We start from the raw sequence: 461,373 nt of genomic DNA on the forward strand, positions 1-461,373 counted from the left end.
ATGTCTAAAGAAGAAATTTGGGACAAAGTTCTTGAATTGGCAAAGAACGAATTAACCCCTATTAGCTATAGCACTTGGTTTGAACCGCCAAAAACGGAATTAATCGATATCCAAGAAAATACAGCTATTATTTTGGTTGAATCAAATTTTGTTCAAGATTTTTTAAAAAAGCAATATACCGATATCATTGCTGATTTAATTGAAAAAGCAATCGGGACAAAACTGATGCCTAACTTTGTAATTCAAGAAGATTTAACTGAAGACAAGCAAGTGAAAGATTCTGCAAAAGCAAAATCTGAAGCTAAACCCGATGTTCAAGCGCCTCAAAACAGCAGCGAAGATCAATTTAATGTACATAATACATTTGAAACTTTTGTCATCGGTCCCGGCAACCGCTTCCCGCACGCTGCAAGTCTTGCAGTAGCTGAAGCGCCGGCTAAAGCCTATAATCCGCTCTTCATTTATGGAGGCGTTGGTTTAGGAAAAACGCATTTGATGCATGCGATCGGACATTACGTTTTAGAAAATAATCGCGATGCGAAAGTGATTTATACATCAAGTGAAAAATTCACGAATGAATTCATTAAATCTATTCGCGATAATGAAACCGAGCAATTCCGTGAAAAATATCGTAATATCGATGTACTTTTGATTGATGATATTCAATTCATCCAAAACAAAGAACAAACACAAGAAGAGTTTTTCCATACTTTCAATGATTTGCATCAAACTGGAAAACAAATTGTCATTTCAAGTGATCGACCACCAAAAGAAATTGCAAAATTAGAAGATCGCTTGCGTTCACGTTTTGAATGGGGACTCATCGTAGACATCACGCCGCCTGATTATGAAACAAGAATGGCAATTTTACAGAAAAAGTTAGAGGAAGAAGATGTGGATATCCCACTTGAATCACTCACTTATATTGCGAATCAAATTCAATCCAATATTCGTGAGTTAGAAGGCGCGCTTACGCGAGTTATCGCCTATTCAAGATTACAAAACGAAGCAATCACAACTGAACTGACTGCTGAAGCATTGAAAGATATTATTCAAACTCCAAAATCCAAAAAAATAACAATTCAAGACATTCAAAAAGTGGTAGGTCAATACTATAACGTACGTCTTGAAGACTTTGCTGCTAAGAAAAGAACTAAATCCATTGCTTATCCTAGACAGATAGCAATGTATCTTTCTCGAGAACTTACTGATTTTTCACTTCCGAAAATCGGAGAAGAATTTGGAGGTCGTGATCACACAACCGTGATTCATGCACATATGAAAATTCAAACAGATATGTCAGAAGATCCTATTTTCAAACAAGAAGTAGAGAATTTAGAAAAAGAAATTCGAAATCAGTAAACAAAATAAATGTTTTACTAAAAAACGGGGTAAAATTGAATGGAAATCAGAAACTGTTATATGACAGTCAATAAAAATCAATTGGGGATAATGTTAAAAAGTTATACACACCATGCACAGTTTATCCACATGTGAATAACTTCGTATCTCAAGGTTTTTCTGAGTTATCCACTAATCCACAGCCCCTACTACTATTACTACGGTTTTAAAACCTATATAATTAATTTATAAACGACTGGAAGGAGTTTAATAAAATGATGGAATTCACGATTCGAAGAGATTATTTCATAAACCAATTAAACGACACATTAAAAGCAATTTCACCAAGAACAACATTACCTATTTTGACAGGTATTAAAATCGACGCTAAAGAAGATGAAGTGATTCTTACAGGATCAGACTCAGAAATCTCAATTGAAATTTCAATACCAAAACAAGTTGATGGCGAAGACATTGTCACTATTTCAGAGACAGGTTCAGTAGTACTTCCTGGTCGTTTCTTTGTAGATATTATTAAAAAATTACCAGGAAAAGATGTTAAACTTTCAACAAATGCACAATTCCAAACTTTAATCACATCAGGTCATTCTGAATTTAACTTAAGCGGATTAGATCCAGATCAATATCCATTATTGCCGCAGGTTTCACAAGATGACGCTATCCAATTACCGATTAAAGTCTTGAAAAACGTGATTGCGCAAACAAACTTCGCTGTGTCCACCTCAGAAACACGGCCAGTTTTAACTGGTGTGAACTGGTTGATTCAAGATAATGAATTAATATGCACTGCTACAGATTCACACCGCTTGGCTGTAAGAAAATTAAAATTAGAAGACGAAGATATCGATAACAAAAATGTCATCATTCCAGGTAAAGCATTAGCTGAGTTGAACAAAATCGTTTCTGACTCAGAAGATGACATCAATATTTTCTTTGCTTCTAACCAAGTATTATTCAAAGTCGGACACATTAATTTCATTTCACGTCTGCTTGAAGGACATTATCCAGATACATCTCGTTTGTTCCCTGAAAACTATGAAACAAAAATTGAGATGAGCAACAGTGATTTCTATCACGCTATTGATCGTGCATCACTACTTGCACGTGAAGGCGGCAATAACGTTATTAAATTAAGTACTGGTAATGAAGAAGTTGAACTTTCTTCTACTTCACCAGAAATCGGTACTGTAAAAGAAGATGTTAATGCTAATGATGTTGAAGGCAGCAACTTAAAAATTTCATTCAACTCTAAATACATGATGGATGCCTTAAAAGCAATCGACAGTGACGAAGTTGAAGTTGAATTCTTCGGTACGATGAAACCATTTACGTTAAAACCGAAAGAGGACGATTCAGTTGTTCAATTAATTCTTCCAATCAGAACATATTAATTTACCAAAATAAAAGGTGACACCATTTAAAAATAAGCAGAAATCCAAGTCGGGTTTCTGCTTATTTTATTTTTATAGCTGATTCATTTTGAAATTAAAGATAAAAATCAATTTTAAAGTATCTCAGAGAACGCTGAACGCGTTTAAATTATTTGTTGGATAAAAATATCGTCTTTAAATCAAAAATCAATGACACCTTTTAAAATGCAAAATTCTGCTATGGACTCTGTGAAATCTACACTTTCTGCAAAAAGTTGAAAATTATATGCAAAACTACCTAGAAACTAGCCTCTAATACATGAAATTTATGACAAAAAAAGGTATAATATATTAATGACCTTATAAAGAAATGGAGTGAGTAAATTGGTTGAAAAAATCATAGTTGAAGGTGAAATTACTTTAGGACAATTTTTGAAAACTGAAGGAATTATTGAATCTGGCGGACAAGCAAAATGGTTTTTAAAAGAATTTGATGTTTATTTGAATGGCGAACGTGAAACACGTCGCGGCAAAAAACTAGAAGATGGTGATCAAATCGACATTCCTGAAGTTGGTTCATTTGTAATTGCTCAACAAGGTGACCAATGAAATTAAACGCACTCCAGCTTGAAAATTATAGAAATTACGAAGAAGTTGTATTGGATTGCCATCCTGACGTCAATATTTTGATTGGAGAAAACGCACAAGGCAAAACCAACTTGCTCGAATCAATTTACACACTTGCACTGGCTAAAAGTCATCGTACTTCAAATGACAAAGAGCTCATACGTTTTAACGCTGAGTATGCTAAAATAGAAGGTGAGCTGAGTTATAGACACGGCAAGATGCCATTAACGATGTTTATAACTAAAAAAGGCAAGAAGGTTAAAGTAAATCACTTGGAACAACATCGTCTGACTCAATATGTCGGGCACTTGAATGTTGTTCTTTTTGCCCCAGAAGACTTAAATATCGTAAAAGGGTCGCCTCAAGTGCGACGTCGATTTATCGATATGGAACTGGGGCAGATTTCTGCAGTGTATCTGAACGACTTGTCTCAATATCAGCGCATTTTAAAACAAAAGAATAATTACTTGAAACAATTGCAAATGAAACAAAAGACCGATCGTACGATGTTAGAAGTCTTAAATCAGCAATTTGCAGAGTATGCGCTGAAAATCACGTTGAAGCGCGTGCATTTCATCAATGAGTTGGAAACACTAGCAAAACCGATTCATTCAAGTATCACTGATGAACGTGAAACTTTGGATCTTGAATACAGACCAAGTTTAAAACTTTCAGAAGAAACGGATGAAGCAAAACTTTACGAAGAAGTGCAAAAGCTTTTACAAGACAATATGGAACGCGAAATAGAACGCGGTGTGGCACTTTATGGACCTCACCGTGATGATTTGGGTTTTAAGGTTAATGAAATGGATGCGCAAACGTATGGATCTCAAGGTCAGCAGCGTACAACAGCGTTATCTATCAAGTTGGCTGAAATCGAATTAATCAATATCGAAGTAGGCGAATACCCAATCTTATTGCTGGATGATGTATTAAGTGAATTAGATGACTCCCGTCAGACTCACCTATTAAGTACTATTCAAGATAAGGTGCAGACATTTGTTACTACAACATCTGTCGAAGGTATCGACCACGAAATTATGAAACATGCAAAACTTTACCGAATAAATCAAGGTGAAATTATCAAGTGATAGAAAGTGAAGGTGGAAGCATTGTCAGATGTGAACAACACGGAAAATTATGGTGCTGGACAAATTCAAGTTTTAGAAGGACTTGAAGCGGTTCGTAAGCGACCAGGTATGTATATTGGTTCAACTTCAGAAAGAGGTCTGCACCATTTAGTTTGGGAAATTGTGGACAATAGTATTGACGAAGCATTAGCTGGCTATGCTGATAAAATCGAAGTCATTATCGAAAAAGATAATTGGATTCGAGTAACAGATAACGGACGTGGTATTCCTGTTGATATTCAAGAAAAAATGGGACGTCCTGCAGTTGAAGTTATCTTAACTGTTTTACATGCCGGAGGTAAATTCGGCGGCGGCGGATACAAAGTTTCAGGTGGATTGCATGGTGTAGGTTCATCTGTTGTAAACGCACTATCAGAAGACTTAGAAGTCTATGTTCACCGAAATAATAAAATTTATAATCAAGCTTATAAACGCGGTATTCCGCAATATGATTTGAAAGTCATCGGCGAAACAGAACATAACGGTACAGAAATCCGTTTCAAAGCCGATCCTGAAATTTTTACAGAAACAACGACTTACCAATACGAAGTATTACAAAAACGTATTAGAGAATTGGCTTTCTTGAATAAAGGCATTCAAATCTCTTTACGTGATGAACGTGATGAAGATAATATTCGCGAAGATTCATACCACTATGAAGGCGGTATTAAGTCTTACGTAGAATTATTGAATGAAAATAAAGAACCTTTATTTGATGAACCTGTATATGTTCATGATCGTAAAGATGATGTAGAAGTTGAAATCGCAATTCAATATAATAGCGGCTTCACAACAAACTTATTATCTTATGCGAATAACATTCACACTTACGAAGGCGGAACGCATGAAGATGGCTTCAAACGCGCCTTAACACGTGTGTTAAACAGCTATGGTACAAAATCAGGTTTAATCAAAGAGGATAAAGAACGTTTGTCTGGTGAAGATACACGTGAAGGTATGACAGCAATTGTCTCAATCAAACACGAAGATCCTCAGTTCGAAGGACAAACAAAAACAAAACTCGGCAACTCTGAAGTACGTCAGATTGTAGACAGACTTTCCGCTGAAGATATGGAACGTTTCTTGTATGAACATCCGCAAGTTGCACGTATTATTATCGAAAAAGGTCTGATGGCTTCTCGTGCACGTATTGCAGCTAAAAAAGCACGTGAAGTAACACGTAGAAAATCTGCTTTAGAAGTTTCCAGCTTACCTGGTAAATTAGCAGACTGCTCAAGTAAAAACCCTGAAGAAAGTGAAATCTTCTTAGTCGAAGGTGACTCTGCCGGAGGGTCTACAAAACTTGGACGTGACTCTAGAACACAAGCGATTTTACCATTGCGCGGTAAGATCTTGAACGTTGAAAAATCACGCTTAGACAGAATTTTAAATAATAATGAAATCCGCTCAATGATTACTGCATTCGGTACAGGAATCGGCGGAGAATTTGATATTTCTAAAGCACGTTATCATAAAATCGTTATTATGACAGATGCCGATGTCGACGGTGCCCATATCAGAACACTCTTGTTAACATTCTTCTACCGCTTTATGCGCCCGTTGATTGAAGCAGGATATGTTTATATTGCACAGCCGCCATTGTTCAAATTGACACAAGGCAAACAAAAATATTATGTCTTCAACGAAAGAGAATTGGAAAAATTAAAATCAGAATTGAAACCAACACCAAAATGGTCAATCTCTCGTTATAAAGGTTTAGGAGAAATGGATGCTGACCAATTATGGGAAACAACAATGAACCCAGAACACCGTTCAATGCTTCAAGTTACATTAGAAGATGCGATTGAAGCGGATACGACATTTGAAATGTTGATGGGCGATGTGGTTGAAAATCGTAGACAATTCATCGAAGACAACGCTGTATATGCGAACTTGGATTTCTAATTTTGAAATACAGCAACGGAATTAATAACTTAAGGAGGAATTCTTGATGGCTGAATATCCTGAATCAAGAATAATTGAACGAAACATCAGTAACGAGATGCGTGAATCGTTTTTAGATTATGCGATGAGTGTAATCGTATCTCGTGCTTTGCCAGACGTCAGAGATGGTTTGAAACCAGTACATCGTCGTATTTTGTATGGTTTGAACGAACAAGGAATGACGCCTGATAAACCGTATAAAAAATCTGCACGTATTGTTGGGGATGTAATGGGTAAATATCACCCTCACGGTGACTCTTCTATTTACGAAGCTATGGTACGTATGGCACAGGATTTCAGCTATCGTTACCCTCTTGTTGATGGACAAGGGAACTTCGGTTCAATGGATGGTGATGGTGCAGCCGCAATGCGTTATACAGAAGCACGTATGACAAAACTTGCGACAGAATTACTAAGAGATATCAATAAAGATACAATTGATTTTATTGATAACTACGATGGTACTGAAAGAGAGCCGGCAGTCTTACCTGCTCGTTTCCCTAACTTGCTTGTTAACGGTGCTTCAGGTATCGCAGTAGGTATGGCAACGAACATTCCGCCTCACAACATGACAGAAGTAATTAACGGGGTATTAAGTTTAAGTCATAATCCAGATATCACAATCAGTGAATTGATGGAAGACATCCAAGGTCCTGACTTCCCAACAGCAGGATTGATTTTAGGAAAAAGCGGTATTCGTCGTGCTTATGAAACAGGACGCGGTTCGATTCAAATGCGTGCTCGTGCTGAAATCGAAGAACGTGGCGGCGGTCGCCAACGTATCGTTGTTTCTGAAATCCCATTCCAAGTTAATAAAGCACGTATGATTGAAAAAATTGCAGAATTAGCGCGTGAGAAAAAAGTAGACGGCATTACAGATTTACGTGATGAAACAAGTTTACGTACAGGCGTACGTGTTGTGATTGATATCCGTAAAGATGCAAATGCGAGCGTTATTCTTAATAATTTATACAAATTGACACCACTACAAACATCATTTGGTGTGAATATGATTGCTTTAATCAATGGCAGACCAAAATTAATCAATTTGAAAGAAGCTTTAGTTGAGTATTTAGAACATCAAAAAGTCGTAGTTCGCAGACGTACTGAATACAACTTGAAAAAAGCTGAAGATCGTGCGCATATCTTAGAAGGTTTAAGAATTGCGTTAGACCATATCGATGAGATTATTTCAACAATCCGTGAATCTGAAACAGATAAAGAAGCAATGGAACGCTTGCAAGGCCGTTTCAAATTATCTGAACGCCAAGCGCAAGCTATCTTAGATATGCGTTTAAGACGTTTAACAGGTTTAGAACGCGATAAGATTGAATCTGAATATAACGAGTTAATCGCTTATATCGAAGAGTTGAGAGCTATTTTGGCTGATGAAGAAAAATTACTAGAACTTGTTCGAGAAGAATTAACTGAAGTCAGAGAACGCTTCGGAGACGAACGCCGTTCTGAAATCCAACTTGGCGGTTTAGACCAAATTGAAGATGAAGACTTAATTCCAGAAGAACAAATTGTTATTACATTAAGTCACAATAACTATATTAAACGTCTTCCGGTTTCAACTTATCGTGCACAAAACAGAGGCGGTCGCGGTGTTCAAGGTATGAATACTTTAGAAGAAGATTTCGTGAGCCAAATCGTTACAATGAGTACTCACGATAATGTCTTATTCTTTACGAATAAAGGCCGTGTTTATAAATTGAAAGGTTATGAAGTGCCGGAACTCTCACGTCAGTCTAAAGGTATTCCGGTTATTAACGCAATCGAATTAGAAAATGATGAATCAATCAGTACGATGATTGCGGTAAATGACCTTGAAAAAGAAGATGCTTACTTAGTATTTGCGACTAAGAATGGTATCGTAAAACGTTCATCACTCAGCAACTTCTCACACATTAATCGTAATGGTAAAATTGCAATCAACTTCAGAGATGAAGATGAGTTAGTAGCAGTTCGTCTTACTGACGGTACTAAAGACGTCTTACTTGGAACATCACACGCTTCATTGATTCGCTTTAAAGAATCTAAATTACGTCCATTAGGCCGTACAGCAGCTGGTGTGAAAGGTATTACATTACGTGAAGGCGATGAACTTGTCGGCTTAGCAGTAGCAACTGAAGACAGTGAAGATGAAGTCTTAGTTGTAACTGAAAATGGTTACGGAAAACGTACACCGCTTAATGAATACCGTATTTCAAACCGAGGCGGTAAAGGTATTAAAACTGCGACAATCACTGAGAAAAATGGTGATATCGTCTGCATCACAACTGTGACTGGCGAAGAAGATATTATGATTGTAACGAACCAAGGTGTAATCATCCGAATTGATGTAGACGACATTTCTCAAAATGGACGTGCTGCACAAGGTGTTCGTCTTATCCGTTTAGGTGAAGAACAATTTGTTTCTACTGTCGCAAAAGTACAAGAAGATCTTGAAGATGAGCTAGAAGGAACATCGGATAGCGAAACTCCTGGTGAAGGTGAAGCAACAGTTTCAGTTGAAGAACATGTTGTTGAAACTGATGATGAGGGACAAACAATCCATACTGAAGTCGATGAAACAGTTGATGAAGATGGAGAAAAAGAAGAATTAAGACAAGACTTTATGGACCGCGTCAATGAAGATATCGAAAGTGCGGATCATGAAGATGATGAAAACGATGAAGAATAATAGATAAATGAAAAGAAGCTTTCTGCAGTGCTGGTTATCATCAGCAAGCAGAAAGCTTCTTTTTTTATGCGTCTTCGCCGTCTTTTTCTTCTAAACGTTTCATCGCATAAGGAATTTCTTTAATTAAATTGGATGGCGGTACAACATACATATCTTTAGATAAGCATTCGCCAATATAACTGTGTACATAAGTACCTGTTGTAACAGCATAGTCAAAATCATCAAATTGGCCGACAAAACTTGTGATAATACCAGCAAGTGTGTCACCCATACCACCTGTTGCCATTGCAGGTGTACCGATATCTAATTTATAAGTTTGATCTTTTAAATAGATTTCAGTGCCGTGTTTTTTCAAAACAACAACACCGCCCATTTCATTAACCGCTTCACGGTTACGTTCTTCTGTTTGTTCATCAATAGGAATACCGCTCAAGCGTTCCCATTCCATTTGATGCGGTGTGTAAACGATACGGTGGCATTTCGGAATATCTAATTTCAATTTACTGATGATTGAAATCGCATCTCCATCAATAATCAAGTTTTGGTGCGGCTGAATATTTTGAAGTAAAATTGTCATCGCATTATTACCTTTGAAGTCTTTGCCTAATCCAGGACCAATCAAGATACTGTCCGTCATTTCAACCATTTTTGTTAATTGTTTCGTATCGTTAATGTCTATCACCATTGCCTCAGGGCAACGTGAATGGATAGCAGCATGGTTAGTTGGGTGTGTCGCAACGGTAATCAAACCGCTTCCGCTGTAAACACAAGCACGTGCAGCCATGATAATTGCGCCACCCAAATTCGCATTTCCTCCAATTAAAAGAATCTTACCATAATCACCTTTATGCGTATCATCTTTTCTTTTTGGAATAGATACGTTATTTAGTATTTCCACTACAATCCCTCCATCTTTCTTAAAAATCATTTAATAAGCAATAGACACCTTGTTATAGTTCTCGCTGAATCATTTGTCTTTATTCTGCTTTAATTGATAACCCTAAAATTTAAGCACATCTACGAATGGCAGATGAGCTTTTTAAATCGTCGTTAATGTACTTTTTCTTAATGCAATAACTCATATTATACCTGTCCCTTGAGTAAGTCAACACTAAAACTTAAAGTAAATATTAATACTTTATTAACGATGAAAGAATGTGTGAAAAACGTGATAACGAGTAGTGTGAAATACATTTGAACATAAAAAAGCCGAAGTCTGGATAAAGACTTCAGCGCAATAAACAAATTAAATTATTTAAAATGTTTTCTGAATGTGATGATTGTACCGAATGCAATGAATAAACCTGCTACGATTGTCATAACAGTTGTATCTGCACTATCTTGTCCAGTATCAGGAAGCGGTTCAATGTTTTGTCTCGGTTGTGCTTTAGATTCTACAGGTATGCCATGCGTATTTAAGTAGTCTTTTCCCTCTCTCGGAATAATAACTTCGCCATAAGCAGGCTGATCTTTAGCTGCTTCAATTGTACTTTCAACATAGTCGCGATATGAAGTTTGATAGCTGTTGATAGAACCGATGCCGCCGCCTTCTCCTAAATTAGAACCGTTTAGTCTGGCTTGCAGCAAATTGTCGTGCTGTGTTTGCCATTCTGAAGGTGTAGCGAGTTGAATGTCTGTTTTTTCGTTATCTTCTGCTGCATCTGCTTGATTGAACAATGAAGTCGAACTGCCCATGAATAATGAAGTTGCAATGATAGATGAAACAATCAACTTAGAATTCCTCAATGGATGACACTCCTCTACTTTTTTTGTCACTTGGAGTGTATCATCAAAAGATATATTATTTGCGTCATTTACAGAATCCATACCATATCATGAAGGAGGATTCATAAACTTAAATACTACTTAAGATAGAAAAGGTTTTAGCTTGTTAAATTAGTGACGTATTACCATGCTACGGCTTTGCTGAAATCTATTGTCCCTCTCTGAATGTAAGCGTATACTTGTGATAATTGTAAGTTCTTATTTTACTAAGGGGGTAATTCAATTGACATTAGAATTAAACGGAGCGTCGCTCTCAATTGAAGACATAAAAGATTTTTTACATCAGCAAGATCAAGTTGCAATCTCATCTGATGCACTGGAGCGTGTTAAGAAGAGTCGTGCAATTGTAGAAGATATTATTAAAAATAAAGAAACAATCTATGGTATTACTACAGGATTTGGTTTATTCAGTGATGTCTTGATTGATCCAGGCCAATATAATCAGCTGCAAGTGAATTTAATTCGTTCACATGCTTGTGGGACAGGTGACCCATTCTCGCATGACGTTGCACTTGTGATGATGATATTACGTTTAAATACAATGTTAAAAGGCCATTCAGGTGTAACTACTGATTTGGTAGATCAATTGATTTATTTCATTAATCATCGCATTATCCCAATTATTCCACAGCAAGGTTCATTAGGTGCATCAGGTGATTTAGCACCGCTTTCTCATCTTGCGTTAGCATTAATTGGAGAAGGTAAAGTATATTATCAACAAGAAGAACGTGAAAGCAGCGAGGTACTTGAAGAATTAGGTCGTAAGCCGTTACAGTTATCTGCTAAAGAAGGATTAGCATTAATCAACGGTACACAAGCCATGACAGCACAAGGTGTTATTAATTGGATTGAAGCGGAATCATTAGCTTATCAATCTGAGTGGATTGCTTCATTGACGCATCAAGCATTAAACGGTATTACAGATGCTTATCGTCCTGAAGTGCATGATGTGCGTAACTTCCCAGAACAAAGCGCAGTGGCTGATCGTATGTTGTACTGGTTGGAAGATTCTAATTTAACGACACATCAAGGAGAAATCCGTGTTCAAGATGCTTATACATTACGTTGTATTCCTCAAGTACATGGTGCAAGCTTTGAAACTTTAAACTTTGTAAAAAAACAATTAGAACGTGAAATGAATGCAGCGAATGATAATCCGCTTATTTTCCATGAAGATGATGAAACACTTGTGATTTCAGGCGGAAACTTCCATGGTCAACCAGTGGCTTATGCATTAGATTTCTTAAAAGTAGCAGTCAGCGAATTAGGCAACATTGCAGAACGTCGTTTGGAACGTTTAGTCAATCCGCAACTTAATGGAGACTTACCTGCATTCTTAAGTCCAGAACCTGGTCTGCAAAGTGGTGCAATGATTATGCAATATGCAGCAGCAAGTCTTGTATCTGAGAATAAGACGTTAGCACATCCGGCGAGTGTAGATTCTATTCCATCATCAGCAAACCAAGAAGATCATGTGTCGATGGGAACGATTGCTTCTCGTCATGGTTATCAAATTGCGGATAATACAAGACGTGTATTAGCGATTGAATTAATTATTGCGTTGCAAGCTGTAGAGCTAAAAGGTATTGATAAATTATCGCCGCGTTCTCGCGAAAAATATGAGACGTTACGCAATATCACGCCTTCTATTACAGAAGATCGTCAGTTCCATAAAGACATTACAAAAGTAGCGCGATACTTGCAGCAAACGGCTTATACTGAAGTTGATTGTAAATAACATGAATTTTTATTGAATTCTGAAAAAGTTGAAAATACGTATTGCAAATTATAAAAACCTTTGCTATAGTGAACTTAAGTTAATAAGACATTGTTCGCAGGACAAGTAATCCTGGTAATTGATTTCAGAGAGCTTATGGTGAGTGTGAATAAGCAATCAATATCTGTGACGAATCTACCTGCTTATTGAAGGAACAACCGGTAATAACCGTTATTTTAGCGAGAGTGCAGTACTTATTTTATATTTGTACTGTTAAATAGGGTGGCAACACGTAGTACCACGTCCCTTGTAGGGGCGTGGTATTTTTTTATGTTTTTTGCCTCCTTATAGATTCAAATCAATTCACTTATTAGGTATATATTGGAAAGGATGACCGTATTATGTTAGATATCAAATTATTCAGAAACGAACCGGACTACTTAAAAGGAAAAGTTAAATTACGTGGTATGGATCCAAAAGTAGTAGACGAAGTTTTAGAACTAGACGGCAAACGTCGTGAGTTAATCGGTAAAGCAGAAGAAATGAAAGCGGAAAGAAACAGAGTCAGCAATGAAATTGCTGAGAAGAAACGCAACAAAGAAGATGCAGATGATGTAATTGCTGAAATGAGAAAATTAGGCGATGACATTAAAGAAGTGGATACTGAATTAAACGAAGTAGATGAAAAATTACAGTATAGATTATCTACAATCCCTAACGTTATGCATGATGATGTGCCTGAAGGTGACTCTGATGAAGAGAATATTGAAGTTAAAAAATGGGGTACACCTCGCCAATTCGATTTCGAAGCAAAAGCGCATTGGGATTTAATTGAAGAATTAGGAATGGCGAACTTTGACCGTGCTGCACGCGTTTCAGGTGCACGTTTCGTATTCTTAACTAATGAAGGTGCACAATTAGAACGTGCATTAATGAACTACATGCTTACTAAACATACAACACAACATGGTTATACAGAAATGATGGTACCTCAATTAGTAAATGCTAATTCTATGTATGGTACTGGTCAATTACCTAAGTTTGAAGAAGACTTGTTCAAAGTGGAAAAAGAAGGTTTATACATGATTCCTACAGCAGAGGTTCCACTTACTAACTACTACCGCGAAGAAGTTTTGTCTGCAGATCAATTGCCAGGCAAGTTCACTGCACAGTCAGCTTGCTTCAGAAGTGAAGCGGGTTCTGCCGGACGTGATACACGTGGTTTAATCCGTTTACACCAATTCGATAAAGTTGAGTTGGTACGTTTTGAAAAACCTGAAGATTCTTGGGATGCGTTAGAACAATTAACAAGCAACGCAGAAGCAATCTTAGAAGAACTTGAATTACCATATCGTCGTGTCATTCTTTGTACTGGCGACCTTGGATTCAGTTCAAGTAAAACTTATGACTTAGAAGTTTGGCTTCCAAGTTATGATGAATACAAAGAAATCAGCTCATGTTCTAACATGACAGATTTCCAAGCACGCCGTGCAAATATCCGATTCAAACGTGATAAAGATGCTAAACCAGAATTAGTTCATACATTGAACGGAAGCGGCTTAGCAGTCGGACGTACATTCGCGGCGATTGTTGAGAACTACCAAAATGCTGATGGTTCTATTACAATTCCTGAAGCATTAGTACCTTTCATGGGCGGAAAAACTAAAATCGGCCCAGCAACAAAATAAATGGGATCATCGAGTAGTTGGAAAACGAATTAAGATGATCCAACCTCGTTCCAATATATATTTACCTACCACTTTGAGTGCTGTACTTACCAATACAGCACTCATCTTTTTTATTTCCCAAAATATTATTTCCCGAGAATGCACAAAAAACCGATTACCTTATCCAGATAATCGGTATATCAGTATATGCTTAAAATAGCATGAAATCAACGTTCTTTAGTGTTCTGGAAGTCTAAGTTCAGACAAACGGAAGTCTGACCTTCTGTTATGTATACTCAACGCAATGTCGTTGAATCAAACGCATTCGAGAATAAGAATGCAACAAAACTAATTACGCTTAGAGTGAAGAAACCATAACCTAAAGGGATAAGGAAATCTCCAGCATTAAAGAAAATGAGTCCTGTAATTGTCATTCTAATTAATGCGTGTAAAACAAAACATAAAACACTGGCAAAAAATAATGCTAAACTACTTCCACCAAAAAGGACTTTCTGCATTTCGACTGGTGCTCCTTTTTAAATTTAAAACTTTTCTTAATTTTTAACATCTCAATTATAACGTGGTTTCTAACAGATTACGATAGATGTTTTAGGATTTTAACAAATAATTAATAAAACATAATTATTTAATAAAGTGTTGTATTAAGCTGCCGATTAATAAAATAATCATAGCGACAAGCACCATAATATTAGCGACAAGTGTCTGATATTGATTACGTAAATGTTTAGGTTTAGTAAGTTCTTTTAACAATATAGCCCATGCGATGAATAACAATAAAAATACAATCACGTATAAAATAATAGGTCCGATTGACATATGAAATCCCCCCTCACCTTTACATATTTCGAATAGCTTCTTTAATAAAATTGTACCTCAATTATTCTTCTGAAAACATGGGTAGAAGAATTATGCTTGATGATGTTAGTTGTAGGGTATCAATAGGTTAATCAACACTTGCAGCTACTTGTTTCTCTTAAGGTAAATCAAGTAGGTGATTCTTGCCAACTATGTTAAAATAATTCTTATAGTTACTAAAGTATAGGAGTGGCGAATTTGTTTGCAAAAATAGACTTCAAGGCGACGTTTCTAGCAACATTAACACTCATTGTTGTTGCTGCAGTCACCTATTTCCTGCCGCTTGCTGGACTGTTACTGTTCTTTGTTGCGACAGTACCTGGAATTATTCTTTGGCATAAGTCCCGCATGTCATTCGGCATAGGCGCGCTCATTACAGTTGTTTTAGTAGTATTTTTTGGAAGTGAGGGGCTTCTGAGCTACATCATTTTTGTCTTATTATTAAGTTTAATTGTAGGTCAGTTATTAAAAGAACGTACTTCTAAAGAACGCATACTTTATATTGCAACTACATATATGAGTATTTTAACGTTAGGCGCGTTTATGATGCTGCAAGTATTCAAGCGTATTCCGAATACCCAAGTACTCGTTAAACCGTCTAAAGAACAATTGTACGATATGATGGCAATGAGCGGATTGGATTCAGCTTCACGCGGTGTTTTAGAAGAGGGCTTCCGCCAAATGGCTGTTCAATTACCAAGTTATATCATCATCGTAATTTTCTTCTTGATTTTGATTAATTTGATTGTAACATTTCCGATTTTATGTAAATTCAAGATAGCAACACCTGTGTTCAGACCATTGTTTGTATGGCAATTCAATCGTGTATTAGCATATATTTACTTTGTCGTTCTATTATGTGTGATGTTCGCATCACAACCTGGAACTTTCCAAAGTATTGTATTGAATATGCAAGTGATTCTCTCATTTGTAATGTTTATTCAAGGTTTAAGCGTGATTGCGTTCTTTGCGAAAGTAAAACGTCTGCCGTCAGGTATTGGTATTTTATTAATGGTATTAGGCTTATTATTGACACCTGTTTTACCTGTAGTAGGACTGTTAGGTGTCGTTGATTTATGTTTCAACTTAAAACGATTTATCAAAAAATGATTTGAGGTGACAGAATGAATCGTCAATCCACTAAGAAAGCACTGATGATTCCCTTTTTATTAATGGTGTTAACTGCGATTGCAATTGTTGTAGTATGGTTTGTTTTTAACCAGCTTATTGCAGGTATCGCATCAGCAGTTTTACTCGTAATGATTTTTATCAGTGCATTTGCACTGCGCAATGGATTCTTACGTTTGGATAATTATGTAGATGATTTAAGCGGACAGATATCAGCAGGCAACAGCATCGCGATTAAAAGCTTGCCGATCGGTGTTATTATCCTAGATGAAAATGAGGATGTAGAATGGATGAACCATTTCATGTCTGATCGATTAGACCGTAATGTTATCTCAGATCCGATAAATGAAGTGTATCCCAACATTCTGAAACAATTAGAAAAAACACAAGAAATTGAAATTACAGATGGCAGTTATCATTATCGCGTACGTTATTCAGAAGAAGAACGTGTACTTTATTTCTTCGATATTACTGAAGAAGTGCACACGACTGAATTATATGAGGATTCTAAACCGATAATTGCGACACTGTTCTTAGATAACTACGATGAAATTACACAAAACATGAATGATACACAACGTTCTGAAATCAACTCTATGGTAACGCGTGTAATTAGCCGCTGGGCCTCTGAGTATGATATCTTCTTTAAACGTTATAGTTCAGATCAATTCGTAGCTTACTTGAATCAACGTATTTTATCTCAACTAGAAGATTCAAATTTTGATATCTTAAAACATTTACGTGAAAAAAGTGTTGGGTATCGTGCTCAATTAACACTGAGTATCGGTGTAGGTGAAGGATCAGAAAACTTGATTGATTTAGGTGAATTATCACAATCTGGTCTTGATCTTGCGTTAGGACGCGGAGGCGACCAAGTTGCAATCAAGCATATCAATGGTAACGTTCGCTTCTATGGCGGTAAGACTGACCCGATGGAAAAAAGAACGCGTGTACGTGCCCGTGTTATCTCTCACGCTTTAAAAGATATCTTGATGGAAGGCGACAAAGTAATCATCATGGGTCACAAACGTCCTGACTTGGATGCAATCGGTGCAGCAATCGGGGTTTCACGTTTTGCGATGATGAATAACTTAGATGCTTATATTGTCTTAAATGATGAAGATATCGATCCGACATTACGTCGTGTAATGGATGAAATCGATAAGAAACCTGAATTGAAAGATCGTTTCTTAACATCGGATGAAGCATGGGATATGATGACATCCAAAACAACATTAGTGATTGTAGATACACATAAACCAGAGATGGTATTAGATGAAAATATATTAAATAAAGCTAACCGCAAAGTGGTAATTGACCACCATCGTCGTGGTGAAAGCTTTATCTCTCACCCGCTCTTGGTATACATGGAACCTTATGCCAGCTCAACAGCAGAATTGGTAACAGAGTTGCTTGAATATCAACCGACAGAGCAACGTTTAACAAGACTTGAATCAACAATTATGTATGCGGGTATTATTGTAGATACAAGAAACTTTACATTACGTACTGGTTCAAGAACATTCGATGCGGCAAGTTACTTGCGTGCACACGGTGCAGATACGATTCTGACACAACATTTCTTGAAGGATGATATCGATACGTATATCAATCGTTCAGAATTAATCCGTACAGTGAAATTACAAGATCATGGGATTGCCATTGCACATGGTTCAAATGATAAAATCTACCATCCTGTAACAGTTGCACAAGCGGCAGATGAATTGTTAAGTTTAGATGGTGTAGAAGCTTCTTATGTTGTAGCACGAAGAGAAGATGACTTAGTTGGTATTTCAGCCCGCTCACTCGGTTCCATTAACGTTCAATTGACAATGGAAGCACTAGGCGGCGGCGGTCATTTAACAAATGCTGCAACTCAAATTAAAGGTGTATCAGTAGAAGAAGCAGTTAAACAATTACAACAAGCGATAGATGAACAAATGAGTAGGAGTGAAGAAGCATGAAAGTAATTTTTACACAAGATGTTAAAGGTAAAGGCAAAAAAGGCGAAGTTAAAGACGTACCAGTAGGTTATGCAAATAACTTCTTATTCAAGAAAAATGTTGCAGTTGAAGCAACACCAGGTAATTTAAAACAATTACAACAACAAAACAAACATGCTGAACAAGAAAGAGAACAAGAAATTGAAGACGCAAAAGCATTGAAGAAAAAATTAGAAGATATCGAAGTTGAAGTAACAGCTAAATCAGGCGAAGGCGGCAAACTTTTCGGTTCTGTCAGCACTAAACAAATCGCACAAGCATTACAAAAACAACACGATATCAAAATTGATAAACGCAAAATGGACTTGCCGAACGGTATTCATGCGTTAGGTTATACAAATGTACCGGTTAAATTAGATAAAGAAGTTGATGGTACAATTCGTGTCCATACTGTAGAACAATAAGTTTGAAATGGAATAAATCAGAGGTGTAATCATAATGGATGGAATGTACGAACAAAATCAAATGCCGCATAACAATGAGGCTGAACAATCTGTCTTAGGTGCCATTATTATTGATCCGCAGCTCATCGGGGAAACTCAGGGAGTCTTACTTCCTGAGTCCTTTTATAGAGGCGCACACCAACACATTTTCCGTGCGATGATGCACCTCTCTGAGGAAAATAGTGATATTGATGTCGTTACCTTGATGGATCAGCTGACATCAGAAGGAACATTAAGTGAAGCGGGCGGACCGCAGTACTTGGCTGAATTAGCCAACAAAGTACCGACGACCCGCAATATTGAATATTATCGAGAAATCGTCTTTAAGCTTGCGGCAAAACGTAATTTGATTCGTGTTGCTGATCAAATCGCAAAAGACGGTTATGATACAGAGCTTGAATTAGATGATATTTTAAGTGATGCAGAAAGAAAAATTTTAGAGTTATCTTCCCAAAGAGAATCTGAAGGATTCAAAGATATCAGAGATGTCTTAGGCCAGGTTTATGAGAATGCTGAAGAACTTGATCAAAATAGTGGTCAAACACCGGGTATTCCAACTGGATATCGAGATTTAGACCAAATGACAGCGGGTTTCAACCGAAATGATTTAATCATTTTAGCAGCCCGTCCGTCAGTAGGTAAGACTGCCTTCGCTTTAAATATCGCACAAAAAGTTGCGACTAACGAAGGCAACTATACTGTTGGTATCTTCTCTTTAGAGATGGGTGCTGACCAACTTGCCACACGTATGATTTGTAGTTCAGGCAACGTAGACTCTAACCGTTTACGTACAGGTACAATGACTGAAGAAGACTGGAATCGTTTTACGGTTGCTGTCGGTAAGTTATCAAGAACAAAAATCTTTATTGATGATACACCAGGTATCCGTATTACAGATTTACGTTCGAAATGCCGTCGTTTAAAACAAGAACACGGTTTAGATATGATTGTAATCGACTACTTGCAGTTGATTATGGGAAGCGGTTCTCGTATGTCAGACAACCGTCAACAAGAAGTATCTGAGATATCTAGAACACTCAAAGCCATCGCACGTGAACTAGAATGTCCTGTTATCGCATTAAGTCAGTTATCTCGTGGCGTTGAACAAAGACAAGATAAACGTCCGATGATGAGTGATATCCGTGAATCTGGATCAATTGAGCAAGATGCTGATATTGTAGCTTTCTTATATCGTGATGACTATTATAATCGTGAAGGTGACGAAGATGATGATGACGCCGGTATGGAACCTGTCACAAATGACGATAATGGTGAAATCGAAGTCATTATAGCTAAGCAGCGTAACGGCCCGACAGGAACTGTGAAACTGCACTTCATGAAACAATATAATAAATTTACAGATATCGATTATGCACATGCAGATATGATGTAGAGATGAAAATATCTACTCAAAGTGCCAATAATTAATTGAGGTTGAAATTAAAGTTTCAGCCTCTTTTTTATATTTAAAGAGAAATTTTCAAGACAATAAAAAAATATTTTTACGTACAATTATGGTAGTTAAGTGTTTATTGTACGGTTTTTAGTCTATTTATAAGATGAAAATTGTCAATAAGTATGTGTGGTATTTTTTGGGGGAATAGATTTGAAACACCAATGATAAAAGGATTATAGGCTTTTGGAAGTATTTTCGTGATATCAAAATTTGTCTTAAAACTGTAAAAAATAATGTTCGCTTTCTATTTGCATTACACGCTTACAATTGATAGAATACTTAATGGTTAATTGAGAATAACTTGGAGGTGCTCTTATGTCATCAATCGTAGTTGTTGGGACACAATGGGGAGACGAAGGTAAAGGTAAAATTACAGACTTTTTAGCAGAACAAGCAGACGTGATTACACGTTTTTCAGGCGGTAATAACGCTGGCCATACTATCAAATTCGGCGGCGAAACTTACAAATTGCACTTAGTACCATCAGGCATTTTTTATCAAGATAAACTTTCAGTGATTGGTAACGGTGTAGTTGTAGATCCTGTTGCTTTATTGAAAGAGTTGGATGCTTTAAATGAACGCGGTATTCCAACAAATAATTTGCGCATTTCAAACCGTGCTCAAGTTATTTTGCCTTACCACTTATTACAAGATGAGTATGAAGAACGTCTTCGCGGCGACAACAAAATCGGTACAACTAAGAAAGGTATCGGCCCAGCATACGTTGATAAAGCACAAAGAATCGGAATCCGTATGGCGGATTTATTAGACAAAGAAACTTTTGAAAAATTATTAAAATCAAACCTTGAATATAAATCAGCATACTTTAAAGGTATGTTTAATGAAGAAGCACCTGCTTTTGAAGATATTTTTGAAGAATATTACGCAGCAGGTCAACGTTTGAAAGACTATGTGACAGACACACCTAAAATTTTAGATGATGCTTTAGCAGCTGACGAACGTGTACTATTTGAAGGTGCACAAGGTGTAATGCTTGATATCGACCACGGTACATATCCATTCGTAACATCAAGCAACCCGATTGCTGGTAATGTAACTGTCGGCGGCGGTGTAGGTCCGACTGCAGTTTCTAAAGTTATCGGTGTATGTAAAGCATATACTTCACGTGTAGGTGACGGTCCATTCCCTACTGAATTATTTGATGAAGATGGCCATCATATCCGTGAAGTTGGTCGTGAATATGGTACAACTACTGGACGTCCACGTCGTGTCGGCTGGTTCGACTCAGTTGTATTACGTCATGCACGTCGTGTGAGCGGTATTACAGATTTATCAATCAACTCTATCGATGTTTTAACTGGTTTAGATACAGTAAAAATCTGTGTCGCTTATGAGTTGGATGGAGAAGAAATCACTGAATATCCAGCGAACTTAAACGACTTGAAACGTTGCAAACCAATTTATGAAGAATTACCTGGATGGACTGAAGATATTACAAGTGTTCAATCTTTAGAAGCACTGCCAGAAAATGCACGCCATTACTTAGAACGTATTTCTGAGCTTTCTGGTGTAGGTATTTCAATCTTCTCAGTAGGTCCAGACCGTACACAAACAAATATGTTAAAACCTTTATGGTCTTAATCTCAGATACATTAAATAGAGGTGCTTATCGCTGTGATAAGCACCTCTATTGTTATATATAAGTATTATTGTATTGAAAGAAGTCATTTTAGAATAAATGGTTTTAGTGAATATCTTTCTTACGATGATGACCGCCGCGTACTTCAGATACGTTACCAAAGGATAAGAAGGCATTCGGATCAATCTTCATTACTACCTCTTTTAATTTGGCTTCTTCGACACGTGTAATGACACAGAACACGACTTTACGCGGTTCACCTGTATAAGCGCCTTCAGCATTTAAATACGTCACACCACGCCCTAAACGGTCGTTGATAGCTTCTCCGATTTCTTTATAATCATCACTGATAATCCAAACCGCTTTCGACTCATCGAGACCTACGAGTATCAAATCAATCATCTTGAAGGCGATAAAATAAGCTACAAAACTATACATCGCACTTTCCCATGTGAAGATAAAGCCTGCAACCGCAAAGATGAAGAAGTTGAAGATCATCACAATTTCACCTACGGAAAAAGGAACTTTATTGTTCAAGAGGATAGACATGATTTCAGTACCATCCATCGTGCCTCCTGCACGTATTACGAGACCTACACCGATACCGACAATCGCACCGCCGAAGATAGTAATGAGAAGCGGTTCCTTAACAACTGCAGGAACAGGATGCAAAAGAGTTGTACCGACTGATAAAACTGTAATGGCATATAAAGTAGAAATCGCGAATGTTTTACCTATTTGTTTATATCCTAAAAAGAAGAACGGTAAATTAAGTAAGAAAATAAATACGCCGAGAGACCATCCCGTTAAGTGGGATAAAATAATCGAGACACCGACAATACCGCCATCAAGCAATTTATTCGGTACTAAAAAGAGTTCTAGACCCGCTGCAGTAAGCATTGCGCCTATTGTTAAAAATAAAATACGTATAACAATTTGTGTGAGTGATAATTTTTTCTCTTTCTTGTTATGACCCCCAGAAATAGTAGTATGTGCCATGAAATTCCTCCTAAATTGGGTTATTTAAAAATTATACAAAAAATTTTTAAAAATAGCTTGTGTTTTTTTAAACAGGTTGATATAATCAATCTTGTGCTTAAGAAATGGCTCCTTGGTCAAGCGGTTAAGACACCGCCCTTTCACGGCGGTAACACGGGTTCGAGTCCCGTAGGAGTCACCATTTCAGGTCTCGTAGTGTAGCGGTTAACACGCCTGCCTGTCACGCAGGAGATCGCGGGTTCGATTCCCGTCGAGACCGTATAATGCTCATCCAATAGGGTGGGCATTTTTTATTTGTCCTTTTTTAAATACTTAATATAAGTATAACAAACTTACATTTAAATAAATGCTTGAAAAGACCTTATAAACAACTTGCAATGAGAAATAGCGATGAAATGCTATAATAGACCCGTATGCATGAGTCTTACTTTAAAGCAATGACATAATCCATTTGTAAGTTACAACCACGTTTTAACCCTTCGATTTCACTACATCCTCTATAGAATTCTTGTTCAGTTGTCAACAATCCATTTAAATTTGTTCGGAAAATAGAATTGGTACGTTAAAAATGGTAAATTATAGAGTAGATACTTATGTCAAAATTATAATAGATTCATGTACGATTATTTAAGATTAGAAATGAGGTTTAGGATTATGGCGAGAAAAGTAGTTGTAGTAGACGATGAAAAACCTATTGCTGATATTCTAGAATTTAATTTGAAAAAAGAAGGTTACGAGGTCTTTTGTGCTTACGATGGTAATGATGCAATCGACTTAATTTACGAAGAAGAACCAGATATCGTACTTTTAGATATTATGCTTCCAGGACGTGACGGCATGGAAGTTTGTCGTGAAGTCCGTAAGAAATATGAAATGCCAATCATTATGTTAACAGCAAAAGACTCTGAAATTGATAAAGTCTTAGGACTTGAATTAGGTGCAGATGACTATGTCACAAAACCATTCAGTACACGTGAATTGATTGCACGTGTAAAAGCTAACTTGCGTCGTCGTTACACACAACCGGCACAAGAAGCAGATAATGCACCGAATGAAATTACAATTAAAGATATCGTAATTTACCCAGACGCTTATTCTATTAAGAAACGCGGTAAAGATATCGAACTAACACACCGTGAATTTGAATTATTCCATTATTTAGCAAATCATATGGGACAAGTAATGACACGTGAACACTTATTACAAACTGTTTGGGGTTATGATTACTTCGGCGACGTACGTACAGTCGATGTAACAATCAGACGTTTAAGAGAGAAAATTGAAGATGATCCGTCACACCCAGAATACATTGTGACGCGTCGCGGCGTTGGATACTTCCTTCAACAGCACGACTGAGGCCATGATTTATGAAATGGCTCAGACAATTTCAATCCCTTCATACTAAGCTCGTAATTGTTTATGTCTTGTTGATTATTATCGGTATGCAGATTATCGGTTTATATTTTACCAATAACTTAGAACGAGAATTGACACAGACATTTAAAAATAATATTTCGCAATATGCGAAACAAATCGAGATTAATATCGAGAAGGTAAAAGAAGAAGATAATTCAGACAATGGACAAAAAGAGATACAAAATTTATTAAACGAGTATGCCAACCGTCAAGAGATAGAACAAATTAACTATATCGATCGCAATCAAATTATCATTGCGACTTCCAAACAGTCCAGTCAAAGTATTGTAAACCAAAAAGCGAATGACACTTCTGTACAAAAAGCATTATCACTCGGTCAGCCTAATGACCATACAATGCTGAAAGACTACGGAAAAGGTAAACAGCGTGTTTGGGTATACAATCTGCCTGTAAAATCATCTAAAGGCGTTATTGGCGACATTTATATCGAATCAGATATTGATAATGTCTATGACCAATTAAACAACTTTAACCAAATCTTTATCGTCGGCACAGCAATTTCTTTATTTATCACAGGATTATTAGGTTTCTTCATTGCCCGTACCATTACCAAACCGATTACAGACATGAGAAACCAAACTGTGGAAATGTCTAAAGGGAATTATACGCAGCGCGTGAAGATTTATGGTAACGATGAAATTGGCGAACTGGCTTTAGCGTTTAATAACTTATCTAAGCGTGTACAAGAAGCACAAGCCAATACAGAGAGTGAGAAGCGACGACTTGATTCCGTTATCACCCACATGAGCGATGGTGTCATAGCGACCGATCGCCGCGGCCGTATCCGTATCGTGAATGATATGGCACTGAAAATGCTGGGTATGGCTAAAGAAGATGTCATGGGCTACAACATGCTTAGTGTTTTAGATCTTGAAGATGAGTTTGCTTTAGATGAAATGCAAGAAAACAATAATAGTTTCTTACTCGATATTAATGAAGAAGAAGGTATTATTGCGCGTGTCAGCTTCAGTACGATTGTACAAGATACTGGCTTTGTGACAGGTTACATTGCAGTGCTGCATGATGTAACGGAACAACAACAAAACGAACGCGATCGTCGTGAATTCGTAGCAAACGTATCACACGAATTACGTACACCATTAACATCGATGAACAGTTATCTTGAAGCGTTAGAAGAAGGTGCTTGGAAAGATGAAGAAATCGCACCGCAATTCTTATCTGTTACAAGAGAAGAAACGGTTCGTATGATTCGTCTTGTTAACGACTTGCTGCAATTATCTAAAATGGATAATGCAAATGAAGAAAATGCTTCAAATCAAGTTACAAAAGAAATCGTGGACTTCAATATGTTCATCAATAAAATTATCAACCGTCATGAAATGGCAGCGAAAGATGTTACATTCGTCCGTGACATTCCAGAAGAAACCATCTTTACAGAAATTGATCCAGATAAGATGACACAAGTATTCGATAACGTTATTACCAATGCAACGAAATATTCACGCGGCGATAAACGCGTAGAGTTTCATGTGAAACCTAATCCGTTATATAACCGCATGACGATTCGTATTAAAGATAACGGTATCGGTATTCCGATTACTAAAGTCGATAAGATATTTGATCGTTTCTTCCGTGTAGATAAAGCACGTGCACGTAAGATGGGCGGAACAGGCCTTGGTTTGGCGATTTCAAAAGAAATTGTCGAAGCACATAATGGCCGTATTTGGGCAAATAGTGTCGAAGGCCAAGGTACTTCAATCTTCATCACTTTACCGTGTGAAGTCATAGAAGATGGTGATTGGGATGAGGCATAAGGAAGCAGCAAAGTCCGTTATCTTGACACTATTGGTTTTAATGAGTATTGTCTTAACCTATTTAATGTGGAACTTTTCACCAGATTTATCGAATATAGAAAGCCAAGACAATAAAAAAGCAAATGATAAAACCATCGGCAAGCCGAATTCGGAAAAAATGGATAATGCCATTTCTCCGTATCAGATTGTTTATAATCATGGCGATAAAACAGATGGTGCATTAGAAACACGTAAATTGAATCATGATGTTGCGAAAGTTTTGAAGAACCAAAGAGTAACAGATTCATCTGAAATTTATCATGACCACAATTTATTTATTCCTGAACTCAGTGATAACTTTGTCGCATTGGATTTTACGTATGACATGCCACTGACAACCTATTTAGGACAAGTCATGAACATGGATGCTAAGATTCCGAGTAAATTTAAATTCAGCCGACTCGTAATTGATGCAGATCAAGAAAAGACAGCTGTAATATATGCTATCGGTAATGATCGTCATCATGTGATGCGTTTGAATACGTCTATTCCAAGCAGCAAAGTGAAAAAAACTGTGAAATCGATTCAACCAGAGCTCACACCATTCTCTGAAATTATTACAGGTAAAGATACCATAGATTCGGCATCTCATATTTTTGCGCCAGAGAAACCGAAACATTTGAAAACATATCGTACGATTTTTAATCATATCAGTGTAGAAACAATGAATTCGATTCTGTTTAATGATTCGGTTGTTGTGCGCAGTTCTAAGAGCGGTAATACGACGTACAATAACAATACAGGTGTCGCAACGTATAATACAAAACGCGAGTTTTATCGCTATACGAACTTATCTGAAGATGAATCTAAATCGAGAGATATGATTGAAACGATTCCAAGTACATTTGACTTTATTAATAGTCATGGCGGTTTTACAGATGATTTCCGACTGTTCGAAACAGACCCGAAATCTGGAGAGCTGACTTATCAAATGTTCTTGAATGGTATGCCGGTCTTTAATAAAGATGAACTGAGTACGATTCAAGTGGCTTGGGGCGAAAAAGGTATTTTCAGTTACGCACGTTCTTTATTGAAAACGAATATTACGATTGATAGCGGTGAAGAGAAGAAAAACTTGCCGGGTGCTGAAGCGATACGTTCTGAATTAGCTAACAATCCTAATCTGGACTTTAAAAAAGTAACGAACATGACAGTTGGTTATAAAATGCAGGAAAAAGATGATGACGACATCGAAGTACAGCGTACAAGTGAATATGTTCCTGAATGGTACATCCAATATAACGGCAAATGGTATGTCTACGAGAATGGAGGCTTGCAAGAATGAACTGGAAATATGCTAAGACACTCTTTATCTTCGTTTTCATTATCATTAATATAAGCTTAGCCATTATGTATGTGAATAAGATCAATAAATCGCATATTAATGACGTAGAAGATACCAATGAAGTCGATTTTAAACAAGAAGAAATTACGATTCCTAAAGAATTGCCGGATGTACGCGGGATTAAAACACAATTGATTACAGGACGTTCTAAGGACTTCAAAGATTATGCAAAATCGAAATCAGACGTTAAATCAGAAGATGATGGTAATCTTGCTGTAGGTACCATTAATCCGCCAATCAGTGCGTCTTCAGATCAAGTGACATCGCTAAAAGGCTATATGAAAAATAACGTCTATAAAGGTGAATATTATCAACTCTATAACACGAGTGATCATGAAGCGGTATTCGAACAGACTTATCATGGTTTGCCTATCATGAATAATGAAAAAGCGAGATTAAAGTTTAAGATTAATAATAACGAAGAGACTAGTAGTTATCGCCAAAGAGCGATTGCAGAAATCGGTCCTTCTAAGGGTGAAAATAACCAAGAGAAACAAGTAGTGAGTGCACGTAAAGCAATAGAAGCTTTATATTACAACCGTTATTTGAAACGTAATGATGCAGTTACAAGTGTACGCTTAGGTTATTATTCAGTCGTCAAAGAAACCAATGTACAAGTTTTCCAAGCTAACTGGGAAATTAAGGTTAATCATGCAGATCAAAAAGGTGATAAAACCTATTATGTAGAAGCAACTTCAAAAAATCCTAAAATTATTGTGAGATAACAGGAGTTGATTCTATTTCTAAGCGCATCCTTTCAAGGGTGCGCTTTTTGTGTAGCTTGATTTAAAGATTTTCTTTAACTACAAGGTGGGAAGTAAGGACGAAAAGGTGTATAATTGTAGGGTGAAATTTCGTATTTAAGTCATACGGCAGTGTACGGTCACTCAAGCGGCAATATGACCGATAGATAAGTTGATAGAATAAGCCGTATTTTTAACAAAATGCTGTATCTTTGCGATAATAGTACTAATGACCTCATTTATTAATGAACGATATATAAAATCGAAATATAGAAATGCTAATTTGAAAACTAGAAAGGGTGAATCGCTTGATACGTATGAGCGTACTTGCGAGTGGCAGTACAGGCAATGCCACTTATGTTGAAAGTGATAAAGGAAGCCTGCTCGTTGATGTCGGTTTAACTGGCAAGAAGATGGAAGAGCTCTTTGGCAAGATTGATAGAAATATTGAAGATTTAAATGGTATTCTTGTGACGCATGAACATGTGGATCACATTAAAGGACTTGGCGTATTAGCCCGTAAATATAAGTTGCCTATTTATGCGAATGAAAAGACATGGAAAGCGATTGAAAAGAAAGATAGTAAGATTCCGATGGATCAAAAGTTTATCTTTAATCCTTATGAAACACATTCACTTGGTGGATTTGATATTGAATCGTTTAATGTCTCACATGATGCGATTGATCCGCAATTCTATATCTTCCATAATGATTATAAGAAATTTACGATGATTACAGATACAGGTTATGTATCAGATCGTATGAAAGGTATGATTCGCGGCAGTGATGCATTTATGTTCGAAAGTAATCATGATGTGGATATGTTGCGTATGTGCCGTTATCCATGGAAAACAAAACAACGTATCTTAGGCGATATGGGACATGTGTCAAATGAAGATGCGGCGATGGCGATGTGTGATGTCATTACGGGCAGTACGAAACGTATTTATCTTTCTCACTTGTCTCGTGACAACAATATGAAAGACTTGGCACGTATGAGTGTGGGACAGGTCTTGAATCAACATGATATTGATACGGATAAAGAAGTGTTGTTGTGTGATACGGATAAGGCTGAACCAACACCGATTTATACGATTTAGATGATATAAGTTTATGAAGTGACTTCTGGATATGACATCCGGGAGTCTTTTTTTGTGGGAAAATTGAGGGAGTGGGTGAAAGATGAGCGATGGGACGTGTTATAATTTGGGGGAGCGGGGAAGCGGATAAGGAGGGGAGTTATGCACAATTTTGTGTAAAGAAAGCGCCTAACTGTGAATAACTATGTAAGACTCACCTTAAAGTTATGCACAAAAAGAGGATAAGTTACTCACATTTGTGCACAATCCACAAAGAAATACCCACATTATCAACAGAGTTATCCACATATCTACAGGTTAATCACACAATTGAGGATAAAATTCAGGAAAAGTACACTGAATTTATATACATAACTGATTTATTAAGACAGAAGTGTGTGAATAAGTGAATAACTTGTGGATAACTAGAATAACTTCTGAATATTTGGAGGATTCAAATGAAAATTACAATTTTAGCTGTTGGTAAGTTAAAAGAAAAATACTGGAAACAAGCGATAGCAGAATATCAAAAACGTTTAGGTGCATATACTAAGATTGAAATTATTGAGGTACCTGATGAAAAAGCACCAGAAAATATGAGTGATAAAGAAGTAGAGCAAGTTAAAGAAAAAGAAGGACAACGCCTGTTAGCAAAAATTAAACCTCAATCCACAGTTATTACATTAGAGATACAAGGCAATATGTTAACTTCTGAAGGATTGGCAAAAAACTTGCAGCAACGTATGGTGCAGGGACAAAGTGATTTTACTTTCGTTATTGGAGGATCAAATGGCTTACATCAAGATGTCTTAGACAGAAGCAACTATGCTCTCTCATTCAGCAAGATGACTTTTCCACATCAAATGATGCGTGTGATATTGCTGGAACAGGTATATAGAGCATTTAAGATAATGCGTGGAGAAGCATATCACAAATGACGACACTATTTTATAATAATCAGCCATTAAGAGAAATTAATTGTTCTTATTGATTGATTAGTTATTAATATTAAAACTTTTTAAGTCTCTTACTAATGCAATTTCACTGAGTTGTTTAGTTGTTCCACAGTTATTCATTGTATAGAGACTAGAATTATGATTTTAATATTTATATCGTCAATTGTATCTTCAAATATAAATTTCGCTGTTCTTCTTTAATGTTTCTCCATTTAGATTTAATGAAAATTTGAATGAAATAATCCACAATTTATAAATATAAAATGAAATTTGGCTAGAAAGTTGCTGAATTTACTTCTTCATAGAAAATGATAGATCGATGTAGTTTCAGGTTATTATTTTTGACAGATTTACGATGCATATTTTCATCCATGCGAAATAAATATCATTATACATTTCTTTTAATTCATTTAATCGCTCTGCAACGCGATTAATCTGTCGTTTTTCTGTATTAATGATAATTGTAAAATCATATCTGTAAATATGAATAAATTAAGTAATATAATAATTCTATAATTCAGATAAAATTAAAGGAAGTTTATGAGGTGAATGTAAATGACTAAATATTGGTTAATTTCTGCAAATCATAATAAATATAATCATGAAGCAGCATTTCAAAAATGGGGATTTATTGATTGGAAGCAAGGTAACTATTCATATAAAGTGAATGATATCGTTTATATATATGCTACTTCTCCTTTTCAAAATATTAGATATAAGACGCAAGTTGTAGAAGTGGATAAAACATTGAATAATATAGTAGATGACTCTCAATTTTGGAAAGATAGAGATAAATATGAAGAATCATTAGAAGGACGATTTATTAGATTAAAATTATTAGAAAAATTTGAAACTGAAAAAATGCATTTGAAAAATTTACTGAAAAATGGTTTAAATGGTGCTCCTCAAGGTCCGCAACGGTTATCAGAAAAACTTAAATCTTATCTTCTAGAATCAGAAATCCATTATGTACTTTATCCGGAAATTATAAAAGATGAAGAATTGTATGAAGGAATAAAAAAACAAGTAATTGTAAACAAATATGAAAGAAACCCTAAAGCACGTCAAATCTGCGTGAATTATTATGGATATAATTGTAAGGTATGTGATTTGAATTTTGAAAAAGAGTATGGCGAAATTGGAAAGAATTTCATTCATGTACACCATATTGTTCCTCTATCAAAAATAGACGAACAATATAAAATAGATCCAATTAAAGATTTAAGACCAGTTTGTCCAAATTGTCATGCGATGATACACAGAGGATTAGAAGTGGATTTTTAAAGTAAGCATTTTTAATTAAGCATATTTCAATTTCATAAACGTTAATACACTGGTCAAGACAATTAATCGTTTCTCTGATATTATCGTGTGTTGTTAATGTCTTCATCGTACATAAACGGATAACAAGTTAATTATTTAATACTGTTGTATATGTAATCGCGTAATCAAAATCTGTAATTTTTTGAACAATCTCCATACTACTGAACTACTGAGATGATTAAGTGTAAAAATTTCGATAAATTTAAAAGTACTCATTTAAGAGAGAGTACTGAGTTAGAAAGATTCACCTTTTTTAGAAAAATAATTGATAGAGATAAACTTATAATAAGTGATACGCTATTTCGCTTTAACTATCTCAAAAGAGTAAGATTCCATTTTTATTATTTACCAATGCCAAAAATAGGAGTAGAATATTTAAGTTATACAATTTATTTGAGTATTTAAAATTAGTGGGGAGTCTTTATTATGGATTTTTGGTTAACAAAAAAAGGGCGTGTACTAGAAATTATGGTACTTGCCTTCATTACTGTGTTTGGCATTGGTTCCCAATATTTTTCAAATTTAGCATATAGTTTAAATCAAGGTATACTTCAAACTTCATTTGGTATCGGCTCTCAATATCTTATTATTCCATCAGTTATAGGCAATTTTGCATTTGCTCTCGGTGTTCCTCTTGGCCATACACTTACTCACAAATTCGGCTTTAAACGTAATTATTTATTTTTCGTTTTTTTATTTTTGATTGGATCTATTATAGGTTTGTTTTCTTTCGATTTAGTTGTTTTATCCATCGCTAAAGCTATACAAGGTTTTAGTACTGGAGTGTTATTCTTTACACTATTACCTAAATTATTCATCAATTTTCCAAGAAGATATCGCAATGTTTTCTTGTTTATGGTCATTGTCGGTTTATTTGGGGCTAACGCTTTAGGTGGTTTATCCGGCAGCTTGTCACTAGAATTAGATAAATGGCAATGGGTGTTTATTATTAACATTATTTCAGCAGTGTTATGTTTAATCATCGGTTATTTTTTATTAACAAAAGAAGAACACCACCAAACTTCTGACATTCATATTAGTAAAATAATGATTACGACACTTATCTTAGGTACCTTAGTATTACTTCTTCCTATGTCAGTCTTAACACAAAAAGGTTGGAGTTCACTATGGGTGTGGCCGTTATTGCTTTTATCATTACTATTGATTGTCAACTTTGTTCTTTCTAATAAAGCAGCTGAACATCCAGTAGTACACTTTAAATCATTATTGACCAAGAAACCCCTTGTCGGTGCAGTAATGGCAATTTCTTCGCACCTCACTTTATTAGCAGGAATTGCTGGTATTAATGTTTATATTTTACGTATTTTGAAACTACCTTTTTCAATCTCACTAAGATTTTATAGCTGTTTTTTCATTGGAGTTATTATTACAGGACTTTTGAAAATGTTCTTCTATAGCGCAGTTGGTGCTGGATTCTTAGGTGTTCTAGGATCAACAGCATTGTTATATGTGAGTGTGCATTGGATTATCTTAGAAAATACAGTCAATATTCCGCTTCTTTATTTCCAAGGTTTCTTGTTAGGTTTTGGCGCAAGTATGACTTTAGTAAGCGGAGCTATGGCAACGCTATTAGATGGTGATTTATTAAAAGCCTCTCAGCGCTCGCAAACAATGCATACATTGCGTAATTATAGTGCAGCTATGTTAGTTCCTATCATTGCATATATGATGAAAAATAATATCCAAAAAGGAACGCAATCCTTGTATGGTGATGAGATTACTAATCCTTTAATCTATATGAAGAAAATGCAAGATATAGCCATCAATGCGGATCATAAAGTATTTTTCTTAATGATTATTTTTAATATTACGATGCTCGTTTCTTCTATTATCCAAATGATTTTAGGAAAAGGCAGACGAATTACGCCAGCAAAATCTCCTAAGGATGTTAAGTTGCACTTAGGAAATCAATCAGCACAGCAGTAATGATATTTTATTTATAATTTCAAACTTACTGTATTTCTTATAAGTGAAAAAATAAAAATATAGTGAACCCCCAAAAAGCCCATCTTTTTTGGAATTCACTATACTATGAAACAATTAATAACTATTGAAACTCATCAATTTATTAAAGTTAATAAGTTGATGAGTTTTTTATTTACGAAGCCTTCATCTTATCTAGCTTCTAACTTATTACGACTCATAAAAGTTAAAATTAAAACAATTATTGCAATCACCATTGATGTAAAACCTAAATGATGGATAGCAATCGTTAAATTATCTCCTTTGAATAAAGTACCAATGAGTGTAGAAGATACAATTGCACCGATATAACCAGCAGTACGTTGCAAACCTGCTGAAGTACCAATAATAGATTTTGGCGCTTGATAATATAAAGCGTTTTGATTGGCTAAATTCAAGAGTCCTTGCGGAAGGCCGAATATAGCTGATAAACAAATTAAAACACTTATCGGTGTAGAGCTTGAAAGTAATTGAAAGCCTATCATGGTTACCAAAGCACCAAAGGTACCTATATATAATTTAAGTTTGATGGATAACCGTGTTCCTGTAATTTCTGAGACGACAATCCCGACTAGGAATTGCGGCAGCATCAATAATCCTGCATGAGATGGAGAAAGTCCTTTCACTTCCTCTAACCATTGCACATATCCATAAAGTACACCATAAGATATAAGCATTGAGAGAAATGTTCGAATGTAAGTGTTGTTAAGTGCAGTATTATGCATCAATACTCTTAAATCTATAAATGGTTTTGTGGATTTAAATTCAAAGATGATGAAAGAGATTAGAGCTATGAATCCAATGATTAATAAATAAGAAATACTAGCATGAGGTTCCATGAAAAAGATCATGAAAGAGGATAAAATCAATGTAAATAATAGAATACCTATAAAATCGACTTGAGCTTTCACTGCTTGTAATTTATTTTCATTTTCTATTTTTGGAAAATATAAATAGCCAAAGACAAAGGCCAATATGGATAATGGGAAGTTAACAATGAAAATGGCTTTCCAATCTCCCACACCAATAAGTAACCCACCTAGAGTAGGTCCTACTACTGATATCGTCTGGTTACTTATAGCTAACAAAGTTAAGATAGCACTTGGATTTTCTTTACCTGTTCGTTTACCTTCATAACTGATTAAGTACATCGCAGAAGGATAACCTGCACAAGTTCCAATTCCGATTAAAAAGCGTGCTAATACTAAACCATAAAAAGAAGGCGTGAAAATAGCAAGTAAGCTAGCGAGTCCAACTAAACTTGTAGCAAATAAAAACAAGCTTCGAGGACCAAAAATATCAACGAGCTTTCCAACTACAGGCTGTCCTACACTAGTTGCAAGATACAAAGAAGAAACAAGCCATGCAGTTTGATAAAAAGGTACTCCAAAAGCATGTGCAATCGGGACTAAAGCAACTGCAAGCATCGATGAATTAATAGGATTCAAGATAGAACCTAAAATCATGGGTGTATAAAGTTTTTTATTAAATCCATCACTGCTTGAAACATTAGTCATAATTATTCTCCTAGTTATTTATTTTTTCAGTCCATGCTTTGGTAGTTAAAACATCCCCATATTTTGGGAAAATATTATTTATTAAAAAGTCATGTACTTTTATATCTCTATCAGCTGAAGCATCTTCTAAAAATGTTAATTTAAAATCTTTGTCAAAAGCCTCTACAGCTGTTGATAATACAACACCACTTGTTGCGACTCCGGATAATATTAAGTGATCTACTTCTAGACCACTGAGCAAGACATCTAAGTTGCTTCCAGTAAATGCGCTGAATCTTTGTTTAGTGATAATAAGATCATCCGGTTTAATATTTAATGTGCTAATAATTTGAGTAGAATCGTCTTCTGTTGTCATCGTTTGACCACTATTTTTGATTTTAGTAAACACTTTATTATTTGGAGAAACTTCACTGAAGTTTTTAGAAAAAGCAACCCTTACAAAAATAACGGGGATACCTGCTTTTCTAGCAGTCTCAATTGCTTCATTTGAAGAAGCTACGATTTCATCTAAACCAGGGAATGTTTTCGCTATCCCATTTTGCATATCCATTATTAATAATGCTGAATTTTGCTTCATATTAGTACCTTCTTCCAATTGATTTGTTTGATTTATAAAAATAAGTAAATTAGAGAGTGTGAGAAATATATTAATCATAATAGACTTGTTTTATAACTTTATCAAAGATTCAATTTGATAGTGATGAGGATATAAATAAACACTCCCTTATAGCATTCATTTCGAATATCTATTATAAGGGAGTGCGATTTAGTTAAGCATCTTTCATTTCATAACCATTAATATACTGATAAAGTCGATTAATTGTCTCTCTGATATCATCATGTGTAGTTAATGGGTTCGTCGTACATAAACGAATGACACGTTGATTATTTAATACTGTCGTATAGGCAATCGCATAGCCGGAATCAGCAATTTTTTGAGCAGCCATACTATTAAGGTGATTGTTTTGTGCTTCAGTTAAATCGCTATTATCATATCTGAAGTTAACGATTGAAAGATTCGAATGGGAAATGATACGCCAGTTATCAAGACTTTTTACATATTCTTCGGCATATTCAGCTAAGCGTTCCCCATACTTAATACGTTCGATAATTTCATCTTCACCAATCACTTGAAGTGTAATCCATAATTTTAATGCACGTGCTGGACGAGTGAGTTCAATACCTAACATTTCAGGATCAATTACATCATCATCAGAGGAGATGTCATCTAAGTATTCAGCATCTTCCCCGAAACTTTGAAGTAGATGATTTTTTTCTTTTACGATTACCATCGCGCAACTATAAGTTTGGAAAAGTAATTTATGAGCATCCCAACTTGCGCTATCTGAACGATTAATGTCTTTGAATAAGTGTTGCGCATCATCTGATAAGATATGTGAAAGTCCATAAGCACCATCTACATGCAACCAGAGATTGTATGCATCACAAATATCTCCAATTGCTGTAAAGTCATCTACTGAACCTGTATTTGTAGTACCTGCAGTCGCAATAACAATAGCAGGTTTATAACCTTCTTCAATATCCTTTTCAATTGCTGTTTTTAAACTGTCTGTATTCATTGTGAAATCGTCATTATAATCTATTCTGCGGATATTCTTTTTAAGAAAGCCTGCAACATGTAATGCTTTTCCAACAGAATGATGGGTTTGAGAAGTTAAATATACTGTTGCTTTCTTAATATCTTCCATTTCTACTTGCGAATCTCTAGCTGCTACAACCGCAGTTAAATTTGCCATAGAACCGCCAGATACAAATACACCGCCAGCAGGTTTAATTTTATATCCGATTTTGCCTGCTAGATAATTAATTAAATTACGTTCTATATTGATAGGTAAAGTAGCATTGGCAAAATTTGAGGCATGGATATTATTAGCAGTAGTTAAAATATCACCTAGCCATGATAAACGGGATGCAGGTCCTGGTATAAATGAGAATGAACGAGGATGATTCGGACGGTATAAATAATTCAATACTTCATTATTTAAATCTTTAAGCACCTCATAGATGTCTCGACCTTTATTTGGGACTTCCATTTTTTCATATTTCTCTCTTAATTCGAGAGGTGCCTGTTGTGTTGCAGGTAAGTCACCAACATCTCTAGTCAAATATTTATTGACTTCATCTTTGATAATCGTTTCTAAGTCGATATTGTTTTCGTTAAATTCCATTTCAATACCCTCTCCTTCAATCATAAATATTAATAAAAGACAGACGTATTAATTACGACGTTTTACTACAATATAAATGATAGCAGAGACTAACAAAACACCGCCAATCATTGTGGCGGCACCTACTAATAATTTCCCCCAATGCGCAACATGTTCAACTTTAACACTTGGCGCATGAGAGCCTTTTAAGAATTGACGTGGATAATCAATTTGCAGTTTATCATTTTTAATTTTTAATTTGTATTTATTTTTATCCTTTGGAACAACATCATATAAATCTTGTTTTACGTCATACGTTTTTCCATCTAATTCATGTTCACCTTTGCTGATAACTTTACGGTATTCATAATGTTTGTATGCATCTTCAGTTAAAGCATTTGCTATCTTTTGACGTGCATGTTTTGATGTTTCACTTGGATAAGGTTGTACGTTCATTACAGTTGTATCGATGCGCAAATTATTACGCTTTGTTGTTAGAACTAAGTTATAACCATTGTCGCTAGTACCAGTTTTTAAACCTTGAGCACCATTTAACGCATCTTGTGAACCTGGAAGAGATAAGTTAGTGTTCGTTAATTTCTTTCCATATTGTTGATCAGTTTTCAAACTAGAATATTGAAGTACTTTTGGATAATTCTTGATGATGGCTTTTGAAAGTATTGTCATATCCTGTGCAGTGCTGTGAGAAAATGTTTCGCTTTTATAAGCTTTAGGTGCAAATTGTTGAATTAAAAGGTTATTAGCACCGCTCGGATTTGTAAAATGAGAATGTTTCATACCTAATTCTTTCGCTTTTGCATTCATATTATCCGTAAATTTAGAGGTATCACCTGATAATTTATCAGCCAAGACGAGTGTCGCAGCGTTACTCGATTCCAGCATTGCTTGTTTAAGAAGTTGGTCAATTGTATATGTTTGTTTATTTTTTAATGGAAATGTAGTGAGATTGGGTAATTGAGCTAGTTTTTCATAGCTTGGCGTAATTTTAACGCTGTCAGAAGGTTTAATTTTACCTTGTTCAATTGCTTCAAGTACTAAGTAAACCGTCATTAACTTTGTTGTAGAGGCAGGATCAATACTTTGATTCCCATGATAATCATAAAGTATCTGACCTTGTTGTGTAATCACATAGGCACTTTTAGGATTGTATTGAGTATTTAAGGGTTGATGATGTTGTTTTGCAATTTCTGTAGGGGTCTGTTGTGCATATGTATTTGGCGTGATAAATAGTGTCCATAATAATAAAAAAGAAAAAACAATGCTTAGAACTTTGTTCAATGTAGACAATCTCCTCTTTGTGCAATTATATAACGTAATATTACAATAATAGAAAAATGTATTCAAGTTTAATTTTAGAAATATAAATTATTAAGATAAGAAATAAAAGTTCTCTTATATGTAGACTTATTAGACAAAAATTAGGTTTTAAAGGTAGAAAGTAAACTAAAAATCCAAGTCATCAACTAAATTAAAAATATTTAGTTGATAATACAAAAATGTATTGCTATATATAGTTTGGCAGTTTATGATATTAAAGAAGAAATCGATTGTGTATTTTCACACGGTAATTAGGGGGAGGGGGTGGATATTATGGCTGAAAAATCAAAGTTAGAAAAACTTCTTTATAGCAGTGTTTTTGCATTAATGATTGTAGGGGTATTATTAATTTTTCAAAATGTACAAGCACATGCTGCAGAAGTGGCTCCAAAGGTTAACCCAGTATCCAATCAAAAAGTAAATCAGGGACAAGCAAGTACCATCAAACCAACAAGTCAGACAAATACAGTAAACAAAGCAAATGAAACTAAAGCAAATTACAATAATGCGCCGACAACACAATCTAATCAAGTAAAGATTAATCATAATAATCAAGCGGCCGCACAGAATAAACAAAATTCAGTGCCAGTCAGCAAAGTGGAAAAAACGAATGCAGCTCCCACTAAAAACACTGTTGTTCCAAGTAATAAAGTACAAGCAAAGCCTCAAATTAAAGCTAATCAAAATATCCAAACTGCTCCAAAAGTAATTCAAAACAAGCAACCTCAAAAAACAATTAAGGCTGTAAATAACAAAACTAAATCAGTTTCACAACCGATTAAAAAGAAAAATACTGCTGCAGCAACAAAACCAAATAATACAAGTAAAGTTGTCACTCAGAAAACAAGTCTTAAAAAGCCGAATACGTCAGTTAAATCAACAAAAGCTAATACGAAAAAGGTTCAACCAACTAAGAAAGTAACAGTAAATAAAAAGCAACCAGCACCAGTTAATAAGAAAAAAGTAAAACAGACAGCTAAACCAAAACAAAGTAAGGTTATTAAAGCAACACCAAAAGCTGTAAAAAATAAGAAAACAAAATCTGCATCAACTAAGAAAGTTCAATTTTTAGCAGCAACTACAAAAAGTCAACCTGTCAAAAAAACAACCGTTACAGTAACGAGCAAAACTAAAGCTACACCTAAACCAACTCCAAAAGTTGCGCCGAAACCAACAACGAGCAATTATTATAATCAAGCACCGAAACGATGGCCTTCTAATATTCCTGGAAGTGAAAATGTCCGTGATTTCGGTCAAACTACTTATGCTTCTGGTATTAATGATGCCTTAAAAATTATGAAGGCTTCTGGTAATAAAGGTGTGACGATTGGACATACAACAGCTAAAGAAGCTAATATTGCGACGGTATTTAATTGGAACCCGACTACTAAAAAGCTTACTTATGGTACAGGTACAGCAATCGGCAAACATACAATATTAACAGCGAATCATGTGGTCAATGATCAGCAAGCTCATAAACCGATGTCTCCTTCGAAGACTCAAAACTTAAAAATCGACTTATTACGAGAAGGTTCAAAAGTTGCACGTATTGTGGATGTTACTGGAGTTAAAATGATGCAATATGGCGATGTGGCATTGTTATATACAAATGAAGATCTTTCAAAATATATGACGATACGTAAAATCGCACCTGAAAGTGCTATTACAAATATCAAAGCCAATACACCGATTCGCTTGTATCATTATGGTTTGCCTTCAGGCAACTTTAAAAATGATCCGATGGGAACAATGTATCACTCTAAAGGTAAGTATTCAATGATGGCACGTAATGTGAATCCTATTGGTTATTATCAAATGATGGCGGAACCTGGTTCTTCAGGTGGCGCAATTTTAAATAGTAAAAATGAAGTTTTAGGCGTACATGCTTTTAGAATTGCTTCAGGAGATTATCAAAAATACAATCTCAATACAATGGCAGAACTAAGAGGCAAACTACGTAAAGAAGTAATTCAAAATATAAAATAAAGTACACAATAACGATGTTTGACTGTACGCTGATTGAAACAATAATTATCGAAGTTGTTTCAATCAGCAGTATAGTCTTTTTTTAATTTTTAATCATAGATAATCAAAAAATGGGTAATATTGAATGTGTCATAAGAGATATGTGAGTTCATGAACAAGTGCATTGACAAACGGATAACAGTCCGTTTGATATAGGATTGTTCAAAAAAGTTTATGAGGAGATGTTGTTGTGGCACAGTTAGAAAAACGTGATAAGACATTGCTCATCGCCATTTTAATGGTAGGTTCTTTTGTTGCAATTTTGAACCAAACATTGATGACAACTGCATTGCCTAGTATCATGAAACAAATGCATTTAACGAGTAGCACAGTACAATGGTTAACTTCTATATTTATGTTAGTAAATGGGATTATGATTCCAATCACTGCTTATTTAACACAACGTTTTACAACAAGAACGCTTTATTTTTCAGCGTTAACTTTCTTTATTATAGGTTCTATTATTTGTGTAGCTACCGATCAATTTAACGTCATTTTGTTTGGACGTGCAGTCCAAGCAATGGGCGCTGGTATTTTAATGCCTTTAATGCAAACGGTATTGTTCTTAGTGTATCCAGCAGACAAACGTGGTCAGGCTATGGGAATGTTTGGCTTAGTTGTTGGTTTTGCCCCTGCAATTGGACCGACACTTTCAGGTTGGGTTGTTTCTCAATATAGTTGGAAAGTGATTTTCTATATTTTATTAGTTGTAACTATCATTGACTTGTTATTCGCATTGAAATATGTGAAAAACGTGACAGATGTTACTAAACCAAAATTGAATGTAATGTCTGTAACACTATCTTCACTAGGATTTGCGGCATTATTATTTGGCTTTAGTGAAGCCGGAAATTTAGGATGGACCAATCCACTTGTTTATTCAATGATAATTGCGGGTGTGATAATTTTGACTTTCTTCATATTGAAACAATTAAGAATGAAAGAGCCATTCCTCAATGTTCGTGTCTTTAGTTATAAGTCATTTACAATGAATATGATTCTTGTATGTATTGTCTTTATTTCATTTATCGGCAGTCAAACGGTATTATCGTTCTATATGCAAGATTTACATCATTTTTCACCCTTGAAATCTGGTTTAGCATTGATGCCAGGCGGAATTATTACAGGTATCTTATCACCGATTACTGGGCGAATATTTGATAAATACGGTGGTAAGTTCTTATCTATTGCTGGTTTAGCAATTGTTGTTATGACATCATTCGCATTTACGCAAATAGATGCCCATACATCATTTACTTATATCACAATATTCTTTGCGATATCATTAGCTGCAAACGCGATGGTATTCAACCCATTAACAACTGCTGCATTAAATAACTTGCCGCGTAAATTAGTGCCACATGGTACATCAATGAATAATACAATGCGTCAAGTTGGTGCTGCAATGGGATCAGCAATGTTAGTTACTGTTATGAATACAGCGATATTAAATCCGCATCAATATGGTATTGATGGTTTAGTTCATGGTGTCCGTGTTGCGTACATTGTGATTTGTGTGATTGCTGTAGTTGGTTTGCTATTAGCTATCTTCAATCCAACATCTAAAAAGGGTTATACAGAAAAAAGTTAAAGTATACAAGCAAGAATTAAAAGAGCTATAATATCTCAAAAAAGTAAGGTTTTCAAAGTAAAAAGTGAAAACCTTACTTTTTATTTGTGGGAAAAATAGGTAACTATACTTCTTGTTTGATTATTGTGTAATAAAAATAAGGAGCGATTTGTAAAAACGTTAAAAAGTTGGTTTTCAGTTAAATAATAGAAAAACATAGAATTGAGCTCGTTTCTATGGTTGGTAATATAGTAATATATTGACTATATAAGTGAAAATACAAAAAAAGAAATAATCAATTCTAAACAACATAAGAGTCTCACTTATAATTTGGTGAGTAAAATTTTTATTATTTACGAGGGGGAGGAATTAGCAGTGGAAAATGAAAAAAGACAGTGGCAAAGCAAATCGCAAGCAATGCCTAGAATACCTAGGACTAAAGGTGAAAGAGGATATTTAACTTCACTTATAAAGTTGTTAAATGAAGTAGAGAAGCAAACTGATGTAAACAATTATATTAGTTTTTCTGGAAGCAAATCGAAACAGAAATTAGAAAGTTACTATATAAGGTTAAGACCTATGAAATTTTTATATCAAAAGACTGTTAACGGAAATTGGGAAATAAATGAAAAGATTAATTACAATGCCAATGATGATAATTATAATAAAAAAGTAGCAACACTATTAAATGATAATATAAAATATATATCCGAAATGCTCAACTTTATACAAGAACCAAAAAATATTAATGAAATATTGGATAATGCTAATAATGAGTATTTTCTAACGTGGAAAGAAAATAGCCAAATATATGATAGATTACATTGGTTTATGGACTTGGGTATGGTCGATCATATTAAATATGAGAAGAAATATGTGGTTAATCGACTTGGATTAGAGTTTTTGAAAAAAAATCCACCAGTGAAAAAAGAAGAAATAAATAAATATAAATACGACGTTACTGATGAAGAAGTAAGTATAATTGTTCCAGAATGGATTTTAGATTTCGATAATTATGATATTGAATTTGACAATATAGGTTATATTCCTGGAGGTATTAAAAATGCTACACAAACAATAGTAGATGTTCTTGAAATATCAAGAAATTATACTACATATAGCAATATAAAGGAATATCTTAAAGAAAATTTTGATATTGCATCAAGTTCAATAAATGGTTTTATTACGATGTTGACAAAATATGACTTATTGATAAGAAAAAATGATATAACATATAAAACTTCATTATTAGGAGAACAATTGATAGATTCAGACGATAAAAATTTACTGTTAAGTTTTATTTTCGGTCTAAAAACAAAATTTTTCTTTGAGATGCTTATTGAATTAATGAAGAAGAGTATGACAATGAAAGAACTTGCCTCCTTAGGTGTTACTAAATATAAAGTTTCAACTGATAATGCAGAGCTTTATAGAAAAAGAATTAGTATTTTAAAAAATGCTAAGTTAATAATTGAAGATGTTAAAAAGACATATACTTTGACCAAAAGAGGAAGATTATTTGCTGAAAAAATAATAAAGTTATTTGAAGTAGAAGATAATATTGAAGAAAGTGATAAGCATGATTTAAGTGAGCAACATAACGTATATAATTTATTACAAGATTTGCGACTTGCTTCGGTAGATTCTTCAAATTACAAAAATTTTGAAACTTTACTGAATGAATTTTTTAAAAAATTAGGATTTGATACGCAATTATTAGCTAAACCAGGTACTACGGATATAATATTGACTGCTAAAACTGTTCCTAATTATGTATATTCAGTAAATGTAGACGCAAAGACGAATAGAGATGGAATTATTACAAATAATTTAATAGATTTTGAAACATTAAAAGAGCATAAAAATAAACATAATGTAGACTACGTTGTAGTAATTGGCAAAGAATTTGAAAAAGGTAGATTAGTTGATAGAGCTAAAAATAATAAAGTGACATTATTTGAACTGGATTTTTTGGAAGAATTAATGTCTAATCATCAAAAATATCCATTGCAATCTATAGAATACCTTCCTCTATTCAAACAATTTGGTATAGCTTCTATTGATGTACTAAAGGATTATTACGAAATTATGAAACGTAGAAAAGAACTTTTCAAATCAATTATTAAAACTTTAATTAATAATTCAGATGATGAATATTCTAAGGGGATTCTTTCTATGGATAATATCTATTTTTCGATAAAAGATAATGAAATATTTAAAGATAAAGTTTTAGAGAAGAAAGAGTTGGAAAGTATGCTGGCCCTATTATCTAATCCGTTAATAGATTGTGTAGGTAGTATAAATAATGGAAAATATTATGCAAAAGGTTCTTTAGAAGATGCAATTTTGAAGTTTGGCTTTTATTACAATACAGATTTATAATACTTAAAATGGGAAGGTGCAACTTATGATTGAAAGACAGATAAAATTAATACAACTCTTTTTGAACAACGAATATCAATTTTTGACGTCTGATGAGGTTGCATCTTTCTTGGATGTCTCGAATAGAACGATAAGAAATGATATTAAATATATAAATTCATCATTTTTAAAGGATGTAATTAAAAGTATAAAATCACGAGGATATCATTTAGATACAGATAGATATAGTGTCGAATATATTGAATCAAGCTTAAAAGATTACACAGATAAAGATAATAAAATTTTGTTGACCTTAGCCTACCAATTATTGATGCATGAGGAACAATTAACTTTAATTAAATTAGAAAAAGAATACCATCTTACTAAAAATGAAATGTTAGACTATTTGAATCGTATAAAGGCTTGGTGTGAAAAATTTGATGTGATTATTAACATGAAGCAACGTAAAGGGCTCGAAGTAATCGGAAGTGAAACGGATATTAACAATGCAATTTTGCATTTAAACCAATTATCATCACACGAAAACTCAGTAGAAACATTAATTTTAAATGAACTTCCAAAAGCACATGTTCAAATAATTAAAGAGATTATCAAAAGAACTTTAGGAGAATTCGGTGTAAAGACTTCAGATATTCAAATTGAACAACTTATCATACACCTCATTTTAATTATGAAACGCCGACAAAGCCAAAATGAATTAATTAGTGAGGAAGTTAATGATGAAGCTTTTAATATTTCAAAAAGAATTGTAGACGAAATTAATGGAAAGCTAGGATATGATATAAATACTGAAACTATTCAATTATTCTCATTTTTTATTGGCTATCATTTTGATAAATTTGATTTAGGGGTTCAACAACTTTTTATTGAAAGTTATATTAATCTGTTGATTGAAAAAATGGAAAATAGAATCAGTGTGCAATTTACCAAAGATAAAACACTTAAAGAAAACTTATATTCACACTTTAGTCGAACATATTTAAGAATAATGAAAGATGTATATCTAAATAATCCATTAACAAAAGAGATTAAGACACTATATCCATTTGTTTTCAACGTACTTTATGAAATTGTGCAGAGAATGTCAGACGATTCTGGTGTTGAATTGACTGAAGATGAAATCGCATTTTTAACCATCCATTTTCAATCATCTATAGATAGAAATGAACAAGATGTTATTAAAGTTGTTATTGCGTGCTTTTACGGTATCGGTATTTCTCAATTATTAGCTACAAAAATTTCGAAATTCAGCAATCGTATTGAAGTGATAGATACACTTAAATTAGAAGAGATTGAACAGTATGATTTTAGTCATATTGATTTATTAATGACTACACATCAGCCTGAAAATAACAAAATACCGAATCATTTAGAATTGTTGCAAGTGACTCCTTTGTTTAATGATAATGATCAACATCAGTTACAACAGTTTATGAATAGAAAATTAAAACCAACAATGCATATTGACGAAATGGCGGAAGTTAATTTTATAGTTGGAAGTACTGAAGACCAAGAGATAACAATGCCTTTAATTTTTCAAAAAGCAGATGAAATTTTGAATCATAACCATGCGTTGATTGATGGATACATTGAAACTGCACTAGAGCGGGAAAAAATGTCTTCTACGTATATTGGTAAAGAAATTGCTATTCCACATGGGGACCCAGAAAAGGTTTCAAAATCACATGTTATTATCTTTAGAAGTAATAAAGGTTTTTACTGGAAAGAGAATAAAGTTAAGCTTGTATTCTTTTTAGCAATCGCGCAAAGAGATATTGAACTTACGAAACGTATTATCCAAACGATAGCACATATAGATGAAAAGAAAATCAATGAACTTATATATTTGGATGATACGAAATTTAAAGCTGAATTATTAAACTTGATTAAGGGATAATTGCCACTAGTAACGGCAATTATCTTTTTTTATGCCTTAATGTTAGCGCTTACAATAAAAATAAGGAGTGTGATTAAGATGAAAATTTTAGCGATTACATCTTGTCCGAATGGTATCGCTCACACATATATGGCTCAAGAAAAATTAGAACAAGCAGCTAAAGAAATGGGTGTAGATATTAAAGTTGAGACACAAGGTGGCGTTGGAGCAGAAAATGTATTAACAGCAAAAGAAATCAGAGAAGCTGATGGAATTATTATAGCGGCAGATAGACAAGTAGATCTATCACGCTTTAATGGAAAACGTCTAATTAACGAAAATGTTAGGGAAGGTATTCATCATCCTAAAGAATTGATTCAACGTATCATTGACCAAAATGCGCCTATTCATCACGAAAAAGGTGCTTCTGATAATGATTCATATGAAGAAGAAGAAAAGAAAAGCGGCGTTCAAATGGTATATCAACATTTGATGAACGGTGTATCATTTATGGTTCCATTTATCGTAGTTGGTGGGCTATTAATTGCAATCGCTTTAACACTAGGCGGTGAGCCTTCAGCAAAAGGTTTAGTCATTCCTGATGATTCATTCTGGAAATCTATTGAGAAAATTGGAGCATTGTCTTTTAGCTTTATGGTTCCTATTTTAGCGGGATATATCGCTTATAGTATAGCTGATAAACCAGGTCTAGTACCCGGTATGATTGGTGGAGCAATTGCAGCAGACGGTAGCTTTTATGGAAGTGAAGCAGGCGCAGGATTCTTAGGCGGTATCGTGGCAGGTTTCCTTGCAGGTTATATTGCTAAATGGATTAAAAATGTTAAAGTTCCAAAAGCAATGGCACCAATTATGCCAATCATTATCATACCAATAATTTCTTCAGTTATTGTTGGTCTTATATTTATTTTCTTAATAGGTGCACCAATTTCAGGCATATTCACTGCTTTAACAGGTTGGTTAAAAGGTATGCAAGGTGCTAATATCGTTGTCCTAGCACTAATTATAGGTGCAATGATTGCCTTTGATATGGGTGGACCAGTTAACAAAGTAGCCTTTTTATTTGGTTCAGCTTTAATTGCTGAAGGTAACTATGCAGTTATGGGTATGGTTGCTGTTGCGGTATGTACACCTCCAATCGGTTTAGGTTTAGCAACATTTTTACAAAAAGGTAAATTCAATAATTCAGAACAAGAAATGGGTAAAGCTTCATTCACAATGGGGTTATTTGGTATTACTGAAGGTGCAATTCCATTTGCTGCACAAGACCCGCTTCGTATCATCCCAGCCAATATGATCGGAGCAATGGTAGCAGCAGTTATCGCTGCATTAGGCGGCGTAGGAGACAGAGTAGCACACGGTGGACCTATCGTAGCAGTACTTGGCGGTATCCAACATGTTTTATGGTTCTTTGTTGCAGTTATCATAGGTAGTTTAATTACAATGTTTACTGTTTTGCTATTTAAAAAGAATACACCTGTAGCTGTATTGGAAGGTGAAGGTGTTGTAGAAGATGGAATAGGTGATGGGCAGTCTCACTCAAATAATCAGGTTGCAGAATCACGCACTGAAAATAATGAACAAAAAGATGATGATTCAGTTTTCCACAAAGATTTAATTGAATTAAGACAAGAATCAATGCAAAGAGATAACGCTATTGATCAGTTATTAGAGAAGCTAAAAGATGCTGGATATATTGAAAGTTTGGATAAAGTAAAAGAAGCTGTATTACAACGAGAAGCAGAATCTACAACAGCTATAGGAATGAATGTTGCAATTCCACATGCAAAATCAGATGCTGTAAAGCAGCCTGCTGTAGCTGTTTTACAAGATAAACAAGGAATTGAATGGGAAAGTTTAGATGGAACTTCACCAAAAATCGTATTCTTGATTGTAGTGCCTAATAACAGTAACGACACACATCTGAAACTACTGCAAAGATTATCTAGAGCATTGATGGATGATGAAACAAGAGAAAATCTTATTAATGCAACAACGAAAGATGAAATTTATAACATTTTAAAAATGATATAAAAGGATGGTTAAAAATGGCTTTATTTTTAAAACCCGTATTTCAAGAAAGAATTTGGGGCGGTACGGCATTAAATCAGTTTAATTATGATATACCGAATGATTTAACAGGGGAATGCTGGGCAATTTCAGCACTTCCAAATGGATCAAATATTATAGAGAATGGGAAATATAAAGGGAAAACTTTAGAGCAAGTTTGGAATGAAGATAAAAGCCTATTTGGTAATGATACCCATGAGGATTTTCCTTTACTAACTAAAATTCTAGATGCAAATGATAAATTATCAGTTCAAGTTCATCCAGACGATGTGTATGCTGAAGAACATGGTCTTGGGTATGGTAAAACAGAATGTTGGTACATTTTAGATGCAAAAGATGATGCTGAAATTATATATGGTGTGAATGTTGATAATAAAGAAGAATTGGAAAAATTAATTGATGAACAACGATTTGAAGAGTTATTTCATACAGTTAAAGTAAAACCAGGAGATTTCTTCTATGTTCCTGCAGGTACTGTGCATGCCATAGGATCAGGAATATTGATATTAGAAACACAACAATCTTCAGATACAACTTATCGTATTTATGACTACGATAGAAAAGATAAAAATGGAAAAACACGTGATTTACATTTAGAACAAAGCAAAGAAGTTATTGATGTAAATATACAAAATCCTAACACTAAACCTATTCATGAAATACGAGAAGGACAATCTTTTACACAATTTGTATCTAATGAATTTTTTACAGTGGAAAAATGGGATATTAATGGTGAATTATCTTTTGAAAAACCATCTGAATATTACTTAGTTTCAGTAATTGAAGGTGCAGGTAGTGTTAATATTGATGGAGAAAAAACTGTTGTTGAAAAAGGTAGACATTTTGTCATAACAGCAGATGATCAACATATTAAATTTCAGGGTAATATGAGTATTATAGTGAGCTATGTTTAAGTAAATATAAGTAAAAAATAGAGACGGAAAATTCGATTTTTCCGTCTCTATTTCTGTTTTATTTAATATCTTTCATTCCGTCTTTCCATGAAGGATAAATCAATGTGCCGCCTTGCGCTTTGAATTTTTTGTTGCTTACACCACGCTCAAATGGCTCTGCAGGTGCAATGTTAATTTCGGGGGAAACATTTAATTGATTAGCATACCAATCAGCCCATGCATCACCTCTGACTGGGTCGTCATCTGCAACATTGTAAGTACCTGTTTCAAAGTTTAATGCTTGGATTGCTGTTTCAACAGCATCATCAATATGGATAAATGAGAGAACGCCATCTGTCATATCCACTTTGCCATTTTTAAATTGACTATAAATCATACCATCTTCGCCATACCAAGTACCTGGACCATATAACCAGCCATAACGTAAGATAACGTGATTTTTAATACGTGCTGTTTCTTTTTCTAAACCTTCAACACCATCTACAGTGACTTTACGATCACCTGTCGCATTGTAATCTAAAGGTGTTTCTTCAGTTGCTAAACCTTTTCCGCCTTCATAAACAAAAGCGATACTTTGAGATTGCATATTTTCTACGTCATGCTTAATTGCCGCATCAACTAAATTTTTTGTACCTTCAATTCTAACTTTCGTATTAGCTGCCATATCAACATTTTTTAAGTCAGTAATTTCATTCATAATGACATCTGGCTTGAAATCTCCGATAGCCTCATCTATTGTGTCGTAATCGAAAATGTCACCAACATATGGTGTTACGCCTGCATTCTGTAACTTTTCTTTACCATTTTGAGAAGTAGTAAGGCCAGCGACTTCATAGCCTTCTTCTAATAATCGTTTCGTCAATTTTGTACCGATTAATCCTGTAGCACCTGTTACAAATATTTTAGTCATTATTCTTCACCTTTTATTCTTGTATTTTGAAAAAATTTTTCATGTGCTTGTTTGACTCATTATAGAGAAAAGACAATTGAACAACAAATAATACAAATTGAAAAAATACCTTCTATTATTCTTATTATCCTATAGATGTGAAGATAAATTATTATTAAAATCTCAAGTTCATTTGCTTGTATAATTTTCTTTGCTGTGTAATTATCTATATATCAGTAGGACACAATGATTCTATGAAAATTAAATAATGGAGTTTGAATTATGGGAGAAGAGACTTTAGAAATATTTAAAAGAGGAACACGTATTTTAAATATTCTTCAAGACGAAAAAAGACAACAAATTCTTGTGTTATTGTGCAAGGAGAAGCAACTGACAGTGAATGAAATCACATCGTTATTACCCATTTCACGGCCCGCTGTCTCCCATCACTTAAAATTAATGTTGGATGCAGGTCTTTTATCAGTAACTCAAGCAGGGCTTGAACGTTATTACAGCTCTGATTTGGATGACACTTTAGAATGGTTGAAAGAACTGACAAATTCGCTTGAAGCAAATTTAAATAATTAAAAAGCCTTTTATTTTTAATCATTATGTTTATATGTTTAAACCTATGGATAAGGTAGTAGTAATAAATCAAAATAGTTTGGAGTGCTAAATAATGCAAACAGTTTTAGGAAGTAATGGATAAATCGGTCAAGAAATCGCGAAAGAACTTTACAAAAACTACACTAAAGATATTCGATTGGTAAGTAGAAAACCTGGAAAAATTCATGATACAGATGAAGTTGTCCCAGCTGATTTAATGAAATACGAAGATACTTTAAACGCTATTGACGGCAGTGACGTCGTTTATTTTGCTGTCGGCTTACCAGCTGATACAGAAATGTGGGAAGATCGTTTCCCAGTTATTATGGAAAATGTCATTAAAGCTTGTGAAGAAACACATAGTAAACTTGCATTTTTCGATAATACTTATATGTATGAAAAAAATGCAAATGTACAAACAGAAACAAGTCCTTTCCGACCAGTAGGCCGTAAATCTAAAGTTCGTGCGAAAATGGCAGAAATGTTATTGTCAGCAATGAAAGATGGAAAAATTGAAGCACTTATCGGACGTGCTCCAGAATTCTACGGTCCTGACTTAACACAAAGTATTACCAACTCTTTAATATTCAATCGTGTTAAAGATGATAAAAAAGCCATTGTTCCTGTTAGCGCTTCTGTTTTACGTACTCTAATTTGGACACCAGATGCAAGCCGTGCGCTAGCTTTACTTGGTAATACCCCTGACGCTTTTGGACAAACATGGCACTTGCCGACAGATAAAAGTATCACTTACAAAAAATTGATTGAAATCACAGAAGAAGTAACTGGCAAAAATATTAAATATACAGTAGTTCCAATGTGGGTATTTAAAATAGGCAGTCTTTTCAACAAACAAGTTAAAGAATTGATGGAATTGTTACCAAGATATAAATATGACAACATTTTCAATTCAAATAAATTCAAACAAAGATTCCCAGACTTTAAAATCACAACTTACAAAGAAGGAATTCAACAAGTCTTTAAAAAGTAAAATCAACATCGGAGGATGAATGTAATGAAAAAAATAATGATTGTTAATACAAGCAGCGACCACTTTGGAGATAACGAAAAACCAACAGGATTATGGTTAGGAGAACTTGTACATTTCTACGACTATTTCAATAATAATAATTACCAAATTGATTTATTCAATATAGAAGGTGGTAATACACCAATTGATCCAGTCAGTTTGAAACCTTACACTTTGGACAAAGTGACTAAAAAATATTATGAAGATGAACAATTTATGGATTTGCTGAAAAATTCACCTGCAGTGAGTGATGCGAATCCAAGTGAATATGACGTGATTTACTTTACAGGCGGCCATGGTGTGATGTTTGATTTCCCTGACAATCAAGACATACAACATGCAATTAAAGAGATATACAGCAATGGCGGAATTGTTTCTGCTGTATGCCATGGCTTAGCTGCTTTATTGAACGTCAAAGATGATAATGGCAGATTCCTTATCGATCATAAATCAATCACAGGTTTTTCTAATGTGGAAGAAGTATTAGCTAATCGTAAAAAATTAGTTCCATTCATGTTAGAAGATGAGTTGAAAAAACGCGGTGCAAACTACAGCAAAGCTAAACTACCGTTAAGACCATATGTTGAGGTAGACGGTCGATTAGTAACAGGTCAAAATCCAGAATCACCAAAACAAGTTGCAGAAGCTGTTTCTAAAATATTATAAATTAAAGCGTGTACGGAATTATCATCAGATATTCCGCACACGCTTTTTTGTTTTTTACTCAAGTTATGCTTCGTTCTTTAACGCTTCGATGACTTTAACCATGTCTTCATGAATCACTAAATCTGCATCATGGTCATAAGGTGTTGAATCTAAATTAATAATCACTAGATTTTTGCCTTCAAAGTTTGAAATTAATCCGGCTGCAGGTTGTACTACAAGAGATGAACCTAAGACAACAAGAGTATCCGCTTCTCTAATCTTATTCAACGCACTGAAAATCGTACTTTGATTCAACATTTCTCCATACAGCACAATGTCAGGTCTGATGGGACCGCCGCAATTTTCACAATGACGCAGATTTTTTTCAATGACTTCACTTTTAGAATAGTCTTGGTCGCATTCAATACAGTAAAAACGATTTAATGTACCGTGGAGTTCATCCACTTCTTCACTCCCAGCATCTGTATGCAAACCATCAATATTTTGAGTGATGACACCCAAAGATTTACCTTCATTTTCTAATTCAGCAATCCAATCATGTACAATATTCGGTTTTTTATCAGCGAATAATAAATATTCATGACAGAAATTGATAAAGCCATCAGGGTCATTTTGAAAATACTCTGTACTTAATAAGTACTCAGGAGATAATCCTTTTTTTGAGATTTCATCATATAAACCTCCGATAGAACGAAAATCAGGAATACCGCTCGCGACAGAAATACCAGCACCTGTAAAAAAGGTAATCTTATTAGATTCATTTATTATTTCTTTTAACTGTTCAATTTTATTTTCCATGCTTATCACTCCATACCATTTAAAAGCATAACCAAAAGTTGATTTGTTATTTTTGTTCAACTTAAGTTTAAGATTTAATGTTTACTTTCGCAAATGACTTCAGTTATGGCATGAGTATCAAACATAGTGTATTAATCAGTTAGATTAAAAAAGAAGCATCAGCAAAAGGTTGTATTTGCTGTGCTTCTATTAAAATTAAATATCTATTATTGTTTAACCTTCTACTAATTGAGAAGTATCCACAGTAAGACGATCGCGCAGTGCATATACAATAAGCATAGAAGCAATCGCACAGATAGTTTCAGCGATTAAGAGTGACCAAATAACACCTGTTAAACCGAATAAACCATTCATAATAAATAACACAGGTATAATTACGACACCTTGAAGTATGGCCATAATTGTTGCACCTCTGCCTTGTCCAGTAGCTTGCAGCATACCAGTAAATAAGAAGCCGATACCATTTAATAATAGCGAAGTCATTGTTACTTTTAAGATGAATGTAGCCATTTCAATAATAGCGTGGTCTGTTGAAAAGAGACCAATGAGGTGATGGCCGACTGTAAATACTGCTACCATACAAATTACGAATATAACACCAATGGATGCAATTACCATTTTAATGACGTCTTTCATACGTGTTTTATTTGCCATAAAGTTATAGGCGATTAAAGGGACAACGCCTTCACATAGTCCCATAATAATGAGTTCTGGTACTTGAACGAGTCTGAAAGAAATACCATAACTTGCGATTGCGAAGTTTCCGTAATGAGATAAGAATAAATTCAAAACTAAACCAGTGAAGCCCATAAGTATGCTCATTAAAAATGCAGGAATACCGATTTTAAAAGTTTCTGTTAAAATTTGTTTGGTTGGTTTAGCAAACTTAATATTTAATGAAACCACATCATTATTTCTCATGAAGTAAATGATGAAGAATAATGCAGCTGCTACATTAGAAATAGCTGTACCAAGTGCTGCACCGACAACATCTAAATGGAAACCGAAAATCAAGATAGGATCTAAAATGATATTTAATCCAACACTAATCAACATACCGACCATTGAGATAATAGGGGCACCGACTGCTCGAGCAAATTGTTCTAAGATAAAGAATAAGATGACAAAAGGTGCACTTAAAAACATGACTTTCAGATAGTTGCTTGTAAAAGCTAATGTTTCTCCTCTAGCACCTAAAATAGCTGCTATCTGATCGCTAAAAGGTAAAGTTAATAGAATGACGATAAGTCCGAGGACAATTCCTCCGTAAACTGAGAAACTGCTGACAAACTTGCTTTTGCTATAATCCTTCGCGCCAAGTAATCGAGAAATATAGGTTCCGCCGCCTACACCAAATAAATTACCAAGTCCCATCAATATTGCAAAAATCGGCAATGTAAGTGAAATAGCAGAAATCATATGGCTGTCTCCTAGGAAACCGATAAAATAGATATTTAAAATGCCATAAATAACACTGAGTAATGTACCAATCATCATAGTTAATGAAAAGTGCATCATGGCTTTGAATATAGGTGATTTTTCAAAATAATATAATTGTTCGTCTTTCATTTTTTGTCTCTCCTTTATGAATTAAAAATGTAGTTAGAGTTCTAATAGTTAGAGTTCTAACTATTAGGTTAAAGATTAAGTAGCTGATATTCTGACCAGCTACTTTATTTGCTTATTGCTGTAAACTAGATAGCATTTTTACTAAGTTTTCTTTCATTGCTTTATTTTCTTCTGCAGTGAATTGCGCTTCCATCGTTTTTTCCATCTCATCAAAAATAGAGGTGAAAGCTTCTACTAATTTGATTCCTGATGTTGTTAAACCAATGTTCTTGCTGCGAGAATCTTTAGCGTCTATATAGCGGTAAATCAGCTTTTTACGTTCTAGATTTTTCAGCAAACTGCTGACAGTTGGACGTGTGCGCTGTAGTGCATGCGCAATATCATTTTGTGTCAGGCCGTCTTGTTGATGTGCATATAGGTAGCCAAGTGCATGGCCTTGTTCGTTTGTAATATCATATTGTTCTAATTTTTGATCGGCTTTTTGCTTCATTTCATGACTTAACATTCTAAATAGATAGGAATAAGTAAATTCCATTATCAACACACCACTTTCGTTAGAAGTCTAACTAAATATACAGCGTATAAAAGTAAATGTCAATTATTTTTTGGGAAAAATGTAGAAAGTTAAAATTAAGAGGGTTAACAAACTTGCAAACTGACTGTTATTTTAATTGTAGATTTAAGTAGATTAACTAAAAGCAGCTTATTTTTATACTAGGAAACAAGTGGTATAACAGATATAATAGTGATAATCGTCTAGTAGGAAAGGTGAATGGAATGAATAAAGAGAGAAATTACGATTTGAATTATAAGAATAAATTAAGTCGCCAATTCAAAATTTCAAGTGCAATACTTGTTATAACTTCAAGCTTAATAGGTTCAAATATAGTATTGTCTCCTTCATTAGATGCAGAGGAAACGCCAAATCTAAATAAAGAACAAAGTTCAGAGAAAACGCATCAACTTCAAGAATATATTCAAAAAAGCCGAGAGCAGCTCAATCGTATTCAAGGACTTGAAACGAATCAAAAAGAAAAGATAAATGAGCAAATCGGTAAAGCTCAAAATTTTAAAGAAATTGATAACTTGTTGAAAGAAGCAAAAAATGATACCTTGAAAAGTAATGTTGACAAAGCAAAAATTAAGGATGAATTAGAACAACAAGAACCCGATAAACTTAAAACAAAAGAAAGTGCTGAAAATCTTTCTGAAAAAAGCGAGGCATTACCAACCAAGCCTAACGCTCCGGAAAAGCCTATCAAACAAAGTTTAGAAAATGAGCAATCTAATCAAGAAGTAGAGGAATTTGTTAAGAAAATAGAAAATATTTCAAAAGAAGTTGATGAGAGTCAACTAAAAGAAAAAGAAACTCTAACAAATGAAGAAAGTTCAAATAATAAAGTAACAGAACAAGCTAATCAAACTAAGTCACAAATTAAAGATTTAAAAGATGAAGTAGATAACTTGGCAAAGCAATCTGAAAACCTTAATTCTGATTTGAATCAATATGTACAAGACAAAGAAAAGAACTTAGATTTGTTAGCATCTAAAGTTTCAGAACGAGATACAATTTCAAAAGAAAATAAAGCACGTATAGAGAAAAAAATTGAAGAAAGTAAACGTGATTTAAAACAAAGAAATGATATAGTATTCAATCGTTTAGAATCAACAGCTGACAAGAAACAAGCTGTCAAAGATATTATTGGTGATAATTTAAACGATAAAGAAACACAGAATATTTTAAAGCACATTGATACCAAAGGAAAAACAGATCAACAAATCACGAGTCAGGTTGTTGGTGAACTAGATAAATTGTCATCTTTTTCAAGTGATGGTTTATTAGAATCAATGTTTGCTAAAGCAGATAACCGAAAAGAATTAATTGAAGTTTTATTATCAACTAAATTTGATGAGCAAGAAGCAAAAGCAATTGCTAAAAAAATAATGCAAAACAATCCAGATAATGCTCGTATCGTTGAATTATTGAAGCAACATTATGGTGAAAACATCTCTGGGGACGATATTTTAGAAAATGTGTTAGATAGAGCTGATAATAAACAAAAAGCAATAGAAACGATTCTAGCTTCAAAATTGAGCGACAATAAAGCACGTTTACTTGCTAATAAAATTGCTGACAAAGGAAATAGTAAAGTAGAACTGTTGAAACTCATGAAGTCAGATGCAGATAGCCGTATTAATCAATTACTGAAAACTGACAATGAAGTTGAACAAATGAAATCGAAATTACATGGAATATTCAATCCATTAAATAGTACATTTGGTTTACTTGATCAATTAAGCAATAAACAATCTAAACCGGATTTATTAAGTGGTCATTCTAATTTATTCGGTTCTTCAAGTTTGTTAGATAAATTATTAAATGGCAAAAACTTATTAGATGGTATTCCAGATATACCTAATCCTTCACAAGGACGTGCCTTATCATTAGGAGATTCATCTGATGACTTTTTAAGCGGCTTATTCGATTATGAAGGTAACTTTGATTTACCTAAAGCCGGAGAAGCTGCCAAGAAAGTTGCTTTACCATTTGGAGCATCTATGATTATAATGGGCGGCGGTATCGTATGGTATGTAAAACATCGTAAAAGAAAAACAAAAAGCCAGATTTAAAGTATAAATAAAAGCTTCATTCAAGAAACTCAAAAATAATTGAGTCATTGAATGAAGCTTTTTCATTAATATTATTATTTACCTTTAATATAGCTTAATTGAGCAGCATCGTCGGCATCAATTGTTCTATAAGAAATGACTCCGAGGCCTTCCACATTAGATTCTGAAATCACTATCGAACCATCGCTGTTAACTTTTTCTACAAAAGCGACATGACCATAGATAGGGTCAGCATTTTGTTGGCCTGCTTCAAACACAACTGCATTATATTTTTCTGGTGTTGAAGTAACGGTATAACCTTTGTTTTCTGCCCGATTATTCCAATTGCGTGCATCTCCCAAAGTACCACTGATTTGTTTATCGAATTGCGCCATTCGATTATAAACATACCAAGTACATTGACCATGAGGATAAGGTGAATCACTCGTTGATTCGGCAAATGGTTTGAAATCTGAAGCATTTTCTTTGCTGCTTGGTTGGTAATTATTTAAATCTGGCATTTGTTTCTTATCAAATTGCGTTAAATCATAGTGTTTGATAATACTGTTAAGCTTATCAGCATATTGTGTATCAGTCGCATAGGTCTTTGCGAGATGTGCAGTAGCATCACGATAAGATGAAGCTTCACTTTTCCAGGTAGGACGGTAAATGTCAGAATTACCATCAATTCCATTTTTGATTAACTCAGCATAATCTTCGAGAGATTCTTTTTCGCTTGGATAACTGCGAAATTGTGCTGAAATCTGATACATACTATTTCCGCTATCTTCAAGTGTATTGAAATCTGCAGATTTACCTTGATAACTTCCTTTGATTCCGAATAAGTTATAATGCGGTGACTGTGCAAGTGCACTATTGCCTGAATCAGACTCTAAAATTGCTTGTGCAATCATTACAGAAGCATAAATATCTCTGTTTTGACCGATATCATGAGAATCTTCAGCAATTTTTTTGATGAATTGTCGTGTATCGCTGTTTTCTGCAACATTAAAATCACTGTTATTTTCATCATTGTTTGATAAATCAGGTAAAAGTTGGAACATCGCTGTCGATCTATTATTAGATTGTTTTAAACCATCTTCAAATGATTGTTTTGGATCTGTCTTATCTTCAAGTTGTGATTGAGTCGGCAATTGAGGATTAGCTGTAGATGTATTTGAATGTTGGTTTTCTACTTTTTTGTTTTCTTCTTGTGTATCATTTGCTTCGTTTTGGTTATCGTATTTATCTTTTTGTTTTTTAGCATCTTCACTATATTCATCTAAAATAGCGTTTATTACAGAATCATCATGCTCATTTTCTTGTTGTGAGGTATCAGTCGCTTTTTTATTTTGCGTCTCGGAATCAGCTTCATTATCAGATGGTGTGTTATCTTGTTCAGTTTTACTTTGCTCCGACTTGTCTTGTTCAGGTATATCTTGCTGAGATAGACTATCTTCTTCTTGATTTTCGTTTTCTTGAACGGATTCAGAATGACTCTCTTTAATTGAAGAATTTGCCTCATCTAACTTTCTTAACACTTCATTGTCATCTTGTGATAGCTTGTTATTTTCATGAGTATTTGAGAGTTCATCCTCTTGATTATTTGTTATATCAGTATGTGATTCATTTTGGGAAGTTGACGTTTTTTCTTCGTCAGAATCAGTGATTATAGAATGATCAGATTTATTCTCTGTTTTATTTTCATTATTTTGTCCTTGTTCTGTTTTGTTAACGTCTAAATATGATGAGCCAGAATTAGAAAATATTTGTTCCCACAAACTCGGTGTACTATTTTTCTGTTCTTTAAATGGTGCTGGCTTAAAAAAATCCAAGCTATTTTTATAATAATCAGCATAAGTTTGTTTACGTATATCCTGATGAGGATTTAATTTTTGATTATCTAATGTTTCTTCATCTTGTTTATTGTATGTGCTTTCTTTTTTATCTAAAGTGTTTTTATTGCGTGTTTTGGTTGAAGAAGATGGTTGATTTATCTCGTCATCATCATTTTTAGTAGTTTCTTTATTAGTGTTATTTGTATCTTTTGTAGACTCATTATTTTCATCAGAAGACGACTGCTTTTTATTATCATCTATATCTTTTTCTTTTAATTGTGTCGGTGATTCTTCTGAGACTTCGGCATCAACAGTGTTGAAAGGGAGTGTTGAAATCAATAAAGAAGATGAAAAAATATAGGCTAATAACTTTTGATTCCTCATGATAATACCTCTCTTTTAAATAAATTGATTTGCTATATACAAAATACTGCGTGTCTTGTTAAACTATTGATAGTTGTTATTAACGTTGATAGGCGTCAACTTTTTAGGACATACCTTTAGCAATGAAGTCATTATATCAATTTATATGAAATAAACAAATAGCTATTTGAAATTAATGTATAGAAATATAGAAAGGTTTCTAGAGGTGTATAAAGTGAAAAATGCAATAAAGCTCTTTCTGATGGATTTAAAGAAGATTATTAAAGCACCTGCTGTTTTAGTCATTTTAGGAGGCGTAATGATACTCCCTTCTTTTTATGCATGGTTCAATTTAGATGCGACATGGGATCCATATGGAAACACTAAAAATATAAAAATTGCAGTCGTCAATGAAGATAAAGGCGATAAAGTCAGAGGCAAGAGGATAAATGTAGGAGATGAAGTTTCTAAGCAATTAAAAAAGGATAATCATTTTGATTGGGAATTTGTCAGCCGTAAAAGAGCAGACCATGATTTGAAGATGGGCAAGTATTATGCGGCTATGTACATACCAGAGAAGTTCACACATCAAATAACAGGGACGCTTCGTAAAGACCCTCAGCGTGCTGATATAGAATATAAAGTGAATCAGAAATTGAATGCAATTGCACCTAAAATGACGGATGCCGGAACCAGTGCGATTGTACAGAAAGCTAATGATAAATTTAATGAAACAGTGACAAAAGCGCTTCTTAAGGAAGCGAATAGACTAGGAGTTAAACTTGAAAATGAAATACCGACTATAAATAAAATTCAAAAAGCAGTTTCTACAGCCAATAATTCTGTACCTGAAATTAATAAATTTGCTAAAAAAATATTGTATTTAGACGAAAATCAAGATCAAATAGATAATTATGCAGATGAATTCAGATCATTAAATAACTACAAAGGTGACGTTTTAAATGGCGTAGATAAACTGAATCAAGTTAATTCGGCTATTCCAGCATTAAACGAAAAAGCTAAATTGATATTAACGTTGAATGAATATATGCCGAATATCAGAAATGCGCTTAATGTTGCTTCTAATGATGTACCACAGGCATTTCCGAGAATTAATAGAGGCGTTGAGATTGCGAGTAATGGTGTTGATAAAGGCTTGCAAGGTATGAATGATGCTCGAGGTTATTTAAGTGCAATTAATCAACGTGTAGATACGTATCAAGGTATCGTTAATGATGCGCAAAATCGCAATCAAGAAGTGAATAATCGTTTGCAAGATAATTTACAAACTTCACCTCAAAGTACTTCAAAAACAAGTGAGAATAACATTAAATTTTCACTAATGAGTACGGACGGTAATTCAAATAAGACTTCTTTTGACAGCGAAGATGCAAATGCTATGGACTCTTCTTTATCCAAAGCATTATTATCGTTAACACAGTATACAGACCAACAAACGGAAAGTACACAAGAAGGTATAGGAACACTAGAAGATATTGCTTATGGCATCTTATCTTCTGATAAACCTGAAGAATTTGAACCTGTATTAGATAATATGAATTCTAGACTTGAAGCAACCAGCAAATCTAATCAGCAATTTATTGATATCTTATCTGAAATTGAAGATAGAGAAGATGTAGACCTTTCAACTGAAATCAATAAGTTAGAAGAAGCGAATAATAGTGTAAATAACTTAATCAGAAAACAAAATCTGCTTAGCGATGCATTGTCAAAAGGCAGTACTGGTAAAGCAGAAGCAGTAGATTTATTGAAAACATTGCCTCAAGTTGATCGTGACTTGAAAGGGTTAAGAAATTATATTCAAACAGAACTGAACCAAAGTTTATTGAACGTATCCAATCAAGTGACTTCAGTATTAAATAATGGCGATACAAAACTTTCAACAGTTCAATCCAAGTTGAATACTATTTCTCAAGTGATTGATGAAGGAGAAGCGATTTTAAAAGATGGTCAAAATCGAATTGAAACGATTCAAAATGCTTTACCACTTGTTGAACAAAGATATATGGATGCAATGGCTGTCGCACAACGTTATTACCCAGAATTTGAACAAGAAGTGAATAATGCGGCTTCATTTGTTAGAAATGATTTGCCTGATATAGAGCAACGCCTAGCTGATACAACTGCAACGGTAAACGAAAATATTCCGACAATATTCAACCGTTATGACCGTTTAGTAGGACTTTTAGATGAAAATCAACCAGAAGCAAAACAGAAGCTGCATGATTTAGCAGAATTTATACGCAATGATTTGCCGGGTGTCGAAAAAGATTTAGCAAAAGCAGACAAACTCTTTGATGAAATAGAAGATGACGATGCGGTTGATAAAATGGTTGATTTATTGAAAAATGATTTGAAAAAACAAGCAGATGTGGTGGCTAATCCAATTAAAATCAATCAAGAAGATATTTTTCCTGTTAAAGATTATGGGTCTGCAAGTACACCATTCTATACAGCACTAGCATGCTGGGTCGGCGCTTTGTTAATGGTAAGTTTATTAACAACAGATAATAAACATAAAGAGTTAGCATCTTATTTAACTAAAAGAGAAGAATATCTAGGGAAAAGTGGCTTATTCTATCTCATAGGTATTGTTCAAGCATTGATAGTGTCTATCGGAGATATTGTAATATTGCATGCACAAGTAGAGCATGTGGGTTGGTTCATAGGTCTAACTGTCTTAATTTCGATTGTGTTCGTAACGATTGTGTATACCTTAGTTTCATTATTAGGTAACCCAGGAAAAGCGCTTGCTATTATTTTATTAGTGTTGCAGATAGCTGGCGGAGGAGGAACGTTCCCTATAGAAGTCACACCTGAGTTCTTCCAGATTATACATCCATTCATACCGTTTTCTTATGCAGTAGATGCGTTGAGAGAAGCGGTTGGCGGGTATGTTCCGGAAATATTAACGCGGAAAGTAATTACGCTTTCATTATTTGGAATTATATTCTTACTAATTGGAATTATATTTAAACCAATTACAGATCCGATTATGAGAAAAGTAGCAGAAAGAGCAGAGAAAAGTGATGTTATGGAATAAAGAATTAAAGAGTGCTTAATTTTTGAATAAGGATGAAGAGCATGGAGCAGATTAATCAGGATTTAAAATCGGCGATTCGCAATTTTTATATCGCAATTCCTCAAATAAATAAGGAAATCACTAATATTTTACGACAAATCGAATTGAAATCTGGACAAGTTTTATCTTTTGAGCAAATAACGGCTTTGAGTATTATTCATTCTAATGAGAGTATCACAATTAACGAATTGGCTGAAGAACAAAAGATTTTCAAAACAGCTGCATCAAAACGTATTAAAAAATTAGAAGAATGTGGTTATGTACAAATTTTCCCTACCGATGATAAACGCTTGAAAGCAGTTTGTTTAACGCTTGAGGAAGAATTATTGCTAGAAGAGGCCACCGTAGCATTAACACATTCAATTAAACAATGTTTGGATTGCTGTAAAACTGAGCAAGAGTTCGAAGAATTTGTAGAACAACTTATATATTTCAAAAAGCTATTCATTTAAAATGTTTGTTTGAAGAATATATTTACACGCATTCATTAAATGAGTTTATAGAACTAATTTTTAGAGCTGGAACATCAATTGTTTCCGGCTCTTTTTGTATTATCACACCAACATTATCTTTCTATTTTTTATTTTGTAAAGTATATAAATATTTTAAGATTTTATTGCAATGTGCAACTTTATGTTTGTGTACTATTACTAACAAATTTTAAGTAGGAACTCCATGGAGCAATCACAAAATAAAGCTTTTAAAAGAATAAAAGAAAAAATATAAAAATAATCCATTCAATTCATTAAACTGGAATTACGACGAGAAAGATGACAAATAGATATTCCTTAACAACAAACTTCTATTCTTCCCTGGGTACAGATACAGTACCGATAAATATGGTTATCACAGATAATTCAAAGAATATAAATGTTATGACTGCATAGATTGTCCGGTCAGCAATCAACACTATCTTAGACGGACTTGATAATATCGTATTAATTATTGTGTTAGCTTCTTCAGCGTTATCATTCGTTGTATTATTTACACTGACAAATATCAACGTTTCAGAACGTACACGCGAATTAGCAACGTTAAGAGTCTTAGGATTCTATAAACGCGAAACAGTGATGTATATCTATCGTGAAACAATTATTCTTACAATCATAGGTATACTCGTAGGATTTATTGGTGGTTATTACTTACATCAATTTATCATGAGTACACTACCGCCGAATAATGCGATGGCAGATATGACGCTATACTGGACAAACTTCGCTATATCAACTGGTTTAACGCTATTATTCTCATTCATTGTAATGTTGATTATGGCACGCAAGATAAGCAAAATAGATATGCTGGGTGCATTGAACTCAGTAGACTAAACCTTAAATCCGATGGGAATCGAAAGATGATTTCTGTCGGATTTTTTCTATATATATACAAAAAAGCACAATATAAACATACTAAATAGTTATTGTAATTTTTCATTTTCATCAATAATTTGCATGGATAAATATATTGAATTTTCTGAAATATAATTGTAATGATTGTTATTTTGTTGTAATATAACACTAAGCACTAAAAATAATAGGAGTTGAAGAGCCATGAAAAAAGTAATTGCAGCAACCGGCGTAACCTTAACTTTGGCACTTAGCGCAAGCGTCCTTCCGGCAAACAACGATGCAGGCAATGAAGCACATGCAGCAACGCAACCTTATTATAATTACACAGGCTATACAGCGAATGATTCAAGTTTCTTTGTAGATCCGAATTTCGTGAGAGCAGTCAAATATCATAACGTCACATTTAATGGCTATAAAATACAAGGACAACATCAAGCAGTGCCGAACTCTACTAAGAATATACAAGTATATGATCAACTAATAGCGATTAATAAAGAAACGAATAACGCCGTTTCTGCTTCGTTCCCAATCAATCAAGGTCAAATCAGTAGAGAAGCAATTGAGAATGCATACGGTACAGACTATGAGTTCGCTAGCGAGAAAAATTCAAAAGACACGGGGATGATGACTTATGAGTTTGATGGCAGTACAGTGAATATCGAAATCTATCATAATATGGCAGATTCTGCTACGATTACTTGATTGTTATAAAAATTTGGTCTCGCAAATAAAATGGTAATATAGGCTGAGGAACAAGGAAGGAGCACTATCCTTCCTTGTTTTTCTATTTTTAAAAAAAAGACAAGACTATCCCTCTCTATATGTAGAGAAGTACAATCTTGTCAAAATAGCATGTATAAATAAAATTATCTTTGTTCTTCATTGATAACATCAATTAAAGTTTTTGGTTTTCTGCCGATTAATTCTTCTAATATATTATCAATTGTTGTAAATTCATCTTCACGGCTTGCGATAAATATACCAAGCAAGAACTTAGCGATATGCTCTGGAACATGATTTTTCGTTAAGATATCTACGAAGTCTTGATCTGAAATTTCTTGATAAGTTAAATCTTCAGCCTTATAATTTTTAGCTGCTTCTTCAAATGATACTAACTGCTGAGCAGTCAAGTTAGGGTATTTCTCAGTAAAGTTATCAGCAATAAGAATTTGTACCATACCTTCAGCTAAATCTTCATGTGTTGTCCAGTTAACGGGTCCATTAGCTGGAACATATAACGTACCATCATGGATACCATCAAAGAAAAATTCTGCACCTGATTCAGCGTAGAATCCGTTACGGATAGAAGTGAACGGAATACCGCTGTCTTCAAGTAATTTTTCAGTGGCATGATGTACTTCCATCGCGCTGAATTGAGATTTAGCCTTGCTGCCTGTGTGACTTGTATAATAAATATGCTTGATACCTGCATTTTTAGCTGCTTCAATAGCGTTTTGATGATGTTCTACTTCATGACCTACTGCATTACTTGAGATTAATAATAACTCAGTTGAATCTTTGAACCCTTTTGCGATACTTTCTTTATCTTCAAAATCAAACTCACGGACGTCAATACCCTGGTCAATATAGTCTTGTGCTTTCTCTTTAGAACGTGTCAAAGCGATGATTTCACTTGGTTTACGATATTTCACTAAATCTTTAATAACATCGCGGCCTAATTGACCTGTTGAACCTGTAATTACTAACATATACATACCTCCAAATTTTTTGGAAAAGAAAGTTTTGAAGAGTTGCTTCTACTTTGAGATTCCATTTGAGCTGTTGTTCTATTTTCCTTTTTTAAGTTAAAACATGCAATAAATACAACTTAATATTTCCATTAAATATCAAATAGTAAATGCAAAGTGCATGCAGAGAGTGAGAATAAGCATCATGATGAACTTTCCATTCGATTATATGTTCCAAAAGGGAAGACTGACTTCCTTCTAGTCTTAACGTTTTCTCGGTATAAAGACTTCTGCTTCACTGTCTTCAGGATAATAATAACCATTCGGCACTGTCTGTAATTCAATCAGACTGCCCCATGGTGCTTTAATATAAACTGTTTGGTTTCCTGATGTATCTTCATATCTTGTATTAAAATGAGGTTCTGAAATAGGTTCGCCTCCTGCTTCAATAACCTGTTCTAATGCACTTTCGAAATTATCTACATAAAAAGCGATATGTGTAAATCCGATATCTTGGAGTGATTCCGCAGAACGTTGCTGTGCATTTGCAAACTCAAACATTTCAATATTCGGTCCATTACCAAACACCAGCATACGTTTTTTAATGATTTTAGCGCCATCTTCCAACCCTAAATAACGTTCTACATCTTCACCGCCGCGGGGTGACTCCATCTCTGTCTGGCTGTCATAGGCAATTTTGCCGTTTAAGCCTTTTTTAAAGAATTCTGTCGCTGCTTCTATATCCGGAACAGTTAATCCAATATGATTGATACCTCTTGTTATGTCCATAGCACTTTCACTTCTTTCTTTAAATAGAACTTATATTCATTATATTAACCGCAACAACTGGATTTTATGCTTATTTAAAATTTAACAAGATAATCTGCTACAAATTATTTTGTTGCATGATATGATGTGAGTAAATCAATTCATATTTAAAGATGAAAAAGGCTGTAAGGGGATAGAGCAATGAAAAAAGTATCAATTAAAGATGTGGCGCGTGAAGCCGGCGTATCAGTCACAACAGTATCCCATATTTTAAATCATAATGAGAAACGCTTCTCTAAAGAAACCATTCATAAAGTAATGGATGCTAAAGAAAAGCTAGGTTATTTTCCGAATAAGAATGCACAACAACTAAGAGGCAGCAAAATTAAATTAATCGGTGTCTTACTTCCGAGTTTAACAAATCCATTTTTCTCAACAATTATGCAAAGTATGGATCAAAATAAACCAGAAGATGTTGATTTATTCTTTTTAACAACGACAGGAAAAGAATTGGAAAGTAATATCAAACATTTAGTGGAACGTGGCATGGACGGTTTAGTGATTGGCCGCTTAATCGAAAATCCAGAAGCGCTTGATACATATTTGAAGAAAAGAAATGTACCTTACGTTGTGTTAGATCAAAGTGAAGATCATGGTTTTACAGATATGATTCGAACAGATGAAAATGCAGGCGGGCAACTTGCGGCTGAACATTTGGCTGAATTAGGACACAGAAACATGGCAATTGTCCAACCTCATAAGATGATGGCTAATATGAAAGATAGAGTACGTGGCTTCATGACATATTGTTAAAAGCACGGTATTGCTAAGCCTGCTATATATGAAACAACCTTGTCTAAAGCAGGAGGGGCATCTATTGTGCCTTCGATTATAGAAAGCAAAGCGACAGCGGTTTTTGCGATTAATGATGAAATGGCTATCGGTATTATGAGAAGTATGGCTGACAGAGGAATGTCAGTACCGAATGATTTATCATTGGTAGGATATGATGATATTGATTTCGCAAGATATATGATTCCTTCACTTACTACAGTGGCACAACCAATGGAAGATATAGGAGCACTCGCATTGACGCTGATTATGAAAAAAATTCAAAATCAAGGTTCAGATACTGAAAAAATTGAATTGCCGAACAAGTTAGTAGTAAGAGAAACGACACGGCGTATAAACTGAATGTCTAATTTTAAAAGGTCTTAGAAGTGGAATAAACGCCATTTCTGGGACCTTTCGTTTTTTCATATCAAAATTTGAATATGGCAAAATTTTTACATCAATATGAAAGCGTATACATATTTAAAAGGAAGTGTTATAGTTTAGTAAAACGTTTTACTAAAGTGCTATTTACGAAATAAATATAAAAAATAGAGGTGTAAATTATGAATATGGTCGCATTATTGATCGGCTTAGGTCCATTGCTTGGGTGGGGGTTATTTCCAACTATTGCATCAAAATTCGGTGGTAAACCTGTTAACCAAATTATCGGGACTACAGTAGGAACATTAATTTTTGCAGGTGTCTTTTATGCATTTACAGCAAGAGAATTTCCAACAGGTATGAATCTATTCTTTGCGATTCTTTCAGGAGCAGGTTGGAGTTTTGGTCAAATTTTAACATTCAAAGCATTTGAATATATCGGTTCATCACGTGCGATGCCTGTAACAACAGCATTCCAATTATTAGGGGCATCACTTTGGGGTGTATTCGCACTCGGCAACTGGCCTGGTATAACAAATAAAATTATCGGCTTCATTGCTTTAGTTGTTATTTTAATCGGTGCACGTATGACAGTATGGAGTGAAAAATCTGAAGCAACAGACAGCGGCAATTTAAGAAAAGCAGTCATCATTTTGTTGATTGGTGAAATCGGTTATTGGTTATATTCAGCAGCACCGCAAGCAACAGATATTGGTGGCAAAAATGCATTCTTGCCTCAAGCTATCGGTATGTTGATTGTTGCTGTGATTTACGGTTTGATGAATATGAAAAAAGGCAATCCGTTTACTAATAAGATTACATGGTTGCAGATTATTTCAGGGTTCTTCTTTGCATTTGCAGCATTAACTTATTTGATTTCTGCACAGCCTGATATGAATGGTTTGGCAACTGGATTTATTCTTTCACAAACATCAGTAGTGCTCGCAACTTTAACAGGTATCTACTTCTTAAATCAGCGTAAAACTTCTAAAGAAATGGTCATTACTGTGATTGGTTTGGTGCTTATTTTAGCAGCCGCAACAGTAACAGTCTTTATTAAATAAGGAATAATTAAGGGAGAGAAAGAGAATGAAAAAAACACCTTTACTTAATAGTCAGGTTTCTCAAGCAGTAGCGACAATCGGACATTTTGATTTATTAACTATCAATGATGCGGGCATGCCGATTCCAAATGATGAACGTCGAATTGATTTAGCAGTGACTAAGGCATTACCGCGTTTTATTGATGTTTTAGAAACAGTGGTGACAGAAATGGAAATTCAAAAGATATATCTAGCAGAGGAAATTAAAATGCATAATCCAGACCAATTAAAAGCAATTAAAGGTTTGATTGCTGAAGATGTTGAAATTGAATTTATTCCACATTCACAAATGAAGGAATATTTGAGTCATCCTTTAAATAAAGGTAATGTACGTACAGGAGAGATTACACCATTTTCAAATATTATACTTGAGTCTAATGTGACATTTTAAAGGGAGGAGAGAGGCTTTATGACAAACAAAGTTGTAATTTTGGGGTCAACGAATGTTGATCAATTCTTAACAGTTGAACGTTATGCAAAACCTGGGGAAACGCTGCATGTTGAAAAAGGACAAAAATCATATGGCGGCGGTAAAGGTGCCAATCAAGCGATTGCGACAGCACGCATGGGTGCAGAAACAACGTTTATTTCTAAAGTCGGTAAAGATGGTTTAGCAGATTTTATGTTCGATGATTTTAAAGAAGCGGGCATGAATATTGATTATATTTTAGAATCTGAAACAGAAGATACAGGCCAAGCATTTATTACAGTTGATGCAGAAGGCAGTAATACGATTTATGTATATGGCGGTGCTAATATGGCGATTACGCCTGAAGATGTTGATAAAGCTGCTTCAAAAATTAAAGAGGCAGATTATATAGCAGCACAATTAGAAGTACCAGTACCTGCGATTATTCAAGCCTTTAAAATTGCGAGAGAAGCGGGTGTGACAACTGTTTTAAATCCTGCACCTGCTGAAAAGTTGCCTGAAGAATTGTTAAGTTTAATAGACGTCATTGTGCCGAATGAATTTGAAGCTGAAATATTATCTGGTATTCCAGTTACAGATGAAAAGTCTATGGCACAAAATGCGGATTATTTCTTAGATTTAGGAATTAAAGTCGTCGTGATTACCTTAGGAGAACAAGGCACGTACTATGCAGTAGAAGGTGATTCTGGTTTAGTTAAAGCTTATACGGTTCAAACTGTTGACACGACAGCTGCGGGTGATACTTTTATTGGTGCATTTGTCAGTGGTTTTGGCGTAAGTAAAATGAATTTAGTTGAAGCAATTGATTATGCGAATAAAGCAGCTTCATTAACTGTACAAAAGCCAGGTGCGCAAGCTTCTATTCCTTTAGCAAGTGAAGTAGATAACATATAAAAAGTTTTATTGTTGAAGCTGAGAGCTAATAGCAATTCTATGTTGTTGCTATTTGATACAAAAGCACATCCAGTGAATTTATTAATCAAACTCACTGGATGTGCTTTTATTTATATCTTTCTATTTAACTATCGTTACTTTTGTCGGGATTTGTTTGGATAACTCAGGTGTTATATTTTCATCAGTTATAATTTCGTCAATTTCGAATAAATTAGCAAATGATAATGACGATGATATATTAAATTTACTTTTATCGATTAAAGCAATGACTTCAGTGCTTTGCTTAATCATTTCTTTCTTCAACTCTACTTCGGTTAATGAAAAATCAGTCAGCCCATTTTGAAGTGTCACTCCGTTAGCAGAAACAAAAAAGTAATCAATATGATAAAGATTTAGTATTTGAGAATCCAACCGCCCTGTTAAAGCGTTCGAACCTTTTTGTGCGAAACCCCCGATAATTAACACAGTAAGATTTGTGTTTTCCTTTAACAAAATTGCATTCTCTAGCCCGTTTGTAATAATAGTCAAATTCATGTCAGTTTTAGCTAATAATTTTGCTAATTCATAAGTTGTAGAGCTTGCATCCATTAATATACATTGATGGTTGCTTATTTTTGCTAATGCTTTCATTCCAATTCGTTGCTTTGCAGTTTGATGTTTATTTAAACGATCCGAAAAGCTGTTGTCAGTATTAAGTGAATCGGCTCTTGGAAGTCTGACACCTCCATGTGTACGTTCTACTTTGTTTAAAGCTTGTAGTGCAGTTAAGTCTGAACGAATAGTTGCAGGAGTAACATTTGCATGTTCAGATAATTGATTTACCGTTGCTCGTTTATGTTTTGATAGGTAAGTCATTATAAGATCTCTACGTTCATCAGCGAAAATTTTCATCATTTCACATCCTCAAAAGTATTTTAGCCTATATTTCTATAACGAACAATCAAACAAAAAGATATGAACTAAAACGAAAGAAAAAGAAAATATATTTGCATAAAACGAAAACATGCTTTAATATAATGATAACAAATGAAAACGTTTTCGTCATAAAACTTTAGGAGTGATTAAAATGAGTAATAAAAATTATCCAGAAAAAATGAATGCAATTGTAGCATATGCACCAAAGGATTATAGATATGAAGAAGTAGACACACCGAAAATAGAAAACCCTGAAGAAATCATTGTGAAAGTGGAGGCTTGCGGTATTTGTGCGGGTGATATTAAAGCTTATGGTGGAGCTCCAAGTTTCTGGGGAGATGAGACTCAACCCGCTTATATCAAAGCACCTATGATTCCTGGACATGAGTTTATCGGTCGTGTGGTTGAAGTTGGAGACGAAGTTGAAGATTTTGAAGTCGGAGACCGTGTGATTTCTGAACAAATTGTACCGTGTTGGTATTGCCGCTTTTGTAACCGTGGACAATATTGGATGTGTGAAAAGCATGATTTATATGGATTCCAAAACAATGTAAACGGCGGTATGGCTGAATATATGAAATTTACAAAAGAAGCTATTAACTATAAAGTTCCAGAAAATTTACCGATTGAAGAAGCAATTCTTATTGAACCTTATGCTTGTAGTTTACATGCTGTACAACGTGCGAATATTCAATTAGGAGATTTTGTAGTTCTTTCAGGTGCTGGAACTTTGGGCTTAGGAATGGTTGGTGCGGCTAAAAAATCAGGTGCTGGTACACTTGTAGTACTTGATATGAAGGACGATCGACTTGAATTAGCAAAAGAATTCGGTGCTGATATTGTTTTAAATCCAAGTAAAGTAGACGTTGAAAAAGAAATAAAAGGCATGACAGAAGGTTACGGTTGTGACGTATATATCGAAGCAACTGGACACCCTAAATCAGTTGAACAAGGTTTAGCTATGATTCGTAAATTAGGTACATTTGTTGAATTTTCGGTTTTCGGTGATCCTGTTTCAGTAGACTGGAGTATTATTTCTGACCGTAAAGAATTAGATTTGCTTGGAAGTCACTTAGGACCATATTGTTATCCATTAGTAATAGATGGTATCCAAAATGGAGATTTTCCTACAAGAGGTGTTGTAACTCATAAATTATCTCTAAAAGACTTTAAAGAAGGTTTCGATCTTATGAAAAAAGGCGATAAATCATTAAAAATTATTTTGGAACCGTAATCGTATAGAGATGAACTAATCAAATTAAGTGATGGAAATCTATGTCAGATAGAAGTCACTAGTGAGAAGGTGTAAAAATGAATAATAGTCTACAGAGATTTGGTTTACCACCTTCTTTATTATGAGGATACTTAGGCGTATTAATCTTCATGATGGGGGACGGGTTAGAATTAGCTTGGATCAGTCCATACCTTGTTGAACAAGGTATGACTGTCAAACAGACGGCCATATTGACAACTTCATATGGTGTTACTATCGCTATTGGATCATGGCTTTCAGGAGTCTTAGTTGAAATATTTGGCCCTAGAAAAGTAATGTTGCTCGGCACTACAGTATATATTATTGGCCAACTTATTTTTGTAGGAGTTGCAATTCCGACATTTAATTACGAAATCATGATTCCTTCTTATGCAATCAGAGGATTCGGTTATCCATTATTTGCTTATTCGTTTCTAGTATGGGTTGCATATCGTTCGCCAAAGGAAAGACTAGGTGCTGCAGTAGGTTGGTTCTGGTTTGTATTTACTGGTGGATTGAGTGTGTTTGGTGCTTTTTATTCTGCATTTATGATAAAACTAATCGGTCATATTCCTACTTTATGGACTTCAATCTTTTGGGTATTGCTTGGAACATTTTTAGCAATTGTAGTTAATAAAGATGAATTTATTATTGAAAATAAAAAAGATAGTTTTAAAGAAAATTTGAAAGATATTAGTGATGGTATCACTATTTTAGGAAGAGAGCCTCGTGTAGCTGTTGCATGTATTGTGCGTATTATTAATCAATTAGCACAATATGCATTCCCGTTATTTTTGCCAATATATTTATCTTCAAAAGGAATTGCGACAACAACATGGTTGAACATCTGGGGAACTATTTTTATCGCTAATATTATATTCAATCTTATCTTTGGGGCGTTGAGCGATAAAATTGGTTGGAAAAATACGATTTCTTATATTGGAGGAATAGGTTGTGCAGTATTTACACTGGGACTTTATTTTGTACCAGAGTGGTTTACTGGCAATGTGTTTATTATTGGATTAGTAGGATTCTTATGGGGAATGTGTCTTGCTGGTTTTGTACCAATATCAGCTTTAGTACCTTCTCTTGTACCCGATGGAGAAAAGGGTCCTGCAATGGCTATCTTAAATTTAGGAGCTGGTTTATGCGTATTCGCAGGTCCTGGGTTAGTAGCATTATTTTATGATTCTGTAGGTGTGAAAGGAATGATTTATATTCTATTCGGATTGTATGTAGCTAGCGCAATCATGACTCGTTTCTTAAAAACACCTGAAGAACGTGCACAAAAAAAGTTGTTAAGTACTGAAAGATAAAGGAGTGCAATTGGAATGAAGAAGATGATTAATGATCCATATGCTGTTGTTGAAGAACTAATGGATGGCTATCTCAAAGCTTACCCGAAATACATTAGACAATCAGAAAAACACAGAAGAGCCTTGATAGGTAAAAAAAGACACCCCAATCGAAAAGTCAGTATTCTCATTGGTGGAGGCTCTGGACATGAGCCAGGATTTCTTGGATATGTTGGTAAAGGGATGGCTGATGGTGTAGCAGTTGGTAATATTTTTGCATCTCCTTCACCTATTCCAATTCAAGCAGTAACACAAGAAATTGACCGTGGCGAAGGTGTGCTTTACATTTACGGTAACTATGCTGGAGATTTAATGAATTTTGAAATGGCAGCAGAAATGACTGAAATTGAAGATGAGATTCCTACAAGAGCAGTAATTGGAAATGATGATTTAGCTTCTTCGAAAGATATTTCTGATCGCAGAGGTATTGCTGGAGAATTGTTAGTATATAAGGTTGCAGGTGCAGCAGCAGATTTTGGATATGATTTGGACAAAGTAACTGAGATTGCACAAAAAGCAAATGATCAAACCCGTTCAATGGGAATCGGTTTGAAACCATGTTACTTACCACAAACAGGAAAGCCAAGCTTTGATATTGAAGATAACGAAATGGAAATCGGTTTAGGACATCATGGTGAACCTGGAATTGAAAAAACAACAATTAGAAGTTCTGAAGAAACTGTAGATGTACTAATGAAAAATATTTTGAATGAAGGTTTATATGATGAAAATGATGAAGTAGTAGTGTTGATAAATGGGTTAGGAGCGACTTCACAAATGGAGCTTTATATCATCAATAATGATGTTCAAAACTTTTTAGAAAAACGTAACATCAAAACATATCGTAGTTATGTTGGTAACTTTATCACATCAATGGAAATGGCTGGATTTTCAATTACACTCATGAAATTAGATGAAGAATTGAAAAAATGCATTGACCATGAAGTAGATTGTCCTAATTTTGCACAAGTAGGTGAAGAAAATGCTAACGCATGAAGATTTTAAAAATTATATATTAGCTTTAGTCGAAATTTATGATGAACAAAAAGATGAGTTATCAGAATTAGATAGAAAACTTGGTGATGGTGATCATGGTGTAACAATGAATATCGGTTATCAAGCAGTAAAGCATACGATTCAAGACGAGCTTGAAACACAAGATGACATTGCCAAAATCAGCGTGGCAGTAGGTAAATCATTCTTAGATGCTGTAGGGTCTTCCGTTGGTCCATTATATGCTTCAGGATACTTAAAAGGCGCTTTGGTTACCAAAGGGTTAACGGAATTGTCTGATGATAACTTATATGATTACTGGATTAGTTTTAGTAGAGGTATTAAGAGCAGAGGTAAAGCTGAAATCGGCGATAAAACGATGATTGATACCTTAGAACCGTTTTTTATTAAATTAGAAGAAGAACGTGAATTAGGCACACCATTTAAAGATGGATATATTTTAGCTTTGAACGAAGCACGTAATGGCATGGAAAGTACAGAAGATATTATTTCTAATAAAGGACGTTCCAAACGGTTAGGACATCGTTCAAAAGGATTTAAAGATCCAGGAGCGGTATCTTCTTATCTTATGTTAGAAAAATTTCAAGAATTTATATAGGAGGTCATAGTTATGGAAATCGCAATTGGTGCAGATCACAATGGTTATGAATTAAAAGAAGAAATTAAATCGTATGTAGAAGAATTAGGACACACTGTGACAGATTATGGTTGTCATCAATGTGCTGAAACAGATTATCCTGATGTTGCGCAAGAAGTCGGTAAAAATATTCAAAAAGGCGAGCACGATCGTGGTATTTTAATTTGTGGAACAGGTATCGGAGTTGCTATCACAGCATGTAAATTAAAAGGAATCAGAGCTGCATTAGCACATGATGTTTATTCAGCTGAGCGTGCTCAACTTAGTAATAATGCACAAATTATGACAATGGGTGCTCAAATTATAGGAGTTGAAGCGGCTAAGAAAAATGTTAAAGCTTATTTAGACGCAGAATGGCAAGGAGGATCTCAACGTAAAGTAGACAAGATAGATCAAGTTGAAAAAGACGAGGAGTGATTAAATGAGTCATTCGATGTTAGATATAGTAGATATTACTGAAAAAGCAGCACTTGCTTCTTATTCACATGTTGGCATGATGGATAAAGAACTTATCGATGCGGCAGCTACTAATGTGATGAGAGAAGAATTGAATAAGTTGAATCATGGTTATCGTGTAGCCATTGGAGAAGGAGAGATGGATGAAGCGCCGATGTTGTATATTGGTGAGAAATTAGGTCAATCTTCAATTATTGAGTTTGATATTGCTGTTGATCCCATAGATGGTACGACTCCTGCCTCTAAAGGTCAAGACAATGCACTGTCTGTGATTGCTGTGACAGAAAAAGATGGGTTTTTGCATGCTCCGGATATGTATATGAAGAAAAGTGTGGTTTCTCCTAAATTCAGTGGTTTATTTAGCTTGAATGATGATTTTGATTCAATTTTAAGTAAGATAAGTGAAAGAAAAATAAAATTGAATGATACATCACCTTTGACTGTCGTTATCCAAGATAGGAAGCGTCATGAAGAATACATTGAAAATATTCAAAGAAGAGGTGGGAAAGTCATATTATTTAATGACGGTGACATATTAAATGGCTTAAAACCTTTGATTGAATCAGATGAAGTAGATTTATTCTTTAATATTGGCGGAGCACCGGAAGGGGTAGTTTTAGGTGCAGCTGTTAAATGTTTAGGTGGGGAGATGCAGGCTCAACTTTACCCTCAAAATGAAAGAGAAAGAAAAAGATGTTTGAATATGGGGATAGCTGATCTTAAAAAAATTTACTTTACAGAAGATCTTGTGAAATCTGAAAAAATAATTTTTGTAGGTACAGCAGTAACTAAAACGGAAATAATACAACAAATTAAAAAAGTAAGAAATAGATATGTGACACATTCAATCATTGTAGATAGTCAAAATAAGTCTTTTCGTTTGATTGAGAATTATCACGCTATAATATAACAATCATTAAAAAACTTCGCTGTTGTTTAGCGAAGTTTTTTAATGTGAATTGTTTAATCAAATTGAACCATTGAACACCACCATGTTCTGATGTAGAAATACCATCATTTGTATAACCGTGTTTTTCATAAAATGGAATGAAAGAAGCTTTGCATGTTAATGTAATGCCTTCACGTTGGTTATCTTTTGCTTTATTTTCAAGCTGTTGCAGTAATTTACCGGCAAGTCCTTGATTGCGATAATCTTTTGCGACTACTAGTCCTAATATTGCGATATAACCGCCTGCTGCTGGGTTAGGTTCAATCGTTTCAAATAAATCATCTGTAATATACATACTTTCAATAACAGGACCATTCACATATCCTGCAATTTCTCCGTTCGATTCTGCGATAATGAAGGTATCTTTAATATTTTGTATTCTGTCGATAAGTGCTTTTTCAGTTGCTGCTTCTTCCGGTGTAAATCCTTCACTCTCAATTTTTAGTATCTCTGGTAAATCCCTTTCGTTTACAGTTCTGAATTGGTACATTTGTAATCCTCTTTTCCACTTTCAAGTTTAAAATAGTGTAGACCCTAATTTTTGATTGGTCAATGATTTCTATATTAAGAAACGACTAAAAAAGCAGACCACATGAAGTGATCTGCATTCAAATCAATCTATCTCACATATTCAAAAATTCCTGCTGCACCCATACCAGCTCCGATACACATAGATACCATACCGTATTTTGTATCAGGGCGTTTCTTCATTTCAGATAATAAACGAGCAGTCAGTATTGCGCCTGTGGCACCTAATGGATGTCCTAAAGAAATTGCGCCGCCATTCACATTTGTAATATCTGTATTGAGTTTGACTTCTCTGATAGAAGCAACGGTTTGTGAGGCGAAGGCTTCATTCAATTCAATCAAATCCATATCATCAATAGATAAATTTGTGAGTGATAATACTTCTGGAATCGCATAAGCTGGTCCGATTCCCATCACTTTAGGATCAACACCGACAGCTTTATAACCTACAAAGCGTGCAATTGGTGTGACACCTAATTCTTTCACTTTTTCACCAGACATAAGTACCACAAAGCCTGTACCATCTGATAGTGGTGCAGATGTCCCAGCTGTGACAGTTCCATCTGCTTTAAATACAGTCGGCAGTGTTGCGAGTACTTCTTCATTTGTTTCTGGACGAATAAACTCATCTTTATCGAAAGTCTCATGACCGACTTGAGGACCTTTTGCAGTATAAGTGATTGTATTAACTTCAATCGGAATAATTTCATCATCAAATTTACCTTCTGATTGTGCTTTGGCAGCACGTTGGTGACTTTGTACAGCATATTGATCTTGGTCTTGTCGTGTAACTTTATATTGATCAGCGACATTTTCTGCTGTAAGTCCCATAGGGTAGGACACCCCGGCGTCTTCTTCTTGTAATGTCGGGTTATTGGTAGGTTCATTACCGCCCATCGGGACAGCGCCCATAAATTCAATACCGCCAGCGACTAAAACATCACCTTGTCCTGCCATAATTTCATTAGCAGCAGTCGCAATGGTTTGTAATCCTGAAGAACAGTAACGATTGACGGTTTGACCAGGTACAGTGTCAGGCAAGCCTGTACGTAATGCAATGGTACGTGCCGTGTTCATCCCTTGCAGTCCTTCTGGGAAAGCTGTGCCGACAATGACATCTTCAACCATTTCAGGCTTGAAATTGCCATCTACACGTTCTAATACACCTTTTAATACTTTTGCAGCAACATCATCAGGTCTTTCATGTAGAAATGCTCCATTTTTGGCTTTGGCTACTGCTGAACGTCCATAAGCTACAATATATACTTCTCGCATACTCATCATCCTCTCTTCATCTTTTCGCATTTAATTGCGTAACGGTTTGCCAGTTTCAAGCATGTGGCTGATACGTTCATACGTTTTTTTCGTTTTCAGCAATTCTATAAAGTTTTCTTTTTCTAAAGTCTGAATATAGCGCTGGTTGACGAAGGTATTGCGCGGTAGGTCTCCGCCTGCTAGGACTGTTGCGATACGCAATGCGATATTGTAATCATGTTCACTGATAAAGTGTCCTTTTACCTGTGCATCTAATTGACCTTCAGCATTCGCTCTGAAGTCTTCGCCTAATGCAATATATTGTTGTTTAGTTGCTGGAATGTAGTTAGTATCTGCTTCGAATTGTGCACGTTTCAGTGCGACCTCCACGCGTTTTTCTTTATTGAAAATAATTGTGTCAGTATCGCGTAAGTAGCCGTAACGCTGTGCTTCATAAGCATTTGTAGATACTTTCGCGAAACCGATATTCATTAATACTTTAGACATACTCGCTTGTTTATCATCTGCTTTGTGAGAAGTGCTTAGGATACGGTTTGCCATTTCAGCTAATCCGCCTCCGCTCGGCAATAATCCTACACCTGCTTCGACAAGTCCGATATATGTTTCGCTTGCTGCAACTACGAATGGAGAATAAAGTACTAGTTCGCACCCTCCGCCGAGTGCACGACCCTGCACAGCTGTAACGACAGGTTTTAAGCTGTATTTCAAACGGTTGAAACTATAATGCAATTTCTCAATAGCATTTCCAATTGCATCATCGACAACATTATCTTCATGTGCTTTTTTCATCTGGTACAAGTTGGCACCGACACTGAAGTTATTACCATCAGCATAAATGACCATGCTTGAGAAATCTTGATTTTCCAACATATCAATGGCTTCTACTAAGTCATCATTGAATTCATCTGTAATTACATTATTTTTACTTTGTAATTTCAGTAATAATTGATCGCCGTTTGCGATAGATAATTTAGAGTCTCGATTATCCCAAATTTCTTCATCGACAAAGTCAGAAACTGGTGTTACATTTTCAATACTTTCTCCAGCTTCATAGAAACTGCCGTCGATATCTTCTAACCATTCAGGTAAGTCTCCGAGTTCGTCTTCGATACGTGATTTGACGCGGTCAAAGCCCATTAAGTCCCAAAGTTGGAAAGGACCAAGTTTCCAGTTGAAGCCCCATACCATAGCGCGATCGATATCTCTGAAATCATCGGATGCTTTCGGTACATTTTTAGCTGAATAGTAGAAGTTGTTACGTAATGTTTCCCATAAGAACTTGCCAGCTTCATCATCTGCTTCAAAAATCACGTCTAAATTATGTTTTAAATCTTTATTGAATTTAGCCAGAATCGGCAATTTAGGTTGTTCAACTGGAAGATAATCTCCTGTTTCAGGGTCAAATACTAAACGTTGTTTCTTTTCTTTATCTTTTTTATAGAAACCTTGTTTTGTTTTACGACCTAATGCACCAGCTTCATATAATTTATTTGGTAATTCAGCATCTTTGAAGTAAGGCGCTTCATCTGGATCTTGTTGTAAACCTTTGATAACAGAAACAGCAATATCTAAACCAACTAAATCTGTTAATGCATAAGTTCCTGTTTTAGGACGTCCAATTGCTTTGCCTGTCAGTGCATCGACTTCAGGAATTGAAAAACCGTCTTGTTCAGCGCGATGCATGACATCATTCATGGAATGTGTACCAATACGGTTTGCTACGAAACCTTGTACATCATGAGCAATCACGACACCTTTACCTAATACATTTGTTGCGAAATCGCTGATTTCTTCGATAACACTTGGATCTGTCTCCTCTGTTGGTATGACTTCAACTAATTTCATGATACGTGGCGGATTAAAGAAATGAAGTCCGAAGAATCGTGATTTATCTGCTGAATCAAATGACTTTGCGATGGCATTGATAGGAATACCTGAAGTATTTGTCGCGAAAAGTGCATTTGATTTGGCATGTTTTGTAACTGCTTGCCATACTTGGTGTTTAATATCTAAGTCTTCTTTGACTGCTTCAATATATAAATCAGCATCATCATTTTCTAAATCCTCGTTGAAGTTACCATATGTTAAGTGATCCGCTAAACTTAAATCAAAGAGTAGGGGACGTTTCTTATCAGTAATTGTTTCATAAGCTTTTTTAGAAATTTTATTAGGGTCATTTTCATCTATCACAATATCTAATAGTTTAACTTTTAAGCCTGCATTGACTAACATTGCCGCCAATTGAGCGCCCATTGTTCCGGCACCTAAGACGGTTACTTTTCTGATTGTCATAATCATTCCTCCTGTTTCATGAGTATACTTTTGTGTTCAGAGAGTTAAACAAAAGCTGAATCTCCAGTAAGGGCACGTCCGATAACGAGTGCATTGATTTCGTGTGTTCCTTCATACGTATAAACAGCTTCTGCATCTGAGAAGAAACGTGCAATATCGTATTCACCAGCTAAGATACCGTTACCGCCAGTAATACCGCGGCCCATGGCAGCTGATTCTCGGAATCTCAATGCATTCATCATTTTAGCCGCAGATGTTGCGACTTCATCATATTCACCGTGTTCTTGCATACGTGCTAATGCTGCACATGTTGACATTGCTTGTGCTAAGTTGCCTTGAATCATTGCTAATTTTTCTTGTACTAATTGATAATTACTGAGTGGTTTGCCGAATTGTTTACGTTGTTTCACATAGTCTAATGTGGCACGTAATGTTCCAGCCATACCGCCTGTTGCCATATAGGCTACGCCAGCACGTGTTGAGTATAGAATTTTCGCAATGTCTTTAAAGCTATTGATGTTTTGTAGACGGTCTTCTTCGCTGACCTCTACATCTTTTAAAGTGATGAGGGCGTTCGGCACGATACGTAAAGCAATTTTATCTTGTAGTACGTCAATGTCTACGCCATCTTGTTCAGGTCTGACCACGAAGCAGACAGGTTTGCCAGTTTCTTTATTTACCGCGAATACAGGAATGACATCAGCCACATTTGCACCGCCGATCCATTTCTTAGATCCGTTGATTACCCATTTATCGCCTTTCTTTTCTGCGATAGTTTCTAAACCGCCGGCTACATCTGAACCATGATCTGGTTCTGTCAGTGCGAAGCATGTGCGTAATTCATGTGATTGCAGTTTTGGAACATATTTCGCAACTTGTTCTTTGCTTCCTCCGAATAAAAAGGTATTATGACCTAAGCCTTGATGGACACCTAATAAAGTAATCAGTGACACATCAAAACGTCCGATTGTATATGACATAAAGAATTGGAAAAGTTGACTTGGTGTTTTAGCACCTTCACGACCTTCATAAAGCAGCGGGTTAGTGAAGTATTGTAATTTACCCATTTCTTCAAAGAAACCTTCAGGGATAGTAGCATCTGCCCAATGTCTGTTGATATCTTTGCGGAATTTACTTTCTAAAACATCATCCAATTGCTTAAGCAACTTCACTTCGCCATCTGTTAACCCTTTTGAAATATTCATAATATCTTCTGGGTAGAGTTCTTTTAACACTTCTTCTTTATTGCTCATAGTAAAATCCCCCTTGTTTGAAGGTAAGTAAGCGATACAGATTTTAATTGTAAACGCTTACATAACCCTTTAAAAATTTTTACTGATTTGCTTCCAAGTGATTTTTAGCTTGTTCGTTCATAATTTCAGTGATTCTTAATTTATCCGGTTTTTGAGTTGTATTTAAAGGCATTGTTTCAACTGCTTTATACATCTTCGGCACTTTATAACCTGCTACATATTCGCGCATGTGTGCATCTAATTTTTCTTCGAAGTCTGGATCATCTTCTCGCAAGATAACTGCAGCTCCGATAGATTCTCCAAATTTCGGGTCATTGTACCCGACGACAACACAGCGGTCAACGAGCGGATGTTTGGCTAAAGCTGTTTCAACTTCGGAAGGGATAACATTTTCTCCGCCTGTAATAATCATTTCTTTTTTGCGGTCGATGATATAAAGGTCGCCATCTTCATCTTTTTTAGCTAAATCGCCAGTTAACAGATAGCCATCTTGTAAAATTTCAGCTGTTTCATCTGAGCGATTCCAATAACCTGGTGTAACATTACGCGCTTTTATCGATAATTCACCGATTTCGCCTGTTTCCACTTCATTGTGATCATCGTCTAATATAAGAGCATCAACAAACATGACCGCTTTTCCGATACTCATTGGTTTAGCTTGTGCGTTATCTGGTGTGTTAACGACAACCATAGGCGCTTCTGTTAAACCGTAACCGTTGATAATATTAATGCCGTATTTTTTAAAGGCTTCTTGAATACTTGGTAGTGGGTGAGAACCGCCTTGAATGACAAATTTGATATCCCTGAAATCTTGAGGATTAAAGTTATCTTGGCGAATCGTGCTGTAATACATAGTAGGTATCATGATGAGGAAGTCTGGTTTGTATTTGGCAATCAATTGGTTCATTGCTTCACCTTCGAAGTAACGTTGTAAAATCAATGTCGCACCTGCCATCATAGATGGTAGGACAGTGTCATTTAAGCCAAGTACGTGAAACATCGGAGTGCCTATAATGGTAGTGAAATCTGAGTTGAGTCGATATGTGAGTTGGATGTTAGCACCATTATTCATAAAGGACTCATATGAGAACATGACACCTTTTGGAGTACCTGTTGTACCGCTTGTATAAATCAATGCGGCAATATCAGTAGGCTCAACCGATAATGATTTAAATGGACGGTGTTGTTTCGGATTTGTAATTTCATCATATTCTTTCGAATCGATATCCATATGCAATAATTCTTGGTCCACAATTGCGAGTGAACTTAAATGTTTCTCTGCATAGAAAAGAAGTTTTAATCCTGAATCTTCTACGATGCCTGCGATTTCTTTCGGATTGAGTCGCCAGTTTATTGGCAAGAATATAATACCTGTTTTAAATGCAGCTGCCATTAAATCAATAACGGCTACATCGTTTGGTGCAAAAATACCAACTACATCTCCACGTTTGAGACCTTGCTCTGTAAGATGGTTAGCTAAATTTTCAGCACGAACATTCAAGTCTTGATATGTCCATTCTGTTTTTTTAAACGGGTCAATCACTGCGGGTTTCTTTTCGTCAAAATCTGATCTTGTTTTAATCCAATCGAAATTCATAAGTATACCCCCTTATCTTTTTACATACTTCAATGAATTGATTGTGCTAATAATCCCCATTGTTCTTGATAAATCGTGTGGTCAATTGTTTTCAAATCCTTTGCGATTAAAGGTTTGAACCCCATTTGTTGAATAACATCTTTTTCTAAATTAAGACCTGGTGCTATTTCAATCAAAGTAAGCCCCTCATTTCGCAATTCGAAAACAGCACGGTCAGTTACAATGTAGACTTCTTGATTCAAAGTCTTAGCATACGAAGCATTGAAATCGATATTGCTGACTTCAGGTATGAATTTTTGAGTTGTGCCTTCTTCAATGACTTCTAATTGCTCATCTTTGATTGTTAGTTGACTTCTAGCAACTAAACTTCCAGAAAAAATAATACGCTGAACAGATTGACTGATGTCTATAAATCCTCCGCAACCATTCATTCGATTGCCGAAATAAGAAACATTCACATTACCATACTGGTCAATTTCCGCAAAACTGAGATAAGCGACTGAAATACCACCGTTGTAAATAAAATCCCAAGTTTGATCATGTCGTAAACGAAAGTCAAAGTTGGCATTCATTCCGAAATGTTTGCCGCTGCCGATAAATCCACCAAAAATTCCTATATCTTGAACAGGCTGTACTTGATGTTCAACGTTTTCTTCATACAACAAATTAGATAATTCATTATTGATACCAAAACCAATACTAATTGTGTCTCCTTCATTTAAAAATTGTGCTGCCCGGCGCAAGATAGTTTTACGTGTGTTAAATGGGAGAGGTGGGTCGATACGTTCGTTTGTTGTTGCTTCTCCCGAAAATACAGGGTCATAGTGAGTTTGAATGAGTTGTCTATGATGTTTAGAATCACCAGCAACATATATATAATCAACAAGTGATCCAGGTATAAAGACATCATCAGGGTTTAAGTCGGGTGTATCGATAATTTCTTTAACCTGTACAACAACAGTACCATGGGTGGACTTTGCGTTAAGCGCAATGCTGTAGCCCTCCGATAAATAAGCCTCTTGAGATACATAAATATTACCTTGTGCATCTGCATAAGTACCTCTTAATAAAGCAACATCGACAGGTGGCAACTGATAGTGCAAGTAGTCTTCACTTTCAATATTTAAAAATGTGACAAGTTGCTCAGTCGTCTTGTCATTTGTGCGTCCACCTTTATAACGTGGATCAATCGTGGTGTTTAATCCAATCTTGGTAATAACCCCAGGTAAGATTGAATTCGTTTGTCGATAGTGTGTCGCGATAACTCCCTGTGGTAAAAAGTATGCTTCTATCTCATTGTTTTTGATAGCATCTGCAGTTTTTGGAGAAGCCGTCATAATACTCATGATAATCCGTGAAATCATTCCCCGTTCCACAAAATCATCAAGTTCTGGCTCTATTCCCATGCTGCTGATATCATTGGCATTAATAAAAGTCAGTCCTTTAGGAGAACCGGTTTTATCATATGCCTCTAATACATTTCTTAGTAGTTCAGCTGGCAAATTAGAGACTGTTAAAGCAGCAACCCCAATAACATCGCCATCTTTCACAATGTGCTGTAAATCTTGCCGTTCTATTTGTTCCATAAAAAGACCCCTTTGCTTTTTATTTTAGAACCCCCTTTATTGAATATGTAAACCCTTACAAAAAATATAACATATGAACAAAAAATGTAAAAATAAAAAGACATTCAATTCAGAAAATTGTTTTAATTTGTAGATGAAAACCTTGATAATATAATCATTTAGAAAAATGTAAGCAATCAAACTAATAAATGATTTTATGCACGATAGACTAACAGTTACCAATTAATTGTATATCAGAAATGATAATATACATTATTAATGCTTTTTTACTATTTTCTTTTTTTACAAACTTTACAATAAATTTAAATAGCGTTAAATTTTGTAAGTCCTTATGTTATACTTTGGGCAAAATGGGTGAGGTGTTGAACGTGAGAAAGGCGATTATGGCGCTTTTACCGCTATTTATTTTATATAAAATCAGAGGTTATTTTTTGAAGCAAGAAAATCGTAAGTTTGATGAAATTGATATCGAATCAGATGAAGATAGATACCAAGATGAAGAAGAACAAGCAAATTCTGTCATTTAGTTGAAGGGAGTCATCTATGATTTTAGAAGAAATTAAAAACAAACTAACAAGAAAATTTGAAGTAGATCATATCTATGTGGGCGAAGAATCAATTATTTTAACTTGTCGCTTAGAAAACTTTATTAACTTTAATACAAAAAAATTCGAAGTTTCTGTGAATGGTAAAAAAGTTCCATTTAAAATTACTTCTCAACATCAACACGAATTGGTAGTGATGTTGAAAACTGATGAAGTCATCAACCAAAGAGATACTCAAAATATTGCTTTTTCGTTAAATGGAAAACAATTATGGCTTACTGCTGCTAAAAAATTGAAACACATTTATCAAGTTGAAAATGCTCTGTATCAAGTTAATATAGCCAAAGCAATTTCAATCAAACCCTATAATACAGGGCATACTGTCATCAATGAGCCAGTAAAACTATCATTAACGCCGAAAAAAGATGAGAAATTAGCGGTAAAAAGTGATAAAACGATTGAGGGACTATTACTGATTAACCAAAATCGTATGAAAACATTAGATATTCGTAATGGGGAACTTGATTATGCCTATATCCAAGACAAGATTAAAAAAGAATCTTTCTTAATTTATGCGGTAGAAGACACGAACATCTATCCCGTGCAGATTAATGAAGCTGTAGATGTTCCTTATTACTTTATGGCATATAGTTGGTGGGGCAATATATTAAATATCACAAGAGACTATTATAAGGTTGGAAAAATTGATATTAGCCAATTAATCGATGACGATGTGATTAACCTTTCATTTCAATCTTTTGATGCTACAGGAAAAGACGATCAAATCGAAGTAGGTGTCGTCAATTTTGACTATACAGATGTCATTCCATTACCGACATTTACTTCTTTACGCAAGGTTTCAGTTAAGATTCCTATTTCATTATTAACTACTCCTAAACGTAAGAAACTATTTATACGTATAGATGGTGAAACATATTTACTAAGAGGTAATATGAAGCCTTATTCAGGTTATCGACAAATTGATTCAGAGTTGTATAAATTAACAGTTTCAGAACATTATGGTATAACAATTGCGCACAAAAAACCGAAAATTAAAGCCGGCGTTAATACTATAGAGGAAGATGCATTGAACATTTATTTCCAACCTCATGAAGTTTATCGCCATTGCGATTATTATGTAACATTTGAAGAAAGAGAATCGACAAATCAATATCAGATTCCGATTCGCAAAGGCGAACAGGATATTCCTATTGATTATGCAGCGTTAAATCAATTACTCACTAAAAAGAAATCAATTATTGATGTGTTTATAACAATTTATGATGGCGACGAGTTAGTGAGAAAAGACAAAATTAAATTCAAAGAAGGTATTTATAAAAAAGACAGCGTGTATACGTTGAAAAAACATAAAGAAGGGGCGAATACTACATTCTTTATGTTGACGTTGACACCATTTAAAAACATTAAATTTGAGACGTTTGCATTAAGTGATACACAAATCAAGATATTGAATGAAAACAATGTTAAAAATGATAATATTTGGATGATCGGTGAACGTACGGATACCGCACAAGAAAGCGGCATTCAATTCTTTGAATGGCTGCAGCAACATACTAATGCAGATGTTTATTATGTAATAGATGGTGATTCTGAAGATTATCAAGATATCAAACATATGAAAAATATATTGAGATTCGGTTCAGATGAGCACTTGAAAATCGCAGCACAAGCGAAAGTGGTTATGAGTACGCATGATATTGAAAACATTATGCCTTATAAAGCAGCACCTGAATTCTGGGGTTATGAAGATACAATCAAAATTTTCTTGCAACATGGTGTGTTAGGAAGAAAAAATGTTGAATATCATAAGAAATATTATGATGATCCATTTGATTTATTTAACGTTTCAAGTAAATATGAAAAATACGATATTGTTGTTGATGAAATGGGTTATAAACCTGAAGAAATCGCTGTAACAGGGTTGGCTAGATTTGACCGCTTACCGCTTAAGCCAAAAAAACAATTGAAAAAAGTTTTAATTATGCCGACATGGCGTGATTGGTTGAATAGCAATGAAGCATTTGAAAAGAGTGAATATTTATCACGCTATCTCAGCTTGGTTAATAGTGAAAAATTAAAAGCACTAAGTGAAAAGTATGATTTAGAAATCAACTTCTATCCGCACTATCGAGCTCAGCAGTTCTTCCAAGAGTACTTGGCAGATGCTGAATTATCACATGTAAACTTTATTGAACTTGGCAAAAAATCTGTACAAGATTTATTAATTGAACATGACTTATTAATTACAGACTACAGTACTGTAAGTACAGACTTCAATTATATGGATAAACCAGTTATCTTCTATCATTTTGATGTCGATCAGTTTTTCCGAAAAGGTATTTTAAGACCGATAGACGAAACATTTATTGGTGACATTGTGTATTCTGAAAATGAACTGGTTTCTAAAATCTCAGATAAAATTAACAGTCGAAAACCTGCACATTACGATAGAAGTTTGATATTTGATCATATTGATCATCAAAACAGTCAACGCATTTATGATGAAATATGCGCTAAGTTAGAAAAAGAATAAAAGTAAATCGTGAAAACAAATAAAAAAGCAGTAGTTTATAAGCTATATGGGAGCGAAAATTTGGAAGCTATAACCAATTCTTTATCGCTCCCGCTTTAAATCTTGAGCCAAAGAAAGATGGAGTGGAGTAAGTATGTTGAAATTAAATCAAATGAACGTGAACTTCGGTTCAATTCAAACGAATTTACCTGCTCAAATTCGTTTGAAAATCAGAAATGAGCAGATTATCAATATTGAAGCAGCACAGTTAAAAAAAGAAGATGTTTATCTAGGAAAAACTAAAGCCGAAGATGGATTGGTCGCTATTATTGAAAACGATGATTTCCCATATTATGTGCATATTAAAAAGAATAAGATTTACTGTACACCTTATTTAAATGATAAGACAGAAGGGAGTCTTAATATACAAATAAAGGTTTATCATAATCGCTTCAAAGTAGAGCCGACACAGTACAGCTATCAGGTGATAGATACTTATAGTGGTGAAACGATTGAACTTGATCAATCTTTATTCAAAAAAGGGAGAAAACCTTTTATTGAAGATGAAGCCAACCGTGTTGGCGATCCTGCTATTTTCATTAAGTTTAAATATACTGATTTTACAACATTTTTAGAGTATACAAATTCTAAAAAAGACTTCGCATTTAAGACAAATATTCTAGAAGTCCTTACTAATGAACAACTAAGATTTGATTTTAAGAGTGCGAATGAATTAGTTGTTTCTAAAGGAAAGCATAGACAAATCATTAGACTTAATGATTTGAAAAAGATGAAAGATATTAAATTAAACAATTATTTCTTGAAGTATGCTCAGAAGCCTATTTACCTGAAATTAAATAATAAGTTCTATATTATTAGCTATCACAACCAAAAACTCAGCATTAAAACTGATAAAGAAAAAGACCTGCTTTATAAGCACAGTAATGTAGAATTTAAAAAATCTGGACGTCATATCATCCTTTCAGGTCAAATTGATTATAATGCACCCGTCCAACCTGATTATTTAATGACAAAAACGGGTGAAGTTTTAGCAAAAATGAAATGGAGTCATCAAAATCATTTTACTGCTAAAGTAAAAATTAAAGATTTACGTCAATTAAAAGAAATCCATAATACAATCTTTACTGCGATTAATGGTAAAAGATTCCACCCGTTATATCAAAGTGAGAAAGCCAATGATCAACGTAAAGTATTGCTAACATTCAATACTAAAGGACATGCGATTGTGTTAAGACGTAATGCAGCAAACAATTTAACCTTTGGTAATTTACCGAAACTTAAAATCTATAATCCATGGCATAAATTCAAAATAGAACTAGCTTATAAAATAGCATCTATTTATAAAATGATGAGTCGTGGACGTAATGTAAATGTATATTTTGAAAAAGAAGCTTCTAAAGCAGTAGAATCAGGCAAATGTGTCTTTGAAGCTGCTGCGGGCAATAAAAAGTTCAAATCTAAAAATGTATTTATCTTAGATAAATCTTCTCCTCAATATAAAGATATGAAGAAAAAATGGGGAGAAAAGGTGGTAGAACGTTTCAGTTTCCGTAACTACTTATATGTTTTTGTTTCAAATTATTTTGTTGCGAGTGAATTAAGTAACCATATCATCAATACAAGATTATTTAATGATAAATTGAACAAGAAAATTAAAGCAACACCGCTTTACTTCTTGCAACACGGCATTGTGTTTTTAAAACCTAGAGATAATTCGAATAATGTTGGATTTCATAAACAGAATATGACGAATAATATTGTGAAGTCCGTAGTAAGCTCTGAACTTGAAGCGAGATTGTTCAATGAAATGGACTATAATGATTTCGAATTGATGATTACTGGTTTGCCGAAATTTGATAATGAACACTTAATTGAAGGTGCAGATAAAATTACTTACATGCCGACATGGCGACCTTGGGAAGAAGCGGAAGTATTCAATGGTCATATAGAAGAGACTACTTATTATCAATCTATTATGGAAGTAATTGAAGCATTTGAAAAAGCAGGCTTATTAAGCCGTTTACAAATAGCAGCTCATAATAAATTCTCTCAATATGCTAAAAATCACTTTAATAAATATAATGATATTTTCGTAGAAGATCCTACAGATACTTTGAAAAACTCTGTTATCTATATCACAGATATTTCTTCCATTATCTTTGATGCGATTAATCACGGTGCTTTCCCGATTTTTTATTGGAAAGAATTTGAAGATATTATTGCTAAACATGGAGGTACAACACCAGCAAACCGTGAAAACATACCAGGTGTTGTCGCAGATGATGAAAATGAATTAGTAGAAGCAGTAAAATCAGCAATCAACAATGACTTTAAACTGCCGCCGAAAGTATTAGAAAATTATCGTCGAATTAATGAATTCCATGATAACCAAAACACACAACGTGTGATTGATGAATTGGTAAATGACGGTGTACTCCAAAGAAAATAGAAACAAAAAAATGACTGGAATGCTTTAATAATAAGGCATCCAGTCATTTTATTTGTTGAACAGGGTAAATAAATTTAACATTAAATTAAATAGAGACTAATGGAGGAGAAACGATGAACTACATTAATATAAAAGACGCTTCGCAGAATAACTTAAAGCACATTGATATAGACATACCTAAACATTTGATTACAGTGTTTACAGGACGTTCTGGTTCAGGTAAATCTTCTTTAGTGTTTAATACCGTTGCGGCTGAATCCGAACGTCTTTTAAATGAAAGCTATTCTAGCTATATTCAGTTTCATTTAAATCAGCAACCTAAACCTAAGGTAGGAGAGATTAAAAATTTACCGGTTGCTATGACAATCAGTCAAAAGCGATTTAACGGGAATTCTCGTTCTACAGTAGGGACAGCTTCTGATATCTATGCTGCTGTCAGATTACTATGGTCAAGAATCGGTGAGCCTTTTGTCGGCTATTCGGATGTCTTTTCATTTAACAGTCCGAATGGGATGTGTGAGACATGTGAAGGACTAGGCTATATTGAAGATATCAATTTAGACGAACTGCTGGATTGGGACAAATCATTAAACGAAGGCGCAATAGATTTCCCTTCATTTGGGCCTGATAAAGAGCGCGGTAAAGCATATAGAGATAGCGGCTTGTTCGATAATGATAAAAAATTAAAAGATTATTCCAAAGAGGAACTAGATTTATTCTTATATCAAGAGCCGATGAAGTTGAAAAATCCTCCGGAAGAATGGCGTAAATCAGCAAAATATGTAGGATTAATACCAAGATTCAGCAGAATATTCTTAGGGGATAAAGAATTCAACAAAAAACGTTATGCTAAACACCTTAAACACGTGGTGACTAATAAGGTTTGTCCGACTTGTCATGGCCAACGGTTAAGTCAAAAAGTATTGAGTTGTAAAATCAATGGCAAGAATATCTCTGATTTTACGCAAATGACAATTAAAGAAAATTTGGAATTTCTAGATCAATTAGAGAATCCGACTGCTCAATATATTATTGGACCACTACGTGAACAGTTAGAAGCATTGGATTATATTGGTTTAAGCTATTTGACGTTGAATCGTGTCACAACAACACTTTCAGGCGGGGAAGCACAACGTCTTAAATTGATACGTCATTTGAACAGCCCATTATCTGATTTGGTTTATATTATTGATGAGCCGAGTGTCGGTCTGCATCCTGAAGATATTTCGAAAATAGATGAAATCCTTCAGTCTTTAAAAGAAAAAGGGAATACGGTATTGATTGTAGAACATGACCCAGATGTGATTAAAGATGGAGACCACATTATCGACATGGGTCCAGGTTCGGGTAAAGATGGCGGCAAAATTACTTTTCAAGGCACATATCAAGAATTACTAGAATCTGATACTTCTACTGGTAAAGCGCTGCGCCAAAAACATCATTTGAAAGACAAAGTGCGCCAACCTGATGGTTTTTATCATATTGGACCGGTTACACAGAATAATTTAGAAGAAGTTTCGGCAGATATCCCTAAAGAAGTCTTAACTGTCATCACAGGTGTTGCAGGTTCCGGTAAAAGTACATTAATCAAAGCAGGTTTTGAAGATGAAGATAATGTGATTATTATGGACCAAAAAGCAATACAAGGTTCAAGTCGTTCTAACTTGTTAACTTATTTAGATGTATTTGATAGTGTGAGAAACTTTTTCCATAAACAGACTGGATTAAGCAAAGCCATGTTTAGTTACAATTCAAAAGGGGCTTGTCCGAATTGCGGAGGTAAAGGTTATATCAAGACAGAGCTTGCCTTTATGGGAGACTTTTCTCAAACATGCGAAGTTTGTCATGGTAAACGTTATAGACCTGAAGTATTAGAAGCGACTGTTGACGGTTATTCAATCGCGGATGTGCTTGATTTAACGGTTGATGAAGGTATTGAATTCTTTGATGAGCAAAGTGATGTTAAGTCTAAATTGGAAGCATTAAGTAAAACTGGATTAACGTATATGACGCTTGGACAACCATTATCTACATTATCCGGCGGAGAGATGCAGCGTGTGAAATTAGCACAGCATTTAGATGAACAAGTGCAAGATAGTGTGTTTATCTTTGATGAACCTACAACAGGTTTGCATGAAGCGGATATTCCGGTATTGATGAAGTGTTTTGATGATTTGATGAGTCGCAATAATACGGTCATCTTAATTGAACACAATTTATCTATTATGTGTGAAGCGGATTGGATTATAGATGTAGGTCCAGGTCCTGGACTAGATGGCGGGAAAGTCTTGTTTAGCGGAACTCCTAAAGACTTCATTAAGGAAGAAGATACATTGACTTCAAAACATTTGAAAAGATATATACAATAAAGCGAAACGCTGAATGGATGAATTTCCCATTCAGCGTTTTTGTTTTACTGTTTGAAGTTTAAAATACTAACTGCTAAACCGATAAGGATTACACCTACAATGTAATCGAAGACAGTTCTGAAAACAGGTTGATTAAATAATTTTTTAATGTGAGTAAACATAAAACTGCACAATGCAAACCATAAGAAAACAATACATATAAATAAAGAAGATAAAGCAATGATCTTAAGTGATCCTTCGTCTCTGCTTACAAATTGAGGAAGAATAGAAATATAAAAAAGGATTGCTTTAGGGTTAAGTATAGTGCTCATAAACCCTTGTCTGTAAGACTTGAATAAACTGATGTTTCTAATTTGGTAATCTTCAGCAGCAATCGGAGCAGGTTTGCGCGCATTCAAAATAGTTTTTAAGCCTAAATAAGCAATGTACAAAGCACCTAAAAATTTAATAGCGGTAAATACGTAATAGGAACTTGTTAAAATGAAAATCAAACCTAGTGCCGCAATCGAAGAATAAACCACATGACCACTGGATATTCCAAGTGCAGCCATGACACCATTCTTAGTACTTCCTTTCATTGTATTGTTTGCGACAATGAAAAAGTCAGGACCAGGAATAATAATAATTAATAAAGAGACGAGTAAATAACTGATGATATTATCCAAAACCTGACACTCCTTTGCTCAATTGAAATACTAAATAATTTTAAAGTTATTATTTGTGAGTAGATAATTAATTTAGTTTAGCACTTTTGATATTTTCTGTATATAGGTATAAGGTTTATAAAGATAAATGAGGATTATATGGAAAATAGGGTATGATAAAGCGAGGCAATATTATTCAATAATTAGTAAATATAGATAACAGCTGATAGTGAAAATTCAAGGAATTAAGGGAGCTAACATCATGACAAAAACTTTGTATTTAATCCGACATGGCCAGACACTATTCAACCAAAAGAAACAAATACAAGGAGCATCAGATTCACCTTTAACAGAATTAGGAAAATCACAAGCAGAAAAAACAAAACGTTATTTGGATCACTTGAAATTGAGTAATTATGAATTATTTTCTTCAACACAAGAACGTGCTTCAGATACATTAGAAATTCTATTTCCAAATGAAGCATATACGAGAGTAAAAGGCATTAAAGAATGGCATTTTGGCATGTTTGAAGGAGAATCAGAACTGCTTAACCCACCTCGTGAAAAGGGTGTGGCTTTATTTGGAAAGTTTTTTGCGGATTATGGTGGCGAAACGGCAGAAGAAGTTCAAGCTAGATCAACAGACGCTTTGACTAATATGCTGAAGCATTCAGATAATCAAAACGTTATTGCTGTTAGTCATGGCGGTATTCTATTTATGTTTGCATTGAAATGGTTGCCGATTGAAGAGGTTAAAAAAATTAATTTTGGCAATTGCTGTATCTTAAAGTTTGAATATGAAGCTGACGAGTTTAGGTTTATAGAAAGTATCAATCCTATAGTAAATTAAACAAAAATAAGGCTAGGTAACTCCTCATTGGAATTACCTAGCCTTTTACAATATGGTTTTGCTATTCATCTATATTTTTAGTTATTATTCAGGTTTTAAATCTAAAGTACCCATTTCTTCGCGTAGGTTGTAAATTTTATCTGGTGTTACGTCTTCACCAAGTGGGTCTACAACTTTCAATGTTGAGAATGTGCTTACAACTTGTCCGCGAATCATTTTAAGGTATTCTTGTCTCAATTCATGTTGTTCTTGTTTTTCAGATGTGCTAAGTACCATTTCTTTTTCTTTATTTGCAAGTTCATTAATTCTATCTAATAATTTCATAATCAATTTGTTCCTCCTTAGTTATGTTTGGTGGGAAATGTGGAATCACATAATCACCCAATTCTTTCATTAAATCTTGGTACGTTCTTTCGTGCGTTAATAAGTGCAACATAATATGGTTTGTACCAATTCGTTCATAAGACTTTAATACATTAATCAATGTATTTCTGCCTAATCTATAGCCGCCCTTAACGGGTTTGATTTTTTCATTCGGATCTTTTGATAAGTCAATAACAAGCGGATGCATAAAAGGTTTGAATTCATCGTTGTCGTGCCACTCTTGTAACAGTGCTTTTTGTTGTTGGAAACCTTGTGGATAAAACATCCAGCCATCCATATTCTCTTTAATCCATTTCATGTCTTGTTTAGCATATCCTGTCGCAAAAAGCGGGATATGGTTGTTTTTTGGTAATATCTGCAGACCAGAATCCTCGTATAACTCAAAGATAGAGTTAGAAATTTGAGGTGAGTGGTCTTGCCATAGTGCTTTCAATGAATCAACGGTTTCTCTGAATCGTAAAGATAACGTCTCAGGTTCGACTTTGAATGCTGGAAACTCAAATTTACGGTCTCCAGTCGCAAGCCCCATTAATAATCGCTCTCCCGATATCAAGTCTAGAGTCGCAGCTGCTTTAGCTGTATGAATTGGATGACGTAATGTCGCAACAATACTAGATGTTCCGAGAGCAATTTTACTAGTTTGAGCACTGAGGTAAGTTAAAAATACAAACGGATCGTAGTTTGTCGTTACATTACCTAAATGAGGACTATAAAGCGGGTTGTCCCGTACAAATAGGCTCGTAAATCCAAGTTCTTCAGCATACTGCGCCAATTGTGCTTGTTGTTCAAACGACAATGCGATATTTTCAGAGTTGTCAAAAGGAATGGTTAAACCTAAAGTTAAATGATCCTTTTGAAAAGTCCGTTTGAAACCATTGTGTTGATTGATTGTTGTCACGTCTATCCCTCCTAACTTGAATGATTAGACAATTTTTGATTGCATTAATCAAGTTGTCTACAAGTATTCTATAGCGTTTATGTAACTAACGCAAACCTTGTGCTCACGCGGTTTATCGTTTTAGTCAAAAAAGGTCAAAAACGTTGATATGACGCGGTTTTAAATAAAAAAACAAATATAAATGAAGCGATTTTTTCACACCTCACTATAAAAAAATAAGTATTATACCTCGATTGTTCACTGAAATAATTTTAGAAAAAATAATAAGTCTTAAGCAGATGATTTTCCTTCAACTATGGTTTAAGTGTTAGAGTTACGTGTATAAATAACTGGAGAGGTGAAGCTGAAATGAAAAAAATTCTAGTAGCAGTCACAAATGTATCGAAATATCCAGATTTAGAACGTCCAACAGGTGCATGGTTAGGAGAAGTCGTACACTTTGCAGATGAATTCTATAAAGCAGGTTATGAAATCGATTATGTAAGTCCAGAAGGTGGATTTGTACCTATTGATCCTGCAAGCTTGCAAGAAGACTTTATGACTGATGTAGATTGGAAATATTATACAGATCATAAATTCATGACAAAATTGAATCAATCATATAAACCTGAAGAATTGAACGCTGACGATTATGAAGTGATTTATTATGCAGGTGGCCACGGTGTAATGTGGGACTTTGCGAAAGATAAAGGTTTAATAGACTTAGCAGAAAAAATCTATTCTGATAATGGTTATGTGACAGGTGTATGCCACGGGCCAGCAGGTTTATTGAATATTAAAAACGAAGGACAGAACTTAATTAAAGGTAAAAAAGTTGCTGGTTTTTCTAACAGTGAAGAATCACAAATGGGTGTTGGAGACAACTTGCCATATCTTTTAGAGGATGCTTTAAAAGATAAAGGCGGAGAATATGAAAAAGGTGACGACTGGACATCATTCGTAGTCGCAGATGGTCGCTTGATTACAGGACAAAATCCGCAATCAGCACAACAAGTTGCTTTAGATACACTGAAAGCACTTGGTCATAAATAAATTGTGTTAAGTCAAAGGTTGAAACTAATCTCAATATGAGATTTGGTTTCAACCTTTTTTAATATTTAACGTACTTTTAATTCGATTTTATAACGATACATATAAAGAGCTTGAAATTGATGAGAGCCATCAGTATTGATTCATTTTAGATTGGACAAATTCAGAGAATATTATACATCTTATCTTTATATGCAAATTCGATATTATTAACAAATAACTTAAACACATTTAATTTAGTATTAATACACGTTAATTAGAATAAGAATATCTTATGTTAAATGAGGTATAACTTAAGAAATCATAAAATGAGGTGTATTAATTTGGAGAAGAGAGAAAACAAATACAGCATTCGTAAGTTTGCAATTGGAACGTCATCTATTTTAGTAGCTTCTTTATTTTTTATCGGAAGCGGAGGTGCAGATGCAGCTGAAGCATCACCTGAAAAACAATCAGATGCTGCACAAGTTCAAGAGTCTGTAGACACAACGCAATTACCTGATAAACAGTCTGAAAGTCAGCAGCAAGCAACTCAAAATCAAACAGAAACACTTCTATCTTCAGAATCTGTTGAACAACCAGAACAACCAGAAATTGAGCGGCCTTCTGAACAACCAAATTTACATAAGGACACAGTAAATCCGGATAAATCATCTGAAGAAGCAAATACTAATCAACCAGCACCATCCGCGCAACCTCAACCAGTATCCTCACAAAAAGAACAATCGGAAAGTACAAATAAAAATGAAGTATCACAAACTGACCAGCATCAAACACAAACAGATATTCAAAATGATATTAACAATCAAACAAGCAGCACATCAGATAACACAAGTGAGCAGCCAAAAGAAACAAGCGAAACAGAGAAAACGCCTGCTGCGTTGAAACAAACACCAGAGAAAGAAGATGCGAAAGCACAAAGCAATGCAGCTACAGAACAAGCATCTCAGACAACTTCAAACAAAGATTCTCAATATCCTATTGAAAAAATAACAGAAGATACATTAAAGCATGTTCAAAATGAAAATAAAGCCAACAAGACTAATGATGTTTCTAAGCAAGCATTTCCTAATAAGAAAACTGAACCGCCAGTAAGTAAAAATGAAACAGCGCATAATCCTAAAAAAGTAGGAACAGATGCCCAAACTGATTTAAGTGGTGTTGTTCATAATGTAAAACAAAATGTAGAACAAGTATTTCCTAAAAATGAAAACCATTCAAATGAACAAAGCGAACAACCAGATTACAACACAGAAACTGCTATAAAACAGCCGACACAATCAATTACAGAACAAGCACAACCGCCTGAACCCCAATCAGCACCAAAATCAACATCTTCAAATCAAGATAATAATTTTGTTTTGAAGCAAACATCTAATCAAAACGAACCTAATACAAAACAACCTGAAGACAATAAGAAAAACGACAATCAAAAAGGTATTGAAGTATTGAAAAGCAATGCTGCAGCAACAACGAATAATAAGAATACTGTAGCAAACGCTAAACCTGTTACTGATCAAACGAACAAACAAGCTGCTCAAAAGCAGTATAAAAATCAAGACCCCATTATTCTAGTTCATGGTTTTAATGGTTTAGTAGGCGAAACAGCTGGACCTACAAGCGGCAATTATTGGGGCGGAGACCGTACAGATTTGCAGAAGGATTTAGAAAATAATGGCTATAACGTTTATGAAGCTAGTATCGGAGCTTATGGCAGCAACTATGATCGTGCTGTTGAACTTTATTATTATATTAAAGGCGGTACGGTTGATTATGGTGCAGCTCATGCTGAAAAGTATGGTCATGAGCGTTACGGCAAGACATACGAAGGTGTATATCCTGAATGGCAGCCAGGTCAAAAAGTACATTTAGTCGGGCATAGTATGGGCGGACAAACAATTCGTCAATTAGAGGAATTTCTACGTAACGGTAATCAAGAAGAAATCGATTATCAAAAAGCACATGGCGGTACAATTTCACCATTATTCCAAGGCAATCATGATAATATGATTTCTTCAATTACGACAGTTGCATCTCCGCATAATGGCACACATGCAGCTGATGTCGGTAATGAAGCTTTTATACGCCAAGTACTGTACGACAACATGAAATTACAAGGTAATAAATATTCACAAGTAGACTACGGGCTGGCTCAATGGGGCTTCAAACAAGGTAAAAATGAATCGTATCCAGATTATGTTGAACGTATAAAGAAACAAAGTAAACTTTGGACAACTACGGATAACGCAATATATGATTTATCGCGAAAAGGTGCAAATGAACTGAATGAACGCACATCATTAAATCCGAATATCGTATACAAATCTTATACAGGGGAATCTACACGACCAGGACTGAATGGCAGACAGCGCTCAGATATTCATATGGCTGCTTCTAAACGTCTAACTGGTAATGTTATTGGTAAAGCTGATGAGAAAGAATGGCGCGAAAATGATGGCTTGGTTTCTACAATTTCAGCACAACACCCATTCGGACAAAACGCTACACCTGCAACAGATGAAGTACAAAAAGGTGTATGGCAAGTTTCCCCAATCCAACATGATTGGGATCATGGAGATTTCGTTGGCACTGATGCGACAGAAGCGCAAATTAAAACAGAAGATTTAAGACAATTTTGGTTAGGCATCGCAGAAGATGCAGTAAAAAGCGAAGCAGTAACAGATTAAACTTTTAAAAATTGATGGGAGGAAGAAATATGACTGGTACACCGCAAGAATTATGGGACTCATTTTGGAGAGTCGTCAAAGTTTTATTTTCATAATGAAAATGTGGAAATTTAATAGTTTAATGGTTTTGCAAAAGACGAAGTCTCGAATTGCTTGAGGCTTCTCTTTTTAATTTTCATGAGTTTTTAGATAGGGATAGAGTGGTAATTAATATGTAAAAGCAACACATGAAAAGGCGTGAATATAATGACTTTAACTTGTATGTATCAAGATAAGAACCAAAATATTGTCACCACCAGTCACCTTGATGATGTACCGAAAGATAGCAACTTTATATGGTATGACTGTATTAAACCTACAAAAGAAGAACGTGATTATCTTCAAAATGATTTGAATTTAAATCAAGATGAAGTTGCTTCATCCATTTATACATTAGGTCATCCTGATATCTATCACAATAGAGAAGAAGATATTAAGCATATTGTGGTGCACACGTTAGATACAAAAGACTTCTCAGCACGCCCTTTAAATATTACGATAACGGAAAATAGTTTAGTGACGATTCACGAATCTAAGATTTCTATCGTGGATTACTTACAAGAGCACGTCAAAAAGGGCGATGTTAAACCTGATGCAGAGATTATTACCTTAAAATTATTGCATGAAATCATTAAGTCTTATTTCACGTATGTTGATGAGATTGAAGAAGAAGTGTTCAACTTAGAATATCAAAATGTCGACTCTGATCGAAATAAGAAAATGATGCGGGAAGTCTATAACATACGTGCAGAAATTATTAAATTGAAACGTGTGATTCTTCCGATGGAACAACTGGCAGAAACCATCCAGACTTCAAGTCATTTTGTGGGAGATCAGCAGAAGAAGCGGATGATACACCGTATATTGAATCAATTGAAACATCAAACTGCTACATTGAAAGCATGTGAAGAATTGACCGATGAGATTAAAGATAATAATCAATCTTATCATTCAGGCCGAATTAATAGTGTGATTAATGTTTTAACAATACTTTCATCTATATTTTTCCCGTTAACACTACTTACAGGCTGGTTTGGTATGAACTTTACTAATATGCCGGAATTACATTGGAAATATAGTTATTTCGTCTTTATTGGTGTAATGGCATTATTATCTATTGCTTTAATCGTTTTATTCAAAAAGAAAAGATGGTTCTGACAGCAAAAAAGCGCATCCGCATGGGTGCGCTTTTGTTATATTATTGCTGTACAGATGGATCTGAATTTGCTTCAGTTCCAGGTGCGTTTATTTCTTGTTGTGCAGCATATCCAGAGTTATCTTCAGTATTGCTTTCAACCGAAGCATCTAGTGTATTTGCATTACTTTCAGTACCTTGAGCATCATAAGTATTTCCATCAGGTAATATTGTTTGATTGTTGTAGTCAGTACCATAGTTTTGATTAGTAGGTATGCTTGCTTCTGTTTCAGCATTTTGATTATTTTCATTAGTATCTTTATGACTTTTATCTTTTTTGGACTCTTTTTTAGAGTCTTTCTTTTCTGATACGTCTTTTTGGTCTTTTTGATGTGTATCGGCTGTAAATGCTAGATATCCTGTAAAACACATGCCTATGAGTAAGAAAAGAAAAATAAAGATGCTTAAAATCTTTTTCAATTTGATATCCCCCGTTTTTTATCTATAGGTTAATTTTAAATGATTTTAGGCATCTTTACTATAATAATTTTAATAGTTGCTAACAATAAAAAATAAAGTGTAAAAACTGTGTGTTAGCCTAGTTTTTAAAGCGCTTTGTAAATTGTTTCATCTACAATGATTTCGACATTCGGGTGATTATGCAAGATAGAAGCGGGAAGATCTTCAGAAACATTTCCAGCTGCTAGGCGCTGAATCGCATCAATCTTTTTCTCTCCGAAAGCAAGTAAAATAATGCGTTTCGCGCGCATAATAGAAGATAGTCCCATTGAAATAGCTTGTTTTGGTACTTCATCTTCAGTTTCAAAGTGAACACTGTTGGCATGCAATGTAGAAGGCGTTAAATCCACAATACGTGTAACACTATCGAAAGGAGTGCCAGGTTCATTGAAACCAATGTGTCCATTTTCGCCGATACCGAGAATTTGAATATCAGGTTTGCCGATATCTTGCAGTAATTTTTCGTAGTGTTCACCTTCATGCTCCATGTCATCTGCTATACCATTAGGAATATGAATGTTATTTTGATTCCAGCCTTCATATTGTTGGAACAAACGTTCATGCATATAAGTATGATAACTTTGTGTATGCTCTGCATTAAGCCCCACATATTCATCTAAATTAAATGTACGTACCTGGCTAACATCTACTTTGTTAACGTTTAATAGGTTAGACAGTTGAGGATAAAGATCGACCATTGTAGAACCTGTCGCTAAACCGAAAATCGCATCGGGTTTTGTCTTTATTGTTTTTAGCATTTCTATTGCTGTATAAATACTTGCTGTGCTTTTGTCCTTTAAATTATAAATTTCCATGTTTCTCATTCTCCCAACTTGCTTATGACTGATCTTTTGCTGCTTGAACAAAGCGTTCTGTGATTTGTTTTGGACGTGTGATTGCGCCTCCTACTACTGTGCAATATACACCGAGATTACTGACAGTTTGATACATCTCAGGTGTAATGACATTCCCTTCAGCAATAACTTTAGCATTTACTTTGTCTAATACTTCTTTTAAAAACGCAAAATCATCTTCAAAAAGAATATGTCCTTTAGTATAAGAGGTATAACCGCGAAGTGTTGTGCCGACATAATCAAAACCTAGTTTATCTGCATTGACTGCTTCTTCGACTGTAGAAATATCTGCCATAATCTCTACATTAGGTGCATGTTTACGAATGTAAGTTACTAATTCTTCCAGTGTCTCTTTCGGACGTTTTTGTTTCGTAGCGTCTAATGCGATGACTTCACAACCACTTTCAATTAATTCATCGACTTCTTTAGAAGTAGCAGTAATGAATACATCCGAACCTTCGTAATCTCGTTTGACGATACCGATGACAGGTAAAGGGACTTCTGTTTTGATTGCTTCGATATCTTCTTTTGTATTAGCACGAATACCAACTGCTCCACCCTCATAAGCAGCAAGTGCTAATTTCGACATTATAAATGATGAATGCAATGGTTCATCAGGCAATGCTTGGCATGAAACTATCAATCCTTGTGGTAACATAACAACACGCTCCATCTCTCTAATGTTTTTGTAAATTAAGTAGGCTAGTTTCCTTTATCATCCTTATCATAGCACCAAGAAAATTTTAATCAATTATAAATAACGAATTGAAAAAAATTTTCATATATATTAAAGTTAACCTAAGGAAATAAGGGGGATAAAACTGTGAAATTTGAAAACCGTGTTCAGCAAAATCGGCATTTACTGACTAAAATGGATAAGAAAATCGTAGAATTTGTGCAGACGCATGAATTAGATGACAGTTTTTCTACTATCAATTCACTCGCACATGCGATAGGTACTTCACCAGCTACGATTACACGTTTCAGCAATAAGTTGGGCTATGCGAATTTCCAAGATATGAAATTCAATCTGCAACATGAAAAATCAGAAAAAGTTGTAGAAAACGCACCACTTGTCCAGCAAATCCATCGCTATCATCAAAGTATTATTCAACAGACTGGAGAGTTTATTTCAGAAGAAAAGATTAAGCGTTTTGCGCACTATTTGAAAACAAGCCGCCAAGTGAGTTATGCAGGGTTAGGAAGTTCAGGATTAACAGCGAGTGAATTTTACCACCGGACATTACGTATGGGTGTTAAAGGGATGGTTTCTACAGATGCACACCAAATGAAAATATCAGCATCATTGCTTTCTTCTAAAGATATGTTTGTCGCAATCTCTAATAGCGGGGAAACCACTGAACTAGCTGAAGCTGCACAAATCGCCCACAATCAAGGCGCTTATGTCGCAGTCATTACCAACTATGAAGGAAGTACGATTACAAAACATGCTGATCTTGTTTTGATTACCAGTGATCAATCCCGCATCCATGATACACGTTTTATTAATACTCAAATTGCGACTACGTTTTTAATGGATATTGTGTGTTACTTGCTGTTAAATAATGACTATATGCATAAGAGTTATCAACATACGCGTCAAACAATTTTAGGGAAGAAAGATTCTTTAGGGTAGTCTGACGTTTGTCTGCAGTAAGACTGAAGGGTATGTTAAAAACCGCCCCACATCAATGTTTTAATGTAATTCGACATTGAGTGGAACGGTTTTTTTATTTTACTGAAACTGCACCAAAAAGTGCGGCATTGTTTTCAGTTTGAGTAGTTTGCAGACGTGCGACGCCATAATCAGGAGGTAAGAAATCATGGATTTTAGGCTCAATATATTTTAATAATATTTCACCTTGTGCAGAAATTCCGCCCCCGATTAAAATGAGTCCAGGATCATACATAATTTGAATTTGAGCAATCCCCTCAGCAACATAAGCAGCCCACTGATTTAAAATTGCTTTTGCTTGTGTATGGCCTTCTTCTGCTAATTCAAATAGTTTAGGAACTTCTGTTTCAAATTCAAAACCATGCTTCAGCATTAAACTTTTCAAGGCAGAAGTAGAAGCACGTTTTTCAAATGTCTTATCATCTTCAGCACGATAGAGCAGGTAGCCAATTTCATTTGCACGATGGCGTTCCCCTGGATATAAACCAATATCACGATTATAAAATGCACCACCGATACCAGTACCGAGTGTTAAACAGAAGATATTTTCCTCGTCATAATGATGGAAAGCAAGTTCACCTAATAGGGCTGCATCCACATCATTATACATTTTGATATGGTTTGATAAATCGCTTAAAGCACGATAAAAATTGGTGCCATCAAAGTTTTGGATTGTTGGACCAGTATAAACAATTTCTCCATGTTTTGAATCAACTACACCTGCACTGGAAATACCAATAAATGGTGATGTCAGCTCATGTTGCTGTATATAATTAGCAATTAAGCGGTGCACTTCATCTACAATAAGTACTTCTATATTGTCAGGTGTCGGTATTTTCACATATTCTATGATATTTAAATCATCATCTAATACGGCAGCTTTAATATTCGTACCGCCGATGTCTACTGCAATGCTATACATACTGCATTCCTCCTATATTTATAACCATTATATTCATAACGATAGATTTCAGAAAGGTTATAACTCTTTTTGAAAATTATTTTCATTAAATTCGAACAATTGTGTTAAAAGTTTTCAATTTCAGTTGTTCAGCAAAATGATAGCGTTTACAATTAAGTTTGTAAATACGAAATAAAAGTAGAACAAGTGAAATTTATCTTTTAGGACAGACAATCATAGATAACTTATTTTTGGAGGAATGCAAAATGGAAGAAAATTTGAAAGGATTATATGCTGCGTTACTTGTACCATTTGATGAAAACGGACAGGTGAAAGAAGAGGGGTTAAAAGCAATTGCTAAAAATGCCATCGAAAATGAAGAATTAGATGGTTTATATGTTAACGGTAGTTCTGGAGAGAACTTTTTAATTAATACAGAACAGAAAAAACAAATTTTTAAAATTGCTAAAGAAGCAGTCGGAGACGATGTGAAAATGATTGCTCAAATCGGTTCGCTCGATTTAAATGAGGCGATTGAGTTAGGCAAATATGCAACTGAATTAGGCTATGATGCACTTTCAGCTGTGACACCATTTTATTATCCATTGTCATTCGAAGAAATTAAACAATATTATTTCGATTTGATTGAAGCAACACAAAACAAAATGATTATTTATTCAATTCCTGATTTGACAGGTGTAAATATCGATGTTGATCAATTCGGAGAACTCTTCAATCATGAAAAGATTATCGGTGTGAAATATACTGCACCTAATTTCTTCTTATTAGAACGTCTGCGCAAAGCGTATCCAGATAAGCTGATTTTCTCAGGTTTTGATGAAATGTTAATTCAAGCAGTGATTTCAGGTGTAGACGGAGCTATTGGTTCTACTTATAACGTCAATGGTAAACGTTCACGCCAAATTTTTGAACTCGCACAACAAGGCAAAGTAGATGAAGCCTACCAAGTTCAACATGAAACAAATGATATTATCGCTAAAATTTTAGAATTAGGACTTTATCCGACATTAAAAGAAATCTTGAAATATCGTGGCATCGATAGTGGATTACCGAAACGTCCATTCGCGCCATTCAACGAAGAGAACAGAGCAGCTTTAGATGAGTTAGTAAATAAATACAATTTGTAAAATAGAATATTGTTTAAGGGGTGTTGTTTATGCAACAGGTTGGTTTTGGCGCATGGAACTGGGTAGCGGTTATTTTGTATCTTGTAGTGATGCTGATAGTCGGTGCTTATTTTACCAAACGTGCGAGTCAAAGCACAGATAGTTTCTTCACAGCAAGCGGACGCCTTCCTTCATGGGCAATTGGTTTCTCAATTTATGCTACGACATTAAGTGCGATTACATTTATGTCGACGCCAGAGAAAGCATTTTTGACAGATTGGTCTTATATTGCCGGAAACATCGCAATTGTGGCGATTATTCCATTACTTATCGCATTTTACGTGCCATTCTTTAAAAAATTAAAGGTGACATCAGCATATGAATACTTAGAAGCACGTTTTGGACCAAGTGTACGTGTAATCGGATCATTATTATTTGTTATTTTCCACTTAGGTCGTATTGCCATTGTTATCTATTTGCCGACATTAGCGATTACAGCGGTGTCTGATATCAATCCATATTTAGTAGCGAGTTTAGTGGGTATCTTATGTATCCTTTATACTTTCTTAGGTGGATTTGAAGGCGTAGTATGGAGTGACTTTATACAGGGTGTTATTTTATTAGGAGGCGCTTTGATGATTATTATCATCGGTGCTATGGAAATCAAAGGTGGTTTTGGGACAATCACTCATGATGCAATTGCGAATAAAAAATTATTAAGTGCAGATAACTGGAAGTTGAATTCTGCAGCAGCGGCACTTCCAATTATTTTCCTGGGAAATATTTTTAATAACTTACATCAATATACAGCCAGTCAAGATGTAGTTCAACGTTACCAAGCTTCAGATTCTATTGATGAAACAAAGAAATCACTATGGATTAATGGTTTGTTAGCTTTAATCTCAGCACCAATTTTCTATGGTATGGGTACAATGATGTATTCATTCTACAAACATTCAGAATCACTTCCTGAAGGATTTAACACATCTTCAGTTGTACCTTATTTCATTTTGACAGAAATGCCTCCTTTTGTAGGCGGTTTGTTAATCGCAGCAATCTTTGCGGCGGCACAATCTACAATTTCTTCAAGTCTGAACTCGATTTCAGCTTGTATATCTGAAGATATTAAAGATCGTTTCTTCGGAAAAGGAAAAGATGCGAAGAGCGAAGTGCGCTTTGCGAGAATCACGATTGTTATTGCAGGTTTATTAAGTTATTGTATCGCAATTTACTTAATTGCTGCTGATTCTAACAACTTATGGGATTTATTCTTACTTGTAACTGGATTATTCGGTGTACCTTTAGCAGGTATCTTTGCAGTTGGTATCTTTACGAAACGCGCTAACACATTCGGTGTTATCGTCGGTTTACTTACTGGTGTAGTTGTTGCATATCTAATGAAAGGTGTAGGCGGCGCAAACTCACCATTCTATGTATCAATTATTTCATTCTTTATTGCCTTTATCTTCGGTTATATTGTCAGCTTATTTGTACCTTCAAAAAATGCCAAAGATATTACAGGTCTTACAATTTATGATAAAGATAAACCGTCATCGTATGTTTCTAAAGTAGCAACAAGAAAATAATTAATTTGAAAACCCGCATTTATGTTAATGATGCATAAATGCGGGTCTTTTTGTATATGAATAAGCCTTACATTTACAATTTTAGGGTAATTAACACACAATGGAATATCTTTTTTGTTAAATTGGGGGAAAAAGGCGGTGATAAGGTGAACAAACTTGGATTTTGGTCAATCGTATTATTGACGATTAACTTGATTGTAGGGTCTGGTATTTTCTTATCGCCTGGTACGGTTGTAGGCATGGCAGGTAAATATACGCCGCTTGTTTATTTAATTGCTGCTTCATTTGCAGGCGTACTTGCAATCTCTTTTGCAGCTGCAGCTAAATATGTGAATAAAGGTGGCGCAGCATATGCATATTCTACTGCTGCTTTCGGAGAAAACATTGGTTTTTATGTGGGTATTGCTCAATTTATTGCAGGCAGTATTGCTTGGGGCGTTATGGCGACTGCAGTCGTGAAAACCATTCTAGTGATTTCTGGTGGACCTAGTAATAATCCTGTATGGGTTACTGCCGGCATTTTGATTTTAATGATAATTGTATTTTGTATTAACATCTTCGGTACAAAATTATTTGAAATCGTGAATAACCTTTCAACAGCAGGGAAGTTGATTTCATTAGGAACAGTGATTATAGCTGGTTTAATTACGATTATCTCAACAGGAAAATCACATTATTATGAAATAGATCATCTTGTTAATACATCACATTTAGATTCTTCAGGTTTTGTGATGGCGATTATTGCAGCGTTTTATGCCTTTACTGGTTTTGAGAACGTGGCGAATGGTTCACAAGATATGCAATCACCTGAAAAGAATTTGCCTAAAGCAATTCCGTTAGCAATTTTAATCATCGGTACTGCGTTCATAGGTTTGATTACGATTATTATGATGATCAACCCTGAAGCGTTATTAAGAACGAAGCAAGTGGTTTCGCTTGTTGCGATATTTAAATCACCGATTCTCTATAACATCATTTTATATGGTGCATTAATTTCAATGTTCGGTATCAATATTGCGACATCATTCTCGATTCCGCGTATGTTGGAATCTGTAGCTGAAAAAGGGCAGCTGCCGGTATGGTTTAAATATCGTAATAAGTATGGCTTTCCATTGAATGCATTTTTAGCTACTGCGGTGGTTGCAGTGCTATTACCTATGTCATTTCGTTTTGATATGGATAGCATCATTGTACTCAGTGCGATTTCTAGATTTGTTCAGTTTCTTGTAGTCCCTGCAGCATTAATTACGTTTTATATGGGCAGAGCGCATGATGATGTATTGGATTCAGCGAAAAAGAATATCTTTACAGACATGTTTATGCCAAGCTTCGCATTATTCTTAACAGTCTTTATGCTTTTCAGATTTGATTGGAAAAGTGAGTTTTCCGTGAAACATCATGGAGATCTGGTCTTGAATTATTCAGCAATCATTGCGATGGTGATTGGTTATATCGTACTGCCTGCAGTGTTGTTTTGGATAAATCATCGTAGGAATGAAAAAAGAAAAATGGTCAATGAGGAATAGATTCAACGATTAATTAAAAAGAAAGGGTGATACCTAGATTTAATTATCTAAAAATTTAGAAAATTATGTTGACTTCCTTTTGAAGAAGATTATAATGGATTTTATTCTAAAACACAGGAGGATATATCATGTCAGCCATCATTGGAATATCAACAAGTATCTTAAAAGATCAAGACGGCATGTTTCCTGGATATCAACGTTGTTATGTCAATAAGGATTATATTAATGCAGTTATTAAACAAGGGGACACCCCCTTGGTCATTCCAATGAATAACGATAAGTCTATCATCAAACAGCAAGTTAAGAAATTAGATGGATTAATATTGAGCGGAGGACATGATGTAAGTCCGGCACTTTACCACGAAGATCCATTAGAAAAATTGAGTGAGACATTAATTGAAAGAGACAAATTTGATTTTGCGCTCATCGAAGAAGCAACTAAGAAAAACATACCTATTTTAGGCATTTGCAGAGGGGCTCAAATTCTAAATGTTTATTTTGGGGGAACCTTATATCAAGATACATCATATAGAGAAAGAAGTACGATTAGACATTGGCAATCTTTTAACCCAACTGAAAAAACACACCAAATAACAATAAAGCCTAAAACACGTATGGCTCAAATTTTTAAAACATCTTCATTTTATGTGAATTCTTTTCACCATCAGTTGATTCATGAACTCGCAAGTAATTTCATTGCGGCGGCACATTCTAATGATCAATCTATTGAAGCCTTTGAATCAAAAGATGACAGTTTTATTTTAGGTATTCAATGGCATCCTGAAATGTTATGGAAAGAGTCGAGTATGGATGAGTTGTTTTTAGATTTTATAAAACAAGCTGAAAGAATGTGATGTTATGAAAAAGTTAGGGTTTTGGTCCATAGTATTATTTGCGATTAATTCAATCATTGGTTCTGGGATATTTTTATCTCCTGCTGCAGTAATTAAAATAGCGGGGAAGTATACACCGATTGTCTATGTATCAGCAGCGTTATTAGCGGCAGTGTTAGCGATAACTTTTGCAGCGGCTGCTAAATATGTAAGTAAAAGTGGTGCAGCATATGCATACGCTACAGCAGCCTTTGGAAAAAATATCGGTTTTTATGTGGGTATTACGAGATTTGTAGCGGCAAGTATTGCTTGGGGCGTTATGGCTACAGCAGTCGTGAAAACAGTGATTACTATTTTTGGTGGAGATAACACAGAATTCTGGATGATTACATTAGGTTTACTGTTGCTAATGGCTGTATTACTTATCATTAATATGGCTGGTAACAAGATTTTTACGATTATCAATAACCTTTCTACAATCGGGAAGTTGTTGGCATTAGTGACTACGATTGTAGCTGGTGCTGTTATCGTGATAATGACAGGAAAAAACCATTTTAATGAAATTAATAGTATTGTAGATACTTCAAAGATTAATGGTTCTACTCTAGTCATGGCAGTAATTGCTGCTTTCTATGCTTTTACTGGTTTTGAAAGTGTTGCGAATGCTTCAGAAGATATGAAAAAACCTGAGAGAAACTTACCAAGAGCAATTCCATTAGCTATTTTAGTCATCGGTATTGTGTATATAGGGATTATAATAGTAACGATGATGGTGAATCCAGGAGCGCTTATTAAAACAAAAGAAGTCGTGTCTTTAGTAGCGGTGTTTGATTCACCGGTTATTTATAACATCATTTTATATGGTGCTTTGGTTTCAATGTTCGGTATAAATGTGGCGGCTTCATTCGGTACGCCAAGGATTTTAGAGGCAATCGCGAATGAAAATCAGGTGCCCCATTGGTTTAAACAGCGTACGAAACAAGGATTCCCGTTTATTGCCTTTTTGACTACTTGTATTGTAGCTGCAGTGTTACCGATGGCATTCCAATATGATATGACAAGTATCATTATTTTAAGTTCAATTTCTAGATTTATTCAATTTTTAGTTGTACCGGTTGGTGTATTGATGTTTTATTTCGGAAAAGAAAGAGGCCATGTATTAGACAATGTGCATAAAAACATTGTAACGGACGTTATTTTGCCAGCAGTATCATTACTATTAACGATATTATTATTGGTGATGTTCGATTGGAAAGGCCAGTTCTCCATTAAAACAGATCATGGCACTATGTTGAATTATTATGCGATTACGGCTATGGTAATTGGGTACGCTATATTACCGGCTGTGTTATTCTGGGTAAATAAGAAGAGAAAGACAGAAATAAAATAAATCCTATGACTTGATATACAGGGATAAAATGTTATTTTATGAAAAAGTCGCAATGTAAAGGGAGTTTATTATGACGAATAACCGTAATGATTTCACACTAAGATTATTAGAGGATGCGAATATTCATCCAGGCATGCGAGTACTAGATGTAGGTTGCGGTCCAGGCGAAGTTACTGGATTACTAGCCGCACTTGTTGGTGATTCTGGGAAAGTTATCGGTATTGATACAAATACGCAATTGTTGAATCTCGCAAAACAAAATCATAGTGGAGAGAATATTGAATATAGAGAAGCGGATATTTATGACTTACCTCAAGATTTAGGAACATTTGATGCTATAGTAGGACGTCGAGTACTTATGTATTTGCCAGAACCAATGCAAGCTTTGGAGAATCTGAAGCCGTTTCTTAAGACGGACGGTATGCTTATTTTTCAAGAAAGTGATGCAATCAATGGCGGTACTGGCGGAGATAACTTGCCTAGACATCAACAAGCAATCCAATGGGTATGGCAGACAGTTGGATTAGAAGGCGGAGACATTCATATTGGTGAAAAACTCTATGATATGTATGTGCAGCTCGGTATTGAAAATCCTAATATTATGGCTGAAGTAGTAATGCAGACGTCTAAAGACAATGATCTCGCTTGGCTTATAGAAATGATGCTGCCGAGAATGCAATCGCATCAAGTATTAAGCGAAGACTTCTCGATAGACACATTTAAAAAAGAATTAAAAGCAGAAGCAGATGCTACAAATACAGCATTTATTCGTGATACTGCTTTTGGTGTTTGGGGAAAATTTAATTAACAAGGAACGCTATGAGAGTGATGATGACTTTCATAGCGTTTTTTTGACTTTGAATGCTGTATTAATCGTTTTCCAATCTTTGGATTATATTTTGAGAGAAAAATACAGGTTGGCTCATTTTTTGTTTACTTACAGGAAAATATAGGCAAACATTCATAATAATCAACTAGGTTATTTGATAGATATAATAAAATATTAAGTAATGGACATTAATTGTCCACTTTTACCTGTATATTTAACTGTAGGAGATGGTGAACATGGATAAATCAACAAGAGTTTTGAATATCTTCACACGTTTGCTGAATGGGGAAACTGTTAGAAAATCAGATCTTTCTGAGTTTGGAAATGTGAGTACGAAGTCTATTCAAAGAGATGTTAGAACGATAAATGATTTTTTTTATGAAAGTGAATATTGGAATAATAGAAATACTGAAATCGTGTATAAAAAGAATGGCTATGAATTAATCACAAACTTTAATAGTTTAAATGGGTTAGCTTTGCTAGGGCTTATGGTTAAAATTAAAAGTTTAACGCCTATTTTGCATGTAGATGTATATAACTTATTCAGAAGAGAAATACAGAATTTGCGTATTGAAGATAGAAAAATTTTAAGTGAGATGTTAAAACACTTTAAAAAGCGTGATGAAACGTTTCCGGGTGAAATATTAATGTTAATAGAACAAGCAATTAGTCAAAAAAGCTTGGTTTGGATGAAATTCAAAGGACGTAATATTGAAGTAAAGCCGTTATCGACGATGTATATGCATTACGATTATTGGTTTACATATGAATATGAAAAAACGGTTTATACGGAGCGAGTAAGACATATTGAAAATTTTAAAGTTTCAAACCATACCTTTGACGAAGTTAAAAGTAAAGAACTTGTTACAGTTGAAATTGATAAGTCGAAATGGGAATTATTTCGCCAGCAATATGCAATAGTAGAAATATTAGAAAATACAAATGATGGAAAAATCATAGTCAAAGTTGCTTGTACGGAATTAGATGCTTACTACATCGCATATCAGATGGCGCCATTAGCTCGTATCTTAGAACCTCAAAAGTATATAGATAGTTTTATTGAACGTATTAATCAAATCAAAAGTTGCTATGAGTAAATTAAAAAATAGATGAGTAAACTGTAAGCAAGAATAATCATTATAAATACAATAAAAAACATGAGTTGTAGGCCAATATCAAGTCCCCTTACTAATGATGTAATGAGGGGACTTGTGTTTTATGTGGGTAAATTTAGAAGATGTTTTCAATCTCAAAAAATTAAGATGTTTTACTAGTTTGAGATAGTTTTTCTTCAATTGCAGATATACGTAAATCAACAATCTCTCTTTCAGCTTTCAAGACTTTAAGATGGGCTTCTAATATGTCTGAAATCTGCGTTTCATCTTCAGAAAGCTTATCGACATTTTGTTTGATTTGTTTCAAAGGCATATTCAATAAACTAAAACATTGAATCAAGCTGATCATTTCTATATCTTTATGAGAATAGACACGTTGGTTATGTGTATTGCGTTCAATATTCATAAGTAAGCCGTGTTTTTCATAATAACGCAGTTTACTCTTTGAAATGTCTTTCATATCAGACACTTCTTGAATTGTATATTTTTCCAAACAAATCACTTCCCTTAAACCATGGTTTAACCTATATTCTATTATATAGAAAATGCTTATGAGGTGAAAGAATGGAAAACTTTACTGATATTTTGAACAGTAGAAAATCTGTAAAAGGGTTTGATCCTGATTACAAAATTCCAAAAGAAGAAATGGATGAAATCTTAGCAAAAGCTGCTCAAGCACCTTCTTCAGTGAATATGCAGCCGTGGAGAATTGCGGTAGTTGAAAGTGATGAAGCTAAAGATACGTTAAGACCATTAATCCAATTTAATACAAACCAAAATGATACATCTTCAGCGATGCTTGTTATTTTCGGTGATTTACAATGTTATGAAAATGCAGACTTCATTTATGAAAGTGCTGTAGAACAAGGTATGATGCCTGAAGAAGTTAAAAATCAAATCTTACCATTAGCAAAAGATGGATATAAAAGTTTGTCACGTGAGCAAATGAGTGACATTGTGAAAATTGACAGCAGTTTGATGGCAATGCAGTTGATGTTAGTAGCAAAACAATATGGTTATGATACGAATCCGATTGGTGGATTTGAAGCAGATAAAATTGGTGAAGCATTAGGTTATCCATTAGACCGTTATGTTCCTGTTATGATTGTGGCTATCGGTAAAAAAGCGAAAGAACCACGTGAATCATTCAGAATGCCAACTGAAAAATTTGTAGAGTATCAATAATGTGAAATACTCATTTAAATAGAAAAGAAGTTGTCAGTATAGATACTGGCAGCTTTTTTTATAGGTGCCTATAAAAAGAAGCGGATCAACCTTTGGTCGATCCTTTGCTTCTTATCATGCTATGTTTGTAAGACATGATGAACAGTTGCAACGAAGACGTCTTTTGAATAAAAATGACGTTTATTGCCTCTGGGAGAGAAGGGTTGGATAACGCCATCCTTTATCCACTTTTCAAGTAGATCTTGAGGATAGCCAGCCTCCACCAATTCGTCTTCGTCAGTAATAAGTTGATCCCAAGCAAAATCAATATCCTTAAGATCTACTGCACTATCAGAAGTTTCAAATTGTTCCACTATATCACCCTTTCTTTGCAGCTGTAAGTATAGGTAATAGGGCTTAGCGGAAGAGGCCTGTTTGCACAATCTCTCCAATTTATCGATACCCGTTTTTATTATATTTAATTTAGGAATTACTTTTTGTTTAAAATTTCTTAAATGATTTAAGTTGTGGCAGTGGATTGTAATTGTATTATAAGCCATAAAGCTATTGGGTTCATAAAATGATTTTGAAAGATAATATTAATTCACATCAATGAGCAGTTTGTGCTTGTTCTCCTTTTCCATTAAGCTAAAATATGACTTAAAGAAGAAATAGCTGAGGAGGGACAAGGTGTGAGAATAGGAACAATTTCAGACTTGCATATTGATCGACCATCTGATTATACAGAAACTGAATATGCTGAAACATTAGCATCATTAGCTGAAGACCAACATCTCGATGTCCTTTTGATAGCTGGAGATATTTCAAATGATTACCGTAAATCCTATCAGTTTGTACAAGAAATGAAGAGAAGGATAAATAAAGAAGTGCTTTTTATACCTGGTAACCACGATTATTGGAATGTAGATGAAAAGACAACACATGAAATTCATGAATTTTTCATGCAACAACCAGAGTGCTTAATGGGACATCCTTATATTATTAATGATGAGTGGGCAATCGTTGGGAATAGTGGCTGGTATGATTATACATTCGCAAGTTCAGAGTATACAACTGAACGTTTAGAACGAAGACGTTTCAAAGGGGCAACTTGGCAAGATAAAGTCCATGTTGACTGGGGAATGAGTGATATTGAGGTCTCCCATAAAGCAGCTTTGATGGCAGAAAATGATCTTCAAAAAGTAGAAGATAAAAAAATTATTCTCGTCACACATGTTGTGACGGACCCTAGTTTCAGAGTGCCAATGCCACATCGCATCTTTAACTATTTTAATGCTTTTATTGGCACATCAGACTTTCAACCATTATTCCAAAAATATAATATTCGTTATAGTTTAATGGGGCATGTACATTTCAGAGGTGAAACTGAGAAAGATGGTATAGAATTTGCATGTGTATCTTTAGGTTATTTCAGAGAATGGCGTACTAAAAATATATATCGCGAAATGTCGCATGCGTTAAATGTGATTGAAATCAGTTAACTCTAAAATGTTTTTATAATTCAACATGGAGTGGTAGTCATTTTATAAACAAACTAAATTGTTTGTAATATAACTTGAAATAATCCGTCTTTTGTTTACACATATTTTATATTCTACACGTTGCGTACACAGGCTTTTAGTTGTTTTCAAAGGCGCGTAATTATATTACATGCAAAATACATTTTCTTACAAAACGATTGTGCATCTTTCTTTTAATATCTGTTCGTGATAGTTTGTATCTTGTAAATAAAATTTGGTTATACGAAAGGGACGGTATTTAAATTATATGAATAAGTTATTGACAGCGACAATCGTAGGTTTGGGAGTATCATCAGTCGGGTTTATCAGTCACAGTGCAGATGCAGCGGAAAATACACAAGGCACACCACAGGTTGAACAGCAACAACAGCAAACACAAGAAGCGAAAGGTTATTCTTACGGTTCTTATTTCACAAAGGATGCACAAGGTAATTACCACCACACTTTAGATGGTAATTGGAATCAATCAATGTTTGATAATCACGAATATCAATTTACATTAACTGATTCAGAAGGTGCGACACATTATTTCTACTTCCCACAAAGTGCATTAATCCAAAACTACCAACAAGATGACAATAACTACTCTCCAAGTGCTTCTAGTGAAGAAGTACAAAAAGAAGGTTATGACGTAAATGCTACACCTTCAGCAGAAGATAAAGCAAAAAATCCTAATGCTGCAAAAGCAGAAGATAATAACAATACTCAAAACGCTCAAAATAACAACCAAAATACACAAGCACAAGATACAACTTCAGCAGATGAAGTATCAAGTGCACAAGGAAATGAAACAAGTAATACTGTAGCTTCTGAAGACAACACAACAAACAATACATCAGCAAGCCTGCAAAATAATCAAAATACACAATCAGCTTCAACATATAATCAGTCAAGTGGTGAAGAATCAAATGTTCAATCACAAAATGCTACTTCAAACACACAACAACCACAAACTGCACAAGCTCCAGAAGTAAATAACACACAAGATAATGCAGGCGGTTCAAGTGAAGGTAATACAACAGAAGCACCTGATACGAGTGATAATGGTGACGGTGCCCATGCACAAGACGCAAGATGGTTAACTAAACACCCTAAATTACAAGAGTATGGACAATATCATGGCGGGGGCGCACATTATGGCGTTGACTATGGTATGCCAGAAAATACACCTGTTTATTCATTAACAGACGGTACAGTGACACAAGCAGGTTGGAGTAACTATGGCGGTGGTAACCAAGTTACAATCCAAGAGAAAAATAGTGATAATTACCAATGGTATATGCATATGAATAAATTGAACGTGCAACAAGGACAAAGTGTTAATGCAGGTGACCAAATCGGTCAATCAGGAAGCACTGGTAATTCAACTGCACCGCACTTGCACTTCCAACGCATGCAAGGTGGCGTAGGTAATGAATATAGTGTGAATCCAGACAGTTACATTAACAGCAAACAATAATATAGAGAATCAAAATAAAAGGATATTATTCAACACTCTTTGTACTGCACCCCTAAAGTTGAACTCGAAAAATTCAAGTTTAGGGGTGTTTATTTATGCGTAAAAAAACATAATTTAGAATTCAAGCTTCAATTGATAAAAGAGTATAAAGCAGATCCTCTAGGCTATAAAGCATTATCAAAAAAATATAATATTCATAATTCTTATATCACATAAAGAGACTGCTAAAAAATTTGATACCGTTATTTGTAGACGAATGTCGGTATAGCGTGAGCTATTAAGCCGACCATTCGACAAGTTTTGGGATTGTTAAGGGTTCCGAGGCTCAACGTCAATAAAGGAATTGGAATAAAGAAAAAACATGTTATATTATATATCGGGATTTTTATTAAGTAATTGTTTAAATTCTGCATAAGGAGTTTTTACAATGTATAAAAACATAAGAAAAATTGCTACTGCTACTATTGTGACTTCTCTTCTAATGGGACCAGTATATTTTACGATAGAATCAGGTAAAGCTAATGCTGAAACTGTTAAAGCAGTTGATGAAGAAATGAAACAAAGAAAAGAAATCGGAAATGTTTTGATTGAAAGTATTGAAGAGAATAAAAGTTCTTTTAAAGACCCTAAAGAAGCTGAGATTTTAAAAACTAAGGCTGAGCAATATAGAGATGGAGTTGCAGAAAGAGGGAGAGCAACGATAGCTGCTAAAGCTGGGGCTAAATCTATTAAAGCTGTAGTTAATAAAGTCGGACAAAAAGCTTGGGATAACATAATTAAGCAAGTAGAAAAGAGAACAGGTACTCAATTAGTTGTCCTTCATTATCAATCTATAAATAAATTATGTGATTATTTGACTGGATTTGAAGGGGAATTATCCAATGATATAACTAAATACTTAGTACAAAATGGATTTAATCGTCAAATAGCAGGTGTTATAGCAAGAGTATTTATTGGTGTGGTTCTGTAATTATGAATAAGAAAAGAAAGATATATTTATTTTTACTTATAGTTACAGCTCTTGCCTTTTTTATTTTGCCTCAAATAACAGGTAACTATGATATCAGAACTAGATCATTTGGTATTATTCCTTTTGTTTTCTTTGTTTTATTTATATTTAGTTCTGATAAGAAATCTGATAGAAGAAAGCATTAAGGATTTAATGAGGAAAGGGGCTAGGACATAATTCCAGTCTCAAATAAAAGCCGTTGAAAACTTTGTACTGCACCCCAAAAGTTCAACTTTTGGGGTGCAGTACATTTAATGTTGAAACAATGTCCTTTTAATTTTCTGTTTTTTCTATATGACCTTGAATGACACTACCTAATCCATTGTGTTTATTACCTTCATGTCGTTCGATTTCAATTTTTTCTAAACGATGAATCTTTACTGGCAAGTGAGATAAATATGTTTTGATTTCATCTACATCATATAGCATGTTTACATCTTTAGGACCGCCTGTACCAAAATCGACTTGATCTTTAGAGTAGAATTCAAAATAGCTGTGACCATGATTAACTAAAGGCTGAATTAGATTATTAAACATGCCGGGTTTATCTTCAGTGAGGACATGGCCAAATACGTTTATAGTATAATCAAACTGATTATCAGGCACTAAACCTTGCTTTGTGACATCACCATATCGTGCATCAATTGTTACACCCATTTCGTTTGCGAGTTTTAATTGTTTTTCGATACCTACTTTTGATAAATCATAAGTCATAACATCGTAACCAAGATTGGCTAAATATGATGCATTACGTCCTTCGCCTTCCGCTAAAATCAGAACTTTTTCGTTGTCGTTTGCCTCTTGATTAAATACTTCTTTGATATAGGCATTTGGTGCTTTGCCATAAAGATAATCAGTTGAATCAAATTTTTTATCCCAAATATACATATCATTCACTCCTTAAAAACACTGGAGTAGAGTACACCAGTACGATTACTCTGCTCAATACTATATTAAGCATAGCAATCATAGTTTATAAAACAAATCAAAAAAGCACAAAACCTGAAGTCTAGGTTTTGTGCGTAATATGTGAATTACATATTTCCGATAGATAAATATTTTGTTTCTAAATAAGGTTGAATACCTTCAATGCCGCCTTCTCGACCATAACCGCTTTCTTTCATACCGCCGAATGGAGCATGTGCAGCAGATGGTCCGCCGTCATTCCAACCAATAACACCATAATCTAAGTTATCATACAGATAGAATCCAGTTGCATAATCTTTAGTAAAGAAGTAAGCAGCTAAACCGAATTCAGTATCATTAGCATATTGAATTGCATCATCTAATTTTGAATAACTCATAACTGGCGCAACAGGACCGAATGTTTCTTCATGCATAATAATCATATCTTGATTTACATTTGAAATAACGACGGGTTTTAAGAAGTTGCCACCTAGTGATTCAATATCTTCTAGTGAGCGAGAAAGTTTACCGCCTTTAGAGACCGCATCTTTAATTTGATCAATAACTTTATCTACGCCTTTTTGATTGATTAAAGGTCCGATATCAACACCTTTATCTAAACCATTTCCAACCTTCAATGCATTTACTTTTTGACTCAATTTTTCGACGTAAGTTGAAGCAATAGCTTCATGTACATAAATACGGTTGGCACAAATACAAGTTTGTCCTGCATTTCTGAATTTTGTAGCGATTGTTTGATCTACAGCAAAATCAATATCTGCATCTTTGTGTACAATTAACGGAGCAAGACCGCCAAGTTCCATTGTGACATTTTTAACTGAACTTGAAGCGCCTTCGATTAATTTTTTACCGACTGGTGTAGATCCTGTAAATGTGATTTTTTGAATGATGGAACTTTCAGTGAAAATACGTCCTGCATCTTTACCGGAAGCAATCACATATTGAATTGCATCTTCAGGAATACCTGCTTCATGTGCTAACTCAACTAAACGTATTGTTGTTAAAGGTGTTTGTACTGCAGGTTTGCAAACAATCGTGCAACCTGCAGCTAAGGCAGGAGCCATTTTACGTGTAATCATTGCAGCTGGGAAGTTCCAAGGTGTAATTGCTCCTACAACTCCTACTGGGAATGATTGAACGATAATTTTTTTAGAAGTTGTATTAGCTGGAATCGTGCGTCCGTAAATCCGTTTTGCTTCTTCTGCATACCAATCAACATAAGAACGCGCATAATCCACTTCGCCTAATGCTTCTTTTAGAGGTTTGCCGCCTTCTTTGGTAATCAATTCTGCTAATTCTTCTTTATGTTCATCAATTAATTTAGACCAAGCCCATAATTTTTGCGAACGTGTATGTGCATCTACTTCTCGCCAAGATTCGAATGCTTTTTGTGCGTTTTCGATTTGCTTATTGATTGTAGCTTCATCTGTGTATTCTAAAGTTTCAATGACATCATTCGTTGCCGGGTTCAAAACTTCTAATTTTGCCATTCTTTACCACCTCATTTAATGTTATGAATAAAATTATTGTTTTATCTACATATCGTTATTTTCATTATACCCTCAGTTGTAATAAGCCAATACCTGTTAATAAAAATAAGAAGTACAAAGTAATTTAAATTAATTGTTAAAACTAATAATTTGTAAGCGTTTACATTTATAGAGTAAAATGAAATTATAATCATTAAGGGAGTGGTTGAGATGTCAAATGTAAAGAAAGACAGAATGAAAATTTATGTTTTGGACAATGGCACGATGAAGATGGACAAGAATTTAATGATTGCAAATTCAAATCAAGCCACTAGTGATAACCCTAACCAACCGAATGAAATGCATGAGTTCCCGATTTATACTGTTTTTATTGATCATCCTGATGCAAAGATATTATTTGATACTGCTTGTAATCCTAATTCTATGGGAGAAGAGGGACGATGGATTACAGCAACACAAAAAGCATTTCCATATTTTGCAGATGAATCATGTCATTTGCCGAACCGTTTAGAGCAGCTTGGGATAGACCCGAAAGATGTAGATATAGTAGTTGCTTCACATCTACATTTAGATCATGCAGGATGTTTAGAATATTTTACAAATGCGACAATTATTGTACATGATGATGAATTAAGCGGAGCTATGAAAGGTTATGCATGTAATCAACAAGCAGGTGCATATATATGGAGCGATATCGATGCTTGGATTAAAAATGATTTAAGCTGGAAAACGATTAAACGTGATCAAGATCACTTGAATTTAGTAGATGGAGTTAAAGTTTTGAATTTCGGAAGCGGCCATGCTTGGGGGATGATAGGGCTGGAAATCGAAACGGAAGAATTAGGAACTGTAATTTTAGCTTCAGATGCTATTTATACTAAAGAAAGTATGGAGCCTACTTTAAAGCCACCAGGAATTATTTATGATTCTATTGGATGGTCTGATTCAGTAGAAAAAATTAAACAGCTTGCAGATGAAAAGGATGCACAAATTTGGTTTGGTCATGATGGTGACCAATTTGCTACATTCAGAAAATCAACAGATGGTTATTATGAATAAGGAGGAATGTGATATGGAAACTAAAGCCGCTGTATTATATGAAATGGGATTAGAAGTACCTTATAAAGATTCAAAACCGCTTAAAGTTGAAACATTGCAATTAGAGTCTCCAAAAAATCATGAAGTCCTTATTAAAGTTCATGCAGCAGGATTATGTCATTCTGACTTATCTGTGATTAACGGAAGCAGACCAAGACCTATGCCTATGGCGTTAGGGCATGAAGCCGCTGGAGAAATTATTGAAGTAGGAAAAGAGGTCACACAATTTGAAGTGGGTGACCATGTTGTATGCACATTCATCCCGAGTTGTGGTCATTGCATACCATGTAGAGAAGGAAGGCCGGCTTTGTGTGAAAATGGCGCAGAATCCAATGAAAAAGGAGAAATGCTCGAAGGAGGACGTCGTTTATCTAAAGACGGTAAACCTATTAACCACCACTTAGGCGTTTCAGGTTTTTCTGATTATGCTGTCGTATCGGAGAATTCAATTGTGAAGATAGATTCATCTATTCCTTTCGAACGAGCAGCTGTTTTCGGATGCGCGGTCATTACTGGTATAGGAGCTGTAATAAATACGGCTCAAATCAGACCTGGAAGTAACGTAGCTATTGTTGGTCTAGGAGGAATTGGTTTAAACGCAATCTTAGGTGCGAAGCTAGCAGGTGCAAATGAAATTATTGCCTTAGATATTAATGAAAATAAATTCAATCTAGCTAAAACATTAGGGGCAACTGTTGTTTTTAATTCAGGAGATGAAGATATAGTTGAAAAGATTAAAGATTATGTATCTGGTGGTGTTGAATATGCATTTGAAACAGCAGGAGTAGTGCCGGCAATGCAAACTGCATATGCTATTACTAAGCGAGGCGGTACTACTGTAACAACTGGACTACCCGATCCTAAAGCACAATTTTCTTTCCCACAAGTAACTTTAGCGGCAGAAGAGCGTACAATAAAAGGATCTTATGTTGGAAGTTGTGTTCCTGATAGAGATATACCAAGATTTGTAAGCTTATATCAGCAAGAAAGACTTAATATCGATCCGCTTATCAGTAAAACGATATCGCTAGATGAAATAAATGAAGGTTTTGATCAATTAGCAAGCGGAGACGTAGGGCGTTTAATTATAAAAATGCAATAATGAAACAGACAGCGTTAAAGCGCTGTCTGTCTTTTCATTATACAGTATAATATGCTTGGTGTTCTTTATAGTAACCTTCTATAAATTGATAAAGGTTTAAGTCAGCTTCATTTAGCGGTGTATCTTTCAATGTAGAAAGATAGATATTGCTTGAAATGATTAAATTTTTATCCTGCATATAGGGTAATTCTAATTCTTTACACATAGAAGCTGGCAAGAAACAGAAGTTTGTACGTTCTCTTAATAAAGTACGTAGAAAATAATCATCTACATAGTTGGAATTATTTATTTTGATATTTTTAGTTTCTAAGAAAGCTTTTAACATTTCGTTATATTCTTTATTATGTGATGAAAATAAGAATGATTTATAAATGGAATTGTTATATAGATCATCAGATGTCAACAATCCATCGAATTTATGAGGATAAGTTAATACAATATCTTCATCAATTATTTTTTTACATTCGATTTTAGGATGTGTTAATTCTATTGAATTCAAAGCAAAGCTTATATGATGAGAGAGTAATTTTTGTATAATCTCTCTATTTACAGTGATTTCCATATTATATTTATTTTCAGGATAATTTTTCGCGTATTCAGGGAAGATACCTGACATTAAACGTGTGTGTGAAGAAGCAAAATGAACAGTTTTTTCTCTGATTGCTGTATTGTTTTGTATTATCTCACTTACACGATCTATTTCATTAAATATTCTATTAACTGACTTAAGCAGTAATTTTCCATTTTCAGTAAGTACTATATTTCTGCCTTTTTTAATAAACAATTCCGTGTTAAGTTCTTTTTCTAATTTCTTAATCGTCATACTAAGTGCTGGTTGGCTGATATATAAATTCTCTGCAGCTTGGGTGTAGTTTAAGGTTTCTGCAACATGTTTAAAATACTTTAAATATAATAGTTCCATATCAATTCTCCTATAAGTTGTAGTTTATAGTTCTATCAATTTTATATATTATTATATATAAGTTAGGGGCGTTATAATAGCATTAAGAGGTGAAGGAAAATGAATATAGCAATTTATGGGGCAGGTTCATTAGGAACAATTATGGGAGCATTCCTTTCTGAATCTGATGCTAATGTAGATTTAATAGATGTAAACCAAGCACATGTGGATAAATTAAATGAAGAAGGCGCTCATGTTGTAGGGGCAACAGATTATCGTCACGCGGTACATGCTATTACACCTGATGAAGTCAATAAGCGATACGATATAATCTTGCTTTTAACAAAACAAGTGTTTAATCAACAAGTCATTCCGAAAGTCAGAGATATTTTGAAATTTAATGGTACAGTTGTATCATTACAAAATGGTATTCCTGAAGAGTTGATTCAAGAAGTATTGCCACCAGCTAATATTGTAGCGGGATCTGTAGAGTTCGGAGCAACTTTCGAAGGTCCTGGTATTTCACGTTTAACAACTGAATTCGATACATTTAAAAACAACGCAATTCAAATCGGGGAATTAGATGGAGCAGTTACAGAACGCACAAAAGCAATCCAAAAAGCATTAGAACCTATCGGCGGTATTTCTGTATCAGATAATTTACCTGGTACAAAATGGGCTAAATTAATTATTAATAGCGCATTAAGCGGTATGTCTGCTGCAACAAACAGCACATATGGAGACGTTATGGATGATCCGATTGGTGCTAAAGCTGCAGTATATGCAATGAATGAAGTAGTAAAAGTAGGTAAAAGTAATGGCATAGAATTTGAAAAACTAAGTGTATTAAATCCAGAAGCATTTGCAGAAATTACAGACGAAAAAGCGCAAATTGAAATCATGAAAGAATCATTAAAAGCTTCAAGATCAATCGAAGCAAGTATGCTGCAAGATTTAAGAAAAGGAAGAGCCACAGAAATTAATTACATTAATGGAGCTGTCACTAAAATAGGTAAAGCAAATGGTATTTTAACTCCGGTAAATGATTTAATTGTAGACATTGTATCTAAAGCTCAAGATAACAAAAAAGTACCTGACTTTGATGAAAGTATGGGACAATTTAAAAAGTTATTTGATACAAACAAATAGTTAAGGAGTGAAGCATGATGGATAAAGAACAAGTTAAAAATATATCAGCAACACCGATTAACGCACCTGTCTTTCCGATGACAGAAATTAAGTTCAGAAATAGAGAATATCTCAATATTATTTATGAAACAGATAAAGCTGCTTTAGAAGAAATAGTACCTGAACCATTAAAAGTTACAAGCAACCGTATTAAATTTGAAGTTATCAATATGCCGGATAGTACTGGATTAGGGAGCTATAAAGAAGCAGGACATGTAATACCTGTTGAATATAACGGTGAAAAAGGTGAATTTTATCTGTCTATGTATGTTAGTAATCAAGCAGCAATTGCAAGCGGCAGAGAGATTGCAGCTTTTCCTAAAAAAGCTGGAAATCCTGATTTATTTGTAGACAATGATACACTTGTTGGAACACTTGATTATAACTCTTTACGTGTTGCGCAAGCCACAATGGCTTATAAATATTATAAAATGACAGATGAAGAAGCCCTAGCAGATGTTACTGCCCCTCAATTCATGTTAAAGTCTGTCAGAGACTATGATGGCAGTTTATTACGCTGTGAATTAACAAGAAGCCAAATTACGGATATAAAATTGAAAGAAGCTTATAGAGGACTAGCACGTTTGCAATTATTTGAACATGTAATGGCACCGCTAGCAGATTTCCCTGTAAGAAAAATTGTAGATGCACATCATATTATTGCTGATTTAACATTAGGACAACCAAGCCCCGTTTACGATTACTTGAAATAAAATATAAAGCAGTTTAAACAGAGAACCTGTACTAAAAAGTATAGGTTCTTTTTTTACAGTAAAAACAGAAGTAAATTCATTTATATATCTGCACACAAATGCATTTCTTCACAAATTTGACAATCGCTAAAGTGAAATAGATAATAGTATATAATTATGAATAATCATAATATTCTAATCTTTGCACTTTTGGGAATGATGCGATATAGAAAATGTTCGAGAAATATGTAAACAACACACAAATTTAACAGAAGATGAAATTAAAGAAATTGAAGAATTATCGAAACACTTACCGACTATGGCAAATCTTAATGAAGCCAGTGTTTTTATTGATTGTCCTACTGAAAATAACGATCATATCATTGTAGTAGCAGAAGCCATGCCAGATCAAAATGACGTTTTATATCATAATTCAGTCATTAAACAGAATGCTTATGAAAGATTTGAACCAGCTGTGTTCGAAGTTTTTAAAACTAAGAAAAGTGTATATCATCATAGAGGAATGTCACAAGAGGGTAAAGTGATTGAACAAAATGTCACTCCTATTATTCATAATAATCGAGTGATTGCTGCATTGATTATGGAAAAAGATATCAGCAACCAATTGCTTGAGGAAAATAAAATGAAAGCATTGACTGAAGCAACCTATACGTTGAGTCAAATCGTATCACATCCGAGTGAGAAACAGCTATTTTTCTCAGATATGATTGATGAAAGTTTGTTTGATATCGATCAAGACTTGATTATCCGTTATTTTAATCTAACAGCAGAAAAACTAGTAAAAGATATTGTTGGTATTGATTGCAAAATGGGACTTTCTTTCGTCGAGTTGTTTCCTAACATAGAAGAAATGTTAACAGATGGGCAAGTGATTACAATTAAAGAACGAAAGCTGCAAGGTCATTACTTTCAAGTAAAGTGTATTCGATTATTTGATGATTTAGGGAATGTATCAGGACACATCATCATGTTACATGACATTACTGACTTAAAGGAAAAGGAGAAAGAACTTGTTTCTAAATCTGTTGCACTTCGTGAAGTACATCACCGTGTGAAAAACAATCTACAAACAGTTGCGAGCTTATTAAGGTTACAAATGCGTCGTGGCATACCTGATGAAAGCAAGCATTATTTTGAAGAGAGTTTAAATAGAATCCTTAGTATTGCCTCTGTATATGAAGTGATATTAGATGGGGCGTATGCTGATCAAGTTGATATTGGCAAATTGATTGTTAAAATCGGGAATATGCTTGTAAGTACAGGGAACGCGCAACATTTACATATTCATTATGACATCCAAGAAACATTTTATCTGTCATCTAATATTGCAGTCTCAGTCGCTTTGATTGCTAATGAATTGATTACAAATTGTGTCACTCATGCTTTTAATGAACAAGAAGAAGGTCATATTGATGTTGTTTTTGAAAAAAATAACAAAACTGGGAAAATACTATTAATGGTGCAAGATGATGGGAAGGAAGAACAAGGAGATTATAAGCAATCGTTTGGACTAAATATCATAAATACAATTACTGAGAATGATTTAGAAGGAAAATTTACAATTGGTCGCAATCATCTCGGCACTTTGGGAAAGGTGGTATTTGATGAGTGGGGGAGTCACTAAATTTAAGAAAATTATTGTTGCTGAAGATGATTCAATTGTCCGTTTAGATATCGTTGAAATGTTGAAAGATGCAGGTTATGATGTTGCCTCTGCTGTGGGAAATGGAGAAAAAGCAATTGAATTGAATGAAACAGAAAAACCAGATTTAATTATTATGGATATTAAGATGCCAAAACTAAATGGTTTAAAGGCAAGTAAGATTATCAGTCAGCGTCATAATGTACCTATCTTAATCGTATCAGCATTCAACCAAAGCGAATATATTGAACAAGCTAAAGATGCTAATATTGTAGGATATATCATCAAACCGATTTCAGAATCTCAGTTATTGACTGCAGTTGAAATTGCTCTAGCACAATCTGTGAAGATGTCAGCACTTAGACAAGAGTCGAATGCGGCAAAAGAGGAAGTTGAAAATCGTAAACTCATAGAAAAAGCAAAAGGATTGTTGATGACTAAAATGGAATTAGATGAAGAAGCGGCTTATCAGAAGTTACGCAAATTGAGTATGAACCATCATATTTCAATGGAGAAAGTAGCCGCAAAAGTCATTAAGCAGTTGACTAAATGACATAAATTATAAAAGTGAATAGCATATAAAGCAAAGATGCTTACATTGACCGAGAGGTCTGTAGGCATCTTTTTGCATTTTAGGAGGTGGTTTAAAAACAGTATATCCAAGAATTGAAACAATGTTATTGCTAATAAACTCAACGATTTAATGGGGGAATGCTTTATGGAACATATTGGTACAGTAATCATATATATCATCATGATTTGTGCAGTATTGGGCGCTTTTGGAGCAATCAGGAATCCTGAAGTTGGAATCGGTAAAGAATTTATGGAAGGGATATTTACAATTGGTCCTATCTTTGCCAATTCAGCAGGAATTATGGCATCTATTCCGTTTATTTCACGTTTTATTGAGCAAGTATTCGGGCCGTTATTTCATAAAATAGGCGCTGACCCAGCCATTGCTGCAACTTCAATATTAGCCACAGATATGGGTGGATACCAATTAGCAAATGTCTTAAAAGAAAGTTATGAAGGATGGATTATGGCAATGATTGTAGGATTTATGGCAGGCGCTACAATTGTATTCTCTATTCCTTTAGGGTTGCCGATGTTAGAAAAAAGGGATCATAAATATATGGCATTAGGGATATTGTCTGGATTATTAGCAATTCCTTTTGGTGTATTTATTTCTACATTTATTATGATTATGAGTCATGTAAAAATAAGAACAACTATAGAAACAGTGGGCGCAGCCACACATGTATTTTCAATTAGTTTTTCTACAGTGTTATTGAATTTATTGCCTTTACTCATTTTTGTTGTCGTCACAGCAGCAGGTTTATATTTCTTCTCAGATATTATGATTAAAGGATTTATCATTTTCGGTAAAATTTTAGATGTTTGTATCAAACTCGTCTTTGTATTCTCAGTAGTACAGATTTTCACTGGATTTTTCACAAATGTATTTGGTGTATGGGGATTTGATCCCATCATGGCAGATGATAAAGACAAATTCAGAGCTTTGGAAAATGCTGGGAATATCGCAATTATGCTTTCCGGAGCATTTCCGATGGTTTACTTAATTAGAAAATACTTTTCAAATGCTTTAACACGATTTGGACAAAAAGTAGGACTGAGTGAAGTGGGAAGTGCAGGGATTATTGCTACAATGGCTAATATTTTAGCAATGTTTAAATTGGTTAAAGATATGCCGCCTAAAGATAAAGTTATAAATATTTCATTTGGTGTATGTTCAGCTTTCTTGCTTGGAGACCATCTCTCTTACACCGCTAATTTCCAACCCAATTTAATCCCGGCAGTCATGATTGGTAAATTCAGTGCTGGACTCATTGCTATTGGGTTTGCTTATCTCTTATGTTTGCCTAAAGCAAGAAAATTGGAAGAAATTGATCGACGTGCAGGTATTATTAAACCCGATGAATATTTAGAAGAAGAAGCAATTGAACGCGGTGAAGCAGTTCCAGAAACAAAATCTAAAATATAAATCCAATCTATCAAAACTGCCTAAGCATCATTTACTTAATTTTGTTTAGGCAGTTTTAATAGAGATAACAGGACTATAAAACAAATTAAAACAGAGCTGAAGGGAGTTGATCAGCTCTGTTTTAATTTAGGTTTGCTTATTTTATTTAGGAAGGTTTTAGGAGTAATTTCAGGTTATTCTTAGAAATAATTAGCAGTTATACCGCCATCTACATTAATATTTGCACCATTTGTCCAATTTGATTCATCTGAAGCAAGATAGATGGCACAATTGACAATATCTTCAGGTTTGCCGAAACGTCCTGCAGGTTGGCGGCCTAGACGGACTGCTTTGGCTTCTTCATCAGATACAAGCCATTCCATTAATAAAGGTGTTTCTATAGGACCTGGGCTGATAGCATTGGTTCTGATACCTTTAGGTCGGAATTGAATAGCTAATGATTTTGTTAATGCGACTACTGCCCCTTTAGATGCAGTATAGGCATCCTGAGGAACCGAACAACCCATTTGAGCTACAAAAGAAGCAATATTAATAATAGATCCGGATTCTTGTTTTTCCATAACTGGAATAACATATTTTGTCATCAAGAAAATACCTTTAACATTGATATTCATCACTAAGTCCCAAACTGCTTGATCAGTATTGATAACAGAGTTGTCAGCTTCTGGCATCACACCTGCATTATTGTATAACACATCAATACGACCATATTCTTCAACAACCTTGTCTACTGCGTTTTTTACAGCATCTTCATCAATAATATCGACTTCATAGAAAGAGGCTTCACCGCCATCTTGCTTGATTTGATCCACAACTTGTTTTCCTGCTTTTTGATCTCTTTCAAATACAGCAACTTTCGCACCTTCTTTAGAAAACATCTCTGCTGCGACTTTACCCATGCCGCCGCCAGCACCTGTTATAATGCATACTTTATCTTTTAATCTCATATGAATAGCCTCCTTAATAATCAATGTTGAAATTTATATAGCAATAAGATTAACCTTGTTCAAAGTAACGCGCACGTTCCCAAGTTGTTACAAATGAATCGTATTCATCTTGTTCTGTTTGCGCTGCATGTAAATAGTGTTTTGCTACTTCTTCGCCAAGAACTTCTTTTACAACGTCACTGTTTTTCCATTCTAAAATAGCTTGGTGAAGAGAAGATGGAATACGATCCACTTCGTTTTGTTCATACGCATTTCCTTTTAACTCATCAGTTAAAGTTTCTTTATGTTCAATACCATATAAACCAGCACCGATTAAAGCGGCATAAGCAAGATATGGATTCATGTCTGCCCCGCAAATACGAGATTCAAAACGTAAAGCATTGCCATCACCTACAACACGATAACCAGCAGAACGGTTATCTTTACTCCATGCTATACTCACTGGTGCCCAACTATTAGGAGCAAATCGTTTATAAGAATTGATATTCGGAGCAAACATCAATGCAAAATCTTTTGTATATTTGATAACACCCGCTAAGAAATGCTGCATTGTTTCTGACATTGGATTTGATGCATCATCGCCTGCATAAAAAGCATTTTTGCCAGTTTTTGTATCCATCATACTTAGATGAATATGACCGCTTGAACCTGTCCATTCTTCAAAAGGTTTAGCCATAAAAGTGACAGATTTATCATTTTGAATACAGATTTCTTTCATCCCATGTTTGAACATCAAATGTTGATCTGCTGCATTGATTGCATCTGAATATTTTAAGTTGATTTCGTGTTGTCCTTTGTAAGCTTCGCCTTTAGAAGATTCAACGATAATGTCCATAAGGCTCATCTGGCGACGAATTTCTTGATAAAGCGGTTCGTTTTTTGAACCTTGCAATAAATTGTAGTCTTCGTTTAAATGACCTGCTGGTTCTAATTCATCATAGCCTTGTGTATTAATATCTTTGAAAGAATCATTAAATAAATAAAATTCTAATTCACTGGCCATATGAGGAGATAGACCATAAGCTTCAGCTTTTTTGATTTGGTGTTGTAAGATGTTGCGTGGTGCAACGCTAATCGGTTCACTGCCGTCTACAGTGTATACATCTGCGAAAACCATAGCTGTACGTGACATCCAAGGAATTACTTTTAAGGTGTTCCAATCTGGTAGTGCTAAATAATCACCATATCCTTTGTCCCAATTCATGAAGTCATAGCCATCATCCGTATCCATTTCGAAGTTTGTACCTAAGAGATAGTTACAAAAATGTGTGCCCTCTGAAATGTCATTTTCTAAAATGAAATCGCCTGTGATACGTTTCCCCATCAAGCGTCCTTGCATATCGCAAAAACCAAGTACTAAAGTATCAATTTCGCCTTTATCAATCATTTCCATCATTTCATCTTTTGTGATGTTTCCAGTTTTCTTTTTGTTACGACGATGTTTGTTAAAATCATTAATTTCTCTAAACATTTGAAACGCCCCCTTAATATTTATGCATCTAATGAAAGTGAAATATATTTCAATTCTAAGAAACCATCTAATCCATAATGTCCGCCTTCACGTCCCATCCCGCTTTCTTTGATACCGCCGAATGGTGCTTGTGGGACACTTAATTGAGTACCATTTACACCAATCATTCCGAAATCTAATTGTTCACTGACTTGATAGACAGTATTTACATTGTTTGAGAAGAAGTAAGCTGCTAAACCATACGGAGAAGCATTAGCAATTTTAATAGCTTCAGCAATTGTATCGAAAGAAATAATGGGTGCTACGGGTCCGAATATTTCTTCTTTAGCAATAGACATCTCTGGTTTAACATTTGTGACGACTGTAGGTTGATAAAACAAGTCAGAAGGTGAATTCTCAACTTTTTTACCGCCAGTAGCAATATTTGCACCCGCTTTTTCAGCTTCACTTACGAGTTTTTCAACTTTTTCGATAGCTCCTGAATTAATTAATGGACCGACTTGAACATCCTTTTGATTACCAGGACCAACTCTTAACTGTGTCACACGCTCAATAACCTTAGTTATAAGTTCATCTTTAACTTCGCTTTGCGCAAGCACTGTATTAATGCCATTGCACATCTGCCCTGTATTTTCGAATTTATTTTCTACAATTGCATCTGCTGCTTTATCTAAGTCTGCATCATTTAACACGATAACTGGTGCATTTCCGCCAAGTTCTAAAGAGATACGTTTCACTTGATCAGCAGCTTTTTTCATCAATAACTTTCCAATGTCTGTAGAGCCGGTGAAAGAAATTTTGCTGACACGACGGTCATTTAAAAGTGTCTCAGAAATAAGTGATGACTTGCCTGTTATCAAATTTGCTGCACCATTATCGATGCCAGTTGCCATTAATTCATCCAAAATAGCAATCGCTATACGCGGTGTTTCACTAGACGGTTTAACGATAACTGTACATCCTGCTGCAAGTGCGGGTGATACTTTTCTAGCTACCATAGCACCTGGGAAATTCCATGGTGTGATAAGTGCGCAAACCCCTACAGGTTGTTTAATGACTGAAATTCGTTGGTTAGGTGAAGAGGGTGGAATAATCTCACCGTATATCCGTTTTCCTTCTTCAGCATTCCATTTAATGAATTGAGCACACCCTTCAATCTCTCCTAAAGATTCGCCATAAGGCTTACCTTGTTCTTCAGTCATGATAGAAGCGAGTTTTTCTTTTTTTTGAAGTAAGTTATCAGCCCATGCATGTAAATATTCAGCACGTTCAGCAGCTGTTAATTTTGACCAAGAAGAGAACGCTTGATATGAAGCATCAATTGCATCATTGATTAAACCTTCAGTTACGCTAGGCACTTCTCCGATCACTTCGTTTGTTGCTGGGTTAGTGACTTTCAAGGTGTTGTCAGTTTGAACTTTCTTGCCATTAATCCAATTATGATTCAAATTATCTACCATATAAATCTCCTCCTTAACACAAAAAGAGGCCTACACAGATATCCTTTAAGGATACTGTATAAGCCTCTTTGCTCAATTAAATTCACTTGTATATTTCAGAAAGTCTAGCGACTTAAAAACAATGTTACTAAATATTCAGAACCTTGTCAATATTCAATCTCTAGATTATACTGTGACCTAACTTAAAAGAGAGAAGGGATTTCTATGACAAAGACATTAGACTTATTGAAATCGTTAATTGAATTTGACAGTTCAACCAAAGATGAAGCGAATAAAACACTCCAATTTTGTAAAAATTGGTTGGAGCAAGAAGGACTAGAACCCGTACGATTATCCAACGAAGGATTTGATTCTCTTATTTGTAATGTTGGAGCAGGAGAAAAAAGATTAATTTTGAATGGTCATTTAGATGTAGTGAGTGGTAATCCTAATCAATTTGAACCTAAGGTTGAAGGGAATAAGATTTATGGTCGCGGATCAGCAGACATGAAAGCAGGTGTAAGTGCCATGATGAGTGCTCTGAGCGAGTTGCAACATAAAGATTTAGGTAATACATCTGTTCAGTTGCAGCTTGTAACGGATGAAGAAATCGGCGGAAAACATGGTGCTAATTTCTTAACAGATCAAGGTTATTTAGGGGATTTTGTCATTTGTGGAGAACCGACTCAATTAGGAATCGGTTACCAAGCTAAGGGAATATTGCAAGTGGATATTCATTTGAAGGGAAAATCTGCACATGGCAGCCGACCTTGGGAAGGGGATAATGCAATTGAAAAGGCATTGGAAACATATCAAAAAATATTGAATTTGCCTTTTGCTAAAGAATCTACAGAATTGTTTGAAGGTCCATCTATTAATCTAGCCAAAATAAGAGGGGGATCTGTTTATAACAAAGTGCCGGATGAAGCGGTTATTTCGTATGATATAAGATTTTTGCCAGGTCAAAGCGAAAAAGAAATTTTAAAGCAAATTGAAAATGAAATTGATGGTGAAATTTCAATTCATTTGTCTGGTGCTTCAGTAATGAATGAAACAGATAATCCGTTCATACAAAAATTGGTTACAGAAATTTCGCAAGAAACGCATCAATCACCTGAATCAGTGAAGTTATTCGGACAACACGGATTTGCAGATACAAGATATTTCGCTAGATTTGGAACGCCAGCCGTTGAATTTGGTCCGTCAGGTGCAGCTTGGCATGGAGATGGTGAGTATGCAGAGATTGATTCTATAAAAATCTATAAAGATATCTTAGTGAGATTTGCAGAATCTTTTTCAAATTAATTATGTAAAAAAGTGTGAATGCTTAGGAAAAATGACATTCATACTTTTAATTTTTAAATTTTTAAAGTAATTGAAAATAAAATACATTTCAAATCTGAATATTCACAATATTAAAACGTTATGGTATTCTATATCTATTCGAAAGGGCTTACAAAAGAATATAAACAAGGGGCGATTTTATGAATTTAGCGATTTTAGGATTCATCATGATTATCGTGTTTATGGTTTTAATCATGAGCAGAAAAATGTCAGCATTAGTGGCATTAATTGTAGTACCAGTAGTTTTTGGCTTAATCGGGGGATTTTATTCAAGCTTAGGAAAAGACATTTTAGAGGGCTTAACAACTGTAGCTCCAACTGGAATTATGTTGATATTTGCAATTTTGTATTTTGGAGTCATGATTGATGCAGGGTTATTCAACCCCATCATCCGTATCATTATGAAAGGAGTTAAAGGAGACCCAGTTAAAATTACAATTGGAACAGTAGCTTTGGCTTCCATCGTTGCATTAGATGGGGATGGCACGACAACATTTATTATCACAGTCACAGCAATGATGCCGCTTTATAAGAAAATGGGGATGAACCTATACATATTATCTACATTAGCTTTATTATCAATTGGTGTAATGAATATGACACCTTGGGGAGGACCGACAGCACGTGCAATTTCTTCCTTACAGCTTACCACTGAAGAAGTCTTTACCCCTATTATTCCAGTGATGGTTGCAGGTATTTTATTTGCTTTCTTTGCCGCATATGTTTTAGGTACACGTGAAAGAAAAAGAATTGGTATTCAAAATAATTTATCTCTTACATTAGACGAAATGAATAATGCTAATGGTACAGACGAAGACGATAAAGAACTTTTAAGACCGAAATTGACAATTATTAATGCTGTATTAACAATTGCGTTGTTGGTCGCATTGATTACTAGCTTTTTGCCAATTCCTGTTCTCTTTATGCTTGGCTTTGCAGTGGCGCTTATTATTAATTACCCACATTTGAATATACAATCTGAAATTATCAAACGCCATGCAGGAAATGTTTTAGCTGTTGTAAGTTTAGTTTTTGCATCAGGAGTTTTCACTGGTGTAATGAGTGGGACAAAAATGGTGGATGCAATGGCTGGCTCTTTAGTAAATATTGTGCCAGATGCAATGGGAAATCATTTTGCTTTAATTACCGCAGTTTTGAGTATGCCTTTTACTTACTTCATGGCTAATGATCCATTTTATTATGGTATCCTTCCGATACTGGCGGAATCTGCACATCAATTTGGAATCTCTAAAGCCATGATGGCAAGAGCATCTATTTTAGGACAACCTTTACACGTGCTAAGCCCGTTATATGCAGCAGGTTATTTATTGGTTGGTATGCTTGGTATCGATTATGGTACTAACCAAAAAATTGTCATGAAGTGGGCAATAGGGTCATCATTATTTATGATTTTAGTGGCCGGTTTGATAGGGATTATTGCATTTTAAATTAAAAAGAAGACAAAAGATGGTAACAACATTTAAAAGGTTACCATCTTTTTATTTGTCAAATAAATCTGAAAAATGGTAACGTACTTTTAATTATAAAAAATAAGGGAGGTTATGGAATGCAACAACTATTAAAATGGAGACCTTATATTTTAACAATAATAGGTGCAGCCTGTTGGGGAATAATTGGATTGTTTATTCAACCATTGTACAACAGAGGGTTTACAGCTTGGGATGTGGTTACTATTCGAGGTGTATTGACGTTTATTTTTTTAATTGTATTTATGCTAGTGTCAAATCCCAAATCATTAAAATCAAGATGGCAAGATCACTTTTATTTTGCAGGTGCAGGAATTTTAAGTATGGTATTCTTCAATTATTTATATTTTGAAATATTTTCACAATCTTCTTTATCACTTGCGGTAACTTTGCTTTATACAGGCCCTATTTTTGTAACCATACTTAGTCGAATTTTCTTCAAAGAATCCTTGAATTCTAATAAAATTATTGCGCTGATTTTATCTATAACAGGGTGTGGTTTCGTTGTTGGATTATTGCCTTCATTCAAAGTTGAAGTAAGCATTAAGATAATTGTGACAGGTATTCTTTCAGGGGTATGTTATTCACTTTATACAATTTTAACAAAGCCTGTGACAAAGCGTTATTCTGCTTTAACGATTACGACTTATAACTTTCTATATACTAGCCTCTTCATGATAATTTTCAGTAAAACACCTTCTAAAATTCAAAAATTTGCACATCCAGACGTTATTGGTGCTTCTATCGGTCTGGCATTTATTTCAACAGTAATGGCTTATATTCTTTATACAGCAGGCCTTAAACATCTAGAAGCCAGTAAAGCTTCAATTCTGGCAACACTAGAACCAATTGTAGCGATTTTATGCGGAGTTATTTTTTTAGGAGATATATTAAATACGTGGCAAATTTTGGGGATTATCACTGTAATGTGTGCAACTATTATTGTAGGTAAAAATCCTCGTGTAAAAGGGCAAGAAGCTTTAAGTAGATATTAATCATTAATGTCCGAAAAAATGTTTCGCGTGAAACTTCTTCTTTCAATCTATACTATATAATTAACTGTACAATGTAGATTAAAAGTGTTTTAATATCATTATAATTTGATTTTATTATATAGGAAACGTCTGTCATAGAAGAGACACAGTAGAAAGAGTGGGTTAAGATGAATAAATTAGATTTACGTGTCGTGCGTACAAGAAAATTATTATTAGGCGGTTTATATGAATTGCTGGAAGAAAAAGAGTTTTCTAAACTTACTATCGACCAAATTTGCGATCGTTCTATGGTTCACAGAACAACCTTTTATAAGCATTTTCACGATAAATACGAATTGCTCGAAGTGCTGTTGAATAACTTGAGCGAAGAGTACTTTTCATATGATTTCAAGGAGCGAATCAATCACCCATTTAGAGTGAAAGAGAATGCTTTTGAAGGTTCAAAGGAATTTCATCGTATACTGATTAAGCAAAAAAATGACAAAGAATTTAACGATTTAATATTTTCACATTTCATTAAACTCATACAGCAAGACGTGAAAGATAATATGGAACTTATAGAAAAAGATCCATCTGTGCCAGATGATTTAGTTTTCTATTTGTATGGTGGTGCTATTAAAGGATTTTCAAAATGGATTGAAAATAGCAGCGCAAAAATCACGGCAGAAGAAGCAGATGATGTTTTTCATAAGATGGTAAATATAAAAGCAAAAGAATAATGGTTAATATAAATGTGCAGCTCTATAAACACTGGAGTTGTGCATTTTTTAATTAGGGGGGGTAAGTGTGAGGTTTGTCTGAAGTAAGACTGAAGGAGGCTTAAAAACTCGTTTTTCTAAAAGAATGACATAATAAAAGATACTAGATAAATTATTAAATTAAATTCAAAGAAATATAGCGGACATAAACTAATTTAACTATAATAAAGATAATACATCATTGGAGGAAAACAGCTTATGAAAAATTATAAAAGTACGGAAGATTCTAAAACGCATTCTCATTCTGAAACTTCAAATCATAAACCGTCAGATTCGACAAAGAAAATGATATTTTGGATTATTATAGGAATAATAGGTGCAGCATTGATTATAGGAATTGTGTATATTGCCTTTATGATTTTCAGTCAAGAAAATCATAGTGAACACAAAAGTAATAATCAGACTAAAAATAAAACTGAAAAACAACTGCCGAAAACACATAAAGTTAATATCAATGTAAAGTCTCAAGAATTTAATCAGAACTTTATGCAATCACCTAACCCAGAAGGATATAAAGGTTTTAAAATCGGTACTTCTAAATCAAAGATTGAAAAGAAATTTGGTAAATCTGAAGGAGTTAGAGAAGTAAATGGCAACGATGCTCAACAATATGGTGATATTGCTATAAGTTATAATTTAGAAGATAAGGTAGACCATGTATATGTAGCACCACGTCAAATGACTAAAAAAGAATTCACAAAACTTTATGATGAACCAGATGAAATTAAAGGGGATATTTGGTACTATAACGCAAATTATTATAATGGTTTCACCATTAAAGTTTTTACAAGTCAACAATATATCAAAGCTATAGAGAATGTACCGCAAATATAATAATTAAAAGCAACCTGTAAAAGGAGAACTTAAAGAAAGAATAGTTATCCATTTATAGGTTGTATTTTGTTTAGAACAATAAATGTGAATATAAATATAAAGAAAACGTAAAGGATAGATTAACAATTTATGTAGATTTTAAATTTTCGTTGAAATCGCATTATTATTGGAATAACGTTGTTAAATAATTAGAAATTGAAGTCATTTTAAATTTTTTTGGAAAAATTTGAAATTTACATACAAAAGAGTGACACAATACTATATAATTATATTGATAATACATATATTGCGGAGGGAAATTATGGAAAAAACGATTGACTTAAGTAAGTTGATTAAAATTCTTAAGAAAAATTTGAAATGGTTGATTATTTTACCTTTGGTTTTTCTTGTAGTAGGTATGATTCTGACATTTTTTGTTATCAAACCAGAATATGAAGCATCAACACAAGTTCTAGTGAATCAAAAAGAAAAGAATAGTGACATGATGGCTCAACAAGTACAATCCAATATTCAATTAGTTAAAACATACTCTGAGATTATTAAAAGTCCAAGAATACTGGATAAAGTTTCAAAAAAATTAAATGGAAAATATTCAAGTAAAGAAATATCTGGAATGTTAACAGTTAATAACCAAGCAGAATCTCAAATAATGAATATCACAGTAAAAAGTAAAAACAAAAAAGATGCGAAAAACATTGCTAATACAATTGCCAAAGTATTCAGTAAAGACGCTGACCAAATAATGAGTATTGATAACGTTTCAATTCTTTCTAAAGCCGATTCTGCTACAAAAGTAAGCCCTAAACCTGCTATAAATGCAATTATTAGTTTATTTTTGGGAATCATAGTAGCCCTTGTTTTGATTTCATTTAAAGAAATATTAGATAGAAGAATTAAAACAGAAGAAGAGGCAGAAGAATTATTAGATTTACCAGTATTAGGATCTATTCCAGAATTTATGAAAAACAAATAGAGGAGTTTGTATGAAATTATGAGTAAAAAAAATAAAACTACAGTGACAACGAACCCTTTGATAACATCTCATCAACCGAGAGCTGTAACGAGTGAAAAATTCAGAGGTATTCGTACTAATATTACATTTTCCACTGCTGATAAAGATGTTAAGGGAATTGTATTTACTTCTGAAAAGCCTTCAGCAGGTAAACCCACTATCTCAGCAAATGTAGCAATTACATTTGCACAAGCGGGCCACAAAACATTGCTATTAGATGGTGATATGAGAAAACCAACACAACATTATCTCTTTAATGTTCCTAATATTTTAGGATTATCAAACTTGATTACTCAAAATGAAAGTTTGGAAAATGTAATTAATCGTACAGATATTGAAAACTTAGATATTTTGACTTCTGGACCTATACCACCGAATCCATCTGAATTAATAGGTTCTGTACAATTTCAGAAAATTTATGAAGAATTAAATAAGGTGTATGACCATATCATAATTGATACCCCTCCTATCAACACAGTAACAGATGCTCAATTATATGCTGAGACAAGTGGACATGTTGTTTATGTACTTGATGCTAAGAGTAACGATAGAAACTCTGTGAAAAAAGGGAAAGAATTGATTGAAAAAACAGGAGCTAAAATTCTAGGAGTAGTATTAAATAGAGCCTCATCTGATAAATCTTCAAGCTACTATTCATATTATGGAGAAGAAGAATAATGATAGATATTCACAATCATATTATTTCAGGCATAGATGATGGACCTAAAAATGAAGAGAGTATGTTAGATCTAATCAAGCAAGCAGCTAACCAAGGAATTAAAGGGATAGTTGCAACCCCTCACCATTTGCATACAAAATATTCAAATGATTTTACGAACGTTGAAAAAAGAGTTGATAAGCTAAATGATTCTTTAGAAATAAAAGAATTGGGGATTACAATCTATACTGGGCAAGAAATCAGAGTATCAGATCAAATCTTAAGTGATATTGATGATGGCAAAATTCAAGGGGTTAATTACTCTAAGTATTTATTAATAGAGTTGCCATCTCATAAAGTTCCACATTTTACTCAACGATTAATTTACGAAATTCAGACTCGTGGATATATACCAGTAATTGTTCATCCAGAACGTAATAAAGCCATTGCTCAAGACGTTAATTTGTTGTTTGAGTTAATTAATATTGGCGCGCTAAGTCAATTGACTGCATCTTCACTTACTGGTAAATCAGGGAAAAACATTCAAAAGTTATCTTTCCAAATGATAGAACATAACCTAGTGCATTTTGTTGCTTCAGATGCACATAGTACAGAACAAAGACCATTTGATTTCGGTGATTTATTTAAAACACCACGATTAGACAATTATCAAACTGTAATTCAAACATTCCTCAAAAACAATGAAGCGATGGTATTAGATGAAAATATTGTTGCATCACGACCGATTGAATACCGTAAGAAAAAGTTTTTGGGGTTATTTTAAACAAAGAAATAGAGGAATGAAAATTGGAAAAAGTTTCAGTTAAACAACGGCGCATTCTTTTATGGATAATAGATTCCATTATTGTGACGTTTTCGGTATTTATTGGATATTTTATATTAGAACCTTACTTTGAAAGTTACTCTCCAAGAATATTAATTCTAACATCAATTGTATTATTAATATCTCATCATATTTTTGCTCAGATTTTCGATTTATATCACAGAGCTTGGGAATACGCGAGTGTTAGCGAATTAATGTTGATTGTAAAAGCAGTGACTGCATCAATTTTAGCTACAATGATAATAGTATGTTTAATCACATTAAAAGGCCCTTTTTTACGATTATATTTTATTACTTGGATGATGCACTTACTATTAATAGGTGGTTCTAGATTATCGTAGAGAATATTTAGAAAACAATTCATCAAGAAAAGTGGCAAAAAGAAACCTACTTTGGTAGTAGGTGCAGGTCGTGGTGGTTACTTTTTAATTCGTCAAATGTTAACTACATCAAATATGGGATTAGAACCAGTTTTAGCGGTTGATGATGATCCGAATAAACAGAATATCTCGATAACTATGGGGGTCAAAGTTCAAGGTTATATTAATGATATTCCAGAACTTGTTAATAAGTTCAAAATTAAAAAAATTATTATTGCTATTCCAACGTTATCGCAAAAAAGATTAAGAGAAATTACTGAATTATGTAAGAATTTAAATGTTGAAGTTCTAATTATGCCTGATATTGAAAGCGTAATGACAGGTGAATTAGAAGTTAATCAACTCAAGAAAGTAGACGTTGAAGATTTGCTTGGACGTGATCCTGTTGAACTCGATATGAAAATGATATCTGAAGAATTGACGAACAAAACAATCTTAGTAACGGGAGCAGGTGGCTCTATAGGATCGGAGATTTGTCGTCAAGTATGTAAGTTCGCACCTAAAAAGATAGTACTTTTAGGACATGGTGAGAACAGTATCTATTTAATTCACCGAGAATTATTGAAACAGTACAGAGATGAAATTGAAATTGTTCCTGTCATCGCAGATGTTCAAGATAGAGAAAGAATAATGAATGTGATGAAAACACACAAACCATATTTTGTATATCACGCTGCGGCTCACAAGCATGTACCAATGATGGAATATAATCCAGAAGAAGCAGTTAAGAATAATGTAATAGGAACTAAAAATGCTGCTGAGTCAGCTCAACTTGCTGAGGTAAGCAAATTTGTCATGATATCAACTGATAAAGCAGTCAATCCACCTAACGTCATGGGAGCATCAAAAAGAATTGCTGAAATGATAATCCAAAACTTAAATACAAGACCTGGAAATACAGATTTTGTGGCGGTTCGTTTTGGTAACGTTTTAGGATCAAGAGGCTCAGTTATTCCTTTATTTAAAGAGCAAATTGCAGCTGGTGGTCCCGTTACAGTTACCCACCCAGAAATGACTCGTTACTTTATGACAATACCTGAAGCAGCTAGACTTGTATTACAAGCAGGTGCTTTGGCAACAGGTGGAGAAATATTTGTATTAGATATGGGTGAACCAGTAAAAATTGTTGATTTAGCCAAAAATTTAATTAGGCTAAGTGGGTTTAAAGAAGAGGACATAGATATCGAATTCAGTGGTGTCAGACCAGGTGAAAAATTATATGAAGAATTATTAAATGAAAAAGAAATTCATCCTGAACAAGTCTACGAAAAAATTTATCGAGGAAAAGTGACAAGTGTAGATACGGAAAGTTTGAACAGAATTCTAGATATCTTATTAAACCATTTTACAAAACAACAAATTATAAATATAGCTAATGGAAAGTATTGAAATTAGAAAAGGTTAAGGTATTTTATGAAAAAGCTATTATTTTATTTAAATGTGCTTCTTATATTTTTATTACAATTTATAAGTGAAGTTGTGACTCCGATTCCTTCAGCATTATTTGCTTTATTATGTGTCACTGCTTTTTTGTTAGTAAGACCAAGTCATATTATGGGATTATATTTATATTTAATACTTCTATCAAGTGGGGGAGTATTGTACTTAGTTAATGTGATGTTTTTTATTATGGTAATTATTTATTTCTATAATGAAATGACAATGGACAATTCTATTGTATTCATATTAGGCATTATCATTATAGAGAGCGTACATGTATTAATAAATAATTCCTTTGGATTGGATGAAAGTATAATTAAGTTGTTCGGTTTCTCAATATGTTTACTGTTATTTGGTTTCGTAAGATCTTTAGGTAAAGTTATTGATATCAAAGCAACTCTCAACTTTTTAATATTTGGCTTATTAGGTTTCACGATGATAACTACGGGAATTTATTTGTTTAAATATAGTATTAGTAATTATTTTACTGAAATAAAAAGATTTGGTTTTGTTCCCTATAAAACCGAAGACGGAATAGGTGGATTAATAATAAATCCTAACACGTTAGGAAAATATTGTGCGTTTGTTATTGCATCGATTCTTGCTTTAAGCTCTTTTAGAAAAATCAAACTTAATATTTGGTATATATTTGCACTTGGAGTAGCAGCGGTGGTCGGTTTATTAACTTTATCGAGAACATTTTTATTAGTAATGGCATTGGTAATGTTAATTTATTTATTCACAAGTGTAGGAGCTAGGAACATATTTTCCATCTTTACTTTTATTGCTGTTATTTTAATATTTATCATAATATTATATAGCAATGAAGGTTTATATGATTCTCTTTATAATAGAATATTCGAAACTGATGATATATCGGGATCAAGATTTTTAATATATAGTCAATATACTGCTATTTTATTCAGTCATTTTTCAATATTGCTTTTTGGCGTAGGAATGCAAAATTACATGGAAAAATTTTCTGAATTAGATAATTTAATTAATCAATCTACTCACAATGTTTTATTAGAAGTGTTGTCATCATGGGGAGTAATAGGTTTATTAATAGTCATTATATTATTTAGTTTGATTATCATGCAATCTAAAGTGAAAAAATTGAAAAACAGTAAAAGAATTATAATACTTTTACCTTTTTTAGTAGTAGTTTTATCTGCATTTTTTGGACAATTTTTCATTTCATATTATCATACTTTTAGTATTACGATTTTTAGTTTAGTTATTTTATATAGTGATGGAGTAATCAATCATGATTAAAGATAGTTTTTATTATTTTATTTCCAAAATATTACCGGCCGTATTGAGCTTTGGAATTTTGTTTATCTATTTAGCTAATATGAATTCGAAGGATTATGGTGTTTTTAGTATAGTAATTCTAACAGTTGGTTTAATAAATATTGTTTCATCTCAATGGATACGTTCTGGTATGCTCAGATATTATAATGTTGATGCTAAAGTGATTAATACTTCTATTGCTGCACAAATAATATTAGTAGTGATCATTGCCATTATTGCATCCATAGTATTAATTATTATAAAGATTGATATACTTTCCACTATATTAATTGTGGTTATTCTCATCAACTTTATATTTAATGAGTTTTTGAATAATTACTTTAGAATGATAATACAGCCGAAAAAAGTATTGATGGGTAATATAATCAAAAACATTCTATACATTTTACCCTTGCTTATATATCTTTTTATTTATAGTGGAATCAATTTAAAAATGGCGTTACTTAGTTTTTTAATAGGATTATTATCTTCAAACGTATATTACTTAATTTATTGGAAAGATCAAGTTAATTTTTCTATTGATAAAGTAGTATTAAAGAAATTTTTATTTTATGGCGTACCGTTAACAGTTTCTTTTGCTTTAGGAGTACTTCTGCAAAATATTGATAAGTATATGATAACGTATCAACTAGGCGCAGCACGCAATGGTAACTATTCATTAGTATATGATTTTGTACATAATTCTTTGTATATGGTAATGGGTGCCCTTGGAATGGCATCTTTGCCTAGAATATTAAAATTTCCTGCACTTCAACAACAAATTAAAGAATTTGATAAATATGTATTGATTTTGTATGTAATATCTTATCCTATGTTAGGTTGTTTTATAGTTGTATCACCAGAATTAGCACAAATTTTTAATAGCTTTGGATATAAAACAAGTACATTAATAGTTTTGATTATTATTTTATTAACTTTTGTACATGGAATTAATTCATATTTATACGGCCAGGCAATTCAAATAATGGAAAAAACAAAAATTATTTTTATACCATCTGCAGTTGCAGTATTATTGGATATCGTTTTAAATTTAATTTTGCTTTCAAAAATAGGTTTAGTTAGTGCGGCAATATCAGGTTTGGTTTCTTTCTTAGTTTCAAATGGTTTGCTGTATATTTTAATAGTGAAAAAATTCCCAATCAATTTTTTCCCCAGAAAAATCTGGTATCTATTTATTATAATGACGATTACAATTTTATTAACAATGAAAATAAATTTAGGTAATGATTACTTAACTCTTTTAATTAAAGGAACTTTAGCTCTGTTTTTTCAAATAATACCAATTGTCTTATTGATTAAGAAAAGGATCATTAACTTTTAAAATGAGGTGTGTAACGTGAAAGTTTTACATATTATTACAAGCTTAGAAAGTGGCGGAGCTGAAAGAATGTTATCAAATATTGTTAATTATGATACTAATAATGAACACATTATAATAACCTTATTAAAAGCCGAACCACATTATGAATTAGCAGATCACGTGACATTGTATAGTTTAGAATTAGATAACAATAAATTTAATAAATTGAAAATACCAATATTATTAAATCGTTTTATTAAAAAGATTAAACCAGATATTGTACAAACTTGGATGAAATCAAATTATTATGCCCCGTTACTTAAGATATTTAATAAAAACGTATATTTTCTATTAAATATTAGACATGGGGTAAAAAATAAAATAAAAAAGATTAAAGCAAAATTAATTCGATTTTATTTAAAAAATTCAGATGGTGTAATATTTGTTTCTAATTCTGCTATTCAAGAATTTGGAAGAGTAGGCATTTCGTTTGAAAATAGCTTAGTAATAACAAATGGGTTTAACAAAAGAGATTTTGAATATATTAGACCGAAAAATGACAAAAAAATAAGATATGGTTATGTTGGAAGATTTCATGAAATCAAGAATCAATCACTACTAATTGATTCTTTTAATGACTTTGCAAAAGATAAAGATGTTACTTTGGAAATAGCCGGAAAAGGAATGGAATATAATAAATTTAAGCATTTAATAGATAGTAGCAACAAGGATAAATTTATATGGAGAGGTGAAGTTATAAACTCGTTTGATATTTATAATAATATTGACGTTTTGTTATTAACTTCTAGAAGTGAAGGGTTTCCAAATGTTATTGGAGAAGCAATGTCAGTTGGTGTGCCTGTAATATCAACAGATGCGGGAGAAAGCTATAACATAATAGGTGACTCAGGTTACAAAGTTGGTTCAAATAAACATTCAGTATTAGAAGCTTTGAATAACACTTACAGTAATACAGAAGAATTAACCCATAAATCAAAACTTGCATATCAAAGGATTAGGGAAAATTATTCTATGTCAGTAATTGTAGATAATTATTTAAACTATTATAAAAAAGTTTTGGAGGAATAGAAATGAGAATTTTAATAACAGGTGCAGCAGGTTTTATCGGTTCACATTTAGCTAAGAAATTAATTAGTCAAGGTTATGAAGTTATCGGCGTAGATAACATTAATGATTATTATGATCCCCAATTAAAAGAGGATCGATTAGCATCAATAGGAAAAGACAACTTCAAGTTTTATAAAACAGACCTAGAAAATTTTGGAGAATTAAATGCAATTTTCATTAAAAATAAGCCTGAGGTAGTGGTGAATTTAGCTGCGCAAGCAGGTGTAAGATACAGTCTTGAAAATCCTATGGCATATATTGATTCAAATATCGTCGGTTTTGTAAATATTTTAGAGTGTTGTCGTCACCATGAAGTGAAACATCTTATTTATGCTTCTTCAAGTTCAGTCTATGGAGCTAATACCTCTAAACCATTTGCTACAACAGATAATATTGATCATCCATTAAGTTTATATGCTGCGACTAAAAAATCAAATGAATTAATGGCTCACACATACAGTCACTTGTACAATTTACCAACAACTGGATTAAGATTTTTCACAGTTTATGGACCTTGGGGCAGACCAGATATGGCTTTATTTAAATTTACTAAGGCAATAGTAAATGATGAAGAAATTGACGTGTATAATCATGGCAATATGATGAGAGATTTTACTTATGTGGACGATATTGTTGAAGCGATTAGTCGACTTCTAAAAAGACCAGCACAACCAAATCCAGAATGGAGTGGAGATAACCCAGATCCAAGTTCATCTTATGCGCCTTACAAAATTTATAATATTGGAAATAACAGTCCTGTGAGATTGATGGAATTTGTTGAAGCTATTGAAAATAAGCTGGACAAAACAGCCAAAAAGAACTATATGGATTTACAACCAGGCGATGTTCCGGAAACTTATGCTAATGTCGATGATTTATATAATAATATTGATTTCAAACCAGAAACAACAATTCAAGATGGTGTGAATAAATTTATAGATTGGTACTTAAATTATTATTCGATTAACAAAAAATAGTATCTAAACGGTTTAAAAAAACTTAGAAAAAAGAGAGAGGTATTGTTATGGATAGAAAAATTGCTGTTGTGGGATTAGGGTATGTAGGATTACCTGTTGCTGTAGCTTTTGGAAAACAGCAACCTGTAATAGGATTTGATATTAACGAAAAAAGAATTGAAGAATTAAAGAGTAATTATGATAGAACAAATGAAGTAACAACAGAAGATTTAAAAGAAACAAAAATAACATTTACAAATAACATTGATGAGTTAAGTAAAGCAGACTTTATTATTGTTGCAGTACCAACTCCGATTAATAAACATAATCAACCAGATTTAACGCCGTTACTTAAAGCGAGTGAAACAGTTGGTAAAGCATTAAAAGAAGGAACTATCGTTGTGTATGAATCAACTGTATATCCTGGTGCGACTGAAGAAGATTGTGTTCCTATTCTAGAGAGATTTTCTGGATTGCAAAGTGGTAAAGACTTTTTTGTTGGTTATTCACCAGAACGTATTAATCCAGGAGATAAAGTACATACATTTGAAACAATTACAAAAGTGGTATCTGGTCAAACGCCTGAAGTTTTAGATATTGTAGCAGAGGTATATAGTTCAGTTGTGAACGCTGGAGTTCATAAAGCATCATCTATTAAAGTAGCTGAAGCTGCTAAAGTTATTGAAAATACACAACGCGATGTGAATATCGCGTTAATGAATGAATTTGCTGTGATTTTCGATAAAGTCGGTATTGATACTAATGAAGTTTTAGAAGCATCTGGAACAAAATGGAATTTCTTAAATTTCAAACCTGGTCTAGTTGGTGGTCATTGTATCGGTGTGGATCCTTATTATCTTACTCATAAAGCCCAAGAATTAGGACACCATCCAGAAATTATTTTAGCGGGTAGAAGAATTAACGATAATATGGCTGAACACGTTGCAACTAATGTGGTAAAAGAATTACTTAAAAAAGGTTTAGAAGTGAATGGAATGACAATCAATTTACTTGGCCTAACATTCAAAGAGAACTGTCCTGACTTAAGAAATACTAAAGTCATTGATATTATCAGAGAGTTAGAAGAATATGGAATTAATGTAATTGTAAATGATGTAGAAGCGGATAAAGAAACTGCTAAACAACTGTATAATATCGATTTAAAAGACGTAGAAGATATGGAAGTCTCAGACGCTTTAATCTTTGCAGTGCCGCATAAAACTTATATCGAAGACAAAGATAAATATTTAAGATTATTATCAGATAATGGTGTCATCTTTGATATTAAAGGTTTGATTAATAAAAATAACCTTAATGAAAATCAAAGTATTTGGAGTCTTTAAAATGTTTTTTAAAGTAAAGAAGAAATTAAGAAAATTATTTTATAAAGGGCCAACGAAATCGCTATATTCTTTAGCTAGTAAAATTAAAATAAAATATTATAGTAGATTGTCAGATGAAGATTTTTTAGCAAAAAATTTAAAACAAAATACTGGTTTGGATGTGAACTTTAAAAATCCGGAATTGTTATATGAGAAAGTATTATGGATTAAAAGTAATTACAGAAATCCATTAATGACAGAGTGTACTGATAAATATGAGGTTAGAAAATATATTCAAGATAAAGGTTATGATTATATCTTAACGGATATTATCGGAGTTTATGAAGACTTTGATGATATTAACTTTCATGATTTACCAGACAAAGTATTTCTAAAAAGCACACATGCTTCTGGAATAAATCAAATTGTTGAAAAAAATCGCACCGATTTAAAAATGGTAAGAAAAATTTTTAAAGATGCTAAGAAAATAAACTATTTTTATAAATCAAGAGAATGGAATTATAAAAATGTTAAACCGAGAATTTTAGTGGAACCATTTTTAGATATGACACAATTTAACGATTATAAATTTTTTGTTATTAATGGGAAAGTAGAATATTTTGCTGTGGTCAAAGATATCAATGATGATAAAGGAAACCAAAATTTAAAATCAAAATTTAATTTGTATAATCTCGATTTTGAAAAAATGCAAACGTATATTAAAAGAGAGAGATTTGATGATTCTAATTTTATTTTTAGTAAAAGATTAAAAGAAATAATGAAAATTGCTGAAGATTTAGCTGAACCATTTCCTTTTTGCAGAGTTGATTTTTTAGTCTCAGAAAATGATGTGAAGTTTGGAGAAATTACTTTCTTTCCTAACGGGGGAAATATGGTTTTGTCAAAACATGAAGAAGAAATTTATTATGGGAAAAAATTAGATTTATCACAAATTAGTGAGAAATATATTAGGAAGTGATTAATTGAAAATTGTTCAAGTAACAGCAATAGATATGACGATGAATAACTTTCTCACACCGTTAAATAAAGGAACAAAAGAAGCAGGTCATGAAGTCCATTGTGTATGTTCCAAAGGCCCTTATGAAAATGAAATAAAAGAAAATGGATTTTATTTTTATGATATCAAAATAGATAGAAAGATAGATTTTAAAAGTAATTTAAAATCTATCTTGATGATGAAGAAAGCTTTTGAAATTATTAAGCCGGATATTGTTCACGTGCATACACCAGTTGCTGCTGTATTAGGTCGCATCGCTGCAAAATTGGCTAAAGTACCGACAATAATTTATTCAGCACACGGATTTTATTTTCATGAAGGAATGTCTAAGAAAAAATACAATGTTTTCTTCAATATCGAAAAATATATTGGGAGATACTTCACAGATTATATCTTTACTCAAAGTGAAGAGGATTTCTTGACTGCTAAAAACAATAAGTTTCTTAAAAATCCGTCTAATTACGTGCACATCAGCAATGGAATCGATTTAGATGAAAAATTTAATGTTGAAATTTTTAATGAAGAAAACAATAAGGCACTACGCAGTAAATATGGTATTGATGAAAATGATATAGTTGTTTCATTTATTGGAAGATTAGTTAAAGAAAAAGGGATTATTGATCTCTTGGAAGCTTATAATCTTTTAAAATCAAAAAATGTTAAATTTCTTATTATGGGAGGAGTCCCACAAGGTGAACGTGATACGGAAACACAAGCGTTGCTAGAAAAATATAAAAACAATGACAATATTATTTTCACGGGTCATATTGAGAATATTAACGAACATCTTTACATGAGTGACATATTCTGTTTACCTTCGTATAGAGAAGGTATGCCTAGATCTATTATAGAAGCAATGGCTATGAAAAATGCAATTTTAGCGACTGATATAAGAGGATCAAGAGAAGAAGTTGTTCATGAAGAAACAGGATATTTATTCCCAATCAATGATAGCTTTAAGATTGCTGAGTACATTGACTTATTGGCAAAAGATAAAAGTTTGTTGAACGAATTAAAAGAAAAAGGTTTAGAGAGAGCTAAAAAATTATATGATGAAAATGACGTGGTTAAAAAGCAATTAAATATATTTGAGAAGTGTGAAAACGAAAAGAGGGTTCAATCATGAAATTACTCGTCACAGGGGCAAACGGACATTCTGGCAGGTTGTTTTTACAAAAATTGAATAATGAAAATCCAAATAAATTTTCTGAGGTTCACGTAGTAGTAAGAAATAATTTTCCAGATGAAACTATAAGATTAAATAATTTAAATATTATTGTGCATAAAGGTGATTTAACAGATACAGCCTTTTTACAAGAAGTAACTAGAGATATAGATACGATTTTGCATATTGCTGGGATTCAAATGAGTAAAGAATTATTTAAGGCTGCGCTTGAAAATAAAGTAGATTGGATAATTGCTGTACATACAACAGGAAGATATTCAAAATTTAAGATGGCTTCTGCGGAATATATAGAGATAGAAGATGAATTATTGAAACTTCGAGATAAAATAAATATTACTATATTAAGACCTACAATGATTTATGGTTCTTCTAGAGATAGAAATATGTATAGATTAATTAAATTTATCGATAAAAGCCCAATTTTTCCTTTGTTTGGAAATGGTAATAATTTGATGCAACCTGTTACTGCATATGATTTAGCGAATGCATATTACCAAGTATTAAATCACAAGCAAATAACGGTCAATCAAAATTACAATCTTTCAGGAAAATATCCTATTAAATATAAAAATTTGATTCAAACAGTTGCTGAGAAATTGAATAAAAATATCACATTAATAAAGATACCAATTAAGCTTTCATATTATAGTGCACTACTTGCAAATAAAGTACTTCCGAAGTTTCCTATCAATGAAGAACAAGTATTAAGAATGCAAGAAAACAAAGATTTTACTTACTTAAAGGCACAAAAAGACTTTGGATATAATCCGCTAAGCTTTGAAGAGGGAATCACTAGAGAAGTTAAGGAATATAAGGGAGATAGATAAGTGAAACGTATTTTCGATTTTTTAAGTTCTTTATTCGTCATTATTATAGCTGCTCCAGTATTTGTTATTACTGCATTAGCTATTAAAGCAGAGTCAAAGGGACCAATTATTTTTAAGCAAAAAAGACCAGGCATCAATAATACCATATTTAATATCTATAAATTCAGATCTATGAAAATAGATACACCTAATGTAGCAACTGATTTGATTGATCCATCAACATATATAACAAAGTCTGGTAAATTTATCAGACGTACTTCAATAGATGAGCTGCCTCAACTTTTTAATATTTTAAAAGGTGACATGTCAGTTGTTGGTCCTAGACCAGCATTATATAATCAATATGAGTTGATTGAAAAGCGTACTAAAAAAGATGTCCACCTTGTAAGACCTGGTTTGACAGGGTTAGCACAGGTAATGGGAAGAGACAATATTAGTGATGACCAAAAGGTTCAATACGATAAGTATTATGTCGACAACCAAACATTCTTATTAGATATGTTTATCATATATAAGACAATTAAAAACACTATTACTTCCGAAGGAGTAAGCCATTAATATTAACCACCCTGAACTTTAGATCATTACCTATTGTTCAGGATGTTTTTCTTCAGCTAGCAGATGTAGTACCTTCAGAATATCTTCTTTATTAATATGTCCAACTTGTTTTTTTTAATACTTCAATAAACTGTTCTGCTGGAATATGATTTTCAGGATGTAACCAGTTTAGAAACATATTGATGATACCAGCTAAATGATAAGTAGTAATTAATCTATCTTTTGGGCTGTTAATATAAATGCCGTCCATGTTGAGTATACGAAATTGAACCCGTGTAAGATATTTCAACACTACATTATAGAGACCCAGTTCCATCACTTCTAATACATACGTACAATTTGTAAATACATAATGATAAACCTCATTTTCACTACTGCCATTTTCAATCATTTGAGTAATACACCCTAAATCTGTTTCTAATTGTTTGATGACAATATCCTCTTTGTTTTCATAATTGCGGTAAAAAGTAGAACGGTTGATGCCGGCTTTGTCACAGATCTTTGTAATAGTAATTTTGTCGAAGTTTTCTTTTTCTAGTAAGAGCATTAAGGATTGGAAAACCCATTCTTGTGTACCGCTCTTTTCTAATTTCACTCTTTTATTGTGCAACAAATCACCCCATTTTGTTGACTTCGGTCGAGTACCGCCGTCTTTAAATTGAATTTCTATTTTATTCCTCATATACTTCGAAGTGTAAAGAGAAATAGTGCCTTATGACTTAATTATAAACAAGGTGGAGATGACAATGAAACAAGAAGCAGATTACAGAGCACAATTGGAACAATTATCGCTCGAAGATAAAGCCACATTATTAACAGGTGCGAACTTTTGGAATACAGCGAGAGTTCCAGGTGTAAATGAGATATTACTGTCAGACGGCCCGTCAGGTATTCGTAAACAAACAGAAGGCGGCGATGCACTGGGTTTAACAGGCAGTGTTGAGACAATCGCATTCCCATGTTTAGCTTTGATAGCGAGTACTTTTGATAAAGATTTATTACGTAAATACGGAGAGTATTTAGGGCAAATCGCAAAAGCAGAAAAAGTAAATGTATTGTTAGGACCGGGTATGAACATTAAACGCAGTCCATTGGCAGGTCGTAATTTTGAATATTTTTCAGAAGATCCGTTCTTAACAGCCGAACTTGCTATTCAATATATCAAAGGGGTTGAATCACAAGGTATCGGTACAAGTCCAAAACACTTCGCAGCAAATAATAGAGAGAATGAACGTTTTACATCATCTTCGAATATCCAACCGCGTTCATTACATGAAATCTATCTCAGTGCTTTCAAACGTGTTGTAGAAGAAGCACAACCTGCTACGATTATGAATTCGTATAACAAGGTGAATCATGTTTTAGTAGCTGAAAATAACTATCTCTTAACTGATTTATTGAGAAACCAATGGAATTTTGATGGTGTAGTTGTATCAGATTGGGGCGCAGTAAAAGATCGTGTTGCTTCTGTTCGTGCAGGTCTTGATTTAGAAATGCCTGGACAACCTGACTATTCTATTCCGCAAGTAGTTGAAGCAGTGAGAAGTGGTAAATTGGATGAGGCATTAGTGGATCGTTCAGTATTACGATTATTGAAATTAATAGATCGATATACGTTAGAAGGTGAAATGCCTAATTATAATAAAGATAATTATCATGAATTTGCGCGTTCTATTGCTGCACAAAGCATAGTGTTATTGCAGAATGAAGATAAGATTTTGCCGCTGAAAGACAACAGCAGTAAAGCAGTTATCGGGGCATTTGCGAAACATCCTAGATATCAAGCAGGTGGTTCAAGTAAAGTAAATGCTTATAAAGTTGTGACGCCGTTTGATGCTTTGGAAGCGGTGTATGGTGATTTTGCTTATGCAGACGGTTATGAATTTGAAAACCTTGATGCCAATCAGAAATTGATAGATGAAGCGGTGGAAGCAGCAAAAGGTAAAGATGAAGTCATCTTATTTGCAGGATTTCCAGAAAATATAGAGTCGGAAGGATTTGATAAAACTTCAATCGATTTGCCTGATAACCAAATTACTTTAATCCAAGCTGTAGCGGAAGTGAATCCGAATGTAGTTGTAGTACTGTAAAATGGTAGCGCAGTAGCAACGCCCTGGAGAAATAAGGTGAAAGGTCTAGTTGAGACTTATTTAGCAGGTGAAGCAGTGGGAGAGGCTACAGTAGATGTACTTTCAGGCAAAGTGAATCCTTCAGGTAAACTTGCAGAAACTTTCCCGGAACGTATTCAAGATACGCCTTCTTATCTGACATTCAATCGCAGTACTGAAGAAGAAAATTATATGGAAGGTATCTTTGTGGGTTACCGCTATTATGCAACGAAAGATATGTCGGTTGCTTTCCCATTCGGTCATGGTTTGAGTTATACAGATTTTGAATATACAGACAGCAATGTAAAAGTTGATAATGACAAAGATCAAATTCAAATCGATGTGACTGTAAAAAATATAGGGGAAGTACAAGGTGCTGAAGTAGTTCAAATCTATTTACAAAATCGTGCGAGCAACATTGAGATGGCAGCGAAAGAATTGAAGTCATTTGAAAGAGTGGAATTAGAAGCAGGTGAAAGCAAAACAGTTAAACTTGTGATTCCATTCGAACGCTTGAAGTGGTTTAATCCTCAAACGAGCTTGTGGCAAATTGATAATGGTGATTATACTGTGCATGTTGGCAGCTCAGTTAATGATATCCATTCACAGCATGATTTTGAAATTACAAGTATTGATGAACCGCCAATCCAATTATCATTAGATTCATCATTGAAAGATATCATCGATCTTCAAGATACATTATCTCATGAAATTGATGAATTCGGTTTTGACCAAATGATTTATAAGATGACGAGTGAACCTAACTTACGTGTACTTGCGGAACCAGCTCCTATACGTATGCTCGTGATGTTCGGCTTGAAATTGAGTGATTTAGTGAAATTTGTAGAGAAATGTAATGTGAGATTGAAAACGGGAGAATGAACAATAGTTACATTTAGATGATTTAAATAATGAATTGAATTAACTAGTAGACAGAACATTTGAAAGGTGAATGTTCTGTCTTTTTGTTCAGCTGATTTTTAAAAAGGAAATGTATTTTGAAGAAGACAACAATTAGGCAGAGAGACTAAACAAGTAAGAAAAATGAATTATTTCTTCGTCGATATTTGTTTGCTTTTATCTAACTAATTATAGTATGACGATGATACTATTTATTAATGTTTTAATGATAATTAGTTATTTTTTGTATATTGTACGGTTTCTCCAGTATACAAAAAGCAACAAGGAGTAAAGTAAGAAATTTTTGACGTAAATATAAAGTGAAGTTTCTGATGGTAAAAGATACCCTTGTTATTTCCCGAGAAATAATCGGTATTTATTCAACTAAAAAAAGCCGATACCTAGGAGTATCAGCTTAGCGAAAAGTTATATTCAATTATCCATTTCAATGTGGATACGTTCACCTATAAGTTCAATGCTGGCTTCTGCATTCAGTAACGGTAAAATACGTTTGTTCAATTCTGATTTTACATCACTGGCTTTTGGATAATCAGATGGGAAATAGCAACTTAGTACAGCCATATCTTTATCGATTAACAGATGGACTTTATAATCTAATTTTCCGTCGAATAATGAGATTTTTGCTTTGATACGTTGCAATTGTTCTTCAGAATAATGGGATAGGAAATCTTCCATATAGTCATCTAATGCTTTTTCACAAATTGAAACGGCTGTTTGCCAATCACTGTCGATTGCTAGATTGTAATCGACTTCATACCAGTTGATATGAGAAGCGGCACTGTAATTGGTAATGGGCTCTTCTAATAATACATGATTAGGGATAGTAATGATTTTACCCGTTGCACCTTCGGTTGAAAGATAATTCCCACGTTCTGCAATTTTAAAATGCAAAGGTGAAATTTTGATAACATCACCAAGGTGACCGCTGATTTCAATACGGTCGTACATTTTAAAGAGGCGACGATTCATTAATAAGAAATAACCGACAATCTCCATTGCTAGGTTTTTCAATGAGAAAGCCACCAAACCGACGATTAACAAAGCGACTACAATAACTGAATTAGCTGCATTAATCCAAATGCCCAGAATACATACAATGGCAATAAACCAAATAAACTGGCGGATACTTTTCAATACGAGGGTAAAGCGCTTGGCATTTGTAGCGCGTTGCACTAAATATTTTGTAACGATGTAATGCAGCCAAAAGGTTACAAGTAAAATAACAATCGTAAAGATAATTTTATGTGATAAATTTTGGCCGTCAAATGCACCTTTAAACAGGTTTTCGATATAGGATGTAATTTGTTCAATCAATAATATAGACCTCATTTCTTCAATCCATTTACACAACTTAATTTTACCAAAATAAATGACCAAGCACCTGTAAAAGATGGCTTGATCATTAAAAAATTAATTCTGTTATCGCAATTACAATTAGAATACTGATGATTGCTTTTTGAACAATATTAGGTAAAAGACGTCCGACTTTTAAACCAATCGGCGCAAATATCACACTGCCGACGATTAAAAATATCGCATTGCCGAGCGGCACATAACCTTGCATTAATTTAATCGCAAATGATCCGATGGCAGATACGCAAGCAATGACGATACTATTTGTTACGACTGTATTCATTGGCAGTTTAAAAATAGCAAGCAGGACTGGGATAATAATAAAAGCGCCACCAGCACCGATGATACCTGCAACTAAACCAATCACAGCACCCACTGCGATTAATAGCCAGTGATTGTATGAATGACCAGCATCAGCGTGGGGTTTTACTTTAATAAACATCAAAATTAAAGCCAGAATTGCTACACCGATATAAACAGCGTTAATAACTGGTGTAGTCAGCAGATTGGCAACCATGGCACCTGCTACACTGCCACCCAGCATACCACCACCCATATATAAAACCAGTGGCGCATTGAAATCAGGTTCTTTAATAGCTTTGATTGAACCGCTTAATGTACTGAAGAATACTTGGCTGGATGTTAATCCAGATGCAATATAAGCACTATATTCAGGTGTTCCGAATAAAGGCGGTAATAATAATATCGCTGGATAGATGATGATAGAACCTCCGATACCGACTAATCCCGCAATAAATCCGCCGCCTACACCGATTGAAAGCATTAATAATATATGTATTATTGTCATTTTTCGCACACAACCGTTGAAAAGAATAACAATTTATCGTTAAAAATCATAACTGAATCCTCCAGTATTTCTGCCCTATAAATTTATAGTAAAGGAGGGGAATAACTACCGTCAAATGTTGCATATCGCCTATAAATCCTATCATTTTAATCATATTAAGGAGGTTTAGATTATATATTGTTTGGCTGAACAATAATAGAAACGTAACAGTTAAAGATTAGTATTTTGAAACTTCATTATATTTTAATACAGTTTTTACAAAACGGTATTACATAGTACTACAACTATGATAATATCATGTTAAATAAATTTATTATATAAATAGAATGAGTGAAACATGAAATAAGAAAGGAGAATAATCTTGAACTATGAACTGAATGAAAGTATGAAACAAACGCAGAAAGAGTCATATCGTAAAAAACCTTCCTTATGGGGCGCGACGTTTATTTGTATTGGATTATTTATAGGAGGTCCTATTGTTTTGGGGCTCTTAGTAGCAGTTTTTGTAGTGCCGTTTATTATTTTTACACATAAATCTTTTAGTGAGTTATTCTTTTCAAATACTATGATGTTTGTTGCTTCTATGCTCGTATTTCCGATATTATTGTTCTTTATTTTATTGATAAATAAAAAACATTACCATAAAACATACGAGTCGCTCGGGTTTTATAAAACAGAATGGAAGAAAAAATATGTAATTGGTGCAGGGTTAGGCATTGCTGCAATTGTCATTGTTTATTTATGTAATCTTATTTTTCAAGCTGTATCCATTAATATTAATCACGGCTTTAATTTTGGGATATTGATAGCAGTGTTAATTGGTTATATGATTCAAGGCATGACAGAAGAAGTCTTATTCCGCGGTTTTATTATGAATATCTTCAGCAGCCAAAAAGGCGTAGTATTCGGTATTATCATGAGTTCTATTTTCTTTGCGATAATGCACATAGGCAATCCAGGATCACAATTTCTTGCTATCATCAATACCTTTATTTTCGGTCTCGTATTCGGACTGCTTTTCTATTGGAGCAATAATATTTGGCTGACAGGTGCAGCACATAGTTTTTGGAACTTTACAATGGGCTCTGTCTTGGACATTCCGGTGAGTGGTCAAAGAGATGTCACTTCCATTTTCAAAACGAATGTCTTTAATAGTAAGTCATTCATCAATGGTGGTACTTTTGGTCTTGAAGGCGGTATTATCGTCACAATTTTTGGGATTATCTTATGCATTGTACTTTGGAAATTATGTCAGAAAAAAGGGCTTATTACTAAAAATTAAAATAAGCTAAAAGAAGCTGGGCACTCCGTAAAAGAAGTACCCAGCTTTTCTAATTATTTGTTTTGAATATAATCCACGAATTGTTCAGCCTCTTCATAATTAAAATCTTTCAGAGTAAACGTTCCAATTTCGAAAGTAATATCTAAAGCTTCTTCAGTTAATTTCACATTTTGAATTTCATTATAACCGATATTACGATAATAAAATTCGCCTGCCATATCAACGTTTAAAATTAATCGTTCATTTGTGGCAACGTATGCGGCTTCAAATATTTTGATCTCACCGTTCATCGGATATGCCATCTTTCCGAGTACTGAACTTTCTATTTGTTCTGTCGGGAATAAGTCATTTGGATTAATTTTATCTAAAATCATCAGCGACCACACCTTGTTCAATTTATTCTTTATCGAAAAAGAAAGGTATGCGGGAAAGCATGCAGAAATTAATCTGCTGCTTCTAAGTCCACATCATTAATATCAATGCCTAAAGCTTTTGCTACACCTTTACCATAGTCTGGATCAGCTTTATAGCAATGACGGATATGACGATATTTCACTTCGTCTGTTGTACCTTCCATTTCATTTGCAGTGTTTGTGAACATACGCTCTTGTTGTTCTGGTGATTGTAAACGGAATAATTTTCCGGGTTGTTCGAAGTAGTTATCATCGTCTTCGCGGAAGTTATATTCATAAGCTTGACCATCAACAACATCCATTGGCGCACGTTTATATTCAGGTTGGCTTTCCATAGCACCAGTACTATTAGGATAATAGTGTGTTTTACCGCCTTGGTTGCCATCTAAGAAACGACCTTGACCATCACGGCTGAATGGGCAAATGTTTTCAACACCTACACCTTGAGGTTGGTTGACTGGAATTTGCCAGTGGTTCACACCTAAACGATAACGTTGTGCATCGCCATAAGAGAATAAACGACCTTGCAGCATTTTATCAGGTGAGAAATCAATACCTGGTACAATGTTTGTCGGTGCGAATGCAGCTTGTTCAACATCCATAAAGTAGTTATCAGGGTTACGATTCAATTCAAATTCTCCGACTTCAATAAGTGGATATTCATCTTTGAACCATACTTTAGTTAAATCGAATGGATTGTCTTTGTGATTGCGTGCTTGTTCTTCTGTCATAACTTGAATGTACATTTTCCATTTCGGGAAATTGCCTTCTTCAATCGCATTAAATAAATCACGTTGAGATGATTCGCGGTCTTTTGCGATTACTTGTTCAGCTTCTTCAGCACTATAATTTTCAATACCTTGTTGTGTACGGAAATGGAATTTTACCCAAACACGTTCGTTTTGATCATTTACTAAAGAATAAGTATGGGAACCGAATCCATGCATATGTCTGAAACCTCTAGGAATACCACGGTCTGTCATTAAAATTGTAACTTGATGCAATGCTTCAGGTAATGAAGTCCAGAAGTCCCAGTTATTTTGTGCACTACGCATGTTTGTACGTGGATCACGTTTAACGGCATGGTTTAAACTCGCGAACAATTTAGGATCACGGAAGAAGAAGACAGGCGTATTATTGCCGACTAAGTCCCAGTTACCTTGGTCTGTATAGAACTTTAATGCGAATCCGCGGATATCACGTTCAGCATCTGCGGCACCTCGTTCACCTGCAACTGTAGAGAAACGTGCAAACATTGGTGTTTGTTTACCGACTTCAGAGAAAATACTTGCGACAGAGTATTCTGTGATATCGTTTGTTACTGTGAATGTACCGAATGCACCTGAACCTTTCGCATGCATACGACGTTCTGGAATTACTTCGCGATCAAAATGTGCTAATTGTTCCAACAAATATACATCTTGCATTAAGACAGGCCCACGAGGTCCTGCAGTCATTGAATTCTCACGATCACCGACTGGACGACCGAATAAACCTGTTAACTTCGATTCATCTTTTTTACTCATATCGAACACTTCCCTTATTTAGAATAATTATAATTAAATACTACCATATCTATTTAACGGAACATAATTAAATGTACTTAATATTTCGGAAATTATTAATTGCTGATTTGTAAAGCGTCTTTTAAATAACTAAACAAATTATTTCAAAAATGACTTCATGAAAAAAGACGGAAAGCATTTGCTTTCCGTCTTCATTCAATCATCTCACTTAATATGAGTTTAATTAGACTTGATCACCGTTTAATTCAACTAAGATTTTCGCTTGAGATTTATCGCTAACTAATTTTTCGAATCCAGCTTCAACGATATCTTCTAATACGATTTCATCTGTTATTACAGGTTTAACATTTAAGTTGCCTTCGCTGATTAAATCAATTGTTTGTTGGAATGTTGTTGGTGTATATGCAATTGTAGAAGTCAGTTTCACACCTGTATTTGTCAATTGCATAGGATCAAACTGAATAGGGTGACTGAAAATAGAAACAATTACTACAGTACCGCGAGGACGCGTAATATCAATAGATTGTGCTAAAGTCGCAGCCACACCTGCAACTTCAAATGTCACATCTACACCATTTTCAGTGTGCTCATTAATGAAGTCAACAGGGTCTACCTCACCTGAGTTCACTACATACGTAGCTCCTACTTCTTTTGCTTTTTCTAAACGTTCATCTGATAAATCAAATGCAAAGATTTTACTTGCCCCTGCTGCTTTTGCGGCAATAATATTTAACAATCCGATTGGACCAGCACCGATTACAGCAACTGTATCTCCAAACAGTACTTCGCCTTCTTTGATCGCTTGAACTGCTACTGCAGTCGGTTCAACTAATGCGCCTTCTTTTGCGGATACGTTATCGGGTAAATGGTATACATTTCCTTCTGGTGCATTTGCATAGTGCGCAAAGCCGCCATCTGCACCTAATCCGATAAATGAATATCCATCATAAAGGTCAATGTTTTCTTCTTTTTCTTGTTTAGAAACTGTAGGGTTCACTACTACACGGTCACCTTTTTTATAAGCTGTTACAGCACTTCCTACTTCGTCTACTACACCTGAGAATTCATGACCTAGTGTAACTGGAGCTTTTTGGCCTAGAAGTGGATCGGGTTCATCTGTCGCAATAAAAACAGGCCCTTCTAAATATTCATGTAAATCTGTTCCGCAAATTCCTGTCCAAGAGACTTTCACACGGACTTCATTATCTTTTAACGGCTTACTTTCACGTTCCTCAACACGTACATCCTTTTGACCATACCAAACTGCTGCTTTCATAAAATAATCGCTCCTTCTTTGATCGTACCAACCGGAAACATTCGGTTAGAACTGTTGTTTTAAATCTTAATGCTTGGTAACACACACTTGCAATTTGTAACACTTAATAATATTTGGATGAAATGTCTTTCTTCTCTTTTATTATACCTTTTATTTATGTAATGAACAATGTTTTATATATTTAATAATAAAATAAGAGTTTTTGTAGATGGGTGTAAACTAAAATTGTTGTGAAGTATAAAAAATTTAATTGAGGGGATAAATAGTGACACTCTAATCTGCTTTAATTAAGGTTATTGAAAAAGTTGTATAAAATTTAAAAAAAGATAAGAATTTATTCTTAATAAAAAAACGACAAAGGAAAGTTTGAAAAATATAACAGTGCATTACAAAATTGATTGAAGACAATCTCACAGACAAGATATTAAGTGGTGAACTCGAAGAAGGCGGCACAATTTTTATTGATGTGGATAATGAAAATGAGATAACTATCACAGTATCTGACCAAAATGATAAATAAATATATATGATATGACTGACAACTCGGAAGTTGTCAGTTTTTTTAATTCTTATTTACATTTTCTCTATATAAAAAGGTAATATAACTATATATAGATTAGAGAGACAGTGGTGATGATAGATAATTTAGGAGGGGAAAATATGGGACAAACATTAGAGCTACTTGAAACATTGATACAATTCGAAGGTTCGAACTTAGGAAACGCAAACGACACGATTGATTTTTGTAAAGAATGGTTGGAAAGTAATGGTTTGCATCCAGAAATAATTACAAACCAAGGGTACAAAATGTTGGTGTGTACAGTCGGCAATGGCAAGAACAGACTTATTTTTAACGGACATGTTGATGTGGTTAGCGGTCAGCCAGAACAATTCGAACCCAAAATTAAAGGTGACAAAATTTATGGACGCGGGTCAGTAGATATGAAAGCAGGCGTCAGTGCGATGATGAATGCTGTTTCAGAATTGCAGAACAAGGATTTAGGTGAGACCTCAGTACAGCTTCAACTTGTAACAGATGAAGAAATCGGAGGTATCTATTGTTCATCTTACCTTACAGATCATGGTTATCTTGGTGATTTTGTTATCTGTGGTGAACCTACGCAACTCGGTATTGGATATAAAGCAAAAGGTATTTTACAAGCAGATCTTCATTTCACAGGAAAAGCTGCACATGGCAGTCGTCCATGGGAAGGTGAAAATGCGATTGTGAAAGCATATAAAGCATACGAAGCTATCTTAGACTTGCCATTTGCTAAAGAGTCAGATGATCTTTACGATGGTCCTTCTATTAACCTGGCACAAATTAAAGGTGGCGAAGCTTATAATGTTGTTCCGGATGCATGTGAAATGTCTATTGATATTCGCTACCTCCCTAAACAGTCTAAAGAATCAATTTTAAAAGAAATTCAAAGTGTGACTGATGCAGATATAGAAATACACCACGCTTCAATTCCAGTAGATAATGATATCAATGACCCTCATATCCAATTATTGTTAAGCAGTATTGAACAAACAACAGGCGAACCGCCCCCTAAAGTATTTGGTCAACATGGATATGCTGATACAGGTTATTTCATGAAGCATGGTGTACCTGCAATAGAATTTGGTCCATCAGGTGCGAATTGGCACGGTGATGATGAATATGCTGATATTCAATCAGTAGATACGTATAAAGATATACTAGTTGATTTCGCACAAAGATTCTCTGATGGTGATACGACTTTTGCTAGAGAAATGGAGTAGGGGAGAAGCCCATAAGTAAAGATAATATAAAAAGCATGCGTATCCTTCAACGTAGGAAACGCATGCTTTTTAACACGTCTGTCACTCTAACTTCAGACAAACTTCAGTCTTACCTCTATTTATACTTTTTAACAAACTGATTAATCGCTTCAACCAATTGATCAAGTGCCGGTTGTTCTACAGGATAGTGACCGCCATTTGTTAAATCTACAATTTCATGGTCCGCTTTCTTCAAACCTGAAAGTACAGGGATGCTTAAAAATTTAGGAGTCCAACGATCTAAACTTGGTTGTGTCAGCAATAAAGGGCAAGTATCGAATTCTTCCGGTTCCATAGCTGGTTGATAATTGCCATATGAATCTAAGAAAGTCATTGTAGCTAAATTACCAGCTGACGTTTTATCATGCAGCATGACTTGTAAAACATCATCATTGTTTACTAGAGTATACATCTTAGAGGCTACTTTCATCGGAATTTTAATACCGCCTAATCCGATTTTACGCATTACCCCAGCAGCCGGAATGCCGACACGGCTCATAAAGATGTCATGGGCTGTTTCATCTCGTACCATTTGTTTTCTTTGATCTAAGAATGTCATGCCAATAATGCCTTTTACTTTTTTGTTTTTAGCAGCAACATGATACGTTTCCATACCACCTGCACTTAGTCCGTATAAGAAAATAGGGCGATTATCTTTTTGGCTTTCTTCATCAATGTAGTCTGATGCTAGATTCACCCAGTCATCGTACGTAACTACTGTCCCTTTTTTAACTTGGGTCATACCATAAGTCGGCATATCAATTGCGATCGTTTCATAACCTAATTTAGATAAAGGACCACCGGCGATTAAAGAGAGTTGTCGTCCGTTTGTACCAACACCATGTAATAAAATGATTTTAGCATCCGCATTTTTATTACGGAACGTATCTAAATGTGCACGGTGTCCTTTCCAATTCCACCATTCTTCTTCAGGTTTGTAGTTTTCGTTAAAGTGAAATTTTTCAGGTAAATGTGCTTCGATTGCTTTCCATGCTTTTTGATTTGTATAAGCCATCATTAACTCCTCGCTTTTTGATGTGGTTTTGTCTTGGTGTCTTTGTTATCCTCTTCTTTGCGTGAAAGCAGTTGTGCCATTTTTCTTAATACTATTCCATAAACCTTTCCATACGCTCAAATGCATATCAGGTTGTTTGCCATGTGCCATTAAATCAAATTGTTTTTCATACCAGCTTAGTTCAAGTACAGAAGACAATTTTTTATCTAGTGCTTTTATTCCAGTAGTAATCTTAGGTAATTCAATCGTTTCATAAGTACCATTTAATATTTGGTTTGGCAGGTCAGGATCTACTGCGAAGGGTTTTGCAATGCCGACCATATCAATAGAACCGCCTTCAAGAGCATCTTCCATACCTTCAGCAGAGCGGAAACCACCAGTAACGACAATAGGTGCTTTGACTAATTTACGTGCTTTATCAGCATAATCTAAGAAATAAGCTTCACGTTTTTTAGAACTTTCGCGTACGTTGCTACCTTCAAACATGACAGGATTTTCATAGTTGCCGCCTGAAATTTCTATCAAATCAATACCTGCTTTATCGATAGCTTCTAACACTTGCATTGATTCTTCTTCAGTAAATCCGCCGCGTTGGAAGTCTGCAGAATTTAATTTAATCGCAATAGGGAAATTTTCTCCAACTTGGCGACGCATTTCACGATACACTTCCATCAAGAAGCGCATACGATTTTCTGCATTGCCTCCCCATTGATCATTACGTTGGTTATGATGCGGAGATAAAAATTGATTGATTAAATAACCGTGTGCTGCGTGAATTTGTACGCCTGTGAATCCTGCTTTTTTCGCAATACGAGCAGTATTGCCAAACCGTTTAATTAAATCTAAAATTTCTTCTTCTGTTAACGCACGTGGTGGGTTGAATGCCCCTTCAATTCCACCTGATAATGGGATAGCACTTGGTGCTACCGGTTGTTTGGATAGACTTTTTGGAGATTGTTTGCCTGGATGATTAATCTGCATCCATAGTTCTGTATTTACTTGTGTTCCAGCTTGTGCCCACCGTTTCAACATTGGTAAATCACGCTCATCTTCAATAACGATGTTGCCAGGTTCGCCTAATGCATTACGGTCAATCATGACATTCCCTGTCATCAATAAGCCAGCACCGCCTCGAGACCAGCGACGATATAAATTTACAATACTCACTGTAGGACTGTTATGACTATCTCCTAATGTTTCGCTCATAGATGCTTTGTAAAAACGATTTTTAGTTGTGAAATTCGGTTGTTCTAATTTTGTACCTAATAAATTTGTCATATTAAAACGCTCCTTCTTCACGTGGTTCATAATATTCTTCAATATAATCATTCATGTGATTAATTAGTTTTTGTAAAGATTTGATACTCGTATTTTCAGGGTTAATGGAATAAAAATTCATTGTGCCGACTTTTTCTACTGTTACAACATTAGCTTCTTTTAATACGCGTAAGTGATAAGAAACAGCTGGGCGAGATAAATGTGTCTTCTCTGTAATTTCACCAACACGCATTCCTTCATTGCAGCCGATTTCTATTAGTGCCATCATAATTGCTTGGCGTGTTGCATCACCAATCGCAATTAATACATCCTGACATTCTTGAAACTCATTTGTTAGTTTTTGTAATCCTTCAGGATTTTTCATTAAAACTCCTCCGTTCGTTCAAAGAATTAAACCATTGAACAATTGAACTATAACACGATTACATCCTTTATACACATTGAGAAAGCAAACGTAGACGTTTAAATTTTGAATAAGATAATAAGATGAGTAGTTCGATTTAGGAAAAATGAAATGATTATATAGAAAATAAGTGGTAGTGACACAAAGAAATATTAATTTTAACTACTACCATAATTTGATTTAGCATCCAAATGTGAATTAAATAGTTTAAAGTTACTAATAGAGATTTTTATCTTAAATAACTATATAGCCTTATCATTATTTTCAACCAATAATTTTATATTATGATACAAAAAGTAGGAGTTGAATAAATGAAAAGAATCTGGATGTTGAGCGTGTTTTTAGTTGCTTTATTAGTTGGATGTGGGAAGAATGAAGAATATAAATTTTTAGAAGGGTCATGGAAGAACACATCGTTGAAAACAGGAGAAAATAACTATCTAGTTTTTAAAAGTAATAGAGTTATGAAAAGATTCTCAGATAAAAACTTTAGTTATAAATACCAAAATGAATATAAGTATACTGTTGAAAACACTAATGAAAATGATAAATTTATAGTTAAAGAAGAATCACCAAATATGGTAATGGAATCAACATTTAAAAAGATAGATAAAAATATAATTAAAAGAGAATACGTGAGAATTTCTAGTGGTGAATTAAGCCATGAAGGACCTGATGACGAAATGTTTTATAGATTGAAAAAGTAACATTAGAACTTTTTGATTAATACATAGTAGATTTAAAAATTAAAACTGCCCAGACCTTAAAGTCTGAGCAGTTTCTATTAATCTCCGTAACCAGAATCGATTTCATCGCCATGTTCGTCGTATTTTCTGACATATCCATCGCTATCGATTTTATAAGATCCGGCTAAATCGCCGTCTTTGTCAGTGTATGAGAAGCCCCATCCACCGCCTGTTTTTTCTGGTTCTTTGAAAGTATATTCATCTGTATCTAAAAGGTGACCTTCGAATGATTCAACTTTGTCGATAACATTGTCGCGAGTTACTTCGTCATGACTTGAACTACTGTCATCGTCGTCATCTTTGCTGCTTTCTTTGTCTTTAGCTTCGATATGTTTTGAAATAGCATTATCATCGAATGATAAGTCTACATTTTCTGTAGAATCGCCATCTCCAGAGATTTTGACAATTTCTTTATCAGAAGTAAAGTTTTTACCTTCTACATCAGCCACCGCATATACTTCAACTTTTTCATCTGGAGGATAAGGTCCATATTCCTCACTTGAATCCATTTCATGTTTTTCATTATTAATGTATAGCGTTGTATCTGATTCATTTATATCTGAGTTGTCGATGTTCACGTAGAATTTAATTTGTTTAAAGTTTGGATTAGCTTGTTTCGTGTGTTGAGAAGAGAAGACTTGGAGTTGTCCTTTATAATCTTTTCCATTCTCAGTTTTAGTTGCTTTCAGTTCATAATAACCAAGCGGGAAATCTCCAACTTTACCATTATCCCCGACAGTATGAGTTTTACCATCACGTGTAAATTTCAGTTCGTCGATATCAGACATGCTGTCCACATAAATATTGTATCTTGGAATATCAAATTTATAATCCTTAAAGAAAAGCCATTTGCGGCCTTCTTGTTTAATATCCATGACTTTCTCGCCGTTATATTCAACTAAGCCGCTGTCATGATGGTTGTCTTGCATGCTTTTAGCTTTGTCTTTCACTTGGTTTGCCATTTTGTTGTTTAATTCAGATTCATTCATTAAATTTAAAAAGGCTTTGGCTTCTTCTTTAGTTAAAGGTTTGCCGTCAGAAGTAACATTATTTTTCAGTTGGTCAGCATTCTCATTTTTAATCGCAGAAGCGACTGAATCTGCTTTTTTAGTCACACTCATTTGTGTTTTGCCGACAAAGAATATAATAACCGCAATGATTGCGATAGCGATCAGCAATGCGATAATGACCCAAGCTAAAGGTGACATCGGTTTACGCGGTGAATGGTTGTTGTGTTGTGATGCACGACTAGGGTGCTGATGTTGATCGACTGGCGTTCCGCATTGCGTACAGACCTTTTGACCATCTTTAATTTCGTGTCCGCAATTTTTACAGTAACGCATTAATAACCACCGCCAAACGGTGATAAGTCATCCATAATGTTTTTAAAGCTTTCCATTAAGGAATTACGTGCCATTTCACCATAAATCATTAAAACAATCAGCTGTAATGCTATGTAAAGCAAGATACCGAAAAATACTGGAATACGAATAGCGTGGAAGCTTGAGTATTTTGTAATGATATAAATTGCTGCTGAATAGAAGCTGATAATACCTAATAATGTTAGGAATGAACCGATTGAGATAATTTCCATTCTCAAAAGTAAAATACCTAGAATAAACAATATGAATGAGAATGTATTAACAAAGACGAAATCAGATAATAATTTTACAAAGCTGATTGAATCTTTAATTGTTAAGCGTGCAGTGAGTGCCAAAATACCATAGCCAAGTACGATAAAGAGTACAAGACTGAAGAAGAAATTAGAAACGACATCGCCTTTAGAGACACCGAGGTAAGATACTTCTTTAGGTACTAAAATCATAATTACTAGTAATGTAATGATTAAGAAAACGGCTGATAATATGCCGATAAATTTAAGACTGAATGGTTTATCTTCAGCTACGACACTGTCGTGCGTTTTAAAGAGTTTGCTGAAGAAAGTAGAGCCTTCGTGTTTGATGTCATTTGCGTGCTGGTTGAATTTTTCTGAGTTGAATGTAGGTTGTTGGTTTGAAGTTGCGGGTTGTCCTGTGTGGTTGTAATTTGTATGTTGTTCTTGTTGTGTATGGTTGGTGTGTGTTTCAATGTTGGGATGTTTAAGTGATTGGCTGTGATGTTGTGTTTCAGATTGCGTTTCAGCGTGTGATGTTGATGTGGCGTTTGTGCGGGAAGGGTCAGGTTGGTCTTGTTTTTTAGCAGCAGCTACTGGTTTTGACTTTGTCAGGTCAGTTCCACATTCGCCGCAGAAGCGGTCGTCCGGACCTACAGGCGCACCGCAATTAGGACAATGCATAGTTAGTTCCCCCTTGTTTACTTTTAAATTTTTATTTGTTTCGCACACAATATTGTATTACGATTAATTTCATAGTAGCATACTCATATATAGATATCTATATCACAATAAAATTAATTATTTAAATTTTAGAAATGTCTTTTTTGATTGTAAATTTTTGTTTAAATCGATGTAAAACTCATGTTTTAATTTAATCTTAAAGATATGATTAAAAGAATTTTTTAATCTAGTATCTTGTTAGTGTTTTTCTTATAATTATTGTAATACAACCATTTTGAAAGGGGATTTAAATGTGAAGTTCTGTACGCACTGTGGAAAGCCTTTGGAGCCGGATGAGAAGTTTTGTTCCAAATGCGGGACAAAAGTACCAGAGAGTCAAAGAGAGAGACCGTCACGTTCAGATATGAACAGAGGAGGTGCGGTTCCACAACAAAGACCATCTTCTAATCATAAGAAGCCTGCGTGGTTGTTTGTTGTGATTGGACTGGTGATTGCTTTATTGATTTCTGGAATAGGTTATGCCGCTTATAATGCTTACAATAATAAAAATGCTGATAAAGGTCATAATCACCATTCAACAACATCTGACCAAAAACAAAGTACTACGAATAAAGAAGATGAATTGCCAGAAACAAAACCTGTCACTATTAACGTCAATACTGATAGTTTTAGTGAAAATTATATGAATGCAGATAATAGCAGTGGCTATGATGGTTTTTATATTGGTGATACGAAAGACAGTATTGAACATAGTTATGGTAAACCAGAAGGTACCATGGATATTAATGGGAATGAAGCACATCAATACGGCAATATTGCGGTAAGTTATGATAATAATAACCAAGTCGATCATGTTTTTGTGACACCGCATGATATGAGTACAAGTGAGTTTACAGACTTCCATAATACACCTAACGAAAAACGCGGAGATACTTGGTACTATGATAAAAATAAAGATAATGGTTATACGATTAAAGTCTATACAGATGGCAGTGAAGTAAAAGCGATAGAGAATATAGACCAGATATAAAGATAGATTAGTGAAATTAATATAATAATATAATTTTTAGGAGACTTATAATGTATATTTCAAATATGAAATTAACTAATTTTCGTAGCTTCAACGGAAATAACGAATTACAATTTAATGATGGATTAAACTTTTTTGTTGGAAATAATAACTGTGGAAAAACTACAGTTTTTAAAGCTGTAGAATTTATACAGAATGGGAAAGATAAGTCGGAATTTATTACTATTGGAAAAGAAAACGAAGAGATAGCTGTAGAAATCACATTAAGCGGTGATGATATAGAAGGCATTGTAAATAATAATGAATTGAAAAAATATAAAAATTATATATATGAAAAAAACGAAACTCTCAATATTACAATTAAGAGAAGTTCGAAAAATGATTCAATAGTCCAAAACGGTAGAAAAAAGGATTTAGATATTAAAAATATTCGGACTTGGAATAATGAAGAAAATCAATTTGAGAATCCCACTGGTATCGACAAAACGATAAATGCCCTGTTTGATGCTCAGTTTGTGTACTCGGATATAAAAAATGAAGAGTACCGAGATTTTGGAAAAACAAAAGTAATGGGAAAATTAATTAATAGTATAACTAAAGATTTTCAGCATTCGAAAGTTTATAAAGATTTAATTAAAGCTCATGAAAAAGCCTTTGGCGATGAAGGTTTGAAAAGCTCGCTACATGATACAGAAAAAGAGTTGCAAAAAATACTTGGTGAGCAATATGGTGAAGCAGAAGTTGAATTTAAATTCGAATTACCAGATATGAATAATTTTTTAAAACATGGCACAATAAATTTAACTGAAAATAACATCACTACAGAAGTTAGTGAAAAAGGAACAGGAATGCAAAGAGCTTTAGCTATGAGCTTAATACAAGTATATTCTAATATAGTAAACAAAGAGAATGCTAAGCAACTTTTATTTTTTATAGACGAACCCGAAACTTTTTTGCACCCGAAAGCACAAGCTAAAATAATCAATGCTTTTAGAAAAATTTCTCGTGAAACACAGGTGTTTATAACTACTCATTCTCCCTATTTATTGAAACAGTTTGATAATGATATAGACGATATTAAAATATTCAAAAGTGAAAGCGATAGAAAAGTAATTTGTAGTCAAAATATTAATTCGTTTCCATTTAGTCCTACATGGGGAGAAATAAATTACTTAGCTTTTGATATAGTGAATGTCGAATTTTTTAATGAATTATATGGTTATCTGTAACATATATCTGGAGAAGACAGAATTACGAGCTTCGATTATTATTTGAAAAGATAAAACACATCTTTTAAAATTATATTGCAATTTAGAATATAAAACTTTTTCACGTGAAGAAGTTGAAAAAAGATTGAATAGAGTTAAAGCTGATACTAAAAAAGAATACTCACTTTATTTATCTAAAAATGAATATTTATTATATAAGCATGATGCAGATTTAGAATTTGAAGCTGATAATGTTTTGAGAAAAGATAGGAAAGCAAACAATGTGGAGAATGAAGTTAAAGCGGAATTAAAAACAAAGGGAATTAATCGTATTTATTTTGGTGCTCCAGGTACTGGGAAATCTTTTAATTTGAAAACATTTATTCAAAATAATGGAATAGAGAATTATTCTGATGAAATAAATCATCCTAATGTTTACCGAACAACCTTGCATCCAGAGTTCAGCTATTCGGATTTCATAGGACAAGTAATGCCTTCTGTTAAAAATAGCGGTAAAGATACTTCTGAAATAACTTATGATTTCGTACCAAATATATTTACAGAAGCATTAAAATCGGCAATTCAAAAACCCGAAGAGCCTGTTTTCTTAATTTTAGAAGAAATGAGCAGGGCTAATGTAGCTGCAGTTTTTGGAGATTTATTCCAATTATTGGATCGAGATAATTTAGGGAAAAGCGAGTACCAAATTAATAACGCATTGATAGCTGAATATATTTATAAGGATAAAAATAAGAAAATTTTTATTCCGAGTAATTTATTTTTGTTAGGTACAGTCAATACAAGCGATCAAAATGTTTTTGTTATGGATACAGCCTTTAAAAGAAGATTTGAACACGTATATGTTTCAACAAAAATAAAAGAAGAAGACGAGAATTTGAATGATTTCAACTTTTCATTATTTCAAAATAATGGCGAGAAAATTTCAATGAGATGGGTTGATTTAATTAGAACTTTGAATCATTTTATAGTTGCTCCTATGGAAAAAAATGGTTTGGAATTATCGGAAGATAAACAATTAGGCCAATTTTTTATAAAATTTAATAATAAATATGAGAATTCTGAAGAAGCTCTTCTAAAAAATTATGAGCAAATAACAGGGAAGTTAATACATTATTTATGGACAGATGTCAATAAAGCATCATTTTCAGAAGTCAGCTTGTTTAACTCAGAAATTGATAGTTTTAGTACGTTATATGAGTGGGCAATAAACAAAAGAAATTTCTTTTCTACAACTTTCATGTCCTTATACAATAGCTTTATTAATAACGAGGTATAGATTATGCAAGAAAAAATAAATTTTATTCAGGAAGGTAGAGAAATACCGACAGAAGTTTTTTCTGAGTTTGAGAATGCTTTTGAAAATGAAGATTATTATTTTTCAAAAGGAACAATTAAGTCTAATTTCACTGGTATTATAATTGAAAATGGGAAAGTTTTAGCTTGCTTTCCCAAACATTTTTTTGGAAAAGAAGAATTGAATAGAGAATATATAGAAAAAATCAAAGGAAAATATTATATTAGACTGCTGTTAAAAGTTATAATAAAGTCTGCCACCAAAAAATCTGAAAGAAGTTTAGGTATTGCAAAAGATGTATTTTCGTCTTTTCCATTTAAATCTTTTTATAGAATATACGAATACTATAAAAAATTCGGGCTTTTTTCAGAAACAATCGATAATTTTAAATATGGTTATAGCGGCAAAATTAATTGGAAGAAAACAATTGAAAATTCTCCTCTAATAGTTAATGAAAAAAGTGTAATGTATCTTCCTATGGTTATTCAAAAAAAAGAAAATAAAGATGTATTTATAACAAAATGTATGGCTTTTGCTATAGACTCAACTATAGATTTGATGAAATATATAATTAAATTTGATAAGACTGGAATTGATTATTCAAATATTGATTTTTCAAAAAAAGATATAATTTTGAAAAAGCTTCATAAATATTCTAGAGAAGTATTCAAAGATAAAGATAAGATGTTAATTAAGAACTTAATAATTTTTTTTAAAAATATTGATGGTGGAAGTCAAAATCTATATATTAAGGCAAATACATTTAGTTTGATTTGGGAAGAAATGGTAGAAAATTATTTGAACAATTATTTTATAGGTATGGACTCAAAAGGACAATATTTGAAGTTTTCTGATACTCGTTTGACACCTAAATTGAATTTTGAAAACAGGTTATTTATACCTGATGCAAGTTCAGAGAATATTTATTCATTAGAACTTGACCATTATTTAAATGAAGATGAAAATGTATATATATTCGATTCTAAATATTATAATGAAATTAGCAAATTAGATTATAAGCAAGTTTCTTATTACTATTTGACTAGAGGATTTGATTCTCATTTAGGAAAAAATATTTATAATGCATTAATAACTCCTCAAAGTGTAAATGGTAGAGGAAGTTTTAAAATTCATTTTAGATTGAAAAATGAGTTTAATAACGAAAATAGAGACTTTGTAATAACAGAGCAATATTTAAATATGAAAAAAGTAATGAAAGAATATATTTCTAGTTAAAAAGGTCATTGAAATGTAGTATCAGGGCAAAAAACTCATCTCGAAATTTTCGACTTTTTTAAGCTTTTATATTAAATAGAAATGAAATATTACTATTTAATATGTACTATAAATGTCAAAAGACAACTCATCTTTCAAGATGAGTTGTCTTTTGTATGCTACTTTATTGTTATCTTACTTCCAACATCTATGTTAGGAACCTCTGTATCTTCTAAATATAATGTCCCTGATTGTTCCGCTTCCGTACTACCATCAAATTTCAATGTAATATGACCCAAGTTATTTAAATTTTTATTCACTGCATTACCAACTTTAGTAATCTCAAAAGTTTGATCATCAATAATTAATTTATTTGTTTCTGTAATATCTTCTTCAACAGGATTTACATTGATAATATAGCAATAATCTTCTAACTCTGCCGGCGCATTACTGCCGAATAGAATCACCATTTTTTCTTCAGCAAATGCATTTGCGTCCTGTCCTAAATTAATAACTTCAGTTTGGTACATAAATATGACTCCTTTATATCTTTTTATTTATTTTGAGCAAATAGTTATTTATATAATCCGAAACTTGCTAACCAAGCAACGAATACCCTAGGCACACCATTTAAAAATCTTGAATAGAGAACGGAAGGTACACCCACTTCAATTGTTTTTGTTTCTGCTTCTGCCAGCCCTAAACCAACAGGAATGAAGTCAGCAGCGTTTTGTGTATTGATTGCGAATAAAGCAGGTAATGCCAAATTAGGAGGGATATTTCCTTTTCCAATTTCAACGCCAATTAGTGTTCCTAGTACTTGTCCGATTACACCGCCAGGTCCTAATAATGGACTTAAGAAAGGTAAGGAACAAATGAAACCGATTGCCATTAATCCCCAAATATTTCCTGCTAATGGAGACATAATTTTAGCGAACAAATCTCCTATACCAGATCCTTGAATAATCCCGATTAATAATGCTACAAACCCCATGAATGGTATAACAGTAAAGAGCATAGTTTCTACTGCATCTCTAGCGGCTTGGTAGAACGTATTAATAACCTTACCTGCAGCTAAACCGATTTTTGTTAATAAACTTTTATTTTCTTGTTCGGCACGTGTTTCCATGATTTTTTTATCTTTAGAATATTTAGGCGTGCTTTCACTTTCTTTTTCACCTTGCTCTTTAGTAGCAGCAATTGTATTATTGTTCTCTGTAGATTCTTCAGAAAACGGAGAAACTTGTTCAACTCCTACGTTAGAAACATAAATGTTTTCAGTAATATATTGTCTTAAAGGACCACTTTTTCCTGTTGCCATAATATTGATTGTTGGAATTCCTTTTTTTGGATAAATACCACATCTTAAAGTACCGCCACAATCAATAATTACTGCCATAATTTCTTCTTCAGGAACAGAAGTTTCGAACCCATTGACTGGTTCAGCTCCTGTAATATCAGCAATTTTATCTACAATTTCAGGGCGATGGCCCCCTGTGATATAAACAAGCTTATTTTTTTCGCCTGTTACACCAATAATTAATGGACCTCCAAAACCACCAGAACCTTTTACAATTTTAGCCTTTTCATTCATAGCAGCTCACCTTATCCTTCCATTTTAACTTCAGTACTTAATTTAACGTTTTGTTGTTTTTCTACATAACTTGTTGTAAAGTCTGTAATCCAACCGCCAATGAAGTTCATAACTAAACCAACAAGGAGGTATCGTACAGCTAAATCTGCTGTTGGTAATCCTAGCTTTTCAATACCATGAGCGATTCCTAAGAAAATAAACAATTCAGCCGGGTTAATATGTGGAAAAATACCATTACTTGTATGTGCGAATTGCGCAGCGGAAGCAAAATAACTTGGTTTGTACTTTTCAGGCATAAATCTTCCTAATGAGTGAACCATTGGATTAGCTAACATAAATGAACCTAAAAATGGTAAAACTAAATATCTCATTAGTGGGTTCTTAGATGACTTTGTGGCAATAGTATTAATACGATCTTCACCAATTAATTGGATTAACGTATTCATAGCAATTAATAACATTAACACTAAAGGTACAATAGAACCCATCCAGTCAATAAACGTATCTGCTCCTGTTTGGAATAATTTGATAAAACCTTCAGCGAATTTAACGATGTAATCCATTTTTTAATCCCCTTTCGTTTTTAAATATACGATTTACTTTGTTTACTACCTTCATAATAGGAGAAGGTATTTTTTCGATTGTGCCACCGTTTTGAATAACATTAAATGTGTGTTGAGCATCTAATATAGCTTTAATCAGTAATTTATTGTATTTAGTTAAATCTGTATCTTTGAGCTTTTTGATTTTTTTACCTTCTAACCCTTTGAGCTTTTTAATTTTGGAAAATACAGTAACACCTTGCATATATCGTGCATCTTCTATTTCATTTTTATTATTGAGTTGAAGTAAAACAAGCGTTCCTGCTTTAAAGATTGAAGGCCGTCTTCCGATAGCTACTCTGCCTTTAGAACGTAATTCAGTATAATGCTTGGTAAAATGTTTGATCTGTAAGAATCCTAAACCGTATTGAATTACAAAACCCACAGCAGCTAAAATAATTAACATAATAATAAACACGATTAATCCCTCATCTCTTCGTTTAATAAATATACAAAATCCTCAAAATCAGTCTGATTTGTAATTTTCTTTGTTAAATACATGTTCTTAGTGATACTTAATACTTCTTCATAAATTCTGATTAATAAAGCTTCATTATTTATAGTTTTTGGCGTAGCAATTAATATAACCATTTTCAAGTCGGGGTAACTTTTGATTGTATTATCTAACAAGGCTACTTTGATTTGGATACCTTCCATTGAATGAGTAGCGTGAGGAAAACCCACAGCTTTATTTATTGTGGATTTTAATATTTCGCGCTCTATAATCGTTTGATCAAACTTACTATCTACGCGTTGCTCATCAATCATTTCTGAAGCTAAAAACTGAATAACTGAATAATAGTCATCGGCATCTGATAAATGATAAAAATCTCGTTCATTAATAAAATCTAATATTACGCTTCTATTAAAGACTTCTTTATTGCTAATATCTTTATAAATCAAAAATTGTTCAATGCGAAGCTTGAAGTGTTTTTCATTAAAGACATTTTCAATATATATAATTTTATTGAACAAACGATTTAGCGGTTGAGTAGAAATAATGAAATCATATTCAGATTCCACGATACTCAAATCAGCTTTTTCAATAGCTTCAATGGAAATATCTTTTCCAAATATTTTATAAAGATAACTAGAAAGCAATTTGATAGTACTTAGGCCGCCATCTGTATAAATACCTATATTTTTCATATCTGAAAATCTTTGCTCTAATTGTTCCAAATATACACTGAAATATATTGTTAAAAACCCTAATTCAGGTTTTGAAATAGATAATCCTGTATATTTAGTAATACTATCACCTAAGATTTTTGAAAGTTCAAAGGCAAATGGAAATTGAATATCCATTTCAGCAGAAACATTATTTTCTAACTTAATATTAAAAATCAATCTATTGATAAGATGCTTGATGTGAAGTTTAATATCTTTGTTGAATAGATTTTCATCTATTTGGATATCGAAATATCTTTTTACATCTCTAATGGTATTGTTAATTATTTTCATAATGAGTTTTTCATCTGATTCATTAATTATTTCTTCCATTAGTGAAGCTCTTCTGCCTAAAAGTTGTATAGCAATAAGAAGAAGTTCGTAATTTGAAGTACTACTTGTATAAGTTTGAGATATATACTCATTTAGAAAATTCAAGGTATTAAATTCATTGGATTTAAAAATGGCTGTATCTGTATTTTTAAAGCTATCTTTTTCAATGAATTTGTGTTTGCTTAGTCTAAGCAATGTAATTTTGATTGAATTTTGAAGGTTGAAAAAGGTTTGAGTATCCAGATTCATAGTGTTTTTAAGATTATCTAATTTTTCGTTTAAAGGTTGAGGTAATTCTTCCTCATTGAGAATTTTCGGCAACTTTTCTATTGCAAATTTTCTAATATAAATTTCTTTGCCTTTTAAAGAAATCCCAACATTAGGCTTTCCTATGATTTGTAAATTGTATTCTTTTATTTTTTCTTTAAGTTCTGTTACTAACGTGTTAAGTGCAGTTCTGCTTAAATATAGTTTCTCGCTCAAGTCATCAATAAGAGATATGTCATTTGTAATCAATTCATAGAATAATTTTCCTAAGCGATTTGTTAAAATGCTTTCAGAATCATTATTTAAAAAGCTATCTTTATTCAATTCATCCCAAAATTTTTGATCATCCATAATAGTTAAAACTAAAAGAGAATCTCTTTTTCTGATAGAAAAGATGTTTTCGAATTCTCGATTGATTTGTTTGATATAATTTGTAATTGTTTTTTCTGAAATATCTAATTCAACAGCTGCTTTATCTATTGGTAAATTTGACTTTAATAAAATTTGGACCAACTTAAAGTGTTTTTGATTTAGCGGCATATTATACCCCCTCTATTTATTGGGGATTAACCTCTTGATTTACCGCCTGAAATGTTAATAGTTGTTCCAGTGATATAACTAGATTTGTTTGAACTTAAGTAGCAAACTAAATCAGCTATGTCGGTTAATTTTCCTACTCTTCTTAAAGGAATAGACTTAGAATAATCCCCATTTAATTTTTCTACTGTGGTATTTCTGCAATAAGCTAAAGCATTTTCATATTCAGAAGTTCTTAAACCTGTTTCTTCAATTATTCCAGGGGCAATTGCGACAACATTTATATTGAACTTCCCTAATTCTTTTGCCCAGCTTCTTGTTAATCCAATAAGTGCTGCTTTTGTTCCTGAATATAGACTTTGTCCTTCTGACCCTTCTTGTCCAGCCTCACTTGAAACATTGATAATAGTACCGGAGTTATTTTCGATAAAATGTTCAGCAACTGATTGACTAAACCAAATCGGCCCTTTCAAGTTCACTGCAAACATTAAATCTAAATCTTTTTCATTTATTTCATACTCGGGTTTTTCTTTTTTAGAATCAGTTAGTAGACGAGGTAAGTTGATACCTGCATTATTTACTAGAACATCGATTTTTTTCTCATTTTGAATAACATCTTTAACAGTTTCTGAAACATTTTCTTTGTTAGTTACATCTGTTTGGATAAAATGATAATTTTTATGAGATAAGTCGTTACCTTTAATATCTGCGTTATAAACTACGGCTCCATTATCTAATAACTCTTTTACAATCACGTTTCCGATTCCTGAACTTCCCCCGGTTACAATAATCACTTTGTTTTCAATTTCTAGCCAATTTGACATATGACTGACCTCCAATTAAATTCTTTAATTTCATCTTAAATTAAAGCGCTTTCACAATTAATACACCATTATGTGGAATTTTTGGAAAATGATTGTATTAATTAATGGAGAATAGAGTGAAACTTTTTTATGTCAGCAAATTATATTTTACCATGCGTATTGCAAGTTAATATTAGTAAGTTTTCGAAGTAGAAAAAATAATATTTCCAAATATGTATAATTATAGGAGGAGACTAAATATTTTCTTTTAAAGGGTTAATTTTATATAAAACTAATATTTTATATAAAAGTTCAGTATAATCAAATTATAAAATTTAAAACCGAATAATAAGAGGAAGGTGCAACATGAAAGAACAAGCAAGTTTTGCTCATAAATAAACACCCCTAAATTTGAATTTTGGGGTTCAATTTTAGAGGGTCACTTCAGTACACAAATTGAGATGGTTCTTTTGCTTTTATAAAATAGTCATTTCTCTTTCGGCCATTCCACAATATCCAAACGTAGTTTTTCTCCGATGAGTTCAATATTATTATCTCTTGTGAGATACGGTAATATTTTCTCATTCAGATCAGATTTAACAGTACTCCCATCTGTATAGTAAGCAGGGAAATAGCAACTGATTACTATCATATTATCCTCTACAAGAAGCTTTGTCTTAGCTTCCAGTGAACCGTCGAAAAGAGAAATTTCAGCTTTGATTTCACTCAATTCCTTAGGAGAGTAACCTCCTTTAAATTCTTCAACATAATCTGCTAACACTTTATCACATATACGTTTAGCTGTTTGCCAATCGCTATCGACAGTTAAATGATAATCTACTTCATGCCAATTAATTTGAGTTAAATTAGCGTAATTAGTAAGTGTTTTTTCTAGTAAAATGTGATTTGGAATATTAATCACTTTACCAGTTGGTGATTCAGTTGATAAACCAGCTGCACGTTCTGCAAGTTTAAAGTGTAAAGGAGATATTTTTATAACATCCCCGATATGACCATCAATTTCTACACGATCATATAAACGAAATAGGCGCTTATTTAATAAGAGAACCCATGCGACCAGTTCTACAGCCAATTTTTTGACTGAAAAAATCACAAGTGCTGCAAATAATAAGACGATAACCATCAACGAGTTCATCGCATTAATCCAAGTTGCTGAAAGCAAAATAATAGCGCCAACGATAATAATATTTTTGATAGATCTGCGTAAGAAACGATAAATCTTAAGATCAGAAGCATATGTCTTTAAAAAACGTTGAATAATGAGATGAAGCCAAATTGAAACTACAATAATAAGTACTGTAAATATTATCTTATGAGAAAGGTTTGAAGGGTCGTTTACACTACTCTCAATGTTTTTGAATAGTGTCTTGATAAAATGTTTAATTTGTTCGTCCATACTGATGCTCCTTTCTGATGCTGTTATTGTAGAAACATGCAATATGCAATTAAACGCAGTATATCAGACAGTGAAATATTATACAAAATGGTCCCCTTATTGAATCATTCGGTTAATCTCTACCTCTTTGCATAATTTAATAATCGGTTTTCTTTTGATTCGTGCATAATAAAAGTGTTTAGCAATCTTCTGGGCCAAGAAGTTATCATATTTCTTTTCTTTGTAAATAAGCTCATAGCGTTCGAATTTAATCATAGAAAACACCTACATATTTTTACGTTAAGTGTAAATAACAAGGTAGTCATTTTTTTGACTAGGTAGGATGATAAATTGAGATTATCACTTTGCAATTTTTAAATGGAGGGGAAATGTTTGGAAGAATATAAAGAAAAATATATTGAAAATAAAAATGAAATTACGAGTGCGATTGAGGTTATATTAGAGTATATTAAACAAAGTAAATCAGATTTGAAATTGGGAGAAAACATCTCGGAAATTGAAAAAATTAAAGAAGCTTTTTCAATGAAAGACTTCAAAATCGTAGTTACAGGGAATAATGGTGTTGGGAAATCTACATTTATTAATACGTTAGTAAATCAAAACATACTGCCGATAAAGCCTACGAAAGTATTAACATATATCAAACATTCAGATCTGATACATGGGTTTGAGGTAACGAAACTTTATTTGAAGAACAAAGAAATCATTACAATTGATAACGATAAATTAAATAGATTGAGTGAAAATGATTTAAGTGAAGTTGAATACTTGGAAATTTTTCTGGACTCAAATTTTTTGAAAGAAGATGTTGTTATTGTAGATACACCTAGTATTATGACACTCAGTAAAGTACAAGAAGAAAATATTGATACTCAAATTAAAGAAGCTGCTGCTCATATTTTTTTATGTAGTGCAGACCATGCTGGATGTACAGCAGAAGTAGATTTTATTCAAGATAAAGAACAATATTTAAACAAAACATTATTTGTAGTAAATAAAATGGATCTTATCCATCCAGAAGAAGAGGAAGAAATTATTGATGCTATGATAATGAATTTTGACCTTAAAACTACTGAACACCTATTTTTAATGAGCATACACAATGATGACAATCCTATGATAGCAATTAAACAACAGTTGGAACAGGTGATATTCGAGGACGACAAATTACAAAAAGAAATTGCTGAAGCATATAAGACAATAAATCGTCATTATGCTTTGCTAATGAAAGAAAATTTATTGAAAACGAATGAAGAACTAGAAAATGATGCATTCTTTAAGAAGATAGATGATGATATGAATGCTCTATTTAAAAAAATGAGAAATAATTTGAAGTAAATAGAATATACACCAAACAAAGCAAGCCATCCCAAGGCTTGCTTTGTTTAGGTTCTACTATTTAATGATTGGAAGTGAGAATGGTACTACATAATCTTCGCCTTTGTTAACGGCAATAATAGCCATGATTGTATAAACAATACTTGCAATCGAGATAGCAATTAATGGAATGATACCTATAATAATAAGAGTTAAAATGTACGAAACTACTCCGTAAATTGCATAACTAATAGCATAATTTAAATAGTTTTTACCTTGTTGGTTGATAAAAGGAGATTCATCTTTTTTCATTAACCAAATAATTAAAGGACCTATAAAACTTGTGAATAAACTTAAAATCCACATTACCATTGCCATTGTGCGATCATCTTTTGGTACTTCTTGAAATCTTTGAGGATTTTCAGAACCGTTTTGAAAATTCATTTCCCTTATCCCTTCTTTATTGTATTTTTTGCTTTTAGCAAAAGTAAGTATAAGTACACTACAAAATACTTAATGCAATACTCTCATACATTTATTGTATATGTATAGATAGTCAATTTTTGTCTATATTGTGTAGTTTATTTGTATTTACAAAAACTTAAAAATAAAATCATTAAATTTAATGATATAATTTGTTGAAATAGAGGGAATGGTGGTTTCAAAATGGCGAAATCTATACAATTACTTGAATTATATTTACGTTTTTTAGACGGCGAAAAACTTACAAAATCTACAATAAGTCAATATTTTGATAATAAGTTAGATAGAACAATCCAAAGGTATATTTCTGAGCTCAATAAATTTATTAGTAGCTACGAGGCAACTGAACATTTATATATCAAATATGATTATAAAATTAATGCCTTTAAGATGTTTAATAACGGCAATCAAAACATTGATCAAAAACAAGTACTGGCCATTATCAAAATGCTGATGGCAGCAAGAGGGCTTACTAAAGAAGAAATAGATAAAACAGTTGCACATTTAACAGAACGTCTAAAACCAGAGGACCGTATTATTATTGAGCAAGCAATCCTTTCTGAAATGACGCACTATCACCCCATGATTCATGAGGAACCGCTATTAGACAAAATATGGGATATCAATCTCATTATTCAAAACGGTCAATCACTATCATTTGAATATTCGAATGCTATGAATATGGTTAAGCATCATGTAATCAAGCCAATGTATATTACGTTTTCAGAACTTTATTTTTACGTTGTAGGTGTGAATGAGAAAGAACAAGTTATTATTTATCGTTTAGATCGGATTCTCGAATATGAAGGTATTAAAAAAAGAATTGCCACTCCAGATTCACCTTATTTTAAAGAAGGAGAACTGAAACAACGTATTTACTTTATGTATGGAGGAAAATGGCAGCGCGTAAGATTTGAATTCAATAATGGAATTATAGAATCAGTCATGGATCGCTTTCCAACTGCAAAATTACTTAAAAAAGATTATGAAAATAATCACTTTGAAGTTGAAATTGAAGTTATAGGTAACGGCATTATAATGTGGCTGCTTTCTCAAGGAAGTAAAGTGAAAGTATTATCTCCACAATCAGTAAAAGAATTATATTTAGAAGAGTTAAAAAAGATGATAGATCAATATTGAGGTAGACAAAATTTGTCTGGGGGCATGTGTATGATACAAGTAATCCAAGATGAGAGGATGATATGCATGTTCAAGTTAACCGACGAACAAAAGAGAAAACTAATCGACATGATATTTGTAATAGAATATGACGAAAATCAAGATGAAGAAGAGTTCTATCGTGAATTAGAAAATGAACTACGTGAAATTTTCGAAAAAATAAAGCGATTTTTTTGGGTTTAAAATGTAGTCATATTAGCTTCTGTATCTTGGAAGTTAATATATTTATATCTTCATTAAGGCGTGACAACGCTAAAAAAATAACTTTTAAAATTACTAAGTTAGACAAATAATGACTATCTTAAATTTAGTAAGATATATAGTAAAATAACATTTAAAAGTAAGCGCTTTATTTAAAAGGAGTATCTCTAAAGATAGAAAGTGGGAGTAAGAAATGGATTATATTAAAAAAATTAAAGAAGAATTATATGACATAAAAAGCCAAGCGAAAAAAGCAGATATTACAAAACTTCATATTGCCCCTAATATAGCAGAAAAAGTGTTGGGAAATGCAGAAAAAGTTACGAAAAAGTCTATATCAAAAGAATATCTATTAGGTATAATTGATACTTCTCTTACTGGAAGAGGTAAAGAAGGAATCTATTTTAGTGGAGAAAAAATAGTAATAAAAGAAATGCTAACAGAACCGGTTACTATCTATTTTTCAGAAATTGAAGAAGTTATTATAGAAAATAGAATAAAAAAAGATAAAAAACTACCTTATAATATTATCAAATTTAAAAACGGTGATAAATATGAAATTTCAGATATTTCAAGTGATTATATAGATGCACATTTGTTTGCCAAATTAGTAAATGAAATTATAGTCGAAAATGCTGGAAATGATTTTTCGGAAAAAAATCAAATAACTCCACTTGAAGATTTGGGTGACAAGGAAAAATTTGCTTATATTAAAATACTTTGTAATTATGCGTTTTTTGATGATGATATTATTGATTCTAAAGAATATGAAGAAATAATCAACTTTGTTGTAAGAGTTAAACTTGATAAAAGTTTTAGAATTCCATTAAGAATGTATATGATGAATGAGGAAAAAATGCAAAGTACGGATGAATTAATAAGTTATCTTGAGGAATCTTGTTATGAAGAAGAATTCGAATTGATCATAAAATCATTAGTTAAAGATATAATTTCAATATTTATGTTAAAGGAAAATAAATATTGGAAAGAAGATAAATTTTTAACAAAAATAATTAACGAATATAATGTGACAGATGGACAAGTAGAATTCTTTATTATGTCTTACAAACAAACTCAAGATATTTTAACTAATAAGCTAGATGATAAAGAGATAGCAAAAAAATATAAAGATTTAAATGCAAATGCAAAATTAGTAGGTATGCCCCTTGCTGCTTTGTTTCTTACAGGAACAGGTGGCGTCAGTGCAATAGGAATAACTTCGGGTTTTTCATTGCTTGGTATGGGGAGTCTAATAGGTATTTCTTCTCTTTTCACTGGTATTGGACCTATAGCAGTTGCTGGAATAGCCTCATATAAGGGTTTTCAAAATATTATAGGCACTAAAAATCAACAAAAAAACAATAAACATAGGGAACTAATGCTAAAAGAAATTGTAAAAAACAAGCAATTACAATTACAGTATCTAATAGAAGATAATAATAGTTTAATTGAACAATTAGCTAATTCCATTTTGCAAAATAAAATAAACGACGCAAAAGTTAAAAAGTTAGCTAGAATAGCAAAAAAAGTAGGTAGAAGCCAAAAAAATGTTGCAAATGATGTAGTGAACTTAGGAGAAGAAAGTACATTAATAAATGTCCCTCAAAATAGTGAAATAGTAATAAATTAATTAATTGCCAAGTAATAGAATGACTGATTTGTTGATGTGTAAAGTAAAATTTTAGAAAGAAGAAAATCTTATGATTAAAAAAAATAGAGTTGATGATGAAGAACTTGAACTTTTAGCACATTTGAATAATATTCAAGCTGACCAACAAGACAAACTTAGTTTGAGAATGAAAGAATTAGAGATAGAATTTGATAATTTAAATGAAGATGCACTTAATACTTCAGAAGAATTAGATGAATTAATTGAAATATTCGAGGATATGGAAAAAAACCTAGATGATTATGAAATTAATTTTGCTGAGGAAGACATAGAGGAAGCAATGACTTTAAACTCAGATGAACTGGAAGAGATAAATGCGAGCATAACCCAATATGAACAACTAGATTATGTTGAATTTAATGATGATTGGGATGAATTTTTATTAAATAATAAGAATTATGCTAATGATTATTGGATAGACTTGCATGCAGACCCTTTTAAAGAATTATTAACGGAAGAAGAATTAAAAGAAATAGAAGATATTATTGATAATCAATACGGCTTGAAAGATTTGAAATTAGATAAGTATGATTATATGTATGCTTCTCTTTCTGGAATTTTATGTGGGTTAATCGATGTATTCATTATAGGAGAACCTTTAAAAGCGAAAAAAAGAAGATTCCGTGAAATAAAGGGTAAAAATATAAATAATCTTCAAGACTCTACTTTAAATCAAAAAGTTCAACAAGGGTTTGACAGCATAGTAAAAAAGTTTGCTGATTTTATATATGAATATGATAAAAAACATGGCAATTTGGTAAAGAATAAAACTAAAAAATTTGATTCTGTAAGTGGTGCCATAGGTTATTTAGAAGAGAGATTTAGTGTGAATTATGATGCGAGATATGCTAAAGACCTGGGGTTATCTAGTGATGATATAAAATTAAACCCTCTAAATCACCATCTTAAATCATTAGCTCATCAGCCCGATATAATAGGTTTATTTTTCTCTTTATTAGACCAATTCATGGATACTACCACTGTAATAGATAACGGTAAAATAAAAATTATTAAAAATCCAAATGGAAAATTTGAACTAAAAGGTAAAGATTTTAAATCTAAAATTGTTTGTGGCTTTCTAAATTGGTTGGGACATTTATTTTCTGACGTAGCAGGTTCTAGCGGTACTAGGGGGCATGCGAATAAAATCGGAGCAGGTGTACCGGCACCTTTTTACGCTTTAACTCAACTTATGACAGCTAATGTGAAAGATAAAAATGGAGTTCCAGTAACCTTTGCAAAAATAGCCGAAACAGTATTTAAAGATGGGTACGATTTAAGATTTGCGACTACTTTAGCAATACCCGTCGCTCTAAACGAAATATTTATTAGAATATTTTGGTCTATCAAAGAAATTTTCTATCACAAAAGATCAGTCAAAGATATTTTGAAAATTAATAGAAGTAGAGAAATTGACAGATTACTACTCGTTGGTCATGGTTCCCTATGTATGGTTGATGGCATAGATGCTTTTGCCCGTTCAGGTGGAGGCCAAAATTTGGTTGTGATGTTCTCTAGAATGAATATAGTTGGATGGGCTAGATTTGGTTTGGCTGCTTTTAAAGAAACACTTAACGTTTATCAGTATCATTCTAATTTAAGAAAGTTAGACAATGATTTAGAAAAAGAGTGGAATGAATTACTAAACAATAGTAGAAGAATTATGTAATTATATATTAAATCAAAACATCGACTCCCCCGCGGACTCGATGTTTTTTCTTTTTCCACTTCTCCACCTCAAATTGCACCATTTCCCTATCTATGTTTAAATTAAGAAAACGCTTCCAATATATATCAATGATAACCAACCTTTCTTAATCATATCTGATTTACATCTAGATAACTTAACCTAACGCACCTAGATCTTTTTACATCTAAGACATATGCATAAAAACACTAAACTATAGATAGGATGATGTTTTACAGTTATGAAGAGTAAAAGGAAAAAGCATAGAAATATTGTTTATTATACATCCGTCGCAATTATTTTAATTGTGACATTAATCGCAGGTATCTTTCCAAAACTATTCGGAAAATATGCGCAAAGTACATATGATATGATTGCAGGTTCATTCGGTTGGTTATTCTTAGTGATTATCTTTGTATTGGATGTGTTCTTAATCGCCTTAGCAATCTCACGTTATGGCCGCTTCAAACTCGGTGCTGATAATGAAGAACCAGAGTTCTCATTCATTTCTTGGATCGGCATGTTATTCTCTGCAGGACTAGGAGTCGGAATCGTCTTCTGGGGTGTCGCAGAGCCGCTCACACATTATCTGCATTCTCCATTCCCAGGAAAAGTACCTGATCATTCAGCTGAATCTGCACGTGTCGCTATGGGATATACTTTCTTCCATTGGGGTATTTCACAATGGTCTATCTTTGCGATTTCTGGACTGACAGTAGCCTACTTCCAATTCCGTAAACAACGTAACGGATTAATTTCAACAGCCATGGAACCTGTCTTCGGAGAGGCGTATAATCGACCACTTCGCAACCTCATCGACATCTTAGCCATCATTGCCACGGTCATGGGTATCGCAACATCTATCGGTCTCGGTATCATGCAAATAGGCGGCGGTCTCCATCATGTATTCAATCTGCCGAATACCAATGTGACTAAAGTAGCCATCACCGTAATCATGGTCTGTATCTTCCTCGGTTCAGCACTCACAGGATTGAACCGCGGCGTGAAATGGCTAAGCAACATCAACGTCGGTCTTGGAGCCGTCTTACTTATCTTTATACTGATATTTGGCGACTTAAAATTCGTCTTAGAATCCTATACGCTTGCAATCGGTGATTATCTACGTAATTTCATCGAATACAGTCTGCGTGTGAATCCATATACCGGAGATAATAGTTGGATTCAAAAATGGACTGTTTTCTACTGGGCTTGGGTAATAGCATGGTCACCATTCATCGGTGGTTTTGTGGCACGAGTTTCACGTGGTCGTACTATCCGTGAATTCGTGATAGGTGTCTTAATCATCCCGCCGCTCATTTCATTTACATGGATAGCAGGCTTCGGAGGTACAGCATTGAAAGTTGCATTAACACAAAATACAGGTATCGAAAAAATAGTCGATAAAGATTACTCCGTAGCACTCTTTGAGTTACTGCAGCAATTCCCGATTTCTGATATCACAAGCGTCTTAGCTATCGCATTGATCTTTATATTTATTGTGACAAGTGCGGACTCTACAACACATATCGTAGCAAGTATGGCTACAGGCGGTGTGGATAATCCGAAAGTGCAACATAAAGTAATTTGGGGATTATTGATTGGTGCGATTTCTGTAACTATGACCATTGCGGGAGGTCTAACCAGTCTGCAAACAGCTTCTCTTGTTACAGGTCTGCCATTCTCTATTATTCTGGTACTCATGATTTTTTCTATTATGCGTGCACTGCATCGAGAACCCACTGAACATTTCCAAATGACTTATATTGAAGATGATACTGATTATTCAATACCTTTAGAAAAAAGAGAACAAGAGAATAATGAAAACTAAAAAATTAAGTCTAGATGTGAAAAACGTCTAGGCTTTTTAAAAATGATTTAAAAATACTGTGGCATAGTAAATGGGAGGTAGAAATTGAAAAGTCAGCTGTTACCGTAAATTGTATGCAAACAACAAGTATAAATTAAAAATATAGTCGCCATTTGCATGTAAAGAGTCGACTATACGAAAATGAAAATATTTATTTTATTATGTCATGATGAAAAATCACTGAGAAAATAATATAATATTTCTAAGAGAAAGTTGAATAGATGGTGGCAAATCTATTTTGAAGGAGGTGGTGCCTATGGCGTCACTGAATTTAGAAAGGATAGGCTAAATGACAACATTTGAAGTAATTATAGTCATGATAGCGTTTGGTGAATTTACACTGAGCCTAATCACTATAATTATTGAAATTGTTAAAAAAAGATAAAAAATAAACCATCTCACAACTTTGACGTAGTTGAGATGGTTTAAATCATCAAAATCATGTCACCGTCTTTTAAACGGTCTCTGAAAGCGTCGTGTTGGAGCACGGCGCTTTCTTTACGCCTTTATTATCGCATAAGAGAAAGTAAAAGTACACACAAATACATAAAGAGAAGCCTTTTAGAAGAAAATTGACGCTGAGTTCAGAAAACAAAAAATAAACCATCTCACAACTTTGATGTGACTGAGATGGCTTATTTAAACAATCTTAGTATGTCGCCGTCTTTTAAACGGTCTCTGAAAGCGTCGTGTTGGAGCACGGCGCTTTTCTTTACGCTTTTATTATCGCACAAGATAAATTGAAAATACATAGAGAAAATTCTATTTTAAAGGACAGACTTATAGCGTTATTGAGTTCATTATGAGAAAAGAAATTATGTATCTATTAGGACTATAATATAGTTGCTTTTCATTAGAAAGAGTTTGACCAGTTATTATTTTCACAATCTTGTGACAATTAAAAGTTTATGATTAAATTAAGTAAGCGTTTACATTTATCAACTTAGAGTTCTTCATATAAAAATAAATAAAGGGGGAGTAAAATGATTACATTTATAGTTTCTATCATTTTGCTGATTGTAGGTTACTTTACATATGGGAGGTATATCGACAAGATGTTCGGTCCAAAACAAACACGACCAACACCTGCTTATAACCAACGCGATAATGTTGATTACCTGCCGATGAAAACATCATCAAATTCATTAATTCAGCTTTTGAATATCGCAGGAGTTGGACCTATCTTCGGACCGATTATGGGAGCTTTATATGGTCCAGTTGCTTTTATTTGGATAGTAGTTGGATGTATTTTTGCCGGAGCTGTCCATGATTATCTTACAGGGATGATTTCTATACGAAATAAAGGGGCTCATTTACCTGAACTTGCAAGTAAGTTTTTAGGCAAGGTGATGAAGCATTTCGTTAATATCTTCTCAATTCTCTTATTACTTTTAACTGGCACTGTATTTGTAACAAGTCCAGCGCTACTATTACATAATTTAATGGATGGGCGCGTAGCATTAGGAATAATTATTTTTGCGATTTTTGTGTATTATATTTTATTTACTATTTTGCCGATCGATAAAATCATTGGTCGCATTTACCCGATTTTTGGTGCACTTTTAGTTGTGAGTGCAGTAGGTATGGGATTCCGTCTTATTCAAACAGGTGCACACATACCAGAAATCAGTTTACAAAATATGCATCCCGATGGCGCACCGATTTTCCCTTTACTTTTATTCACTATCACATGCGGAGCATTATCAGGGTTTCATGCGACACAAACACCAATCATTTCTAGAACAACAAATAATGAAAAAAATGGTCGGTTTATTTTTTATGGAATGATGATTGCTGAAGGAATTATCGCTATGATTTGGGCAGCAGCTGGAATGAGTTTGTTCCATGGATACGAAGGCTTAAAAGGTGTGTTGGCTGAAGGAGAGGCTGCTTTAGTAGTGAGCAAAGCAGCGCACTTACTGCTTGGTTCTGTTTTAGGAACAATTGCTGTACTCGGTGTGATTGTTTTACCGATTACTAGCGGAGATACTTCGTTTAGAAGTGCACGTATGATTATTGCAGATTACCTGCACATCGATCAACGTAAGTTAGCAAAGCGTATTTTTGTAGCAGCACCACTCTTTATCATTAGCTTTGCATTAACTCAAATTGATTTTACAGTCTTGTGGCGCTATTTCTCGTGGGCCAATCAAACCACTGCAGTAGTAGCCCTATGGGTTGGAACTATGTATCTTCTATTGGCTAAGAAGAATTATTGGGTGGCAGCTGTACCTGCAACTTTTATGACGTGGAATATCTTTGTTTATATTTTGAGTCAGAAAATTGGTTTTGGTATAAATCTTACAGTCAGCTATTATTTAGCTTTCGGATTAACGCTATTATGGATCGGTTATTTTGTATATCAATATAGAAAAATGACTGCTAAAACAGAATTTGAATTAGATTATCAAATATCTGGGCAAGAACCGGCAGTTTAAAATTTTGACAAGTCAAGCACTAGTTGCTTGGCTTTCCTTATTTTTATATGCAAATGACAAGTATAAATTAAAAATGAAGAAGTAAAAGTATATAAAAATAACCGAAAATGAAATCATTACCATGTATGATTGCTAATTAATATTAATAATACTTGCATCATTGTTAGCAAACTTATTCAACGCATCACAATAAGTCATGATAGTAGTAGCGTCCATACAAGTACGCGTCTTATTTTGAGTGATTTTATGATATAAAGTCTGCTTGAATTCTGATTTAGAAGAAGGTGTAGCAATATATTTATTTGGATTACCTACGTAAAGGTTGCCATCGCCTTTATGGTTGAAGTAAATAACCATTTCGATGAACCTTGCATCAAATATTTGATTTGCAAATTCGCGTGTCTTTTGAATTTGAGCGAAAGGGTGTCCATATTTTTTAAAAGCAAATTGTTTATTTTCATTGCTGAGAATAAAGGTGATGTAATCATCGCTATGTTCTGGGAATAAATACTTTTTTAAACCATCTAAATTAAATTTTTCCAAGTTATCTTTACTAAAATTGAAATAAATATCACCTTTCCAGTGTTTTGTTTCAATGATAAAGAGCCCGTTTGTACAGATTACAAAATGATCAATTTGTCTGATTTGATTTTCATCTTCAATTAGCACGTTGTTATAAATCGCATAGTGATCGACAATGTTGCTTTTTTTAAACTCTAAAAAGATTTCTTGCAAATGATTGCTTGTGATTTGTTCTCCTACATTTAAAGAAGACTGTACTAAATCTTGTAAATACTTAATTTTATTGTTCAACTTTTCAGCATTAAAATTTTCCATGAAATTCTCCTTATTAAGTTTAATAATTATTTATGAATATATATGTAAAAATAAAGTCTGAATTTAATGTTATACTAGGTGTTGCATACAATTATTTTCAAAATTATAAATAGTCAATATTTATTATGAAGGGGTGAAATATGATATGTCAATACCAACTCTTGTGGGTCATCAAACTGAGATTTTATATGTAGCTGATAATCAAAATATGGTTATCACTGGGAGTGCAGGATGTGGAAAATCATTATTAGCTATTTACAGAATATATTGGCTCTCTAAGGTGTACCCTAATGATAGAATTGTTTTGCTTACATTTAATAAAGCGGTAAATCAAGATATGATTTCCAAAATAGAGCTTATTGCTGCACAGCGAAATGAAGCAGTACCTAATAATTTGATTGTTAATACATATAATTTATTCATGAAAGAAATTTTAAATAAAATCTGCGATAGTTTTCAGGAAGAAGAGTTATTATTAAATAAATATAAAGAAGGAAAAGGAGTAAAAAATTATAATCATTATAAAAAGAAAGCTAGACAGGTTGAACAAGCTGTTGATGAGATAAGTAAAAAGTATCCAGATGAATCTTCGTTTAAAAGACCTTATCAAACATTTTCTGACGAAATATCGTGGCTGCAACAAATGGCAGTTAGTACTCTAGAAGATTATGAAAAGATAGAGAGAATAGGAAGAAGAAGCACTAGAATAGATAGAAGTAAAAGAAAATATTTTTATGAAGTTTATGAAAAATATTTAGAAAATAGAGAAGAAGACGATAGATATTATGACTTTGAGGATATCGGGAGTTTAATACGAAATTTATTAGAAAAAATTGAAGATCAAGATAAAAGAGAAAAGTTGCTGTCTTTTAAATATATTCTTATCGATGAATTTCAAGATTTCACATCAGATATGTTAATGACTGTAAATGCTTTAAGTGATAAAAACGGCGCATTAGTGTTGTTAGGAGATATTAATCAAGGTGTATTCGGAAAGCGTATTTCTTTCAAATCGCTAGGTATTAATATGAATAGTTATAAGAAGTATAAATTGATTCAAAATTATAGAAATAGCCGTCCAATCAGTGAGTTAGCTGAAGAAATATCTAATTCACCATATTTTGACAAGAGTAATGAATTTTATGCAGAAGCTGAATTAGGAATCAGAAAAGGACAAGACCCAAAAATTATCCAATACAAAAATGAAGAAGAAGAAATGTCCAAAGTTTATCAATATATTAATGCTGTGGAGACAAACTATAAAGGCGAAAGTATATGTGTCATACTTCCAACACACAAGTTTAAAGATTTTAAAAGCTTTATTGAAAAACATGGGAATAATTTTAAGAAATATAGTTTAACTAATCGTGAAAGCAACATTATCATTGGAACTTATAGACAAATTAAAGGGTTAGAATTTGATACGGTTATTATGCCTTTTTTAAGTAAAAAAACTTTTTTAGAAAGTTTAACGATAGATAATAATGAGCTTGATATGGATAAAGAAGAGTTTGATCTTACTAATATAGGCACAGAAATACTAGAGAAATACGTTGCACAGTATTATGTTGGTGTTACAAGAGCAAGAAATAAACTTATTATTTTATACTCGGGTCAAATAACACCATTATTAGACAACTCATCTTTTGAGAAATATAAAAAAGGGAGTGAAAATTAATGGTTCAAGCAGTCGTAAAAAACCATCATATTACTAGATTGTGCCATTTTACTAAATCCAAAAATCTTCCTTTTATTTTAGGTGAAGGGGTAGATAGTGATAATGGTATCTTAGCGAATAATTTTATTTCTGATACTTCATTTTTGAATAAAACTGATGAGAATAGATTTGATAATCACGAGGATTTTATTTGTACATCGATCCAATATCCTAATTGCTATTATTTTTCTACTGTAGTAAAAAAGAATCAAACTGAAATATTTAATGAATGGACGATACTTGGAATCAGTCCTGAAATTATTGATGATTCTACAAAATTTTGTCCTGTAAATGCAGCTACTAAGGGTGGAAGAATGATTGGAAATGGTGCTGAAGCTTTTGAAGAAGTTTTTAGTGAAAGAGTAGAAGGAAAAAGAATTTTTGTTAGGAATCAGAACTACCCAGACAATGTACCTACTAACGTGCAAGCGGAGGTATTGATTTATAACAAAATACCTAAAGAAAATATTACAAGTCTTATTTTTCCCACAGAAGCAATTGCGGAAAAAGAATGTTTAAGATTGGAACTTTGTGGAGTTAATGTTTCACAATATGACATAATAGTATCAAGTGACTTGTTTGAAAAGAAAGAAATAGTGCGGTTATTACAATCAGGAAAAATACCTGAAGAAAAGGTGTTGAAATATAAACAATATGGCTAATCGATTCGTTTATTATGTTGATCCAACAGACCATTTTAATTTTAAAAAAGCAGATGTTTCTTTTAAGTGGTTTCCTGGCTTTTCAAAAGAACAAAAACAGAAAAGTATAAAAGAATTACATCAGCAATTTTTAAATCTAAATATTACAGATAAACTACTTGAAGTATCAAGTAAATCAGAAAAAAGTATAGGAGTTAAAGCGAGTGCTTTTAATCTAAAAATAAGTACAGTGAAAGGTCATCACCTTAGTGTTGAACAAATATTCCAATCTAGTAAAGTGTATAAAAAAGCGGGTAATCAAAATTATCTTTTGGAAGAAGGATATAATTCTAAAGAAATGAAGCAGAAGTTAAGAGAAATTGATAAAGATGATTATATGATTAAATACAGTAGTTTTCATCAGGATTTCCCGTTAGAACCTAAAACGCTCTTTTATAATTGGATATATATCAATGCTTTAAATCAAAATGAAGAAGTAGCAAAAGAAATTTTAAAATATGAGGCGTTTACAGATATAGAATTCAATCCGAAACGCTCTTTTAATTGTCAAGCTGAGGCATGTGCCATTTATGTTTCTTTAGTAAAACAAAAGAATTTAGATGAAGCTTTGAAGAACATTCAAACCTTTGAAAGCATTGTATATTAAAAGGAAAAGTGCTGTTGATTTCACTAATATATTAAGATGATATAAAAATTGTAAAAAACATACTCCTTTAACACATTTTATGTAATAATAAAAAAATAAGATAACAAAGGGGTTATGTTGTATGAGTGAAATTATTGCTTCAATATTGGGAGTCATTACTGGTTTGATTGGATCGCTTATCGGTATGAAAATCCAATATAACAAGAACAAATCAGAAAAACAAAATGATTATCGTGATGATATTATTAGTATGATTGATATTGTTGTTTTTAAAATATCTAAAATTAGAAATAATGAATTAAGTTTTGATAATGCGATTATAAATAAAGATGTTACTACTGAGATATATCAAGAAATAGTGTCTGACTTTAATTCGTTTGATCGACAATTACAGGAATTAATAGTTATGATGAGTCATCATGCTTCTCAGCCAAATAAAAATATTCAAGAACTTTTAGAATATTATCAGCCAGTAGAAAATCAATTTAATAACTTTAAAACATCATATAGAATATATAACCAGAAGTATGACAAAATTGAGTATGAAGAAAGAAGTAGAATAGCTTATTCAAAATTAAAATTTGAGAGAAGAGTTGGGGAATTTGTAGAAAATATGCGAGATTTTTCTATAAAGTTCTATAAACATAATATGTATGATCCTAAATTAAAAAGGGTACCTACAAAAGAAGAGGCAAGAGAAATAGTAGATAGTTATCAGAGCAAATCATATAAAAACAAATACTCCTCAAAAGAATAAGTTAGTTACTAATTGAATATTAAATGTATAATTCTAAGTCTAGATGTGATTAATGTCTAGACTTTTTAAAATACGACACAAATCAGAAATAAATTAAATAATTTTAAACTAATATCAAGAAAAGTGTAATATTAATTTAAAAATGACAAAAAGCGGACACATCTCATAGATGCATCCGCTTCTCCTCTTACTGTTGAACTGTCTCTTTAAAGTTTTCTAAACATTTTTCTTTTTCCTCATCGCTGATATTGTGTTTGGCAACATAACGGTTGCGTTCATGTTCTGCACATTCTTTACAGCAAGCGCCTAAATAACGGTGTTCATTTTCTTCAGAAACTAAGATTTGTTTATTGCATTCTGGGTTGCTGCAATTGATATAACGTTCGCAAGGTGTACCATCGAACCATTCTTTACCGATAACCGTTTTTTCAACTTGGTTCACATCTACACTGATACGTTCATCAAAGACATACATTTTACCGTCCCAAAGTTCACCTTTTGTCTCAGGATCTTTACCATAAGTCGCGATACCGCCTTCAAGTTGAGCCACATCTTCAAAGCCTTCTTTTAAAAGGAAGCCTGAGAATTTTTCACAACGGATACCGCCAGTACAATAAGTGACGATTTTTTTATCCATAAACACTTCTTTGTTTTCTTTAATCCAATCAGGCAAATCTCTGAAACGTGTAATGTTCGGGCGTACAGCACCACGGAAATGACCTAAATCAAATTCATAGTCGTTACGTGCATCAATGACGATAGTATCATCATCTTCTAAAGCTTCACGGAATTCAGAAGGTGATAAATATTTACCAGTTGTTTCACGAGGATCAATATCGTTTTCTAAATCAAGCGCAACGATTTCGTGTCGTGGTCGTACATGCATTTTTTTGAAAGCATGACCTTCTGCTTCATCAATTTTAAATGTGATATCTTTAAAGCGTTCATCAGCACGCATATGTGCAATATATTGGTCTGTATCTTCTTTTGTACCAGATAAAGTACCGTTGATACCTTCAGTTGATACTAAAATACGGCCTTTTAAGTTATTCTCTTTACAAAATTCTAAATGCTCTGCAGCAAAAGTTTCAGGGTCATCGATTGTGACATATTTATAATATAACAATACTCTATAATCCATAATTAATACTCCTCATATTCTCTATCTTTATTTATTATAAAGGAAAAAGGGCAGACGTTAATGATGCAGAAGACTGATTTTAAGCCTAAGTACATCTGTTTAATTCGTTATTCAAGCAATTTTCCATGTAATTCGCAAATTTTTCTCCTATCATATCTTAACAAAAAACACAAAAGATGCAATGCGGAGTGCTCAGATTTATATCTTAATTAAACTTGCGAATATCTAATAAATACCAGGCATAGCGGAGGGTTACGAGTGCAACGACAATGACAGCAAAAATAATTTCAACCACAGCCAAACCCCAAACTATTTCCGAGGAAATAAAAGGTAAAGATACGTTTTGAGCTACAGTGTAAGTAGCAGATGCTGTTGTCACCCAAGGGAATGTTAATGCTGCATATGCTGGTGTGAATTTGTTGTTTAAAATCTTAGGAAGAAAGAACAGTGAGAATATGAATAACAGTTGAGACAAGATAAAGAATAAATCGATATAAAGATATGAATAATCCGTTTCATTCAGTAAATAGCCATTCAAGCATAAAGCAGCTGGTGCACTGATTATCGCAACCATCGGCAACTGTAAACGTCCATAATATTTCCATGATTGTTCAAGCAATATAATCGTAATGAGTGTTAAAAATGACATGGATCCCGTCACAATAGCGATGTCACCCATTACCTTATAAAAGCTAGGTGCCGTTTCTGCAATCACACCCACACCTACAAACATGACAAACCAACTTGTATTAGGCGGTGTAAAGCGATCATGCGGAATATGATAAAAGCAAAAGATTACCATCATAGTGACGTGCATCGCAATAGCACAAAACCATAAAAATGTTAAAACTGGAGATGTGATAGCAAAAGACTGATTTATAATCGCCAGCATTGTTATTAACATCATCGGCAGTGCAGGAAAAATCGCGAAGATGTTAATGTTCTTTAATTCATTCATAATATCTTTGGGATAAATACAGCTTTTTAATATAAATAACCCGACGCATAAACAACTGATGATAAAACAACATAGTCCAGCATTAGACATATTCAAATGATAAAATAACGTGCTTAATGTCATGATGCCGAGTGCTAAGCCGTTTATGGCTACAGGTACTTTGCGTAATATATGTAATAGCATACTTTCATAACCTCTTTAAATTTCTCTCTCTAGTGTAAGTTTAAATCAATAACGCCATATATAGAAGACTTGAGCAAAATAAAAAGAATCACCTTGTTATTCAAAGTGATTCCTATAGTATGTTTAATGCCCATTAGATTGATTAGGTTCAGCTTGTTTTTGTGGTGCAGGCTGTGTTTTTTGTACGGGTGTATTGTTTTGATTTTGCGTTTGGTTTTGTTGTGGTTGAACAGGCTGTTGAGGCTGTTTAGGTTGTGTTTGAGCTGGTGCAGGTTGCTTTGTATCTGTTTTTGTTTTTTCAGTTTCTTTAGCCGTTTCATGTGTCGCTTGTGTATGTTGATTCGATTCTTGTTTAGGTGCAACATAATAAGAACGTTGATGTGTTTGTTGGCTTTGACTAGTATCTTGCTGATATTGTGTCGTGTCTTCTTGTATTGGTGCGTCAACTCGTTTTGCTTCAACTTTTTTCTTTTTATCTGATTTATCTTTGTCGGTTTTGTTTTCCTTAGCATCTTTCTTTTCATAAAATTTCAGAGCACTCGCTTGATCACTCTTCATATATTTTTGATACGCAATCACACCGCTTACTGCGATACCTGTAATTAATAAGGCTGTAACAATAACCGCTGCTATTCTTTTAAATGCTTGTCCCATGCATAGCGTCTCCTTATATCATGTTTAATCTTGGTGCTATTTTTAATATACATAATCATTTTATAGAATTGAGATAAACATTTCCACTGGTTTAAAGCACTTTTTTGAAAAGATTATTGAAACGTACAAGTGTTATGAAATAGCAGCGCTATTTTAAGCGGAAATATTGTATGATAAAAGAAAAAATGAGGTACATCTATGATTAAACTTACAGATTTTATAACAACTCCTAATATAATGCGTACTAAAATTAAATTTAATATGAATGCTAGCGATATCACTAAACGTGCTTGGGATTTTCTGTTAGAAGATCATGCGGGCTGGGTGGAGCTTAATGCTTGGAAAACTAAACAGCCGAATAACAATCTTAATCATGCAGATTATTTAATTGCCTTGGCACAATATTATCCATATGGCCCTGAATATTTCGTATTCGGCGGTTTATATAAAGTAGAAAAGATAATGCCAGAAGTTTTTGATGCACCTGGTTATAAGTTGACTTTGATGGATGAATATCAAGAATATATTAAGCGATTAATTATTAAGTTAGACCGTCCTATAGGAAGGGATGTTTATAATCGTTTGTATAGTAATGTTCAAGTACAGTTGAATCCTGAAGTGTATGAAATTGTGCCTAATGTGAAATTGGGACATTTTCCTGGTTATCAAAATATTTGTATGACACATAAAGAATTGAAACAGATTGTGGAACGTAATGAACCGAGTTGGCAAGAGGCGCTTAGTTATGTAAAAGGGGTATATGTGATTACAGATATGCATAATGGACAACTCTATATTGGATCAGCTTCAGGCAATACTGACGGGATTTGGCAGAGATGGTCAGGGTATGCACAACCAAACAATTTAACTGGAGGAAATAAAGCATTTTTAAAGGTATTAAAAGAAAAAGGGCCTAAGTATATTACTGATAATTTTCAGTATTCCATTATTGAAATTTTTGATACTAAAACAAAAATAGAAACGATATTAGAACGTGAAAATTATTGGAAGAATGTATTTAAAACTAAAAAATTTGGGATGAATCATAATTAAAGTGTAAATGTTTATCTCTGATTTAAAGTGGTATAAAATTTATAGCCAACAAATCTAAAAGCGAGGTTGATAAATATGGCAGAAATTAAACAAGGTGACAATAAGTTTTACATTGGAGATTCTGAAGAGCAACCGGAAGCAGAGATTACGTTTGTACCAGCAGGTGAAGATAAAATTGATGTAAACCATACTGGTGTCAGTGGAAGTTTAGAAGGACAAGGTATCGGTACACAATTAGTTAAAAGAGTTGTAGAATACGCGAAAGAAAATAATTTAAAAATCATTCCTTCTTGTCCATTTGCGAAAAAAGTAATTGAAGAAACGCCTGAATTTCAAAGCGTTTTAGCATAAAGGAAGTCTAGAGGGAGTCTAAAGACAGAAGGCTGTCCCGGTACATTTATTGGTGCTGGGACAGCCTTTTTATATTTTATATCTCTTCTAAATTATTTTCGATTTCTGCACGACGGTCTTCAAGGAAATCTGGTAAAGTAAGTGTTTCACCTAAATTTTCAATTGGTGTATCTATTATGAAACCAGGTGCTTCAGTCGCAAATTCGTACATAATTTTATTGTGACGATAATAAAGTGATTTGAAGAAGTAACGATCAATAATGCCTGAATTGCTGCCTGAAAGTTGGTCGATTTTTTGACGTATAGCTTCCAAATCTTCATCAGTAGGAACACTGACTGCTATGTGATGGACATATCCTCTGCCAGGTTTTACACGTTCTCCATTATCTTCAACTAAAACAAAGTCAGAATAAAGCCCTTTTGAATCGAGCGAATAGACATCTGCAGATAATGGTTGATAGCCTAGTATATCAACTAGGAAGTCTGCGGTAGGTCTTATATCTCGTAAGCGCAATTCTACTGGACCCATGCCCAAGATTTGTAAGTTCTCAGGTATGTCTGAATAAGGATTGTGCTGCCAAACTTCAGGAATTTTACGATCATGATTATCTATTAAAATAAGTTCTAAACCATCTGGGTCTTGAAAAGCTAGTGCTTGTTGTCCTAAATACGTTGAAGTAGTAGTCTGTATTTCATAGCGATTTAAGCGCGCTTCAAAGAAATCTAAAGCTTGTTTATCAGGTACTAGCAAAGCAAGACGTGCAATGCTGTTTGTGCCTGGATGATGTTTTCCTAAATTAGGCATTTCAAAAAATGTTAATAAAGTTCCAGGTGTTCCTGTTTGATCTCCATAAAATAAATGATACATCGTAGGATTATCTTGGTTCACGGTTTTTTCGACTAAACGAAGTCCTAAAATTTCAGTATAAAAATATTTATTTTGGCGTGCATCTTTTGTGTACATAGAAATATGATGATGTCCTGTGATTGGCATATAATCCCTCTTTTCCAGCCTATATTAAGTATAAAAAGTATACTTAAATGATATAACTATTTAAGAAGAAGGTAAAGCTATAAGCTTATCTTTAAATCTGTTTCTTTAAGAAATGTTGGAATCTATGATATAACGAGTACAAGGAGAGAAATATACATGAAAAGATTACCAATAATAATCCTCAAATTTATGTTCTATTTTGATATCATGTTCCTCTTTGAATACGCTGTATTTGATAAGGTGGATTACCTTTATTGTTTAGGTTTAGCACTAGCACTTGTAATCTTTACAGAAATCGGTAATCCAAAGAACAAGAAGAAGAAAAAACATGATGATGATAATAAATGACGGGTATAATCAACTAAAAGATAAACAGACGATTGGATGATAACAAAATGAATGTACCAAGAATGTTAATGTATGTCGCACTTATGTGCTTTATAGTCATTGTAGAAATGATATTAGTTGCGACAGTAGGATTACCGAAATATGTAGTTATTGTAATTAGCGTTATTCTTTTGATTTTGGTGGTACTTATCGTAATGGAAGTAGTTAAGAAGAAAAAGAAATAGGTAGCACTCTGTCATGAGCAAATAATATTATAAGGTGGTTAACCCTGAATGGATTCGATGAAAATCACAGTGTTGTCTGTAATTGTGTTTTTACTTATCGCGTTAGAGGTAGTAATGAATAGTTATGCTAGTCCTCATTTATTCTTGATCACAGTATTAAGTATATTTACTGTAGTTGCCGCTGGAGTATTAGTATCTGAAGTTATAAAAGGCTATAAACAAAGCTATAAAGAATGAACTTTCAAGCTTGTACGTCGTCAAAGGATGTACAAGCTTATTTTTATGGCTATTTTAGGAAAAAGCAATTTAAAATAGTATATGTAACAATGCTATGTTACACTGTTAATAGGAGGTATCATCCCATGTCAGAACAACTTATTAGTAAGAAAGAACTTTTATTAAAATGTGACATTACTTATGGTCAACTTTATCGTTGGAAACGTAAAAATTTAATCCCTGATGAATGGTTTATTCGCAAATCTACTTTTACAGGTCAAGAATCTTTCCTACCAAAAGATAAAGTACTGAAGCGTATTAAAGATATACAAAAATACAAAAATGAATATTCATTAGATGAATTAGCTAAGATGTTTGCTGAAGAAGGAGAGGCAGCAGAGGATAATATAATCAGTGATGAAACATTGATGAATCAATGGTCACGCTATTTTATGAGTGAAGTAGGAGAAGCATTACTGAATGAGTATCCAAAAGAGGTAGCTGTTTATGTCGGAACAATCCTAAATGATGTATTAACAAAAAGTATTATATCGATGGATGAATTGCAGGATTTAAAAGACTTTTTACTTCAAAACAGTGAGAATAATAAACATGCGGTATTGTACATTTGTCGTAAGCTGGGCATCACTTTTTATTTACTTGTTGAACAAAAAGCGAATATCAGCTTAGATAAAAGTGTTAAAGTGCTTGATACGATTCAAGTGGAGAAACTATTTATGGAAGAATAGTGGAAATATGAGACAGTCGAAATTAATAGTACAGCAAAATTAATGCCCCGAACAGACAGACTGTTTGGGGCTTGATAATTACTTGTTTTTAGTTGCTCTAATAAATAATCCTAGTAACGTGAACGTTGTTACTGCAAATACGATATTCATGATTGAAAGAATCTCTATGATGACAACGTCTTTACCTAAACGTTCAAATGCATTCTGCTGCATCTCTTGATCAGTGTTAAAGTTACCTTCTTCTACACGTGAAGGTTTTTCTTCTAAATCTTTCATCATTCTGTCTTCTACAAAAGGCATAATGGATTCCTCCTTTGTTGCTAAATCCATTCCCTCTTATCATAAAAACAAACTTTAAACCGTTTTTTTTTCTTTCTGCAATGCACGATAACTAATCCAACTGCTGACTAAACCAATGATTAAAATGACAGTCGCAAATAGTAATGCAGAGTTATAATTACCGGATTCTCCAATGAGGTAACCTGAAACAAATGGCGCAATCATTTGTCCGATGCTGTAAATCACGGTTAAAGTTGCAATGAAGTTAGACTTACTGCCTGTCTGAAACATTAACATTTGTCCTTTGGACATAAAGAGTGTCGTAAGTCCTAAGAAAGTACTGCCGAATAAAAGTGAACTAATAATCAAACTGACAATATCATGAGAAATCACAGGCAAGCAGACACTGATAATCTGTAATCCGAATGCCATGTAAGTTGCTTTGCTATAATCTAACTTTTCCGCAATCATCGACCACACAACAGTAGAGGGAATTGCACCTAGACCTACAAACATCCAACTTAAAGCTGCATATTCTGAGAATGCAGGAATAGATTTGATAATCGCAACTAAGAAAGTTCCTGTAATGATATAACCTGCACCTTCGCAAAAGTAAGCGATAGAGAACCAGCGCATAAACGTAGGGTTTAGACGGTGGGAAGTCTTGCTTTCGGTGTTGTTATTACTATGTGACTCTACAGGAGGGTTTTCTTTCATAAAGAAGATGACCAGCAACCCAAGTATTAAAGAGAACGCCCCTAAAATAATCCAAGTCATCTGCCATGTAGATTCATCCGTAAAAAAGAATACATAGATACTGCTTGAGAATAATCCCAGACCTACCGCACTATATAATAACCCGGAAATACCTTCTTTGTGTGCTTGGCGCAATGCTTCTAAAACTACATTTGAAGCAAGTACGAAGACAGTCCCACTTGTGATACCGGCAATAAGACGCAGTACTGACCAAAGTATGAAATTTGTTGTGAAACCCATCAAGATAATGGAAAGGATGTTAAGTATAAGATAAATTTTGACATCTACAACTTTACTTTTGAAAATGAAAAACATAGGAATAATCGCACCAATTAAATAACCAAGATAATTAATGGTCGCAAGTAATCCTGCGGCTTGATCACTCATATGCTCTGCATGCTGCATGAATGGTAAAATCGGCGTATAAGCAAAGCGTCCGATTGCCATAACAATAAATAAAGAAGCCATCCCTAATAAAAGCTGTCTATGAGCATGATGGTTCATAGTGTCGCCCCCTTTTGTGATATGGCCTCTATTATACGCTTATTGATTCATTAATAATAATGAAGTTTTATGAATATTGAAATAAGTTAAACTTATCGTTAGGAAATTGAAGATAAAAAATGAGACTAGATACATGAAGTACCTAATCTCACTTTAAATAATATTTTTATCATATTTTAACGAATATGTTTATTTGTCGTCTTTTTTATCTTTTTTGTCGTCGCCAAATTTATCTTTAGCGATTTCTTTACCTTTATCAATGTACTCATCTTTGTGTTCGCTTAAATGTTCTTCGCCTTTTTTCTTAATATCGTCAAAGTTCATAATTTATTCCTCCTTCAAATTTAAGTACAGTTATGGGTTACCCCGTGATGAGGTAGTGAAACACGATAATTTCAATAAATTTTGAAGTGAAATCAAAAATGGCTCAACCACTAGGTTTACGGAGCTAAATTTATTTTCAAAAAAATATAGTTGATACACTACAATTAAGTTGTTATTCGGAAAAAATGGGTGTTTTATCCGAATCTTACTTTTATTTTTAGTTCTTTTTATTCAAATGAAGCAAATCAAGTTGAACTAATAATGGATCATGATCACTTGCCCGGCCAGACATATCTGTGAAGTCTGAGTTGACATGTACCATATCTAATTTAGAATGCGGTGCAAGGTTATTAGATACAACAACATGATCTAAAGATTGTGAGTTGCCTTGATAAACGTATGAATAACGCTCGTTTTGAGGCACGCTGTTCACTAAATCTGTCATTTGATTACCTTCTAATGTTTTAAGGGGTTGTGACCATTGGAAATCATTAAAATCACCTAATGCTACAATGTTGGCTTTTGGATTATCTTGTTTAACTTGTGTCACAAAACGAGAGACAGCTTTCGCAATTTCAACGCGTTGTTTCTCACTGCCTAAATTGACAGGTTGGTTTTTACCGAATAAGGCATCGTCACCATTTTTAGAATTCCAATGATTTGCAATCGCAATGACTTGTTTGCCTCGGAATTTAAACTGAGCTGCCAAAGGTTTGCGGGAATCTATAAATGCTGGATTATTCGGGTCGATTCTTCCAGGGTTACGTGTTAAGTTGCCTTTTTGATAAGAAACAGCAGTATTAGCATCACCTGGTTTAATCTTACTATCAAATTGAACACGGTTAGGGTTATATAAGAAACCGACACGGATATTAGCACCAGGTTGACCGCCGTCTTTATTCATTTCAGGGTCAATATTAATATATTTATATTCTGGACCCCCGCGGCAGTCTTAATGGCTCTAATAAGACGTTCGTATGATTGGTCTCCTTGAGGACCTCCATTGCCTGGTCCATCGTTATCTTGAACTTCTGTCACTCCGATAATGTCAGGTTGTTTCATATTTTTAACAATACCATTAGCAAGCTTCTGTGCTTTATCATCACTTGATGATTTTACATCATTTGAGAAGTTCTCTAAATTGTAAGAAGCCATCGTTAATTTTTGCTTTTCAGGAGTGATAGAAGTAGGTTGAGGCTGTGTTTGTCCTTTTTGATAAGTTTTTTTCATGTCCTCTAAATCTACGTTGATTTTGTAATTTTGGAAACCGTAATTTACATAACCGATAATCGGTCCTTTAAAATGATCGCCAGTTACCACATTAAAATCACGCGCTTTATTATTGTCGTACATTTTAAAAGGAATACGTTCTCCATTGGTATCATTTTGTTTTAATAGTAATCCGCCATTTTTCGTTTCAGCAGGAATGTCTTCAGGCACTGTAAATAAGTCACCGTGTTCTTGCGGTCCTACACTGCGAACATTACCAGTTTGCACACGCATGCCTTCTAATGATTCCCAATAGTCTATTGCGTATCGATTGCGATTAAAAGTTTTGAAGTTATCATTAGACGAAATAGCTTCAGGTACATGTTTGATGACATAAGGTTTTGGCAGTGGTTGATTGCTGGATTCTATTGAAATTTTACCGCCTTGGTCATCGCGGGCATTGATTTCTGTAACAGGCAAATCGGTTTTAGCTTTATCGTCATAGCCGTCAATCGCATATTCATTAACAGTACCTGTGACTTTGATAGCATCACCGACTTTAACATCTGCCTTTTTATTGCCTGTATAAACAATGATACCTTCAGAAGTGTTAGGGTTATTATCCGTTTTTTTGTCAGGTGTCTGCATATGGAAGTAATGCTGACCGCGAATGTCATATTGGTATGTAACGATTCCTTCAACATCTTGCACTTTTTTATTATTGAGTGGTGAATAGTGACCTGTACCTTGAATATCATGGATGCTTACAGTTTTTGTACTAGGTGCTGAGGTTGTTTCTGCATGTACTGATTGAGGGATAAGTATTACTGTTGCAGTTGCGACTGCTGAAAAAATAGGGGTTAGAAATTTACTTTTCATTAATGTTCCTCCGAATATGTATGAATTTTAATTTAATTATAACAATAAAGTAATTAACTATTTGTTAACTTTTCGTAAATATAGACTTTGAAAAGAATGCTATTTTTGTGCATAGGATTTTTTAAATTTGTTTTAGGTTGAATGTAAATAAATGATTGTACAAGAAGCGAAAAGGGAATTTTAAATTATATAGAATTATTGAGGGGGCGTTAAGTGTGGATTATACAAGATTAGGTAATTCCGGTTTGAACGTTTCAAGATATGCATTAGGTACTATTCCTTTTGCAGGCAGCAATGGTTTTGAAAATGCAGGTGGCATGACTGAGAAGGAAGTTGAGTATTTTATTGATTATGCTTTGGAACAAGGGATTAATCAATTTGATACAGCCAATTTATATTCTAAAGGTGATTCGGAAATTGCTTTAGGTAAGGGTATTCGTAATCATCGAGATGAAATGGTTATCAGTACGAAAACGGGTTTTCCATATAACGATAATCCTAATAATGTTGGAGCATCTAGACTCAATATTGAAAGATCGATTGATCATTCTTTAAAACGTTTAGGTACAGATTATGTGGATTTATACTATGTGCATACATGGGACGGACAAGTTCCAATAGAAGAAACAATTCAAACGATGAATGATTTGATTCAAAAAGGTAAGATTCGCTATTGGGGAGTTTCTAATTATAGCGGATGGAACTTAGCTCAAACACATACGTATGCAGCACAAAATAATATGGCTCCGCCTATTGCACAACAAATATACTATACACCAGAATCACGAGAGGCAGAATATGAGTTATTGCCTGCAGGTACTGAATTGGGTGTCGGGAACAGTATTTGGTCACCACTAGGAGAAGGTTTACTTACAGGCAAAATCACTCGAGATAAAAAAGGCGAACCTCGTACACGACAAGGAGATGGATGGCCTGAACCTTACATTAAAAATCATGAGCTGTTTTATAAACTGATAGATTTAGTAACAGAAATTGCGCATAAACATAATGCTACGATACCGCAAGTTGTATTAGCATGGCTTCGCGACAGACCTAATGTGGATTCTATTGTCATCGCAGCACGAAACAAAGAACAGTTGAAAGAAAATATCGCCTCATATAATTTACAGTTAACAGCTGATGAGATAAATGCGATTAATGAATTAACGGTTCCAGAACCTATTTATCCATTATGGCACCGTGCTATGAATTCTTCAGCAAGAGCTTCTGATGCAGAACAAGAGTATATGAGAGATTATCAAGAATTGATGGATCGAAAAGACAATTTAATTCAATAACAAGATAAACGTCCCATTCGTAAGAAAGTGACGAATGGGACATATTTATATCTTATAATTTACACAGTGCTTTATATATTTAAAATTTAAATAAACCGAAAAATTATATTTTAAGTATGGACTTTCAAGTAGTAGGTTAGATATACTAGTGTTGATAATTGTATTATTCTAAATTATTTGTTCAATTAAAGGGAGGAGGAATTAAAATGATTAAAAGAACAGCAGAACATGTCTTAACTTGGATTGGCGTAGGTCTTTCAGTACTTGGGTTGTTAGTGCTTGGCTTAATATTACCATTTATAAGCGGAGATGACTTTATTCAAGGTATTCAAGAAGGTGACGGAAGTCTTACGTACGAAGATGCTGCAGCTTCAGCTTCGTTTTTCCATGCATTTGCTACAATTGGTTTGGTATTAGGAATCATAACATTGATACTAGCAATTATTGGTGGTGTGTTTATCAATAAAAAAGCGAAAACAGCAGGTATTTTGCTACTAATCGCTGGGATTATTACATTGCTAGGAAACTGGATTGTTGCTATTTTATGGATTATTGCTGGCATTATGCTTTTAGTGAAAAAACCTAAAAGAGACACCTTAACAGAAGATGGTTATTATAATTACGATAAGGCCAATGAGGTTGCGAAAGAACGCACAGAAGAGGATCCTTATAAATATTAAAAGTATAAAGAAATCGCCTAACAATAAATCAGGCGATTTTTTTATGCTTTGATTTTTTTTATATCATTTCACTGCCGCCGCTGACAGGCATATAACTTCCTGTAATATAGTCGCTGTCGTCACTTGCATAAAATGCCACAGCTCTCGCCACATCCTCAGGTTGTGCAATACGTTTCATAGGGACAAAAGAGGCTTGTTTCTCTTTGTATTGTTGAGGCATACCAGAAGTTGCATTTGTTTCAACCATACCCGGTGCCACTGTATTTGCAGTAATACCTTGATCAGCAAATTCGTCAGCAACATATTTTACGAATGCATTGAGACTGCTTTTAGACACCCCGTGGGCTAAGAAATTCGGGGCTGCACGCTTGCTTAAACCACTGGAAATATAGACAAGTTTACCGTATTGTTGTTCTTTCATGTAGGGGATAACTGCTTTTGTTCCAAAGAAAGCAGCTTGTAATTCATCATCTGTTTTGTGAATGAATTCATTCCACTCCATATCTTCAAATGATTTCATTGGAAATTTCATGCCGGCGTTATGCACAAATACATCAATGCTGCCGAAAGTCTCTTTTGCTTTTTGCACAAGTTGCGCTATATCTTCTTTATCGCGTGCATCTGCTTTAATGGCAATAGCACGACCTCCGTTATTTTCAATATATTCAACTACCTTTTCAGCTGCATCAGGACTTGAGTAGTAATTAACGACAACATTTGCACCGCGTTCACCTAATAGTTTTGCTGTTGCAGCACCGATTCCATGACTTGATCCTGTAACAATTGCTGTTTTATCGTTCATTAATATCTCTCCTTTATATGAAATTCACTTTCATTTTATGCTTTTAAAACTATGTCCTCAAATTCTAAGTTTAATAAATTAAAATAAGTTATTTTGAAACAATCTGTATTGTAATTTGCATAATAGGTGTTGTTTTTTAGCAGTATCCAGAACTTGAATCAAAACCGTAACATAGCGCAATTGAGTAGCAGAAAATATAGTAAAGAAGTATATTAACAGATAGAAGCGTAAGTATTGAGAAAATAAGGTATAGAAAATACATAATGTATTAGAATAGTATTAAGAGTTGGATAAGTATGAAAGGAGTATTATGATATGAATGAAGTGATTTACTTAGCAGGCGGATGTTTGTGGGGCGTACAAGCTTTTGTTAAGACATTGCCTGGCGTGGTGGAAACTGAAGCGGGGCGCGCTAATGGTTCAACTCATGATTTAGATGGACAATATGATGGATATGTAGAGTGTGTAAAAACTATATTTGATTCAAATAAAGTAAGTGCCAAAGATTTAATAGGCCATCTTTTTGAAATCATTGATCCTTATAGTAGAAATCAGCAAGGCGAAGATATTGGTCCTAAATATCGAACGGGTATATATAGTGAACAAGCAAGTCATTTAGAAGAAGCGAAAGAATATATTCAAGACCGTTCAGATAGAATAAGAGTGGTTGTAGAAGTACTGCCATTAACGAATTTTGTTCCAAGTGCTGAAGAACATCAAGACAGGCTGGATAAATATCCTGATGATTATTGTCATATTCCTAAAAAACTATTACAAAAATATAATGCATAAAAAATAAGTCCAGATGAAATTTCTGGACTTATTTTTTGTTGGAAAATCAAAAAAATAAATTATTGTGTTAAACTGACAATGATTATTTTAAAATTATTAGAAAAAGAAGTGAAGAATTCTATAAAGTCCTAAACATAAGACAATGATTATAACTAATAAACGAGGTTTTGTGAAAATGATACTTTGTTTTTTTTCTTCATCTTCTTTAGGATTATAATTTCTTAATTCTTCTTCAATTTCTTGATTAATTTCTTCTAGACTTTTTTCATGATTATCATTAGACATATTAATCAACCTCCGATTCAATTGAATTTTATAATTTAAAAATACTTGGGAGTGAACAAAATTATGTACACATTAAAGTCAATATCTGAAATATTGGATGCGGATTTATTAGACGCGGATAATAAAGAAAATAATATTATCAATGATTTTGAATATCAAATGTTACACGTCAAGTCCACACAAACAGCATTTATTTCTATCAGTAAAACATCATGGCAGAATTATTTGAATAAATCAAAAGTAATGAACGACGGTAATAGTCAAATTCCAAAAGATGTTAAAGAAATAGGATTGATTATTACAGAATCATACGTAGAAGGCTTAGCTAAAAAAATCCCCCAAATTGTAGTGAAAAATTCTATTAAAGCAATGAAAATATTAGCGCTTTATATACGTAAAAACTATCGTAACCCGATTGTATGTATAACGGGCTCTATGGGAAAAAGTTCTACAAGATTAATGCTGACTGCTGCATTAGCTCCGTTGAAGGTACAAGAAAATAGAGGCAACAGCAATACTCGAAGTGCAATTTATTTACATATGTGCAAATTGGCTGCCAATCCGGATATAGCTATTTTTGAAACGTCACTTAATGCATTGAACAACCGAGGAAACATGGCGTCAGTTTTGAAACCGGATATAGCAATTGTTACAGGCATTGGATCGGCACATTTATCAACAATAGGTTCTACTGAAGAAATAGCAGAGTACAAGTCACGGATATTTGCAGGTTTAAACGAAAAAGGAATTGCCATATATAACGCAGATACATTACACAATGCTTTTTTAAAAGATGTTGCGTTAAAACATACTTCAAAAGTTTACGGATATAGTACTGAAAATTCGAAAGCTGATTTATATACTGAGGAAATTACTCCAATCAGAAAAGCGGTAAAAGTAAAAACAAACGATGGCACCCATTTTACAGTACCTTCAGTAAGTAACGGTATGGTAGAAAACGCATTAGCAGTTTTATTGACGTTAAAACATTTGGATATAAATGTTGATGAAAAACTTGATAACTTAAGTAATACACAACTCTTTAAGAAAGTGCTAGAATTTAAAAATATTCATTCTGCAACTGAAAATGCTACTTTGTTAGATGACACACATAATGCATCATTACCGGCTATGATCAATGCAATACAAGCTTTTGATTCTCAAAGTAAATTTTTTGAAGGTCATAAAATTATTGCGTTAGGTCAAATTAGTGATTTGGGTGAACAAACAGATAATGTTCATGCAAAATTAGTTCCGATATTAGAGCAATCCAAAGCAGATTATATTTTGTGTATGGATGAACCGTTGCGTAAAGTAGTTAATAAAGTGAAAGGCAAACATATTACCTGGTATCGCAATGCACAATTATTACTACAAGATTTACGGCTTTTAATAAATCAAGATGCGCTTGTTTTGATGAAGTCTTCAGTAACAAAAACTGATTTTCCGAAGATAACCCGACAACTTTCTCCGTCTTTAGTAAATTATAGAAGAAGTGGAGCTGAAACTGAATTGTACGAAGAAATCATGCGCAATGGAGAAGCTTACTTGATATATAATCTTGACACCGAAGAAATTGAAGAAGAAAAGAATAGAGACGGTTCTGCAACATTAGAAGGTCTTTCTCCATTGTTATATTATATTGATGCACAATCTAAAGAAAAAGAGAATTACGAAGTTTTTATGAATAAGTGGCCAACAAATAACAAAGAATTTTTTGAAGGCAGAAAAATCTCTTGGGAGGAACTGGTAGATTCTATGAAAGATTCACCACACCCGTCATTAGTATATCAACTTGCTCATGAATTATACCGGAATAATCGTGAGCGGAAACTATTTGTTGAAAAAATAATAAATAATTTAAGGTTATCTGATTCAAGTGCAATTAATTTAACGGGTAGATATCGTAGGAAAGAACGTCAAACATTCAATGTAAATGATTTGTTAAGTTTGTTAAAAGAATATAAAGTTACATTGTTGAAAAATGACAGCTTTGTGATAGGAGATTATGGTCATCACGGTTTCGTTAAAAAAGAAGATAAAGTAGTTTTATTTACTGGGTTAACGGATATAGAACAATTGAATAATTAAACGTAATCAAATAAAACTCGGAATTATTTCCGAGTTTTTATTTAATTAAATAAAATGTGGCGAATTATCGACAAATCATTAGTAGTTGGAAGTTATAATATAAAAATAAATATGCGTTGAACCATTGAAACAATCACAATTTAATAGGGTGTCGAATAATATCTGGCCTATTAAACTAAATTATTTACAAATATTCACTTTTAAATAATTGTAAAAAATAAAGAAAACTCTTTTGATTAGTTGAGCACTTGTGTTAATCTACAAACGTAAGTTTATATCTTAGGAGGGATTTTTTGGAAAATAATGACTTTTTCAAAAGCAGAAAGAATCGTTATTCGATTCGTAAGATGACAGCAGGAGCCGCGTCTATCATCGTGGGGATTACATTATTTGGGAACGCACATGCTGCTCAAGCTGCAGAGCAAACAGACAACGGGGACACTAAAGCACAAACGAGTACACAAACAACGGCTGATTCTACTAAACAGACAGTAGGTAATAATTCATCGGCAACTTCTGAAAACACTAATCTAGTAGAACAAAACACTAACGTAACTTCACAAAACTCATCCAATGACACAACTGCACAAAGCCAACTTGATAATACTAAAACACAAACACAACAAGCTCAATCACCTAATGAACAATCTAGTCAACCCAATCCTGAAGATTCTGTAGGAGAAAAATCACAACCGGTAACACAAAATGCGCCTACTACATCAGAACAAAAAACAGAAAATACAGCTAATGAAAATTCTTCAGTTCAAGAAACTAACAACCAAACGAAAGAACAAAAAACAGATCAAACTGATCAATCACAATTAGTGAAAGAAAACCAAACAAATTCTGAGACTATCAACCAGACGAAAGAACAAGTCCAACCATCGGAACAAAAAACTGATAGTACTGAAGCAACAAAAAATCAAAGATCTGACCAAACAACTTCATTAGCAACACCGAAAGATGAAGTAGAATCAAATCCAGAAAATAATGCAGAGGCGACAAAACCTGTAACATCAGTAGATAAAAATACTAATGATAATCCAATAGTATCTAAAAACCAAGATTCAACAGCATCTCGAGTAGAAGCACCACAAACAGACAGTTCTAATCCGGTTGAAACAACTGTACCAGAACCATTCAGTGCACCTGTTGGAGAAACAACAAAATCTCTAGAAGAACAAAATCCAGTGAACCAATCAGAAGGTCAAAAAGCCTTGTCTACATCACAACAACCGGTAGATAACGGGGCAGAAACAGATGTACCAAATGAAAATCCTTCATTTGATCCTAATAGTTCTGCAGTTACAGATGCTAACAACCCTTCATTAGGTAATGTAGAAACTAATGCAGATAGTTTAAAAGCTGCTTCAGACGCAGTCAAAAATTATTCAAATCAAAAAGATAGTACTGAAGTTCAAGCGACACCACCAAGAACATTTGCAAGATTCAGTTCATTGAGTCAACCGGCTTCTACTTCTAGCAATGCTAGTGCTCAAACTTTTTCAGCACAAGCAGCACCAGTTGATGCTACAGCACAAGCCGCTCCAGCTGGAACTAACGTAAATGATCAAGTAACTGCTTCTAATTACAAACTATCGACAAAAACAGTTGATGCAAATGATAGTGGTAGCACAGACATGAGTGTTGATTTAAGCGTAGCTGATTCTGTAAAATCAGGTGATTATTTTACAGTTCAATTCCCGAAATACTTAAACTATTTTGGAAACAGTACGCCACAAAGTACTAAAATTCCAGATTTAATGAACGGGGATCAAGTAGTTGCTTCAGGTGCCTTCAATCCTGATGACAATTCTTTAACTTATACATTTACAGATTATGTTGATACTCACGATAACGTGACAGGCAGTTTCAACTTGCCATTATGGGCAGATAGAAATAATGCTAAAGATTCTGGAAATTATCCTGTAACTACAACTGTTGCTGGTGAAGCGTTTAATGATAATGTTCAAATTAATTACAGAACTAATGATTCACAACTATCATCAAATATTGACTCATTTATCACACATACTGACCAAGCAACTGGTGATTATCAACAAGTTATATATGTAAATCCACAAGGCAAAGAAGCTTATAATACTAAAGTGAATTTATATAATTATTGGCCAAACCAAAACACACCGGGTGATAGTTCGGCTCAATTGAATCCTGACGTTACAAGCTACAAAATTTATGAAGTTCGAAATGGACAAGAAATGTACCCAAGTTATTATCTTGATGAAAATAACCCAAATTTAGTTGACGTAACTGATTGGAATAATCAAGATTATAACTTTAATCCGACATATTCAACAGATGCAAATGGCGGAGAAGTTTTAACATTAGATTTCCAAAATTTAACTTCCAATGGTAGTCAATATATTATTGTTTTAGATAGCAAATCAGAAAATGGTAATCGTGAATCGATTAAAACTAGAGTTGAAATGTCTTCTGATGTAACACCTGACGGACAAGGACATAATTATTATACGTGGGATAATGAAAATATATACTTACAAGGATCTGGTGAAGCAATAGGTGATGACACTGATGCCGACGCTGATGCGGATGCCGATGCGGACGCCGACGCCGATGCTGATGCTGACTCAGATGCGGATGCTGACTCAGATGCTGATGCTGATGCTGACTCAGATGCTGATGCTGACTCAGATGCTGATGCTGATGCTGACTCAGATGCGGATGCTGATGCTGACTCAGATGCTGACGCAGACTCAGATGCAGATGCCGACGCTGACGCTGATGGTGATCATCCAGGTGAGCCGCATCATGATACAGATGGAGATAATGGCCATCATGGTTCAGGTGATAAAGAATTACCAGATACGGGTAATGATAATAAACAAGCTGGATTATTCGGTGGCTTGTTTGCAGCACTAGGTTCTGCATTATTATTCGGACGCCGTAAGAAAGATAAAAAGGAATAAAATCATTTAAATAGAGGGCTGGACTTTGTTCCGGCCCTTTTTATACATATAGAAGAAGGGGATTGAACTCATGAATATAACCAACGAAGTTGAACATATTTTACAAAAAGCAGAGAAGGATTTATTAGGTAGAGATTATATTTTGTCAGTTTAGGAAATCCGAATATGAAGGCAACAATAAAGCTTTTGAAACACCCCTCGAATATTAAAAGAGATATCATCAAACAATATGAACAATTTAAGAAGAAAGCAGGGAAATTTCCTGAATGGATTAAAATAGACTTTGTTTATTATCTTGAAGAAGCATCTTTTGATGATGTTAGAAAAGAACTGGAAGACACTAGACGTAATTATGTGGATTTCGGAATCGCATTAGATAGTAATTGGAATCATGCTTTTATGGCTGAAGAGATAAACATTAATGCATTTGTACGTCCAACTAAAGATAAAAAATCTTTTTTCTTATCTGAAGATAATATCAATAACTACTTGAAAAAGTATACAAAACAAATGAACGCATTTAGACATAAAGATTATGAAGGGAAAAATATTACAAAGTTTTATACTAAAGGTTATTTTATCGAAGGAAATGAAGTGTTTGAGTTAGGAGCAGAAGGTCGAGAAAAAGGTCTGAGAAAAGTAACAAATCTTTCTAAAGAAATTGATAAAATGATTGAAACGTCGACGAAGCACTTACAAAATGAACTGGAGCCAAATGGCAAATTTAATTACGGTTACTTCCCGCACTTTGATAAAAAAATCAGCTTTTATAATAACTTGAGACATTCATCATCTACTTATGCCATGATTGAAGGGCTTAACTATTTAGGAGAAGGTGTGACAGTTGCGGAGAAAGCTATTGATTACATCATCAACAATTATCTTTTTGAACAAAGTGGGTAGGTCATATATTTGATGATACTAAGAATATCAACGAAATTAAGTTGGGACAAAACGCAGCATTTATCTTTGCGGTTTGTGAATATCTGCAAATTAAACCTGATCATCCTGAATATTTAGCAGCTGCACAAAAAGTAGCAGAGGGTATCTTAACGATGATTGATTCAGAAACTGCTCAAACTGTTCATGTGTTGAATTATCCGACACTAGAAGTTAAAGAAAAATTCCGTGTGATTTACTACGATGGAGAAGCTGCTTTGGCATTGTTGCGTTTGTACCAAATTGATAAAAATCCTAGATGGCTTGAAACAGTCAAAGCGATGTTTGAACGATTTATTCACTTGAAATATTGGCAATATCATGATCATTGGCTTGGATACTGTACGAATGAACTAATTCAAATTGCTCCTGAACAAAAATACATTGAATTCGGTATTCGAAACGTTTCGAGTTATCTTGATTATATTAAAAATAGAATTACAACATTTCCTACTTTCATGGAAATGTTAATGGCAACCTATCATATTATCGCAAAAGCGCGTGAAAAAGGATTTGGAAAAGTAGTCGATAAATTGATTAATGTTGATGAACTTATTGATACTATCCACACCCGTGCAAATTACCAACGTACAGGTTATTTCTATCCAGAACTCGCAATGTATTTTAAAAATCCTGAAAGAATCTTAGGTTCATTCTTTATTAAACACCATGGTTATCGTGTAAGGATTGATGATATTGAACACTATGTATCAGGTTATGTTCAATATCAACAAGTTTTTAAAGAAGAAAATAATTCATGAAAATAATTCATCTACTGATACTTTGAATTGTTTTGCTATTCGAAAAGCCAAACTTAACTCAAAATCGTATTTATTTTTTCAATTGCATTAATGGTATGTATCAAGACACTAACACTTTTGCTAAGTAAGTCTTGAGACATACCATTTTGTTTTGCAAAGAAATTAATCCTTAACTGTGTATTTGCGTTTAATAAGAAAATAATTAGTAACTAAAAATAATAGTGCAACTACTATTATAGAGGCTTCAGGAAATTTAAGTAATAAATTTCTGGAATCATCTGTTACTCCCACTATTCTAAGCAATAAAGCAAAGAGCACAAAATAAAAGATTCCTACAAAACTTTTCGCCAATACTTCAGCAAACATTATTTTTTCACGTTCATCTTATCGTTTTGATTTCCGACCATTGATATTAGAGATGTTACTAGGTAATAGATTGTGTGTTAACCAAGTCCATAAAACACTAAATAAAAAAATAATAATTATAGATGTGACTTTCATCTTAGAAACTCCTTATACTCCTAAATGCTGTCTGAACGTTGAACCTTCATATTCCTTACGATACAGTCCGCGTTTCTGCATTTCTGGTACAATTAAATCAACAAAATCTTCAAGGCTGCCAGGTAATGTGGGTGGCATTAAATTAAAACCATCTGCTACACCTTCATTGAACCAATGCTCCATTTCATCCACAATTTCTTCTGGTGTACCAATCAATGTTAAATGACCGCCACCCGCATTCAAGTAACCTAATAATTCACGTACTGTGGGATTCGTATCATTAATAATTTCTAATACTGTTTCATAGCGTCCTACAGGTCCGGTGAAATCTTCAACTGGTGGTAAGTCTGGTACTTTTTTATCTAGTTCCCACTCAGTGCAGTCTTGTTGAACGAAAAAACTTAATTGTTTTAATGCTGTTTCAATCGGTAACTTATCATCTAAAGCTGCTTTCTTTTCTAAAGCTTCTTCATGAGTTTTACCAACATAAGTGACTAAACCTGGAAAGATTTTAAGACTCCGGTCAGTGTCGTCTTGTTTAGCAATTTCAGCATCCATGCGCTTTCTGAAATTTCTCGCTTGTTTAATATTCCATGAAACAGAATAAACTGCATCTGCATATTTAACTGCTAGAGCTACACCTTGTTTTGAAGCGCCAGCTTGCATTGAGACAGGTTTGCCTTGTGGACTGCTTGGCGTGGAAAGAGGGCCTTTTACTGCGAAATTAACTCCTTTATGATTAAAAGGCTGAATCTTTTCAGAATCGACCAACTTATTTGCTTCACGATTATGTTTAAAATCTTTTGGATGCCATGATTCAAAAGCAGCATTCATTACATCTGCAAATTCATCTGCAATAGCGTATCTTTCATCATGATTCGGCAACTCTGTCATTCCGTGATTTTTGGCTTCAAGATCTGTCATTGAAGTGACTAAATTCCATCCAACACGTCCACCAGAAATATGGTCGAGACTTAATAATTGTCTTGCAGCTGTATAAGGATTAGAAAATGTACTTGAAATTGTTGAAACCAAGCCGACATGGTTTGTTACTTGTGAAATAGCTGTCAAATTGACAATTGGATCAAACCAAAATGCGGGCATTGTTGTATCATCTTTAGCAGGAAAAGACTGATTATCAGCAAAAAAGACGGCATCAAATAAACCGCGTTCTGCAGTTTGTGCTAACTCTTGATAGTAAGCAATATCTCCAATACGTTCTATACTTGAATCAGGCATGAGCCATGCTGCTTGGTGATGACCAGAACCAAAAATAAGAATACCGATATGCAGTTGTTTATCTTTCTGCTCGGACATTACTTTTCACCTCGGATTAATTATTTTAAAAGAATAATAAAGAGGGAGAATAAGCTCTCCCTAATAAATTTGGTCTATAGAAAAATGTGATTTCGAAAGCACATTCTTAATTCATCGTTAAACCACCATCTACTGTGATGTTTTGTCCAGTAATACCTTTAGCTTATTCTGATACAAGATAAGCTACCGTATTGGCAACATCTTTAGGTGTTGTCACTTTTTTCAAAGGTGTAGATTGTGCAATTAAATCAAAAACTTCTGGTGTAGTTACAGCACTTGCATCTGTTGTTTTCAAAAGTCCTCCTGAAACAACATTTGCTGTAATACCATATTGTCCTAATTCAGCTGCGATATTGCGTGTGAAGCCGATTAAAGCAGCTTTTGCAGTAGTGTACTCATGGTATGGAACAACAGGATTTTGATAAAGGTTAGTTCCAATGCTTACAATGCTTCCGCTTTGATGTTCAATAAATTGAGGAACGACGCTTTGAACAACATTGAAAGCTGCTTTTAATGTGCCGTCAATTTGTTGTTGGTAGTCTTCCCAACTCATATCAGGGAAAGCTTTTTGTGCTGTTGGATCAAATTTAAATCCAACAAGTGCATTATTGACGACCGCATCAATTTGACCAAACTTCTCAGTTCCTTCTTTTACTAATTGGTCTACTTCTTTGCGATTAGTTACATCTGCTTGCAATGCAATAGCTTTTTCATTTCCAATTTCTTGCGCGAGTTGTTCAGCAGCTTCTTTACTTTGGTTATAATCGATGATGATGTTGAAACCTTGTTCAGCAAGCGTTTTGCTGATTACTTGACCTAGCCCGCGTGCACCGCCTGTTACGAGTACTGTTCTTGCCATATTCATCCGCTCCCTTTTTCTATAAATGAACATAAAAAATACGCATGATTACTAAAATCAGCGTAGGCAGAGAGCAGTCTGCACTCTGTATAAAAACAAATCAGAACATACTGCGGTTATCTCACACTTTCCTACGCTAGTTTCAGCTAGATCAGGTTCAAAGGGTCTGAGGAAATCCTCATCTCAGTTTAAAAAACACCCCTAGTGCGTATTGTTTTGTTACTTTCAATGTAGCTTGATTTTGTAAGCGTGTCAAGAAAGGCTATAACTAACATTTGAAGCGTGAAAACAAGATAGTGAAAGTGTTATGATAGAAAAGAATTCTAGCAGATAATTTTAGATGAATGGAGGGATTTGAATGTTCTGGTTAGGAATGTCATTCCCAATCTTGGCAGTAGGTTTCATTGTGATGGCTGTGCGTGAAGAAAAGAAACGTAAAGCAAAACAAAAAGAAAAACAAGCAAAATGGGAAGCAGAAAAAGCTCATGAAAACGGTGAGCCGTCAGATGAATCTGCAAATCATCATTCGAATGCCGAGAAAGAAGTTAAACATTAATTGGATATATAAGAGAAAGGCTAGCTGTACGGCTAGCCTTTTTGTTTGTGATTGAAGTTGTAAAGTTTGATTTCGGTAAGTGCAATAATCGAACCAACGCCTATTAAGTATATTAAAATTTGTAACCAAAATGAGATGAGCATAGGCGAAATCATCAAATCAAATAAAAACCAAATAAAACCTATTATTAAAAGTGTAAGATGGATTCGATTGAAAATTTGTTGAAAAGATTTTTGAGCAAAAGTCCATGCTTCTGATGACTTCAAAGATGATGGTGTACGATACCCGATTAGCATATTGCGTTGATTTACAATATCTTTGTCGATGAAACGAAAAATTAAGCACTTGATGGCTAGGACTAGTAACGTGATGCCGAATAATAACATGATGAAATCCTCTTTCTTATATTTATTCTAAATATAAAGTAAAAAGAAAAATAATACAATATGTATCGTATTTTTTGGTTAGTGCTTAAAATATACATTTAACTATTAATATCAGTTTTCTTAATAGAAATAGAGAAATAAATCAATGTCATTAATATAAGAAGTGCGATTGCAATGTAAATACTAGCTTGTGCATAGTTAAGTAGTAATCCGAATATTAAAAAAGACAATGGCATAAGTGATTGTACTATCGATTGGTTTAGAGAAAGGATACGTCCTTTAAACTCTTCTTTTATAAAGTTTTGCATATAAATAGAATAAGGAATATTCACTAATGGCAACGATAAACCAATGATAAGGTAGACACTAAATAAAGTGATAAAACCGATAGTTGCAGTAACATTAAATAATAATGCAATGCCTAAAATTAATACTGCAATAAACTGCATTAAGACAGCAGCTTGAGTCGGTCCTTTTAATTTATTTTTAATTGGAAAAACAGAAAACAGTAATGAAATTACAAACATCCCTACAGTCAGTGCAGACTCAATAATACCGAATTGTTGAGAAGATAACGCCATGGTTTGTACGGAAATGACTGGCACACCGACAATAATTGAGTTCACTAAGAAGTTTAGGATTAAAGCAATACTCATGAATTTTAATAACACTTTATCGTTAAGTAAATAAGTGAATCCTTCTTTGAAATTTTCTAAGAGCTTTGTTTCTTCAACAATAATTACGCGATCCATTTTTAAATAGAAAATAAAAATGACAGAAACAGTTTCAGTTAAAATATTGAGTATAGCAAGGCTTTCGATACTCATAAATGCAATTAAAATACCACCAATAATAGGGGCGAGAAAACTAATACCTGAATTGTATGTTTGCCTTAAAGACACAAAGCGTTCCATATCTTCTTGGGAAATGTGTTTGATATTTGCATTTATAATTAAACTGATAGCACCATCTGTTAAATTGAGAATAACACCTAAAATAACGATATAAAGAAAAAATGTATGGAACAAAGGGATGAATAGAATTAACGCAACAATATTAATAATTTGAGAAATAACGACGATTTTTTTGTTGTTATATTTATCGGTCCAAATGCCAAATAAAGGTTGGCTCACTATTGAAGAAATTCTAAATAAATAGAGTAAATGGAAGTAGTTTGAGTGTTTTGCAATATATAGAAAGCACATGCAAAACTGAATATTTTAGAACCGATTGATGAAATAACTTCAAAAAGTAATAAATTAATCGATCTTATATTCATGGTGGAAAACTCCTTTGCTGAAGGTTATTAAAACTAAGAATAACATAGTTGAGTTAAATTATGTTAATTTTCAGAAAAATACGCCGTTGTTAATTTGAATTAACTAAAAAACGCAAATAATATTATTTTAAACAAGCTATAAATGTTGAAATGGTCCAGACATTTTAAATATAAAGAAAAAAGAAAAATAATGTGATTATATATATAGGCCTTTAAATAGATCTTCAATATGATACGCTAAACATGTGAGATGAGCAATTAAAGGAGGTTAAGTGGCTAAATCAAAATTGGATCATGATAATGAAATGAATCAGTCTGTTTTTTGGAAAAAGGGATTTATACCAGTTTATTTTATTGGAGCTTTACTTTTGTTTTTGCTGTTCCATTTTTATATTGGTAACGATAATCCTTCAATTTACTTGATCATATTCTTTTCAATTGGGTTAGGCATGGCTTCGATTATGCATAATAACAAGAAGAAAAATGCAAATATTAAAGATGATATAGATAAAGACAAGCTGTGAATCAACGGCTTGTTTTTTGTTATGAAGGTGCAAAATTGTTTCTCTAACATTTCCCGACTAAACCCTTTAGATTAGGTTATAAATATAAAAATAAGAAAATTCAGACATATAAAACAAAAGGGGTAATGTCTATGGGAGAAACTACAGATTCAAAGGGGAAGTCGCAATCATCAAAACAAAAGAAATTTCAGTTTAAAACACCACATACCTATGCCTTACTAATGATGATTATTGCTGTCGCATGTGTTTTAACATATATCATTCCAGCTGGTGAATATAAGCGTGAAGAAAAAGGGGGACAAACGCTTGTAGTACCGGGCTCTTATCATGAAATTACACAACATGGTGTATCTTTCTTGGATTTATTTCGTGCAGTACCAGAAGGGTTATTAACAGGTGGAGAAATTGTCTTTTATATCTTTTTAGTCGGAGGCGCTTTTGGCATTGTACATAGAACGGGCGCTTTTGAAAATGGCATCAATCAAGCGATCAAATCATTAGGGTCATCTAAAATTCTAATGATTCCGCTCACAATGACAGTTTTTTCGATATTAGGTTTTTCTATTGGATTAGCAGAAGAAACTATTATTTTTGTACCAATCGGCGTTATTATTGCACGCACACTCGGATATGATGCAATGACTGGCGCAGCTATGGTTATACTCGGTGCAGCCAGTGGATTTATTGGCGGAATGCTTAATCCATTTACTGTTGGAGTTGCACAAACCGTTGCCGAATTACCGATGTTTTCAGGTTGGGGACTGAGAACTATTATTTATCTGTTTATTTTAGCGGCGGCGATTAGTACAGTTTTAATCTATGCACGAAAAGTGAAACGAAATCCGAAGAAAAGTATTGTCTATCAGCTTGAGAAAGAAGAAGGAAATAGCCACAAAGAAATAAAGTATGAAAGATTTACCAAGCGACAAGCATTAGCGCTCGGAATGATTGTCTTAGCTATTATTTTTAATGTTTATGGCATCTTCCGCTATGAATGGACATTCAATCAAATGAGTGCGAACTTTGTGCTGGCTGGTTTGTTGGCTGGATTAATTAGTGGACTTGGTTTAAACGGAACCTTTGATGCATTTATTGATGGTATGAAAGATATACTTTTTGGCGCAATGATTGTGGGGTTCGCTAAAGGTATTGTGGTTATTTTAGAAAAAGGGAAAATCATCGATAGTATTATTCATGGTATGACTACATTACTAAATGATGTACCTTCATCTATTGTGATTATCGTCATGTTTGTTTTCCAATTTTTCTTGAACTTCTTTATACCATCCGGATCAGGCCAAGCATTAACTACGATGCCATTGATGGTACCTATTTCAGACTTACTGCATATCAATCGACAATTAACAGTACTTGCTTTCCAATATGGGGATTCTATCAGTAATGTGCTTTTTCCGACATCTGCCATTTTAATGGGAGCACTTGCTGTCGCTAAAATTTCCTATGTACAATGGTTGAAATTTGCTTGGAAGCTCATTGCCTTATGGGCAATCATTTGTGCAATAGCCATGTCTATTGCTTTACTTGCTGGTTATTAAGATAAGTATATTATTTCAAAGAGAAAATTTTAAGAGATGAATTAAGTGTTCAAATCAGAGATGGGAAAAGCACTACACATCAAAAATAGTGTAGCTTATACTTATATTTTGAAGAAAATATTAAAATAAATATTTATTGAAAATACCAATTTTGTATAAAGAATGACAGAATGTAAATTCTATTTTAAGTTTTTGAAAAAGGGACATGTTATCAAATGACATTTGTCTCTTTTTCGCTTAATATGTAACACAAGTTTCTTTTAAGTAGAATAATGACAACAAGGTGTGATTTTTGTGGAACAGACAGTGAATGAGGATTATGAGTATTGCAAACATATTATGGAAGAGTATTCTAAAACTTTCTTCTATGCTTTCAATAACCTTCCAGAAAACGAACGTAAAGCTGTATGGGCGATTTATGCAGTTTGCCGCATGATAGATGATAGTATTGATGAATACGAAAATCCTGAACGTTTAAAAGCCATACGTGACGATTTAGATGCTATTTATTCAAAGCAGTCTGAAATGAGACAATTTAATAGTGATGCGCATGTAATGCGAGCTTTCCGTGATACATTACAATTCTATCCTGTTCCGCAACATGCATTTGTAACCTTAATGGATTATGTAGAACAGGATTTAACGATGACAACACTACCGACAGATCAAGCGCTCTATGCATACTGTTACGGTGTAGCAGGAACAATTGGAGAGCTTTTAACACCTGTTTTAGCTGAACCGCAATATAGGGAAACTGCAGATGCAGTCGGTATTGAACTAGGTAAAGCATTACAGATTACCAATATATTAAGAGACGTTGGTGAGGATTATGAAAATGACCGTGTGTATTTAAGTGCTGAACGTCTTGAAAAATATCATGTGGATTTAGAAGAAGTTTTTCATAAAGGTGTCACTCAAAATTATATAGATTTATGGGAAAGTTATGCACGAGATGCTGATGATATGTATGAACATGCACTGAATAACTTGCATTACTTTTATCCTAAAGCACGTCCAATCATTGAATTGGCCGCTGTAGCATATCGTGAGATTTTGCCTGTGGTACGTAAACAAAAGTATTCATTGCATAAACGTGCTTATGTAAATAGATTGAAAAAAGGGCGTATTTATCGACGTGTCATGAAAAATTATAAATAATAATTAGACTTCTGTTCAAAAATGAGCAGAAGTCTTTTGCATTAAAAAAGGCCATTTCCCAAGAAATGACCTTATAAATATTAATCGAATTCTACTAATTGCGGTCCGTCTTCAGAATCACTGTTCATTAATTTAATTGAAGTTGGAATAGCTCTGATAACGCATAATTTAGGGTCTGATTTTGATTGGAAAAATGATTTGTCCTGTTCTTCCCAAATCCAATCAATCACATCAGGGTCTTCAGTCACCTCTAGATTTGCGTAAATTTCTAAGAAACTATGATTTTTTGTATCATCATAGCCGAGTAGAATATGCGCGATTGGGTTCTTTTCAATTTCTTCTATCTTTAGAGAATCTCTGCTTGTTTTAGTATAAAGGTCAAATTCTTGGTCGTAGAAAATCATATAACGACTATCAGGAACATTGTCTTGTGAAGTGGATAATACACCGATACGTGATTCTTTCATAATTTCTTTGATTTTTTTCAATACAACTTCTCTATCCATTTAACCTCACCTCTCTCTTTAGATATTTACCCGTTTCCATTCTTATTAAAGAGAATTATGCAGAATCAGTATTTTGTTTTGATGTAAAATGTAAAACAAATATAATGGAATTAAGAAAATGTAAATGAGGGGTGAGTGCATGAAAGTTAAAAAAATAGTAATTGCTCCAGATTCATTTAAGGAAAGTTTGTCAGCAGCAGAGGCAGGACGTGCATTACGGATGGGATTAAGTGCAGCGCTTCCTGAAACAGTTGAATATGACATTGTACCGATGGCTGATGGTGGTGAAGGTACAATGCAATCACTACATTCAGCACTTGGTGGTGATTATCAAAAAATTAAAGTAGTCAATGCGCTTGGCGAAGAGGTAGATGCTCAATATTCTTACGTGTTCGATCAAAATACAGCGATTATTGAATTAGCCGAAGCATCTGGATTAGAAAGAATTCTTGAAAAAGATAGAAATCCTTTATTAACCTCTACATTCGGAACAGGACAAATAATTCAAGATGCATTAGATAAAGGTGCTAAGAAAATTATCCTTGGTATTGGCGGCAGTGCAACGAATGATGGCGGTACTGGTATGCTGCGTGTACTAGGTGTGAGATTTTTCGATGAAAATGAAGAAGCATTACCTGAAGGCGGTGCGTCTTTAAAACGTTTAAATCGAATTGATACTACTAAAATGGACCCACGTATTAAAGATGTTGAATTTGAAATTGTTTGTGATGTAGATAATCCATTGCTAGGAGAACGCGGTGCTACTAAAACATATGGTGCGCAAAAAGGCGCTTCTGAAACAGATTTGGAAACACTAGAAGCAGCGCTTACGCAATACCGTGATGTATTAGAGCAAACCTTTGAACATGATTATTCTGAAGTGCCTGGTGCAGGTGCAGCAGGCGGTACAGGAATAGCGTTACTTGCTTTTTTCTCGGCAGCACTCACACGTGGTATTGACGTAGTGCTTAAAGAAACAGAATTAGAAGAAAGATTAAAAAATGCGGATTTATGTATTACTGGAGAAGGAAAAATAGATGCGCAGACCATTTACGGTAAAACGCCGATTGGTGTAGCGGAAGCTGCTAAACGTCATGATGTACCAGTAATAGCAGTCTGCGGTGTAGTAGGCGAGGATTATGAGGTTGTGCATGATCATGGAATTTCCTATGTATTTTCACTTGTAGGTAGAGACGATGATAATAAGCATGCGGACAATCCATCAAAAGAAGAAACTTCAGAAGCAATAGAAAATGGGTTTAGTTGTATGGTGGAAAAAGGCAGAGAAATTGGTGAGTGGCTTCAAGATAAAAAAGATAAATCATTATAAATTGTAATGAGATTCGATAGATAAATAATTTTCAGAAGTAAAAGGCAGATTTTCTTTATGATAAATGAAAATCTGTCTTTTTATTTCATAAAGTAGATTTCAATAAACTAAGAGAAATAATTTTTGAAACAGAACTCATTTGTATAAGCATCCTCAACAACTTTACAGAAGAAATTGATAACAAGAAATACATTTACTAGAAAGTCATCTTTACAAAAAAAATAATCTTTTAAAAGACTATAAATGTAACCGTTTCACTCCTTGTTGTATAAGTGTTTTATCATTTTAACGTTACTTCCTTCATCAAAAAACTTCTAAAAAAATGAAATTTTTCTGTTGACGAATGCTTTTTAACGGTTTATTATTATAAATCGTACACAGGGTGTACTATTAAAAAAAACGACTTTAATAAAGCATCACACGACGTATAAAGAAGTTACGATTACACGCAAACGCGTATCATAATGTCCGATTGTACAAGGGGTGTACTTTTAGGAAAGTAAGGAGAGAGTAGAAAATGTTTAATGAGTTTAAATTAATGAAAAACAATAAAATGCTGATTGTGGCATTAATTGCAATCGGATTATTGCCGCTTATTTATGTAGCGTTATTTGTCGGATCAATTTGGGATCCATATGATAAAACGGATAATTTGAAAATCTCGATTGTAAACCAAGATAAATCAGCAACGTTCCAAGACAAAAAATTAACAATCGGAGATGACTTGGTTGATAAATTAAAAGATAATAAAAAATTCACATTCCAAGAAGTCTCTAAAGAAACAGCAAGAAAACAATTGAAAAATGGTAAATCATTAGGAACTATCATTATTCCTGAGAATACGTCAAAAAATGCAACTACATTATTAGATGAACACCCTAAAAAAATTCATTTAGAAACACAAGTCAACCCTGGTTCTAGTTTTACAGGAAGCCAAGCAGCACAAAAAGCAATTGATACTGTAACAAAAACAATGCAAAACAATGTGCGTGAAGAATATTTAGGTGAATTATTCAAAGCAAATAAACAATCTAAACAAGGTTATACTGATACTTCAAATGCATTAGGACAAATGTCTGATGCAGAAGGACAATTAATTGATGGTAATAACCAAGTAACTGATGGATTGAAACAAATGGCACCGATGGCTGGCGCACAAGGCCAACAGTTACTGCAAGGTAATGAAAAAGTAACAAGTGGCTTACAAGAATTACAGCAAAATAATAATCAATTGAAATCAAAAATTGATGATGCAGTTCAAAAACAAACAGATGTACATTTTGAAAAAGCAAATAAAAAAGCATTGAATGATATTGAAGATGTTGATCAAAATAACATTACAAAAGTAGATCATTATGGTGAAACTGTATTGCCTTACATGGCTTCTGTAGGTTTATTCGTAGGTGCGGTATCATTCGCAGCAATTTATCCACTTACAAAAACAATGAATCCTGAAACAAGACCTTGGAGACAAATACTTGGTAAAGTATTTCTTTATGTAATACAAGGTACTTTTGCAGCAATCTTAATGAGTTTATGGGTTATCTTCGGACTTGGCTTAGATATTGAAAATATGGGTCACTTCTTATTAGTGGGTATTTTCTGGAGTATTGCAGCATTGTCTCTTACTTCACTCTTAGTGTTGTTCTTAGACCGTGTAGGACTCTTCTTAGCAATGCTTGTTCTTGTATTGCAATTGAGTTCAAGTGAAGGTATGTTCCCGATTGAGATGTCAGCTGCATTCTTCCGCTTTATCCATCCATTCTTACCAATGTCATATGCCATTCAAGGTTTCCGTGAAGCAATTTTCACAAATGCAGGACACTTCAGTTTCGGATTCGTATTGATTGCACTTGGCAGTATTGCAGTCGTTTCAATGTTATTGCAATATTTAACATTGATTTGGTTCAACAAACGCGGCAAACCGCTAATCCAAATGAGTTTCAATTAAAAGCAAGCAATATTTCTGAAAGTAACTAAAGCATGACACGATAAACTGTTATACTAGGCTTAGTGATAAATTGAATGGAGGCATAGTCATGACATATGATATGCAAGAAGCGCTGACGCGCTTCGACCTCATTTTGATGAGTATAAATAAGACGATTTCAGAATTGCTGCAAGAAACGGGTTTGGAATACACAATTTCGCGCGAACAAATGGAAGCGCTCATTATTATACGTACTTGCCATCAAGTTACAGTAAATGAATTAGCTGAGAAGCAAGGCATTTTTAAGACTGCTGCTTCTAAGCGTATTAATAAATTGGAAAAATTAGGATTGGTAAGACGTGTAGAGAGTGAAAATAAACGTATTAAATTGATGCATTTAACAGAGGAAGGCACGAGATTTTTGGAAGAAGTGAAGCGAAAACTATCGAGTGTTGTTGAAGAAAGTTTAAATGGTTTATTTTCAATAGAAGAAATAAATGACTTCGTCAACAAATTAGAGGATATCGAAAAGGCTTTGAAAAATAGAAAAAGATATATACACGACTATATACACGACTGATTTATGATAATTATTAAAAATAAAGCAGCTGAAGTGCTTATGGGAGAGAGCGTTTCAGCTGCTTTTTGCTTAACTGTTTATTTCTGTCCTAAGTCTTCGTAATGGCGTAACTATGTGAAGTGAAAATACAATCCATAAGAAGCATGTAAGATTATCTGTAACAAGTTTATTTTGATTTGAAATTAAATGATAGCAGAGATCTAGGCAGTCATCATAGCAATCAAAATAATTATAAAATGGTACTCGCGGGTAATTACTACTATCACGTACCTCTCTCGAAGTCATGTTTTTAAGGGATTCAGTTTGAAGCAAAGCATGAGTGGTATTCGAAAAATTATACAATGTTTTTTAGACATGACGTGTATAGCATTTATCTGAATGATTATTAAGTAATACATTTATCTATATATTCCTTTAAGCGTGAATAGTTGTAAGTTTTAATGAGGAACTAAGAAGAAAAACTAGGGAAGCGGAGTGAGGAAAATGACAGAAATGATGAAAGCAATGGCTGTTGATAAATATGGTAATAATCCGGTTCATATGGAAGATATCCCAGTTCCAGAAATCGGACCTGAAGATGTATTAGTGCGTGTGAAAGCTGCTAGTGTGAATCCAATTGATTTCAAAACGCGAAATGGAGATATGAAAGTATTAGTTAAACATAAATTCCCGCTTGTTTTAGGCAGTGACTTTGCTGGTGTTATTGAAAAAGTCGGTAAAGACGTCACTGACTATAAGGAAGGCGATAAAGTATACGGCCGTCCGTCTAAAGGGAAAATGGGGACGTTCGCACAATATTTTGCGATTGATCAGCATGAAATTGCACCTATGCCTACCAATTTGAACTTTGTGGAAGCAGCCAGTATTCCTTTAGTAGGATTGACGGCTTATCAAGCATTGCATGAAGTAATGGATTTAAAAAAAGGTGACAAATTATTAGTACAAGCTGGATCAGGCGGTGTTGGTACGTTTGCAATTCAACTTGCCAAAGTGATGGAGTTGTACGTGGCAACGACAGTAAGTGATAAAGGTGAAGCACTTGTTAAAGAATTAGGTGCAGATGAAATTATTAATTATAAAAAACAAAACTTCTGGAATGTTTTATCTGGCTATGACGGTGTGTTTAATCTGATTCCAGGTAAAGATTTAGATGAAGCCTTTACGATTTTAAAACGTGGAGGTACTATTGCTTCATTAGTAGGTCCACCGACAAATCAATTTGCAGATGAAGTGCATTTAAATCCAATTAAACGTTTAGGCGTTTGGTACATGTCTCGCAATGTACGTAAGTTAATGAAAAAATACGATGTATATTATGAATTTTTCTTAATGCATCCAAGCGAAGAACAATTACGTGTGATTGGGAACTTGATAGAAGAACATAAGATCAAACCAGTAATTGATAAAGTATTTCCATTCCACGAAACACAACAAGCTTTAGAGTACTCAGAAAAAGGGCATGTGAAAGGTAAAGTTGTAGTAAAAGTTGAAGATTAAGACTGCGAGCAGTCTAATGTCTTTTTAAAGAAAGTAGGTAAAAATAATGAATGAAGTTGTTTTAATAACAGGTGCATCATCAGGTATGGGCCAAGCAACAGCGGAACGATTGAATAAACATGGTTATAAAGTATACGCTGCAGCACGTCGCACAGATCGTATGGCTGATATGCAGGCGCAAGGAATTCAAACAAGATATGTAGACTTAACAAAAGATGAATCTATGGTGAAATTAGTAGAAGATGTCATTGCAGAAGAAGGGCATATTGATGTACTCATTAATAATGCAGGCTATGGCTCATTCGGTGCCGTTGAAGACGTACCGCTTGCTGATGCAAAACGTCAATTTGAAGTAAACTTATTTGGTATGGGACGTATGACACAATTGGTCTTGCCATATATGCGTGCGCAACATTCCGGTAAAATTGTTAATGTTTCATCTATGGGCGGTAAAATCAATGAACCGCTTGGCTCTTGGTACCATTCAGCTAAATTTGCAGTAGAAGGCTTAAGTGACAGCATGAGATTAGAATTAAAGCCCTTTGGTATTGATGTGATTATTATTGAACCTGGTTTGATTCAAACTGAGTGGGAAGGTATTAGCGCAAAAAGTTTGCTTAAAACTTCAGGGGATACAGCTTACAGCAAAATGGCACATCAAATGGCAAACATATTAAATGGCGGTGCACCTGCATCTAAGCCGGAAGTGATTGCTAAGCTGACTGAACGTGCTATCGAAGCCAAACATCCTAAAACACGTTATGCTGGCGGTATGGGAGCTAAACCGCTTATTTTCTTAAAATGGGCACTTCCTGATAAAGCATTTGATGCATTATGGATGGGTGTATTGAAATTACAAGGTAACAGCAACCAAGATATTGCTGAGAAGAAAGCACAAAAAGAAATATAAATGAATAAAATAAATGGTAGAGTGAAGTGCAGCAGAAATCTAAAAAATTAAGAGTTCTGTACTTCAACTCTACCATTTTCTTTTACATAAAAATCAACAAGAACATAATCGCAATACTTGCTGAAGCATTGTTCAGCATATGCACGATATAGCTATCCCAGATATTGCGTCTGCGGTTGTAAGCTAAATAAAAGCCGGCTCCCATGCCTCCATATAAGAAAAAGACAATAATATTATTAGGCATATGGTTAAGCGAGAAGATAGCTGAAGAAATCAGCATTGGCCACCAGAAAGATAACTTTTTGAAAATCGTTTCTTTGAAGATACCTCGGAAGGTTAATTCTTCAAAATAAGGTGCAACAAACGTGATATGTATCAAGAAGATTGCAAGAGCAATAACAATCATCGGATTACTGAAATCCGTCAACTTGTCAATTTGTCTCATAAGCGCTTGATCGTTTGCTGTGGAATCTTCTTTGAAGATACCAGTTGCCGCAACCATACATAATGTTGTCCATACGCGTATGCCGATAAAGAAAAGTACATCGATTCCGATGTCTTTAAAATGAGGTGCTTTCATCCGTTCATAGCCTCGTTTACGATAATACCAAGTAATTAACCAAGCCATAAGACCTGAAACAACGATGTAAAGAAATATAAGAATAGTAAAAACAATTGGACTGTCACCGTTGAAAAAAGATACATAACCAGCAATGCCTCCTGCAATAGCAGTAGGGATTTGCGTGGCTATCATGAAGCCGAGAAATATCAATATATTAACAGCGATATTTCCTTTAGGTGACAAATTTCGGCTAGCGCCTGGTCGAGCTTGACGTGGTCGTCGAACAAGCCTGTAACGACTTCTTGTTGGATGAGATGGATATTCTGGATTTCTGGAGTTTGTGTCATGATGTCTACGATTCGCGGGATTGATATGTTCTGACATAAAAAGCGCCTCCTTACGATAATTGTATTACATATATATTAACATAAGAATATTAATTTTATTTGAAATGCTTATTTTTAAACATCTGATGACTAAGTGATTGACAGTGTGATTATTTAAGTTTTATTATAGTACATGTACAAAGTTGCGCTCTTATTTTTTGAATGTCGCATTCAGATAAACGCTTTATTTTTAAAGGAGTTGGATATGCTCTACAATGGGGTTGAAAAGAAATGTGGAGTTGTTTTCAACAAGTTCAATTATAATTTAAGGAAGGTGATTTTAAAGTGAGTCAGTCAGAATCAAAAGACGTCATTTTAATAGGTGCTGGGGTTTTAAGCACAACATTCGGTTCATTTTTAAAAGAAATTCAACCAAACTGGAATATTAAACTTTTTGAACGCTTAGATGGACCAGCGTTAGAAAGTTCATATGATACAAGTAATGCAGGTACTGGGCACGCCGCATTATGTGAATTGAACTATACAGTAGAACAACCAGATGGTTCTATTGATGTAGAAAAAGCCAAAGAAATTAATGAAGAATTTGAAATCTCAAAACAATTTTGGGCACATTTAGTAAAAACTAATGCGATTTCAAACCCGCGTGAGTTCATTACGCCACTTCCACATATTAGTTTCGTGCAAGGTATCCGCAATGTTCAATTCTTGCAAAAACGTTATGATGCATTAAAAGATTTACCGATGTTTCAAGGTATTGAATTCACACAAGATCGTGAAAAATTAGCGGAATGGATGCCGTTAATGATGAAAGATCGTAAAGAAAACATTGCGATTGCAGCAAGTAAAATCGATGAAGGTACAGATGTTAACTTTGGTGAGTTAACTCGTAAACTTGCGAAAAACTTGGAATCACATGATAATGCTGAGTTAAATTACAATCATGAAGTTATTGGTTTCCAACAACTTGGAGACAAAAAATGGGAAGTTGAAGTACGCAACTTAGATGATAATACAATTTCTACACATGTTGCAGATTACATTTTCATCGGTGCTGGCGGTGCAGCAATTCCGTTACTTCAAAAAACAAAAATTGAAGAAAGCAAAAACTTGGGCGGTTTCCCAATCAGCGGTGCTTTCTTAGTATGTAAAAACCCAGAAGTAGTAAAAGAACATGATGCGAAAGCATATGGTAAAGAACCACCAGGCACACCGCCAATGACAGTACCTCACTTAGACCGTCGTTATGTTCGTGGCGAAGAAAGCTTGTTATTCGGACCATTTGCAGCAATCGGTCCTAAGTTCTTGAAACACGGTTCTAACTTAGACTTGTTCCGTTCATTAAATAAAGACAACATTTTAACAATGACGTCAGCAGGTATGAAAAACTTATCATTAGTGAAATATTCAATCCAACAATTAATGATGAAAAAAGAAGACCGTATGAAAGAATTACGTCGCTTTGTTCCTAGTGCTAAAGATGAAGATTGGGAATTACACATTGCTGGTAAACGTGTTCAAGTTATTAAAGATACTCCTGAATTTGGTAAAGGATTTATCCAATTCGGTACAGAAGTTGTTCATTCTAAAGACCATACAGTTGTAGCAATGCTAGGTGAATCACCAGGAGCATCAACATCTGTATCAGTTGCGCTTGATATTATCGAACAAAACTTCCCAGATTATGTTGAAGCTTGGACTCCGAAAATTCAAGAAATGATTCCATCATATGGTCAATCATTAATTGAAGATACAACTTTATTAAATAAAGTTCGTGAAGATTCAGCGAAAGCATTAGACTTAAATGAAAAATAAATAGAAGTTGTAAAGGCAGAAATCTAATTTGAGGTTTCTGCCTTTTTTCTGTCTTTTTTAGTGCTGGAAATGAATTTATGAAAACTGAGAAAGTGATTAAATCGGACTCCATCCGTGTTCGAGTTTTTTAATCTTTTTAAATTAAAAATCCTGAGTGATTTAATAGGTCAACTTTGTAGACTTACCTTTTCTTATTCCTTGTGAATGCTACTTCAATCAATATAATCACAATTTTCAGAATTATTTGCACATTACAATGGATTATCGATATACTGGTTTCAACTCACATCTTTTATTTTAGGGGGGATGCGTATGTCTGAATCAAAGAAGAAAAAGGGGTTTGTTGACAGGTCGCTTGATATTATTGAAAAGTCTGGTAATAAATTGCCAGATCCAGTCGTTATTTTTATTTCGCTCTGTGTCATTATTTTAATTGCATCATGTATCACGGGTTCGTTAGGTATAAAGGCTAAGAATCCGGCAGATGGAAAAATTGTTGAAGCAGTTAACTTATTGACACCTAGTGGAATTGCGAAGATGATTTCTGAAGCGGTTAATAACTTTGCGGAATTTCCGCCATTAGGTCTCGTGCTTGTTGTTATGCTTGGGGTAGGTATTGCTGAAAAGACAGGTTATTTTGAGACGGTTATGAAATACACTATTGAAAAAGCACCTAAGAAAATTATTGTACCTGTTATTATTTTAGTCGGTATTTTAGGTAATGCAGCTGGGGACGCTGCGCCGATTGTCTTACCGCCGATTGCTGCAATGATTTTTATTAAATTAGGATACCACCCGATTGCAGGTCTTGTAATGGCTTATGCTTCTGCACTTGGTGGATTTTCAGCCAGTCTAGTAATTGGGATGACGGATGCGCTCGTAGTTTCATTTACAGAACCAGCCACAAAACTTGTGAGTGACTCTGTCCATGTTAATGCTGCGATGAACTACTATTTCTTATGTGCATCTACACTGCTTTTACTGATTGTTGCTTGGTTTGTAACTGTCAAAATAGTTATTCCACGTTTTGGACATTATGAAAATGCAGTTGAAGAAGAGGAAGATGGTATTACAAAGCAAGAGCGTCGAGCTATGCTTTTTGCAAATATCGGTTTGTTAGTTGTTTTAATTGTGATTGCAGCTTTAGCTATACCAGAAAATGGAATCTTGCGAAATGCGAAAACAGGCAGTTTAATTGATGATTCACCACTCATGAACGGTATAGTACCTATCATTACAATATTGTTCTTGGTACCCGGGTTGATTTATGGTTTCGTGGCTAAAACAATGCGTACTACGCGCCAATTTGCCAAAATGCTGGGAGATGCTATGAGTACGATGGGACCATTTATTGTTATCGTGTTCTTTGCAGCTCAGATGCTTGCTTACTTCACTTGGAGTAACCTTGGTACTATTATGGCTATCAAAGGTGCAGAAGCGCTTAAAGGAGCAAATGGGGTTGTGTTAATACTTGGTGTGCTTATTCTTTCTGCAGGTATTAATATGCTGATGGGTAGTGCTTCAGCTAAATGGGCAATACTTGCTCCGATACTTGTACCAATGCTTATGTTGCTAGGATATCATCCAGCGTTTACGCAGGTTATTTATCGTGTGGGGGATTCTATCACAAACCCTATCACGCCTATGATGCCTTATCTTCCTTTACTTTTATCGTTTGCACAACGTTATCAGAAGGATATCGGTCTTGGAACACTTATTGCTGCGCTTATGCCGTACTCTGTTGCGTTCGGAATCTTTTGGACATTACTTCTGATTGTATGGTATTTGCTTGGTATTCCAGTTGGTCCAGGAGGACCGATTCATTTACCTTAGAATTTTAATGAGTAAATTATGACAACGAGAACATTTCACATGTCAACAAGATTGAAATTTCATCATAAGGGGGACGACACTATGAATTATGAACAGTATAAAGATACTATCATCGCTTATCGCAGACATTTGCACGAACATCCTGAAGTATCATTCAAAGAATATGAAACAGCAGAATTTATTCGCTCAAAATTAAGAGAAATGGAAAATTGTAATGTAGTTGAGTTAACAGAAACGAGCACGGTTGCTGTATTCAATGAAGGGCAAGGCAAAAAATCGGTTTGCGGGCAGATATAGATGCTTTACCAGTAACAGAGCAACGAGATGAGTTTGAATTTATTTCACAAAATGAAGGTGTCATGCATGCGTGTGGGCACGATGGTCATACAGCAGTATTATTAGGCGCTGCGCATTATTTTAATGATCATATAGATACAATTCCTGATGAAGTGCATTGTATTTTCCAACATGCTGAAGAATTAATCCCAGGCGGTGCACGAGAAATGGTGGCCACTGGTTATTTTGATGATTTTGATTTCATCTATGGCCATCATTTATGGACGCAATTAGAACTAGGATTAATTGATATCAAAGAAGGACCAGCTAGTGCTAACTCTGACATATATCACATCACGATAAACGGTAGAGGCGGACATTCTAGTATGCCTGAAAAAGCAATTGACTCTCTTGTTTTAGGTGCACAATTTGTGAATGCATTACAAACAATTGTATCTCGTCAAGTATACCCATTTGATCCTGTTGTTGTTTCGAATACAATTTTTCAAGCAGGAACATTTGGAGCAGAAAATGTAATTGCAGATAAAGTAGAGCTTGGCGGTTCGGTTCGGACTACAACTGAAGAAAATAGAAAGTTAGTTATGGACCAAATGGAGCGTTTGTTGAAAACGACATGTGAGAGTGCAGGTGCTGACTATGAGTTGGATTACCTTGATGGTTATGACAGTGTATACAACGACCCAGAACAAACACGTTGGGTAAAACAATTGGCTGAAACCTATTTCCCAGGAAAAGTAGTCACAAGAGATCCAATGATGGGTGGAGAAGATTTCAGCGATTTTTCAAACATTGTACCAAGTACATATGCTTTTATCGGTGCTGGCCAAGCTGAAGGAGAATACGACAGACCACATCATCATCCGAGATTTGCCTTGAATGAAGAGGCGTTTGAAATGGCTTTCGATATGTTTACGGAAGTGGCGAAGCATTATAAATAAGTATCCAATAAATAAAAGAGGGTGAGCTCAGTAATAAGTTCACTCTCGTTTGGTGTGTTTCTTAAAAGCTGCTATTTATATTGACAATCAGTATTGTGACAGTATTAATCAAACCAATAATAAAACAAGGCAATATTTTAACAAGGCAATATTTTAACAAGGCAATATTTTAACAAGTTACATATAAATTGTTAGAATATTGTGTTAATGTAGAGTTATAACTTTAATGATTATCTAATAAAGAAAATGGTCCTCAATAAACAATTGTTGAGGATTTTATATTATCTTTTCGTTAAATCTAATGACTTTGCTTACAATGGTTATATTTTACCGTTGAAAAATAAAATATTTGGGGGAAACAGCTATGAAAGTAACAAAACTATTAATGTTTGTAAGCATAATTGCCGTTTTACTTTTAGCGGGATGTCAAAGCCAAGAGGATAAGGAAAAAGAGTTTAGAAAGCAGACAAACATTTATCTCGAAAAATTAACAAAAGAGATAGATAAAACAGATAATACCAGTGAGGAAGAATTGTCGGATTATAAAAAGACGGTTGCTAAGACAGATAAAGCAAATAAGAAAATCAAAAAAGATTTTAAGGATTATAAAGATTCCTTTGATAAAGATGCTTTAGATAATAAGAAGAATAAGAAAATTTATACAGGGGTTAGTAATATCACAGAACTGTATATAAACTTATACGATAATTTAAATAAAATTTCTAAAGCTAAAGATGTAGATACAATAAAATTTTCAAAGCATGCTTTGAATGACTTCTATATCACTTATTTTGCTCAAGCTAACCAAATTGATAATTTACAAGATGCAAAAGCAGAAAAATCTTTAAACAAAGATGTATATAGTCATTTTGAAGATACAGTGTTAAAAGGATATCAAGACTTACCGCAAGTTATTGGTTCATATATTATGGTGCAAGGTCATGGACAAGATCTTGATAAGAAGGATGTACCAAAATATGACATGACTAAGTATGCAAAGTATAAAAATAATGATGATACAAAAACAGTTTCAGCTAAAAAGTATAATGATTTAGCTGATAAAGTGAATAAGGAATTAGATGACGATTCACAAGTACCTCACATTCATAAAAGCGTGAATGAGTTTGTCTATAAAATTTTACAAGGTAAGTACGATGTATTGAAAGAAAAAGAAAGACAAGGTTATTAAAATATTTAAGAAGGTTACTGAAGAAGATTGGATTGTTATCCAGTCTTCTTTTTAAGCTTTTTTAGACGATGATCCTCGATAGGTAATCAATAGTAAATAATTTGAGAATAGCGGTTGAATGTATGTCATTGGTATCGTATAAATAGGGAAAGTAAGTTATCAACGCATAAGCAAAGAGGCGAGTCACACTGAAGTTTGTCTGAAGGTAGACACTCGGGTGTCTAAAATACTGATATGATAGACTTAGAATAAGCTATAAATAGAGAGGAGAGTCTATATATGAACATTGTATTTGATGTGGATGGAACGATTTGTTTTAACGGCCAATACATAGAAGACGAGTTATCTAATCAAATAACAGCATTACAACAGAAACATAATATTATTTTTGCTTCTGCCAGACCTATTCGAGATTTGATTCCTGTTGTTAAAAATTTTAACAGTCGGCTGCTTATTGGGGGTAATGGTTCTATTGTGCAAAACGACGATGGAATTGAAGTTGTTCAATCAATTGATGCAGCAAGTTTTGTAACTATAAAAAATTTGATTCATCGATATCATTTAAAGTATATCGTTGATGATGATTTTAATTATGCTTCTAATTTGTCAAGTGATTATAAAATATATAAGCAATTGGATCCAGATCACCTTGCAAAAAATATTGAATTAGAAGAGATTAGTACGCCGATTAAAATAATATTGATAGACATACCTTCAAATAATTATCCATTGTTGAAAAAACATATTGAAAAGCTGTCTGATCAACTCTCTATAAACTTTCATGATAATGATCGGAACATAGATATTACAGCTGAAAATATAAATAAATATACAACTTTGATTAAATATCTTCGAAATGAAGACTATATCGCATTTGGTAACGATGTAAATGATATTCAATTATTGAATCATGCAGTAAAAGCATATTTTGTAGGTACTAAAGATAATCAAATTGCCTTAAATTTACAACATTTAAACCTGATAGAAGCCGATACACAATTGATTACACAAAATATCGGTAAATCATTATTAAATTGACCATCTATGGAGTGATGGTCTTTATTATTGGAGTTCAAAATTGACTGCTTGTTATTGAAATTCACCCTCTGAAAACGGTATCAAATGAAATTTTTTTAGAAAAAATTTAAAAATCGCTGTAACCACTGATGCTTTAGTCACGAACACGCTTAAATTTTTCAGAAAAATGGGGCAAATAGGTATCATTTCATCATGTGCAATTTGATAAAAAAATTGGTTATGTTAAGCTAAGTAATGTCTTTGCTAAAAAGTTAATAATTATTTGTTGCAGGAAATGAAGGATTTCGAAATAATATTTTGATTAATCACAAAATTCTGAATCGTAATTAATGATTACTAACAATCATTAATTGAATATGTATCATCACAGCAAAAGATAGAACTGAATGTTACATAAACAAAGGGTTTAAATTTTTCACATGAAATGCTGTCTTACATAATTTATATCGATTCAAACATTCAACTAGGGGTAGAAAGATTTTGCAATATTAGCGTTGAATGCATAAGTGAAAAAACAAAATATCATAGCGTAGAATTTTTATGAATCGTGGGGACAGTTTATATCATTCATGCCATCACATTTGTGATGATGAAAGTATGCTTAATGTTTTTCTCAAAGTGATTATCATCTTTCAGTACGCACCTTCAGCTCCTTGCAATGCCTAAGAACGATCCGTACATTTTATAACAATAATTTGAGAGGATGTTATTTTAGACATGTTTACTTTAGGAGCAACATTATCCCAGCAGGTGAATCCTGACTGGAGAACTTACATTATGATCGGCGCTTATTTCTTGATTTTGCTTGTTATCGGCTGGTACGGCTATAAAAAAGCAACAGGCAATGTCAGCGAATATATGCTAGGCGGTCGTAGTATTGGACCGTACGTTACCGCACTATCAGCTGGTGCATCTGACATGAGTGGTTGGATGATTATGGGATTACCAGGGGAAGTTTATACAACTGGACTTTCAGCTGCTTGGCTCGCAATTGGTTTAACGCTCGGTGCATATATCAACTATATCGTTGTCGCACCAAGATTACGTGTGTACACAGAACAAGCTGGAGATGCTATTACGCTGCCAGACTTTTTCAGAAACCGTTTAGCAGATCATTCAAATTTGATTAAGATTATTTCTGGGGGAATAATCGTAGTATTCTTTACACTTTATACACATGCCGGTATGGTATCTGGTGGTAAACTTTTCAAAAGTGCATTTGGATTAGATTATCATTGGGGGCTGATTTTGATTTCAGTTATCGTGATTGCATATACATTCTTCGGGGGTTATCTTGCAGTATCACTTACTGACTTTTTCCAAGGTGTAATTATGTTAATCGCCATGGTCATGGTACCTATTGTGGCACTTTTGAAATTGAATGGTTTAGATACATTTGATCAAGTGACAGACTTGAAACCAACAAACCTTGATTTGTTTAAAGGTACTACATTTATCGGTATTATTTCGTTCTTCGCATGGGGACTTGGTTATTTTGGCCAGCCGCATATTATCGTTCGTTTTATGAGTATTAAATCTGTGAAGCAATTAAGAACTGCAAGACGTTTTGGTATCGGTTGGATGGCAATCAGTTTAATCGGAGCAGTTTTTGTGGGATTAATCGGTATTGCATTCGTACAAGATAAAGGCGTAGAACTGAAAGACCCAGAGACACTATTTATTTTAATGGGTCAAATCCTATTCCACCCGCTTGTTGGCGGATTCTTGCTTGCAGCTATTTTAGCCGCAATTATGAGTACGATTTCTTCTCAGTTGCTAGTTACATCTAGTTCTTTAACAGAAGACTTTTATAAATTGATTCGTGGTGAAGATGCTGCGAAGAAACGTGAAAAAGAGTTCTTACTTGTAGGACGTTTATCAGTATTAGTTGTTGCTTGTATTTCAATCGCAATTGCATGGTCACCAAATGATACAATCTTAAACTTAGTAGGTAATGCATGGGCAGGCTTCGGTGCGGCATTCGGTCCACTTGTTGTGATGTCACTTTACTGGAAAGGTTTAAGCCGTACAGGTGCTATCAGCGGTATGCTTTCTGGTGCAGTAGTTGTAATCTTGTGGATTGTATTTGTGAAACCATTAGGTGAAGTCAATGATTTCTTCAACCTATATGAAATTATTCCAGGTATCATCGCAAGTGTACTTGTAACAATCATTGTTAGTAAAATGACTAAAAAACCAGATATTGATGTCCATAAAGATATGGAAAAAGTAAAAGAAACAATCAATACAGAAATGCATTCATAATTAATAACCCAGTTCATGATATCGATAGATTCGATATTCGTGAACTGGGTATTTTTGTATATATTATTAAAATCACTTGGATCATAACTTTATAGGAAAAATGAATCAGATAAAAAAGGGAAGCCTTAGCATAATTTGCCAGGGCTTCCTTTATACAATCTATAAATTGCTTAGTTGTTATTCATGTTCATGATTATATTTTTCAATCTCTGCTTCACGCAATTCTACGCGACGGATTTTACCAGAGTTTGTCTTAGGCAATTCTTCAACAAATTCAATGGCACGTGGATATTTATAAGGTGCTACATCGTATTTTACAAAGTTTTGAAGTTCACGTACCAATTCATCGCTTTCTTCATAACTGTCTTGCAAGATAACAAATGCTTTAACAATATTACCGCGCAGCTCGTGCGGACTAGCGACAACTGCTGTTTCTTTAACTGCAGGATGTTTTGTTAACGAGTCTTCGACTTCAAATGGTCCAATTGTGTAACCAGAGCTGATAATAATATCGTCTGCACGACCTTCAAACCAGAAATAGCCGTCTTCATCAACTTTTGCACGGTCGCCTGTTAAGAAATAATCGCCTGCGACACGCTCTTGTGTACGTTCTGGATCTTTGAAATAGCCTTTGAACAAGGCAGGTAAATCTACAGGCACTGCAATATTACCTACAATACCAGGTTCTACCGGCTGTCCCTCATCGTCAACGATTAAGACATCGCTGCCAGGAATAGCTTTTCCCATTGAACCAGGACGTCCAGGCACATCTTTCAGCAAACCGATAAGCAATGTACTTTCAGTTTGACCATAACCGTCACGTACTGTGATATTAAATGTATTTTGGAATTTTTCTACCACTTCTTGGTTAAGCGGTTCACCTGCAGATACAGCATCATGCAAATGAGATAAATCAAAATGATCTAAATTCTGCAATTTAGCCATAATACGGTATTCAGTCGGTGTACAGCATAAAACATTGATTTGATAGTCTTGAAGTAGTTCAAGGTATTTTGTGCCATCAAAACGGCCGTTATAGACGAACGCAGTGGCTCCAGAAGTCATTGTAGATAAGAAAGGACTCCAAACCCATTTTTGCCAACCAGGGGCAGCTGTAGCCCATACAATGTCATCTTCATGGATGTTCAACCAATGTTTCGGTGCCATTTGCATATGGGCGTAACCCCAACCATGCGTATGTACTACTGCTTTCGGGTTGCCTGTTGTTCCAGATGTATAAGGCAAGAACGCCACATCATCACGATCAGTGTCTACAATTTCAAGTTCATCGCTTTGATTTTGTACATCTTTATCGACATCTACCCAGCCATCTTTTTGACCGCCGATAATAAATTTTGTTAAATCATCATATTCATTTACACCTTCGAATTCATCTGCACCAGATGCGATAGATAATACTGCATCTACTTCACCATGTGTAATTCGATATTGTAAATCTTTCGTACGCAGCATTTCAGAAGCAGGGATCAGCGATACACCTAACTTCAATGCGGCAATATAAACTTCATATGTTTCGATACTGCGTTCCATTTTGATAAGCAGTGTGTCCCCTTTTTTCAAACCGTGTTGTTTAAACAAATTCCCCATACGGTTTGATTTGCGGATTAAGTCTGCATACGTTACTTTTGTTTCCTCACCCGCATCATCTTCAAAAATTATCGCAACCTTTGATTCATCTTTCGCATATTTTTCAATTTCAGATACAATATTGAAATTGCGAGGTTCGACTAAATCTGGTTTGTTCATCTTACAAATCCTCCTATCTTAAACGCAAATTTCTTTTTAACAGAAAAGTATACTTCTTCATTTTATCAGTGTTAAAACGAGATTATAAGCAAAGACCCTCTATACATCTAGAGAAACCGCTTTCTTATACATTTTTATATTAAATAGTAGGAAAATACAGTTAACTTCAAAATATTAAATGGTAAATAAGGCACTACTTTTTAATATTAAGATAATGAAAGTGGGGAGCGATTTTTATAAAAAAAAGAATACTTTAAATAAAGAAGAGCCTTCACACTGTAAATCAGTGCAAGGCTCTATAAAGTTGGAAAAGCAGAGTGTACTTTATAATGTCATTGATGCATATGAAATAAGTTAGCTATCAAATTGATTAAGCTAAGTCTGCATCATTAGGTAACGGCGCCTTTTTTCTAACATCAGCACCTTCATTGTCTTCTTTCGGCAATTTAACAATTTTGAAGCCTGTGTATGCAAAGATGATTGAAATGATTGGTACTAAGAAGTTCAATATCGCAAACGGCGCATACTCAAAGACAGTCACTCCTAATGTTGATGCGATAAATACACCACAAGTATTCCATGGAACGAAGACAGAAGTTAGTGTACCGCCGTCTTCTAATGCACGAGATAAGTTTTTCGCATGTAAACCTTTATCTTTGAAAGCTTGTGCATACATACGACCTGGCACGATGATAGAAATATATTGTTCTGAACATGTGAAGTTTGTACCGATACAAGATACGATAACAGAAGCAATCAATGAACCTGTATTTTTAGCGAATTTCAAGATGACATTGATTAATGCTGATAACATACCTGAGTATTCAAGTACGCCTCCAAATGTCATTGCCACGAGTGTTAAAGATATCGTATAGAACATAGATTCCAAACCGCCGCGGTTAAATAGTTCATCTACCATTTTATTGCCAGATTCCATTGTATAACCAGTTTGTAATGCAGTAAGTGCGTCAGTTAATGAACCGCCTTGCACAAAGATTTGCGCAAAGAAACCTAAAACGATACCTACACAAATTGCTGGAATAGCTGGTACTTTAAATACAACAAGTACAATAACTGCAAGAGGGATTAAAAGTAACCAAGGCGAGATAACAAAGTTATCTTGCATAGTAGTCAAAATTTTCTCAATATTCTTAGCGTCAAAATATTTATTACCGAAGCGTTGACCTAAGAAGAAGAAAGTAATTAATGTAATAACTAAAGCTGGAATTGTAGTGTACATCATATGTTTAATGTGATCGAATAAATCTACATCAGTTAAACCAGAAGCTAAGTTTGTTGTATCAGATAACGGACTCATTTTATCACCGAAGTAAGATCCGCAGATAACTGCACCTGCAACCATACCAGGAGAGATACCCATACTGATACCAACACCCATAGAAGCAACCCCCACAGTTGCCATTGTGGACCAAGAACTACCGATTGCTAACGCAACGATACTACATAATAAGACGACCACAGCTAAGAAATAGGCTGGATCAATTAATTGAAGTCCATAATAAATCATTGTCGCAACGACACCGCTGCCAATCCAAGAACCGATAATCAGACCGACTAAGATGATAATGACAATCGCTGGTAAAGCATGTCTAATCCCTTTATACATCATCTCTTCGACTTCATCGAACTTGTAACCATGCAACATCGTAACACCGATTGCTACAGCTGTCCCAATCATCAACGGAATGTGCGGTTCCTTTTTCAATACCGCTACCGTAAATAACATTGCTGCAATCATAATACCCAGTGTGAATATCGATGCGCCTACCCCTAATGGTTTTCGTTTCTTTTCAACAGTTTCCTCATTTTCTACATTTGCATTCTTCTCTTCCTTACTTTGCATAACATAAACCACACCCCTTATGTTTGTTTAGTGCAATCATACATAAATAAGAAACCGCTTTCAACACTTTATATGCTGAATTTTTCACACAATACCACTTAATTTTGTATTTTCTGAAAGAACAATGTCATTATTTTTATAATTCAAAAGTTTTGAGAATGATATTTTACACTATATTTGTGAATTAACTTTTTAGATAATTTATTGTTCTAAATTCACAGAATTGTAATATTTAAATAATAAATTGTATAAAATTATATTGACTTAATTTAAGGAAGCGCTTACACTGTATGTGACATCAATCACAAGGAGTGTAGAAAATGCAAAATTTAAGAAATCGTAATTTTTTAACTTTATTAGACTTTTCACAGAAAGAGATGGAATTCTTATTAAATCTTTCCGAAGATTTAAAAAGAGCAAAATATGCCGGTATTGAAAAGCAAACATTAAAAGGTAAAAATATTGCGCTGATCTTCGAAAAAGACTCAACTCGTACACGTTGTGCTTTTGAAGTAGCTGCATATGATCAAGGTGCTCATGTTACTTACCTTGGACCAACAGGAAGCCAAATGGGTAAAAAAGAAACTGCAGCTGATACAGCTCGCGTTTTAGGCGGAATGTACGATGGTATCGAATACCGCGGGTTCTCACAACGTACTGTAGAGATTTTAGCAAAAGAAGCAGGCGTACCAGTATGGAACGGTTTAACTGATGAAGATCATCCAACTCAAGTATTAGCTGACTTCTTAACAGCTAAAGAAGTATTGAAAAAACCATACCATGAAATCAACTTCACATATGTTGGTGATGGACGCAACAACGTGGCAAACGCATTAATGGCAGGTGCTGCAATTATGGGCATGCGCTTCAACTTAGTTTGTCCGAAAGAATTAAATCCAACTGATGAATTATTGGCTCGTTGTAAAGAATTAGCAGCTGAAAATGGCGGTGAAATCTTTATTACAGATAACATCGATGAAGGTGTTAAAGGTTCTGACGTACTTTATACTGACGTTTGGGTATCAATGGGTGAACCTGATGAAGTGTGGAAAGAACGTATTGCGTTATTAGAACCATATCGTGTTGACCAAGCAATGATTGAAAAAACTGAAAATCCTCATGTCATCTTTGAACACTGCTTACCATCATTCCATAATACTGATACAACAATCGGTAAAGAAATCTTTGAAAAATATGGTTTGAAAGAAATGGAAGTTTCTGATGAAGTCTTTGAAGGCAAACATTCAGTCGTATTCCAAGAAGCTGAAAACCGTATGCACACTATCAAAGCAGTTATGGTTGCGACTTTAGGCAACTTATAATCATAGACCATACACATCAAGGGAGGACATCAAGAAATGGCAAAAATCGTAGTAGCTTTAGGTGGTAACGCGCTAGGTAAATCTCCTGAAGAACAATTAGAGTTAGTTAAAAGCACATCAAAATCACTTGTTGCGTTGATTCAAAAAGGACATGAAGTCGTTATCAGTCATGGTAACGGACCACAAGTCGGCAGTATCAACTTAGGTTTGAACTTCGCAGCAGATCATGAACAAGGGCCATCATTCCCATTTGCTGAATGCGGTGCGATGAGCCAAGCTTACATCGGCTATCATTTGCAACAAAGTTTGCAGAATGAATTGCACGATTTAGGTATCGACAAACCTGTAGTAACGCTTGTTACACAAACACTTGTTGATAAAGAGGATGAAGCTTTTGCTAATCCGACAAAACCAATTGGTCTATTTTACGATAAAGAAACTGCGGATAAAGTCTCTGAAGAAAAGAACTATACATTTGTTGAAGATTCAGGACGTGGTTATCGTCGTGTTGTACCATCTCCGCAACCGATTGAAATTATTGAACAAACAAGTATTGAAACTTTAATTAATGCAGGCAACCTTGTCATTTCTGGCGGCGGTGGAGGTATCCCAGTCTACAAAGACAACAACGGAGATCTTCATGGTGTAGATGCCGTAATTGATAAAGACAAATCAAGTGCATTGCTTGCAGCTAACCTTAAATCAGAACAATTAATTATCTTAACTGCAGTAGATTATATCTACATCAACTTCGGTAAAGACAACCAAGAAGTTTTAACAGAAGTGGCAGTTGATGAGATGAAAAAATATATTGATGAAGATCAGTTTGCTAAAGGCAGCATGTTGCCTAAAGTTGAAGCTTCATTACAATTTATTGAGAATAATCCTGAAGGTAAAGTTATTATTACTTCTTTAGAAAAACTAGATGATGCCTTAGAAGGAAAAGTTGGTACGGTAATTAAAAAATAATAAATTTTAAGACAGAGATCTGAAAAAAACCTTCTACTAAACACAGGATTTTCAGGTCTCTTTTTATGAAAAAAGTGGATTTTGGTGTTTGAGGAGATGAAGAAATGAGCGAAGATATGAGTTTGAAAAATAAAAAAGCTGCTAAAAAGAAGAAAAAGTTTGAAATGCCTGGTGCATTTGCGATTTTATTTATCATCACAGTAGTAGCAGTAATCGCAACGTGGATCATTCCGGCAGGTGCATATTCAAAATTATCATATGAACCAGCCAAGCAGGAATTAAAAATTGTTGATCCGCATAATAAAGTGAAAATGGTTCCAGGTACGCAAGAACAACTCGATAAAATCGGAGTAAAAATTGATATTGAACAATTTAAATCTGGAGCAATCAATAAACCAATATCTATTCCTGATACGTACGAAAGATTGGATCAAAATCCAGCAGGATTAGATCAAATTACTACTAGTATGGTGCATGGAACGATTGAATCGGTAGATATTATGGTGTTTATTTTAGTGCTAGGTGGATTAATTGGTGTTGTACAAGCGAGTGGTTCTTTTGAATCAGGTTTGCTTGCTTTGACAAAGAAAACTAAAGGACATGAGTTTATGCTCATCTTCATGGTGGCTGTCTTAATGGTATTAGGAGGAACGCTGTGCGGTATTGAAGAAGAAGCCGTTGCTTTCTATCCTGTATTAGTGCCTATCTTTATTGCTTTAGGGTATGATTCCATTGTCTGTGTAGGTGCCATTTTCTTAGCAAGTTCCATTGGTACGACATTTGCGACAATCAACCCATTCTCAGTGGTAATTGCCTCTAACGCAGCAGGTATTACATTTACTGAAGGTTTATATTGGCGTATTGCCGGCTGTATAATAGGTACTATTTTTGTAGTAGGTTATCTATATTGGTACAGCCAAAAAATCAAGAAAGACCCGAAAGCTTCTTATTCATATGAAGATAAAGCATCATTTGAAAAAATGTGGTCAGTATCTAATAATAACAGCTCTGACATATTTACAGTACGTAAAAAAATCATTTTAGTTCTATTCGTTATCCCATTCCCAATCATGGTATGGGGTGTAATGTCTCAAGGCTGGTGGTTCCCAGTTATGGCTGCGATGTTCTTATCATTTACAATTGCGATTATGTTCCTTGCAGCAACAGGTGAAAATGGTTTAGGTGAAAAAGGTGTCGTGGATCAATTTGTAAATGGTGCATCAAGCTTAGTGGGTGTATCACTTATTATCGGTTTAGCTCGTGGTATCAACTTGGTTATGAATGAAGGTTTGATTTCAGATACGATTTTAAATTTCTCTTCTTCACTTGTTGAACATGTAAGTGGTCCGATATTCATTATTATTTTATTGATTATCTTCTTCTTCTTAGGATTTATCGTGCCATCGTCTTCAGGTTTGGCAGTATTATCTATGCCGATCTTTGCACCGCTTGCGGATACAGTAGGTATTCCGAGATTTGTCATTGTTACAGCATACCAATTTGGTCAATATGCAATGTTGTTCTTAGCACCGACAGGTTTGGTTATGGCAACATTACAAATGCTGAATATGAAATATTCTCATTGGTTGCGTTTCGTATGGCCAGTTGTAGTATTTGTAATGGTCTTTGGTGGTGCAATGTTAGTAGCACAAGTATTAATTTATTCATAAAATTTATGTATAGAATAAAATTTGTTAGTATGACAGATTTTATTAATCGTTTTAATAAAATAGAGAAAGCCGCTTCTCAATTTCGAAGTGGCTTTCCTCTTTTTCAATTTAAAGATTATAGATTTCTTCCATCAGCTGTGCTTCGCTTAATAATTCATCTGCATCATCTTCTTTGCTTTCAACGATACAATGAGTGTACTTTTTACCATCATCTAACTCAATTAATCGAGCGCCTGGCGCAAGGTTAGTATACAAACTGAATCCACTTGTACGTCCACTGTTTAAATCAATACCTTGATAATTGCCGCTAAAATCATTGTCATATACATTACCATAAAAAGCACCGTCAAAATTACCTAATTCTTTAATTAAAGACAGTAGTTGTTCTGAATTAGAAACATCATTATTATGAGCTGTCATGTTACGCATAACATTCTCGATTTCAATAATAGGTTTATGTGAGAATATGAAATTATATTGCGGTACATAACCATATTGATCTAAAGTTGCTTTATGAACGTCCTTCAACCAAGATATATGAGCTTGATCGATTACTCCGTCTATCCCATTATCAATCATATAGTGTTGATGTAACAGTGTATCTTGTTCTTTGATTTCAATCACATAAGCCTCTTTGTGATTGACTACTTTACTGTAATGTTTTTCTATATAGTTCTTTGAAATTTTCGTTTCCATTTTTCGTAATTCAGATTTCATGTCGTGACTGACTGCATCACGGTTACCGAAAGTTGTCGCAATTTTAATATCAAATCGATTCATAAACTCTAAGAATGATTGATAAAGTGCTAAACTTTTTTCATTGTCCTCTGCGTAAATTTGATTTCCAGTAAATATACATAGATTCGGTTGGTATTCGTTGATAAAATCTTCAATCATATTTAAGGTTTCTTTGTCTTCTTTTTCTGTGGCCTCCGTAAACGCTAAGTAAAGATTTGTAAATTGTAAAACTCTTTTTTTCTGTTTCATTTTGTATTTCTCCTTTGATGTCTATTTCTAAATGAAAAATCATACTTTATATTTGCCGATTAAAGCGTTGAGCAAATAAGTATTTAAATTATATAATGCCATTTTGAAATAGTACATAACTTAAAAAGTAAAAATCGTGTCGCTTTATAGCCTGAAAATCCCAATTTACCGTTGGGCAAATTTTTCGCAAAGAAACACATTGCTTTTTAGTTGAATCTTTATATATTTAATGGACAAAATAGGTAATCTTTTGTATACCCGATAAATCGTTAGCTATCACATTATAAAATGTATTTTTGGTATTTATAGACAAAAAACTACTCCAAAGTTGGAGTAGTCCATGAATTTTCATGTATTTTATTTTCGATAAAATAAAGTCTTCTCAAGAAAAGGTCAACAACGAACAGCTTATTTCTGAATTACATCTTGCTGTAAGATGAGAGTGCGTATTCTCCTCTAAGAGTGTTCAAAACGATTGAGCATAACAAGAAGTTTCTTTTTAAAAAGGATACATATTTATGTAGACACTGATTAAAAATATGCGAAAGGGAGCTACAGAAATGGCCGCTTCTGGATTCAGCTTATAATTTCGCATTCTTGTTGTCTTGTACGTTGAATCGAAGCAAAGGCTATAGAGACAGATAAGATTATAGTTGCTAACCTTTCTTGATAAGATAAATATATTATATAGTTCTGTTTGTTCATTGTAAATATATTTTTAGAAAAAAATATTACTAAATATTGTAGCAGTGTATTTTCGGAGAGTTTGACGAATGAAAACAAGCATTAGATTATCTTTGCAAATACAAATACAATCGAATAGCACAAATAAAACTAACACATCTCTACTTTTTAAAAATTACTATCCATTCTCCATAGAGTTAAAAATTATCAATTAAAGTATAAAAATTTTAAATAATTTTGTTGACGTTTTAAAATTGGAATGGTAATATTTTACTACATACAAACGTGAAGTGTATTGTCAGTCACCTAGAATTTGAGCGAACATCAAAATGAAATAGTTCAGGCCTGAATTAAAAATTTTGTATTTTATCTTAAGGCTTTACGTTTGTGTGAGAAAAGTTTAGATGGCAATGATTACCTAGCTGCTGATCAAGGTAATAATAGCTGTCAGAACCAATCGGCATGTGCAGTATATTTGAGAGACATGAAAGCTTTAAAAATCTAAAAGGAAAGAATAGAAATGTGTTATCTGTAATGATTATTTCTGGTTATTAATTATTACTGAACTCAAAATGTACGTTGTTTTTTTGATACTTAGAGATTTTAAGCGCTGAAAATATTTAAGTATGCATTAAACACACATGTTAAGGAAAGTTAAGCTGGTATTACATTGTTGTCTTGGTAAAACACAATGTAAGCAAAAGAATTAATGCACAAAAACGATTTGAATGGTTGATTTAAAGATTTCTCACTTTTTATTAGAGAGAAAAAAGCATTACAATTTAAATGAATGTGTGTGATGGCACATTTATCATTTCTGAAAAAGAGATAAAGTAAAAGACAGAATAAGAGGGCGGAGGCCCTCTTATTTAATGTGAAACAATTCAACATAAAAACACTTATAATAAAGAAAAACCGATAATCACAGCTCACCACAACTGTTGATAATCGGTTTGTTTTTTATTGAATTATGAGTAAACGAGTACTTGTGTAATCAGCATTGCGCCACCGAATACAAGTACGAAGACGACAACCGGCCATACGAATCGGAACCAGTGAGAGTACTTCATGTCGAGCATTTGCAGTGTTGCCATTACCAGTCCAGTTGGTGCTAAGAACAACATTGCGTATTGTCCGAATTGGTAAGCTGTAACCATAACGAATCTTGGAATACCTACTGTATCCGCAAGCGGTGCGAAAATCGGCATTGCAAGTACAGCCAAACCAGATGATGATGGTACGATAAATCCTAAGAAGAAGAAGATAAATAGGATGATAATGATAAATATCGGACCACTTACGTGTTGTACTAATGTAGATGAGAAGTGCAAGATGGTATCTGAAATCAAGCCTTCATTCATGACCAAGTTGATACCACGGGCTAAACCGATGATAAGTGATACACCTACTAAGCTTGATGCACCATTTACAAAGGCATCTACAGTTCCTTTTTCACCTAAACCGTTTTTACCTGTTCCTGCAATAAACATGATGATAATTGTTACTGCTAAGAACATTGAAGCCATGACTGGGAACCACCAGCCTTGTGTCATTACGCCCCATACCATTAATGGGAATGGGATAACGAATAAAATCAAGATAATTTTCTTACGCCAAGAGAAGTTATCAGCATGTGCGTCTTTACCCATAACAGACCATTGCTTTTCAAATGACTTGCGATCTTCGTAAGAATAAGATAATTTCGGGTTCTTTTTGATTCTTTGAGAGTACCAGTATAAGTAACCGATAACAAAGATTGCACCGACGATACAACCTGCTACACGCCAGTATAAACCTTCAGTAAATGTAATACCTGCTGCGTTAGAGGCAATTACTACTGAGAACGGGTTGATAGTAGAGAAGGTTGTCCCTACAGAGCTGGCTAAGAATATGGCACCCACACAGACAATGGAGTCATAGCCCATGGCAATGAATATCGGCACCAGTATCGGATAGAATGCTACGGCTTCCTCTTCGATACCACACAAGGTACCACCTAATACCATTAAGACAGCAACCATGAAGATGAGCATGAACTCATGTCCTTTAGTTTTCTTAGTCAAAGCAAGTAATCCTGATTCGAAGGAACCGCTGGCACTTACAACACCGATTAATCCTCCGAGTACAAAGATGAAGACCATAATGTCTACTGCTTCAATTGTCCCTTCTACCATAGCATTGGTAATTTCTCCAGGTCCTGCTGGATTTTGATCTAATCGTTCATACGTATCTGGAATTGAAACCGGCTTGTTGATGGCACCGGATTTGAATTGTTCGATTTGTATTTTAACGCCCATCTTATCAAGTTCTTTTTGAGTAGCGGGCACTTTCTTGATTTCTTTATGAGGGTTCTCAATTTTCAGTTCTTGAGCACCTGGTTCATACGATAGTTTTGAGTAGGCACCTGCTGGAATCACCCATGTTGCTATAACTGCGACTACAGTTAAAATAAAGAGGATTGCGAAGGCACCAGGCATTCTAAACTTAAATTTTTTCTTTTTCTTAGGCCGTTCTGTGCTGTCATGTCCGTTTGCTGCTTGTTTGCTTTGATCAGTGTTATCCATAATGGTCATCTCCTTTTTGGCAGAGCGCAATCATTGCCGATATGTAATTTGTATTTCGGAAATAGCGCTGCAGTTAACTTGAATTCAAATGCTATCAAATACAGGGAATTTGTGTGTCTCGACAAGACTATGAGATGACAAGATGTAAAGTTACTCTCGCGTTTCACGCAAAATTTTTTTCAGAATATAGTGCGTTGTAATTACAGCTAAATTCTGTTCACCAGATTTGTTATAGAGCTTGAATGCAAATTATTAAAAATGAAGACCATGCAGTACTTAAGAACAATCAACGTGCAGCTCTTGCGGTAAAGCACTACGTTTCATACCATAACCTAAGCACTAGAGCACGGCCTTATTTATAAAAAGGCCCGAACAGGATGTAACAAGGATGTATTTGTTCAATCATGTTCAGGCACTTGTTAATTAAAATGAAGTTGTAATATGCGGATTCTAAGATGAGGCAGGTTCAAGACATTTCTGATGTTTAAAGTGTTCTCAATCATCTGATTTCAGGCATTATGCGTGATAATGTTTTAACGAGCCGCACTTTTAAGCTTTTCATGTCAATTCCCTATGTTTTATTTTTTAATCACAGTACCTACTTTTCCTTCTAACGCGTCATCTAACTTATCTAATGAAGTGATGATCACTTCGCCTTTAGGATTGTTTTCGATGAATTGGATTGAAGCTTCTACTTTAGGTAACATGCTGCCTTTAGCAAATTGACCTTCATCAATGTATTTCTTCATTTCATCGACTGTGACATCTTTTAATTGTTCTTGGTTATCTTTGCCGAAGTTGATATAGATATAATCTACTGCAGTTAAGATAATCAATTGATCGGATTTCAATTCTGCACCAAGTAATGCACTTGATTTGTCTTTATCGATAACAGCATCTACACCATGTAAGTCTCCGTTGTCATCTTTAACGACTGGGATACCGCCACCACCAGCAGAAATAACTAAGTTGCCGGCATTGATTAAAGTCTCGATACTTGGTAATTCAACGATTTCAATTGGTTGTGGAGAAGGTACTACACGACGATAGCCGCGTCCTGAATCTTCTACGAAAGTATAATGACGTTCTTTAGCAATTGTATCTGCTAGTTCTTTGTCATAGAACATACCAATTGGTTTTGTTGGATTAGAAAATGCTTCGTCATCTCTATCTACAACTGTTTGTGTAACTAATGTTACTACTGGTTTTTCAATACCTAGGTTATGCAATTCATTTTGCAAACTTTGTTGTAGTTGATAACCGATATAAGCTTGGCTCATTGCACCACATTCTGGGAATGGGAATGGCGGGCCTTGTTCGTGTTCAGCAGCGTAGTTCAATCCTAAGTTGATACTGCCGACTTGTGGACCGTTACCGTGGCTGATGACTACTTCGTTTCCTTTTTGAACTAATGCGATTAATGATTTTGCTGTATTTTCAACAAGTTTCAATTGTTCTTCTGGGGAATTGCCTAATGCGTTACCGCCTAATGCTACTACGATTTTAGCCATTCTATTTGTCCTCCCTTATCCAATATCGCCTAAAGTAGCGACCATTACTGCTTTGATAGTGTGCATACGGTTTTCAGCTTCTTGGAATACGACAGAGTGTTTGCCTTCGAAGACTTCGTCTGTAACTTCCATTTCTTTCAAGCCGTATTTGTCATAAATTTCTTTACCGATTTTAGTATCAGTGTTGTGGAATGATGGCAAGCAGTGTTCGAAGATGACACGTGGGTTGCCTGTTTTTTCGATCATTTCTTGGTTAACTTGGTAAGGTTTCAATAATTCGATACGTTCTTTCCAAACATCGTCAGGTTCGCCCATAGATACCCAAACGTCTGTGTAAAGTACGTCTGAACCTTTCACACCTTTATCGATATCATCTGTCACTAAGATTTCGCCGCCGTTTTCTTCAGCCAATTCTCTGCAACGGCTCAATAATTCATCTGTCGGATTCAATTCTTTCGGACATACAAGGTGGAAACGCATACCCATAATTGCAGCACCTGCCATTAATGCGTTCGCAACGTTGTTGCGTCCGTCTCCAACATATGTGAAGTTGATTTCGTGATAAGGTTTTTTCAATGTTTCTTTAGCAGTCAAAAAGTCAGCCAATACTTGCGTAGGGTGATCTTCATCTGTTAAACCGTTCCATACTGGAACGCCTGATTCTTTCGCCAATGTTTCAACAGTACGTTGAGAGAATCCGCGGTATTCGATACCGTCATACATGCCGCCTAAAACGCGTGCTGTATCTGCTGCTGTTTCTTTTTTGCCCATTTGGCTGCCTGTAGGTCCAAGATAAGTTACGTGAGCACCTTGGTCATAAGCGGCAACTTCAAATGCGCAACGAGTACGAGTTGAGTCTTTTTCAAAAATTAATGCAATGTTTTTTCCTTTCATCGTCGGCTGCTCAATACCTGCGTATTTCGCTCTTTTCAAGTCTTCTGAAAGGTTGAGTAAAAATTCAACTTCTTTCTGTGAAAAATCTAATAATGTTAGGAAATTTCTGTTTCTTAAGTTTTGCATTATACATACAACTCCTCTTTGTGATTGATTTCACATTTATTGTAAACGCTTTCTATTGGTTTCGTCAATAGCATTTATAATTATTTATTTGCTTTTTTCAATAAAATTGACAATATAGTTACAGAGTTTATTTAGTTGTTTACAAATGTAAATATTTGGTTTAAGGGAAAATTTATATTTTTTAATGTGCACCGTTATAATTATTTCCTCTTTAAAAAAGAATAATCGTGAAAATTATGAAAACTTTGTGAGGACTGAGATAATGTTAAAAATATGAATCTTTGCACATTGAATTATAATTCATCAGATCAGTATTTAGTGTTGTTTAACAATATCTTCACGAAAAGTTGAAAAAGTCTTGATTTCCGTTAAAAATATTATAAGATAAGCATATATAAATAATTTGGTGGCACAAGCCATAATTTATTTGTTAGTTTTGCAAATAAAAATAGGGTGGAGAAAAACAAGTGAAGAGATTATTATTTTTAATGGTAAGTGTTTTATTTTTATTATCTGCTTGTAGCAGCAACAAATCTGAAGAAAAGGCAGAAGCTGATGAAGAAAGAGGCGAAGCAACGGACAAAATGAAATTGTTCCGTGTAGGCCAAACAGTAACTGCTGACGGCGTAGATATTAAAGTCATGAAAGCAGAATATGTGAATGATTACGATGAATACAGTGCGCCAGAAAACGGTAAAGTATTAAAAGTCTATTTAAAATTCAAAAACAACAACAAAGATCAAGTATTAGTTGATAGCAGTGCATTTTCTATGAAAGTACGTGGAGAGAATTATCCTGAATGGTATGGCGGAGACGGCACGGATGGTATGTTCTCTCATCAATTAAATCAAGGCAATACAGCCACTGGGACATTGATTTATGACGTACCGGAGTCTAATTTTTACACTTTAGAAATGGATACTAATTTCAACTTGAAGAATGTGAAGGCTAAATGGAATATCTCTAAAGCCATGATTAAAGAAGGTAATGGGGGTAGTGATGAAACTGAGGTAACTAAGACGAGCAGTTCTAAAGATGATGATAGTGACAGTGACAGCAAAGATTATCCATATACAGCTGATGAATATAATGCGTTAGTAGATGAATACAATGCATTGACTGATGGAGAAAAGATGAACCATGTTACACGTGGTGTCACGAACAAAGAATATAATGACTTAGCTGCACGTGTTGAAAAGTTATATGAAGAACTCGGAGCAGAGTATGAAAAAGAGTATCAAAAACAATTAGATCAAGAAGAAGCTGAGTGGCAAAAAGAACAAGACCGTTTGGATAAAGAGTTTGATGCTGAAATGAAACGTCAAGATGAAGCTTATGCTCGTGAAGAAGCACAGCGTCAAAAACAAGAAGCCGCTGATCAGAAAGCTTACGAAGCAGAACAGAAACGTATAGAAGAACAAGAAGCGCGTGAAGCAGCTGCGGCAGAAAAACAAGAACAAGAATTGGCTCGACAAGAAGCTGAACAACAAAAACAGTTAGATAAAGAAGCATCAATGACTGAAGAATAATGGGTTAATCTGTTTGTGTTCAGGGTATCTGAATAGAAATTTTAAGCAACTTGCCTAAAGTTAAAATTAAAATGAAAGCAGGGGTACTATGGACGAACAGCGAAATAACAGAAACCAAGATAAGCGAAATGATGATTATGACAATGGAACAATTGATGACAGGCAAATACCAAAAAATGAAAATCATGAAGAAACTGAACACGATGCCAAACAAGAATCTGACTATAGAAATGTTGAAGATGGCAGTTCTGTAGATCGACGTGAACCAAGGTATAACAATCATGATGAAAGAAATAATGAAAGCTATGATTCAAGGGATAACCGTCAAGAACACACAAGACACGATGACCGACGAGAGTCTAGAAATGGAAATTATCAAGATGACAGATATACAGACAGACGTGAACCGAGATACGAAAATCACGAAGATAGACGTTATCATGATAATCGACAACCGAGATATGATTATCGAGACGATGCAAGACCAACAAACAGAGTTGCTGAGATGGTACTTGGCATTATGGGTAGTGTATTCGGTATTATCGCCGGCATTTTTGGTTTGTTGCTTGGCGGTATTAGTTCTAGTCTCGGTGAAGCAGATGGCGGGTCGATATTTGGTCAAGCAATCGGAGTTATTTTTGTTTGTATTGTAACGATAGTGATTAGTTGTATCATTAATAAAAATCGTATTGCGATGGGCGTTATCTTAATCATCGGCGGTTTGTTGAATTTTATTTTAATGGGCGGATTCGGTATTTTATCCGGTATTTTAATTTTAGTCGCAGGTGTTATTGCTTTGATTAGAAAATAATATAAGAACAGCCTAGCAACGTTAAACGCGCTGCTAGGCTGTTTTTTACTGAATTATTTTTTCTTTTTCTTTTTAGAAACAACTTGTGTATTCTTAGGCTTTTTATCTTCGCCTGAATCTTTGTTCATTTTTGCTTTCAATCTTGCTACTTCTTGATCAGCGTATTTTGCGTAGTATCTGTTAGCCACAAATGTTTGAACAATCATGAAGATAGCTGATACTGACCAATAAAGACCAAGTGCTGAAGCAGAAGTGTAAGAGATATAGATAATGAAAATAGGAGAAATAATCATCATCATATAACCCATTTGTCTTTGTTCTTTAGGCATATTTTCTAAACTTACAAGAGATTGTAAGAAGTAAAGTACACCGGCAATTATTGTAATTAAAATATCAGGTTTTGTTAAATCGAACCATAAGAAATTAGGATGTGCTGTAATACCGCCATGTGAAGGCCATTTAAGAGAAACATATAAACCGAATAAGATAGGCATTTGAATTAAAATAGGCAAGCAACCTAACATGCTCTTCATCGGATTTAATTCATATTTCTTATAAACTTCCATCATTTCTTGGTTAGCGGCCATTTTTTCTTCTTGTGTACGTGCACGTTTAACTTTTTCTTGAACCGCATTCATTTCAGGTTTCGCAAAATCCATTACTTTACGCATCATTTGGCCGTTTTTAGTTTGGCTCAACATAAATGGCAACATGACTAAACGGATAGCCAATACAATAATGATAATTGCAAGACCATAATCGTGGCCTAAGTTATTTCCTAGCCAATGTAATAGGTGATCCATCGGTTTAGCGAATGTGTTATAGAAGAAACCCGTTCTATTTTCAGGTTTTGAGTAATTACAACCCGCTAAAAGTACTGTAGTCATAACAAGCAACAGTATGTATTTAATTTTCATGGTTAACTCTGCCTTTCTTTATTTATATGAATAATTATTTATATCATCAGTGGGAACTTAAAAAAGCAACCACGAAATGGTTGCTATGTGAATAATACAACAGTGTGGAAAAATTACTTCCGCCTTTAGATACTATCATAAATTGTTGACATGTCAAATTAGTTGATATATCAAAAGTTTATTTATAATGAATTATTTAATAGTACAAAAAATAAGCGCTGATTTGAAATAGATCAGCACTCATTCATGGCATATTGTCCTACTAACAAGGATATCTCAGGTATTTGAATTTTAACGTTCGCGCCGAGTCGACAAACGATGGACAGACCTGTGTTGGTTAGTTCAGTGCCGATCTTCCGCAAACACTGCAACGTTGTCCACTAATTATATTTACCGACCGCCTCGAACAACTGAGGCTGTCAACAGCAATATGCCAATACGATAGATTAACACACTTATTGATTTATTCAAAGTTAAAGGGATAAAAAATAAGCACTGACCTGAAATAGATCAGCACTTACTAATGACATATTGTCCTACTAACAGGATTAACTGAGCATTTGATTTTTACGTTTGCGCCCAGACGCCAAACGACAGACAGGTCTATGCCAGTTAGTACAAGTGTCGACCTTCCGTAGACACTATAGCGTTGTTTACTAATTAATTTTTTTAACTGCCACAAACAACTATGGCCGTTTCTCCAATATGCCATTACGATAGAATAGCATAGACTTAATCTTGATGGTAGTAAAAAGGGGTGAATTCTTCTTTTATTAAGTTAACTGTTCTTCTTTTTTTCCTACATAGAGTTCGCTCTTCATGTTGAAACTGAAGAATGATGCAATCCAAGTACAGATGATTAGAGCTGTAACGGTGGGTGCGTTATTGAATGGGTTTGTAATACTGAAAGCTGATATAAGTGGAATAAACAAAGCATAGGCTATTCCGAATTGAACTAATGCAATTATATATAGTTTCATACTTGATCCGGTAATTGCGACGATCAGTCCGGGAATTAAAATAATTTCTATCACTATTAAAAGTACAAGCAACGTCATACCCAGGGTGATAACGTTATGTGTATGTAACGAGAAGAAAGAAAAATTTTCAATGACTCTGAATGATGCGAAAGTTATGCATAAAAAGACAAATACAAAAATAAATTCTTCGCCTAAAGTAGTGAAAAAAGAATTGATAAAAGAAGGTGATGACTTCTTATAAGCAGTCAGTATATAAGCTTCTAATTATATAAGCTTCTAATATAGTATATAACAACATCATCAATAATGTTAATGCCAATAAAGTCATAGAGACATGTCCAGTGAATATTTTTTAGATAAAAGTAAGACCGCTATGCCAGATATTCATAATTGGTATCTATCCTTCCTATCATTTACTCATTCTCAGTTTTCTTTTTGCTTTTTTCCATTTCATCAATTAATACAAAGCCTGTGTAACTGGCAAATCCAGTAATAAAAATCAAGACAAGTATTAACAAAGGCATATTTAATACATTCTTAAATGATGCAAGCGTAATCAGTACATAAAAAATCAGTGAAGCCAATATGAAATTTATAATACTGATGGATATGGTTTTAAAGACCGAATCAGCAATTGCAAGACTAGACTAGGTATAATCAGTATTTCCAAAGTAATTACAAAAATCATAGCTTCTTGTCCTAAAATAAGTGGATTTGTAGAATGTAAATTTAAAAATGGGATTTTAGCAATAAAAGTAATAAGTGCTGTAAAGAAGTAAATGAAAATAATTGCACCTATCAATTCCCCGCCTAATGACTTAAAAAAGAAAGCAACTAGGCTTTCATCTGAATTTCCTGCACTTTTAACCGCAACACTGGTAAGTGAAGCTAAAAGTATAGTAATCACAATTACAGTTATTAATAAATAAGAAACGTTGCCCTGAATCAATTGCTTAAAGAAATCGACGGCGTTTTGAAAGTTTTGCATTCAGAATGTACCTCTCTTTATTTTTCTTGAATTAAGTATAGTCAAATAATTACGGAAAAATCAAATTGGTATTAAATATAAAACGATTGAATGTTTATATTGAAAAAGTATTATTTATTTAAAATGGGTTTCATAGAAGTTGACATAGAAATTCATAATTTTTCTTTACTCTATGAAGTGGAGGTGAAGGAAGAGTGAAAAATATAATGATTAAAGGGAGTATCGCAATAGGTACGTTATTATTGTTGATGCCTCATGCACAAAGTGAAGCAGCAGCCGATAAGTATGAAGTTAAAGTTTATGCAGATGCAGACAAGATTGTTAAGGATAACCGACATATTGATCATGGGATATTAGACCAACTGGGTTCTGAAGACAAAGATGAGGATTTTAATGTGCAGTACATAGACGATAGTAATCGTACAAATTATAAAAATAAAGAAACATTTCGCGTGCGCAAATCAGAAGATGAAGATTCAACTGAATTGCAATATAAAAAGCGTTATCCTATTACAAATGGAGATGCAGATACAGCTATAGCACAAGCTAAGAAAGACGGATTTAATACAGATGAATATGAAGTTGAATATGGAGAGAATGGACAAACATTAAGTGCTTCAAATGAAAGTGAAACAAACAGCGGTTCTTCTTTACCGAATGCTGCACAAAGTTTAGACGCTTTAAAAGGGAGTGCCAAAGCACCATTTGATGCATCTTTAAATAAAATAAGCAGTCCACAAAAGATTGGTCCGGTTCATTTCGAGCGTCATAAAGGTAATATTGATGGAAATAAAGTGAAGATTGAAAACTGGGATATCGGTAATCAGAATATAGTCGAAGTTTCTGCAAAAGTTTCAAGTGAAGCTGAAGCAAAAACAGTACAGCAAGCAATTATTAAAAAGTTAGACGCAATGGGTATTCATGAAACTATAGACCAGCTAAAAACAGATATGATTTTTAACAATTATTAATAAGTAAAAACAAGGCATGGACAGAAATGATATTGAATTAAAATGCTTTCTGTCCATGCCTTGTTTAATTTTATTTTCAGAAATAATAGGTGATTGTTAATGCTCTTAGGTATGTACAATTGTTGGTAGGTTAGCCTTCCGTTTGTCTGATGTTAGACTGTCGGGTGGGTTGAAAAAGCTTTGCTAACGCAGTTGATAAAGGGTTGAGATAAAGTTCTGCATAATGGGATTAATCTCTCGATCAGATTTATAAACGATTGAAATATGTCTTTCAGCAGGTGAATGCGGAATAGGTTTTGCGATAATATCCGGGTGATTGACTGCACTTGAACTGAGTAAACTGATGAAGTGAGAATTGCGAATTGTTTCTATTAAACTGCTCATACTATTGGATTGCATGACTGGATTAATTTGTATTAGATTTGTATGCTGCCATTCATCAATACTGTCCTTTGTTGACCCACTGCTGTGAATGATAAGCGGATAACTCTGTATATCTTTAATTGAAATATGTTCAGAAAGTGCAAGTGGATGTGATTTATCCATTGCTAACATAAGCGGATCATCAAACAGTCGCTTGACTTCAACCTCGCTTTCTCGAATTCCGTTCTCAGAAATAACTCCAATTTCTACTTCTCGATTTTTCACCTTTTCTACAGTTTGCGGTGCTGTATCTACTTCTAATGAAATATCAATGTCTGGATATTCGGTCATAAAAGTTTTTAAAGCTTCTGGCAACATACCATAAATAGGTGCGTGACTTGATCCGATTCTTAAACCGCCTCTTTTAGAGGTTTTATAACCTCCTAATATACTTTCAGTTTCTTCGATTAGAGTAAGGATTTTAGAACTGTTCTGATATAAAATCTGTCCTGCTTTAGTTAAAGTAATTAATTTCCCTTTTTTATGATATAGCGGAACTTGATGTGTTTCGCTTAAATTCTTCAAATGAAAAGTAACGGTCGGCTGTGTGATATTAAGTTTTTCAGCGACCACATTTACATTTTGATCTTCAACGAATTGTTTGAATATCATCAGTTGTTTAATATTCATGCCAATAAAACTCCTTTATGTAAAAATCAGAATTGCTAAATAGAGAAAATCTATATCGATATACATAATACATTGAAAATATTGATGGCTTGTTAACGCTGTATTTAATATGCATTAATATCCGTTGTTTATAGTTGAGGATGAAATGAGGTGAAGGAAGTGGCGCTTGAAATACGCAATTTAAAAAAGTCATTCGGAAATCAAAGCGTGATAAAAGATGTGAATTTGGAAGTGGGTACTGGAGAGTTTATTTCATTGCTCGGTGCATCTGGCAGCGGTAAAACCACATTGCTGCGTTTGATTGCCGGATTAGAACAACCGGATAGCGGAACGATTGAAAACGATGAGCAGATGTTTTATTCAAATGAAGATACAACACAGATGATGGCACCATCGAAGCGTAATATAGGTATGGTATTCCAAGACTTTGCTTTATGGCCGCATATGTCAGTATTTGAAAATGTAGCTTATCCGCTTCGCGTAAAAAAGGATACTAAACAGTTAAAACAACGTGTACGTGAAGTACTGCAAGAAGTACGGTTAGAAGGATATGAAAAACGCAAGATACATGAACTCTCCGGCGGACAGCAACAACGTGTCTCACTTGCTCGTGCAATTATTTCACGTTGTGACCTTGTTTTAATGGATGAACCGTTGTCAGCACTAGATGCGGGATTGCGCGAAGATATGCGCTTATTGATTCAACGACTTGTTAAGCAATATGGCATGACAGCTATTTTTGTTACACATGACCAATATGAAGCTATGACGATGTCAGACCGAATCGCAGTAATGCAAGAAGGGCGTATCGAACAATGCGACACACCAGAAAATCTATATGCTAAACCGCAAAGTGAAGCAGTCGCAAGGTTTATCGGCAAAGGGACGTTTATAAAAGGGACATTAAAAGAAAATAGATTTATCATCCAAGAAGAAAATACACTAGATGATGCAGATGAAGGAACACTAGAACGCACATCAGCTGTATCAGCAGTCAATCTAGCAGAGAAGACTGAGAAAGATAAACATTCAAAAGATAATCAGGCAGATCCGAAAACTACTTCAGATACAATATTAAAAGAAAAAGTGAACGATAAAGAAGATGCAAATACAATTTCTATAGATGTAGAAGGAAATATTCATGATGGATATTACGGCTTGTTATTACGCCCGGAGAATGTTTGCACAAGCCATAAGGGACAGCATGCAGTTGTGTCGACAGTAAGTTTTACAGGTGAACGTTATGAATACACAGCATACATAAACGATATGACCATCATGTTTTATGATAGAAGATTTTATGCTGAAGGTGACCAAGTTAATTTGGAATTTGAAGTGAAGCAAGAATATTTAATTAAAATGGAGGATATTTAAATGAAGCGATTATTACAGTTCGGTGTAATCTTAATGGCATTAGTAATGGTTTTGGCGGGTTGTCAAAATAAACCAGAAGGAGATGACAAGAAGTCTTCTTCTGATAGCGGTTCATCTAGCAGTAAAGATAAATTAGTGTTATATACAGCAGGTCCAGATGATCTGGTTAAAGATATGGTAAAAGAATACGAAAAAGACTCTGGTAAAAAAGTAGAAGTTTTCCAAGGGGCAACGGGAGAGATTTTAGGACGTTTAGAAGCTGAGAAAGATAACCCGAAAGCCGATGTCGTGCAATTAGCTTCTTTACCTGCAGCATTAGACTATAAGAAAAAAGGCTTGATTGAACCTTATAAAGTTAAAAACGCAGATAAATTGTATAAAGATTGGCAAGATAAAGATGGTTATTGGTACGGCTTCAGCGGCAGTGCGTTAGGGATTTCTTATAATACAGACAAAATCAAAAAGGCACCGACTGATGTAAAAGACTTATTGAAAAAAGATTATAAAGATGCACTCGCCATTCCAAATCCTTCTGAATCAGGTACAGCATTAGACTTATTATCTATTAAGGTACATAACCAAGGTCAAGCAACTTGGGATGAATATAAAGCATTAAAAAATAACGGTATGAAGTTAGCAGGGGCGAATAAACCGGCATTAGAAACTGTAATTAAAGGTGAAAATAAAGCAGTTTATGGCGGTGTGGATTATATGGTTTATAAAGCTAAGAAAAAAGGAGAACCTGTTGATATTTCTTATCCGAAATCAGGTACATCAATATCTCTGAGACCTGCTTTCATTTTAAAATCTGCAAAACATAAAGACGCTGCAAAAGATTATATGAACTATGTGACAAGTGATAAAGGTCAAAAACAAGTCGACGCACATTATTTAATCCCCGCTAATAAAGATGAACATAAAAATAAAATGACGAAAGCACGTGAAGACATTAAAGAGTTGAAATATGATTGGCCGTCATTATCAAGTGAAAGCGAAAAAGTATTGAAGAAATTCATGGATATGATGAAGTCATAAAAAAAGAAAAATGTATATAGGTAAAGATTTGTTTTTTGAACATCTGTAAAAACAATTCTCTATAAGTACCTAAATAAAAATACATGATAAATGAAATAAAAACATAGTATCTGAGGTGGCGGTGACTCATTTTAAATGAAGCGTCGCCATCTCATTTATTTTTAGATTGGAGTTGAAAGTGGTGAAAGATCTGCAGAGTGTGCCAACTTCAGCAGGAAACCTGAATAAAGTAAATCACACATTAATGTGGCAGCGTATCAACCGCATTTTAGCACTTGTAGTTCTAATGTTTCTGATTGTAATACCTTTATGTTTAATATTATGGAAAGGTTTTGCACCTACAACAGATTCAGGGGTATTAAACAATATCGGACAATTAGTGCAAGCAGACAATATTAAAATATTGTGGAATTCGATACTGCTCGGAATTGCAGTTGTTGTGATTTCGACATTGATTGCGTTGCCTTTGAGTTATATTATGGTTAAAACTGCATTAGGCAGACATCAATGGCTCGATATTTTAATTATGATTCCATTTATGACACCGCCTTATATCGGTGCAATGGGGTGGATGTTAACGATGCAGCATAATGGTTTACTAGAACAGTTGATTCCAGGTGCTGCTAAAGTGACACCTTTATTTTTCTCATTTTTTGGTATGGCATTGATTATGAGTTGCCATTTGGCACCGTTTTTATATGTTGTATTGAAAAAAGTATTATTGAATGTACAGCAATCTCAAGAAGAAGCAGCATTAGTATATGGAGGTTCGTTTATGTATCGCTTTCGTCGTGTGATATTGCCGATGTTTGTTTCAGGATACAGTATGGGTGCACTGCTTGTGTTTGTGAAAACAATTGGTGAATTTGGTACGCCTATTACAATGGGGAATCGTATTGGTTTTCGTGTGCTGACATCTGAAATTCATCATAGTGCATCTATTTGGCCGATTGATTTTCAGCATGCTGCCTTGTTTTCAACCTTACTACTTGGTATCAGTATGGGTGTTTGGGCATTTCAGACATGGTTTCAAACACGTACAGCGGTTGCTGGAGATAGTGGTAAAGGGCGAAAAACAATGCAGAAAGCCCGCAACAAATGGGATGTTTTGCTTTATATCATTGTTGCGATTGCCTTATTGCTCATGATTGTGATGCCTTATGCAAGTATTATTGTTAATGCGTTTGTAAAGCAGCTCTCACAAGGTTTGAAATTACAAAACATCACTTTAGATAATTTTATTCAAGTATTGTCAGGTAATGGCGGAATTGCTTTAGCTAATAGTTTGATGTTGGCATTAGCTGCAGCAACCATAGCAAGTGTGCTTGGTTTGTGGTTTGTGCTTGCTTCAGAATCGAGAGGGAAACGTCGAAATGGTTGGACGGGACGTTTGATTGATTTCTTCAGCTTATTACCTAATACAGTTCCTGGCATTATTGTGGTTATCGGTTTGATTCTATTTTGGAATAATAAAGTAAATCCGATCCCTGCATACAATACGATAGGTATTTTAGTTATCACTTATACAGTATTGTATATTCCTTATGCGGTACAAAATATCAAAAATGTAAATCAGACAATCAGCAAGAATTTAATGGAAGCTGCTGAAATGAGCGGAAGTACAGGTTGGACGCGATTCCGTACGATTAAATTATCGTTGCTTACTCCAGGTATTATTTCGGGATGGATTCTTATCTTTTGTATTTCGATGCGTGAACTTGTCGGATCATTGATGTTGCGACCGCCGAATACAGATACTTCTGCAACCTATATTTATCGTCAATTTGAACAAGGAGAATCTGCACAAGGTATGGCAATGGCCCTTTTATCAGTGGGTATTACTTCTTTGATTTTGATTGTGATGCAGGTGTGGCAGAACAGAAAGGGGCATTAGAAAGATGGAAGGAAGATTATTTGTAGCCTCAGATATACATGGACATGGCGAAACGTTGCGACAATTATTAGAAACTGCTGAGTATTCCCCGGGAAATGATCAATTGGTACTTTGCGGTGATTATGTGAACAACGGACCGGATTCTGAAGGGACTTTAGAACTGATTCAAAAGCTGCAGAAAGATGGTGCTGTTGTCTTGTTTGGTAATCATGAATTACGTTGGTTAGAAGAGATTGCTGAAACAGAATTTATTATGCACCATAAAATGAAAGTGACGTATCAACGTATCCAAAAGGATTGGGGAAAATTAAAGTGGCGTTCATTGTTAGAGTCGTTTGATAAATATTATATGACGGATGACTTTTTGTTTATTCATGCTGGATTCATAGCGGATGTTCCTTTAGAAAAACAAACGGCAGCAGAGGTTACAGGGTATGATAAAACGAAAGACTTGCAGCATAACTATCCTGGAAAATATATGGTACATGGACATGTGCCGACATTTAGAGAAGGATGCAGTTTAGGTGAGATAAAAGTTACGGATCAATCAGTCAATATTGACACAGGTGCTGGTCATGGTGATTATTTAACGTTGCTTGATTTAACGAATTCAAAACAATATTGTCAGAGGGTTGTGATGAAGGAGAGGTAGGTACGAGAAGGTATCTGCTTCTTTTTTATGTCTAATTCGCAGTTAAATACTATGTTATAATTAATTGTGTTTGATACTGCATTAAATTATTTTTTAAAATAAAAATAATTCAGGAGGAAATGATGAATAGAATTAGAAATATAGTTATTATTATCCTGTTAAGTACAGTTGTATTATCCGGCTGTGATTTGCCTGGTCTTGGTGGCGGGCCGAGTAAAAATGTGAAAATAACAGCATTAGCTACGAGTGAATCTCAAATTATGGCGCATATGATTCGTTTGCAAATTGAGCATGATACACATGGTAAAGTAAAACCGTCTATTATTAACAATTTGGGTTCAGCTACAATTGAACATAATACTTTGAAACGCGGAGATGCTCAAATTTCGGCAACACGTTATACAGGAACGGATTTGGTTGGTGCGTTGAATCATGATCCGATTACTGATACGCATAAGGCTATGGATGTGGTGCAGAAAGGTTTCAAGAATAAATTTGATCAAACTTTCTTTAATACATACGGTTTTGAAAATACTTTTGCATTCATGGTCACACAAGATGTAGCACGAAAGTATCATTTAGAAAAAGTGTCGGATTTAGAGAAGCATAAAGATGATTTGCGTTTAGGTACCGATTCTACTTGGGTTAAACGTGCGGGTGATGGTTACCCTGCTTTTACTAAAGCATATGGTTTTAAATTTAAAACAGTGCGTCCAATGCAGATTGGATTGGTTTATGATGCGTTGAAAAATAAAAAGTTAGATGTGGCGTTAGGATATAGGATATACGACTGATGGGCGTATAGCTGCTTATAAGCTGAAAGTACTGAAAGATGATAGACACTTTTTCCCTCCGTATGATGCAAGTCCGCTTGCGAAGAATGATTTTTTAAGAAAAAATCCTGAGATTAAGAAGTCGCTTGAAAGATTACAAGGCAAAGTTTCTACTAAACAAATGCAAGAGTTGAATTATCAAGCCGATGGTAAACAGAAAGAACCTGCTGTGGTTGCTGAGAAATTTTTGAAAAAACATCATTATTTTGAAAAGAAATAGTTTTTTAAATACCCGCTAAATTATTCGAAACACTTTTGAGTGAATGTATAGCGGGTATTTATATGTTAATTGGAGGGATGACTATGGCACAAATGAATTCAAGACAAGCGAATAGAATTGCACGTTTAGTCATTAAACTAGTGAGAAAAATTGTGAATAGCCAAAATAAAAAGTAATGACTAGAGGTGGCAATGTTGTGGCAGTTATATGCTAAAAATGTTGTTCGATTTTCACAAATAATAATAAGAGTGATGAAAAAGTTATTTGGCAAAACTCGTAGATAATATTATATAAAAATCCTCCCGAACTGTAGTGGAATAATGTTCTGGAGGATTTACTTATGTGTAAATCCAAGATTGGGAAAACAATCTGACTTAATTCTGTCTTGAATGATTAATATGTAAGTTTTTCTATTTAGTAATTGAGTATGAGTTATAAAAAGTAAAGAAGTGCTATTTCATCGCAAAGAATGACGATTAAACTTCAAAAATCACCATTATTCAAAAATACAACCAGTTTTTAGGATTATAAATATAAAATAATGACGTTTTTTCTATTTATAATGTATGATTATCTGTATAAAAATGAAGAATATAAAATCGGGAGTGTAACATGGAGTACAAAGAACTGAAGAAAATTTTTTATGCTTTTGGAGATAGCAACTTAGAAAATTAATATTAAACATGACTCGAGTCATTTACAACTCTCTTAACTGATATTTATATCAGTACTGATCTAAGATAAAATTTTTGGTAGTACTTTATCTAGAATTAGTTTACCTAACTTAACGGAAGTGCTTGAACTTTCTCGTCATAAAGTTAACAAAATGGTAGGAAAACACACTGACAAATTAAATCTACTCAAACAAAGACCTGCAGTTTATGAATTGAAGAATTGTCTAGATTACGTTGAAATTCCTTGTCCGCACCACAAAGGAAGGGCTAGAACATATCAGTGTTCTAGCCCTTGTCTAATCGCTATCTGAATAGAAATGCACTTAGTCCAAACATTGGCTGCGGCCAGAAAATGACCGAAAACCTCCTCCATTTCCACATTCGCAAATCACGCTAGGAAAGCGAATATATAAATGGATAGATCATAAATAACATGTGCGACATAAGTTACTAATAAATTTTTCGTTTTTATGTAAGCTAATGAGTCAATAATTCGGCCTAATCCGATGACAAAGATACATTGTGTAAAGTCCCATTGATACGTTGGCAAATGCAATAGACCGAAAATAAGTGATGAACAAATTAACGCGAGCCATACTGCGCGTTTACGTTTGTGTGGATTTCGATGATAAAAGAATGTCAGACATGCTAGTAATGGAACAAGCGCCATAAATTCTTCACCGAATAATTGAATGATTGTTAAGAAACGTGACCATAAAAATTCTGGTAAAGCGTCGGTACCACTATGAACTGCTGCTGCCGGGTTTGCTTTAATGCCTCCTGATAATGCTCCGACGATTGCAGATAAAGCAGAGCTTACAATCAAGGATAGTATGGCGAACACGATGATGGTTAAGATGTCCTTTTTATGTAAAGGTCGGAAGAGTTTCTTCGTATAACCGCCAATCGTTAAATACAGCCCTAATACAGCGAATAGGGGTAAACTGATAGTTTGTAAAAATTCATTCACTTTAAATGGAATGAACGGTAGATGCATTTTAGTTAATAGAATGAAACCGAAAATTAAAAAGGCTATGATAATTGCCCATTTGCCAGTACTGATTTTGATAGGTTTACCGTTATAAAACGGAAAGTCTTTATTCGGTTCTTCAATCCACAATCTGTCAGGTTGTCGTGTCTTACTCACTTTATTTGCTCCTTTGATAAATTTTCAAGTGTTGCGCTTAATATTACAATTCAACAATTGTAAAAAGTTACTTATCGAGTATACCCGAAAGATAGATTTTTAAGGGATATCTTACAAAAATGTTATAGAGAAATTTTTTGGGCTTTTTACTTTTCAAAGCTTTCTTTTTAATTGACAAACGGATAGTTATCCGTTTATGATTGGAAAGTAATTTAAAAGGGAACTTTGAATTTGAGGAGGTCAGGAAATGAGTAAATCAATTTTAGTGATTGGCGCAACTGGCAAACAAGGACTGGCAGTAGTTAAACAACTCTTAGAAGACGGATGGAACGTACGTGCATTTACGAGAGATAAAGATAATGAGAAATTGACAAGCATTGATAATGATAAATTAGAAATATTTGAAGGTAATTTAGGCGACCCTGAATCTATTGCACGAGCAATGGAAAATCAATACGGTGTATACAGTGTACAGCCGATTATTCGAGACAATGTGGAAGAAGAATTGCATCAAGGAAAAATGATTATTGAAGAAGCTGAAGATGCTGGTATTCATTTTGTGGTCTATAGTACAGCAGGCGGTGTTAATCGTGATCGAACTGGACCTCATTTTGAAGCACTAGCAAAAATAGAAGATACATTGAAAGCATCACGTTTAAACTATGCAATTATTAAACCATCATTCTTTATGGATAACTTTTTACGTATTGTGAAAGAACAAGGCGGAAGATTAGTTATTCCAGAATTTATTAATCCAACAATTAAATTTGCGATGATTTCATCGATTGATATTGCGCGTATTGCAGCAGAAATCTTTGCTCATCCTAAAAAACATAATCATGAAGAAATTGAGATTGCTTCTGATGAATTAATGTTGAATGAAGTAGTGGCTGAATTTGTTGAAGCGACAGGCAAACCTGCAACAATAGAAGGCGACTTTGTGAGCGGAACAGCAGAACGTTCATGGTTAGAAGACTATGGTTATGTCGTTGATTTCGATCAAATGGATGACATCAATCCACAACGTCTTAAATTGAGAGATTGGATTCGTCTGCAAAATTTTTAACATCTGAGAGGTGCATAAATAATGCGGAGAGATGCATTGGAAAACAGAAAACGGATTGAAGATTGTGCACGTCAGCTTTTTGCAGAAGAGGGCGTAGAAAATGTCAGTATGAACCAAATATCTAAAACACTCGGAATCGGAATGGCCACACTTTATCGTAATTTTGAAGATAAACAGGCATTGTGCTATCAACTCATTCAAAATGATTTTTCCGAGCTGTTCAAAGATATGCATACTATTTTAGAAGATAATAAACGAAATAAAGAAGAAAAGTTAGAAGTACTTTTAGTGCGATTCTTAAATTTCAAAAATACGCATAAAGATTTATTACGTTGTGTCGAGGGTAATAAAAAACGCGTATCGTTTAAACAACAACCTGCTTATAAAGAACTGTTCAATATTTTTTATGAAGTATTGAAAAATGATGAAGATTTAACATGGAATACTTTTAAAACAGATATGTTCTTAAATAGTTTAACTACAAATATGTATCAATTTCAGTTAGAAGAACGCGGATTAACCGACGTACAACTGAAACAATACCTATTACGTATGTTTAAATAGGAGGAATAAGAAATGAGAGTAGTATTAATCACAGGCGGAAATAAAGGATTAGGCTATGAAACAGCTAAAGAATTGAAAAACAAAGGATACAAAGTTTATATTGGCTCACGAAGTGAAGATCGCGGTAAGAAAGCAGCGAATGAATTAGGCGTAAATTGCGTTCAAATTGATGTAACCGATGTTGAAACATTGCGCAATGCCGCACATGAAATTCGTGAAGCAGAAGGCCGTTTAGATATTTTGATTAACAACGCTGGTATTTCGGGAGATGTGAAAAAGGTTGATGAAGTAACTGGCGCAGATGTAGAACGTGTATATGATACAAACGTTTTCGGTATAGTGCGTACAATTCATATGTTTGTACCTCTTTTAGAACAATCTGAACAACCAGTCATTGTAAATGTCAGCAGCGGTTTAGGTTCATTTGGAATGGTGACAGACCCTGATACATTAGAATCTAAAGTGAACTCTTTAGCATATTGCTCTTCTAAATCAGCAGTGACAATGTTGACGGTTCAATATGCGAAAGGTTTACCGAATATGCAAGTGAATGCTGCAGATCCTGGTCCGACTAATACAGATTTAGTAGGTGACTTCAGTAATAACTCTAAACCAGCATCACAAGGTGTTGTACCAATTGTGAAATTAGCGACAATTGATAAAAATGGCCCAACAGGCAAATTTATCGGTGTAGATGGCGAAATGCCTTGGTAAGTAAATGAAATGTTGAAATAATCAGTTGTGCACCGGCACAGCTGATTATTTTTTAGACAACAATAACTGTAATTATTTTTCTAAATAACTTGCTGGACCTTCTGTAATAATCAATAAAAAGTGGTGAATAAGTGCATCTTCTGAGATGCGATCATCATCTAATATCCAATGACGAATTAGTGAGATACCTGCACCTGCCACATAACTCATGAAATAAGAGAAAGGAAAATCACCAATTGTACCATCACGGTCAGTGTAATTAGATAAATGATTGTACAGCAGTTGATATAACTTCTCTTGCAGCATGGAAGCACTGCCTATTTGGAACATCGTATGATAAAAAGACATATTGTCGCCGACATGGTGGACTAGATAAGACATCAGTGTATGAATCATATCTGCTGGTTTTCTATCTTCCGTTTGATACTGTTGTGATATAAAATCTTGGATTTGATTGATAGAATCATTTTCCATTTGGTCTAATAAATCTAGTTTATCAACATAATAGGCATAAAAAGTCATACGACTTATATCAGCAGTATCTACTATTTTTTGGACAGTCAGTGTTTCAAAAGTTTCTTCGCCTAAGAGATTTAAAAAAGCATTTTGGATGGCGGCTTGTGATTTACGTCTACGTCGATCTGTGCGCATGATTTCCTCCTGTAAACTTCAGTTATTGAACAAGTATAAACGATTTGTTGAGTTCCTTACACTCTTACACCTTTTGGAAATGGTCAATCAGCACTTTAAGATTTAAGATGAAGTTGTTGAAAGATAAAGAGAACAAAAAAAGAGAGAAAACAGAAGGAGTAGATTAATATGTATAAACAAATGTTAGGAAATCCAAAACTAAATGTAACTCCGATTGAAGATATTAAAGTAGGTAAAAACAATATTGTGGTAGATAGCATTCAATATGGTAACCAAGAAATGATTATGGAAAAAGACGTACCCGTTAAAATGAAAGACGGTGCTGAATTATACGTTAATATTTTCCGCCCTAATAAAGAAGGTCAATTTCCTGTAGTAATGTCTGCAGATACTTATGGTAAAGACAATAAACCTAAAATCACAAATATGGGTGCCATGTGGCCGACTCTTGGAGCTATTCCAACTTCAAGCTTCACTCCAGAAGAATCTCCAGATCCAGGATTTTGGGTACCGAATGATTATGTCGTTGTAAAAGTTGCTTTACGAGGCAGTGCAAAATCTAAAGGACAATTATTACCTTGGGGTGAATCTGAAGCACGTGATTATGCTGAAGTGATTGAATGGGCAGGCGAACAACCATGGAGTAATGGTAATGTCGGTACGAATGGTGTTTCTTATTTAGCTGTTACGCAATGGTGGGTTGCTTCATTGAATCCAAGTCACTTGAAAGCAATGATTCCTTGGGAAGGATTAAATGATATGTATCGTGAAGCAGCATTCCATGGTGGTATTCCTGATACTGGCTTCTTCCGCTTCTGGTACCAAGGTATCGTTGCTAGATGGCCAGAAACTGAAATTGAAGATTTAGAAAAAATGCAAAAAGAGCATCCGCTTTTCGATGATTACTGGAAAGGCAAACAAGCGAATTTGAAAAACATCACTGTACCAATGTTTGTATGTGCCAGCTGGTCAACACAAGGTCTGCATAATAGAGGAACATTCGAAGGTTTCAAACAAGCAAGCTCACAAGATAAATGGCTTAAAATTCATGGACGCAAAGAATGGGAAACTTATTATGCACGTGAATCACTTGAAATGCAAAAAGACTTCTTCGATTATTTCTTAAAAGGAGAAGAAAATGATTGGCGTGATAATCCGCGTGTAAGCTATGAAGTGCGTGAATCATTCTTTAAAGGTTATACAAAAACAGCAAGTGACTGGCCAATTCCAGGCACAGACTATACTAAATTATATTTAGATGCTGAAGATGCACAACTGAAAGAAAAACCAGCAGAGCATGAAGGCGCTGCAGTTTATGACAGTGAAGATGAAAATGCAGATGCGAGATTTTCAATCGAATTTGATAAAGACACTGAAATTACAGGCAACATGAAATTGAAATTTGATCGACGCGGCAACGAAGTTTACTTCCCAGACTTCAACCATATTGAAAATGGTCAAGTAGCAACTGGTTGGTTGCGTGTCTCTCATCGTGAATTAGACCAAGCGAAGTCTACTGCTGCACAACCTTGGTTGAAACATGAGAAAGAAATGAAATTAGAAGCAGGTGAAGTGGTACCTGTTGAAATTGAAATCTTACCATCAGGTACACTATTTAAAAAAGGTGAAACTTTAACAGTTGTAGTAAAAGGCAGTGAAGTTGTTAAAGGCAGCAGTACACCTGGATTAGATACACGTTATGCACATAGAGAATTAGTCAATAAAGGCAACCATGTTATTCATACTGGTGGTCAATATGATTCACACTTATTAGTACCCATCATTAAATAAGAAGTGAATGAACATTTGTATTAAATAAAAAATATGATTTCCAATTAAAATACCGATCCCTTAACACAGAGTAGTCGTTAAGGGGTCGGTATTATTATTTCTCTTTTTTCATCTGCTTCTTATTGTGCTCAATCGCTTCTAAAACTTGATTGACACAACCATCCATATCTTTGAAAACTTCATGTTTTTCCCAGAAACGAATGACAGTATAACCCATGTCTTTAAGCTTTTGGTTCACTTCCTGATCACGTTCCATATTCCGTTCTAGTTTTGGAATCCAATAGTCTCGATTTGTATGGATACGTTGCTTTTTGACGTTTTCCCAATCGTATCCATGCCAAAATTCACCATCGACAAATACGAGCACTTTATATTTAGTAATTGCAATATCAGGAGAACCAGGAAGTTTTTTATAATTTTTGAAATATCGTACACCTTCATGCCATAAAGCTTTCGCAAGCTAGGTTTCTGCTTTTCCGCCAGTAGCGCGTATTTTTGACATCATTTTAGAACGATAAGCTTTAGATTCAGCCACATCAATTCACCTCTGCTTCGTATTGCTGTTTCAATAAGTATTCCCGAGAACCTGCAGCACTATGCAGCTGAAAGCTATTAGAACCGATGAAAAATCAACATTAAACTGACGAATAAGATGATGGTAATAATACTAGCAGAAATTACTCGGACCACTATGTTAGTTGGCGTCGTTTTGGTGGATCTATCGACAATAAAGCTGCTAATAATCACTCCAATCAGTACAGATAACCCTGAGAGTAAACCATCAAAATTCATTCTTTAACCTCTCTTATACTATAAAGTAATATATAATTTCGGCTTATCATAAACGTTCAACATTTAAGAATGCCGAACCGTTTTGAAAGTGTTTTTAAATATAATAGTTTGCACGTTAATAAACGAGTTAGGCATCCTTTCCCTTTAAGACAAAAGATTATTTTAAAATAAAATCACAAGATACTGGAGGTAAAAACATGCTTGATCAAATCATTGCATTAATCAAACAACTTTTAGCAAACTTCGTATCTGGCGGTAAACAAGACATTAAATAATCAATAATTAAGATTGGCAGTCTGCAATTGCAGGCTGTCTTTTTTAATTCCGCATAGAACACGGATAAGACGATTAAGGTTTGAGGTCGCTTTAAGAAAGCCGAGATAGGGGTATAATTGAAATAATGAATAGATATGGGAGGTTGATTATTGTGAATAAGCCGTTAAGAATCTTTAGAAATATCGTGCACTTCACTACGCCAATAGTAGGTGGTACGTTGATTGGTCGCTATGCGACACGAAATGCACGTCAAGATTATCAAAAAGAACAAAATCCTCCATTCTCGCCACCAGGTCTTACTTTTCCGATTGTATGGTCAGGTTTATATGTTGCGATGGGTATTGCCTATACAGTCGCTCGAGATGCGGGTCAAAATAAATCAATTCCGATTTCGCATTATACACAATTGGGATTGAATTTTTTGTGGTCTATTTTGTATTTCAGATACAAATTAAGAGGAGCAGCATTGATTGAAAGTTATACACTTTTTGCAGCTGTTATCGTCACAACTGTTCAATTTTATAAAGCAGATAAATTAAGCGGGTTATTGATGGTTTCTTATGCATCATGGTGTGTTTTTGCGAGTTATCTTACGACAGGTAGTTGGCTTTTAAATAAAGACGAATAATAATGATAACTAATAATTAATGGGAGTGAATTTGATGACAACAAAATCAGTAGTTTTAGGTGCAGGCGGTCAATTTGGTATGGCTTGGGAAATTGGTTATTTAAGAGGACTTGCTGATAAAGGTGTAAGTTTAAGAGATGCTAATGAATTTGTAGGTACATCAGCAGGCGCACAAGTTGGAACAGTCATTTCATCTGATGCAGATTGGGATACGATTTGGGAAGAACAATTGAATTATGAACGAGAAGAAGCCAATCCGTTAACGGATGATGATTTAGCAGATTTATTCCAAAAGTTCGATACGATTGCGCGTGAATCACGTACGATTGAAGAATGGATTAATAGTGAAAGTGAACTTGCAATGCACCCTAAAGTAGACCTTCCTGAGACGGAACGCTTGAATATGATTCGAAATAGTTTGGGCAATGCTGTTTCTGGTTGGACAAAGGGTTTGAAAATTGTAGTTACAGAAGTGGAAACAAACCAAAGACGTGTATTTGATAAAGATACAGATGTACCGCTTGTAAAAGCAATTGCTGCGAGCAGTGCTTTCCAAGGTGCTTATCCGACGATACAAATTGATGGCAATCATTATTATGACGGCGGTTCATATTCCATGGAAAACCCTGATGTCAGTGAGGCTGATAAAGTAGTGGTGCTGGCTGCTGATTTACCGGTATTAACACCGTTTTCACTATCTGAACTGATTGAGAAAATGGAAGAACGTGATCAGGTTGTTCATTTAGCGAAGCCTAATGAAGAGGTTATGCAAATTCTTGCAAAGTATGATAATAATACAATGAACGGTGCAATGCGTAAAGAAGTTGCAGAAGCAGCAAGAAAGCAAGGGCAACAAGATGTAGATGCAATTTATGCATTCTGGCACTAATTTTCAAACATCATAAGGAGGAGAAGGATTTGGCAAAATTTACAGATCGATTGTATGAACGTGTAGAACCTATTTGGGCATCTTATATGGAACATCCATTCATCAAGGGGTTAGAAGATGGCAGTTTGGATGAAGAAAAATTCAAACATTGGTTGAAGCAGGACTATATTTATTTAATAGAGTATGCACGTCTTTTTGCAATTGGCGCAGCAAAAGCAACGGATTTGAATATGATGTCGACATACGCTTCTTTAATGGATGGAACGTTGAATACTGAAATGAACTTGCATCGTGATTATGCACAAAAGTTCGGAATCAGCGAAGCAGAACTCGAACAAACAGAACCTGCTGAAGTGACGACTGCTTACACAAGTTATATGTTGAATATGGCGCAAATCGGCGGTGTTGAAAATGTGATTGCAGCGATTTTAACATGTACTTGGAGTTATAATTATATCGGCTTGAAACTTGCAGAAAAAGAAGGCGCTAAAAATCATGCGGGTTATAGAGAATGGGTGGATATGTACTCTTCAGATGAATTTACGCAGTTCAAAGAAGACTGCGTTGATTTAATGAATGAAGTGACAGAAGGACGTTCTGAAAAAGATTTACAATGTTTAGAAGATATTGTTGTGAAAACCAGCTATTATGAATATAAATTCTGGGACATGGCTGAAAATCTTGAAACATGGGATGTGCCGGCGAAGTAAAAAATTTGCTCTATTAACAGTTTGGTTAGTAGAGTTTTTTAGACTAGTTTAATATAAGTTACCAATATTATTTAAACGACGTGTTAATAATGATATAAAAAAGACGCCATAACCATTTCAAACCGTTATGGCGTCTTTTTAAATGCTGAAATTAAGAATAATAATTATCTATTGTGTTTATTCAATAACTCAACTGCATTGGTACTGAAGATTTTTTGTTTTTATTTGTCTGTGAAGTAGTTTGTTTCTTTAATGTTTTTCTCCATTTCAGCAATCCATCTATCAGGTGCAAAGTGCGCATCTGAACCAAAATGGAAGTTGGAAATGTCTGTAACTTCTTTAATACTCGCAAATGTTGAATCGCCAGTTGAAAGGGCCGTATCGTAATGGAACTTTCTAATATAATATGCGGCTGGTTGTGATAACGATGACCAGCGTCTAACGATGTGCGCATAGTTTTTGAACATTTTAGTATAACGAATAGGATGTTTTAAGAACTCTTTTACAAAGCCGCCTTTACCTTTTCTCATAATCATATCCACACGATTTAAAGGATCTTTAAGAATATATTGTTCTGTTTTCAATGTTTCATCGATACGCCATTCTAAGTACGGTAAAACACCGCCAGCATGGGGCAAAATAAAATCAATATTCGGATAGCGTTCTAGAGTACCGCTTAATATTAAGTTGTTGGCAGCACGTGTAGTATTGAATGTAAATTCTTCGATAAAATCGGTCGGAATATATTCTGGTGGTACAAATTCTTTTTCACTCGCACTAGGGTGTATAAAAACGACCGCATCTTTTTCATGTAATAATTTCATGACTGTTTCAAATTTATCATTTCCTAAAAATTCTTCGCCATAGTTGGAATAAAGACCAATGCCATCTAATTTTAAGACATCTAACGCATATTCAATTTCTTTTAAACTCTCTTTGACATGCGGCATAGGCAGTAATGCGAAACTTTTGAAACGGCCTGGATAATCTTTCTTAAGTTGGGCTTGATATTCATTTACTTTACGCGCCACTTTTGCGGCATGTCTTTTCTTTAAAGGCATTGTGCCTGGTTCTGAAATAGATGTTACACCTACATCAATATTTAATTCATCCATCATTTTTAGACTGTCTTCTGGTACCCAGTCTTTTATAGGAAATCCGCTAGCTGTAGAAACGCCGGCTTTTTTAAGTTCATCTTTATAAAGTTTTGGAATAATATGATGATGTACATCAACGATTTGTCCTGCCATAATCTTAACTTCCTTTCGTAAAAAATTGATTGATATTATCAACTAATTATATATGTATCTATTCACGTAATTGGAAAAGATGAAACACAAAAAAGTTTGGAAGGTTTTAGTTAAAGAGAAGATCCTTCTGAATCGGTCTTCTTTAGTAAAAATTTAAATAACTGGAATGTTTTCATCACCTCCTAAATGTAAACTTATAAAAATTAAAAGTTTACATTTAGGGATTGAAGTAATAATATAAGTTTGGGGGTGAACATCATGAAAACACGAGAACTTGTTCTCATTAGTTTATTTACAGCATTAACCATTATTTCAAGCATGTTGCACTTTACATTGGGGCCGATTCCTTTCTCTCTGCAGATTGTAATTGTATTTATCGTTGCTCATTTATTCAGCGTCAAAGTTGCATTTTGGAGTCAGGCACTTTATGTCATTATGGGACTGATTGGCTTGCCTGTCTTTGCGAGCGGAGGTGGTTTGTTTTATGTAATCAAGCCTACATTTGGTTTCTTAATCGGCTTTGTTGTTGCGGCGCTTGTGATGTCTTTATTGAAGCAGCGTTTAACAACCAATAATTTTATCAATACGTTTGCTATCAATATGGTCGGTACAGTCATTATTTACATATTCGGATGTGTTTATTTTTATTTCATTATGAACTTTGTGGCAAACACACCGATTACAGTTAGTCAGACATTCACTAGTATTGTTTTATTAAGTGCACCCGGAGATATTATCTTAGGCGGTGTAACGACCATATTGATTTTACGCTTAGAAAAAATTATGAAAGGAAGCGGGATGTATGAAGGTCTTCGTCACTAGTACTGGAACAGATGTTGGAAAAACATATGTCACTTTATTAATTTATCAAGCTTTGAGTGAAGCAGGATATAACGTTGGCATTTATAAACCATTTCAAACAGAAGAACAAGAGCCAGGGATATATCCAGACTTAGAGGAATATAAAAAAGCGAGCGGCCTCACTTATGATGAAACATCTTTATATACATTTCATGAGCCTGTGTCTCCTCATTTAGGATTCAAACTTGAACCTGAACAACAACTGGATAAAGAAAGTGTAATTGAAAAAGCTGAAACACTGAATCAAAAATACGACATTCTTTTAATTGAAGGTGCCGGTGGATTAGGGGTTCCGATCTATGAGGATGATAATGGTTTTTATATGACTGAGGATTTAATTAAAGATACAGCGGACAAGGTTTTAAGTGTGGTACCTTCAAAACGTGGAGCTATCAGCGATATTATTATGCATCAGTACTATCTAACAAAGCATTATTTACCAGGAAATATTTTGGTTATGAATCGGTTTGATGATTCTATGATTGCACAAGATAATCATGAAACGTTAGAACGGTATTTAAACCGCACAATTTATACTTTGATTGAAGGAGCAAATGTCTCCAAAGTACCAGATGAATTACTACATAGTTTAACAAGAGGTGGCATAAATGAATAAAACAGAATTGATTCAAGATGATCATGATTACGTATGGCATCCGTTTACACAAATGGGTGTTTATTCAGAAACAGATCCAATAATTATTGAACGCGGAGAAGGCAGTTATCTCTACGATGTAAACGGCAAAGCCTATCTCGATGGTTATGCTTCTTTATGGGTGAACGTACACGGTCATAATAATGCTCGATTGAATAATGCGATTAACGAGCAACTTGGTAAAATAGCACATTCTACTTTACTCGGGTCTTCAAATGTACCATCAATTGAACTCGCAAAACGTCTAGTAGAAATTACACCAGGCAATTTACGTAAAGTATTTTACTCAGATACAGGAAGTGCTTCTGTAGAAATTGCGATTAAGATGGCTTATCAATATTGGAAGAATAAAAACCCGGAAAAGTATGCTGCGAAAAAGAAATTTCTCACGCTTAAAAACGGATATCATGGAGACACTATAGGAGCAGTGAGTGTCGGTGGCATTGATGCATTTCATGCGATTTTTAAAGATTTGATTTTTGAAAATATCCAAGTCGGCTGTCCTTCTTTATTTAAGTCAGATTATGAAACAGAAGCAGAATTAATTGAAAGTATCACAGCTGAAATACGAGAAATATTAGAAAAGCAAAGTGAAGAAATTTGCGGATTTGTCATTGAACCTTTAATACAAGGGGCAACCGGTTTATATGCGCAGCCTGTTCGATTTTTAAAAGAAGTTGAAAAGTTATGCCGAGAATTCGGTGTTTTATTAATTGTAGATGAAGTAGCAACAGGATTCGGCCGCACAGGTACTATGTTTGCATGTGAACGTGCAGATGTAAATCCAGACATTATGTGTTTGGCTAAAGGAATTACAGGAGGATATCTACCGCTTGCGGCTACATTAACTTCTCAAGAAGTATATGATGCTTTCTTAAGCGGCAGTCATGCAGAAAAGACTTTCTTCCATGGACATACGTATACTGGCAACCAAGTAACATGTTCGGCTGCTATTGAAAACTTGAATTTATTCGAGGAGACAAACTTGATTGCACATATTGAGAAAACATCAGCACTATTGAAAAGTGAATTAGAAGCATTAAACAATTTAGATTATGTAGGCAACATTCGAGGTTACGGATTGATGTATGGAGTAGAACTCGTTGAACCGAAAGAGACAGAAAGTCCATTATCAATAGCGACAGTTGAAAAGATTATTCAAACTTGTAAAGAAAACGGATTGATGATTCGTAATTTAGAAAATGTCATCACATTTGTGCCTGTATTAAATATGAGTGAATCAGAAATTAAAAAAATGACAGACATTTTTAAAAATGCTTTGAACCATGTAATGCACGAAACAATAGCTTGATGCAGAGACCTCTTATAATCTTGGAATAAGGTTATGAGAGGATTTCTTTTTAAATATGCTCAAAGCTTTTCAAGTTTTCTTGTTGAAAACATATAAATGATATAAAAGTTGTGTGCTATTGTGTATACTACAGATAAAGTGTAACAACCTACAAATAGATAACGGAGGTTATGGAATGAAATTAAGATATCTGACTGCTGGTTTACTGGCATCAACTTTGTTATTGACGGCGTGTGGACAAGGGGAAAAGAACGAAGATACAAAGTCAGAAAGCAAGTCTGATTCAGGAAACAAAAATGACGGTTCAGGGTTCAGCAATTCTAAAAAGAAAGATGATAATAATTCAAGCTCTGAACATTCGACGTCACATTCAGATTCAAAAGACAATTCTAACTCAAGTCATGAAAGCTCTAATAGTGACAATTCTAAAAACGAAGATACCAACAGTACTCAATATTTAGCAAAAGTTTGGGCAGCCGCATTACCTGCATATCGTTCTTCAGGTAAAAGTCAATTTGATGATATGACAATAACTCACTATGATGTTTCTGGAAATGTGCTCAATCCGTACAATGCAAATAACTCAGTTAAATTCCCAGAAGGTACACAAACACTTTCAGGATCGCCGACAGCAGCAGGTAGTGTAACTTATAGCAATAATGGTGATGGTACGATAAATGTATATAGTGTACCCACACATTTCCATGACCATGAATGGTTAGAAGATCCAGAGTTCAGTAAAAGTGAATCAAAACGTATTATGGATAATCCGAAAGTAGTTAAGTTGTATGATGGTAATCAATCTGCTTTAGATGAGATAGCTTCTAAAATAGAAGAGGGCGGACACCTTAAAGAAGATATTGTAAATTACAATGGAAGCGATAGTTTAAGCAGTTCAAAAGACTCTGACAGTTCTAGTGAGGATGATTCATCTTCAGATGACAGCAGTTCTTCTGAAGAAGTTACTCGTGATAATGTGATTGATAAAGTAGAAGAATATGAAGGCCATAAATTAGATACGGATACTTACACATATAAAGAACCTGAGCAAAAAAGCGATGGTAGCTGGGGCTTCTCTTTTGATGATAAAGACGGCAACTTAGCAGGTTCTTATGTTGTAGATCCTGATGGTCATGTCACTGAATATGATGCAGATGGAAATGAAGTTTAATATTAAATTAATAAAGTAACATAAATGCCTTTGCGGTCGCACTCAAGCGTGTTTTATTGCTGTATTTAGGGAACTTTTTCAAAATATTTTGTTATTTTACACATACTTTTTAACTGAGCGTGTATAGTATTAATAAGCAACATGTTTTCGAAACTTTTTCCAAAACGAGATAAAACAGGAGGTCAGTATGATGTTCAAATATGTAGCGGCTGGGGTATTAGCCTCAACATTAGTTGTAACAGCATCCGGACAAGATGAAAAAGGCGCGAAGACGAGTGAGAACGGAAATCTATTGCAAGCAGTAACGCAAGGAAATGTAGCAGAAGCTGGTGCAGTAACTACTACTGCTTACCAAAAAGAAATAGCCAAAGTTTGGTTAGCGGGATTACCGGATTATCAAAATAAAAACGTACCAAATGGTTTTGAAATTAATGTAAGAGATGTATCTGGACAGGCAGTTAATCCAAACATGCCAGCTGAATCTGCAAAATATCCGCAAGGCACAAAAGAATTATACGGTAGTGCAAATGCTCAAGGACATGTCGTTTATAAAGAAAATGGCGACGGTACAGTAAGCATTTATGATGTACCTATGCATTTCACTGGTCATGATTGGAACAGTGCAGGTTTCAACAAATCAGAAACACAAAGAATTATCGATAATCCAAAAGTAGCTACACCTTATAACGGTGATGAAGCAACTATTTCTGCATATGCTTCTACTGTAAAATAATAGTCAGACATAAAGAAGCACCTATCCTTCAAGTGGTGAGAAGGATGGGTGCTTTTGTTATTTTCGATATTGATTGAAATCAATAATGTTACTATTGTTGTTAGATTGCGGAGGTTCAGTATTATTTGATTCATCATCTTCTGTCTCTATTTGTTCAAACAACTTTGCTAAATCTTCCTCAGTTTTGATTTTGCCATCCATTATTTGTGTGATGACTTGAGCGACTTCGTCTTCATCATCTTCTTTAAGTCCGATTAATTCAGCAATCATATCACGCATACCTTCATCTTGACCAGCTTCAGCGAATGCTGCAATTGCATCTTCCACATTTTCAGGCGCTTTGTCTGTCATGGCTTGCAGCTTTTTCATTTGCGCTAATTCTTCATACATTTCTCTTTCTTCAGGTGAAACTAAATCTAACGGGTCGATACCTTTAAAGGCAAAGTATTCTTGCAAGAATTCAAATACATCTACAGGCATATATAAAATATGTGATAATTCATCTTTACCGATAATAAAGACTTCTAAATCTAACTCTCCCATTTCGTCATAAGGAATGGTGTTGCGATTTTCAATCATAAAGTAAGCAATCAGTCCAAGAGCATCAGGACTTAAGCGTTCAAATAATTCAAATGGATCTTCCATCAATTTATCTTCGATTAAGTTGATAATGTAATCTTCATTACCTTTAGAGAAACCTTTAATTTTGAAAATACGACAGATTTCTTTTAAATCTTTGACATAGAAATTAGATAAATAGTCTCGTAAATATAAATGTTCATATTCTTCACGTGCTTCTTCAGTGAAATGCATGTCTATCAACATTTCCATTTCTTCGTCATCTAATGGTGTTAATGGACGATACTTGCCGCCTAAGACGTATTGGTTATATTTATTTAAGAAGTTTACATCAATATAATAACTATCTTTTTCAAGAGACATCAGGTAGTTTGTTGTCATTAAATATTCCATTTCATATGCTTGATTACTTGGTAAAGCAGGTGTATCAGTTTCTGACATGATTAAACTTTCAATCAACTGCTTTTCTGTGTTGGAGATATATTTAGCAAATTCACGGTAAATTTGTTCTTCTGGTACATTTCCAGAATGACTTTTAGTAAAGTCTTTATTGAAAGCTTCAATCGCAGCAAGCAGTTGAAGTTTATTTCCTTTAATGCTGAAAGGGAATTGTTCCAAAATAGGTCACCTCATGAATAGTAGATTTACTTTACTCTACATTTTAACGTAATGTAGATGAATGACCTAATAATTACACTATTTAAGTTGGAAATATGGTAAATTGATAGATAGAAATCCTGCAAACAAGGAGAACAGACTATGGATATGACAACTATCGTTTTTGCATTAATTATATTAGTAAGCTTTATATTAACTAATATGATTTCCAATCGATTTATTAAATATAAAGACAGTACAGGTTTATTCCTGCTTACTCGTGTCGGTATTTTTATAGGTATTTATCTCGTTTTATTTGGTGTATATTATTTAATATTCTTAACTTAAAAGTGCGATAAGTCTTTTGGAAAAGAAAGCCGGAAGTACAAACGGAGCTGAGTTATTTATTCCTCAGAACCTGAAGTACTTCCGGCTTTTTGTGGCTATATGTTGAAATAAATTTTATTTTTAAAGCTTATACAGGTCGAACTGTAATTTCATTTACATTCACATAGTCTGGTTGAGATAAAGCATACACGACAGCGTTTGCGATATCTTTAGGTTCTAGCTTTTTACGATCTTCTGGTTGATAATGTCTCGTTATTTCTGTATCAACCAAACCAGGTGAGATGCTTGTTGCACGAATACCTGTTTTAGCAAGTTCTTTTTCTAAACCTTGTGTAATCGCATGAACAGCTGTTTTAGTCGCACTGTAAATAGCACTGCTTTTTGTTACTTCAAACCCTGAAATAGAAGCAATATTAAAGATATGACCGCTAGATTGTTGTTGGAAATGCGGCATTACAGCATTAATAGCATATAATAAGCCTTTCACATTTACATCAATCATGTCATCCCAAGCTTCAACTTGGCCCTCTGTAATTTTTGAAGATTTCATTTGGCCAGCACTGTTAACTAAAATATCAACTTGACCGAACTGTTCAATTGTTTGTTTTACAACATTATCTACTTCATCACGGTTGGTAACATCTGCAGTCATAATATCAAAATGTTTAGCGCCTGCTTTACGCAATTCTGCAGAAACTGCTTCAAGTTTATCTTCACTGCGTGCAACTAATACTACTGTGGCACCTTCATTTGCGAGTTTCAATGCAATGGCTTTACCGATACCGCTGCTCGCACCAGTAATGATGGCTACTTTCTTATTAATTTCAGTCATTCATTCTCCGCCTTTCATTTTAATAAATTAGCTCTACATTATCATAATACCTTTTCTGGTATAGGGTTAAGCAAGAAATAAGATTGGTTCATTTATGATATATGTCAAAGTGATGAAGTGTGTTGCGTTAATAATAAATTAGACAGAGCTATCAATCGAATTACAGCATTATTAATAATAGTAGAAACAATCTCGATTGATAGATATGTTGTTGTTCAATCTTTGCAAAAAGCAGTATTCCCCATTCTGCCGGTAGTTTAATATGATGTTGAGGGCGTGAAATCGACATTCAAGGATGAAACGCTTTCATTTTTATCGTACAATTGGGATACAATTAGATTGTGGGCGCGTGAAGCGGTGAGGGCCGCTGAAAATTACGGGCAATATATAGAGAGAAAGGGGAGTCTAATATGATTGTGCTTACAGTGCTTCAATTTATTATCAATACGATTTTAGTAGGTGCACTTTTAGCTATTATTATCACAGCGTTAGTTTTATTGTTTAAAGACAAAAGACAGAAACAACATAGTGTATTAAGAAATTATCCAGTGTTAGCTCGGGTTCGTTACTTTTTTGAAAAAATAGGACCGGAATTGCGTCAATATTTGTATTCTGATGATACGAAAGGTAAACCATTTTCACGTAGTCAGTATACAAGTATTGTGAAAGCAGGAAAGTATAAATCACGTATGGCAAGTTTCGGGACTGAGTATGATTATGAAGATGGATTTTATATCCAAAATACAATGTTTCCAAAACAAGCTTCAGAATTACGTATTGATCAAACAGGAATGATTTCAACGTTTATTTATAAAATAGATAATGAACGGTTGTTTGACCGTGATGAACATCGCGTAGAAGATAAGGTGGATCCATTTTACTTATCTGACGAAGATGCTGTAGTGCTTGGAGAAAATTTGGAACATCCTTACAAAGTGAAACGTCTTGTCGGCCAATCCGGAATGAGTTATGGTGCATTAGGTGAAAATGCGATTACTGCATTGTCAATCGGGTTAGGACGTGCAGGTACTTGGATGAATACCGGTGAGGGCGGTTTATCCAATCATCATTTAAAAGGCGGCGGCGACATCATTTTCCAAATTGGGTCTGGATTATTTGGTGTACGTACAGCTGATGCAAAATTTGACCCTAAAGCATTCAAAACTTTAGCCAAAAGAGACCAGATAAAAGCGTTTGAGATTAAATTGGCACAAGGCGCAAAAACACGCGGCGGTCACATGGAAGGTGAAAAGGTTACAGAAGAAATTGCAAATATCCGTCATGTAGAACCGGGTAAAACCATTAATTCACCGAACCGTTTTGATTTCATTCATAGTAATGACGACTTAATCGATTTTGTGACAGAGCTTCAAGAAATGGGTCAAAAACCAGTAGGCTTCAAAATCGTTGTCAGCAAAGTAGCAGAAATCGAAGAGCTTGTTAAAACGATGGCAAAACGCAAAGAGTATCCGAACTTTATCACAGTAGATAGCGGTGAAGGCGGTACGGGTGCGACATTCCAAGAATTGCAAGATGGTGTCGGTTTACCTTTATTTACTGCGTTGCCGATTGTGTCTGGAATGCTAGAAAAATACGGCATACGTGACCACGTTAAGATTTTTGCATCCGGCAAGTTAGTTACACCAGATAAAGTTGCGATTGCGCTTGGATTAGGTGCAGATTTAGTCAATGTAGCACGCGGTATGATGATCAGTGTTGGTTGTATTATGAGTCAACAATGTCATATGAACACATGCCCAGTAGGCGTAGCTACAACAAATCCTAAATTAGAAAAAGGCTTGATAGTCAGCGAGAAAAACTATCGTGTTACGAATTATATTACGAGCATGCACGAAGGGTTATTTAATTTAGCTGCAGCGGTCGGTGTTGAAAGTCCGACTGAAATTACACAAGATCATGTCATTATTAAAGAAGGCGGCGGTTTGCGAACAATCGGTGATTATAAATTAAAACTGATTGAAACAGGACGAGAAGCAGAACGCCAAAGAGAAACAGCTTCATAAAAATATGATTAAGACAGACGTGAGGGCGTCTGTCTTTTTTATGTAAAGCAACCATATTATGTATGTTACTTAATATAATTAACAAACAAACTTAAAGACGGCTTAAATTCTATTATGGTATGATAAGGAGCATGCCAAAAAAGTGAAATGAAAGAAAAGTAATAATTAAAAGGAGATGAAATATGTCTTTAAAATCAAAATTAATCATGATTGTAACCATGCTTTTAGGCGGATTCTTCGGTTTATTGAATGAAACTTTATTAGCAACTGCTTTACCAAGTATTATGAAAGATTTCAATATCGAATATACTCAAGTACAATGGCTGACAACGGCCTTCTTACTTACAAATGGTGTTGTAATCCCATTATCTGCTATGATTATTCAACGTTATAGCACGCGTCAGGTCTTTTTAACTGCAATTCTTATATTCTTAATCGGTACAGTTGTTGCAGGTTTCAGCCCGAACTTCACAGTTTTATTAGTTGCACGTATTGTGCAAGCGTTAGGTTCAGGTATTATGATGCCTTTAATGATGACAACCATTCTTGATATCTTCGAACCACATGAACGTGGTAAATACATGGGGATATTTGGTTTAGTTATCGGATTAGCTCCGGCAATCGGACCAACTTTATCAGGTTATCTTGTAGAATATTATGATTGGCGTTCTTTATTCCATGTTGTGACACCTATCGCAGCACTGACGTTCTTACTGAGTTTGAAATTTATCAAAAATGTGGGAACGACACGAAAAGTACCTATTGACTTGATTTCTATCGTACTTTCAGTACTTGGATTCGGAGGACTTTTATATGGTACAAGTTCGATTTCTAGAGATGGTTGGGATGATCCGATTGTCCTTACAACTATTCTAGGCGGTCTCGTACTGGTTGTACTCTTTATCTTCCGTCAAACACGCCTTGAAACACCATTGCTTGATTTCCGTGTGTTTAAAGAAGGTCAGTTCGCAGTGGGTATTTTAATTATGGCATTGACAATGATTGCTATGATCGGTTCTGAAACAGTTTTACCAATTTTTGTACAGAATATTATGGGCAAACCTGCTTTAGAATCTGGATTAACCCTTTTACCAGGTGCTATTGTGATGGGTTTTATGTCTGTCTTTTCCGGGTTGCTATTTGAAAAATTCGGTGCAAAAATTTTAGCATTTATCGGCATGGGCATTGTGGTAATTACGACATCTTATTTTGTCTTCATGGATGAACACACTTCAACAGTAATGTTATCGACAGTTTATGCTATTCGTATGATTGGTATTGCACTAGGATTGATGCCATTGATGACACATACAATGAATCAGTTGTCTCATCAAATGAACGCGCATGGTTCTTCAATGACGAATACCGTTCAGCAAATTTCTGCTTCAATCGGTACAGCGATTCTGTTTACAATAATGAGTCATTATGCAAAAGCATTTAAACCAGATATGGCAGATTATAAAGGCATGGCACCTAAAGAAATCAAAGCAACTATTGCCAAAGATGCAATGTTGAATGGTTATCATGCTGCTTTCTGGTTCACTGTTATTATCGCGATTATCGCATTCTTCAGTGTCTTCTTGCTGAAAAATAAAAAGAAAGCAAAACAATCCGCTTCTATTGAACATAACGCTTAGCTTATAGAAAAAGAAGAGTTGGATTATAAAGCGGAATCTCTAATCACACATTAATATGAACATATAAAAAGGAAGGTAACTTCTGAAATGATATAGCACCCAAAAAGTTGGAACTAACGGTTCAGCTTTTGGGTGCTTATTTATATTCCATTATTTTTTAATATCAACATTTTAATTAACTTCTAATATCTTAATTTTATGGTAATCCAGCCACGCAACTCCCAGTTTTCAAAGAGTTTATTTGCGATAGAACTTAAAAAATGAATAGATTGAATATGTTTTTAAATTATATTGACACCCTCTAAAGCACAATTTATAATTACATTGATAACGATTATCAATTTCATTTGCAAAGATTAAATTGGGAAGTTGAAAAAATAAGAGGTGACGATATGAAAAAGGTAACATCAGTTTTATTAGCAACATCGATTTTATTAGCAGGATGCGGAAATGGTAACAGTGATTCTAACGAGAAAAAGGCAGATTCTAAATCATCTTCTAAAAATAAAAAAGAACTCAAACATGCGACAGCAGAATATAAAAAGTACACAGATAAACAATTGGATGAATTCTTAAAAGGGACAGAAGCATTCACAAAAGCTGTGAAAGATAAAGATACAGAAAAGGCAAAAGAACTTTATCCGAAAGTACGTATGTATTACGAACGTTCTGAACCAGTTGCAGAATCTTTCGGAGACTTAGACCCTAAAATTGATGCACGTCTTGCTGATATGAAAGAAGACAACAAAGAAAACGAATGGACAGGCTATCATAAAATTGAAAAAGCATTATATCAAGATAATCAATTGAACGCACAAACTGATAAAGATGCAGATCAATTATTAAAAGATGCGAAAGAGTTAGATGCAAAAGCGGATACTTTAGAGATTACGCCTAAACTGATGTTACAAGGTTCTGTCGATTTACTAAATGAAGTTTCAACTTCGAAAATTACTGGAGAAGAAGAAATCTATTCTCATACTGACTTATATGACTTCAAAGCGAATATTGAAGGGGCACAAAAAATCTATGAACTCTTCAAACCGATTTTGAACAAAAAAGATAAAAAATTAAGCGAAACGATTCAAACTGATTTTGATAAAGTTAACCAATTGCTTGATAAATATAAAGAAGGCGACGGTTATGCTTCATATGAAAAAGTAACAAAAGCAGACCGCAAAGCTTTATCAGATACTGTAAATGCTTTAGGTGAACCGTTAAGTAAGATGGCTGTGGTTACAGAATGACACAAGACAAGCATGAAGGTAATGAAGTTTCACGTCGTTTTTTTCTGAAAATGTTAGGTATCGGCGGTGCAGGCGCAGTCATCGGTGCTAGTGGAGTCGGCGGCATTTTTTCTTTCAAGTCGATGTTTGATACACCTGAAGATAAAGACAACGATGCTTATGAATTTTATGGGAAAGTGCAACCGGGTATTACAACACCTTCACAGAAAAATATTAATTTTGCAGTGATTGATTTAAAAAGCAAAGATAAAGCGGCTATTCAAGAAATGTTTAAAGAGTGGACAAAAATGAGCGTTAAAATGATGGATGGTACGTTAATTGGAAAATCTACCAAAAATAGTTTGCTTCCGCCTGAAGATACAGGTGAAGCAGTTGGGCTGAGTGCGAGCAAGCTGACATTGACTTTTGGTATCAGCAAGTCATTTATGAAAAAGCTCGGGTTATCTAGTAAGATACCGTCTGATTTCAAAGACTTGCCTCATTTTCCCAATGATCAACTAGATAAAGATTTAACAGGCGGAGATATTATGATTCAAGCTTGTGCTAATGACCAGCAAGTTGCTTTCCATGCTATACACAACTTGATTCGTCCATTTCGGGATTTAATCCAAGTGAAATGGTCTCAAACTGGTTTTGTTTCAGGTAAACCGAAAGAAACGCCTAGGAATCTAATGGCTTTCAAAGATGGGACTGTCAATCCGCGCAGCAATGATGAATTTAAAGATTATGTCTTTAAAAATGAAGGCTGGGCTAAAAATGCGACCTATTGTATTGCACGTAAAATCCAAATTCATATTGAAACATGGGATCGTACCTCATTAGATGAACAAGAAGCAACGTTTGGACGTTATCGTCATAGCGGTGCACCGCTTGGTAAAAAGAAAGAATTTGATGAGATGGATTTAAAAGCTAAAGACAGTGCAGGACAACCGGTTATTCCGGCTGATGCGCATGCGCGTTTAGCTAAAGAAGCAAAGACATCTATTTTACGACGTGCCTACAATTATATGGATGGTACGAATGAAGATACAGGAGCACTTAATACTGGATTGCTCTTTTTATGTTTCCAAAAATCACCTCAGCAATTTATAGACATCCAGAATCATTTAGGACATAAAGACAAGTTGAATGAATATATCACCCATCGTGGTTCAGGACTTTTCCTTATTCTCCCCGGGGTGAAAAAGGGAGGATATCTGGGTGAGACATTATTTAGTTAAAATAGCATTATGTATCGCTTTGCTGAGCCTTTTGTTTCCGCTGAAAGGATTATCAGTAAGTGAAGCGGAAGAAACAAGTATGAGTGATGCTTATATTGCGATTTCTGATGCGAAAGAGACGTTGAATGATAAAGATAAATCAGAAGCAGATAAAAAAGCAGCCGTCGATAAAGTGAAGGCTGAAATCGATAAATTAAAAATTGATAACAGTAAATCAGGTAAAAAAGTTAAAGATGAAGTGAAAGCATTAGATCAAACACCTTCTGATAAGAAAAAAGCAGCTGATATGTCAGATTTGACTAAAGCCCTGATTGCTTATGAAAATGCACAAGCCAGCAGTAATTCTGGTGCGGAAATTAAAAAATTGCAAGATGCGATTGATGGTAAAGGTAAAGCGATGAAAGATGCCATCAAAGCAAAAGACCAGACACAATTGAAAGCTTTGAATGCACAATTGAATCAAATTTGGACAAGTAATGAAACAGTTATCAGAAATTATGATGCAGATAAATATGGCCAAATTGAAGTTGCATTAATGCAGTTGCGTGTGGCTGTAGAAAAAGAACCTTTAAAAACGCAGAAAGTTGAAACAGCTTGGCAGACTTTTAAATCGGGGATTGATAATGTAAATAAGAAACAATCTTCAGATGAAAAAGGACAATATAAAGCAACGCAATTGAATGATGAACTGGATACAGCGATTCAAGCAATTGAGGATAATGATTTAGACAAAGCTGATGCAGCGTTAGGCAAATTTATTCAGATTTGGCCTTATGTTGAAGGTAAGATTCAAACTAAAAATTCAAGTTTATATACAACGATTGAAGATAAAATTCCTTATTATCAAAGTATTTTAGATAACTCGAACAAAGAACGTGTGAAAGATGGTTTGTCAGATATCAATTCAGATATTAAAGATACTATCGGAAAATCAGGTTACAACGCAATTGATGTAATGGTGATTTTCTTACGTGAAGGCTTGGAGGTCTTGTTAATTGTGATGGCATTGGTCGCAATGACACGCCAATCTAAAGATAAGAAAGGTACAACTAGCGTTATCGGCGGTGCTTTGCTTGGTTTGGTTTTGAGTTTGGCATTAGCGTTTGTATTCATCCAAACACTTGGAAATAGCGGGATTTTAAGAGAAGGGATGGAAGCGGTATTAGGTATCGTTGCTGTTATTTTGATGATTGCGGTAGGTATTTGGATGCATAATAAATCAAATGCACAACGTTGGAATCAAATGATGCAGTCCATGTACGATAAAGCAACCAATAACCGAAGCTTAGTTTTATTGGGATTAATTGGATTAATCTCAGTCATGCGTGAAGGTGTAGAAGTAATTCTTTTCTATATGGGTATGATTGGAGAAGTTTCAGCTAAGGACTTCATTTTAGGTATTGGAATTGCTTTAGTGATTCTCGCAATATTTGCAGTGTTGTTCCGCTTTATTGTCCACCTTATTCCTATCCGTTATATTTTCCGTGTGCTGTCTATCTTAATCTTTGTAATGGCCTTTAAAATGCTTGGTGTCAGTATTCAAAAAATGCAATTGCTTGATACTGTGTCACGTCATGGTATTGAACACTTGCCGACATTGAGTTGGATCGGATTCTATCCGACATGGGAAACAATAGTACCACAACTTATTTTTGTAATACTTATCGCAGTCTATACGTATTATTCAAATAAAAGAAAACAATTATAAACAGCAAACACCCGTTTTACACGATTTAGATGTGTAAGACGGGTGTTTGTTTTAATGTTCAGGAAATGTCTCAGAATTACGTAACTGTGTTATTTTTACAATAATCATACTGACTTCGAATAATAAAATCAGAGGTATAGTAAGTAAGATGTTCAGCATGAGATCTGGTGGCGCAACGATGCTGGCACCGACAAAACATGCGAAGTAAACATATTTACGCGATTTGGATAACTGATGCGTAACGATTAAACCGAATTTGGCTAATCCAAATAAAAGAACTGGCAGCTGGAATAATAATCCGAAGATAAGCAGCCAACGTAATAGTTCTGACAAATATTCCTTAAAACCGATAACAGGAGCAATATCCATAATACCTGATAAATTAAGCGAGAAATGTATAATCAACGGAAAGCCTATAAAATAAGCAAAAGCGATTCCTAAAAAGAAAAAGAAAGCACAAAATACGCTATAACGTCTGATAAATCCTTTTTCGTTTTCATGTAAACCAGGTGCTATAAATGCCCATAATTGATAGAAAATAATGGGTGATACTAATAGTAATGCCACAAAGAAAATAATCATAACATAGATTTGAATCATTTCAGTAAAAGAAAATGCATGTAATGTCATGTTGCCACGTTTAATCTCTTGAATAAACGGGTGTATCCACCAATGAGATGAAATATATATTATTAAAACTGCAATAATAAATGCAATTCCTGCTTTGAGTAAGCGACTGCGTAATTCACCAAAATGATCGAGCAAACTTGAAGTATAACTGTTTGTATTTGTTTGATAGGACTCTGATATGGTATCTGTATATCTATTATTTAGTTGATTCTTTTCGCTGAGATTCTGAGGGTTTACTGGGTGTCTCATGAGAATCTTCGTCAATATGTTCAGCTGCAGATTTGAATTCTTTTAAAGTTGATCCAATAGCTCTTCCGAACTGAGGAAGTTTTGTAGGTCCAAAAATAATTAATGCAATAATCGCAATTACAACTAAACTCGTGGGGCCTGTGATGCCAAGAACAAACATATTTGTAAACATAGGATGTACCTCTCTTAATTATTAATTATCTTTACTTTATACTTAATGATAAAGATTATCAATATCAATTGGGGAAATAATTTTAATAGAAGGTAAAATAATGGCAACTAAGAAGGATAGTTTGAATTGGAAGTAGCTGATTAGCGTTAAGTAAAGAAAAAGAAAACCCACCAAGTACTAAAGAACTTGATGAGTTTTCCCGAATTGTATGATCAACTATCACAACATATAAAGTGCGTAAAAGTTACAAATTAGCCTAACAACAATTTGGCTATTTGTTGTCGGCGGTGGTAAAATATTTGCATGAGTAAAGAACCTTGCACTTTTTTGTGAGCACCTCTCTGGGCCTTAAATTGGACAGCAGAGAGGGGTGATAGCGATGCATACATTGATAGAAATAAATATCAATGCAGATACATTACTAACCGTTGTGTTAGCGATTATACTGATAATGTCCGCTATAAGCCGCATGACAAAAAAATAAGCTGATTAAGTTTCCTAGAACTTAATCAGCCAACCAAAAGGTTCGTTTGGTATTCACAAGCACGAGTTGTGAGCCTTTACTCAGAGGATACTAGTTACAGCTAGTATCCTCTTTTTATTACAAGTAAATCATAGCATGAAAACACCATCACCGCAACAAACAAAGTGTAAAAAGGTTACAAAATAGCCTAACAACAATTTGGCTATTTGTTGTCGGCGGTGGTAAAATATTTGCATGAGTAAAGAACCTTGCACTTTTTTGTGAGCACCTCTCTGGGCCTTAAATTGGACATCAGAGAGGGGTGATAGCGATGCATACATTGATAGAAATGAATATCAATGCAGATACGGTCCTGACCATTGTGTTAGCGATTATACTGATAGTGTCCGCTATAAGCCGCATGACAAAAAAATAAGCTGATTAAGTTTCCTAGAACTTAATCAGCCAACCAAAAGGTTCGTTTGGTATTCACAAGCACGAGTTGTGAGCCTTTACTCAGAGGATGCTAGAGGCAACTAGTATCCTCTTTTTTATTACAAATACATTATACCATAGCAAATTAAAGTTAAACAACTAATTAGTAGGCAAAAGTTACACCAAGATATCGAATATTAAGAAAACGCTTACAACTTTTTAACTATATACCTCCAGAATCTGATAAAATGGTACAAATGATAAATAAAGGGGATATTTGCATATGACAGATTTACAAAATATTGAACCGCAAGCACTGCGTAAATTAATTAGGGATAAGAAAGTGACTGGACATACTAGCGGTATGGCAAAGGGATATATACAAGCTAACGTAGTGATTCTACCATTAGATTACGCTTATGATTTTCTTAAGTTTTGTTTTAAAAATCCTAAAACTTGTCCACTTCTTGATATTTCAGAAGTAGGAGAAGTCAATTTTTCAAAATATGGTAAAGATGCAGATATTACAACAGATGTAGGAGCCTATCGTGTATATGAAAATGGAGAACTTATTGAAACACCTACAGATGTTAAACATTTATTTAATGATCAAATGGTCAGCTTTTTAATTGGATGCAGTTTTACATTTGAACACGCATTGTTAGAAGCAGGAATCCCATTACGACATCTAGAAGAAGGACACAATGTACCAATGTATATTACTAATATACCTGCTGAACCAGCTGGGCGCTTTGAGGGTAATATTACAGTAAGTATGCGTCCTATGACAATGAAAGATGCGATTCGTGCAACTGAAATCACGACACACTTTAAAAATGTTCATGGTACTCCGATTCATATCGGCAACCCAGCAGACTTCGGTATTAAAGATCTGGAGAACCCAGATTTCGGAGAACCGGTAAAAATTAAGGACAACGAAGTTCCGGTATTTTGGGGATGTGGGGTAACACCGCAATCTGTAGCACTTGATGCTAAACCAGAATTGATTATTACTCATGCGCCAGGCCATATGTTTATTACGGATGTAAAAGATAGCGAACTAAGTGATTAAACTCAAAATAAAATCTAGAAATATCTATTCATTAAATGGATATTTAGAATGTCGACCCAGTCTAGCTGGGTCTTTTTTAATTTTCTTTTAAAATAATACACATATTTCGATATTTGTATAGTTTTGTTATAGAAAATGAGTTTAAATGTAAATTCTGTTTTATATAAATAATAGTTGGGAAAAGACTAATGTAAAAATAATTTTATTAATGTGTGAGGGGGATTTACATTGAGTAATAAAGAGGAAAATAACAATAAAAAGCTTGAACAGTTAGAACAATTTAAGAAAAATGGTAAAGACCAACCGATGACTACAAATAACGGCACAAAAGTCAGCGAAGATGAACTCACTTTAACAGCAGGAGAACGTGGACCGAGTTTATTAGAAGACTTCCATTTCAGAGAAAAAATCATGCATTTTGACCATGAGCGTATTCCTGAGCGTGTTGTACATGCACGTGGCTTTGGTGCACATGGGGAATTCGAAGTTTATGAAGACTTATCAAAATATACATCAGCTGATTTCTTAACGCATCCAGGTAAGAAAACACCAGTATTTACACGTATTTCTACAGTACAAGGTTCAAAAGGATCACCTGATACTGTTCGTGATGTGCGCGGGTTTGCGACAAAATTTTATACAGATGAAGGTATCTTTGATTTAGTAGGTAATGATATCCCTGTATTCTTCGTACAAGATGCAATTAAGTTCCCTGACGTAATTCATGCAGTCAAACCGGAACCTGATACTGAAACACCTCAAGGCGGTTCAGCACACGATACATTTTGGGACTTCTTCGCAGAAAATCCAGAAACATCTCATACCACAATGTGGGTAATGAGTGACAGAGGTATTCCGAAAAATATACGTCAACTTGAAGGATTCGGCGTACATACGTATCGTCTAGTAAATGATGAAGGGGAATCTTTCTTTGTAAAATTCCATTGGCGTCCAGTACATGGATTAGAATCTTTAGTTTGGGATGAAGCACAAACATTACAAGGTAAAGATATCGATTTCCATCGTAAAGATTTACATGAATCTATTGAAAAAGGTGACTATCCTGCTTGGGAATTAGGTCTTCAAATTATTCGTGAAGATCAAGAATTCGATTTTGACTTTGATATTTTAGACCCTACTAAATTATGGCCAGAAGATGAAATCCCAGTGAAAGTTGTAGGTAAAATGACATTAAATCGAAACGTAGATAATGTTTTCGATGAAATAGAACAAATTGCTTTCCATCCAGGTCATGTAGTACCAGGTATTGATTTCTCAGATGATTCACTTTTACAAGGACGTCTTTTCTCATATACAGATACACAAATTTCACGTCTTGGCGGTCCTAATTTCAACCAAATTCCTATTAACCGTCCAGTGAACAAAGTGCACAATAACCAACGTGATGCAATGTACCAAATGGACATCCATACAGATAAAACTTCATATCATAACAATGGTTTAGAAGGTAATTGTCCATTTACAAGTTCTAAAGCACAAGGTGGTTACGAACACTATCCAGAACGTGTCGAAGGTCATAAAGTACGTACGCGCAGTGAAAGCTTTAAAGACTATTATTCACAAGCAAAATTATATCTTAACAGCCTAACAAAACCAGAGTACGATCATACTGTAGACGGTTTCTCATTTGAAATTGGTAAATGTAAAAGTATGGATGTACGCCAACGTGCAGTTAATCAATTGAATAAAATAGACCGTGAACTTGCTGAACGTGTAGCTGAGAATGTAGGTGTGACAGTTCCAGAAGAAAATGAAGAAGTCAAATCTGATAAAAAAGATAGTCAATTGACTATGGAAAAATACGACCGTCCATTACCAGGACATTCAGTTGCGGTATTGATTAATGGAGATGTAGATCCAGAAACATTGAAACAATATGCGAAAGAATATGCGTCTCAAGGATTGAATTATGCATTTGTCGGTAAACATCAAAAACAACTTTCAGATGATATTACAGTCAATGAAACATACGATACTGCACATCCAACTTTATTTGATAGTCTTGTAGTATTATCTGACGGTAATGGTTTAGTGCCAGATGCAGAAGAATTTGCTGCACTAGCTTACAAACATAAAAAACCAATTATCTTTAATAAAGCTGCAGCAGATGAGTTGCAAGATCAAAAAATTAAGCTTGATGCGCCAGGTGTATTTGTATCTGATGATCCGGATACAATCGTGAAAGCATTTGATAAAGTGCGTTATTGGGATAGAAAATAATCAATATAAAACACTGTTGAGATGAATGTCTTAAAGCGTTTTATAAAAATGAAGTTTTAAGTAATAAACGGCCGAGAGAAGTATCCTTGGCCGTTTTTACTGTATATTTTTTGAAAAGATGATTCTAAACAAAAATGAAATGTTTGAATTTAAAAGTGTTAGCATTTTACGATTTCTCTTCATTTAAAGCATATTCATATAGTTTAGTAATTGTCTTGAATTTAGCATCTTCTAAATTTGTACGCCCATTTCGTAAATCTTGTACGGTTTGATAAGGAATATTTGCGTTTTTAGAAATTTTATAGCCGCTTTCTTCATTAAACAGTTTTTCAATCTTATTTTTAATTGTTGTAATTTCACTCATTTGTCTTTTCCTTTCTTTAGGTTGTTTTTAAATTAATATAAACGTGATTAAAAATAACTTATTTAATAGCTACCCTAAGTGTGTAAAAATATAAACAAATGGATGATTAAAATTTTATTTTGCTAATTAAGAATTTCGTTTAGGATTAATATTTCAAACTTTTAAGTTAAAGCATATTTGAATGCATTTTTAGAAATTATGAATAAACGAAACAAAAATTGTTATGAAATAGTCGAATTTAGCAATAAAAATGCCATCCCGAAATTTCATGCATCGTGATAAACTAAAACATGGGAAATTTTTCACAAAGTTCAGAAGGGAAAAGTGAGGAGTCAACATGTTCCTATTTATTACGGAAATTACAATTATGGTACTCGCCATTATTATGGGGCTTAGAACTGCTGGCGCACTTGGATGCGGAATATTTGCTATTGTTGCCCAGCTGATTATGATATTTATTTTTGGTCTGCCGCCAGGATCTGCACCAGTAACAGCTGTATTGATTATTTTATATATTGGAATTGCAGGCGGTACATTACAAGCAACAGGCGGTATCGATTACCTTGTATATCTTGCTTCAAAAATAATTGAACGTTTTCCTAAAACGATTATTTTTATCGCACCGATGATCGTCTTCTTATTTGTATTCGGTATTGGGACAGCTAATATTGCATTATCATTAGAACCGATTATTGCCAAAACTGCGACGAAAGCAGGTATTCAACCGAAGCGTCCGCTGATTGCATCTGTATTAACAGCGAACTTAGCATTGCTATGCAGCCCGGCAGCCTCTGCGACTGCTTATATTATTGCGACACTTGCAGTAACAGGTATTACGATGGGTAAATATTTATCTATTGTTTTGCCGACCGCATTACTTAGTATGTTAGCACTTAGCCTTTATTGTACATTTGTTGGGCGTAAACGGAATGTACAACCTAGTGTATTTGCTGAAAATATATTAAGTGATTTAGAAGAAGAAATGATCAAACCACATTTTCCACGTCGAGTAAAATTGGGTGTCGCTGCATTTTTAACAGGTGTTGCTTGTATCTTAGTCTTTGGTATTTTCTCAAATCTCGTACCAACTTTTAATGTAGATGGAAAGACAATAAAATTACAAACTACAGATATTGTGCAGCTATTTATGTATGCTAGTGCAGCCGTTAACTTAGTGCTTGTTAAGCTTAATACAAGCGATATTTTATCTTCGCATATCACGCAATCTGCAATTGGCGCATTATTTGCAGTGCTTGGACCAGGTTGGCTCGGTGCGACAATATTCGGCGCACCACAAAACAAACATATTATGACACGAGAAATAGGCGGCATCATTGAACATGTACCTTGGCTAGTCATTATTTTAGTGTCACTTGTGACTATTATCGTTATTTCGCAATCAGCAACGGCTTCTATCATGTTGCCGATTCTGATGAGCATCGGTATTCCTCCAACCTTCTTTTTAGCAATGGTGCAGACTTTAAATGTTAATTTTGTCATACCTGCACAACCCACATTATTATTTGCAGTTGATCTTGATGAAACGAAGCAAACACGTGCAACTAGTTTTATTGTTCCAGGTTTCTTTGTCATCACAGTTTCGATTATAATTGGGTTTACAATCAAATCAATATTAGGACTTTAAGTGAATTTAAGTACAGATTGAAACATTTAAAAAGTGTGTTTCAGTCTGTATTTTTTAGTTTTTGGATATGTTTAAGTTTTAAGAAATGTGTAATATTTAATAATGCATGAGTATAAATTTAATACAATCATTCCTACTGCAACAGAATGGGAGTCATGTAATTTTAAAAATTAATTGTAATTTCGAAAGAAAATAGTTGTAAAATACATGGAATCGTTATATCTTTGTATGATGTATTAAAAAGGACGATGTTTAAAAACAGATAGTGCCTACGTATTATTAAGTAGAGATTGGGGAATGTGATGAATGTCTAAAAGAAATAAAAAATTGGAACAGAGCCTAAGTGAAGAGAAAGTAAGATTCAAGCTCTATAAAGCAGGTAAACACTGGATAAAAGCTGGATTAAAGGATATTGAGTTATTACGTATAATGGGGATGCCTTTTGGCCGTAAGACGATTGAAAAAGAACAAAAATTAGAAATTGATGTGGACACAACTGATGATTTGAAGAAAGACTTTATCAAAAAGTCTGCAATGGTCGGCAGTGCATTTGCAACAATGAATTTAATTGACGGACACCAAGCTTTTGCAGCTTCAGAAACACCAGTTACCTCTGAATTATCATCTTTTAGTGAAACAGTGGCAAATCAAAATTCAACAACCCTGACAAAGTCCTCTACAAGCACATCTAACACAAGTACAAGTATAGAAAGTTCAGAAAGTGAAACAACGAATACATCTAGTCAATCTGAAAACACAACAAATACAGAAAGCAGCAATTCTGAAAATGTTGAATCTACACATTCAGAAAGTGCGGCCTCAACTTCTGAAAGTAATCAATCTAAAGAAAATCAGTCGACAGAAGCCAGCTCATCCTCGCAATCTGCTTCAACAGATCAACAATCAGAAAGTACTTCTGAAAAAGCAAGCACTGCAGGAGATGCAAGTCAATCAGAAACAAGTATTGCAAAATCTGCTGCGATAAGTGGTTCTGACAGTGGAAAAGCAGATAGTTCAGAAAGCGGATCAAGCTAAACTACAAGTGAGTCAAGCGACAACAAGCAACAAAAGAATTCTGAAAATTTAACGACGGGTAGTTCGACAACTTCTCAAAGTGCGGATGCTAAAAAGGCAGAAACTTCCGCATCTGATAAAACATCCGGTGCAAAAAGTACAACTTCTGAAAGTACTTCGACTTCAGATAAAACAAGTACAACAAGCTCTGAAGATACAACAAAAGCAGATGCTGGAAGTGCACAAAGTACGACATTATCAAACAATGCTTCAAGTAGTGTGAATCAATCAACAAGTACAAGTACGAGTATGTCTAATTCACCATTACGCGTGAGAATGTTAGCAGCAGCACCACAAGTCACTACGATGGCAGCTGCTGCAACGACGACAACTTCAACTTATATCGGAACAGGTAAAGATAAAGTAAATAATGTGCCGATTTATTATTACGTAACCATTACAAACAATGGTAATAATACAGTGACATTTGTATATACTGTGACATACGATAATCCGAATACGGATGCTATTGAAGCACCAGCTTTAACTTCAAATACGGTAACTATGAATACATGGGGAACAGCGACAGTGCCAATGCTTACTTTAGGTTCAGGATATGGTACTCCATCAAGTGTACAATCAGGTCTATCTTCTTGGAAAGCGCCGACATCATTTGTAACGACCCCTGCGCCTAATACTAATCCAATGACAAAAATCGGTAATGGTTATGGTTGGCCATCTACGACAATTACATCTTTTAACGAAGGCAAAGGTTACGGAATCACCTCTACCTTCACTGTACCGATTACAAACCCTAAAGGTGATTTATCTTTTACATTCATTCCTTATGCTTCGCAAAATGATAGCAGTATAGGAAAAGTGAATTACTTTACGACTACAATTACAGGAAATGACCCAGTACAATCACAATCGATAAGTACATCTATAGTGCAATCAACAAGTACTTCAACTAGTACAAGCGCAACATCAGTATCAACATCGACAAGCTCAAGTATTATAGCGGATTCTCAATCCAAAAGCACCTCAGCTTCAACGAGCAGCAGTGTTGTAACTTCAACCAATACAAGTACATCTGATTCACAGTCAACTAGTGGTTCATTGAGTACTTCCATTCAACAGTCGACAAGTAACTCAGCTTCTGTATCAGATTCTACAGCAGCATCTCAATCATTGAGCAGCTCAAAAAGTGGATCTATAGCAGCATCAGAAGCAACTTCGACATCAACAAGTACATCATTAAGCAATTCAAACTCTGGCTCGTTAAGTACTTCGATTGCAGCAAGTACTTCAAATAGTACATCTAATAGTGCATCACTAGCATCATCAGAATCACAATCAACAAGTACATCCAATGCGGCAAGTCAGTCTTTATCAACATCAGGTTCATTGAGTAGTTCAACAAGTACATCCAATGCGAATTCACTATCAACTTCAACATCAGCAAGTGAAGCAGCGAGTACTTCTAAGAGCAATTCAGTATCAGCAAGTAACTCAGCTTCTGAAAGTGATTCGATTTCTAAAGCAAATTCAATTTCAGCATCGCAATCAGCAAGCAGTTCATTGAGTACATCTGAACAAACATCAACATCAGCATCCACATCAGAAAGCACATCAATAAGCACTTCGAAATCAGCATCATTAAGTGGATCTTTATCAGCAAGTACATCAACAAGTACTTCAGATAGTGAAGTCACTTCAGCTTCAACTTCGACATCTAAAAGTGATTCTGTTGTTGAATCAAACTCGATTTCAACATCACAATCCTTAAGCAGTGCAGCAAGTACATCACTAAGTGAATCAACATCATCTTCATTATCAGGCAGCACATCAACAAGTACATCAGAGTCAGAAGCAGCAAGTACATCGCTTTCTACCAATATTTCAAATAGTACTTCGACGAGTCTTTCACAATCAATCAGTACATCAGATAGTACAGCAGCATCACAATCAAAAAGCACATCTGAACAAACATCTCTATCTGCTTCAACTTCAGAAAGTGTTTCGACAAGCACTTCGAAATCACAATCGTTAAGTGACTCAATTGCGACAAGTACATCAGCAAGTACTTCAACAAGTGATTCGGATTCTGCTTCACAGTCAACAAGCAGTTCATTAAGTACAGTTGAATCGACTTCTGAAAGCAGTTCACTATCAGCGAGTCTTTCTGAATCATTACGCAGTACATCAGAAAGTACGTCAACATCATTAAGCGACTCTAGCTCGCTAAGCAGTTCTTTATCGTTAAGCAGCTCACTTTCAACAGCGGCTTCAACAAGTGCTTCAGAATCATTAAGTGAGAGTTTAAGCGCATCAGTAAGTACGTCAACATCTAAAAGTGCAAGCAACAGTGCTTCATTAAGTGAGTCAAGTTCAATCAGTGCAGCATCATCTCAATCATTGAGTACCAGCTTATCATCAAGCGCTTCAGCATCTTTAAGCGACTCAATTGCGACAAGTACAAGTATCTCAAATAGTACTTCGGCTTCTCAAAGTATTGCAGCTTCAACAAGTGTGAGCACATCAGAAAGTACAACAGCTTCAACAAGTACTTCTGGATCATTAAGCACGAGCACTTCATCTAGTCTAGTAGAATCGGAAAGTGAATCAGACTCTATCAGTGCGAGTACATCAGAAAGTACAGCAGCTTCATCGAGTGAATCAGGGTCAATCAGCAGTAGTACGTCTGAAAGCACATCGCTTTCAACAAGTTCATCGGATTCTGTAAAAGAAAGTACTTCTTTAAGTACATCTGGTTCGACAAGCACTTCAACATCGATTAGTTCGAGTACATCTTCAAGTCTTTCAGATTCATTAAGAGAATCAACTGAAATCAGTATGAGTACTTCAACAAGCAACTCAGACTCTATGAGTGAATCAACATCATTGAGTGATAGTAAATCGACAAGTATTTCTGGTTCAGAAAGTACATCCGATTCAGTTAGCAAAAGTACATCATTAAGTACTGCAGAATCAGTAAGTGAGTCAAGTTCAATCAGTGATAGTAAAGCTGCAAGCACTTCAATTTCAACAAGTGCTTCAGAAGCAACAAGCTCAAGTCTTTCAACAAGTGCTTCATCAAGTACTTCGATTTCAGAAAGTACATCAGACTCTATCAATACAAGTACATCAGAAAGCAGCAGCAACTCGATTGCGGCATCAAATTCAATCAGTACGAGTACTTCAGAGAGCCTTGCAGCATCAGAAAGTGAATCTGATTCATTAAGTACGTCAATGTCAGAGAGCAAGTCTGGATCATTGAGTGAATCGAATTCTATTAGTACCAGTACATCAGAAAGCATGTCGGCTTCAACAAGTACTTCTAATGTGTTAAGTGAACAGGCATCAGAAAGTGCATCAGTTTCAGACAGTAATTCAATGTCTGCAAGTACGAGCACTTCATTGAGCACTGTAGCTTCAACAAGCAAATCTGAGTCTATTAGTACTAGCAGTTCAAACAGCGCATCAGCTTCAGTGAGTGAAGCGAAGCGGCTTCAGTGAGTACAAGTACATCAGAAAGTACAGCTTCATCAGTGAGCAAGTCAGAATCATTGAGCGGCAGCGTTTCGGGAAGTACATCAACATCATTAAGTGATTCAAGTTCATTAAGTACAAAATTATCCGAAAGTGCATCTGATTCAATGAGTGAATCAGAATCAGTCGCTGCAAGCACTTCAACAAGTGATGCGAACTCACAAAGTTTATCGACATCATTGAGCGGCAGCATTTCAGCAAGTACATCGACATCAATCAACGACTCGATATCAGCGAGCACAAGCAAGTCAACAAGTGTCGCAGCATCGGAAAGCTTATCTGATTCATATAGCGAAAGCAGTTCGCAAAGTGCTTCAGCCTCTGAGAGTGCATCAGTTTCAGACAGTAATTCAATGTCTGCAAGTACGAGCACTTCAACAAGCGAAGCGGATTCAACAAGCAAATCCACATCATTGAGCGGCAGTATTTCAGCAAGTACATCGACATCAATCAGCGACTCGATTTCAGCGAGCACAAGCAAGTCAACAAGTGTGGCAGCATCGGAAAGCTTATCTGATTCATATAGCGAAAGCAGTTCGCAAAGTGCTTCAGCCTCTGAGAGTGCATCAGAGGCAGTCTCAACAAGCACTTCAACAAGCGAAGCGGATTCAACAAGCAAATCCACATCATTGAGCGGCAGTATTTCAGCAAGTACATCAACGTCAATCAGTGACTCAGTTGTCGCAAGCACAAACAAGTCAGAAAGCCTATCAGTATCTGAAAGCACATCAGATTCAGTTATTGCGAGTGCATCATTAAGTACAACAGATTCAACAAGTACATCATCATCTATTTCAACACGTAATTCTGAGAGTGAAACAACGTCAATCAGTGATTCCGATTCATTGAGCAACCAACTTTCAATAAGTGAGTCAACATCAATGAGTACATCTGACTCTATAAATACAAGCACATCTGAAAGCACTAGCTTATCGGTTGCGACAAGTGAAAGTATTTCATCAAGTATGTCTGATTCAGCGAGTGTATCTGATTCAATACGTACGAGTCTTTCAACAAGCACATCAGATTCACTTGATAATTCAGCATCTCTTAGCTCAAGTTTGTCAGAAAGCACTTCAAATTCAGCAAGTCTATCTGAATCATTGAGTGACAGTTTATCAATAAGTCAAGCAAACTCAGGATCAGAGAGTCTTAATGAATCAGAAAGTGAGTCAGCATCAATCAGTGCATCAGGTTCAACGAGTGCCAGTGCATCTGAAAGTGTAGTGAACTCAGCAAGTACATCAACATCAATAGAACAAAGTACATCATTAAGCAACTCCATTTCAGCAAGCACATCTAGTTCTATTGAAAAGAGCACATCAGAAAGTACAGCTATTTCCGAAAGTACGTCAAACTCAGAAAGTTTAAGCATGGAAGAAAGCGCATCTATTGCTGCAAGTCAGTCAGTATCAACGAGTGACAGTGCAAAAGAAAGTACATCTATTTCAACTAGACTTTCTGATTCGACAAGCGCGAGTATTGCAACGAGTGATGCGAACTCAGAAAGCTTATCGACATCAATGAGCAACAGTGCAGTATTAAGCGAATCGCAATCAGCAAGCCTGTCAACATCGACAAGCAAGAGCACTTCGGCTAGTACAGCTGTTTCAGAAAGTCATTCAACATCGGACAGTGTCAGTGAAGCAGATAGCAACTCACTCGCAATCAGTCTTTCAGAATCAACAAGCGAAAGTATAGAAGCGAGCGCATCGAATTCAGAGAGTATGGCAGCATCGATAAGCAATAGTATAGTCGCAAGCGAATCACTATCAGGCAGTTTATCTACATCGACAAGCAAGAGCACATCAGACAGTACAGTGGTTTCAGAAAGTCACTCTGCTTCAGACAGTTATAGTGAATCAAACAGTCTTTCATTAGCTAACAGCGTTTCGAAATCAACAAGCGAAAGTATAGAAGCGAGCGCATCGAATTCAGAGAGTATGGCAGCATCGACAAGCAGCAGTACAGCAATCAGCGAATCACTATCAGGCAGTCTATCTACATCGACAAGAAAGAGTACGTCAGACAGCACAGTAGTTTCGGAAAGCCATTCAGCATCGGATAGTGCCAGCGAAGCAGATAGTTTATCACTAGCTGACAGCATTTCAGAGTCAACAAGCGAAAGTGTAGAAGCGAGCGCATCGAACTCAGAAAGTATGGCAATATCGACAAGCAATAGTATAGTCGTAAGCGAATCGTTATCAGGCAGTCTATCTACATCGACAAGCAAGAGCACATCAGACAGTACAGTGGTTTCGGAAAGCCATTCAGCTTCAGACAGTGTCAGTGAAGCAGACAGCAACTCACTTGCAACAAGTCTTTCAGAATCGACAAGTCAAAGTGTAGAAGCGAGCAATTCTAACTCAGCAAGCTTGTCTGCTTCAATGAGCGACAGCACAGTTGTCAGTGAGTCGCGTTCAACAAGCTTATCGCAATCAGAGAGTACAAGTACTTCAGAAAGTGATTCGAATGTGATCAGTACATCACAATCAAGTAGCTCAAGTATTTTAGAGAGCGCATCTCAGTCGACTAGTTTAGCTGAGTCAATGAGCAACAGTACAGAAACAAGTAATTCGCGCTCAATCAGTCTTTCTGAATCACAAAGTGGAAGTGAAGCGGAAAGTACAACAGAATCAATGAGCGTTTCTGAATCATTAAGTGCAAGTACATCATTAAGCGAAGCGAACTCAACCAGTGCATCAGATTCAGCAGTTGCAAGTACCTCGTTAAGTGAATCAAGTTCAACAAGTTTGGCGGATTCAATGAATGCAAGTACTTCGACAAGCAGTATCAATTCAGAAAGCTTATCTACATCATTAAGCACAAGTACAGCTGCGAGTGATTCAAGTTCAGTAAGTCTATCAGAATCGATCAGTGCAAGTACTTCAGATAGTACAGCTGAATCAAACAGTATTTCTGCTTCTTCAAGTGAATCAGATGTAGCAAGTGTTTCATTGAGCGAAGCACATTCAAACAGCCAGTCAGCATCTGCAAGTAGCAGTGCTTCTGATAGTGAAGCGAATTCTGCAAGCACATCAGATTCATTAAGTATAAGTACAGCAGCCAGCGAGTCGCGTTCAGCAAGTCTTTCAGATTCTATGGAAGTCAGCACTTCAGAAAGTACATCAACATCAGAAGCAACGTCAGATTCATTAAGTACGAGCACAGCAGCCAGCGAATCGCGCTCAATAAGCTTATCTAGTTCTATCAGTACAAGTACATCGTCAAGCGAAGAAGTATCGATGAGTATTTCTAAATCAATGAGTGCCAGTACTTCTGATAGTGAAGTAGAATCATTAAGCTTAGTGGATTCATTAAATGCAAGCACATCATTAAGTGAAGTTGCTTCAACAAGTCTATCTGACTCAACAGAAGCGAGTACCTCATTGAGTGAAAGTACATCAATGAGTCTTTCTAAATCAATAAGTGCCAGTACTTCATTAAGTGAATCAAGATCAGCGAGTCTTATAGATTCATTAACACAAAGCACATCCGTAAGCGAGGCAACTTCAGCAAGTTTATCGGATTCTAAATCAGAAAGTGCGTCGATTAGTATTGCACATTCAGAAAGTGCTTCTAATTCAATAAATGCAAGTGAATCAGAAAGTACGGCTTACTCAGATAGTCAATCAACTTCAGTCAGTGCCAGTACTTCATTAAGTGAAGTTGCTTCAGAGAATGTTTCAACATCACAAAGTGCCAGCACTTCAGAAAGTACAGGACATTCTGTAAGTATTAGTGATAGTACTTCTATGAGTACATCATTAAGCGAAGATACGAGTACGTTACTGAGCAGCTCTACAGCATTCAGCGATAGTGCAAGTACATCACTCAGCACATCATTATCATCTAGCTTGTCAGATTCAACTGCTAGTGATTCTGTTTCAATGAGTGTAAGTACATCAGCCAGCGAGTCTAAATCAGCAAGTCTGGCAGATTCGACTGCAGCAAGCACATCATTAAGTGAAGCGGCTTCAACAAGCTTCTCTGATTCTGCAAGTACTAGTATTGCAACAAGCACTTCTGAATCTACAAGTCATTCAGATTCATTGAGTGAAAGTACAAGCAGTTCGACAGCAGCAAGTGAAAGTACAAGCGGTTCATTGAGTCAATCATTGTCAGCTAGCACTTCAGTTTCAACAAGCGATTCTGAAGAAGTAAGCGAAAGTACATCAGCAAGCACATCAACATCAACTGACAACTCAACATCAGTGAGCAGCAGTTTAGCTGAAAGTACTTCAGTCTCAATCAATGATTCAACATCTGTCAGTGATTCAGCATCGTTGAGTACTGTTACATCAATCAGTGAATCAGAGGCTGTCAGCGAAAGTTTATCAGATAGCCGTTCATTATCAGTCGTCAATTCTGACTCAACAAGTACTAGTATTTCAACAAGTACTTCTATGTCACTCAATGAATCAACATCAGAAAGCGAAAGTATTTCAGCTAGTAAATCAACATCAATCGTAGACTCAGAATCAGAAAGTACAAGCATTGTAGCAAGTACTTCTTTATCAACGGCAGATTCAGCATCATTAAGCGATAGTACTTCAATAAGCGGCAGTGAATCTCTATCATCGAGTGAAAGCTTATCTGCAAGCTATGCAGCATCGACAAGCCTTTCAGAACAAGCAAGTGAAAGTCTTTCAGCAAGTCATGCGGCATCAGACAGTGTATCTCAATCATTAAGCACAAGCTTATCAGCGAGCCATTCAGAATCAGATAGTGCATCTGAATCGCTTAGCGAAAGTTTATCATCAAGTCATGCGGCATCAGATAGTAAGTCGATTTCAACAAGCAGCAGTCTATCAACAAGCTACTCTGGATCAATGAGTGATTCGTTATCAATCAGTACGAGCCTTTCAAATAGCTATTCAGGTTCAACAAGCGTATCTGGCGTGTTAAGCGACAGCTTGTCATCGAGCTACTCAGCATCAACAAGCGATTCAACATCTGTCAGTCAAAGCTTGTCATTAAGTGATGAAACATCACTCAGCAATGCTGAATCTGTTCAAGCAAGTCTTGTAGAAAGTCATTCGACAAAATATAGTGAGTCAGTTTCTATGAGTGAAAGTTTATCGATGAGTGATTCAAGTTCGGCAAGTACATCGGATCAACTTTCAAATAGTCTATCAGCAAGTGCATCTTTGAGTGATGTAGATTCGACAAGTCTGAATGATTATCAAAGTGCTTCTGCTTCAATCAGTACATCGTACTCAATCTACGAAAGCAGTGTGTTCAGTGAAATCAATTCACTTAGTCACTCAGCATCGACAAGTGCAAGTACGTCAGTAAGCGATAGAGATTCAATCAGTGATGCAGCATCATTAAGTGATAGTACGTCACTCAGCAACCTGAACTCAGATAGTACTTCAGCGTCGTTAAGTGCAAGCACGTCATTGACAAGTGTGAACTTAGCTAGCACATCAGATTCATTATCAGTAAGTGATTCAATGCGTAATGTGTATTCAATAAGTAATTCTGAATCAGTAAGTGCAAGCACTTCACTAAACGATATCAATTCGCTCAGCACATCGAATTCAGTTTCTGTAAGTACTTTGGAAAAAGATCTGAACCAAATCAGTAATTCGAACTCTGTTTCAGCAAGTACGTCACTTAGCAACTTGAATTTAATGAGCCAATCAGCTTCACTTAGCACGAGCACATCAATGCGTGAGTCATTATCAGCAAGTGGATCGGGTTCTGCAGATACAGATGTTTCAGTAAGTGCTTCAAGTTCTGAAAGTACTTCAGCATCATTAAGTACAAGTGCTTCAGATAGAGATTCGATTTCGATAAGTCAATCTGACTCATTAGCAGCAAGTACTTCTGTAAGCGATGCAAGTTCAATGAGTATGTCAGATTCTATGAGTTCTAGTACATCACTAAGTCTTTCAAACTCTGCAGATACTTCAACATCGATGAGTGATAGTGCTGAAACAAGTAATTCAAACTCAGTCAGTCAATCAAATGTATTATCAGAAAGTACATCAAGTTCTGAAAGTACTTCAACATCATTAAGTACGAGTGCCTCAGACAGCACTTCAAATTCAGAAAGCAAGTCAGCATCATTAAGTACAAGCACTTCAGAAAGTACATCAAGTTCTGAAAGTACTTCAGAATCAGTAAGTATCAGTGCATCATTGAGCGGTTCAAGTTCTGTTATAGCATCAGAATCGTTAAGCACATTAGATTCAGAAAGCAGTTCGCATTCAATGAGTACATCCATCAGTGACTCAGAATCATCAAGCGTGTCAGACTCAATCAGTAATTCGAACAGTACACCGCCATCAGAAAGTACATCCGGCAGCAATAGCGGTTCAGTAAGCTTGCCGCCGTCAGAAAGCACATCAACATCAGTATCGGAAAGTATTGTGTCGTCAAACAGTACTTCAACATCAATGAGTGAAAGTGCATCGATGGAAACAGTATCATCAGCAAGTACTTCAACGTCTATCAGTACTTCTGAATCTATCAGTAACTCAGAATTCGCAAGCAGTTCAATGTCACAAAGTGTGTCGACTGAAATGCATACGTCAAACAGCGAAATGGTTTCGACTTCAGTAGTAAGTCATAGCCAGTCTGTGACATCAGACCAAGCTTCAACGAATACAGTACAGCCTGATAATCAGAACTCAGAACAAGCAGCATCTCAAGATAAAGTTAATCAATTACCGGATACGGGTAATAATGAGAATAATAGAAGAGGTCTCATCCCAGCAATAGCCGCAATGTTAGCGGGTCTTGGTTTCTTAAAAAGAAAGAAAAAAGACAACAAAGAAAATAAAGATGAGGAATAATAAATAAAGGTTAAGGTCTCCCAGCACGATAATGCTGTGTTGGGGCCTTGCCTTAATTTTTTAAATAAAAGAGGATTAACATGAAAAAATATCTCAAAGATTATGAATATAAAATTTTATATAAGCGCATTATTTTTACATGTTGGATTCTGTTGATATACATATTCGGTACACACATCCCAGCTATTACAACAGTGCGTACCTACACGGCAATCAGTAATTTTTATAAAATGACAGCCGCAAATGTCGGAGGAGATTATCAGGCACTTAATGTATTCTCACTCGGCTTAGGTCCGTGGCTGACTGCCATGATATTTATGACGCTGTTTTACTATCGGGATTCAGACCGTATGATGAAACAAACACGTCGAGAAAAAAGTACGAAAGAAAGAATATTTACGCTGATTTTAGCTTTAATTCAAGCATACTTCGTCGTTTTTACACTGCTTTCACATGTCAAAATTGACCACAGTGAAAAATGGCTGATTATTTTGGTATTGGTCACAGGGGCGATGATACTGGTCTGGTTGTCAGATTTAAATATGAGATTCGGTATTGCAGGACCTATGCCGATTGTCATGATTAGTATTATACGTTCTATCATGAGACAGAATGTGGCACTTTCAGAATTAGGACCGACATTATTAATTTCGGCGGCACTTGTGCTGATTATTATTTTATTAGTGCTGATTTTTATTGAAATTACAGAGTATCGTTTGCCTTATTTAGATGTAATGGATGTTTCATCAAGACGAGAACATACTTATCTCGCATGGAAATTGAACCCAGGCGGCAGTATTGCGATTATGATCAGTTTTGCGGCGTTCTTTGTGTTGAACAGTGCAGTTAATTTAATCGTTCAATTCTTCAATTCAAAAAACAATGGCGTGCTTAACTTTTTAGATTTTTCTACGCCTATAGGTATTACCATCTTTTTGATACTGCAGCTTGTGCTCAGTTACGGGATTTCTCGCTTGATACTTGATCCTAAACGTAAAGCCAAAGACTTTAAAAAGAATGGCGATTTCTTCCCTGGCGTAGAACCTGGAAAACCAACCTATCACTACTTGATTCATAAAGCACGACGCATCAGTTGGATTGGGGCGTTTATCGTGACGATTATTATTGGAATTCCATTATATGCGACATTGCTGATTCCGCAATTTTCTAAAGAAATTTATCTATCAGTATAAATTATTGTATTAGTTTATATCAGTTTGAATATTGTAGAGACAGTCAAAACGTATTTATATTTCGATCAGTATAAAAGTTTCTTAAACCGTTATTGGTAAGAAAGAGGGGCTAGCGTGAAATATTTAATTCCAGCTTGGTATAACGAAGGCAATTGGTGGCGTGATAAAGCGGTACCGTTCTATGAAACACATTTAACAACAGAATTTGATGATATGATCAGTCTCGGAAATATGTTTGAAAAACATGAAGAATCTTTTGAACTTATTTGTTTGAATTATCATTCTCAGCTCCGCAATTTTTTATATCGCAATGGTCTTTTTGAAGCTTCTTATTGGTCAGTATTTGATGCGATACAAGGTTTTGAACAAGCTACACCGCAACCGATAGATTATCGAGATTTGTATTGGCCGGAAGGTACAGAATTTATTTATACACCTTATATTGTCAAAGCTTATACCGGTACACATACATCTTCTAATATTTATATGAGTCAAGAAGGTTATATGACATGGGTTGAAGATTATCGGGATGAAAAAATTGAAAAAAGATATGTATTTGATGATCGCGGTTTTCTTTCCAGCGTGACATTTTTCAATGAAAACAAACAACCTGAGAAAATTGCGTATTTGAAGCGTGAAGGTAAAACAGTAATAGAAGAATATTTAGAAACTGGAGAAGTCGAAGTGAGTGAAGCTTTTCGTCACCATTTCAAGCAGTCGGAATATATTTCGATGAAAGAAGTGATTCAAGAATATTTAGCGACTAATATTGAAAAGCATCAAAGCAGTCAAAATGCTTATATCGCAGCTTCTGATTCAAGACATAATGCATTGTTGACTGAAGTCATTGAGGGCAAGCAATTAACATTTTCTCTTTTCAGCCGAAGACAACCTGAACTGAGTCATTCTGACTTAAACACTATCAGTGCAGCTCGACATTGGCTGATAGATTCACAAGCACAAGAAAACAAACTCAAACAATACAAAGAAGAAGCGAATCTGACGGTCGATATGATGCATCACACACCGTTTCCAGCTCAGATACTGCCGAATTTAAGCAGTCAATTGCATGAAACGGAAATCGGTTTAATGATTGATGGCTTATCGCTTGAAGCAGTGAATGAACAATTAGATGTCTTAATTCCTTATGTCCAACAAGGAGAAGACTTGCGCTTAGTACTTTTGACACGCCACTCACGCTCACAACGTGCAGAAGCATTAAAAGGGCGAATTGATGAAGTAAATGAACAATTTGCGAAAGCACAACCTGGTTATTTATTGATGGATGAAGCACAAATTGCTGAATTAAAATTGGTTCGTTTCGAATTTATTCCATTTGAAGCAGATATTGTAAAACTCATTTCAACACTACGTATTATGATTGATTTGAACACAGAACCAGACTTGTTTTTACAAATCAGCAGTATCAGTGCAGGTATTCCCCAAATTAACCGTTATCATACAGAATATATGAAAGATAGGGCCAATGGATTGTTAGTTACTGCTGACTCTGAACTCCCCCAAGCCCTTGATACATTTCTTATCGGCTTGAAGAACTGGAACTTTGCTTTTGCTTATTCAGTTCAACTGGTAGAAGCGTATTCTTCTGAAAAACTGGTCAAACAACTTAATCGATTTATAGAAGGTGAAACATATGGCACGTAAATTCAGAGCACTCCAAATCGGTCCGATTAACTATGAAGAGGCATTTGAATCACAAAGTGAAATAGATTGGCACTATATCAATCCAGAAGAGATTGAGCGTGATTTTGAAACACTTTATCAAGAGATACAAGCAGAAAAGGCATTTGAATTTATCCTGATTCAAACAGCGTTTTCTGAGAAACTGGCAGCTTTGTTAGAAATATTGAGTGAACCTTTTAATACTTATGTTGAAAGTCCTTATTGGGAAGATAAATTTGAGCAGTTCAGTGCTGAAAGAAAGTATTTTTACAGGGCAGTGATAGGGGAAACAAAAGCAGATTTAATTGATAAAATTAAAACAATCGGATTCTCTGGTCAATACGGAGATAAAGTCAGTACGATAGATGCTTTAGTCAATCCGGCATTTACAGGAACGATGCAGTATAACGGCAATGTTAATGTTGAGTTAGAAGGAGACTATGGAGAAGTATTTACACCGCTCATCCATTGGAAAACGATTTTGACTGCCAATAAAAATAAAGCCAATGATATTTGGCCGGAATTTGAAATTGAAGGGGATGTTGAGCTGCAATATACTTTCAGAGTCGGTGATAACAGTGCTGTTGATCGTATTTTAGAAACACACACATTCACACAAGATGACTTAACAGAACCTATCACCATTCAAAAACAACCTATCAACTGTTATATTGCGGTATCTATTAAAGCGAAAGGATCAGGTAAAGTTAAAATCGGTCCGGTACATAAACGCTGGTCACGTTTAGATTTCGGAGATTTTATACTAGGCGGGCATCGTTTTACAGATGCACATCGCAATGAATTTATTTATTATTTCAATCCCGGAGATTTAAAGCCGCCGTTAAATGTATATTTTAGCGGTTACCGTCCCGCAGAAGGATTTGAAGCCTTTTTCATGATGAAAAAAATGGGTGCACCTTTCTTGTTATTCGGTGACCCGAGACTTGAAGGCGGTGCTTTTTATGCGGGGTCTGAAGAATATGAAACAGCAATTACACAAACGATTAAAGATACGTTAGCTGAGTTGAATTTTTCAGATCGAGATTTAATCATGTCAGGATTATCAATGGGGTCATTCGGGGCATTGTATTATAGTGGTAAATTAAAACCTAAAGCGATTATTGTAGGTAAACCGCTCGTTAATATGGGAACGATAGCTGCTAATATGCGTTTAGTACGGCCGAATGACTTTGGGACAATGCTCGATATCTTATTGAAAAATGAGCATTCGAACGAAGAAATCGCAATTCAGCACCTCAATGACAAGTTTTGGAAATATATGAAAAACAATGATTTAACAGATACAACATTTGCGATTTCGTATATGGAACATGATGACTATGATCCGCGTGCACATGATGATTTAGTAAACTATTTTGGTAAACAGAAGGTGAAAATTATCAGTCGCGGTATTCCAGGGCGGCATAATGATGATACTCCAACCATCGCGAACTGGTTTACGAACTTCTATAATATTATGCTCAGAAATGAGTTTGGGAGATAGATAGTATGGCAGATGCACAACATTTTAATGTTTATTGGCGACAAATCAATCAGTCCACTTTTATGTACGGCGCAAGACTGCAATTTAAGTCTGGCGGTGCTTTATATTATAATCGCTTGATGCCTTCAGGTACTGTGATTCATGAATGGTATATGCATACGAACTTTTATACTGATCGTGCATTTCCGACACTCCCTTTTTTGAAAAAAGGTGTCACGTATCATTTTAAATTTCATGTGACTTCAACACCTGCAAATACAATTTACTTTAAAATCATCTTTTTAAAAAGAAACGGTACAGAAGCGGCATCATATATTGCGAAAGACTATGAAATAGATATAGAGATGCCAGAAGATGCATACGAATACCAAGTGCAAATGGTTAATGCGGCGATGGAATCACTGCATTTCAAACGTATAGAGATTATTCCAGAAGAAAAAGTAGCAGCAGCATCTCATCCTGCCGATACTTTAGAAGCACTTCGCCAAAAGGGAGGTGGCTGAGATGGCTAATATGATGCAGCAAACGATTAACCGCATGCGGTTGCGCTCTTTAGAAAGAACATTACGCAAAATTAACCAGTTGAGTGACACAATGGCTGAAAAAACAGATGCTGAATTGCAGAAACAAACTGTTGTTTTTAAAGCAGCATTAAAGAATGGAAAGTCTTTAGATGATATTTTACCGCAAGCTTATGCGACAGCACGAGAAGCCAGCAAACGTGTGCTTGGTATGTATCCAAAAGATGTGCAAGTGCTCGGTGCTATTGTCTTGCATGAAGGTAATATCGCAGAAATGCAGACTGGAGAAGGTAAAACACTGACAGCGACATTACCGTTATATTTAAATGCTTTAAGTGGGCACGGTGCTTTTCTAGTTACCACCAATGATTATTTAGCAGAACGCGATTATGAAGAAATGCGTCCTTTGTATGAATGGCTGGGTTTAACTACTTCTTTAGGTTTTATCGGAGATCCTGATTATGAATACCAGCCTGGAGAGAAACAAGCGATTTATAAAGCAGATATTATTTATACGACAAATGGCCGTTTAGGTTTTGATTATTTAATCGATAACTTGGCTGATTCATTAGAAGGAAAATTTATGCCGGATTTGAATTACGCATTGATTGATGAAATTGATTCTATTATTTTAGATGCTGCACAAACACCACTGGTGATTTCTGGCGCACCGCGTGTACAATCTAATTTATTTGAAATTACGAAGCAATTTGTACAAACGCTGGAAAAAGAACGCGACTTTAAAATTGATGAACGTAAGAAGGAAGTGTGGCTGACTTCAAGAGGTATCAAAGCAACACGAGAATATTTCAATGTACCGGATTTATTTGAAACGCGCCATTTAGATTTAGTGCGCAATATTAATTTAGCATTGCGTGCACGTTATTTGTTTGAAGTGGATATCGATTATTATGTCTTAAAAGGTGAAATTGTATTAATCGATCGTATTACAGGACGCTTATTGCCAGGAACAAAATTACAATCAGGCCTGCATCAAGCGATTGAAGCTAAAGAAGATATTGAGATTACCAATGACATGAGTATTATGGCAACGATTACGTTCCAAAATTTATTCAAGCAATTCCATCAATTTGCAGGAATGACCGGTACGGCTAAACAAGGTGAAAAAGAGCTGAATGATTTATATAGTAAAATTGTAGTTCAAATTCCGACTGATAAACCTGTGCAGAGGGAAGATTATAAAGATAGAGTATTTATGACGATTGAAGATAAGAACAAGGCATTGATGCAACGGTTATTAGAGCTCTATCATTCTAAGAGGCCGGTGTTGTTGATTACACGAACAGCTGAAGCGGCTGAACAATTTTCGATGTTTCTTTTTCAAAACAACATCCCAAATAATTTGCTGATTGCACAAAATGCAGCAAAAGAAGCGCAGATGATTGCTGAAGCGGGACAACTCGGTGCAGTAACTGTGGCAACGAGTATGGCTGGGCGCGGTACGGATATAAAATTAGAAGAAGGTGTCGCTGAACTAGGAGGATTAGCGGTTTTAATTCATGAACATATGGATAACAGCCGTGTTGATCGCCAATTGCGCGGTCGTTCTGGTCGGCAAGGCGACCCAGGTTCATCGCAAATTTATATTTCACTTGAAGATTATGTCGTAAAACGTTGGGGCAATACCAATTTATTAGACAATGATAAGTTGAAGCAACAAGATGCATCAGAGCTAGAACAAAGCCCGCTCTTTCGACATAGAGTCAGCAAGATTGTACATAAAGCACAGCAGATTTCTGAAGAACAAGGTATCACAGCACGCGAGATGGCTAATGAATATGAAAAAAGCATCAGTATCCAACGAGGATTGATTTACAAAGAACGTAATAATGTACTGGCCCTTAATGATTTCAGCCAGTTCGATATAGGACGTATGGCAGAAGATGTATATCGTCAATTTGTTAAAGAACATTGGTACCAACTTGATGCTGATGTGTTGCGTTCTTATATTTACAAAAATGTCAGTTTTGATTTCAAAGGTGATGTTGAAGCAACAACATTGGAAAGTCAAGAGACTGTCATTGGATTTTTAGTGCGCTTATTTCAATCACAGAAGCGGAGAACTGCAGAAACTATCAATGATGCGGTAATGTATCATGAATTTTTACAGAAGTGTGTATTAAAGGCAATAGACCAAGGGTGGATTCGACAAGTAGACCATCTGCAGCAACTAAAAGGCAGTGTAAATAATCGTCAAAATGGACAACGAAATGCAATATTTGAATACCATCGTGCAGCTTTAGAATCATATGAAACGATGGGAGAAGAAATTAAACAAAATATGATTCGCAATATTAGCTTGAGTATGGTGACATTCGGCAAAGAAGATGAAATGATTATCCATTTTCCATAATTAGGGGGAAAGTAACGTGACAATTTACAATATTAATTTCGGTATTGGATGGGCGAGCAGTGGTGTTGAATATGCACAAGCCTATCGTGCCAAGCTCTTAAGAAATTTTAAGCATCCATTGAAATTTGTATTTATTGATTTGATTCAAAATGAAAATATTCAAACGTATACCGAAAATATGGGATTTCAAGATGATGAGGTCATTTGGTTGTATCAGTATTTTTCAGATATTCCTATTGCGCCGACGACTTATACAGTTGATGATTTATTAGGCACTGTGAAAAACCAAGTATTGCGCACAGAACAAGCTGGTGCAGTGCGCCGCTTATTTATGCCGAGTGATCAAAACTTTATTACTTGTTATTTGAAAGATGCGGATAGTGATATCGTCAATCGTGCTGAATTTGTGGTGAATGGCAATTTGATACGTAAAGATTTCTATTCTTATACACGTATTTATTCTGAATTTTACGCTCCTTTTGAACAACGGGCTAAAGTCTATATGCGTCAGTTTTATAATCAAGATGGTTCGATTGCGTATCAAGAGTTTATTGATGGTGATCACCATATGTATAGTTTTAAAGATGCTAAGTTTTATAGTAAAGAAGCTTTTGTTGCTTATTTTATAGAACAATTAGCATTAACTTCAGATGATGTGGTGATTCTTGATCGTGCTTCTCATGAACTTCATATCGGCCAAGCTGTCTTGCAGCATAAAGGTGACAGTAAACTAGGAGTAGTTGTGCATGCAGAACACTATAGTTAAGGCAGCACAAATGAAGAAACGATTTTATGGAATAACTATTATGAGTATCAGTTTCGTAATGCACCTGAATTTGATTTCTTTATTACTGCAACGGATTTGCAGAATGAAATTTTAACCAAGCAGATGCAACAATATCAAAATCACACACCCCATATTCATACGATACCTGTCGGCAGCTTGCATGAGTTGAGTTATCCAGAAAAAGGAAAGACACGTCGTCCTTATTCAATTATCAGTGCCTCACGCTTAGCTTCAGAAAAGCATGTCGATTGGCTGATTCGCGGTGTTGTAAAAGCCAAAGCAGTGATTCCTGAAATTACATTTGATATTTATGGTGAAGGCGGAGAAAGAAATGCACTGCAAGATTTAATTCGTGAATTAGGTGCAGAAGATTATATTCATTTACATGGACATGTCAACTTAGCAAAAATCTATCCGCAATATGATTTGTTTGTATCAGGATCAACAAGTGAAGGTTTCGGTTTAACATTGATGGAAGCGATTGGTGCAGGCTTAGGCATGATTGGTTTTGATGTGAAATACGGTAATCCGACATTTATTGAACATGGTGAAAATGGTTATTTGATTCCTATTGATTTAAAACAAGATCGTTTAGATGAGATTACAGATAGAATTGCTGCACGTATTGTCGAGTATTTCCAAGGAAATACTGAAGCTTTTCATAATAAATCTTATGAGATAGCAGAAGCATTTAAAACGGCGCATATTCAAGATAAATGGCGTAACTTGATAGGAGAGGTGCTTAATGATTAATCTATTTGAACGTTTTAATCAACCGACTGAAACATTGTATTTTTCAATGATGGAAGCTGGATTGGATCATCTGACAGTTGTATTAAATGATGATGGGTTCTTACCAGAAGCAGTGACTTCGCCTTATCGTTTTTTTGCAGAGAATGAAATTAAAGACAACGACCATGCCTTGTATTTTAATGAGATTGAAGTGCCGCGATTTTGGAATATCGAAGGCGATAACAATCAAGCAGTCATTAAAGATATGGGGCAAGTGCGCGGAAAGATTCACTATCAGCCGAATTATAAACAGCGTATCGTCAGCAGTGTAGAGTGGTTAGATCCACAAGGGTTTGTCCGGTACCGGGATCATTATGACCAATTCGGCATATGTTTTGCACAGACAACCTATGATTTACGCGGTGTTGCTATTTTTAAGGAATATTTCACGCGTGAAGGTGAACCTTTAATATATGTGAATTACACGACATCGAATTATGTGCTGACATGGCATGGAAAAGACTATTTCTTTGAAACAGAAGTAGATTTTATTGTGTTTTATTTAGAAGTCATGGGTATTGATTTGGATAGTTTTGTGATTAATCATCTTGGTACACCTTTATCAGTCGTTTATAATTTAAACACTGAAGGTCATGATTATGTCGTTTGGCAAGAACATATCGATGTGAATACTGCATTGCCAGGTAATATGCAATTGATACTCAATGAAAAAGGTATCAATCGTTCGTTGCGTGATTTTACATTGATTGTGCCGGATCGCCATGAATATGATGAGATTGTTGGAAAAGTTGATAAGGATGCCAAACAGAAAGTGGAGTTAGGCGGTTATATTTATCCATTTACGCGCCGTAATCAGTTTACGCCTCATATATTGACAATGACCAATTCGGATCAAATTGAGAATTTAGAGGAACTGGTGAAATTAAGTCCTCATTTAAAATTCCATATTGGTGCTTTGACTGAAATGTCTTCTAAGTTGATGGCGATGGAGCGTTATGAGAATGTAAAACTCTATCCATCGATTGAACGAGAAACAGTGAAAAAGTTGTATGATGAGTGTGATATTTATTTAGATATCAATTCTGGTAATGAAATTTTAGATGCGGTTCGACGTGCTTTCTTAGCAGATATGCTGATTTTTGCATATGCGGAAACTGCGCATAATTTGAAGTATGTGTTGGACGGAGAAGATGGTGATGTTTTTAGAACTGCAGATTATCGTGAATTAATGCATAAATTACATCAGACTGTAGATAATCATGAAAAATGGCGCGATTTATTGAAACGACAAAAACAACAAGCTAATGCTGTAGATGTTGGAGCGTTTCGCCGACTATTTGAATAATGCAGAAAAGGCTCGAATCTTTGCGTTGGTGAAGACTCGAGCCTTTTTAATGATTTAATTGAGAGTGTTCCATAAATTGACGACTGCGTAGCTGCGAAGCGGATGCCATTTTTCTGCAACAGCTAGACGTGATTTTGGTGTTGTATCATTTGGCATTGCATTTTTAATTCCGATGTCTGTTTCTAGGAAACTATCAGTATAACCAAGTGCGCGCATGCCGATATATTGTGCTGTCCATTTACCGATTCCTTTGATTGCTAGTAGTCGGTTCATTTCAGATTCGGCAGTTTCCATCTGTGTATTATATCGATTGGAAGGAATGGATGATTCAACGCCGTGTACAACAGGATTTAATTGTACTTCTCCATTTACAATTGCTTCGGCTAAAGCAGCGATTGTATTGGAGCGACGTACTGTAACACCTAAAGGACCTAATAAATCTGAAATAGGGGTGTCGCAATGTGCTAAATACACAAACTTCTCTGGAATAGGGAACAATGTATCTAATCCTGCTATTTTAGTTTTAAAGGGTGTACCTAATGCATGAACGAGTCTGCCTGATATAGTTGTAGCTGCTTTAACCGTAATTTGTTGCCCTAATATTGCCCGCACACCTAACTCAAATCCATTAAATGCACCTGGTACACGTAATCCTTTGGTTATCCAATCTTCGTTGAGTGTCTTGTTGATGATTTCAGGATTGACCTCTAAATCAAAAAAATGACGTAGTTTCTGAATTATTTTGTTCCATTCATGTATTAAGCTTGCACTCATTTCTACCAGGAGCGCATTGTTTTTTGTATTGTTTTTTACCTTAAGCCAACCTTTTACAGCTCTTTTTGTAGCAGTATCTTTAAGTAAAACGGTACGCGCATAGTAATTATCTTGCACTATTTCAACTCTTGGAATAGCCCGTTTGCTTAAATAATCTATCATGGCTGTCCAAATATAAGGTGTTTGATAATATAAATTAAATTGTATTGATTGTTGATACCAGCTGTCATTAATGGAGCTGGTAAACCATGTGTCTTTATATAAATTTTCTTTGAATGTATGAATAAATAGTTGTTTGAATTCCATTGTTTCACTCCCTACTTATTTCATACCCGATTTAAGCAAACCCCTTGAAATCTTATATTAGAAATTTTATTGTAGAGTCTGTCAGTGATTAATCATCATCAATTTGCGAAAAGAAACACTGTCACAAGAGAATGGAGAAGTACCCAAGCATGGTTGAAGGGATCGGTCTCGAAAACCGACAGGAGCTTAACGGCTCGCGGGGGTTCAAATCCCTTCTTCTCCGTCAAATGAAGCACACTGATATAGAAGTCGGTGTGCTTTTTGCTTTTAAGATATTTAGTGAAAAAGACTTTTATTATCTGAAAAAACAGAAAATTAAATTGCCTTTATAAGCTAAATTTTTCTAAATTTAAAAGAATATAAAGCGAAAAAGTAAAAATAAAGCAAAAATGGTTATAAATATTAAGTGATTCTATACTTTTACCTCTGAAAGTTTGCTACAATAGTTTTGTACTATTATATATAGATAATTACTTTATTTTAAAATAAAGTAACGTGGTACAACTTAGAAAAATGGAGGACATCATGAAATCACGAAAGAGTAAACGCTTAGACTTTCTACCGAATATTTATAATAAGTATTCGATACGTAAGTTTACAGTAGGAACAGCATCTATTTTATTAGGGTCAACTTTAATATTCGGTATTAATCACGATGCAGAAGCAGCAGAAAATGAGAATACAACAGAAGCTGCTCAAACATCAAATGTAACAGGTGAAACAGAACAATCTGTACAATCATCGAATAGCAACAGCAATGAAGTAAATCAAGTAAAGTCTGAAAAGACGAATACTGCTGAAACTGTAAAAGAACAAGTTTCAGAAAAAGCACAAGAAGCAACTAAAGCAACAGAAAACAAAATTGAACTAGCAAAAGAAGAAGTGACGCAACCTTCAACTTCAGTTGAAAATGAAAGAGCAGTTACTGGAAGTAAAGAGGCAATAGAAAATAATAAAACTAGCCAATCAGACGTTTCTGATTCTGTTGGCTCATTTAGTGTGCCTGAAACTCCAGTTCAATCAGAATTTGTAACTGCTGTTGAAGTTCCAGAAGCATTTGTAGAACAATACAAAGCATCTAGCAATCATCAACAACTTGTACGTAATTTATTAGAAGAGAATTATGAACAAGAAGATGTAGATGGTATTTTAAGTAAAATAAAAGTAGACTACGATTCAATTACACCTGAATCTTTATATTCTGAAATACTTAAAGCCGGCATTGAGTATGCTAATGAACAAACATCTAAATACACTGTTTATGCAGTACGTTCTATGCCGGATGAAGGTGTTTCATACTCAACAAGATCAACGGCAGATACAAACTTTGACGACGCTCATACAGCATCGAACGTAGACATTCCAACGGATGTTTCGACTTCAGAAGCTATTGGAGCTTTAAAAGCTTCAGCATCCATTGACCCTGTAAGAGGGATTATTATTACGGGTGATGGTAAAACGTATGTTGGTCAAGAACCTGCACGTTATGTAATAACCGCAAAACCAGATAGAGTTCATAATAAAATGGACTTCGAAGTTAAGTATTATGCGACAGAAGGTACTGGTCAAACGCATGCTTTAGATTTAGGCGGCTTTACGTTTGGAGATGGATTTGATACAAGACAAGGTGTTCCAATTCCAACAACTGTAACGATAGTTGGTGCTCCAAGATCACAACCTTCCACAGTCAATTTGTTAGAGGGTAGAGCAAAACCAGGCTATCCAAAAGGATATGCTTTAGAAAGTAGACCTTTTTTAACTGATACAGCGATAACCAATGGTGGGTATGGAGACGTTAAATTCAGTGTACCTGTTAAAAACTGGAATAGTGATTTAAGTGTCAATGGATTTGTGATGATGTATCCTAATGGAAATGGATATAGTAATAACTTGGATCCTTATTCTACACAAAACTATTTCAATGAAAAAATGCAAGTAGTTTTAGATGGAAATGTAGATTTTAACATTACACGAATGTTAGATAAAACTGAGGAATCTATACCATACGAAACTAAATATGTTACGAGCAGTGATATTCCTGCAAATACACAGAGAGTTAAGCAACAAGGAGTATTGGGCACTAAAGAAATAGATAAAGTTATTTCTTATTATAAAAATATTGAATTAGGTTCAGGAGATATAACAGAAAAAATTACTGTACAACCTGTTACAGAAATTATTGAATTAGGTGTTGGTACCCCTGCAAATGCAGCTAATAGTGTTATTTTACCACCAGTAGTAGATCCAAAATTGTCTGGTGAAAACGTGGTAACAGGTGAAACAGAACCTAATGTACCTGTCACAATTTACGTAGGTCCAACTACTTACAGAACAACTTCAGATGCAACAGGCAAATTCAGACAACCGTTAAATGTGCCTTTAAAACAGGGAGACGTTGTTACAGCCACAATAAATAAAGGCGGTAATACAAGTTTACCTGGTAAAACAATTGTACCTAGAGATGGTAAAACCCCAAATCTTGAATTTACAAATACAAGAACGAATCGTAAAGGTATGAACGGTACTTTAGTAACAGTTACTAACGCAGATACAGGCGAAAAAATCGGAGAAACCTTTATTCCGGATGGTCAGAAAGGGGATAAAGGGGATAAAGGTGATACTGGAGACCAAGGTGAAACAGGACCAGCTGGTAGAGCTGGTCTAGATGGCAGAGATGGCAGAGATGGTAAAAATGGGTCAGACGGTAAAAGTATTTTGATCACTTCGATTACTCCTAATCAAGATGGAGATATAGTTGTTTCATTTAGTGATGGAAATAAAGTAGTTATACCAAAAGGTGCTAAAGGCGACAAAGGTGATAAAGGAGACAGTATTTCTATATCAAAAATTGATACTTTGCCAGATGGTAGCCGAAAAGTATTCTTTAATGATGGTCATACTGCTATTCTTCCAAAAGGAGATAAGGGTGACAAAGGTGACACTGGTGCAGACGGACAATCAATAACAGTTACAAATGTTAAAAAATTACCTGATAAAACAATTGTTACATTTAGTGATAATTATGAGGTAACAATCCCGGGTGGTCCAAAAGGAGATAAAGGAGACCAAGGTGTAGCAGGCCCTAAAGGCGATAAAGGGGATACTGGTGAAACGGGTGCAACAGGTGCCCAAGGTCCAAAAGGAGATAAGGGAGACCAAGGTGTAGCCGGTCCAAAAGGTGAACAAGGCGATTCAATCAGAATCACTTCAACAGAACCCCAAGCAAACGGCGACATCAAAGTAAACTTTAGTGATGGTAAATCAATTATAGTACCAAAAGGAGCCAAAGGAGATAAAGGCCAAGATGCCGCGCCATTAACAGTGACAGGAGAAACAAAAGATGCGAACGGCAATACAGTTGCACACTTCAGCGATGGCCGCACAGCTACAATCTCTAAAGGTGATAAAGGAGACACAGGTGCGCAAGGTCTGAAAGGTGATAAAGGTGATACTGGCGCCCAAGGAGCCAAAGGAGATAAAGGTGATACGGGTGCAACAGGAGCAGCCGGAAAAGATGCGAAACCATTAACAGTTACGAGCGAATCTAAAGATGCAAACGGTAATACAGTTGCACATTTCAGCGACGGTTCGCAAATCACTATCTCTAAAGGAGATAAGGGAGCCAAAGGTGAAAAAGGTGATTCAATCACAATCACTTCAACAGAACCCCAAGCAAACGGCGATATCAAGGTAAACTTCAGCGACGGTAAATCGATTGTAGTACCAAAAGGAGCCAAAGGAGATAAAGGCCAAGATGCCGCGCCATTAACAGTTGTGAAGGAAACAAAAGATGCACAAGGCAATACCGTTGTTCATTTTAGTGATGGAAAAACAGCTACAATCTCTAAAGGCGACAAAGGTGATACTGGAGCTCAAGGTGCCAAAGGAGACCGCGGTGAAACAGGTGCGACTGGTGCCCAAGGAGCCAAAGGTGAAACTGGAGCTACAGGATTAAAAGGAGATAAAGGCGATTCTATCTCTATTACAAGTATTACACCTCAACCAAACGGTGATACGAAAGTAGTCTTCTCAGATGGCAAAGAACTTAACATTCCTAAAGGTGCCAAAGGAGATAAAGGTCAGGATGCAGCTCCTTTAACAGTCACTGAAACAACTAAAGATAACGATGGTAACACAGTGGTTCATTTCAGTGATGGAAAAACAGCAACAATCTCAAAAGGTGATACTGGTGCAACAGGTGCACAAGGACCAAAAGGAGATCCAGGTCAAAATGCCGCGCCGTTAACAGTTACTGGTGAAAGAAAAGACACAGCAGGCAATACAGTTGTCAGCTTCAGTGATGGTTCAACTGCTACAATCTCTAAAGGAGACAAAGGAGACAAAGGAAATACTGGAGATAAAGGTGATTCTATCACTATTAAGAGAGTAGAGCCTCAAACTAACGGAGATATTAAAGTAGTCTTTTCAGACGGTAAAGAAGTAAATATTCCTAAAGGTGCCAAAGGAGATAAAGGTCAGGATGCAGCGCCTTTAACAGTTACTGAAACAACTAAAGATAACGATGGTAACACAGTGGTTCATTTCAGTGATGGAAAAACAGCAACAGTTTCTAAAGGTGATACTGGAGCTAAGGGTGCAGATGCAAAACCTTTAACTGTAACAGGTGAAGCTAAAGATAAAGATGGTAACACGGTTGTAAGTTTCAGCGACGGAACTTCAGTTACTGTGAATAAAGGTGATCGTGGTGAAGCCGGTGCTAAAGGTGAAAAAGGAGACCGAGGTGAAAGCGGAACTTCTATTGCGATAGATAAAATTGAAACATTACCGACAGGTGCTACCAAAGTAACTTTCTCAGATGGAAAAACATTTGAAATTCCTAAAGGGAAAGATGGTACATCTGTTACAATCACTGAAACTAAAACACTTCCAAATGGTAATAAACAAGTGACTTTCTCCGATGGCAAAACACTTGAAGTACCAAAAGGAGATAAGGGAGATAAAGGTGAAACTGGGGCTAAAGGCGCAGATGCTACACCATTAACAGTAACTGGCGAAACAAAAGATGGTAATGGCAATACTGTAGTTAATTTCAGTGACGGGTCTCATGCAACAATTTCTAAAGGAGACAAAGGTGACACAGGTGCAAAAGGTGAAACTGGCGACTCTGTAACAATTAAAAGTATTACACCTCAACCAAACGGTGATACTAAAGTAGTCTTTTCAGACGGTAAAGAAGTAAATATTCCTAAAGGTGCCAAAGGAGATAAAGGTGATACTGGATCAACTGGTGCTAACGGCCAAGATGCTGCACCATTGACTGTCACAAGTACTAATAAAGATGGCGATGGCAATACTGTAATCCACTTCAGTGATGGCCAAACAGCAACAGTCTCTAAAGGGGATAAAGGCGATACTGGAGCAACAGGCGCAGCCGGAAAAGATGCTGCACCATTGACTGTAACTAGTACAACAAAAGATAATGATGGCAACACCGTAGTGCATTTCAGTGATAATTCAACAGCTACTATTTCTAAAGGAGATAAAGGTGATGCGGGTCAAACTGGTGCTACAGGTGCAAAAGGAGATAAAGGTCAAGATGCTCAACCACTGACTGTCACAAGTACTAATAAAGATGGCGATGGCAATACTGTAATCCACTTCAGTGATGGCCAAACAGCTACAATCTCTAAAGGAGATAAGGGCGATAAAGGCAACACTGGAGCAACAGGTGCAAATGGCCAAGATGGTCAGTCAGTTACGATAACATCAACGACTACTGAACCGAATGGAGATACAAAAGTTACATTCAGCGATGGTCATATTATTACAATTCCAAAAGGTAAAGACGGCAAATCTGTAACAGTTGAAAGTTCTGCACCTGATAAAGATGGAAACACAGTTGTGCACTTCAGTGACGGCAGTAACGCAACTATTTCTAAAGGCGACAAAGGTGACCGTGGTGAAACAGGCGCAGCTGGTAAAGATGCAACGCCATTAACAGTCACAAGTACAGATAAAGATAAAGATGGAAATACTGTAATCCACTTCAGTGACGGTCAAACAGCTACAGTTTCTAAAGGCGAAAAAGGCGACACAGGGGCAACGGGTGCGGCTGGTAGAGACGGACAGTCTATTACTATTGCAAGCATTGAACCGCAAGATAATGGCGATACAAAAGTTACATTCTCAGATGGTCAATCTATTAATGTACCAAAAGGTAAAGACGGCAAATCGGTTACAATCACTAACACTGAAACACTTCCAAATGGTAATAAACAAGTAACCTTCTCAGACGGCAAAACACTTGAAATTCCTAAAGGGGACAAGGGTGAACAAGGTGAAGATGGAGCTAAAGGAGACAAAGGTGAAAACGGAGCTTCTATTACAATAGACAGAACAGAAGAAACACCTGAAGGTACAAAAGTAACATTTAGCGACGGCAAATCAATCACGATTCCAAAAGGTAAAGATGGAAAATCGATTACCGTTAAATCATCAGAACCTAATGCGGATGGTGATATCGTTGTAACATTCAGTGATGATTCGCAAATTACTATTCCTAAAGGTGCAAAAGGTGATCAAGGTGCAGCAGGACCAGCTGGAAGAGATGGAGTTTCAATCACTATTACAAATACAGAAACAACTCCAGAAGGCAATACAAAAGTCACATTCTCAGATGGTCATTCGATTACTATTAATAAAGGTGAAAAAGGTGACACAGGTACAGTTGGTACAGATGGAACTTCAGTAACAATTACTTCAAGTAAAGTACTTGATAATGGAGATAATGAAGTCACATTCTCAGATGGAACTAAGATTACGATTCCAAAAGGTGCTAAGGGAGATAAGGGTGATGTAGGAGATTCAATCACAGTTCAAAGCACACAACCTTTAGCAAATGGCGATGTTGAAGTCACATTCTCAGATGGCAAGAAAGTAACAATTCCAAAAGGTGCTAAAGGAGACAAAGGTGACGCAGGAGCAAAAGGTGCAGATGCAACACCATTAACAGTCCAAAGTACTGATAAAGACCAAGATGGCAACACAGTTATCCACTTCAGCGACGGCGGAACTGCGACAATTTCTAAAGGAGATAAAGGCGACGCTGGTGAAAAAGGAGCAGATGGTTCATCTGTAACAGTGGATCAAATTAATAAATTGCCGAACGGTGATTCTGAAGTAGTCTTTAGTGATGGTAAAAAAGTAACTATTCCTAAAGGCGAAAAAGGTGATACAGGACAAAATGCTCAACCACTCACAGTTACAGGTTCTGAAAAAGATGCAGAAGGCAATACAGTGATTCATTTCAGTGACGGCACTTCGGCTACTGTTTCTAAAGGGGATAAGGGTGAACAAGGTCTGCAAGGTTTACAAGGTGAAGCTGGCGTTAAAGGCGACAAAGGTGATTCGATCACAATTACAAGTGTCACACCTCAAGACAATGGTGATACAAAAGTTGTCTTCTCAGATGGTAGGGGATTAACAATACCAAAAGGTGCTAAAGGAGATAAAGGTGACGCAGGAGCAAAAGGTGCAGATGCAACACCGCTTACAGTCACTGGCTCTGAAAAAGATGCAGATGGTAATACAATTGTCCACTTCAGCGATAATTCACAAGCAATTATCTCTAAAGGAGACAAAGGTGAAGCAGGCGAAAACGGCCAATCAATTACTGTTCAAAATGTAGCACCAGATAAAGATGGCAACACAGTAGTTACATTCTCTGACGGTTCTAAAGTCATCATTCCAAAAGCAAAAGATGGTGTAAATGGTCAAGATGGTCAATCAATTACTGTACAAGGTACTGAAACAACACCTGAAGGTAATACAAAAGTAACATTCTCAGATGGCACATCAATTACGATTGCAAAAGGTGAAAAAGGAGACAAAGGTGAAGCTGGTAAAGATGCAGCTCCGCTTACAGTTACTGGCACATCTCAAGATCCAGATGGCAATACTGTTCTTGATTTCAGCGATGGTTCTCATGCAACAGTAGCTAAAGGCAAAGACGGCGCAGCAGGACAAGATGGAAAATCTATTTCAATCACTGATACAGCTGTTCAGCCTGATGGTTCAACAAAACTTACATTTAGTGATGGTCATGAAGTTATTATTCCAAAAGGAGCTAAAGGCGACAAAGGTGACACTGGAGCTCAAGGTGCAGCAGGACAAGATGGTACATCAGTTACAATTACAAGCACTGAAACGACACCAGAAGGCGCTACTAAAGTTAACTTCTCAGACGGCAAATCAATCACAATACCTAAAGGCCAAGATGGCACTTCTGTTACAGTACAAAGTTCTGCTCCAGATGCAGACGGCAACACAGTTGTGACGTTCTCAGATGGTAAAACAGTTACAATTCCTAAAGGTGTTAAAGGAGATAAAGGTGATACTGGAGCCCAAGGTGAAAAAGGTGCAGATGCAGCGCCATTAACAGTTACAGGTTCACCACAAACACCAGAAGGTAATACAGAAGTGACATTCAGTGATGGTTCAAAAGTAGTGATTCCGAAAGCCAAAGACGGTGTAAACGGTCAAGACGGTAAATCAGTTACAGTTACTGGCAGTGAAGTTCAACCTGATGGTTCAACTAAAGTGACATTCAGTGATGGTCATGAGATCGTTATACCGAAAGGAGAAAAAGGCGATAAAGGAGATGCAGGCCAAAACGGTCAATCAATTACTGTTGAAAGTTCTAATCCGGATGCAGATGGTAATACAGTCGTCAACTTCTCTGATGGTTCAAAAGTAGTCATTCCGAAAGCCAAAGATGGTGCAGCAGGAAAAGATGGCAAGTCTATTACAGTCCAAAGTACTGAAAAAACACCGGAAGGCGATACAAAAGTAACGTTCTCAGACGGTACATCAGTTACAATCGCAAAAGGTGATACTGGCGCAACTGGTGCAGCAGGACAAACTGGTGCAGACGGTAAGTCGATCACCGTACAAAGTGTTCAACCTGATGCAGACGGCAATACTGAAGTAACATTCTCAGATGGATCAAAAGTAGTTATTCCGAAAGCTAAAGATGGTGTGAATGGCCAAGACGGTAAATCAGTCACAGTTACTGGCAGTGAAGTTCAACCTGATGGTTCAACGAAAGTCACATTCAGTGATGGTCATGAAATCGTCATTCCTAAGGGAGAAAAAGTCGACACTGGTGCGACTGGAGCAACAGGCCAAAATGGTCAAGACGGAAAATCTATTACTGTCGCAAAAGTAGAACCTCAACCAAATGGTGATACAAAAGTAACGTTTAGTGATGGAAAAGAAATTACTATTCCTAAAGGTGCTCAAGGAGAAGCAGGTCAAAATGGTGCAGATGCGCAACCATTAACAGTCACTGGATCTGTACAAAAACCAGATGGCAATACTGAAGTAACGTTCTCAGACGGTACTAAAGTGGTCATCCCTAAAGGAGAAAAAGGAGAAAAAGGAGAAAAAGGTGACACTGGATCAGCAGGTCAATCAATTACTGTTCAAAGCACTGAAAAAACACCGGAAGGCGATACAAAAGTAACCTTCTCAGACGGTACATCAGTTACGATCGCAAAAGGTGATACTGGTGCGACTGGAGCAGCAGGCCAAAATGGTCAAGATGGACAATCTATCACTGTCGCAAAAGTAGAACCGCAGCCAAATGGTGATACAAAAGTGACATTCTCAGATGGTAAAGAAGTAACGATACCTAAAGGAGAAAAAGGTGATAAAGGAGATACAGGCGCAAATGGTGTTGATGGTCGATCTATTACTGTTCAATCTTCAGAAGTACAACCAGATGGTAGTACAAAAGTAACGTTCTCAGACGGTCACGAGGTTACAATTCCAAAAGCTCAAGACGGTAAATCAATTACAATTGATAAAACTGAACCGGATGCAGATGGAAACATAGTTGTGACATTCTCAGACGGTTCATCAGTCACTATTCCTAAAGGTGCAAAAGGAGATACAGGTGCCCAAGGTGAAGCAGGTCAAAATGGTGCAGATGCGCAACCATTAACAATTACAGGTTCAACTCAAACACCAGATGGCAACACAGAAGTGACATTCAGTGATGGATCAAAAGTAGTGATTCCGAAAGCTAAAGATGGCGTAGATGGTCATTCAATTACAGTTCAAGGCACTGAAAAAACACCGGAAGGCGATACAAAAGTAACCTTCTCAGACGGTACATCAGTTACAATAGCAAAAGGCGATACTGGAGCAACTGGAGCAGCAGGCCAATCAATTACAGTTCAAAGTACTGAAAAAACACCAGAAGGCGATACAAAAGTAACATTCTCAGATGGTACATCTGTCACAATCGCGAAAGGTGAAAAAGGAGATAAAGGTGATTCAGTCACTGTCGCAAAAGTAGAACCGCAGCCGAATGGTGATACAAAAGTGACCTTCTCAGACGGAAAAGAAGTTACAATTCCAAAAGGAGACAAAGGCGACACTGGCGCTCAAGGTGCGGCAGGTCAAAATGGTGCTGATGCCAAACCATTAACAGTTACAGGATCTACTCAAACACCAGCCGGTGATACAGAAGTGACATTTAGTGATGGCACAAAAGTAACGATTCCGAAAGCTAAAGATGGTAAATCAATTACTGTTCAAAATACAGCGCCAGATGCAGACGGCAATACAGTAGTAACGTTCTCAGATGGCAGCGCAATTACTATTCCTAAAGGCGCTAAAGGCGACAAAGGAGAAACTGGTACACCGGGTACTTCAGTCACTGTTGCAAAAGTAGAACCGCAGCCGAATGGCGATACAAAAGTAACATTCTCAGATGGAAAAGAAGTGACAATTCCAAAAGGAGAAAAAGGAGACAAGGGTGATACTGGCGCTCAAGGTGCAACAGGCCAAAATGGCAGAGATGGTCAATCGATTACTGTTCAAAGCACAGCTCCAGATGCAGATGGCAATACAGTGGTAACTTTCTCTGATGGATCTAAAGTTGTTCTTCCGAAAGGAAAAGATGGCGTAGACGGTAAATCTGTAACAGTTCAAAATACTGAAACAACACCTGAGGGTAACACGAAAGTGACCTTCTCAGATGGTCATGAAATCACAATCGCGAAAGGCGATAAAGGAGACAAAGGTGATTCGGTTACTGTCGCAAAAGTAGAACCGCAGCCGAATGGCGATACTAAAGTGACTTTCTCTGACGGAAAAGAAGTGACAATTCCAAAAGGAGAAAAAGGAGACAAGGGTGATACTGGCGCTCAAGGTGCGGCAGGCCAAAATGGTGCTGATGCTAAACCGTTAACAGTTACAGCATCTACGCAAACACCAGAAGGTAATACTGAAATCACATTTAGTGACGGCACAAAAGTAACTGTTCCGAAAGCCAAAGACGGTAAATCAATTACTGTTCAAAGTACAGCGCCAGATGCAGACGGCAACACAGTAGTAACGTTCTCAGATGGCAGCGCAATTACTATTCCTAAAGGCGCTAAAGGCGATGCAGGTAAAGATGGTATTGATGGTAAAGATGCTAAACCGTTAACAGTTACAAGCACTGAAAAAGATGCAGATGGCAATACAGTTATCCACTTCAGCGATGGCGGTACAGCTGTTATTTCTAAAGGAGATAAAGGAGCAGGTGGTCAATCGATTACTGTTCAAAATGTAGGACCGGATGCAGATGGCAATACAGAAGTCACATTCTCAGATGGCTCTAAAGTCACAATTCCAAAAGCTAAAGATGGTATCGATGGTAAATCTATCACTATTACAGGCAACGAAACATTACCTAGTGGAGATATTAAGGTCACATTCAGTGATGGACACGAAATTATTGTTCCTAAAGGAACAAAAGGTGATGCTGGAGACTCTGTAACAATTGTTAAAACAACTAAAGATCCAAATGGCAATACAGTGGTTTCATTCAGCGATGGAAGCAGCGTTACAATTCCTAAAGGAGACAAAGGTGATAAAGGTGATGATGGTACTTCTGTAACTATTACAGGAACTGAAGTACAACTTGACGGCTCTACAAAAGTCACATTCTCAGATGGTCGTGAAATTAATATTCCTAAAGGTAAAGATGGCAAATCTGTGACAATCACTAAAGCTGAACCAGATGCAGATGGCAATACAGTTATTGACTTCAGTGATGGTTCTAAAGTGACTGTACCAAAAGGTAAAGATGGCAAATCAATCACGGTACCAAAAGGCCAAGATGGCAGATCTGTTTCAGTGAAAGGTTCTCATCTAGATAAAGACGGCAACACTGTTGTTGAATTTACTGACGGTAATGTTATCACTGTCTTAAAAGGACGAGATGGCAAAGATGGTGTTGATGGCAAATCGATTACAGTAACAGGACAAAAAGTAGATCCGAATGGTAATACTATTGTTGTATTCAGTGATGGCCGCGAAATTACAATTCCAAAAGGAAAAGATGGTATATCTGTAACTGTGAAAAATTCACATCCAGATAAAGATGGTAACACAATCGTTGAATTCAGTGACGGTAATACAATTACAGTCTTGAAAGGCCAAGATGGACGTGATGGTCTAAACGGTAGAGATGGAAGAGATGCTCAACCATATACACCTGTTATTATTGTTAATAACTATATTGACGCTTATAATACGCACGTTGTTTGTTTGAGTGATGGACGTAAAATTGAAATTCCATGTTGTCCGAATGGTCAGCCTGTTATTATTGTAGGTTATTACTACGACACTGTTGGAAATATTGTTTTACAATGTGGCGATAATTCACGTGTAATTGTTCCATGTCAAAAATCAATACAACCATCAGTATCTATTCCGATGATTCCATTGGTACCAGCACAACCAAGTGTACCAGTGCAACCAAGTGTACCAGCACAACCAAGTGTGCCAGCACAACCGAGTGTACCAGTACAACCGAGTGTACCAGTGCAACCAAGTGTTCCTGTAGATCCGAATGGTCAGATTGAAACACCAAACATACCTGGTCCGCAAACACCGAAAGAACCTACTCAACCAGGAGGCTATACACCATTTGTCCCTAATAATTCAGGTGATCAATTTGTGCCAGAACAGCCGAATACTGATACAAAAGTGCCTTCAGTAGAAAAAGATAATAACGAAGGTAATCATGTAACAGATGAGAATAGAGGTTACACAACTAGAAAAACAAATACAGATATTAAAGTTGAAAAGGCTAATAAAACAAAATCAGCTCAACCTCAACAAAAAGTGAAAGCATTGCCGAATACAGGTAGCGATAATACAGCACCGATGTTGTATGGTACTATCTTTGCAGGTTTAGGAACAGCAATGGTATTTGGTATGAAACGTCGTAAAAATAAAAATTAAATATATGTTTTAATTTTGAGAATCAGGCTTTAATGCCTGGTTCTTTTTTTATGATGAATACTGTTAATTCAAATTATAGTGTATATATTGTTGTTGCGATTTCTTGACGTAACTGACGTTATATTCGGTTTATATATTGTTTGATCAATTGATACTATCTAAATATATAAACGAAACCATGCATTTATTAAAGCCATGAAAGTGAGTTATATCATATGATAAAGTGAACATAGAATATACAAAGGAGCGAAGATGAATGAAAGTATCCGGAGAGGTCAGATTTACGATTACATTGATATTAGTATTTGGAATAGGCTTTATAATACAAAATTTCTTTACTACGAATAATTGGGTAACTTTTCTAATTAAGCTTGTTATCAACGTAATAGTAGCTTTAGTTTTAACAGTATTAATCAATTTTATTTTTGAAAAGATAGAGAAAAACAAAACTGGTAAATGAACTGTTTTTAAGCATTTTTATCATTGATTTGAATACTTGCAAACGCTTACTGCTGTAGTGTTTAGAATAAAGTTGAAATTAACAATTTTCTAAAAATTAATGTTGACTTTTTCACTCAGTAATGTAATATATGGAATATAAATAAATGAATTGAATACATAAACTCTTATCCAGAGAGGTGGAGGGACAGGCCCTACGAAACCTCGGCAGCAGGATCAGTTATAAATGATTACTGTGCCAATTCCTACAGCGGAGCTGTAAAGATGAGACGAGCCGATATATTATTCCGAGGACTTGTTTCATTGTCCCCGGAATTTTTATTTTTCAAAATAAAAATCTAAATAGAGGCAAAATTCATTTATTTCAAATTATCAGAGGGGGCTATTCAATGATTGAGTTCAAGGATGTCACTAAAACATTCCATAAGCGCTCAACAGAAATTCAAGCTTTGAAAGATGTCAGTTTTACTGTAGAACGTCAAGAAATCTATGGTGTCATCGGCTATAGTGGTGCCGGTAAAAGTACATTAATCAGAATGGTAAATAAGCTTGAAGATGTAACGTCTGGAGAAGTTATTGTCGATGGACATCGTATAGATCAATATAGCAAGAAATCATTACGCAAAGTCAAAAAGAATATTGGCATGATATTCCAACACTTCAATTTATTAAACTCAAAAACAGTATTCAGTAATGTGGCAATGCCATTAATTCTTGAAGGCAAAGACAAAAAATACATAAAAGAGAAAGTAGAGGAAATGCTTGATTTCGTTGGTCTTGGAGATAAAGGAACACAATATCCGAATGAACTTTCAGGTGGTCAAAAACAAAGAGTGGCGATTGCACGAGCACTTGTAACAGATCCTAAAATTTTGTTGTGTGATGAAGCAACGAGTGCATTAGACCCAGCAACAACTGATTCTATCTTGCAGCTTTTAAAACGCGTTAATGAAACATTTGAAGTTACAATTTTATTAATTACACATGAAATGAGTGTTATTCAAAAAATTTGTGACAAGGTTGCTGTAATGGAACAGGGTCGAGTTATCGAAAAAGGCACTGTGCTAGACGTGTTCAGCCATCCGAAAACTAAAACGGCTAAGAACTTTGTTTCTACTGTCATCAGTACTGATATCAGTGACAAGATGATACATCAGTTACCGACAGATGAAAATTATCAAGATGTGAAAGTTTATATGGAAGGTTCTCAATTAGGTTTATCAGTTATCCAGACATTGATTAAAACATTCAATTTAGATGTTAATGTGATTTATGCTTCTATGTCTGATATTCAAGATACTTCAGTGGGATATCTGACATTACGTATTAAAGGTTCTGATGAAGAGAAACAGCATGCATATGATTACTTGAAACAACATCACATCGAATATGAGGAGGTTGGATAATATGCTAGGTTCATCATTAGATTCATCTCAATTATGGGAAGCACTTTATCAAACGTTATTGATGGTTTCGATTTCATTAGTAATCGGTGCATTAATCGGAATTCCATTAGGCATTCTGCTTGTTGTTACAAAGAAAAATGGAATTTGGGAAAATGTTGCAGTTTACCATATCTTGAACCCGATTATTAATATCTTCCGTTCTATTCCATTCATTATTTTGTTAATTGCGATTGTGCCATTCACAAAATTGATTGTAGGAACATCAATCGGGACAGCAGCAGCTATCGTACCATTAACAGTATATGTTGCACCTTATATTGCACGTTTGGTTGAAAACTCTTTGTTAGAAGTAGATTCAGGTGTAATTGAGGCGGCACATGCAATGGGCGCTTCACCTTTCCAAATTATTCGTTACTTTTTAATGCCAGAAGCTTTGGGCTCTTTAATCTTAGCGATTACAACTGCGATTATTGGTTTAATCGGTTCAACAGCAATGGCAGGTGCAGTAGGTGGCGGTGGTATTGGTGACTTGGCATTAGCATATGGTTATCAACGTTTTGATACTATCGTCATTGTGATTACAGTAGTTATCTTAGTGATTATGGTTCAGCTGATTCAATCTCTCGGGAATGTCTTAGCTAAGAAAATTCGCAGAAATTAATCAAACAAAGGGGTATTTAGGATATGAAAAAATTATTAGTATTATTAATGGCATTAGTCGTTGTACTTGCTGCATGTGGCGGCAATAAAAAAGATGACAAGACAGTGACAGTAGGGGTAGCATCAGATGATACGAAAGTATGGGATAAAGTAAAAGAACTTGCGAAAAAAGATGGAATCAACGTTGAAATCAAGAAGTTCTCTGATTACAACGTACCGAACAAGGCGCTAAATGATGGGGATATCGACATGAACGCATTCCAACACTTCGCATTCTTACATGAATATGAAAAAGCAAACAAAGGTACACATATCACACCAATCCGCACAACAGTTTTTGCACCATTGGGTATTTATTCTAAGAAAATCAAAGATATTAAAGATTTGAAAAAAGGTGCAAAAGTTGTTATTCCTAATGACGTTTCTAACCAAGCACGTGCATTGAAATTATTAGAAAGTGCTGGTTATATCAAACTTTCTAAAGACTTTGGTTTAAAAGGCAGTAAAAAAGATATCGTTGAAAACAAAAAAGATCTAGATATTAAAGCAGTTGATGCACAACAAACAGCACGTTCTTTAGATGATGTTGATATCGCAGTTATTAATAACGGTGTTGCATCAAAATCAGGATTAGATCCTAAAAAAGACCCGATCTTCTTAGAAAAAGATAATACAAATACTTCTAAACCTTACATCAACATCATTGCAGTTAATGATAAAGACAAAGACAACAAAACATATAAAAAAGTTGCTGAATTGTATCATTCTAAAGAAGCAAGAAAAGCATTAAAAGAAGACACTAAAGACGGCGAAAAAATCGTTGACTTATCACAAAAAGAAATTAAAGAGATTACAGATAGCTTGAAATAAAGTGAGAGAATAAACAGGCATTTCTAAAATATAGGAGTGTCTGTTTTTTTGTATGTTGTATGTAAAAATCGCAACAAAAAAGCTTCGACTCAAAATTTTGAATCGAAGCTTTAAGTAGCGGAGAAAGAGGGATTCGAACCCCCGCGAGCCGTTAAGCCCCTGTCGGTTTTCAAGACCGATCCCTTCAGCCGGACTTGGGTATTTCTCCATCAATATTTAACACAAGAATTATTATATAATAAGATAACCTACCCGTCAATAAGTATTTTAATAAAAACATCAAAAACTTTGAATGGTTTTAAAAATGTTAATGAAAGACAAAATATTTGATGACGGTTGCCTACTTTATAAATCGGGTAAATATTTAATGTTATGTCAAAACTACCAATTTAGGAGTGCTACTATGATGGAAGAACTATATTATGGAGACCATGAAGAACAATTGATTGATATTTATCCGGCGCCAGACACAATAGCTGAACATGACGACAAATGGTTAGTATTGATTCATGGCGGTTACTGGAGACAAAAATATGATCGTTCATTAAATGATAAATTAATAGAGATGCTTACAAGAGAAGGTTACAATGTAGCAAACGTTGAATATAGACGTGGAGAACATGCATGGCCAATACCAGAAGAAGATACTAAAAAAGCACTTCAAGCTTTCAAGTCTTCTAGATATGTTGATAATCAAGAGATTATTTTAATTGGTCACTCTGTAGGTGGTCAATTAGTATTGAATAATGCGGATGAAGCTGACCGTGTTATTGCGATGGCACCTGTAACAGATGTACCTTACACAAAAGAACAAGGATTAGGAAGAAATGCAGTAGAAGAGTATTTTGGAGATATTACAGAAGCAGCTCTTGAAGCGGCGTCTCCAATGTCACGTTTGCCATTAAAAACAAAAACTTTAATAATTCAAGGTTTTAATGATAGCGGTGTAAAAGTAGAGTCTACATTAGCTTATGTGTCTCAAAATGAAGAAAATACAATAGATTTATATGCATTCGCACATCTAGGTCATATGCAATGTCTTGAACCGAAAGGATGCCATATTGACTTGATGCTTGAATGGATTGATCACAAAGACGAAGAAAATTAAAGACTATTTGACAAGATCGCACTCTAATTAGGGTGCGATTTTTCTTTTTAATGTTTGTGAATTACTACTGAGTTTTTTGAAGAATACTGTATACATTTATATCTGATTAGAGCATTTATTTGTTAAAAAAGTATTCTAATTTGGAAGATAATAGTATATTATAATAATGAAAAGTGAGGGATTTGAGATAAATTTTCAGATTACATCATGTAATTAGATTATAGTAGAAATCAGATGTTTTATAAAAATACTTTGAATCATCCTTCTGCCACAACCATTCTTCGTTCGACCACTTTATATTTTCTTTCTAATTTTTTTACCTAAATATTTATAAAATGATATCAGGGGGGACTCCAATGAATTATAACTACTGTATTATTAAATAATCAGTTTGTAATTTAGATTTGACCAAGGATAATGAATATATTCATATATATTTTGTGCTTTCAGGTAACGTCAAGATGCTAAAGGAAGAAGAAACGCTTGTCTATAGTTCTGGAGAATTATTTATTCAAAAGCCGGATAAGCCGCCTTTAGATTTAGAAATTGATAATGGAAGAATTATCTATTTAGCTATTCACAAAAAATATTTTGGAAAATATTACGTTAAGAATGCCTTGAATACTGAAAATAATTTTGAGATTCATCATCACATCAAAGACTCATTTATGAATACCATTAGAAACATATATGAGAAAAATTATTTGGAAGCAGATATCAGTTTCATAAAGATGTTGAATTATTTGCGGGTCTATATGGAAACCTTCAATAACTATTTATTCCGTCCTACTTTGAGCACTACAATCAATAAAATTCTTGAATATATTAATGAAAATTATAAAGAACCTCTAAAATTATGTGTGATTGCTCAAGAGCTTTATTTTAACGAAAGTTTTATTTCAAGAAAATTTAAACAAGAAATGCAAATGACATTTACTGAGTATCTTACAAATATAAGACTATATAATTTAGCTGAAAATCTAATATTAAGAGGAGAAGATAATGAAATATGGGAGGAATTCGGGTTTCCAAGCCAACGTACTTTTTTGAAAAGATTTAAAGAAACTTATCATATGACTCCTAGAGACTTCATTTTAAAAACTCAATTTTATAGTAACTCCCCGAATGCTATTACTAAAGCTGTTTATACAGAAATTTTAAAATATATAAAACTTGATGATACATCAGCTAGTGAGATGTCGTAGTGCTTTAGAATAGTTGCTAATTATAATTTGATTATGAACAGAAAAGTCGCTTTTTTGATTGATTATTTAAATCTCTTAAAGGAAATAAAAAACTATACAGGTTATTTTGCTTTATTAGTTTTAGTATATTGAGTATGTTTAATCATCTCTTGACGGCCTACTTAAACATTTTCTATTAGTAAAATAAATACGTATTAAATAGCCCAAACATTCCTCAGCACTTCATTAAGGTTAAATACAATAAAATCTTAATATTATACGAGTCTATTTAGGGTATAAGGTATTAAACCACGAAAAATTAATGATATTTTATGGGGGAATGATGAATAATGAAATTAAATGTAACTGATCTTTTAAAAAAGAGACTAAATAAACTTGATAAAAACTTTAAGCATTTTGGTGATGACTTAGCTTATCTTACTTTAACAAGTCGTAATGATGGTACTTTAAAAGATTTGTTAGGCATTCAATTATTAAGAAATTCTGATAGTGAAACCGTAGCAAGAGAAATTGCGCGTTTGGATTTAGCTATTCTAGACAATAATGAATTAAGTAATATTATTAAGCTGAAGTCTGTATACGTTCAAGATTTTGAACAAAATCCTACGGTTGAGGAGTCAAACGCTGTGAAATCAATTAAGCGTGATATTGAAGACAATTTGAATAAAATTGTTAATCCTCCAAAGTCATGGACTTATACTGTTTCTGAAGATGCTAAACTGCACTTTGCGGCGATTTATGTAGATGTACAAGCTAAGAAAAAATTTGAGTTGCCTGAAACAAAAACAGAGTTCTTGAAACTTTATCCAGAATTAAAAGAAGGAGATCTTGTATATAAAAGTATCTTCCGTCATCGTGAAGCACGAGATTATTCTATTGAAGAAATCATCGAACCTAGATTACAATCAGCGGTCTTTAATCCCATTTTAGATAATAATTCTGATATCTATATTAAAAAAGGTGATATTGAAGAATTATATAAAGGTAAATACAAAGACTTTAAAGTCCAAGTTTATTTACAAACTTATGAAGTAGGGCAAGGTCCTGAACCTGAAGATGTGGAAATTGATGAAGCTGTAATCGAAACAGTTGACTTTGAACCAAATGAAGTAGAAGCAACTATTGAAGTAGATGAGATTGTGAAAGAAGCAAGAAAAACCAAAGAGAATAAGTCTTCTTCAGACACATTAAATGACAATAAAAGTAAAGATAAAGACTCTAAAAAAGATACTAAGAAAAAAGATAAAAAGAAGAAAAATAAGAAAAAGAAGTAGCACAAATCAAGAGTTGACACGTAGCATTGTTAAAAAATAATAAGAATAACAAATGAATTACATTTTTAAACAGTTCTGATATTACTCTTCAAATAAATATCAGAACTGTTTTTTTATATTTTTTAATGGCCAATATTTATCACAACTGCACTCTATACTATCTATTAGATTGTTTAATTATTGTAAATTTTATTGTGTATATGTAAGAACTTAAATATAATCGTTTGTAAGTTTGAATTTTATGACTTATTTTATTAATTATAAGAGGTAAATGATGTGGAGAGAAAAATAGAGCTTACATATGCACGAGGTATTTTTTGTATCATGGTTGTTTTTGTTCATGCAATAACTGGATATTTAATAGATCCGCTGATTTCAACTACACAAACAGTTGAGAAAAGACTAGTAGGGTTTTTTCAAATTTCATTATTATGTGCTACCCCATGTTTTATAATGTTGTCTGAAACGTTGCTTGGATTGAGATATTCCACATTTATACCTAAGAATTTCTTGGTTAAAAGAGCTAAATATATTTTAGTTCCCTACGTTATACTTGGTGTATATGTGACGTGCGATAAATTTATGAACAGTCAAAATAAAGAGTCGTTTTGGAATTTATTTAAATTTATAGTGCTGGAAGGGAACTTTTTTGGTTGGTTTATCATTGTTATTTTTCAATTTTTTATTCTACATAAAATATTCTATAAAGTATTAAATAAATCTAATCCATTATTCTTGTTGGCAGGTTCTCTTATTATTAGTGCTCTCCACTCATACTTTATGTATTTCAATCAAGACTATCATAAATGGTGGGAAACCTATTATCCGCTATACCCAAGAACGATTATTCTTTATTGGCTATTCTACTTTATTGTTGGTTTTTATGTTGGAAAATATTATGATTTGATTTTTGAATTCATCAAGCGAAATATTTGGATACTGTTTTCAGCTTGGATTTTGGCTTTGACATATTTAGCGTTTAATTTCTTTCACTTAAAAATATTTTTGAATGAATCTTTAAGGTTTGATTTGCTCATTTATTCTTGCCTATCATTCTTATTAGTTATATATGGAGCTAAATTCATAAGTCGCTTTCATATAACAATGCTTTATCTTATAAGTGAGATCTCTTTTTTTATTTATTTAGCGCATCAAATAATTATTAAGTACATTTCATTAGCTTTATCGTCATTTGTTACACATCCTATTATCTATATTTTTATTTCTGTTATTTTCACGATAGGATTTTGTATAGGACTAGCTATTATGCTTTCATTTATTCCATATGTGAGAATTATTGTAGGAAGAAACACACTTTATCCAATGGTGTTGAATAATTATGGTTTAAAGCAAGAAGCCAAAGAGAGTTGACTGATTAACCTTATTTTATTTGAGTCCATGTCGAATCGTATTGGTAAATAACTTGTCCGATGTTTCTGAGTTGCTAGGTATTATTAATACCTAATCAGTAAAATTACGGCCAACTTTGGCAGAAAAGGGTTCTAAACCTGAAATTAAGGCGTATGTAAATGTTTGTATTGACAAATAAAAACTTTATGACAAAACTAAATGGAATAGACGGATTTTCACAACTAAAAACTTCGTATGCGATTTTTCCATTTAATAACAATGAATTATGCATGGTCAGTAGTAGGGGGAACATATGAAAGAATTCAACAGTATTCAAAATAATGTAATGATAAAAATGTTTTCTTTAGGCTTTAAAAATTTCTTCAATTTGGGCAATTATATTATTTTATATATAAAACTTTTTTCCGCAAATACAAAAAGAGATTAAGCAGCTAAATGCTGCTTAACCTCTATAATGTGAGAGACCAGTCTATTTGAAAGAGAGTCATTTTTTGCCAGCCTTTATATGCTGTAACAAGGTGTTCGAAGTTTATAGAAATTATTTGAACAATGCTTTTATTACTGTCTCTGAAGCATCTCCGTTGCGACCAAATTGACAAAATTCATCATAAAATTTATGATATTTATCTTTATATCTAGATTCTAATGAAGAGAAATTCTGCAATTCATCAATTAAAGCATCAGTTGTTCTGATTACTGGTCCAGGCACTATTTTTTCATAATCTAGATAAGTACCTCTTTCACTATATAGATATTTTTCAAGATCATAGGCGAAAAACAGCATTGGACGTTTTAAATAGGCATAATCAAACATTACAGAACTATAATCCGTAATTAAAACATCACTTATTGCGTACAATTCTTCTATACTTGGGTAGTTAGAAACATTTATAGCGAAAGGATAGTATTGACGAATATCCATATTATTACTAACCATATAATGAGCTCTTACTAACAATATGAAATCATCGCCTAGTATTTTCTGCATATTATCAATATCTAATTTGATATTTGAAGATTTTCCTTCTCTCCAAGTTGGTGCATAAAGTATTACTTTTTTATTCGATGGTATATTTAAATTGTCTTTAATTTTCTCTGTTTCTTTTAGAGAATCAAAAATCATATCATTCCTTGGGAAACCTGAATGTATAGATTTAACATTTGTATTAAATGCACTTTTGGCCTTACTGCTCATATAATTTGATGGAATAGAAACATAGTCCCAATTGTTAATTTTCTTTTGGAATTCATCTATTTTATTTTGTCGTGTTTCAAATTTAAATTCAGGTGTATCAAATCCCATAGTTTTCATAAACGTACCATGGAAAGTTTGTACTTCTTTTTGTCCCCATCTTTTTTTATAATCTATAGGCATATTTGTATTTTGGATGAAATATTTAGCTGTGGCTAAATGGAACCAATATTTTAAAGAATTCTTTTTAACAACTTGTCCATTGCCTTTTATTGGAATATTGACATCATTCATTATCCATATATTTTTATATTTATTTTTTTTGTTCTCTAAAGTTTCATAAATAGCTTTTGGACTACAAGAATATTGATCTCCCCAATAAGAGTAATAAATAACTTTTTTCTTATTTTTAGGCAAGATGCGGAATAGGGGATAAAGATATTTATAATTTCTTTTTCTTTTCTGTCTTGTATTATCCACTTTATCCCATATTTGCTTCTTATTTAAATATATTAAATTTCCATTTTTTGAACTAAAGTCATACGTTCTATTTTTATAAGTAAAGGAAAATGGAAATTTTACTTTACGATTTGCATTTAATAATAATGAAGAAGGTAATAATTTATTGTTTAAATAATAATCAATAGAAAATACGAAATTTCCATAAGTAACAAAATAATTAATGTCATTAGTTTCTAAAGGTATTGCAACTTGGCAAATATTTTTATCTATGATATCAGCTGGGAACTTTTTCACTACCTTACCATTAGTTGATTTTAAGGAAAGAAATATTTTGCTGGGTGAAACATCTAAGTTATAAGGACTTTCAAAACGAATTAATAAATTTCTATTGTTTTTTCTCATATCTATAACATTAGAGTGTCTTCCTTTTCTATTTAAAGTAAAAGAGTGGTTATTATACACTCTTATTACGTATTCGTGGAATTCATCTTGTTTTATCTGTGAAGAATAAAATGGGATTTTACTGAATTTAAAGTTTCGTGTTTTCACACCGTCATTACTTACTTCTAATTCAAATAATCTTTGAATAGCTTTAAAACTATTTAAGTTAAATATTATTTTATCCTCTTGTACTTGTCCGATAATAGGTTTTTCTCGGAAATTTTTTAATTTAAATTGTGAATTGGGATCTATATGAGTTGCTTTGATAATCAAATTATTATCTTGTATGACCAAGTTATCGAAGACATTTGTAATGTTTTCTTTTGATATATATAATTCCCAACTAAATGTATAATCTAATTTATAGCTCCATTTTCCAGTTTTTTTATTAACTGTTGTCGCAATATTATTGGCTCCTGGTTCACTTAATACCTTTTCATTATACAAGTCCCCATCTTGATATATTAATTTAATTTTATTTAATGAAGAATGGTTTGTGACTGGTATAATTTCTGTAGGTATTTTGATTTCATATAAATCTTCATCAGTTTTTCTAATTTGTATTTCGGTGTTTTCTTTATCATTATAAATAAAGGCTGAAAGATATTTTTCTTCAATAGCAACTAGAAGTGGAGAAGTAATCTTTGCACTAATGTAAATATTATTATCTTTAAATGCTGCTTCCTTCACTTTAGTTTTTAAAATGTCGCTGTGATTGAAAGTGATTTTTTTAAATAATAATTTTTCAAATACTTATCAGAAGGCTTTGAGTTTGAAATTTTGCCTAATTGCATAGTTTTTACTTTATCAACACTATAATTTAAAACTGTTTTATAATCCTTTTTTTGTATGGCATAGTAAATTGCTTGCTTGCGATAATCACAGTCTAAAATATATCGTTTATCCAGCTTAGTAAGTGCTTTTCTCGTAACTTTAATAAAATCTTTAGTATATGACTTGTTAGTTTCTGTATATTCAGGAAAGAACAGAGGTAAATCAAAAATTATTACTTTCTTTTCGAATTCGTCACACAATTTTTTAGAAGCATGTTTTTTGAGAAATGATAGAGTATTCAAGCATGTATTTACACGATCTTTATAGCTTTGTATATTGAATCGATCTTGAGAAATTGAAACACTCTCTCCAGTTCTGATTCTCCAGACATAAGTCACTGTTGGAATGATGTTAATTTTTTTAGCTAAGCTAAAAGATTTCATTGTAAAATAGATGTCTTCATAAACTATATTTTCTGGGAACACAATTTGGTTTTCTTTTAAGAAAGAAGATTTATATATTTTGTTAGTACTAGTACTATCATAAACTAAAGAAGGTGTTTCAAAGAAATTAGTGTTTATTTTTTCAGTAAAATCTACTTTTTTATGTAAACCTGAACGGCTATATTTGTTATTTTCAAATCTTTCTACGGGTCCTGTTACTACCTCTGCTTCATTAATAAAGGCAGATTCTAATAATGAACTATAAGCATTTTTAGGAACAAAGTCATCGCTGTCTAAAAACGCAATATATTTTCCTTGTGCTAGTTCAATTCCTTTATTACGAGTAGCACCTAGACCGCTATTTTCAAAATGATAAGCTTTAACATTAGAGTGCATTTTACTAAAGTGATTGATAATTTCACCAGAGCCGTCTAAAGATCCATCATTAATTAAAATTATTTCATATAAGTTATCATCTAGATTTTGTTCTAGCAATGATTCTATACAGTCGTGTAGATATCCTTGGACATTATAAACAGGTACAATGATACTTAAAAGTTTTTCTCGCATTTTTATTCATCCTTATTTTACATTTTATTATCAATATAAATACAACTTAATTTAGTTGGTTTGCAACCATTACTTACATTAATCAGTTTGTTAATGCTAATAACACTCGAATTTAAAAATTCACACAATAAAATAACTATATATTGCGTTTACATAATGCTTTGTAATGTTTTGCAAAAGTGAAAGTGATTTATAAATAACTAAGTATGAAATTCGGTTAAGTTGCAATAATCAATATACTAATCCACAATTAATAACAATTAAACAAATAAATAGCGTTTTTGTCAATGTTGCAATTAACGTTTGTTTTCTCAAAAATCATGTACAAAATAAAGAAGAATAATATGAGGTTAAAGAGAGAAATGATATAGAAAAGAAGGAAGTTAAAATTTTGTCTCTATAATGATTATTCAAATTAATTTGATAGTGATTACCCAAAAAGTTTCATTTATAGCGTGGTTTTGATAACTATTAAGCTTTATCTTCTTTTAATTAATGACGAAGTATGTTACATTTTTAATTAAATTTACATATAATTATTGTTGGCTCATCAATATATAGTGCTTCTAGTTTGTCAAGAGCAGTGATATTCAGAGTGTTTTAAAATGCTATTTATATCACGTTTAAAAGGAGGAGAATATGCAGAAAAAAACTGAATTAACATATGCTAGATCTATATTTTGTATTATTATTGTGATTGTTCATGTAATGAATGGATTTATTAATGATATTCATGCAGGAGAGGTTCAAAGGCAACTAATTAAATATTTACAAATCCTTCTTTTGAGTGCAACACCATGTTTCATTATGTTATCAGAGACTTTACTTGGGATGCGATATTCGAAACACTTGCCCAAGAACTTTTTGACAAAGAGAATAAAATTTATTTTAATACCATACATATTCTTTGCTTTATTTATAATATTTGAAATTTACTTTGATCCTGCCAAGCATCATACACTTTGGTATCTTGTTTTAAATATTCTTATTGAAGGGAAATTTTTCGGCTGGTTTGTATTAGTAATTTTCCAGTTTTTTATTCTACATATAATTTTTCATAAAGCACTAGATAAAATGAAGCCTTTAATACCAATAGTTGTTTCATTTGCTATTAGTTTTGCGCATGCAATTTTAATGTATTACAGTACAAACTATCTTAATTGGTGGTCAGAACATTATATTCTTTATAATCGGACTATTATATTGAATTGGTTATTCTATTTTGTATTGGGCTTCTATATAGGAAAATATTATGACGCTGTAATGAAGTTTGTGCATCAAAAAATATATTGGTTTTTATTATTGCTCGTAGTGAGTGCTGGAATTATTGCTATAAATATTTTTAAGTTTGATGTACATCTTAATGAGTCTAATCGTTTTGATTTATTCATTTTTTCAGGAGTGTTCTTTGTATTAATTATTAGCTTATCCAAAGTATTATGTCATGTGCATTTAACATTTATTTATTTGATTAGTGAGATTTCTTTTTTCGTTTATTTATCTCATCAAATTATTGTGGAACATATTTCAAGAGGTCTGTCATCTTTTGTTAGATACCCTTTTATGTTTTTAACACTGACAACAATTTTTACTATAGGATTTTGTATAGGACTTGCTATAGTACTTTCATTTATTCCATATGCAAGAATTATTGTCGGTAGAAACACTTTATATCCGATGGTACTAAATAATTACAGTTTGAAACAGGAAATTAAAGAAAGTTGATATTTTCCTAATAAAAAGTGTCGTGAAACTTAATTCTATGTTTCACGACACTTTTTTGTTTAATTTAGTAAGGAATAAAGTTGGTCTAAAGCTTCTGTATTATGTTTGTTTGCGTCAAAATGTTCAAATGTCGGAGTAGTGTGATTCATAAATTTACGAATATTTTCTTCAATCAGATCAGGAGTGTTTTCTGATAACATACCATAATCTCCAAATTTTAGAACATATCTATTAGCGGGTATATCTGAAGCTAATGTATTCGTACCGATAGTTAAAGCTTCTAGTAAAACCATTGATTGACCTTCATAGTGTGAAGTTAAAGCAAATAAATCGCATCGTTTCATTATGTTAAAAGGATTGCCTTTTTGCCCGACTAAAAATACATTGTCTTCTAATTTCAAACGTTTTATCATATCCTCTAAAGCTTTTCTCAGTAGACCTTCTCCTAAAATGTATAATTTGGCAGTAGGGCTAGTTTTAACGATTCCTTTGAAACCATTGATTAATATATCAAATCCTTTTTCGGGAGAAAGTCTTCCCATTGCCATAACTTTATAATCATCTTCGTTAAAAGGTACACTCACAATTTCATTATTCTTTTGAATCGCAAGCACTTGGTTACCTTTGTGAATAAAGAAATCAGTATCTTCATTCAGTAGTTTATTTATTTTAGGAAGATTGATTGTATTCATCGCTGAAACAAATTTCTTTTTAGTTGAAGGTGTAGCTAGATTATTTATATTGATTTTACATGTTTCTTCGGAAACGCTAACAAGGTAATCGAATTTATAATATAGACTAATAATACCTTTTAAATTCAAGTAGTGTGGACGATTACCATTTACTGTGCGGTTCATATCACTTTTGATATCACTATGAAGATAAATTAATTTACGTTTAGATTGGGTAGCAAGTAATATCTTGGACCAAAACATAGAATAACCGCTAAAATCTACGACATAATCAAAGTCAGAGTCCCCGAATATTTTTCGGAATTCTCGTTCGTAAGCTTCGGTAGGATAAACTATCTTTTCTAATAGAGATTTTATGCCTCTATTTTTGACAAAAATATCTCTGTATTTTTCTGAGGTGCTTGCAAGAAGTGGACCTTTCCTTAAAATAATTCGTACATTCTCATTGACTTGTTCCAAGTTTTTGAGTATTTCTTGGTTATGTGTATTATTCAAGAAAATTGTAACATCGTATTTTTCATAATCTATATTCTCTAAAAGATTAATTGCGGAAGTAGTAATTCCGTTGTTTTTCATACCACCTGGATAAATCAAAATAGTTTCTTTAGTTTTTAAAGATTTACCTTTTTTAGAAGAGAACATTGTATCGATTAATTTTTCTGTTACTTTGCCATTTTCATAAGGAACATATAAATTTTTAAATTCTTGATATTGTCTTTCATATTTTGATGCATTGATTTTTGCTTTGTTAACAGCATCCACTAAATTTTCAGTATCGAAAACTGACGGTCCAGGCAACACATCAGGTTTGATATAAAAACCTCTGTCATTCTTGTATTCTTCATAATCCGGTGAATAGAAAATTATTGGGTTATCTGTTACTAGAAAGTCAAAGAATATACTTGAATAGTCAGTGATTAATAAATCCACAACACTTAGTAGTTCGTTAGTATCAAATGAATCTGGAATGAGATATGGTTTGAGTTCCTTGTATTTCAGTGCTGTTTTATACACAAATGGATGTACTTTGACTAAAACTTGATAATCTGTGTTGTTTTTTAACTCCATTACCATTCGATAGACATCCCTTAAACTATCTTCTGGTTTATTCACATTATTTCCTCTCCAAGTTGGAGCAAATAAGATAATTTCTCTATTAGAAACACGAATTCCTGATTGTTTCAAATGTTTGAATACATTTTTCTTATTCGCATTAATTGTTAAATCAATTCGAGGATAACCAATTTCTAACAAGTTCCCATTATATAAACCGTCAAGACTAAATGCTCTTTTGAAAATTTTTGAAGTATGAGGATTTGGACTTAAGAGGATATCAGAACTTAAGAAGTTTTTAATAATATTTTGAGATCCGATTAAATTATCCTCTACATCTAGCCCCATAGCTTTAATAGGGGTGCCATGCCATGTATTTACATAAACTTGATTGTCTTTTTTAGTGAAATACGCAGGGAAAGTAGAGTTGTTTAAAATATATTTCGCGGTTGTGAGGATATTTAAAAAATCATTACTTTCTTTAACAACAAATTCTACATTGGAGTGGTGCTTATAAATTTTTTCGAATTCTTCTTTTTTCTTTTTTGTATCTGCCACCCAAATATGTTTTAAATGCTTGTAATTCTTATTAGACAATAAGTATAAGAATACGGCATATGGACTGTCTGTCATACTTTTACCATCACGAGATTGGTAAACAATATAGTTATCTTTGATTTTATTGTGCTTATAGTATTTTGCGTAGCGAGTAGTTTTTGCTACATAAGAGCTTTTAAATAAACCTTTAATAGGTTGTGAAATAAATTTGTATTTCCTGCTTGCTTGGTTTAATAAAACCTTTCCTATTTTATTCAATCCTAAAACTCCTTTATTTATATTTTCGGTTGCTTTTCGAACTATTTTAAAAATATGAATGCAGGCGGAATTGTTTATGTAATATTAAATTCTGCTTAAGAATAAACTTATATAATTTACATAAAACTATACTTTAGTATATCTTTGTTGGCGTATTTAGACAATGAAAAGAATGAAATAATCTCTTGATTATGCTTTAGAAATTAAAAAATATGATTAAACATAGTTTTAGATAAGGTTCTAGAAATTTTATAAATACTTAACGGAATGCTTTTTAAGTTGAGGTAAATTTGAAAAAAAGAAAAAGAAATAGTAACAAATTTAAAAGTAACAAAAAATTCTGTTGATTTTAACTGAAAATTTAAATATAATTTACATTGATTTAAGAAAAAATTAACACTTGAAAATAGAAGAAAAACCTAACTTCTAATTGCATTATATTAGAAGTCTTTTTTTGTATTAAACTTTAATGATTAGGGAGAAAAGTTATGATTAAAAAAGCAATAATACCTGCTGCAGGGCTAGGAACAAGATTTTTGCCTGCAACTAAAGCAATGCCAAAAGAAATGTTACCAATATTAGATAAACCAACTATCCAATATATTGTGGAGGAAGCTGCAGAAGCTGGGATAGAAGGTGTGATTATTATTACTGGAAAACATAAAAAGAGCTATTGAAGATCATTTCGATAATCAAAAAGAATTAGAAATGAATTTAGAATCTAACGGGAAGTTTAAAGAATTAGAAAAAACAAAAGAGCCTACCAATTTAGTGAATCTTTTTTATGTACGTCAAAAAGAGCAAAAAGGTTTGGGAGATGCAGTATTATGCGCAAAGCAATTTATTGGAAATGAACCTTTTGCCATTTTATTAGGAGACGATATTGTTAAAGGTGAAACTCCAGCAATCAAACAGTTAATGCAAAAATATGAAGAAACTGGCAAATCAGTGATTGGAGTACAAGAAGTTCAACCTTCGGAAACACATAGATATGGAATTATAAATCCAATTTCTTCAAATGGACGATTATATCAAGTAAACAATTTTGTAGAAAAGCCAAAAGAAGGAACTGCACCATCAAATTTGGCAATTATGGGAAGATATGTTCTTTCACCACAAATCTTCAACTATCTTGAAAATCAAGGAATTGGCGCAGGTGGAGAGGTACAGCTCACGGATGCTATAGAAAGATTAAACCAAGATGATAACGTATTCGCATATGACTTTGAAGGTAAGCGTTATGATGTAGGAGAAAAAATTGGATTTGTAAAAACAACAATTGATTTTGCTTTGAATAACGATGATATGAAAGACGAAATAACAAAATTTTTAAAAAATCTGTAAGTGATAAAGCTTTTTATTGAAAGGAATCAAAATCGTATATGGTAAAACTAAAAGAGATTAGAAAGAAATTAGATAATTATGCTAAAAATAAAGGGAAATTTACTTATGTTGATGCCTTTAGAAATAAAAAAATAAAGAAAAATCATTTTGTTTTAGAATCAACACATGGCGATTCTTTTGGAGGGCATAATTATTATTTAGTTCAAGAAATCAAAAAGAAAGTTCGTCGTTCAAAGATATTTGTAGTAGTTAAAAATGTAGAAGCTGCTAAAAAGTTTTTTGAAAATAACAATATGACGTATGTTAATGTAATTAAGCATTTATCAGTTGAGTACTATGAACTGATAGCAACTAGTGAATATTTAATTAATGACACTACATTTTATCCTTTTTTCAACAAGAGAAAAGGACAAAAATATTTTATTGTATGGCATGGAACTCCGTTAAAATATATGGGTAAAGATATGCCTGTAGTTGTAGATGTTGCAAATGTTCAACGTAATTTTTACATGGCTGATAAAATTTTTGTGAGTAATGAATACACTAAAGATATTTTAATTGAAACTTATAATATGAAAAACGTCTACCAAGGAAAAATTGTGGTTGGATCTTCGCCGAGGAATTCAATATTTTTAGACGAGAAAAAGAAAGAAAATATAAGAGAAAACCTTAATATCAAGAATAAAAAAGTAATATGCTACATGCCTACTTGGAGAGGCTCTGTTGGTAAAGTGAAAAAAAGCAGCCATACTCAAGAGTTGCTAAACTATTTAGAAAAGAATCTTGATTCTAATACGGTATTATATGTTAAATTACATGACTTTGAAAAAAGTAGTATAGATTTCAAAGGTTTTAATAAAATAAAAGAGTTTCCGAATAACTATGAAACCTATGAATTTTTATCAATTACCGATACTTTAATAACCGATTATTCGTCTGTAATGTATGATTATATAAATGTAGATAAGCCTGTAATTTTATATACCTATGATTATGAGGAGTATATAGAAAGTAGAGGACTTTATGAAGACATTGATAAATATCCTTTTAAACGTGTCGAAAATTTAGATGACCTTTTAATGGCAATTGAGAATACTTACCCTATTGATTATGATAAATTTAAAAGAAGATTTACATATTCAGATGTTATTGACGGTGCTAATAAAATTCTAAAGAACATGTTAAATAATTATGTAGATGAAACAATCAGTGAATATAGTCTGCACAATGGAAAAGAAACAGTCGCAATTTTAAGCGGAGGTTTTTGGAACAATGGAGTAACAAGTGCTTTAATCAACACATTAGAAAATATAGACACTAGCAAAAGAAACTACATTTGCTTCTTCGAGAAAAGTAAAATTAAACCTGAACACTACTATAAACTTTTGAATTTACCTGAGAATGTTTTATTTTATCCTATTACTGGTGAAGTAAATGGTAGTGTTTCTGATAGATTATTGTTAAAAAGGTATTTGTGGAATGAGGACTATAAAGCTAAAGGAAGAAAAAAACAACTTTCAAGAATTTATAGGGAAGAGTTTAAAAGAATTTTTGGCGATTTAAAAATAGACTGGTTTATCCATTATACAGGTTTTGAACGTAAAGAAGCGGAAATGATGAAGCACATTGACTCAAAGAAAATGATTTGGGTTCATACGGATATGTTTGCAGAGTATGAGGCTAAAAAGAATTTTAGTAAAAAAATAGTATTTAGCGCTTATCAAAGTGCGGATAAAGTTGTAATGGTACACGAGAATTTAAGGGATAATTTAAATAAAGAAATTTCAGGGTTATCTAAAAAACTAGTAACTGTAAATAACTTTTTGGGAGAAGAGCGAATTAGACGATTAAGCAAAGAAAATGTTTTTGAGACGTTGTCTAATGTAAAAGTTGATTATGCTTTTAATGATAATGCTTATAAAACTGAAACACAAATGATTGTTGAGGAATATAAGAATAAAATAAAAGAAATAGTAGAATCAACAAAAGAATCAAAACACACTGATTATCATACAGCTATTAAAAATATCAGAGACATAAATGAAAGATATTCATTTAATCCTTATATAAGTTATATTGTTGAAAGAACAAATAAAATGTTGAATGAAGCTACAGAGAGAATAAGCAACATCTTTGGGGTGGAAAATAAAGGCCTTATCGATGAACTTTTATTTGAAGAATATTATGATTATATTCTTCCTGAGATAAAAGATAAACAAAATGAATTAAATTATTACTTCCCAAATTTAGAAAATGAACTAAAAAGTTATAAGGCATTTTTAAATGAAAGATTGGATAAAGCTATAGTAAATAAAAATCAAAAAGTGATAAATAATCTCGAAAATCAATTTAAAAATAGCCGTCAAATTGTAATTGAAAAATATAAATCATTAAAAAAAGAAGAAGATCTAAAAGAAAAGTTCAACTCTTTATTTGAAAATGAAAAGAGACACATAAAAGAATTTGTAGAAAAAAATATAACTCCCGAAAATATTCAAGGTAGTCAAAATCCTAGCATTGATTTTTATAGTTATTTCAGAGTTTCCAAAATAAAAATGCTAAATGCGATTTTCGATGATAATATTACCGTTTATATAAATATTGGGAGATATGATTATCAAAAAGGACATGATAAACTAATTGAAGCTTTTGAAAATACTTTTGAACAAAATCCTAATATATTTTTGGTTATAGTGGCGCCTCATGGCCCATTAAAATCTAAAACTATAAATAGAGTTAGAAGTTCTTTTGCAAGAGATAGTATTGTTATTTTAACTGGTATAAATAATCCATATCCATTATTAGCCTATTGCGATGCATTTGTACTTTCTTCCAATTATGAAGGCCTAGGTCTAGTGGTTTATGAAGCATTGGCAGTTAATACTGATGTTATAACTGTTAATTTGAAAGAAACAATTCAATATATGGAACAAAATCAAGCGATAATTGTTGAAAATAGTGTTGAAGGATTAACCAATGGTTTTATGAAACATCTCGATTTAAAAACACCTCTCAAAAAATTTGATTTTGAACCTCTTAAAATCAAATCAAATGAAGAATTCGAATCTTTATTTAAATAAAGTTATAGTTTGTGATATTCTTACAATAATTTTTGTTGAGTCTCATAAAAAAACCACCATCAATTTCCCAACTTGATGGTGGTTTCAATTTCCCCAATTTATTAAATTATGCTGGAATTTCTGCACGTTTGTCTGAGTGTTTACGAACGAATGAAGCTGCGATAACTGAAACGATACCGAAGATCATGAATCCGATAAACATCCAGATTGTTGCGTTCATTTCAATATGTTGATTCATATAGATGATGTCTCTAAGCGTATGTGCATAGTGACTGAATGGGTTCCAACCTACAATATATTTACGGTAGAATTCTGGAAGCATTTGTTCTGGCAACATTAACAGTTGCATACTGAAGAACAATAATAGGAAGAAGACTGGTACAATCTTCATGCCTGTCCATGTCATACAACCAAGCACAAGTCCAATGAATCCCATGAATGCTATCATGATATAAAGTGCAACGCGGTTTGGATGATCAAAATGGAATCCTAATACGTCTTTCATAAAGTAGATATATCCAAAGCTACCAATTAATGCACTGACAGCAGTCATAACAATTTGGCTAAGTGCTGCAATTAAACGGTTTTTACGGCTTACTAAGTTACTTGTACGGAATGCGAAGAACAAGATAACTGATGTGATTAATGATCCCATCCAAACTGGCATAAACATTAAGAATGATGCATTTCCGTTTGCTTGGTGATCTTTCACTTTATGCACTGTAATGTTATCTACATTTACAGGTTGAGTTAAGCTTTCGATATTTTTAGCTGGAATTGCTACATCTTGTTTATCTAAAATGTCTAAACTTTGTTTTGTAATTTGAGCATTAACTTTTTGACCAAGTCCATCTAATACTTTAGTTGCGATTTGAGAACCTTGTAAGTTGACCCCTTGGCTGATAATTGTTTTAAGTTGTGCTGATTCAGGTTTAACATCTTGAGAACCTGATTGTTTCATTTTCTCAGCCATTTGTTGTGCAGCTTCTGGTGGAATTTCCCCTGACTTCACTTTATCTTGCATTTCTTGTTGTTTAGCTTTCATCACTGAAGCTTGTGTTTTGCTGAGTGCGTGCTTTGAAAAATCTTTTTCTAGTACAACAGTACCAAAGTATTTTTCAACGTCCATTCCTTCACGTGCTTTTTTCTCACTAGATACTTCTTTCCATTCTATTGCTTCTGATTTATTTTTCAATAAGTTGTCTGTTAAGTCTTTACCGATATTTACATGTTTGCCTTGCATGTCAGTACCTTTGTCTAAGTTTACAACTGCAAGTGGAATATTTTTAGGTTTTGGATTATAAGCAGGATAGAACGCAACTGCTAATAACATGATAACTACCAATAATCCGATTGGTGCTATCCAAAGTAATTTATTTTTTAAAATGTTCATTTTTTGACCTCCCAATAAATAATTATTAAACACTGTGTTGATTTATCATTACTTTGACTATTATAATAGTAATATAAATAGATACAATGCTTAATTTAGAACTAATTGTATTTTAATGAACAAATTTAAATATAATGTTCATTAAAATTTATCGGAGGGAACAAAATGGCAGTAGATAGACGGGTGCGTAAAACACAAACAGCAATAAAGAATGCATTTATACATTTATTAGAAGAAAAAGATTTAGATCATATTACAGTAAGTGATATTACAGATGCTGCAGATATTAATAGAGGGACTTTTTATCTGCATTATGAAGATAAATATATTTTATTAGAATCAATGGAAGATGAGTATGCAAAACAATTATATGATTTAACACGCTTCCGAGATGTTATTACGGATGTTGAAAACCCGGAACAGTTTAATAGAAAATTTTCAGAACATATAATGAAAAAAGTGGTTACACATGTTTCAGATAATATGGATTTTTATCGGGTTATTTTAACATTAGAACGTCGAAGTAAAATAGAAGAAAAAATAATGGATATTATTAAAGAAAATTTATTAGATCAGGCTGATGAAAAAAATAAAATAGCAGGAATCCCTGTAGAATATTTCCATAGTTATGTAACAGGTTCAATGATTTCAGTCATCAAATACTGGGTGCAAGACGAAAATCGCATGGATGTAAATACTTTGATAAAATATATTTCACGTATTGTATTTAATGGACCTTTGCGTTTAGTCGCAGGTTCACATAACGGAGAAGTTTGGGAGTAGAGGCTAGACTTAGTTGAGTAGGTTGATTAATTAGATATTGAAATTAATATGAAGATGAAAAGAGGATAATTATGAATAAGCTTTTTGCAATGGGTGAAGCTTTGATTGATTTTATACCAAACGAACGAGATTCAAAACTGAAAGAGGTTTCGCAATTTCAACCGCAAGTTGGCGGGGCACCAACAAATGTCGCAAGTTGTGTTGCTAAATTAGGGGGCAATGCTTCAATCATTACACAAGTAGGCGAAGATGCATTCGGCGAAAAAATAGAAGATACATTAAATACTATTGGTGTAGATACTAATTATTTAATGAAGACTGATAAAGCGACTACAGCACTTGCCTTTGTAAGTTTAACAAAAGAAGGAGAACGTGATTTTGCTTTTTATCGTAAACCTTCAGCAGACATGCTATTAAAAACAGAAGATTTACCCGATTTAAATTTTAGTTCAACAGATATTCTTCATTTTTGTTCTGTAGACTTAGTAGAATCTCCAATGAAACAAACACATATGGAAATCATTGATAAGATGTTGAAAGAAAATGGAACTGTCGTTTTTGATCCTAATCTTCGCTTTCCACTTTGGGATTCTCTTGATGATTTACGTGAAACAGTTTTAGATTTTATTCCCAAAGCGCATATCGTTAAAATATCTGACGAAGAATTAGAATTCATTACGAATTTAAAAGATGAGAATGAAGCTATTGAATCATTGTTTGTGGGTAATGTTGAAATCATTATCTATACTGAAGGCAAAAATGGCGCTTCCATTTATACAAAAAATGGAATGATAGCACGTGAGAACGGATTTGAAGTTACTGTGAAGGATACCACAGGAGCAGGAGATGCTTTTATAGGCGCAATCATATTTCAATTATTGAAAGAAGATAGAAAGCATTTAACAGAAAATGGCAATCAATACTTAAGATTCGCAAATGCAGTAGGTGGAGTAACCACTACAGCGTATGGCGCAATAGAAAGTTTGCCATATCTGGAAGACGTTGAAAATCTAATGAAAAATTCAGAAACAAAATAATATATGAATTTAAACTGTTAAACCTTATTATAAAAGGGTTTGACAGCTTTTTTTAATTATATCGTAAAAAAGGTAACGATATATCGTTGACTTATTTCGATATATCGCTTATAATTTCGATATATCGAAATAAAGAAAACGAAAGAAGGAATTAAATATGTTTAGACGTGGATTTGATCAATTCAGAAATATGAGAGATAGTGAAGGATTTGATTTTGGAAGAGGTTTTGGCGGCTTTGAGAAAATGTTTGGCGGCCGTGGACAAGAGCGTATGTTTAAAAAAGGCAACTTGCAGTTTATGATATTAAATTCTTTAAAAGAAGAACCGAAACACGGTTATCAAATCATTAAAGATTTAGAAGAACAATTTAAAGGTTTCTATTCACCAAGCCCAGGTTCTGTTTATCCTATTTTACAAATGTTGGAAGACAGAGAATTTGTTTCAGTTACTAAAGAAGGCAATAAAAAAATATATACCATTACTGAAGAAGGAGAAAACTTCTTAAAAGAAAATGGGGACCAAAACGAATTCGCAAACAGTATGAAACAATTTCAAAACTTTAATAGAGAAGATATGAAAACATTAGGTGCAGATATTAAAGAAGCAGTGAACGCAATCTTAACAGCAAGTAAAGAAGCAATGACAGATGAAGAAAAACGTAAACAATTCGACCGCTTCCTCACTCAAATCAAAGATCAAGCGCAAAACTTATACAAAGAAGATGACAACCATGACAAATAAAAAATTGGCATCATTGGCGGAGGACCAGGCGGATTAATGCTTGGTTTACTCCTTCAAAACCAAGGTTTAGACGTTCATATTTATGAAAAAGCAGACCGCAACGTCAATCGTTCACGCGGCGGCTCATTAGACATCCACCACGATACAGGACAACTCCCATTGGCCGAAGCAGGTTTACTTGATGAGTTTAAAGCATTAGCACGCTTTGAAGGCGAAGACACTAAAATAGTAGATAAACAGGGTCATATCTATTTTGAAGAAGATGCTGAAGGAGAAGGCGGACGACCAGAAATTGATCGTGGTGAATTATGTGATTTAATCCAAAACAAAATTGAACCAGAACGTATTCATTATGGATATAAATTTGAAAGTATGGATACATTAGAAGATGGAAAGGTTAAAGTCCACTTTCACCATAGCGACAACTTCAACCAAATTGAACAAAAAGAAACTGAAGTTTTCGATTTAGTAATAGGATCAGATGGCGCATTTTCAAAAGTACGTCCATTCCTTGCTGACACAGATATAATTTATACAGGTGTCTCATTTATCGAACTCAGCGTGCCTGACGTTCATACACAATATCCCGACTTAGCCGAATATAATAAAAATGGCAAAATGATGGGACTTGGCGGAGATCAGTTAATACTAGGACAATTGAATGGTGACGGGCGTATTGTCGTCTATGTTGCTTATGAATTAGATAGAGACCAATTAGATGAATACAAAGCACTAGATAATGAGGCTTTGAAAGCACGTATACTAGAAGAATTTCAAGATTGGGACGAAGAACTGCTTAAATATATTAAATATGCCGATGATAATATTATGTTCAGACGTATCTATCGTCTGCCAATCGGATTTGAATGGCAACATCAATCGAATGTCACTTTAATTGGTGATGCAGCACACTTAATGAGTCCTTTTGCAGGGGAAGGTGTTAACATGGCACTTTATGATGCATACATGTTAGCCCATGCAATCGCAAACCACTCAAATCAAACAGAGCAAATTGACTTTGATAAAGCACTTGCTGAATATGAAAAAAATATGTATGAAAGTTCAAAAGAACGCGCAAAAGAATCTCAAGAAAATCTTGAAACATTCTTTAGAGAAGATGCACCTGAAGTGATGGCCAACTTCTTTATTGAAGGACAAAAAATGTTAGAGGCACAAAATCAACAATCTAATCAATAGAACGCAATTAAATTTCAACCACATCTCGATTTGATTGAAACCCCCAAGTAAATTTGATAAGATTTAATTGTATTAAAATAGCCCTTAGTCGGGTTAGGACGTAAGGGCTTGAGTACAGGATTCATGATTGGATATTGTGAATACCTCACCGAATAAAGTAGATGGACTAGTTATGTGGCAGCATAGCTAGTCTTTTTTATTGCTGTCTTTGCTGATTAAAAACTTGATAGCTGTAGCGAGTAAAGTCACTTGTACGATAGAAGAAAAATTAATCGTGAGTTCATGGATAATAATGTCCATCCATATCACCTCACTTTCTTGCCGAATAAAGAAAAGAGGTACTCACATGCGTCGTTGAGCCTGTTACTCATAAATTTAGTTTAGCACTTTGAACATCTGTTTTCAAAGGAAATACGAACAAATGTTCGATTTAAATTATAGCATATCTCCTAGTAAGATGCATGAGTGATGAAAAATAAAAGCGAACACTTTTTCAAAATCATTAGGAAACTAAAAATCCTTACACTGAAGAAATTTAAGTCAACTTACTACGATACATTATCTGTTTATAAATCACCGTTTGTCATTTTCAGCAACTGGACGACTTGATTTTCAATGGCTGCTTTATTTGAATTTTCATCTTGAATATAAACCATGACCATTTGAACAATGCCTGCAGCAAAAAATTCTGGGAAAAGCTGTTCGCTTAAATGGTGTGCTTTCATAAATGTTGTACTTAATCTGCCGTCTAACTGGCGTATAATAAATTTTTGCAATTTCTGTTTGTATTCATCAGCGTTTTTAATGCTGAAGAGACATTTGAAAAATGTTTGATGTGTTTCGAAAAAATCAAACCAAATTGTTGTACCTTCTTTTAAGCCTAAATCTTTCTTCGCTTCACAAATTTCATCTAATTGGTCAAAGTGTTTTTGAACAATCGCATCAAGCAAGTCGTATTTATCTAAATAATGAAGATAGAAAGTTTTACGCTCTATTTCAGCTGCATCTGCGATTTCTTTGATTGTTATTTTCTCAAAGTCCTTTTTATAAAATAATTCTAAAAAAGTTTCAGTAATATTGCGTCGTGTTTTAATTACACGTTTATCCATAATGGAACATCTCCTCATTTAAAACCCGATTTTATAAATATGTGTATTAATACATAACTGTTCGAGGGTATACATTGTATAAATAAATTTCTTGATATATTTAAATTATACACACAAGAGTTATAAAACACTAGAGTGAATTAATAAAGATAAAAGGGTGATTATTTTGAAAGAACAACATGTAACCTTTAAAACAAGAGATGTTGAAACTGCAGGTATTTTGAGAACACCGGATAATGCGACTGACCAACCACTGCCGACAATTGTAGTGATGCATCCGATCAGCAGTGTGAAAGAACAAACTGCAAGCATTTATGCGAAACGTTTAACTGAAGAAGGGTTTGCAACTTTAGCGTTTGATGCGGCCCACCAAGGTGAGATTGCTGCAGAACCCAAAAATATTGAAGTGCCTTATTATCGGGTAGATGATGCCAAAGCAGCTATCGACTATTTAAATACACTTGATATTGTAGATGACAAACGAATTGGTATTTTAGGTATTTGCGGAGGAGGCGGTTATGCAGTTAATGCCAGCTTAACTGACAAACGTATTAAAGCAGTCAGCTCTGTGGTGAGTGTCAACTTTGGAATGATCGCACGAGAAGGTGATTTCACACCTGATTCTGCATTGAAAACATTATATCAAGTTGCAGAACAACGCGAAGCAGAAGCTAAAGGCGGAGAACAAGCACTAATGCCTTATGCGCCTGATAGTGAAGCGCAGCGTAAAGAATTAGGGCTTGATGACATCGATATTAAAGAAGCAGTAGACTATTATAGAACAGACCTTGGTTATCATGAAAATGTGACAAACCGATATCGTGTTATCGATCAAGCTGATGTCATTGGTTTTGATGCCTATCATTTAGCTGATAAATTGCTGGATCAACCATTATATATTGTAGCAGGTGATAAACCAGGTGCATTTGGATCTTATCGTTGTGCTTATGAATTATTCGACAAAGCATTAAGTGACAAAAAGACATTGAATATTGTTAAAGGTGTTTCTCATTACGACTTATATGACCAACCTAAAGCAGTGGATGAAGCTTTAAAAGGATTAGTTCCTTTCTATAAAAAATATTTATAGAAGCGTCGTTACTAAATCACTAGACTTGTGAAAACAACTGTATACTAAAAATAATGAACCCCCTTATTGCATCAATTTATGCAATAAGGGGGTTCAACGATTTCTTAGATAAATAAGTTGTGATTTGCATGTTCGGTATCGCCAATGTATGTGCCGACACCAGCAAATTCAACTTCTGAACGTAATTCTTCTTTTTTAATACCCATAACATCCATACTCATTGTACATGCGATGAGTTTAATATCATTATCAATCGCTTTATCAATCAGTGTTGGAAGGGAGTCTACATTTTTTTGTTTCATAATCATTTTCATCATCAAACGACCTAAGCCGAACATGTTCATTTTTGAGAGTGGCATATTTTCTGGACCGCTTGGCAGCATCATACCGAATAATCGTTCAATGCCAGTCTTTTTCACTTTGCCGGGATTAGGACGTTTTAACGCATTTAAACCCCAGAACGTGCAGAAAATTGAAACTTCACGACCTGCAGCTCGAGCACCGTTCGCAATAATAAAGGCTGCTAAGGCTTTGTCTAATTCACCACTGAATAAAACAATTGTTGTACCTTTTTCTGTATGTTGTACAGAGAGGTCTTTAGGCTGTTGTTCAGCTTTTTCAATGACTGCAGTGACTTCTTTTTCACTTTGTTTCAAGTCTACTAATGTATTGCCAGTTTGAGATGCCCAGCTTTTGATATCGCTTGCGAAACCTGGATCTGTCACTACTACTTCAAGCTGATCGCCTGGTTTTAATTGTTTGAGTTCTTGATTTACGTTCATCAACGGACCAGGACACTGCATACCGCTGTAGTTCACTTTCTTACGTCTGGATTTGAGAGAAGGTGGTGCAGTAGTTTCTTGTGCTGTCTCTGTTATTGCTGAATCTGTTGCTTCTTTTTCGTTTTTGGTTGGCGCAGTTTGTGCTTTTTCAGCTTCTGCTTTATCTTGAAAAGCTTGATAACCGCCGTTTAAATTGACGACTGTAAAACCGCTATCGCTCAACATTTGGCTTGCTTGCTGGCTGCGTTTGCCGGCTTGGCAATAAAGGTAATAAGTTTTACTTTGATCAAGCGGGAATTTGGTGTTGAGTGATGATAGTGGGTAAGACTGCGCACCGTCTATATGTCCCGCTTCATATTCTTCTGTTTCTCGTACATCTATCAATTGGCCTTGTTGGCCCATTGCTTCTAAATCTGCATCTGTTAAATCTGTAATTTGCACGGTTTTAAATTTAACCACGTAATCCATCTCCTTTGAGAATTGTTATAGTGATTGTACAAGTATTAAAGTAAGAAATAAAATGAACTGCATATGTTATGTTGAATATAAGAATATGAGGTGAGAAGCTTGAAGCAGCAAAAGATGTTTACACCCATTGAATGGATAATGATTAGTCTGCTTGTTTTATTGCTGATGGTGAATTTGCTGTCGATTTTTGACTTGATTGGGATAAATCAAGGCATACAAACACTAATATGGGGTGTTTATTTCATAATTATCGGTATTTTATTGCAACGATTCAACAAAAAGAAAATAGCTGTTATCGTATATATCATTGGAGTAGTAGATATGATAGTAGGTGTGATTCATTTATTGAGTTCATAAATGAGGTGACATGATGAGAAAAAGAACTGCTTTGGATTATCTTTTAGTAGGTGCATCAATTGTTTTGATAATATTAAATATGTTATCTGTTTTTGAAGTTATACATATTACGATTGCCTTTAGCAACTTGCTGCTTTCGTTTACGCTTTTAGTTTGTGCTTTAAGTACTTATCGAAGTGGTTACAAAAAAATAGCGTATTTTATAATGATTTCAGCGTGTTTTACTGGAGTGATAGGCTTTATTCAATTATTTGTTTAAGCAACTATTCTTTAATACATAGTAATACGATATAATATAATTGAAGATGAATAATTTGATGAATAGGTGGTGTAAGCTTTGAAATCTAGTAAATTATGGGTCAGTTATGTTGGCATCGTTATTTTGGTAATAACTTTAATTTTAAGCATACTATCATTATTTAATATTGTAGCATTGCCACAAGGGTTTACTGGTCTTTTAAATGGTTTGATTCTCGTGATACTTTATTTCGTGATGTTTAGAGAGAGTAAAACATTAGGAAAAGTTATCTTGATTATTGGAATCTTGGATATTGTTTTGGGAGTAACTAATCTGCTTATATGATAAACTAAGACTAATTATCTGAAATTTTCAGAGAGAATTTGAAGTAAAGGAATGTATAGAATGACCGAGTACAATAATGATTATGAACACCTTTTGTTCTATTTCGCATATAAGACGTTCATCAATACGGCAGACGAGATTATTGAGAAGAAAGGTATGAGTCGTCAACATCACCGCTTCTTATTCTTTATCGACAAAGTTCCGGGTATTACCATCCGTGATCTATTGAAGAGTATGGAAATTTCAAAACAAGGCAGCCATCAAACACTGCGCAAGTTGAAAGAAGAAGGGCTTGTAGTGGAAAAGAAATCTCAAGAAGATGGTCGTGTAAAAGAACTGTTTGTGACAGATAAAGGTCATGAACTCGTAACGGAAATCAATAAAGCACAAAATGATTTACTGCAAAATATCAAAACAAAAGTAGGTAATGACTGGAACGCTATGATGGAAGAGATGGCCAGTTATCGACCAGGATTCCAAGAAGTAAAATATTTAAAAAGTGAAAAATAAGAAAATAATAGATTTTATCCCTATCATGCAGATGCTAAAAAAGCGAAAGCAAGATAGGGTTTTTTATTGAGAGAATACGAATGACAAAGTCTTCTTTTCCGACAAGATTACTTATATAAGTCAATATTATTGACCTAATTTATAGGAAAGCGTTATCCTATAGATGTATTAGAAAAAGAGACAAAGGTGGAATGAATGATGAAAAAACGTGTCGGAGAATATTTAATGGACTGTTTAAGCAACACTGGCGTTGAGAAAGTATTTGGTGTGCCAGGTGATTTCAACTTGGCATTCTTAGACGATATTATCAGCAGAGATGATATTGAGTGGGTTGGTAATACCAACGAATTGAATGCAAGTTATGCGGCAGATGGCTATGCACGTATGAAAGGTATCAGTGCAATGGTTACAACTTTCGGTGTGGGCGAATTATCAGCAGTGAACGGTATTGCAGGTTCTTATGCTGAACGTGTACCCGTTGTAGCGATTACTGGGGCGCCAACACGTGCAGTTGAAGATGCTGGCAAATATGTACACCATTCATTAGGAGAAGGTACATTTGATAATTACCGCAAAATGTTCAAAGAAATTACGACAGCGCAAGGTTACATTACACCTGAAAATGCACAAACTGAGATTCCGCGTTTATTAGATGCAGCATTAGCTGAAAAACGTCCTGTGCACCTTCATTTACCAATTGATGTCGCAATGACTGAAATTGAAGTGGAAAGTACTTATGAAGTTCCAGAACGTAAAGTTGAAGATGTCTCAAAATATATTGCAATGGTTAAAGATAAATTAGAAAGTGCGTCTCAACCTGTAATTATCGCAGGGCATGAAATTAACAGCTTCAAATTGCACGAGCAACTAGAAGACTTTGTGAATAAAACACACATTCCAGTAGCGCAATTGTCACTTGGCAAAGGTGCTTTTAATGAAGAAAACCCTTATTATATGGGTATTTATGATGGTTCTATTGCAGAAGAAAATATTCGCGACTATGTAGATAATAGTGATGCGATTTTAAATATCGGTGCGAAATTAACAGACTCTGCGACAGCTGGTTTTTCATTCGAATTTGATATTGATGATGTCGTGATGTTGAATCAACACAATTTCAAAATGAATGAAACTGTAGCAGAAGATGTGACATTGCCAGATTTGATGGATGGCTTAATGGAAATGGATTACGTGAATGAAGCGGATTATCCGAAATTCAAACGTCCTGAAACAGGTCAATATGAATTAAATGGAGATGCATTGACTCAAGAAACTTACTTCAAAATGATGCAGGATTTCTTAGCACCATCTGATGTGATATTAGCTGAACAAGGTACGTCATTCTTTGGTGCTTATGATTTAGCACTTTATAAAGGCAACAAATTTGTAGGCCAACCATTATGGGGTTCTATCGGTTACACATTACCTGCAACTATCGGTACACAAATTGCAGATCCGAAACGCCGCAATTTATTGTTAATTGGTGATGGTTCACTACAACTCACAGTACAAGGTATCTCAACAATGATTCGCCAAGGATTAAAACCGGTATTGTTTGTTATTAATAATGATGGCTATACAGTTGAACGTAAAATTCATGGTGAAAATGAACCTTATAACGATATTTTTATGTGGGATTATAAAGCATTGCCTGCTGTTTTCGGCGGCGAAGATGTTGTTAAAGTTCGTGATGTATCTACAAGTGAAGAACTTGATCAAGCCTTTGAAGCGATTAAAGCATATCCAGATATGATGCACTTTGTTGAAGTGAAAATGGCGATGCATGATGCGCCGCATAAATTAGATGCAATCGGAAAAGCTTTCGCAAAACAAAATAGTTAATTTTCTGATGTGATACCACGGTTATAAAACAACCGTGGTATTTTTGTGTGCATAGAGAAATATTTGTAAATGATTGTATGGGGGTAAAAGATAATTAATTGCAAATATGCAAGGTGAAATCTGGTTTGGAATTTGGTAAAAGAAATTATTTATGAGAAACAACTAAGAGGAAAGAATAATTTATTTTTAGTGCCGTATCAGAGGTTAGGTCCAAAAAAATATTTATTTAGCGTAAAAGAATAATTATACAAAAATACCGTATATTAAGTTCGTTCAATTCGTTAAATTTTAACTTAACGCTAAGGTGACGGCGGTTAATTCAGTTGAAACGCTCCCAAAAAATATATATTTATTCATCATGTAGATTATTTTAATCTGCATGAATTTGCATTATTATAAATAATTCGTTAATGTCTTTATGTAGCTAATAAATAAGTTGTTGAGATTTTTATGCTTTTCGGGGAATTAAACGCATATTTTTCTTAACGCAAAAAAATAAATAGGGAGTGCAAATACATTGCAAAAAGCTAAAAAAGAAAGCAAAGCGAAAAAGTCCCAAATTATGGACTGGACGACCTTTTATGGAACCGTTATCGTACTGCTCATCGCGGTTATTCCAATGATGGCTTTTCCAAAAGCGAGTCAGAAAGTAATCACAGATATTAATGAATCGATTTCTAACTCAATTGGTGCGGTCTATCTGACATTGGGTCTTGTTATTTTAGGCTTCGTGCTTTACATTGCATTCGGTAAATATGGAAATGTAACGTTGGGTAAAGCGAGTGACCGCCCGGAATTCGGAAACTTTAGTTGGGCATCTATGTTGTTTTGTGCGGGAATCGGCTCTGATATTTTATATTGGGGTGTTATTGAGTGGGCGTACTATTATCAAGTACCGCCTCACGGTGCAAAAGGTATGACAGACCACGCACTGGAATATGCGACAATGTACGGTATGTTCCACTGGGGACCTATTGCGTGGGCGATTTATGTATTACCAGCATTACCAATTGGTTATTTAGTTTTCGTGAAGAAAAAACCAGTTTATAAAATTAGTCAAGCTTGCCGTCCGATTTTGAAAGGGCAAACGGATAAATTGCCTGGTAAAATCGTGGATATTCTCTTTATCTTCGGTTTGCTTGGCGGTGCTGCAACTTCATTAGCATTAGGGGTGCCGATGATTTCTGCAGGTATTGAGAAATTAACTGGTTTAGATGGCAATAATATGTTATTACGTACGGTCATCTTATTTACAATTACTGTAGTATTTGCGGTCAGCTCATATACAGGTTTGAAAAAAGGAATTCAACGTTTAAGTGACGTCAATGTCTGGTTATCATTCTTACTTTTAGGTTTCGTATTTGTGGTAGGACCTACTGTCTTTATTATGAATACGACGGTTACAAGTTTTGGTAACATGTTGAAAAATTTCTTTGAAATGGCTACATGGCTTGAACCGTTCGGCGGTATTGACGGCCGTAAGATTACACACTTCCCTCAACAATGGACAATATTCTATTGGTCATGGTGGATTGTGTATGCGCCGTTTATCGGTTTGTTCATCGCTCGTATTTCTAAAGGGCGTACGTTGAAAGAAGTTATTTTAGGTACGATTGTTTACGGTACATTAGGATGTGTACTTTTCTTCGGTATCTTCGGAAACTATGCTGTTTACTTACAAATCACACATCAATTCAATGTGGTTGAATTCTTAAATACGCATGGTACTGAAGCTGCGATTATTGAAGTTATGCATCAGTTGCCGTTCGGTAATATCGTTGTCGTGTTATTCTTGATTTCAGCGTTCTTATTCTTAGCAACAACATTCGATTCAGGTTCATATATCTTAGCGGCAGCTTCACAAAAGAAAGTTGTGGATGAACCTTTACGTGCCAACAGATTGTTCTGGGCATTTGCATTATGTTTATTACCATTCTCACTTATGCTTGTAGGTGGCCAACGTGCATTAGAAGTATTGAAGACGGCTTCGATTTTGGCCTCTGTGCCGCTAATCGTTATATTTGTCTTCATGATGATATCCTTTATTATCACCTTATCGCGTGATCGGATTAAGCTTGAATTAAGAGCTGAACGACTGAAAAAAGCAGAACAGCGGGTTTTAAATATGCATGAAATCGCTGAAAACAGAAATAATGATACACCGATGAAATAATTAATAGAATACAAAACAAAGCACCAGCATCCTTGGTTTAAGGACGTTGGTGCTTTGTTTATATCAAAATATAAGCGCGATTTGATATACGTTTTTATTTATTCTTCAGGAATAGGGAAATATTTAAAGATTTCACCGCTTTGGATAGCATCGCTGATTTGTGTCAGCCATTTGTAGTATATGATTGAATGTTCAAGTTGTGCATATACTTTTTCAGCATGTTCTCTCGTTTCATGTGCTACATCATCTGCTTCAAGGATTTTGCCGATGATTTTTTCTGATTCTTTAAGTGATTCCATGTTGACGGTAATTTCTCGATTGAATTTAATGTTGAAGAAATTACGAAAGAATGTGAAGAAGTCTTTTTCAGCTACAAAATGTTGTTTGCGGCTGCCGCGTGTAAATTGCTGTTTGACCAAGTCGTATTCTTGAAGCTTTTTAACTCCTGTGCTCATACTTGGTTTGCTCATTTGAAGTTCTTCGCGCATTTGATCGAGTGTCATATTATCCTCGAATACCATAGTGCCGTATAAGTTGCCGACACTGCGATTGATGCCGTATAAATCCATCGTTTCGCCGATGGCACTGATTACTAAATCTTTGGCTTCATCGATTTCTTGTTCATAGTTCTTTGAACTTGCCATAATTAAACCTCCGTCCACTGCATTTACATATATTTTAGAGTGAATTAATGAATTAGTCCAATGTTGATGGGAAAACAAAATAGAGAAAGAAGTATTTGAATGACTGTGTAAGGATTTGTTTTCTGTATTTTGCTAGTTTGACATTGTTCTTATTTCCATGCTAACATAAACTTTGTAAAATTCGTTAAATAAAAATTTAACAAAGTTAACGGAGGTCGAAATGATGGAACTTGTAAACCATTTATCTCGCCAACAATTTATTGACGGCGAATGGGTAGATAGTGCGAATAAAGCAACACGTAAAATTATTAACCCTTATAACCAAGAAGTTATTTTTGAAGTCGCTGAAGCAGCTCCTGAAGATGCAAAGCGTGCCATCGAAGCTGCAAGACGCGCATTTGATGAAGGCGAATATGCCAACGAAACAAGTGAAGTCAAAGGTCAAAAAGTCAGAGCTGTCGCTGATAAAATTAAAGAAAATCGCGAAGAATTAGCGAAACTTGAAACTTTGGATACAGGTAAAACGTATGAAGAATCATTAGCGGATATGGATGATATTCATAACGTGTTTATGTATTTTGCAGGTCTTGCTGATAAAGATGGGGGTGAAGTAATCAATTCACCAATTCCAGGTACTGAAAGTAAAGTTGTGAAAGAACCAGTGGGGGTTGTGACACAAATTACACCTTGGAATTATCCGTTATTGCAAGCCTCTTGGAAAATTGCACCTGCACTTGCAACTGGTTGCTCACTTGTAATGAAACCAAGTGAAATTACACCGCTTACTACAATTCGCGTATTCGAATTGATGGAAGAAGTAGGATTCCCTAAAGGTGTTATCAACTTAGTTTTAGGTGCTGGATCAGAAGTCGGCGATGTATTGTCTGGCCATCCAGATGTCGACCTCGTATCATTCACAGGCGGTATTAAAACAGGTAAACACATTATGAAACAAGCTGCTGACCATGTGACAAATGTTGCATTGGAGCTTGGCGGTAAAAACCCTAACGTTATTTTTGAAGATGCAGATTTTGATTTAGCGGTAGACCAAGCCTTGAATGGCGGTTATTTCCATGCTGGTCAAGTATGTTCAGCAGGATCACGCATTATCGTTCAAAACAGCATTAAAGATAAATTTGAAAAAGCGTTGATTGACCGAGTTGAAAAAATTCGACTTGGTAATGGATTTGATGAAACGACTGAAATGGGACCTGTCATTTCAGCAGAGCATTTAGCTAAAATTGAAGGCTATATGGATGTGGCTAAAGAAGAAGGCGCAACAATAGCAACAGGCGGCAAACGTCCTGAACGTGAAGATTTAAAAGATGGTTTCTTCTTTGAACCGACTGTTATTACAGATTGCGATACGTCAATGCGTATTGTACAAGAAGAGGTTTTCGGACCTGTTGTAACTGTTGAAGGTTTTGAAGATGAAGCGGATGCTGTTCGTTTAGCAAATGATTCCATTTATGGTCTTGCTGGGGCAGTCTTCTCTAAAGATATCGGCAAAGCACAACGTGTCGCAAGCCGCATACGTATGGGTACAGTTTGGATTAATGATTTCCACCCTTATTTCGCACAAGCACCATGGGGCGGCTATAAACAATCTGGTATTGGCCGCGAATTAGGAAAAGAAGGCTTAGAAGAATATCTTGTTTCAAAACACATTTTAACGAACTATCAACCAGAACCTGTGAATTGGTTCCAAGGCTAAATTTAAAGATATTAAAAAGCGAGCAAAGCAAGATTAAGTCGCTTCAGCGCCTCTTGCTTTCCCGCTTTATTTTTTGAGAAAAGGTTGAGCAAAGCTGAAATCGCTACAGATATGTTCAGTGTAAAGCAAAATAAAACGAACCATAATAATAGGAGGATATATAAAATGGCAACATCTTATGATTATGATTACATTATTATCGGCGGCGGAAGTGCTGGTTCAGTACTCGGCAACCGTTTAAGCGTTAACCCGAACAATGAAGTATTGGTATTAGAAGCGGGACGCAGCGACTATTTCTGGGATTTATTCATTCAAATGCCAGCTGCGTTAATGTTCCCATCAGGAAATCGTTTCTATGATTGGATTTACAGCACAAACAATGAACCGCATATGGGTGGCCGTCAAGTCGCACATGCTCGCGGTAAAGTACTCGGCGGTTCTAGTTCAATCAATGGTATGATTTATCAACGCGGTAATCCTATGGACTATGAAAAATGGGGCGCTCCTGAAGGTATGGATACTTGGGACTTCGCACATTGCTTACCGTATTTTAAACGTTTAGAAAAAACTTTCGGTGCAACAAAAGATGATGAATATCGTGGACACCATGGTCCGATCAAACTTAAACGCGGACCTGCTAAAAATCCATTATTCCAAGCATTCTTTGAAGCTGGTGTCCAAGCTGGATATAATAAAACACCTGATGTTAATGGTTTCCGTCAAGAAGGATTCGGACCATTCGACAGCCAAGTGCATAATGGACGTCGTGTTTCTGCATCACGTGCTTATTTAAGACCTGCAATGAAACGTCAAAACTTGCATGTTAAAACACGTTCATTTGTGACTAAATTAAACTTTGAAGGCAACAAAGTAACAGGTGTCACTTTCAAACGTAATGGTAAAGAACATACAGTCACAGCTAAAGAAGTTATTTTATCTGGTGGTGCATTCAATACACCTCAATTATTACAATTATCTGGTATCGGTGATCCAGAACATTTGAAATCATTAGGTATTGAACCACGTATCAACTTGCCAGGAGTGGGCGAAAACTTTGAAGACCATTTAGAAGTATACATTCAACACGCTTCTAAACAACCTGTTTCTGAACAACCAAGCTTGAATTTATTAAGATGGCCTTGGATTGGTTTACAATGGATCTTCAGCCGTAAAGGGCCTGCAGCATCAAACCACTTTGAAGGCGGCGGATTCGTACGTTCGAATGATGACGTGAAATATCCAAACTTAATGTTCCACTTCTTACCGATTGCAGTACGTTATGATGGACAAAAAGCTGATACTGAACATGGTTATCAAGTTCATGTCGGGCCAATGTATTCTAATTCACGTGGTCACTTGAAAATAAAATCTAAAGATCCGTTTGAACATCCAGACTTCACATTCAATTATTTATCAACAGATGAAGATAAACGTGAATGGGTTGAAGCAATACGCGTTGCTCGTAACATTTTATCTCAACCTGCAATGGATCCATATAATGCTGGTGAAATTTCACCAGGACCAGAAGTGCAAACAGATGAAGAAATTTTAGATTGGGTACGTCGTGATGCTGAAACAGCTTTACATCCATCTTGCAGTGCAAAAATGGGACCAGCATCTGACCCGATGGCAGTTGTAGACCCATTAACAATGAAAGTACATGGTATAGAAAACTTGCGTGTTGTAGATGCATCAGTAATGCCTACAACTACAAATGGTAATATCCATGCACCAGTTTTAATGATTGCAGAAAAAGCAGCGGATATTATCTTAGGTAATGATCCTATGGAACCTGAATATAAAGATTACTACCAACATGGTGTACATGACAAAGATGCAGGTACAGTAAAATAACATATAATTTTTAAAAAGAGAGCTACCCCCAAAAGTTAGACTTACAAATCTAACTTTTGGGGGGTTTTGTTTTTTGAAGAATTACATATTGAGGGATAAATTTTAAACTAAAAAGGTCTTTACAATTTAATTTTGGTAAATAATATTTTGTTTTGATTGTGTATTTATAAATTTTAAAAAGAGAGGGTGCTTGCTTCTTAATATATTAACTCTAAGTAAATTTTGTTAACGTAATGTTTATTTGATAATTTTTTTATTAATATTTTGTTTTGTTAATTTTAGGTTTGTTAAATAATAATTTTGATTATACATAATTATTGAATAAGTTTTAGGTGATGGACTATACTGTTACTAAATTGGAACATGGTATAAACACGGAAAAAAATATAGTTATTCTTAAAATTTCCTGAAGTAGTTCATCACTATATTTGCTTTTCGTTAATAGTGAAATACGTAATGCTGCATTCTATAGTTTGTATGCGTATATGACATGTTTACTTTTAATAAGAGATTGATTAAAGGAGAAGATAGGAATGCAAATACCATTTAGTCCGCCGCAAATATCTGAAGATGCCATTGAAAGTGTTGTGGAAACATTGAGAAATGGATGGATTACTACTGGACCGAAAGCTAAACAATTTGAAGAAAATTTAACATCATATATGGGTACAGAAGGTACAGTATGCATGAATTCAGCGACAGCAGCACTCGAAATGACATTGCGTTTGCTAGGTATAGGACCTGGAGATGAAGTAATTACTTCAGCATATACTTATACGGCTTCTGCATCTGTCATTGATCATGTTGGCGCTAAGATTGTATTAGTAGATACACAAAAAAATCTCTGGAAATGGATTATGAACAATTAGAAGAAAAGATCACTGAAAAAACAAAAGCAATTATACCAATAGACATTGCTGGGCAGATGTGTGATTATGAAAAAATCTTTGATATTGCCGAACGTAAAAAGTCAATATTTTCTACAAATAATGAAGTTCATCGAAAATTAAATCGTATAGCAGTCATTGATGACGGTGCGCATTCTTTTGGCGCAAAGAAAAATGGACTACCGAGTGGTCGTTTTGCAGACTTTACTACATTTTCATTCCATGCAGTTAAAAACTTAACAACTGCTGAAGGCGGAGCTGTTACTTGGACTAAAGATTATTCTAAGTATGGGATTGATATTGCGAAAATTTTTGAAGTTGGAATTTTGCATGGACAAAGCAAAGATGCATTATGCAAAATGCAAAAAGGAAATTGGGAGTATGATATTCAAGAATTAGGTTATAAATTTAATATGACTGATATTAACGCAGCTATCGGTATAGATCAATTAGATAAATATGATGAGAACCTAAAACGTCGTAAAGAAATTGTAGAATATTACGAAGCGCATTTGAATCCTGAATTTTTAACAACATTAAAGCACTTTGATAATGAAAAAGAATCCAGCTGTCATTTATATATAACATGGATAAAAGGTGCATCAGAAGAAAAACGCAACGAGATTATTACACAATTAGCTGAAGAAGGAATTGCTACAAATGTTCACTATAAGCCTTTGCCGATGTTTACAGCTTATAAAAATTATGGTTTTGACATTAAAGATTTTCCAAATGCCCTTGCCCATTATGAAAATGAATTGACATTACCATTATATCCACAACTGACAAATGAAGAGGTGGAATATATCGTCAAACATGTGAACCAAGCTGTAAGTGAGGTTTTAGTATGAAGAAAATATTAATTTTAGGTGTAGCACCTGTTCAAGCTGAAGCCATAGAAAAATTAAATGAAATGGGATATGAAACATATGCGATTGCGATGAAGAAAGATGGGCCAGGAGCAGATGCAGCACAGCATTTTGAAGAAATTAATATTATCGATGAACAGGTAGTGAGCCAATACATTAAGGACAACCAAATTGATGCAGTTTATTCCGTCGGATCAGACTTAGCAATGCCTGTAGCTAACAAATTATCTGAGACGTTAGACTTACCGCATTTTGTCAGTTATGAGACTGCCTATGCTTGTAATCATAAAGATGAGATGCGTCAGCGTACAAAAGGAATCGCAGGATCAGTTCCTTTCGAAATCACTCAAGAGGCAGATTTCCAAACTGAAATTGACTTTCCTGTTTTTGTTAAACCGACAGATGGGCAAGGACAACGCGGTATTTCTTTAGTAGAAACCAAAGAAGCATTACCCGAAGCAATTAGAAAAGCCATTGAGAATTCACGTGAAGGTTCAGCGATTATTGAACGTTATATTGATGGATATGAAATCAGTGTAAACGGATATGTTGTCGATGGTAAATTGCAGTTTACTTTAGTTTCTATGCGTGAAACTTGGCCGCAACATCCAGGACTTATTCACAAGCATGTGATTGATCCCGAAGCAAATTTTCCAATGTCCTCTATTGAAGCAGCGATTCAAGCACATTTAGAAACATTGCAAATAGATAATGGACCTGTTTATGCACAAGTCAAAGTAATGGATGATGAAGCCTTTATCATTGAAATTACACCGCGCTTTGATGGCTGTCATATGCATAAATTGATTCAATATTATAACGAAGATGATTTGCTGGATAAAACGTTTAAACATCTCTTAGAAAACCAGAAGCCTTCTTTTTCAAAAGAAGGAAAGGTTAATCCGATTGTATTAGAGTTCATGTGTGAAACGCCGAATCAAACGATTGATTATGACCAATTCGAAACGCCTGAAGGTACATTAGAATCTTATCGTTATTATCATCAAGGTGACATGATTCGCCCTGTGAATGGTGTTTATGACAAAGTAGGATTTTATATCTATCCTTTGAAAAAGGAGGGAAACTAGATGGCCTTTCGTATTACGGGCGGAACAGGTCTGCTGGGTCGATATTTTACTGAAGTGCTACAAGAACATGGCAGTGATTATACGGTACTCTCACGTAAACTAGGAGCACAGGGTGTGGATTCGCACCGTATACAGACGGATTATTCTAAAACATCTTTAGAAACTATCTTTCAAGAAGATGATGTCATTGTTCATTTAGCAGGAGGCCGAGGTCCGCAACAAGATATAAGTGCGTATACTGAGGAATTACAATTAGCACAGAATATATTTGAGGCTGCTCAAGCTAAAAAATGCAAAAAAGTGATTGTAGCTTCATCGATTTCTATATATGCAGATCCTGATACATTACCGTGGCATGAAAATTCCGCAGTTGAAGATGTTCCTAAATCATTATATGGACTTAATAAGAAATATATTGAAGCTTTGACAGAATATTACTCAGTGCGCTTTGGGTTAGACATTATTTGCTTACGCTTCTCACATTTATTCGGTGCAAACGAGAAAAATAATTACATGATTAATTACTTTATGCGTTTAGCATATTTAGGTCAGCCATTGACTGTAATGGGTGCAAGCGATGTAGAACGTGAATTTTTATATGCGAAAGATGCAGCGCAAGCTATCTGGCAAGCAAGTCAGCATAATGCTAAGTCACTTGTTTTAAATGTAAAGGGCAGTGAGACACTTACAAATCTAGAAGTTGCTGAAACAATCAATAGATTATTCGATAATCAGGAACCCATTAAACGTAAAGATGAAGATGTCTCAGATTTCTTTGCACCATCTTACATGGATGGTACACGTGCTGAAGAAGAAATCGCATATACACCGAATTATCAATTTTCAGAAGCTTTACAGGAAATTTATCAGGAAATGGAGCGGCTTGATGATGAACTACCAGAAAAATATTAAGAGAGTGTTAGATGTCATATTATTTATTGCTTTACTGCCGATACTTATTTTAGTTGCATTGCCAGTAAGCCTTGCAATCAAATCTGAAGATCGCGGCAGTATTTTATATAACGGTAAACGTTTAGGTGAGGGTATGCTTCCATTTAAGATGCATAAATTCAGAACAATGAAAGAAAATGCAGCTGATATCCGTAATGAAGACGGCAGTACATTTAATAGTGATAATGATCCGCGTGTAACTAATATTGGCCGTTTTTTACGTAAATCAAGTGTAGATGAATTACCTCAATTATTAAATGTTTTAAAAGGTGACATGAGTTTTGTAGGACCACGTCCAAGTCCGCTTGGAAATGAAGCGCGCTACCCGGATTATTATAAAGAGAAGTTTCATGTGAAACCTGGAATTACAGGTTTGACACAAGCCTTGCTTAGAAATAGTGCTTCTATGGAAGAACGTATGCGTTTAGATGCGTTTTATGCTCAAAATGTTGGTTTTAAAATGGATGCATTTATTATTTACAAAACGATTGCGACTGTCTTATTGCAGAAAAATATTAATCAGAAATAGAAGGGTAAGGAAAATCTAATGGAAAAAGAACTAATTCTGTTGACGAACTATTTCCCTTATTACAAAGGCGAGGAATATTTAGAAGAAGAAATTGATTATCTTTCAGACGAATTTGACCATATTACAGTCATACCTACAATGGTGAGCCCATCTATGAAATTAACACGTGATATACCTGATAATGCCACTGTCTTAGACCTTCCTTTTCCGCAAGATTTAAAAGATAAAGCGGTGAATTTTTTGAAGACAGCACCGCATATCATGTTGAATAGAAGACGTTTACAAGGTATTGGCAACAACGCTGGCTCACTAAACCCTTATAAATGGTTATATAATTTATATTTTGAAGCACGTACAGATGCTATTTATCACGATTTGATTCATTCTGGTCTTTTGCCTGAAAACAATCCTGATACACAGATTTATCTGTACAGCTATTGGTTCTATATTACAGCGAATTTAGGCACAAAATTAAAATATGATTATTATGGTGATATTTCGATACCTCTAATTTCTAGAGGTCATGGTTATGATGTGAATGATTATATTAAACCTTTCAGTTTCTTGCCGATGCGTAAAGGGATGCTTTCGCGTGTAGATGCGCTTTATCCTGTTTCTGATACAAGCAGTCATTATTTGCAGAAAAAGTTTCCTGCTTATAGCGATAAGATTGAAACAAGACGTTTAGGTGTAGGTAAAGGAGATTTTCAAGTCTCTGAACGTGATCCTATGTTGATTGTAAGTTGTTCAACGATTCGTCAGTTAAAGCGTTTAGACGTTATTATAGATGCTTTGGCTCAATTGAATGCATCAGGCTATGTATTTAAGTGGGTACATATCGGTGATGGTCCAGATGCTGAAAAAATCGAAGCACGTGCAAAAGAAAAACTGAACGCAGATGAATATGATTTTATCGGACGTTTACCGAATAAAGACGTAAGACAATGGTATCATGATCATAATCCTTCATTATTTGTAAATACTTCGGAATCAGAAGGGGTGCCTGTTTCTGTGATGGAAGCAATGGCAAATGCGATTCCAGTTGTAGCTTCAGATGTAGGCGGAACTGCAGAAATCGTAAAGCCTAAGCAGAATGGTCTTTTGATTGGCTCTGAATTGAGCGTTGATGAAACTGCTGCAGCTATTGAAGATTTCATTCAAATGTCTAATGAAGACTATTTACATTATGCTGAAGGTGCTTATCAGACATGGAAAGATTTAAGCGACTCAGAAACACTGTATACAGTGTTTGCTCAAGAGTTAGTAGAAAAAGGTATGAAGTAAATAAGGGTAATTTATAGTGAAGTGCGACTTTACGGCATTGGAGAGGCAGGATGGGATGATGGTGGAAAAATGTAGAGAACATTTTTGATGTATATTTTAATGTGGAAGCTTATGCGAGAAGCGGTTGTCTTATTGAGATAAAGCATTGATCTAATACTAACAACATCACCTATGATAGAACTATAAAGTTAGCTGTAAGAATGTAACGCTCGAATTATAAAGAAAAACAAAAAGTAATGAATCAGTGAGTAGGTGGGAGTTTGGCCAGATTATTAAGATGGAGTGTGCTTAGTGCAGCAGTGATAGTGCTCGCATTGGGAATAATATTCTCAAATATCAATTTGCTATTTAGCGCGCTCCTGTTATTTTTTCTGAACAATATTATATATGGATTTGAATCGTTCAACCAGCGGGTCATTTTCTTTATGTTTAATGTGACCTTCTTTGTTTTCTTAATGGGAAGAATGGTTGTCAGTCAACTCTTCCACTACAAAGAAGATCAATTCAAATTGCTGGGAACATATTTCACAGATCAATCCACAATTATTAGTATTTTAACTATGATGAGTTTAAGTCTGTTCTGTCTATTTTTAGGTTATGCCTTACTAGATAGAAACATTCATCGCAGTTTCGAAAATTTTGTTCCAACAGAGACAGACTGTATCAAAAATATACGTTTAGTGAGTTTAATTGTATTTGCGATTGCAATTGTATTTAAATTGATTTACTTAGCAGGCGCAATTCAAGCCTCGCAATCGCTAGGATATTATGCATATTTTTCAACATTTAAATCTAGCTTGCCTGGACCAATGGTGCTAATCAGCAGAATGTTTCCTGTCGCATTCTTTGTTTATTTAGCAACACTACCTGCTATTAAACGAGCATGGATACCTATCTTGGCGTATCTGTTCGTAGACGGGCTTTCTGTTTTAACAGGCTCACGTTCTGATTTTATGTTAGATGTATTGATCTTATTTATCTATTTCTGTTATCGAAATCAAATTGCTGAACGTACACATACCAAAAAATGGTTTGGTAAAAAAACTTTGGTGACAGGAATCATCGCTGCACCAGTATTGTTAGCATTAATGAACTTTGTGGGAAATAATCGCGGCAGTACATCAACGAGCAGCAGCTCGGTTTTAGATTCATTAATGTCATTCTTTTTCTCACAAGGTATTAGTGTTAATGTAATTGGTTATACAATTGAAAAGGCTAAAGATATTCCGGATAAAATTTATACAATCGGACCTTTGACAGAATATGTGAAATTCAATATCTGGGGTAATCTGACTGGCGGGCATGGCGGTTGGTCAGGCCAATCCGTAGATCGTGCTTTGGAAGGTTATCAATATTCTCACACGATTTCATATGTCATAATGAAAGACTTATATTTGAAAGGTGTCGGATATGGTTCGAGTTTTGTAGCGGAATTGTATCATGATTTCGGATATGTCGGTATTATTATTGGCAGCATGATTATTGGTTTATTGATTGGGTACTTCACTAAAATGTTGACAGCTAAGCATATTATCGTTATTGCAATTGCTTTGATTATGGCTAGAATGACATTGTTTATTCCTCGTGCCAGCACAATTGCGTTTATTATTGATACATTCTCGCCAGCGAACATCTTCACAGCTATCGTGATTTTTGCCGGAGAACGTGTGTTACGACCTTACCTCATTCGCAAAAGGAAAAAATCATAAACGGGAGCTAATATTATGAATCAAAGAAGAGCTGGAGCAATCATATCCTACATATCCATATTAGGAAATATATTAGTGGCGGTGTTATATACACCATTCTTCATCCGTACGCTGGGTACTTCTGAATATGGGTTATATAACTTAGTACTTTCATTTTTAGTATATTTGAATATCATGGACCTTTCATTCGGGAATACGATTGCTAAGTATTTATCGCAAAACCGAGTGAACGGTTCTAAAAAACAAGAGTCTCGTATCCTTGGCAATATTTTGAATATCTATTTTTTATGCTCGCTCATTGTAGGACTTATGGGCGTGATTTTGTATTTTAATGCAGATGCAATTTTTGGTCAGTCTCTTGCACCGAAGCAATTGTCTGAGTTAAAACTGATGTTGATCTTCATTATTATCAACATTATGATTTCGTTCTATCCAGGGATATTCAATGGTATTTTACAAGCATATGAATATTTTGCGATTGCTAAAACGATGTTGTTGATTCGTGTGATTGCACCATCTATTATTGCAACGCCATTTTTATTAATGGGGTATGGTGCTGTAACAATTATTGTGATTACATTAAGTGTTAACTTCGCATGTTTAGTCATCGGAATGATTTTATGTCGCTCCAGAGTGAAAATTAAATTTGATTGGCGCGGCTCTGTCAATATTACAAGTTTAGTACAGCAAAAAGAACTGAATGTATATCTCGGCTTAGTACTTGTTTCAATTGCGATTGAGCAGCTGACATTAAATTTTGGACAAATGATATTAGGTGCAATCAATGGGACAGTAGCGGTTGCGATATTTGTAATTGCAGTGCAATTCGTTAAAATCTTTCAGCAATTTGCGACTTCTATCAACAATGTGACTTTTCCAAGATTTTCAATGTTGGTTGTTGAAGGAGCAAGTAATAATGTATTGTTGAAAGAAATGACACGTATCAGTCGAATCCAGTTGATAGTTTTAACATTCATTTTATCAGGGTTTGTGATATTTGGAGAAAACTTCATTGTCATATGGGCAGGACAAGATTTCAGACCTGCTTATATTATGACTGTGGTATTGATGTTTACGATTACTTTCCAACTTTCGCAATTACCAGCAGTTAGTATTATCCAAGCGCATAACCGCCAAACTTACCGTTTTATTGTTTTGGCAGTAACGCTGATCATTGCAATTGCAGGTGCAGTCATCACTGCGCCTCACTATAGCGGATATGGTGTGTCATTATCTATCGGCATCTTCAGCTTCTTGGGCTATACACTTGTGATGAATGTTTATTACCATCGGAAAATCGGTTTGGATATGTATAAATTCTGGTTAGAAATGGGCAAAATATGGTTGCCGATGATTATCATCACAGCTGCTTACTATTTTGTTTATCAATGGATTGCAAATAGTTTTGGTAAAGGATTAGTCATCTTAGGCATTAATATTATTGTGTATTCATTGTTATACTCTGTAGTGTTATGGACAGTTATTATGAGTGCCAGTGAAAAGAAAATTGCATATCACATCATCAATCGCTTTAATCCAAAAAGAAATAGTAATGCACATTAAAATCAGAGGTATTAGGAATAAATAAAACTCCCTAAAAGTAGTCACTCAATAGAGTGAACACAATAGGGAGTTTTTAGTGTATGCTTATTTTGCCTGCTTCTCTGATACAAATTCTTTGTCATAGTAATTGCTGCGAATGCTTAATTCTTTATCAAATTTTTTGAAACCATCACGTTCAATCAGCGTAGGTTCTTTCGAGAAGAGGTCTGTACCTAATCCAAGTCGATGTCCTTTTATTTCAACACCCATTGCTGAAAGTGTAGTTGGATAGAAATCAAGCGGTGCATATTGGCGGTCCGTTGTTTTATTAGGTTTTACAGCAGGGTTCAAAATAAGGTTGAACACTGTACGGTTATATTTTGGATTAAAGTCTTTAAAGAATTTTTTGTCCATACTGCGGTGATCTCCAGTGATAACAATTGTTGTATTATCATAGAAAGGCTTCGCTTGAATCCATTTAATGAACTTCACAGCTTCTTCATCAGAATAAGAGATAACGTTAGCATATTGGTTTTTATGCGGTGTTGGTGCATTTTTTGAAAGATAACCATCTGGGAAATGCGTATCTGCTGTTTCCATTGTGAAGTTGAAAGGTTTGCCCTCTTTAGAAAGACGTGTGATTTCATCTTTAGCAAATTTATAAAGTTTGTCATCTTCAAATCCCCACCAAACATTATAATCTTTTGGGATTAATTTTTGTTTACGTGCATACTTAACATCAAAAATCTTGTAATGTCCATGTGTAGTGAAGTATGTTGTTAAACCACCAAAATCAGCATCTGCACCGAACATAATTGTTTGGTTGTAACCTTCTTTATGCAAGATATCTCCGATGCCGACTGCACCAGGCAAGAAGTAACCGGACTTACCATAACTGTTGCCGTTCATCGGTATTTTGAGTGGAATTCCCATTCCCATATTGACCATACCAGCAACAGACCATCCAGAACCATATATTTGCTGCGGCCCTCCTAAAGATTTGTCAGTATTAGAAAAATGTACACCTTCATCTGATAATTTTGTCAGATTCGGAATTAAATTTTCATCCATATAACCTCCTAAATCTTTAGAAGCATAAGAATTCTCCATTGATTCTAAATAAATATGAATCAAATTACGTTTTTTCTCGGGAAACTTCAGTTGTGCTTTTGAATCTGTTACATAATTATTTTCAATATATTTCGAGTCTTGATTATATGCTTGATAGACTTCCCGTAATTTCAATTTGTTTGAACCGTAGTATAGGCCGGATATTAATACAGCAGTTGCTACAATTAATAAACAAAAGCGAATAGTTGAACGTTTGATAAACATTTTAATGTTTTCAACAGTTGCCCACTGAAAGTTAAAACGATTGAAGGCGATTAAAAAGAGTATCGGCAATGAATAAAACACTGCTTTTAAGATTGGTCCTTTAATCATCGCACCAGTCATATCATCACTTGTACCTTTAATTGGTGAATTTAAATTGAATAAAAATTGTTCGGGTGTAATATTACCGAAGAAATCAATAAACCAATCTGCGAAAAAGATAGCCAGTAAACCTATAACAGTAAATAAAAGAATAATAAAGTTAGTAATTGAATCTGTCCACGCACGTTTTGGTGCTTGATATTCAAATTGAAGACGACGACTTAAGATCGCTTGAATCACTAATAAAATGATTCCGACAATACATGCTAAGACAACATATTTTAAAGCAAATGATGTCTGGTAAAGTTTTGATGCTAAACTGTTTGGTTTATGTAAATATAAAATTAAAATGCCGATAGTACTGAAATTAATAAAAATAGTGTAAAAAAAGAATGAAGTTATCCATTTGAAAATGGAGGCTTTGTGTCGGATAAATATACAGTCAAGCGCGGTGAAAATTAAGCCGGCAGCGAGATAAATAGCGTATTGAATCATGATAGTTTTTCTACTCCTTATATAGATGTTGATTATTTGAATGTCATTCTCATAATAGATAGTTGATAATATATAATTTTACTATTGGAATATAAACTTGTCATTAAGAATATTAAAAAGAAAGCGAAGAAATAAAAAATAGTACAGCCCGATTCAGCTGCACTATTGATTAAGCATCTTTAATTTTGATATTAACGAGTTTGTTGAACATTTCATCTAACTTTTCTAATGAAACTTTTGAACTTGTATCGGAATCCACTGGATAACATTCGTTTACATTATTCCATTCTCCCATAGCTTGAATTGTTGCTTCAAAAACACGTGCCACCAAATCAATTGGAACATCACTATCAACTTCAATTTTATCTTTGTTGTCTTCTATGTCTTGCCGTAATTTTTCAATAAAAATAGATGCGCCTGTTTCAAAAAATTTAGGATCGTGCTTTTGTTTCTCACTTATTTTAGTAATAGGAAAATCAATAAAAGTTGCGATAGATTGAAATGGTTGATGGATACGGTCGCGCAAATCTTTTTCAAAATAACCTTTTGTAACGTTTTGAAGCAAATATGACAGTAGGTCGTATTTATCATAAAAATGTTTATAGAAAGTTGTACGATGTACTAAAGCTTCCTCACAAATCATATTAACAGTTATAGATGAAAACATTGTGTTTTCTAATAATTTGAATAAAGAATCGGATAAAGCACGTTTTGTTTTAATTACTCTTAAGTCTGTAGGGTTCAAATCTACAATTCCTCCTTAGTGTAGTTTAGCCTTATATTAGGCTTGAAATATATCTGTACAGGTAATAATTAACCATGTAGCATATGTGATACGTAATTAATCTACTATGTAGAATAAACTATACTGTATATTTTAGGAGGAGGCAATACTTTGGCAAAGTTTCTTTATAAACTCGGTTCATTTATTGCAAAACATAAATGGTGGGCTATTGTTGCATGGGTTGTTTTAATAGCAGCAGTCTTAACGCCGATTGCTATCGACAAACCTAAATTTGATAATGATATCAAAATGACAGGTTTAAAATCGATAGATACAAATAAAAAGATAGAAAAGCACTTTAATGTAGATAGTGAAAAGGCTACGATTACGGTGGTCATGAAATCTCATTCTAAAGATGGGATTGTGAAGAAAGATGTCATGAAAGATGTTCAAAAAACATTAGATGATATTAAAAAAGATGATAAGCATGTTGATAAAATTACTGATCCTTATAAAAACAGACAAATCAGTAAAGATAAGACAACTGCTTTTGCAGATATTCAATATGACGTTCAAGCAACATCATTGAGTGATAAAAGTAAGGATAAAGTCAAAGACAATCTAGATGATTTAAAAGATAAACATAATCTGCAAACTGAATTAACAGGTAATGGTATGAGCGGCAGTGTTGAAACTGGCGGTGCTTCTGAAATTATCGGTATTGCAGTGGCATTTATCGTTTTATTAATTACCTTCGGTTCATTCGTGGCAGCTGGGTTGCCGATTATTTCAGCTGTTATCGGATTAGTAACAAGTGTCAGCATTATCGGTTTAATGACAAAAATTGTCGACGTGCCGAATGTTACATTAACCCTTGCAGTTATGATTGGTCTGGCAGTCGGTATTGACTATGCACTCTTTATTTTATTCAGATACCGACAAATTATTAAGGAAGAACGAGATGTTCCTAAAGCAGTAGGACTTGCTGTCGGTACAGCAGGCGGAGCTGTTATTTTCGCGGGTATTACAGTTATTATTGCTGTCTGCGGTTTAGGTCTCATCGGTATTAAGTTCTTAGGTGTCATGGGTTATATGTCGGCAATTAGTGTTTTATTCGCTGTTATCAGTGCACTGACATTAGTTCCAGCGTTAATCAGTATTTTCCATAAAGCTATCAGACCGAAAGTTGAACGTAAATCACGCAAAACAGCAGATACACGTTGGTCTCGCTTCGTAGTAGGAAGTCCATTAGCTGCTGTTTTAATCGGTGTGATTATTCTTGGTTTAGCTGCAATGCCGATTTCGCAAATGCGTTTAGGCATTCCTGATGATGGTGTTAAACCAGATCACACGACTCAAAAAAAAGCTTATGACATTATGAGTGATAAATTCGGAGAAGGTTTTAATGGTAAAATACCGATGCTTGTTAATGTCAAAGATAAAAAAGATAACCCTCAAGAAATGCAAAAAGACTTAAAAGATTTAAGTAAAGACATTCAAGATATGGATAATGTCGATATGGTTTCACCACCACAAATGAGTAAAGATAATGATTATGCTTTGATTACAGTAATTCCAGATAAAGGTCCTCAAGCAAAAAGTACGGATGATTTAGTCAAAGACTTGAGAGATTATCATGATGATGCCAAAGATAAATACAGCTTCCTGACTGAAATTTCTGGTCAAAGTGTTATCAACTTAGATATGTCTAAAAAACTAAATGATGCTATTCCTGTTTTTGCAGGTATAATCGTAACATTGGCATTCTTATTATTAATGCTTGTATTCCGTTCCATTATTATCCCGCTAAAAGCAGTTGGCGGATTCTTATTATCCTTAACAGCAACACTTGGATTTACGACACTCGTAATGCAAGAAGGGTTTATGAAACGACTCTTTGGAGTTCATGAAACGGCACCAGTACTGGCTTTCTTACCAGTTATTGTAATCGGTATTCTATTTGGTCTTGCGATGGACTACGAAGTATTCTTAATGTCGCGAATACATGAAGAATACAGCCGAACGCATGACAACAAACATTCAATTAAAGTGGGTATCCGAGAAAGTGGTCCAGTTATTATTGCGGCAGCACTTATTATGATCAGCGTGTTCATGGCCTTTGCTATTCAAGATGATATAATGATTAAAACCATGGGTATTGCACTCGCATTCGGTGTATTCTTTGATGCCTTCATTGTGAGATTATTAATGATACCAGCACTAACAGCTTTATTCGGCAAAGCTTCTTGGTACTTGCCGGCATGGTTGAACCGTATCTTACCGAAAATTGATATAGAAGGTCATGCATTAGAAGACATGATGCCGCGTGAAAATTACATTACAGAAAAAGAAGAACGTGCAGCCGAACGACGTAAATACAGTGTGGTGAATGAAGAAACAGCAGAGACACGTAATCTTTATAAAGAATTACGTAATACAACAGATCAACCGAAACATCTTATTTATAATGCGTTGCTGCTTTATGCGAAAGATCATGCACCTGATATTTACCGTGAACATACTGAAAAAGAGGAAGCTAGTGAGAAGACTTATTCTCAAGATGCCACTCAATATGGTTTAAAACAACATGACGGCAGCGGCTATAACGAAGTAGGCCATGACGAACAGCATCCTCAAACTACAGATGCTCCAAGTGTGATTCATGGTAATGAAACATTGAGATATAACACACCGAACGCACAACAACGAGAAGATTTATATAGTTTGTTAAGTCAGCAAAGCAAAAACATCAGTGAAATGAATGAAATTATTAAACATTTGATAAATAAAAACAACCAATAGAAATTTCTTAGCGATTGTAGAATTCTAAAGATAATAAGCTCGGGCTCAGTCACAAAGGCTGGGCCTTTTTGTATGGAAAAAGAAGAGAATTATAGCCGATTTGTTTAAAAGTTATCGTTTGTATTAATAAAGTTTAACTATAATTATAAAACGTGATATAGCAAGGTTTGTGCATAGTTTACGTGCAAAAAGAATATTCTTTAAAAGGTATTATATTTTCATTTTTATGGAAAATAAAATATAATGCTAGATTGTAATCTGTTTCAGAGTTGAAACAGCATGATAATGATATACCTATATACAGATGGGGAGAAACAAACAATGAATGACTTAACAGTTATCGTTACTTATTATAATTCAGAAGAATATATTCGCGAATGTATTGAAAGCTTGAAACAGCAACGAAATCAAGACTTTGATGTTATCGTCGTGAATGATGGTTCTACCGATAACTCAGAAGAAATTTTAAACGAAACACTCAAAGATTATGATAAATCTATTCAATATATCAATTTACAAACTAATCAAGGTCATGCGCATGCTAGAAACCTAGCAATGAAAGAAGTCAAAACACCTTATTTCATGTTTTTAGATGCAGATGATCAGTTGGCAAGTTATGCAATTAATTTTTATTTGAAAAACATCAATGGATTAGATGCGCTAATTGCGCCAATCAATAATTTTACTTTGAATCGACCGCAATATATTGATCCGAACAAAATCAGATTAGAATATAAGACAACTAAAACCAACCCTAATTCATTTCTGCGTAAGAATACAGCTTGCAATATCATGTTTAAAACAGCGATTGTACAAGCGCACGATTTACAATTTGATGAGACGTTGAAAACTTACGTCGATAATTCATTTGTTGTAGATTACATTCCTTATGCTAATCGTTTTGTACGTATTCTTGGTTTTCCTTTCTATTATAGAGGAGAAGTTTATGATCCGTTTGAAACTGAAAAACTGACTGAACAAGATAGTGATGAATTGTTTGAGGATTATGCGGATAGTTATTTGCATTCCATCCAAAAAACTAAAAATAAAAAAGTTAAACGCTTTTTGACTAATAAAATGGCGAAGAAAATCCGTCATGTCTTTGATCCGGCTCAAAAAGATATCGCTTTTCATTATGCTCAACACGAAGAAACATTAGTTAATCTGGCTCGAAAAATTAAACGACCACTGCTGGAACAAGGTGGAACTTTATTTAAATTAGAAATGCTGCTCTTAATGTTGAAAAAACCTAAAGGGGCATATTCAATTAATAGACTACGAGAACTGATTCGTCTTGTTAAAAATATTGTTTTGAATAAAAAATCGAAAAACCGCTCAATTTATGAATTAACAGATAATCCGGAAAATGTGCAGAATGCTACGATTGTATTTGAAACATTCGGCGGTAAAAATTATAGAGACAGTCCAAAATATATTTATGAATATATGCAGAAAAAATATCCATATTATAATTATGTATGGTCGCTTAAAAAGCCGAGCGCACATGTGGTGCCGGGCAATGCGAAAAAAGTGAAAAAAGGCTCGAAAGAATATTTCAAAGCTTATTCGGATGCGCATTACTGGATTTCTAATGCGCGTACTCCGCTTTATTTAAATAAAAAAGCAAACCAAACTTATATTCAAACATGGCATGGTACACCATTAAAACGTTTAGCTAATGATATGAAAGTTGTTCGTATGCCAGGTACTACGACACCTGCATATAAACGTCATTTCAAAGAAGAAACAGAACGTTGGGATTATTTGATTTCACCAAACCGTTATTCTACAGAAATTTTTGAATCAGCATTCTGGATGGATCCTGAGCGTATTTTAGAAATTGGTTATCCACGTAATGATGTGCTTGTAAATCGTCAAAACGATCAAGGTTATATCAATGAAATCAGAGAAAAGTTAAATATTCCAAAGGATAAAAAAATCATTACGTATGCACCGACATGGCGAGATGATGAATTCATTAAAAAAGGTCAGTATTTATTCGACTTGAAAATTGATTTGGATAATTTATATCAACAAATCGGTGATGAATATGTGATTTTATTACGCATGCATTATCTCATCGCTAACGCACTAGATTTAAGCGGGTATGAAGACTTTGCGATTGATGTTTCTAATTATGATGATGTTTCAGAAATCTTCTTGATTTCAGATGCCTTAATTACAGATTACTCATCAGTGATGTTTGATTATGGTATCTTAAAACGTCCGCAATTCTTCTTTGCTTATGATATTGAAAAATATGATAAAGGATTACGTGGTTTTTATATGGACTATAAAAAAGATTTACCTGGTCCTATTTTTACAGACCCGCATCAACTTGCAGAAAGCTTGAAGGATATTCCTAAAGTCCAAAATGAATATCAAGATAAAATAGATGCATTTTATAATCGCTTTTGCAGCGTTGATAATGGTAAAGCCTCTCAATATATCGGCGATATGATTCATGAGAATATTGAAAAAAATAAGTAACACTTTAAACAGAATCCATTAAACGGATTCTGTTTTTTTGCTTTCATAACTGTGATATAGGTTATATTAACTATGAGGTGACAGATATGGAGCAAGAAAAGACGATTTATACAATTGGCCATTCTAACCATGAAAAAGAGACATTTTTAAAGATGCTTCAGACATTCGATATTGAAGTATTAGAAGATATACGTGCTTTTACGAAAAGTCGTAAATACCCACAGTTCAATGATGAGAATATGAAAGAATGGTTAGGAGAAGCGGGAATCGAGTATCGCCAAGATCATGAATTAGGCGGAAGACGCCGTCCAAGCCAAACTGTCGGACGTACATTAAATTCAGGTTGGCAAAACGAATCTTTCCATAATTATGCAGATTATACTTTGACGGATGAATTTAAAGATGGCATCAAACTTCTAGAAAAGACAGCTGAAGAAAAACGTACTGCTTACATGTGCTCAGAACATCATCCAGCACGTTGTCACCGACTCATTGTGAGTAATTATTTAGCAGCGCACGGTTGGAGAGTATTGCATATTATGCAAAATAATAAAGGTGACATCATTACACAAGCACATCAATTAGGACAATGGGGCGCGATGCCGATATTAGAAGATGATGGTGAAGTCGTCTATCCTGAAAATATAGATTAAGGTATATATCACCATAAGTCCAAATGTAACCACGCATATTATAAATCGACAGTGAGGCAGATGATCCGTCTGCCTTATTTTTTGTAAAAAATTCACAAAATCGCTGCAATTATATGGTATTTTCAATCTAAAAATGAGATCCTGCTTATAAGAAATGAATTTTTAAATGAGTGAGGGATAACAGATGAAGAAGTTAATTGAAGTGGTAGGCGCAGTGATTTATGACAACAATAAAATATTATGTGCACAACGCAGTGAACAAATGAGTTTACCTTTATTATGGGAATTTCCTGGAGGTAAAATTGAACAAGGTGAATCTGACGTTGATGCTTTAAAACGCGAAATCCGTGAAGAAATGAAATGTGATTTAGAAGTTTTAGAAAAAGCTACAACAACGACTTATGAATATGATTTCGCAGTGATTCAACTTACTACATATAAATGCAAATTACAAAAACAAATGCCGACATTGACAGAACACAAACAAATTCAATGGCTGAATGCAGAAGATTTACATCAATTAGAATGGGCACCCGCAGATATACCGGCAGTCGATAAAATAGTTGAAGAAGGATAATGGCTATGGAAAATTTAATCGATGATTTGAAACTTTCACTGCATAAAGGATTTATCGATCGTTCTTTGGTTCATCAAGGACACCATGTTCCGAAGTTGTTGATTAATAATGAAGAAGAAAATGTATTATCAACAGTTATTGATGAATTGCAGAAATGCCAATCCTTTATGATTTCCGTTGCCTTTATTACAGAAAGTGGGTTAGCGAGTTTAAAAGCGCATTTATATGATTTAGCTCAAAAAGGAGTCAAAGGTAAAATTCTGACTTCCAATTACCTAGGCTTCAATACACCTAAAATGTATGAAGAGCTTCTGAAATTAGATAATGTTGAAGTACGTTTAACTGAAGTGCCGGGTTTTCATGCTAAAGGTTATATATTTGAACATGACCAATTTTCTTCATTGATTGTAGGCAGTTCAAATTTAACTTCTAATGCGCTCAAGGTGAATTATGAACATAATATTCTTTTTTCTACACATCAAAATGGGGATTTAGTGCATCGTGTTAAACATCAATTTAATGAATTGTGGAATCAAAGTACATCTTTAACCCCTGAATGGATTGCTGAATATCGTAAAATCTATGAGCCTCAAACTGTAAAAGATATTTTTGCAGAAAGCCGATTACAAACGAATTTGATTCATCGAGTGGATGAAGCGGTTCAAATCCAACCGAATTTAATGCAAGTAGAAGCATTAAAATCTTTGAAAGAAGTCCGAGCGCAAGGTGAAGATAAAGCATTAATTATTTCTGCTACGGGGACAGGGAAGACAATTATGTCTGCATTAGATGTTCGACAAGCAGAACCAAAACGTTTTCTTTTTGTAGTGCATAGTGAAACAATTTTAAATGATGCAATGAAGGCTTACCAAAAAGTATTAGCCACAGAACCTACCTCTGCTTTTGGTAAACTCTCAGGTACCCATAAAGACATCAACGCTAAATATTTATTTGCGACTGTTCAGACACTATCTAAAGAAGCAATTTATCATCAATTTGATCCGACAACTTTTGATTATATCGTTTTTGATGAAGCGCATCGTTCAGCTGCTGATACGTATCAACGTATTTTCCATTATTTCCAGCCTAAATTTATGCTGGGTATGACTGCTACACCAGAACGTACAGATGATTTAAATATTTTTGAACAATTTGATTACAACGTTGCGTATGAAATTCGTCTGCAAAAAGCCTTGGAAAGTGAAATCTTATGTCCGTTTCATTATTTTGGGGTGTCTGATTATATTCAAGATGGCATATCCGTAGATGATAATAGTCAATTACGCTATCTGACTTCTGAAGAACGTGTGAAGTATATCTTGGATAGAACTGATTATTATGGTTATTCAGGCGACACATTAAAAGGGCTTATCTTTGTAAGTCGAAAAAATGAAGCGGTAGAACTTGCTGAAAAACTTACAAATCATGGCATAGCAACTGTAGCGTTGACCGGTTCAGACTCGCAACAACGTCGTAATGAAGTGATTCAGCAGCTTAAAGATGGCGATATCAACTATATTATTACGGTTGATTTATTTAATGAAGGGATTGATATTCCTGAAATCAATCAAGTGGTTATGTTGAGAGGTACGCAGTCCAGCATTATTTTTGTACAGCAGCTCGGACGTGGTTTGCGTAAAAGTGCTAATAAAGATTACGTCACTGTCATTGATTTTATAGGCAACTATAAAAATAACTATTTGATTCCGATAGCGTTGTCAGGAGATCATTCGCATAATAAAGATAATTATCGTAAATTCTTAACAGATAATGCACCTCTAAAGGGTGTGTCGACGATTAATTTTGAAGAAGTCGCAAAGAAGAAAGTATTCGAATCTATTCAAAGTGCGACATTGAATGAAATGAAAATGATTGTAGAAGCTTACCAGAATGTCAAAAATAGAATTGGAAGTATACCCACATTAATGGATTTCATTGAACAGAATTCTATCGATCCAGCTGTCTTGTTATCGAAATTTGCTAATTACGAGGAATTTTTAGAAAAGAAAGTGCATAAGCAAAAGCGTATCACAGAAGATGCTTCTAAAAATTTAACGTTTATGTCAAAAGAACTGGTACAAGGTTTGAAGAGTTCTGATTACATGACAATTGAACTCTTGGTTGAACAAGATGAGAGCTTTGACAGTTTAGTTCAGAAGCTGCAGGAAAAAGATAGCGGGATAAGTGAAGCGGATGTACGTACCAGTTTAAGAGTACTAGATCAATCGTTTTTAAAAGCGGGATTAGATAAGCAATATGGCCCGCCTATTATTAATATTCGCCAAAATGGCAAATATATCGGATTAAGTGAGCAATTCAAAAACAACTTAGAAAATGATGTCTTTCGTACACATTTTGAAGATTTAATGCAGCTATCACATTATAAGCATTTGAATGATTATCATAACAGTAATCGCTTGGTTTTATATCATAAATATTCACGCAAAGATTTTTTAAGAATTATGAATTGGGAAAAGGATGAATCTTCGACTGTTTACGGTTATAAACAAAAATATCAGACCTTGCCTATCTTTATCACCTATCATAAAAAAGAAGATATCAGTGAAACGACTGCATATGAAGATGAATTTTTAAATCAAGATGAGTTGAAGTGGTTTACACGCTCTAATCGTTCCTTGAAATCTCCTGAAGTTAAAAATGTGATCCATCACCAAGCGTTAAATACACCGATATATATATTTGTGAAAAAAGAAGATGCAGATGGTAAGAATTTTTATTACCTGGGAAATGCACATTATATGAAAGATAGTGCACAAGATGCAAAAATGCCGGAAGGGAAAAATGTAGTGACGATGCATCTTGCTATGGAAACGCCTGTACGTGATGATGTATACCGTTATTTAGTTGAAAAATGATTTTAGTGCCTGACTCGTGATGGAGTCAGGCTTTTTGTTGGATATGAAGAACAGAATAGATATAATTCAACTTGTGGTTAACAGAGAAGCACAAAACTTCAAATGTGCAGTGACAAGAAACTTCATATAACATAAAGAGAATTCAAATGTATTTTAAGAGAATAGACGAAATAATATTTCTAGAAATGGGGGGAGATAATATGAAAGAAAGGATTATAGTTATTGGCAGCCCTGGTTCAGGGAAATCTACATTTGCCAAACAGTTAAGTCAGAAAATGAACATTCCAGCATTCCATTTAGATAAACTTTTTTGGAAAAATGATAATGAAATGGTTGAACAAGAGGAATTTGTAAGACAAATTGAAAAAATAATTGCTGAAAATGAAACTTGGGTTATAGATGGAAATTATAGGGGTTCTTTACCTTTACGGTTAGAAAAAGCAGATCTTGTTATTTGGTTAAAAGCACCACGTTGGAAATGTATTTTGAATGTCATTAAACGTTACTTTAAATTATTGAAAAATGAGGATACTGGCGGCAATCCAAAATCACTGCGTTTTGAATTTTTAAAATACATATGGGATTTTCCAAAGAATCATTTTCCTTCAATCATGGAAGCTAAAGCACATTATTCTAATAGGGTCGAATGGATTGAATTAAATGGTTTTAAAGAAATCGCTCGTTTCATGAAAGAAAATAAAATAAACCACTAATCCATATAACCATTTGGAATAGTGGCGGTAATTAATAAAGTAGATTTGATGAGCTTAATGGTGATGAGATGCAATACCTGCACGTGTTGATTTGCGTTTGTTTGTATAATACATTAAGGCAATTGTTGAATTGACTACTGCAGATGAAATTATCAAGACATCATCATATCTAGCAAAAAGTAGACTCAAAATGTAACCAGTAATGATGATTATGAGAGACACAAATATGAGACGTATATTTTTATAATGATTATGGAAGTATGAAGTATTTAACCATAAACCTATAAAGAATAATAAAATACTTCCATACATAAAGTGTACTTCAAATAAGCGGTTGATTTTGTCGCTAGAGCTGAAGACAATTGCCGCATTAACACCACCTAAAGCAATATTGATAATGAGATGTGCGTATGATAATTTGAATCCGACAGTACGGTGCCGATGATTAATGTAAAATTCTGTGACAGCCCAATAGGTTAAGAATAATCCGATTAAAATCATGAATTGAAAGATATAGAGATAATCGAACTTAGTAATATTGAAGATACTCGCAATCCCTACAAGCAACTCACCGAATACGATAATAGTTAATAAGGCATAACGTTCAACTAGATGCATCATATTGACAGGTGATTCTACAAGGTACTTTCTAAAAGGAATCCAGCCGACCGCCGCGATAAAAAGTCCGATATTTCCAGGCACAAATCGATAAGTAGCGGGAGTAAGTAATCCGATAATTGAAAGCACCGCAACAATCAAAGTGACAAGTCCTGAAGTCATACATGTCATCTTATCGCCTTTTGATTGTGTTTGCGGAATGTGTAACAAATACTGAAGGCTAATGCTGAAATAAAGTAATGACATACAGGTCATGAATGGAACGAAAGTTTTATTGAAATCCGGATAGAAACTATTAGATAGGAATATTAAGAGAAAGATATTTACTATTGTGAATGCGACATCTTTCGGCGAAAGTTCTCCGAAGCGGTTCGTGAATACGGTTTGATGTGTCCATAAAAGCCATAGGAACAAACTCATTAGAATATAGACAACGAATGTATCTAGAGAAAGTGTGCCATTTTTTCAGTATGTAAAAGCACATGCGCAATTTTTTGTAAGGCATATACAAATATTAAATCATAAAATAGTTCATGGAAATTTGCGCGCTTATCTTGTAAATAACGAGGAATAGGATTAGACGCCATGTGTGTTCAGATCCTGTTGTAAGTTTGGCGACTTAGTTCTTTATTTCTGAAAGTCTCTTGTATTTTATTATGTATGACAGTGAAAGAAAAGAACTTTTATTGTGAAAATATTACGTATGAGAAAATTTGCGGAGAAAATCTATGGAATTATACAAAAAAGCGAGCCCCTTCAAAGAAGGGGCTCGTTATTATTTTAAAGCTTAGATTAAGCTTTGTTTACTGAAGCATCGAAGATTGTATCGATAGCTTCTTGTAATTTTTCATTGAATTCTGCATCTGATTGTTGTGCGTTTAAGTCAGATACTAATGCACGTGAGAAGCTTGCGATTAAACCATCATTTTGTTTCAAGATTTTGTTTGCTTCGTCGCGGCTGTAACCACCAGATAATGCAACCACGCGGATTACTTGTGGATGTTCAATTAATTCGCTGTAAGCATTCACTTTAGTTGGAATAGTTAATTTCAACATTACATATTGATCTTTTTTCAAGTTATCTAATTCAGCTTTGATTGCTTCAGCTAAGTTAGCTTCGATAGCTTCTTTGTCTTTAGCATTGATGTTAACTTCAGGTTCGATAATTGGTACTAGACCAGCTGCAATGATTTCTTTTGCAACTTCAAATTGTTGTTTAACAACTTTTTCAATTGCTTCTTTATTATTTTCTAAGATGTTAGAACGCATTTTAGTACCGAAGATACCACGTTCGTTCGCACGATCTAATAATTTATCTAAGTCTGGAATAGGTTTCATTAATTGAACGCCGTCAGCTTCTTCAGCCAAACCTTTGTCGACTTTCAAGAATGGAACGATACCTTTATCTGCTAAATATGAACCTGTGTATTTGCCCTCAACTTCACGGTCCATAGTTTGTTCGAATAGAATCGCACCTAAGATTTTTTCTCCGTTAAATGCAGGTGAAGTAATGATACGAGTACGCATATCGTGTACAAGGTTGAACATTTCTTCATCGTTAGAGTATTCATTTTCTTCAACGCCATAATCTTTTAGCGCTTTCGGAGTACTACCACCGCTTTGGTCCAATGCTGCGATAAATCCTTTACCATTTTTAATTTTGTCAAATTGTTCTTGGTTCATTTATTGACACTCCTCTTTCCGCATTTTGCTTTTCTCTTTCAATGTCTAGTATGGAAAAAAATAATTGATTTCGCAAATACTTTACTTTAAAAAAATTAAAAAAAACGCTTACTCTTAAGAATTTGTCAAAAAGTCGTTATAATAGCTTTGAGAGAGGGTGGAACAAGTGAGTCAAATCGAGCAATTATTTAGAGGCGGCATTCAAAAAGTAGGTGATCCGAATGCTGAAAATCCTTTAGAACAAGAATGGTCGACAGCAGCGTTTAAAAATCCGACAGACCAAGCGGTTTTACTAACGAAAACAGGTTTAGTTGGTGATGATGTCGGGGAGAAAAAACATCATGGCGGACCAGAAAAAGCATTATTTGCTTATAGTAAATCGCATTATGAAAAATGGACAGTAGAATATCCGGAAGTTCATTTTAAACCAGGGTTGAATGGAGAGAATGTTTCCGTAATTGATATGGATGAAACTTCTGTTTATATTGGTGACATCTATCAAATCGGAGGAGCGACTGTACAAGTTTCACAACCGCGCAGACCTTGTTGGAAGCCAGGGAGACGTGTGCGTTGGATTGAATGGGGAAGACGTATCCAAGAAACTGGAAGAACTGGATGGTATTTTCGTGTATTAAAGGAAGGACCTATTCAACAAAATGATATCTTTCGTTTAATAGAACGTCCATGTCCAGAATGGTCTATTGTTGAAATGAATGATGTGCTCTATCATCATAGTGATAATAAGGAAAAACTCCTTGATTTGTTGGAATGCGATTATACACCGATTTCATGGAAAGAAGAGCTTGAAAAATTAATAAATGGAGAAATAGTAGATCATACAAGACGTTTATATGGTCCGAATATTGCTGATTAACCAATAAGAAAGACTCACGCTTTGGCGTGAGTCATTTCCTTTTTCAGAGACTTCTAATAACACACTCATGAGATTATCTGTAAAGAAGGGGTAGTAAATTTACGAATAATCTTCACATGAGTGCATCTACTAATATTTAACAAAGGGGTGAACAGGATACCTGTTATTTAGTGTGTTTCCAATTTCACATCTTCAATATGAATTAGGTTTTATGTTATTTTTAATCATTTATGAAAATAGGTTAAACATTTAATTGCTGGAATGAGGAGGGTAAATCTCACTCAAGCAGTTTGTTTATTTAGTAGTATCAAGTCATATTACTACTTCTATAAGTTTTACTTGTTCTATAGGGCTGATAAGAATCAAGTAACAAAGAGAATTTGTTTTTACAGAGCACAGAATACAGTATAGGAGCTTCGGCTCTATTAAATTTTTATGATACACGAATATCTAGGGCAGTTTTTATTCGTATAACATGTTTTTAGTTACACATGGGTTTAAGTTATGACCTGAATGATATAAATCATTAAACCGGTTACGCTTCGTTTACACCATCCATGGTCTAGGCTTTTTATTATTTTTTTGTTGTAAAGGCAGTTTGTCTCTCTTCACAACTTTAGGTTCTTTTCCTGACTCAATTTTCTTTTTTAACTTAGAATCGAGTTTATAGGTTTGAAAAGGGACAAAAACACGATTAGAAGTTGCTTTACAGTTCGGGCAAACTGCTGAGTCATGATTTTCGTTCATAGATTGATTCAACGTAAATTCTCCGTGACTGGGACATGCGTACGTGTAATTCGGCATTACTCATCAGGCTCCAAACTTGGAACGATATCATCGTTGAAAATTTCACGCGGAATTGCGATTGTACAACATGCGTTAGGAACATCTACAATACCGGCAACTGTACCTTGAACAGGGGCAGTACCTAATAACATGTAAGCCTGTTCTCCGGTAAAGCCACGTGTTTTTAAAAATTCAATGGCATTTAAACAAGCATTTCGATACGCAGTGTTCGCATCTAAATATTGCTGTTCGCCACTGAATTCATCTACTGAGATACCTTCAAATACAATATAGTCTGTATAATTCGGCATCACAGGACCAGGTTTGAAAGTAGGGTTTTGTTTGTTTTGATATTTTTCCATGCCGTTTTTAATCACGTTGACACGTAAATCAATCCATCCAGGCATTTCTATGCCTCCACAAAATGTAATTTCACCATCACCTTGTGAAAAATGTAAATCTCCGACTGACAACTTGGCTCCATCCACAAAAACTGGGAAATAAATACGAGAACCTTTCGAAAGGTTTTTAATGTCGCAATTTCCGCCGTTTTCTCTAGGAGGAACGGTCCTAGCGCCTTCTTTAGCTACACGATCGAAATCTTTACCTTTTAATGAACCGAGCACTACTGCATCTTCTTCAGGCAAGTTGGCTAAAACTGGTTCCCGATTCGGATCAGTAGCAACTAAAGCTTTTTCACGACGATTCCATTCATCTAGCATTTCTTGCGAAGGTGCGACACCGATTAATCCTGGGTGGATTAATCCCACGAATTCAACACCGGGTACATGACGGCTCGTCGCATAGATACCATTGAAATCCCAAATTGATTTTTGGGCATTTGGATAATGGTCGACTAAGAAACTGCCACCGTTTGTTTTATCAAAAATACCATTGAATCCCCATTCACGTTCAGTAAAAGCGCCGATATCTAAGATATCTACTACTAATAAATCTCCAGGTTCAACGCCGTTAACATGAACTGGACCGCTTAAAACATGTACACGATTCAAATTCACATATTTGATGTCGCTTGGATCATCATTGTTTCCGACTTGTCCGTCAGTCCAATCTAAACATTCCATTCGGAAAGACTCTCCCGGGTCCACCGAAAACACGGCCGGAATATCCGGATGCCATCGATTGTGTCCAGGATGCGCTTGTTGATCCATTTTTTTATTTAAATCTACACTAAATAACTTCTTAGGCATTTGCCTACCCCCTTGTTGAAATATCTTTATGACTGAAAAATTTCTGCCGTACTAGAAGTTTTATTCCTCGAAAAGCAACATATTAAACTAAATATTCAGAAATTTGTGTAAATAATTTTGAGAATTTGTAAAAGTAGATAACGACAACAATGAAATCGATGTGGTAATAATAGAAGAAAGGAGAGATAATTTATGAAAAAGTTTTTGAGATTTTTAATTGCCGAATTATTTTCTGCAGCAGGTATTTTTCATTTCCTAAAACCAGAAGGTTTTACGCGAATCGTGCCGGAGTATTTACCGTTGCGTAAAACAGCAGTTTACGTAACAGGTATATTCGAAATTATTTTCGGGATACTTTTATTCTGGAAACGTCCATGCAAGTGGACTAAATGTGTTATCAATGCATTCTTGTTAGCTGTTTTTCCAGCTAATATCTATATGGCACGTAAAAAATTGCCGTTAGGTGATCAAGAAGTTCCGAAATGGGGGCTTTATGCAAGGTTACCCCTTCAATTTGTTTTAATGTGGTTCGTTAAAAAAGTATAAATAATATGAAAGCCTGATTCTCTAAATATACAGAATCAGGTTTTCATTTAATATATCCTTTCAAAAAGAGGGATTTTTAAAAGTACGGACGTTAAATGGTCCGTACTTTTTTAAGTTTATACATGAAATTATATTTCGGAATATGCTATTAACAAAAATTATATTGTAATAAAATTTCAATTATGCAATAATGAAAGCGATTACAAAAATGATAGTTAATTTTTTATGGGTAGAGTGTAGCGTAGAAATTATTCTTTAAATCAGAGGTGGCATACATGCAATTAGGATTTTCAGTTTATTTAGGAGAAGATTTTGACGAAACATATATTGAAGCAATGTTGAACAAAGGATTCCGCTATATTTTTACATCATTGCAAATTCCAGAAGATGATCAAACTCAGTATTTAGAGCGTTTAAGACAACTCTCAATTTTAAATCAGTCACGAGCAAAAGTGATTGCTGATGTGAATGGAAAAACTTTTGGACAACTTGGATTATCATTAGAAAATCCTTCTAGTATAAAGGATGCAGGAATAGATATTATTCGATTAGATGAAGCAATAGATATCAATCAACTTGCAGATTATGTCGAAAATGGAAACCCTATCATGCTTAACGCGAGCACAGATGCATTTCCTATTTTACGCGAATTAAATGATAGAGGTATTTCTCAAGAAAATATTTACGTTGCACATAATTATTACCCGAGACCTAACACAGGTTTAGATACTGCCTTTTTCCAACATATTAATGAACGATTGAAAGGCGCATATCCAGAATTACAAATCATGGCATTTGTGCCTGGAACAAAACTTCGTGGTCCGATTCATCGAGGATTACCGACATTAGAAGCGCATCGGTATCAACACCCTTTAGCTTCAGCGTATGACCTGGAACTCATGCTTACAGATGTTGTTTGTATAGGTGATTCCGGTATTAATGATTTTATGATGAGACAATTTTTCCATTATGCAACTGAAAATACGGTGTGGTTGCGTACTAATTTAGACTCAGATAGTCCTTATTTACGAGGTTTTACAAATAAACCAGATGTTGCACGCGATGTGGTGCGTGCACAAGAGTCACGCAAAGAATTTAACGATGAAGTAGAGGCAAGAAATGCTGTGGAACGTCCGCAAGGCACAATTACATTAGACAACAATTTATATGGTCGCTATATGAATGAATTAGAAATCACAAGACGTGATTTACCTGCTGATGCTGCAGTAAATGTATTAGGTCATATTGAAGATGCAGATTTAGACTGTATTAAGCTGATTCAATCAGGTACACCTTTTAAACTTTTTAATGAAAAAGGAGAAGAAGAAAATGGACATTAAAAAATTAATGACAGAACACCGTAATGAAAGGACGATGAACCTAGATGAATTAAGTACAGAAGATTTTGTGACTGTGATGAATGATGAAGATAGACTAGTGCCTGAAGCGATTGCTCATGAAAAGAAAGTAATCGCAAACGTAATTGATACAGTTATAGAGGCTTTTAAAAATGGCGGTCGTCTTTTTTACATCGGCGCAGGTACAAGTGGACGTTTAGGTGTATTGGATGCCGCAGAATGTGTACCGACTTTCGGAGTATCTCGTGATATAGTTATCGGATTAATTGCAGGAGGATCTAAAGCAACGACTGAAGCTATTGAAGGAGCAGAAGATAACCTTAAACTTGCTGAAGCCGACCTTAAAGGACACTTACTGACTGAGAAAGATGTTGTTATTGGTTTAGCAGCCAGTGGCCGTACTCCCTATGTTATCGGAGGATTGAAATACGCGAAAGCAGTAGGTGCCAAAACAGCTGCTTTAGCTTGTGTTAAAGATTCAGAAATCGGCGATGTCGCAGATATTGCAATTGAAATCGAAGTAGGTCCAGAAATTCTGACAGGTTCTACTCGCCTTAAATCAGGAACAGCACAGAAATTAGTTTTAAATATGATTTCTACAGGTGCGATGGTTGGTATTGGAAAAGTTTATGAAAATCTAATGGTTGATGTCAAACCCACAAACAATAAGTTGAAACAACGTGCTTTAAATATTATTTCAGAAATAGTAGAAGTACCGATAGAAAAGAGTGAACAACTTTTTCATGAAGCACGCGACAATGTAAAAACAGCAATTGTTATGGGTCTGCATAATATATCATATTCAGAAGCAACAAAAAGATTGGAAAAGGCAGATGGTTTTATTCGAAACACCTAAGGAGCGTGAGACATGATGTCAAAAGAAGAGAGAATTGCCCGGGAAATATTAGAAAATGTGGGTGGAAAAGAAAATTTAGAACGTGTTATTCATTGCATGACTAGAGTACGAATGGATATTATTGATTATTCCAAAGTTAACATCGAAGGGCTGAAAGCGATTAATGGTGTTATGGGTGTCGTTGAAGACGAGTCACTACAAGTTATTGTAGGACCTGGCACAGTTAATAAAGTCGCGAATGCCATGAGTGAGATGATTGGTGTTCCATTAGGAGAACGTATTTCACATCATCAAAATTCAGAAAACACAAACAGACCTAAATCGGATAAAGAACGTGTTGAAGAAGAAGCGCAATTATTTAAAAGTCAGATGAATCAAAAAAAGAAACCATCGAAATGGCGTAAGGTTTTACGCACTATTGCGAATATATTTGTTCCTTTAATTCCAGCATTTGTCGGTGCAGGATTAATCGGCGGTATTAGTGCGGTTCTTTCGAATTTGTTAGTTGCAGGTAAAATTGATGGAGCATTTTGGCAAGAAATGGTCATGGTTTTCGATATTATTAAAAACGGTATATTTGCATATTTAGCAATTTATGTAGGTATTAATTCCGCTAAAGAGTTCGGTGCAACGCCTGGTCTTGGTGGTGTCATTGGTGGTACTACATTACTGACAGGTATGACACCTGACAAACCTTTACACAACATCTTTAACGGTGACGCACTGGCTGCAGGTCAAGGCGGTGTTATTGGTGTTATTTTTGCAGTTTGGATTTTAGCAATGATTGAAAAAAGATTGCATAAAGTTATTCCGAATTCTATTGATATTATCGTAACACCGACGATTACTTTATTAATTATGGGACTAGCGACCATCTTCTTGATAATGCCGGTTGCTGGGGTTGTATCAGAAGGTATTTTAGCAGCAATCAAGTGGGTACTGGATATAGGCGGCCCATTCAGCGGATTTGTGTTAGGTGCGACATTCTTGCCGCTTGTCATGTTTGGTCTGCATCAAGTGTTAACACCGATTCATATTGAAATGATCAACCAAGATCATGCGACGTTTTTATTGCCCGTATTAGCAATGGCAGGGGCTGGACAAGTTGGTGCAGCATTTGCATTGTGGGTAAAATGCCGTAAGAACAAAAAAATCATTCGTCTCTTAAAAGGTGCATTGCCAGCAGGTATTTTAGGAATTGGCGAACCGTTGATTTATGGGGTGACATTACCACTAGGTCGACCGTTTATTACTGCATGTATCGGTGGCGGCATTGGCGGTGCTGTGATTGGCGGTATCGGTCATATCGGTGCTGTAGCAATTGGACCTAGCGGTGTATCATTGATTCCATTGATTTACGATAATATGTATCTCGGTTATATTGCAGGATTACTTGCAGCATATGCGGGCGGATTTGTCGCTACATATTTCTTTGGCACAACAAAAGATATGACAGCGCCGCAAGAAGCTGATGAAGCGGATGTGTAAATAATGGAAACAGAACATCTAATTATTCATATTCGAGAGCAGATGAAACATCTTACTAAGAACGAACAACACATTGCACAATTTCTACTAGAGCATCCAGAAAAAGTACTGGAAATGAGTGCACAAACTTTAGGAGATGTGACAAAGACAAGTTCAGCCACAGTTATTCGTTGTGCACATAAACTTGGATTCAAAGGATTTGTCGATTTGAAATTGTCATTATCTCGGAATTTACCACAACATGAAGCGCATAACTATAAAGAAATTGCACAAGATGAGTCGCCTAGAGAAATCAAACGTAAATTATTATCACGGGCTGCTTATACGTTAGAAACGACAGAAGTGTTATTGGAAGATCAAGCATTAGAAGCATTGGTTGATAAATTGTATGATGTGCAAAAAATTGTGGTCTTTGGTGTTGGCGCAAGTCACATTGTTGCTGAAGATATCTATCAAAAATTCACGCGTGCAGGTATGGAAGTGATTCAAAGTGCTGATGCTCATGTATTAGCGACTGTATTGGCAGGGTATCATAAAAAAGATAATGTCTTATTTATTGGTGTTTCTAATTCAGGGCATAATCAGGAGACATTACGTTTAGCACATGTTGCGCATTATTATGGTGCAACCGTAGCAGCAATTACGAGCAGAAGCGATTCGAAATTGGCGGGAGAAGCGGATATCGTGTTATTGCATGACGCCAGTTCTGAAAAGAGTTTACGTTTAGCAGCTACAAGTTCCCTCATTGCTCAATTGATGACGGTTGATATTTTGTTTTATACGTATTTATCCAAAGATTATCAAGCCCATGTCGCACATTTAAGTGAAACTAAAAAAGCAGTAGAAATGTATATCGATTCTTCACAATAATTTGCAGTATTAAGAATTATTGAAGATAATACAGAAAATAGAGAGAAAGGGGAAAATGGTAAGCAATCACTGGAAACAAATGGCGCAATTATTCGTCATGAACAAATGGGGCAAGGTCCTTTGCTGATTATGATACCAGGTGCAAGTGGCGTTAATGATAGTTACATGGATACAGCAGAGGAACTGAAATCACATTTCACTGTTGTTTTGCCTGATAGAAGAGGATATGGATACAGTGAACTGACAGAACCAATGCCGGCATCGATTAATCAAACGCATGATACGTTCAGACTTGAAAAAGATACTGAGGACATGGCAGCGTTGGCTAAAAACCTAAGTGATAATGCAGTATACATCATGGGAACAGATACCGGAGCAGTTGTTGCCATGCGCATGTTGGAAAAATTCCCAGATTTGATTGTAGGTGCAGCCATACATGAACCTTTAAATGCAACTGTTTTCCCAAATAGAACAGAACTTGAAAAAGAAGCTCAAAAAATTTCTCAAGCTGCAGAAATTGAAGGTATACCTGCGGCGATGCGTATCTTTGAATATGTTATGAAACCATCACAATTAGATATGAAGGTTTTAGTAGAAGATACTATCGCACCATGTGCAGTATGTTCACCAGACACAATGGATTCTAATAGTGCTGAATCTACGAAAATTTGGATGCAATATGAACTACGACAATACATGGATTATGAAGTGGATTTAGGGCAATTACGTAAAATAGCACATAAGATTGCTTGGTTAAAAGGTAAAGCATCTAAAGGATCATTAGTGTATCAAGCTTCAGATTTATTTGCTAGGGACATGGACAAAGAAGCTTCAGAAGTAGCTGGCGGACACTTCGGTTACGTACAAGAACCGGAATCATTCGCAAAAGATTTAAGCAGTATTTTAGATAAATAACAGCAAATTATGAAGGCTTTCGTTCAATCGAAAGTCTTTTTATTTTCCTGAAATTTTTATACATAAAAAAATCGCTTCCTAGTTTTACAACTAGAAAGCGACCTTGAGATAGTTTATTCCATTACATTAAGTTTCTGAAATCAAAAGGGGATTTCAATTTATGACAACGTTCGATATCCGAACTTATTTATCTTTTTTAGTTAGGTAGCTTTGGCTTGCTACTTTATTATTATCAACAATGACATATTCAGGACGGATTGGTGTGTTTTCCATAGCGTTAGTAAGCATTTCTTCTACACCTTTTTGAATACGTTTTTGAGCTTCAACAGTCATACCTGAATTTTTAAGTGAACGCCAAGGGTGATCTTTTGGTGCTGGTTGTGGGAACCAAACGTCGCCACCATATCTGATATGTCCGTCTTCAACAGCTTTAGTAATTGCATCTGTATCAACAATTGAACCACGTGCACAGTTAACTACAACTGTACCTTTTTGCATTTTATCGATAACACTTGCATCGAATTTACCTTTTGTATCAGGAGTAAGTGGTGATTGAATAATGATGACATCAGAAGTTTCTACTAATTCATCAAATTCTACATATTCAACGCCTAATTCTTTTTCAACATCTTCTTTTCTGAATGGATCGTTATAACGGATGTTAACATTAAATGGTTTTAAACGTTGTGCAGTTAATTGACCAATACGTCCAAATCCGAAGATACCAATTTTTTTCTCTTGTAATTCAAATGCGCCAGAACCTACTAATGGTAAGTCCCATTCGCCTTCCATTGCTTGTCTATGGCCTTCTTCATAGTTTCTAAGCAATAATAGTGTTTCTAAAACGTTTTGTTCAGCAACACTTTCGTTGTTACTACCTGTTACTTCAGCTACAACAATGCCGTGTTCTGCAGCTGCTTCAATATCTACGTGGTCAGAACCGATACCAGCTGTAATTGCATATTTAAGATTTTTAGCTTTTTCGATTCTTTCTTTAGTGATATAAGCAGGTAAGAATGGAGAAGAAATTACAACATCCATATCCTCAACGTATTTATCAATTTCTTCGTTACTAGAAACCAAGATTAGCTCGTTATCAGTACCTTTTAAGAATTCTGGTAGACCTAAAGCTTCTTGTTTAGATAATAATTGAGTAGATTTTGATGCTTCTGGGAATAATGCTACAATTTTCATTAAAAATCATTCTCCTTTTAAATGATAATTGGCTGCTGTCTTCTTTTCTGTTATTGATAAAAGTACTTAATAACGCAAAAAACTCCCATCACCTCAATATGCGTATGGCATATGAGAATGACGGGAGTAGTTTTCAGCACGTTTAGTACTTAAGACCAATCCGTTGAAAAGAATATATATGAAGGCAACAGTCAGTTCGCTTTTGCCTTAGTTACTATGGATGCTCAATAGTTTCTGATTAGTCAGCTGCACAATCAGTACACTGTACCAATTTTTTAAACTATTGAGAAAGTGTTGAGAATGTTTCTCAACTACTTGATACTTCAATACTAATACGTATCGTTTTGTTTGTCAAACTTTTGTAACAAGATATTTAATTTCTAGACAAATTTGTCATAGTTGTGACAAATAAAATGATTATAAAAACACGCCATGAAATATTGATACTATTTATTTTTATAAAATAGAATATTAGATTTGAAACTTTAAATTACACTGAAAAATATCATGACTATATCCAAGAGATAATTTTTGGTTTGGAGAAGCAAATTTGATTAACGCTTCCACAGTATAGAAAGTTAAGGTTCAATATGGTAATCTGCTTATAAAATATAAAATCTAGTTGTAGAAAATATTTATCGAGATATTTAAACCAAGAGGAGGCAGCACCAAATGAGAAAATGGGGACTGACGTTACTTGCGGTATTTTTAACGATCATTCTTACAGCATGCAATCAAAATGATTCAAAAGATGAACACAAAAAAGAAACTTCTGAAAAAACAAGTCAAAAGAAAGAAGCATCTCAAGATGAAAGTGGAGAAGGATTTAAAGCATTAAAAGAAAAAGAACTTAACTCGCAGAGAAATAAAAAAACTACTAATGATAGTTCTGACAATCAAATTATTGATTATACAGATAAACAAAAAATTGCTATGTTACTCTTCCAACCTGGATTAGATGATAAATTCATTACGGCAGATGACGTATTAAAAGGAGAATATCAATCAAAATTTAGTGATGGCGTTAAAAAGAAACATTTGCCGAAATTAACAGTGACCTCATTACCGGAAAATACTCAAATGGATAACACACCCACAGGAACTAAGTTTTATAATATTCAACCGTTTCCCTCACAATACTCAGTGAATATCGCGATGAATGAGCATAATATGATTATCTTTGGTTCACAAAGTCCGATACCTGATTACAATGAATTATTACATGGGTTGGATGGAATGGCCAAAGTTTATAAAACAAAAGATGTTATTAAGTCGGAAAAAGATAATCCTAAATTAAAAGAAGTAGAAGATAAAGTTGATATGCAATAGCTGACAAGGCAGACTTAAGTAGTCTGTCTTTTTTATTGAATTAAGCAATAATTGAGACGGAGGGGTGTCTAGCTTCAGACAACCTTCAGTCTAACCTTTGTGGGATTAATTGGTATTATAACTTTCGTGTGATAGCATGAAAACCAGTAAAAACAACGTACGTAAGATAAAGTGATTTTTAAATGTTACTGTAAAATTCCAGAAAGGACGTCACTAAGATGAAACAGTATTTTCGAGAAATAGGACAAAAATTATGGTTTAATCTTCTTGCAATAATCTTAGGGATTGTCTTATTTACTCTTTATTTATTATTTGATAAGGGCTATTTATGGTTGGGATTCTTATTTTCTATTTTAATTATCATTCCAGCTGGTTACCGTATTTGGAAATATAAGCGCAAATAAAAGTCTTCGCACACATATTCAGCGAAGACTTTTATTTCATTTATTATTCATGTTTACTACGCTCTTTGATCAAAGCTTTACGCATTTGCTGACGTGAACCGTACGTACTTTCTCGTACTAATTTTTCATTACGCATACCTGCACCTATGGCACCTGCTATTGTGGAAATAGAAGCTGTGAACCATGCGATAAAGATATATAGAGAAAATGGTGCAGCATGTTTTAACTCTAATTGTCGCCCTAAGAATCCCGGTGGTAGTAGTATTAGTGCAGCAATGATATAGATTAGAAGCAATACCAGATAATATATCAAGACAGAAGTACCTAAGGTAGTTAATGTCGTCATATTATATAAGCGTGTTATTTTACGATTTGTACTATACTTCGTAGATTCCCATAAGTTGTGGGCTAAAATAATCCAAGCAATCATGCCGATAATCGCAAATAAGGATAACATGGTTAATCTTCCTGCAGAAAATGTATTGCCGAGTTGCCACATGGTTGAGAAAATCATCCCAGATGCTCCTGTGGTAAAGGCAATTGCGATGACACTGTTCATACTTTGCATCAGGCGAAGCGGATTATTTGCAAAAGTCATGCCGCTTAATAAACGTAAGTTACCGCTGACTTTTGAAGCAACGATATAACGTATATGCATTGTATGTGTTTCATCAGCGTAAGTACGAATTTTTCTTAAGTTAGAAAACGGAAAAATATCATGATACTCTTTTTGGCGTTCTTCATCGTCTTTCTCAGCAGTTCCATTCTGTGCATAATCACTGAATTGCACATTGATTTCATGAATTACTGTCACGATGGTTTTCTCTAAACGTTTAGTTAAAGGGCGCCAACCATAGGCAGGAATGGATATCATACTTGCACCGTTTTCTTCATTGATATCTACTGCGATGACAGATTCATTATCATGAAATAATGGTAAGTCCGTTAAACTGATAATATAATTCCAGTTATAGCGATCTAAATAATCTTCTGTTTTCTGATAGGCCTGTTCGGTATCTTCAGCTGATCCGGTCAAAGCATCTACCACAACTTCAATTTTCCATTTATATTGAGACGAAATATATTTTGATAACAAGTCCGGCAAGTCATAGACCATCTTATGCGATAATTTATTGGCAATACCAGGTGCTGCTACAATTCCGACCACTAATTGTTCCAAATTTTATCCTCCTTTCTGTGTATTTTTATTTTCTTCTGAATCAGAAGAGTAGTATTTCGTTGATTCCCATTCTTTAGCTTCTTCATAGCGAGCACGTTGGCGATAAGAATAAGTCATGTCTCGTATTTTATCTTCATTCTCCACAGATGCTCCTAATGCTCCTGCTAAGAAACCAAGATAAGTAAGAAACCAAGTGAGATATAAGAATTGACCCCAGCTTCTTATACCTTGATTTGAAGTCATCATATTATATAAATCATTCGGTACAAAAAGCGCGACACTTATCATTAGAAGTGCAAATAAAATAATGTAGCTGATTGCTATAATAATGAGCAGTGTTAATACTGTTGTGATGTTATAAACCGTGCGATACGTGCGTGTAGTTAGTGAAGTAGAAGCTTCCCATAGTCCGTGCGCATACATTATCCAAAGTGCCATTCCGCCAATAGCTAAAATTGTTATCAGTAAAAAGCGTAAATTTGAAAATTCAATACTCATTTGCCATGGAGTAGAAAAAATTGTGAGATAAGTAGCTGTCGCAAAAGACAGAGAAATAATTTTTTTGAAATTCGGTATCTCTTTCCAAGGTTCATTAGCACGTGTCATACCTAAAAGTAAAAATATCCAACTTATAATCAACGGGTTGAGTATAAAACGTGTTGTCGTATGAGATCTGGATGTTTCATCTCCATCTTCTTGTTCTGAGGCAGTTTCCATATCATTATCTTGTTTTTGGTCAAACGTTGCTTTTTCGAGTTTGATTCGTGTAATCCATGATAAATTCAATTTGCGCTGCTGTTGCTCTTCGTCTTGATGTTGTGAACGATAAATGCTTTCTGAGAAATAAAGCAAGCATTGTTTTAACTTTTTGCGCAAACCTATCCAACCTAAAGCGGGCAAAGATATTAGCGCAGTTGAATGAGTTTCGTCTAAATTGCCGACAATAATACGACGATTTGAGACGATTGGAAGATCAGTAACTACAATACCGTAGTCCCAGTTATGTTCTTGTTTGACATTTTGGGCAGCATCCAAACTTTTGTTAACATCTTCAGCTGAGCCGATTAAAGGGTCAGTAGTGACATGAAAATACCATTCTGCATCGGTATCTAACTCGCGATTCAAAATGGATGGTAAAGATTCAATAACTTTTTTAGATAAACGTTCTGGGAATCCAGGTGCTGCTATAATCCCGACTTTAATAGATGTCATGTCGAAACCTCCTTTCTTATTAATGAAAAATTCACGACTTATAATTTAAATTTAATTTGCATACAAGTCAAATATCATATGCAATGAAATTCCCTTTGTTGAATATTTGGAAACCTCGTAGAAAATGAGGTTGAGTGTAAAATGTTAAATGAATACAACGAGTGCCAACAAAGTAAGGAGAATATCATCATGAAAAAACATCAATTCATATCACTGGTACTAGGATTTATAGTGATTTTAGCAGGCTGTGGAAAAATAAATGAACAAGATAAAGAAAACCAATCATCAAAGAAAACGGAAACACATCAAAAAACGACATCAAATAAGGAAATAGATTCAGAAAAGCAAACAACAAAAGTTTCCGAAGAAGAAAATCAAAAGAAAGATAATATTGAAGACAAAAAGCGAAAAGAAGAAATACAAAATAATACACCTCTAAGTGATCAAGAAATTAAAAAAGAAGTAGCGATGATGCTGCTGAACCCGCAATTGAAAAAACAATTCATTAATGGACAACAATTAATAGATGGAAAATATCCGGGTACTTGGGGAGTAGAGCAAGGTAAACCGTATGAAGTAATTCTCGAAGCAAATGAGTACAGGTTGTCTGATAGTAGACCGTTGCCGCCAATTTATGGAGGACCAGAAGGAATGCGTTATTTTGAAGCTAGTCCACCAAGTGGCTCTTTTGCAACTATTGTAGGTGTAAGTAGAGAATATGTATGTATCATTGGGACCCAAAGTGCTGTGGTTAATTATGAAGAAGAAATTAATAGTAGTTTGTCTCAACAATTTAGAGTTCAAGATTTAAAACAAAATATAACTAACCAATCAGAGATTAATCAAGTAATGAATAAAATCACTTTGGGTAATAATGAGGTTTTAAAGCCAAAACGCATAGATGAATAGTAGATGAAAAGAAATGGACGTAGGTTCATTTCTTTTTTTACGTTAAACAACAAAATCGCTATTTTATTATGATTGTTATTTGTTTCTTTTTAAAGTGAATTATCTTTTGAGATTATTTGAACTTAAAATTATTTGAAAAATTTAAGCAAACCACTTTTATGTTACTCAAATATATATTATCATTAATGAGTAACATAAATTATTTTGCTCGAAGTGGATACATTAAAAGATGAGAAAAGGAATGACGAAATATGGAATGTGTATTACCAATAAAAGATAAGGCGCAAATTGAAGCAATGTATCGTGTTTTAAAACAACATAGTCAGCGCGATTATTTATTACTGAGTTTTGCGATACATACTGGTGTGAAATTAAGTACATTGCTTGGCCTCCGTGTAGTGGATATTTTGAAGCCTGAATACAAAGAAAGCGACAATCAAACACTTCAAAGTATCGCACCGAGGATGATCATTGAATCTTGGACGAACCCGCAATTTCCGGAAATTGTTGTGCCGCTTTCTGATTCTTTGCGTCAAACTTTGACTGAGTATATCGCAGATAATGAATACAGGGTACAAGATTTTCTTTTTCAATCGAGCAGAACAAAGAAACAGTTATCACGTCAGCAAGCATATCGAATCATCCACAAAGCAGCAGAAGAGATTGAACTTGCCCATATCGGTTTGCAGTCTTTACGTAAAACATTTGCTTATCACGCCTATAAAGCAGGGACACCGATTACAGTGATTCAAAAATACCTCGGCCACCAATCCTTAGCTGAAACAATTAGATTTATAGATATTCCTAGCGTATCCAAAACTATTGAAATTCACTTGGATATTTAACCTCATTTCTTATGTGCACTTCAATATTGTTTTAATTTCATCTTTTGCATTACAACTCAATATATAGAAAGGAGTTATCTTCATTATGAGTCTTATATGGCTTCTCTTTTTTGTTGTCGCCATCATGTTAGTGATATTGGCAACGAATATAAAAATAAAAAAATTCAGCACCTTACAGACTGATGTTCAACCTGAAGTTGCTGCAGATGATTTTGTACAAGCATCGATTAAACCGTTTGCACGTTTCTCAGGTTGGATTGCCCTCATTGCCCCAATTCTTAGCGCACTGTATTTTGTTTTTAAGATTAGTCAAACAGCTGATAGTAAGATCACCTCAGTTTCACTACCCTGGATGCCAATCATCGATTTAGATTTTGCTTTTCGTCTTGATGGTTTATCGATGATATTTGCATTGTTAATCACTTTAATAGGTACAGGTGTTGTATTATATGCCAATGCTTATTTATCAAAGGAACATGACGACTTACCAAGATTCTATTTTTACTTAATTTTATTTATGTTCGCCATGCTCGGTGTTGTGTTAGCAGATAATACAATATTGCTATACGTATTTTGGGAATTAACGAGTATCGCTTCATTCTTGCTTATTTCATATTGGTACAACCGCAAAGCCAGTCAAAATGGTGCTTTGAAGTCTTTCTTGATTACTGTGTTCGGTGGCATGTTTATGTTAATTGGTTTTATTATCATTTATAGTATTTCAGGAACAAATACGATTTCTGAGTTAGTAACACAGACTGATACTTTAAGGTCCTCACCATGGTTTCCATTTGCTGTAGTTTGTATATTAATTGGCGCATTTACTAAATCTGCTCAATTTCCATTTCATATTTGGTTGCCTGATGCGATGGAAGCACCAACTCCAGTCAGTGCTTATTTGCATTCAGCTACAATGGTAAAAGCAGGATTATATCTTTTATTCCGCTTTACTCCTATCTTAAGTTACGCCTCTTGGGTTGGTTATATCGTGATTACAGTCGGAATTATAACGTTGGCAGTCGGCTCCTTTGTTGCTGTAGGACAACGAGACTTAAAAGCATTATTAGCTTATTCAACAATCAGCCAACTCGGCATGATTATGTCCATGGTCGGTTTTGGAATGTTGACTTACAGTCTTCATAAATCATTTGTAGAATTTTTCGTTATCAGTCTCTTTGCAGGACTTTTCCATCTTATCAATCATGCATTGTTCAAGAGTGTTCTATTTATGGGTGCCGGTATTATTGACCATGAGACCGGTACACGAAATTTGGCTGATCTTGGTGGGTTGCGTAAGTTGTTGCCAGTAACGGCAACGATTATGACAATCAGTGCAATGGCTATGGCTGGTTTACCATTCTTTAATGGTTTTTTATCAAAAGAAATGTTCTTTACAACTTTAGTGAATGGACGGAAATTACCAATTGATGATCAAATATTTATGAGTATTATGTTAATTATCGCAATTGGCGCAAGTGTCCTAACGTTTGTTTATAGCTTGCGGATGATAAAAGATACTTTCTTTGGACCTTTAAACAAAGAAAAACTGCCGCATGTACCTGGTCATGAACCGATTGGCATGTACATTGCTCCGGTCATTATCGTTTGCGGATTACCATTGTTTTTCATCATACCGAATATTTTAGGCAAATATCTTATAAGTCCGGCTTTGCGAGACATCAACCATACTGTTGTTGTAGAAAAATACATTCCGCATATAACAGCATGGCATGGGTTTACGTCTGAATTGGGTATCACGCTCATTATTTATACGATAGGTATATTGTTATTATGGCGTTCGCGCTGGATGAAAGTGTATAACCGAATTCCTTCAATACTTTCAATTAATTCGCTTTATAATGCAATGTTGAAGTGGAGTGAAGGTTTCAGTCGCCATAATATGCAAACGATGATGAATAATAAATTAAATCAATATTTACATGTTATTTATCTGATGTTTTTTGGAATGTTGGTATTTGGATTTATTAAAGTGGGTTGGATTCCGATAAAAGGATTTGAAATCACACCATTTACATGGTTTGAAATTCTAGTATTAATCAACATTATTATTCTGTCAGCTGCGTTGCTGTATATTCGTGAACGTATGGCGATGGTTATTTTAAACGGTGTCATCGGTTATTCTATTGCGATTGTTTTTATCTTGATGAAAGCACCTGATCTAGCCATGACACAATTAGTGATTGAGACAATTTCGACTATTTTATTTTTACTGGTATTCCATCACTTGCCGAACGTACAAAGAGATAAGGTACAGTGGGGCAGAGAAGCGGTTAAGCTTATCATTGCATTTTTAATGGCATTATTCGTCATGACTTTTGTAGTGATTGCATTGCAAGATCCGCCATTCCAGAAAATTTCACGTTTTTATGAAAATAGTTATGATTTAGCCGGCTCAAAAAACATTGTGAATGCTATATTAGGAGATTTCAGAGCGCTCGATACTATGTTGGAAGGTATTGTGATTATGATTGTCGGTCTCGGCATCTTTGCTTTAGTTAAATTCAAAATCAGAAGGGATGAGTCCAATGAAAGAAAATGATATTGTTCTGGAAACCATATCGAAAGTTGCTGTATTTATCATTTTGACTTTTGGTGCATATATTTTCTTGGCAGGTCATGATAATCCAGGAGGCGGCTTTATCGGCGGACTTGTTTTCAGTTCTGCATTCATCCTGATGTTTTTAGCCTTTGATGTACAAAAAGTAGTGAAGTCACTACCTATTGACTTTCGTGCTGTAACGATATCAGGTTGTTTGCTTTCGATAGCAACTGCAGTGACACCGATATTTTTTGGACACCCGTTGCTTTCTCATGAAGATGTTTATGTGACAGTACCACTGTTAGAAAAGATACATCTTTCAAGTGTGACACTTTTTGAGTTCGATATTTTATTAACAGTAGTAGGTTCAGTCACAACAATAATGCTCGCGATAAGTGGTGATAAAAGTTGAATGCGATACTCATAATAATTATAGGAATTTTAACTTTTGCAGGAACGTATATGATTTTATCTAAAAATTTGATTCGTATTGTCCTTGGTACTGCGATTTACACACATGTCGCAAACTTAGTAATTTTAGCGATGAGTGGTTTCGATGGAAAAAATGTACCGATTATTAATGGAGAAGGAAAAAATTATGTAGATCCATTACCGCAAGCATTAATTTTAACGGCGATTGTAATTGGTTTTGCAGTAACTGCTTTCTTGCTTGTGTTAGTTTATAGAACTTATAAAGTGACACGTGTCAATCGAATAGAGGCCTTGCGCGGTGAGGATGATGATGTAGATGAATAATTTATTATTAATACCATTGCTTGTCCCGCTAGTCACTGGTCTTGTACTTTTCTTCTTTAAAGAACGTTTAATGGTTACGCGTCGTATTGCGATTACAATGTTGATGATTACAACAGCAGTTTCCATTTATTTGCTGATTCATGTATTTAATTCTCATCCGTTAGTGATTAACTTTGGTGATTGGCAGCCACCTTTTGGTATTCAGTTTGTCGGTGATACATTAGGTCTCTTTTTCACAACTATCGCAAACTTTGTAGTAACGGTCATAATTTACTTTGGTTTCGGTAAAAAAGAACATCTTGCTAACCGTTATTTCTTACCTTCTTTCATTTTATTTATGTTAACAGGTGTGAATGGCAGTTTCTTAACAGCCGATATTTTCAATTTGTATGTCATGTTTGAGATTATGCTGATTTCATCTTTTGTTCTATTAACACTCGGTCAAACTGTCGAACAACTGCGTGCTAGTGTGATTTATGTTGTGATGAATGTGGTCAGTTCTTGGTTCTTTTTAATAGGAATTGCGTATTTATATGGAACACTTGGCACGTTGAATTTCGGACATTTAGCAATGCGAATTGCTGATAGTGGGCAAACACCTGAGATGACAATGGTTGCAATTATTATGATTTTTGTTTTTGGAGGAAAGGCGGCTTTAGTCATGTTCATGTGGCTGCCTAAAGCTTATGCTGCTTTGAATACTGAACTCGCAGCATTATTTGCAGGTTTAATGACCAAAGTAGGCATTTATGCTTTAATTCGTGTGATGACATTGCTTTTTGATCATCAACCAGATATTACACATCAACTTATGTATTATATGGCAATCATTACTATGATTATCGGAGCTGTTGGTGTATTAGGTTATGATGATGTGAAGAAAATTGCAGCTTACCAAGTTATTTTATCTATAGGTTTTTCAGTACTTGGATTAAGCGCATTGAATGAAGCGGGTGTAACCGGCGCTATCTTTTACGCAGGACATGACATGATTATCAAAACATTATTATTCTTAGTTTTAGGTGTCTTCGTTGTACAATGCGGATCTCGCAGTTATAAAAATATGGGTGGTTTGATTCATGTTCATCCGAGTTTGGGTATCATCTTTTTCATACTGACATTGTCAATTGGAGGCGTACCTCCATTCAGCGGTTTCCCAGGCAAGGTTTTAATTATTCAAGGCGCAATGGAAAAAGGTTATGTGACAGGCGTTATCGTCTTAGTAATTACAAGTATTATTGCGATGTACAGTTTATTACGGATTTTCTTTATTATGTATTTCGGACAAGAAGAGGTACCGCAAGTAAATAAGGTGCCTTTAGCGATGCATAAAATTATTGCAATGTTGTTTTTAACTGGTGCAACTATCTTCATGGGCATTTGCGGAGAATGGTTCTTAGATTTTGCACGTCAGGCAGCAGAGTTTAATTTACATCCAAGTGAGTATATTAAAGCAGTTATTCCTGATGTGAAAGTGGAGGTGGACTAATGTTAGCGCAATTAACGTTAAATATTTTAATCGCATTCTTATGGACGTTATTTCAAGATGAAGATAAATTTCATTTGTCCACTTTCGTTGCTGGTTATTTAATTGGTATTGCGATTGTATATTTAATACATCGTTTCTTCTTTAAACGTGTGTTTTATTTGAAGAAGGTTTGGGTCATTTTTAAATTTATCGTGGTGTATAATGTTCAGTTATTTATTTCTAGTTTTTCCACTATCAATTATATTTTATTTAAATCTCATGACATGAATCCTGGTTTATTAATTTATGAGACGTCTCTTAAAAGAGATTGGGCGATTACATTATTGACCTTGCTGATTATGTTGACACCAGGATCATTAGTACTAAGAATTTCGCCTGATGGCAGTCGTTTCTTTATTCATGCGATTGATGTATCTGAAAAAGATAAAGCGATATTAACTAAGCAAATTAAAAAGTATGAACGTTTAATATGGGAGGTGCTTAAATGATTGAATCAATAATAATGTGGATTATACACACTGCACTTGTGATTTACGGAATTGCGGTTATCATTTCTTTGTATCGTATTGTTAAAGGTCCCACTACGCCTAATCGTGTAGTTGCATTTGATTCAATAGGTGCAATGGTAATTTCAATCGTCGGCATACTTAGTATTGTACTTGATACATTAAGCTTTTTAGATGCCAGCTTAATCATTGCCATCTTAGCATTTTTAAGTACCATCGGGATTTCTCGCTTTGTAGAAGGAGGACGTATCTTTGAATCTAAACGAAATCGTTAGTTTATTTGCGGCCGTCTTAATATTATTAGGTTCTATCGTAGCTTTGATTAGTGCCATAGGTATCGTTAAATTCAAAGATGTCTTCTTACGTGCACATGCAGCAACTAAGAGTTCGACATTGTCCGTATTACTATCGTTAATCGGTGTCTTTATATATTTCTTGATGATGCGTGATTATTTTAGTGTGAGAACATTATTAACAATTTTATTCTTGTATTTGACTTCACCAGTAGCAGGTCAGATGATTGTACGAACTGCTTATAATATTGGTTCCTATATGTACATGAAAGATTCTCAAAGGAAAGGCACTTCTTTGAATATTGCTTATAATCGTAAAGAAGCGCTTAAAAATCGTAAATTACGTGCTGCACGAAGAAAAGAGATTACAGAGGCATTCCGAAAAGGTGAAAGAGAACCGACAATTAGTTATAAACCATATCATAAGAAAAAATAAAAGGAATAAATTCTTTGTATTACGGTAAAATATATGGAAGAAAGGGTGAAGTTCAGTGTCATTAAATAAAGAACAACGCGCTATAACACGCGATGAAATGCAAGCACATTTTGAAAAATCTACTTTAAGTAAAACGGATTTGGCAGATGCTTTAGATGTTTCAGTAGAAGATATAAATCATGTTTTAGAAATGAAAGCACCAAGGTTCGGTAGTAAATTACAAGGATTTATTCACCTTGTTTGGGATGTTCGTGATGAAATTAATCAAAATATCCGCAGTCATGGTAAAGAACCTGAGCCTTATACTTATTTAAAAGGTGAGAAAGAGGATTATTGGTTCTTACAATAAATGAATAAACTAAAAACCTCTTTGGAGCAGTTTTGAATCTGCTTCAAAGAGGTTTTTAGTTTTGATTGAGACAAATTATAACTTCAATGCTGAACGATGTTTTTAAATTGTAAGTCTATAAGATATTTAATTAGCATACGTACCATTTGTAAGTGCAATAAGAATAAATTGACTTCACCTTAATGTTCAATCTTATACTATGCTTTTAAAACGCTATTAATAGAATATAAAAATGTAAGATAATTTTATAGTAAAGCAGCTAGGAAAAAGGTATAATGAAATAACAGATAATTCAGAATAATACTAAGTCTCTTGACTTTGTGAATATATTCACATAAAATAATAAGTGAGATAAGAATTATTCAATTACATTAATTTTTTAGAATCGAGGGAGTAATTATGACAAGAATTAAATTTTTTGGTACACGCGATTATGAAAAAGATATGGCTTTAAATTGGGCTAAAGAAAATGATGTTGAAGTTTCATTTTCAGATGACTTTTTAAGTTACGATACATTGGATCAACTTGAAGGATTTGATGGTGTAACGACAATGCAATTTGGTAAACTTGAGCCGGAAGCTTACCCTAAATTAGAAGAAATGGGTATCAAACAAATCGCGCAACGTACTGCAGGATTTGACATGTACGACTTAGAATTAGCTAAAAAACATGGCATTATCGTGTCAAACGTTCCTAGCTACTCTCCAGAAACAATTGCTGAATACTCAGTAGCGGCTGCATTAAACCTTGTACGTCATTTCCCACAAATTGAAAAACGTGTTCAAGATTATAACTTCACTTGGAAAGCGCCAATTATGTCTAAACCAGTGAAAAATATGACAGTTGCAATTATCGGTACTGGCCGTATTGGTGCTTTGACTGGTGAATTGTTTGCAGGTTTCGGTGCTAAAGTTGTAGGTTATGACTTATATCCTAATGATTCATTAGATTTCTTAGAATATAAAGATTCAATTGAAGAAGCTGTTAAAGATGCAGATATCGTATCATTACACATGCCAGCTACTAAAGAAAACCATCATGCATTCAATAAAGAAATGTTTGATAAATTCAAAGACGGTGCTGTATTAGTTAACGCAGCACGTGGCGCAATGATAGATACTGAAGCAATGATTGATGCTGTAGACAGCGGTAAATTATTAGGCGCTGCAGTTGATACTTATGAATTCGAAATGCCTTACTTCACATTTGATTGGTCAGGTAAAGAATTAGAAAATGATACTTTCAAACGTTTAATTGAAAATGAAAAAATTCAATTGACACCGCATATCGCATTCTTCTCAGATGAAGCGGTACGTAACTTAGTTGAAGGTGGCTTAAATGCTGCATTGAACGTGATTAATACTGGTGATACACCAACACGTTTAAATTAAAATTAGTTGAGTCGAAGTATATATAATAGATGCCGGAACAGTTCTGCTGTTCCGGTTTTTTGAATTTATATGGTTGAGTCTTAAAAACAGCGGTCACCCTCATAAATGGGATGACCGCTGTTTTTAAGACTCAATTATTTACTTTTTGAAACACGATTTTTAAAACCGCCAAGTTTATATGCTACATAAAGCAACAATAACCAGAAAGGTGAGAAGTAAAGTGCGACACGTGTATCTTCAGCTAAGAAAAGTATTACAATCACAACTGCGAAGAATGCGAGCGTACTATAAGAACCGACAACACCGAAAAAGTTTTTGAATTTTGATTGGGCATGAAGTTCTGGATGTTGCTTACGGTATTTGATATAACAAATTAAAATAATTGTCCAAATGAAAATAAAGAAAATAGTTGCTACTGTTGTTACCACAGTAAAGACTGTATCTGGAATGATGTAATTCAACAGTGCAGCTAAGAATAAAACAACACCTGAGAAAATCAAAGCATTGTAGGGAACACCATGACGATTTGCTTTACCTAAAGATTTCGGTGCACTTTCAGAAACAGATAAACCGTAAACCATTCGGCTATTACTGAACAAACCGCTATTTGCTGCACTTGCAGCTGAAGTCAATACGACAAAGTTAACAATACCGGCAGCTGCTGGAATACCAGCAAGAACAAATAAGTTAACAAATGGGCTCTCTTTTGGATCAAGGCGATCCCAAGGTGTAATACTCATAATAACCATCAAACTTAATACATAGAAAATAATAATACGGATACCAACACTATTGATAGCTTTCGGTAAGTTTTTCTCAGGATTTTTTGTTTCACGAGCAGTAACCCCGACAAGTTCAATCCCAACAAAACTGAAGACTGCCATTTGAAAGGCCAGTAAGAAGCCCATAACACCATTAGGGAAGAATCCACCATGAGAATAAAGGTTGCTGAATCCACTTTTAATATGATTTGCTGATGTGAATCCGGTAAAAATCATCCATAATCCAATCACAATCAAGAATAAAATAGCAATGACTTTAATAATCGCAAACCAAAATTCAATTTCACCATAAGCTTTTACAGTCATTAAATTCAATGCTAAAAGTAAAAATACAGTGATAATAGCTGTCAGATAAGGCGGGAAGTTCGGCCACCAGAAATTAATATACTTTGTTACAGCCGTGATATCTGCGATACCAGTAGCTACCCAACAGAACCAATAAGTCCATCCTGTAAAGAAGCCGGCCATATGGCCAAGATAATCATCAGCGATATCAATAAATGAATTGTAATTACTGTTAGAAAGCAATAATTCACCTAATGCACGCATCATTATGAATAAGAAGAAACCAATAATGATGTAGGCGAGTAAAATGGAAGGTCCGGCTAACGCAATACTTTTCCCTGCACCCAAGAAGAGTCCAGTTCCGATTGCACCCCCGATAGCAATCAATTGAATATGCCGGTTGCTCATACTACGTTTTAAATCGTTGTTTTCCATAAAATTACACCTCTTTGAAGTTTGTGAAAAAAGAATGGTGTGCACGCTGTGATACCTTCGCTGCATCTCATCCAATTTTTATTTTGTATTGCACGGAATAGAGTTTATGTATGGAAATATTATACACTAAAATTATTGAAAAGAAAGTCAAATTTTTAAATTTTCAAAATTCTAAGAAAATGAAAGCGTTTTATATATAAATAAGACAATATTTGGCGATTTTTTGTAAAATATTCAAAATGATTATTTGTGTTAAACTTTTAGGGAATGAAATGATTAAATACACCGTACAGAATACAGAAAAGGGATGAGAACCTAACATGAAACAAAAATTGGTGACGTTAATGGCATGTACTTTAATATTATCTGCATGTTCAGGAACCAATGAAGAAGCAGACAATGAAAAAGAACCACAGAAAAAAGCAGCACAAAAACAACCAACTGAAAAAGATACTTCTAAAATTAATATGAATCCTGAGATTTTTAAAAACAAGACAAAAATAAAACAATTAGTGAAACAGAAATGAAACGCTACATTCAACAATATTTAAATGCAGATCATGATTTGACAAGAATCACTGAAAACTACGAAGACAAAATGTATTCAGATGAAAAACTGTCTAAAAAAGAAACTTCACAAATTAAACATGCAAGTAAACTGACAGATGAAAATGATAACAACTTTTCTAACTATATTAATCAAAATAAATTGCCGAAAGGCTATGACAAATATGCTCACAAAATCAGCCGATATATCATGGGAGCAAATCAATATTTAAAAGATTTAGAAGAAAAAATTGATACTGCAATGGAGCGCGTTGAAGATGGCAAGATTACATTGAAAGAATTAGGAGATTTAAATATTAAAAATGATACGGTAAATGGCAAACAACAAAAAATGATTGAAGATTGGCTGAATGAAAAAGATATTCAAACACGTGCTTTTAAGAAATGAAACAATAAATAGTTGAATTTATATAGAACAGCAACGCTTTATAAAAGAATTGCTGTTCTTTTTATATTATCTGAGAGTATAGGTGTATAATAAAACCAAGTTTAAGAAAGCGGTTTCTAAAATAAAAACAAGGTAGGTGGTTGTTATGGCAAACGTATTAGAAATTCATGATTTAACCAAACGTTTCGGTAAATTTGAGGCTTTGTCCCACTTGGATTTAACAGTTGAAGAAGGAGAAATATTTGGCTACATTGGCCCGAATGGAGCAGGGAAATCAACAACGATTAAAATAATATTAGGATTACTGAAACCGACTAATGGCAATGTTAAATTATTTGGTCAAGATGCTTTCAAGCATTCAGTCAATATTCATCAACATATTGCTTATGTTCCAGGTGATGTAAATTTATGGCCGAATTTAACAGGCGGAGAAGTCATCGACTTCTTGTTAAGTTTACAAAAAAACGTAAATCATGAGCGGAAACAAGAATTAATTCAGCGTTTTGAATTAGATGTTCGTAAAAAATGTGGTGCTTATTCAAAAGGAAATCGTCAAAAAGTTGCTTTAGTCACAGCCTTGAGTATGGATGCAGAACTTTATATTTTTGATGAGCCTACATCTGGTTTAGATCCATTGATGGAAAAAGTATTTCAAGATTATGTACGAGAGTGTAAAAAACGCGGTAAAACAGTACTGCTTTCAAGTCACATATTATCTGAAGTAGAAGAGTTATGTGACAGGGTAGGTATTATTCGAAAAGGCAAGATCGTAGAAGTAGGAACATTAGAAGAAATGCGACATTTAACACGCATGCGCTTTACAGTAGAAACAACAACACCTCTGACAGGCGTAGATAAACAACCAGGAATTCATGATTTAACAGAGCAAGAGGGTGTTTATCGTTTCCAAGTAGATACGGATCAAGTTGGCAAAGTAATCCAATACTTAAGTCGTTTCAACGTAAAAAAATTAGAGAGCCAATCCCCAACATTAGAAGACTTGTTCTTACGTCATTATGGCGAAGAAATTAAAGAAGGTGATTAAAATGAAACAAAATTTATATCACACTTCCAAAGTAACGTTATTTTACTTAAAAAGAAATAAATGGAAAATGTTCTTTTGGTTAGCAGGTTTGATTATACTCACGCTCATCATACCGCCTGCTTTTAAAAATATTTATCCTGATAATAAAGAATTGATTCCAGTATTTGAAATGTTCAAAAGTCCGGCAATGGAGGCAATGCTTGGAAAAGCACACTTATCTCATGTGAATCTTGCGACAATGTTTGCTTATGAAATGCAATTATTTACAGTCATCCTTGTAGCAATTATGAATATTTTGTTTGTGGCCAAAGATACCCGGGGTGAAGAAGAAGACGGACGTCTAGAGATAATGCGTGCGTTACCAATCGGTCGTGATACAGTACTTGCAAGCGCAGTGATTCAACGAGTGATTGTCAATATCGTGTTAGGACTCGTTATAGGGGTCGGTTTATCTATCATTAATATTCCGCATTTTACAACTGAAGGTAACTTCTTGTATGGTGCCAGCTTAGCAGCTTCTGGTTTGATGTTTGGAATGTTGACGTTGATGGTCGCTCAATTAGCTGCTACAAGAAGCCAGACAGTAGGCATCAGTATCAGCTTATTGCTCATCATGTACTTGTTGCGTGCGATAGGGGATGTTTCTGCAGAAGGGTTATCCAATGCGATACCGCTCGGATGGATACCGCATACTGAAGTTTACAGTAACAATCATTGGTGGCCGATTGTTGCACTTATGATCACAGTGGCTGTCTTACTCATCATCTCATTTGTCTTAAATGGCAGACGTGATGCAGAAGCAGGAATGTTGCCGACACTTGCAGGTCGCGCAGAAGCAGGGTGGTTATTGAAATCGACTTTAGGAATGCAATTCAGATTGCAACGTACAGGTATTATCACTTGGGGAATCGGTATGTTTGTACTTGGTTTATCTTATGGTTCTGTATTTGGTGATTTAGATGCATTCTTTAAAAACAATCCAATGTTGAAACGTATGTTGACAGGTGACGGTACTAATTATGCAGAACAGTTTGTGCCTATACTCATGGCAATCATGGGAATGATTGCGACAATTCCTGTGTTAATGGTTATATTCAAAATACGTAAAGAAATGGCCATTCATCGTGAAGAATTAATACTTTCACATCCCGTGAGCCGTACTAGTTATCTAATGAGCTTTGTATGGGTTGGTTTACTGAATAGCATCGTGATGATAATACTTGCTGCACTAGGTATGTATGCAGGCGAAGCAAGCAGTATGAAAAATCCGATTGCGCTTGAAAAAATCATCACTGCAGGTGCGGTCTATATTCCTGCTATTTTAATATTTGCAGGTCTTGCTGTTATGGTAGTGGGATGGTTTGAAAAAATGAGTGTTCTCATCTATCTTTATTTAGCCTATTGTTTTTTGGTCGTCTACCTTGGTCAATTGCTGGATGTAAAAAAATGGTTGAAAGAAATGACACCATTCGGTCATGTCCCAAGACTTCCTGTAGCCGATATGAATTGGCCTCCGTTATTATGGATGCTGTTCATTGCTGTAATATGTATAGTTGTTGGAATGTTAGGTTTCAGACGCAAAGATATTTAATACATCTGAGCAGATATAAATGCAAGATCTAATATTATCTTTAAATGCGTTTCGGGTGGAATACAAAGGTATAGATGAAGCATTAAAAAGAAGAAAACTGCTGACACAATTTTAATTTTTTTGAGCTTTCTTTTTCCATCAAAGCACGGTAAATTAAGTAGGTTATTAAGCATCAGGAGGAGACAATGGAACAAACTTTACCTAATTGTACGAGCTGCGGTTCGGAATATACTTATTTGGACGGCGCGTTATTTGTATGTCCGATGTGTGCACATGAATGGACGCAAGATTCAGTAGAAGAAGCAGAAGAAGCATTGAAAGTACGTGATGCAAATGGTCAAGAATTAGCAGATGGCGATACAGTTACTGTAATCAAAGACTTGAAAGTAAAAGGTGCATCATCAGTGATTAAACAAGGTACAAAAGTCAAAGGCATTCGCTTAGTTGATCCAGAAGATGGACATGATATTGATTGCAAAATTCCAGGTTTTGGCCAAATTGGCTTGAAATCTATATATGTAAAGAAAATAAAGTAAATTAAAACCTCTCACTTTTTGAAGTGAGAGGTATTTTTATATCATAGACTTCTTTTGTTTCTTCAAAAAATAACTTGTGATATCTGCAAGGATACAAGTCACAATTAATACTGTGACTGTAATAATTTGTGGTGTACTGTTAATACGAAAACCGAGTTCGAATTCACCAGCACTTTGGAAGTTTTCGTAAAAATTCAATGCTAGGATAGTTAAAATACTAAGGATACATAAGATTCCGATAATATCGCATAATAACTTAAGACGTGGATATTTTAATTGCCGATTAATCATTTAAACGCCTCCATATCCAATTTATTTTTATCTTACACAGAGTATATCATATGAAATTGTTAAATTATCACTAAAATTTGATGGTTTGATAACGATATACAGAATGGATGCAAAAGGAAAATTGCTATGATTTCTTGGCTATTACATGAATTAAGCGAACACAAAAGATATAATAGGATTGTAAAGAAGAGTAAAGTAATATTTCAGCAGTATTCAAAATAACTCCATATAAAGGGTGAGAATAATGAAGAAATTGATACAAGAAAAGACGACGATATTATCGGACATGTTAGATGGATTTGTGTTAGCTAACCCAGAAAATGAAGTAATCGCAGATTCAGTAGTTGTACGAAAAGAGAAAAAAGACAAAGGTGTTGCACTCGTTTCAGGCGGCGGAAGCGGACATGAACCAGCGCATGCAGGTTATGTGGCGCAAGGTATGCTTGATGCGGCAGTTTGCGGTGAAATTTTTACTTCACCTACACCTGATAAAATTCTTGAAGCTATTAAAGCGGTAGACACAGGAGATGGTGTACTCTTAATTATTAAAAATTATGCCGGTGATGTCATGAACTTTGAAATGGCGCAAGAGATGGCGGAAATGGAAGATATAAAAGTTGCCAAAGTAATTGTGCGTGATGATATTGCCGTAGAAGATGAAGATATGCGACGTGGGGTTGCAGGTACTGTCTTTGTCCATAAATATGCAGGATATTTAGCAGAACAAGGGGATGACCTGGATACGATTGTAGGAAAGGTTGAACAATTACTTGAAGGAATGCGTACAATCGGTATGGCTTTAACTCCGCCGCTTGTTCCTTCTACAGGACAATTAGGTTTTGATTTGGCAGGCGATGAAATTGAAGTCGGTATCGGTATACATGGTGAACGCGGCTTGAAACGCGAAATCATTAAACCTGTAGCTAAAATTGCAGAAGAATTGGTACAAACTTTGCAAAAAGAAGTATCATCATCTGAAGTGATTGTCATGGTGAACGGTATGGGAGGCACACCGCTTTCTGAATTGAATATTGCAGCTAAATATATTAATAAAACATTAGCTGATCATGACACTGCTGTGGTACGGTGGTTTGTCGGAGATTATATGACTTCTTTAGATATGCAAGGATTTTCATTAACACTTGTGCCGAATCATGAAGAAGTTCTAAAGGCACTTGAAGCACCAACAGCAAGCAAGTATTTTGGATAGACACAAGGGGGATATTTTAATGGATGGCGCAACATTGAAAAAACGTTTATTAAATTTACAGGAAACATTTGAAGAGAGAGAAGATACATTAACAGAATTAGACCGTGATATCGGAGATGGTGATCATGGTGTGAATATGGTGCGTGGTTTTAATGCATTAACAGAAGCACTGGAAGATGTTGAAACGGTACCGGATGTATTAAAAACGACAGGGATGACGTTAATGTCTAAAGTAGGCGGTGCTTCTGGACCATTATATGGTTTTGGTTTTGTTAAGATGGCACAAGTTGCTGAAGATGAAATTACGGATGATAATTTACTGAAGTTACTTCAAGCTTTTTCTGACGCAGTGGCACAACGTGGTAAAGTAGAGTTGAATGAAAAGACAATGTTTGATGTGATTGAGCCTGCGAGAGCAGCTGTAGCAGCTGGAGAAAGTGTGGATATTTCATATTTACAACAACTTGCTGATGAAACATATCATATGGTCGCAACTAAAGGACGTGCTGCATATTATAAGGAAGAGTCTCGCGGTCACACTGATCCAGGCGCACAAAGCAGTGTTTATATTTTGAATGCTTTGATAGGAGATGAGTAGAGATGACGTCGATTATCGTGGTCAGTCATAGTGAAGAAATCGCATACGGTATACAAAAGCTGATTGCTCAAATGACTGAAGGTGTTGAAGTTATAGCGGTTGGCGGCAGTGATGGCACTATCGGCACTTCATTTGAACCGATTCAACAAGCGATTGAAGGATTGAAAGACGATGCTTTATGTTTCTATGATTTAGGTTCAGCAGAGATGAATTTAGATATGGCAATTGAAATGTATGATGGTGAATATAGAGTAGAAAAGGTTGAAGCGCCGATTGTGGAAGGTAGTTTTTTAGCAAGCGTTAATATTTCGACTGGGAAAGATTATGGAGAAGTGGTTGAAGCGGTCGAGAGCGAATATAGATAAGCTTTAAAGGTGAAAACGTACTTGTTTTGTCAAGTACGTTTTTTGAAGTATATTATCATGAATATGCAATTTACTAAGTAAATGTTATAATTTTGTAAACGTGATAGACATAAATTATACAAATAATAGTTTTGTTGTGTATGTTTACGTTTATGTTAAATAGTTACATAGATTCAAAAAACTGAGATTTGTAATTATTAGAAGGGAATTTATTATGATATATACTATTACTTCTACATTACCAAAGTTTCATGCTGGGAGAACAAAAGCACTTTTAAAGCGTATAGATTTTATTCAAGATAAATTGAAAAGGAAACAAACAATTTTAACGACAAATTATGACCCGAATTATCGTGATGTTTATCAATCGTTTGAAGAAAGAGAATTATTAAAAAGTACTATACCAATTATAAATCTATATGAATGGTTATCTGATTATAATGTATATAATGTTCCTAAAACCAAGTTTAAAAAGAAAAAAATATACAAACCTCAACCTATAAGAATTTCTAATTATACTGAAAAAGAAGATGAAAAACGCAATGCTATTAGATATTATGATCAAGATACTGGAAAATACATCATGTATCGTCAATTCTTTCCAGAATCCGATATAATTAAATTTGAAGATTATTTTGTAGATGGTGTGAAGCATAAAATTGAACGTCATGAATTTAATATGTATGGTTATTTGCATAGAATTAGCAATTTTTCACGAAAAATAAATAAAAAAACAGAAGATCAATTTTATGACCTCGATGGCAATTTATATTGCCGAAGATTTTTTGATGAAGATGAAAACAATAGAATTAATTCTATCTTAATTTATAAACACGGACGTGTTGAAAAAGGGTTCAGTAATGAAAAAGACTTATTTACCTATTTCTTCAATCATATTTTTGAAGACGGAGATACTGTATTTGATGATGCACGTTTATTAGATAAATCTTTGTTGAATTGTGATAAAAAAATTAAACCTATCATGGTTCTCCATAATGCACATGTTGAGGGTAGCGAAATTAAACCATCTTATAAAACGGCTTTATTAAACTCGGATAAAGTATTTAAATATATTGTACTTACAAATCATCAAAAAGAAGATATTCAAAGCAAAGTGGATATTCCTGATGATAAGTTTGCAATCATTCCGCATTTTATAGAAAAATCAAAAGAGAAAAGCGAGAAAAAAGATCGCTTTATTTATATGGGAAGATTTGCGCCAGAAAAGCAAATTACTCACATTATTGAAGCTTATAAAATATTCAAAGAAAAAGGATATCCTACAAAATTAGTTTTGTTTGGTGCTGGAATTGGCGCTGAAAGAAAGAATATAGAAAAATTGGTTCATAATTATCATTTAGAAAATGATGTTACCATAGAAAACTTTACAGAAGATCCTTTGAAAGAGTTTAGAGAATCGAAAGCTTCTATTTTAACAAGTCGGCGAGAAGGCTTCGGCCTCACAGTAATGGAAAGTATTAATGAAGGTTGCCCAGTTATTTCATATGACGTGAAATATGGTCCGAGGGAAATTATTGAAGATGGTGAAAATGGATATATTGTTGAAGTTAATAATATCCAAGGTGTGGCAGAATCTATGGTTTCAATTGTTGAGCATCCTCTTGAAAATGTTAAAACTAAAAAAAACTTAACAGAAAAGGCGGCAATAAAAAATTTCAAACAGTTATTTAAAGAAATAGATGCTTGAAAACAAGCAGTTAATAAAAAAGTTGATACAAATATTAAATAGTCTTAATGGAGAACAAACCTATTCTTCAGAATGATATAAAAGAGATAATTTCAGAGGAGATAAAATTATGAATGACTTAACTATTGTTATTACATATTACAACTCAGAAGAATATATCACAGAATGTATCGATAGTCTTAAAGAACAAAGAAATCAAAATTTTAATGTTGTTATCGTTAATGATGGCTCTAAAGATAATTCAAAAAATCTTCTGAATGAATCATTAAAAACTTACAACAAAGAAATTGATATCGTTGATTTAGACAAGAATTATGGTCATGCTTATGCAAGAAATGTTGGAATACAACACGTGAAAACACCATATTTTATGTTTTTAGATGTTGACGACCAACTTGCTTCGTATGCAATAAACTTTTATTTAAAAAAACTTAACGGTTTAGATGGTTTAGTTGCACCTATTTATAAATTTACACTTAAACACCCTCAATATATTGACTATAATAAAGTGAGAGTTGAATACCTTAATGGGAAAAATAATCCGAATTCTTTTTTAAGAAAGAATACAGCATGTAATATAGTTTTCAAAACAAGCATAGTAAAAGCGCATCATATTAAATTTGATGAAACATTGAAAACGTATATCGATCGTTCGTTTTTGATTGATTACATCCGCTATGTCAATCGGTTTGTGCGTATTTTTGATTTTCCATTTTATTTCAGAGGGGAAGTATATCACCCGTTTGAAACTGAAACGTTATCAGAACAGGATTTCGATATATTGTTTGAGGAATATGTAGAAAGTTATTTAAAGCAAGTATCTCAAACTGATAATAAACAAATACAAGGTTTTTTAAATCATAAAATGATTGCTAAAATCAAAAAAGATTTTGATCCTAATCGTCGAGATGTCAGACAAAGATATAGCAGACACCAACAAACATTGAGAAGATTAGCTAGACATTTAAAATGGCCAATACTAAAAGAACGTCACGGATTATTCAAAACTGAAATGGGCCTTCTGATGTTGGGTAAAGCTGATATAGCTTTCTCGTTAAATAAAGGACGCGCAGCTCTAAGGCATATAAAAAACATTGTGACTAATTCCAAAAGTAAAAATAGATCAATGTATCAACTCAAAGATAAACTTGAAAATGTTTCGAATACCACAATTCTTTTTGAAACATTCGGGGGTAAAAATTATAGTGATAGTCCTAAATACATTTATGAGTACATGATTAAAAATTACCCAGAATATAATTATATTTGGGTATTTAAAAACCCGGATAAAAATATAATTCCTGGGAATGCTAAAAAGGTCGAAAAAGATTCTAAGGAGTATTATGAAGCATATTCAAATGCACATTATTGGGTCACTAATGCACGAACACCTTTATATTTAAACAAGAAAGAAAACCAAACATACATTCAAACATGGCATGGTACACCTTTGAAACGATTGGCTAATGACATGAAAGTGGTTAGAATGCCCGGTACGACTACACTTGCTTACAAACGAAATTTTCATGAAGAAACATCGAGATGGGATTATCTAATTTCTCCTAATCGTTATTCTACTGAAATATTTGAATCAGCATTTTGGATGGACAGAGAACGTATTCTAGAAGTTGGCTATCCGAGAAATGATATATTGATTAATAGAACTGATGATACTGAATTTAAAAATCATTTACGAGAAATGCTTAACATTCCAAATGGTAAAAAGGTTATTTTATACGCACCTACTTGGAGAGATGATGAATTTATTAAAAAAGGACAATATCTATTTGATTTGCGTATTAATTTAGAAAATATGCAGAAAAAATTAGGTGATGATTATGTTATTTTATTACGTATGCACTATTTAATTGCTATTGCGCTTAATCTTGAAGGTTATGAAGATTTTGCAATAGACGTATCCAATTATGATGATATATCTGAGCTTTATTTGATATCTGATGCTTTAATTACAGATTATTCTTCTGTCATGTTTGACTATGGAATTTTAAAACGGCCACAATTTTTCTTTGCTTATGATATTGATAAATATGATAAAGGACTGCGCGGATTTTATATGGATTACAAAAAAGATTTACCTGGCCCGATTTATACGGATCCATTTGAATTAGCAGATGGATTGAAACAAATTGATCAAGTCAGCAATGAATATAAGTCTAATATTAATGATTTTTACAATCGTTTCTGCTCTATTGAAAAAGGTAAGGCTTCAGAATATATTGGAGAATTAATTCATGAAGATATTGAAAATAAAAAAATTAACAATTAGAAAGTGAGATTGCAAAAATGAAAAGAGTTATTACTTATGGAACTTATGATTTACTACACTATGGACATATTGAACTATTACGTAGAGCAAGAGAAATGGGAGATTATTTGATAGTCGCTTTGTCTAGTGACGAATTTAATAAAATTAAAAATAAGAAATCTTATTATAGTTATGAACAACGTAAAATGATGTTAGAATCTATTCGTTATGTAGATTTAGTGATTCCTGAAAATGATTGGGGACAAAAAACAAAAGATGTAGACAGATATGAGATAGACACTTTTGTTATGGGACATGATTGGGAAGGAGAATTTGATTTTCTTAAAGAACAATGTGAAGTCGTCTATCTTAATCGAACAGAAGGCATCTCTACTACTCAAATTAAAGAAGAATTATACGGAAAAGAAAAATAACATGTAAAAAGAGTTATTTAAAATACTTATTGAAAAATAATAGATATAGAGACCTTTTTGATTTGCACATCAAAAGGGTCTCTTTTTTAATTTTTGTATTAATAGTTTAATGTATTTATTTGGAAGCATGCAAATTATCACTATAATTTAAAATGTATAAATGAAAAAGATTCCAAAACAAGATTTATAAATTTTATTATTTGTATTTTGAGTTTTTTAATGCCTAACTTTCGGTTTTATAGTATAATTTAAAAAAGTTATAGTGAAAAAGACATGCGGAGGGAACTTCAGTGATTGAAAAAAGTAAGGTTAAAGAAATATTGAAATTTGCTTCAAAACCGGTTAAAGAAAATTTATTAAACTCAAAAATTCGAAGAAATGCCTATTATTTAGATTGCATTAGACTACATAAAGTGAAAGGAAAAGAGGTTTTGTTAGAATCTTATCATGGTGTTAACTTTACTGGTAATGCGTATGCATTATTCCGTAAATTAATAGAATCATACCCTGAATACAAATGCCATATAGCTATAAAAGATATTAACGATCCTATGATCAAATTGTTAAAAGAAGAATATAAAAGGAAAAATTTTTCAGTAGTAGAGTATGAAAGTAAGAAATATTTAAAGTTATTAGCTACTTGTAAGTATTTAGTGAATGACACTTCATTTATGCCTTATTTTATTAAAAGAGAGGAACAAGTATATCTAAATACATGGCATGGCACTCCATTAAAAACTTTGGGTCTCGATATCAAAGAAGCTTCGATAAATGAACATAAGAATATACAAAAAAATTTATTTTCAGCTGATAAACTATCAATGCCTAACCAATTTACTGCAGAAAAATTAATTAAAAGTAATGATTTAGATGGAGTATTGAATGCGGAAGTCTCTATATTAGGGAATGCTCGAGTAGATTTAACACTCAATAGTGTGTCTTCCGAAGTGATTGATAAATACCAATTAAATAATGATAAAAAAATTGTTTTATTTGCACCAACTTGGAAAAAGAGCGAAGAGGAAACTACTGATGAAGAAATATTAGATTTAATAGAACAAACCAACATTATTCAACAAACTTTAGGAAGAGAATATCATGTTTATTTAAAGTCGCACTACTTTATTTATAAAAAGTTGCTGAATACGTCTTATGAAGAACACCTTATACCTAATTGGGTAGACACAAATGAGATTTTAGCTGCAGTCGACCTTTTGATTACTGATTATTCAAGTATATTTTTTGATTTTTTACCTCTCAAACGTCCTATACATTTCTTTATGCCTGATAAAATGGAATATGAGAGTGAACGAGGATTGTATTTAGAACTTAATAGTTTACCTGGAAGAATTTCAAATAATATTGAAGAATTGGTTGCTAATCTTAAAATTGATACAAATAATTATCTTAGCTGTTACCAAAATAATACGGATAATTTTATGAAGTTATATTGTGCAAATGATAATGGAATATCTTCAGCTCGTACACTTGATTTTCTGTTTGGGAAGATAAAAGGAGAAAAAATATTTAAATCAAACAAAAAAGTAATAGTATTTTATGGTGGCGGTTTTTACAACAATGGAATTACCAATTCCATCATTAATTTAAGTAAACATTTCGATTATAATAAATATGAATTCGTTCTAATTGAAAATAGTAAGATATTCAAAGATAAAATACGGAATTTAAAACGTTTAGATAGTAGAGTACATGTAATTTCTAAGTTTTCTTATACTAATAGAAATATTTATGATACGCTATCACAAAACTTTTTATACCGACAAGGTTACAATTCAAAATTCATTAACAAAAAATATTTGAAAAAATATTTTGCATTAGATTATAAGAGAGTTTTTGGTAACCTTGATCCTGATATAATGATTGATTACGGTGGATATAATAAAATGTTTACTGCATTATTCGCTTTTTCACCTGCAAAAACAAAAGTTATTTTTCTACATAATGATATGTATGGAGAATATAATAAAATGATCAATGGAAGATATACACATAAATGGAATTTAAAAGTTATTTTCAGTCTTTACGATGAATTTGATAAATTAGTCTCTGTTACTGATAGTGTAAATAAAGCTAATAAAGAAAACCTGAAAAATTTCATTACACATCCTGATGAAAAAATGATATCTATTAGTAATATTATTGATGGAGATGAAGTGAAATTTATGGCTCAAGCAGCCGATGATAAAGCAAATCATGTAAGGTTATATAAAAAGAACCAACTACAAGATTTTATTATTTATGATTCGGAAGAGAAAAGTGATTTTAACTTAGAGTTGCATTGTATTCAAGCACCAAGCAAAGAAGATTATAATTTTGTTAATGTTGCCAGATTATCTCCAGAAAAAAACCACGAAGTTTTAATAAAAGCATTCAAAACAATTGTTGAAAAAGAAAAGAAAAGTAAATTGTACATTTTAGGAGATGGTCCTTTATATAATCAATTACAGCAACTTATAAAAAAGATGAATTTAGAATAAAATGTTTTTCTATTAGGTTTTATTAAAAATCCCTTTATGTTTATTTCTCAAGCGGATTGTTTTGTTTTAACTTCAAATTATGAAGGACAAGGTATGGCAATTTTAGAAGCCCAAGTATTAGGTAAGCCGGTTATTGGCACTAATGTTAATGGTATTAACTCCGTATTAGATGGTAGCAATGGACTGCTAGTTGAAAATAATATTCAAAGTATTACTAAGGGATTAATGGAGTTTATTTATGGAAATATTCCGCATAGTCATTTTGACTATAAAACTTATAATGAAGAGATTATGTATAAATTTGAAAAGGAAATACTAGAATTCAACTCAGAAAATTAATGAAAAATATGTATGTTTACTATATTGTGCGTAAATGTGTGTGTTTTCTTTAGAAGCTTTACACAATCTTTGTTGCTCATTGCACTGCTGTGCGTTAAACTGTATAAGAATGCTAAGATTCAGAGAATTTTAGGGGTAAAAGTAACTGAGAGAAAGAAAATGTTATTTTTCAGTAATGCAGTGAATTTATTGGGGTTAGTTTAATGAAAAGCGACTGGGGATCCGCAATCTATAAAATCGATACAAACGTATATCGAAATTATATGAATTGCAGTCTCAGTCTTTTTATTTTGCTGAAAACTGAATGATACTGTCAAATCTCTCTAGTTGCTTATCTTGTATAAGTGAATGGAGGATAGGTAAAATGAGTAATCAAAATGAGTTGAAACGTAATCTCGGATTCTTCTCAGCCATTTCCATCGTAATGGGAACGGTCATCGGAGCAGGTGTGTTCTTCAAAGTATCAAGTGTAGTTGAAGTAACCGGTTCTACAAGTATGGCTATGTTTGTTTGGTTATTAGGCGGACTTGTCACTATCTGTGCAGGTTTAACTGCTGCTGAACTTGCAGCAGCAATCCCTGAAACAGGTGGTTTAATCACATATATTGAATATACGTATGGTAGTTTTTGGGGTTACCTTTCAGGTTGGGCACAAGCATTTATTTACTTCCCAGCCAATATTGCTGCCTTAGCAATTGTATTTGCAACACAGTTAATTAATTTATTCCATCTGAAAGCAGGATGGATTGTTCCAATAGCAATATTAACAGCGCTCTCTATTTATTTTATTAACTGCTTAGGATCTAAAGCAGGCGGAATGCTGCAATCCATTACATTGGTCATCAAATTGATACCTATTATTTTGATTGTGGTTGTCGGTTTATTCCAAGATAGTAACGTAGATTTCTCACTACTTCCACTTCAAGCAGGTGAGCATCAAGGTTTCTTCACTGCTTTAGGTGCAGGTTTACTTGCGACAATGTTCGCATATGATGGTTGGATGCACGTTGGTACAATTGCAGGAGAATTAAAAAATCCTAAACGAGATTTACCAGGTGCAATTACAATCGGTTTAGGTGCTGTCATGGTTGTTTATTTATTAATCAATGCAGCATTCTTAATGACATTGCCGATCTCAGAAATTAGCGGTAATTTAAATGCAGCGAGTGAAGCATCAGTAAGAATCTTCGGCGATGGCGGAGGTAAAATTGTAACGATTGGTATTATGGTATCGGTATATGGTGCACTAAATGGTTATTTAATGACAGGAATGCGTGTGCCATATGCAATGGCTGAACGTAATCGTTTGCCATTCCGTAACTTCTTCTTAAAATTAACACCAGGACAAGCACCATGGGCTGCTGGTCTTGTACAACAAATCATCGCCTATATTATGATGTCATTAGGTGCATTCGATACAATTACAAACATGTTAGTATTTGTCATTTGGACATTCTACTCAATGTCATTCTTAGCAGTAATGATTTTACGTAAAAGAGAACCGGACATGGAACGACCTTACAAAGTACCTTTATACCCAGTCATTCCGCTGATTGCTTTGGTTGCTGGTATTTTCGTACTTATCAATACACTATTTACGCAAACATTGCTTGCTGTGATAGGTATTATTATTACATTACTAGGTATCCCGATTTACTTTTACAAAAAGAAACAAGAAGAACGTGAAGGTATAAAATAAATCTTATAGAGTCGGAAACTCTCCGGCTCTTCTTTTATAGTTAAATTGTCTAAAAATTCCAAATTCAACCTAGACCAAAAATGAGATTCTAGCGTACAATAAGAAATATATACTCGGTATGGTATATACCGAAATCTTATATAAGGAGCAGGTACATATGAAAGTAGCAGTAGCTGGTGCCGGAGCCATGGGCGGACGTGTCGGTACTCAAATACAACAAGCAGGGTATGACGTAACTTTTATTGATTACTGGGAAGAGCATGTGGAAGCTGTAAAAGAAAAAGGGTTTGAAATTCAAACTGAAAACGAAACTTATAATGTCTCTGCGACAATGATTTATCCAAGTGATGTAACAGGGCCTTTTGATTTAGTCATCATTTTAACCAAAGCAATGCGCTCAGAGGAAATGCTTCGCGATTTGAAACAATATGGTGCTATCAATGAAAACACTTCTGTTTTAACGTTGATGAATGGATTAGGACATGATGAGCGTTTTGTTAAAATTATTCCAGAAGAACAAGTATATCTAGCAGTGACAGTTTGGACGGCAGGTCTTAGAGGACCTGGACAATTGTTATTAGAGGGCACAGGTGCAATTGAATTCCAACGTGTAGATGGCAAAGTAACAGAAAGAACTTATGAAATACAAAAGGTATTTGAAGAAGCAGGATTAAACGCGACAATAAGTGATAACGTTATGGTTTCAGTATGGAATAAAGCGGCACTAAACAGCGTTATCAATCCTTTATGTACAATTTTAGATAAAACAATTGCGGAATTTGCCGAATATGATCAAGCGCATGAAATGATTGTTCCGATCATAGAAGAAATTGTGGACGTAGGTACTGCAAGAGGTGTGGACTTAAACTTCGATACAATTGTGAATAAAATTGAAAGCACTTATCCAGTAGAAGCACAAGGATTACATCATCCATCAATGCATCAAGATTTATATTCAGGTCGTTTAACTGAAGTTGATTATCTGAATGGTCAAATCGAAGCATATGGTAAAGAACTGAAAATACCTACACCGAATAATACATTGTTAAAACATTTAGTCCACCAGTTAGAATTAAAATTTGCTCAAGAATAATGTGTTGGTTTGTTAAGCGCTGTTTAAAGCATAGGTATTATAGGTAAATAATTCACAAGCACATTATATGACGTAGTTATAATGATGTGTGATAATAATAATTAGAAATGTAAACGTTTTACTTTTGACAGCTTTTAAGAAAAATTAGTAGTTGAGAGGTTGCAACAACATGATAACGCTCTCTCATATAAATCAACAAACTTAAGGAGGAAATTTAAACATGAGTGTAAATGCAAGAGATTATATCCAAGATAGTTATGATTTATTTATTAATGGTGAGTTTGTTCCAAGTGATTCTGGAGAAACACTTGAAGTTACAAACCCTGCAAATGGTGAAGTATTAACTAAAGTTGCTAAAGCAGGAGATAAAGATGTAGATAAAGCAGTTAAAGCTGCACAAACTGCATTTAACAGCTGGGGTAAAACGCCGAAAGAAGAACGTGTGAAATTACTTCGTAAAATCGGCGACAAAATATTGGAACAAAAAGATCGTTTAGCGATGATTGAAACTTTAAACAACGGTAAACCAATCCGTGAAACTTCAACTATTGATGTTCCGCTTGCAGCACGTCATTTTGAATATTTTGCAAGTGTCATTGATACTGATGAAGGTACGGTTAATGATATGAGCGAAGACATCATGAGTATTGTTCGACATGAACCTATTGGTGTAGTAGGTGCTGTAGTAGCATGGAACTTCCCATTATTATTAGCTTCATGGAAATTAGCACCAGCATTAGCTGCTGGTAATACAGTTGTAATTCAACCATCATCTTCTACACCATTAAGCTTAATTGAAGTAGCTAAAATTTTCCAAGAAGTATTACCGGATGGTGTAGTTAATATCTTAACAGGTAAAGGTTCTGAATCAGGTAATGCTATCTTCAATCATGAAGATGTTTCTAAATTATCATTCACTGGTTCAACAGATGTAGGTTATCAAGTTGCAGAAGCTGCAGCAAAACGTATTGTACCTGCAACATTAGAACTTGGCGGAAAATCAGCTAATATTATTTTAGATGATGCCAACTTAGATGTAGCTGTTGAAGGTATCCAATTAGGTATCTTATTCAACCAAGGTGAAGTCTGCAGTGCCGGATCAAGATTACTTGTTCAAGAAGGTATTTATGATGAATTGATGAAACGCTTGAAAGATGTCTTCAGTCATTTGAAAGTCGGAGATCCTACAGATGAAAATGTACAAATGGGTTCTCAAACTGGGGAAGCACAAATGGAAAAAATTCAAGGTTATTTAGACTTTGCCAAAGATTCAGGTGCTGAAATCGTTACAGGCGGTCATCGTATTACTGACGGTGAATTAAGCAAAGGCTATTTCTTCCAACCTACAATTATTGCTGTAGAAAACAATGACAATAAATTAGCGCAAGAAGAAATCTTCGGACCTGTGTTAACAGTTATCAAAGTGAGAGATGACGATGAAGCTGTACGTATTGCAAATGATTCTGAATATGGCTTAGCTGGCGGTGTATTCTCTCAAAACATCAACCGTGCTTTAAATATTGCACGTAATGTACAAACTGGTCGTGTTTGGGTAAACACTTATAATCAAGTACCAGAAGGTGCACCATTCGGCGGTTATAAAAAATCTGGTATCGGCAGAGAAACTTATAAAGCTGCATTGAAAAATTATCAACAAGTTAAAAACATCTATATTGATACAAGTAATAAACCAAAAGGTTTATATGAATCAGGACAAAGTGATGTTCTAGATCATGATGATCATAAATTTTAATTTTTGAATAAATGAAAACCCGTTCTCTCAAGTTGAATTTGAGTTAGAGCGGGTTTTTTTCTTTTTATAAGTCTTCTGTAAAATTATATTGTGTGTAAACTTTAAATTAATTAAATATAAAAAATATAATTTGTAATGTTTTAGACAATTCTCTTTGGGATATACTATTTCTGAACATGTTATAGAAAAAATTGCTATCGTGTCTATACAATTTGATTTTGTAGAAGGAGAATTTCAGTATCGACAGTATATTTAAAAAGTGATTAGTGCATTCGACAGCTATCTTTCTATATATAAATCAAAAACTAAAAGGAGGAAATTGAAGCATGAGTGTAAATGCAAGAGATTATATCCAAGATAGTTATGATTTATTTATTAATGGTGAGTTTGTACCGAGCGAATCAGGTGAAACATTAGAAGTAACAAATCCATCAAACGGAGAAGTATTAACAAAAATAGCAAGAGCAACTGAAAAAGATGTAGATAAAGCAGTTGAAGCAGCACAGACAGCTTTTGAGAGTTGGAGTAAAACACCAAAAGAAGAACGCGTACGTATGTTGCGTGAAATTGGTGATAAATTATTAGAACGTAAAGACCATTTTGCGATGGTGGAAACATTAGATAATGGTAAAGCAATTCGTGAAACTTCAACAACTGATATTCCGCTTGCAGCACGTCATTATCAATACTTTGCAAGCTTTATAGATACAGATGAAGGTACTGTGAATGACATGAGTGAGGATATCATGAGTATTATCCCTCACGAAGCAGTAGGGGTTGTAGGTGCAGTAGTTGCTTGGAACTTCCCAATGTTATTAGCTACTTGGAAAGTAGCACCCGCTTTAGCTGCTGGTGATACAGTAGTACTTCAACTATCATCATCAACTCCATTAAGTATGATTGAAATGGCTAAAATCTTCCAAGAAGTATTGCCAGATGGCGTAGTAAACGTTGTTACAGGTAAAGGTTCTGAATCAGGAAATGCTATTTTCAATCATGAAGGCGTAGATAAATTATCATTCACTGGTTCTACTGATGTAGGTTACAAAGTTGCAGAAGCTGCAGCAAAACGCATTGTACCTGCTACTTTAGAACTTGGTGGTAAATCAGCTAATATAATTTTAGATGATGCCAACTTAGATTTAGCTATAGAAGGTATCCAATTAGGTATCTTATTCAACCAAGGTGAAGTCTGCAGTGCAGGCTCAAGATTAGTTGTTCAAGAAGATATTTACGATGAACTGATTCCACGTCTGAAAGATGCATTTGAAAGTGTTAAAGTTGGGGATCCTACAGATGAAAATACACAAATGGGTTCTCAAACAGGACAAGCACAAATTGATAAAATTCAAAGTTATATAGATTATGCTAAAGAATCAGGCGCTGAAATTTTAACAGGTGGCCATCGTCTTACTGAAGGCGATTTAAGTAAAGGTCATTTCTTTGAACCTACACTTATTGCTGTTGATAGCAGCGATGACAAATTAGCACAAGAAGAAATTTTCGGACCTGTATTAACAATAATTAAAGTCAAAGATGATGATGAAGCTATTAAAGTTGCTAACAACTCTGATTATGGTTTAGCTGGTGGTGTATTCACAGAAAATATCAACCGCGCACTTACTATTGCTCGTGCAGTAAGAACTGGACGTATGTGGGTCAACACTTATGATCAAGTACCAGAAGGCGCACCATTCGGCGGGTATAAAAAATCAGGTATCGGCAGAGAAACTTATAAAGGCGCTTTAAGAAACTATCAACAAGTTAAAAATATCTTTATTGATACTAGCAATAAAACTAAAGGATTATATGATACACAATAAATTTTTGGTAGCGAATAACGTAGGAATTTATTAAATCCTCGCTCCTTCAGAAACGTTGTAGTGCACCCCTAAAGTTGAACCCAAAAAATTCAACATTAGGGGTGCAGTACATGTTCTGAGTTAGAGCGAGGATTTTTATGTTTTTATCTACAATTAATACTCTAAAAATGTTTCGCTCTACGAATAAATTGCAATGAAGTAGTGCTTGAAGTTTACATTCACTTTAACACCTGAAGGAAATGTTAAATTAGTATGTTAATAAAGAAAGTAATATTTCGGGAATATTTAGATTTTGTAAATCAACCTATAATTATTAGGATTTCTTAAAAATTAATTTTATAATGATGGCCAGTCGACTTATATGGAAATTAGGATAAGTGAAAATATTTTACAAATGTAAAATCGGGTATACATGAAACAAGAACTTGTATATTTCATATAAATTCTCAACTTTTAAAAAGGATGGAGTAATAAAATGAGTAAAGTAAGAATGCTAATCCCATGTTTTAATGAAGAAGATGTCATTAATTATACTTATAAAGAATTAACGAAAGTTTTAGCTAGAGACTCTGAACTCCATCATTACGACTATGACTTGTTATTTATTGATGACGGTAGCAAGGATAGAACGATAGATATTATCAAGGATTACAGTCAACAAGATGAGAAGGTAAAGTATATATCTTTCAGCCGTAATTTTGGTAAAGAAGCGGCAATGTTTGCGGGTTTAGAAAATAGCCAAGATGTGGATGCCGTTATAATTTTAGATGGTGATTTACAACATCCTCCTGAACTTATTCCGCAGATGATTAAGAAATATTTAGAAGATGGAACAGACCAAGTCATTGCCAAACGTAATCGTGATGGAGAAAAAGCCTCACGAAAATTGATGACTAAATGTTATTACAAATTAGTCAATCGTTTTGTTGATGTGCCGATTGAAGATGGTGTCGGAGATTTTAGATTATTAAGCCAACGTGTTGTGCGTTCTCTAGCTGAACTGGATGAAGCACAACGTTTTTCTAAAGGTCTTTTTTCGTGGGTAGGATATCCTACTGAAACTATTGAATACAAGAATCAAGAGCGTGTAGCTGGAGATTCAAAATGGTATTTCTTTAAGCTGTTAGATTATGGTGTCGATGGTGTGATTTCATTTAATAACAAACCACTGCGCACAATTATGTATTTCGGTATGGGAATTTTTGGTATCAGTATTCTCTACCTTCTAGTGAACTTTATTTTGATTCTTATAAATGGCGTAGATTCTCCAGGTTATTTTACAACTATTTTTGCAGTGCTTTTCTTAGGAAGTATTCAATTAATTTCTATTGGTATTATAGGCGAATATATTGGACGTATTTACTATGAAGTCAAAAATCGACCTAAGTATTTAAAACAAGACACAAACTTGAATGATGAGAAAGGCAGACAAAATGTAGCGAGTATTCAATCTACAAATCGAGATTATAGAGATAATCATAAAGTTGAACCTTTACATCATGCAATGTCTAAGCCTAAAGATTATGTTCCTTATCAAGCGAATCGAGATGATCGCGAAGAACTAGACAAAGAAGAAAAGGCAAATCAAGCACGTCGAATTAAAGAAATGAATCTATAGCTAAAAGAGGCGGTACGCATCATGCGTACCGCCTCTTCAATTGCTTATATTAACTTTTTAGATACTGAGTTGAATTACTTACTATTATTAGAATAATTGTTTATCTTCAGGGAAGACATCGTCACCTAATGCGCTTTGAGCAAGTACGTTTAGATAATTCCATGGACGATCAAAATCAGGTTGGAAGAAGAAATCGACTAATGCAAGATCTTCTAATGTCCATCCAGCATTGACCGCTACTGAAATTGTATTAATGGATTCTACTAAATCTTCTGTGCTCATGATTTGTCCGCCTAAAATACGATGAGTATCTTCATCATAAATGATTTTAAGATGTACTTTTGTATCATCTTGTCTGAATTTAGGACGAACTGGCACTTCGATATATTTTGCACCTAAATTGCCATCATAACTATCTGCTTCTGTTTCATGCACACCTGTTTGTCCAAATTTATAATCGAATAAAGCTAGACCAGATGTACCTGAAACGCGCGGCATTTTCATTTCTTTACCGGCCATATTGCGAGCTGCAACATAACCTTGACGACGTGAGTTTGTTGCAAGAGCAATATAACGTTCTTCATGAATTGGTGCGTAAGGAATTAATGTGGCATCCCCGCTTGCATAAACATCTTCTTCTGATGTTTCTAAACGTTCATTAATTTTGATAATACCTTTCTTACCTAATTCTACTTTGCCATCTAACCAATCTGTAGCAGGATTAACACCAACAGCGAATAATACTGTATCGGCTTCGTATTCACCGCTATCAGTTACAACACCTGTTACATTATTATTGTCATCAGCTTTTAAAGCTTTTACGTTTTCGTTGCCTTTGAATTTTAATCCATGTTCAGCAGAAATTTTTTCTAAGATATCAGTGAATTCTTTGTCTAGATAAGTTTTGATAATGCGGTCGCCATCATCCATAATTGTTGTATCAATTCCGGCTTTAGTAAATGCTTCTGCAGCTTCAATGCCGATATAACCGCCGCCAACTACAATGGCTTTTTTAGCATTTTGCATACGTTCTTTAATTTTACCTGCCCATTCTTCGCCGCGCATAAATAATACATTGTTATAATCATTTATACCGTCGATTGGAGGTTCATTTGGGACGCCGCCTGGGCTTAAGAATAACTTATCATAAGAAACTTCGGATTGATTACCATCTTTTTCAACAGTCACTGTTTTATTTTTGGTATCTAAATCTGTCACTGTTGTTTCTAAATGCAAGTTTACGCCTTGGCTTTTAAGCGACTCAGCATCTGCATAATGCAATGATTGTAATGAAGGTGCGATGTCTTCTAAATAGCTTTGAATACCGCAAGATAAGAATGACGGAGAAGATGCACTTTCAAACACTTCGATTTGTGCTTCTGGATCTGAAATTAATAATGTTTGAATTGCAGCATAACCTGCATGTGATGTTCCGACTACAACGTATTTCATAATAATTTAGTTCCTCCTTATGATGAGGATAATGCTTCTCATCTTTATATATTTTGAAAAGTCTTTTGAAATATAAACTTTTGAATGCCTACTCACATCTATACATCTACCACAAATAACAGGTTTTATTCAGTTGAGAGGGGAATACTAAAAGTGTTGATAAAATTGTCAAAATTAAATTCATGATTAGTTTGTAATAGTTGAAATTACAAACGGTAGAGAATATACTTTATTTGTAAAATTAAATATTACAAATGAAAAATTGGAGGAATGAGTTATGAGTAATAATGTAATCATTGTAGGCGGAAACGGATTTGTAGGTAGAGAAATCACAATGCAATGGGCAAATAGATTCCCGGAAGCTGATATTTATATTACAAGTCGCGGCGATAGAAAAGAAATTCAGGGTGCACATTTACACCATGTACAAGTCGATGTAAATAATGCTCAAAGTTTTGAAAGTGCTTTATATGGTGATGAAGTAGATTACATCATTACATTAACTTATGGCAGTCAAGATGCTGTAAAAACAGTTAGAGACTTCGCAGAAAAACATAACTTGAAAGCTATTGGAAACGTTGGTATCCAAGATTTCGGTATTCCAGAAATGGCAGATTTTGTAAGTATGAAACAAGATGAATTGAAAACATTACAAGAAGGACCAGTACGTGTTGCAAACTATGATGCTACTGTCATTTGGAGTAAAAACCGTAATGATGACATAGGTAAAGGTATTAAAGCTGGGGACTTCGATGAAATGCCTCCAGTAAGCGTAGAAATTGTAGCAGAGCAAGTGATTGATCGTACTACAAAAGCTTGGAGATCATAAAGAAATTAAGATTAACGTGTCGATTTTTAGTTAAATGATTTTTTAATAAAGGATTATTTGCTGTTAATGACAGCACATCAAGGAACATCACAATATACAATTTTAAAATCATGGGAACCTTACTATTAGTGTTCTTCGCAAATTGTAGTTTGTAATGTTTGTTGCTGCAATTAAAAGCGAAAGGAGCGAGTAGCATGCGTGTAAGTACTCAATTCCCCATAGCGGTCCATGCATTGCTCATGATTGCCTATTTTCCTAATATACGTGTCACGAGTGATATGGTTGCAGAGAGTGTCGGTAAAAATCCTGTGATTATTAGAAATGTATATAAAAAATTAAAAGATGCAGATTTATTGACCGTTCAACGCGGTGTCGGTACAACAGAATTAATACGTCCTGCTAGTAAAATTACATTATGGGATATTTACAAAGCTGTGGAAACGGATCAGATAGATGAAATCTTTAAATTTCCAGAGACTTTATCTGGTGTATGTACTGTTGGTGGATCTATACGGGAACTACTGACGATTCATTTGCAGGAGGCAATTGATGAATTGAAAAATGCCTTATCCAAGACGACTGTTGAAGAATTACGCTTTGAAATCGAAGCACATAATGAAAAAGAAATCGATTTTCCAGCTATTGTTGAATGGTATAAGAAAAACAACTTTGATACGAGTTTTGAAGATTTGGATAAAGATACAATAGAAGAATAGATTTTTAAGGCTGATTAGGCGTGGAGATAGATTGACTGTCTCCGCGCTTTTTTAGCAGTATTTACAAGTTATTTTGCAGCAAATTGCAATGTTGTGCTGTAAGACGCATAATAAAGTTAAGCAAAGAATGAAGGGGTGGGATTATATGGCTGAGATGGTAGCAGAGTTAGAACATGCCCGTAAAGTATTCGGCAAACAGGTTGTATTAGAAGACATTTCTTTAGAGTTGGAAAAAGGTCAAATACTTGGACTGATTGGACCGAGTGGCTCGGGTAAAACAACTGCGATTAAATGCTTGTTAGGAATGGAAAAATTAGATGCAGGTGAAGCATTGATCTATGATAAAAAGATGCCGAATCGTAAAGTTTTGAATCGAATTGGTTACATGGGTCAAACTTTAGCGTTATATGAAAATCTAAGTGCAAAAGAAAATTTAACGTTTTTTGGTAATTTAAAAGGGCTGTCTGGAAAAAAATTGGATTCAGAAATCGAACGTTATATGAGGTTAGTTAATTTAGAAGGTAAGTTGAAAGATATTGTAAATACGTTTTCTGGAGGGATGAAACGTCGTTTATCTTTAGCGATTACCTTACTAGCGCATCCAGATTTATTAATCTTAGATGAGCCTACAGTTGGAATCGACCCAAGTTTAAGACAATCGATTTGGCGAGAGTTGCGTCATTTGTCTGAAGAAGGTCAAACTATTTTGATGACGACACATGTTATGGATGAAGCAGAACGTTGTGATAAAGTCGGTTTATTAGTGGATGGTCATATTTTTGCTTTAGGTACACCTGATGAATTAAAACAAAGATTCGATGCTGATAGTATTGAAGAAGTTTTCTTAAAAGCGGAGGAGGCGAAGGATAATGAGATTTAAAGCAATTTTAGTACGAGTTATTACGGATTTATTCAGAGATAAACGTACATTGGCATTAATGTTTATTGTTCCTTTGCTGATTTTAACGATTATGTATTTCTTGTTTAATAGTGATACAGATGAACATATGAAGATAGGATTTTCAAATGACGTACCTAATAGCGTAGTGAAAGCTTTACCTGATGATAAAACTGATACATCTACATATAAAAACGTAGATTCTGTAAAATCTCTGATAGAAAGACATAATTTAGATGCTTTTGTAGAGAAGAAAGGTGACAAATTAGAAGTCACATATACCAATGAAGACCCCAGTAAAACAAATGCTGTAAAGCAGATGATTGGTGGAGCACTTCAGAAAAATAAAATGCAAGGTATTCTGAAACAAGTAAATACTATGAAAGCACAAATGGAGAAAATGCCTGGAAGTGATAAAGGTGCTGGAATAGGAAAAGTAGATGAAGGTTTATCATTGAAGTCTCATTATTTATATGGAAATGCGGATAGTACTTATTTTGATAAAATGTTCCCGATTTTAATGGGATTCTTTGTGTTCTTGTTTGTTTTCTTGATTTCTGGGATTGCCTTGTTGAGAGAAAGGACATCAGGAACGTTAGAACGTGTTTTAGCAACTTCTATTAAACGAAGTGAAATTGTATTTGGATACTTAGTGGGTTACGGTATCTTTGCTGTTTTACAAACCTTGATTATCGTTTTGTTTTCAATTTATTTATTGAAAGTGGAAATGGCAGGTAATCTTGGTTGGGTACTGTTAATTAACATATTAGTTGCTTTTGCTGCCTTAGCAATGGGATTATTTATTTCTACTTTTGCTAATTCAGAGTTTCAGATGTTGCAATTCATTCCTGTGATCGTGGTACCTCAAGTTTTATTCTCAGGTATTATTCCATTAGATAATGTAAATCGTTGGATAGCAAGTATCGGTTACTTATTCCCGCTCCGTTATGCAGGAGATGCATTGACAAAGATAATGGTAAAAGCAGAAGGAATTGGATATTTCTGGTTTGATGTTTGTATTTTATTAGTGTTTATTATAGTGTTTACAATTTTGAACATTGTAGGATTAAAACGCTATCGTAAAGTTTAAATGTAGGTTGAAAAGCGGACTTCGGTCCGTTTTTTAATTTGCGTTAAAACACATTTTTTTATGAGTAAATATGTATTTATGCTTATATCACTCTATATAAATAGTATTTATTCTGACATAAAAAATTACTGAGTATAAGAATGTTTTTAGATTTTAAAGTAAATCGAATTTAGAAATGTTAATTTACTCATCTAATTGCATTTGATTCATTGACAACGCTTTCATGATATTCTAAAGTTTATGTAAACGATTGTATAGTTGTATACAGGCATACACATGTAGAGGAAAATAAGGGATTCATAAATCTGAAATGAAAGGAAATACTATGTCGAATAATATTGAAGAAACGAAACAAATGATTGAAGATGGCAGCTTATCAATTGGTATTGAATTTGGTTCAACACGTATTAAGACAGTGGCTGTAGATGAAAATTGTGTGACCGTCGCAACGGGATCGTTCGAGTGGGAAAACCAGTTTTTAGACGGTTATTGGACGTATTCAATTAATGATGTATGGGTTGGACTGCAAAAAAGTTATCGTGAAATGGCTGATTATGTAAAACGTGAATTCGGAGTTGCTATTCAGCGAGTGAAATCTATAGGTATCAGCGGTATGATGCATGGATATTTGGCTTTCGATGACAAGGATGATTTGTTAGTTCCTTTTAGAACATGGCGAAATAATAATGCCAATACAGCAGCAGGTATTTTAAGTAAAGCATTTGGAGTGAATATTCCTGAACGTTGGAGTATCGCACAACTTTATCAATCAGCTTTGGAAGATGCCCCACATACCTCAAAAGTAAGTTATATGACGACATTATCAGGATTTGTTCATTGGTATTTAACTGGAGAACGTGTACTAGGTGTCGGAGATGCATCAGGCATGTTTCCGATTGATCCGAAAACAGGTGGTTTTCGAGAAGATCTTTTGGAACAATTTAATACAATTTTCCATCAAAGGGGCTTTAAACAAGATATACGTGAGTTATTACCGCGTGTGTTAAGCGCAGGAGGGAATGCAGGTTATTTAACTGCAGAGGGTGCACGATTGATTGATTCTGAGAGAGAGTTAGAACCAGGAGCGCCATTATGTGCACCAGAAGGTGATGCAGCAACTGGAATGGTTGCTACCAATAGCGTAGCTCCACGTACTGGTAATGTATCAGCCGGTACGAGTATTTTTTCGATGATTGTATTAGACCACCCATTAAAGCGTGTTTATCCAGAAGTAGACTTAGTCACTACACCAGCAGGACACGAAGTAGCTATGATTCATGCAAATAATTGCACATCTGATATTAATGCTTGGATGGATGTCTTTGCTGAAGTATTAGATGCAATGGGAGTAGATTATTCTAAAGATGAGTTATTTACCCGTATGTTTGAAACAGCGTTAGATGGTGATCCTGATTTAGGGCGTTTATTGTCTTATGGTTATGTTTCAGGTGAATTTATAACAGATGTACCTAAAGGATTCCCAATGTTAATTAGAGATGTGGATAGTAAATTTACATTAGCAAATTTGATGAAAACACATATTTTCAGTGCGTTCAGTACATTAAAAATTGGAATCGATTTATTGAAACACAATGAAGCAATGGAAATTGAAAGTATGGTAGGACATGGAGGGATATTTAAAACAGAACGTGTCGCTCAAAGTTTTTTAGCCGCAGCTTTAGAAAGTCCTGTAAGTGTAATGCAGACAGCCAGTGAAGGTGGCGCATGGGGAATTGCAGTGTTGGCACGTTACTTGATAGATGTAAAAGAAGGTGTGACACTCGCAGACTACTTACAAGAAAAAGCTTTTGGAGATGCTGACGCTTTAGTCATTGAGCCGAAAAAAGAAGATTTAGAAACTTTCCGTGAATATATTAAGAAATTTGAAATGGGATTACCAGTAGAACGCAGTGCTGGTGAGTATTTAAACTAAAGAGGATTAAAATATGGATTGATATAGTTTGGAAATCGATCCAATATATTATACAACCTAAAAGAAACAGAGGAGATATTGTGGGAACTATAGAGACAAATCAGTCGAAACAATTTTTAGGTTTGCCGATGACCCTTATTTGGGGTTATGTAGCAGTTGCTATCTTTATGACTGGAGATGGTATTGAACAAGCCTTTTTATCAAAGTACATACAGCAAATTGGTTTTAGTGCAAGTCAAGCTACAACAGTATTGACCTCATATGGTCTAGTTGTAGCGATTGCATCTTGGTTGTCGGGGGTATTAGCTGAAGTCTTCAGCCCAAGAAGATTAATGACTTTCGCATTTATTACATGGATTGTTTTCCATGTCGGATTTTTAACATTAGGGTTAGAGACTCATAACTACATAATGATGATTATCATGTATAGTATTCGTGGAATCGCTTATCCAATGTTTATTTATAGTTTTGTTGTTTGGATTACTTATTCAGCACCACCTCAAAGACTCGCTTCAGCGATGGGTTGGTTCTGGGCAATGTATTCAGTAGGTATTGGTGTGCTTGGCTCTTATTTACCAAGTTTTACAATCCCTTACATAGGCTTCATGGGAACGTTATGGGGTTCTATTATCTTTATTGCAGCAGGCGGCTTGTTAGCTTTCTTTTTAGTTAAAGATAAGGAAGGCGAAAAGAAAGAAAGTGACAAACTGACAACTAAAGAAATGTTCGGTGAAATATTGCGGGGTGTAACGATTTTACGTAACCCTCAAGTTGCAATTGCATGTGTGATCCGTATTATTAATCAGCTTTCTTTATTCGGTTTGGTTGCTTTCATGCCAGCTGTTTTTACAGATAGATTCGGATTCACGACTTCCCAATGGCTTCAAATTTGGGGATTCATGTATATCGTGACAATCTTTACGAATCTCTTCTGGGGAATTGTCGGAGATAAAATTGGTTGGGTTAAACAAATCCGCTGGTTTGGTTGTATTGGAATGGCACTTTCAACTCTCGCATTTTATTACATTCCTGAATGGTTCGGACCAAACTTCTGGATTACGTGTCTTGTGGCCATCGCATTTGGTTTTGCAGTAGCAGCCTTTGTGCCGATGTCTGCGATTTTCCCAACCTTAGAACCAGAACATAAAGGGGCTGCAGTTTCAATTCATAATTTATCTGCAGGCTTAAGTAATTTCCTTGGACCTGGGATTGCTACAATCGTACTGATGTTTGGAAATGCACTTACGACAATTTGGGTTTATGCAATTATTTATTTCATAGGATTTGTGTTGACATTCTTTATGAAAGTCAAGCAGCCCTCACTTCAACAATAAAAAAAGAAAAGGTGATTTGAATGAATATTTTAGAACAATTTAGATTAGATGATAAAGTAGCAATTGTAACAGGTGGCGCAATGGGATTAGGACAAGCTATGGCAACGGCTTTAGCACAAGCAGGTGCTAATATTGTTATTGCTGACATTCGTGAAGATGTTGCTGAAGCTACAGCTACTACAATTCGCGAGACAGAACAAGTTAAAACAACAGCTTTAAAAGTAGATGTTACTAATCCTGAAGATGTACAAAAAATGGTCGACGATGTTGTTGAGGAATATGGAAAAATTGATATTTTAATCAATAATGCAGGTATGACAATTAATGAAAAAGCAGAAGATATGACATATGAGCAATGGAATAAAGTTATCAACTTAAACTTAAATGGTGTATTCTTAGTGGCTCAAGCAGTAGGTCGTCAAATGATTGAACAAGGTTATGGTTCAATTGTTAACACATCTAGTATGTCAGGAATTATTGCCAACAAACCTCAAGAACAATGTTCTTACAACGCTTCTAAAGCAGGCGTTATTATGTTGACGAAAAGCTTAGCGATGGAATGGTCTAAATATAATATTAAAGTAAACACAATTGCACCGGGTTACATGAAAACAGAATTGACAAAACCTTTCTTTGAACAAGGTGGTGCAATGATTGATGACTGGATGGGCTTCACTCCAATGGGTCGTCCAGGATTGCCTGAAGAATTAGGCGGTATTGTGGTATATCTAGCATCTGATGCATCATCATTCGCGCAAGGAAGTGTATTTACAATTGATGGTGGTTACACAGCGTTATAGTAAACTATAGGTTGTTAAGAGAAAAAATCCCGGCAAGGGAAGGGTATGACTCCTTCTTTTTGTCGGGATTTTGTATAGGTGATTATATTTGGTAAGAGTAGAATAAGTTTGTATTATTCGTTTTCTTTACGACGTGCTTGTACTAAGAATAATGTTCCAGCACTTGCGAACAATGTACCTGCAAGCATTCCGAATAATACTTGATCTTGTTCACCAGTTTCTGGTAATTGTTTTTTAGCAGCTTCAGCTTTTTGTTGTGCTTTAGCTTCGTCTTTAGTAACTTTAGCTTGTGCTAAGTTTTGACCTGTTTTTTGTTCAGTTGTTACTTTAGCAGTTTGATCTTTACCAGGTTGAGCTTGAGCTACTTTACCGTTACCTGTAGTTGCTGCTGGACCTTGTTTAGTAGTTCCTTGATTTTTAGTTTCTTGATTTTTAGGTGTTTTTTCTTTTGTAGTTGTTACGTTTTGATTTTTAGGATCTTTTTTAGGTGCTTGTTTAGCATCTAGAGCTTTAGCATCTTTCACAACTTTATCAATGCCATTCACATTGTTACGTGCATCATCATTAAGTTTGCTGTGTGCAGCAGCTTTTTGTTCAGGTGTTGAGTTTTTCAAAGCGTCTACTTCATTGTGTGCTTTTTTAACTTTTTCAGCTACATCTTGAGAAAGACCAGTGTTAGCACCAGCTTCTCTTGCATGTTTTTCATTGCCATTGTTAGTGTCTAATTGTCTAGCGTTAGTAACGATACCTTTCAAGTTTTGACCTTTGTTATTAGTGCTGTCATTTTTGATTTGTTTAACAAAAGCTTCTTTTTGTTGATCAGTTAAGTTATGAAGACCGTTTACTTGGTCAATTGCAACTGTAGTTAAAGTTTCTAAGTCTTTAGCTTCTTTCTTTTCAACAGTGTTAGCGCCAGCTTCTCTTGCGTGTTTTTCATTACGATTGTTTGTATCTAATTGTTTAGCATTTTCAACAATAGCATTAATGTTTTGACCATTGTTATTACCGCTGTCATTTAAGATTTGTTGGTTAAATGCGTCTTTTTGTTGGTCAGTTAAGTTGTGTAAGTTATTAACAGTATTATAAGCAACTTGAGTAAGTGTGTTTAACTCACGAGCAGCTTTTGCTTGAGCTTCTTGCTCTTTGGCAGCATTTTGAGCTAATTCTACTTGAGCATTAACAGCTTTAGCATCTTGTACGATACCAGGGATGTCAGCTGTAGCAGCATCAGCAACTTTTTTGTTGTAAATATCTTTAGTTTCTTTAGAGATACCATTTAAAGCATTTATTTCAGCTTGAGCTTTGTCTACTTGTTCTTTTGAAACATTTTGAGCAGTTTCTACTTGTTTTTGTGTATTATCTTTAGCTTCTAGTTCAGCACCAGCTTTTTTAGCAAGTTCAACTTGCGCATTGACTGCTTGAGCATCTTTGTCAGCTTGTGTAGTTGCAGCATCTTCAGCATTTGCAGCTTGAGCTCCACCTAAAAATACTAATGTTCCTAATGATACTGAGGCGATACCTACTGATAATTTTCTTAAAGAGAAAAGTTGTTTTTTCTTCATGATGTGAAATCCTCCTATTGTGGCTGTTTAGAATAATGTGATAGACGTAAATATATACTTCCAGTGAGTATAATTAAGTTATGTCTCTATTTTACACAATAGGGATAGACGTATTATTGCACTTTTTAAAAATTATCAGAAAATTTTTGCAATAAAAATTTAGA

At 34.4% G+C, this 461,373-nt stretch carries 368 protein-coding genes, 4 tRNA genes, 14 pseudogenes, 2 riboswitches and 1 other annotated feature; of the genes and pseudogenes, 265 read left to right on the plus strand and 121 right to left on the minus strand.

The window, feature by feature from the left end; genetic code table 11:
• The 6 genes from dnaA to gyrA all read left to right on the plus strand — a co-directional run.
• Positions 1-1,362: chromosomal replication initiator protein DnaA (gene dnaA, locus DYE31_RS00005; protein WP_015901712.1), on the plus strand; the 1,362-nt coding region annotated here is incomplete at its 5' end.
• Positions 1,363-1,616: 254 nt separating this feature from the next.
• The gene (gene dnaN / locus DYE31_RS00010; protein ID WP_015901711.1) at positions 1,617-2,753 is read left to right on the plus strand and encodes a DNA polymerase III subunit beta; all 1,137 of its coding nucleotides are present in this window, start codon (positions 1,617-1,619) and stop codon (positions 2,751-2,753) included.
• 363 nt (positions 2,754-3,116) lie between these two features.
• Positions 3,117-3,341, plus strand: coding sequence for a S4 domain-containing protein YaaA (yaaA, locus tag DYE31_RS00015; protein ID WP_015901710.1), 225 nt, complete (start codon positions 3,117-3,119; stop codon positions 3,339-3,341).
• Positions 3,338-4,450 carry a DNA replication/repair protein RecF gene (recF, locus tag DYE31_RS00020; RefSeq protein ID WP_015901709.1) on the plus strand — a complete coding sequence of 371 codons (1,113 nt, stop codon included), beginning with the start codon at positions 3,338-3,340 and terminating at the stop codon, positions 4,448-4,450. Before yaaA ends, recF begins: the two co-directional genes overlap by 4 nt.
• A 12-nt stretch (positions 4,451-4,462) precedes the next feature.
• Positions 4,463-6,394, plus strand: coding sequence for a DNA topoisomerase (ATP-hydrolyzing) subunit B (gyrB, locus tag DYE31_RS00025; RefSeq protein WP_231839081.1), 1,932 nt, complete (start codon positions 4,463-4,465; stop codon positions 6,392-6,394).
• Between the two features lie 46 nt (positions 6,395-6,440).
• Positions 6,441-9,119, plus strand: coding sequence for a DNA gyrase subunit A (gene gyrA, locus DYE31_RS00030; protein ID WP_015901707.1), 2,679 nt, complete (start codon positions 6,441-6,443; stop codon positions 9,117-9,119).
• A 64-nt stretch (positions 9,120-9,183) separates the two neighbouring features.
• Here gyrA and DYE31_RS00035 read toward each other — a convergent pair whose 3' ends face one another.
• Positions 9,184-10,047, minus strand: coding sequence for an NAD(P)H-hydrate dehydratase (locus DYE31_RS00035; RefSeq protein WP_371860254.1), 864 nt, complete (start codon positions 10,045-10,047; stop codon positions 9,184-9,186).
• Positions 10,048-10,370: 323 nt separating this feature from the next.
• Positions 10,371-10,865, minus strand: a complete 495-nt coding sequence (locus DYE31_RS00040) for a hypothetical protein (RefSeq protein WP_015901705.1) — start codon at positions 10,863-10,865, stop codon at positions 10,371-10,373.
• A gap of 262 nt (positions 10,866-11,127) precedes the next feature.
• Here DYE31_RS00040 and hutH point away from each other — a divergent pair, with 262 nt between their 5' ends.
• Entirely contained in the window at positions 11,128-12,642 is a 1,515-nt protein-coding gene (gene hutH, locus DYE31_RS00045; RefSeq protein ID WP_015901704.1) for a histidine ammonia-lyase, read from the plus strand.
• Positions 12,643-12,725: 83 nt separating this feature from the next.
• Positions 12,726-12,932: a binding site (T-box leader), on the plus strand.
• A 90-nt stretch (positions 12,933-13,022) separates the two neighbouring features.
• Entirely contained in the window at positions 13,023-14,309 is a 1,287-nt protein-coding gene (gene serS, locus DYE31_RS00050; protein WP_015901703.1) for a serine--tRNA ligase, read from the plus strand.
• A gap of 275 nt (positions 14,310-14,584) precedes the next feature.
• On the opposite strand, the gene DYE31_RS00055 is transcribed toward serS, so the two are convergent.
• Entirely contained in the window at positions 14,585-14,806 is a 222-nt protein-coding gene (locus DYE31_RS00055; RefSeq protein ID WP_041613057.1) for a hypothetical protein, read from the minus strand.
• Between the two features lie 124 nt (positions 14,807-14,930).
• Complete coding sequence (locus DYE31_RS00060; protein WP_053464891.1) at positions 14,931-15,125, minus strand: hypothetical protein; 195 nt, start codon at positions 15,123-15,125, stop codon at positions 14,931-14,933.
• A gap of 222 nt (positions 15,126-15,347) precedes the next feature.
• Between DYE31_RS00060 and DYE31_RS00065 the strand changes: the two genes are divergently transcribed.
• The 5 genes from DYE31_RS00065 (at position 15,348) to DYE31_RS00085 (ending at position 21,796) form a co-directional block, all read left to right on the plus strand.
• Positions 15,348-16,274, plus strand: a complete 927-nt coding sequence (locus DYE31_RS00065; protein WP_174221500.1) for a DUF2232 domain-containing protein — start codon at positions 15,348-15,350, stop codon at positions 16,272-16,274.
• Between the two features lie 14 nt (positions 16,275-16,288).
• On the plus strand, positions 16,289-18,256 hold the full coding sequence (locus DYE31_RS00070) for a DHH family phosphoesterase (protein WP_015901700.1): 1,968 nt from the start codon (positions 16,289-16,291) through the stop codon (positions 18,254-18,256).
• Positions 18,253-18,699, plus strand: a complete 447-nt coding sequence (gene rplI / locus DYE31_RS00075; protein WP_115314343.1) for a 50S ribosomal protein L9 — start codon at positions 18,253-18,255, stop codon at positions 18,697-18,699. The genes DYE31_RS00070 and rplI overlap by 4 nt, the downstream gene beginning before the upstream one ends.
• 34 nt (positions 18,700-18,733) lie before the next feature.
• The gene (gene dnaB, locus DYE31_RS00080) at positions 18,734-20,131 is read left to right on the plus strand and encodes a replicative DNA helicase (RefSeq protein WP_015901698.1); all 1,398 of its coding nucleotides are present in this window, start codon (positions 18,734-18,736) and stop codon (positions 20,129-20,131) included.
• 378 nt (positions 20,132-20,509) lie between these two features.
• Positions 20,510-21,796, plus strand: a complete 1,287-nt coding sequence (locus DYE31_RS00085; protein WP_015901697.1) for an adenylosuccinate synthase — start codon at positions 20,510-20,512, stop codon at positions 21,794-21,796.
• 103 nt (positions 21,797-21,899) lie between these two features.
• Here the strand turns inward: DYE31_RS00085 and DYE31_RS00090 are convergent, their stop codons facing one another.
• Positions 21,900-22,793 (minus strand): YitT family protein, encoded by an 894-nt coding sequence (locus tag DYE31_RS00090; RefSeq protein WP_015901696.1) that lies wholly within the window; start codon positions 22,791-22,793, stop codon positions 21,900-21,902.
• Positions 22,794-22,899: 106 nt separating this feature from the next.
• Here DYE31_RS00090 and DYE31_RS00095 point away from each other — a divergent pair.
• The 10 genes from DYE31_RS00095 to DYE31_RS00140 all read left to right on the plus strand — a co-directional run bounded on the left by DYE31_RS00095 (position 22,900) and on the right by DYE31_RS00140 (position 33,437).
• Positions 22,900-22,974 (plus strand) — tRNA-Glu (locus tag DYE31_RS00095).
• Positions 22,975-22,979: 5 nt separating this feature from the next.
• A tRNA-Asp gene (locus DYE31_RS00100) sits at positions 22,980-23,052 on the plus strand.
• Positions 23,053-23,447: 395 nt separating this feature from the next.
• Positions 23,448-24,149, plus strand: coding sequence for a response regulator YycF (gene yycF / locus DYE31_RS00105; RefSeq protein ID WP_015901694.1), 702 nt, complete (start codon positions 23,448-23,450; stop codon positions 24,147-24,149).
• An 11-nt stretch (positions 24,150-24,160) separates the two neighbouring features.
• Positions 24,161-26,005, plus strand: coding sequence for a cell wall metabolism sensor histidine kinase WalK (gene walK, locus DYE31_RS00110; protein ID WP_015901693.1), 1,845 nt, complete (start codon positions 24,161-24,163; stop codon positions 26,003-26,005).
• Entirely contained in the window at positions 25,995-27,329 is a 1,335-nt protein-coding gene (locus tag DYE31_RS00115; RefSeq protein WP_015901692.1) for a YycH family regulatory protein, read from the plus strand. The genes walK and DYE31_RS00115 overlap by 11 nt, the downstream gene beginning before the upstream one ends.
• On the plus strand, positions 27,326-28,114 hold the full coding sequence (locus DYE31_RS00120; protein WP_015901691.1) for a two-component system regulatory protein YycI: 789 nt from the start codon (positions 27,326-27,328) through the stop codon (positions 28,112-28,114). The genes DYE31_RS00115 and DYE31_RS00120 overlap by 4 nt, the downstream gene beginning before the upstream one ends.
• Before the next feature lie 317 nt (positions 28,115-28,431).
• Positions 28,432-29,232: an MBL fold metallo-hydrolase gene (locus DYE31_RS00125; protein WP_103163113.1), complete on the plus strand. Its 801-nt coding sequence runs from the start codon at positions 28,432-28,434 to the stop codon at positions 29,230-29,232.
• A gap of 437 nt (positions 29,233-29,669) precedes the next feature.
• Positions 29,670-30,149, plus strand: a complete 480-nt coding sequence (rlmH, locus tag DYE31_RS00130) for a 23S rRNA (pseudouridine(1915)-N(3))-methyltransferase RlmH (RefSeq protein WP_015901689.1) — start codon at positions 29,670-29,672, stop codon at positions 30,147-30,149.
• 573 nt (positions 30,150-30,722) lie between these two features.
• Complete coding sequence (locus tag DYE31_RS00135; protein ID WP_015901688.1) at positions 30,723-31,451, plus strand: HNH endonuclease; 729 nt, start codon at positions 30,723-30,725, stop codon at positions 31,449-31,451.
• Positions 31,452-31,916: 465 nt separating this feature from the next.
• Positions 31,917-33,437 (plus strand): MFS transporter, encoded by a 1,521-nt coding sequence (locus DYE31_RS00140; RefSeq protein WP_015901687.1) that lies wholly within the window; start codon positions 31,917-31,919, stop codon positions 33,435-33,437.
• A gap of 188 nt (positions 33,438-33,625) precedes the next feature.
• Here DYE31_RS00140 and DYE31_RS00145 read toward each other — a convergent pair whose 3' ends face one another.
• The 4 genes from DYE31_RS00145 to pbp4 all read right to left on the minus strand — a co-directional run bounded on the left by DYE31_RS00145 (position 33,626) and on the right by pbp4 (position 38,457).
• On the minus strand, positions 33,626-34,990 hold the full coding sequence (locus tag DYE31_RS00145; protein WP_015901686.1) for an MFS transporter: 1,365 nt from the start codon (positions 34,988-34,990) through the stop codon (positions 33,626-33,628).
• A 10-nt stretch (positions 34,991-35,000) separates the two neighbouring features.
• Positions 35,001-35,567: a cysteine hydrolase family protein gene (locus DYE31_RS00150; RefSeq protein ID WP_015901685.1), complete on the minus strand. Its 567-nt coding sequence runs from the start codon at positions 35,565-35,567 to the stop codon at positions 35,001-35,003.
• Between the two features lie 193 nt (positions 35,568-35,760).
• Complete coding sequence (locus tag DYE31_RS00155; RefSeq protein WP_015901684.1) at positions 35,761-37,179, minus strand: pyridoxal phosphate-dependent decarboxylase family protein; 1,419 nt, start codon at positions 37,177-37,179, stop codon at positions 35,761-35,763.
• A gap of 48 nt (positions 37,180-37,227) precedes the next feature.
• Positions 37,228-38,457, minus strand: a complete 1,230-nt coding sequence (pbp4, locus tag DYE31_RS00160) for a penicillin-binding protein PBP4 (RefSeq protein ID WP_015901683.1) — start codon at positions 38,455-38,457, stop codon at positions 37,228-37,230.
• A gap of 312 nt (positions 38,458-38,769) precedes the next feature.
• Between pbp4 and DYE31_RS00165 the strand changes: the two genes are divergently transcribed.
• The 6 genes from DYE31_RS00165 to manA all read left to right on the plus strand — a co-directional run bounded on the left by DYE31_RS00165 (position 38,770) and on the right by manA (position 49,351).
• Entirely contained in the window at positions 38,770-40,482 is a 1,713-nt protein-coding gene (locus tag DYE31_RS00165; RefSeq protein WP_041613056.1) for a trypsin-like serine protease, read from the plus strand.
• 229 nt (positions 40,483-40,711) lie between these two features.
• Complete coding sequence (locus tag DYE31_RS00170; protein WP_015901681.1) at positions 40,712-42,112, plus strand: MDR family MFS transporter; 1,401 nt, start codon at positions 40,712-40,714, stop codon at positions 42,110-42,112.
• Positions 42,113-42,466: 354 nt separating this feature from the next.
• Positions 42,467-44,473, plus strand: coding sequence for a hypothetical protein (locus DYE31_RS00175; protein WP_015901680.1), 2,007 nt, complete (start codon positions 42,467-42,469; stop codon positions 44,471-44,473).
• Positions 44,474-44,498: 25 nt separating this feature from the next.
• Positions 44,499-46,370 carry a BglG family transcription antiterminator gene (locus DYE31_RS00180; RefSeq protein ID WP_015901679.1) on the plus strand — a complete coding sequence of 624 codons (1,872 nt, stop codon included), beginning with the start codon at positions 44,499-44,501 and terminating at the stop codon, positions 46,368-46,370.
• 78 nt (positions 46,371-46,448) lie between these two features.
• A complete protein-coding gene (locus DYE31_RS00185) occupies positions 46,449-48,401 on the plus strand; it encodes a PTS fructose transporter subunit IIABC (protein WP_015901678.1) in 1,953 nt (650 codons plus the stop codon).
• Positions 48,402-48,415: 14 nt separating this feature from the next.
• Positions 48,416-49,351: a mannose-6-phosphate isomerase, class I gene (gene manA, locus DYE31_RS00190; RefSeq protein WP_015901677.1), complete on the plus strand. Its 936-nt coding sequence runs from the start codon at positions 48,416-48,418 to the stop codon at positions 49,349-49,351.
• 58 nt (positions 49,352-49,409) lie between these two features.
• Here the strand turns inward: manA and DYE31_RS00195 are convergent, their stop codons facing one another.
• Positions 49,410-50,261 carry an NAD-dependent epimerase/dehydratase family protein gene (locus DYE31_RS00195; RefSeq protein WP_015901676.1) on the minus strand — a complete coding sequence of 284 codons (852 nt, stop codon included), beginning with the start codon at positions 50,259-50,261 and terminating at the stop codon, positions 49,410-49,412.
• Between the two features lie 261 nt (positions 50,262-50,522).
• On the opposite strand from DYE31_RS00195, the gene DYE31_RS00200 reads away from it, so the two are divergent.
• From DYE31_RS00200 to DYE31_RS00210, 3 genes are all read left to right on the plus strand, one after another.
• Entirely contained in the window at positions 50,523-50,828 is a 306-nt protein-coding gene (locus DYE31_RS00200) for an ArsR/SmtB family transcription factor (protein ID WP_015901675.1), read from the plus strand.
• A 133-nt stretch (positions 50,829-50,961) separates the two neighbouring features.
• A complete protein-coding gene (locus tag DYE31_RS00205) occupies positions 50,962-51,837 on the plus strand; it encodes an NAD-dependent epimerase/dehydratase family protein (protein ID WP_268934230.1) in 876 nt (291 codons plus the stop codon).
• A 24-nt stretch (positions 51,838-51,861) separates the two neighbouring features.
• The gene (locus DYE31_RS00210) at positions 51,862-52,542 is read left to right on the plus strand and encodes a type 1 glutamine amidotransferase domain-containing protein (protein ID WP_015901673.1); all 681 of its coding nucleotides are present in this window, start codon (positions 51,862-51,864) and stop codon (positions 52,540-52,542) included.
• A 63-nt stretch (positions 52,543-52,605) separates the two neighbouring features.
• Here DYE31_RS00210 and DYE31_RS00215 read toward each other — a convergent pair whose 3' ends face one another.
• The 3 genes from DYE31_RS00215 to DYE31_RS00225 form a co-directional block, all read right to left on the minus strand.
• Positions 52,606-53,340, minus strand: coding sequence for an NAD-dependent protein deacylase (locus DYE31_RS00215; RefSeq protein WP_015901672.1), 735 nt, complete (start codon positions 53,338-53,340; stop codon positions 52,606-52,608).
• A 213-nt stretch (positions 53,341-53,553) separates the two neighbouring features.
• Entirely contained in the window at positions 53,554-54,909 is a 1,356-nt protein-coding gene (gene mepA, locus DYE31_RS00220) for a multidrug efflux MATE transporter MepA (RefSeq protein ID WP_015901671.1), read from the minus strand.
• Between the two features lie 112 nt (positions 54,910-55,021).
• Positions 55,022-55,444 carry a MarR family winged helix-turn-helix transcriptional regulator gene (locus DYE31_RS00225; protein WP_015901670.1) on the minus strand — a complete coding sequence of 141 codons (423 nt, stop codon included), beginning with the start codon at positions 55,442-55,444 and terminating at the stop codon, positions 55,022-55,024.
• Positions 55,445-55,686: 242 nt separating this feature from the next.
• Between DYE31_RS00225 and DYE31_RS00230 the strand changes: the two genes are divergently transcribed.
• The gene (locus DYE31_RS00230) at positions 55,687-57,540 is read left to right on the plus strand and encodes a coiled-coil domain-containing protein (protein WP_015901669.1); all 1,854 of its coding nucleotides are present in this window, start codon (positions 55,687-55,689) and stop codon (positions 57,538-57,540) included.
• A gap of 74 nt (positions 57,541-57,614) precedes the next feature.
• Here DYE31_RS00230 and DYE31_RS00235 read toward each other — a convergent pair whose 3' ends face one another.
• Positions 57,615-59,741 (minus strand): amidase domain-containing protein, encoded by a 2,127-nt coding sequence (locus DYE31_RS00235; RefSeq protein ID WP_015901668.1) that lies wholly within the window; start codon positions 59,739-59,741, stop codon positions 57,615-57,617.
• Positions 59,742-59,955: 214 nt separating this feature from the next.
• Between DYE31_RS00235 and DYE31_RS00240 the strand changes: the two genes are divergently transcribed.
• From DYE31_RS00240 to isaB, 4 genes are all read left to right on the plus strand, one after another.
• Complete coding sequence (locus DYE31_RS00240; RefSeq protein WP_015901667.1) at positions 59,956-62,784, plus strand: YhgE/Pip domain-containing protein; 2,829 nt, start codon at positions 59,956-59,958, stop codon at positions 62,782-62,784.
• A gap of 41 nt (positions 62,785-62,825) precedes the next feature.
• A complete protein-coding gene (locus DYE31_RS00245; protein WP_015901666.1) occupies positions 62,826-63,275 on the plus strand; it encodes a MarR family winged helix-turn-helix transcriptional regulator in 450 nt (149 codons plus the stop codon).
• Between the two features lie 495 nt (positions 63,276-63,770).
• Positions 63,771-64,148: an FtsX-like permease family protein gene (locus DYE31_RS00250; protein WP_015901665.1), complete on the plus strand. Its 378-nt coding sequence runs from the start codon at positions 63,771-63,773 to the stop codon at positions 64,146-64,148.
• Positions 64,149-64,370: 222 nt separating this feature from the next.
• Positions 64,371-64,871: an immunodominant staphylococcal antigen IsaB family protein gene (gene isaB, locus DYE31_RS00255; protein ID WP_015901664.1), complete on the plus strand. Its 501-nt coding sequence runs from the start codon at positions 64,371-64,373 to the stop codon at positions 64,869-64,871.
• A gap of 164 nt (positions 64,872-65,035) precedes the next feature.
• On the opposite strand, the gene DYE31_RS00260 is transcribed toward isaB, so the two are convergent.
• Entirely contained in the window at positions 65,036-65,878 is an 843-nt protein-coding gene (locus tag DYE31_RS00260) for an NmrA family NAD(P)-binding protein (RefSeq protein ID WP_015901663.1), read from the minus strand.
• A 243-nt stretch (positions 65,879-66,121) separates the two neighbouring features.
• Entirely contained in the window at positions 66,122-66,646 is a 525-nt protein-coding gene (locus tag DYE31_RS00265) for a VOC family protein (RefSeq protein ID WP_015901662.1), read from the minus strand.
• A gap of 180 nt (positions 66,647-66,826) precedes the next feature.
• Here DYE31_RS00265 and rbsR point away from each other — a divergent pair.
• The 4 genes and pseudogenes from rbsR to rbsK all read left to right on the plus strand — a co-directional run bounded on the left by rbsR (position 66,827) and on the right by rbsK (position 70,267).
• Positions 66,827-67,819: pseudogene (rbsR, locus tag DYE31_RS00270) on the plus strand (ribose utilization transcriptional repressor RbsR).
• A gap of 203 nt (positions 67,820-68,022) precedes the next feature.
• A complete protein-coding gene (gene rbsU / locus DYE31_RS00275; RefSeq protein WP_015901659.1) occupies positions 68,023-68,904 on the plus strand; it encodes a ribose/proton symporter RbsU in 882 nt (293 codons plus the stop codon).
• A 25-nt stretch (positions 68,905-68,929) separates the two neighbouring features.
• The gene (rbsD, locus tag DYE31_RS00280; protein WP_015901658.1) at positions 68,930-69,334 is read left to right on the plus strand and encodes a D-ribose pyranase; all 405 of its coding nucleotides are present in this window, start codon (positions 68,930-68,932) and stop codon (positions 69,332-69,334) included.
• A gap of 18 nt (positions 69,335-69,352) precedes the next feature.
• Positions 69,353-70,267, plus strand: a complete 915-nt coding sequence (gene rbsK / locus DYE31_RS00285) for a ribokinase (protein WP_015901657.1) — start codon at positions 69,353-69,355, stop codon at positions 70,265-70,267.
• Positions 70,268-70,387: 120 nt separating this feature from the next.
• Here rbsK and DYE31_RS00290 read toward each other — a convergent pair whose 3' ends face one another.
• Positions 70,388-71,161, minus strand: a complete 774-nt coding sequence (locus DYE31_RS00290) for a DeoR/GlpR family DNA-binding transcription regulator (RefSeq protein WP_235851275.1) — start codon at positions 71,159-71,161, stop codon at positions 70,388-70,390.
• Between the two features lie 172 nt (positions 71,162-71,333).
• Between DYE31_RS00290 and DYE31_RS00295 the strand changes: the two genes are divergently transcribed.
• The 6 genes and pseudogenes from DYE31_RS00295 (at position 71,334) to glpX (ending at position 76,806) form a co-directional block, all read left to right on the plus strand.
• On the plus strand, positions 71,334-72,416 hold the full coding sequence (locus DYE31_RS00295) for an erythritol/L-threitol dehydrogenase (RefSeq protein WP_015901655.1): 1,083 nt from the start codon (positions 71,334-71,336) through the stop codon (positions 72,414-72,416).
• 77 nt (positions 72,417-72,493) lie between these two features.
• Positions 72,494-73,750: pseudogene (locus tag DYE31_RS00300) on the plus strand (MFS transporter).
• A gap of 15 nt (positions 73,751-73,765) precedes the next feature.
• On the plus strand, positions 73,766-74,785 hold the full coding sequence (locus DYE31_RS00305; RefSeq protein ID WP_015901653.1) for a dihydroxyacetone kinase subunit DhaK: 1,020 nt from the start codon (positions 73,766-73,768) through the stop codon (positions 74,783-74,785).
• Positions 74,772-75,401, plus strand: a complete 630-nt coding sequence (gene dhaL, locus DYE31_RS00310; protein WP_015901652.1) for a dihydroxyacetone kinase subunit DhaL — start codon at positions 74,772-74,774, stop codon at positions 75,399-75,401. The genes DYE31_RS00305 and dhaL (DYE31_RS00310) overlap by 14 nt, the downstream gene beginning before the upstream one ends.
• Positions 75,402-75,413: 12 nt before the next feature.
• Positions 75,414-75,857, plus strand: coding sequence for a ribose 5-phosphate isomerase B (gene rpiB, locus DYE31_RS00315; RefSeq protein ID WP_015901651.1), 444 nt, complete (start codon positions 75,414-75,416; stop codon positions 75,855-75,857).
• A gap of 16 nt (positions 75,858-75,873) precedes the next feature.
• Positions 75,874-76,806 carry a class II fructose-bisphosphatase gene (gene glpX / locus DYE31_RS00320; RefSeq protein WP_046099813.1) on the plus strand — a complete coding sequence of 311 codons (933 nt, stop codon included), beginning with the start codon at positions 75,874-75,876 and terminating at the stop codon, positions 76,804-76,806.
• On the opposite strand, the gene DYE31_RS00325 is transcribed toward glpX, so the two are convergent.
• The 6 genes from DYE31_RS00325 to fadX form a co-directional block, all read right to left on the minus strand.
• Entirely contained in the window at positions 76,796-77,335 is a 540-nt protein-coding gene (locus tag DYE31_RS00325; protein ID WP_015901649.1) for a GNAT family N-acetyltransferase, read from the minus strand. The two genes, glpX and DYE31_RS00325, sit on opposite strands and share 11 nt — an antisense overlap.
• A 128-nt stretch (positions 77,336-77,463) precedes the next feature.
• Entirely contained in the window at positions 77,464-78,648 is a 1,185-nt protein-coding gene (locus tag DYE31_RS00330) for a thiolase family protein (RefSeq protein ID WP_015901648.1), read from the minus strand.
• A gap of 30 nt (positions 78,649-78,678) precedes the next feature.
• Positions 78,679-80,940, minus strand: coding sequence for a 3-hydroxyacyl-CoA dehydrogenase/crotonase FadB (gene fadB, locus DYE31_RS00335; protein WP_015901647.1), 2,262 nt, complete (start codon positions 80,938-80,940; stop codon positions 78,679-78,681).
• Between the two features lie 44 nt (positions 80,941-80,984).
• Positions 80,985-82,193, minus strand: a complete 1,209-nt coding sequence (gene fadE / locus DYE31_RS00340; RefSeq protein ID WP_015901646.1) for an acyl-CoA dehydrogenase FadE — start codon at positions 82,191-82,193, stop codon at positions 80,985-80,987.
• Between the two features lie 79 nt (positions 82,194-82,272).
• Positions 82,273-83,790, minus strand: coding sequence for a long-chain-fatty-acid--CoA ligase FadD (gene fadD, locus DYE31_RS00345; RefSeq protein WP_015901645.1), 1,518 nt, complete (start codon positions 83,788-83,790; stop codon positions 82,273-82,275).
• A gap of 29 nt (positions 83,791-83,819) precedes the next feature.
• A complete protein-coding gene (gene fadX / locus DYE31_RS00350) occupies positions 83,820-85,376 on the minus strand; it encodes a fatty acid degradation protein FadX (protein WP_015901644.1) in 1,557 nt (518 codons plus the stop codon).
• 368 nt (positions 85,377-85,744) lie between these two features.
• On the opposite strand from fadX, the gene DYE31_RS12640 reads away from it, so the two are divergent.
• The 4 genes from DYE31_RS12640 to DYE31_RS00365 all read left to right on the plus strand — a co-directional run bounded on the left by DYE31_RS12640 (position 85,745) and on the right by DYE31_RS00365 (position 93,293).
• Complete coding sequence (locus DYE31_RS12640; RefSeq protein ID WP_156248373.1) at positions 85,745-85,903, plus strand: hypothetical protein; 159 nt, start codon at positions 85,745-85,747, stop codon at positions 85,901-85,903.
• Positions 85,904-85,919: 16 nt separating this feature from the next.
• Positions 85,920-88,475, plus strand: a complete 2,556-nt coding sequence (locus DYE31_RS00355; RefSeq protein WP_015901642.1) for a CDP-glycerol glycerophosphotransferase family protein — start codon at positions 85,920-85,922, stop codon at positions 88,473-88,475.
• Positions 88,476-88,608: 133 nt separating this feature from the next.
• Entirely contained in the window at positions 88,609-90,924 is a 2,316-nt protein-coding gene (locus DYE31_RS00360) for a CDP-glycerol glycerophosphotransferase family protein (RefSeq protein WP_015901641.1), read from the plus strand.
• 113 nt (positions 90,925-91,037) lie between these two features.
• Positions 91,038-93,293, plus strand: a complete 2,256-nt coding sequence (locus DYE31_RS00365; RefSeq protein ID WP_015901640.1) for an ATP-binding cassette domain-containing protein — start codon at positions 91,038-91,040, stop codon at positions 93,291-93,293.
• 44 nt (positions 93,294-93,337) lie between these two features.
• Here the strand turns inward: DYE31_RS00365 and DYE31_RS00370 are convergent, their stop codons facing one another.
• Positions 93,338-93,958 (minus strand): LysE family translocator, encoded by a 621-nt coding sequence (locus DYE31_RS00370; protein ID WP_015901639.1) that lies wholly within the window; start codon positions 93,956-93,958, stop codon positions 93,338-93,340.
• 241 nt (positions 93,959-94,199) lie between these two features.
• Between DYE31_RS00370 and DYE31_RS00375 the strand changes: the two genes are divergently transcribed.
• The gene (locus DYE31_RS00375; protein WP_015901638.1) at positions 94,200-94,787 is read left to right on the plus strand and encodes a histidine phosphatase family protein; all 588 of its coding nucleotides are present in this window, start codon (positions 94,200-94,202) and stop codon (positions 94,785-94,787) included.
• An 84-nt stretch (positions 94,788-94,871) separates the two neighbouring features.
• Here DYE31_RS00375 and DYE31_RS00380 read toward each other — a convergent pair whose 3' ends face one another.
• Positions 94,872-95,111, minus strand: coding sequence for a DUF896 domain-containing protein (locus tag DYE31_RS00380; RefSeq protein WP_015901637.1), 240 nt, complete (start codon positions 95,109-95,111; stop codon positions 94,872-94,874).
• Positions 95,095-96,069 (minus strand): LLM class oxidoreductase, encoded by a 975-nt coding sequence (locus DYE31_RS00385; protein ID WP_015901636.1) that lies wholly within the window; start codon positions 96,067-96,069, stop codon positions 95,095-95,097. The genes DYE31_RS00380 and DYE31_RS00385 overlap by 17 nt, the downstream gene beginning before the upstream one ends.
• Before the next feature lie 348 nt (positions 96,070-96,417).
• On the opposite strand from DYE31_RS00385, the gene DYE31_RS00390 reads away from it, so the two are divergent.
• From DYE31_RS00390 to DYE31_RS00400, 3 genes are all read left to right on the plus strand, one after another.
• Positions 96,418-97,101, plus strand: a complete 684-nt coding sequence (locus DYE31_RS00390; RefSeq protein WP_015901635.1) for a type 1 glutamine amidotransferase domain-containing protein — start codon at positions 96,418-96,420, stop codon at positions 97,099-97,101.
• 320 nt (positions 97,102-97,421) lie between these two features.
• Positions 97,422-99,785: a YSIRK-targeted triacylglycerol lipase gene (gene lip, locus DYE31_RS12965; protein ID WP_015901634.1), complete on the plus strand. Its 2,364-nt coding sequence runs from the start codon at positions 97,422-97,424 to the stop codon at positions 99,783-99,785.
• Positions 99,786-100,031: 246 nt separating this feature from the next.
• Positions 100,032-100,982, plus strand: coding sequence for a CorA family divalent cation transporter (locus DYE31_RS00400; protein WP_015901633.1), 951 nt, complete (start codon positions 100,032-100,034; stop codon positions 100,980-100,982).
• Between the two features lie 40 nt (positions 100,983-101,022).
• Here DYE31_RS00400 and DYE31_RS00405 read toward each other — a convergent pair whose 3' ends face one another.
• The 3 genes from DYE31_RS00405 to DYE31_RS00415 form a co-directional block, all read right to left on the minus strand.
• Complete coding sequence (locus DYE31_RS00405; RefSeq protein ID WP_015901632.1) at positions 101,023-101,439, minus strand: hypothetical protein; 417 nt, start codon at positions 101,437-101,439, stop codon at positions 101,023-101,025.
• Between the two features lie 125 nt (positions 101,440-101,564).
• On the minus strand, positions 101,565-102,293 hold the full coding sequence (gene nagB, locus DYE31_RS00410) for a glucosamine-6-phosphate deaminase (protein ID WP_015901631.1): 729 nt from the start codon (positions 102,291-102,293) through the stop codon (positions 101,565-101,567).
• Between the two features lie 22 nt (positions 102,294-102,315).
• The gene (locus DYE31_RS00415; RefSeq protein ID WP_268747920.1) at positions 102,316-103,005 is read right to left on the minus strand and encodes an N-acetylmannosamine-6-phosphate 2-epimerase; all 690 of its coding nucleotides are present in this window, start codon (positions 103,003-103,005) and stop codon (positions 102,316-102,318) included.
• Between the two features lie 150 nt (positions 103,006-103,155).
• Here DYE31_RS00415 and DYE31_RS00420 point away from each other — a divergent pair, with 150 nt between their 5' ends.
• Positions 103,156-103,968 carry a MurR/RpiR family transcriptional regulator gene (locus DYE31_RS00420; protein ID WP_115314344.1) on the plus strand — a complete coding sequence of 271 codons (813 nt, stop codon included), beginning with the start codon at positions 103,156-103,158 and terminating at the stop codon, positions 103,966-103,968.
• A 94-nt stretch (positions 103,969-104,062) separates the two neighbouring features.
• Here the strand turns inward: DYE31_RS00420 and DYE31_RS00425 are convergent, their stop codons facing one another.
• Entirely contained in the window at positions 104,063-104,929 is an 867-nt protein-coding gene (locus DYE31_RS00425) for an ROK family protein (protein WP_015901628.1), read from the minus strand.
• 245 nt (positions 104,930-105,174) lie between these two features.
• On the opposite strand from DYE31_RS00425, the gene DYE31_RS00430 reads away from it, so the two are divergent.
• The 7 genes from DYE31_RS00430 (at position 105,175) to DYE31_RS00460 (ending at position 113,296) form a co-directional block, all read left to right on the plus strand.
• On the plus strand, positions 105,175-106,056 hold the full coding sequence (locus DYE31_RS00430; RefSeq protein WP_015901627.1) for an N-acetylneuraminate lyase: 882 nt from the start codon (positions 105,175-105,177) through the stop codon (positions 106,054-106,056).
• A gap of 29 nt (positions 106,057-106,085) precedes the next feature.
• Positions 106,086-107,621, plus strand: a complete 1,536-nt coding sequence (locus DYE31_RS00435) for a sodium:solute symporter family protein (protein ID WP_015901626.1) — start codon at positions 106,086-106,088, stop codon at positions 107,619-107,621.
• 146 nt (positions 107,622-107,767) lie between these two features.
• Positions 107,768-109,147 carry an APC family permease gene (locus DYE31_RS00440; protein ID WP_065865955.1) on the plus strand — a complete coding sequence of 460 codons (1,380 nt, stop codon included), beginning with the start codon at positions 107,768-107,770 and terminating at the stop codon, positions 109,145-109,147.
• 128 nt (positions 109,148-109,275) lie between these two features.
• Positions 109,276-110,001, plus strand: coding sequence for a gamma-glutamyl-gamma-aminobutyrate hydrolase family protein (locus DYE31_RS00445; RefSeq protein ID WP_015901623.1), 726 nt, complete (start codon positions 109,276-109,278; stop codon positions 109,999-110,001).
• A gap of 4 nt (positions 110,002-110,005) precedes the next feature.
• A complete protein-coding gene (locus DYE31_RS00450) occupies positions 110,006-111,370 on the plus strand; it encodes an APC family permease (protein ID WP_015901622.1) in 1,365 nt (454 codons plus the stop codon).
• A gap of 70 nt (positions 111,371-111,440) precedes the next feature.
• Positions 111,441-112,178 carry a class I SAM-dependent methyltransferase gene (locus DYE31_RS00455; RefSeq protein ID WP_015901621.1) on the plus strand — a complete coding sequence of 246 codons (738 nt, stop codon included), beginning with the start codon at positions 111,441-111,443 and terminating at the stop codon, positions 112,176-112,178.
• 257 nt (positions 112,179-112,435) lie between these two features.
• Positions 112,436-113,296, plus strand: coding sequence for a helix-turn-helix transcriptional regulator (locus tag DYE31_RS00460; RefSeq protein ID WP_015901620.1), 861 nt, complete (start codon positions 112,436-112,438; stop codon positions 113,294-113,296).
• Between the two features lie 160 nt (positions 113,297-113,456).
• Here the strand turns inward: DYE31_RS00460 and DYE31_RS00465 are convergent, their stop codons facing one another.
• Positions 113,457-113,807, minus strand: a complete 351-nt coding sequence (locus tag DYE31_RS00465; RefSeq protein WP_015901619.1) for a MerR family transcriptional regulator — start codon at positions 113,805-113,807, stop codon at positions 113,457-113,459.
• A 71-nt stretch (positions 113,808-113,878) separates the two neighbouring features.
• Here DYE31_RS00465 and DYE31_RS00470 point away from each other — a divergent pair, with 71 nt between their 5' ends.
• Positions 113,879-114,499: a nitroreductase family protein gene (locus DYE31_RS00470; protein WP_015901618.1), complete on the plus strand. Its 621-nt coding sequence runs from the start codon at positions 113,879-113,881 to the stop codon at positions 114,497-114,499.
• A gap of 119 nt (positions 114,500-114,618) precedes the next feature.
• On the opposite strand, the gene DYE31_RS12810 is transcribed toward DYE31_RS00470, so the two are convergent.
• Positions 114,619-115,038, minus strand: coding sequence for a hypothetical protein (locus DYE31_RS12810; protein WP_231635404.1), 420 nt, complete (start codon positions 115,036-115,038; stop codon positions 114,619-114,621).
• 132 nt (positions 115,039-115,170) lie between these two features.
• Between DYE31_RS12810 and DYE31_RS00480 the strand changes: the two genes are divergently transcribed.
• The 3 genes from DYE31_RS00480 (at position 115,171) to DYE31_RS00490 (ending at position 118,448) form a co-directional block, all read left to right on the plus strand.
• Positions 115,171-115,980, plus strand: coding sequence for a metallophosphoesterase (locus tag DYE31_RS00480; RefSeq protein ID WP_015901616.1), 810 nt, complete (start codon positions 115,171-115,173; stop codon positions 115,978-115,980).
• A gap of 286 nt (positions 115,981-116,266) precedes the next feature.
• Positions 116,267-117,478, plus strand: a complete 1,212-nt coding sequence (locus DYE31_RS00485; protein WP_041613055.1) for a peptidoglycan DD-metalloendopeptidase family protein — start codon at positions 116,267-116,269, stop codon at positions 117,476-117,478.
• Positions 117,479-117,905: 427 nt separating this feature from the next.
• On the plus strand, positions 117,906-118,448 hold the full coding sequence (locus tag DYE31_RS00490; RefSeq protein ID WP_015901614.1) for a hypothetical protein: 543 nt from the start codon (positions 117,906-117,908) through the stop codon (positions 118,446-118,448).
• Positions 118,449-118,760: 312 nt separating this feature from the next.
• Here the strand turns inward: DYE31_RS00490 and DYE31_RS00500 are convergent, their stop codons facing one another.
• Positions 118,761-119,375, minus strand: a complete 615-nt coding sequence (locus DYE31_RS00500) for a class I SAM-dependent methyltransferase (RefSeq protein WP_015901613.1) — start codon at positions 119,373-119,375, stop codon at positions 118,761-118,763.
• Between the two features lie 146 nt (positions 119,376-119,521).
• Positions 119,522-120,904 (minus strand): NAD-dependent succinate-semialdehyde dehydrogenase, encoded by a 1,383-nt coding sequence (locus DYE31_RS00505; protein WP_015901612.1) that lies wholly within the window; start codon positions 120,902-120,904, stop codon positions 119,522-119,524.
• Positions 120,905-121,114: 210 nt separating this feature from the next.
• Here DYE31_RS00505 and ahlS point away from each other — a divergent pair, with 210 nt between their 5' ends.
• Positions 121,115-121,963 carry an AhlS family quorum-quenching N-acyl homoserine lactonase gene (gene ahlS / locus DYE31_RS00510; protein ID WP_015901611.1) on the plus strand — a complete coding sequence of 283 codons (849 nt, stop codon included), beginning with the start codon at positions 121,115-121,117 and terminating at the stop codon, positions 121,961-121,963.
• 13 nt (positions 121,964-121,976) lie between these two features.
• Entirely contained in the window at positions 121,977-123,104 is a 1,128-nt protein-coding gene (locus tag DYE31_RS00515; protein ID WP_015901610.1) for a zinc-dependent alcohol dehydrogenase family protein, read from the plus strand.
• A gap of 37 nt (positions 123,105-123,141) precedes the next feature.
• Here DYE31_RS00515 and DYE31_RS00520 read toward each other — a convergent pair whose 3' ends face one another.
• Entirely contained in the window at positions 123,142-124,026 is an 885-nt protein-coding gene (locus DYE31_RS00520) for a LysR family transcriptional regulator (protein WP_015901609.1), read from the minus strand.
• A gap of 99 nt (positions 124,027-124,125) precedes the next feature.
• Between DYE31_RS00520 and DYE31_RS00525 the strand changes: the two genes are divergently transcribed.
• The 5 genes from DYE31_RS00525 (at position 124,126) to eutH (ending at position 129,550) form a co-directional block, all read left to right on the plus strand.
• Positions 124,126-125,154 carry a ketopantoate reductase family protein gene (locus DYE31_RS00525; RefSeq protein WP_015901608.1) on the plus strand — a complete coding sequence of 343 codons (1,029 nt, stop codon included), beginning with the start codon at positions 124,126-124,128 and terminating at the stop codon, positions 125,152-125,154.
• A 17-nt stretch (positions 125,155-125,171) separates the two neighbouring features.
• The gene (locus tag DYE31_RS00530; protein ID WP_041613054.1) at positions 125,172-125,906 is read left to right on the plus strand and encodes an acetoacetate decarboxylase; all 735 of its coding nucleotides are present in this window, start codon (positions 125,172-125,174) and stop codon (positions 125,904-125,906) included.
• 223 nt (positions 125,907-126,129) lie between these two features.
• Positions 126,130-127,530: a sensor histidine kinase gene (locus DYE31_RS00535; protein ID WP_231839080.1), complete on the plus strand. Its 1,401-nt coding sequence runs from the start codon at positions 126,130-126,132 to the stop codon at positions 127,528-127,530.
• On the plus strand, positions 127,511-128,101 hold the full coding sequence (locus DYE31_RS00540; RefSeq protein WP_015901605.1) for an ANTAR domain-containing response regulator: 591 nt from the start codon (positions 127,511-127,513) through the stop codon (positions 128,099-128,101). Before DYE31_RS00535 ends, DYE31_RS00540 begins: the two co-directional genes overlap by 20 nt.
• Before the next feature lie 165 nt (positions 128,102-128,266).
• Entirely contained in the window at positions 128,267-129,550 is a 1,284-nt protein-coding gene (gene eutH / locus DYE31_RS00545) for an ethanolamine utilization protein EutH (protein WP_015901604.1), read from the plus strand.
• A gap of 179 nt (positions 129,551-129,729) precedes the next feature.
• Here the strand turns inward: eutH and DYE31_RS00550 are convergent, their stop codons facing one another.
• From DYE31_RS00550 to DYE31_RS00560, 3 genes are read right to left on the minus strand one after another with little or no spacing between them, the layout of a single operon-like run.
• A complete protein-coding gene (locus tag DYE31_RS00550) occupies positions 129,730-130,497 on the minus strand; it encodes an SDR family NAD(P)-dependent oxidoreductase (protein WP_015901603.1) in 768 nt (255 codons plus the stop codon).
• A gap of 49 nt (positions 130,498-130,546) precedes the next feature.
• On the minus strand, positions 130,547-131,968 hold the full coding sequence (locus tag DYE31_RS00555; RefSeq protein WP_015901602.1) for a glutamine synthetase family protein: 1,422 nt from the start codon (positions 131,966-131,968) through the stop codon (positions 130,547-130,549).
• Positions 131,969-131,988: 20 nt separating this feature from the next.
• Positions 131,989-133,428: an NAD-dependent succinate-semialdehyde dehydrogenase gene (locus tag DYE31_RS00560; RefSeq protein ID WP_015901601.1), complete on the minus strand. Its 1,440-nt coding sequence runs from the start codon at positions 133,426-133,428 to the stop codon at positions 131,989-131,991.
• A gap of 204 nt (positions 133,429-133,632) precedes the next feature.
• Here DYE31_RS00560 and DYE31_RS00565 point away from each other — a divergent pair, with 204 nt between their 5' ends.
• The 18 genes and pseudogenes from DYE31_RS00565 to DYE31_RS00650 all read left to right on the plus strand — a co-directional run bounded on the left by DYE31_RS00565 (position 133,633) and on the right by DYE31_RS00650 (position 152,768).
• Positions 133,633-134,712, plus strand: a complete 1,080-nt coding sequence (locus DYE31_RS00565; RefSeq protein WP_015901600.1) for a M20 family metallopeptidase — start codon at positions 133,633-133,635, stop codon at positions 134,710-134,712.
• 179 nt (positions 134,713-134,891) lie between these two features.
• Entirely contained in the window at positions 134,892-136,199 is a 1,308-nt protein-coding gene (locus DYE31_RS00570) for a CitMHS family transporter (RefSeq protein WP_015901599.1), read from the plus strand.
• A 119-nt stretch (positions 136,200-136,318) separates the two neighbouring features.
• Positions 136,319-137,233, plus strand: a complete 915-nt coding sequence (locus tag DYE31_RS00575) for a DMT family transporter (RefSeq protein WP_015901598.1) — start codon at positions 136,319-136,321, stop codon at positions 137,231-137,233.
• A 167-nt stretch (positions 137,234-137,400) separates the two neighbouring features.
• Complete coding sequence (locus DYE31_RS00580; protein WP_015901597.1) at positions 137,401-137,952, plus strand: TetR family transcriptional regulator; 552 nt, start codon at positions 137,401-137,403, stop codon at positions 137,950-137,952.
• A 237-nt stretch (positions 137,953-138,189) separates the two neighbouring features.
• Positions 138,190-138,825, plus strand: a complete 636-nt coding sequence (locus tag DYE31_RS00585; protein ID WP_015901596.1) for a hypothetical protein — start codon at positions 138,190-138,192, stop codon at positions 138,823-138,825.
• A 301-nt stretch (positions 138,826-139,126) separates the two neighbouring features.
• Positions 139,127-139,798, plus strand: coding sequence for a Wzz/FepE/Etk N-terminal domain-containing protein (locus DYE31_RS00590; protein WP_015901595.1), 672 nt, complete (start codon positions 139,127-139,129; stop codon positions 139,796-139,798).
• An 18-nt stretch (positions 139,799-139,816) separates the two neighbouring features.
• Positions 139,817-140,515 (plus strand): polysaccharide biosynthesis tyrosine autokinase, encoded by a 699-nt coding sequence (locus DYE31_RS00595; RefSeq protein WP_015901594.1) that lies wholly within the window; start codon positions 139,817-139,819, stop codon positions 140,513-140,515.
• Positions 140,515-141,279, plus strand: a complete 765-nt coding sequence (locus DYE31_RS00600) for a tyrosine-protein phosphatase (RefSeq protein WP_015901593.1) — start codon at positions 140,515-140,517, stop codon at positions 141,277-141,279. The genes DYE31_RS00595 and DYE31_RS00600 overlap by 1 nt, the downstream gene beginning before the upstream one ends.
• Positions 141,280-141,302: 23 nt before the next feature.
• A pseudogene (locus DYE31_RS00605) lies at positions 141,303-143,108 on the plus strand (polysaccharide biosynthesis protein).
• A gap of 24 nt (positions 143,109-143,132) precedes the next feature.
• Positions 143,133-144,434, plus strand: coding sequence for an O-antigen ligase family protein (locus DYE31_RS00610; protein WP_015901590.1), 1,302 nt, complete (start codon positions 143,133-143,135; stop codon positions 144,432-144,434).
• On the plus strand, positions 144,427-145,794 hold the full coding sequence (locus DYE31_RS00615; protein WP_015901589.1) for an oligosaccharide flippase family protein: 1,368 nt from the start codon (positions 144,427-144,429) through the stop codon (positions 145,792-145,794). The genes DYE31_RS00610 and DYE31_RS00615 overlap by 8 nt, the downstream gene beginning before the upstream one ends.
• Positions 145,795-145,809: 15 nt before the next feature.
• Positions 145,810-146,862: a glycosyltransferase gene (locus DYE31_RS12970; protein WP_015901588.1), complete on the plus strand. Its 1,053-nt coding sequence runs from the start codon at positions 145,810-145,812 to the stop codon at positions 146,860-146,862.
• Positions 146,863-146,864: 2 nt separating this feature from the next.
• The gene (locus DYE31_RS00625) at positions 146,865-147,878 is read left to right on the plus strand and encodes an NAD-dependent epimerase (RefSeq protein ID WP_015901587.1); all 1,014 of its coding nucleotides are present in this window, start codon (positions 146,865-146,867) and stop codon (positions 147,876-147,878) included.
• Between the two features lie 47 nt (positions 147,879-147,925).
• Positions 147,926-149,200, plus strand: coding sequence for a nucleotide sugar dehydrogenase (locus DYE31_RS00630; RefSeq protein ID WP_015901586.1), 1,275 nt, complete (start codon positions 147,926-147,928; stop codon positions 149,198-149,200).
• A gap of 1 nt (position 149,201) precedes the next feature.
• Positions 149,202-150,158, plus strand: a complete 957-nt coding sequence (locus DYE31_RS00635; RefSeq protein ID WP_015901585.1) for an ATP-grasp fold amidoligase family protein — start codon at positions 149,202-149,204, stop codon at positions 150,156-150,158.
• A gap of 4 nt (positions 150,159-150,162) precedes the next feature.
• Entirely contained in the window at positions 150,163-151,323 is a 1,161-nt protein-coding gene (locus tag DYE31_RS00640; RefSeq protein WP_015901584.1) for a glycosyltransferase family 4 protein, read from the plus strand.
• Positions 151,320-152,210, plus strand: coding sequence for an NAD-dependent epimerase/dehydratase family protein (locus DYE31_RS00645; RefSeq protein WP_015901583.1), 891 nt, complete (start codon positions 151,320-151,322; stop codon positions 152,208-152,210). Before DYE31_RS00640 ends, DYE31_RS00645 begins: the two co-directional genes overlap by 4 nt.
• Complete coding sequence (locus DYE31_RS00650) at positions 152,211-152,768, plus strand: sugar transferase (RefSeq protein ID WP_015901582.1); 558 nt, start codon at positions 152,211-152,213, stop codon at positions 152,766-152,768. It begins immediately after the preceding gene.
• A 91-nt stretch (positions 152,769-152,859) separates the two neighbouring features.
• On the opposite strand, the gene DYE31_RS00655 is transcribed toward DYE31_RS00650, so the two are convergent.
• The gene (locus DYE31_RS00655) at positions 152,860-153,378 is read right to left on the minus strand and encodes a TetR/AcrR family transcriptional regulator (RefSeq protein ID WP_158297487.1); all 519 of its coding nucleotides are present in this window, start codon (positions 153,376-153,378) and stop codon (positions 152,860-152,862) included.
• A gap of 136 nt (positions 153,379-153,514) precedes the next feature.
• On the opposite strand from DYE31_RS00655, the pseudogene DYE31_RS00660 reads away from it, so the two are divergent.
• Together DYE31_RS00660 and DYE31_RS12825 are read left to right on the plus strand one after the other, a co-directional pair.
• Positions 153,515-155,080 (plus strand): annotated as a pseudogene (locus tag DYE31_RS00660) (glycoside hydrolase family 3 protein); the annotation flags it as partial.
• A gap of 33 nt (positions 155,081-155,113) precedes the next feature.
• Positions 155,114-155,758 (plus strand): fibronectin type III-like domain-contianing protein, encoded by a 645-nt coding sequence (locus tag DYE31_RS12825; protein WP_268934228.1) that lies wholly within the window; start codon positions 155,114-155,116, stop codon positions 155,756-155,758.
• Between the two features lie 450 nt (positions 155,759-156,208).
• Here DYE31_RS12825 and DYE31_RS00665 read toward each other — a convergent pair whose 3' ends face one another.
• Both DYE31_RS00665 and DYE31_RS00670 read right to left on the minus strand, forming a co-directional pair.
• Positions 156,209-157,111, minus strand: coding sequence for a mechanosensitive ion channel family protein (locus tag DYE31_RS00665; RefSeq protein ID WP_015901578.1), 903 nt, complete (start codon positions 157,109-157,111; stop codon positions 156,209-156,211).
• Between the two features lie 88 nt (positions 157,112-157,199).
• Complete coding sequence (locus tag DYE31_RS00670) at positions 157,200-157,958, minus strand: sulfite exporter TauE/SafE family protein (RefSeq protein ID WP_015901577.1); 759 nt, start codon at positions 157,956-157,958, stop codon at positions 157,200-157,202.
• Positions 157,959-158,319: 361 nt separating this feature from the next.
• On the opposite strand from DYE31_RS00670, the gene DYE31_RS00675 reads away from it, so the two are divergent.
• Complete coding sequence (locus DYE31_RS00675) at positions 158,320-159,240, plus strand: CPBP family intramembrane glutamic endopeptidase (RefSeq protein ID WP_015901576.1); 921 nt, start codon at positions 158,320-158,322, stop codon at positions 159,238-159,240.
• A 53-nt stretch (positions 159,241-159,293) separates the two neighbouring features.
• On the opposite strand, the gene DYE31_RS00680 is transcribed toward DYE31_RS00675, so the two are convergent.
• The 3 genes from DYE31_RS00680 to DYE31_RS00690 form a co-directional block, all read right to left on the minus strand.
• On the minus strand, positions 159,294-159,614 hold the full coding sequence (locus tag DYE31_RS00680) for a PH domain-containing protein (protein WP_015901575.1): 321 nt from the start codon (positions 159,612-159,614) through the stop codon (positions 159,294-159,296).
• A 68-nt stretch (positions 159,615-159,682) separates the two neighbouring features.
• On the minus strand, positions 159,683-161,179 hold the full coding sequence (locus tag DYE31_RS00685) for a catalase (RefSeq protein WP_015901574.1): 1,497 nt from the start codon (positions 161,177-161,179) through the stop codon (positions 159,683-159,685).
• A 223-nt stretch (positions 161,180-161,402) separates the two neighbouring features.
• Positions 161,403-162,455 (minus strand): 2,3-butanediol dehydrogenase, encoded by a 1,053-nt coding sequence (locus DYE31_RS00690; protein WP_015901573.1) that lies wholly within the window; start codon positions 162,453-162,455, stop codon positions 161,403-161,405.
• 394 nt (positions 162,456-162,849) lie between these two features.
• Between DYE31_RS00690 and DYE31_RS12945 the strand changes: the two genes are divergently transcribed.
• Positions 162,850-162,975, plus strand: a complete 126-nt coding sequence (locus DYE31_RS12945; protein WP_015901572.1) for a hypothetical protein — start codon at positions 162,850-162,852, stop codon at positions 162,973-162,975.
• A gap of 140 nt (positions 162,976-163,115) precedes the next feature.
• Positions 163,116-164,219, plus strand: coding sequence for a M20 family metallopeptidase (locus tag DYE31_RS00695; protein ID WP_041613052.1), 1,104 nt, complete (start codon positions 163,116-163,118; stop codon positions 164,217-164,219).
• Between the two features lie 115 nt (positions 164,220-164,334).
• Here the strand turns inward: DYE31_RS00695 and DYE31_RS00700 are convergent, their stop codons facing one another.
• Genes DYE31_RS00700 through DYE31_RS00710 form a run of 3 tightly spaced genes read right to left on the minus strand, consistent with a single transcriptional unit; the run spans position 164,335 to position 166,915 of the window.
• Complete coding sequence (locus DYE31_RS00700; RefSeq protein ID WP_015901570.1) at positions 164,335-165,273, minus strand: alpha/beta hydrolase; 939 nt, start codon at positions 165,271-165,273, stop codon at positions 164,335-164,337.
• Positions 165,274-165,318: 45 nt separating this feature from the next.
• Entirely contained in the window at positions 165,319-166,551 is a 1,233-nt protein-coding gene (locus DYE31_RS00705; RefSeq protein WP_015901569.1) for an NADH:flavin oxidoreductase/NADH oxidase family protein, read from the minus strand.
• Between the two features lies 1 nt (position 166,552).
• Complete coding sequence (locus DYE31_RS00710) at positions 166,553-166,915, minus strand: ArsR/SmtB family transcription factor (RefSeq protein ID WP_015901568.1); 363 nt, start codon at positions 166,913-166,915, stop codon at positions 166,553-166,555.
• Positions 166,916-167,265: 350 nt separating this feature from the next.
• Between DYE31_RS00710 and DYE31_RS00715 the strand changes: the two genes are divergently transcribed.
• Positions 167,266-167,661 carry a hypothetical protein gene (locus DYE31_RS00715; protein ID WP_015901567.1) on the plus strand — a complete coding sequence of 132 codons (396 nt, stop codon included), beginning with the start codon at positions 167,266-167,268 and terminating at the stop codon, positions 167,659-167,661.
• 77 nt (positions 167,662-167,738) lie between these two features.
• Here DYE31_RS00715 and DYE31_RS00720 read toward each other — a convergent pair whose 3' ends face one another.
• Entirely contained in the window at positions 167,739-169,043 is a 1,305-nt protein-coding gene (locus DYE31_RS00720; protein ID WP_015901566.1) for a TcaA second domain-containing protein, read from the minus strand.
• Positions 169,043-169,996 carry a zinc ribbon domain-containing protein gene (locus DYE31_RS00725; protein WP_015901565.1) on the minus strand — a complete coding sequence of 318 codons (954 nt, stop codon included), beginning with the start codon at positions 169,994-169,996 and terminating at the stop codon, positions 169,043-169,045. Before DYE31_RS00725 ends, DYE31_RS00720 begins: the two co-directional genes overlap by 1 nt.
• A gap of 292 nt (positions 169,997-170,288) precedes the next feature.
• Between DYE31_RS00725 and DYE31_RS00730 the strand changes: the two genes are divergently transcribed.
• The 4 genes from DYE31_RS00730 to DYE31_RS00745 all read left to right on the plus strand — a co-directional run bounded on the left by DYE31_RS00730 (position 170,289) and on the right by DYE31_RS00745 (position 174,785).
• The gene (locus DYE31_RS00730) at positions 170,289-171,026 is read left to right on the plus strand and encodes a zinc-ribbon domain-containing protein (protein ID WP_015901564.1); all 738 of its coding nucleotides are present in this window, start codon (positions 170,289-170,291) and stop codon (positions 171,024-171,026) included.
• 50 nt (positions 171,027-171,076) lie between these two features.
• Entirely contained in the window at positions 171,077-172,255 is a 1,179-nt protein-coding gene (locus DYE31_RS00735) for an ATP-dependent nuclease (RefSeq protein WP_015901563.1), read from the plus strand.
• 124 nt (positions 172,256-172,379) lie between these two features.
• A complete protein-coding gene (locus tag DYE31_RS00740) occupies positions 172,380-173,531 on the plus strand; it encodes an AAA family ATPase (protein WP_050731424.1) in 1,152 nt (383 codons plus the stop codon).
• A gap of 3 nt (positions 173,532-173,534) precedes the next feature.
• Positions 173,535-174,785, plus strand: coding sequence for an LlaJI family restriction endonuclease (locus tag DYE31_RS00745; RefSeq protein ID WP_015901561.1), 1,251 nt, complete (start codon positions 173,535-173,537; stop codon positions 174,783-174,785).
• Positions 174,786-174,943: 158 nt separating this feature from the next.
• Here the strand turns inward: DYE31_RS00745 and DYE31_RS00750 are convergent, their stop codons facing one another.
• The 7 genes from DYE31_RS00750 to DYE31_RS00780 all read right to left on the minus strand — a co-directional run bounded on the left by DYE31_RS00750 (position 174,944) and on the right by DYE31_RS00780 (position 181,484).
• The gene (locus DYE31_RS00750) at positions 174,944-175,294 is read right to left on the minus strand and encodes a PTS glucitol/sorbitol transporter subunit IIA (RefSeq protein WP_015901560.1); all 351 of its coding nucleotides are present in this window, start codon (positions 175,292-175,294) and stop codon (positions 174,944-174,946) included.
• A 44-nt stretch (positions 175,295-175,338) separates the two neighbouring features.
• On the minus strand, positions 175,339-176,358 hold the full coding sequence (gene srlE, locus DYE31_RS00755) for a PTS glucitol/sorbitol transporter subunit IIB (RefSeq protein ID WP_015901559.1): 1,020 nt from the start codon (positions 176,356-176,358) through the stop codon (positions 175,339-175,341).
• Positions 176,359-176,369: 11 nt separating this feature from the next.
• Positions 176,370-176,921: a PTS glucitol/sorbitol transporter subunit IIC gene (gene srlA / locus DYE31_RS00760; protein ID WP_015901558.1), complete on the minus strand. Its 552-nt coding sequence runs from the start codon at positions 176,919-176,921 to the stop codon at positions 176,370-176,372.
• On the minus strand, positions 176,905-177,378 hold the full coding sequence (locus DYE31_RS00765; RefSeq protein ID WP_015901557.1) for a transcriptional regulator GutM: 474 nt from the start codon (positions 177,376-177,378) through the stop codon (positions 176,905-176,907). The genes srlA and DYE31_RS00765 overlap by 17 nt, the downstream gene beginning before the upstream one ends.
• Positions 177,379-177,380: 2 nt before the next feature.
• A complete protein-coding gene (locus tag DYE31_RS00770) occupies positions 177,381-179,267 on the minus strand; it encodes a BglG family transcription antiterminator (protein WP_015901556.1) in 1,887 nt (628 codons plus the stop codon).
• A gap of 26 nt (positions 179,268-179,293) precedes the next feature.
• A complete protein-coding gene (locus tag DYE31_RS00775) occupies positions 179,294-180,088 on the minus strand; it encodes an SDR family oxidoreductase (protein WP_053464606.1) in 795 nt (264 codons plus the stop codon).
• Positions 180,089-180,554: 466 nt separating this feature from the next.
• Entirely contained in the window at positions 180,555-181,484 is a 930-nt protein-coding gene (locus tag DYE31_RS00780) for a mechanosensitive ion channel family protein (RefSeq protein WP_015901554.1), read from the minus strand.
• A 372-nt stretch (positions 181,485-181,856) separates the two neighbouring features.
• Here DYE31_RS00780 and DYE31_RS00785 point away from each other — a divergent pair, with 372 nt between their 5' ends.
• Entirely contained in the window at positions 181,857-182,822 is a 966-nt protein-coding gene (locus DYE31_RS00785) for a dynamin family protein (protein ID WP_015901553.1), read from the plus strand.
• A gap of 57 nt (positions 182,823-182,879) precedes the next feature.
• On the opposite strand, the gene DYE31_RS00790 is transcribed toward DYE31_RS00785, so the two are convergent.
• Positions 182,880-183,245, minus strand: a complete 366-nt coding sequence (locus tag DYE31_RS00790) for a DUF4870 domain-containing protein (RefSeq protein ID WP_015901552.1) — start codon at positions 183,243-183,245, stop codon at positions 182,880-182,882.
• A gap of 222 nt (positions 183,246-183,467) precedes the next feature.
• On the opposite strand from DYE31_RS00790, the gene DYE31_RS00795 reads away from it, so the two are divergent.
• From DYE31_RS00795 to DYE31_RS00825, 7 genes are all read left to right on the plus strand, one after another.
• Positions 183,468-184,424, plus strand: a complete 957-nt coding sequence (locus DYE31_RS00795; protein WP_015901551.1) for a helix-turn-helix transcriptional regulator — start codon at positions 183,468-183,470, stop codon at positions 184,422-184,424.
• A 66-nt stretch (positions 184,425-184,490) separates the two neighbouring features.
• The gene (locus DYE31_RS12645; protein WP_156768918.1) at positions 184,491-184,646 is read left to right on the plus strand and encodes a hypothetical protein; all 156 of its coding nucleotides are present in this window, start codon (positions 184,491-184,493) and stop codon (positions 184,644-184,646) included.
• A gap of 211 nt (positions 184,647-184,857) precedes the next feature.
• Positions 184,858-186,294, plus strand: a complete 1,437-nt coding sequence (locus tag DYE31_RS00805; protein ID WP_015901550.1) for a hypothetical protein — start codon at positions 184,858-184,860, stop codon at positions 186,292-186,294.
• Positions 186,295-186,364: 70 nt separating this feature from the next.
• Complete coding sequence (locus DYE31_RS00810) at positions 186,365-188,002, plus strand: hypothetical protein (protein ID WP_015901549.1); 1,638 nt, start codon at positions 186,365-186,367, stop codon at positions 188,000-188,002.
• 259 nt (positions 188,003-188,261) lie between these two features.
• Positions 188,262-189,848 carry a BCCT family transporter gene (locus DYE31_RS00815; RefSeq protein WP_015901548.1) on the plus strand — a complete coding sequence of 529 codons (1,587 nt, stop codon included), beginning with the start codon at positions 188,262-188,264 and terminating at the stop codon, positions 189,846-189,848.
• A 328-nt stretch (positions 189,849-190,176) separates the two neighbouring features.
• Positions 190,177-190,272, plus strand: a complete 96-nt coding sequence (locus DYE31_RS13015) for a putative holin-like toxin (protein WP_075140869.1) — start codon at positions 190,177-190,179, stop codon at positions 190,270-190,272.
• Between the two features lie 598 nt (positions 190,273-190,870).
• Positions 190,871-192,325 carry a carbon starvation CstA family protein gene (locus DYE31_RS00825; protein ID WP_015901547.1) on the plus strand — a complete coding sequence of 485 codons (1,455 nt, stop codon included), beginning with the start codon at positions 190,871-190,873 and terminating at the stop codon, positions 192,323-192,325.
• Between the two features lie 132 nt (positions 192,326-192,457).
• Here the strand turns inward: DYE31_RS00825 and DYE31_RS00830 are convergent, their stop codons facing one another.
• Positions 192,458-193,162, minus strand: a complete 705-nt coding sequence (locus DYE31_RS00830; protein ID WP_015901546.1) for a nuclease-related domain-containing protein — start codon at positions 193,160-193,162, stop codon at positions 192,458-192,460.
• 145 nt (positions 193,163-193,307) lie between these two features.
• Here DYE31_RS00830 and DYE31_RS00835 point away from each other — a divergent pair, with 145 nt between their 5' ends.
• The 4 genes from DYE31_RS00835 to DYE31_RS00850 all read left to right on the plus strand — a co-directional run bounded on the left by DYE31_RS00835 (position 193,308) and on the right by DYE31_RS00850 (position 196,944).
• Positions 193,308-194,840 (plus strand): UvrD-helicase domain-containing protein, encoded by a 1,533-nt coding sequence (locus DYE31_RS00835; protein WP_015901545.1) that lies wholly within the window; start codon positions 193,308-193,310, stop codon positions 194,838-194,840.
• Positions 194,840-195,541, plus strand: coding sequence for a DarT ssDNA thymidine ADP-ribosyltransferase family protein (locus tag DYE31_RS00840; protein WP_015901544.1), 702 nt, complete (start codon positions 194,840-194,842; stop codon positions 195,539-195,541). Before DYE31_RS00835 ends, DYE31_RS00840 begins: the two co-directional genes overlap by 1 nt.
• Entirely contained in the window at positions 195,534-196,187 is a 654-nt protein-coding gene (locus DYE31_RS00845; protein ID WP_015901543.1) for a DarT1-associated NADAR antitoxin family protein, read from the plus strand. Before DYE31_RS00840 ends, DYE31_RS00845 begins: the two co-directional genes overlap by 8 nt.
• 121 nt (positions 196,188-196,308) lie before the next feature.
• Positions 196,309-196,944, plus strand: coding sequence for a hypothetical protein (locus DYE31_RS00850; protein WP_053464597.1), 636 nt, complete (start codon positions 196,309-196,311; stop codon positions 196,942-196,944).
• A 187-nt stretch (positions 196,945-197,131) separates the two neighbouring features.
• Here the strand turns inward: DYE31_RS00850 and trhO are convergent, their stop codons facing one another.
• From trhO to DYE31_RS00865, 3 genes are all read right to left on the minus strand, one after another.
• The gene (gene trhO / locus DYE31_RS00855) at positions 197,132-198,085 is read right to left on the minus strand and encodes an oxygen-dependent tRNA uridine(34) hydroxylase TrhO (RefSeq protein WP_015901541.1); all 954 of its coding nucleotides are present in this window, start codon (positions 198,083-198,085) and stop codon (positions 197,132-197,134) included.
• A gap of 205 nt (positions 198,086-198,290) precedes the next feature.
• Complete coding sequence (locus DYE31_RS00860; protein WP_015901540.1) at positions 198,291-199,226, minus strand: TDT family transporter; 936 nt, start codon at positions 199,224-199,226, stop codon at positions 198,291-198,293.
• Between the two features lie 123 nt (positions 199,227-199,349).
• Complete coding sequence (locus tag DYE31_RS00865; RefSeq protein WP_053464596.1) at positions 199,350-199,880, minus strand: hypothetical protein; 531 nt, start codon at positions 199,878-199,880, stop codon at positions 199,350-199,352.
• Positions 199,881-200,078: 198 nt separating this feature from the next.
• Here DYE31_RS00865 and DYE31_RS00870 point away from each other — a divergent pair, with 198 nt between their 5' ends.
• Both DYE31_RS00870 and DYE31_RS00875 read left to right on the plus strand, forming a co-directional pair.
• Positions 200,079-200,933 (plus strand): GIY-YIG nuclease family protein, encoded by an 855-nt coding sequence (locus tag DYE31_RS00870; protein ID WP_041613050.1) that lies wholly within the window; start codon positions 200,079-200,081, stop codon positions 200,931-200,933.
• A gap of 75 nt (positions 200,934-201,008) precedes the next feature.
• Positions 201,009-201,284: a GNAT family N-acetyltransferase gene (locus DYE31_RS00875; RefSeq protein ID WP_015901537.1), complete on the plus strand. Its 276-nt coding sequence runs from the start codon at positions 201,009-201,011 to the stop codon at positions 201,282-201,284.
• A gap of 76 nt (positions 201,285-201,360) precedes the next feature.
• Here the strand turns inward: DYE31_RS00875 and DYE31_RS00880 are convergent, their stop codons facing one another.
• The gene (locus tag DYE31_RS00880; protein WP_015901536.1) at positions 201,361-202,278 is read right to left on the minus strand and encodes a VOC family protein; all 918 of its coding nucleotides are present in this window, start codon (positions 202,276-202,278) and stop codon (positions 201,361-201,363) included.
• A 156-nt stretch (positions 202,279-202,434) separates the two neighbouring features.
• Here DYE31_RS00880 and DYE31_RS00885 point away from each other — a divergent pair, with 156 nt between their 5' ends.
• From DYE31_RS00885 to DYE31_RS00895, 4 genes are all read left to right on the plus strand, one after another.
• Positions 202,435-202,626 carry a hypothetical protein gene (locus tag DYE31_RS00885; RefSeq protein ID WP_041613049.1) on the plus strand — a complete coding sequence of 64 codons (192 nt, stop codon included), beginning with the start codon at positions 202,435-202,437 and terminating at the stop codon, positions 202,624-202,626.
• A 47-nt stretch (positions 202,627-202,673) separates the two neighbouring features.
• Entirely contained in the window at positions 202,674-202,850 is a 177-nt protein-coding gene (locus DYE31_RS12650; RefSeq protein WP_156768919.1) for a hypothetical protein, read from the plus strand.
• Between the two features lie 48 nt (positions 202,851-202,898).
• The gene (locus DYE31_RS00890) at positions 202,899-203,087 is read left to right on the plus strand and encodes a hypothetical protein (RefSeq protein WP_015901534.1); all 189 of its coding nucleotides are present in this window, start codon (positions 202,899-202,901) and stop codon (positions 203,085-203,087) included.
• Positions 203,088-203,212: 125 nt separating this feature from the next.
• On the plus strand, positions 203,213-203,815 hold the full coding sequence (locus DYE31_RS00895) for a DUF4004 family protein (RefSeq protein ID WP_015901533.1): 603 nt from the start codon (positions 203,213-203,215) through the stop codon (positions 203,813-203,815).
• 78 nt (positions 203,816-203,893) lie between these two features.
• Here the strand turns inward: DYE31_RS00895 and DYE31_RS00900 are convergent, their stop codons facing one another.
• From DYE31_RS00900 to DYE31_RS12835, 5 genes are all read right to left on the minus strand, one after another.
• Positions 203,894-204,115, minus strand: a complete 222-nt coding sequence (locus tag DYE31_RS00900; protein WP_015901532.1) for a hypothetical protein — start codon at positions 204,113-204,115, stop codon at positions 203,894-203,896.
• Positions 204,116-204,169: 54 nt separating this feature from the next.
• Entirely contained in the window at positions 204,170-205,354 is a 1,185-nt protein-coding gene (locus DYE31_RS00905) for a YbfB/YjiJ family MFS transporter (RefSeq protein ID WP_015901531.1), read from the minus strand.
• 189 nt (positions 205,355-205,543) lie between these two features.
• Complete coding sequence (locus DYE31_RS12950) at positions 205,544-205,678, minus strand: hypothetical protein (protein WP_015901530.1); 135 nt, start codon at positions 205,676-205,678, stop codon at positions 205,544-205,546.
• 217 nt (positions 205,679-205,895) lie between these two features.
• Positions 205,896-206,582, minus strand: a complete 687-nt coding sequence (locus DYE31_RS12830) for an endonuclease/exonuclease/phosphatase family protein (RefSeq protein WP_015901529.1) — start codon at positions 206,580-206,582, stop codon at positions 205,896-205,898.
• A complete protein-coding gene (locus tag DYE31_RS12835; protein ID WP_232241954.1) occupies positions 206,579-207,766 on the minus strand; it encodes a hypothetical protein in 1,188 nt (395 codons plus the stop codon). The genes DYE31_RS12830 and DYE31_RS12835 overlap by 4 nt, the downstream gene beginning before the upstream one ends.
• A gap of 215 nt (positions 207,767-207,981) precedes the next feature.
• Here DYE31_RS12835 and DYE31_RS00915 point away from each other — a divergent pair, with 215 nt between their 5' ends.
• Together DYE31_RS00915 and DYE31_RS00920 are read left to right on the plus strand one after the other, a co-directional pair.
• The gene (locus tag DYE31_RS00915; protein ID WP_015901527.1) at positions 207,982-209,064 is read left to right on the plus strand and encodes an aldo/keto reductase; all 1,083 of its coding nucleotides are present in this window, start codon (positions 207,982-207,984) and stop codon (positions 209,062-209,064) included.
• Positions 209,065-209,270: 206 nt separating this feature from the next.
• On the plus strand, positions 209,271-209,744 hold the full coding sequence (locus DYE31_RS00920) for a DUF4064 domain-containing protein (protein WP_015901526.1): 474 nt from the start codon (positions 209,271-209,273) through the stop codon (positions 209,742-209,744).
• 58 nt (positions 209,745-209,802) lie between these two features.
• On the opposite strand, the gene DYE31_RS00925 is transcribed toward DYE31_RS00920, so the two are convergent.
• Positions 209,803-210,546 carry an SDR family NAD(P)-dependent oxidoreductase gene (locus DYE31_RS00925; RefSeq protein WP_015901525.1) on the minus strand — a complete coding sequence of 248 codons (744 nt, stop codon included), beginning with the start codon at positions 210,544-210,546 and terminating at the stop codon, positions 209,803-209,805.
• Between the two features lie 315 nt (positions 210,547-210,861).
• Between DYE31_RS00925 and DYE31_RS00930 the strand changes: the two genes are divergently transcribed.
• The gene (locus DYE31_RS00930; protein ID WP_015901524.1) at positions 210,862-211,338 is read left to right on the plus strand and encodes a peptide-methionine (S)-S-oxide reductase; all 477 of its coding nucleotides are present in this window, start codon (positions 210,862-210,864) and stop codon (positions 211,336-211,338) included.
• Between the two features lie 96 nt (positions 211,339-211,434).
• Here the strand turns inward: DYE31_RS00930 and DYE31_RS00935 are convergent, their stop codons facing one another.
• Positions 211,435-211,623 (minus strand): hypothetical protein, encoded by a 189-nt coding sequence (locus DYE31_RS00935; protein WP_015901523.1) that lies wholly within the window; start codon positions 211,621-211,623, stop codon positions 211,435-211,437.
• A gap of 63 nt (positions 211,624-211,686) precedes the next feature.
• Between DYE31_RS00935 and DYE31_RS00940 the strand changes: the two genes are divergently transcribed.
• The 3 genes and pseudogenes from DYE31_RS00940 to DYE31_RS00950 form a co-directional block, all read left to right on the plus strand.
• Positions 211,687-213,714, plus strand: coding sequence for a Mur ligase family protein (locus DYE31_RS00940; RefSeq protein ID WP_015901522.1), 2,028 nt, complete (start codon positions 211,687-211,689; stop codon positions 213,712-213,714).
• A 293-nt stretch (positions 213,715-214,007) separates the two neighbouring features.
• Entirely contained in the window at positions 214,008-216,662 is a 2,655-nt protein-coding gene (locus tag DYE31_RS00945; RefSeq protein WP_015901521.1) for an Ig-like domain-containing protein, read from the plus strand.
• 141 nt (positions 216,663-216,803) lie between these two features.
• Positions 216,804-218,362, plus strand: a pseudogene (locus DYE31_RS00950) (poly(glycerol-phosphate) alpha-glucosyltransferase); the annotation flags it as partial.
• 162 nt (positions 218,363-218,524) lie between these two features.
• Here DYE31_RS00950 and DYE31_RS00960 read toward each other — a convergent pair.
• The 3 genes from DYE31_RS00960 to DYE31_RS00970 all read right to left on the minus strand — a co-directional run bounded on the left by DYE31_RS00960 (position 218,525) and on the right by DYE31_RS00970 (position 221,039).
• Complete coding sequence (locus DYE31_RS00960) at positions 218,525-218,728, minus strand: hypothetical protein (RefSeq protein ID WP_050731423.1); 204 nt, start codon at positions 218,726-218,728, stop codon at positions 218,525-218,527.
• A 147-nt stretch (positions 218,729-218,875) separates the two neighbouring features.
• Positions 218,876-220,180 (minus strand): LLM class flavin-dependent oxidoreductase, encoded by a 1,305-nt coding sequence (locus DYE31_RS00965; RefSeq protein ID WP_015901518.1) that lies wholly within the window; start codon positions 220,178-220,180, stop codon positions 218,876-218,878.
• Positions 220,181-220,343: 163 nt separating this feature from the next.
• Entirely contained in the window at positions 220,344-221,039 is a 696-nt protein-coding gene (locus DYE31_RS00970; RefSeq protein ID WP_050731422.1) for a 3-oxoacyl-ACP reductase, read from the minus strand.
• 111 nt (positions 221,040-221,150) lie between these two features.
• Positions 221,151-221,252, minus strand: a riboswitch (TPP riboswitch).
• Between the two features lie 145 nt (positions 221,253-221,397).
• Between DYE31_RS00970 and DYE31_RS00975 the strand changes: the two genes are divergently transcribed.
• Positions 221,398-221,595, plus strand: coding sequence for a hypothetical protein (locus DYE31_RS00975; RefSeq protein WP_015901516.1), 198 nt, complete (start codon positions 221,398-221,400; stop codon positions 221,593-221,595).
• A 32-nt stretch (positions 221,596-221,627) separates the two neighbouring features.
• Here DYE31_RS00975 and DYE31_RS00980 read toward each other — a convergent pair whose 3' ends face one another.
• The gene (locus tag DYE31_RS00980; RefSeq protein WP_041613048.1) at positions 221,628-221,981 is read right to left on the minus strand and encodes an SdpI family protein; all 354 of its coding nucleotides are present in this window, start codon (positions 221,979-221,981) and stop codon (positions 221,628-221,630) included.
• A gap of 98 nt (positions 221,982-222,079) precedes the next feature.
• Positions 222,080-223,186 carry an MFS transporter gene (locus tag DYE31_RS00985; protein WP_015901515.1) on the minus strand — a complete coding sequence of 369 codons (1,107 nt, stop codon included), beginning with the start codon at positions 223,184-223,186 and terminating at the stop codon, positions 222,080-222,082.
• 379 nt (positions 223,187-223,565) lie between these two features.
• Here DYE31_RS00985 and DYE31_RS00990 point away from each other — a divergent pair, with 379 nt between their 5' ends.
• From DYE31_RS00990 to DYE31_RS01000, 3 genes are all read left to right on the plus strand, one after another.
• Positions 223,566-223,784: a hypothetical protein gene (locus DYE31_RS00990; protein WP_046099899.1), complete on the plus strand. Its 219-nt coding sequence runs from the start codon at positions 223,566-223,568 to the stop codon at positions 223,782-223,784.
• Between the two features lie 131 nt (positions 223,785-223,915).
• Entirely contained in the window at positions 223,916-225,340 is a 1,425-nt protein-coding gene (locus tag DYE31_RS00995; RefSeq protein ID WP_115314346.1) for a YfcC family protein, read from the plus strand.
• A 294-nt stretch (positions 225,341-225,634) separates the two neighbouring features.
• Entirely contained in the window at positions 225,635-226,498 is an 864-nt protein-coding gene (locus tag DYE31_RS01000; protein ID WP_015901512.1) for a phytoene/squalene synthase family protein, read from the plus strand.
• 80 nt (positions 226,499-226,578) lie between these two features.
• Here the strand turns inward: DYE31_RS01000 and DYE31_RS01005 are convergent, their stop codons facing one another.
• Positions 226,579-227,004 (minus strand): pyridoxamine 5'-phosphate oxidase family protein, encoded by a 426-nt coding sequence (locus DYE31_RS01005; protein ID WP_015901511.1) that lies wholly within the window; start codon positions 227,002-227,004, stop codon positions 226,579-226,581.
• Between the two features lie 139 nt (positions 227,005-227,143).
• Here DYE31_RS01005 and DYE31_RS01010 point away from each other — a divergent pair, with 139 nt between their 5' ends.
• The 5 genes from DYE31_RS01010 to DYE31_RS01030 all read left to right on the plus strand — a co-directional run bounded on the left by DYE31_RS01010 (position 227,144) and on the right by DYE31_RS01030 (position 233,251).
• Complete coding sequence (locus DYE31_RS01010) at positions 227,144-228,334, plus strand: glycerate kinase (RefSeq protein WP_015901510.1); 1,191 nt, start codon at positions 227,144-227,146, stop codon at positions 228,332-228,334.
• 517 nt (positions 228,335-228,851) lie between these two features.
• Positions 228,852-230,285: a YhgE/Pip family protein gene (locus tag DYE31_RS01015; protein WP_015901509.1), complete on the plus strand. Its 1,434-nt coding sequence runs from the start codon at positions 228,852-228,854 to the stop codon at positions 230,283-230,285.
• An 88-nt stretch (positions 230,286-230,373) separates the two neighbouring features.
• On the plus strand, positions 230,374-230,844 hold the full coding sequence (locus DYE31_RS01020) for a MarR family winged helix-turn-helix transcriptional regulator (RefSeq protein ID WP_015901508.1): 471 nt from the start codon (positions 230,374-230,376) through the stop codon (positions 230,842-230,844).
• Positions 230,845-231,339: 495 nt separating this feature from the next.
• Positions 231,340-232,341: an NADP-dependent oxidoreductase gene (locus tag DYE31_RS01025; RefSeq protein ID WP_174221502.1), complete on the plus strand. Its 1,002-nt coding sequence runs from the start codon at positions 231,340-231,342 to the stop codon at positions 232,339-232,341.
• Positions 232,342-232,387: 46 nt separating this feature from the next.
• Positions 232,388-233,251 (plus strand): oxidoreductase, encoded by an 864-nt coding sequence (locus DYE31_RS01030; RefSeq protein ID WP_015901506.1) that lies wholly within the window; start codon positions 232,388-232,390, stop codon positions 233,249-233,251.
• Between the two features lie 82 nt (positions 233,252-233,333).
• On the opposite strand, the gene DYE31_RS01035 is transcribed toward DYE31_RS01030, so the two are convergent.
• The gene (locus tag DYE31_RS01035) at positions 233,334-234,197 is read right to left on the minus strand and encodes a CPBP family intramembrane glutamic endopeptidase (protein ID WP_015901505.1); all 864 of its coding nucleotides are present in this window, start codon (positions 234,195-234,197) and stop codon (positions 233,334-233,336) included.
• Positions 234,198-234,484: 287 nt separating this feature from the next.
• Between DYE31_RS01035 and mqo the strand changes: the two genes are divergently transcribed.
• From mqo to putP, 7 genes are all read left to right on the plus strand, one after another.
• Positions 234,485-235,972, plus strand: a complete 1,488-nt coding sequence (gene mqo / locus DYE31_RS01040; protein ID WP_015901504.1) for a malate dehydrogenase (quinone) — start codon at positions 234,485-234,487, stop codon at positions 235,970-235,972.
• Between the two features lie 312 nt (positions 235,973-236,284).
• Complete coding sequence (locus tag DYE31_RS01045; RefSeq protein WP_015901503.1) at positions 236,285-237,805, plus strand: AbgT family transporter; 1,521 nt, start codon at positions 236,285-236,287, stop codon at positions 237,803-237,805.
• 81 nt (positions 237,806-237,886) lie between these two features.
• On the plus strand, positions 237,887-238,102 hold the full coding sequence (locus tag DYE31_RS01050; RefSeq protein WP_015901502.1) for a hypothetical protein: 216 nt from the start codon (positions 237,887-237,889) through the stop codon (positions 238,100-238,102).
• Positions 238,087-239,040 (plus strand): M20 metallopeptidase family protein, encoded by a 954-nt coding sequence (locus DYE31_RS01055; RefSeq protein ID WP_015901501.1) that lies wholly within the window; start codon positions 238,087-238,089, stop codon positions 239,038-239,040. The genes DYE31_RS01050 and DYE31_RS01055 overlap by 16 nt, the downstream gene beginning before the upstream one ends.
• Before the next feature lie 364 nt (positions 239,041-239,404).
• On the plus strand, positions 239,405-240,229 hold the full coding sequence (locus DYE31_RS01060; protein WP_015901500.1) for a hypothetical protein: 825 nt from the start codon (positions 239,405-239,407) through the stop codon (positions 240,227-240,229).
• Positions 240,230-240,508: 279 nt separating this feature from the next.
• Positions 240,509-241,267 carry an HAD-IIB family hydrolase gene (locus DYE31_RS01065; protein ID WP_015901499.1) on the plus strand — a complete coding sequence of 253 codons (759 nt, stop codon included), beginning with the start codon at positions 240,509-240,511 and terminating at the stop codon, positions 241,265-241,267.
• Between the two features lie 717 nt (positions 241,268-241,984).
• Positions 241,985-243,532, plus strand: a complete 1,548-nt coding sequence (gene putP, locus DYE31_RS01070) for a sodium/proline symporter PutP (RefSeq protein WP_015901498.1) — start codon at positions 241,985-241,987, stop codon at positions 243,530-243,532.
• Between the two features lie 177 nt (positions 243,533-243,709).
• Here the strand turns inward: putP and mbcS are convergent, their stop codons facing one another.
• Entirely contained in the window at positions 243,710-245,299 is a 1,590-nt protein-coding gene (mbcS, locus tag DYE31_RS01075; protein ID WP_015901497.1) for an acyl-CoA synthetase MbcS, read from the minus strand.
• Positions 245,300-245,669: 370 nt separating this feature from the next.
• A complete protein-coding gene (nhaC, locus tag DYE31_RS01085; RefSeq protein ID WP_015901496.1) occupies positions 245,670-247,163 on the minus strand; it encodes a Na+/H+ antiporter NhaC in 1,494 nt (497 codons plus the stop codon).
• Positions 247,164-247,483: 320 nt separating this feature from the next.
• On the opposite strand from nhaC, the gene argF (DYE31_RS01090) reads away from it, so the two are divergent.
• The 3 genes from argF (DYE31_RS01090) (at position 247,484) to DYE31_RS01100 (ending at position 251,124) form a co-directional block, all read left to right on the plus strand.
• Positions 247,484-248,485, plus strand: a complete 1,002-nt coding sequence (gene argF, locus DYE31_RS01090; protein ID WP_015901495.1) for an ornithine carbamoyltransferase — start codon at positions 247,484-247,486, stop codon at positions 248,483-248,485.
• 36 nt (positions 248,486-248,521) lie between these two features.
• Positions 248,522-249,454 carry a carbamate kinase gene (gene arcC, locus DYE31_RS01095; protein WP_015901494.1) on the plus strand — a complete coding sequence of 311 codons (933 nt, stop codon included), beginning with the start codon at positions 248,522-248,524 and terminating at the stop codon, positions 249,452-249,454.
• Between the two features lie 104 nt (positions 249,455-249,558).
• Positions 249,559-251,124: a YfcC family protein gene (locus tag DYE31_RS01100; RefSeq protein ID WP_015901493.1), complete on the plus strand. Its 1,566-nt coding sequence runs from the start codon at positions 249,559-249,561 to the stop codon at positions 251,122-251,124.
• Positions 251,125-251,232: 108 nt separating this feature from the next.
• On the opposite strand, the gene DYE31_RS01105 is transcribed toward DYE31_RS01100, so the two are convergent.
• The 4 genes from DYE31_RS01105 to argF (DYE31_RS01120) form a co-directional block, all read right to left on the minus strand.
• Entirely contained in the window at positions 251,233-252,111 is an 879-nt protein-coding gene (locus DYE31_RS01105; RefSeq protein ID WP_015901492.1) for a metallophosphoesterase family protein, read from the minus strand.
• Between the two features lie 1,652 nt (positions 252,112-253,763).
• Entirely contained in the window at positions 253,764-255,359 is a 1,596-nt protein-coding gene (locus DYE31_RS01110; protein WP_015901491.1) for a YfcC family protein, read from the minus strand.
• Between the two features lie 578 nt (positions 255,360-255,937).
• A complete protein-coding gene (arcC, locus tag DYE31_RS01115) occupies positions 255,938-256,870 on the minus strand; it encodes a carbamate kinase (protein WP_015901490.1) in 933 nt (310 codons plus the stop codon).
• Positions 256,871-256,885: 15 nt separating this feature from the next.
• On the minus strand, positions 256,886-257,890 hold the full coding sequence (argF, locus tag DYE31_RS01120; protein ID WP_012664052.1) for an ornithine carbamoyltransferase: 1,005 nt from the start codon (positions 257,888-257,890) through the stop codon (positions 256,886-256,888).
• Between the two features lie 467 nt (positions 257,891-258,357).
• Here argF (DYE31_RS01120) and DYE31_RS01125 point away from each other — a divergent pair, with 467 nt between their 5' ends.
• Positions 258,358-259,419, plus strand: coding sequence for a DUF4352 domain-containing protein (locus tag DYE31_RS01125; protein ID WP_015901489.1), 1,062 nt, complete (start codon positions 258,358-258,360; stop codon positions 259,417-259,419).
• A gap of 88 nt (positions 259,420-259,507) precedes the next feature.
• On the plus strand, positions 259,508-260,230 hold the full coding sequence (locus DYE31_RS12975; protein WP_307725051.1) for a DUF4064 domain-containing protein: 723 nt from the start codon (positions 259,508-259,510) through the stop codon (positions 260,228-260,230).
• 53 nt (positions 260,231-260,283) lie between these two features.
• Here DYE31_RS12975 and yidC read toward each other — a convergent pair whose 3' ends face one another.
• The 3 genes from yidC to DYE31_RS01140 all read right to left on the minus strand — a co-directional run bounded on the left by yidC (position 260,284) and on the right by DYE31_RS01140 (position 263,115).
• On the minus strand, positions 260,284-261,147 hold the full coding sequence (gene yidC, locus DYE31_RS01135) for a membrane protein insertase YidC (protein ID WP_015901487.1): 864 nt from the start codon (positions 261,145-261,147) through the stop codon (positions 260,284-260,286).
• A 773-nt stretch (positions 261,148-261,920) separates the two neighbouring features.
• Positions 261,921-262,127 carry a hypothetical protein gene (locus DYE31_RS12625; RefSeq protein WP_142382748.1) on the minus strand — a complete coding sequence of 69 codons (207 nt, stop codon included), beginning with the start codon at positions 262,125-262,127 and terminating at the stop codon, positions 261,921-261,923.
• Between the two features lie 592 nt (positions 262,128-262,719).
• Positions 262,720-263,115 carry a hypothetical protein gene (locus tag DYE31_RS01140; protein ID WP_015901484.1) on the minus strand — a complete coding sequence of 132 codons (396 nt, stop codon included), beginning with the start codon at positions 263,113-263,115 and terminating at the stop codon, positions 262,720-262,722.
• Positions 263,116-263,309: 194 nt separating this feature from the next.
• On the opposite strand from DYE31_RS01140, the gene DYE31_RS01145 reads away from it, so the two are divergent.
• Complete coding sequence (locus DYE31_RS01145; RefSeq protein ID WP_041613046.1) at positions 263,310-264,086, plus strand: CYTH domain-containing protein; 777 nt, start codon at positions 263,310-263,312, stop codon at positions 264,084-264,086.
• Positions 264,087-264,269: 183 nt separating this feature from the next.
• Here the strand turns inward: DYE31_RS01145 and DYE31_RS01150 are convergent, their stop codons facing one another.
• Positions 264,270-265,139, minus strand: a complete 870-nt coding sequence (locus DYE31_RS01150) for a LysR family transcriptional regulator (RefSeq protein WP_015901482.1) — start codon at positions 265,137-265,139, stop codon at positions 264,270-264,272.
• A gap of 159 nt (positions 265,140-265,298) precedes the next feature.
• On the opposite strand from DYE31_RS01150, the gene DYE31_RS01155 reads away from it, so the two are divergent.
• From DYE31_RS01155 to DYE31_RS01175, 5 genes and pseudogenes are all read left to right on the plus strand, one after another.
• On the plus strand, positions 265,299-266,513 hold the full coding sequence (locus DYE31_RS01155; RefSeq protein ID WP_050731420.1) for an ABC transporter ATP-binding protein: 1,215 nt from the start codon (positions 265,299-265,301) through the stop codon (positions 266,511-266,513).
• A complete protein-coding gene (locus DYE31_RS01160; protein ID WP_015901480.1) occupies positions 266,514-267,548 on the plus strand; it encodes an extracellular solute-binding protein in 1,035 nt (344 codons plus the stop codon).
• A gap of 244 nt (positions 267,549-267,792) precedes the next feature.
• Positions 267,793-269,442, plus strand: coding sequence for an ABC transporter permease (locus tag DYE31_RS01165; RefSeq protein WP_041613165.1), 1,650 nt, complete (start codon positions 267,793-267,795; stop codon positions 269,440-269,442).
• A 4-nt stretch (positions 269,443-269,446) separates the two neighbouring features.
• Positions 269,447-270,094 carry a metallophosphoesterase gene (locus tag DYE31_RS01170; protein ID WP_015901478.1) on the plus strand — a complete coding sequence of 216 codons (648 nt, stop codon included), beginning with the start codon at positions 269,447-269,449 and terminating at the stop codon, positions 270,092-270,094.
• Positions 270,095-270,216: 122 nt separating this feature from the next.
• Positions 270,217-271,147, plus strand: a pseudogene (locus DYE31_RS01175) (osmoprotectant ABC transporter substrate-binding protein).
• 1,062 nt (positions 271,148-272,209) lie between these two features.
• Here the strand turns inward: DYE31_RS01175 and DYE31_RS01180 are convergent.
• On the minus strand, positions 272,210-272,968 hold the full coding sequence (locus tag DYE31_RS01180) for a CPBP family intramembrane glutamic endopeptidase (protein ID WP_015901475.1): 759 nt from the start codon (positions 272,966-272,968) through the stop codon (positions 272,210-272,212).
• A gap of 247 nt (positions 272,969-273,215) precedes the next feature.
• Between DYE31_RS01180 and DYE31_RS01185 the strand changes: the two genes are divergently transcribed.
• From DYE31_RS01185 to DYE31_RS01195, 3 genes are read left to right on the plus strand one after another with little or no spacing between them, the layout of a single operon-like run.
• Positions 273,216-274,034: an NmrA/HSCARG family protein gene (locus tag DYE31_RS01185; RefSeq protein ID WP_015901474.1), complete on the plus strand. Its 819-nt coding sequence runs from the start codon at positions 273,216-273,218 to the stop codon at positions 274,032-274,034.
• A 21-nt stretch (positions 274,035-274,055) separates the two neighbouring features.
• On the plus strand, positions 274,056-274,598 hold the full coding sequence (locus tag DYE31_RS01190) for a TetR/AcrR family transcriptional regulator (RefSeq protein WP_015901473.1): 543 nt from the start codon (positions 274,056-274,058) through the stop codon (positions 274,596-274,598).
• Positions 274,599-274,610: 12 nt separating this feature from the next.
• Positions 274,611-275,312: an SDR family NAD(P)-dependent oxidoreductase gene (locus DYE31_RS01195; RefSeq protein WP_015901472.1), complete on the plus strand. Its 702-nt coding sequence runs from the start codon at positions 274,611-274,613 to the stop codon at positions 275,310-275,312.
• A gap of 72 nt (positions 275,313-275,384) precedes the next feature.
• Here the strand turns inward: DYE31_RS01195 and DYE31_RS01200 are convergent, their stop codons facing one another.
• The gene (locus tag DYE31_RS01200) at positions 275,385-275,963 is read right to left on the minus strand and encodes a TetR/AcrR family transcriptional regulator (protein ID WP_015901471.1); all 579 of its coding nucleotides are present in this window, start codon (positions 275,961-275,963) and stop codon (positions 275,385-275,387) included.
• A 168-nt stretch (positions 275,964-276,131) separates the two neighbouring features.
• Between DYE31_RS01200 and DYE31_RS01205 the strand changes: the two genes are divergently transcribed.
• Positions 276,132-277,754, plus strand: coding sequence for a CocE/NonD family hydrolase (locus tag DYE31_RS01205; RefSeq protein ID WP_015901470.1), 1,623 nt, complete (start codon positions 276,132-276,134; stop codon positions 277,752-277,754).
• Positions 277,755-277,848: 94 nt separating this feature from the next.
• On the opposite strand, the pseudogene DYE31_RS12955 reads toward DYE31_RS01205, so the two are convergent.
• Positions 277,849-278,202: pseudogene (locus DYE31_RS12955) on the minus strand (very short patch repair endonuclease); the annotation flags it as partial.
• Positions 278,203-278,946: 744 nt separating this feature from the next.
• Between DYE31_RS12955 and DYE31_RS01215 the strand changes: the two are divergent.
• The 3 genes from DYE31_RS01215 to tenA are packed head-to-tail and all read left to right on the plus strand — an operon-like array spanning position 278,947 to position 281,049.
• Complete coding sequence (locus DYE31_RS01215; protein ID WP_015901468.1) at positions 278,947-279,450, plus strand: TspO/MBR family protein; 504 nt, start codon at positions 278,947-278,949, stop codon at positions 279,448-279,450.
• A gap of 34 nt (positions 279,451-279,484) precedes the next feature.
• On the plus strand, positions 279,485-280,339 hold the full coding sequence (locus tag DYE31_RS01220; RefSeq protein WP_015901467.1) for a patatin-like phospholipase family protein: 855 nt from the start codon (positions 279,485-279,487) through the stop codon (positions 280,337-280,339).
• 29 nt (positions 280,340-280,368) lie between these two features.
• The gene (gene tenA, locus DYE31_RS01225; RefSeq protein ID WP_015901466.1) at positions 280,369-281,049 is read left to right on the plus strand and encodes a thiaminase II; all 681 of its coding nucleotides are present in this window, start codon (positions 280,369-280,371) and stop codon (positions 281,047-281,049) included.
• A 221-nt stretch (positions 281,050-281,270) separates the two neighbouring features.
• Here the strand turns inward: tenA and DYE31_RS01230 are convergent, their stop codons facing one another.
• The gene (locus DYE31_RS01230) at positions 281,271-282,299 is read right to left on the minus strand and encodes an amidohydrolase family protein (RefSeq protein ID WP_015901465.1); all 1,029 of its coding nucleotides are present in this window, start codon (positions 282,297-282,299) and stop codon (positions 281,271-281,273) included.
• Between the two features lie 258 nt (positions 282,300-282,557).
• Here DYE31_RS01230 and DYE31_RS01235 point away from each other — a divergent pair, with 258 nt between their 5' ends.
• The 5 genes from DYE31_RS01235 (at position 282,558) to DYE31_RS01255 (ending at position 287,031) form a co-directional block, all read left to right on the plus strand.
• Entirely contained in the window at positions 282,558-283,121 is a 564-nt protein-coding gene (locus DYE31_RS01235) for a biotin transporter BioY (protein ID WP_046099553.1), read from the plus strand.
• Positions 283,102-283,776, plus strand: coding sequence for a dethiobiotin synthase (bioD, locus tag DYE31_RS01240; RefSeq protein WP_015901463.1), 675 nt, complete (start codon positions 283,102-283,104; stop codon positions 283,774-283,776). Before DYE31_RS01235 ends, bioD begins: the two co-directional genes overlap by 20 nt.
• The gene (gene bioA / locus DYE31_RS01245) at positions 283,769-285,127 is read left to right on the plus strand and encodes an adenosylmethionine--8-amino-7-oxononanoate transaminase (protein WP_041613044.1); all 1,359 of its coding nucleotides are present in this window, start codon (positions 283,769-283,771) and stop codon (positions 285,125-285,127) included. Before bioD ends, bioA begins: the two co-directional genes overlap by 8 nt.
• A 175-nt stretch (positions 285,128-285,302) precedes the next feature.
• Positions 285,303-286,298, plus strand: a complete 996-nt coding sequence (locus DYE31_RS01250) for a hypothetical protein (protein WP_015901461.1) — start codon at positions 285,303-285,305, stop codon at positions 286,296-286,298.
• Positions 286,299-286,488: 190 nt separating this feature from the next.
• Entirely contained in the window at positions 286,489-287,031 is a 543-nt protein-coding gene (locus DYE31_RS01255) for a hypothetical protein (protein WP_050731419.1), read from the plus strand.
• 57 nt (positions 287,032-287,088) lie between these two features.
• Here DYE31_RS01255 and DYE31_RS01260 read toward each other — a convergent pair whose 3' ends face one another.
• Entirely contained in the window at positions 287,089-288,228 is a 1,140-nt protein-coding gene (locus DYE31_RS01260) for a hypothetical protein (RefSeq protein ID WP_015901459.1), read from the minus strand.
• Positions 288,229-288,369: 141 nt separating this feature from the next.
• Here DYE31_RS01260 and DYE31_RS01265 point away from each other — a divergent pair, with 141 nt between their 5' ends.
• Entirely contained in the window at positions 288,370-288,555 is a 186-nt protein-coding gene (locus tag DYE31_RS01265) for a hypothetical protein (RefSeq protein WP_015901458.1), read from the plus strand.
• A gap of 127 nt (positions 288,556-288,682) precedes the next feature.
• Here DYE31_RS01265 and DYE31_RS01270 read toward each other — a convergent pair whose 3' ends face one another.
• The gene (locus DYE31_RS01270) at positions 288,683-289,387 is read right to left on the minus strand and encodes an SDR family oxidoreductase (protein WP_015901457.1); all 705 of its coding nucleotides are present in this window, start codon (positions 289,385-289,387) and stop codon (positions 288,683-288,685) included.
• Positions 289,388-289,797: 410 nt separating this feature from the next.
• Between DYE31_RS01270 and DYE31_RS01275 the strand changes: the two genes are divergently transcribed.
• From DYE31_RS01275 to DYE31_RS01295, 5 genes are all read left to right on the plus strand, one after another.
• Positions 289,798-291,411, plus strand: a complete 1,614-nt coding sequence (locus DYE31_RS01275; RefSeq protein WP_015901456.1) for an FMN-binding glutamate synthase family protein — start codon at positions 289,798-289,800, stop codon at positions 291,409-291,411.
• Between the two features lie 182 nt (positions 291,412-291,593).
• Positions 291,594-293,048, plus strand: coding sequence for an MDR family MFS transporter (locus DYE31_RS01280; protein WP_015901455.1), 1,455 nt, complete (start codon positions 291,594-291,596; stop codon positions 293,046-293,048).
• A gap of 392 nt (positions 293,049-293,440) precedes the next feature.
• Positions 293,441-294,295, plus strand: coding sequence for an iron uptake system protein EfeO (efeO, locus tag DYE31_RS01285; protein ID WP_015901454.1), 855 nt, complete (start codon positions 293,441-293,443; stop codon positions 294,293-294,295).
• Entirely contained in the window at positions 294,292-295,515 is a 1,224-nt protein-coding gene (gene efeB / locus DYE31_RS01290) for an iron uptake transporter deferrochelatase/peroxidase subunit (RefSeq protein WP_015901453.1), read from the plus strand. Before efeO ends, efeB begins: the two co-directional genes overlap by 4 nt.
• Positions 295,496-297,223, plus strand: a complete 1,728-nt coding sequence (locus DYE31_RS01295; protein ID WP_015901452.1) for an FTR1 family protein — start codon at positions 295,496-295,498, stop codon at positions 297,221-297,223. Before efeB ends, DYE31_RS01295 begins: the two co-directional genes overlap by 20 nt.
• A 51-nt stretch (positions 297,224-297,274) precedes the next feature.
• Here DYE31_RS01295 and tatC read toward each other — a convergent pair whose 3' ends face one another.
• Together tatC and tatA are read right to left on the minus strand one after the other, a co-directional pair.
• The gene (tatC, locus tag DYE31_RS01300) at positions 297,275-297,988 is read right to left on the minus strand and encodes a twin-arginine translocase subunit TatC (RefSeq protein WP_015901451.1); all 714 of its coding nucleotides are present in this window, start codon (positions 297,986-297,988) and stop codon (positions 297,275-297,277) included.
• A gap of 61 nt (positions 297,989-298,049) precedes the next feature.
• Complete coding sequence (gene tatA / locus DYE31_RS01305; protein WP_015901450.1) at positions 298,050-298,274, minus strand: twin-arginine translocase TatA/TatE family subunit; 225 nt, start codon at positions 298,272-298,274, stop codon at positions 298,050-298,052.
• A 1,181-nt stretch (positions 298,275-299,455) separates the two neighbouring features.
• Between tatA and DYE31_RS01310 the strand changes: the two genes are divergently transcribed.
• The gene (locus DYE31_RS01310) at positions 299,456-300,244 is read left to right on the plus strand and encodes a putative hydro-lyase (protein ID WP_015901449.1); all 789 of its coding nucleotides are present in this window, start codon (positions 299,456-299,458) and stop codon (positions 300,242-300,244) included.
• A 306-nt stretch (positions 300,245-300,550) separates the two neighbouring features.
• Positions 300,551-302,485 carry a catalase gene (locus DYE31_RS01315; RefSeq protein WP_050731434.1) on the plus strand — a complete coding sequence of 645 codons (1,935 nt, stop codon included), beginning with the start codon at positions 300,551-300,553 and terminating at the stop codon, positions 302,483-302,485.
• Between the two features lie 166 nt (positions 302,486-302,651).
• Here DYE31_RS01315 and DYE31_RS01320 read toward each other — a convergent pair whose 3' ends face one another.
• Positions 302,652-302,849 (minus strand): hypothetical protein, encoded by a 198-nt coding sequence (locus DYE31_RS01320; RefSeq protein WP_015901447.1) that lies wholly within the window; start codon positions 302,847-302,849, stop codon positions 302,652-302,654.
• A 337-nt stretch (positions 302,850-303,186) separates the two neighbouring features.
• Here DYE31_RS01320 and DYE31_RS01325 point away from each other — a divergent pair, with 337 nt between their 5' ends.
• Together DYE31_RS01325 and DYE31_RS01330 are read left to right on the plus strand one after the other, a co-directional pair.
• The gene (locus tag DYE31_RS01325) at positions 303,187-304,494 is read left to right on the plus strand and encodes an anaerobic C4-dicarboxylate transporter family protein (RefSeq protein WP_015901446.1); all 1,308 of its coding nucleotides are present in this window, start codon (positions 303,187-303,189) and stop codon (positions 304,492-304,494) included.
• Positions 304,495-304,800: 306 nt separating this feature from the next.
• Positions 304,801-305,529: a KxYKxGKxW signal peptide domain-containing protein gene (locus tag DYE31_RS01330; RefSeq protein WP_015901445.1), complete on the plus strand. Its 729-nt coding sequence runs from the start codon at positions 304,801-304,803 to the stop codon at positions 305,527-305,529.
• A 74-nt stretch (positions 305,530-305,603) separates the two neighbouring features.
• Here the strand turns inward: DYE31_RS01330 and DYE31_RS12655 are convergent, their stop codons facing one another.
• Together DYE31_RS12655 and DYE31_RS01335 are read right to left on the minus strand one after the other, a co-directional pair.
• Entirely contained in the window at positions 305,604-305,774 is a 171-nt protein-coding gene (locus tag DYE31_RS12655) for a hypothetical protein (RefSeq protein WP_156768884.1), read from the minus strand.
• Between the two features lie 918 nt (positions 305,775-306,692).
• A complete protein-coding gene (locus tag DYE31_RS01335; protein ID WP_050731418.1) occupies positions 306,693-306,881 on the minus strand; it encodes a hypothetical protein in 189 nt (62 codons plus the stop codon).
• 301 nt (positions 306,882-307,182) lie between these two features.
• On the opposite strand from DYE31_RS01335, the pseudogene DYE31_RS13020 reads away from it, so the two are divergent.
• Positions 307,183-308,769, plus strand: a pseudogene (locus DYE31_RS13020) (adhesin); the annotation flags it as partial.
• Positions 308,770-308,971: 202 nt separating this feature from the next.
• Here the strand turns inward: DYE31_RS13020 and DYE31_RS13055 are convergent.
• Both DYE31_RS13055 and DYE31_RS12665 read right to left on the minus strand, forming a co-directional pair.
• Positions 308,972-310,135, minus strand: a complete 1,164-nt coding sequence (locus tag DYE31_RS13055) for a hypothetical protein (protein ID WP_050731415.1) — start codon at positions 310,133-310,135, stop codon at positions 308,972-308,974.
• 51 nt (positions 310,136-310,186) lie between these two features.
• The gene (locus DYE31_RS12665) at positions 310,187-310,435 is read right to left on the minus strand and encodes a hypothetical protein (protein ID WP_050731414.1); all 249 of its coding nucleotides are present in this window, start codon (positions 310,433-310,435) and stop codon (positions 310,187-310,189) included.
• Between DYE31_RS12665 and DYE31_RS01350 the strand changes: the two genes are divergently transcribed.
• The 8 genes and pseudogenes from DYE31_RS01350 to gtfB all read left to right on the plus strand — a co-directional run bounded on the left by DYE31_RS01350 (position 310,434) and on the right by gtfB (position 326,023).
• Complete coding sequence (locus tag DYE31_RS01350) at positions 310,434-315,863, plus strand: hypothetical protein (RefSeq protein ID WP_050731413.1); 5,430 nt, start codon at positions 310,434-310,436, stop codon at positions 315,861-315,863. The two genes, DYE31_RS12665 and DYE31_RS01350, sit on opposite strands and share 2 nt — an antisense overlap.
• An 80-nt stretch (positions 315,864-315,943) precedes the next feature.
• Positions 315,944-317,155: pseudogene (gene secY2 / locus DYE31_RS01355) on the plus strand (accessory Sec system protein translocase subunit SecY2).
• A 15-nt stretch (positions 317,156-317,170) separates the two neighbouring features.
• Positions 317,171-318,721 (plus strand): accessory Sec system protein Asp1, encoded by a 1,551-nt coding sequence (gene asp1 / locus DYE31_RS01360; RefSeq protein WP_015901441.1) that lies wholly within the window; start codon positions 317,171-317,173, stop codon positions 318,719-318,721.
• Complete coding sequence (gene asp2 / locus DYE31_RS01365) at positions 318,711-320,243, plus strand: accessory Sec system protein Asp2 (protein ID WP_015901440.1); 1,533 nt, start codon at positions 318,711-318,713, stop codon at positions 320,241-320,243. Before asp1 ends, asp2 begins: the two co-directional genes overlap by 11 nt.
• Before the next feature lie 5 nt (positions 320,244-320,248).
• Positions 320,249-320,746, plus strand: a complete 498-nt coding sequence (asp3, locus tag DYE31_RS01370) for an accessory Sec system protein Asp3 (protein WP_015901439.1) — start codon at positions 320,249-320,251, stop codon at positions 320,744-320,746.
• Position 320,747: 1 nt separating this feature from the next.
• Entirely contained in the window at positions 320,748-323,138 is a 2,391-nt protein-coding gene (secA2, locus tag DYE31_RS01375; protein ID WP_015901438.1) for an accessory Sec system translocase SecA2, read from the plus strand.
• Between the two features lie 16 nt (positions 323,139-323,154).
• Positions 323,155-324,678: pseudogene (gene gtfA, locus DYE31_RS01380) on the plus strand (accessory Sec system glycosyltransferase GtfA).
• Positions 324,671-326,023 carry an accessory Sec system glycosylation chaperone GtfB gene (gtfB, locus tag DYE31_RS01385; protein WP_015901435.1) on the plus strand — a complete coding sequence of 451 codons (1,353 nt, stop codon included), beginning with the start codon at positions 324,671-324,673 and terminating at the stop codon, positions 326,021-326,023. The pseudogene gtfA and the gene gtfB overlap by 8 nt, the downstream one beginning before the upstream one ends.
• A gap of 54 nt (positions 326,024-326,077) precedes the next feature.
• Here the strand turns inward: gtfB and DYE31_RS01390 are convergent, their stop codons facing one another.
• Positions 326,078-327,103: a DNA-3-methyladenine glycosylase 2 gene (locus tag DYE31_RS01390; RefSeq protein WP_015901434.1), complete on the minus strand. Its 1,026-nt coding sequence runs from the start codon at positions 327,101-327,103 to the stop codon at positions 326,078-326,080.
• 133 nt (positions 327,104-327,236) lie between these two features.
• On the opposite strand from DYE31_RS01390, the gene DYE31_RS01395 reads away from it, so the two are divergent.
• The 5 genes from DYE31_RS01395 (at position 327,237) to gmpC (ending at position 343,761) form a co-directional block, all read left to right on the plus strand.
• Positions 327,237-327,326, plus strand: a tRNA-Ser gene (locus DYE31_RS01395).
• A gap of 302 nt (positions 327,327-327,628) precedes the next feature.
• Entirely contained in the window at positions 327,629-340,366 is a 12,738-nt protein-coding gene (locus tag DYE31_RS01400; protein ID WP_050731412.1) for a YSIRK-type signal peptide-containing protein, read from the plus strand.
• 623 nt (positions 340,367-340,989) lie between these two features.
• A riboswitch (SAM riboswitch) is annotated at positions 340,990-341,096 on the plus strand.
• Between the two features lie 118 nt (positions 341,097-341,214).
• On the plus strand, positions 341,215-342,231 hold the full coding sequence (locus tag DYE31_RS01410; RefSeq protein ID WP_015901432.1) for a methionine ABC transporter ATP-binding protein: 1,017 nt from the start codon (positions 341,215-341,217) through the stop codon (positions 342,229-342,231).
• Between the two features lies 1 nt (position 342,232).
• Positions 342,233-342,892 carry a methionine ABC transporter permease gene (locus tag DYE31_RS01415; protein ID WP_015901431.1) on the plus strand — a complete coding sequence of 220 codons (660 nt, stop codon included), beginning with the start codon at positions 342,233-342,235 and terminating at the stop codon, positions 342,890-342,892.
• 23 nt (positions 342,893-342,915) lie between these two features.
• The gene (gene gmpC / locus DYE31_RS01420) at positions 342,916-343,761 is read left to right on the plus strand and encodes a dipeptide ABC transporter glycylmethionine-binding lipoprotein (protein WP_015901430.1); all 846 of its coding nucleotides are present in this window, start codon (positions 342,916-342,918) and stop codon (positions 343,759-343,761) included.
• 118 nt (positions 343,762-343,879) lie between these two features.
• Here the strand turns inward: gmpC and DYE31_RS01425 are convergent.
• A tRNA-Ser gene (locus DYE31_RS01425) sits at positions 343,880-343,969 on the minus strand.
• A gap of 195 nt (positions 343,970-344,164) precedes the next feature.
• Here DYE31_RS01425 and DYE31_RS01430 point away from each other — a divergent pair.
• From DYE31_RS01430 to DYE31_RS01445, 4 genes are all read left to right on the plus strand, one after another.
• Positions 344,165-344,869, plus strand: a complete 705-nt coding sequence (locus tag DYE31_RS01430; protein WP_231839063.1) for an alpha/beta hydrolase family protein — start codon at positions 344,165-344,167, stop codon at positions 344,867-344,869.
• A gap of 461 nt (positions 344,870-345,330) precedes the next feature.
• A complete protein-coding gene (locus tag DYE31_RS01435) occupies positions 345,331-346,074 on the plus strand; it encodes a helix-turn-helix transcriptional regulator (RefSeq protein ID WP_015901428.1) in 744 nt (247 codons plus the stop codon).
• A gap of 329 nt (positions 346,075-346,403) precedes the next feature.
• Positions 346,404-347,348 carry a hypothetical protein gene (locus tag DYE31_RS01440; protein WP_015901427.1) on the plus strand — a complete coding sequence of 315 codons (945 nt, stop codon included), beginning with the start codon at positions 346,404-346,406 and terminating at the stop codon, positions 347,346-347,348.
• A 276-nt stretch (positions 347,349-347,624) separates the two neighbouring features.
• The gene (locus DYE31_RS01445; protein ID WP_015901426.1) at positions 347,625-348,719 is read left to right on the plus strand and encodes an acyltransferase family protein; all 1,095 of its coding nucleotides are present in this window, start codon (positions 347,625-347,627) and stop codon (positions 348,717-348,719) included.
• A 538-nt stretch (positions 348,720-349,257) separates the two neighbouring features.
• On the opposite strand, the gene DYE31_RS01450 is transcribed toward DYE31_RS01445, so the two are convergent.
• Both DYE31_RS01450 and DYE31_RS01455 read right to left on the minus strand, forming a co-directional pair.
• Positions 349,258-351,504 (minus strand): CDP-glycerol glycerophosphotransferase family protein, encoded by a 2,247-nt coding sequence (locus DYE31_RS01450; RefSeq protein ID WP_015901425.1) that lies wholly within the window; start codon positions 351,502-351,504, stop codon positions 349,258-349,260.
• An 8-nt stretch (positions 351,505-351,512) separates the two neighbouring features.
• Entirely contained in the window at positions 351,513-352,601 is a 1,089-nt protein-coding gene (locus tag DYE31_RS01455; protein WP_015901424.1) for a glycosyltransferase family 2 protein, read from the minus strand.
• 639 nt (positions 352,602-353,240) lie between these two features.
• On the opposite strand from DYE31_RS01455, the gene DYE31_RS01460 reads away from it, so the two are divergent.
• Complete coding sequence (locus tag DYE31_RS01460) at positions 353,241-354,326, plus strand: acyltransferase family protein (protein WP_015901423.1); 1,086 nt, start codon at positions 353,241-353,243, stop codon at positions 354,324-354,326.
• Between the two features lie 59 nt (positions 354,327-354,385).
• Here DYE31_RS01460 and DYE31_RS01465 read toward each other — a convergent pair whose 3' ends face one another.
• Complete coding sequence (locus tag DYE31_RS01465) at positions 354,386-356,887, minus strand: glycosyltransferase (RefSeq protein WP_015901422.1); 2,502 nt, start codon at positions 356,885-356,887, stop codon at positions 354,386-354,388.
• Positions 356,888-357,375: 488 nt separating this feature from the next.
• On the opposite strand from DYE31_RS01465, the pseudogene galU reads away from it, so the two are divergent.
• Both galU and DYE31_RS01475 read left to right on the plus strand, forming a co-directional pair.
• Positions 357,376-358,231, plus strand: a pseudogene (galU, locus tag DYE31_RS01470) (UTP--glucose-1-phosphate uridylyltransferase GalU).
• A gap of 38 nt (positions 358,232-358,269) precedes the next feature.
• Positions 358,270-361,311, plus strand: coding sequence for a CDP-glycerol glycerophosphotransferase family protein (locus tag DYE31_RS01475; protein WP_015901419.1), 3,042 nt, complete (start codon positions 358,270-358,272; stop codon positions 361,309-361,311).
• Positions 361,312-361,417: 106 nt separating this feature from the next.
• Here the strand turns inward: DYE31_RS01475 and DYE31_RS01480 are convergent, their stop codons facing one another.
• Positions 361,418-362,704, minus strand: coding sequence for a YhgE/Pip domain-containing protein (locus tag DYE31_RS01480; RefSeq protein ID WP_015901418.1), 1,287 nt, complete (start codon positions 362,702-362,704; stop codon positions 361,418-361,420).
• A 165-nt stretch (positions 362,705-362,869) separates the two neighbouring features.
• Here DYE31_RS01480 and DYE31_RS01485 point away from each other — a divergent pair, with 165 nt between their 5' ends.
• From DYE31_RS01485 to DYE31_RS01500, 4 genes are all read left to right on the plus strand, one after another.
• The gene (locus DYE31_RS01485; protein ID WP_015901417.1) at positions 362,870-363,487 is read left to right on the plus strand and encodes a TetR/AcrR family transcriptional regulator; all 618 of its coding nucleotides are present in this window, start codon (positions 362,870-362,872) and stop codon (positions 363,485-363,487) included.
• A gap of 71 nt (positions 363,488-363,558) precedes the next feature.
• Complete coding sequence (locus tag DYE31_RS01490) at positions 363,559-364,524, plus strand: carbohydrate kinase family protein (RefSeq protein WP_015901416.1); 966 nt, start codon at positions 363,559-363,561, stop codon at positions 364,522-364,524.
• A gap of 157 nt (positions 364,525-364,681) precedes the next feature.
• Entirely contained in the window at positions 364,682-365,266 is a 585-nt protein-coding gene (locus DYE31_RS01495) for a PadR family transcriptional regulator (protein ID WP_015901415.1), read from the plus strand.
• Between the two features lie 3 nt (positions 365,267-365,269).
• A complete protein-coding gene (locus tag DYE31_RS01500; protein WP_041613041.1) occupies positions 365,270-366,463 on the plus strand; it encodes an FAD-dependent oxidoreductase in 1,194 nt (397 codons plus the stop codon).
• A 566-nt stretch (positions 366,464-367,029) separates the two neighbouring features.
• Here DYE31_RS01500 and DYE31_RS01505 read toward each other — a convergent pair.
• A complete protein-coding gene (locus DYE31_RS01505; RefSeq protein ID WP_041613040.1) occupies positions 367,030-367,572 on the minus strand; it encodes a TetR/AcrR family transcriptional regulator in 543 nt (180 codons plus the stop codon).
• 166 nt (positions 367,573-367,738) lie between these two features.
• Between DYE31_RS01505 and DYE31_RS01510 the strand changes: the two genes are divergently transcribed.
• The gene (locus tag DYE31_RS01510) at positions 367,739-368,662 is read left to right on the plus strand and encodes an alpha/beta hydrolase (RefSeq protein ID WP_015901411.1); all 924 of its coding nucleotides are present in this window, start codon (positions 367,739-367,741) and stop codon (positions 368,660-368,662) included.
• Positions 368,663-368,766: 104 nt separating this feature from the next.
• Here DYE31_RS01510 and DYE31_RS01515 read toward each other — a convergent pair whose 3' ends face one another.
• The gene (locus tag DYE31_RS01515) at positions 368,767-369,903 is read right to left on the minus strand and encodes a DsrE/DsrF/DrsH-like family protein (RefSeq protein WP_015901410.1); all 1,137 of its coding nucleotides are present in this window, start codon (positions 369,901-369,903) and stop codon (positions 368,767-368,769) included.
• A gap of 108 nt (positions 369,904-370,011) precedes the next feature.
• Between DYE31_RS01515 and DYE31_RS01520 the strand changes: the two genes are divergently transcribed.
• The 5 genes from DYE31_RS01520 (at position 370,012) to DYE31_RS01545 (ending at position 375,377) form a co-directional block, all read left to right on the plus strand.
• The gene (locus tag DYE31_RS01520) at positions 370,012-370,269 is read left to right on the plus strand and encodes a hypothetical protein (protein ID WP_041613039.1); all 258 of its coding nucleotides are present in this window, start codon (positions 370,012-370,014) and stop codon (positions 370,267-370,269) included.
• Positions 370,270-370,282: 13 nt separating this feature from the next.
• Entirely contained in the window at positions 370,283-370,528 is a 246-nt protein-coding gene (locus DYE31_RS01525; protein ID WP_041613038.1) for a hypothetical protein, read from the plus strand.
• A 384-nt stretch (positions 370,529-370,912) separates the two neighbouring features.
• Positions 370,913-371,362, plus strand: coding sequence for a MarR family winged helix-turn-helix transcriptional regulator (locus DYE31_RS01535; protein WP_015901408.1), 450 nt, complete (start codon positions 370,913-370,915; stop codon positions 371,360-371,362).
• Between the two features lie 198 nt (positions 371,363-371,560).
• Entirely contained in the window at positions 371,561-373,204 is a 1,644-nt protein-coding gene (locus tag DYE31_RS01540; RefSeq protein ID WP_041613036.1) for an alpha-keto acid decarboxylase family protein, read from the plus strand.
• A gap of 562 nt (positions 373,205-373,766) precedes the next feature.
• Positions 373,767-375,377 (plus strand): BCCT family transporter, encoded by a 1,611-nt coding sequence (locus DYE31_RS01545; protein ID WP_041613153.1) that lies wholly within the window; start codon positions 373,767-373,769, stop codon positions 375,375-375,377.
• Between the two features lie 98 nt (positions 375,378-375,475).
• On the opposite strand, the gene cudC is transcribed toward DYE31_RS01545, so the two are convergent.
• Positions 375,476-376,021 carry a choline uptake/conversion transcriptional regulator CudC gene (gene cudC / locus DYE31_RS01550; protein ID WP_015901405.1) on the minus strand — a complete coding sequence of 182 codons (546 nt, stop codon included), beginning with the start codon at positions 376,019-376,021 and terminating at the stop codon, positions 375,476-375,478.
• A gap of 223 nt (positions 376,022-376,244) precedes the next feature.
• On the opposite strand from cudC, the gene betB reads away from it, so the two are divergent.
• From betB to DYE31_RS01595, 9 genes and pseudogenes are all read left to right on the plus strand, one after another.
• Positions 376,245-377,735 carry a betaine-aldehyde dehydrogenase gene (gene betB, locus DYE31_RS01555; RefSeq protein WP_041613035.1) on the plus strand — a complete coding sequence of 497 codons (1,491 nt, stop codon included), beginning with the start codon at positions 376,245-376,247 and terminating at the stop codon, positions 377,733-377,735.
• A gap of 165 nt (positions 377,736-377,900) precedes the next feature.
• Positions 377,901-379,589 carry a choline dehydrogenase gene (gene betA, locus DYE31_RS01560; protein ID WP_015901403.1) on the plus strand — a complete coding sequence of 563 codons (1,689 nt, stop codon included), beginning with the start codon at positions 377,901-377,903 and terminating at the stop codon, positions 379,587-379,589.
• Between the two features lie 533 nt (positions 379,590-380,122).
• A pseudogene (locus DYE31_RS01565) lies at positions 380,123-381,327 on the plus strand (DegT/DnrJ/EryC1/StrS family aminotransferase).
• Positions 381,324-382,433 (plus strand): ATP-grasp domain-containing protein, encoded by a 1,110-nt coding sequence (locus tag DYE31_RS01570; protein ID WP_015901400.1) that lies wholly within the window; start codon positions 381,324-381,326, stop codon positions 382,431-382,433. The pseudogene DYE31_RS01565 and the gene DYE31_RS01570 overlap by 4 nt, the downstream one beginning before the upstream one ends.
• Positions 382,434-383,345 carry an NAD-dependent epimerase/dehydratase family protein gene (locus DYE31_RS01575; protein ID WP_015901399.1) on the plus strand — a complete coding sequence of 304 codons (912 nt, stop codon included), beginning with the start codon at positions 382,434-382,436 and terminating at the stop codon, positions 383,343-383,345. It abuts the gene before it with no gap.
• Positions 383,323-383,913 (plus strand): sugar transferase, encoded by a 591-nt coding sequence (locus tag DYE31_RS01580; protein ID WP_015901398.1) that lies wholly within the window; start codon positions 383,323-383,325, stop codon positions 383,911-383,913. The genes DYE31_RS01575 and DYE31_RS01580 overlap by 23 nt, the downstream gene beginning before the upstream one ends.
• 18 nt (positions 383,914-383,931) lie before the next feature.
• On the plus strand, positions 383,932-385,197 hold the full coding sequence (locus DYE31_RS01585; protein WP_015901397.1) for a glycosyltransferase: 1,266 nt from the start codon (positions 383,932-383,934) through the stop codon (positions 385,195-385,197).
• 305 nt (positions 385,198-385,502) lie between these two features.
• The gene (locus DYE31_RS01590) at positions 385,503-386,906 is read left to right on the plus strand and encodes an O-antigen polysaccharide polymerase Wzy family protein (protein WP_081427480.1); all 1,404 of its coding nucleotides are present in this window, start codon (positions 385,503-385,505) and stop codon (positions 386,904-386,906) included.
• A gap of 15 nt (positions 386,907-386,921) precedes the next feature.
• Positions 386,922-388,469 (plus strand): oligosaccharide flippase family protein, encoded by a 1,548-nt coding sequence (locus DYE31_RS01595; protein ID WP_015901395.1) that lies wholly within the window; start codon positions 386,922-386,924, stop codon positions 388,467-388,469.
• An 84-nt stretch (positions 388,470-388,553) separates the two neighbouring features.
• Here DYE31_RS01595 and DYE31_RS01600 read toward each other — a convergent pair whose 3' ends face one another.
• Both DYE31_RS01600 and DYE31_RS01605 read right to left on the minus strand, forming a co-directional pair.
• Positions 388,554-390,377 carry an LTA synthase family protein gene (locus DYE31_RS01600; protein WP_015901394.1) on the minus strand — a complete coding sequence of 608 codons (1,824 nt, stop codon included), beginning with the start codon at positions 390,375-390,377 and terminating at the stop codon, positions 388,554-388,556.
• 169 nt (positions 390,378-390,546) lie between these two features.
• A complete protein-coding gene (locus DYE31_RS01605) occupies positions 390,547-391,122 on the minus strand; it encodes a TetR/AcrR family transcriptional regulator (protein ID WP_015901393.1) in 576 nt (191 codons plus the stop codon).
• 150 nt (positions 391,123-391,272) lie between these two features.
• Here DYE31_RS01605 and DYE31_RS01610 point away from each other — a divergent pair, with 150 nt between their 5' ends.
• From DYE31_RS01610 to DYE31_RS01635, 6 genes are all read left to right on the plus strand, one after another.
• Positions 391,273-393,903, plus strand: coding sequence for an MMPL family transporter (locus DYE31_RS01610; protein WP_015901392.1), 2,631 nt, complete (start codon positions 391,273-391,275; stop codon positions 393,901-393,903).
• 321 nt (positions 393,904-394,224) lie between these two features.
• Positions 394,225-396,393 (plus strand): bifunctional glycosyltransferase/CDP-glycerol:glycerophosphate glycerophosphotransferase, encoded by a 2,169-nt coding sequence (locus DYE31_RS01615; RefSeq protein WP_115314350.1) that lies wholly within the window; start codon positions 394,225-394,227, stop codon positions 396,391-396,393.
• An 86-nt stretch (positions 396,394-396,479) separates the two neighbouring features.
• Positions 396,480-397,046: a DUF488 domain-containing protein gene (locus tag DYE31_RS01620; protein WP_015901390.1), complete on the plus strand. Its 567-nt coding sequence runs from the start codon at positions 396,480-396,482 to the stop codon at positions 397,044-397,046.
• A gap of 184 nt (positions 397,047-397,230) precedes the next feature.
• Positions 397,231-397,623, plus strand: a complete 393-nt coding sequence (locus tag DYE31_RS01625) for a (deoxy)nucleoside triphosphate pyrophosphohydrolase (protein WP_015901389.1) — start codon at positions 397,231-397,233, stop codon at positions 397,621-397,623.
• A gap of 5 nt (positions 397,624-397,628) precedes the next feature.
• Positions 397,629-400,499: a DUF3427 domain-containing protein gene (locus DYE31_RS01630; protein ID WP_053464548.1), complete on the plus strand. Its 2,871-nt coding sequence runs from the start codon at positions 397,629-397,631 to the stop codon at positions 400,497-400,499.
• 200 nt (positions 400,500-400,699) lie between these two features.
• Positions 400,700-401,212 (plus strand): AAA family ATPase, encoded by a 513-nt coding sequence (locus DYE31_RS01635; RefSeq protein ID WP_015901387.1) that lies wholly within the window; start codon positions 400,700-400,702, stop codon positions 401,210-401,212.
• A gap of 54 nt (positions 401,213-401,266) precedes the next feature.
• Here the strand turns inward: DYE31_RS01635 and DYE31_RS01640 are convergent.
• Together DYE31_RS01640 and DYE31_RS01645 are read right to left on the minus strand one after the other, a co-directional pair.
• Positions 401,267-402,417 (minus strand): annotated as a pseudogene (locus tag DYE31_RS01640) (low temperature requirement protein A).
• A 205-nt stretch (positions 402,418-402,622) separates the two neighbouring features.
• A complete protein-coding gene (locus DYE31_RS01645) occupies positions 402,623-403,513 on the minus strand; it encodes a fructose bisphosphate aldolase (protein WP_015901385.1) in 891 nt (296 codons plus the stop codon).
• 166 nt (positions 403,514-403,679) lie between these two features.
• On the opposite strand from DYE31_RS01645, the gene DYE31_RS01650 reads away from it, so the two are divergent.
• On the plus strand, positions 403,680-404,387 hold the full coding sequence (locus DYE31_RS01650; RefSeq protein WP_015901384.1) for an MOSC domain-containing protein: 708 nt from the start codon (positions 403,680-403,682) through the stop codon (positions 404,385-404,387).
• A 546-nt stretch (positions 404,388-404,933) separates the two neighbouring features.
• Here DYE31_RS01650 and DYE31_RS01655 read toward each other — a convergent pair.
• Entirely contained in the window at positions 404,934-405,191 is a 258-nt protein-coding gene (locus tag DYE31_RS01655; protein WP_041613033.1) for a zinc ribbon domain-containing protein, read from the minus strand.
• Entirely contained in the window at positions 405,191-406,384 is a 1,194-nt protein-coding gene (gene fmdA / locus DYE31_RS01660) for a formamidase (RefSeq protein ID WP_015901383.1), read from the minus strand. Before fmdA ends, DYE31_RS01655 begins: the two co-directional genes overlap by 1 nt.
• A gap of 192 nt (positions 406,385-406,576) precedes the next feature.
• Here fmdA and DYE31_RS01665 point away from each other — a divergent pair, with 192 nt between their 5' ends.
• The 6 genes from DYE31_RS01665 (at position 406,577) to DYE31_RS01690 (ending at position 412,417) form a co-directional block, all read left to right on the plus strand.
• Positions 406,577-406,930 carry a DoxX family protein gene (locus DYE31_RS01665; protein ID WP_015901382.1) on the plus strand — a complete coding sequence of 118 codons (354 nt, stop codon included), beginning with the start codon at positions 406,577-406,579 and terminating at the stop codon, positions 406,928-406,930.
• A 275-nt stretch (positions 406,931-407,205) separates the two neighbouring features.
• Positions 407,206-408,270: a MupG family TIM beta-alpha barrel fold protein gene (locus DYE31_RS01670; RefSeq protein ID WP_015901381.1), complete on the plus strand. Its 1,065-nt coding sequence runs from the start codon at positions 407,206-407,208 to the stop codon at positions 408,268-408,270.
• Complete coding sequence (murQ, locus tag DYE31_RS01675; protein WP_015901380.1) at positions 408,260-409,144, plus strand: N-acetylmuramic acid 6-phosphate etherase; 885 nt, start codon at positions 408,260-408,262, stop codon at positions 409,142-409,144. Before DYE31_RS01670 ends, murQ begins: the two co-directional genes overlap by 11 nt.
• A 15-nt stretch (positions 409,145-409,159) precedes the next feature.
• Positions 409,160-410,632, plus strand: coding sequence for a PTS transporter subunit EIIC (locus DYE31_RS01680; protein WP_041613151.1), 1,473 nt, complete (start codon positions 409,160-409,162; stop codon positions 410,630-410,632).
• A gap of 3 nt (positions 410,633-410,635) precedes the next feature.
• Complete coding sequence (locus DYE31_RS01685) at positions 410,636-411,502, plus strand: MurR/RpiR family transcriptional regulator (protein WP_015901378.1); 867 nt, start codon at positions 410,636-410,638, stop codon at positions 411,500-411,502.
• Between the two features lie 129 nt (positions 411,503-411,631).
• Positions 411,632-412,417, plus strand: coding sequence for an alpha/beta fold hydrolase (locus DYE31_RS01690; protein ID WP_015901377.1), 786 nt, complete (start codon positions 411,632-411,634; stop codon positions 412,415-412,417).
• A gap of 183 nt (positions 412,418-412,600) precedes the next feature.
• Here DYE31_RS01690 and DYE31_RS01695 read toward each other — a convergent pair whose 3' ends face one another.
• Entirely contained in the window at positions 412,601-413,611 is a 1,011-nt protein-coding gene (locus DYE31_RS01695; protein WP_015901376.1) for an NAD-dependent formate dehydrogenase, read from the minus strand.
• Between the two features lie 672 nt (positions 413,612-414,283).
• Between DYE31_RS01695 and DYE31_RS01700 the strand changes: the two genes are divergently transcribed.
• Both DYE31_RS01700 and DYE31_RS01705 read left to right on the plus strand, forming a co-directional pair.
• On the plus strand, positions 414,284-414,940 hold the full coding sequence (locus DYE31_RS01700) for a hypothetical protein (RefSeq protein ID WP_015901375.1): 657 nt from the start codon (positions 414,284-414,286) through the stop codon (positions 414,938-414,940).
• Positions 414,941-415,158: 218 nt separating this feature from the next.
• Complete coding sequence (locus DYE31_RS01705) at positions 415,159-415,344, plus strand: hypothetical protein (RefSeq protein ID WP_041613031.1); 186 nt, start codon at positions 415,159-415,161, stop codon at positions 415,342-415,344.
• A 43-nt stretch (positions 415,345-415,387) separates the two neighbouring features.
• On the opposite strand, the gene DYE31_RS01710 is transcribed toward DYE31_RS01705, so the two are convergent.
• Positions 415,388-416,524, minus strand: coding sequence for a hypothetical protein (locus tag DYE31_RS01710; RefSeq protein ID WP_015901374.1), 1,137 nt, complete (start codon positions 416,522-416,524; stop codon positions 415,388-415,390).
• Between the two features lie 3 nt (positions 416,525-416,527).
• Positions 416,528-417,736, minus strand: coding sequence for a hypothetical protein (locus tag DYE31_RS01715; protein ID WP_015901373.1), 1,209 nt, complete (start codon positions 417,734-417,736; stop codon positions 416,528-416,530).
• A gap of 189 nt (positions 417,737-417,925) precedes the next feature.
• Between DYE31_RS01715 and DYE31_RS12630 the strand changes: the two genes are divergently transcribed.
• The 11 genes from DYE31_RS12630 to DYE31_RS01770 all read left to right on the plus strand — a co-directional run bounded on the left by DYE31_RS12630 (position 417,926) and on the right by DYE31_RS01770 (position 427,271).
• The gene (locus DYE31_RS12630; RefSeq protein WP_015901372.1) at positions 417,926-418,645 is read left to right on the plus strand and encodes a hypothetical protein; all 720 of its coding nucleotides are present in this window, start codon (positions 417,926-417,928) and stop codon (positions 418,643-418,645) included.
• Positions 418,646-418,896: 251 nt separating this feature from the next.
• Positions 418,897-419,490, plus strand: coding sequence for a tyrosine-type recombinase/integrase (locus DYE31_RS01725; protein ID WP_015901371.1), 594 nt, complete (start codon positions 418,897-418,899; stop codon positions 419,488-419,490).
• A gap of 85 nt (positions 419,491-419,575) precedes the next feature.
• Entirely contained in the window at positions 419,576-422,050 is a 2,475-nt protein-coding gene (locus DYE31_RS01730; RefSeq protein WP_015901370.1) for a DUF4040 family protein, read from the plus strand.
• Positions 422,037-422,462 (plus strand): monovalent cation/H+ antiporter subunit B, encoded by a 426-nt coding sequence (locus DYE31_RS01735; protein WP_015901369.1) that lies wholly within the window; start codon positions 422,037-422,039, stop codon positions 422,460-422,462. The genes DYE31_RS01730 and DYE31_RS01735 overlap by 14 nt, the downstream gene beginning before the upstream one ends.
• A complete protein-coding gene (locus DYE31_RS01740; protein WP_015901368.1) occupies positions 422,459-422,806 on the plus strand; it encodes a Na(+)/H(+) antiporter subunit C in 348 nt (115 codons plus the stop codon). The genes DYE31_RS01735 and DYE31_RS01740 overlap by 4 nt, the downstream gene beginning before the upstream one ends.
• Positions 422,799-424,295: a Na+/H+ antiporter subunit D gene (locus DYE31_RS01745; protein ID WP_015901367.1), complete on the plus strand. Its 1,497-nt coding sequence runs from the start codon at positions 422,799-422,801 to the stop codon at positions 424,293-424,295. Before DYE31_RS01740 ends, DYE31_RS01745 begins: the two co-directional genes overlap by 8 nt.
• A complete protein-coding gene (locus DYE31_RS01750) occupies positions 424,295-424,783 on the plus strand; it encodes a Na+/H+ antiporter subunit E (RefSeq protein WP_015901366.1) in 489 nt (162 codons plus the stop codon). Before DYE31_RS01745 ends, DYE31_RS01750 begins: the two co-directional genes overlap by 1 nt.
• Positions 424,780-425,076 carry a monovalent cation/H+ antiporter complex subunit F gene (locus DYE31_RS01755; protein ID WP_015901365.1) on the plus strand — a complete coding sequence of 99 codons (297 nt, stop codon included), beginning with the start codon at positions 424,780-424,782 and terminating at the stop codon, positions 425,074-425,076. The genes DYE31_RS01750 and DYE31_RS01755 overlap by 4 nt, the downstream gene beginning before the upstream one ends.
• Entirely contained in the window at positions 425,054-425,530 is a 477-nt protein-coding gene (locus DYE31_RS01760; protein ID WP_015901364.1) for a Na+/H+ antiporter subunit G, read from the plus strand. The genes DYE31_RS01755 and DYE31_RS01760 overlap by 23 nt, the downstream gene beginning before the upstream one ends.
• A gap of 55 nt (positions 425,531-425,585) precedes the next feature.
• Positions 425,586-425,879 carry a DUF2316 family protein gene (locus DYE31_RS01765; protein ID WP_015901363.1) on the plus strand — a complete coding sequence of 98 codons (294 nt, stop codon included), beginning with the start codon at positions 425,586-425,588 and terminating at the stop codon, positions 425,877-425,879.
• A 399-nt stretch (positions 425,880-426,278) separates the two neighbouring features.
• Complete coding sequence (locus DYE31_RS01770) at positions 426,279-427,271, plus strand: D-lactate dehydrogenase (RefSeq protein ID WP_015901362.1); 993 nt, start codon at positions 426,279-426,281, stop codon at positions 427,269-427,271.
• 134 nt (positions 427,272-427,405) lie between these two features.
• On the opposite strand, the gene DYE31_RS01775 is transcribed toward DYE31_RS01770, so the two are convergent.
• Entirely contained in the window at positions 427,406-428,773 is a 1,368-nt protein-coding gene (locus DYE31_RS01775; protein WP_015901361.1) for an amino acid permease, read from the minus strand.
• Positions 428,774-429,093: 320 nt separating this feature from the next.
• On the opposite strand from DYE31_RS01775, the gene DYE31_RS01780 reads away from it, so the two are divergent.
• The 5 genes from DYE31_RS01780 to DYE31_RS01800 all read left to right on the plus strand — a co-directional run bounded on the left by DYE31_RS01780 (position 429,094) and on the right by DYE31_RS01800 (position 432,900).
• A complete protein-coding gene (locus DYE31_RS01780) occupies positions 429,094-429,300 on the plus strand; it encodes a LolA-like protein (protein ID WP_015901360.1) in 207 nt (68 codons plus the stop codon).
• Positions 429,297-429,728, plus strand: a complete 432-nt coding sequence (locus DYE31_RS01785; protein ID WP_015901359.1) for an NDxxF motif lipoprotein — start codon at positions 429,297-429,299, stop codon at positions 429,726-429,728. The genes DYE31_RS01780 and DYE31_RS01785 overlap by 4 nt, the downstream gene beginning before the upstream one ends.
• Before the next feature lie 145 nt (positions 429,729-429,873).
• Positions 429,874-430,773 (plus strand): ABC transporter ATP-binding protein, encoded by a 900-nt coding sequence (locus DYE31_RS01790; protein ID WP_015901358.1) that lies wholly within the window; start codon positions 429,874-429,876, stop codon positions 430,771-430,773.
• Between the two features lies 1 nt (position 430,774).
• Positions 430,775-432,364, plus strand: a complete 1,590-nt coding sequence (locus tag DYE31_RS01795) for an ABC transporter permease (protein WP_015901357.1) — start codon at positions 430,775-430,777, stop codon at positions 432,362-432,364.
• A gap of 185 nt (positions 432,365-432,549) precedes the next feature.
• The gene (locus DYE31_RS01800; RefSeq protein WP_015901356.1) at positions 432,550-432,900 is read left to right on the plus strand and encodes a zinc ribbon domain-containing protein YjdM; all 351 of its coding nucleotides are present in this window, start codon (positions 432,550-432,552) and stop codon (positions 432,898-432,900) included.
• A 36-nt stretch (positions 432,901-432,936) separates the two neighbouring features.
• Here the strand turns inward: DYE31_RS01800 and DYE31_RS01805 are convergent, their stop codons facing one another.
• Positions 432,937-433,191, minus strand: a complete 255-nt coding sequence (locus DYE31_RS01805) for a hypothetical protein (RefSeq protein ID WP_015901355.1) — start codon at positions 433,189-433,191, stop codon at positions 432,937-432,939.
• 244 nt (positions 433,192-433,435) lie between these two features.
• On the opposite strand from DYE31_RS01805, the gene dhaK reads away from it, so the two are divergent.
• The 12 genes and pseudogenes from dhaK (at position 433,436) to DYE31_RS01865 (ending at position 450,595) form a co-directional block, all read left to right on the plus strand.
• Positions 433,436-434,401: a dihydroxyacetone kinase subunit DhaK gene (gene dhaK / locus DYE31_RS01810; RefSeq protein ID WP_015901354.1), complete on the plus strand. Its 966-nt coding sequence runs from the start codon at positions 433,436-433,438 to the stop codon at positions 434,399-434,401.
• Between the two features lie 19 nt (positions 434,402-434,420).
• A complete protein-coding gene (gene dhaL, locus DYE31_RS01815; RefSeq protein WP_015901353.1) occupies positions 434,421-434,999 on the plus strand; it encodes a dihydroxyacetone kinase subunit DhaL in 579 nt (192 codons plus the stop codon).
• 2 nt (positions 435,000-435,001) lie between these two features.
• The gene (gene dhaM / locus DYE31_RS01820; protein WP_015901352.1) at positions 435,002-435,364 is read left to right on the plus strand and encodes a dihydroxyacetone kinase phosphoryl donor subunit DhaM; all 363 of its coding nucleotides are present in this window, start codon (positions 435,002-435,004) and stop codon (positions 435,362-435,364) included.
• A gap of 214 nt (positions 435,365-435,578) precedes the next feature.
• Complete coding sequence (locus DYE31_RS01825) at positions 435,579-437,072, plus strand: glycosyltransferase (RefSeq protein WP_015901351.1); 1,494 nt, start codon at positions 435,579-435,581, stop codon at positions 437,070-437,072.
• Positions 437,073-437,181: 109 nt separating this feature from the next.
• Positions 437,182-439,359 carry a bifunctional glycosyltransferase/CDP-glycerol:glycerophosphate glycerophosphotransferase gene (locus tag DYE31_RS01830; RefSeq protein ID WP_015901350.1) on the plus strand — a complete coding sequence of 726 codons (2,178 nt, stop codon included), beginning with the start codon at positions 437,182-437,184 and terminating at the stop codon, positions 439,357-439,359.
• 17 nt (positions 439,360-439,376) lie between these two features.
• Positions 439,377-439,772: a glycerol-3-phosphate cytidylyltransferase gene (tagD, locus tag DYE31_RS01835; RefSeq protein ID WP_015901349.1), complete on the plus strand. Its 396-nt coding sequence runs from the start codon at positions 439,377-439,379 to the stop codon at positions 439,770-439,772.
• A 413-nt stretch (positions 439,773-440,185) separates the two neighbouring features.
• Positions 440,186-442,609 (plus strand): annotated as a pseudogene (locus tag DYE31_RS01840) (CDP-glycerol glycerophosphotransferase family protein).
• A gap of 364 nt (positions 442,610-442,973) precedes the next feature.
• Positions 442,974-444,308 carry an APC family permease gene (locus DYE31_RS01845; protein ID WP_015901346.1) on the plus strand — a complete coding sequence of 445 codons (1,335 nt, stop codon included), beginning with the start codon at positions 442,974-442,976 and terminating at the stop codon, positions 444,306-444,308.
• Positions 444,309-444,465: 157 nt separating this feature from the next.
• The gene (locus tag DYE31_RS01850; protein ID WP_015901345.1) at positions 444,466-445,401 is read left to right on the plus strand and encodes a ketopantoate reductase family protein; all 936 of its coding nucleotides are present in this window, start codon (positions 444,466-444,468) and stop codon (positions 445,399-445,401) included.
• Positions 445,402-445,621: 220 nt separating this feature from the next.
• A complete protein-coding gene (locus DYE31_RS01855; RefSeq protein ID WP_015901344.1) occupies positions 445,622-447,154 on the plus strand; it encodes an aldehyde dehydrogenase family protein in 1,533 nt (510 codons plus the stop codon).
• A gap of 326 nt (positions 447,155-447,480) precedes the next feature.
• Positions 447,481-448,977, plus strand: a complete 1,497-nt coding sequence (locus tag DYE31_RS01860) for an aldehyde dehydrogenase family protein (RefSeq protein ID WP_015901343.1) — start codon at positions 447,481-447,483, stop codon at positions 448,975-448,977.
• Between the two features lie 475 nt (positions 448,978-449,452).
• A complete protein-coding gene (locus DYE31_RS01865; protein ID WP_015901342.1) occupies positions 449,453-450,595 on the plus strand; it encodes a glycosyltransferase in 1,143 nt (380 codons plus the stop codon).
• 87 nt (positions 450,596-450,682) lie between these two features.
• On the opposite strand, the gene DYE31_RS01870 is transcribed toward DYE31_RS01865, so the two are convergent.
• Positions 450,683-452,047, minus strand: coding sequence for an FAD-dependent oxidoreductase (locus tag DYE31_RS01870; RefSeq protein ID WP_015901341.1), 1,365 nt, complete (start codon positions 452,045-452,047; stop codon positions 450,683-450,685).
• Between the two features lie 277 nt (positions 452,048-452,324).
• Between DYE31_RS01870 and DYE31_RS01875 the strand changes: the two genes are divergently transcribed.
• The 7 genes from DYE31_RS01875 to DYE31_RS01905 all read left to right on the plus strand — a co-directional run bounded on the left by DYE31_RS01875 (position 452,325) and on the right by DYE31_RS01905 (position 459,647).
• Positions 452,325-452,876: an NAD-dependent epimerase/dehydratase family protein gene (locus tag DYE31_RS01875; protein ID WP_015901340.1), complete on the plus strand. Its 552-nt coding sequence runs from the start codon at positions 452,325-452,327 to the stop codon at positions 452,874-452,876.
• A gap of 194 nt (positions 452,877-453,070) precedes the next feature.
• Entirely contained in the window at positions 453,071-453,592 is a 522-nt protein-coding gene (locus DYE31_RS01880; RefSeq protein WP_015901339.1) for an Rrf2 family transcriptional regulator, read from the plus strand.
• Between the two features lie 145 nt (positions 453,593-453,737).
• Positions 453,738-454,472 carry an ABC transporter ATP-binding protein gene (locus DYE31_RS01885; RefSeq protein ID WP_015901338.1) on the plus strand — a complete coding sequence of 245 codons (735 nt, stop codon included), beginning with the start codon at positions 453,738-453,740 and terminating at the stop codon, positions 454,470-454,472.
• Entirely contained in the window at positions 454,462-455,580 is a 1,119-nt protein-coding gene (locus tag DYE31_RS01890) for an ABC transporter permease (protein ID WP_015901337.1), read from the plus strand. Before DYE31_RS01885 ends, DYE31_RS01890 begins: the two co-directional genes overlap by 11 nt.
• Positions 455,581-455,905: 325 nt before the next feature.
• Entirely contained in the window at positions 455,906-457,513 is a 1,608-nt protein-coding gene (locus tag DYE31_RS01895) for a xylulokinase (protein WP_015901336.1), read from the plus strand.
• Positions 457,514-457,593: 80 nt separating this feature from the next.
• On the plus strand, positions 457,594-458,847 hold the full coding sequence (locus DYE31_RS01900; protein WP_015901335.1) for an MFS transporter: 1,254 nt from the start codon (positions 457,594-457,596) through the stop codon (positions 458,845-458,847).
• A 20-nt stretch (positions 458,848-458,867) separates the two neighbouring features.
• A complete protein-coding gene (locus DYE31_RS01905; RefSeq protein ID WP_015901334.1) occupies positions 458,868-459,647 on the plus strand; it encodes a glucose 1-dehydrogenase in 780 nt (259 codons plus the stop codon).
• Positions 459,648-459,760: 113 nt separating this feature from the next.
• Here DYE31_RS01905 and DYE31_RS01910 read toward each other — a convergent pair whose 3' ends face one another.
• Positions 459,761-461,209, minus strand: a complete 1,449-nt coding sequence (locus tag DYE31_RS01910; RefSeq protein ID WP_015901333.1) for a YSIRK-type signal peptide-containing protein — start codon at positions 461,207-461,209, stop codon at positions 459,761-459,763.
• Positions 461,210-461,373 lie beyond the last annotated feature (164 nt).

It is taken from the genome of Staphylococcus carnosus (genome assembly GCF_900458435.1).
Classification (GTDB): Bacteria; Bacillota; Bacilli; order Staphylococcales; family Staphylococcaceae; genus Staphylococcus; species Staphylococcus carnosus.

Excerpts from the sequence above, each read along its gene's own strand:
- dnaN (WP_015901711.1), top strand. The coding sequence starts at position 1,617 with ATGATGGAATTCACGATTCGAAGAGATTATTTCATAAACCAATTAAAC.
- recF (WP_015901709.1), top strand. The coding sequence starts at position 3,338 with ATGAAATTAAACGCACTCCAGCTTGAAAATTATAGAAATTACGAAGAA.
- gyrA (WP_015901707.1), top strand. The coding sequence starts at position 6,441 with ATGGCTGAATATCCTGAATCAAGAATAATTGAACGAAACATCAGTAAC.
- DYE31_RS00035 (WP_371860254.1), bottom strand. The coding sequence starts at position 10,047 with ATGATTTTTAAGAAAGATGGAGGGATTGTAGTGGAAATACTAAATAAC.
- serS (WP_015901703.1), top strand. The coding sequence starts at position 13,023 with ATGTTAGATATCAAATTATTCAGAAACGAACCGGACTACTTAAAAGGA.
- DYE31_RS00055 (WP_041613057.1), bottom strand. The coding sequence starts at position 14,806 with ATGCAGAAAGTCCTTTTTGGTGGAAGTAGTTTAGCATTATTTTTTGCC.
- DYE31_RS00060 (WP_053464891.1), bottom strand. The coding sequence starts at position 15,125 with ATGTCAATCGGACCTATTATTTTATACGTGATTGTATTTTTATTGTTA.
- DYE31_RS00070 (WP_015901700.1), top strand. The coding sequence starts at position 16,289 with ATGAATCGTCAATCCACTAAGAAAGCACTGATGATTCCCTTTTTATTA.
- rplI (WP_115314343.1), top strand. The coding sequence starts at position 18,253 with ATGAAAGTAATTTTTACACAAGATGTTAAAGGTAAAGGCAAAAAAGGC.
- dnaB (WP_015901698.1), top strand. The coding sequence starts at position 18,734 with ATGGATGGAATGTACGAACAAAATCAAATGCCGCATAACAATGAGGCT.
- DYE31_RS00085 (WP_015901697.1), top strand. The coding sequence starts at position 20,510 with ATGTCATCAATCGTAGTTGTTGGGACACAATGGGGAGACGAAGGTAAA.
- DYE31_RS00090 (WP_015901696.1), bottom strand. The coding sequence starts at position 22,793 with ATGGCACATACTACTATTTCTGGGGGTCATAACAAGAAAGAGAAAAAA.
- yycF (WP_015901694.1), top strand. The coding sequence starts at position 23,448 with ATGGCGAGAAAAGTAGTTGTAGTAGACGATGAAAAACCTATTGCTGAT.
- walK (WP_015901693.1), top strand. The coding sequence starts at position 24,161 with ATGAAATGGCTCAGACAATTTCAATCCCTTCATACTAAGCTCGTAATT.
- DYE31_RS00115 (WP_015901692.1), top strand. The coding sequence starts at position 25,995 with ATGAGGCATAAGGAAGCAGCAAAGTCCGTTATCTTGACACTATTGGTT.
- DYE31_RS00120 (WP_015901691.1), top strand. The coding sequence starts at position 27,326 with ATGAACTGGAAATATGCTAAGACACTCTTTATCTTCGTTTTCATTATC.
- rlmH (WP_015901689.1), top strand. The coding sequence starts at position 29,670 with ATGAAAATTACAATTTTAGCTGTTGGTAAGTTAAAAGAAAAATACTGG.
- DYE31_RS00135 (WP_015901688.1), top strand. The coding sequence starts at position 30,723 with ATGACTAAATATTGGTTAATTTCTGCAAATCATAATAAATATAATCAT.
- DYE31_RS00140 (WP_015901687.1), top strand. The coding sequence starts at position 31,917 with ATGGATTTTTGGTTAACAAAAAAAGGGCGTGTACTAGAAATTATGGTA.
- DYE31_RS00145 (WP_015901686.1), bottom strand. The coding sequence starts at position 34,990 with ATGACTAATGTTTCAAGCAGTGATGGATTTAATAAAAAACTTTATACA.
- DYE31_RS00150 (WP_015901685.1), bottom strand. The coding sequence starts at position 35,567 with ATGAAGCAAAATTCAGCATTATTAATAATGGATATGCAAAATGGGATA.
- DYE31_RS00155 (WP_015901684.1), bottom strand. The coding sequence starts at position 37,179 with ATGGAATTTAACGAAAACAATATCGACTTAGAAACGATTATCAAAGAT.
- DYE31_RS00165 (WP_041613056.1), top strand. The coding sequence starts at position 38,770 with ATGGCTGAAAAATCAAAGTTAGAAAAACTTCTTTATAGCAGTGTTTTT.
- DYE31_RS00180 (WP_015901679.1), top strand. The coding sequence starts at position 44,499 with ATGATTGAAAGACAGATAAAATTAATACAACTCTTTTTGAACAACGAA.
- DYE31_RS00185 (WP_015901678.1), top strand. The coding sequence starts at position 46,449 with ATGAAAATTTTAGCGATTACATCTTGTCCGAATGGTATCGCTCACACA.
- manA (WP_015901677.1), top strand. The coding sequence starts at position 48,416 with ATGGCTTTATTTTTAAAACCCGTATTTCAAGAAAGAATTTGGGGCGGT.
- DYE31_RS00195 (WP_015901676.1), bottom strand. The coding sequence starts at position 50,261 with ATGACTAAAATATTTGTAACAGGTGCTACAGGATTAATCGGTACAAAA.
- DYE31_RS00200 (WP_015901675.1), top strand. The coding sequence starts at position 50,523 with ATGGGAGAAGAGACTTTAGAAATATTTAAAAGAGGAACACGTATTTTA.
- DYE31_RS00210 (WP_015901673.1), top strand. The coding sequence starts at position 51,862 with ATGAAAAAAATAATGATTGTTAATACAAGCAGCGACCACTTTGGAGAT.
- DYE31_RS00215 (WP_015901672.1), bottom strand. The coding sequence starts at position 53,340 with ATGGAAAATAAAATTGAACAGTTAAAAGAAATAATAAATGAATCTAAT.
- mepA (WP_015901671.1), bottom strand. The coding sequence starts at position 54,909 with ATGAAAGACGAACAATTATATTATTTTGAAAAATCACCTATATTCAAA.
- DYE31_RS00225 (WP_015901670.1), bottom strand. The coding sequence starts at position 55,444 with ATGGAATTTACTTATTCCTATCTATTTAGAATGTTAAGTCATGAAATG.
- DYE31_RS00230 (WP_015901669.1), top strand. The coding sequence starts at position 55,687 with ATGAATAAAGAGAGAAATTACGATTTGAATTATAAGAATAAATTAAGT.
- DYE31_RS00235 (WP_015901668.1), bottom strand. The coding sequence starts at position 59,741 with ATGAGGAATCAAAAGTTATTAGCCTATATTTTTTCATCTTCTTTATTG.
- DYE31_RS00245 (WP_015901666.1), top strand. The coding sequence starts at position 62,826 with ATGGAGCAGATTAATCAGGATTTAAAATCGGCGATTCGCAATTTTTAT.
- isaB (WP_015901664.1), top strand. The coding sequence starts at position 64,371 with ATGAAAAAAGTAATTGCAGCAACCGGCGTAACCTTAACTTTGGCACTT.
- DYE31_RS00260 (WP_015901663.1), bottom strand. The coding sequence starts at position 65,878 with ATGTTAGTAATTACAGGTTCAACAGGTCAATTAGGCCGCGATGTTATT.
- DYE31_RS00265 (WP_015901662.1), bottom strand. The coding sequence starts at position 66,646 with ATGGACATAACAAGAGGTATCAATCATATTGGATTAACTGTTCCGGAT.
- rbsU (WP_015901659.1), top strand. The coding sequence starts at position 68,023 with ATGAATATGGTCGCATTATTGATCGGCTTAGGTCCATTGCTTGGGTGG.
- rbsD (WP_015901658.1), top strand. The coding sequence starts at position 68,930 with ATGAAAAAAACACCTTTACTTAATAGTCAGGTTTCTCAAGCAGTAGCG.
- rbsK (WP_015901657.1), top strand. The coding sequence starts at position 69,353 with ATGACAAACAAAGTTGTAATTTTGGGGTCAACGAATGTTGATCAATTC.
- DYE31_RS00290 (WP_235851275.1), bottom strand. The coding sequence starts at position 71,161 with ATGATGAAAATTTTCGCTGATGAACGTAGAGATCTTATAATGACTTAC.
- DYE31_RS00295 (WP_015901655.1), top strand. The coding sequence starts at position 71,334 with ATGAGTAATAAAAATTATCCAGAAAAAATGAATGCAATTGTAGCATAT.
- DYE31_RS00305 (WP_015901653.1), top strand. The coding sequence starts at position 73,766 with ATGAAGAAGATGATTAATGATCCATATGCTGTTGTTGAAGAACTAATG.
- dhaL (WP_015901652.1), top strand. The coding sequence starts at position 74,772 with ATGCTAACGCATGAAGATTTTAAAAATTATATATTAGCTTTAGTCGAA.
- rpiB (WP_015901651.1), top strand. The coding sequence starts at position 75,414 with ATGGAAATCGCAATTGGTGCAGATCACAATGGTTATGAATTAAAAGAA.
- glpX (WP_046099813.1), top strand. The coding sequence starts at position 75,874 with ATGTTAGATATAGTAGATATTACTGAAAAAGCAGCACTTGCTTCTTAT.
- DYE31_RS00325 (WP_015901649.1), bottom strand. The coding sequence starts at position 77,335 with ATGTACCAATTCAGAACTGTAAACGAAAGGGATTTACCAGAGATACTA.
- DYE31_RS00330 (WP_015901648.1), bottom strand. The coding sequence starts at position 78,648 with ATGCGAGAAGTATATATTGTAGCTTATGGACGTTCAGCAGTAGCCAAA.
- fadB (WP_015901647.1), bottom strand. The coding sequence starts at position 80,940 with ATGACAATCAGAAAAGTAACCGTCTTAGGTGCCGGAACAATGGGCGCT.
- fadE (WP_015901646.1), bottom strand. The coding sequence starts at position 82,193 with ATGAGCAATAAAGAAGAAGTGTTAAAAGAACTCTACCCAGAAGATATT.
- fadD (WP_015901645.1), bottom strand. The coding sequence starts at position 83,790 with ATGAATTTCGATTGGATTAAAACAAGATCAGATTTTGACGAAAAGAAA.
- fadX (WP_015901644.1), bottom strand. The coding sequence starts at position 85,376 with ATGGAACAAATAGAACGGCAAGATTTACAGCACATTGTGAAAGATGGC.
- DYE31_RS00355 (WP_015901642.1), top strand. The coding sequence starts at position 85,920 with ATGATTTTAGAAGAAATTAAAAACAAACTAACAAGAAAATTTGAAGTA.
- DYE31_RS00360 (WP_015901641.1), top strand. The coding sequence starts at position 88,609 with ATGTTGAAATTAAATCAAATGAACGTGAACTTCGGTTCAATTCAAACG.
- DYE31_RS00365 (WP_015901640.1), top strand. The coding sequence starts at position 91,038 with ATGAACTACATTAATATAAAAGACGCTTCGCAGAATAACTTAAAGCAC.
- DYE31_RS00375 (WP_015901638.1), top strand. The coding sequence starts at position 94,200 with ATGACAAAAACTTTGTATTTAATCCGACATGGCCAGACACTATTCAAC.
- DYE31_RS00380 (WP_015901637.1), bottom strand. The coding sequence starts at position 95,111 with ATGAAATTATTAGATAGAATTAATGAACTTGCAAATAAAGAAAAAGAA.
- DYE31_RS00390 (WP_015901635.1), top strand. The coding sequence starts at position 96,418 with ATGAAAAAAATTCTAGTAGCAGTCACAAATGTATCGAAATATCCAGAT.
- DYE31_RS00400 (WP_015901633.1), top strand. The coding sequence starts at position 100,032 with ATGACTTTAACTTGTATGTATCAAGATAAGAACCAAAATATTGTCACC.
- nagB (WP_015901631.1), bottom strand. The coding sequence starts at position 102,293 with ATGGAAATTTATAATTTAAAGGACAAAAGCACAGCAAGTATTTATACA.
- DYE31_RS00415 (WP_268747920.1), bottom strand. The coding sequence starts at position 103,005 with ATGGAGCGTGTTGTTATGTTACCACAAGGATTGATAGTTTCATGCCAA.
- DYE31_RS00425 (WP_015901628.1), bottom strand. The coding sequence starts at position 104,929 with ATGTATAGCATTGCAGTAGACATCGGCGGTACGAATATTAAAGCTGCC.
- DYE31_RS00430 (WP_015901627.1), top strand. The coding sequence starts at position 105,175 with ATGGAAGAAAATTTGAAAGGATTATATGCTGCGTTACTTGTACCATTT.
- DYE31_RS00435 (WP_015901626.1), top strand. The coding sequence starts at position 106,086 with ATGCAACAGGTTGGTTTTGGCGCATGGAACTGGGTAGCGGTTATTTTG.
- DYE31_RS00445 (WP_015901623.1), top strand. The coding sequence starts at position 109,276 with ATGTCAGCCATCATTGGAATATCAACAAGTATCTTAAAAGATCAAGAC.
- DYE31_RS00450 (WP_015901622.1), top strand. The coding sequence starts at position 110,006 with ATGAAAAAGTTAGGGTTTTGGTCCATAGTATTATTTGCGATTAATTCA.
- DYE31_RS00455 (WP_015901621.1), top strand. The coding sequence starts at position 111,441 with ATGACGAATAACCGTAATGATTTCACACTAAGATTATTAGAGGATGCG.
- DYE31_RS00460 (WP_015901620.1), top strand. The coding sequence starts at position 112,436 with ATGGATAAATCAACAAGAGTTTTGAATATCTTCACACGTTTGCTGAAT.
- DYE31_RS00470 (WP_015901618.1), top strand. The coding sequence starts at position 113,879 with ATGGAAAACTTTACTGATATTTTGAACAGTAGAAAATCTGTAAAAGGG.
- DYE31_RS12810 (WP_231635404.1), bottom strand. The coding sequence starts at position 115,038 with ATGGCTTATAATACAATTACAATCCACTGCCACAACTTAAATCATTTA.
- DYE31_RS00485 (WP_041613055.1), top strand. The coding sequence starts at position 116,267 with ATGAATAAGTTATTGACAGCGACAATCGTAGGTTTGGGAGTATCATCA.
- DYE31_RS00490 (WP_015901614.1), top strand. The coding sequence starts at position 117,906 with ATGTATAAAAACATAAGAAAAATTGCTACTGCTACTATTGTGACTTCT.
- DYE31_RS00500 (WP_015901613.1), bottom strand. The coding sequence starts at position 119,375 with ATGTATATTTGGGATAAAAAATTTGATTCAACTGATTATCTTTATGGC.
- DYE31_RS00505 (WP_015901612.1), bottom strand. The coding sequence starts at position 120,904 with ATGGCAAAATTAGAAGTTTTGAACCCGGCAACGAATGATGTCATTGAA.
- ahlS (WP_015901611.1), top strand. The coding sequence starts at position 121,115 with ATGTCAAATGTAAAGAAAGACAGAATGAAAATTTATGTTTTGGACAAT.
- DYE31_RS00515 (WP_015901610.1), top strand. The coding sequence starts at position 121,977 with ATGGAAACTAAAGCCGCTGTATTATATGAAATGGGATTAGAAGTACCT.
- DYE31_RS00520 (WP_015901609.1), bottom strand. The coding sequence starts at position 124,026 with ATGGAACTATTATATTTAAAGTATTTTAAACATGTTGCAGAAACCTTA.
- DYE31_RS00525 (WP_015901608.1), top strand. The coding sequence starts at position 124,126 with ATGAATATAGCAATTTATGGGGCAGGTTCATTAGGAACAATTATGGGA.
- DYE31_RS00530 (WP_041613054.1), top strand. The coding sequence starts at position 125,172 with ATGGATAAAGAACAAGTTAAAAATATATCAGCAACACCGATTAACGCA.
- DYE31_RS00540 (WP_015901605.1), top strand. The coding sequence starts at position 127,511 with ATGAGTGGGGGAGTCACTAAATTTAAGAAAATTATTGTTGCTGAAGAT.
- eutH (WP_015901604.1), top strand. The coding sequence starts at position 128,267 with ATGGAACATATTGGTACAGTAATCATATATATCATCATGATTTGTGCA.
- DYE31_RS00550 (WP_015901603.1), bottom strand. The coding sequence starts at position 130,497 with ATGAGATTAAAAGATAAAGTATGCATTATAACAGGTGCTGGCGGCGGC.
- DYE31_RS00555 (WP_015901602.1), bottom strand. The coding sequence starts at position 131,968 with ATGTTTAGAGAAATTAATGATTTTAACAAACATCGTCGTAACAAAAAG.
- DYE31_RS00560 (WP_015901601.1), bottom strand. The coding sequence starts at position 133,428 with ATGGTAGATAATTTGAATCATAATTGGATTAATGGCAAGAAAGTTCAA.
- DYE31_RS00565 (WP_015901600.1), top strand. The coding sequence starts at position 133,633 with ATGACAAAGACATTAGACTTATTGAAATCGTTAATTGAATTTGACAGT.
- DYE31_RS00570 (WP_015901599.1), top strand. The coding sequence starts at position 134,892 with ATGAATTTAGCGATTTTAGGATTCATCATGATTATCGTGTTTATGGTT.
- DYE31_RS00575 (WP_015901598.1), top strand. The coding sequence starts at position 136,319 with ATGCAACAACTATTAAAATGGAGACCTTATATTTTAACAATAATAGGT.
- DYE31_RS00580 (WP_015901597.1), top strand. The coding sequence starts at position 137,401 with ATGAATAAATTAGATTTACGTGTCGTGCGTACAAGAAAATTATTATTA.
- DYE31_RS00585 (WP_015901596.1), top strand. The coding sequence starts at position 138,190 with ATGAAAAATTATAAAAGTACGGAAGATTCTAAAACGCATTCTCATTCT.
- DYE31_RS00590 (WP_015901595.1), top strand. The coding sequence starts at position 139,127 with ATGGAAAAAACGATTGACTTAAGTAAGTTGATTAAAATTCTTAAGAAA.
- DYE31_RS00595 (WP_015901594.1), top strand. The coding sequence starts at position 139,817 with ATGAGTAAAAAAAATAAAACTACAGTGACAACGAACCCTTTGATAACA.
- DYE31_RS00600 (WP_015901593.1), top strand. The coding sequence starts at position 140,515 with ATGATAGATATTCACAATCATATTATTTCAGGCATAGATGATGGACCT.
- DYE31_RS00610 (WP_015901590.1), top strand. The coding sequence starts at position 143,133 with ATGAAAAAGCTATTATTTTATTTAAATGTGCTTCTTATATTTTTATTA.
- DYE31_RS00615 (WP_015901589.1), top strand. The coding sequence starts at position 144,427 with ATGATTAAAGATAGTTTTTATTATTTTATTTCCAAAATATTACCGGCC.
- DYE31_RS00625 (WP_015901587.1), top strand. The coding sequence starts at position 146,865 with ATGAGAATTTTAATAACAGGTGCAGCAGGTTTTATCGGTTCACATTTA.
- DYE31_RS00630 (WP_015901586.1), top strand. The coding sequence starts at position 147,926 with ATGGATAGAAAAATTGCTGTTGTGGGATTAGGGTATGTAGGATTACCT.
- DYE31_RS00635 (WP_015901585.1), top strand. The coding sequence starts at position 149,202 with ATGTTTTTTAAAGTAAAGAAGAAATTAAGAAAATTATTTTATAAAGGG.
- DYE31_RS00645 (WP_015901583.1), top strand. The coding sequence starts at position 151,320 with ATGAAATTACTCGTCACAGGGGCAAACGGACATTCTGGCAGGTTGTTT.
- DYE31_RS12825 (WP_268934228.1), top strand. The coding sequence starts at position 155,114 with ATGTCGGTTGCTTTCCCATTCGGTCATGGTTTGAGTTATACAGATTTT.
- DYE31_RS00670 (WP_015901577.1), bottom strand. The coding sequence starts at position 157,958 with ATGACAATAATACATATATTATTAATGCTTTCAATCGGTGTAGGCGGC.
- DYE31_RS00680 (WP_015901575.1), bottom strand. The coding sequence starts at position 159,614 with ATGATTTTAGATAAAATTAATCCAAATGACTTATTCCCGACAGAACAA.
- DYE31_RS00685 (WP_015901574.1), bottom strand. The coding sequence starts at position 161,179 with ATGAGTAAAAAAGATGAATCGAAGTTAACAGGTTTATTCGGTCGTCCA.
- DYE31_RS00690 (WP_015901573.1), bottom strand. The coding sequence starts at position 162,455 with ATGAAAGCAGCAGTTTGGTATGGTCAAAAGGATGTACGTGTTGAGGAA.
- DYE31_RS00695 (WP_041613052.1), top strand. The coding sequence starts at position 163,116 with ATGGGACAAACATTAGAGCTACTTGAAACATTGATACAATTCGAAGGT.
- DYE31_RS00700 (WP_015901570.1), bottom strand. The coding sequence starts at position 165,273 with ATGGCTTATACAAATCAAAAAGCATGGAAAGCAATCGAAGCACATTTA.
- DYE31_RS00705 (WP_015901569.1), bottom strand. The coding sequence starts at position 166,551 with ATGACAAATTTATTAGGTACAAAATTAGAACAACCGAATTTCACAACT.
- DYE31_RS00710 (WP_015901568.1), bottom strand. The coding sequence starts at position 166,915 with ATGAAAAATCCTGAAGGATTACAAAAACTAACAAATGAGTTTCAAGAA.
- DYE31_RS00715 (WP_015901567.1), top strand. The coding sequence starts at position 167,266 with ATGAAAAGAATCTGGATGTTGAGCGTGTTTTTAGTTGCTTTATTAGTT.
- DYE31_RS00720 (WP_015901566.1), bottom strand. The coding sequence starts at position 169,043 with ATGCGTTACTGTAAAAATTGCGGACACGAAATTAAAGATGGTCAAAAG.
- DYE31_RS00725 (WP_015901565.1), bottom strand. The coding sequence starts at position 169,996 with ATGCATTGTCCTAATTGCGGTGCGCCTGTAGGTCCGGACGACCGCTTC.
- DYE31_RS00735 (WP_015901563.1), top strand. The coding sequence starts at position 171,077 with ATGTATATTTCAAATATGAAATTAACTAATTTTCGTAGCTTCAACGGA.
- DYE31_RS00745 (WP_015901561.1), top strand. The coding sequence starts at position 173,535 with ATGCAAGAAAAAATAAATTTTATTCAGGAAGGTAGAGAAATACCGACA.
- DYE31_RS00750 (WP_015901560.1), bottom strand. The coding sequence starts at position 175,294 with ATGTACCAAACTGAAGTTATTAATTTAGGACAGGACGCAAATGCATTT.
- srlE (WP_015901559.1), bottom strand. The coding sequence starts at position 176,358 with ATGAATGAAAAGGCTAAAATTGTAAAAGGTTCTGGTGGTTTTGGAGGT.
- srlA (WP_015901558.1), bottom strand. The coding sequence starts at position 176,921 with ATGGATTACATCGTTAAATTCGCTGAAGGTTTTATCAAATTATTCCAA.
- DYE31_RS00770 (WP_015901556.1), bottom strand. The coding sequence starts at position 179,267 with ATGCCGCTAAATCAAAAACACTTTAAGTTGGTCCAAATTTTATTAAAG.
- DYE31_RS00775 (WP_053464606.1), bottom strand. The coding sequence starts at position 180,088 with ATGTCAAATTGGCTAGAAATTGAAAACAAAGTGATTATTGTAACCGGG.
- DYE31_RS00780 (WP_015901554.1), bottom strand. The coding sequence starts at position 181,484 with ATGGACGAACAAATTAAACATTTTATCAAGACACTATTCAAAAACATT.
- DYE31_RS00790 (WP_015901552.1), bottom strand. The coding sequence starts at position 183,245 with ATGAATTTTCAAAACGGTTCTGAAAATCCTCAAAGATTTCAAGAAGTA.
- DYE31_RS00795 (WP_015901551.1), top strand. The coding sequence starts at position 183,468 with ATGGCGAAATCTATACAATTACTTGAATTATATTTACGTTTTTTAGAC.
- DYE31_RS12645 (WP_156768918.1), top strand. The coding sequence starts at position 184,491 with ATGTTCAAGTTAACCGACGAACAAAAGAGAAAACTAATCGACATGATA.
- DYE31_RS00805 (WP_015901550.1), top strand. The coding sequence starts at position 184,858 with ATGGATTATATTAAAAAAATTAAAGAAGAATTATATGACATAAAAAGC.
- DYE31_RS00810 (WP_015901549.1), top strand. The coding sequence starts at position 186,365 with ATGATTAAAAAAAATAGAGTTGATGATGAAGAACTTGAACTTTTAGCA.
- DYE31_RS00815 (WP_015901548.1), top strand. The coding sequence starts at position 188,262 with ATGAAGAGTAAAAGGAAAAAGCATAGAAATATTGTTTATTATACATCC.
- DYE31_RS13015 (WP_075140869.1), top strand. The coding sequence starts at position 190,177 with ATGACAACATTTGAAGTAATTATAGTCATGATAGCGTTTGGTGAATTT.
- DYE31_RS00825 (WP_015901547.1), top strand. The coding sequence starts at position 190,871 with ATGATTACATTTATAGTTTCTATCATTTTGCTGATTGTAGGTTACTTT.
- DYE31_RS00830 (WP_015901546.1), bottom strand. The coding sequence starts at position 193,162 with ATGGAAAATTTTAATGCTGAAAAGTTGAACAATAAAATTAAGTATTTA.
- DYE31_RS00835 (WP_015901545.1), top strand. The coding sequence starts at position 193,308 with ATGTCAATACCAACTCTTGTGGGTCATCAAACTGAGATTTTATATGTA.
- DYE31_RS00840 (WP_015901544.1), top strand. The coding sequence starts at position 194,840 with ATGGTTCAAGCAGTCGTAAAAAACCATCATATTACTAGATTGTGCCAT.
- DYE31_RS00845 (WP_015901543.1), top strand. The coding sequence starts at position 195,534 with ATGGCTAATCGATTCGTTTATTATGTTGATCCAACAGACCATTTTAAT.
- DYE31_RS00850 (WP_053464597.1), top strand. The coding sequence starts at position 196,309 with ATGAGTGAAATTATTGCTTCAATATTGGGAGTCATTACTGGTTTGATT.
- trhO (WP_015901541.1), bottom strand. The coding sequence starts at position 198,085 with ATGGATTATAGAGTATTGTTATATTATAAATATGTCACAATCGATGAC.
- DYE31_RS00860 (WP_015901540.1), bottom strand. The coding sequence starts at position 199,226 with ATGCTATTACATATATTACGCAAAGTACCTGTAGCCATAAACGGCTTA.
- DYE31_RS00865 (WP_053464596.1), bottom strand. The coding sequence starts at position 199,880 with ATGGGACAAGCATTTAAAAGAATAGCAGCGGTTATTGTTACAGCCTTA.
- DYE31_RS00870 (WP_041613050.1), top strand. The coding sequence starts at position 200,079 with ATGATTAAACTTACAGATTTTATAACAACTCCTAATATAATGCGTACT.
- DYE31_RS00875 (WP_015901537.1), top strand. The coding sequence starts at position 201,009 with ATGGCAGAAATTAAACAAGGTGACAATAAGTTTTACATTGGAGATTCT.
- DYE31_RS00880 (WP_015901536.1), bottom strand. The coding sequence starts at position 202,278 with ATGCCAATCACAGGACATCATCATATTTCTATGTACACAAAAGATGCA.
- DYE31_RS00885 (WP_041613049.1), top strand. The coding sequence starts at position 202,435 with ATGAAAAGATTACCAATAATAATCCTCAAATTTATGTTCTATTTTGAT.
- DYE31_RS12650 (WP_156768919.1), top strand. The coding sequence starts at position 202,674 with ATGAATGTACCAAGAATGTTAATGTATGTCGCACTTATGTGCTTTATA.
- DYE31_RS00890 (WP_015901534.1), top strand. The coding sequence starts at position 202,899 with ATGGATTCGATGAAAATCACAGTGTTGTCTGTAATTGTGTTTTTACTT.
- DYE31_RS00895 (WP_015901533.1), top strand. The coding sequence starts at position 203,213 with ATGTCAGAACAACTTATTAGTAAGAAAGAACTTTTATTAAAATGTGAC.
- DYE31_RS00900 (WP_015901532.1), bottom strand. The coding sequence starts at position 204,115 with ATGCCTTTTGTAGAAGACAGAATGATGAAAGATTTAGAAGAAAAACCT.
- DYE31_RS00905 (WP_015901531.1), bottom strand. The coding sequence starts at position 205,354 with ATGAACCATCATGCTCATAGACAGCTTTTATTAGGGATGGCTTCTTTA.
- DYE31_RS12950 (WP_015901530.1), bottom strand. The coding sequence starts at position 205,678 with ATGAACTTTGACGATATTAAGAAAAAAGGCGAAGAACATTTAAGCGAA.
- DYE31_RS12830 (WP_015901529.1), bottom strand. The coding sequence starts at position 206,582 with ATGAATAAAGACGGCGGTCAACCTGGTGCTAATATCCGTGTCGGTTTC.
- DYE31_RS12835 (WP_232241954.1), bottom strand. The coding sequence starts at position 207,766 with ATGAAAAGTAAATTTCTAACCCCTATTTTTTCAGCAGTCGCAACTGCA.
- DYE31_RS00920 (WP_015901526.1), top strand. The coding sequence starts at position 209,271 with ATGATTAAAAGAACAGCAGAACATGTCTTAACTTGGATTGGCGTAGGT.
- DYE31_RS00925 (WP_015901525.1), bottom strand. The coding sequence starts at position 210,546 with ATGAACGATAAAACAGCAATTGTTACAGGATCAAGTCATGGAATCGGT.
- DYE31_RS00930 (WP_015901524.1), top strand. The coding sequence starts at position 210,862 with ATGAATGAAGTGATTTACTTAGCAGGCGGATGTTTGTGGGGCGTACAA.
- DYE31_RS00935 (WP_015901523.1), bottom strand. The coding sequence starts at position 211,623 with ATGTCTAATGATAATCATGAAAAAAGTCTAGAAGAAATTAATCAAGAA.
- DYE31_RS00940 (WP_015901522.1), top strand. The coding sequence starts at position 211,687 with ATGTACACATTAAAGTCAATATCTGAAATATTGGATGCGGATTTATTA.
- DYE31_RS00960 (WP_050731423.1), bottom strand. The coding sequence starts at position 218,728 with ATGTTTGCTGAAGTATTGGCGAAAAGTTTTGTAGGAATCTTTTATTTT.
- DYE31_RS00965 (WP_015901518.1), bottom strand. The coding sequence starts at position 220,180 with ATGTCCGAGCAGAAAGATAAACAACTGCATATCGGTATTCTTATTTTT.
- DYE31_RS00970 (WP_050731422.1), bottom strand. The coding sequence starts at position 221,039 with ATGGCAAGAACAGTACTCGTAACAGGCGGTGCACGCGGGCTAGGTCAA.
- DYE31_RS00975 (WP_015901516.1), top strand. The coding sequence starts at position 221,398 with ATGTTCTGGTTAGGAATGTCATTCCCAATCTTGGCAGTAGGTTTCATT.
- DYE31_RS00980 (WP_041613048.1), bottom strand. The coding sequence starts at position 221,981 with ATGTTATTATTCGGCATCACGTTACTAGTCCTAGCCATCAAGTGCTTA.
- DYE31_RS00985 (WP_015901515.1), bottom strand. The coding sequence starts at position 223,186 with ATGTGCTTTCTATATATTGCAAAACACTCAAACTACTTCCATTTACTC.
- DYE31_RS00990 (WP_046099899.1), top strand. The coding sequence starts at position 223,566 with ATGAATCAGTCTGTTTTTTGGAAAAAGGGATTTATACCAGTTTATTTT.
- DYE31_RS00995 (WP_115314346.1), top strand. The coding sequence starts at position 223,916 with ATGGGAGAAACTACAGATTCAAAGGGGAAGTCGCAATCATCAAAACAA.
- DYE31_RS01005 (WP_015901511.1), bottom strand. The coding sequence starts at position 227,004 with ATGGATAGAGAAGTTGTATTGAAAAAAATCAAAGAAATTATGAAAGAA.
- DYE31_RS01010 (WP_015901510.1), top strand. The coding sequence starts at position 227,144 with ATGAAAGTTAAAAAAATAGTAATTGCTCCAGATTCATTTAAGGAAAGT.
- DYE31_RS01015 (WP_015901509.1), top strand. The coding sequence starts at position 228,852 with ATGTTTAATGAGTTTAAATTAATGAAAAACAATAAAATGCTGATTGTG.
- DYE31_RS01020 (WP_015901508.1), top strand. The coding sequence starts at position 230,374 with ATGACATATGATATGCAAGAAGCGCTGACGCGCTTCGACCTCATTTTG.
- DYE31_RS01025 (WP_174221502.1), top strand. The coding sequence starts at position 231,340 with ATGAAAGCAATGGCTGTTGATAAATATGGTAATAATCCGGTTCATATG.
- DYE31_RS01030 (WP_015901506.1), top strand. The coding sequence starts at position 232,388 with ATGAATGAAGTTGTTTTAATAACAGGTGCATCATCAGGTATGGGCCAA.
- DYE31_RS01035 (WP_015901505.1), bottom strand. The coding sequence starts at position 234,197 with ATGTCAGAACATATCAATCCCGCGAATCGTAGACATCATGACACAAAC.
- DYE31_RS01045 (WP_015901503.1), top strand. The coding sequence starts at position 236,285 with ATGTCTGAATCAAAGAAGAAAAAGGGGTTTGTTGACAGGTCGCTTGAT.
- DYE31_RS01050 (WP_015901502.1), top strand. The coding sequence starts at position 237,887 with ATGAATTATGAACAGTATAAAGATACTATCATCGCTTATCGCAGACAT.
- DYE31_RS01060 (WP_015901500.1), top strand. The coding sequence starts at position 239,405 with ATGAAAGTAACAAAACTATTAATGTTTGTAAGCATAATTGCCGTTTTA.
- DYE31_RS01065 (WP_015901499.1), top strand. The coding sequence starts at position 240,509 with ATGAACATTGTATTTGATGTGGATGGAACGATTTGTTTTAACGGCCAA.
- putP (WP_015901498.1), top strand. The coding sequence starts at position 241,985 with ATGTTTACTTTAGGAGCAACATTATCCCAGCAGGTGAATCCTGACTGG.
- mbcS (WP_015901497.1), bottom strand. The coding sequence starts at position 245,299 with ATGAACAAACCAGATTTAGTCGAACCTCGCAATTTCAATATTGTATCT.
- nhaC (WP_015901496.1), bottom strand. The coding sequence starts at position 247,163 with ATGCAAAGTAAGGAAGAGAAGAATGCAAATGTAGAAAATGAGGAAACT.
- argF (WP_015901495.1), top strand. The coding sequence starts at position 247,484 with ATGCAAAATTTAAGAAATCGTAATTTTTTAACTTTATTAGACTTTTCA.
- arcC (WP_015901494.1), top strand. The coding sequence starts at position 248,522 with ATGGCAAAAATCGTAGTAGCTTTAGGTGGTAACGCGCTAGGTAAATCT.
- DYE31_RS01100 (WP_015901493.1), top strand. The coding sequence starts at position 249,559 with ATGAGCGAAGATATGAGTTTGAAAAATAAAAAAGCTGCTAAAAAGAAG.
- DYE31_RS01105 (WP_015901492.1), bottom strand. The coding sequence starts at position 252,111 with ATGAAACAGAAAAAAAGAGTTTTACAATTTACAAATCTTTACTTAGCG.
- DYE31_RS01110 (WP_015901491.1), bottom strand. The coding sequence starts at position 255,359 with ATGGATAACACTGATCAAAGCAAACAAGCAGCAAACGGACATGACAGC.
- arcC (WP_015901490.1), bottom strand. The coding sequence starts at position 256,870 with ATGGCTAAAATCGTAGTAGCATTAGGCGGTAACGCATTAGGCAATTCC.
- argF (WP_012664052.1), bottom strand. The coding sequence starts at position 257,890 with ATGCAAAACTTAAGAAACAGAAATTTCCTAACATTATTAGATTTTTCA.
- DYE31_RS12975 (WP_307725051.1), top strand. The coding sequence starts at position 259,508 with ATGGACGAACAGCGAAATAACAGAAACCAAGATAAGCGAAATGATGAT.
- yidC (WP_015901487.1), bottom strand. The coding sequence starts at position 261,147 with ATGAAAATTAAATACATACTGTTGCTTGTTATGACTACAGTACTTTTA.
- DYE31_RS12625 (WP_142382748.1), bottom strand. The coding sequence starts at position 262,127 with ATGAAACTATATATAATTGCATTAGTTCAATTCGGAATAGCCTATGCT.
- DYE31_RS01140 (WP_015901484.1), bottom strand. The coding sequence starts at position 263,115 with ATGCAAAACTTTCAAAACGCCGTCGATTTCTTTAAGCAATTGATTCAG.
- DYE31_RS01150 (WP_015901482.1), bottom strand. The coding sequence starts at position 265,139 with ATGAATATTAAACAACTGATGATATTCAAACAATTCGTTGAAGATCAA.
- DYE31_RS01160 (WP_015901480.1), top strand. The coding sequence starts at position 266,514 with ATGAAGCGATTATTACAGTTCGGTGTAATCTTAATGGCATTAGTAATG.
- DYE31_RS01165 (WP_041613165.1), top strand. The coding sequence starts at position 267,793 with ATGTGGCAGCGTATCAACCGCATTTTAGCACTTGTAGTTCTAATGTTT.
- DYE31_RS01170 (WP_015901478.1), top strand. The coding sequence starts at position 269,447 with ATGGAAGGAAGATTATTTGTAGCCTCAGATATACATGGACATGGCGAA.
- DYE31_RS01185 (WP_015901474.1), top strand. The coding sequence starts at position 273,216 with ATGAGTAAATCAATTTTAGTGATTGGCGCAACTGGCAAACAAGGACTG.
- DYE31_RS01190 (WP_015901473.1), top strand. The coding sequence starts at position 274,056 with ATGCGGAGAGATGCATTGGAAAACAGAAAACGGATTGAAGATTGTGCA.
- DYE31_RS01195 (WP_015901472.1), top strand. The coding sequence starts at position 274,611 with ATGAGAGTAGTATTAATCACAGGCGGAAATAAAGGATTAGGCTATGAA.
- DYE31_RS01200 (WP_015901471.1), bottom strand. The coding sequence starts at position 275,963 with ATGCGCACAGATCGACGTAGACGTAAATCACAAGCCGCCATCCAAAAT.
- DYE31_RS01205 (WP_015901470.1), top strand. The coding sequence starts at position 276,132 with ATGTATAAACAAATGTTAGGAAATCCAAAACTAAATGTAACTCCGATT.
- DYE31_RS01215 (WP_015901468.1), top strand. The coding sequence starts at position 278,947 with ATGAATAGATATGGGAGGTTGATTATTGTGAATAAGCCGTTAAGAATC.
- DYE31_RS01220 (WP_015901467.1), top strand. The coding sequence starts at position 279,485 with ATGACAACAAAATCAGTAGTTTTAGGTGCAGGCGGTCAATTTGGTATG.
- DYE31_RS01230 (WP_015901465.1), bottom strand. The coding sequence starts at position 282,299 with ATGGCAGGACAAATCGTTGATGTACATCATCATATTATTCCAAAACTT.
- DYE31_RS01235 (WP_046099553.1), top strand. The coding sequence starts at position 282,558 with ATGAAAACACGAGAACTTGTTCTCATTAGTTTATTTACAGCATTAACC.
- bioD (WP_015901463.1), top strand. The coding sequence starts at position 283,102 with ATGAAGGTCTTCGTCACTAGTACTGGAACAGATGTTGGAAAAACATAT.
- bioA (WP_041613044.1), top strand. The coding sequence starts at position 283,769 with ATGAATAAAACAGAATTGATTCAAGATGATCATGATTACGTATGGCAT.
- DYE31_RS01250 (WP_015901461.1), top strand. The coding sequence starts at position 285,303 with ATGAAATTAAGATATCTGACTGCTGGTTTACTGGCATCAACTTTGTTA.
- DYE31_RS01255 (WP_050731419.1), top strand. The coding sequence starts at position 286,489 with ATGTTCAAATATGTAGCGGCTGGGGTATTAGCCTCAACATTAGTTGTA.
- DYE31_RS01265 (WP_015901458.1), top strand. The coding sequence starts at position 288,370 with ATGGATATGACAACTATCGTTTTTGCATTAATTATATTAGTAAGCTTT.
- DYE31_RS01270 (WP_015901457.1), bottom strand. The coding sequence starts at position 289,387 with ATGACTGAAATTAATAAGAAAGTAGCCATCATTACTGGTGCGAGCAGC.
- DYE31_RS01275 (WP_015901456.1), top strand. The coding sequence starts at position 289,798 with ATGATTGTGCTTACAGTGCTTCAATTTATTATCAATACGATTTTAGTA.
- DYE31_RS01280 (WP_015901455.1), top strand. The coding sequence starts at position 291,594 with ATGTCTTTAAAATCAAAATTAATCATGATTGTAACCATGCTTTTAGGC.
- efeO (WP_015901454.1), top strand. The coding sequence starts at position 293,441 with ATGAAAAAGGTAACATCAGTTTTATTAGCAACATCGATTTTATTAGCA.
- efeB (WP_015901453.1), top strand. The coding sequence starts at position 294,292 with ATGACACAAGACAAGCATGAAGGTAATGAAGTTTCACGTCGTTTTTTT.
- tatA (WP_015901450.1), bottom strand. The coding sequence starts at position 298,274 with ATGTTTACAAATATGTTTGTTCTTGGCATCACAGGCCCCACGAGTTTA.
- DYE31_RS01310 (WP_015901449.1), top strand. The coding sequence starts at position 299,456 with ATGACAGATTTACAAAATATTGAACCGCAAGCACTGCGTAAATTAATT.
- DYE31_RS01315 (WP_050731434.1), top strand. The coding sequence starts at position 300,551 with ATGACTACAAATAACGGCACAAAAGTCAGCGAAGATGAACTCACTTTA.
- DYE31_RS01320 (WP_015901447.1), bottom strand. The coding sequence starts at position 302,849 with ATGAGTGAAATTACAACAATTAAAAATAAGATTGAAAAACTGTTTAAT.
- DYE31_RS01325 (WP_015901446.1), top strand. The coding sequence starts at position 303,187 with ATGTTCCTATTTATTACGGAAATTACAATTATGGTACTCGCCATTATT.
- DYE31_RS01330 (WP_015901445.1), top strand. The coding sequence starts at position 304,801 with ATGTCTAAAAGAAATAAAAAATTGGAACAGAGCCTAAGTGAAGAGAAA.
- DYE31_RS01350 (WP_050731413.1), top strand. The coding sequence starts at position 310,434 with ATGGAAGAAAGCGCATCTATTGCTGCAAGTCAGTCAGTATCAACGAGT.
- DYE31_RS12665 (WP_050731414.1), bottom strand. The coding sequence starts at position 310,435 with ATGCTTAAACTTTCTGAGTTTGACGTACTTTCGGAAATAGCTGTACTT.
- asp2 (WP_015901440.1), top strand. The coding sequence starts at position 318,711 with ATGGCACGTAAATTCAGAGCACTCCAAATCGGTCCGATTAACTATGAA.
- asp3 (WP_015901439.1), top strand. The coding sequence starts at position 320,249 with ATGGCAGATGCACAACATTTTAATGTTTATTGGCGACAAATCAATCAG.
- secA2 (WP_015901438.1), top strand. The coding sequence starts at position 320,748 with ATGGCTAATATGATGCAGCAAACGATTAACCGCATGCGGTTGCGCTCT.
- gtfB (WP_015901435.1), top strand. The coding sequence starts at position 324,671 with ATGATTAATCTATTTGAACGTTTTAATCAACCGACTGAAACATTGTAT.
- DYE31_RS01390 (WP_015901434.1), bottom strand. The coding sequence starts at position 327,103 with ATGGAATTCAAACAACTATTTATTCATACATTCAAAGAAAATTTATAT.
- DYE31_RS01400 (WP_050731412.1), top strand. The coding sequence starts at position 327,629 with ATGAAATCACGAAAGAGTAAACGCTTAGACTTTCTACCGAATATTTAT.
- DYE31_RS01410 (WP_015901432.1), top strand. The coding sequence starts at position 341,215 with ATGATTGAGTTCAAGGATGTCACTAAAACATTCCATAAGCGCTCAACA.
- DYE31_RS01415 (WP_015901431.1), top strand. The coding sequence starts at position 342,233 with ATGCTAGGTTCATCATTAGATTCATCTCAATTATGGGAAGCACTTTAT.
- gmpC (WP_015901430.1), top strand. The coding sequence starts at position 342,916 with ATGAAAAAATTATTAGTATTATTAATGGCATTAGTCGTTGTACTTGCT.
- DYE31_RS01430 (WP_231839063.1), top strand. The coding sequence starts at position 344,165 with ATGATGGAAGAACTATATTATGGAGACCATGAAGAACAATTGATTGAT.
- DYE31_RS01435 (WP_015901428.1), top strand. The coding sequence starts at position 345,331 with ATGCTAAAGGAAGAAGAAACGCTTGTCTATAGTTCTGGAGAATTATTT.
- DYE31_RS01440 (WP_015901427.1), top strand. The coding sequence starts at position 346,404 with ATGAAATTAAATGTAACTGATCTTTTAAAAAAGAGACTAAATAAACTT.
- DYE31_RS01455 (WP_015901424.1), bottom strand. The coding sequence starts at position 352,601 with ATGCGAGAAAAACTTTTAAGTATCATTGTACCTGTTTATAATGTCCAA.
- DYE31_RS01460 (WP_015901423.1), top strand. The coding sequence starts at position 353,241 with ATGCAGAAAAAAACTGAATTAACATATGCTAGATCTATATTTTGTATT.
- DYE31_RS01475 (WP_015901419.1), top strand. The coding sequence starts at position 358,270 with ATGGTAAAACTAAAAGAGATTAGAAAGAAATTAGATAATTATGCTAAA.
- DYE31_RS01480 (WP_015901418.1), bottom strand. The coding sequence starts at position 362,704 with ATGAACATTTTAAAAAATAAATTACTTTGGATAGCACCAATCGGATTA.
- DYE31_RS01485 (WP_015901417.1), top strand. The coding sequence starts at position 362,870 with ATGGCAGTAGATAGACGGGTGCGTAAAACACAAACAGCAATAAAGAAT.
- DYE31_RS01490 (WP_015901416.1), top strand. The coding sequence starts at position 363,559 with ATGAATAAGCTTTTTGCAATGGGTGAAGCTTTGATTGATTTTATACCA.
- DYE31_RS01495 (WP_015901415.1), top strand. The coding sequence starts at position 364,682 with ATGTTTAGACGTGGATTTGATCAATTCAGAAATATGAGAGATAGTGAA.
- DYE31_RS01505 (WP_041613040.1), bottom strand. The coding sequence starts at position 367,572 with ATGGATAAACGTGTAATTAAAACACGACGCAATATTACTGAAACTTTT.
- DYE31_RS01525 (WP_041613038.1), top strand. The coding sequence starts at position 370,283 with ATGAGAAAAAGAACTGCTTTGGATTATCTTTTAGTAGGTGCATCAATT.
- DYE31_RS01535 (WP_015901408.1), top strand. The coding sequence starts at position 370,913 with ATGACCGAGTACAATAATGATTATGAACACCTTTTGTTCTATTTCGCA.
- DYE31_RS01540 (WP_041613036.1), top strand. The coding sequence starts at position 371,561 with ATGAAAAAACGTGTCGGAGAATATTTAATGGACTGTTTAAGCAACACT.
- DYE31_RS01545 (WP_041613153.1), top strand. The coding sequence starts at position 373,767 with ATGGACTGGACGACCTTTTATGGAACCGTTATCGTACTGCTCATCGCG.
- cudC (WP_015901405.1), bottom strand. The coding sequence starts at position 376,021 with ATGGCAAGTTCAAAGAACTATGAACAAGAAATCGATGAAGCCAAAGAT.
- betB (WP_041613035.1), top strand. The coding sequence starts at position 376,245 with ATGGAACTTGTAAACCATTTATCTCGCCAACAATTTATTGACGGCGAA.
- betA (WP_015901403.1), top strand. The coding sequence starts at position 377,901 with ATGGCAACATCTTATGATTATGATTACATTATTATCGGCGGCGGAAGT.
- DYE31_RS01570 (WP_015901400.1), top strand. The coding sequence starts at position 381,324 with ATGAAGAAAATATTAATTTTAGGTGTAGCACCTGTTCAAGCTGAAGCC.
- DYE31_RS01575 (WP_015901399.1), top strand. The coding sequence starts at position 382,434 with ATGGCCTTTCGTATTACGGGCGGAACAGGTCTGCTGGGTCGATATTTT.
- DYE31_RS01580 (WP_015901398.1), top strand. The coding sequence starts at position 383,323 with ATGAACTACCAGAAAAATATTAAGAGAGTGTTAGATGTCATATTATTT.
- DYE31_RS01585 (WP_015901397.1), top strand. The coding sequence starts at position 383,932 with ATGGAAAAAGAACTAATTCTGTTGACGAACTATTTCCCTTATTACAAA.
- DYE31_RS01595 (WP_015901395.1), top strand. The coding sequence starts at position 386,922 with ATGAATCAAAGAAGAGCTGGAGCAATCATATCCTACATATCCATATTA.
- DYE31_RS01600 (WP_015901394.1), bottom strand. The coding sequence starts at position 390,377 with ATGATTCAATACGCTATTTATCTCGCTGCCGGCTTAATTTTCACCGCG.
- DYE31_RS01615 (WP_115314350.1), top strand. The coding sequence starts at position 394,225 with ATGAATGACTTAACAGTTATCGTTACTTATTATAATTCAGAAGAATAT.
- DYE31_RS01620 (WP_015901390.1), top strand. The coding sequence starts at position 396,480 with ATGGAGCAAGAAAAGACGATTTATACAATTGGCCATTCTAACCATGAA.
- DYE31_RS01625 (WP_015901389.1), top strand. The coding sequence starts at position 397,231 with ATGAAGAAGTTAATTGAAGTGGTAGGCGCAGTGATTTATGACAACAAT.
- DYE31_RS01630 (WP_053464548.1), top strand. The coding sequence starts at position 397,629 with ATGGAAAATTTAATCGATGATTTGAAACTTTCACTGCATAAAGGATTT.
- DYE31_RS01635 (WP_015901387.1), top strand. The coding sequence starts at position 400,700 with ATGAAAGAAAGGATTATAGTTATTGGCAGCCCTGGTTCAGGGAAATCT.
- DYE31_RS01645 (WP_015901385.1), bottom strand. The coding sequence starts at position 403,513 with ATGAACCAAGAACAATTTGACAAAATTAAAAATGGTAAAGGATTTATC.
- DYE31_RS01655 (WP_041613033.1), bottom strand. The coding sequence starts at position 405,191 with ATGCCGAATTACACGTACGCATGTCCCAGTCACGGAGAATTTACGTTG.
- fmdA (WP_015901383.1), bottom strand. The coding sequence starts at position 406,384 with ATGCCTAAGAAGTTATTTAGTGTAGATTTAAATAAAAAAATGGATCAA.
- DYE31_RS01665 (WP_015901382.1), top strand. The coding sequence starts at position 406,577 with ATGAAAAAGTTTTTGAGATTTTTAATTGCCGAATTATTTTCTGCAGCA.
- DYE31_RS01670 (WP_015901381.1), top strand. The coding sequence starts at position 407,206 with ATGCAATTAGGATTTTCAGTTTATTTAGGAGAAGATTTTGACGAAACA.
- murQ (WP_015901380.1), top strand. The coding sequence starts at position 408,260 with ATGGACATTAAAAAATTAATGACAGAACACCGTAATGAAAGGACGATG.
- DYE31_RS01680 (WP_041613151.1), top strand. The coding sequence starts at position 409,160 with ATGTCAAAAGAAGAGAGAATTGCCCGGGAAATATTAGAAAATGTGGGT.
- DYE31_RS01685 (WP_015901378.1), top strand. The coding sequence starts at position 410,636 with ATGGAAACAGAACATCTAATTATTCATATTCGAGAGCAGATGAAACAT.
- DYE31_RS01690 (WP_015901377.1), top strand. The coding sequence starts at position 411,632 with ATGATACCAGGTGCAAGTGGCGTTAATGATAGTTACATGGATACAGCA.
- DYE31_RS01695 (WP_015901376.1), bottom strand. The coding sequence starts at position 413,611 with ATGAAAATTGTAGCATTATTCCCAGAAGCATCAAAATCTACTCAATTA.
- DYE31_RS01700 (WP_015901375.1), top strand. The coding sequence starts at position 414,284 with ATGAGAAAATGGGGACTGACGTTACTTGCGGTATTTTTAACGATCATT.
- DYE31_RS01705 (WP_041613031.1), top strand. The coding sequence starts at position 415,159 with ATGAAACAGTATTTTCGAGAAATAGGACAAAAATTATGGTTTAATCTT.
- DYE31_RS01715 (WP_015901373.1), bottom strand. The coding sequence starts at position 417,736 with ATGACATCTATTAAAGTCGGGATTATAGCAGCACCTGGATTCCCAGAA.
- DYE31_RS12630 (WP_015901372.1), top strand. The coding sequence starts at position 417,926 with ATGAAAAAACATCAATTCATATCACTGGTACTAGGATTTATAGTGATT.
- DYE31_RS01725 (WP_015901371.1), top strand. The coding sequence starts at position 418,897 with ATGGAATGTGTATTACCAATAAAAGATAAGGCGCAAATTGAAGCAATG.
- DYE31_RS01730 (WP_015901370.1), top strand. The coding sequence starts at position 419,576 with ATGAGTCTTATATGGCTTCTCTTTTTTGTTGTCGCCATCATGTTAGTG.
- DYE31_RS01735 (WP_015901369.1), top strand. The coding sequence starts at position 422,037 with ATGAAAGAAAATGATATTGTTCTGGAAACCATATCGAAAGTTGCTGTA.
- DYE31_RS01745 (WP_015901367.1), top strand. The coding sequence starts at position 422,799 with ATGAATAATTTATTATTAATACCATTGCTTGTCCCGCTAGTCACTGGT.
- DYE31_RS01750 (WP_015901366.1), top strand. The coding sequence starts at position 424,295 with ATGTTAGCGCAATTAACGTTAAATATTTTAATCGCATTCTTATGGACG.
- DYE31_RS01755 (WP_015901365.1), top strand. The coding sequence starts at position 424,780 with ATGATTGAATCAATAATAATGTGGATTATACACACTGCACTTGTGATT.
- DYE31_RS01770 (WP_015901362.1), top strand. The coding sequence starts at position 426,279 with ATGACAAGAATTAAATTTTTTGGTACACGCGATTATGAAAAAGATATG.
- DYE31_RS01775 (WP_015901361.1), bottom strand. The coding sequence starts at position 428,773 with ATGGAAAACAACGATTTAAAACGTAGTATGAGCAACCGGCATATTCAA.
- DYE31_RS01780 (WP_015901360.1), top strand. The coding sequence starts at position 429,094 with ATGAAACAAAAATTGGTGACGTTAATGGCATGTACTTTAATATTATCT.
- DYE31_RS01785 (WP_015901359.1), top strand. The coding sequence starts at position 429,297 with ATGAAACGCTACATTCAACAATATTTAAATGCAGATCATGATTTGACA.
- DYE31_RS01790 (WP_015901358.1), top strand. The coding sequence starts at position 429,874 with ATGGCAAACGTATTAGAAATTCATGATTTAACCAAACGTTTCGGTAAA.
- DYE31_RS01795 (WP_015901357.1), top strand. The coding sequence starts at position 430,775 with ATGAAACAAAATTTATATCACACTTCCAAAGTAACGTTATTTTACTTA.
- DYE31_RS01800 (WP_015901356.1), top strand. The coding sequence starts at position 432,550 with ATGGAACAAACTTTACCTAATTGTACGAGCTGCGGTTCGGAATATACT.
- DYE31_RS01805 (WP_015901355.1), bottom strand. The coding sequence starts at position 433,191 with ATGATTAATCGGCAATTAAAATATCCACGTCTTAAGTTATTATGCGAT.
- dhaK (WP_015901354.1), top strand. The coding sequence starts at position 433,436 with ATGAAGAAATTGATACAAGAAAAGACGACGATATTATCGGACATGTTA.
- dhaL (WP_015901353.1), top strand. The coding sequence starts at position 434,421 with ATGGATGGCGCAACATTGAAAAAACGTTTATTAAATTTACAGGAAACA.
- dhaM (WP_015901352.1), top strand. The coding sequence starts at position 435,002 with ATGACGTCGATTATCGTGGTCAGTCATAGTGAAGAAATCGCATACGGT.
- DYE31_RS01825 (WP_015901351.1), top strand. The coding sequence starts at position 435,579 with ATGATATATACTATTACTTCTACATTACCAAAGTTTCATGCTGGGAGA.
- DYE31_RS01830 (WP_015901350.1), top strand. The coding sequence starts at position 437,182 with ATGAATGACTTAACTATTGTTATTACATATTACAACTCAGAAGAATAT.
- tagD (WP_015901349.1), top strand. The coding sequence starts at position 439,377 with ATGAAAAGAGTTATTACTTATGGAACTTATGATTTACTACACTATGGA.
- DYE31_RS01845 (WP_015901346.1), top strand. The coding sequence starts at position 442,974 with ATGAGTAATCAAAATGAGTTGAAACGTAATCTCGGATTCTTCTCAGCC.
- DYE31_RS01850 (WP_015901345.1), top strand. The coding sequence starts at position 444,466 with ATGAAAGTAGCAGTAGCTGGTGCCGGAGCCATGGGCGGACGTGTCGGT.
- DYE31_RS01855 (WP_015901344.1), top strand. The coding sequence starts at position 445,622 with ATGAGTGTAAATGCAAGAGATTATATCCAAGATAGTTATGATTTATTT.
- DYE31_RS01860 (WP_015901343.1), top strand. The coding sequence starts at position 447,481 with ATGAGTGTAAATGCAAGAGATTATATCCAAGATAGTTATGATTTATTT.
- DYE31_RS01865 (WP_015901342.1), top strand. The coding sequence starts at position 449,453 with ATGAGTAAAGTAAGAATGCTAATCCCATGTTTTAATGAAGAAGATGTC.
- DYE31_RS01870 (WP_015901341.1), bottom strand. The coding sequence starts at position 452,047 with ATGAAATACGTTGTAGTCGGAACATCACATGCAGGTTATGCTGCAATT.
- DYE31_RS01875 (WP_015901340.1), top strand. The coding sequence starts at position 452,325 with ATGAGTAATAATGTAATCATTGTAGGCGGAAACGGATTTGTAGGTAGA.
- DYE31_RS01880 (WP_015901339.1), top strand. The coding sequence starts at position 453,071 with ATGCGTGTAAGTACTCAATTCCCCATAGCGGTCCATGCATTGCTCATG.
- DYE31_RS01885 (WP_015901338.1), top strand. The coding sequence starts at position 453,738 with ATGGCTGAGATGGTAGCAGAGTTAGAACATGCCCGTAAAGTATTCGGC.
- DYE31_RS01890 (WP_015901337.1), top strand. The coding sequence starts at position 454,462 with ATGAGATTTAAAGCAATTTTAGTACGAGTTATTACGGATTTATTCAGA.
- DYE31_RS01895 (WP_015901336.1), top strand. The coding sequence starts at position 455,906 with ATGTCGAATAATATTGAAGAAACGAAACAAATGATTGAAGATGGCAGC.
- DYE31_RS01905 (WP_015901334.1), top strand. The coding sequence starts at position 458,868 with ATGAATATTTTAGAACAATTTAGATTAGATGATAAAGTAGCAATTGTA.
- DYE31_RS01910 (WP_015901333.1), bottom strand. The coding sequence starts at position 461,209 with ATGAAGAAAAAACAACTTTTCTCTTTAAGAAAATTATCAGTAGGTATC.